This window comes from Rhodospirillaceae bacterium, assembly GCA_016712715.1.
Lineage (GTDB): Bacteria > Pseudomonadota > Alphaproteobacteria > Dongiales > Dongiaceae > Dongia.
The window spans coordinates 1,284,364-1,690,000 of the sequence record JADJQM010000001.1 but is presented as its reverse complement, the minus strand read 5'-3'; the positions used below and the strand labels follow the sequence as shown (position 1 = coordinate 1,690,000).

The window sequence follows — 405,637 nt, the reverse complement described above, 5'->3', positions numbered from 1 at the left end:
GAAGGCGTAGCGAAAGCGAGTCTTAATAGGGCGACCATAGTTCGTAGGATGAGACCCGAAACCGGGTGATCTATCCATGGGCAGGCTGAAGGTCGGGTAACACCGACTGGAGGGCCGAACTCGTATCCGTTGAAAAGGATTGGGATGACCTGTGGATAGGGGTGAAAGGCCAATCAAACTCGGAAATAGCTGGTTCTCCGCGAAATCTATTTAGGTAGAGCGTCGGGAGTTCACCGCCGGGGGTAGAGCACTGGATGGGCTAGGGGGGAGCGATCCTTACCAAACCTAACCAAACTCCGAATACCAGCGGTTTAGATCCCGACAGACAGACTGTGGGTGCTAAGGTCCATGGTCGAGAGGGAAAGAGCCCAGACCGCCAGCTAAGGTCCCCAAGTCATGGCTAAGTGGGAAAGGATGTGGGAAGGCCAAGACAGCCAGGAGGTTGGCTTAGAAGCAGCCATCCTTTAAAGAAAGCGTAATAGCTCACTGGTCTAGTTAAGCCGTCCTGCGCCGAAAATGTAACGGGGCTAAAGCCATGCACCGAAGCTGCGGGTGTGATCAGGGTAGCGTCCCTGTTCACGCAGTAGCGGAGCGTTCCGCAAATCTGTGAAGGTGTGGCGTGAGCCATGCTGGAGATAACGGAAGCGAGAATGCTGACATGAGTAGCGATAAACAGTGTGAGAGACACTGTCGCCGTAAGTCCAAGGGTTCCTGCGCAAGGTTAATCCGCGCAGGGTGAGCCGGCCCCTAAGGCGAGGCCGAAAGGCGTAGTCGATGGGAACCTGGTTAATATTCCAGGGCCTGTTGGAAGTGACGAATGCCGTATGTTGTTACCACTTATCGGATTGTGGTGGCCGCGAAGGTGTTCCGGGAAATAACTCCAACGTATAGACCGTACCCTAAACCGACACAGGTGGACTGGTAGAGTATACCAAGGCGCTTGAGAGAATGGTGTTGAAGGAACTCGGCAAATTGCCCTCGTAACTTCGGGAGAAGAGGGCCCCATCTATGGGCAACCATGGGTGGGGGGCACAGAGCAGGGGGTGGCGACTGTTTAACAAAAACACAGGGCTCTGCGAAGTCTTTAAGACGACGTATAGGGTCTGACGCCTGCCCGGTGCTGGAAGGTTAAGAGGAGGGGTGCAAGCTCTGAATCGAAGCCCCAGTAAACGGCGGCCGTAACTATAACGGTCCTAAGGTAGCGAAATTCCTTGTCGGGTAAGTTCCGACCTGCACGAATGGCGTAACGACTTCCCCACTGTCTCCAACACCAACTCAGCGAAATTGAATTCTCCGTGAAGATGCGGAGTACCCGCGGTTAGACGGAAAGACCCCATGCACCTTTACTATAGCTTTGCAGTGGTATTAGGGAATGAATGTGTAGGATAGGTGGGAGCCTATGAAGCGCTGGCGCCAGTCAGTGTGGAGGCAACCTTGAAATACCACCCTTTCGTTCTCTGATATCTAACCGCGTCCCGTTATCCGGGACCGGGACCCTGCATGGTGGGTAGTTTGACTGGGGCGGTCGCCTCCCAAAGAGTAACGGAGGCGCGCGATGGTGGGCTCAGGCTGGTCGGAAATCAGCTGTCGAGTGCAATGGCATAAGCCCGCCTGACTGCGAGACTGACAAGTCGAGCAGAGACGAAAGTCGGTCATAGTGATCCGGTGGTCCCACGTGGACGGGCCATCGCTCAACGGATAAAAGGTACGCTGGGGATAACAGGCTGATGACTCCCAAGAGTCCATATCGACGGAGTCGTTTGGCACCTCGATGTCGGCTCATCACATCCTGGGGCTGGAGCAGGTCCCAAGGGTATGGCTGTTCGCCATTTAAAGTGGTACGTGAGCTGGGTTCAGAACGTCGTGAGACAGTTCGGTCCCTATCTGCCGTGGGTGTTGGAGTATTGCGAGGATTTGCCCCTAGTACGAGAGGACCGGGGTGAACGTACCTCTGGTGTACCGGTTGTCGTGCCAACGGCATCGCCGGGTAGCTATGTACGGTCGGGATAACCGCTGAAAGCATCTAAGCGGGAAACCCACCTCAAAACTAATACTCCCTATGAGAGCCGTGAGAGACCATCACGTTGATAGGCCGGGTGTGGACGTGCAGTAATGTACGGAGCTAACCGGTACTAATCGCTCCACTGGCTTGATCTTCGCCTTCATACTTGCAAGGCACTGCCGAAAGGCAGCTGAACTACAGGCCTCGGCACATTCAGCACTTCATATTGGTAATCGCTCGTCCCACAAGACGAGTTGCAATCCGGCCTTCGATGACCTGGTGGTTATGGCGAGGGCCTGCACCCGATCCCATCCCGAACTCGGCCGTGAAAACCCTCAGCGCCAATGGTACTTCGTCTCAAGACGCGGGAGAGTAGGTCGCCGCCAGGTCTTCAAAGTCCGGATAAATATTGCATCAGCCCTTCTTCGCTCCTCCAGAGCTTCGAAGGGGTACATCAACAACGACAACAATTACAAAAGGCGCGCTCATCAACAAAGCGCGCCTTTCGTCCTTCAAACGCACCAAACATCCTTACGCGGGATGGAGCAGCCCGGTAGCTCGTCAGGCTCATAACCTGAAGGTCGTAGGTTCAAATCCTACTCCCGCAACCAATCATATCAATGGCTTAGCTGAAACCCAGCTAAGCCATTTTTTGTTCCAGGTCGCACATAGGTCACACGCAAAATGGCCCCCAGGGGCGTTTTAGAGCCTCTGGGATGGCCCCTAGCTGCCTCTATCCCAGGAGGCGCTCCCAGCGTTGGAAGCCCTGAGCCATGCCCATGGCAGGGCTCTAGGCTTCTGAAAGGCGATAGAGTGGCGCGACGTACTCTAAGGCTATTCGGGGTCGCCAGAACGCTCTCTGTTAAGCCGATCCGTCAGATAATAGAGACCCATTAATGTCACGGTCACCATCTGCCAGAAAAAGAAGCCGTAACCGAGCTTGAGCACTGCAGCAACGGTATCCATTGCTGAAACGGGCGCGAAAGGGCCAAGGGGTAAGGCAATCTTAGCCAGCCAGTCAAAAGACGGCTGAAGGATTTGTAGCGCCATAATTGCAAGATAAAGTGCGAAGCTTAGAAACGATAGATAGCCATACAGGAAGCAAAGAAACTGCCTCCGCGTGAGGGGATTGTCGGTTGGCCTGCCCTGATAGGGGTCCGGCTGCTTCAACGTCGCTGGGGTACCTTCCATTAAACAATCCAGGCTCTTCTCATCGAAGGTGGCAATAGCGGCTAGAGCCGCAATGAAAAAACCAATGAGAAGCTGGATCAAACTTTGGATCTGCTCCAGCACCGAGCCCTCGCCCAAAAAAAGAGGCGGATTTGGCAGTACGGTTAAGATCACGGTCGTTCCCACCGCGAGCCACTTGGGCGCAGTCACGTCAAAGAGCTTCTTTGCAGGATGCTCTATGCGCAAATACGCTACAGGTCGAAACAGCTGCCAGAGCGTCTCTTTTATTTGGCGGCCCAATTTGATTCTTTCTGAACGGCTGTCACCAAGCTTGAGGACAGCTTCCTGTTGATCTTCGAGTACCCTTGCTTGAGTGGGTCACCCTTAACACCATCCAGCGGCACCAGTCGTGCAAAAGTCAGATCTCCCGCTTGATCTTGCGTGGCCGAAAACTTGGTCTTGCTTCCGCGAGCAATGTTTTCGATCTTAACCTGTACGTCGTCGAACTCAAATTTGTTGGTCCGAAACTTGTTTACGACCTTCTCCACGATCTTGGGGTCGCGGGTCTGAGTTTTGATCATTACCCTATGCTCTTTCTGCTCAACACCGGGGAATTCGTCTAGCGGAACCACTTCCGTGGTTCGGGAGATGATGTTGATGTATTTCAACTCGCCACTCTTAATGCTATCCCGAAGCGTGTGCGACGCCTGCATGCTGAACGAAATACGCGGCCGATAGCGCTTGATGCTCTTCGCCTTACTCTTCTTGCCGTGGTCATCTTCGTCGCTCTCAAATTCGAAATCCGGATTGTCCTTTGTGGCACGTCGCAGCAGTCGATTTAGGAGAACTGTGACGCGCCCGCGACTAATACCGGGCATGTGTTCGAACGCGCTTCTGTACTGCATTAAATTTTTCGACTTAGGGTGGAGGCTAACAACAAGATGCGCTGATAGCGTCGGCGCTTCATCATCGAACCGTTCTGAGTCCCGCATTCCACCTGTCTTGAGGTGTGTATACGTGTTGTCGGCAATGTCGGGATCGATGAGGTTGAACAGCAAGGTCACAAAGTTTTTATCTTTGTCCTGCTGCATTTCCTTGAGCACCAGCATCGAACCCGCTCCTGTCGCATCAATAGGGAAATCTTCATCATCGTCATCTTCAGGCGCTTTGGTTAGCAGGCCAGCCCAGAGGTTCTGTTGTGCTGCCAGCAGGCTGATCTTTTCGAGCATTGTCGGGTTGGTGTCGATTGCCTTGGCCAGAATATCAACCTGCAGGCTTGCGGATAGCCACCAGAACACCCCCGACAACAGAGCCAAGAGACCTCCAATGCCACTCAATATCTTTACCATCGTTGCCTTCATAGGATGCACGCCTCCAATTGTGTGATGAGAATACTGTGACGCCTTGAGCGAATGTTGCTGGCTCAATGTCATCCGATATCAAGTGCGAACGGGGGAACCTGGGTTCCTTGTCGCCTTTCTTATTGTGTCAACCGGGAGGAGCGGTGTCCGGCCGGCTCCGTATTCTTCTGGCATGGCCTGCGACTGGACCATCCTGCGTCGTGCTCGATGAACAAGATGCCGTCGTCCGTCGCGCAACTGCAGCTGCGCAGATTTCCACGCCGGATCAATGACGAGTTTCGGAGAGCGCGAAATGCGACGAACGAGAACACTCTGTCTTTGAAGTCGCATGGCGGCCTTTCTTACCACTGAGTTGTTGCTGGTCGATACGCTTCCTCGCTGTCGCAGATGGTCGAGCAAGAGGCAAGCTACAACTGGGTCCCGGGTGCTCTCAAAAATCTTCGTGATAAGCGCGCCTGCACTATGGGGGGAGTCAATGGGGGGAAAGGAAAGGAAGCCAAGTATAGCGCTATTGAACGTGTTCGCCGCACGTCCACATAAAAGTGACAAGACGCCGTCGGGAAGAGCGAGATCACATAGCCGTTGTACTTCCACGGAGGGCGACAGCGACTTATCCTCATAGCAAAATTCAACACGAATACGGTGACTTGTCTTTGTATATGCGCGAAGGAGCAAGCCGCTACGGAGCTTGGAGCGTATGCCAGACGAATCGCCGATTGTCTCATACCCAACCCGCGCGACGGAATCGATTGCGATACTTTCGCAATGATCCATCAGCGGTACTATATCATGGTGAGGTTGTGGGGCAGAAAACTCCCAGTACACCTCCACAAGCGTCACCTTCGCACGGGGGTGAAAATCGAGAGCGACATCTGGGCCCACCAGCGCGGCATTCAAGGACTGCCTCAAGCCCTGTTCGACCAGCTCAAGGTACTGGAGGAGATGATATCGCCACGCCTCCTTGCGCGCAAAAGCCAACCTGGCTCCGCTCAATAAGACGTTGTCGCATTCGTCTAATGGGATTTCCTCCCCTCTATAGGTGGGCTTCTTGGCATATAGGATCGGTTGGAGATGCCAGTTTGCAGGAGATTTTCTCAGTTCTGATCTGAAGGGCAGCGGTTGATATGCTACATATCGAGTAGGGTTGAGTGAGAACGAGCATCGTACAGCTAACCTTACTGGATCGTCTGGCCCTCTGACGTTAGTCAGCGAAGCGATTATCTCCCCGGTTACAAGAGAAACTAAATGTGTGCCATCAGGCCCACTGATGCTCCTGCGAATGCGCAGAATGCGCCTGTACGGACTTACGCCAGTGTGATGACAGAAGTGCATTTGCCTCGGATCGCCGAACTCCATCGATGAATGCAATGATCCTTCGCTATCGGGATCTTCACCCAATTGATTGAGGAAACTCATCAGATCTTGGTAAGTGCCACGAACGCTAATGTTCCAGATCTTGATATTCATTCTATCTATCTTCGCTGATTCCGCAGTGACCCTATGATTGCTGCAGTATGATGGAAGTGTTGATGCTTCTAGTGTGTTACTCTTGCACATTCGTGATCTCTTTCTAATAGGGGGAGGGGGCGCTAGGCATCGGCCTGTGAGGTTGATTGACGTATCCTCGCCGTTACAAAGTTATCTAGTTCATGGATGCTATAGGCAACGCGGCGCCCTAGCTTGACGAAGCGAGGGCCATCGCCAGTCCAGCGCCACTGCTGCAAAGTGCGAGGCGAGAGCGAAAGATACTGCGCTGCCTCGCGCTCGCTAAATAGCTTTGATGAAGAAGTGCGTTGTTCCATGACACTGACCTGTGGGGCGAATGTTTGTCATGGCAACAAGGCTAAATGAGGAATAGTGCAAAGCAACTCCCAAGGAACCTGGGTTCCTTTTGCCTTGACTTTGCACAACTACAGTTCAGGTGTAGTCGTCTCCTACGAACCGATTGCTCGGCAAGCACAGTATTGATCGCGGCTACCGCTTGACTGCGCGTACGCAAGAAATGGTAGTCAATTCATAGCCCGGTTCAATTAGCCCTTCATATTGGCGCGTGGCGATGGCGGAAACGCACGCGGCCAGTGAATCAAAATTAACGGTCGCCGTCATCGTCTGCGGGTGGTTGTAGGTATTGTAAGAGGGCAATAATGTCGCTGTTACCAGCAGGGCAAATTTGAACATCGTCTAACCATCCCTTCTCCGCTGACGGTTGCGCCAACTTTCCCATTTCACAAATACGCGGATCCAGAAGAACCAAGTGAGACCTATGGCCAGTCCACCACCCAGGAAGATCAATATTAACTGGCCGTGTTCCTGCAAACTCATCTAGCTCTCCTTGCTGATCGCCTTACGACGTGTCCTTGGTGCCTGCCATTGTACATTCTTGTTCTCTACCAGTAAGACGCGGTCGGCGATGCGGACGGTATCGGGGCGGTGCGCGATGATGATGCGCGTGATGTCGAGACCGCGCAGATTGTTGTTGATGGTGCGCTCGATGTCGAGGTCGAGATGCGCGGTGCCTTCGTCCATAAAAAGAATGCGCGGCTGATGATAGAGGGCGCGGGCGATCATGATGCGCTGCTTCTGTCCGCCGGAGAGGGACGATCCCATGTCGCCCACCAGGCTGGCATAGCCCATGGGCATGGTGACGATATCGTCATGGATTGCAGCAAGTCTGGCGGCCGTCTCGACCCGCGCCAAATCGCTCTCCGTATCGAAGAAGGAAATGTTGTCGGCGATCGAACCTGATAGGAGCTGATCGTCCTGTTGAATGACAGCCACTTGCCGGCGCAACGAAGCCTCGCCAATGCTCTGCATCGGTAGATCGTCAATGAGAAGCTCGCCGGAGGTTGGCCGCAGTACACCGGCCATGAGCTTCATGAGCGTTGTCTTGCCGCCGCCAGACGCGCCTGTGATCGCCACGGTCTCGCCAGCAGCAATGACAAGCGACACATTCTCCAACACGGCAGGCTCGTCCGGGTGGTAGCGAAAAGATACGTTCTTGAGTTCGATATGGCCGACCAACTGCAGCTCGGCGCCGCGCTCTGCTTGACCGGTGCTAGACTTTTCCAGCACGATATCGGCCAGCCTGTCCATATGTACATCGAGCATATTGTAATCGGTGACAGTCTGCACCAGAGTCGTCACCGCCCCGGAGAAATACGCTTGATAGGCGCCGAAGGACATCATCATGCCGATGGTGAGACGCTGATCCATGACCATGTTGGCCGCGAGGTACGCTATGCCGCCGCCAATCAGCGTCACCAGCAGGGCCAGCAGGAGGTCGATGCTGGCGTCAGTCATTTCGTAGCGGCGCCGTGTGTTCATGATACCGACATAGCTGTTCTGCCATAGGGCAAAGCGCTCCGCCTCGCGCCCGAACAGCTTAATCGTGGGCGCCGCCCGCAGGGTTTCCAGGAAGACGGAATCTTCCTTGGCGGCGGCCGCAAGCCGCTCTTCAGTCAAATGCTGGAAGAGGGGAATGCAGCTGAAAGAGATCGACAGGGTGATTGCGAGGCCTGCCGCCACCAAGCCAGCCAGCATGGGGCTGTAGACAAACAGGATGGCCAGGGTGATCACAGCCATGATGCCATCGAGGATGACGCCGATGAGATTCCCCGCGATGAAATCCTTGATGGTGGTGGTGGATTCAAACCGGGAGACTACGTCGCCGACATGCCGGTTCTCGAACCAGGCGATCGGCAGGCGGATCAGATGATTGAAAACGTTGGAGACCATGCCGAAGGCGAGGGCTTGGCCGAGCTGGAGCACAACGATCCGGCGCAGAAAGCTGGTGACGGCAACGATGCCGCCGAGACCGGCAAAGCCGATCAGGATCACCAGCAGCAGATCCCGGTCGGATTTAACGAGGGCTTGGTCGATGGTGAGCTGCAATTGCAAGGGGGCCGTCATGGCGGCGGCCTGCAACAGAACCGAGAGGGTGAGCACCTGTGCCAGATTGCGCTTAAGGCCCGTGATGCGCGACCACAGCGAGGTCAGATTGAGCCGCCGGCGGATATCTGCCGGTCTGAAATCGCCATTGGGCTGCAATTCGACGGCGACGCCGGTGAATTGCTTGCTCATCTCTTCCGGCCCCACCAGGCGGTTACCCTGGGCTGGATCGAGAAGGCGGAACTTACGGCCCTTGATGGCATCGAGGACCACGAAATGGTCGAGGCCCCAATGCAGGATGGCGGGCAAGCGGAGCTGGCCAAGCTGTTCCGGTTCCAGGCGCACCGCCCGGCCGCTGAGATTGAGTCGGGCGGCGAGGTTCAGTACCTGGCGCAGGTTCATGCCCCGGAGTGAAGGCTGGTGCCGCAGGCGCAGTCCGTTGAGATCGGCCCGGTAGCCGTAATGACCGGCGATCATGGCGAGGCAGGCCAGGCCGCATTCCGCCACGGTCCCTTGTCGGATCAGGGGCGTTTGGGCACCGAAGAGACCGAGCCGGGCGATGCGGGCCGTCATGTCCGGTTCCAGACTTCCTGGGCTGAAACCAGGAGCCAGTCAAGCAGGGAGCGGCGTTCCAGGATGATATCGCCCGAGAGTGCCATCCCAGCGCGCAACGGCAATTTCTGCTGCTGGAACAGCATAGTGGATTTATCCAGCTTGGCCGACACTCGGTAGACCGGCCTCGGTCACTTTAACGGGCTGCGAGAGCTCGGCTGGGTGCAGCACGGTGTAGCTGATGCCTGCCACTTTGCCGTCGGCAAACCCAAACTGCACATAGGGGAACGCGTCATAGGCGATGCGGACCCGCTGGTTCTGTTTGAGGAACGCGACGGCGCGCGATGGCACGAACAATTCCGCGGTCAGTTGCGCATCAGCGGGCTGTATCGCCACAGCGGTCATGCCGGCAGCAACAGCTTGGCCCGGCTCCACCTGCAGGAGATCGACACGGCCGGCTGCCGGTGCGGTGACGCTATAGGTTGCCCGGCCGAAGGCATCGGCCCGCCGTTGGGCGATTCCGGACAGGGCGGTGTCGAGTTGCGAGAGTTTCAGCTGCGTCTCGCCGGGCAGCTTTTCCAACTCGGCCAGGGCGGTGGCTCGCTCGGTTTGCCGCGCCGATAGATCCCCCGCGATCGACTGCGCGGCGATGCGGCCGTCCTGGAGATCTGTTTGACGGCGGCGTAGTTCTACCTTGGAAGAGTAGCCTTTGGCGGTCAGGCCCTCGATCGCGGCCACCTGATCCGCCAGCAGCTCATTGGTCCTGTCCTGAATTTTCTCCTTTTGCTGCAGGGCAGAGATTTGCTGGCCCAGTTTGTCGATGCGGCTGGTGAGTTCCGCGCTGCGCTGCATCGAAAGTGATCGTTCAAGGACCTTCTGCTGGTTCAACCCGGTCGCTTCGGCATCGAGCTGGACTAGCTGGGCTTCGGCAACCTCACGGCCACCACCTTCCGTCGCATCGACGGCGACGGTAAACAGCACCTGGCCCTTTTGCACCGTGTCACCAATCGAGACTTGCAGGGTCTCGATGGTGCCGGGCTTGAGGGCGCGCACCCTGATCAGATCCGGGTGCGATACCAGGATGCCGGGCACTGTTTCCTTGCGCGAGAACTGGCTGGTCATCAGGAACGCCGCCAGAGCAGTTACGGTTACGATCATTAGCCAGCCGATTGCCGACCAGCCGGGGGCTACGCTCACCAGAATCTCGCCCGCGATTGCGTGGCGTTGGTGGTTCAGCGCTTCGGAGCGGAATAAAGAGGGCTGGCTCACGGGTCGGGATTAAGATGCTTTGGTCAATTGTCACAGGAGTCGACAATGACACCATCAACGTTGGCGGCGGCATTTGCTGCTTCGGCAATCGCAACATTGAGGCCACAATTGTCAATCGGTTCGTACCATTGCGGAGGTGGCGCAGCCCTGTACGAGGAGTGATAACCAAAGGGACTGAGATCTGGTTCTGGCTTCAGCTCCGGGGTGGCTCCTTGGTGAATAGCCTTTGCGGCAACTGGCACATCAACCACCGCTTGCGAGGGAGCGAAGCGGCTGCACGAAATCGATACAAACGCAATCGCAACAAGAAAAGCAACCCACCCAGGAAACCTCCTCGCGCCTATCTGTTTCAAAATATTATCTCCCAGCCGCCGTGACTGGCTGGTGGGAAAATCAGTATCGAGCCAATTAAAGCGTCGTAGCCAAGAAGGGCGATGTAATCGCTCGCGAGGTCGGCCGATGAGGCAGATACCCTATCTGGAGTTGCTACAACAATGCGCTCAAGTGATTTTACCTTGTCCCCAACCTGGACCTTATGCCCTGCCGAGACCTGTGGCGATACATACTCTGCGGTCGCGGTCCAGAAACCGAATTCCTTAGCGGTGTGCGCGTCAGTATACGCCAGCAATGGAGAGTAGAATTCAGATATAAAAGCACCCGTATCGACGAAGGCACGGCCCGACACCCGGCCGTCAAGCGTGACAGGAACTCCGAGCACGTTATCTGTAGTTTCCGCTGATGTTTTATGGACAACTAGGCCGGGCTGGTAGCATCGGCGCAAGCTAGACTCATTCTTGAATCCGACAATTCGCCAGTCCTTTAGATCCAGGACAGTGTATCCGTCTGGATAGATCAGTTGCGGATTAATGATTCCCTCGAAACCGCGTTCCCGGGCTGCCTTCCGCACTTCAGCTCGCAAGGCGGCACGAAATAGATTGATTGATCTTCCGAGTTGAGGGATGAACGACAGGGTTTCATCATACAGTTCGGTAGAGTTTTCATTGGACGGATTATCCTCACTAAAAAGTAAAGAGCGTGAGAAGCCCGTATCCAAGGCCATACGAACGCCGACCTTTCCGGAAACATTGACGCGAAGAATGGGTGCAGATTTGCGTCCAGAGACCAAGTGCTGGATATCTGTTTGGAAAGCTATGTCTGCGCAACCTAGCGTATCTGCATACGCGCTGCACGGCATCGCAACGATACACAGAATCAGAAACGGCCATACTTTCATCTGAAACTACCGTAATGAGGTGAGGAGCCCCTGCGGCTCGCTGAAGCAGGGGCTCCAGAAGCTTAGAAGGATAGTTTGCACTTCCCCATGAGGCCCCACCCCTTATCTGGAGCGCCGACGGTGCAGGAAAGTTTTGAACCGGATTGCACCTTGGATTTCGGTGGGTCACCGACCGCCCGCTTGTCCCCGCCCTTGCCTCCAACTGGCCCTGATGTATCGCGCGCGCCAACACCTCTAGTGCCGTGCCCTTCGGTAGTGCCTTTTCCCCCGTATTTGCCGCCGCTGACTAGTTCAATTTGTTCCAGGGTGAGTTCGACGATCGGAGTGTCTTCTTTCAACATGGTACGGCTCCTTGTCTAAGTGGATGCCCGTAGGGATAATCATTGCCACATTCCGGGCCGTAACGTGGCTGCAGGCCGAGAGAAGGAGAATTACACTCGTCATTACGACGATTTACAGGCCTTAACCTCCTCCTGGAATACATGCTCCACGCCGAGGTCGGGAAAGTTGGCCGCAAGAGACTCCATTGCCTTTCGTGCTTTTTCGCAATACCCGAGCGCAAGAGCGGCCCTCAGAATGCCTGTCTCGACCTGCTCATCTTGTGAGTTTTCGGGTCGCGCTAGCTCAAAATCCAACAGGACCTTCTCCAGCACTTTTCGGTCAGGAGAAACGCCTCCTTGGATCGCACGGTTCTCAGCATAGAAAGTCAAAATTGCCCGAAAGACGATTGCGGGCGAGAAGTCAGGATCTAGCTCTACTGCCCTCGTAAGCAAAAGAATGGCGGCTAAAACGGTCTCTGGCCGGAAACCAGCGGGTCCGTAATCCGCCGTCGTCTTCAAGACAGCGAGTTGATACAGCCTAGCTGCGCTTTCTCCGTTGTCGGCAATCTTACTTTCAAGAACTGGGATAACGTCATGCGTCAGGTCATGACGCTCCGGGTCAGTCAACACCGGCATCTCGCGTTCGCTATTGCGGTCCTCTTCGACGATCTTTCGAATTTGGTTATAAAATGCGGCGACCGGCAGCACGGTGCTCAAGCGGCGGTAATAGGCAGAGGAGTTCTGGTGAACAGCAGAACTGGAGACGTGGAAGACATTTGCAGCTTTGTGCGCAATGGCTATCATGCGCGGGCGTTCTGAGCCTACTGTCTTGTTGAAGATTGGCCCGCCAGAAAGGCCCTTTTTTAGGGTGCAGTTTGATTGCCATCCTGCAGAGTTGAATACGCCTAGAATTTCACAATCGCGATCGACCACTTTCTGGGAATTTCTGGCTACGTACCCGACTGCTTCAACAGCAATTTCTTCCGAATGAAGCAATGTAGATGTCGTTACTGGAAGGAGGTCTACATACCCAAATTCATATGTCGGCCCGCCCAAGCAATCCCTGAGCTTGACCACGGTCCAGTCCCGCCAGCTTAGGTTGAGATCTGAGTGATTCAAGTCGATAGCTGGATCGACACCAGAAGCTACGACTACAGCTTCGGTGCGATATCTAAAGCGATTGTCCAGAGTGGCACGCTCACCACTTCGACGTTCGCCGATGGAAAACACCAGCTCTGGCGCTCCGCTCTCAGGTTTGACATTTGCCACGTGAGCTGCAGTCAATGCAAGACATGGCGATATCAGTGTCGCTGATCCAACGCTCGCACCATGACTGTTGTTTAGCTGTCCGACTGCTGAATATGGAAACGGCCCATCGCTACTTAGCACGTCATATGGGTTGCTTTTAAAGGAAACCGTGTCTGCCGTGGCGGCGGACCAATGAAAAGGAGCCAGGAACAAGAACGAAAGGAGACAGCCGCAGGAGGTGCGCAGAAACGTGCTGCGATGCGCTCGCAGCACGTCAAATGCAATAGGAAGTGCCATAGGGGTGTGGCCGTTAGTTACCGGTCGCGCCCCTTTGAGCTGCCGCCACCACCGCCACCTCTGCGATCCTTGCTCTCCACAAAGGCATTGCATTTTTCTACCATCTTGCGGACTTCCCCGGGAATAGCGCCATCAAGCTGGGCAAAGACGCCGACGTCGTCACAAACAGAGTTTCCGGCTTTCTTTCCTTTGTCACCCATGGGGGTATTGCGATTGCCGCCGCCCCACCCACTGCGAGAACCACCGTAGTGTCCTGCAGCCTCCGGTCGGCCACCACCACTGACTAATTCGAGTTGTTCCGGAGATAGTTCGACGATCGGAGTCGTTTCTTTCAACATGGTACGCCTCCTTGTCTGGGTGAATGCCCGCTGAGGACTCGCTGCTGCATCTCGGGCTTGAATGCGGCGGCGCCGGCAGCTCGACGAAATTCCTTTGGAGTTTAGACGTCCTGTAAGTCGCAGTGGTTTCATCAAATGAAAAAAATGACGAGTCCCTAGTCGTATTGTACGAGTGTGTTGCACGGTAAGGCGGTACTCCAGAGAACAGACGCTTTCACGCTGCACCGGAGATAACAATCAAGTTTTTGTATATAAATGTATTGGCGTGATATGCACGTGCAGCCGCACGACGCCGCACCAATCGGTAATCCAAGAGAACAATCGAGGATTGTTGAGGTTTGTACTTGAGTTCTGGCCGTTGGCTCGAAGGCGAATAGCTGGAAGGGCCTGCTGCCTTAGAGAACCTGGGTTCTTTAACTATGCCACGTCAAGTTTGCGAGGTGCCGGTACAGATAGGGGGGCGCGGGTCCTGTCTGCATTGTTGTTGACGAGTCCAAGCATCCGCGAAATTTCATCACTTACTTGGTCTGCTGCTTGCCGAACCGGATCGGCGGCAAGGTGCGCATATCGGTTAGTCGTTTGTGACTGGGTGTGCCCGAGCAGCCTGCCAATCATATGCAGGCTTTGACCCAGGCCTGCCGCCACACTTGCATACGTGTGGCGGAGATCATGCAATCTTACGTCTTCCAGTTCAGCCAGAGCCCGGAGGCGTCGCCATGGCTTTTCAAGATTGACCAAGTGGCTATCCTTCAACCTTCCGGGTATGACATACGCCGAAGATGCGCGTTTCTTGATGTCTTTCAGAAGCGCCTCGGCTTCATCAGGCAATGGCACGGTTTTCTTGCCGGTTTTCGAATCTGGCAGACGAAGGCAATGCCTTTCCAAATCGATAAATTCCCATTTTAGCGTCAAGATTTCGCTCATGCGGCAGCCGGTGAGAATGAGGAGCTTTATGGCGTCTGAAACTGAAGGAAGTTCCTTTTTCATGGCAGCGTCATCACTGAGTACTTGGCCGAGACGTTTAATTTCCTGACTTGAGAGGTAACGTTCGCGTTTGCCTTCGGGAAACTTCTCAACGTGCCGACATGGATTGCTGCCGTCGTTTCGATATCCCCATTTCTCAGCCATGTTCATGAGCTTGGAAATTAATCCAAGTAGCCGATTTGCCTGATAGGGTGTTTCGGCGAGACGCGTGTGCAATCTCGTAATGTCATCTCGACTGATATCAATGACCTTCCTCTGTCCAAGTTTAGGAAGGACAAAGCGTTCTATGAGCCGATCGTAGTTGTAATAGGTGCCGTGCTTGTTCCTGGTGACGCTGTGTTCAGTTAAAAACCTCTGGCAAAGCTCCTTCATGGTTGGGGCTTGCCTGTGGTATTTGCGATCTAGGCTAGGATCGCAACCTTTCGCAATTTCTGCCTTCCACTCCCTAGCAATGATGCGCGCTTGCTCTGTGGTAATTGAGCCATGCTCACCAATGGTGGGGCGACGCTGAATATGCGCGCTGGTGCGATAAAACAGAAAATACGACTTCTTGCCCTTGGGCGTGACCTTGACGCCAAAACCCTTGATGTCTGTATCCAGGACGACTTGGTCTCTCTCAGAGGGCTGTAGGGCGTCCACAACGCGCTTGGTGAGCTTTTCTTTGGCCATTGTTTGTTCCCCCTGGTCGTTCTAGGTCGCAGCTAGGTAGCAACGTAGAGCGATCTTGGTCGCAGTCAATTGACACCCATAGACGACTAACCAATTAAAATAATTGGTAAAATAGTCAATCATAGTGGGGGGCAGACATCAATAGACGATGGGGGCCACAAACTCATAACCTGAAGGTCGCAGGTTCAAATCCTGCTCCCGCAACCAATCTTCAAAGCAAAAGGCCCAGCATATCAGCTGGGCCTTTTGCTTTGCCCGGGCGATTGATTCACATCAGGTAGCGGGGACCCGGGGCGGCGCATACTGTGAGGCTCAGTAGTGCAGGAAACCTCCATGGCCGTTCTACCTCTCCAGATCCTGAAGGCGCCGACCCGCTTCATCTTCTTCACGGGCAAGGGCGGCGTCGGCAAGACGGCGCTCTCCTGCGCTGTCGCCGTGGCATTGGCGGATCTGGGTAAGCGGGTGCTGCTGATCAGCACCGATCCAGCCTCGAATCTCGATGAGATGCTGGGTGTCGAGCTTGGCAGGCTGGCGAGGCCGGTGCCGGCGGTCGAGCGGCTCTGGTCGCTCAACATCGATCCCGAGGCGGCGGCCGAGGCCTATCGCGGGCGTGTCATCGCCGCGATGGGGTCGGCAGGTGCCGCCGAGGTGGCCAAGGTCCGCGAACAACTCTCCGGCGCCTGCACGGTCGAGATCGCGGCCTTCGACGAATTCGCCGGGCTCCTCGCCGACGAGGGGGGCGCCGCCCAGGCCTATGACCACATCATCTTCGACACCGCGCCGACCGGGCACACCTTGCGCCTCCTCAGCCTGCCCAAGGCGTGGTCGTCCTTCCTTGAGGCCAATGAGCGCGGTGCCGCCTGCCTCGGCCCCCATTCCGGCCTCCAGATGCAGTTGGCGATGTTCGAGCGCGCTCTCAAGGCGCTCACCGATCCAGCGCTCACGACCATCGCCCTGGTGACCCGGCCTGAGGGCTCGGCGCTGCGCGAGGCGGCGCGCTCGGCCGAGGAATTGAAGGCGCTCGGCCTTGCCAATCAGCGATTGCTGGTGAACGCCATGTTCCGGGCGACCTTGCCGGACGATGCGATTGCGCGGGCCATGGAGGCGCGCTGCCAATCGGCGCTACAGCAGATGCCGCCGGCCTTGGCGGCGCTGCCGCGCGACGAGATTCCGATGCGGGCCTACGACATGGTGGGGCTCGCGGCACTGCGTCGCCTTCTCCGCGTCGAGCAGGAAGAGCTTATCGCTGCGCCACCGGTACAAGTGGGAGACCAGCCACATCTTGCAGCACTCATCGATGCCATCGAGGCGGACGGCCATGGGCTGGTGATGGTGATGGGCAAGGGCGGTGTCGGCAAGACGACCATCGCCGCCGCCGTGGCGGTCGAGCTTGCCGTGCGCGGTCATCCTGTGCATCTCACCACCACCGATCCAGCCGCCCATGTCACCTGGGCGCTGGCGCAGGAGACACTGCCGGGCCTCCGCGTCGATCGCATCGACCCCGTGGCAGAGACCGAGAAATACATCGACCGCATCATGACGACGCGCGGCGTCGATCTCGATGCCGACGGCAAGGCGCTGTTGCTGGAAGATCTGCGCTCACCCTGCACCGAGGAGGTGGCGGTCTTCCATGCCTTCTCCCGCGTGGTGAATGAGGGGCGCAGCGGTTTCGTGGTGATCGACACGGCGCCCACGGGCCATACCTTCCTGCTGCTGGATGCGACCGGCGCCTATCACCGCCAGGTCATGCGCGACTATTCCCAGCCGGAAGCAGGCGGCCGCCTGGTGACGCCGCTCATGCGCCTGCAGGACCCGGCCTTTACCAAGATCCTGCTGGTGACCTTGCCGGAGACGACGCCGGTATCGGAGGCAGCATCCTTGCAGGACGATCTCCGCCGCGCCGAGATCGAGCCCTTTGCCTGGGTGATCAACAATTGCCTCGGGCCCACGGGCACGAAGGATCCGCTGCTGCGACATCGCATCGGCGGCGAAGCGCTGCAGATCGCGCGCGTGCGCGACGGCCTTGCCAGGCGCCTCGCTCTGGTCGCGTGGCGGCCGGAACCACCGACGGGCCTCGCCGGCCTGCGGGACCTGCTGAGCTAGCGGCGCGGCGACATCGCGCGGTGGTGCTCCTGCTGGCCGCCGCGGCGGCTGGGGGCAGCTGCGGCCGTTTCACCCCAGGGAGAAATCACCTGTCCCGATCGACCCTGCTGCGGTAGCTTCCCAGCACGCCAGGGCAGGGGCCGGGCCAATTCCCAGGCCAATACCCAGGCCATCGGAAGGACAGGTTCACCGTGCAAATCCTCGTGACCGGCGGCGCCGGCTATATCGGCAGCCACACCTGCCTCGCTTTGGCCGAGATGGGTATCGAGCCCGTGACGCTCGACAGCCTGGTGACCGGCCATGACTGGGCCGTGCAATGGGGGCCGCTGGAAAAGGGCGATGTGCGCGACACCGGCTTTGTGCGCCAGGTCATCGAGAAGCACCGGATCGAGGCGGTCGTTCATTTCGCAGCGCTGTCGCTGGTCGGTGAGTCTGTGCGCGAGCCTCTGCGCTATTACGACAACAATGTCGGCGGCACCTTGTCCCTGCTGGCCGCCATGGGGCAATGCGGCGTCGGCAAACTCGTCTTTTCCAGCACCTGTGCCGTCTACGGCGTGCCGCCCGGCCTGCCCATCGACGAGACCATGCCGACCGCACCGGTCAACCCCTATGGCCGCTCGAAGCTCGCCGCCGAGAGCGCCATCCTTGACGCCGCCCATGCCGGCAAGATCGATGCAGTGGTGCTGCGTTACTTCAACGCCGCCGGTGCGGATCCCGCGCTGCGCATCGGCGAAGCGCATGTCCAGGAATCGCACCTCATCCCGCTCGCCATTCGCGCAGCGCGCCAGCAGCAGGATCCGCTCAAGATCTTCGGCACCGATTACGACACGCCCGACGGCACCTGCCTCCGCGACTATATCCATGTGGCGGATCTCGCGGCGGCACATCTCGCGGCCCTGCGCTTCCTGGGCAATGCCCGGGGCGGACACCGCGTCAATCTCGGCACCGGCGTGCCCGTTTCGGTGCGCGAGGTGCTGGCCGCGGTGGGTGCTGCCGTGGGCAAGCCGGTTCCGGTCATCGAGGCGCCGCGCCGCGAAGGCGATCCCCAATCGCTCTATGCCGCGAACGATGTGGCGAAGCGGACACTGGGCTGGGTGCCGCGGCATATGGATATCGGCGACATCGTGCGGAGCGCCGCTGCCTGGGATGCCAAATATGCCGCCGAATAGCTATTGAAGAACGCCCCGCCTTTACGGGATGATCCAGCAGCTTAGCGGGACGCTCGTCCCGCCACGAAACGAAGAGGGGAGACAAAAGATGCTGAGCGAGAGTTTTGAGGTATTCGACGACCGCTTCCGCCGCTATGCCGGCGGCAATGTCCATCTCGAGAAGCTGTTCACCGGCTGCCGCTGGGCCGAAGGCCCGGCCTATTTCGCCGCCGGCCGCTATCTCATCTGGTCCGACATTCCCAATGACCGCATCATGCGCTGGGACGAGACCGACGGTTCCGTCTCGGTCTTCCGCGCGCCCGCCTATCACACCAACGGCCACACCGTCGATCACGAGGGGCGCCTGCTGTCCTGCGAGCATCGCGGACGCTGCGTCTCCCGCACCGAGCATGACGGGTCGCGCTCGGTCCTCGTCTCGCACTATCAGGGCAAGCAGCACCCTCCGAGATCGGCGCCTGCCATGTCTATCGCTTCGATCCGAAATCCAACGAGCTCACCGCCGTCGCCACCGATTTCGAAAAGCCCAACGGCATCGGCTTCTCGCCCGATGAAAGCCTGCTCTATGTGGCCGATACGGGGGCGACGCATCGTGCCGACGGGGCGCGGCACATCCGCCGCTTCAAGGTGGGCGCCGACGGCAAGTCACTCACCGGTGGCGAGAAGTTTGCCGAATGCGCCATCGGCCTGTTCGACGGCTTCCGCCTCGACGTCCATGGCAATATCTGGACCAGCACGGGCGCCGGTGTCGATTGTTACGCGCCGGACGGCACCCTCATCGGCCGCGTCCGCGTGCCCGAAGTCGTCGCCAATGTCTGTTTTGGCGGACCCAAGCGTAACCGCCTGTTCATCTGCGGCACGACCTCGCTCTATGCCATCTATGTCAACACGCAAGGGGCGCTGCGGCCCAAAGTCTGATGGCCGAAAGCCTGAGCCAGGGCGCGCTCAAGGCGCCGCGGGCTGGTCGCCATAGACCGAGGCGAGGGTATCGAACGAGACCGATTTCACGATCGCGTAGACTGTGCTGCCGGGGGCAAGCTGCATTTCGTCGGCCGATTGTCTTGTGATGCGCGCCCGCAAGGCCGAGCCACCGATATCCAGCAGGATGTCGGCATGCGGCGTCCCCGACCGCATGGTCACCTCGACGATCCTGGCAGCAAGGATGTTGCGCACGCTGATCGAGCTCGGCCGCGCGGTGGCGATGGCGACATCGCGCGCGCGGATGCGGAGATGGAGCATGCTGCCGATTTCGGCCTCGACCAGCGGCACCGTGACGGTCTGGCCGTGGAGATCGAGCTGGCTTAGCTGGTAATGCGCATCGTGGCTGCTGACCAAGGCGGTGAGGCCGCTCCCGGCTCGAACTGCTCGGGATCGATCGGCAGATCCGACCGCGCCAGCACAGTTTCCACATCGCCGCTCGCAACCACGCGCCCGTTCTGCAGCACGATCAGGCGGTCGGCGAGGCGCGCCACCTCGTCGATATCATGGGTCACATAGATGATCGGCACGCCGAAGACGCGCGGCAGGCGGGCGATATAGGGCAGGATCTCGGCCTTGCGCTTGAAGTCGAGGGAGGCCAGCGGCTCATCCATCAGCAGCAGCCGCGGCCGCGTCAGCAAGGTGCGGCCGATGGCGACCCGCTGGCGCTCGCCGCCCGAGAGTGAGGGCGCGCGACGCGTGAGCAGCGGGCGGAGGTCCAGCGCATCCACCACTTGGTCGAAGTGGATCGTCTGTCCCTGTCCCTGCGAGCGCTTCTCGGCATAGCGCAGATTGCCGGCCACATCGAGATGCGGGAACAGGCGCGCATCCTGGAACACATAGCCGATGCCGCGTCGGTGCGTCGGCAGGGAGCTGCGCCCATCGCCCGCCTGCCAGGTTTCACCGCTGAGCGTGATGCGGCCACTGGCGCCGCGCTCCAGGCCGGCGAGGATGCGCAGCAGGGTGCTCTTGCCGCAGCCGCTCGGGCCGAACAGGGCGGTGATGCCGTGGAGCGGCACACGCTGTTCAATGGCCAGCGAAAAGTCGCCGAACCCGATCCTGAGGTCGAAGGCGAGTTCGTCCATTTCAACCGACATGAATGGGGAATCGCCGGTTCATGACATAGACGAACAGCAGCACCAGGAAGGAGAAGGCGAGGAGCCCCGCCGACAAAAGATGCGCCTCGGCATAGCGGATGGTTTCGACATGCTCATAGATGGCGATCGAGATGACCTTGGTCTCACCCGGAATATTGCCGCCCACCATCAGCACCACGCCGAACTCGCCGATCGTATGCGCGAAGGTGAGCACGATCGCGGTGAGATAGCCGCGCGCCGCCAAAGGCGAGATGACGGTCAGGAACGCATCCAGTGGACTGGCGCGCAAGGTGGCTGCCGTTTCCCAGTAGCCGCGCCCCAGCGTCTCGAAGGTTGCCTGCAGGGGCTGCACGGTGAAGGGCAGGGAATAGATCACCGAACAGAACACCAGGCCCGCGAAGGAGAAGGTGAGATTGCTCCCGGTGGCACTGAACCACAAGCCGCCCAGGGTCGAGTTGGGACTGAGGAAGACCAGGAAATAGAAGCCGAGCACGGTCGGCGGCAGCACCAGGGGCAAGGCTGTGATGGCTTCCGCCACCGATTTGATGCGCCAGCGCGTCGTGGCCAGCCACCAGGCGAGCGGTGTTCCGATCACCAGCAGGATGAGCGTCACCAGCCCGGCAAGGCGCAGGGTGAGCCACAGCGGATCAAGATCGGGCAAGGTCATCTCAATCTGAACCCGCCATGGTTCCGGTCATTCTACTCCGTAGCCATAGCTTTCGATCAGGGCATGCGCGTCCGGCGATTTCATGAAATCCAGGAAGGCCGCGGCCGCCTGGTTGTCCTTGCCGGCATTGAGCAGCACCGCATCCTGGCGGATCGGCTTGAACATCTCCTGCGGCACGGCCCAATGCGATCCTCCTGACGGCTTTTTCGGGTTGAGAACGGCGGAGAGGGCCACGAATCCCAGCTCGGCATTGCCGGTCGCCACCATGCTATGCGTCTGCCCGATATTCTCGCCCATGACGATCCTGGGGCTGAGCTTGTCCCAGAGTCCCAGCGACTGCAAGGTCTCGCGTGCAGCGATCCCATAGGGGGCAAGCTCCGGGTTGGCGATAGCCAGATGCTGGAAGTCATCGGCCTGGAGGGCGGCAGCGCCATCGGCGCCGATACGCTGCGCATCCATGCTCCATAGCGCCAGCTTGCCAATCGCATAGGTAAAGCGCGTGCCGGCAATTGCTGCCTGCTCGTCCTCAAGTTTGGCCGGGGTCTTGGCATCGGCCGAGAGCAGGATCTGAAAGGGTGCCCCCGCCTTGATCTGGGCATAAAGCTTGCCGGTCGATCCCGTGGTGATCGCAACCTTGTTGCCGGATGATTTTTCGTAAAGCGCCGCCAGATCCTGCGCCGCGTCGGCGAAATTGGCGGCGACTGCAACCAGCACGTCGTCGGCCCGTGCCGCGGCACTGCCGGCCAATATGGCAAGGGTGAAAAAGGCGGCCGCAGCGGCACGGCGGAACAGGAAAGCGGTCATCGGATCGTCCTTATCGAGTCGTTATAGTCATTTGTATATAGCGAAATCCGCATCCGACGGCAATGGGGCGTGGTTGGGTTTGGCTTGGCGTCCGGCGCATTGCTGCACTAACATCAGGGCCGGATAAGTGACTTGATTCCAAGGCTTGAGAAGGAATTTCCATGGCCCATGACGCACCCGCCGCTGCTGGCGGCGCAACGAAGCTGGCGATCCGCAATATCGGCCTCATCCTCAGCGGCGATATCCGGAATCCGATTCTTTCCGGTGATGACGTGCTGGTCGAAAATGGCCGGATCGTCGCCGTGGGCAAGGCCAAGGACCTCGATTTTGAGGGTGCCGACACGGTCATCGACGCACAGGGCACCACCCTGGCACCCGGCCTCATCGACAGCCATGTGCATCCGGTGGCCGGCGACTGGACGCCGCGCCAGAACCAGATCGGCTGGATCGATTCATCGCTGCATGGCGGCGTCACCACCATGATCTCGGCCGGCGAAGTGCATATGCCGGGCCGTCCCAAGGACATTGTCGGCCTGAAGGCCATGGCGATCTTCCACCAGCGCATGTATGCGGCCTTCCGCCCCGGCGGCGTGAAGGTCCATGGCGGCGCCCCCATCATCGAGCAGGGCATGGTGGAGCAGGATTTCGCCGACCTCGCCAAGGCCGGGGTCACCCTGCTGGGCGAAATCGGCCTGGGTGGCGTGAAGGACGGTGTCACCGGCCACCAGATGGTCGAATGGGCGCGGAAATACGGCATCCAGAGCACCATCCACACCGGCGGACCCTCGATCCCCGGTTCCGGCCTCATCGACAAGGATGTGGTGCTGGAAGTCGATGCCGATGTGGTGGGGCATATCAATGGCGGCCACACGGCGCTTCCTGACAGCCAGATCCGCTGCATCTGCGAGGGCTGCAAGCGCGGCCTCGAGCTGGTGCACAACGGCAACGAGCGCTCGGCGCTCTATACGCTGCGCACCGCCAAGGAACTGGGCCAGCTGGAACGCGTCATCCTCGGCACCGATGCGCCGGCCGGTTCCGGCGTGCAGCCGCTCGGCATCCTGCGCATGGTGTCGATGCTGTCATCTCTGGGCGACATCCCGGCCGAGATCGCCTTCTGCTTTGCCACCGGCAACACGACGCGCATGCGCAAGCTCGACGCTGGCCTCATCGAAATGGGCATGTCGGCCGATTTCGTCTTCCTCGACAAGGCGCAGCATTCCGCCGGCAAGGATCTCCTCGATTCAGTCCAGCTTGGCGATCTGCCCGGGGTGGGCATGGTCGTCATCGATGGCATCCCACGCATTCAAAGGAGCCGTAACACCCCGCCGGCGACAAAGATCCCGGATCTGGTGAAGGGGAAATTGGGGTAGGCACATGAAGGCTGTTTACCCGCTTCGGAACGGCGATCAAATCATCTGGACGCCGCAGACGCTGACGGCAATACAGGGAACAATATTTCTATCCGCAATTGCTGCTGGATTGACGTGGCTGATTTATCTGGCCGCTGCGCAAATCGTGTGGAGCCTATTATTTCTGCTTTTTCTAGGTATCGTAGCCTACATGCTGCAGTATTATGTTCGGTCAATATTCGGGCTTAAGGCGACTGGGTACATTCTTAGCAATTCATCGATACAGTTTGGTGCCGAGACAGTAGGTTGGTCGGAGATTGAGCGTTTCATAGTGACCGAGAAGACATCTGAGAGTGCGACTTGGTACTGTGTTGAAGCGCAACCACGTGAGGCCCTCCCTTCTGCATCTGAGAAGGCGCTCGTGTCCATAGATGGCGATTTGTTCATCTGGAGCGGCCACGCAAAGCAAGAAGAAGCCAACATGGTCTGCTCTTGGCTGAACGGCATTCTAGATACACCTGGCGAGGAAGTATGGCAGCGGCGGGTGAATCTGCCGCCGCGGATACTCAGAATAAAGTGGGTACCAGCAAGCTCTGACAGCTGAGGATCCGCACCGGCGTTCACGCTCTCAACTGCACCCGAGGAAGCTCGCCCGATCGCAGTGGCGGTGAAATGAGCGAGGCCCCGATTCTACTCCAACGCCTTCAACAGCTGCACAAGCTGCACGCGTTCCTCGGCGCTCAGCGCACCAAGCGTTTCCGCCGTGACCGCTTCGGCGATCGGGAAGCCGCGCTCCGCTTCCTTGCGCCCGGCCTCGGTCAGGGCCACGACCACGCGCCGCGCATCGGCGGGGTCCGGTGTCGTCACGGTCAAGCCCCGCGCGCCAAGCCGGTCGACGACGCCCTTGATCGTCGCGGCATCCAGCGCCACCAGCCGGCCGAGCTGGTTCTGCGAGGACGGCCCGCCTTCATAAAGCTTGGCCAATGTCGCCCATTGCGGCGCGGTGAGGTCTGGAAAGGCCGCGGCGAATATCGTCGTGTGCCGCTGGCTGACCTTGCGCAGGATGAAACCGATCTGGTCGTCCAGCGCATAGGTGCTGCTGGTGCCGTCCGGCTTCTGGCGGGGCTGGGTTGCCATCAGCGCAACCCGTCCTCGCCCTTGATCTGATCTTTCGTGAGGCCACCCACGCGCGGCAGCGGCCGCCCGCTGTCGGTGACGGCAACGGCAACCATGATCTCGTTCGCGCGCGGGGCATCGTTGACGCGCACTTCCATGCCGTCGAAATGGCTGCGCACATAGGCGGCGTCCTTATGCCCCAAGGGGATGTCGAGAACCACGCCCGGCCCCCCGCGTTTCTTGGAGGAGGGGATAAGGGCAGCCCCTTTCCCCAGCACCTTGCGCACGGGCGTCCCCAGCTTCGGGTGCAGGATGGCGGCGGCATGTTCCAGCTCGCCATTCTCGCCTACCGCCGCGGCCTTGCCATAGCTCTCCGCGTGTGAGCCCTCGATGCCCAGCGCCGCCACGGCCTTCTCGGCCAGTAGCGCGCCCAGTTCCTCGCCGATATCCATGAGCGGCGTCAGGTCCTCGACATATTTCCCGGCAAAGGGATTGGCAATGATGGCGACCGCCGCCGCGCGGCGGGTCGGCGGGGTGATGCCACGGTCCATCTCGCGGTGCGTTTCCTCGACGAAGGTGACGATCTTTCGGATCTCGGCTTTCATCGCAATCCATCCTCTCCCTTGATCTCGCTGGCTTTGAGGCCGCCGACCCGCGCATGGATGCGGGACCCCGTGGTCATGACCAGCGCCAGCAGCAATTCATCGGCGCGCGGTGCATCATTGAGGCCAACTTCCATCGCGTCGAAATGGCTCCGCACGTAAGAAGCGTTGATATGCGTGATCGGCACATCGAGGCGCGTGCCCGGCCCGCCCACTTTCTTGGTCGAAGCGACGATGGCCCTGGTATCGCCCAGCACCTCGCGCATCGCATAGCCGCCCGGCACATGCCAGAGGGCCGCGTGTTCCGCTTCGCCCGCCGTCCCGGCGATGGCGCCCTTGCCGTAACCCTCGACCACCTTGGGGTCGCCGCCGAGTGCCGCCACCATGTCGCGCGCCATGGCAAGGCCCAGCGGCGTGAGGTCGTCCATGAAGCCCGCAATATCCTCGACATAGCGGTCGGCGAAGGGATTGCGGATGACGGTGACGGCCGAGACGCGCCGGAGCGGTATGGCGGCGCGCGGGCCGCCTTCGTGGAAGATCTCCTCGACCGAGATCAGGCGCTTGCGAATCTCAACTTGCGGCATGGGCGGCTGCTTCCTTGGCTCGTCCGATGGGCACCATCAGACCGGGTGTTGCATGGACCAGCCTGGTCTGGCCGGCAAGATGTAGCGCTGCCGCCTGGATGCGGCCGGATTCAAGGAGACTATCGGCAAAGCGCGCGCCCCGGGCAAGGGCGCGGCTGATCTCGGCCTTGGCCAGATTGCCCACCGAACGCGTGACCAGGCGGGCGCCAAGATCGCTATCGGGCTGCAGGAATCCGCCGGCACGCGGAGGATGCCGGGATGATTGGGCAGGTCGACCGCATTGGCGATCATGGTGGCGGCCGCGTCGGCGGTCGGCGCATCCGCCGCCAGCACGGTCACGGCATCGGCGATGCCCAATGAGAAGCTGCGGCCATGGCGCCCGCTGGTGGCGATGCCGCGAATGCGGTCGCTGCTCTTGATGGCAAGCTTGCCGAAGAGGCGTGGCTGGTCGGGCCGGTCGACCATGCCGATCTCGAAGGTGGCGCCTGCTGCCAGATGAAGTGCTATGTCGCCGCCATTGTTGACATAGGCGCGGGTGAGGGGGCTGTCTCCGTCATCGCCATAAGGACGGCCTCGGCGCCGGCACCCGCCACCGCGATCATCGGCGTGATGAAATGCTTGGCGGCATAGGGTTGCGCCGTTTCGGCCATGCGGCGCGCGACGGCACCTTGCGGCGGGGGGCTTTCCCGCGTCACCGGCTGGCGCAGCAAGGGCAGTTCGGCGCAGAGTTCATCGAGCAAGGTGGCAAAGCGCTCGCAGGCAGCGTCATAGGCGGCCTCGACCGCCTCCGGTGCCCCGTCGGCGCCGATGATGAGGTCGATGGGTCCATCCTGCAGATGCAGGCGGCGGCCATCCGGCAGATAGCGCGCCTGTTGCCGCCGGCTCATGACGACCGGTCCGCGCGGCTATGGAAGGTGAGTGGCCAGGGTGCCTCGTCATGACGTGGGGACTTCTGCCGCCGGAAACCATCGGCCGCCAGCGAGGCGAGTTGCTGCACATGATCCATATGCCCGCCGAGGGCCGCGTAATCGTCGAGCCGCATCGTGAATTCGATCGGCGCCACCAAAGCCGGCGTCGGTACATAGCCGAAGGCGTTCTGCGGCAGCAGGGTGACGTCGACCATCAGCGTGATGCCGCCGCCCGGCCAGACATAGGCCGGTGCTCCGCCGCAGGTCACATAGGTAAGTGCCCGCTTCACCGATTGCGTGAGGCGCACCGGGTTTTCGGTGACGCCGGCACGTAAACTGCCGCCGGCCCCGCCCATGAACAGCACGGTCGAGAGTGCCGGCTCGCAATTCTCCTGGATGCGCGCAACCGACTCCTGCAGCGGCTTCGGCAGCTCGCGCTCGACCGGCTTCAGTTCGTCATCCAGCACGAAATAGGCGGCATGTTCGCCGGTGGTGCTCACCATCAGCAGGCTCATGCCCGGCCTGGCCACTTTGGCATCGAACGGCTGCAGAATGGCGAGCGGGTCGGAAATATCGGTGCCGCCCCAGCCGGTGCCGGGTTCCGCCACCTGGAAATAGCGCCCCGGCGTCGAGCGGCGCCCGCGCATCTTGATCCCGGTCTCGGGGATGCCCAGCAGCTTGCCCGCCTGGTGTTCCGACAGCACGCCGGTGATGTGATCGTCGACCACCACCACCTCATCGACCTTGCCCTGCCATTGCTTGGCGAACATGCCGATCGTGGCCGAGCCGCAGCCGACCCGCATGCGTTCTTCGGGGACACCGTTGACGATGGGCGCCTTTCCGGCCGCGACGATGACGGTCGATCCCCCGTCAATCACCAGTTCCACCGCCTGCTTGTTGCACAGGGCCAAGAGTGTGTCGCAGGTGACGCGGCCTTCCTTCTTCGAGCCGCCGGTCAGATGATGGACCCCGCCCAGCGACAGCATCTGCGACCCATATTCGCCGGTCGTCACATGTCCGACCGCCTCGCCTTGCGCGCGCACGGTTGCCTGCTCGGGCCCCAGAAACCGGTCCGTGTCGATTTTGATCTTCACGCCGCAATAGCTGAAGATGCCTTCGGTCACCACCGTCACCATGTCGACGCCGTCCACCTCCGATGCGACGATGAAGGGAGCGGGCTTGTAATCGGGATAGGTGGTGCCGGCGCCGATTGCGGTGACGAAGGTGCCGCCGCTGTGCAGGATGTCGCCGTCCCATTCGCTCATTTGCCCACCGAACGGCACGACCGCCTGGCCTTGGCTCAGCGCTTGGCCCAGTAGTATATGAGGATCGACGCGGAGAAGTTCGCCGCCCTTGTTGGCATAGCGGTCGCAGGCGCCGGTCTGGCCGTCGCGGATATAGCAGAGCACCGGGCAGGCATCGCAGCGGATCTTGCCGTCGACCACCTTGGGGCCGACATCGCCGGCGCTGGTTTCGGTCACCGTGTCTTCCCTCATGACCGAGCTTCCTTCAAGGCCGCGAGGATGCGGTCGGGTGTCGCTGGAATGCGCATGATGCGCACGCCGGTCGCATGCGCGATGGCGTTGAGGATGGCGGGGGCGGTCGGAATGAGCGCCTGCTCGCCGATGCCCTTGGCGCCGAAGGGACCCACCGGCGCCGCATCCTCGATCAGGATCGATTCCACCGGCGGCACATCGCCGATGGTGGGGATGAGATAGTCATGGAGATTCTCGCCCTTGCCCGGATGGAACTCCTCCAGCAGGGCGAGGCCGATGCCCTGGGCGATGCCGCCCTCGATCTGCCCCTCGATGAGCGTCGGGTTGACGGCGCGGCCCACATCATGGGCGGCGGTGATCTTCAGCAGCTTCACGAGGCCAAGCTCGGTATCGACCGCGAGCTCCACCAGATGCGCGCCGAAGCCATAGACCGCGTAAGGATTGCCCTGGCCGTCGCCGTCGAGCGGGCTGGTCGGTGGATCGAAGGTCTCTTCTGCCGCCAGCACATAGCCGCGCCCGTCGCGGCTGAGCGCTGCGAGGTCAATGTCATGGGCGACACCGCGATCCAGCACGGTGACCTTGCCGCGCGTGAAGATGAGCGTCGCATCGAGGCCCGCATTGGCGAGGCGCAGGATCTGCCGCCGCAGGGCCTCGCCCGCCAATTGCGCTGCCTTGCCGGTGACGAAGGTCTGCCGCGAGGCCGAGGTCTTGCCGCAATCCGGCGTGAGGTCGGTATCCGCCGCCACCAGGTCGAAACTGTCGACCGGCGCCCCCAGCGCATCGGCGCAAAGCTGCGTGATGACCGTGTTGGAGCCCTGTCCGATATCGACCGCACCCTGATGCAGCGCCAACCGTCCATCGGCTTTGAGGCCGAGCCGGATGGTCGAGGGATTGGGCAGCGAGGTATTGCCGCAGCCATACCACATGCCGGCGATGCCGACGCCGCGCCGCTGGACGGACGGTGCCCCATTGGCGGCGGCCGCGTCCTTGAGTGCCCGCTGCCAATGCGGCACCAAGGCCTCGAAACATGCGCGGATGCCGGTGCCCGCGCCGAGCACCTGGCCCGTCACGGTCGGCTGGTCGGGCCCCAGCGCGTTGCGCAAGCGGAAGTCGAGCTTGTCGAGCCCCAGCTTCTCGGCCATCACATCATAGAGCTGTTCCTGGGCGATGGTCGCCTGCGGCACGCCGAATCCGCGGAAGGCGCCCGAGGGCACCGCATGGGTGTGGACCGCGCGCGTCAGCGCCCGGTAGGCCGGCACGAAATAGGGACCCGACGCATGGACCGGGACGCGGTTGGCGACGGTCGGTCCCCAGGACGCATAGGCGCCGGTGTTGAAGTCGCCGGCGAAATCCATCGCCGTGAGCTTTCCGTCTTTATTGGCACCGACCCGCACCTGCATGCGCCCGGGATGGCGCTTGGTCGTGGTCGCCATCGATTCGTTGCGGGAATAGACCATGCGCACCGGCTGCCTGAGATGCCAGGCCGCGACCGCGATGAAGGGCTGTACCGAAAGGTCAAGCTTCGCGCCGAAGCCGCCGCCGACCGCGGTCGGGATGATCCGCACCGAATCCTGCGGGATGCCCAGGATCTTCGCCACATCGTCGCGGTCCATATAGGGCGCCTGGGTGCAGGCCTGCACCTCGATCCGGTCGCCCACCCGCCGCGCGATGCCGGCCTCGGGCTCGATATAGGCATGCTCGACGAAACCCGTCTCGAAAACGCCTTCGACGACGGCATCTGATTGCGCCAGCGCCGCCGCGACATCGCCGCGCTCAACCCGGCCGCGCACCAGGATGTTGCCGGCACGGGCCGCATGTACCAAAGGCGCCTTGTCGGCCAAGGCCGCAGTGAGGCTCATCAGCGCCGGCAGCTCTTCCCAGGTGACCGGGAATTTTGCGAGATCCAGCGCCTCGATGGTCCGTGCGTCGCCGACCACGGCGGCGATGGCCTCGCCGCGAAAGCGCGTTTCGCTGACGGCGAAGACCGGCTGGTCGGCGAAGGGGCCGATCACGCCAAAACAATTCTCGCCCGGCACGTCGGCGGCGGTGAAGATCCGCGCAATGCCGGGATGGTCGTCGAGATAGGATGTGAGATCGCCGATGGTGAAGCGCGCATGATGATAGGGCGCGCGGATGGCACGCAGCAGCAGCGCGTCATGGGGATGCGCATCGGCGCCGAACACATCGCTGCCCTCGACCTTGCGCTGACCGTCCAGCCGGTCGATGCGCGCACCGACCGCCTTGCCCGCCAGCGGTCGCGCCTCGGCCGCAACCGGTTTGCCCGCATCCATCACCGCGGCGATGATCTTCCGGTAGCCGGTCCAGCGGCACAGCACGCCGCCCAGCGCATCCTGCACAGCATCTTCGCTGGGTGACGCGTCGCGGGCCAGCAGTGCGGTTGCCGCCACCAGCATGCCCGGCGTGCAGATGCCGCATTGCGCGGCTCCATGCCGCAGGAAGCTCTGCTGCAATTGGCGCGCGATGGGTGATGCCGCCGGCAATCCCTCGATGGTTGTCACCGACCGGCCGGCGACCTGGCCCAGGGCCATCAGGCACGCGCAGCTCGTCTCGCCATCGATGAGCACGGTGCAGGCGCCGCAATCCCCGGCATCGCAGCCGATCTTGGTGCCGCCAAGTCCCAGTTCATCGCGCAGCACGCGGCTGAGGCGCCATTCCGCGGGCACCGCGACCGCGACGGCGCGGCCGTTGAGGGTGAAGTGTGTGGCGGCGTCGGTGTCGTACATGATCAGCGCCCGCCTGTCTTGCTGCGCAATTCGTAGCAATCCTGCACGGCGCGGCGGATGAGGATCGCGGCCGCATCGCGCCGATAGGCGGAACTTGCCCGCACATCGTCGATCGGCGTCAGCCTCGCAAGGCGCCCTGCCGTCACGCAATCTGCAATATCGATCACCGACCGACTGCCGATCAACGCCGCTTCCAGCTCCGGCAGGCGCTGGGCGACCGCCGAACAGGACCCGATCGCGACCCTGGCATCGGCGATGGCGCCATCGGCATGGCGTCGCAGTGCCACAGCGATCATGGCGATCGAGATGACCAGATAGCGCCGGGCGCCCAGCTTGGAAAAATGGCTGATGAGGTCGCCATTGGCGCGCGGCACCAGGATGGCCGTGACGATCTCGTCTGGCGCCAGCGCCGTCTGTCGGTTGCCAAGGATGAAGGACTGGAGCGGCACCTCACGCTGGCCGCGTGGCGAGGCAAGCTCGACCCGCGCATCCAGCGTCAGCAAGGGCGGTACGCTGTCGGCGGCGGGCGAAGCGTTGCACAGATTGCCGCCGATGGTGCCGCGGTTCTGGATCTGGACCGAGCCGATCTCACGCGCCGCTTCCTTCAGCGCGTCGAAACCGCTGGGCAGCGGTGCCGCCACGATCTCGCTCCAGCTGCTGGCAGCACCCAGGCGGATCGATTCCGTTCCAACCGAGATCGCCCGCAGCTCCGGCAGGCGCGAAATGTCGATCAGCGGGTCACGCACCGCCGTCTGGCCGAGCGCCGGGAAAAAGTCGGTGCCGCCGGCCAGCAGCCTGCCCCGATGCTGCGCGAGAAGATCGATGGCTGCCTTCAGCGATGCCGGCTGCAAAAACATGCAGGCTGGGTTCCTCTCACAGGGCGGTCGACGGCGAGTCCGGCCGGAAATGACCCCGGTCGAATTCATTTGTATGCAAATAATTGTCCCGCCGACCGGGCGAAGCGTCAAGGGCCTAGTTTGCCGATTGCGCCGAGGGTGCGAATCCCAGAAGAATGGCGCCTTTCCAGGCAGGCAGATGCACAGAGACAGGCCCCATAACCCCCGCCGGCGGGTCTTCTTCATGGTCCTGGCCTGGCTCTGCGCCACCGCCTGGCCGGCATTCGCCCATACCGGTGGCGGCGGATTCGTGCTGCTCCTCCCCACCGGCTACTATCTCGCCGGCGGCACGCTCGCGGTCCTCGTCTCCTTCATCCTCGTCTTCCTGCTTCCGACAAGACCCCTGGAGCGCCTGGCCGCCGCGCGCCTCGATCTGGGTGAGATCCGGCTTCCGTCGCAGGGTCTTTGCAGCGCCCTCAGCTTCGCTTTGCTGCTCCTGCTTCTATTCGCCGGCATCTTCGGCAGCGCCGATCCGCGTCTCAACCCGCTGCCGGTCTTCATCTGGTCGCTCTGGTGGGTGGGCTTTACCTTCATCCAGGCCCTGTTGGGCGATCTCTGGCACCGGCTCAACCCCTGGATGGCGCCTTACCGGCTGATCATGCACCTTCTGCGGCGTGGGGAGCCCTCGCTCCCCTATCCCGACCGGCTCGGCTATTGGCCGGCACTCCTCGGCTTCGGCGGCTTCGCCTGGTTCGAACTGGTCGACCTCGCCCCTGATGATCCGGTGCGCCTTGCCATCGCCGTCCTGCTCTATGCCGTCCTGACACTTGCCGGCATGGTGCTGTTCGGCGGTGATGTCTGGCTGGCACGCGCCGATCCCTTCAGCGTCTTCCTGCGCCTCATCGCCCATCTCTCGCCGCTCGACCCGGTGGCGGCGGATAACGCGCGGCCCAACCATCGCCGCTTCTATCTCGTCCTGCCGGGCAGCCGCTTGTTCAAGCTCCCAGCCATGCCTTTGAGCGGCGTGCTGTTCGTGCTGTTGACGCTCAGCGCCGTCTCCTTCGACGGCCTCGCCAAGACTTTCTGGTGGCTGGACCAGGGCGGTATCAATCCCCTGGAATTCCCCGGCCGCAGCGCCGTGACGGAACTCAACAGCATCGGCCTCTTCGGTACTTGGGCAATCTTGGCGTTGGCCTATCTGCTGGTGGTGGGTCTCGGCCGTCTCATCAATCCGGCGCTGCCGGCGGGCCGCGCGGGCGGCATTCTCGTGGTCAGCATCATCCCGATATCGCTCGCCTATCATTTTTCGCACTACCTCACGGTGCTGCTGGTCGATATGCAATATGCGGCGCTGGCTTTGTCCGACCCGCTCGGCCGCGGCTGGAATTTGTTGGGCCTGGAGCGGAGCTATGTCACGACCTCCTTCCTGAGCAACTATCATTCGGTGGTGATGATCTGGAACCTGCAGGCAGGCGCGGTGGTGGCTGGCCATCTCGTCGCCGTTGCCGTGGCGCACATCCTCTGCATGCGGCTGGGCGGCACCGGCTGGCGCGCGCCATTTGGCCAGGTGCCGCTGGCGGCGCTCATGGTGCTCTACACCTTGTTCGGCCTCTGGCTGCTCTCTGCGCCTGTCGCCGGTTGATTCGCGTCGCCGGTTGAGTTTTTGCCGATCACGTGATTTAGTTGGGAGATTATTTGTATGCAAACGGTCGTCATAAGACCGAAGAAAAGCATGTTGATTCTGCGATCCACTCACGACAGGGAGTAGTGCTATGAATCAGAAGACGCCGCTCATCGGCGGAAAAAAGAGCCTGATCACAAGACGTTCCGCCCTCAAGACCCTCGGTGCCGCCAGTGCGCTCGCCCTCTCGCCGGGCTATGTGCGCTACGCCCAGGCACAGACATCCGAACCCTTGAAGCTGGGCTTCCAGCTGCACAGCACCGGCATCGGCGCCGGCTATGGCCGCTGGTACGACCGCACCACCCAGGCCGCCGCGAAGTTGATCAATGAAGCTGGCGGCATCGCCGGCCGTCAGATCGAGATCATCACCGAGGATGACGGCACGGACCCCAAGCGCGGTGCCGAGGTGGTCGAGAAATTCGCCAGCCAGCACAAGGTCGATTTTGTTTTCGGGACTCTCTTCTCGCATGTCGTGATCGGCTCGGCGCCCCGCGCCGGCGAACTCAAGATGCCCTATTTCGTGGTGAGCGAGGGCTATCACGTCGCCTCCGGCGCTCTCAACCGCTATGTCTTCCAGCCCGGCATCACCGATGTCCGCTCGCAGGTGAGTAGCATGGCGCCGTGGATCGCCGGCAATCTCGGCAAGAAGGTCACCATGATCTTCCCGGACTACGCCTTCGGCCACGATCATCGCGACTTCTTCTCGGCAGCCATCGAGAAGCAGGGCGGCAGCATCGCGGCCCTGCTGGCGATTCCGCCGACCGAGACCTCCTATACCAAGTACTTCCCGCAGATTCCGGCCGACACCGAGGTGATCTATCACGTCATGGTAGGGCCGGGCGTGCTCACCTTCGTCAAGGAAATGGGCAAGCATTTCGGCTCGAAGCGCCCGCAGATCTTCGGCTTCATCGATTCCCTCGAAGCGGTCGATCTTGCGAGCCCCGGCCTCGAATTCCTCGACGGGACCTATTTCTGGGAAGCCAATCCGCGCTATGCCGGGGCCAATCAGACGCCGCATGACAAGTTCTTCCGCGAAAAGGTCGGCGTCGATGCGAACGGCGCCAGCTTGGATGATCCCAAGGACATCGCCACCTACTCGCACATGTTCGGCTGCTGGGAAACGCTCTACACGATCAAGCAGGCGGTCGAGGCCAGCGGCTACAAATCGGCCGCCGACAAGGGCGCGCTCATCGAGGCGGTCGAGGCGATGACGGCATTCCCCGCCGGCAACGAGCATCCGCAAGGTGACAAGACCTTCAATGGCAAGCGGCATCAATGCTATGGCCATCAATTCATCTCGAAGGTCGAAGGGCAGAAGCTGAACGTGGTCCACCAGACCTCGAGCGAAGACGGTCTCTACGAAAACGACACCGACTACACGAAGCAGCCGCTGTAGTTTGCCCCTCACCCCAACCCTCTCCCCGCCCGGAGGCGAATGCCGACCATCGTCGGCTGGCGCGGGGCGAGGGAGTTTCCATCGGGTCCGGCAAATAGCCCCTCGCCCCGCTTGCGGGGAGAGGGGTTGGGGTGAGGGGTACTTAAGCGAGATTCCCAAACCCAGTCATTCCTGCCAGGACAATCACCCTTGGATCTAGGTCCCCATCTCCTATTGGCTTTGCTGGAAGGTTGCGTGGCGGCGTTTGTTCTCGCCGTGACGGCGCTGGGTCTCTCGCTCGTCTTCGGCGTCATGCGCATCGTCAATGTGGCGCATGGTGAATTCTTCATGCTGGGCGCGGTCATCGCCTGGTGGATCACCTCGCTGGTCCCCGATGCGCCATTCTGGGGCTTCATGCTGGCGCTGGTCGGTGCACCCCTCGCCGTGGGCGCCATCGCCGTGGCGGCCGACGCGCTGGTGCTGCGGCGACTGAACTACGAGCCGGAAGCCACCATCGTTGCCACCATCGGGCCTCTACATCCTCCAGCAGCTTGTGCTCAGCATCTATGGCCCGGATGCGCGGCCGGTGGTGGCGCCGATCCAGTTCCGCATCGTGTTCCCCTGGTTCGGCTATTCCGGCTACAAGCTGGTGGCGGTGGGGGCCGCGTCGCTGCTGCTGCTTGCCGCCTGGTACGGTGTCACGCGCACGAAATTCGGCCTCATCATGCGCGCAACCCAGTTCGACCGCGAGACGGCGCAGGCATTCGGCGTGCCGGTGAAGCGCGTCTATGCCGCGGTCTTTGCCCTGGGTGCCATGCTGGCCGCGGTCGCCGGCGTGCTGGTGGTCCCGCTGCAGCAGGCTCATTATCTGATGGGCCTCGATCCGCTGCTCCTCTCCTTCATCGTCGTCATCATCGGCGGCTTGGATAGCCTCAAGGGCACGATCATCGCCGCCTTCGTCATCGGCATCAGCGACGGCATCATCTCCGTCTTCTTCTCGCCGACATTGGCCAAGATCATCGCGACCCTGGCTGTGGCGCTGGTCCTCGTGTTCATGCCGAACGGCCTGTTCGGGGGCAAGGCGCGATGATCGGCACGGACAAAAGGCTGCGCGTGCTGGCGCTTCATGGCGGCGTGGTCCTGGTGCTGTTCGCCCTTCAGTTCCTGCTGCCGGATTACGACCACACCAATTTCACCAGCATCATGGTGCTGGCGACCTACGCCATGGGCTACAACATCCTCGTCGGCTATACGGGCCTACTCAGTCTTGGCCATGCCATGTTCTTTGCCGCCGGCCTCTATGGCGCCGGGATGGGCGTCTATTATTTTGCCCTCCATCCGGTCCTGGCCTTTGTCATCGGCAGCGGCGCCGGCTTCGTCCTGGCAGCGCTCATCGGACTCATTGCCCTGCGCACCACGGGTGTCGCCTTCATGATCGTCACCATGATGTTCGCGCAAGCGGCCTTCCTGGTGACGCTCTATTTCAATGACGTGACTCATGGCGATGAAGGGCTGACCCTGACCCAGGCCGCACGCGGCTTCGATCTCCTGGGCTGGCATGTCGACCTCACCAATCCCACGCTGCGCTACAATCTTGCCTTGTCGCTCTTTACCGGCGCGCTGGTCCTGTGCCTCGCTTTGGTCCGCTCGCCGATCGGCCGCGTACTCGTCGCCATCCGCGAGAATGAGGAACGCACCCGGATGCTGGGCTACGATGCCCGCCACTACAAGCTGCTGGCCCTTTCTCTCTCGGGCCTGCTCTCGGGTGCCGCCGGGGCCGCCTATGTTCTCTTCTTCGGCTATGTCGGCTCCAGTTTCGCCGCCATCCAATATTCGATCTATCCGCTGCTCTGGGTACTGCTGGGCGGCGTCGGCACGGTGGTCGGCCCCGTCATCGGCACCCTGCTCATGTTCTATCTCATCGAAATCTCCCGCGACCATACGTCCAGCTACATGATCGTCGTCGGCGTGATGCTGGTGCTGCTCGTCCTCTGGTTCCCCAAGGGCATCGCCGGCACCATCCGCGCCCGCTGGTGGGGCTGGATCCCATGACCTTCCTTAGCACCCAGGCACTGACCCGAAGCTTCGGCGGCATCCACGCCGTGGCCGGCATCGATCTCGACCTGCGCCAGGGCGAGATCCGCGCCATCATCGGCCCCAACGGTGCCGGCAAGACCACCTTCGTCAGCATGATCTCCGGCCGTGTCGAACCCAGTTCCGGCGCCATCCTGTTCGAAGGCGAGGACATCACCGCCCTTCGACCCTGGGACCGCGTGTTGCGCGGCATCGTCTACACCTTTCAGATCACCAGCGTGTTCCGCAATCTCAGCTGCTTCGACAATGTGGCGCTCTCCGTACAACGCAGCCTCAGCAAGGGCCGCGCCATCTGGTACCGGCCCGATCCTGCCGAGGTGACTGCGGCTGTCGACAGCGCCCTGCACCGCGTTGGCCTGCTGACACGTTCCGCGGAACTGGCGGGCGAGCTTTCCTACGGGCATCAGCGATTGCTGGAAGTGGCGATGGGGCTCGCTTTGCAGCCCAAGCTGCTGATCCTCGACGAACCGACGCAAGGCCTCTCCGAACAGGAGATAGCCGACTTCTGCCGCCTGGTGAAGGAGATCGCGGCCGGCGCCACCATCCTCCTCATTGAGCATAATATGGACGTGGTGATGGAACTTGCCCACCGCATCACCGTCATGAACAACGGCACCCTCCTTGCCGAAGGGACGCCGGACGAGATCATGGCCAATCTTGACGTGCAACGCGCCTATCTGGGGACCTGATGCTGAAGGTCGATCGCATCAACTGCTTCTATGGCCATGTGCAGGTCCTGCGCGATTTTTCGCTCGACCTCGCCCCGGGCGAGGTGCTGTGCCTGCTCGGGCGCAACGGCGCCGGCAAAACCACCGCATTAAAGGCCATTATGGGCCTGATAAGTGTACGCCAAGGGAGCATAAAATTCGACAATGTCGAATTAACGTCACTGCCGCCCCATGACGTGGCGAAGCAGGGCATCGGCTACACGCCCCAGGGCCGGCGCCTGTTTTCCGACCTCACGGTCGATGAAAACCTGAAGATCGGCCTCATGACCCGCAACCGGGGAGCTGCCACACGCGCCCGCGTCCTCGATCTTTTTCCCATTCTGGCCAACCGCTTACAGCAACGAGCGGGCACGCTGAGCGGCGGCGAACAGCAGATGCTGGCCACCGCCCGCGCGCTCTGCGTCGAACCCAAAATCATGCTGCTCGACGAGCCGACCGAGGGCCTCATGCCCTTGATGATCAACAAAATTCTGGAAATCGTCGGCAAGCTCAAGGAAGCCGGCGTCGCCACGATTCTGGTCGAACAGCGCGTTGAATCAGCCCTCCACGTCGCCGACCGCATCGCCTTCATCGAGAACGGCCGCTCCGCCGAAATCGTCTCGCCAGAACAGATACATGCCGATCCCAGCCTGCTCCATCAATATGTCGGCGTCGGTGTTAGGAAGGCTGCGCGATGACGCGCATCATCATCCTCAACGGGGTGGGGAGCGCCGGCAAGGGCTCCATCGCCAAGGCCCTGCAAACGCTGACGGAAACGCCCTTCCTGCACGTCTCGATGGACGTCTTCTGCGAGATGCTGCCGGCCGCCTATTTCGACCATCCGGACGGCTTCATCTTCGAAACCATCGAGGAGAACGGCCACCCCTCGGTCGTCATCAAGACCGGCGCCATCGGTCAACGGCTCCTGCGCGGCATGCGCCACGCCATCGCCGCGATGGCCGCCGAGGGCAATGACATGATCGTCGACGAGGTCCTGCTGGGGTCCGAAAAAACCGAATACCGGCAATTGCTTGCACCCTACGAGGTATATTGGGTCGGCGTCTTTGCACCGCTCGATGTGCTTGAGCAACGCGAACGCCAGCGCGGCGATCGCCTGATCGGCCTCGCCCGCTGGCAATTCGACAAGGTCCACAAAGACATGACCTACGATCTTGAGATCGACACCAGCAAGGGCACGCCGCTTGAATGCGCTGGCGCGATCAAGCGGAAGTTCGGACTCTAGGCCGCAAGGGCCGCCGATTCCGTGAGTTTCACGCCGGCCGTCTGCATCTTCGCCACCGCCTCCTTGAGCGAGCCGCCAAGATCAATGGCGCGGCAGGCATCCATCACCACCTGCGTCTCAAAGCCGAGACGCCGCGCATCCAGCGCCGAATAGGCGACGCAGAAATCCGTGGCCAACCCGACCAGGGTCAGCTTGGTGAGACCACGTTCGCGCAGATACCCGGCAAGACCGGTCGGCGTCACGCGATCATTCTCGAAGAAGGCGGAATAGCTGTCGATCGCCGGGCGGAAGCCCTTGCGGATGACAAGTTCGGCCTTGGTCCAGGCAAGGCGACTATGAAACTCGGCGCCGTTGGTTCCCTGCACGCAATGATCCGGCCACAGAGTCTGCGCGCCATAGGGCAGCTCAACGCTGCCGAAAGGGGCTTGACCAGGGTGAGTGCTGGCAAAGCTCGAATGGCCGGCGGGATGCCAATCCTGGGTCAGCACCACATGCGGGCTGGCACTGATCAGACGATTGACCAATGGCACGATTTCGTCGCCGCCTCCGACAGCCAAGGCGCCACCGGGGCAGAAATCATTCTGCACGTCGATGACGATGAGCGCGTCGGTTTCGGCACTGGCTGCGGTCAAAATCGATCTCCTGGCGTAGGTCGCTGCGTGGCTGCTTCATCATAGGACAAGCACGGCTTTCCTTCCAAGCGAGCAGGGATGCTGGCGTCAATTTGAGCAGACTTGGCCTGGGCTGCCCAATTTCTGCGCAGAGTCAGTCGACAACCAGCCTTAACAGCCTGATTTCCGGGAGTTCGTAGCGACATACCGTCTGGCACCGCTCTTGCGTTGAGGTGGCGGCTGCCTGGTAAGCGGCCATTGGCGCTTGGGCAAAATTCAGGGTGGGGCGGATCGCGCAGATGGAGGGCAGCCTCGATATCAGATTTGCCGGCGCTGCCGACGGTCCGTCGCCGGCCAATACGCGGCTCGTCCATCTCGACCAGCGCGCACCGATGCGCGCGCTGTTTCCGCATTGCCCCAATATGGGCCTGCCGGTCACGGCCATCACCGCGACCTGCGGCGGCTTCACCGGCGGAGATCGCCTGTCCATCGCCATTGAGGTCGGCGAAGGCGCTGGCGTGATGGCGATCGGCCAGGCTGCGGAGAAGCTCTACCGCTCGACCGGCGCCGAGACGCTCATCGATGTGCGGCTCGATCTTAAGCGCGACGCGTGGCTGGAATGGCTACCGCAGGAAACGATCCTGTTCGACGGCGCCCGCATGCGCCGCCGCACGACACTCTCGATGGCGCCGGGCAGTGCTGCTCTGGCGGGCGAGATTCTCGCTTTCGGCCGCCAGGCGCGCGGCGAGGAATTGACCCATGGCCTCATCCATGACGGCTGGCGGATCGCCCGTGACGGCAAACTCGCCTGGGCCGACACCTTCCATGCAGCAGATGCGGATCTCACGGCAATGCTGGGCCACCCCACGGCACTCGCCGGTGCGCGTGCCAGTGCCATGCTGATCCATGTCGGCGCCAACCTCAAACAGGCACTCGATTGGGTGCGCGGGAAACTCAACGCCGCCAACAACGCCATGCGCGCCGCTGCCACGATCGTCAACGATGTGCTGCTGGTACGCTGGCTGGCGGACGATGCTTCCGATATCCGGCCGTCTTACGCCGCTCTGTGGATGGGCCTGCGTGCCTCGGCGCGCGGCCTGCCCGTCAACCTGCCGACATTCTGGCATGCCTGAAGGATTGCGCCCATGCGCCTGACCCCGCGTGAAAAGGACAAACTGCTCATCTCCATGGCGGCGATCGTGGCACGGCGCCGGCTTGAGCGCGGCGTGAAGCTCAACCATCCGGAAGCCATCGCCCTCATCTCCGACTACATCGTCGAGGGCGCACGCGATGGCAGGTCGGTCGCCGATCTCATGCGCGATGGCGCCACTGTCATCACCCGGGCCCAGGTGATGGACGGCATTGCTGAGATGCTGCACGAGGTTCAGGTCGAAGCGACCTTTCCGGACGGGACGAAGCTCGTTACCGTCCATCACCCGATCCGCTGAGGGGGCGAACATGATACCCGGCGAAATGTTGACCAAACCTGGCGAGATCGTGCTCAACGAAGGCCGCCCCACCGTGACGATCCGTGTTGCCAACAGCGGCGACCGGCCGATCCAGGTCGGCAGCCATTTCCATTTCTTTGAAACCAACACGGCGCTGACCTTCGACCGCGCGGCCGCCCGCGGCTTCCGCCTCGATATCCCGTCCGGTGCCTCGGTACGCTTCGAACCGGGACAGAGCCGCGAGGTCAATCTGGTCGCCATCGGCGGCGACCGCATCATTTACGGCTTCGGCGGTCTCGTCGACGGCAAGCTGGAGGGCTGAGACATGGCTTACCGGATGGATCGCGGCTCCTATGGCCTTACCTACGGCCCGACCACGGGCGACCGCCTGCGGCTGGCCGACACCAACCTCATCATCGAGATCGAGCGCGACCTCGGCATTCCGGGCGAGGAGGCTAAATTCGGCGGCGGCAAATCGATCCGCGACGGCATGGCGCAATCGCAGCGGACGCGGGCTGAAGGAGCTGTCGACACCGTCATTACCAATGCCGTGATCGTCGATCATTGGGGCATCATCAAAGCCGATGTGGCGATCAAGGGCGGCCGCATCGCCGCCATCGGCAAGGCCGGCAACCCCGACACGCAGCCCGGCGTCGATATCATCATCGGGCCGGGCACGGAGATCATCGCCGGTGAAGGGCGCATCCTCACGGCCGGCGGCGTCGATTCCCACATTCACTGGATCTGCCCGCAGCAGGCGGAAGAGGCGATCAATTCCGGAATCACCACCATGGTGGGCGGCGGTACCGGCCCGGCCGAGGGCACCTCCGCCACCACCTGCACGCCAGGCCCCTGGCATATCGGACGCATGCTGCAGGCGCTGGAAGGTGTGCCTGTCAATATCGGCCTGCTTGGCAAGGGGAACACGTCAAAGCCGGACGCGCTCATCGAAATGGTGCAGGCCGGTGTCTGCGGGCTGAAACTGCATGAGGATTGGGGCACCACACCGGCCGCCATCGACAATTGCCTGTCGGTTGCCGATGCGATGGACGTTCAGGTCGCGATCCATACCGATACCTTGAATGAATCCGGCTTCGTCGAGCGCACGGTGGCGGCGTTCAAGAACCGCGTCATCCACGCCTATCACACCGAAGGGGCGGGCGGCGGCCATGCGCCGGACATCATCAAGCTGTGCAGCCTGCCCAATGTGCTGCCGTCATCCACCAATCCGACGCGGCCTTTCACCGTCAACACTCTCGACGAACATCTCGACATGCTGATGGTGTGCCACCATCTTGACCCGCGCATCCCCGAAGACATCGCCTTTGCCGAAAGCCGCATCCGGCGCGAGACGATCGCTGCTGAGGATCTGATGCACGACATGGGCGCCATCAGCATGATGTCGTCGGACAGCCAGGCGATGGGCCGGGTGGGCGAGGTGATCATCCGCACCTGGCAGACCGCGCATAAGATGAAGGCGCAGTTCGGCAGTCTTTCCGGCGATCCGGCCGAAAACGACAACTACCGCGTCAAGCGCTACATCGCCAAATACACGATCAACCCGGCTGTGGCGCAGGGCATGTCGGCGGAGATCGGTTCGATCGCGGTGGGCAAGCTCGCCGATATCGTGCTGTGGCGCCCGGCCTTCTTCGGCGTGAAGCCGGACATGGTGCTGAAATGCGGCATGATCATCGCGGCACCCATGGGCGATCCCAACGCCTCGATTCCGAAACCGGAACCGGTCCATTACCGCCCGATGTTCGGCGCCTTCGGCGGCGCGCTCAAGGAATGCGCCGTGACTTTCCTCAGCGCCGCCGCCCTCGATCAAGGTGTCGGCAGCCGTCTCGGCCTGCAGCGGCAATTGGTGGCGGTCCAGAACACGCGCAACATCTCCAAGAAGGACATGATCCTCAATGACGCCATGCCGGATATCGAGGTCGATCCCGAGACCTATGAAGTGCGTGCCGACGGCAAGCTGCTGACCTGCGAGCCGGCGGCGGAGTTGCCGATGACGCAGCGCTATTTCCTGTTCTGACGATGACCCTCATGACCGATGATCTCAAACGCGCCACCGCCATCATCCCGTCCGGCTATTGGCCGGCGGCGCAGATGGTCGGTACCGTCACCCTCATCTATGCCGATCGCTGCCGACGGCGCATCCGTCTCGCCGATGACAGCGCCAAGCCCTTCCTGCTCGATCTCGAACGGCCGATGCGCCTTGCTGATGGCGACGGTCTGCAGTTGATGGGCCACGGCTTCATCAAGGTGGTCGCGGCGGTCGAGACGTTGCTCGAAGCCCGCGCCAAGGACGCGAAACATCTCGCCAGCCTCGCCTGGCATGTCGGCAACCGCCACACGGCGGCCGAAATGGTCGGCGATAACGCGCTCCGCCTGGTCGACGACGCGGTCCTGCGCACGATGCTGAAAGGCCTCGGCGCGGAACTCACCACCGTCCAGGCGCCGTTCCATCCGGAAGGCGGCGCCTATGCCGGCGGCGACGCCACCCATCACGATCATGAACATGGACCGCATACCCACACCCACTGACACAGGCGTCGGCACGGCCACGCGCCTGCTGACCTGGCTGTCGCCTGCCTTCCCGGTCGGCGGCTTCAGCTATTCCCATGGGCTCGAATATGCGATCGAGGCCGGCCTGGTGCGTGATGCGGCGAGCCTTATGGATTGGGTCGATGGAACCTTGCGCTTCGGTGCCGGTCGCAATGACGGGCTGTTTCTGCTGGCTGCGCATCGTGCTGCCTTGCGGCCGCCCTTTGACGATCTTGTCGCCATCGCCCATCAGGCAGCGGCCCTGCGCGGCACCGCGGAACTCGCCCAGGAAGCAACCGCGCAGGGCACGGCCTTCCTGCGTGCGGTCAGCAGCGGCTGGCCGGCTTATGCGACAGCCGAACCCGTGATGGCGCTCGCCCGTTGCCAGCTCACCTATCCGGTCATTGTCGGTTGTCTCAGTGCGGTCGCCGGCATTCCCGACGCGATGGCACTCGAAGCCTATCTCACCGCCTTCGCCAACAATCTCATCTCGGCCGGCATACGCCTCGTGCCGCTGGGCCAGAGCGACGGCCTGCGCATCGTGGCGAGCCTCGAGCCACGCATCATCGACTATGTGCAGACGCTTTTGCCGCTCTCTCTCGACGATCTTGGCGGCAGCGCGCTCGCCGTCGACTGGTCCAGCATGAAACATGAAACCCAATATACGAGGTTGTTCCGCTCATGACCCTTCCCATTCGCATCGGCATCGGTGGCCCGGTCGGCTCCGGCAAGACGGCCCTGCTCGAACGTCTGTGCCGCTGCCTGGCCGAAACCTATGACATCGCCGTCATCACCAACGACATCTATACCAGCGAGGATGCGGCCTTCCTCAACCGCGCCGGCGTGCTGGCGAGCGCGCGCATCTCCGGTGTCGAAACCGGCGGCTGCCCGCATACCGCGATCCGCGAGGACGCCTCGATCAATCTCGCCGCGGTCGATGATCTTGTCGGCCGATTTCCAAAACTGGAACTGCTGTTCGTGGAATCGGGCGGCGACAATCTCAGCGCCACCTTCTCGCCGGAACTCGCCGACCTCACCATCTATGTGATCGACGTCTCCGCCGGCGACAAGATCCCACGCAAGGGCGGGCCGGGCATCACGCGCTCCGACATCCTGGTGATCAACAAGGTTGACCTCGCCCCCATCGTCCATGCCGATCTCGACGTGATGGCGACGGATGCCAAGAAGCAGCGTGGAGAAAAGCCCTTTGTCTTCGCCAATATGCGCGTGGGGCTTGGCCTGGAGCGGATCATCGAATTGATCCTGGAACTGGGGGGCATGCCCAAGCGCAAGGCCGTGTTCGTGGAGCAACTGCCCGCGCTGCAGGATTGGAGCTAGCCCCGCAGCACCTGGCCACCATCGACCACCAGTGTCTGGCCGGTGATCCAGCTGGCCAGCGGCGAGGCGAGGAACAGCACCGCATTGGCGATCTCATCCGGTGCGCCATAGCGCTTGAACGGAATGCTGTCGCGCACCTCGGCATAGATATCCGGTGTTTCGGTGCGGCAGCGATCCCAATATCCACCGGGGAAATCCACCGAACCAGGTGCCACGGCGTTGACGCGGATCTTCTGTGCGGCGAGGCGCACGGCCTGTGAGCTGGTGAGGTTGATGAGTGCTGCCTTCGCCGCGGCGTAAGCCGGATCCTGGGCAGACGGCATCATGCCGGAGATCGAGGTGATGTTGATGATGGCGCCAGCCTTTGATTTGGCGAGGAAGGCTTCGGCAGCAGCGGCAGCGCGCACCGCCGCCATGACGTCGACATTGAAGCAATCGGCCCAATTGTCGCCGGTGTTGTCGATGCCGGACGCATTACATACCAGGATATCGACACCGCCCAAGGCGGCTGCGGCCTCGCCGACATAGCTCTTGATGGCCGCTTCCTGCGCGAGATCGCAGGTGGCGGCATGGGCCTTGTGGCCGAGCGCCGCGAGTTCCTTGCGCGTGATCTCCAGGTGCGGCAGCACCGCGTGCACAGATCGACATCGGCGCCGGCTTCGGCAAAGCCCAGCGCAATCGAACGACCGATGCCGCGGCTGCCGCCGGTAACGATCACCCGGCTGTTCTTGAAAGCGAAGGTCATGGTTCTTCTTCCTATTTGCCGGCGAGCATTGCCTCTATGAGCTCGACCACAGCCAGTCCTTCGGCAAATGTCGCGGTCTCGTTCGGCTTGCCGTCGAGAAGATCGGCGAGTGCATCAAGCTGCGAGGATGGCGGCAGGGCAGGACCCGCATCGCCCGCGTAATCGAGCTTGCTCCAATCGACGAGCGATATTTCACCCGCACTGCCGTTGACGGTGAAGCGGTTGTCATCGTCAACCTTGCCGCCGATGCCGGCATCGATTGTGAACTGGATCATCGGATGCTGGATTGTGGCCGTGAGCTTGGTCTCCGTGCCGGCCGGGCCGCGCGTGACCTCGCTGCCCACCAACGACCCCGGGCCGAACAGGCGGTTGGCGAGGAATACGAAATGCGAAATCACCTCGCGGGTGAAGCCGCCTTCCGCCGGTCCGGCCAGCCAGGCGCCGGCGCCTGATTGCCAGCTGCGCGGCCATTGCCCGAAGCGGACGCGGAGATGCGCACTTTCGATCCTGCCCAGCGCGCCGCTTTTCACGACGCGGGCGATGCGTACCGGCACGTCGCGGGCGGCGAAGGAGAAGTTGATCGCGGCCGGAATGCCGGCGCTCGCCACCAGATCGCAGCATACTTTCGCCGAGGCGGCGCTGGAGGAGAGCGGCTTCTCGCAGAAGATCGGCTTCTTCGCCAAGGCGGCGAGGCGCACGATCGCCTCGTGATGGGCCGGCGGTGTCGCGGTATAGATGGCGTCAACGCGCGGATCATTCACGACGGCCGCGGCATCGCTCAGGAGCGGAAACGGCACATTCGGGCGTGCCGGATCATTTCCCGCCACGACATGAAAACGCGGATGGGCATTGAGCAGCTCAGCCATTTCCTGCCCCATGACACCGAGACCGATGATACCGAAACCATAGCTTTTCATGGGATTGCCTTCAGGTCAGCGAATAGAACATGCGGAGGGAGGTGAGCAGCAGAAAGGCGGCAAAGCACCGGCGCAGCACGATTTGCGGCACGGTGTGGGCGACCTTCGCGCCGATGGGCGCAAAGATCAAGCTGCTCGGCACCAATGCCGCCACCGCCAGCAGATTGACATAGCCCAGCGACGCGATGGGCAGGGCGCTTTCATGCCAGCCAGTGACGACAAAGGTGAGCGTTCCCGGCACGGCGATGATCAGGCCGATCGCCGACGCCGTCCCCACCGCGCGGCGGATCGGATAGGAGCAGAGCGTCATTGCCGGGACCGACAGGCTGCCGCCGCCGATTCCCATCATCGCGGAGACACCGCCGATGAAAAGGCAGATCAGTTGCTTGATCGGTGTTCCCGGCAGTTTGTCGGTGAGATGGAAGTCGCTGCGCCCGATCGCGAGATAGCTTGCGACCAACAAGCTCATGATCGCGAAGATCAGGGTGAGGGTGGTGCCGCGCACTTCGCTGGCGATGAAGGATCCCAGGATGACGCCGAGGGCGATCCACGGCGCCCAGGATTTCAGCAGGGCCCAATCGATGGCACCGCGCTTGTTATGGGCGCGGAGCGAGATGATCGAGGTGGGCACGATCGAGCCCAGCGATGTGCCGACGGCGATATGCATGCGCAGATCATCGGGAACATCGAAGGCGATCAGTACCTGGAACAGCGCCGGCACCACGACGATGCCGCCACCCACACCCAGCATGCCGGCGAGGAAGCCGGAACCGCAGCCGGCCAGGGCCAGAAGGCCAACGAGCAACCAGATTTCGCCGCCGAGGTGGCTTGGCAGGTCCATGATCCCCACAATCAGGCGGGCAGAACGTTGAACTTCTCGAAGCTCACCGTCACCCGCTGTCCCTTTGCGATCTGTGCGCCGGCACTTTCCGGCGGCAAGGTTACGTCAAGGGAGAGGTGGGTATCAACCAATTGCACTTCGACGCGCGGCAAGGGACTGGCGCGAAAGACATGCTGGACGATGGCCGGCACGCCCGAACCGCCCTCGATCCCCAGTCTGATCTCTTCCGGCCGCACATAGGCGATACCCGTACCGTCCCGGCGGTTGCCGGCCTCAGTGACAGGAATGACCGTGCTGCCGATCCGGACTATGCCGTTGCTGATCTCGCAGGGGACGCGGTTGGCGCCGCCCAGGAACTCATAGACGAAGGCGGTCTCGGGCTTGTGATAGACCGCTTCCGGTGTCCCCACCTGTTCGATGAGGCCGTTATTCATGACGACGACCTTGTCGGCCAGTTCCAGCGCTTCTTCCTGGTCGTGGGTCACGAAGATGCTGGTGAGGCCCATGGTTTCATGCAGCCGCCGCAGCCAGCGCCGCAATTCCTTGCGCACCTTGGCATCGAGCGCGCCGAACGGTTCATCGAGCAGGAGGACAGAAGGTTCGATGGCCAGAGCCCGGGCCAGCGCCACGCGCTGCCGCTGGCCGCCGGACAACTGGCTGGGATAGCGGTCCCCTAAGCGATCGAGCTGCACCAGATGCAGCAGCTCGTCGACGCGGCGGTTGATCTCGGCCTTGTCCGGGCGGCGGTCGCGTGGGCGCACACGCAGGCCGAAGCCGATATTCTCGGCGACTGTCATATGCTTGAACAGGGCGTAGTGCTGGAACACGAAACCGACGCGCCGCTCGCGTAGCTTGCGGCCGGTCATGTCCTCGTCATTGAACAGGACCGTGCCGTCATCCTGTTGATCGAGACCGGCGAGGATGCGCAGCAAGGTCGTCTTGCCGGAGCCGCTTGGGCCCAGCAGCGCCACGAATTCGCCCTTGGCGATGTCGAGGTCGATGCCGCCCAGCGCCTTGAAGGTGCCGAATGTCTTGACGATGCCTTGTGCCAGCAGGCCCATGGGTGTCTCCTCTTGCGCCATCAGTGAGCCCGGCCGCCGCTGAGCCGGTCGCCGTAGCGCCATTCCAGGAAGGATTTGGCAGCCAGGGTCACCAGCGCCAGCAATGCCAGCAGCGAGGCGACGGCAAAGGCGCCGACGAAATCATATTCGTTGTAGAGAATCTCGACATGGAGCGGCATCGTGTTGGTCTGGCCGCGGATATGGCCGGATACCACCGAGACGGCGCCGAACTCGCCCATCGCACGCGCATTGCACAGCAACACGCCATAGAGCAGGCCCCAGGCGACGTTGGGCAATGTCACCAGGCGGAAGGTCTGCCAGCCGCTGGCACCCAGCGAGATGGCGGCCTCTTCCTCCTCGGTGCCCTGTTCCTGCATGAGCGGGATGAGCTCGCGCGCGACGAAGGGGAAGGTCACGAACACGGTCGCCAGCACCAGGCCGGTGATGTTGAAGATCACCTTGATACCCCAGGCGTCCAGAGTCGGCCCAAACCAGCCATGGGCGCCGTAGAGCAGTACATAGATGAGACCGGAGATGACCGGCGAGACCGAAAAGGGCAGGTCGACCAGGGTGAGGAGGATGCTCTTGCCGCGGAACTCGAATTTCGCGATCGCCCAGGCACCGGCGAGGCCAAAGACGATGTTGAGGGGGACGGCGATCGCTGCCACTTGAAGCGTGAGGAGGATCGCCGCGCGGGCATCAGGCTCGACAACGGCGGCGAAATAGGCGCCAAGCCCATGCCGCAACGCTTCGAGGAAGACGGAGATGAGCGGCAGGAACAGGACCAGGATGATGAAGCCGAGGGCGAGGCCGATGAGGCCCCAGCGCACGATCGCCGGGTCCTGCAGGGCGAGGGGCTTGCTGATGCGCGTGGAACTGCTCATCGTGAACGATCCTCGTGCCGCCGCGCCCAGCGCTGGATCATGTTGAGCACCAGCAGCATGACGAAGGAGATGGCCAGCATGACGACGGCGATGGCGGCGGCGCCCGCATAGTCGAACTGCTCCAGCTTGGAGACGATCAGCAACGGGGCGATTTCGGATTTCATCGGCATGTTGCCGGCGATGAAGATGACCGAGCCGTACTCACCGACCGCGCGCGCGAACGCCAGCGCGATGCCGGTCAGGAGCGCCGGCATGATCGAAGGCAGGATGACCAGGACAAAGACCTGCAGCCGGTTGGCACCGAGACTGGCCGAGGCTTCCTCCAACTCCGCCTCGAAATCGAGCAGCACCGGCTGCACCGTGCGCACCACGAAAGGCAGGCCGATGAAGATGAGGGCGATGACGATGCCGAGCGGGGTGAAGGCGACCTTGATTTCCAGCGGCGTCAACAACGACCCGATCCAGCCATTGGGCGCATAAAGTGTCGTGAGCGCGATGCCGGCAACCGCCGTCGGCAAGGCGAAGGCCAGATCCACGAAGGCATCGATCAGGCGCTTGCCGTGAAATTCATAGCGAACTAGGACCCAGGCGATGATCAACCCTAACACGCCTTTGATGAGGGCCGCGATCGCCGCCGTGCCGAAACTGACGCGCAAGCTGGCCAGCACACGCGGCGTCGTCACCGTGTCGAAGAATCCCGCAAGGCCCAGTTCGGCCGGGCGCATGATCAGGGCAGCCAGCGGCAGCAGGACAATGATGCTGAGATAGAAGAGGACATAGCCCAAGGTCAGGCCGAATCCCGGCAAGACGCTCGGTCGTTTCCAATTCCCCAAAATGCCGGCTTGTGCGGTCATCACCCACCCATGAAACAGCAGTCCCAGCCTTGGCCATAGGCCTCAGCCAAGGGCGATTATATCTATCTTCTTACTAGTGTATTTGCCCAAAAAACGGTGGGAAATTGACCCCGCCCCGGATGCTAGATTCCGTCTCCCATGACGAGTTCCGCCGCTCGGCCATCGAGCACGTCTGACAGGCTGGTGCGGTCGAGGATGCCGGAGGAGGCGTCACGCACCTGCTTCAGAATCCGGCGGATGACGCAGGTCGCCTCATCCTCGCAATCGACGCAGCGGCGATAGGCGGTGAGGCTGGCGCAGGGCAAAGCGGCGAGCGGACCATCGATGAGGCGAATGACCTCACCAAAGTGAATATCTTCCGGGGACTTCGCCAGGGCGTAGCCGCCATGCTTGCCGCGAAAGCTCTGCACGAAGCCATTTCGCTTCAGTTCCAAGAGGATAAGCTCCAGGAACTTGCGCGGCACGGCCTGTTTGGCAGCAATTTCGGCGATCCCGACCGGTTCTTCGGATTTTGCCTGGGCTAGATAGAGCAGGGCCCGCATGGCGTATTTGGCTTTTTGCGACAGCATTCTGAAATCTCTATAGGGTAACTAGAGAATATGTCTTGGAATGGAAATGTCAAGCATTCGGGACATCAATATCGACCTTGTGATCAGGACTTATCGCCGACCGATGTGAGTCTGTCCAGGAATGGTGAAATCAACCCCTGGCCGCTGACCGGATCGCTCCCCATAGCGACCGCAGTGGCGATGCCGATCGCCGATGAGACAGGATTGTGGGTGCCGCTGCCGGCGCGCAGATTCATGACCAAGGTCGGGCAGAGGAACAGGGCAAGTTGGATAAGCCGCCGCCAATTTGCCGGCAGCAGGTTCTGCGCCGCCAACGCGCGGAGGAGCGGGCGCCACAGCAGATCGATCTTGGCATCGAGCAGCGCCAGGCGGACCGGGCTCGGGTGCCAATCCGTTTCGATCTCCAGCATGTCGTCGGCGCGCCGCGCCCTCGCCTGATAGCGCGTGGCGGCCGCGGCCGGGTCATAAAGCCAGAGCGGATGCGCGAAGACATTATGGAAGGTGGTCTTCACCTCGGCGAGCAAAGCCGGCACATGGCGACCCGCAAAGGCCGGGTCGAACATCACCAATTGGGCCTCCGGCCCATGGTCCTCAAACCAGACATTGGCGTTATGCGCATCGCCATGTGCGGTGACACCACCTGATCCGGCAAAGTTCTCTGGTGCGAGCTGCGTGAAGGCCTCGTTGAACAAGGTTTCCAGCGTGTCGCGGTAGCGCACGCCATTCACGACGATCTGCAAATCCTTCAGTTCATCCCAGGACAAGGTCACCCCGGGAAACTCAAACCTTTGGCCGCGATAGAAACTGCCGAATCGCCCGCCGATGATTCCAGGCTTGTCGGCATCGACCAGCCGTGCCTGGAACAGGCGGTGGATCGGTTCCGCCGCCGATTGCGCGGAATCGATCGGATGCAGCGTTCGCATATAGACCGCCATCAGTTCTTCATTGAGCCGCCGTTCCGCCGCGACGGCCCGCTCGATGGCCGCCCGGTCGTTGATGAAATCCAGTTCTTTCAATACATCGGCGAAGCGGCGATCGTCGCGGCGGCGATAGACCAGGATCTGCTCCCCGGGTTCGGTCGAAACATGGATCGGCTGATCGACCGGCAGCCCGGCCTCCGCCAGCAGGCCGGCGCGGTAATATTCGCCGGCCATCGCCTCCTCATTCTCCTCCTGATGGAATTTGAAGAAATAGGGCTGGCCGGCCGCCATGAAGAACCCGTTCAGGGAATTCAGGCTGTAGATATCGATATTGATGCGGATGTCTTCGGCCGTGAAGTCGAACTTGTCCTGCAGGAGCCCGCCGATCAGGCGTGCCGCTCCGAGGAGATCGCCGGCCTTGGCCAGCGATCTGGCGCGCGCGGTAACGGAAAGGGCGGGGAGTGGCATGACAGGCGGGTCTTTTCGGCTATGCTGCGATCTTCAGTTCTGACTTCTAGCGCGGGCTTCCCATGAAAGTCGATCCTACCAATTCTGTCCTGGCCCGTTTCAGCCTAGACGGCAAGCGCGCGTTGGTGACCGGCGCCAGCCGCGGCATCGGCCAGGCCATCGCCATCGGTCTGGCCCAGGCCGGCGCCAAGGTCGCGGTCAGTGCGCGGACCAAGGCCGGCCTCGACGAAACCCTCGCGAAGATTCCCGGCGGCGTCGCCATCGCGATGGATGTTTCCGACGTCACCGCCTGCCGGGACGGCGTGGCTGCTGCCGCCCAGGCACTGGGCGGACTCGACATCCTCATCAACAATGCCGGCGTTGAGCAGGTCTGCCCGTCGCTCGATGTCGATGAGGCCCTGTGGGACCGTATCCTTGATACCAACCTCAAGGGTGCCTTCTTCTGCGCCCAGGCTGCAGCCAAGGTGATGCAGCAGGCCAAGCACGGCGGCTCGATCCTCAACATGTGCTCGCTGACCTCGGAAGTGGGCGTGCCGACCGCCGTGCCCTACGGCTCGTCGAAAAGCGGCCTCCTCGGCATGACGCGGGCGCTCTCCGCCGAATGGGCGCCGCTCGGCATCCGCGTCAACAGCCTGGGGCCGGGCTATTTCCGGACGGCCCTCACCGACGTGTTCTATGAAAATGCCGATTGGTCCGCCGCCATGCTGGCCAAGATCCCGCTGCAGCGCTTCGGGCAGCTCGATGATCTGGTGGGTGCGGCAATTTTCCTCAGTTCCGACGCCTCAGCCTACGTCACCGGAATTTACATGCCGGTCGACGGTGGCTATCTTGCCTCGATCTGACTTCCCCAGAATCTGACTGAATGGACAAGCCCATGGCCGGCAGCGTCAACCTGCACGATCTCGCGCGCCTCAGCCCCGAGGCCCGCAGCACCCTCCTCAAGCGCTCTGAGGCGGATCTCGGCCCCTTCCTCGACCGCGTCCGCCCGATCATCGCAGCGGTGAAGGAAGAGGGCGATGTGGCGCTGGCTCGCTTTGCCAACGAGTTCGATAAATCGCCAGTGAAAGCAGGCGAGATCGCGGCGACCCAATCGGATTTCGACGCCGCGTTCAAAGCAGTGGAGCCCGAGGTCATTGCCGCGATCGAATTCGCCGTCGCCAACATCCGCAAGTTCCACACCGACCAGAAGCCCGAGGAGATGTGGCTCCACGAGATGCGACCCGGCGCCTTCGCCGGCGATCGCTTTCGTCCCATCCCCTCGGTTGCCTGCTATGTGCCGCGCGGCAAGGGGTCGTTCCCCAGCGTCGTGATGATGACGACCATTCCCGCCGTCGTCGCCGGCGTGAAGAACATCTGCGTCGTCACACCACCGGGTCCGGACGGCAAGATCGACGCGGCGACCCTCGTGGCGGCGCGCCTCGCCGGCGTCGACAAGGTCTATAAATGCGGCGGCGCGCAGGGTGTGGCGGCGGTGGCCTATGGCACTGAGACCGTGCCCAAATGCGCCAAGATCGTTGGGCCGGGTAGCCCCTATGTCGTGGCCGCCAAGCGGCTGCTGGCCGATGTCATCGATCCCGGCATTCCGGCCGGCCCCAGCGAATCCATCATCTTCGCCGACGCGACGGTGGATGGCCGCCTGGCCGCCCTCGATCTGCTGGTCGAAGCGGAGCACGGCCCGGATTCATCGGCCTATCTGGTGACACCGTCGCTCAAAGTGGCCGAAGCCGCCATCAAGGCGCTGCCTGATTATTGGGCAAAGATGTCGGAGCAGCGGGTCGCCTTCTCCTCCGCCGTCCTCATGGGACGTAGTGGCGGCGTGGTGTTGACCCCCGATGTCGACAGCGCCATGGCCTTCATCAACGACTACGCGCCGGAACATCTGGAAATCCTGTCCGATGAACCCTTTGCCTATCTCGGCCGGATCGAGAATGCGGGCGAGGTGCTGCTCGGCAAGCACACGCCGGTGACGCTGGGCAATTTCGTGCTCGGCCCCAATGCCGTGCTGCCGACCAGCAGGGCCGCCATGACCCATTCGCCGCTCTCGGTCTTCGACTACATGAAGCGCATCTCGGTGGGCTACGTGACCTCGGCCGGCTATCCGGAACTGGCCAGACACGCCCGCGTGCTTGCGACCTATGAGGGTTTTGACGCCCATGCCAACGCGGTTTCCGAGATTCGCACCAAACTGCTGAAGTAGTCGGGGCGTTTGCTTGACAATATTCCGGGCGGGCCATCACTATCGCCGCCGGAACGGGGAACCACGTGCAGACAGGGAGAACAATCATGAACTGGACCTTCAATCGGCGTCAGATCTTGCAGGCTGGCGCTGCGACGCTCGCCATGACCGGCATCAGCAAATCGGCCTTCGCCCAGGCCATTCCGACGACGCCCGAAGCCGGCGCCATCAAGATGGCGATCGAGCCCTGGCTCGGTTACGGCCAATGGCATATTGCCGCGAAGAAAGGCCTCTTCGCCGCAGCCGGCCTGCCGGAAGTTGAAGTCGTCAACTTCAACACCGACGCCGACCTCAATGCGGCGCTCGCAGCCGGTCAGGTCCAGTGCGGCAACATCGCCACGCATACCGCGATGGCCTTTGCCGCCGCCGGCCTGCCGATCAAGATCATCGCCTTGCTCGACGTCTCGATGACCGCCGATGCCATGATCACCGATGGCTCGATCGCCTCGATTGCCGATTTGAAGGGCAAGCAGGTCGCGTTCGAGGAAGGCACCACCAGCCATATCCTGCTGAACTACGCCTTGGCGCAGAACGGCATGACCCTCGATGACGTGCAGAAGGTGCCGATGCCGGCCTCCGACGCCGGTTCCGCGCTCATCGCCGGCAAGGTGCCGGTCGCCGTCACCTACGAGCCTTACCTGACACTCGCCATGCAGCAGAATCCCAAGGTGAAGATGCTGTATTCGGCCGGCGAAAATCCGGGTCTCATCTCCGACGTCTTCGTCGTGCGCGAAGATTTCCTCGCTGAAAAGCCGGGCCAGGTTCTGGCCCTGCTCAAGGCCTGGGACGCCTCGGTTGCCGATTACAAGGCCGACACCGCCGGTGGCCGCGCCATCATCTCGGAAGCCGTGGGCGCCAAGCCCGAGGAACTGGCGACCGCGTTTGACGGCGTGACCTATTACACGATCGGCGAGAACAAGACCCAGCTCAGCGGCGATTTCGTCAACAAGGTCGTGCCGGAAGTTAAGAAGGCGGCCCTCTCGGCCGGCCTGCTCAGCGCCGATGTCGACCTTGCCAAGCTGATCGACACCCGCTTCGTCGAGGCGTTCTAAATCCATGCCGGGGGAGTCACGCCAACCACGCACTCCCCCGGCCAGGGTTTCCTCCGGATTGTTCTCGCTGACGGCCTCGGTCGGGTCGCGTCAGTTCATCACCATCGCGGTTCTGGTTTTTTTCGCGCTTGGCCTCGTCTGGTGGCTTGTCACCAAGGCCGGCTGGGTGACGCCGCTGTTCCTGCCGCCGCCCGAAAAGGTCCTGGAGCGCCTCCAGGAACTGGCGGTGAGCGGCAAGCTGCTCGACGACATGCTGATCAGCATCTACCGAATCTCGCTGGGCTTCCTCATCTCGACCGCGTTTGCTTTGCCGATCGGCATTCTCATCGGCTCCTACCGCGCCTGGGAAGCCATGATCGAGCCGCTGGTCGATTTCATCCGCTACATGCCGGTGGTGGCCTTCGTGCCGCTGACCATCCTGTGGACCGGCACGGGCGATGCGCAAAAATTTCTCATCATCTTCATCGGCACCTTCTTCCAGCAGGTGCTGCTGGTCATGGACAATGTGAAGTCCGTGCCGCGCGATTTCATCAATCTCGGCCGCACCCTGCAGATGCCGGAGAGCCGGATTCTCGCGCGCATCATCCTGCCCTCCGCCATGCCGGGGATCTGGGATTCGATGCGCATCAGCCTGGGCTGGGCCTGGACCTGGCTAGTGGTGGCGGAGTTGGTGGCGGCAACCTCGGGCCTCGGCTACCGCATCACCACCGCGCAGCGTTTCTTCCAGACCGACACCATTTTCGGCTATCTGCTGTTGCTGGGCGTGCTCGGCCTTGCCACCGACCAGGCGATGAAATGGGGCAGCCGCAAGCTGTTCCGCTATCTGAGGCAGTCGCGATGATCGCCCCCAAGCTCGTCATCTCCAATCTCGGCAAAACGTTCCATGGCGACCGCGGCGACGTGGTGGCGCTGTCGGGCGTCGATCTCACTTTGGGCGAAAACGAATTCGTCTCGCTGGTCGGAACATCCGGCTGCGGCAAGTCGACCCTGCTCTCGATCGTGGCGGGTCTCGAAAGCCATGATGCCGGTTCCGTCACCATCGAAGGCAAACCCATCAGCGGCCCCGGCCTTGATCGCGGTGTGGTCTTTCAAAGCTACACCCTGCTGCCCTGGCTCACGACGCTGGGCAATGTCGAATTTGCGCTTCTCGCCGCCGGCAAGTCGCGCAAGGACGCCCGCGACATTGCCCGGTCTCATCTGTCGCTGGTCGGCCTCGACGGTTTTGCCGATGCCTTCCCCAGTGAACTTTCTGGTGGCATGAAGCAGCGTGTCGCCATCGCGCGCGCACTCTCCTACCGCCCCAACATGCTGCTGATGGACGAGCCGTTCGGTGCGCTCGACGCCTTGACCCGCCATCACATGCAGGAATTGCTGGCCCGCATCTGGGAACAGCATCGCCTCACCGTGCTGTTCGTGACCCATGACGTGGAGGAGGCGGTCTATATGTCGGACCGTGTCGCCGTCATGTCGAACCGCCCCGGCCGTATCAAGCGCATCATCGATATCGACCTGCCGCGCCCGCGCACCTATGAGATGATGGGATCGCTCGAATTCACGAAATTGCAGCGCGAGGTGCTGGCCGAAATCCGTGCCGAATCCATCGCCATCGCGGCGCTGGGCGACGCCCTCGCGTGACGCCATGAACCGCGCCGACTATCTCGCTCAGGATGGTATCGGTCTTGCCGATCTCATCCGGCGGCGTGAGGTGTCCGTGGCCGAGGTAGAGATCGCGGCGCGCGACGTCATTACCGCGGCCAATCCTCAGGTCAATGCCATCGTCGATTTGTTCCTCATGCCGGTGGCGGCGGAGACTGCGGGCGGCATGTTCGAGGGTGTGCCTTTCCTGCTGAAGGATATCGGCGGCGCGCTCGCGGGTGTGCGCACGACGGGCGCCTGCCGCTATCTCGGCGCCTTGCCGCCGCCCAATGTCGATGACGTCTTGACCGCGCGCTTCAAGGCGGCGGGTCTGCAGATCATGGGGAAGACCAATCTCCCCGAACTGGGTTTCAACGTGACAACCGAGCCGGATATGTTCGGCCCCAGCCGCAATCCGTGGAATCTCGCGCATTCGACCGGCGGCTCTTCCGGCGGGTCGGCTGCGGCGGTGGCGGCCGGGATGGTGCCCTTGGCGCATGCAACCGACGGGGCGGGCTCGATCCGCATTCCGGCTGCTGCCTGCGGGCTTGTCGGATTGAAGCCGTCACGGGGTGCCTTGCCGCAGGGCCCCGCCCATGCCGACATCTATGCCGGATTGGTGAGCGAAGGTGTCGTCAGCCGCACGGTCCGTGACAGTGCCGCGGCGCTCGACATCATGTACGACGCCGATGCGGGGGCGCCCTATGCGGCCCCCGCGGCGCCGGCTGGTGGGTTCCTGGCCGCATTGGCGCGGAAGGGGCCGCGCCTGCGCATTGGTATCAACCATCAACACCTCGCCGATGTGATCCTGGATCGGAACGCCTTGCGCGCGCTCGAGATCGCGGCGGCATTGCTGAGCGATCTCGGCCATCACGTGGCGTCGATTGCCTTGCCGATCCTGGAGGAGGATCTTCACGTCCCGCGCCAGGTCTATCTCGCCCAGGTTTGCGCCCAGGCCGCGGCCGATGCAGTTGAGCTTGCGCGCCTGCTGGGCCGTGGCCCACGCGACGACGAGATGGAGATGATCAACCTCGCCGCGATTGAAGCCGGCCGCCGGATGACGGCCTCGGATTATGTCGGCAGCATTCGGCAGGGCCAGAATTTCGCGCGGCGGATGGCGCTGCTGTGGGACGATGTGGATGTGCTGTTGACACCGGCCTTGGCCGGACCGGCACCCAGGCTCGGCGCCTTTCCGACCGATCATGACGATGTCACCGAGCATGTGGCGCGGATGCTGCGCTTCTCGCCCTTTACCGCGACCTACAATGTGACCGGTGAACCTGCGATCGTGGTGCCGATCACGCAATCAAGCGATGGCCTGCCCGTGGGTATTCAACTCGCGGCGCCTCTCGGTGCCGATGTTGCCTTGCTGCAACTCGCCCACGAAATCGAAATGGCACGGCCGTTCGCGCGTTCGCCGATGATGGCCTGAGCGCACGATGGTCTTACGACCGTTGCTCGACCGGTTCCTGCGGGAAGGCATAGGTATAGATATGCCGCTGGATATCGCTCAGATGCCGGTACATGCATTCATAGGCGCGCTCTGAATTGCGCGCGGCGATCGCCTCGTAGATCTCCTCATGGGACGCGGCATGGACCGCCTGGCGCTTGAAGCAATGGGCGTTCTCGCTCAGGCGCCGCCAGGTGGCGTCGCGCCGGCTGGCGCCGAACGTATCGAACAGCGACAGGAACAGCGCATTGCGGGCGGCCTCGGCGATGATGCGATGGAACTTCTCATCGGCCCGTTCATAGACCAGCGGATCGGTGGCGTTCTTGGTCTCGGCCAGGGCCGCTTCCAGGCGACGAATATCGGCCTGCGAGGCGCGCAAGGCGGCGAGGCGTGCGATCACCGGCTCGACGGCAAGCCGCACTTCCGAAACTTCGATCGGATTGGTGAATTCGAGGATGCGGTCGAAGGGAATGGCGGCAAAGGCGGCGCCGATCCCGGCATCGGCAATATGTCCATGGTCATGGCCATTGTGGCCATTGCCATTGCTGCGAACGGGTGTTGCGGCGGCTGTTTCCCGGTTGCTGTTGGCGTGGACAAAGGTGCCACGACCCTGCTCGCGCGTGATGCGACCTTCCTGTTCCAATATGTCGAGGGCGCGGCGCAGGGACCGCCGACCGACACCAAGTTCGTCGGCGAGATGGCGCTCCGGCGGCATGCGACCGTCCGCACCAATTGCCCCGTCGCTGATCAGACGGCGCAGCTTGTTAAGTGTTTGGTCCGCGTTCTGCAGCATGAAACTCATCCGTTGGTGCTTTGGTCCGCCGGTGCGGTGGAACCATGGTTCAAGCTTGGTTCAAGCTGGCGCAACCGAAAATCAAGCGCATCATGCGCTGCATTTGCGAGAAAGTAAAGAATCGAGACGCCAGGATTGCGCGTGTCCGACCAAGTGGTTCGGCCCAAGTTCAGGCTCCAGCCTAGGATGGTGCAGAAGAATTGGTTTCCTAATTGGATCGCTGTTGACGGCATTCAGTGAGAATGGTTACGCTAAATCCGAGTTGTTGAGGCGAAACGAACCAATTTATGGCTCGCTGTTGGAAATTGGTCCCGCAAAAGGGCCTGCCGCGGCGATGAGGGAGGGGCGGATGAGTTCGGCACACAAGCTCGAGGGGTCCAATCTCCAGGCAGCGCTCGACAAGCTGCATGCGGATGTCGCCAGCCACAACATGGCGCCCTATTGGGTGGTCGATCGCAGCGTCAAGAATGACGAGGACACCCGCATCCGGGATACCCGTCAGGCGATCCCGTTCAGCTGGACCTACAAGGAAGATATCGAGCCGCTGCTCTATCGCTCCGCGGAACTCATCACCACCGAAAGCTCCGAGCGCCGCTCGCTGGTGCTGGTCAATCCGGGGCTTGCCCCCAAGCGCGCGGCCGTCTCGACCCTCTATGTGGCCTATCGCCTCAATGATCCCAACGAGATCATGCCCCCGCACCGGCACTCGCCCAATGCCATTCGCCTCGGGCTGACGGGAAATCAGAACTTCACCGGCGTTGAGGGCGAGAATATCACCTTCGGGCCTGGCGATCTGGTGCTGACGCCGCACGACACCTGGCACAATCACGGCAATCGCGGCAATGAAAACGCGATCAATCTCAGCGTCCTTGACCTGCCCTTGGTCGAGACCCTGTGTGCCATGTATTTCGAGCATGACTACACGGAAGAAGAAGAGGGCAAGCGCGTCCGCCGCGTCATGCAATCGGAGCGCTTCCCTGAGAACTACTCGCAAACCATCTATGGCAGCGGTGGGTTGAAGCCGCGCTTCGTCTCGCATAATCGCGGCACCGGTTTTGCCTCGCCCATGTATGTCTATCGCTGGGACATGATGCGCGAGGCCCTGGAGCGGGCGAAGAACTGGGACGGCGATGCCCATGAGGCGTTGACGATCGAATATGTCGATCCGACCAATGGGCAGAGCATTTTCAAGACCATGACCTTCTTCATGCAGATGCTGCGGCCGGGCGAAAAGACGCTCCCGCTGAAGCAGAATGCCAGCCTCACCGTGTCGCCCTTCGAGGGTCGCGGCTACAGCATCGTCGGCGGCAAGCGGATCGACTGGGCGCCGTTCGATACCATGGCGGTGCCGGGCGGCGAATGGTGCGAGCATGTCAACACGTCCGACAAGGATCCGGCGATCCTCTTTGTCGCCAGCGACGAGCCCACGTTGAAGGCGCTGGCGCTTTATCAGAAACACGGCAAGACCAAGACCGGCGAAATCGTCCGTCTGGCCTGAACGGGAATTACCAGCGCGATGGCGAAGAGCAAGAACACCAAGTTGATTGGCCATATCGACTGCCCGGGCGGTGGCCAGGTTTGGGTCGAGAACCGGATTCTCTATATCGGCCATATGCGCCAACCGACGGGTACCACCATCGTCGACGTCGCCGATCCGACCAGGCCGAAGCAGTTGGCCAGGATCGAGATGCCGACCGGCTGGCATTCTCACAAGGTGCGGGTCGCCAATGACATCATGGTGGTCAATCACGAGCGCCAGGGATGGAAGGTGCCGCCGAGTTCGGCGGCGGCCTCGGCATCTATGACGTCTCGAAGCCTGCCGAGCCCAAGCTCATCAGCAAATGGCGCACCTATGGCAAGGGTGTCCACCGCTACGATTTCGACGGCCGCTACGCCTATATCTCGCCGACCGCAGAGGGATATATCGGCAATATCGCGATGATCCTCGACCTCAAGGACCCGGCCAAGCCCGAGGAAGTCGGCCGCTGGTGGATTCCGGGGCAATGGCAGGCCGGTGGCGAGGAGTATCCGTGGGATAACTGGACCCCGCCGCGCTGTCATCATCCCTTGCGCGTCGGCAACCGGCTCTATGTCAGCTATTGGCATCACGGCTTCTTTATCCTCGATATCGAGGACATGTCGCGGCCCAAGCTCATCTCCGCCGTCAATACCTCGCCAACTTTCCCGCATCCCACGCATACCTGCCTCAAGATGAAGCAGAAGCTGAAAGGCCGCGACATCATGATCGTGGCGGATGAGGACGTGGCGAAGCTGTGGCCGGCGGCACCTGCCTTCACCTGGGTCTATGACATCACCAACGAGCATTGCCCGATCCCGATCTCCACCTTCCAGGTCGAGGGCCTGGACAAGGACGGGTCGCCGCAGCCGCCGATGATGGGTTGTCACCAACCCTCCGAGCGCTTCAGCGGGACGATCATTCCCTTTGCCTGGTTCGCGCAAGGGATGCGCCTCATCGATTTTGCCGATCCGTTCAAGCCGGTCGAAGTCGGCTTCTATGAAACCGATGCGCCGCAGGGCTTTGATCTCGCCTCGTCCAATGACGTTACCATGGATGATCGCGGCCTCATCTATCTCATCGATCGCCAGCGCGGCGTCGACATCATCGAGACCAGTGTGTTCTAGGGGATTGCATGAGCGACAAAATCAAACCGATCGGTAAGAAAAATCCCAACCTGCCATTCCATCCGGCCGTGCGCGCCGGCGACTTCATCTTTGTATCGGGACAAGTCCCCAAGGATGAGAACGGAAACATGTGCGACGGAACGATTGAAGAGGAAACCCGCTGGACGATTGAATCAGTCCGTCGCATTCTGGCACTCGAAGGGGCTGAACTTTCGGACATCGTCAAGATGACCATCTTTCTCGAGGATGCGCGCAATTTCGGGCGCTACAACAAAATCTTCGCCGAGTACTTCCCGGAGGGTGTCCTCGCCCGAACGACCGTCGAGGCCCGTGCCGTCATAGAATGCAAGATCGAGATGGATGCCATCGCCTACAAGCCGAAAGGCTGACCAACCGTATCGATACAACAGGCGCGCATGACAGCGCCGACAATGGGGAGACAGGCAGCATGTTGAGACTTCTAGGTCGGAACACATCCGGCAACGTGCAGAAGGTGATTTTTCTCCTCGAGGAACTGGGCCTGCCCTATACCCGCGAGGATTACGGCCGCCAGTTCAACAACACGGCTGACGCCGCCTATCTCGGCCTCAATCCCAATGGCAAAGTGCCGACCCTGCTCGATGACAAGGTCGTGATTTGGGAATCCAACACGATCCTGCGCTATCTTTGCAACAAGCAGAAGAACACCGACCTCTATCCGGCCGATCCGGCGCAGCGGTCGGAGGTCGAGCGCTGGATGGATTGGATGCTGGCGGCACTGAACCCGTCTTACCTGGGCATCTTCAAGGAAGCCAAGAAGGCGCCGGGCGAACGGGCGCCGAGCTGGGATGCGGATTCGAAGGATCTCAAGGCGCAGCTCGAGATCCTCGACGGTGCGCTGAAAGGCAAGGCCTGGGCGGCGGGCGACAAGTTCAGCCTCGCCGACATCGCGCTCGGGCCGGTGGTGCATCGCTGCCTGGATTTCCCGGTCGAGCTGCCGGAACTCGCCGCCCTCAAGGCCTGGCGCAAGAAGTTGACCGAACGCGCCGCCTTCAAGAAGGCAGTTGGTATGTGAACAAAGCAGGGCACGCGGCGCACAAGCTGCGGCTCCAGGGACAGGCATAGGATCAAACAGGAGGGATCATGACCAAGGCAGCGATTGTTGGGTTGGGGACGATGGGACCGGGCATTGCCCAGACCTTGTTGCGGGCGGGGATGCAGGTGACGGCATTCGACCTCAGCGAGGACCAGCGCAAGAAGGCCGGTGCCGGCCTGACGCTGGCCAACACCGTGCTCACCAATCTCGGCACACCGGACCGCAGCAACGGCGCGACCGTCACCATCGCGAACAGCCTGCAGGAATGCGTCGCCGGCGCTACGCTGGTGATCGAGACCGTGCCGGAGAAGTTCGAGATCAAGGCACGGGCCTTCAAGGAGATCGACGCGCTGGTCGACAAGACCTGCATCATCGCCAGCAACACCTCGGGCATTCCCATCACCAAGCTGCAGGCCAATGTCTCGGCACCGGAACGGGTCGTCGGCATGCACTGGTCGAACCCGCCCCATGTCATCCCGATGATCGAGGTGATAGCCGGCGAGAAGACCTCGAAAGCCACCTGCGACTGGATGGTCGAGACCATCAAGGGCCTGGGGCTCCTGCCGGTCGTGGTGCAGAAGGACGTGCCGGGCTTCGTCGAAAATCGCGTGCTCTATGCCTTGCTGCGCGAATGCGTCGACCTGGTCGACCAGGGCGTGATCGATGCCGAGGGCCTCGACACCTGCGTCTCCTGGGGCATCGGCTACAAGCTCTCCGTCATCGGGCCTATGGCCTTACTGGACGTGGCCGGCCTCGACATCTACCAGGCGGTTGGCTCCTACCTCAACAAGGGCCTGTGCAACCGCGACACATTGAGCCCCTTCGTGACCGAGCGGACCGCCGCCGGCAAGCTCCGGGATCAAGACCGGCGGTGGCGTCTTCAGCTACACGCCGGAAAAGATTGCAGCCCTCCAGCAGCAGCGTGCCAAGCGATTGGTCGCCGTGCGCAAGGCACTGGAGAGCTGAGAGTTCAAGAACAAGAAACGGGATCGCATCTCTATCATGAACGACATACAAGTGCTGGGAACGCCGGATGTTGAAAAAAACAGGAGAGGTATCATGACCAAGACCAAATGGATTAAACTGGCACAGGTGTCGATGCTCGCCTTGACCTTGTGCGGTGTGGCGGCCCTGGCCGGTGCACCTGCGGAAGCCAAGGACGTCAAGAAGCTTGCCATCCTGACGCCGGAAGACCCCACCGATTTCGGCTGGAACCAGCAAGGTTTCGATGCGGCCAAGCCCGTGGCCGAGAAGATGGGCATCGAGTTCATGCCGGCGACCGGCCTGGGATACGGCGACGTGCACCCGACCCTGCGCGAACTTGCTGACGACGGCGCGAGCCTGATGATCGCCCATGCCAGCGGCTACAATACCGCGGCACCGGAAATCGGCGCTGAAAAGGGTGTCGCCGTCGCCATCGTCGACAAACCCGACGCGATCAAAGCCGGCGAAGTCGCCGACTACACCCTGAGTGGCCATGAAGGCGCCTATCTCGCTGGCGTGCTCGCGGCCAAGACCTCGACCACCAAGTCGGTCGGCATCGTCGTCTCGGGTGAGCCGCCCTCATGGAACTCGCAATCGGCTGCCTTCGCCCAGGGCGTGCAGGCGACCGATCCGGCCGTGAAGATCCTCTATGCCGTCATCGGCCCGGCCGCCTATTCGGATGCGGCCGGTGGTCGCCGCGTCACTGAATCGGTGATCGGCGCCGGCGCCGATGTGATCTTCGGCCAGGGCGACGGTGCCACCTTCGGCATGCTGCAGGCGGTCGAGACGACCAAGTCGACCGGTGGCGGCAATGTCTGGTTCATCGATGTCATCGGCGACAAGACGTCGATCGACAAAGGCCATCTGCTGTCGTCGGTGGTCTGGAACCTGGTCCCGGTCTTCACCGCGATGGTCGAAGACATGAGGGCCGACAAGTTCGGCACCAAGGCCTATTCGATCCAGCTGGCCGATGATTCGGTTCAGCTCCTCAAGACCAAGCACATTGCCGACGATGTCTGGGCTTCGGTCAGCGACATCCGCAAGCAGATCGTGGACGGTTCCTTGAAGATCGCGCCGGTCTGGGAAGCCGACAAGGTCCGCGCGATGATGAGCTCGGTCACCGACGCGCCGGCTCAATAAGTCAGCCGGATTGGCCCATGAAGATGGACTCGCTACCAAGCCCGTTGCAAAGTGGCGAGATGACGAAAATCGAAACCACGTCTAACGCGGTTGGTGCAGGGGCAGGCAGCATGCCTGTCCCTGTCGCCGCCGTCCGCGACATCTGCAAGCGCTTCCCGGGCGTGATCGCCAATGACGACATCTCCCTGGACTTCAATGCCGGCGAGATCCATGTGCTGCTGGGCGAGAACGGCGCCGGCAAATCGACTCTGATCGGCATCCTCGCCGGCATGCAGCAGCCGGATTCCGGCGACATTCTGATCGACGGCAACAAGGTGCGCCTCGGCTCGCCGCGCGAAAGTCTCGACCAAGGCATCGGCACGGTGTTCCAGCACGTCTTGCTGGTCCCCAGCCTCACCGTGATCGAAAACCTGATGCTGGGCGGATCCTGGTGGCAGAAACTGGCGCGTGCGGCGGCGCTTGCCCGGTTCCGCGAACTCTCCGACCTCCTCGGCGTCAAGCTCGACCCCGATGCCTTGGTCGGCAAGCTGTCGCTGGGCGAGCAACAGCAGGTCGAGATCATGCGCGCCCTTTGGCGCGGCGAAAAGATCCTCATCCTCGATGAACCCACTTCAATGCTGACGCCGCAGGGTGTCCGTGACCTCGGCGAGGTCATGCGCCGGTTGCGCGCCAAGGGGGTGGCACTCATCCTCATCACCCACAAATTGGCCGAGGCCTATGAACTCGGTGACCGCATCTCCGTCCTGCGGCTGGGCCGCCTGGTCGGCGCGATCCAGCCGGATGAACGCAGGCAAATGAGTGAACAGCAGGTGACCGACAGCGTCATCGCCATGATGTTCGGGGCGGCGACGCCGACCGACGCCGCCGAGGCCGAGTTGCTGCTGGGTCGTGCCGAAGGTCGTCGTGCGCGCCGTCCGGTCGATCGCAGCGGCCGGCCGCGCCTTCATGCCACACAGCTCAGCACCGCCGCCGAGCGTGGTGCCTGTCCGCTGCACGACGTCTCCTTCGACCTCTGGCCGGGCGAAGTCCTTGGGATCGCCGGCATCGACGGCAATGGCCAGAAGCATCTTGCCGAAACGCTTGCTGGGCAGCGCAACGCGGTTGGCGGCACGATCATTCTCGATGGCCAGGATATCACGACCGCAGGCGTTCCGGCGCGGCGCAAGGCCGGCATCCGCTATGTCACAGACGAGCGGCTGGGCGAGGGCACTGTCGGCACTTTCTCGGTCGCCACCAATCTGCTGCTGAAGGAGATCGGCAGCGAACCCTTCTGGCGCCGCGGCATGACCGACTGGGGCCGCATCCACGATCATGCGCGGGAAAAGATCGAACACCATGACATCCGCACCCCCTCGGAGAAGACGCCGATCGGCAAATTGTCTGGCGGCAACATCCAGAAGGTGCTGCTGGCGCGCGAACTCGCCAATGATGCCGGTGTCGTCATCTTCAACAAGCCTACCTATGGGCTCGATCTGCAGAACACACGCCTCGCCCATGAGCGCATCGTCGAAAGCGCCCAGCACGGGCTTGGCACCATCGTGATCTCGACCGATCTCGATGAGCTGCTGGAGGTGAGCGACCGGATCGGTGTCATGTATCAGGGACATCTGGTCGGCATTGTCGAGAACGGCCCCGAGGTCGAGCTGGAGATCGGCAAGCTGATGACCGGCCAGACGATGGCCACGCGGGCGGCATCATGAGCGTCGACGCGGTGCGCCTTGCCCCTGACAGGACGCGCGAACATGTCGCCGCGGTGGCCCGCGTGCTGGTGCCGATCCTTCTGGCACTCGCCGTGGGTGGGGCGATCCTGCTGATTCTCGGCAAGAATCCGTTCACCTATTATGGTTACGTCGTGCAGCGCGGGCTGTTCAGTTGGGGCGGCCTGCAGGAAACCATGACGCGCATGGCGCCGCTGTTGCTGATTGCGGCCGGCCTCATTGTCGCCTTTCGCGCCGGCATCTGGAACCTTGGTGGCGACGGGCAATACCTGCTGGCGGCGGTGGTGACGGCCGCACTGGCACCGGCTTTGGTCGAGACGTTGCCGCGTGGCCTGACGCTCATCATCTGCATGTTGACCTCGATCGCCGTGGCAGCCGCCTGGTCGCTCATCCCGGCGCTGCTCAAGGCGCGTTACGGCATCAACGAGATCATCACCTCGCTGATGATGAGTTTTCTCGGTACCTCCTTTGCCAATGTGCTGGTGAAGTTGTTCTTCCGCGACCCCACCACGACAGTGCCGCAGACGCGCTCTTTGGACGTGGTCGATCGCTTGCCGCGCATCTTCGGCACCAATGTTCATAGCGGCATTCTCATCGCGCTCGCCGTCGTGATCCTGGTTCATCTCATGATGACGCGAACCGCCTTCGGGCTGCGCCTGCAGATTGTCGGCGCCAATCCGGCGGCGGCTGTCCATGCGGGCCTCAAGGTGGGCTGGCTTACCGTGGCGACCTTTGCCTTGAGCGCCGGCCTCATCGGCCTTGCCGGCTCGGTCGAGATTCTCGGTGTCTGGGGCACTGTGCGGGCCGATTGGAACCCGGCCTATGGCCTGCTCGTGGTGCCCTTGGTGTTCCTCGCCCGTTTCAACGGTATCGCCGTTATCGGCTTCGCCCTGTTCTTTTCCGTGCTGATGATCGGCGGCGAAAGCGCCTCGCGCCGCATCGGCGTGCCGCAGGATTTCGTCCTCATGCTGGTGGGTCTGCTGTTGGTGTTCCTGGCCCTGGTCGAGTATCTCGATCATCTGCGCCGCAAGCGGGCAGGGGTGTGAGATGAGCGAGCTTCTGACGCAACCTTTCCTGATTTCGCTGCTGTTTGGCGCCGTTACCGCCGGTGTGCCGCTGCTCTTAGCTGGGCTCGGCGAGCAGATCTCGGAAAAAGCAGGCGTCCTCAATATCGGCATCGAAGGCATGATGTTGTTCGGCGCCTATACGGGATTCGTCGCGGCCTTCTACACCGGCTCGTTCTGGTGGGGATTCATTGCTGGCGGTGCCGGCGGTATGGTTGTCGCAAGTATCGTCGTCCTGCTCTGCATCCGCCAAGGCCTCAACCAGATCGTGATCGGCATCGCGCTCACCATCGGTGTCGAGGGATTGACGGCACTCCTGCACTTTTTCCAGTTTGCCAAGACCTATCCACGGCTCGACAAGGCACCGGTGCTGGAAATTCCCGGCCTTGCCGGCATCCCCGTCCTTGGCCCCGCCTTGTTCAGCAACAACATCGTCGTCTATCTCGCAGTGGGATTGGTTGTGTTCCTGTCCTGGCTGTTCCGCAAATCCTATGTCGGCCTCAATCTCGAGGCCGCCGGCGCGAAGCCGGCCGCCCTTGACGCCGCCGGTATCAGCGTTGTGGCCACGCGCTCCGCAGCGGTACTCTCGACCGGCTTTCTGGCCGGGCTCGGCGGTGCCTATCTCGCCAATGTCGGTGCCGGCCTGTTCGTGCCCTTCATGACCCATGGTGCCGGCTTCATCGGCATCGTGCTTGCCATGCTGGCGCGCGGGCGGCCAGTCTGGGTGCTGCTCGGCGCCATCCTCTTTGGTGTCAGCCTCGCCATGACGACGGCGCTCCAGGTGGCTGGCGTCAATGTGCCGACCGATGTCGTGCAGATGCTGCCCTTTGCCATGGTGATGCTGGTGCTGGTGATCTTCGCGCGCCATTCGGTGCTGCCGCCGGCGCTCGGCCTGCCCTATGTGCGCGGTGATCGATAAAAGACAAGACGTCCAATCAATGGGAGGGTTGAACCATGTCCGACACGAAGGTCCATCTGCTCGACGGCGGCACTTTGGTGATTGATGGCTTTCATGCCTTCTGGAATCGCGGGCCGGGCGGCGAATTGCGCTTTCCCTGCTATTCCGTCCTGATCGATCATGCCGATGGCCGCTACATCTTCGACACGGGCTATGATTTCGATCACGTGATGCGGGTCCTGCCGTTCGAAAAACCGATCCAGGATGCCGGGCAGACATTGCCAGGCCAGCTCGCCAAACTCGGCCTCAAGCCCGAGGACATCAATTACGTCATCAACTCCCACTATCACTTCGACCATTGCGGCGGGAACAAGTACTTCACCAAGGCCTGCACCATCTGCCACGGTGCGGAACTCGATGCCTGCTCGCATCACCAGCCCTTCGAACATCTCGGCTATTCCGATCTCTCCTTCGCGCCGGACATTGCGACGGCCGCCGGCAAGACATTGCCGCCAGATCCGGTCCTGGATATGTACACGCCGAAGTTCCAGACCCTGAAGGGTGACCAGGAACTTGCCAAGGGATTGTGGCTGTTCGAGACACCGGGTCACACGGCAGGCCATTACAGCCTGATGGTGGAACTGAAGGGCCGGCGCCCGATGCTGTTCACGGCGGACGCCTGCTACAGCCAGAAGAACATGGACATGATGTGCATCTCGAGCTTCCACCTCGATCCGGTGGCCAGCCTCAAATCGATGCAGCGATTGAAGGACCTCGCCGCCAAATACGATGCCGAGCTGTTCTATTCGCACGATCCGGACAGCTTCAAGAATTACCAGACCGGGGCCAACTACTACGCGTGAGGCAAGTAGAAATCGTCATCCTCCGCCATCGCGGAGGATGACGAATCTGATGTTACCAGCGCACCATGCCGGCATCGACGTTGAGCGTCTGGCCGGTGATCCAATGCGCTTCGTCAGAGGCGAGGAACGCCACCGCCGGCACCACATCGTCCGGCTTGCCGTGGCCCTTGATCGCCTGCAGCATCTCGACGAAGCCGAAGGCTTCCTTGTGCGGGCTCTGCTGGACGCTCTCGGAATCGACCAGGCCCGGGGTCACTGAATTGGCCGTGATCTTGTAGGCGCCGAGTTCGGTCGCAAGTGCGCGGGTGAAGGTCAGCACGCCGCCCTTTGACGCCACGTAATGCGCCATGTTCGGCGTGCCGGCGAAGATCGAATTGGAGCAGAAATTGACGATGCGGCCGTAATTGGCCTTACGCATCATGTCCGACCCGGCTTTGCACATGAGGTAGAGGCCGTCGAGATTGACCCGCAGCACGCGGCGCCATTCCTCGAAAGTAAGGTCATCCCACTTCACGAAGGGTACAATGGCGGCGGCGTTGATCTGGACGTCGAGCTTGCCGAACTTCGCCACTTCCGCGAACAGTGCCGTGACCGAGGTGGGATCGCCGATATCGCAGGCGACACCGATCGACTTGCCGCCGATTTCGGCGGCTGTCTTCTTGGCACCGGCACCGTTGATGTCGGCGGCAATCACGGTGGCGCCTTCACGTCCCAGGCGCAAGGCGACCGCCTTGCCCATGCCTTGCGCCGCGCCCGAAACGACCGCCACGCGGCCTTCAAACCTGTGCATTCTCGTCTCCTTCAGCCTGTTTGGATTGTTATCTATGTGTTTCTGTTACGCCGCTTCGATCACCTGCAGCGCCGCATTGATACCGGCGCTGACATCGACCTTCCTGCCCAGCTTGCGCAGGGCGCCGCCCAATGCCGTGATGGCAACCACCGCATAGACCGGCTCCGCCACCAGGCCCATATGGCCGATGCGCAACAGCTTGCCCATCGTGTCGTTGCGTCCCGTCGAGAAGACCACGCCGAACATCTGGCGGGCGGCGTCGATGATGGCGGAATCGGTGACACCTTCGGGAATGCGCACGGCGGTCGTGGTCGGTGAGGCGATGCTCTCGGTCTTCGCCCAGAGTTGCAGACCCATGGCCAGCACGCCGGCGCGGGTGGCGCGCGCGGTCAGGGCATGGCGTTTCCAGACCTTCTCGGGTCCTTCGTCGAGATACTGGTCGAGGACCGCGTCGAAGCCATTCACCTCAGCGACCGACGGCGTGAAGGGGAAGGGCTTGTCATGGCGCCAGGCATCCTTCCAGTCGAGATAGGAAAGGATCGAGGCGCGTGGGGCCTTGGGATTGGCTTCCATATGCGCCCAGGCCCGGTCAGAGACGGCAATGAAGGTGATGCCCGGCGCGCCGCCCAGGCATTTGCCCGGGCCGGTGATGAAGACGTCCGCCTCGCAATCGCCCGGATGAATGTCCATGCCGCCGAAGGAGGAGACGGCGTCGACCAGCAGCAAAGCTCCATGGGCGCGCACGATCTTGCCGATCTCCCGCGCCGGATTGATGGTGCCGGACGGGGTGTCGTGATGCACCAGCGAGACAACCTTGATGTCGGGGCGCTGTTTGAAGGCGGCCTCAACGGCCGCCGGATCTATCGCCTCGTTGAAGGGCACTTCGATCTCGACCATGTCCTTATGGTACCGTGCGGACCAATATCCGAACCCCTTGCCGTAAACGCCGGAGGCCAGGTTGAGGACCGTGTCATTGGGCCCGATGAGCGAGGCGGCCGCCGCCTCGATGGCAGCCGCTGGTTCGACATGCAGGATCAGTGCCGGGTCCTTCACCTTCAGCGCTGTTGCCGCCTTCCTGGTGACGCCTTCGTAGAAGTGCTGGAAATATGGGTCGTAATCATAGGGAATGGGCCGCGACATGGCGCGCAGGACACGGGGGTAGGCGGCGACCGGGCCGGCCGAGAGGGTGACAACTGGTTCCTTGAGTTCAGCGGCGGCCATGATATGAAAGCTCCCCTTTTGGTTCGGCACGGTGTTTTTGGTTCAGGACATTCTAGACTCCGGCCCCGAAAAGTGAAAACAATATCCATCGCAATGATGGATTGGTCCGGTAAAAAAATGGCACCCGCATCGGCAGATTGGTTCGACTATCTGATAATTGGTGCGGGAACAGCCGGGGCGGTTTTGGCCGCCCGCCTCAGCGCCGATCCGACCGTGAAAGTAGGGCTGGTCGAAGCTGGCGGCGCGGCGCGCAATCCCATGATCCATGAGCCCGGCAAATGGCCGCTGCTGCAAGGGAGCGAGGTCGATTGGGCTTATCGCACAGTGCCGCAGGCCCATACCGCGAACCGCATCCATGACTGGCCGCGCGGCAAGGTGCTGGGCGGGTCGACGGCGATCAATGCCATGGCTCATGTGCGCGGGGCACCCGCGGATTTCGACAATTGGCAGTGCCCGGGCTGGTCCCACGCGGACCTGCTGCCCTATTTCGAGCGATCGGAGAATGGCCCGCTCCACCTCATCCGACCGCTGGATGCCAGCCCGGTGACCCGCGCCTATCTTGCGGCCGGCACCGAATGCGGCTTTGCCCCCATTGCCGACCACAATGCGCCCGGCATGGCCGGGCCCACGCTCAACACGCTCACCATCAAGGACGGCAAACGCCAGACCATCGCCGATGCCTATCTGCCGCTGACCGAAGGTCGCGTTAACTTCATGCTGCTTGCCAACACCCGTGTCCTCAGCCTCATCGTGGCAGGATCGCGCTGCATCGGCGCCCTGGTCGACGGGCCGACCGGACCCCGTGAAATCCGGGCCGAGGCGGGCGTCATTCTGGCGGCCGGTGCCATCGGCTCGCCGACGCTGCTGCTGCGCTCCGGTATTGGCCCCTCCGATGAGTTGATCAGCATCGGCATTCCGCCGCGCCATGATCTCCCCGGCGTGGGCAGGAACCTGCACGACCATCTTCTGTCGGGCGGCAATGTCTATGAAGCGAAACGCCCGGTGCCACCGTCGAAATACCAGAATTCCGAAGCGCTGATGTACCTGCCGCGACCCGGCAGCCATTCGCCTGTGCCGGAACTGGTGCTCGCCTGCGTCACAGCACCTGTGGTCACGGAATGTTTCACGGCCCCGCCCATAGGCAGTGCCTATACGCTCATGTTTGGCTTCACGCATCCCAGAAGCCGTGGCAGCCTGCGCCTTGCCAGCGCCGACCCGAACGCTGCCCCCCTGCTCGATCCCAACTACCTCGCCGATCCCTATGACCGCGCGGTCTATCTCGATGCGCTCGCCATGGCACAGGAGATCGGCTCGGCCAAGGCCATGGATGAGTGGCGCGCGCGGGAGATCCTGCCGGGACCGGCCCATGCCGACCGCGCCCGCTTCCTCGAGCAGGCGGCCTTTACGCATCATCATCCCGTGGGTACCTGCCGCATGGGAAGGGGGGCGGACGCCGTGGTCGACCTCGATCTCAAACTCCGCGGCCTCGACGGCCTTTATGTGTGCGATGCCTCGATCCTGCCCAGCATCACCACCGGCCCGGTCAACGCCGCCATCATTGCCATCGCCGAACGGGCCTCGGACCTGCTATTGGGAAGGCCGACCTCGCCCCCGCCGGGATGTGATCATGAAGCTTGTCGCCCTGTTGCTGACCCTCGCCCTTGCCGCCTGTGCCGCGTCGCCGGAAAGCCGTCGCGCGATCGTGCAGTTGACCAATACCGGCAGCGAGCCGCTCAGCTGCAAGATCATCTACGGCCACTGGGTCGAGCGCGACATGGGCCATCTGGCGCCTGGCACCACCTTCAACATTGCGCTGCGGCAATCCACCAGGGATCGCGCCCTCTATGTCAACCGCGACGACAATGAGCGCCAGATGATGATCGAGAACATCGTCTGCGGCCGCCTCACCGATTGGCGGGGCACGCTGGGGCAGGTTGATCTGGTGCGCGCGCGCCAGACGGATATTTCGCATCTCGAAGCCACTTGCGCCGCCCCGGCCGGAGCGGGCAGGGTAGCGTGCAACGTGACCGATCTCGGACTCTGAAGGATTCATGACCATGACCGACCTGGCGACAGTTCCGGCCCTGCTGCAAGGCGGCCCCGCGACGGCCGACGCTATCGGCGCGCCGGAGCGCCGCACCATGACGCGCGGCGAGCTCGTGGCGCTGGTGAACCGCATCGGCGGCGGCTTGCGTGCCATCGGCATCGGCCCGCAGGATGCGGTCGCCATCGTGGCTCCCAACGGTCCGGAAATGGCAGCACTCTTCGTGGCCGTGGCGAGCTTCGCCGTGGCGGCGCCGTTGAACGCCGCCTATCGTGGCGACGAATTCGATTTCTATCTCGGCGATCTCAATGCCAAGGCACTGTTGATCCTGGGCGGCGGCGATTCGCCCGCGCGCGAGGTGGCGGGCAAGCACAACATCCGGGTCATCGATGTGACGCCCGATCTCAGCGGTCCGGCTGGCGCCATGACCCTCTCCATTCCCTTTGCCGATCACGGCGCGCCCAACCCGTCGCCGGACGATGTCGCCCTGGTGCTGCACACCTCCGGCACCACCTCACGCCCCAAGATCGTGCCGCTTACCCAGCGCAACCTCGCGACCTCCGCCCGCAATATCGTGCGCACCTTGTCGCTGACACCGGCCGATCGCGCGCTGGTGGTGATGCTGCTCTTCCACAGTCATGGCCTCATCGCCGCCTTGCTTTCATCCTTTGCGGCTGGTGCCTCGGTGCATGTGCCGCCGGGCTTCAATGCGTTGAAATTCTTCGCCCAGCTCGACGAGGCCAAGGCCACCTGGTACACGGCCGTTCCCACCATGCACCAGACGGTACTCGCGCGCGCCGACCGCAACGCCGACGTGCTGGCGCGGCGCAAATTGCGCTTCATCCGCTCTTCGTCGGCGAGCCTGCCCCCGCAGGTGATGAAGCAGCTTGAGGAGACCTTCGGCTGCCCCGTCATCGAAGCCTATGGCATGACGGAAGCCGCACATCAGATGGCCAGCAACCCGCTCCCGCCGCGGCCGCGCAAGCCGGGTTCGGTTGGAATAGCGGCCGGCCCCGACGTTGCCATCATGGGGCTGGATGGCAAGCTGCTCCCTGCCGGTGAGGTAGGCGAGATCGTCATCAAGGGTGCGAATGTGACGCCGGGCTATGCCAACAACCCGAAGGCCAATGAAGAAGGCTTTCGCGACGGCTGGTTCCGCACCGGCGACCAGGGCACGATGGACGGCGAGGGCTATCTGCGCCTCACCGGCCGCCTCAAGGAGATCATCAACCGCGGTGGCGAGAAGATCTCTCCGCGCGAGGTCGACGACATCCTGATGGATCACCCCGCTGTAGCGCAGATCGTCACCTTCGGCATTCCGCATGACAAGCTGGGTGAGGAAGTAGGCGCCGCCGTGGTCCTCAAGGAAGGGCAGAGTGCCACTGAGAAGGAACTCCGGGACTTCGCGGCAACCCGCCTTGCCGATTTCAAGGTACCTAAGAAGATTCTCTTCCTTGCCGAGATCCCCAAGGGGGCCACCGGCAAGCTGCAGCGCATCGGCCTTGCGCAGAAGCTTGGCCTCGGCCCGGAAAGCGCAAAGCTGTGAAGGTTGCGATCTACGGTGCCGGTGCCATCGGCGGTCTCATCGGCGCGCACCTTGCCCGAACCGGGCAGGAGGTGACCCTCATTGCCCGCGGGCCACATCTCGCGGCGCTGAAGGAAAAGGGCCTGCATCTAACCGGCCATTCCGGCGACTTCACCGTGCATCCGAAAGCCACCGAGGATGCGCGCGAGGCCGGCCCGCAGGATTTCGTCATCGTCGCCCTTAAGGCCAATGCCGTGCCGGGCATTGCCGACAAGCTGGCGCCGCTGCTGGGTCCCGATACCGGCGTGGTGATGGCCGTCAACGGCGTGCCCTGGTGGTATTTCTACGGTGCCGAGGGATCGCTCAAGGATGCGCGTCTGCCTTCGGTCGATCCGGAGGACAAGCTCTGGCAGCTTGTCGGCCCGCAACGCGTCATCGGCTGCGTCGTTTATCCGGCAGCTGAGGTCGTGGCTCCCGGCCATATCCATCATGTCGAGAATGACCGCTTCTCCCTGGGAGAAGCGAGTGGCGTCAAGACCGAGCGGGTCGCGGCGCTCAGTGCCGCCTTCATCGCCGCCGGCTTCAAGGCGCCGGTGAAGCCAGACATCCGCACGGAGATCTGGGTGAAGCTCTGGGGCAATGTCGCCTTCAATCCGCTCTCCGCCCTCACGGGCGGCACCTTGGCGCGCATTTGCGGTGATGCCGACACCCGCGCCATCGCCAAGGCAATGATGTCGGAAGCAGAAGCGATCGCCTTGAAGCTTGGCGTCAAGATGCCGATCGATGTCGAAAAGCGCATCAACGGTGCGGCCGCCGTCGGCGAACACAAGACGTCGATGCTGCAGGATATTGAGCGCGGCCGTCCGATTGAACTCGATGCCATCGTCGGCGCCGTGCGCGATCTCGGCCGATTGGTCGACGTGCCGACACCCACCATCGACACGATCTACGCGCTGGTCAGGCAGAAGGTGCAATTGTTGGGATTGGTCTAAAGCTCAATCGTCATGGTCGGCGAAGGCCGACCATCCACGAGTTTGCCAACAGCATGAAGAAAGCAACTCGTGGATCCCCGCCTTCGCGGGGATGACGCACGAGTCGTGGCTACATCGTCGCGCCAATCTGCCATGGCACGAACTCGTTATCGCCATAGCCGAGCTGTTCGGATTTCGACTGCTCGCCGGAAGCCACGCGCAGGATCAGCTCGAAAATCTCCTGCCCCTTCTCCTGCACAGTGACGCCGTCGAGGATGTCGCCACAATTGATGTCCATGTCCTCGACCATGCGCTCGTACATCGGTGTGTTGGTGGCAAGCTTGATGGACGGCGTCGGCTTGCAGCCATAGGCCGAGCCGCGCCCGGTCGTGAAGCACAGAATGTTGGCGCCGCCCGCGACCTGGCCGGTGGCCGAGACGGGGTCATAGCCCGGCGTGTCCATGAATACGAAACCCTTGGCCGTCACCTGCTCGGCATATTCATAGACCGCGGTCAAGTTGGTGGTGCCGCCCTTGGCGGCTGCCCCCAGCGACTTCTCCAGAATGGTGGTAAGCCCACCGGCCTTGTTGCCGGGTGAAGGGTTGTTGTTCATCTCGCCGCCATTGCGCGCCGAATATTCTTCCCACCATTTGATGCGGCTGATCAGTTTTTCGCCGACATCGCGGTTGACCGCGCGGCGCGTCAGCAGATGTTCCGCACCATAAATCTCCGGCGTCTCGGAGAGAATCCCTGTGCCGCCATGCCTCACGATGAGATCGACCGCGGCCCCCAACGCCGGATTGGCGGTGATGCCGGAATACCCATCCGAACCGCCGCATTGCAGCGCCAGGATCAGCTCGGATGCCAAGATGGTCTCGCGCCGCACGTCATTGGCCTTGGGCAGCATGTCCTTGATGGCCGCGATGCCGGCCTCGATCGTCTTCCGCGTCCCGCCGGTATCCTGGATGGTCATGGTACGGAAGGTGTCGCTCTCGACGATGTTGTAGAGCTCCTTCATGCGGCTGATCTGGAACACCTCGCAGCCCAATCCCACCAGCAGAACCGCGGCAAGGTTCGGGTTGGTGGCATAGCCCCATTGCGTGCGTTTGAGGATATCGAAGCCTTCACCCTTCGACGCCATGCCGCAGCCGGTGCCGTGCACGAAGGGGATGACGCCGTCGATATTGGGGTAGTCATCGAGCATGCCGCTCTTGTTGACCGCCTCCGCCATGAAGCGCGCCACTGAGGCCGAGCAGTTTACCGAGGTGAGAATGCCGATATAATTACGGGTGCCGGATTTGCCGTTGGCACGGCGATAGCCCTGGAAGGTGGCGCGCGCTTCGACCGGCAGCACCTCGTCATTCTTGGCGCCGGCCGCGAATTGATAATCGCGGTCGAACGCACCCATGCCGGTATTGTGCTCGTGAATCCAATCGCCGGGCGCAATCGTCTCCGTGGCAAAGCCGATGATCTGCCCGAACTTCAAGACCGGCTGGCCGATCTCGATCGACGACACCGCCATCTTGTGACCCCGCGCGATGCGCGCATTGGCGGCGATGCCGCCGGCGGCTAGCGACCCTTGCGGAATCTCATCGACCGCGACGACGACGTTGTCGCGCGGAGAAAGGCGAATGGCGCGCGGCTCGGTCTTGACGGTGGTCATTTGGCTCATGGCTTTCTTTCCGGTGTTCTTAGCGCGATGCGGCTGTGAAATATGGCCCCGCGCGGCAAAAAGAGGTTGCGTTTCTGATGCGGCATTCTAACATGTTAGTATGAACTTGAAAGCAGAATCCTACGCGTTTTTGGGCGACGTCCGGGGCCAGACCCGGGGCGGTGCCACCGCGCGCGTGGTGGCGGCACTCCGCGAAGCCATTGTTTCGCTTGAGCTCCAGCCGGGAACCCAGCTCGACAAGGCGGCGCTCTGCCAGCGCCTCGGCGTCTCCCGTTTCCCCGTCTCCGAAGCGCTCTCCCGCCTGCAGGGCGAAGGGCTGGTCGAGATCCGCCCGCAAAGCGGCACGATCGTGTCGCTCATCCGGTTGGGCGATGTGCGCGAAAACCTGTTCCTGCGCCGGGCCCTTGAGAGCGAGGCCGTTCGCTCGCTCGCCCGTGAGATTCAGCCCGATGTGCTGGCAGCCCTCCAGCGCAACATCCGCTATCAGAAGGCCGCGGCCAGTGCCGGCGATCCGGCCGGTTTCCACAAGCTCGACCTTGAATTTCACGACATCATCTTCACGGCCCTGGGCTTTGACCGCGTCAAAGCCACCGTGGAAAGCGCCCGCATGGGCCTCGATCGCATCCGCCGGCTGCTCGCCTCGAAGCGCCGCCACAAGCTCACCTATGACGAACACGAAAAGATCGTGAAGGCGATCGTTGCCGGTGATGGCGAAGCCGCCGCTGCCGCCATGATCGCACATCTCGATGCCGTAATGGCGGAACTGCTGACCTTGGCGCACAAGCAACCGGAGATTTTCGCGGACAGGCCGAACGTGCCGATCAAGTCAGCGGCGCTGGCCGTGAAGGCTGAACCAAAGAAGCGGGCACAGCGATGATACCGACCAAGAATACGAACCCTCGCCCCCTTTGGGGGAGAGGGTAGGGTGAGGGGGCGGTTGGGACACACCTGGTATCGCCCCTCACCTCAACCCTCTTCCCGCCCGGAGGCGAATGCCGACCTTCGTCGGCGGGTCGGGACGAGGGGGCTGCCTTCAAATAGCAGCGCAGAAAAAATACGACAGGGGACCACGCAGTCATGAAATCGAAATCTTTCAAAGCGCCCTCCGGCGCGTTGCTCACCTTCACCGAACTCGGCTTCGGTACGGCGCCGCTCGGCAATCTGTTCCGCGCACTGCCGGAAGAGGAAGCGCAGGCGACAGCCCAAGCAGCGTGGGATGCCGGCATCCGCTATATCGACACGGCGCCGCTCTATGGCCTCGGCCTGTCGGAAACCCGCCTCAATCATTTTCTGCGGGGCAAGCCGCGTGACTCCTATGTGCTCTCCAGCAAGGTGGGCAGGCTACTGCAGGCCTGCCCGCCGTCGGAGCGCACCGGCATCGGCAAGTTCTTCGATACGCCTTCGCGGCGCGAGATCTACGACTACACCCATGATGGCATCATGCGGTCGCTCGAGGCCTCGCTTGAACGGCTTGGGTTGGATCGCATCGACATCCTGTTTGTCCACGACATCGACATCTTCAACCACGGCAGCGCCGCTGCTCGTGACGCGAAGGTGGCCGAACTGATGAAGAGTGGCTATGGCGCGCTTATCAAGCTGCGCGACCAGGGTGTCATCAAGGCCTTCGGCGCCGGCGTCAATGAATGGGAAGTGTGCGAAACCCTGGCCCGCCAAGGCGATTTCGACCTGTTTCTCCTGGCCGGCCGCTACACACTCCTCGAACAGGAAGCGCTGGGTTCCTTCCTTCCGCTCTGCGAGCAGCGCAAGATCGGCATTGTCATCGGTGGTGCCTACAACTCCGGCATCCTCGCGACCGGTGCCAGGCCCGGCGCCTTCTACAATTACGATCCGGCGCCGCAGCACATCCTGGACCGTGTAGCCGGCATCGAGAAAATCGTGACCAGCCACGGCGTGAAACTTGTCGAAGCGGCCTTGCGCTTTCCGCTGGTGCACCCGGCCGTGGTCAGCGTCGTTCCCGGCGCCAGCCGGCCGCAGGAAGTGGCGCTCAATATGCACACACTGGCAGCCGACATCCCCTCCGCCCTCTGGGCCGAGCTGAAGGCCAAGGGTTTCATCCGTCCCGAAGCGCCGGTGCCGCACGGTCTGGATCGGGGCGGCAAGTGAGGATCGACGCGCACCAGCATTTCTGGGCGCTCGCGCGCGGTGATTACGGCTGGATGGAGTCGAGCCCCCATCTCGCCCCGATCCGCCGCGACTTCGTGCCGGCCGATTTCGACACATATCGCCAGAAATACCAGATCGACCGCACGGTGCTGGTGCAGGCCGCCCCCAGCATCGAAGAAACCGAATACATGCTGGGCCTCGCCGATGCGACGCCTTGGATCGCCAAGGTCGTCGGCTGGGTCGATTGCGAGAATCCGGATCATCGTCGCCACCTCGAACGCTGGGCGGGCCATGCCAAATTCTCCGGTGTGCGGCCGATGATCCAGGACATCACCGATGTCGACTGGATGCTGCGCCCGGATGTGCAATGGGCCTATGACGCGGTCTGCGCGCTCGATCTCACCTTCGATGCGCTGGGCGTGCCCCGCCATCTCGGCAATTTCCAGCGCCTGTTCGACCGGTATCCCAAAATGCGCATCGTCATCGACCATTGCCTGAAGCCCGAAATCCGTAACGAGGTTTTTGATGCCTGGGCCGGCGCCATGGCAAAGATCGCCGCAAAGACACCGGTCTATTGCAAGCTCTCCGGCCTTGCTACCGAAGCGAAGCCCGACTGGAACGTCGCGACCTTGAAACCCTATGCCGAACACGTCATCAACAGCTTCGGTGCGGATCGTGTGATGTGGGGGTCGGACTGGCCGGTGGTCAATCTCGCCGGTGGCTACGATTCCTGGCGCAACGCTGCCGAAGCTCTGGTTTCGCCCGCCGACCAAGCCCGCATCTTCGGCGGCACCGCACAGGAGTTTTACCGGATTGCGTGATCGGCCGATCTTGATTGTTATTGCCGCATTGAACGCGTCTCCCTCTCCCCTTGCGGGAGAGGGTCGGGGTGAGGGGGAGCAACGAGTCGGCTGCCGCCACCCCCTCACCGCTCGGCTCAACGCTCGCCGCCTCTCCCGCGAGGGGAGAGGCTAAGAAAGGAATTCCATCGTGACAAACAGACTAGCCGGCAAGATCGCCCTGGTGACGGCAGCGGCCCAGGGCATCGGCGAGGCCACCGCCCGCGCCTATGCCGCGGAAGGGGCGACCGTCATCGCGACCGATATCTCCGCTGCCAATCTCGAAAGGCTGAAGGGTGTCGCCAACATCCGCACCCACGTGCTCGATGTGACCAAGGCAGACGCGATCGCGGCGCTTGCCAAGGAAGAACCGCGCATCGACGTGCTCTTCAACTGCGCCGGTTTCGTCCATAGCGGCACCATCCTTGAATGCGAAGAGAAGGATTGGGATTTCAGCTTCGACCTCAACGTGAAGTCGATGTATCGCCTGATCCGTGCCGTGCTGCCGGGTATGCTCGATCGCGGCAAGGGCTCGATCGTCAACATGTCGTCGGTTGCCTCGTCTCTGATCGCCGTTCCCAATCGTTTCGTCTACGGCGCCAGCAAGGCGGCGGTGATAGGCCTCACCAAATCCGTGGCGGCGGATTTCGTCACCAAGGGCATTCGCTGCAACGCGATCTGCCCCGGCACGGTGGAAAGCCCGTCGCTGCAGGACCGCATGCGCGCGGTTGGTGAAACGATGGGGGGCGATTACGACAAGGCGCGCGCCGCCTTCATTGCCCGCCAGCCGATGGGGCGCCTTGGCACGCCCGAGGAGATCGCCGCCGTTGCGGTCTTTCTTGCCAGCGACGAATCTGCTCTTATGACCGGAACAGCCCTGACCGTCGATGGCGGCTGGACCAACACCTGAGGAATGCGATGAAACTCCTACGTTATGGCGCCGCTGGCGCCGAAAAACCCGGCCTGCTCGACAAGGACGGCCATATTCGCGATCTGTCGCAGCATGTGCCGGACATCGCCGGCGCAGTCCTGTCGCCGGACAGTCTTGCGCGCCTGAAAGCGCTCGATCCCAACTCGCTGCCCAAGGTCGAGGGTTCGGTGCGCTATGGCGCCTGCGTGGGCAAGATCGGCAAGTTCATCTGTGTCGGCCTCAACTATTCGGATCACGCCAAGGAAACCGGCGCCGAGCCGCCCAAGGAACCGATCCTGTTCATGAAGGCGACCAGCGCTGTCTGTGGTTCCAACGACAACGTCATGATCCCGCGCAACTCGGTGAAGACCGATTGGGAAGTCGAGCTCGGCGTCGTCATCGGCCGTGAGGCGCGCTATGTGGATGAGAAGAGCGCCCTCGACTACGTCGCCGGTTACTGCGTCATCAACGACGTCTCCGAACGCGCCTTCCAGACTGAGCGGGGCGGCCAATGGGTGAAGGGCAAGTCCGCCGACACCTTCGGTCCGACCGGCCCCTGGCTGGTGACCAAGGACGAGGTGCCGGATCCGCAGAATCTTGCTATGTGGCTCGATGTCGATGAGAAGCGCTACCAGAACGGCTCCACCAAGACGATGATCTTCGGTGTCGCGCATCTGGTGCACTACATCTCGCAATTCATGTCCTTGCAGCCGGGCGATGTCATCTCGACCGGCACGCCGCCCGGCGTCGGTCTCGGCCAGAAACCGACCCCGATCTACTTGAAGCCGGGTCAGGTCATGCGGCTTGGCATTGCTGGCCTCGGCGAGCAGCGCCAACAGGTCATCGCGACCCCGTAAGATGTTCCTCTCCTGCGGCTCAGCCCTGTTCGATTGTTTTTCGTCGCCGACCGGCAGCCCGGCTACCATTCGCTTGGATGGCCGGGCCGGCGGATCGCCACTCAATATCGCCGTCGGCTTGGCGCGCCTGGGTCGGCGTGTCGGCTTCTTCACCAAGAATTCCTCTGACATTTTTGGTCAGCGCATTCTGGCCTACCTCAAGCAGGAAGGCGTCGATACCAGCCTCATCGTGCCAACGGAACGGAACTCCACACTGGCCATGGTCGAGCTCGACCAGACCGGCAGTGCTCGCTACGTCTTCTATACGGAAGGAACCGCCGACCGCTCTTTGACGCTGAGTGAATTGCCCCCTCAATTGCCGGCAGAAATCCGGGCCGTTCATATCGGTTGCTATACGACCGCGACCGAGCCCAGCGCCACCGCTCTGGTTGCCTTGGCCAAGCGCGAAAGGGAGCGTCGCTTTATCTCTTATGACCCCAATGTGCGGCCATCGATCGTCTCCGATCTCGATGTGTGGCGCGGCCGCATCGCCACCATGTCCGGCACGGCGCATCTCCTGAAGCTGAGTTCGGAAGATGCTGGGTTGCTCTTTCCAGGACAATCGCTCGAACATCTGGCGCAGGATTGGATCCGGGCCGGCGTTCGCCTCGTCATCGTCACCAAGGGCGGCGAGGGAGCCTTGGCCTTCACCGGCCATGGCTGCAGCGCCTCCGTGCCCGGCGTTCATGTCAATGTCGTCGATACCGTGGGGGCGGGCGACACCTTCCAGGCCGCAACGCTCGCCTGGCTCGAGAAGCACGATGCCCTGGGTGGTGCCGAGGCGGCCGATCTCGATTCCGACGCCTTGCGCTCGTTGCTATCCTTCGGCGCCAGGGCTGCCGCGATCACCTGCAGCCGGCGCGGTGCCGACTTGCCGTTCGCGGCTGACCTCAAGGAACTGCTATGACCTATCGTCTCTTCATCGACAGTGCCCATGCGGGCGATTGGAAGATCGGCCTGGGTCGCGGCTGGCTCCACGGCGTCACCACGAACCCGCTTATCATCTCGCGGGCAGGCAAGAAGGTCTACATGCCCACCGCCGCCCAGTTAGTGGCCGATGCGCGCGAAGCCTGCATCGCAGAACTTCAGTTGCAGGTAACATGGCACAGCGCCCCAGAGCTTCTCGCTAACGGCCGAGCGCTGCGCAATCTGTGGCACTGCGTCACCGTGAAGGTTCCCGCAACCGGCATCGGTTTCGAAGCCGCGGCGGCCCTTTGCCGCGAGGGCGTGCCGGTGACAATCACTGCTTGCTACACCGCACACCAGACCATGCTGGCCGCCAGCATCGGCGCGCAATATGTGGCGCCCTATTATGGCCGCATGCTGGATGCCGGCATCGATGCGGATGCCAGGCTGGATGCGATGCTGAGTATTGGCAACCGCCGCAATCTCCGTGTCCTGGTCGCCAGCATCCGCTCGATCGATCAGTTGGAGACGTTGACAGCGCGCGGATTTGATACCTTCACCGTGACCCCCGCGCTGGCCGCGGAGATGGGGCGGGATGCGCAAAGCGAGGGGGCGGCGACCGATTTCATGCGAGCAGCCGACGAGTCCCTGAAATAGTCGCCGAACCTGAATACCTGTTCAACTGTTGAATGGTAATTCAGTCTGGAGCGACTGTCTGGCCCGGCTCAATCCCAGCTCCAGAATCCGGTTGAGAAGGTCCGGATAGGGCAACCCGTCATGGGCCGCCGCCGCGGCGAACTCCTCCTTCGAGGCGATTTCGGGATTCGGGTTGGCTTCCAGGAAATAGGGGACCCCCTCGGCGGTCAGACGGAAGTCGATGCGGTTATAGCCGTCAAGTTCCAGGGTCGTGCAGATGCGTTTCACGATGCGCTGGATGCGACGTTCGATTTCCGGTGAGAGATTTTCAGCCTTGCCGTAGAAGACACCGCGCTTCTCCTGATAGTCGAGGTCGTGCTTCAACTTCTCGGTGGCAACCGTCAGTTTGCCTTGCGCATCCTCACCGAATTGCAGTTCCCACACGGGCAGCACGCGCAAGCGGTGATTGCCGAGGACACCGACGTAAAGTTCGCGGCCATCGATGAACTGTTCGGCGATCGCATCGGTGCCGACGCGTTCATGCACAAATCTGACGCGTTCGGCGAGTTTCTCATCGCTGTCGACGACCGACGCCTGGGCAATGCCGACGGAGGAATCCTCGGTGAGACTCTTCACGATGAGCGGAAAGCCGAGCTTGGACGGGCGCTTGATCTTGCGGCCAATCTGGAAAACGGCGAAGGCTGGTGTAGGGATGCGATGATAGGAGAGCAGTTTTTTCGAGAGCGCCTTGCCGCGCGCCAGCATCAACCCGCGCGGATTGCAGCCGGTATAAGGCATGCGCAGCAATTCCAGATAGCTCGCCACATTCTGGTCATAGGCGGTTTCGCCATGGAACTGTTCGAGGAGGTTGAAGACAACATCCGGTTTCCGCTCTTCGATCGCCTCGCGGATCGGGCGCAGCTCGTGCTGCACGCCGATCGCGGTGACTTCATGGCCGGAGGCGCGCAAGGTGGAGATGACGTCATATTCCGTTTTCCACACATGCTTTTCCTTTTCGCTGTAGCCCTTCAGCGAATCCGGCGGCGTGAAATCCGGATGCATCAGCACCAGGACGCGAAGTGACTTCATGGCTGAACCCAAAGGAGGATTTTATTAAAGTGCGAACCATTCCCGACGCGACGGGCTATAGAGGGAATGTACCGTTTTTGCGGTTAACAGAACGATAAAATCCATCATCAATTGCCGCTGATTCCCGGGGGCGCGCAATTTGAGCGCGCGGCAGCGCGCGATCATCGAGTCGAGGACGGCGTCGAGGGTGAGCTGATACTCACCAGTCCAGCGTGCCACGACGCGCCGGATATGGTTGCGGTTGAGGCGTAGGAAGGTCGATGCCAAAGGTGCCCGCCGCTGTTTTGCGTCGGCACTGAAGAGCGTCAGCAGCTCGCGGTCATATTTCGACGATGTCTCGCTGACATAGAGTGCCTGCTTCCGGGCGTAATGTTCATCCAGGGTCTGCTTCAGCGTACTCAACGGATCGACCAACAGCTTCTTGGTGAGATGCGGCTTCTCGCCGGCAATCTCGGCCATCAGTTCATCGACATATTCGAGCTTCCGGAGCGCCGGCCAATCGGCATAGCGTTTGCGCCAATCGGAACGCGGTCGCAGCCATACCGCAAAGGTCTCGGCAAAATCCTCATCCGGATGGCTCTGCGCGTACCACAGTCGGAGATGCTGGACGTAATTCTTGCTGGCGGGATTGGGTCGGTAGTAATGCGGATAGGTGGTGGAGGAGCGGCCGAACACGGCCTGCCAGCGCCGCCGCCGGTGCAATTGGAAGGCGTGCTGTACGACATGGCCCGCCTCGTGGCGGAGGATGCGCATGCATTCCGGGACAGTGCCGCCTTCGACATCAATGATCTTCTTGCGCTCAAGGCGCACGAGGCGCGGATGCGCGAGGTAGAAGGGGATGGCGATCCCCGGCGTGGTATCCGGGCTGAACCACTCATCTGAAATCCAGGCATGGGGGCGAATGCGCAGGTCGCGTTCCGATAGCTCGTCGTAGAGGCGATGCAGGCAGGATTCCAGCCAGGTACCCTCAACAGATACTTTGAGGTCCTTGAGACGCAGCTGCAAAAGCTCTGAATCCGGCAGTGTTGCCCAGGCGAACCGACCCGCCATGATACTCCGATACTGAAGACGTGGGTTGTCATGAAGATAGTGGCATCCGATCCCAGAGCTGGCAAGTTCCACCCGTATCGGATGATTTGGCAACCTTTCAACGCCTTGCCGGTTTCCTCCCCTTAGGTCGGGCCGTGATCCGGCCATAGTCATGATCGGGTTGCCCGTGAAACGAATAGTCCGTCTTTTACTTGGCTTTCTGGCTGTGCTGCTGCTGGTCCTGCTGGGTGGGATCATCTGGTTGACGAGTGCCGATCTGAAGCCTTGGGCCGAACAGGCCGCCAGCGACGCACTCGGCCGCAAGGTGACGGCCAAAGAACTGACGATCACCTGGCGCGACCCGCTGCATATCGAGCTTCGTGATCTCCGGATTGCCAATACGCCGTGGGGCAGTGTCCCGGAGATCATTACGCTGAGCAGTTTCAGTGCCGATGTCGACCCATGGTCGTTGTGGGATGGTACGCCGCTATACCATCACCTTCGCGCCCAGGGGCTCGTGGTGGTGCTGGAACGGGATAAGAAGGGTGTCGGCAATTGGAAGTTCGGCAGTACCGCCGCACAAGATGTCGGCTCAACAGAAGGCGGCTCGAAACAGGGTGGCTTCGCCCTCATCCCGAAAAACCGCACGCAGTTCCCGACTCTGCTCGACATGGCGCTCAGCGATGCACTCATCACCTATCGGACCTATCGTGGCAATATCCTGCGGATCAAGCTCGACAATGTCGCCATTATGTCGGAAGGGGAAAATACCCCGGTCAGCCTGAAGGCAGCCGGCGCCTATAACAACACCCCCCTCATCCTTGACGCGAAGACGCAATCCTTCACCGTGCTGCGCGATGCCGACACACCATTTGGGGCGATCTTCAGCCTAGCGGGTCGAACCGCACGGCTCGATTTCGACGGGACGATGATGGAGCTACTCGATTTCGAGGGTGTCGACGGCCAGATGAATCTGAATGCGCCGAAGCTTGGCAATCTACTCGCTGCCTTCGGTGCGGAGGTTGCAGCCGACTATCCCTTGCAGGTCGCCGGTCATCTGACCCGGCAAGGAGACCATTGGGAACTGACCGGGGCCAAGGGCAAGATTGCCGACAGCAATTTCAACGGTACTTTCATTCTGGATGAAGGCAGTCGCGGATCACCGGACAGTATCGCGGCAGATCTTGCCGTCAATACGCTCGACCTCGACCGCCTCATAACGGCGCAGCCGGAAAAGAAGGCCGTGAGCTTCATGGAGACGTCGCTCAAGGTGCCGCAGGATAGCGGCGCCACCATCAAGGCCAAGATCGAGGCGCAGCACGTCATCTATGGCAAGCTCCAATTGGCCGAGGCCGCGCTGGAGGGTTCCATCGATGAGAACGAGATCAAGCTGCGCAAACTCAGCTTTGCCTATGCGGGCGGCCGGTTCTCCGGTGCGGGAGACCTCAAGACGACCGACGGTGATACCAGCCTCCATCTCGATGCCACTCTCGACGGTGTCGATGCCGACCGACTGGCACAGGAACTCGGCGCAGAACCGGGCGACCTCGCGGGGAAGGTCGATGGTGCCGTCACACTCAACATGCAGGGTGAGACTATTGGCGCGGGGCTGCGCCGAAGCGAGGGAGCTGCAATCCTCACCATGCGAAATGGCAGCATCAAGCGATCTATCATCGAGATGGCATCGACCGATCTTCGCGCCTTGTTTCGTGAGCGAGAGGGATCGTCGCCGATCGGCTGCCTGGCCGGAATCGTTGCCATGAAGGACGGCATGGCCAGCTTGTCACCACTGCGACTTGAAACCAAGGATGCTACCTTGGTCGGCAGCGGCACCATCGATCTGATCAAGCAGCAGGTCGACATAGGGGCCAAATCGGAACGGGCTTCGACGGGCTTCTTCGCCCTCGATCTGCCGCTCAAAGTGTCCGGTCCCTTCGACAATCTTCGGGCCGGCCTTGCCGGCGATGCGGATAAGGCCTGGCAGCCGGCAGCCGCGCCAGACATGGCGAAGCTGGCCCCCGCCATCCGACGCCTCGCAACCGAGAATCCCTGTATAAATTAGGCATAAATGCGACCACCTATCGCGCTCCAGGTCATGGACTTTGGGCTTTGCCAGGGCTAAAACCTCGGCCCAGGAACTGGTTTGGAGTTATCATCATGTCGCATTCGGTGCTCAACGGTCGCGCGGTGGCGGAGACCATGCTGGCGCAGACGCGCAGTCAGGTCGCCGACCTGAAAGCCACCGGCTGGGCGCCGCGGCTCTGCTCCATCTCGGTAGGTGATGTCAGTGCCGTGCAACTCTATGTGCGCAACCAGAAGCGCACCGCCGACAAGGCCGATATCCAGTTCGAGGAGATGCATTTCCCGGCGGACATCCACCAGGAGCAGTTGCTGGCGGCGATCCACGGCATGAATGCCGACCCGCGCGTGACCGGCATCATCCTGCAGCGCCCGGTTCCGGCCCACCTCTCGATCAAGCAATTGCAGGGCGCCATCCATCCGTTGAAGGATGTCGAAGGCATGCATCCCGCGTCGATCGGCAACATTGTCTATAACGAGCTGGAACTGGGGCCTTGCACCGCCATGGCCTCGGTCGAACTGTTGCGCCAGACGGGCCTCTCCCTCGCCGGCCTGGAAGTCGTCGTGGTCGGCCATTCCGAGATCGTCGGCAAGCCGATCGCCTTCCTCCTGATGGCGGAAGGTGCCACGGTCACCGTCTGTCATCACATGACCAGGAACCTGTCAGTCCATAGCCGCCGCGCCGATGCGCTGTTCGTTGCGGTGGGGAAACCCGGTCTCATCAATGCAGAGATGGTGAAGCCGGGCGCTGCCGTCATCGATATCGGGATCAATCAGGTGACCTTGCCGGACGGGTCGACCAAGGTCGTGGGCGACGTTGATTTTGGCTCCGTTTCGAACATTGCGGGCTGGATCACCCCGGTGCCGGGCGGAGTGGGGCCTGTCACGGTCGCCGTGCTCATGCGCAACGCCGTCATCGGGGCCACGCGCCAGAAGAACCATTATGAAAGCCTGTTCGGACCGGCGCATCAGGCGGGTCAGTAACGTGAAATCACCTTGCGTCGACGTGTGCAAGTTCGACGGCCGTACCGGCTGGTGCCTGGCCTGTGGTCGTACCAAGGAGGAGTGTCGCGGCTGGAAGAAGTCCTCCCGCCCGCGGCAAATGGCGCTCAGCGCGGATTTGCCACGCAGGCTGGCGAAACTAGAAGCGCGGGACGGCAAGTAGCTGGGGGCGGACGATGAGCTATGGACTCTATATCGGCAAGAACCGGACGGCGGACGGGATTGCCTATCTCGCGGGCTATGGGGATGAACCATCGAGCTATTGGCTTGAGATCGTGCCGCGTTAGCAGCATGTATCTGGCAGTACCATCACGGTAGGTGTGACGCCGGAAGCCGATCTGCCGGGTGTGTTGAGCGCGATCCCTCAGGTGGCTGAGACTTTCCGGCATATCCGGGTCAGCTACAGCTACTACAAAGGCGTGCCCTCGCCGCTCACCAATGGTGGGTTGAACGAGCATGGTGTCGCCGTGCGTGACATCTGGTCGACCTCGCGCGATGAGCTCATCGCCATGACGCCGACATCCCAGACCGGTCCCAATTATAGCGATCTGGCGCGGTTGGTCCTGGAACGCGCGCGCAGCGCCAGCGAGGGTGTCGATCTTATTGGCGCCCTCATCGCGCGCCACGGCTATGCCGATTACGGCGGCAATTCGCATATCATTGCCGATGCCAAGGAGGCTTGGGTCGTGATCGAATGTGCCGGCGGACAGGGATTGTGGGCAGCCGAGCGGCTGGGGCCGGACAGCATCCGCGCCTCGCGCCCCGGCTATATCGGCAGGATTCCGGTGGACCAGCCAGACCACCCGGATTTCCGCTATTCGGATAACCTGGTTTCCTTCGCCGTTTCACAGGGTTGGTACGATCCAGCCGGCAAACAGCCGTTCGACTTTCATGCGGCTTATGGCGACGGCAAAGGCCGTTGGGCCGGTGTCCAGTGGATCGAAGCGGAAATGGAACGGCGCGCGGCAGCACCGAGCAAGATCCGCATCGAGGACATCTTCTGGGCGGTGCGCACCGAGAAGCTGACAGGTGACACCGCCGGCTATGGCCAGGTCGTTCCCCTGCAGGATCCTTCGCAAGCCGCGTTACGGGTGTTGTGGCACACCCAGGTCGGTGCCATCGCCGCCCCCTTCGTGCCGGTCTTCATGGGCGTGACCGACGTGCCGGAAGAGTATCGTCAGCATCGTTATCTCACAGCAGGTGAATCGGCGCGCTTCCTCGATCTGCGCCATGGCGCGGCGCAGGCGTCCAGTGTGCCGCAGGGCATCGAGTCAACCCGCGCGGCCACCTATGTTTTCAAACGGCTGCTTTATCTGATAGCGCAACATGACGAGCTCTTTCGCCCCGAGGTGACCGCCGTTTGGGAGGCGGTCGAGCATCGGCTTCTGCTCGCTCATTCCGAAGTGTTCGAGACCGCGCTGACCCTGTTCGAGGCCGGCAAGTCGCAACTCGCGACCGCCTTCCTCACCTACTATTGCCGGACGGAACTGCTCTCCGCCCTCGATCTCGGGGACACGCTGGCGCAAAGCCTGGATGCCCGCACAAGGGCGCTGTTCGGATTCAGCAGCGACCATTTGCCGAGATCAGCGCAACAGATCTGGTGAGACGTTCAAAGGTGCGGCGCTGTCGCACCTACTGCACGGAATATTGCACCTGAACTCGGTCGTTGAGCGCGAAGACGATGCAGTCGAACTGGGCCCGCTCCTTGCATTTGGCCAAAGCCAGCTCCCGGTTGTCGCCACCACAATTGCCGGTCGCACAATAGGAGAAGCCCCAGCCGCGTCCGTCCGGTGAGACCGCAAAAGTGCCCGTGCCGGATCCCATTGAAAGCAGGTAAAATTGATAGCCAGCCCAGGCTTCCTGGCTCAGGGTGACGGCCGGCGTGAGGCCATCGCTTTGCGCAACTTGCAGGGCGAGCAACGGGCCCAGGAACCATTTCATCGCTGGTCAGGCCCACAGCGGAAACGACTGCTGCGGTTGGTCAGAATGATCATCGGTCTCATCGCTAACGAGCGTTCCATCTGTCGCCTGCTGTTTCAGCGGAGACCGGCACTGTAACGCGATTGATGCGTGTAGTGTCAAGGCAATCGATGATTCAACGCCACCGCCATCATCCTGTTGCAGGGCCGTTATCGTAATCGTTAACGATGCGACGCCTTAGGCCCGACTTCGCCACCAGTTGTCGGAATTTCCCCGGCTCGTTCTGCGTTATGGAACAAGCCGCGAAGTCCTCGGTTCTCGCCTGGACAACCCAAACCGATCACGGCAAAGGAAGCAATCAATGACACAAGTATCTAGCAGCACGACAACCGACATCAAGGCGCGGGCCAAGACAGCAAAATCCCCGGACGCCATCAAGCTGCTTAAGGCGGATCACGCCGAGGTTGCGGCGATGTTTGAGAAATTCGAGAGCGGTCGGATGACGGCCGCGCGCAAGCAGAAGCTTGCCGAGGAGATCTGCGCGGCGCTTAGCGTGCATGCCCAGATCGAAGAAGAGATCCTTTATCCTGCGGCGCGGGAGGTTCTGAAAAAAAGCGATATGGACATGGTTGACGAAGCCGAGGTCGAGCATGGTTCGATCAAGGAACTGGTCGCCGCCATTGAAGCCGACAAGGAAGGCGATATGTTCGCGGCCCGGGTCCATGTCATGGGCGAATGGGTCAAGCATCACGTGAAGGAAGAAGAGACCGAGTTCTTCCCGAAACTGAAGAAATCCAGAATGGATTTGGCGGAGATCGGCGCGCGCCTCGCCGAACGCAAAGAAGAACTGATGGCGGAGACGGCCGACAAGCCCTGATCGCTCAGGCGGGTGTTGGGTGGCCAGGAGTGGGCGAAAGCCCGCTCCTGGCCTATTCGCGTGGGTGAGCGTCGGCGAGAAAGGCTTGCCGGGGCCGAAATCCAGGCAATCGGACCAGACCGGATCGGCCGATAGGTGGGCACCGTCGCAACGCACGTCATTTGTTGCCTTTGGGGGGCGGATGGCCTTATTTGAGGACCTTACCTCAAACAGGAGAAGCCAGCGTGACCGCCAATATCTTCCGGGGCTGCATTCCCGCCCTGATGACGCCCCTGCAAGGCAGACCGTACGCCCGATTTTGACGCCTTGGTGCAAAAGGGGCAGGAACTGACCAAGGCCGGCATGTCCGCCGTCGTTTACTGCGGGTCGATGGGCGATTGGCCGCTGCTGACGGATGAACAGCGCATGGAAGGTGTCGAACGTCTGGTGAAGGCCGGCATCCGCGTGATCGTCGGCACCGGTGCCCAGAACCCGGCGCGGGCGGCAGCGCTCGCCGCCCATGCCAAGAAGGTCGGCGCCCATGGCCTGATGATCATCCCGCGCGTCCTGTCGCGGGGCCCCTCGGTCGCCGCCCAGCGCGCGCATTTCGCCGGCATCCTGGAAGCGGCGGTCGATCTGCCCTCGGTCATCTATAACAGCCCCTATTACGGCTTCGAGACTAGGGCCGATCTCTTCTTCGAGCTGCAGGCCAAGTACAAGCACCTGGTCGGGTTCAAGGAGTTCGGTGGCGCCGAGTCCTTGAGCTATGCAGCTCAGCACATTACCGGCCGCGACAAGTCGCTGACCCTGATGGTCGGCGTCGACACGCAGGTGTTCCATGGCTTCGTCAATTGCGGTGCTGCCGGCGCCATCACCGGCATCGGCAACGTGTTGCCTGGGCAAGTGCTGCATCTGGTCAGCCTGTGCGAGCGGGCGGCGGCCGGCGATGCCACGGCGCGGCAGCACGCGTTGGAGCTCGAGAAGGCCCTCTGGGTACTCTCCAGTTTCGACGAAGGCCCCGATCTGGTGCTGTTCTACAAATACCTGATGGTGCTGGAGGGCAGCCCGGCCTTCACGCTGCACTTCAACGCGACCGATGCCTTGAGCGACAGCCAGCGAAACTATGCCGAGAGCCAGTTGAAGCTGTTCAAGAGCTGGTATGCGACCTGGTCGGTCGGCAAGAAGTAAACCCCCTCTTCAAACGCTCAGCCGGGATACCAAACCTTACGGGGATCATCGGCTGGGCGTTGATAGGACCAGGCGGCGTCGATCAGCCTCGGCAGATCGTATTGCGGTCGCCAGCCGAGTTCGAATCTGGCGCGGCTGTTGTCGAGCCAGGTCGAGTGGTAGCGGCTCTCTATGTCGATCGACGGCAGGCCGCGGGTCTCCTTGAGATAAGTCACCACCTCGCCGTAATCGACCGGCACATCCATGGCGATGTTGTAGAGCCGGCCTGCGGCAGTCGGATTGTCGAGGGCCGCCAGGATGGCCGCGACCAGGTCATCGACATGGACGAAGTTCCGCTTCAAGGGGCGCCCATGGGCGTCGCGCAGCAGAGGTACGGTGCCGTCCCGGCGGCAGGCGGCTGCTACCTCCGGCGGCACCATGGTCTTCCAGTCGGGTCCGCCGAAGAGATCGTCGCCGAAGCTCAGGCTGTAGCGAAAATCGTCCTTCTCCATGATCCAGGGCGCGCGCAGGCAGCAGGTGTTGATGCCGTACTGGATGCGGAACTGCTCCAGCATCACTTCCTCCAGCACCTTGGAGAGCGCATAGCAGCCGGGATAGGCCCGATGTGGCGTGCTTTCCGTGATCGGCCCGTCATGTTCGTAGAAGAAATGGCCGATCCCGGCATCGCCACCGATGAGAATGAACTGCCGGGCGGTGGGTGACTGGCGGAAGGATTCAAGCAGCCAGAACAGGCCCTTCACGGTGACATCCATGACCGTCTCGGGCACTTCCTTGCAGGTCGCGAGATGCACCACATGGGTGACGCCTTCCATGGCATGCGCGACGCTGGCGCGGTCGGCGATGTCGCCCTTGACGCTCTCGACCCGGTCATGGGGGGCGAGGCTGCGGTTGTGGCACAGCGCCCGGATCCGGGCCCCTGCCCAGCGCGGGTCGCGCAGCAATCCGGCGATCAGCGAAGCGCCGACCTTGCCGGTGGCCCCGGTAACCAGCAGCAGCATCTTATCCTCCTGTGACGTCAGTCTTGATTCACGACGGATGCGCGCTCGACCAGCGGACATTCGACCTTGGTCTGTGCGGGGCGTCTTTCGGGCCGACCGGCATGGTCGACCAGATATTCGGCAGCGAGCATCCCCATCTCGAAATGTGGCAGCAGCATGGTGGTGAGCGGTGGGCGCATGAACTGGGCGATCTCGCGATCATCATAGCCGATCACCGCGACGTCCGCGGGGATGCGCAGGCCCAGTTCCTTCAGCGCCTCGAAACAGCCCAGCGCCATGAGGTCGTTGGCACAGAAGATCGCCGTGGGTGGCTTCTTCAGCTTCATCAGGGCATGGGTCTGTTCATAGCCGGCCGAAGGTTCCCAATTGCCCGGCCGCACGAGCGTGGCGTCGAACGGAATCTCGTGACTGGTGAGCGCCTGGCGATAGCCCTTGAGGCGGTCGCGCATGGCGTCCATCCACACCTCGCCTTCGATGAGGCCGATCCGCGTGTGGCCGGCGCTGATCAGGCGCTCCGTCGCCGCGCGCCCGCCCAACATCTCGCCCGGTGCGATCGACGGCAGCGAGCGATCGGCCGCGTAGCAGTTGAGGAGGATCGTGGGTAGATTGGCAAAGGCCGGCGACGGCGTGATCGCGCGCGTCTGGATGGTGCCGTAGATGAGGCCGAGCATCGGCTGGTTGCGGAACTGCGCCAGGGCGGCCTGTTCCATTTCGGCATCGCCACGCGTCACCGCGATGCTGACGGTGAGGCCGAACTCCCAGGCCTTCTCGCGGACACCGTCAAGGGCGATGGCGCACCAGGGATCGGTCGACATCTCGTCGACCATGAAGCCGATGACCGTCGCATCGGTGGTCGAGGGACGGGCCGGGCCACGCCGGATCAGGCGATAGCCGAGTGCCTTCGCGGCATCCAGCACCCGCTGCCGGGTTTCGCTGGAGAGGCGTGCCCCCATGGCGTCATTGAGCACCAGGGACACGGTTGTCTGCGACACGCCGGCAAGCGCTGCGATGTCGGTCATGGTGGGGCCGCGCTGGGTCGAGCCACGCTGGCGGTTGACGGAAGGGGAGGCCTTCTGCTGCGCCGCAGCGGGTTTCCGGGGTGGCTTCTTGACGGCGTTCATCGGGACCTTATCGGCCGTAACCAGCTTGATTCAAAAGACATTGCCGTACCATCCCCCCGCCCAACATCATGCGCATATTAGCAGATGCAACATATTGTTTTTACTGATTTTTGATTTGTATGATATTTCCGGTTGACGAGATATTAGCACCGGTGGAACACTCTTGAAAAGCGGCGCATAGAACGCTCGCGGACGACCCGTCACCAAACAATCTCAATGGGAGGTACTCGTGAAGATCATCATTTCAGCAGCCGTCTCGATTGCCCTGGCGCTGTCGGCCTCGCAGGCGATGGCGCAGGAGAAGAAGCAGCTGGCATTTGTCGTCAATGCCGCCTCCGATTTCTGGAAGCTCGCGGAAGCCGGCGTGAAGAAGGCGCAGGCAGAATTGCCGAATTATGAGCTGCAGTTCAAATATCCCGCACAAGGTACGGCCGCGTTGCAGAACGCACTGATGGACGATCTCGTCGCCGCCGGCACCGATGCCATCATGATTTCCTCGGTCGATCCCAAGACCTCGATCGATGCCTTCAACCGCATCGCAGGCCAAGTGCCGCTGTTCACCACCGATAGCGACGCGCCGGACAGCAACCGCATCGCCTATCTCGGCTCCTCCAACACGCTGGCCGGGGTGCAGGCCGGTGAGGTGGCGGTGAAGGCCTTGCCGGGTGGCGCCAAATGCATGGGCTTCGTCGGCTTCCTCGGCGCCGACAATGCCAAGGAACGCATTGCCGGCTTCAAACAGGCGGTGGAAGGCAAGGGGATCGAGCTCGTTGACGTACGCGGCGACGATGTCGATTTCGCCCGGGCCCGCAGCAATGTCGATGACGTGCTGGCCGCCAACCCGGAAATCAACTGCATGGTCGGGTTCTATTCATACAACCCGCCCAAGATCTATGAAGCGCTGCAGGCTGCCGGCAAACTGGGCCAGATCACGGTCATCGCCTTTGACGAAGACCCGATCACCCTGGGTGCGGTGAAGGATGGCAGCTTTGCCGGCACCGTCGTGCAGCAGCCGTTCGAATGGGGCTATCAGGGCATGAAGCTGATGGCCGCCTACCTCGAAGGCGACAAGTCGCAGATCCCGGCCGACAAGCTGATCATCGTGCCGACCAAGATCATCGACAAAGGCAATGTCGAGGAATTCGAAGCCAATCTGAAAGCGACCCTCGGCAAGTAAGCTCCCACTGATTTGCCGAGCGGATGTGCTGGCGCGTATGGTTCCACGCGCCAGCACCCTCTTTGCAACCGCCCCCCCTTGCAGACCCACTTGGCATTGATCACTATTGCGACGGCATGTGCGGGGCGAACGCGCGATGGCTGACCCGTTCCTGCGACTGACCGACATCACCAAGACCTATCCCGGGGTGACCGCCCTGTCGAAGGTCTCGCTCTCCGTCGCTCCCGGCGAAGTCATCGGGCTGGTGGGGGAGAATGGTGCCGGGAAGTCGACGCTCATGAAGATCCTGGGCGGCGTCGTGGAGCCCAGTTCCGGGCAGATCCATGTCGATGGCGTGGCACGCGCGGCACTCACCGTGCCGGATGCAATCCTGGCCGGCATTGCCTTCGTGCACCAGGAACTCAATCTGTTCGATAATCTGGACGCCGCGGCCAATGTCTTTATCGGCCGCGAGCCGCTTTATGGCGGGCCGCTGCGGCTCATCGACCGCAAGGCGCTTTATGCGCGGGCCAAGCCCTATTTCGAGCTCCTCGATGTCGACTTCAAGCCGGACACGATGGTCTCCGATCTCTCGATCGGCCAGCGGCAATTGCTCGAGATCATCAAGGCGCTGTCGCTGGATGCGCGGCTCATCATCATGGACGAGCCGACCTCGAGCCTGACCTTGAGCGAGACCGAGCGGCTGCTCGGCATCATCGCGGACCTCAAGGCCAAGGGGGTGAGCGTCATTTTCATCTCCCACCGGCTCAACGAACTCACCGAATGCGCTGACCGAGTGATTGTGCTGCGCGACGGGCATGTCGTCGGGCATCTCGACAAGGTGCATGTCACCCATGGCGAGATGATCCGCCTGATGATCGGCCGCGATCTGAAATCGCTTTATCTGCCGCCGGCCAGTCCGCCAGGCGCCCATGTGCTGGAGATTGCCGAGGCGCGGACCGAGACCTATCCGGATCATCCCGTGTCGCTGCAGGTGCGGCGAGGTGAGATTCTGGGGCTGGCTGGCCTCATCGGCGCGGGCCGGACGGAGTTGGCGCGCACGATATTCGGCATCGACAAGCTGCTGGGCGGGCAGATCCTGCTCGACGGCGCGCCGGTCGAGATCAGGACACCGCGCGAGGCGATCGCGCAAGGGATCTTCCTGGTGCCGGAGGATCGCAAGCGGTCAGGCCTGCTGCTCGACATGTCGATCGCGGAGAATATTTCGCTGCCCGATCTCCTGGCCTATGCCAGCAACGGTCTGGTGCAGGATGGGCGTGTGACCGCCAATGCCGAACAGCAGCGCCAGCGATTGCATATCCGGGCACCAAATGTCGGGACCGAGACGGGGTCGCTGTCTGGCGGCAACCAGCAGAAGGTGGTGCTGGCGAAATGGCTCTCGATGAAGCCGCGCCTCCTCATCTGCGACGAGCCGACGCGCGGCATCGATGTGGGTGCCAAGACGGATATCTACCGCATGCTGCGCGACCTCGCCGATGCGGGTGTCGCCATCCTGATGATCTCCAGCGACATGGAGGAGGTGATCGGTGTCAGCGACCGCATCGCCGTCATGCATGAAGGGCGCATCAGCGGCTTTCTCGAACGCGCCGATTTCAACGAACACAATGTGCTGCAACTGGCCGTCGGCCACAGGACCACGCTGGGGACAATCGGGGGGACCACTACCGCATGATCAAGAAAGATATCGGCCTGCTCATCCTCATCCTGGTGGTGGGCACGGTGGTGGCGCTCATCAACCCCTTGTTCCTGTCGCCGATCAATCTCGGCAACACGGCCAATCTGGTGGGGCTGTTCGGCCTCTTTGCCATCGGCCAGGCCTTCGTGATCATCACCGGCGGCATCGAATTGTCGGTGGGCTCGATCATCGCCCTGCTGGGCGTGCTGTTCGTTGACCTCATGGTGACCTATGAGATGGCCTGGCCGGCGGCACTCCTCCTCATGCTGGTGCTGGGCATGCTGTTCGGCCTCATCCACGGTCTCCTCATCACGCGGATGAATTTGCAGCCCTTCATCGTGACCCTCTGTGGGTTGCTCATCTATCGCGGGGTGGCACGCTTCTACACGGCGGATGCCACCGCCGGCTTCGGCTTCGGCGTGAGCTTCCCGACGCTTGAATGGCTGACCACCGGGCGCCTCTACGGCGTGCCCCATGCCTTCATCGCCATGCTGGTGGTGGCCGCCATCATGTGGGTGGTGCTGCACCGCTCGGTCTTCGGGCGCTATCTCTATGCGGTCGGCAAGAACGAGGAGGCGGCGCGCTATTCCGGCATCCCGACGAAGCAGGTGATCGTCGCAGCCTATGTGATCTGCGGGTTGCTGACCGCGATCGCAGCCATCTTCTTTGCGATGTACACCCGCTCGATCTCCCCCTCATCCCACGGCAATTTCTACGAACTCTACGCGATTGCCGCGGCGGTGCTGGGCGGCTTCTCGCTGCGCGGTGGCGAAGGTTCTGTGGTTGGCGTCGTGCTGGGCGCCATCCTGCTCCAGGTCTTGCAGAACCTGGTCAATCTGCTGGGCATCCCAAGCTCGCTCAACTTCGCCGTGATGGGCTCGGTCATCCTCATCGGCGTCCTCGCCGACACCCAATTCGCCGCCTACCGCAAGCGCCGCGCGGCAAAGCGGAGTGTGGGGTAGCGATTGCCCGACTGCCTGCGCCCCAAGATGCTATGATGGCCGCGCCCGCGATTTATGGCGGCGCGTGAGATCTGCATTTTTGATGGGATATTGTAATGAATTGGATAGAGAAGATTTCCGGCTGCTTCAGCCGTGCCGATGGTGCGTTTGCCGGCAACCCGATGGATGACAAGCGCGCGAAGACCCTGCGTGCCGATCTGATGAAGGCCGGTGTGAGCTGGAACGACGTCGAGAAGGAATTCCAGGAGTACCAGGAAGGCGAGGGCGCGCCCGCAGACCAGATCGCCACGGAAATGCGGAAGGTCGAGAAGTTCTTCCGGTTGAAGCTGTCGAAGTCGAGCAGGTAGCGACGTGCGGGGAATGGGAGCGAAACGGACTAGGATGGAGTAGAAAATTATCTCTGTATTGTTGCCACTATGGCTTCGCCTTCGCGACCTCTGGCTGATACCGCTTCTTAAGCATCGGCGTCACCTTGAACTCTTGAATATAGGGGCCGTGCTTGGCCTTATCCATCAGGCGCCAATATAGATGCTGGACATATTCATCCTTGATCTCTACCGGCTCGTCATAGCGATAGAGGGTCGGTATCTCTTTGGTGGGCGTCGAGACAAACGTCTTGCGTTGCTGACCCAACAGATAGGTCCAAATTGCGATACGAATGTTGTTCAAGAACTCGCATATTGTACTTGAATGGTAGTGGAACACGTCATCATGGAACTGTTCCCAAAACTCTTCGAAGATCATCAAGGCCTGCATCTGGTCAATCTTGACGTTGTTGCGCTCTAGAATGTCACAGAAGTCACGACCGCATCCCGTTAACCTCGTGAAGTTATGCTTGGCGATATTGCCACATATCTTCAATAGCTCGTGCATTGTCATTTTGAAGTCAGCTTCAAGGCCGATGGTCGGAAACCATATCTTTTCAAATTGAACGTTGGTGGTGAGCCACGCTTGAAACTCTGCTGTCACGTTGGTTAGTGGAACAATGCGTTTGTCCATTTCGAACTGGGGCGCTGCGCATATCGCCTTGAGGCAATCGAGATAGTTGTCGTGCGGAGTCTTCTTATTGATGAACTGCGGTGACAGGAAATCGACTAAGAGGATGTTGAAGTAGGTGCTGTGCGCGCTCGTTTGAAATCTCACCTCTTTGTTTGGATCTTCGCCGAGGATGCGAAGCATGTCATTGTTGACCATGCCGTCGATCATGTCCCAGATCACGGTCAAGAAGATGACCTCCAGTTCCATGTCGTTGAAGTCGGGCAGTTGAGGCGCTTTTGCCATGACACTATAGCCCCTGGCGCAAGGCATGAATGCGTTGCTCTAGGCCAAGCAGCTTATAGCGTTCCGTGAATACATTCGCGAAAATGAACAGACAGCAGAGACCCATCCTTGCTAGGCTTTTGAGGGCGTTGTCCAGTGCCAGGCCATCACCTTGCAGATAGACTTGCTGCAAGATGGTTTCTTTCTCGCCTTCTTCCATCGTGAGGGCGCCCGTGACGCTGCGTTCATTCGGGTGGGCGCCAAAGTCAATACACTCTTGATAGAAGCGTTCATATAGGTCTGCCGCCTTGCTATCTTTGGCGTGAATGCTTGCGACGATATCGGCCTGCTTGAAGCGATTCTTTGACGCTTTCATTGCGGCGTCATCGTCGTGGCGTTTTAGCCATATCTCGGCCAAGTCAGCGTGAGAGTGAATATGAAGGCCGTAAGATGCTTGCTCCAACATCGCTCGACACATGACGAATGTCTCGACTGTTGCGCCTGCCATGGCATGTCCTGCGGCTGTCTTGAAAGCGGAGTGACAGCGGAGCAGGAGAAGCGCTGCCACTTGGCTTTTGTTGTTCGCAAGATTCTCACCGATCGTATGGAAGCAGGCATCGATTTCGATGAGCTTCGCAACCGCCAGCTTTTTATGAACGAAGGTCGCGAACTGATTGCCACGTACAGTGTCAAAGAACGCCGTCAGCTTGTCAGTGCCCCAATCGGGTGGTGTCTGTTCAGCCATCGTCTTGCTCCTCATTAATTACTAAACAATAAATGACGCGATAAGTGCCGACCAGAATTTTGTGCGACGATTAATAAAGACTATTTGATTGCATCATATGCGATACGCGCTCTGGCGAGGTTAGCTAGCTTGATGTAGCGATGTGGTGCTAAGTCGGGCGTCCAATCATGATTGGAGCTTCGCAACGAGTGTCGACAATAGCGCGGATTATCCGCATCCACGTTTGGTGGCTTTCGAATTCACCGCTAGCAGCTTGTCGGCGCGCTTCGCCGCGATCAGATTGGGTCATCGCTGTACTGATCGCAGAGCAGTTTAGCGCAACGCAGGATCTCGCTGGGTAAGGTCGTTGTGGTGACACTGGCGGTGAACGGCGTTGGAACGGCTACACAGGCTTTGGTACCGGTTGCTGCCGTGTTCCGCCTGATCGTTCTGATATCAAGCGATCTCTTTCTCGAAGAGATGCCGAGTTTCAAATGGCAAAATGGTGGGCGGTACAGGGATTGAACCTGTGACCCCTACCATGTCAAGGTAGTGCTCTCCCGCTGAGCTAACCGCCCGCCTGACCTGCGACCTGTCCCGCCTGGAGTCCGGGGGTGGTGCGCGCGATCGGGCTTGTCTGGGATGGCCCGATCAATCGGCGGGTCGGCAAATAGCATCCTCCCCCACGGAAGGCAAGCGTTCGAATGGGCGGGATTGCCTTTTTCCTGATTTCCGTTGGCTTTCAAAGGACATAGGCCTGGCGAAAAAGGGCCGGAAAAGGGCCAGGAATTTGCGTCCGCCGGCGCTGCCGGCCGTGACAGGCGGGGTAAAATTCACTAAAGCTTGGAGGGATGCCAAACGGTGACCTTCATATTGAGCCGGCCAGCGCAGCCCTAACTGCCGAATCTGGCGAAGCCATCCTCAATCTGCTCCGTCCCCAGGCGTGGCGGGCCCCGCTGATCGTTGCCTCGCCCCATTCCGGCACCCAATATCCACCGGCCTTCCTGGCCAGCACCGGCCTCACCCGGCAGGAATTGCGCCTGTCGGAAGACTGCTATGTCGACGAGCTGGTGGCGGCCGCCCCCGAGCTCGGCGTACCGCTGCTGGCGGCGCTCTTTCCCAGGAGCTTCTGCGACGTCAACCGCGAGCCGCTGGAGCTCGACCCCAGCATGTTCGCCGACCGGCTGCCGGCCGGGGCCAACATCGCTTCGCCCCGGGTGGCGGCGGGTCTCGGCGTCGTGCCGCGCCTGGGCGCCAACGACCGCGAGATCTATCGCCACAAGCTGACCTTTGCCGAGATCGAAGCGCGGCTTGCGCGCTATTACCGGCCCTATCACGCGACGCTGAATGCGCTGTGCAATGAGGCGGTCGCGAAGTTCGGCGCCTGCCTCATCCTCGATTGCCATTCGATGCCCTCGCCAGGCACGGCCGCCGCCGGCGGCGATCACCGCCATGGCGGGTCCAATAGCCGCGTCGATTTTGTGCTGGGCGATTGTTTCGGGGCGTCCTGCGCGCCGGCGATCAGTGCCGCGGTCGATGCTTACCTGCGCGCGGGTGGTGCCAACATGCGCCGCAACAGCCCCTATTCGGGCGGCTATGTGACCCAGCATTACGGCAGGCCGGCCACCGGCATCCATGTGCTGCAGGTCGAGATCAACCGCGCGCTCTATGTGAACGAGAAGTCGCTGGAACGGAGCGCCGGTTTTGCCAGCGTCCAGGCGACCATGACCGGGCTCATCAACATGCTGACGGACCGTGCTTCGGAGCTGCTGACGGCATGAGCGGTTTCACGATCCGACCGGCGGTCGAAGCCGATCTTGCCGCCCTGCAGCGGATCTATGCCCATCATGTGCTGACCGGCCTTGCCAGCTTCGAGGAAACACCACCGGACCTTCCGGAGATGATCCGCCGCTGGCAGGCCATTGCCGGGGCCGGGCTGCCCTATGTGGTGGCTGTGGCACCAGAGGGCGGTGAGGGGGGCGGTGAGATTGGCGGCTATGCCTATGCCGGGCCCTACCGGCCGCGCTCGGCCTATCGCTTCTCGGTCGAGGATTCGATCTATCTCGACCCGCGCTTCGTGGGTCGGGGGCTCGGCCGCATCCTGCTGCAGCGGCTGATCGACGATGCGACGGCGCTGGGCAAGCGGCAGATGATCGCGGTCATCGGTGATTCGGCGAATCAAGCCTCGATCGGGGTCCACCGGGCCTTGGGATTCGAGATGACGGGGACCTTCAAGGCCATCGGCCTCAAATTCGGGCGCTGGGTGGATACGGTGCTGATTCAGCGGGCGCTCGGTCCCGGGGCCAGCTCTACTCCGACTAATTAAGTAATTTCAGCGCTTTAATGGCGCTTTAATTCGGGGCCAGAAAAAAAGGCCGTGCCAAACGGCACGGCCCAAGTTCTGGGAGGAAACGCCCATGAGGGGCGCCTTGCGACAACGCCTGTCAGGGGAGAAATGCGTCGTCGCAAGGCAAAAGATGGCGATACCGCAGCGCAATGTCAAGCCTTTAGGCAGTGGTCAATTAAGCGTCATCGTGCTGAAAAAATTGGCAAATTTGTGTTGCTGCTATGCAACACTATAAAATAAGTAGAGTATTCGAAATCCCAGCTATCCCCTGGCAAACGCGGGATTTCCGACAGTATTAGTCGGACAAATGACAGCGTTGGTCAGGCGCATGTTTTGATTAACCATTCGGGATTGCCGGGGCTCTGCCACCCCGGTAACGTCATCGGATGAGCGAAATCCTCCTCTCCGGACCCCTCAACGGCACCCATGTGGCGGCCGCGCGGCTGGCCTGCGAGGAAAAAGGTCTCATTTATTCGGTGCAGGAACCGGATCTGCTCAAATCGGGCGGCTTCCGACTTGCCGAGCTGCTGACCTATCTCTGCGAACGGCAACCGACCCTGATCCATGGCGACGTCGCCCGGGGCGGCCTCATGCTGTTCGATCTCGAAGCGATCCTGCGTTACGTGGATGAGGGCTTCCCGGGACCGATCCTGCAGCCGGAGCCGCCCCGCGACCGGGCGCTCATGACCCAGATCATGGCGGTCATCCGCGCCCATCTGGTGCCGTCCGCGGTGGGTGTCGTGATCGCGCAGCGGCTGTTCGTGCCGTTCCTGGGCGGTGTGCCCGACCTCAATCTCGTGACGAGGATCTGCCCGGCGATGCAGGATGCGCTCTATGCGGTCGAGCAATTGTCGCTGCTCAGCCATGACGGCGAGCGTTCGGAGTTTCTGATCGGACGCGACCTCAGCCTTGCCGACATCATGCTGCTGCCGATCGTGGGATATCTCATGTCGACGCCCGAGGGGAAATCCGCCATCGGCGGCTCGACCAGGCTCTCGCGCTGGTGGATCGCACTCTCACGCCGCGCCAGTTGGGCCCGGACCAAGCCGCGGCTGGGCTGAGCGCCAGACAGTCCGCGGGCGACGCTCAGGCCTGCGATGGCGCGGTGCGGCGCGGCAGCAGGGAAATGAAGCGCAGGACGAAGACAAGGCCGCAGAGCGGTGCCAGCGTGCCCCAGCCCAGCACCAAGGTGACGGCCCGGGCGACATCGGCCTCGCCCAGCGCGTCGGTGAGGCCGGCGGCGTTGGCGATCGCTCCCGCGGCGGCGGCCCCGAACGCGATGCCGAGCGAACGCATGGTGGGAATGGAGGAGGCGGTAATCGACTCCTCGCCGGGGGCTGCGTGGCGCATGGCCGCCGCGACGACATGGAGGTTCGAGCTGCCAAGACCGATGCCGACCAATCCGTTGAGCGCCGCGATGGCATAGGGCGAGAGCGAGGTGACGCCAAAGGCGAGGCCGGCGAGGCCGATGACACAGAAGGCCATGCCGCAGACCATGGCGGCGATCACCATGCGACCCTGCCATTTGGCCGTGAAGACCGAGGCGGCCGTCCAGCCGATGGCAAGGATTGCCATCATGTAGCCGGCGACGATCGGCGACTGGCCATGAAGTTCCTGCAGGGCCAGCGGCAGGAACACGCCGATGACGGTGTGGGTCATGGAGGCGAGGAACATCGCCCAATAGCCGGTGCCGGTCGTGGTGAACCAGGACAGCGGCTGACTGGGGAAGAGACGGTTGAGGCCCCGCCGGTCAAGCAGGAAGGTACTGAACACCAGCAGCAGGGCAAGGGCGATGAGGCCGATGCGCGCGGGCAGCGTGGCGCCTTCGCTGGCGATGCCGACGCTCATGACGCCGGCGGTGAGCAGGGCCATGCGGCCGAAGGGGAATTGCGGCACGGGGCCGGGCTGCGGCCGGTCGGCCGGCAGCTTGCTCAAGGCGACGCCGAGGAAGATCAGCACGAACGGCAGATTGAACCAGAAGGCGCCGCGCCAGAAGTCGATCGCCGCAAAGCTGCCGCCGAGCGCCGGGCCGATCAGGGCGGCAACACCCCAGGTCGAGGAGATGAGTGCCAGCAGCGGCTTCTTCAGCGGTTCGGGAAAGAGCTCTCCCACCATCGCCATCGACCGCGACAGCACGATGCCTCCACCGAAGCCCTGCACGAAGCGGGCGAAGATGAAGAGTTCCATGCTGGGCGCTGCCGCGCAGCCGATCGAGCCGAGCAGGAACAGGACGGCGCCGGCGCAATAGGCGCGCCTGCCGCCAAAGCGCAGCCGCAGCGGTGCCGTCGCCGCGGCGCCGATGATCGAGGCCACCATGTAGAGCATGGTCGACCAGGCATAGAAATGGGCGCCGCCCAGATCGCGCACCACGTCGGGCATGACGGTCGAGACCACGAACACATCCACGGCATGGAGCGCGATGCCGAGATTGAGCATGACGACATAGAGGCCGAGCCCATGGCCAAACAGATTTCGCCAGCTATTGGCCGGGGCGTTGTCGGGTGGGGTGGTCATGCTGGGATCCTTGGCGCGCGGGGCTCGTGGTGGCTGGCGGTTGGGCGCCGAATGTACGAGCGGCCCCGTGACCCGTCAAAGACCCTGCGGCGCTGGGCTGCCATGCTTTCTCGCATAGCTGGCATTTGACGCAAAACCAGGGTCCGGCCCACACGCATGTGCGGCCGCAACGGTGGCGTCGCCCTGTCATTGATGCTACATATTTCCAGCTCAATTCGGGGGAATCACATGAGCGTCAAACTGATCCGCTTCGGCAACAATCCGCCACCTGTCGAGACCGGTGCGCCGGGGAACATCATCAGCGGCAATCCGAGCACGAAGCTGCAGAACTACTACACCGACGCGACGGGCCAGTTCTTTTGCGGGATCTGGGAATCCAGCCCCGGCAAATGGCAGGTGAATTATGGCGAAGAAGAATTCTGCGCCATCCTCGCCGGTCGAGCCACGCTCACCGATGCCGACGGTGAGGCGCAATCCTTCAAGACCGGCGACGCCTTCATCATTCCCAAGGGCTTTACCGGCACCTGGGAAACGATCGAGGCGGTCAGGAAATGGTATGTGATCTTCGAGCCGAAGGCATGACGATGCGCCGAGGCACCAGCGGTCGAGTTCGTCCACCGATCGCGGCGAGGTAGCGATGGCCGTTCCGGCATCCGGCTTGCGCGTCCTCGTGATCGACGAGCAGAACGTAACGCGCCGCATGGCGGTGAAGATGGTGCGCGACGGCGGTGCCACCGAGGTCCTCGAGGCCGAGAGCGTGGAACATGCGCTGGTCATGCTCGAGGCGCAGCACGCGCCGGTCGATCTGGTCATCACGGATATCAAGGCAGGCGCTTCCTCGACGGCGCTGGATGCGGTGGGGTTCGTGCGCCGCATCGCCGAACGGCGCCTCGCGGCTCATCTCATCATTGCCTCGGCACTTGATGAGCCGATCATTCGGTCGGTCGAGGCGATGGCGTTGGGCTTTGGTCTGGAGGTGGCCGGGTTGGTGCGCCGCCCGATCAGCCCGGAATCTTTGCGTCCTGTCATCGTGCGCCTGGTGGCCCGCCGGGCGGCGGCCCCCTTGCTGCGTTCCCGGTCGGTCCACCTCACCGTCGAAGACCTGCGTCACGCCATTGCCGACAAGCAGTTCGTGCCTTATTTCCAGCCACGCGTCCGGGCCAGTGACGGGACGTTCACGGCAGCCGAAGCGCTGATCCGCTGGGCACATCCGGAGCGCGGCCTGGTGCCGCCGCGCGCCTTCATTCCGCTGGCGGACCGTACCGGCCTCATCGACGGCATCACCGACGTGGTGTTGGAGAAGTCGATCAACTGGGCGCGGGTTTGGCGAGATGCGGGCATCGACATCGCGGTCTCGGTCAACCTCACCGAAAACGTGCTCAATCAGCCGCGGCTTCCCGAGCGTATCGCGCAGCTTGCCAGGCAGCATGATGTGGCCCATGGGCGCATTGTCCTCGAAGTCACGGAATCGGCCGCCATCACCGAGATGGCCTCGTCGCTCGAGGCGCTGGCCCGTCTGCGCATCATGGGCTTTGGATTGTCGATCGATGATTTTGGCACCGGCATGGGCACGCCGGAGCAACTCGCGCGCAGGCCCTTTACCGAAGTGAAGATCGACCAGGCGCTGGTGACGGGGGTGTACGAGCAGCCCCAATTCTTCGGTGTCCTCGAATACTCGCTGAAACTGGCCAGGCAGCTGGGCCTCAAGACGGTCGCCGAAGGCGTCGAGACCCAGGCGGACTGGGATCTGCTGAAGGATCTTGGCTGCGACGAGATGCAGGGCTATCACGTCGCGCGTCCGATGCCCGGCGAAGAGATCGAGGGCTGGGCACAGGGCTGGCACCGCGAGGCGCTTTAGAGGGCGATCTGCCTAGTCGGCGTTTCGCGAGCAATAGATCGCGGCCATCACGGCGCCTTTGATAAAGGGCAGAAGGGCCAGCGACATGATCACCGTGAACGGCAACCAGATGGCAAGCTGCACCCAGGTCGGCGGATGGGCATAGCTTTCCAACATCAGCAAGCCCGTCACCAGGATGTGGCCGACGATGAAGATGGTGAAATAGGCTGGCGCATCATCTGCCCGCAGCGGCTCAAAGGGTAGGGCGCAGGCGCTGCATTGTTCGGCAATGCTGAGATAGCCCTGGAACAAGCGCCCCCGCCACAGCGTGGGCATTTGCGGCACCAGCCGCGCCCCAGGGCCGTGGTCCATTTCGACGTGACTTCGAGCGGCGGCATTGCAGGGATGTTCCTCAGAGTTCAGCAGCAGATACACCATAGAACCTGCCACCAAGTCCACCATGCGGCTCGATGTCACCATCCGATATCCATATGTGTTCCCGGGAATCAGATCTTCGGTCGTTGAAATGGCTGGCTTTGTTCGAATGCGCGGGCGGCATTGAGGACGGCACGATCGCCATACAGGGGTCCGACAATCTGCAGGCCAATAGGGAGGCCAGCACTGGTGAGGCCGCATGGCAGGGAAATGGCCGGCTGGCGCGTCAGGTTGAACGGGTAGGTGAACGGGGTCCAGTCCGACCATTGCTTGTGGGCGACATGGGGTGGGAAGTCGTGCCCCGCCTGGAAGGCAGGGATCGGCATGGTCGGTGTCACCAGCAAATCATATCGCTGATGGAATTGATTCATGCGGGTTCCCATCGCTTCTCGCGCCTTCACGGCGGCGAGGTGCTCCATAAGCGAAATCCTGCTACCCAACGCGACCACCTGGGCAAGACCCGGATCGAGCAGTTTCCGCTTTTCGTCCGGGAACTGACTGACGAGAAAGGCCGCACCGCCGAACCAGTGCGTCTGGAAGGTGAGCAAACTGGGATCGAGCACTTGGTCAACCAGGTCTACTTTGGCACCAAGAGCCTCGAACCGTGCGACTGCCTTTGCGACGCTGGATGCGATTTCCGGGTCGACGGTAGCGCCTGACAAGGTCGGGAGAAGGCAATGCGCCAGCCTGCGATATTGCCATTCAGGGTTTCATGATAGTCGGCGGGTTCGGCCGGCAGCGCGTGACAATCCCGCGGGTCGGGCCGCGAGATGACCGAGAACATCAGCGCCGCATCGGCGACCGAGCGCGTCATCGGTCCGACATTGGCAAGGCTGCCGAAAGGCGAGAGGGGATAGGCTGGAACGCGCCCGAAGGTCGCCTTGAACCCGACAATGCCGCTGAAGCTCGCAGGTATGCGGATGGAGCCGCCGCCATCGGTCCCGATATGGAGCGCTCCCATGCCGGTGGCCGCGGCAACCGCCGCACCACCGCTGGAACCGCCGGGTGTCATGGCCGGATTCCAGGGATTGCGCGTGATCCCGGTGAGCGGCGAATCCGTGACACCTTTCCAGCCAAACTCCGGCGTGGTGGTCTTGCCAAGGATGACGGCGCCATGGGCGCGCAGGCTGGCACTGCTCGGCGCGTCGTCGGTCCAGGGTTGATCGGCATCAACCAGCAGGGAACCCCGCCGCGTGGGCAGGCCCTTGGTCAGTACCAGGTCCTTGATCGACACCGGCACGCCGTCGATCAGCCCGCAGGGCTCGTTACGCTGCCAGCGTGCCTCGGATGCCCTTGCCTGCGCGAGGGCGCCGTCCCGGTCGACCTGGCAATAGGCATTGAGGGCAGGGTTGTGGCGCGCGATCGCCGCAAGAGCTGCTTCGGTGACGTCCACGGGCGACAGTTTGTGAGCGCGATAAAGGGCGATCAACTCGACCGCGGTCAAGAACGCGAGATCATTCATGAACAAAACCCCCAGATAGATCAATTAACCTTCTATCAACCGCTATTCCTGCATGGTTCCGCCGCGTTGTTCAATGCTGCACTGGATGTTGCACGCCTTGAACATGGGATTGGCTGGCGGATCAAGAATGGGGTCGTGGGATGAGCTTGCAAGGGACCTGGGAATTATCATTCCTGGTAGATCGTGACGGCCGGATTCTGGAAGGTCGCGGCGCGTGCAGCGAGCATCTCGGGCAGAGCCTGCAAAGCCTGATCGGCAGTTCATTTCTGACCTATGTCGTGCCCCAGGAACGACCGCATCTGCGCCGCTTCATCGGCCAATTGCATCGACCGAAGGCCAAGCGCGCGGCGCTCATTTCCCTGCAGACACCGGGTGGCGCCGTTCGCGCCTATGCGATGGAAGCGCAAGCTGGTCGATCGGCCGAGGATAACTGGCTGATGTTCACGCGCGATGTCGCCAGTGGCGAGGGGATCGACGATCTCGATCTGCCACTGGTGATGGCGGATGAAGGCCAGTTCCTGCGCCTAGTGGAACTGGCGGCCGCACAGTCCCGCGAGTCACTGGATCTGACGACGATCGAAATCGGCGGTCTCAGCGACACGAAGAAGTTGGCGGGGCTCGATGTCGATGGCATTGCCGCATTCGAGCGCAGCATTGGCGAAACGCTGTCCGGCAATGCTCATGAAGGCATCCTCTCCAATCCTTCTCGCGGCTTTTACAATCTGCTTCATGATCCAGCCAAAGGCGGCGATGCCATTGCGCAGGATCTGACTTCGGTTGCCAGCCGGCATGGTATCAGTGCCACGCAGGCCGGCATCGCCCATGCCACCATGTCGGTGGCACCCAACACGTCGCTCGGCGACATCCGGGCCTCCCTCAGCGTCATGCAGAAGCGCATGCCGGGCTATCAGAGCTGGGATCAGCCAGCCAAATCAAGGATGAGCGAAGGGCAGATCGCTGCCACCATCGGCATTGGTGCCTTTCTTCTCGGCTTGGTCGCCATCGCGGTCTGGCTGATGGCCTGACGCAGGCGGTTCAGGAACGCTGCAGCATGTCGGCAAATTCAGCGCGCGCCTTGTCGAAATTGTCCGCCCACCATTGGCTGTCGACGATGACCTGCTGAGCCAGATTTTCCGGCTGCGTCGGGTCGTAATCGCGCAATGCCTTGGGCATCGCCGCGGTTGCTGCCGGGTTGACGGGACCGACGCGCTGCAGGTTGGTGAATTCGATCTGCCGGGCCGGATCCTGCATGTGCCCGATCAGTTTGAAGGCATCGATGCCGCCGGGATTTCCCTTCGGGACCACCCAGACACCTGGATGGAGCACACCACCGGCCCAGGTGAAGGCGATCTTGCCCTCGCTCTCCTTGGCCAGGGCCACGGCCCGCGTGTGCCAGATGCACGCCATCGAGATCGTCTTGTCGACGAACATCTGCTGCACCTGCTGGCCACTTTCCCAGGTCTGCAATTGGGGCTTCAGCTTGTAGAGACGGTTCACTGCGAGGTTGATGTCGATGGGATAGGGATTGGTTGGCTTGTCGCTACCCGCCATCATCGCCGCTTCAAAAGCGCCGTTCATCCAGCGATAGACCGCACGACCCCCGGGAAAGGACCTTGTGTCGAAGAAATCCTTCCAGCTCAGGGGTGGTCGCCCGGCGAAGCGCTCGGTGTCGAAGGCCAGCACATAGGAATAGGCATAGCCGCCGGCGCCATGGGTAAAAGCGAAGGGCGGCATGATCTTGGCTGGATCGACGGTCTTGTAGTCGATGGCACTGAGATGCCCGGTGGCACCGAGACGCAGGGCGGTGAAGCCGTCGGCATCGCAAATGTCCCAGGTGACATCGCCGGAATCGACCAGGGTACGAATGGCACCTTCCGTGGGGCCGGTGCCATCGAACAGAATAGAGGTGCCGGTTGCCGTCTCATAGCTCTTGCCGAAGGCACGGGTGGACTCTTGATCTCGTCGCCACCCCAGGTCGCAAAGACCAATTCCTTGGCGGCAGCACGAGACGATCGCGGTAGAAATCCAGCACCGGCAGTGCCCGCTAGCGCGCCCAGCAAGTGCCGTCGCGACCAGCCATTCTGGCGGGCGAGGGCGAAGGCATCCTGCAGGAAAGGCGAGATCGGCATCGGGACTCCACAAAGCGACACGGCCGGATCGGGTTTAACCGATCCGGCCGCAGATAGAAAGATACCCTGAAGAGACTGCTCTACTTCATGGTCGGCATGACGAACTCGGCGCCGGAGCGGATACCGGTCGGCCAGCGGCCGGTGATGGTCTTCAGCTTGGTGAAGAAGCGGATGCCTTCCATGCCGTGCATGTGATGATCGCCGAACAGCGACCGCTTCCAGCCGCCGAAGCTGTTGAAGGCCATCGGCACGGGGATCGGCACGTTGATGCCGACCATGCCGACCTTGATCTTCGAGGCGAAGTCGCGGGCGGCATCGCCGTCGCGGGTGAAGATCGCCGTCCCGTTGCCGTATTCATGGTCATTGATCAGCTTGACGGCGCTGGCGTAGTCGGGCACGCGCACGACCGAGAGGACCGGGCCGAAGATCTCTTCCTTGTAGATTTTCATGTCCGGCTTCACGTTGTCGAACAGGCAACCGCCCAGGAAATAGCCATTCTCATAGCCCTGCAGCTTCAAGGTTCGGCCGTCGACCACCAGCTTGGCGCCTTCCTTGACGCCCTGGTCGACGTAGCCTTTGACCTTCTCGAAATGTTGCTTGGTCACCAGCGGACCCATTTCGGCGTCCGGATCGGTGCCCGGTGCCACCTTCATGCCACGCACGCGGGGGGCCAGCTTCTCTATCAGCGTGTCGCCGACCTTGTCGCCGACGGCAACCGCCACCGAGATCGCCATGCAGCGCTCGCCGGCTGACCCGTAGCCCGCACCCATGAGGGCGTCGGTCGCCTGGTCCATATCCGCATCCGGCATGACGATCATGTGGTTCTTGGCACCACCCAGCGCCTGTACGCGCTTACCGTGCGCGGTGCCGGTGGTGTAGATGTATTCGGCAATCGCGGTGGAGCCGACGAAGCTCACCGCCTCGATGCCAGGATGGGTGAGGATCGCATCGACCGCTGCTTTGTCGCCATGGACGACGTTGAACACACCGTCGGGCAGGCCCGCTTTCTTCAGCAGATCGGCCACCATGTTGGAGACCGACGGATCGCGTTCCGAGGGCTTCAGGATGAAGCAGTTACCGGCGACCAGCGCCAGCGGGAACATCCACATCGGCACCATCGCCGGGAAGTTGAACGGCGTGATGCCGGCCACGACGCCGAGCGGCTGACGCACCGACCAGCTGTCGACATTGGTGCCGACATTCTCGCAGAACTCACCCTTGAGGAGCTGCGGGGCGGCGCAGGCGAATTCGATGACTTCCAGGCCGCGGGTGAACTCGCCCTTGGCGTCGGAGAGGACCTTGCCATGCTCGGCGGTGATCATCGCGACGATCTTGTCGGTGTTCTCTTCCGCGAGCTGCTTGAACTTGAACATGATGCGGGCGCGGGTGAGGGGCGGTGTATTGGCCCAGCCCGGAAAGGCTTCCTGCGCGTTCTTGACCGCGGCATCGAGCTCGGCGGCGCTCGCCAGCGCCACCTTGGCCTGGATCTCGCCGGTCGCCGGGTTGAACACGTCGGCAAATCGGCCGGATGTGCCAGCCACTTCCTTGCCGCCGATATAATGATTGATCGTCCGCATTGCCGCCCTCTCCAGATGCTGAAATGATGCTTCTTAAGCGGACGGTATAAGGCCGGATCATCGCTCTGGTCAACATCTTAATCAACATGTTAAGTATAATGATCAATTGAGCTGCCTGATTGTTTTGGCGAATAAATGACTGATAAGACAACCGAACAAGTGGTGGCGCAGCATTACGGCCGGGAAGGCTTGGAACAGGCCATCCTGGCGGCGCTCACGGCTGCTGGCAAAGATATCGCCCACCTCAATCCGGATGACCTCGCCGGTGTCGACGAATTTCATCTGGGTTGGCGGGCGCAGACGGTCTCGCTGGCCGAGCGTCTGGGCCTCGGCGGTGATGATCATGTCCTCGATATCGGGTCCGGCATCGGCGGCCCGGCGCGCTGTTTTGCGGCGGGGTATGGCTGCAGGGTGGCGGGAATCGACCTCACGCCGGATTTCGTCATTGTGGCGCGGACGCTTACCCAGCGCTGCGGCCTGGCAGATCTCGTCTCATTCCATCTGGGTAGCGCCCTGACACTGCCATTCAGGGCCGGATCCTTCGATGTGGCAACCCTGATTCATGTGGGTATGAACATCGACGACAAGGCGGCCCTGTTTGCCGAGGCAAGACGCGTGCTCAAACCCGGCAGCCGGTTCGGCGTCTACGATGTCCTGTTTGCCGATGGCGCGGTCAAATTGCCCTACCCCATGCCCTGGGCGATCGGGCCGGAAACGAGCTTTGTCGAAACCCCTGCCATGTACCGGAAATTGCTGACCTCAGCCGGCTTTACCATCGAAGCGGAGGCAAATCGGCGCGATTTTACCCTGAATCTGGCGCGCGAGATGCGGGCGCAAGCGGCGAAATCTGGCCCCTCCGGCCTCGGCCTTCATGTGATCATGGGCCCGGCCGCCAAGGACAGAATGCGCAATGTGATGGACGCGCTGGAGCGAGGCCTGATTGCGCCGGTCGAGTTCATCGCGCGGGTCGCCTAGCAGGCCTGTTGCAATCCGCCACGGAATGCTTAGATCGGCGGGCGAGTATCCCCATTTCATCCAGCATTGGCGGCCAGGAATGACCAAGAACATCAAGATCGACTTTGTATCCGACGTCTCCTGCCCCTGGTGCGTCATCGGCTTGAAATCCTTGGAGGCGGCCTTGGGACGCCTTGGGGACGAGGTGGTGGCCGACATGCACTTCCAGCCCTTCGAGCTTAATCCGCAGATGGGGCCGGAGGGGCAGAACATCGTCGAACATATCGGCCAGAAATACGGCGCCACGCCCGAACAATCGGCGCAGACCCGCGCCATGATCCGCGAACGCGCGGCCGCTGTCGGATTCGACATGCGCACCAATGATGAGAGCCGCATCTACAATACCTTTGATGCGCATCGGCTTCTGCATTGGGCGGGGCCCCTCGGCAAGCAGGCAGCGCTCAAGCATGCGATGTTCAAGGCCTATTTCACCGATGGCGCCGTGATGTCCGACCGCTCCACCCTGGCGGATGTTGCGGAGAAGGCGGGTCTTGATCGCGACGAAGCCGCCAGGATTCTCGCCGGGGACAGCTATGCGGACGAGGTCCGGTCGCAGGAGCACTTCTATCAAGAGCAAGGGATCAGCGCGGTCCCGGCCATCATCATCAACGACAAATATCTGATCTCCGGCGGCCAACCGGTCGAAATCTTCGAGCGTGCATTGCGGGAGATTTCTGCCGCGGCGTAAGCGGGCCGATGCGGAGCACATCGGATCAGAGCATTTGCGGGCGCCCTCGGCCACTTCGGTTCTCTCAGGTCTCAAACGGCGTTCGCAGGGGCGACCATTGCCGCCAGAAGCCGGATTTTTCCTTTCGTATCAGTGAAAATCCTGGTTTCACGCTGGAGTCACGCCCAACCAGCTAATGATGAGCCCATTGGACATGATGCTAATCGCATTGCGCATCTGATCGGGTCACGGATCGAGGCGTCGTCCGCAACAAGATCTGTTGGGGGTCGCTATGGAACAGGGAACTGCAATCCGGAGGAAAGTCCAGCCGTTGAAATCCTCGCGTGAAACGCGAGCGGCTGTCTCATATGAAGACGATTTCAGCGCCGCCCTGAAGGCGCTGGAGGCCTTGAATACAGCCTATCGGCGCGTCGCACGCGTCCTGACCGAGGAAATCGATCGCTCGAAAGCGAATGTCGACGAAATTTCCGCCTTGGGCGGCCGGTTGCGCTGGGTTACCGAACGCCAAAGATTGGTACGTACCGCGCTGCAGTCTGGCCCGGGCTTGATCGCTTATGTGTGCGGCGACTGCCATGAGGTCAAGGAGCTGCGCTCGCTCGCAGAGACGGCGGCGAAACTTGCGAATGACAGCAAGGCCTATCCAACGACGCTAAATCTTCTCAATTACATCGACCATGAACTGGGCTGGACGCCGCTCGCCCAGTCGGCGTGAAATGAGTCGGCGTGAGTGGCACCCGCTACTTGGCCTTGCCGAGTGACCGGGTCAGATCGACCAGATGTTTGCGCACTTTGGCGCTTTTGATCTGGTAGTAGGCACGCACCAATTCGAGCGTCTCGCGACGCGCCATCGGGTCCTTCTCGTCTTCGGCGACGAGAGGGACCGCCCCTTGCAAATGCCCCGGGCTTTGCTCCTCGACCTCGGCGGACATTCCCTCGAAGAAATAGGGAATGCCGATGTCCAGTACGCGGGCAATATCGTAGAGACGGCTTGAGCTGACGCGGTTGGCGCCGGATTCATATTTCTGGATCTGCTGAAAGGTCAGGCCGATCAATTTGCCAAGCCTTTCCTGGCTCAGGCCAAGCAAAGTCCGGCGCAACTGAAGTTTGCGGCCGACATGGACGTCGATGGGGTTGGGGAACCCCTTGCTGGCCATGCGGCCGGATGATTTGCGGTCTTGCGCCATGATAAACCTTGCGTCGCCGATTCGCGAATGGATGGTCGTGACGTTATTTTAGAAACGGAGGCGACGCTACCGTCGTGTGAGAACCTTGCTGGCGCAGCGGAGGGCGCCGCCCGCGCGGGTCATGGCGCTCCAGCCATAGACGGGTATGCTTTCGAAGCCAAGCTCCTCCCAGGCGAGCCGGTTCGCACTGTCATAGAGGGCAAGCTCAGGCTCTAGATCGCCGAACTGGGGCATCCAGACCAGGGGTCGCGACTTGCCCTGCTCAAACCTGATATCGTTCTCGACGATGACATTGTTGTAGGCGCGCAGCATGGGGTTTGGCGCATAGATGGGGTGCGGCAAATAGGGCACTTTGTTGCGCAGGACAGCAAAGCCATCGGCCGTCAGCCGGTCGACGCTGGCATCAAGTTGCTCTGCCCAGCCCACCATGCGAGGGCCGTCCGGGTCGAGCGTCTTGCGCGGATCGGCAACAAAAAGCACCGGTCGCCCATCGGCGGTGTCGATGCCGGTCAGCGACACGACCAGATCGAGATGATGTGGCTGTTGTGCCAGACCCGGCTTGTCACCCCGGCGCGGCAGGTTGAACCCGAAGACGTGGACCGGCCGGGCATCCAGGGCAGCGTGACCAGCCAAGGCCTCTTCTATGGTCACGGGTCGGTCGCCAATGCGCTTGGTGTTTTCGATGCTCGAGGCGCCGACCAAGCGGAAATTTTTGCCCGTCAGCATGTTGCCGCCGGTGAGGTGAAGTGGTGGGGCGAGACCCAGTCTGCAACCGGCTTGCGTCAGCCATTTGGCATGCTGGCCCGCATGATCGGTATCCTGGAGTGGCAACAACAGAGGTAGGCCGTTGTGTTCAGCCACCAGGAGGGGGTCCTGTATCCAGAGGTCGACGTCGCGCATCGTGCCTTGGACCGGCACGACGCGAAGGTCGCATGAAAGTTTGAGCTGTGCCGCCCAAGCTTCACCAAGGCCGATGGTCGTCTTCTCGATCAGGAGCAGCAGCCTGCTGCCAGTGGGCATCGCCTGGGCGAGCGCGGCAAAGGCGCGGCGCTTCATTTCCTCCTTTGGGGTGAAAAGGAAGGCGGGAAGAGCAACAGCAATTTGCTCGATCAAACCACCGCAATCAGGGACCAGTGGGGCCATTGTCAAGCTGTCGCCCGACCGGCCGGGCGGGCGGCTATTTCCTGCCGCAGTTCCTGGAAGAACAAGGTGTCATTGAAGGCGCCGTCGATCGACCTGGCTGGCGGTGCCATTGCCGCCGCATCGTCAGCCATGGCTCGGACAAGGAGCCAAGCGTCTTCGCACTTTCGGTTGACGGTGTTTGCGCGAATGATATGGCGGTCGGCCGGATCCCGAAGGTCCATCGCGTCAAACACGAAATTCCATGTCCGGTCCTTGAAATGGATCGACCGGGCCGCTTGGTCCAACAGATCTGCGACAGTCGCTCCGATCAACCGCCGCGCACGAAGATGTTCCAGAGTCGCATCGATGTCGACCAGGGCCTCGGTCACTGGCGGGAATCCGAGTTCCGCTGGGCCGTGCACGATCGCTACGTCTTCATCCGCTGTGCGCAGCCCTTCGGCATAGTCGCGGTAGATAGAGCCGATGCCGATCATGCCGAAAGCGGAACATTCGGCCGCGCGTAGGGCACCCATGCTGGCGGCACCCAGAACGCGGATGCCACGGTCGAGCGCAAAGAGGATTTCCTTGTGCCAGACAGCGGCGCCATCACCGAATGTGCCGTCAACGAGCCCGATGGAAGTCGCACCGTCGAGCACGGCGGCCAGGAGATCGCCCTTGCCGGCCGGTGGCCGCTTCTCGATCGATGCCGGCCATGGCTGGTCGCGGCCGTGGAGGCTGGGGCCGACGAAGACGACTGCCCGGGTCATGCGGTCAGCCAGCCCGCAACAGCGCGTCGATCAGGCTGGCACCAACCCGACTGACCCCGTTCGTCCCGGCAACATCCAGTCCCGGCACGAGCACGCGTGTAACCTGCAGCCCGGGAAGCGCAGTGGCCAGCGGGAAGACAAAAACATCCCCGGCGCCGCTGACAAGAATGGTGTTGATAACATGTTCGAGCGTCGCCGCCGGCGTAGCGAGACTCGATTGGGCGCGATGGCCTGCGACCTCGCAAAGCGGGACCGTGGCGCTAGATCCAGCCGGGAGCCTGGCCAGACTCTTTCGATAGTCCGCGGCCGTGATGTCATCGCGTGATCCGGCAATGTCGGTAGCGCGGGATTGCACACATTCGAGCAAAGCCGCGAGCGCAGCGTCATGGGCGTCGAGGCGACAGGCGAAACCGGCCGTCAGTGTGGCGCCCGCACCATCATCGGACAAGATTGTGCGTTCCATGAAGCAGGCGATGACCGGCAAGGGGACATTGCTGGGGAGGGCAAAGAATTGCGGCGTAAAACCGGCATTCACCACCCGCGCTATGGCCTGGTCCAAATCGCGATTGACCCCATCCTGTTGTCGAACCGCGTACAATGTCCGAGCACCAGCTCCAAACAGGTCGAGGGCGGCCGTCGCATTGTGCTCGACCACTTCGAGGAGCGCGTGCAGCAATGTGCGATCAGCCTCGCCACCGGCAGCAAGGCCGATGGAGGACATCTTGAAAATCTGATGATCCCAGGGCGCTTTGGCGCGCATATCCAGGCCGACCAGTTCATAGGGCGCCAGGATCTCGGTGCCCGACTGCATCGCGATGCCGCTGACCCAGGCATATTCGCGGTCGGGGTCGAGCTCATCGGTCACGCACCGCATGATGCGGTCAGTTGGGATGGTCCGACGGTCCCGTTGCTGCAGAGTGCGCAAGGTGGCGAAACAATCGACCACATCCTCCGCGCGCTCGGCAATCGCACACTCCGCTGCCTCCATGATGGCGGAGATGCGCGCCTGCGCCGCGTTCATGCCCTTGCCTTGCGAGACGGACAGGGCGCGGGAGTTCGGCCGGCAGGCAAACCACACGGGCAGGCCGATCCGATCCAGGCCGGTAATGTCGCCGACGCGCGTTATCCCCAGCTGCTGGAGATCGCGTGCGTCGGCGCGACCAGTCTCGAAGAAGTCCGCGGTCAACACACGCTTTGTTAGCCGAGCGACCCTTCACGCAACTCCACGTCGGGCGGCGTTGAAGGGTTGAGATCGGAGAGGACGCTCGAGAGCGGCGGCACGGTTGTACGCTTCGCCGACCAATCGGAATCGTCGATATCGCCGACGAAACAGAAATCAGCATCTGACAAGACAGTACCTTTGCCGATCAAATTGCCGATCGCCTGATACGACGTATCGAGATCAGGAATGGCTTGCTGAACTTCAGTCTTGTTGACGATTGCCTTGGCGCCTGCGGCAATCTGAGCGAAGGCGCTGTCATAGGACTTACCCTGCCCGGTCGCATAGGCTTCTATAGTCGCCCTGCTGAGATGCGTCAGCTTCAGTGGTTCGGTCTTGATGAACAGAACGCCAGTCTGCCGATCACCGATAACGTACAATCTAGACATGGGAACCCCCTTCTTATCAGAGATCATAGGTCAGACATCCGCCAGCCGGAGTCCGTCTTCCACGATCTTTCGGAAACTCTCGTCCTTGAACGGTGCCATTTTGACAATGGCCGAAACACCAATATCGGGGTACAAATCTTTGATGCGTCGACCATACTCCCGTGCCGTGGGCAAGTTTCCGAGATGGGCATGGCAGGCTGCCAATATGCGCAGCACCGACGAATCTGATTCCATGCGGTCGCAAAGTTCGATAGCGCGGGCAAATTCCTGTTGCTGCAGCAATATGCTGGCCCCTGCCCACCAATAGTGATCCGGTGCCAACGGATTGAGATCCACCGCTCGCTCGAAACGTTCCCAGCCGGCAACCGCGTCGCCAAAACAGCAAAGTGCATCAGCGTGTTGCACCAGAAAGTCTGCTGAGTTTGGACTGAGCGCCTCGGATTCAGTGAATTTCTCGGCAGAATATTCGAAATCGCGCTGATAGAGGGCTACCGTGCCACACATCAAATGAGTGAAGCCGGCGCCGGGATCAAGACGAGCCGCAAATTCAGCCGTCTCGCGCGCGCGCCGCAGCAGTTCGGGATCGTCGCCACCGAGGGAGATCCATTCCAGATAGAGCGTCTGGGCAATGCGGGCATGGGCGAGCGCCATGTCTTTGCTCAGCTCCGCCGCATGCATGAAGGACTTTCGTGCCCGTCGCAGTTTCGGCAAATCGCAGTTTTTAAGGAGCGTCTGGCCATCCAGATAGTGAAGGTAGGCGCTGCTGGTCCCGCTGCGGCGCATGTTTTCCAGCAAATGCCGTTCGACCGAGGCGGCGACGCTGGATGCCACCTGCAGCGAGAGCATGCGGAAGGAGCGCACGAGATCTTCCGGGCGGAAGGAGAACTCGCCGGCCCACAGGATTTCTCCGCTCCGGCAATCGGCCATGCGGAGTACCAGCAACTGGTCTCGCTCACTCGGCTTGACGAAGCCGCTCACGGTGTAGTCGGCTCGCAGCAAAGAATTATCGGCCGGGATGCCGGAATCATGCTGCAATTTGAACGAAGAATGCGGCGCCAGCGTCACAAATGACCGATAGCGGGCGAGTTCATTGGCAATGTCTTCGACCAGGGCCCCCAGAAGGGCAGTCTGTGCTATTTCGCCGGACGCCGGCGGTACGATCCAGCTTGGTGCCAGGAAAGCCACCCGCGGCTGCGAGCCGGCGGGCTTCGTGGTGACAGCTTCGGTCTGATGATAGCCGCGCCCGGCCAGCACGCGGCGCAGGACCGCGCTTGTCTCTGGCTGCGGCGCGACGCCGAACTCGTTCTCCAGCATGGCGACAAGGGCCCGGTAGGTGCGTTCGGCTTCCTCATACATGCCGTTGCGGCCATAGGCTTCGATGAGCGTGCGATAACTCGCTTCGCGTTCCGGGTCGAGCGCCAGCATGCGGTCTGCGACTGCGCGCAGATCCTGGTCAAGCGCCCGGCCAAAGCGCGTCAATTCGATCAGGATCGAGGAGGCAGCAGCGAAAAAGCGCTCACGCAGCGCCGTGCGCTCGAGTGTCAGCCAGTGGGAAAAGGCGTCGGTGGTATCGCCGATGCCTTCCAGGAGATCCCCCCGAAACAGCATCAAACCACGCAAGGCCTGATCGGGCAGGCCTGATCGAAAGCCGATTTCAAAAAGGTTGAGGTCAATGAGCGCGCCACCGCCCCCCAGGGCCACGGTTTTGGTGTCGGCATCAATCAGATCGTCATGTGCAGCACTGGCCTTGCGGATGCGTGCGAGCAATTGCCGAAGATTGCCGAGTGCGGCTGCTTCCGTATCATTATCCCAGAGGAGAGAAGCCAGATCCTTGCGGGCTAGGCGTTTGGCTGGCGCGCGCGCGAGCAAAGCCAGGAGTTGAAACCCCTTCGCCGGAAAGACGACGCCACCAACCGGCCGCAGAAGCTCAGGCAGCCCCAGCAGGCGGATTTCAATATCTGATTCTAGCCCCATTTGCGCATAGGCAGTCACCCCAACCCATTGAAAATATGTCTGAAATTTTGACAGTGTGCAAGCGCAAAACAAAAGACAATTGCAGGTCAAATCGCAAGTCACGGCGGCGTCACGTCTCCTTCGCGATAGTAAGCGACGGAAAGAATGCGATTTGGCAAAGGCGATTAGGCTCATGGCGCGACCGAGAAGCGACTCTACACCCGAAAGGACTTACGGCGCAGTTGTCACGAGCGCCCTCCACGCATTCGGCAAGGACAAGCCAACCAGAATAGGTACCGACGTCGTTGCCTTGATCTGTCCGGATTGGCGGGTCGCTTCCGTCGTGATGGATGGTCGCACCGGGCAAATCACCTATGCCAATACACCGTGCCTGCAGATGCTGGCCGACCGCAGCTGTGTGCAGGTCTTGGCCGGGCGGATCGCGTTCGTGGCACCGCAGTTGACCGAGAAGTTCTATGCAACGTTGGCGCGGATGCTGGCAAATGGTCTTGAGAATGCCATCCTCGTCGAGCGAGACAAGGCGGATGGGTCGTTCATTTCCGTGGCGATCAGAAATACCCAGGGTTCTTCCGGGATGTACTCAACCGAAGCCTCGGAGGTGACGACCACATGCAGCTGGTCGTGGTTGAGTTGGCGACGAGCCGCGATCAATCCGATTGGGCGGCGATGCGCGCCTTTGCGCAAACATTCGATTTGGCGGCGGCGGAAGCCGAGATTGCAGACCTTATCCTCCGGGGACTGTCGGCGAAGGAGATGGCTGCGCTCAAAGGCCGCGATCTCGCCGACATCCGCAATGTCATGAAAAGCCTGTTTGCGAAGACGCGATGCAAACATCAGGCCGAATTGGTGCGACTCATCATGACCTTATGTCCACCGGTCAGACGGGCATGATGTCAGTCCCGATCAATGGCGTTCATCCACCTGACATCGAAGCACTCGACGTGAGCCAGAGCAGGGCGGTCCACAATCGGACCACACCGCCTGCTTCCGTGGGGTCAGACGCGGGCAGGCTCGATTTAAGAGCGCGTCTTTCACGCCTTGGTTTGACGATGGTCGATCCGGTCAGGCGTGGTTGGGTGCATTGCGTCTCGGGTCTCTCTCCCGCACGCGTGCAGTCGCCCAAGGCACCTCTGTCCTGGCGGTTGGTTGGGCTGATCATCCTGCTGATCATAGGTACGGCGGCAGGCCTGCTGTTCCAGGACTATCAATCCGTCAATGCGGCCGGCCAGCAACGGGCTCGCGCGCTTGCACAGATTGCCGCGGCCCATGTCGAGCAGTCGCTCAAGGCGGTTGAGATCAGTATGCAGGTCCTTGACCGGCATCCCCTGTCGTCCGATATCGATATCGTCACGACCCAGCTCGATGTTGAGCGCGTCCTGGGGCGCCTGGGCCAGATTGTGCCGGCATTGACCAACCTGCAGATGTTCGACGCCGCGGGAGACCCCCTTCTGGTGCAGCCGGAAGCTACCAACGCGACACAGCGCTTCGGCACCAGTGCCACGTTCAGCTTCCATCGGGATCACGCTCAGGAAGAGATTGTCCTCAACCGGCGAGATCTCACGACAACCGCGCTGCAGGTATCGCGTCGGCTGAACAACCCGGATGGATCCTTCGCCGGCGTCATCATGGGCTATATGAATCCGCATATTTTTGACGGCTTCTTTGCGGCGCTTGGTGCCAATGCCGTCGAACTTGCCTTCTCGGACGGTACAGTTCTCGTGCGTTTTCCACTGTATGACTCGCAAGATACGGGCGAGAGCGGCGCCAGATATATGGCCACACATGCACTTCGCAATATGCCGCTCGTCCTCAATGTCGAACTCGACCGCCGCGACTTCCTCGCAGCCTGGGAGAGCAAGCGCAATGTCGCTGTTGCCCTGGTCTGCGCAATCATCATCCTGTTGGTCGGCGCGATCGCCGTCATGCGTCGTCACACCGCCCATGCCATCGCCATGGTGGCACTCGAATCGCGAACCCGGGCCGAAACAGCGGCGCGCGGCCGGGCTGATGAGCTGAGCCGCCGCAAGTCCGAATTCCTGTCGCAGATGAGCCACGAATTGCGCACACCGCTCAACGCCATTATCGGCTTCTCCGAGGTGATCAAGGAGGAGAGCTTCGGTGCCCTCGGCCAGCCAAAGTACAAGGAATATGCCGACGACATCCACTACAGCGCACAGCACTTGCTTTCCGTGATCAACAATATCCTCGACCTGTCGAAGGTCGAGGCTGGCAAGTGGCATATGGCAGAGGATGAAGTCACGCTCGATGAGCTGTTTGACGCGCTGTTGCGGCTGTCCAACGAACGGGCGTCGCGCGAGAATGTGCGCCTCGCCATGAAACCCGGCCTGCCTGGTGCCGTTGTCCGTGGCGACAAGCGCACGCTGGTTCAGATCATGCTGAACCTGACCATCAACGCGATCAAGTTTGCCGGACCCGACCGATTGGTCGATCTGGATGTACGAAGCACAGAGGATGGGGGCATTGCCATCAGCGTTGCCGATCACGGCGACGGCATGACCCATGAGGAAATGGCGAAGGCGATGACACCCTTTGATGGGCCCACAAGCCAGCTCAACCGCAAGAAGCAGGATACGGGTCTTGGCCTGCCCTTGGCCGCGGCCTTTGCCGAGTTGCATGGCGGCAAGGTCGAACTCAAAAGCGCGCCGGGATTCGGTACGACCGCTATCCTGGTCCTTCCGCCAGCGCGCGTACGGCTGGTCCCATGACGCCCTAATCGCCTGCCGGCAGCATCACTTCCAGGAACTCGCTGTCCGGCTGCGCGGCCAACGCATAGGGCGCGCCAGCCGGCAGAACGACGCTGTCGCCAGCCAGCAAGGCATGATCGCCGAGTTGCGGCCCGGAGAGGTTCAGCATTCCTGCCAGCACGAACAGGAACAGGAATTCGCCACCATGCGCCGGTGCCATTGCCATCGCGCCACCGGTCGGTCGCACCACATGCACCCCGGCAAGCCCATCCGTCGCGGCGGCAATGCCAATGTCACGGGCTTCGAAACCAGGCAGGCGCCAGGGCTGCCAAGCGGCATCGGCGGCGATATGGCGCACGAAACGCTGGTCGCCATAGAGCCGGTCCGGCAGGGTCCTGCCAGTCGGCAGCGTCATGTTGTGATCGGCGAAGGTTTCATGGATGGCCGGGCAGCCAATCTCGATCACCTCAAGGCCGGCGGATGCCTCCAACACGCGGTGGCGAATCTCCGGCGGCTGAAGCACGCAATCGCCGGCGTTGAGCAGGAACGGTTCACCCTGGTCTTCATAGACCAGCTTGGCCCAGCCGGTTTTGCAGAAGATCATCTGGAAGCGGATCTTGTGGAAATGGACATAGTCCGGGACCGGGCCGCCCTCGGGAATGCGGATGTGGGAGGCGACGAAGCGACCGCCCAGACGGCTGGGAATGAGGTCGCGATACTGCATGCCCGCGCGGCCGACGCCCCAGCTATCCTTGCCACCACGCGAGATGACGAATTCCTGGGTGCCGGCCGGAATGATGACCGGGTTCTGCGCCTCGACCAGTTGGATCCGGGTGCCGCCAGGGGCAATGAGTTCGTCCGGCGTACCGGCGGGCAAGGCCTGGAGATCGCACAGGAGGCGCAGCAGAAGCGGTGTGTGGTTGCCGGCATCCTTGCTGGCGATCAACCGCAGCATCAGGCCATGGCCGGAGATGACGGCGGTGGCCGGTGCATCGGCCGGATAGATCAGATTTACCTTGAAGCCCAGCCGCTCGGTGAAGAACTGCAGATCGGCGGCAAGGTTGGGACAGGGGATGACGACTTCCGCGACGCGGATATGGTTGCCGATCCTGGTATTGCTGTCCGCCGACATGATCTTGTCCAATTGGTTGCCTCGCGGTTTTAGCGACGTCGCCGACGCCGCGCAATTGCCGTCTCAGCGGTGAATTGCCACAACCCGCGCCGGAAAGCCGGACCCGCCCTTCGGTTTGGGCCAGGAAGCCATGACCAGGGCGCCCGCAAGCGGCAATCTGTCGAGATTGGTGAGCATTTCAATCTGCCAGCGGTCCTGCGAGAGGACATAGCGTTCCAGGCTGTCGTCACCTTTGGATACGGCGAGACCAGGGTCGGTGTCGAGCTGCTCATGACCGATGGCGGTCACTTGCCGTTGTTCGATAAGGCAGGTCAACACGTCAAGCGACCAGCCTGGGCAATGTGACAGGCCATCGTCGCCGCGATTGGTCAGGCGCGCGGCATCCGGCCAGCGTTTCGACCAATCGGTGCGCAGCGCCACGAAGCTGCCGGCGGGAATCGGCCCGAAGCGTTCTTCCCAGTCAACGATATCCGCCAATATGGGCTTCGCGTCTGGGTCACCCATCACCCGCGAGCTGATATCGAGCACGACCAGCGGCAGGAGCATCTGCGCCACCGGGATTTCGTCCAGGGTACGACCACCCTTGATGTAGTGGACGGGCGGGTCGACATGGGTCCCCCACTGGCCGACATGGCTGTAGAGATGGACCTGGCAGTCATCGCCCTGGGCATAGTCCTGGAGAAGCGTCCGTGTTTCGTCCGGAAAGGACGGAAAGCGCGGCTGGCCCGGAAAGAAGGCGTGGGTAAGGTCGGTGTAGGTCGCGCCGGCAAGTTCGGCGCGGAACAGGTCCCACAGGCCGCGGGTCGGCTTGGTGCTGTCCATTCGGTGCGGTCCTCGTAGTTAAGAAGGGTCCCTTCCTCGCATGCCGTCCTGGATGCGGTTGAGGAAGTTGCGCAGGACGACATTATCCTCGGCGCCCCTTTTGTGCAGCAGAAAGAAGGGTGAGTCGTATTCCGTTTCGACGTCGCAGCTCAGTTTACGCAGGCGGTGTTCCCTGGCCAGTTGAGCCGCATAATGGATCGGCAGGAAGCCGATGAACCGATTGGACAGGATGAGGGCCGCCTGGGCCTCCATCTGATCGACAATGGCACCGGCCTGCAGGTGCCCGACGATTTCGAGATCAAAGCGATGGAGATAGCGGCGTGCCACGAAGGGCGCCTGCCGGATCTGGTCAAGAGAGATCTTGCGGCGCCCAAACAGGGGATGGCCGGCACCGCAGAAGATCGCCTGCCGCTCGCGGTAAAGCGGCACATAGGTGATCGCGGCGGCGGTGCCGCGGCCGCGTTTCACAAAGGGACCAATGGCGATATCGCGCTGACCGTCACTGATGCTGCGTTCCATGGCATCGGGTGGATCGATCGACAGTTCCAGCACCACCGATGGCGCACGGGCCGCAAATGCGCCAAGGATCGCAGGAAGATCAAAATCCGGATTGCTGATCATGCCATCGACAGTGCCGAGGCGCAGAGTCCCCTTCATCTCGCCGGAAACATTGGCACTCACCATCTGGAAACGGTCCACGGCAGCGAATAGATCGCCGCTGGCGGCATAGAGTTTTTCCCCGGCCGGGGTGAGGGCAAATCCCGCCCGCCCGCGTCGGCAAAGCCGGAATCCGAGACGTTTTTCCAGTTCCGCCAACTGGGTCGAGATGGTGGATTGGCCGAGATTGAGTGTCACCTGGGCGCCGGTCAGGCCACCCGCTTCGACGATGGCCGTGAAGACGCGCAGCAGCCGCAGATCAATGTCGCCGAGCTTGGGCATGATCTCTATTTACATCGGGAAAGTCGATATATTGGCAATTATCTTCCCTTTATCCTTAATGTAAAGCTGTGTCAGTTTGTTGCCTGGGTCGTCGCTACAGGAGGTCAACCGCCATGAGCCAGAACGCCTATGAAACCGGGCGCCTGAACCTGCCCTTTGTCGGGCATTGCACCTTCGGCAAGCAGCCGATCTGCACCGATTGGGACAATATCAACGCAGATGTCGCGGTGCTTGGCGTCCCCTATGACATGGGCACGCAATACCGCTCCGGTGCGCGTTTCGGCCCGCGTGCGATTCGCGAGGCCTCGACCCTGTTCTCCTTCGGGCATGGCGGCGCCTATGATTTCGAAGATGATGTTGTCTATCTGCCGACCGACCGCGTGCGCATCGTCGATGTGGGCGATGCGGATATCGTCCATACCGATACTGTCAAAAGCCATGAGAACACACGCTTTGCCGTGCGGAAAATCTTGGCAAGCGGGGCGATGCCGCTGATCCTCGGTGGCGATCACGCAGTCCACGCGCCGGTGATCGAGGCGTTCGCGGGCCAGGAGCCGGTCCATATCGTGCATTTCGACGCCCATCTCGATTTCGTCGATGAACGGCATGGCGTGCGCTATGGCCATGGCAACCCGCTGCGGCGTGCCTCGGAGACGGGCCATGTCACCGGCATGACTCAGCTCGGCATCCGCAACGTCTCCTCCTCCAACCGGTCGGATTATGACGCGGCGCGGAATTTCGGCTCCAAGATCCTCTCCGTGCGCCATGTGCGCAAGCTCGGTACGCAAGGTGTGCTGGATCTCATCCCGAAGGGTGCGCGCTATTACGTCACCATCGACATTGACGGCTTCGATCCCTCGATCGCGCCGGGCACGGGGACACCCAGTCATGGCGGGTTCCTCTATTACGAAGTGCTGGAAATACTCCAGGGCCTCGCCAAACAGGGTGATGTCGTCGGCATGGATCTGGTCGAGGTCGCGCCAGCCTATGATCCAACCGGCATCACTGGCTTTTTGGCGGCGCAATTGCTACTCAACTTCCTCGGCTTCATTTTCGAGGCCCGCCATCAACGTGGCCAAATCCGGGCCTGATAGATTCTCCAGGAGAGTTAGATCATGAGCTATGACGTCGTGGCCATTCGCAGCCAGTTTCCCGGCTTGAAGCGGATTCAGAACGGGGAGCCGGCCGTTTTCTTCGATAACCCCGCCGGAACCCAGATGGCGCGCCAGGCGATCGACCGCATGGTGTGGGCGATGACCGAATGCAACGCCAACCTGGGTGGGCATTTCGAGACCTCGATCCTGGCGGAGAAGCTGGTCGACGATGCACATGAGGCGGCGAAGGATTTCGTGAACGCGAAGGACGTACGCGAAATCGTGTTCGGGCAGAACATGACCACGCTTACCTTCATGATGTCGCGCTCGCTCGGGCGCGAGTTCAAGCCGGGCGATGAAATCGTGGTCACGCGCATGGATCATGACGGCAATGTCACCCCCTGGGTGACGATGGCGGAAGAGCGTGGCCTCACGCTCAAATACCTTGATTTCAGCCCGGAGACGTTCGAGTTCGACCTCGCCCGATTGGGCGACGTGATCACCGACCGCACACGGCTGGTCGCGGTCGGCTATGCCAGCAATGTCACCGGCACGATCAACAATGTGAAGGCGATCGCCAAGGCTGCGAAGACCGCCACCGGCGGCAAGGCGCTGGTCTATGTCGATGCGGTACAGTTCGCGCCGCACGGCGTCATCGACGTCCAGGATATCGGCTGCGATTTCCTGGTCTGTTCGGCCTATAAATTCTATGGCCCGCATTATGGGCTGCTGTGGGGGCGTCAGGAGCTTCTGGAGAAGCTCACCGCCTACAAGGTCCGTGCCGCCACGGATGATCTGCCCTCCAAGTTCGTTACCGGCACCACCAACCGGGAAGAACTCGCCGGCATCATGGGCGCCATCGAGTATTACGAATGGCTCGGCAAGAATTATGGTGGTGCTACCGACCCGGCGCTGACACGCCGACAGAGGATCGTTGCTGGTATCGAGGCGATGCTGCGCCACGATCACGCCCTGGCGGATCGACTCATCGCTGGGCTGCAGCAGATACCGGGCGTTCGCATCATGGGTATCACCGATCGTGCCGACTTCGCCCGGCGGGTACCGACAGTTTCCTTCATCCTGCCGGATTGCGACCCGGCGGAGATCGCCAAATACATGGGCAATCAGGGAATCTATGTGTGGGACGGACACAATTACGGCGTGGAGCCGGTGACACGCCTCGGCCTCATCGACAAGGGTGGTGTAGTACGCGTCGGCCCCACGCATTACAACAGCCCAGCGGAGAGCGATCGCTTCCTTGGCGCGCTCAAGGTCTATCTGCAGCAGCGGTGACGTGTCTGGGTAACGTCAGTGTGATAGGCTAAGGGTCCAATCATTCCCCTATTGTCATGTTCCCCGATCGGTCGCGCGGGCGATGGCAAGCAAGGTGACGTCAGATGAACCGGACAGCAGCCGCCGTTGTTTTCAGCCTGTGGGCGGCAATGGCCCCTGCCATCGCCGACAGCCCCACGGAAGACGCTGAGCGCCTGGCCGGAGAGGGATTGGCCAAAATCCTGCAGGCGCTCGATCTGCTGATGAAGACCATCCCGCAATATGCTGCACCTGAAGTGCTGCCGAACGGCGATATCATCATCCGGCGCCTGCATCCGGAGGATGAGGCGCCCCACGATCCCGAGGAAGAACACGATGAGCCAAGCGACGGCACTGAGACCTGAGCCCTGGCGGCATCTCGCCGAACTTGGCGCGATGGCGCCGGGTGGCGATTTTGTCCTGGAGCCCATCGCCTCCGGACCGCTCGACGGTCTTACCTTCGCCATCAAGGATCTGTTTGATGTTGCCGGGCGCGTCACGGGCTGCGGCAATCCCGATTGGCTGCGCACGCACCAGCCCGCGATCGAGTATGCCGAAAGCGTCGGGAAATTGCTGGCGGCCGGTGCCCGGGCGATTGGCAAGACCATCACCGATGAGATGGCGTTCAGTCTCAACGGCCAGAATTTCCACTACGGCACACCGCGCAATTCGGCGGCGCCCGACCGCATTCCAGGCGGTTCCTCGGCCGGATCCGCCTCGGCCGTCGCGGGTGGCGCCTGCGATTTTGCGCTCGGCACGGATACCGGCGGGTCGGTACGCATTCCCGCCGCCCTCAACGGCATCTTCGGCATCCGGCCCAGCCATGGCGTGGTGGATGACCGCGGCGTCATGGTGCTGGCCCGCAGCTTTGACACCGTGGGCTGGTTCGCCCGCAATGCCGATCTGCTGGCACGTGTGGGCAACGTGTTGCTGCCACCCGATTCCGGCGACGCAGCGGAGTTTGCCCAAGTCTAGCTGGCGCGCGACGCCTGGGCGCTGGCCGATGTTGAGGTGGCTGCCGCGCTGGTACCCGCACGGGACCGCGCCGTGGCTGCAATCGGTCCCGCCATTGACATGACCCTGGCTGCCGATTGCGGCGGCCTGTCCGCCTGGCGCCAGGCGTTTCGATTTCTGCAGATGCGGGAAATCTGGGCCGAGCACGGCACCTGGGTCGAACGGGAGAAGCCGCATTTCGGGCCGGAGATCGCGGAACGTTTCGCCCTGTCGAAGGAGACGAGCGCACGCGCGCCGGATGGCGAGGCGGAGTTACGCCGGGCGATCACCGCGCGCCTGGATGACATGCTGTCAAGCGACGGTGTCATGATCATCCCGACCGCGGCGGATATTGCGCCGCTCAAAACGATGAGTGCCTCGGATTCAGCCGGCTTCCGCGACCGAACCCTCAGTCTGACCTGTATAGCGGGCCTTGCGCGCCTGCCGCAGGTGACGTTGCCCGTTGCCGTCGTGAAGGGCGCCCCGGTGGGGCTATCCCTGATCGCCCGCCATGGTCGCGACAGGGCCCTGCTGGCGCTGGCAGCGAAACTGGCGCCGGAAATCTGTTTCTAACTGTCGTAGCTGAGCAGGGTGTGGACCGGCACGTGGAGGCGCTGGCGGCCGCCGAGGAAGGTGAGTTCGATCAGGCAGCCGATAGCGACGACATTTGCGCCGACCTTTTCCAGCAACGTCACGGCGGCAAACATGGTGCCGCCGGTCGCCAGCAGATCGTCCAGCACGATGACGCGCTGGCCCGGCTTGATGGCGTCGGCCTGAATCTCGACGACATCTTGGCCGTATTCCAGGTCATAAGAATGACGGATGATCTCGCCCGGCAGCTTGCCGCGTTTCCGGACCATGATGAAGCCGGTGCCGAGGCGGTCGGCCAAGGGGGCCGCCACCAGGAAGCCGCGGGATTCGATCCCCACGAGAACATCCGGTTTGTAGGTCCGCAGCGTCTCGGTCAGGCGATTGAGCGCCTCATGCCAGGCCGGCCCGTTGGCCAGCAGGGTCGAGATGTCATAGAAAAGAATGCCGGGTTTGGGGAAGTCCGGGACGTGGCGGATGTGCTCTTTAAGATCCATCGTGACCTGAAATTTGGCTGGCGGGGTGGCGAAAAGCCGACTGTCGGCTGTATAAGCCATTGGCCAAAGCGGGGAAAGGCCTAAGCTGGAAAGGGCATAAGGGCATGCGCAAGTCGCAGCGGATCGACAAGGTGGACGTGAAGATCCTGACCGCGCTCCAGGCGGCAGGAAGGGTCAGCAATCTGGAACTTGCGGCCAAGGTCGGCCTTTCGGCCAGCCCCTGCCACACGCGCCTCCGCCAGATGGAGAAGCAGAAGATCATCCGTGGCTACCGGGCCGATATCGACCTCTCCAAGGTGGCCGACCATGTCGAAATCCTGAGCTTTGTCACGCTCCACAAGCATGGCCGTGCCCAGCAGGGGGCGTTCGAGACGCTGATCGACGACACGCCCCAGGCCATCGCCTGCTATCAGATCTCCGGCAATTTCGACTACATCGTCCATTTTGTGTGCCGGTCGGTGGGCGAATATGTGGAAATTCACAATGCCTTGATCGAGCAGGATCCCAATATTGCGTCGGTCACCACCAACGTGATCATGTCGGAAACCAAGAAGTTCGCTGGCTACCCCCTCAAGGAACTCATTGAACCGGCTGAATTAAAGCCGGAATAGCGAAGACGGGGCAAAACGGGAAAATCTGCTTCCGAGGGGGCCCTGATTGCGCAGATATTCTGCAAGGGGCCCCATGAAAAAGCACAAATCCCGGTAAAGAATTCTTATTTATTTCATCGCCATGATGGCTTCGCCGCGTCGGAAGCGCCCTCCTGAAGGGGTCCTCCAGCGCGGCGATTTGCATTTTCCGGGGTTAAAAGCCCACATCGCCGACACGAAGGATCAAGGCAGATGACGAAGATTGCCGCTGTTACCGCGAAGTCGAAGCAGCCCCTGACCGGGCATGAGCTCAGCGCGCGTGACGTCACAGCCGCCTCGCTGCGGGCCCAATTGGCGCCGCAGGCCGTCATCGCCAACGATGCCGGGCCGCGGCCCTAACGCGCGCTCCGGTTTCTCGCCCAGGAAAAACCGGCGACCCCCTGCCTGGTGGTTGACCTTGACGTGGTGGCGCGGAAATACGCCGCCCTGCGCGCAGCAGCCCTGCCGGCGGCCGAGATTTTCTATGCCGTGAAGGCCAATCCGGCGCCTGAGATCCTGGATCGCCTGGCTGCTGCCGGTTCCAGCTTCGACACCGCCTCGTCGGGCGAGATTCGCTCGGCGCTCGCGACTGGTGCCACGCCGGACCGTATCTCCTTCGGCAATACCATCAAGAAGCCGGCGGATATCGCCTGGGCTCATGGCATTGGCGTCAAGCTCTTTGCCGTCGACGCCATTGAGGAACTGCAGAAGATCGCCGCCCATGCACCGGGTGCCGAGGTTTATTGCCGTATCCTGGTCGAGGCGGAGGGCGCCTTGTGGCCGCTCAACCGCAAGTTCGGCTGTGTGCCCGAAATGGCGACGGAGCTTCTCATCGAAGTTCGCGAACTTGGCCTGAAGCCGGTCGGCGTCTCGTTCCATGTCGGCTCGCAGCAGCTTGATCCGGCCCAATGGGACCGCGCCATCGCCACGGCGAAGTCGGTGTTCGATGGTTGCGCCAAGGCCGGTGTCAGCCTCAGCATGATCGATCTCGGTGGTGGTTTCCCGGCGGAATATGCGCCGGGTGTTGCCGGTATCGAGGCCTATGGCGCCGCCATTGCAGCCGCGATGACGGACAGCTTCGGTGAAGCTTGGCCGCGCCTGATCATCGAGCCCGGCCGCTACATGGTGGCAGATGCCGGTGTGATCGAGGCCGAGGTTTTGTTGGTCTCGCGCAAGTCGGCCACCGAGGATCGTCGCTGGGTCTATCTCGATATCGGCCGCTTCGGCGGGTTGGCGGAAACCGAAGGCGAGGCGATCCGCTACCGGGTCGAAGCGCTGGATACGGTCGCAACGGCAACGGGCCCGGTCATCCTGGCCGGCCCCACCTGCGACTCTGCCGACATCCTCTATGACAAGGCCAATTACCGCCTGCCGCTCGACCTCAAGGCCGGCGACCGGGTGCGGCTGCACTCGACGGGAGCCTACACGACGACCTATTCTGCCATTAATTTCAATGGCTTCGACCCGCTGAAGGCCTATTTCATCTGACCTCGGGCGCTTGAATCGTTGCTGCGACAAGACGGGCTGCTAGACTGCAGCCCGTCTTGCATTTCGAGGCTCCAATGTCCGACCCCGGCTGGGTCAAATTCACCACCAGTGGCAGCACAGCGATTTGGTCATGCGGTGGAGCGTGGACAATCGAGCATGCCACAAGGCTTGACCGGGAACTGACGGTCCCGGCCGAGGCCGGATCGAAAACGGCCATCCTCGATCTCAGCGCAATAGACCAGCTCGACACCTCCGGCGCCTGGCTCATCAGCCGGCATGGCAAGGCACTCCAGGCCAAGGGCGTTTCCGTTGAGACGAAGGAAGGCGATCCGGACCTCGCCGCTCTGCTCAAGCGTGTGGTCGAAACCGAGGACGTTCTCCCGGCACAGCCGCCACAGCGCAATCTCAGCGACAAGATCGCCGAGGTCGGCGCGGCCGCTGAGAGCATCCTGATCGAAAGTCGCGATCTGGTGGCGTTCTTTGGCGCGCTGGTCACGGCGCTGTCGCGCCTTGCGCTGACACCCTGGAAGCTGCGCTGGAACGCGATCTTTTCGCATCTGGAGCAGACCGGCCTCAACGCTTTGCCGATCGTCGGCATGATCAACTTGCTGGTCGGTGTCGTGCTGGCTTTCCAGGGCGCCGATCAATTGGCGCGGTTCGGCGCGCAGACTTTCACAATCAACATGCTGGGCATTTCAGTGCTGCGCGAAATGGCCGTGCTGCTGACCGCAATCGTCGTTGCCGGCCGGTCAGGTTCGGCCTTCACCGCGCAGATCGGCACCATGCAGGTGAACGAGGAGGTGGATGCGCTCCGCACCATCGGCCTCAATCCCATGGATGTGCTGGTGGTGCCGCGGGTGCTTGCGCTGATGATCGCGCTGCCGCTGCTCACTTTCTTCGCCGACATGATGGGCCTGCTGGGCGGCGGCCTCATGTGCATAGCACTGCTGGATATCAGCTTTGGTCAGTATCTCAGCCTGCTCAACCAGGCGATCACGGTTGATCATTTCTGGGTCGGTCTGGTCAAGGCGCCGTTCTTTGCGGCGCTCATCGCGCTCATCGGCTGTTTCGAGGGCCTACGCGTCTCGGGCAGTGCGGAAAGTGTCGGGCGCCTCACCACCCGTTCGGTGGTCGAAGGGATCTTCATGGTGATCATCGTCGATGCGCTGTTTTCGATCCTTTTCTCCTATCTGGGGATTTGAGGCGATGGCGGGCAAATCCGATCTGGTCATTTCACTCAAGGGGATCGTCAATCGTTTCGGTAGCCAAGTGCTGCATGACGGTCTCGATCTCGATGTGAAACGCGGCGAGGTGATCGGCATTGTCGGTGGTTCTGGTACCGGCAAGTCGGTGCTGATGCGCACGATCATCGGTCTCAACCGGCAGGCCGCTGGCACTATAACTGTGCTCGGCCAGCGCATGGACAAGGTGAGCGAGGCCGAGCGCACCAGGATCGAAGCGCGCTGGGGCGTGCTCTTTCAGAATGGCGCCTTGTTCAGTTCGCTCACCGTGGCGGAAAACGTGCAGGCGCCGATGCGCGAACATACCGATCTGCAGCCACGACTGATGGATGAACTGGCGGCGCTGAAAATCCGCCTGTCGGGCCTGCCGGCCGATGCCGGCGCCAAGTATCCATCGCAGCTGTCTGGTGGCATGAAGAAGCGCGCAGGGCTTGCCCGCGCGCTGTCTCTCGACCCAGATATCCTGTTCCTGGACGAGCCCACGGCAGGGCTGGATCCGATCGGTGCTGCTGAATTTGACCTTTTGATTCGCAACCTGCAGCGCAGCCTGGGGTTGACCGTGGTGATGATCACCCACGATCTCGACTCTCTGGTGGCGATCTGCGACCGAATCGGTATCCTCATCGACCGGCGGATCCGGGTAGGAACCTTGGCCGAGCATCTCAAGGACGAGCATCCCTGGATCAAGGAATATTTCCATGGACCCAGGGCCCGCGCGGCCGGCATTGGCGTCTGATATGATCAACAACGAACCGACAATTTAGGAATTTGTGAACTATGGAAACGAGGGCGCGGCATCTGGCGGTTGGCAGTTTTGTTCTGCTGCTTCTGGCGGGCGCGTTCGTGTTCGTCCTGTGGGCGGCGAAGTTCCAGGGCCAGGTCTCGTACAACAGTTATTACGCACGTTTCAGCGGCTCCGTCGCCCAGTTGCGCGTCGACAGCACGGTGAATTTCGGCGGCATCCCGGTCGGCCGCGTGACGGATGTCCGCATCGACCCGGGCGATAGCGCCCTGGCTCGGGTCGATTTCGAGATCCGCAGCGGGACGCCGGTCCGGGTGGATTCACAGGCGACACTGGAACTACAAAGCATCGCCGGTGGCGTCGGCATGTCATTGAGCCGCGGCACGTCCGACAAGCCGCTCCTGCCCCCCGGCAGCGAAGTGCCGGCTGTTGCCTCTGCGCTGGAACGCCTCACCCGCCAGGCGCCGGACCTCGTCGCCAAGATCGACCGCATTGCCAACAACCTCAATGCCATGCTGTCGCGCGAAAACCAGCAGGCGCTTACCGACACGCTCAACAATCTGCGCGATCTTTCGCAAGGGCTGAAGGACCGCGCGCCGGCGATCGATACTTTCCTCGCCGACAGCGACGCGGCGATGAAAGAGGTAGGTGCAGCCGGGACGGAGTTCCGCGTCCTCGCCACGGACCTCCAGAAGACGCTGGGGCCGGCTGCCAAGGAAGCGCAGAAGGCGGTGGACGCGTTCGAAAAGATGGCGAAGTCCTTTGAAAAGACATCCGAGCAGATGACCGCGCTGGTGGCCGAGAACCGGGAGCCCTTGCGCCAGTTCTCCGGCACCGCGCTCTACGAGGCGACCGATCTTCTTGCCCAAATGCGTGAATTGGTCGCGTCCATGGCCCGTATTTCGCAAGAACTCGAGCGTGATCGAGCGCGCTTCTTCTTGTCCGATCGCAGCAAAGGTGTGTCCGCCCCATGATCGATTTCCTGCCCGAAAAGATCACCGATCGACCGATGCGATCGATCAAGCGGCGGCATTTCCTGGCGCTGGGTGGCAGCGCCATGATGCTGGCGGCTTGCGGGGTAATCCCGGAGGTCGACAAACCACTCAACCTCTATTCGCTGTCACCGACAGTGGCACCGGTCGACAATCCGCCGCCGCTGAACTGGCAATTGGTGGTGGCTGAGCCAAAAGCGGGCGCTGATCTTGCCACAAACCGGATTGCGCTCACCCGCGCTGCCAATCGGATCGAGTATTTTGCCGAGGGCGTCTGGTCGGACGCTGCCCCAGCCTTGGTGCAGTCGAAACTCATCGAAGCGTTCGAGGACGTGGTGCCGCAACTGGCTGTCGGGCGCGATTCCGCAGGCCTCAAGCCCGACTATATCCTGCAATCCGAGTTGCGCGATTTCCAGGCTTCCTATGCCGGTGCCGGCGGCGAAGCGATGGTGCGTATCACCGCCAAACTGGTGAAGATGCCGGAGCGGCGCATCGTCAGTTCGATTTCCGCCGAGGCACGCAAACCGTCATCGGGTGCCGGCCTGCCGGGCATCGTCTCGGCTTTCGAGAGCGCGCTTGGCGATGCCTTCAACCAGTTGATCGCCGGTGTCCTGGCGGCGCCGATAACCTGATCCACCCCGCAAACTTGATCCCACACAGACGAGCATTGCCAAGATCATGACCCACGTGCTTCATCGCGACCTCCGCAACCCGCTGCCCATGGCCGTCAAGGCGGATGGCCCTTATGTCATCGACAGCAGCGGCAAGCGCTATCTCGACGCTTCCGGCGGGCCGGCGGTTTCCTGCCTCGGCCATACGCATCCCAAGGTGATCGAGGCGATCCGGCATCAGGCCGGCGAGATTGCCTTTGCCTATTCGGCATTCTTTACGCACCCGGCCGTGGAGGCGCTGGCCGACAAACTGGTGGCGCAGGCGCCGACCGGTTTGACGCGGGCGTTCTTCGTCTCCGGCGGGTCGGAGGCGATCGAGGCCGCCATGAAATTGGCGCGCCAGTATTTCCTTGAGATCGGGCAGCCGACGCGGCGCCATTTCATCGCGCGCGAACGCAGCTATCATGGCAATACACTGGGCGCCCTGTCGCTTGGCCACGATGTCAGCCGGCGCCAGACCTATGAGCCGCTCCTGCTGCCGGTGACCCATATCTCGCCTTGCTATGAGTATCGGGAACGCCGCGCCGACGAGACGGCAGAGGCCTATGGCATTCGCATTGCCGATGAGCTCGAGGCCGCGATCCTGCGCCAGGGCCCGGAGAATGTGGCTGCCTTCTTTGCCGAACCGATTGCCGGGTCTTCGCTTGGCTGTGCCGAGCCGGTGCCGGGCTATCTCGCGCGGCTGCGGGCGATCTGCGACCGCTATGGCGTGTTGCTGGTGTTCGATGAGGTCATGTGCGGCATGGGGCGCACCGGGCATCTTTATGCCTGCGCCGAAGACGGGGTCACGCCGGACATCCTGACCATGGCCAAGGGACTCGGCGCCGGCTACCAGCCGATCGGCGCATTTCTGGCCCATGACAAGATCGTCAGCGCGCTGGAAAGCGGTTCTGGGCAGTTGAAGCATGGCCATACCTATGCCGGGCACACATTGGCCTGTGCTGCTGCGCTTGCTGTACAGGAGGCCATAGAGGAAGAAAATCTCCTCGCCCGCGTCAAAGACCTCAGCGTCAAACTGCGCGCCCGGCTGGACGACAGTTTTGGACAGCATCCGCATATCGGCGACATTCGCGGCCGCGGCCTGTTCATCGGGCTGGAAATGGTCGCTGACCGGGACACCAAGCAAGCCTTTGATCCATCCGAGAAAAAGTGGCTGAAACTGCGCCAGGCGGCGATGCAGGAGGGACTTATCTGCTATCCGGCCGGAGGCTGCATCGACGGCAAAAGCGGCGATCACATCCTGCTGGCGCCACCCTTCAACCTCACCGATGGGCAGCTGGACGAGGTGGTCGAGAAGCTCGGAAATGCCCTCAAACTCACCGTCGGATGATAGCTAAGCCTGTGATTGTGCAAAATTTTAACTATCGACGCGTTTGCCCGTTGTCACTACTTTAACCAATGAGTGGTTAGGTATTCTGATTGAATCACGGGAGAGCCGTTCAGAGCGGCTCCAGATTTGGGAGAGAGCATCGATGGCAGGCATGCTGACGGAAGCCGATGTCCGCAAGTTGATGACCGATCCGTCACCCGATGCGCGGGTCGAAACGGCGACCAAAGTCGCCAAGGCATTCTACGAGACCGAACTGTCCGCTGCCGAGCGCATGCTGGCGGAAGAGATCTTCCGCATCATGGTGCGCGATGCCGAAGTGCGCGTGCGGGAAGCTCTGTCGATCAATCTGAAGTCCAGCCCCGAGCTGCCGAAGGATGTCGCGCTGAGCCTGGCGCGCGATGTCGAGGCTGTGTCGCTGCCCGTGCTCGAATTCTCCAGCGTGCTGTCGGATGCCGATCTCATCGAGATCATCCAGATGTCGAGCGCTGAAAAGCAGACGGCGGTCGCCAAGCGGGCGAGCGTGTCTGGCGAGGTCGCCAACGCCCTCATCGATCATGGCAAGAGCGGCGCCGTCGTTGCGACGCTGGTGAACAACCCGGGTGCCGCCCTCAAGGATGCCGACCTGGAGAAGGCTTTTGCCAAGTTCGGCAGCGATCCGGCCGTCAACAACTCCCTGGTGGCGCGCGCCAATCTGCCGCTGCGCATTTCCGAAAAGATCGTGGCCCGTGTCTCCGAATCGCTGCGTGAGCATCTGCTCTCGCACAAGGAGATCTCCGCCGAGATGGCGGCCGATCTCGTGCTCCAGGCGCGGGAACGCGCGACGGTCGGTCTCTTGCCGCCGGGCTCGAAATCAGCCGATGTCGTCGATCTGGTAAAGCAATTGCGCGACAACAAGCGTCTGACGCCCTCGCTCATTCTCCGCACCCTGTGTACGGGAGATCTTACCTTCTTCGAGGCAAGCCTCGCGGTGCTTGCCAACATGACCATCGTCAGCGCCCGCGTCCTCATCCATGATGAAGGCAAGCTTGGCCTGCAATCGATCTACCAGCGGACGCCCCTGCCGGCCAATCTCTATCCGGCGTTCCGCGTCGCCTTCGACGTGGCGCGCGAGACGCAATATGACGGCGGCGAGAACGACCGGCAGCGCTTCTCATCGCGCGTCATCGAGCGGGTACTGACGCAGTTCGAGGATATCGGCAACGACAACCTCGAATATTTGATGAAGAAGCTGAAGCAGCTTGCCGCATGAAAAAGACATTTGCGATTATCGGTTGCCTGGCTTTTCTGGCAGCCAGCCCGGCCGTTGCCTGCGATCAGCAGGAAGCCGTCGACCTCATGGTGAAACTTTCGACTGCCCTCGGTGAAAAGGCCGGTGCCGCCAAGACCGAGGAAGACAGCCTGAAGGTCACCGCGGCCAACGCCAAGGTGAATGAGGGCGGTGCGGCACTTGCCGCCGGCGACTCGGACAAGGCCTGCGAGATCTACCGCGCCGTGGCCGAAGAGCAGGGCATCTCGCTCGACTGAGCACCGGCACGATGTTTCTGAGGAATTGAGGCACGCTTGCGGCCTGGAAGATGATTGGTCGGAGTGAGAGGATTCGAACCTCCGGCCCCTACGTCCCGAACGTAGTGCTCTACCAGGCTGAGCTACACTCCGACCAGAAGACGCCCGGGTCCTGGAATTGCCGGGCGCTTGAAACGCGGTGCCTTATAGCCGCTGGTCCGTCCCGGCGCAAGCCTGCGTTAACGGTCCACACCGAACTTTGTCGACCAACCCCAAGCTATTGGCTGGATTAACCTTTTGCGATGCCTCTTCAGAAGCCGCGGTCGATGCAGAAATCGACCACCTCGATCAGGGCACGCTTTTCCGGGCTGTCCGGAAAGATCCCCAGGGAATCGCGGGCGATGGCGCCGTAATGGGCGGCGCGGGCCACGGTGTCTTTGAGGGTGCCATGGCGTTCCATCAGGTTGATGGCGTGGCGGAGGTCGGCGTCCGCCTGTTCGACCTCTTCCAGGGTTCGCTTCCAGAACGCGCGTTCCTCGGCATCGCCCCGGAGATAGGCCAGGATGACGGGGAGGGTGATCTTGCCCTCGCGGAAGTCGTCGCCCACCGTCTTGCCGAGGGTCTCCTGGCGGGCCGAATAATCGAGAGCGTCGTCGATCAACTGGAAGGCGATGCCGAGATTGAGGCCGAAGCTTTGCAGCGCCTGCTCCTCAAGCTTGGGTCGGGCTGCGACGACGGCGCCGACTTCGCAGGCGGCGGCGAAGAGGGCGGCGGTCTTGCCCTTGATCACCTCGAGATAGGCCTGCTCGGTGGTCGTCGTATCATTGCTGGTCATTAGCTGCAGCACTTCGCCTTCGGCGATGATGGCGGAGGCGCCGGAGAGGATTTCGAGGACGCGCAGCGACCCGTCGGCGACCATCAGCTGGAAAGCGCGACTGAACAGGAAGTCACCCACCAGGACCGAGGCCTTGTTGCCCCAGACCGCATTGGCGGAAGCGCCGCCGCGCCGAAGCGCGCTTTCATCGACGACGTCGTCATGGAGCAAGGTCGCGGTATGGATGAACTCGACACAGGCGGCGAGGCCCGCCGCGCGCTCACCGCGATAGCCGCACATATGGGCGCTGGCGAGGGTCAGGAGCGGGCGCAGGCGCTTGCCGCCGGCGGCGATGATATGGCCGGCCAGCTGCGGAATGAGCTGCACGTCGCTCTGCATATGCTGGATGATCAGCTGGTTCACGCGGTCGAGATCGGCGCCGACCAGATCGGTCAGTCGGTCCAGCGCATTGCTCTTGCTGTCCTTGCCTCGCCCGGTTTCGAGATTGACGATAACGGCCACGCTGATATCCCTACCTAAATCCTTGAGAAAAACCCGTTCCCGGGGGAGCATAGCCGCTGGCAGCGTTCGGTCAAGCCGAGGCAGCGCGACACCCGCGACATATCGGCGCGGGTGACCGGTCTGGAAACATGCGGGAGAACAAGGATTTGCGCGAACTGGTCCGGTCCGGCGACCCGGTTAGGCTGTCCTTCCTGACGGCATTGCTGGCTGATGCGGGCATCGAGTCTCTCATCCTCGATACCCATAGCAGCGTCATGCAAGGCAGCCTCGGCATCCTGCCACAGCGGCTGATGGTGGCGGATGAAGATCTGGCGCAGGCGCTGGCCGTGTTGATTGAAGCCGAGCAACTCGATCCTGATTCCCGGCACCGATAATGGATGAGCCGTTCGACTTCCCTGTCAGCAGCGACCGCCTGCTTGGTGGGCGATTGATGTTGCTGCAGCCGCAAGACGGCTATCGCGCGGCGATCGACCCGGTGTTGCTGGCTGCTGCCGTGCCGGCGATGTCGGGTGAGCTTGCGGTCGATCTTGGCTGCGGCGTGGGAACGGCCGGCCTCTGCCTTGCCGCACGGGTTCCTGGACTCCGCGTGTTCGGCCTCGATTCACAACCAGGGCTCATCCGGCTTGCCATCCGCAATGCTGACGTCAACGACCTTGCCGGGCGCGTTCAGTTTCAATGTGGCGATATCCTCGATTTCCACACGGTGGGTTTCGATCATATCCTGGTCAATCCACCTTATCTTGCCCGCGGATCGGCATCGATTTCGCCTAACCCGATCAAGGCAAAAGCAAATGTTGAAGGCGATGCGGGGCTGGTGGACTGGGTGAATTGCGCCATTGCCGCGGTCAGGCCGGGCGGCAGTGTCAGCTTCATTCATCGCGCGGATCGCGGCGACGAACTCTGCGCGCTGATGACGCAGGGCTTGGGCGATATCGCATGGGTCGATCTGCTGCCGCGAGAAGGCGGCTCTGCCAAGCGCGTCATTCTGCAGGGAATCAGAGGGTCGGCCGAGGCAGGGCCTGCACGCCGAAGCATGGTGCTGCACCAAAGCGACGGCCGCTTCACGGCCGAGACAGAAGCGGTTCTGCGGGAGATGGCGGCGATCCGCGTCAGGGACTGACCCTTGACCGATGCGCATCAAGGTCGCTAAATCTGATCGATGTTCGGTTTGCCCACGTTCCCAAAATTCATCCTGATCGCCGCAATCATCGCGGTGGTCTGGTATTTCTGGCGTCGCGGCCAGCAGCGCAGCGCTGGTGGCAGTCGTGGTGGCAATGGTCGCGCGGCGCAAAACAAGCGCCAGAACGCACCAAACCAGAAACCGATCGAAGACATGGTCCAGTGCAAGGCGTGCGGCGCTTATGTGCCGGCAAAATCCGGCTGTTCCTGCGGCCGGGGCACGCGCTGAGCCAGGCTGCTCCTCCTGCGTAGCGATTCTCCTGATAAGTCACACAATTTTGGCTGAAATCGGCGCTTTCCGGCTCCTGAAGGCTTGAGGCTTGGCTTGATTAACTGCCGGTGCGTCGGTATGTTGCGCCGCACCAAGAAGCCGGTTCCGGCGCGCGTCCGGGATGATCATTTTAGGGGGTCCACCTATCATGCCCGCCGAGGCGAGTGCCGTTGTCCGGAAACCAAATCCAGAGACCTGTTTCCAGGCGCTCATCCTGAAACTGCAGGCCTATTGGGCGAAGCAGGGCTGCGTCGTCCTCCAGCCCTATGACATGGAAGTTGGTGCCGGCACATTCCATTGGGCGACCAGCTTGCGCGCACTTGGCCCCAAGCCGTGGCGCGCCGCCTATGTCCAGGCCTCGCGCCGCCCCAAGGATGGCCGCTATGGCGAGAATCCGAACCGACTGCAGCACTACTACCAATTCCAGGTGATCATGAAGCCGTCGCCGGCCGACAGTCAGGATCTCTATCTGGGGTCGCTGAAAGCCATCGGCATCGACCCAATGCTCCATGACATCCGCTTCGTCGAAGACGATTGGGAGAGCCCGACGCTCGGTGCCTGGGGCTTGGGCTGGGAAGTCTGGTGCGACGGCATGGAAGTCTCGCAGTTCACCTATTTCCAGCAGGTGGGCGGGCTGGAATGCAATCCCGTCTCGACCGAACTTACCTACGGCCTCGAGCGCCTCGCCATGTATGTGCAGGGCGTCGAGAGCATCTATGACCTCGACTATAATGGCCATGGTATGACCTATGGCGACGTGTTCCTGCAATCGGAGCAGGAATACTCGACCTTCAACTTCGAACGCGCCAACACCGATCTGCTGTTTAAGCATTTTGAGGACGCGGAGAAGGAATGCGCGGCGCTCCTGGGCGGCAGCAAGGCGCTGCCGTTACCGGCCTATGATCAAGCCTTGAAAGCCTCTCATTTGTTCAATCTGCTGGATGCGCGCGGCGTCATCTCGGTCACCGAGCGACAGGCCTATATCGGTCGCGTGCGTACGCTGGCCAAGGCCTGCTGCGAAGCCTGGGAAGCTACCCAGAAAGTGGGGGCCTGAATCATGGCCGAGCTTCTCCTCGAACTCTTCTCCGAAGAAATCCCCGCCCGCATGCAGGCACGTGCCGCCGAGGAACTGCAGCGGCTGGTCACCGACAAGCTGAAGGCGGCTGGTCTGACGTTCACCTCGGCGAAATCCTTCGTGACACCGCGCCGTTTGGCGCTGGTGGTCGATGGATTGCCGTTGGCACAGCCGGATGTGAAGGAAGAAAAGAAGGGCCCGCGCGTTGGTTCGCCGGCACAGGCGGTGGATGGGTTCCTGAAATCCGCCGGCATTGCCTCACTAGATCAGTGCGAAAGCGAGACACCGGAAAGGGTGAATTCTATTTCGCAGTGATCGATAAGAAGGGCGTGGCCACCCTCGCGATCCTGCCCGAGATCATCCTGGCAGCAATGGTCGACATGCCCTGGCCGAAATCAATGCGCTGGGGAAGCAATACGCAGCGATGGGTGCGACCGCTGCACAGCGTTGTAGCTGTGTTCGATGGTAAAGTTGTTTCGGGCGCATTCGATCTGGCACCCAACAAGGTCACTTTTGGCGACAAGACCAGGGGTCATCGTTTCCTCTCATCGGGCGAGATCACGGTCACCAGTTTCGCCGATTACCAGACGAAGCTGAAAGCCGCTAAGGTCATTCTCGACCAGGCTGAGCGCCGCGCAACCATCAAGTCGCAGGCGGATGCGGCGGCGGCCAAGGAAGGCTTGACCGTGAAGCCGGATGACGGCCTGCTCGACGAGGTCACCGGCCTCGTTGAATGGCCGACCGTGCTCATGGGCAAGATCGATGACGAGTTCATGTCGGTGCCCCATGAAGTGCTGACCACCTCGATGCGGGTCAATCAGAAGTATTTCGCGCTGCTGGACAAGAGCGGCAAACTGGCGCCGCGCTTCCTGGTGACCGCCAATATCGAAGCGACGGATGGCGGCAAGGCGATCATCCATGGCAATGAGCGTGTGCTGCGGGCGCGCCTGTCCGATGCCAAGTTCTTCTGGGACCAGGATCTGAAGATCAGCCTGGGTGAGCGCGTGCCGCAGCTGGATAGCATCACCTATCACGCCAAATTGGGCTCGGTCGGCGATAAGGCGCGGCGCGTGAAGGCGCTGGCGCGGGAACTGGCCAAATACGTTCCCGGTTGCGAAGCCAGCCTCCCCAATGAGGCAGCCGCCCTGGCCAAGGCGGACCTTGTTTCCGGCATGGTGGGCGAGTTTCCGGAACTTCAGGGCATCATGGGGCGTTACTACGCACGAGCGGAGAAACTGCCGGAACCTGTCGCAGATGCCATTGCCGATCATTACAAACCACTTGGTCCGAACGACACCTGCCCGAGTGCGCCTGTGAGCGTCGCCGTTGCCCTTGCTGACAAGATCGACACCCTGACCGGCTTCTTCGCCATCGAGGAGAAGCCGACAGGGTCGAAGGATCCGTTTGCGCTGCGCCGCGCGGCACTCGGCACTATCCGATTGATCATTGAGAACAAGCTGCGCCTCCAACTGCGCGATGTGCTGGGCTTCGCCTATAGCGGCTATTACGACAGTATCGGCGGATTCGAGAAGAACGCACCCAAGGCCGTCGTCACTGACTTGATGGACTTTTTCGCCGACCGTCTGAAAGTTGCGCTGAAGGAGCGGGGCGTTCGCCATGATCTGATCACGGCGGTGTTTTTGCTGGGTGATGAAGATGACCTGACGCGCCTGCTGGCGCGGGTCGATGCGTTGAAGGGCCTGGTCGACAGTGCCGAAGGCGCCAATCTCCTGGCCGGTTACAAGCGGGCCACAAATATTCTGCGCATTGAAGAAAAGAAAGATGGCGTTGCGCACAGTGAGGCGCCGGATCAATCCTGGCTGAAGCAGGACGAGGAGAAGGCGCTCCATCAGGCACTCGAGGCGGCCCGGAAGAAAGTCGTGGACGCCATTGGGGCAGAAGAATTCGGTGGGGCGATGACAGCTCTTGCCGGCCTGCGCGCACCGGTCGATGCCTTTTTCGACAAGGTCACCGTCAATGCCGACGAAAAAGAACTGCGTGGCAATCGCTTGCGGTTGCTGAACTCGATCCGCAACACCTTCAACCTGGTGGCGGATTTTTCAAGGATCGAAGGATGAGCATAACCATGACGAAGTGGGTCTATCATTTCGGTGGCGGTGCGGCAGAAGGCCGGGCCGATTTGCGCAATCTGCTGGGCGGCAAGGGCGCCAATCTGGCGGAAATGTCGTCGCTGGGTCTCCCGGTGCCGCCGGGTTTCACCATCACCACCGAACTCTGCACGGAGTTCTATGCCAACGCCAAGAAGTACCCGAGTGACCTGGCGGCCCAGGTCGAAGCCGGTGTCGCTCATATCGAAAAGATCGTCGGCCTCAAATTCGGCGACGCCAAGGCACCGCTGCTGGTCTCGGTCCGCTCCGGCGCCCGGGTCTCGATGCCGGGCATGATGGACACGGTCCTCAATCTTGGTCTCAACGATGAGACCGTGAAGGGATTGGCGCTGAAGTCGGGCGATGCGCGCTTCGCCTATGATTCCTATCGCCGTTTCATCCAGATGTTCGGCAATGTCGTGCTCGGCGTCGAGCATCACAATTTCGAGGACATCCTCGATTTTCACAAGCAGGACAAGGGCGTCAACCTAGACACCGAGCTCACCGCCGAGGATTGGCAGAAGGTCATTGCCGACTACAAGGCGAAGGTCGAGGAAGAGCTCGGCAAGCCCTTCCCGCAGGATCCGAAGGAACAGTTGTGGGGTGCCATCGGCGCCGTGTTCGGCAGCTGGAACATCCCGCGCGCCGTGACCTACCGCAAGATCAACAATATCCCCGAGGATTGGGGCACGGCCGTCAACGTCCAGGCCATGGTGTTCGGCAATATGGGCGAGGATTGCGCGACCGGCGTTGCCTTCACGCGCAACCCGTCGACCGGCGCCAAGGAATTCTATGGCGAATACCTGATCAACGCCCAGGGCGAGGATGTCGTGGCCGGCATTCGTACGCCGCAGCACCTCACCATCGAGGGCAAGAAGGCCAACAACTCAACCCTGCCGGCGATGGAAGAGACCATGTCGGAGGTGTTCCACCAGTTGCTCGCGGTCCGCGACCAGTTGGAACGGCACTATACCGACATGCAGGACATCGAGTTCACCGTGCAGCAGGGCAAGCTTTACATGCTGCAGACCCGCAACGGCAAGCGCACCGCCCAGGCGGCGCTGAAGATCGCTGTTGATCTCTGCCAGGAAGGCCTCATCGACAAGAAGACCGCGGTCGCGCCGCATCGAACCGGCATCGCTCGACCAGCTGCTGCACCCGACCCTTGATCCCAAGGCGAAGAAGGACGTGATCGCGAGTGGCCTGCCGGCAAGCCCGGGTGCCGCCTCAGGCAAGGTGGTGTTCACCGCCGACGAGGCCGAGGACCGCGCCGCCAAGGGTGAAAAGGTCATCCTGGTGCGCGTTGAAACGAGTCCCGAGGACATCCACGGCATGCATGCGGCGGTCGGCATTCTGACCACGCGCGGCGGCATGACCAGCCACGCCGCCGTCGTGGCGCGCGGCATGGGTCGCCCCTGTGTGTCCGGCGCCGGTGACCTCCGCGTCGATGCGGCGCAGAAGATCATGACGGTCAAGGGCCACAAGGTCGTCGAGGGCGATATCATCACCATCGATGGCGGTACCGGCGAGGTGATGCTGGGTGCCGTCGCCACGATTGAGCCGGTTCTGTCGGGTGATTTTGCGACCCTGATGGGTTGGGCCGACAGTTTCCGCAAGCTGAAGATCCGCACCAATGCGGAAACGCCGCTCGACGCCCGGACGGCACGCCAGTTCGGCGCCGAGGGCATTGGCCTGTGCCGCACCGAGCACATGTTCTTCGAGGCTGACCGCATCATTGCAATGCGCGAGATGATCATGGCGGAGGACGTCGCCGGCCGGAAGAAGGCGCTGGCGAAGATCCTGCCGATGCAGCGCCAGGATTTCGTCGAGCTATTCCACATCATGAAGGGCCTGCCGGTCACCATTCGACTGTTGGATCCGCCGCTCCACGAGTTCCTGCCGCACAGCCGCGCCGAAATGGCGGAAGTGGCAGCGGCAGCCGGCATCTCGGTCGATCTTGTCCAGCACCGGGCCTCGCAGCTGCAGGAATCGAACCCGATGCTGGGTCATCGCGGCTGCCGCCTCGGCATCACTTATCCTGAAATCTACGAAATGCAGGCCCGCGCTATTTTCGAGGCCGCGGCCGAGGTCAAAGCGAAGCTGGGCGAGACGGCCGAGCCGGAAATCATGATCCCGCTGGTCAGCATTCCGAAGGAACTGACGATGATGCGGGCCATCATCGACCGGGTCGCTGGCGAAGTCGCCAAGAGCAGCGGCAGCCTGATCCCCTATTCGGTCGGCACGATGATCGAATTGCCGCGCGCCGCCCTGCTGGCCGGTGAAATCGCCAAGGATGCGGCTTTCTTCAGCTTCGGCACCAATGACCTGACCCAGACGACCTATGGCCTCAGCCGTGACGACGCCGCGCGCTTCATGCAATCCTATGAACGCCAGGGGATCATCGAGCGCGATCCCTTCATCACGATTGATGTCGAAGGGGTCGGCGAATTGGTGAAGACGGCTGCAGAGCGTGGCCGCAAGACGCGTCCGGACATCAAGCTTGGCATCTGCGGCGAGCATGGCGGCGACCCGGCCTCGATCCATTTCTGCGCCTCGGTCGGGCTGGATTATGTTTCCTGCTCGCCCTATCGCGTACCGATTGCCAAGCTCGCCGCGGCCCAGGCGGCACTCACCGGCGACCAGTCCGGCCGCAAGGGCGAGGGGTGACGAGCCTCGCCGACCTGCGCGCGGGCGGCAAGCAGACGCTCGCCCGCGTCCTGGCGCGGCTGGAAACCAATCCTGACGATCCCGATCTCGTCAGACTCCTCGATTCCGCTTATGCGGCGGCGACAGCGCAGGTAATCGGCCTCACTGGCCCGCCAGGTGTCGGCAAGTCAACCCTTGCCGGCGCGCTCATCACGGCTTATCGCCAGAAGGGCAAGACCATCGGGGTCATCGCCATCGACCCCTCTTCAAAGCGCACGGGCGGCGCCCTGCTGGGCGATCGTACGCGGCTTCGGACCGATCCGGAGGACAAAGGCATCTTCGTGCGCTCCATGGCGGCGCGCGACCAGCTGGGTGGCCTTGCCGAGATCACCTTTGCCGCGATGGTCCTGATGCGCGCGCTCTATGACGTCGTGCTGATCGAGACGGTCGGCGTCGGACAATCGGAAACGGACATTGCGCTTGCCGCCGATACGATCATTTTTTGCGTCCAGCCCGGCTCTGGGGACGCGCTCCAGTTCATGAAGGCCGGGATTGTGGAAATTCCCGACATCGTCGCCGTGACCAAGGGCGATCTCGGTCGCGCCGCCATGCGCGCGCGGGCGGATGTAAAGGGGGCGCTCGGCCTCACCGAACAGGCGCTGGGTGGTGCGCAGTGGGACCTTCCGGTGCTCATCGTCTCGGCCAACGCCGCCGAGGGGATCGGCGGCCTCATGGAAGCCGTCTCGGGTCACGCTGCCTGGCTGGCGACCGATAATCGCCTGCGCGCCAAGCGCGCGGCGCAGACCCGGGCCTGGACCCAGGCCGCGATCAAGGAACGCTGGGGACGGGAAGGGCTGAAGCGCCTCTCGTACCCACACGTGACGGCCGACACAGCCGACTCGCCGTTTCAGGCCTTGGCGGAGTGCGCACGCCAGCTATAGTAGCGCCATGGCATCCGTTTACGATCTCAAGCCGCGCTTCGTGGCATTGCTCCGTCCCATCGCCGCCCGCCTCGCCGCCGGCGGCGTTACTGCCAATGCCGTGACCCTTGCGGCCATGCTCGGCTCCGTCCTGGTTGGGATTGTCCTCTCCATCTGGCCGGATTGCCTGCGCCTGTGGCTCATCCTGCCGGTTTTCCTGTTCCTGCGCATGGCGGCCAATGCCATTGACGGCATCCTGGCGCGCGAGTTCGCGATGAAGTCGCGGCTGGGGGCGATTCTCAACGAAGTGGGCGATGTGGTCTCGGATGCGGCCCTCTATCTCCCCTTTGCCCTGCTGGCTGGCGTCAACGGCCTGTGGGTCGTACTGGCAGTCATCGTCGCCATCATCGGCGAGATGACGGGTGTCCTGGGCCAGGTCATTGGCGCCAGCCGGCGCTATGACGGACCGATGGGCAAGAGCGACCGTGCCGCCGTCTTCGGTATTCTTGGCTTTGCCATCGGTCTTGGGCTGCCGCTGGGCGCCTGGATCAACTGGGCCATGATCGCGGTCACGCTGCTGGGCATGGTGACCCTCCTCAATCGCGCGCGTCGCGCCCTCGCCGAGACACACAAATGATGTTCGATCTTGCGCCCAACGTCGCCATTGCGCTGGCGGCGATCATGGTTCTGCTGTTCATCGCCACGGCGGTGGCCTGGCCGCAGCGGCACAAGAAGCATGAATTATGGCTGCGTACCCGCACCTGGTGGGTGATCATCCTGCTCCTGGGTGTCTCGATCGCGCTGCCATCCTGGGTGCCGATCGCGCTCTTCGGCCTGATCAGCTTTCTCGCTTTCAAAGAGTTCGTGACGCTCATTCCAACGCGCCGGGCCGACCACCGCGTGCTGCTTTGGGCCTATCTCTCGATCCCGCTGCAGTACTACTGGGTGTCGATCGGCTGGTACGGCATGTTCATCATCTTCATCCCTGTCTACATCTTCCTGGCCTTGCCGCTCCGCATGGTGCTGGCGGGCGAGACGCAAGGCTTCATCAAGGCCGCGGGGACGGTGCATTGGGGTTTGATGATTGCCGTGTTCTCGTTGAGCCACGCGGCCTTTCTGTTGGCCCTGCCGAACGAGGGCAATCCCATTGCCGGTGGCGATGGGCTGTTGCTCTATCTGCTGCTGCTGACCGAGATCAATGATGTCGGCCAGTATTGCAGCGGCAAGCTGCTGGGCAAGCACAAGGTCGTGCCCAAGGTCAGCCCCAACAAGACGGTCGAAGGCCTGGTGGGCGGCGTCATCATCACGACGCTGGTGGCGATGCTTGCGGCCCCCTATCTCACGCCGCTTTCGTGGTACGAGGCCGGCGCCATCGGCTTCGTGCTGGCCCTGGCCGGATTTGCGGGGGACGTCACCATTTCGGCCGTCAAGCGTGACCTCAAGCTGAAGGACAGCGGCAGCCTCCTGCCCGGCCATGGTGGTGTGCTCGACCGCGTCGACAGTCTTACCTTCACCGCGCCGCTCTTCTTCCACATCATCTATTTCCTCTATTACTGATCATGTCGCGCTGGCTGCGTCGCCTGTTTGCCCTCTGTGTGCTGCGGCCCATCGCCATCATGATGCTCGGCATCACGGTGCGCGGGCGGGAGAATCTGCCGAAGGCGGGGCCAGCCATCATCATCGCCAATCACAACAGCCATCTCGACACATTGGTTCTGCTGTCATTAATGCCATACCGGCATATCGACATCGTGCGGCCGGTGGCGGCGGCCGATTATTTCCTGAGCAACCGCTACCTTGCCTGGTTCAGCCTCCAGATCCTGAACATCCTGCCGCTGGAGCGGGGCAATGCCGCCCGTGGCGATGACCCGCTCAAGGAAAGTGCCGCAGCACTTGATCGCGGCGAGATCCTGATCGTGTTTCCGGAAGGCTCGCGCGGTGCGGCAGAAGTGATGGGCAAGTTCAAGGGCGGTGTCGCGCGCCTCAAGGAGCGTTATCCGGACGTGCCGGTCATTCCGGTGTTCCTGCAAGGCGCCGGCAAGGCATTGCCGCGCGGCGAGATCGTGCTGGTGCCGGTGGTGGTGGATGCGGTCGTGGGGCAACCGCTGCCCTGGAGCGGCAACCGCGCGGCTTATACTCAGGAAATGGAGAACGCGGTCCGGGCGCTGGGTGCCAGCCTGCCGCCGGTGTTCGACGATGACGAGGACTAATCCGTCAACCGCGTGATCCAGGCGATGTGTTGTGGATAGTCCTGCAGCAAGGCCGCGCGTGTCGCCAATTCGAAATCGGCAAAGTCGAAGCCGGGTGCTACGGTGCAGCCCGCCAGGGCATAGGCGCCGTGGCGTGCCGGTATCGCCCCAAACCAATGGCCCGCGGGGACGACATGCTGCGGCACCTGGCCAACTGAAAAGTCGCGGCCCAGCGTCGTTTCAATCAACTGTCCGGCGGGAGAAATCGAAACGATCACGAGCGGATCGCCGTCGTAGAAATGCCAGACCTCATCGGATCTGATCCGGTGCAGTTTTGAGCGGTCGCCAGCACATAGCAGATAATAGATCGCCGTCGATTGCGACCTCTCGCCGTGGAACCGCGCAGGAAGCCCAGCCTTGGGAATGGACTCAGACGCGCGATAGGTCTCACGGTAGAATCCGCCCTCAGGATGCGGGGCAAGCGCCAGCCGGGCAACCAATTGGTCAATCGCGCTGGATCTAGTCACGTCTGGCATAGCGCGCCACGGCTTGCTTGAGGAGATCATGGGGGACAGCGTGCGCGGTGCGGCCTTGGTAACCGGTCATGGTCTCGGCGGCACAAAGTGCGTTCCAGATCGCTTCCTCGGTCGCCTCGGCTGCCGCCTGGAAGAGGGGTGTGCATTCCTCCATGCCCAGCATGCGGACCTCCGCCATCTTGGATTTCAGCGCGATGCGGTTGCCGGTCGAGAAGGCGAGGAAGATATCGCCCGAGCCGTTGGAGCCGATACCGCCCACCCAGGCCAGCCCAGTCGTGGCCCGGCGGGCAAGACGCTGGCATTGGATCGGCAGCAAGGGTGCATCGGTCGCCAGGATGACGATGATCGAGCCCTGTTCCTCTTTCCGCTCGGCATGTGCCGAGGCGACGATGTCGGTGTTGAGTTCGAGACCCACCGGCGCATGGCCGCACCGGAGCAGCGACCGCCTGCCATAGTTGGACTGCACCAGGGCCCCCACCGTCCAACCGCCATCCGCGGCCGACAGGCGGCGCGACGCGGTGCCCGTCCCGCCCTTGAATTCATGGGTGATCATGCCGGTGCCGCCGCCGATATTGCCTTCGGGCACGACGCCGTCCTTGGCGGAGTCGAGGGCCTCGATCGCATGTTCCAGGGTGATGGGGAAGGTCTCGGCATCCGACAGCCATCCATCCCAGGTCTCGGCGGCCACGGGCAGATGCCACGCTTGTTCGATACCCTTGCGTGCGGCATGCACGCAGATCGCATCGCGCGCGATGCCGGTCGCATGGGTGTTGGTGATGGTGATGGGTGCCGCCAGCAGGCCCCTGTTCGTTGAGCCAATGACTGCCGGTCATTTCGCCATTGCCGTTGAAGGAGTGGATCCCGGCAAACATGAAGTCGGTGTAGATGTCGTCGGCTGGCCACAACGCCGTGACGCCGCTGCGGATGACGTGTGGTTCGTCGCGGATAACAGTGCTGAAACCGACCCGCAATCCCGCCACATCGGTGATGGCATTCAGGGGTCCGGGCTGCATTTGTCCCAGGGTGACACCCAGATCCCTCAGTCGCGCCTTGGCCATAGATCGATCCCCATTTCCAATGATGCCTGATCGTTGATGGTTGGCAGATTAGGCGACACTTGGTTCGCTGCTCAAGCCATGTTAGAGGATTTGTCAGCCGCGCGCATAGATTGAGTGGGGATGACATGGGCTATTTTGATGGTTTAACGAACGCAGCGTTCAAGACCGATGAAGCAGGGCGTCGTCTCTTCTTTCTCTATGGCCGCTTCGGCAAGGGAAGACTGTTGGCGACGGAAGACGACGAACGCTCGATGCGAGCCAAGTACAAGGGTTTCTACAAGTACACTTTCTTTGTCGTCGTGCCTGCGATGATTGCGATACGGCTGTTTCTACACCAATCACTTTCGGTGCAATTGATTGTCGCCGGCGCACTTATTGTTCCCGGATATGCTTGGCTGGAAGTCCATGCGCGCCAGTACCCCAAAGTAGATGCCCGCATAACGTTTGCTGAATCCTATGCAAATTCAGCAGCCGGGCACAATTTATGGACCTTGATTGCGCTCACCCTTTTGTCAGCCGTCTTCGTGCTGATAGGCCTTTTTATCGCCTTCAAAGGGAAGCCTGAAGATTATTGGATCGGAATCGGATGCGCGATATTCTTTGGCGTCTGCGGTGCGGCAATTGGTTGGATGGCCCGGCTGAAGGTCCGGCAAAAGAGCCGGCAGCGATAGGGTGAGCGGTCAGCTCACCGTTTCCGGCAATCTGACCCAGCTTGGAACGCTGGCCGTCACGTGACTGTCATCCGAGGCGATGCCCAATGTCATCGCGGCATCAAGATGCTCCAAGCGGATGAGGGCGAGGCCCCGATCGGAATCAGCGATCCGGATTTCGCCCACTTCCTTGCCATCGATCATCAAGACTGTGCCAGGCGCCAAGGTCGGGCCGACAATCTTCACTGGGAGCAAACGCTTTCTGACCAACCCACGATACTTGGTTCGGGCGGTCAGCTCCTGGCCCATATAGCAGCCCTTCTGCCAATCAACACCGTTGAGCTCGTCTACGCCGGATTCGAGCAGGATGGACTTATCGGGGATGAGGTCGTGGCTGCCTTCAGGCACGCCCAGCGAGAAGCGCAGGCGCTGAAAGTCGCCTGGAGTTGCCGCCGCGAACCCGAGATCCAACATTGCTTGTGCCGCAGTTCCGCGCGGCAGGAAGGCCCGGGCACCCAAGGCGACCAGCCGTGGATCGGCGAAGACAATGCCGCCTGCCAGAGGGCGGGCCGCGCCCGGCGTGTCGGCAAGACCCAGGCGCTGCAAGGCGCCGTCGCCGAACAGATTGACGACCACGAATGCATCGTCGAGGTCTTCAAGGGTCACCTTCGAGCGCAGCTTGAAGAGCTTCAGGCGCTTCAGCAGATCGGCGCGGCGGGCACTTTCCGCGTCGACCAGATAGCGGTCAGCGTCACCCACCAGCATCAGGTCATAGGCAAATTTCCCCTGGGGGGTCAGCAAAGCGGCATAGATCGCGCTGGTTTCACTAATTCGCCGCGTGTCATTGCTGATCAAGCCCTGCAGGAAATCCGCGCGGTCTTCGCCAGCGATGGCGATCACGCTGCGGGCCGGGTTGAGTTCGAAAAAAGCCTTATCTATCATGTGGCTATGCGTCGCTTCCTGGTTTCTGTGCTAATAGTTGGAACAGCGCGCCTAAAACGCAAGAGACATTCGCTTCAGGGGGTCGTTTGAGATGGCAGCAAAGCGTATCGGCCTGCTCACGAGCGGTGGTGATTGTGCGGGCCTCAATGCCGTGATTCGAGCGGTCTACGCACATGCCAGCGGCCATTTTGGCTGGGACGTGATCGGCATTCGCAATGGCACGGCGGGTTTGATGGCGCGCCCAGTCGAAGCAGAGACGCTCGACGATCATGTCCTGGGCTCCGACATGCTGCGCCAGGGTGGCACGATCCTGGGAACCACCAACAAGGGCAACCCGTTCGCCTTTCCGCAGGACGATGGCAGCGTCGTCGACCGATCGGGCGAGGTGATCGACGGTTTCCGGCAGTTGAAGCTCGATGCGCTCATCGGCATTGGCGGCGATGGATCGATCGAGATCCTGCGACGCCTTGCCATCCAGGGCGGTATCGATCTGGTGGCCATCCCCAAGACGATCGACAATGACCTGGGCGCCACCGAGATGTCGATCGGCTTCGAGACTGCCGTACAAACGGCGACCGCTGCCCTCGATCATCTGCAGCCCACGGCTGCCAGCCACAGCCGCGTCATGGTGCTTGAAGTCATGGGGCGGGACGCGGGCCATATTGCGCTATCGGCCGGTATCGCCGGCGGCGCCGACATCATCCTGATCCCGGAGATTCCCTATAACTTTGCGTCCGTCGAAGCAAAGCTCGCCGCCCTGCGGAAACGTGGCCGCAACTTCGCTCTGGTTGTCGTCGCGGAATCCGTCAAGACCGAGGATGGCCAGTCGATCACCGCCGTCCATGGTGGCGGTGCCAAGGCCACGCATACCTATGGCGGGATCGGCCATTATATTGGTGCCGAACTCGCCACACGCAGCGGCGCAGAAACCCGCGTGACGGTCCTCGGCCACGTCCAGCGTGGTGGCACGCCGGAACCCAAGGACCGAATTCTTGGTTCGGCCTTTGGCGTTCATGCGGTCGACCTCATTGCCGCCGGCAAGTCGGACCGAATGGTTGCCTGGAATCAGAGACAGGTGATCGATGTGCCGATCCTGTCGGCCATTCAGGGGGCGGCGACGGTCGATCCCGCTGGAACTCTGGTGAAGACAGCACGGGGAGTGGGGATCAGCTTTGGCGATTAGATTGAATGCCGACGATTTCTGGGAGTTCAGCCTGGCGCTCTACTGTCGTGAAGCGGTGGCTGCGGCTTGCTTGTCCTTGCAGGATCGACGCGGTGCCGATGTCAATCTCATCCTTGCCGTCTGTTGGCTGGCGCGCAGCGGCTATCTGGCCAGTGAAGGCGCGCTGAACGCCGCATGCTTGGCAACCGAGTCCTGGTCGGAGGGCGTGCTGAAACCGCTCCGCTCGATACGACGGCGCCTGGGTGCAGAGTTTGAGGAGGTAGCGGCGGCCGACCGGCAATCACTGAAGCACGGCTTGCTGGCCGTTGAGCTGGAGGCTGAGCGCGTGTCCCAACAGAAGATCGTCAGCGCACTGGCGGCGCATGTCGGCGCGCGCAGCAGCGAACCCGCCCGCGGTATCGCGGCGAGGGGCCTGGATAGCTATCTAACGCTATTGACCAATGCACCGGATGCGCGGGATCGGACCGATCTTGACGCGATCCTGGCTACGCTTTGAACGGCGTCCCTATTCGGCAGCTCTGACTGTTTGAGGCTGGCTTGTCGATGCCGGCTGCGGAGCGTTTGACTGGGGCAGCTCCGCGACACGAACACTCACCAATCGCTCCGCCGGCAGCCAGATGCTGACTGTCGTGCCGACGCCGATCGTGCTTTGGATTTCCAGGCGACCACCATGCAGTTCGGCCAGCAGGCGGCTTACCGGCAGGCCGATGCCTGTGTTCGTCTGCCCGACATCATTCTTTACCGCCTTAAGCCGCTTCAGATGGTCCTGGTTTTCGAGGAGGTTGAACGGCGAGGTGACGCGCTCGAAATCGTCGGCGGCAATACCGATTCCGGTATCGCTGACGTTGAGAAAAAGGCCGCCATCGGCCGCCCGTTCGGAGGTCAAGGTGACGCGCCCTTCGGCAGGAGTAAATTTGACCGCATTGTCGAGAAGATTTTGAAGCGCCTGGCGCAATTTGTCACGGTCGGCCAGCAGGGCAGGCACATCGGCGATGGCCGCTGCATGCAGCCGAATCCGATCGCGCGCAGCGGCCGGCGCGACATCTTGCAGGATTTCGGCAAATAGATCGTCGAGATCGACGCGCTCTTCCTTCAATTCGACCGAACCAGATTCAAGTTGTGACAGGTCAAATACCTGCGCGACGAAGTCCAGCAGGTGTTTGCCGCGGTCATGGATATGGCTGATGTATTCGGCATATTGCGGATTGCCCATCGGCCCGAGTATCTCGAGTTTCATCATTTCGGAATAGCCCAGGACGGCATTCAGCGGCGTTCGCAACTCATGGCTCATATTGCCGAGAAAACGGGTCTTGGCGAGGTTTGCACGTTCGGCGCGTTCCTTGGCAATCGACAGATGCTCGATCAGATGCTGATTGCCCAGGACCAGCGCGACATTTTCCTTGAAGCCGTCGTTCAAATGCCGCGCCATTGACCAAAGCAAGAGGCCCCAGAATATGACGAAGGCGGCGATGATCCAGCTGGGCTCGCCGTCGAACCAGATTATATGCAGTCCGAAGGGCAGCAGCGCCGGGACGGTGAAGGCGGTGAAGGCGATGAGGCTGTTGGTATAGCCGGCGATGGCAGAGGCGCTGAGTGCCGCCATCATGAAGGCTGCCACCAGTTTTGCATGCTCCGGGCTGAGGCTCGTGATCAACAGAATCGAGACACCCCAGAGCATACCAGCGACGCCAGACCCGACCGAAAACGCATAGACCCAGTTCTTGGCTTCGCCGACCGAACGCGTCTGGCGCAGGTAAAGCTTGGCCAAGGCGAAGCGCAGCATCGTCCAGCCGAAGAGGGAAAGTGCCCATCCCAGCAGGTAGGCAGTTTCGGCGCTGTCCCAGAGCGCTATGGCCAGCAGCAGCATCGCGCCGATGTTCGCAATCAGCAACGGACGCGTTCGTTTATAGAGGCTGGAAATCAGCTCGGCCTCAACCTCGTCCCGCGTAACCGGGACGGTGAGGGGGGTGCAATGGGCCTGTTGGGCCATCATGACATCGACTCTCTCGGCAACACCGACACGGTGAAATCAGCTGCCGAGAAGGCCCGTTGGCAACTCAAGCCATCGGCAGCTGCCTCCTTCTTGCCGTGGAGCCAATTAATGAATGTCTAAAGGCGATCGCTTCACCCAACGATAAACCCAAAAACTATCACCTAAGTGATACTTTGCCGAGATTAAGCCGGCAGAAGCGATAGCGCGGGTTGGCCGAGTTTCATCCCCGAATTTTCCTCGATCCCTTGCCGGACTTTGGCCTCGACCCGAATGCGGATCTTCGCTTCGATCTCTGCCCGAGTTTCAGCATCGAGCGACCGCAAAGCGTCCTCACTCAAGCCCATTTCCGCGAGCACCATGGCGCGCATCTTCTCGGCCGGTGTCTTGCGCGCAAAATCCAGGAACTGATCGGCGACACTCGTGCTCTGGCCGGCGTCGCTGACAATGAGTGCCGATTTTGCCGCCGCTGGATTCGCCGCCTCTACTTCAATCAGAATTGCCGGAATGACCGCATTGCCGCGTTGACCGCTGACCAGGGTGGTGTCGCTGGGCACCGTGACCCCCGCGAGCGCCGTCGCGAAGTCGCTGGCTTCCCCTGATTCCAGGGCCTTTTGCTGGGCATCTTTTTCCTTGGAAAGGTCGAAAGTTGCAGCGCTGCTGAGAGCGTTGAGCATGGTGATCGACATAATGACGGCCTTTTCTGCCCAGTGTCGTGTTTCGTCAGCCCAAAGAAGCAAGACCTGTGCCGGAAATGGCCTCTGTTAACGATTTTGGCTTCCGTGGCGGCGATGCCGCCCGCTATGTTGCCCATCTGTAAATCAGGGGCCATCAATGGGACGTGAAGCACTACGAGCGGAAGCGACGCCACGACAGCGCTACCTGGCGCTGCTTGGCCTCTACGCCAGCATCTTCGCCTTCAGCATTTCCTTCGGCGGCCTGGTGCCGTGGATGGCGTTGGACATGGAAGCCCGCGGCATCAACGCGTCGCTGATCGGACTTGTGGCTGCCGCCCATCCGCTCGGCGTCATGCTGATGGCACCCTTTACACAGCGCATCGTGCAGCGCTTCGGTAGCGGCAATGCCATGATCTGGTGCACCGTCGTGGCGATTGCGACGCTGCTGCCACTGGGAATCTGGGATTCTGTCTATGCCTGGCTGGCGCTGCGGTTCATCAGTGGCCTCTCCGGCAGCGTGCCATGGGTTGTGACCGAGACGTGGATCAATGTCGCTGCTACCGATCGCAACCGTGGCCGTGCCGTGGCTCTCTATGCCGCGATCATGGCGGCAGGCTTTGCGGCCGGACCGCTGACATTGCAATGGGCCGAGGCGCTTTCTGTCTCGCCCTTGCCCTGGTTCATCGCGCTGCAACTGCTGTCGCTGACCATCATTATTCCGTTGCGGCGCATGGCACCCGTGCTGGAACACAAGGCCGGCGCCGGGGTCATAGGCGTTTTTCTGGCCCTGCCGGCACTGTTATCCGCCGCCTTCGTCTCCGGCGCGCTCGATTCGACGTTTTTCAGCTTTCTCGCGATCTGGGGACAGCGTGTTGGCCTGCCCGAGGCCTTCGCCCTGACGCTGCTCAGCATCTTCATTGCCGGCAATGTTCTCCTGCAGTTTCCGATCGGTTGGCTCGCCGATCGGTGGGGACCGCGGCCGGTGCTCCTTGCCTGCGGAGCGGCCTGCATCGCCGCGCCGCTGCTGGTGCTGGCCGGCTTGCCGGCGGCGCCAGCACTCCTCGGTATGGTCGCGTTCCTGTGGGGCGGCTGCGTCTGGGGCACCTATTCGGTGGCACTGGTCGCGATGGGGCGGCGGTTCTCCGGTGGTGAACTGGTGGTGATCAATGCTGCCTTCGTGATGGTCTATACCGGGGCCAACATTATTGCACCGCCAGTCGCCGGATATGCGATGGAGAATGTCTGGGACCCACATGCGCTGATGGTTGTGGCATTGCTGGTAGCCGCGGGCTTCACCCTGCTGGTCGCACTGCGGCGCAAGGAATTCTAGCGGCGGCGCTTCGCATCCTTGTCCCAGCGCGCGACATGGTCGAGATGGAGGCCGAAGAGGTCGAGCACGCGCCCGAGGCTCTGATCCACCATCTCCTCGATCGATTGCGGCTGCACATACATGGCCGGCACCGGCGGCGCGATGATGCCGCCCATTTCCGTCACCGCAGCCATGTTGCGGATATGGCCAAGATGAAGCGGTGTCTCGCGCAGCATCAGCACCAGGCGGCGGCGTTCCTTGAGCACGACGTCGGCCGCGCGTGCGATCAGGGTTGGTGTGACACCACTGGCGATCTCGGCCATGGATTTCGCCGAACACGGCGCCACGATCATCCCCAGGGTCAGGAATGAGCCGGACGAGATCGGTGCGGCAAGGTCGTCATTGCTATGACAATAATCCGCCAACGCCTTGACGTCCGCGACCTTGCGCTTGGTCTCGTAGGTCAGGGTCAGTTCCGCGGTGCGGGACATGACGAGATGTGTCTCGATCATCGACCCTTTGAGGAGTTCAAGGAGTCTGATCCCATAGATCACGCCCGAGGCGCCCGAAATGCCGACGATAAGCCGCGAAGGTGGGTGCTGGGTGGTCGAGGCCGCTGGTTTCCTAGTCATGCAGGATCTTTTCGCAAGGGGCTGTGATTGGGTCAGCCTATCTTAATCATCTGGCGATTTTGCCGTGACATCTTGAAGCCTGCACCCCTCTCTCTCATTTACTTGAGGAGGAGATTGGCGCTAGCATTCCAGGTGACAGGGAACCAGCAAAGCGAGATAGCAAGCAACGCATTTTTCAGGACTGTAACCAGAAGGGAGAAAGGGTATGGCAATGACTGCGCATTTGGATTCGCTTAACTCAAAGCACGCCGATTTGGACGCCAAGATCGCTGATGAAGAGCGGCGTCCGCACCCCGATGAAGCCACAATCCACGCGCTGAAGAAGCTGAAACTCCGTATCAAAGACGAACTCGCCAACCTGGAGCGGGTGCACTAGGGCTCCTTTTCCGGCCTTTCAACCCAATAGACCGCCGTCGACGGCCAGACCGGCCGCCCGGCGGTTTTTTGTTTCGCCCTTGACCTGCCTCCAACCCGGTGGGTAAGGTTGCTGCATGAGCAACCTGACCCAAATTCTGGCGCTATCGCTTCGACTTATCGCCCCGGCGTGCTGAATCGCGCCGGCCGCGTGGCCGTTCGGCCCACCCCCGCCAGAATAGTTACCGAGTGATCAGGTATTGCCGATGACCCACAGAATCATCATAAGCAACAGTGTGTTAGGGTATTTGAGCCAGCGCGTGGACCAGTCCTCGCTTAGCGGCCGCCGTCGGAGCTGATAGCGACATCCCGTTTCGGGATCCCGGCGGCGGCGCCAAGAGTCGCTCTTCAAACGACCCTTTATCAAATTCCTCCGAGGAAGCAGCCATGCGTATCGATCCGACCACAAAATACCGACCGTTTCAGCCGGTACCCTTGCCCGACCGACAATGGCCCGGCAAGACCATCACCAAGGCGCCGATCTGGTGCTCAGTGGACCTTCGCGACGGCAACCAGGCGCTGGTCGAACCGATGGGTCCGGAGCGCAAGCTGCGCATGTTCCGGACCCTCGTGAAGATGGGCTACAAGGAAATCGAAATCGGCTTCCCTTCCGCGAGCCAGACAGATTTTGACTTCTGCCGCGAACTCATCGAGGGCGGCCATATCCCCGCCGATGTCACCATCCAGGTGCTGACCCAGGCGCGCGATCATCTGATCAGCCGGACCTATGAGGCATTGGTCGGCGCGCGTCGGGCAATCGTCCATGTCTACAACTCGACCTCGACCCTGCAGCGCCGCGTCGTCTTCAACCAGGACATGAATGGCATCAAGGAAATCGCCGTCCATGGTGCGACCTTGGTGCGCGACATCGCGGCTCAGCAAAAGGGCAATACCGAGTTCATTTTCCAGTACAGCCCGGAGAGCTTCACCGGCACGGAGATCGATTACGCTATCGAGGTGTGCGAGGCAGTGATGGATGTCTGGCAGCCGACCAAGGCGAAACCCTGCATCATCAACCTGCCGGCGACGGTCGAGATGTCGACGCCGAACATCTATGCCGACCAGATCGAGTACTTTTGCCGCAAGATGAAGAACCGGGAAGCAGCGATCATCTCATTGCACCCGCACAATGACCGCGGCACGGGTGTCGCGGCGGCCGAGCTCGGCGTACTGGCCGGCGCCGACCGCATCGAAGGCACCTTGTTCGGCAACGGCGAACGCACCGGCAATGTCGATCTCGTCACCTTGGGTCTCAATCTCTTCACCCAGGGTGTCGATCCCGAAATCGATTTCGGCGACATCAACGAGCTCGTGCAGACGGCGGAATATTGCAACCAGTTGCCGGTTCATCCGCGCCACCCTTATGCCGGCGATCTCGTCTTCACGGCCTTTTCCGGCTCGCACCAGAATGCGATCAAGAAGGGCTTCGCAGCGATGAAGCAGTCGAACAGCGGCGAATGGGAAGTTCCCTATCTGCCGATCGATCCGGCCGATGTCGGTCGCTCCTACGAGGCGGTCATCCGCATCAACAGCCAATCAGGCAAGGGCGGCGTCGCCTATGTGCTTGAGACCGATTACGGCCTCACCTTGCCGCGGCGGCTCCAGGTCGAGTTCAGCCAGGTGGTGCAGGACGTGGCTGACAAGACAGGCAAGGAGATCACCGCCAGCCAGATCTGGCAGTCTTTCAACGACGAGTATCTGTCGCTGGAGACGCCTTACGCCTTTCTCAGCCACCAGACATTGGCCGATAGTCACGCAAGCGAGCTGCGCAATCTCACGGCAGGTATTCGCGACAAGGGCAAGGACATCAGCATCAGCGGCCGCGGCAACGGTCCGATCGATGCCTTTATGGACGCCTTGAAGAAACACTCTGGAATCGACCTCAAGGTGGTGGACTACCGCGAGCACTCGGTCGGCAAGGGCAATGATGCCAATGCGGTGGCCTATGTCGAAATGTCGCTGCCTGACGGCCGCACGGTGTTCGGTGTCGGCAAGGATTCCAATATCGTCACGGCGTCGCTGAAAGCGATTATCAGCGCCACCAATCGGGTTGCTGCCGGCAAAGTGGCCGAAGCAGCGAAGTAGACCGGCCCCATTGCCCGTCAGGAGGAGCCGCTTCCCGAACCGGGGAGCGGCTCTTTTTTGCACTGCGACCTAAGTAGGATCACGCTAAGACCTTGTCTGTGCCATGGTTATGGCGATACTGCGCTCTGAACCAGGCCAAAAGAACGAGCCGCCAAGCGGCTGTCGGAATGTGGGAAGGATTTGCGGACATGTCGGGGAAGTTTGATGCCATTTATCGCCAATCAATCGAGCATCCGGAGATTTTCTGGGCGCATGCCGCGGCGGAGTTGCATTGGTTCAAGACCTGGGATGACGTGATCGACGGCAGCAATCCGCCGGCAGCGCGCTGGTTCTCCGGGGCCGAGTTCAATACCGCCTATAACTGCCTTGATCGGCATGTGGCGGCTGGCCATGGCGAACAGAATGCCATCATTTATGACAGCCCGGTCACCGGCACAGTCAGGCATATCTCTTATCGGGAACTGACGGACCTTGTCGCGCGCTTTGCCGGCGGCCTGGCCAAGCTCGGCATTGCCAAGGGTGACCGCGTCATCATCTACATGCCGATGGTGCCGGAAGCGCTGGTGGCCATGCTGGCCTGTGCAAGGCTGGGTGCCATCCACTCCGTGGTCTTCGGTGGCTTTGCCGCCAAGGAGCTGGCGACACGCATCGACGACTGCCAGCCCAAGTTGATCGTGGGGGCATCCTGTGGCATCGAAACCAATCGCGTTGTCGCCTACAAGCCGATGATCGACGAGGCCATTGCGCTCGCCAAGCACAAGCCGGCGCACTGCGTCATCCTGCAACGCGACCGCGCGCTTGCCAGCCTCGTGCCCGGGCGCGACCTAGATTGGCAGGACGTGGTGGCCGGCGCACAGCCGCATGATTGTGTACCGGTCGCAGCGACCGATCCGCTCTATATCCTGTACACTTCCGGCACGACGGGCGCCCCCAAGGGCGTCGTGCGCGACAATGGCGGCCATGCGGTGGCGCTCAACTGGTCGATGCGCAATATCTACAATATGGAGCGGGGCGAGGTATTCTGGGCGGCCTCGGACGTGGGTTGGGTGGTGGGCCACTCCTACATCGTCTATGCGCCACTGCTCTACGGGTGCACCACTGTGCTATACGAGGGCAAGCCGGTCGGCACGCCCGATGCGGGCGCTTTCTGGCGCGTCATTGCCGATCACAAGGTCTCGACCCTCTTCACAGCGCCGACGGCCTTCCGCGCCATCAAGCGCGACGATCCCGATGGAAAGCTGATTGGAAAGTACGACATCAGTTCGCTGCGTGCGTTGTTTCTGGCTGGCGAACGTTCCGACCCGGCCACTCTGGAATGGGCCGAAGAAAAGCTCCATGTGCCGGTGATCGACCATTGGTGGCAGACGGAAACGGGTTGGGCGATCGCGGCAAATTGCGTGGGGATTGAATTGCTGCCCATCAAGCACGGCTCGCCGACCCGGGCGGCGCCGGGCTGGGATGTCCGTGTGCTTGGCGATGACGGGCACCCGGCGAAGCCCGGTGAGATCGGCAATATCGTCTGCAAGCTGCCGCTGCCACCGTCGGCCTTTCCGACCTTGTGGAATGCCCCCGAGCGCTACAGGAAGAGCTATTTCGATCACTTCCCGGGTTTCTACGAGACGTCGGATGCGGGTTATATCGATGACGATGGCTATGTCTACATCATGGCCCGCACCGATGACATCATCAACGTCGCGGGGCACCGACTCTCCACCGGTGGCATGGAGGAGGTGCTGGCCAGTCATCCGGACGTTGCCGAATGCGCGGTGATCGGTGTCCATGACGAGGTCAAAGGTCAGTTGCCGCTGGGATTCCTGGTGTTGAAGTCAGGTATCAGCAAGCCCCATGACATGGTGGTTGCCGAGGCCGTCAAGCTGGTGCGTGACAAGATTGGCCCGGTTGCGGCCTTCAAGACGGCGACTGTCGTCGACCGGCTCCCGAAGACTCGTTCTGGCAAGATCCTGCGCGGCACCATGCAGAAGATCGCCGACGGAGAAGCCTTTAATATGCCGGCGACAATTGATGATCCGGCCATTTTGGGCGAAATCGAAGGGGCATTGCAGGCGGTTGGCTACGCGCAGAAATAGGCAGCCGGCGTTTCTAAAAAAGTTTATCTGGCCCGTATTTTTCTCTTTACAGTACGCTCTTTGTTCTCGAGGATGATGCCTTAATCGTGGGGTAGCGGATAACGCGCGACCTGATGGGGGCATCATGGAACTGGGTTACCTAAGGCGCCGCGCTGTCATGCTCGGCGTGCTGCTGGCGTCTATGCCGATGCTGGCTTCCTGTGCAGGGAAGCCCATTTCTCCCGTGGCGCAAATGACCAGTGCCGCCGCCAGCGGCGAAGACTTGGCGCCCATTCAACTCGACCGCGTGATGTTCAATCTCGATCGCGGCCAGCAGATCGGTGTCTACCGCGGCGGGGGCACCTGGACCGGATGTGGGCGGGATCTTACGAGCGACCTCATTCACTGGAACAGCGGCAAAGTGATGGCGCGGGATGAGGAGTTGCTGGACATATTCTATCGCGAAATGAGCGCCGCCAATTATGACGTGGTGGGTGATCCGGACGTCCTGTTTGGAAACTACGGTGATGCGCAGAGGGATGCGGAATTTCTGGTCGGCGGACGCATCGATACCATCAGTATGGATATCTGCGATGAGGTATCCGCATGGTACGGTAAGCCGCTTGGCAAGCAAAGCGGGACCGCAGCCCTGACAGTGACCTGGCAGGTTTTTTCCACGCTGGATGAAAGTGTGGTTCTCGAGACGCAGACGAGCGGCTCTGCTGTCCTGAAAGAGGGCGTGCCGGATGGCGAGGTGGCGCTGCTGGTTCGCGCCTTCGCCGTAGCGACACGCAATCTCGGCGCTGACCGGCGATTTCATGATGTGCTGCTGCGCGAGGGTCGTAGCCAGCATGTGGCGACGACGCTGGCACCTTTGGGCGGCTGGGGAGAGGTGCCACGGCAACCGGTTCTGGGAATTCCGGCGCTGCAACCCTTCACCGGCGGCATTGGCACCAACATGACGCGCGTCCAGGCCTCCGTCGTGACGATTACCACTGGGACATCACAAGGCTCGGGCTTCTTCGTGACGCCCACGCTGGTTCTGACCAATCACCATGTAGCGCGCAATGCTGCGCGGCTAAAACTCACGCTGATCACCGGCAACGAGGTTTTTGCGACTACCTTGCGCAGTGATGCCAAGCGCGATGTGGCTTTGCTGCAAGTTGAGAGCGGAACATTCACGCCGTTGCCCCTGCGACTCAATCAGGTTGCCCTCACCGAGGAGGTCTTTGCCGTCGGATCGCCAATGTATGAAAGCCTGGCTGGCACCGTGACGCGCGGTATCGTCAGCCAATTCCAGCAGGATGAGTATGGGTTGCCGTTGATCCAGGCCGATGTCACGATCCAGCCAGGGAGCAGCGGCGGGCCGCTATTGGACGGTGAGGGCAGCGTCGTTGGGATATCGCAAGCTGGGCTTACCGATACAAACGATAATCTGGTCGGCATAAACTTCTTTGTGCCCATCGCTGATGCCTTGCGGCAACTCAATATCGTGCTGCAATGAGCCAGACACGCTGCTCAAGAATACCCTTTTCCCCCTCATTATTCGCCAAATAGGGACTATTCTTGCCGTATATTTCACACTTAATGGATCGTTAAAGCCGCGAAGCTAAATTGTCCTCGGTGCACGGCGCGAGGCAAGAGCATGCGCATACCGGTGACAGTATTTACCCGGGTTTTGGCGGTGATCATCGGAATCGCCGCGACCAGCAGTGCCTGGGCACAGGGCCGGGACCCTGCCCGTGATTTCGGCTGCGCGGAGCCCATTCGCATCGGGGTCATGGAATTCGGCGCCATGTATCACGACGGTGCGGGAGTAGACGCCGACTTGATCGGTGAACTCATGTGGCGATCCGGTTGCCTCTTCGATATTCACGAGATCAATCGGGCTGATCTCTGGCCGGCAATTGAAACCGGCGCAATTGACATGGCCACCAACTCCATCGCGACCCCAGGGCGCGAAAAATTGGCGCGCTTCGTCACATTTTTCGGCATCAAGAACATGCTCGTCATGCCCGCCGCCGAGGTTGGCACAACCTTCACCCTGGATGCCTTTGTGGCGAAGCCAGAATGGCAGATCGGCCTGGTGCGTGGCTTCCGCTATGGCAATTACTATGACTATCATTTGAAAGTTCTGCTGGGCGATGACCGCGTGGTCGAGTTTGCGACGCAGAAGGATCTATTCGACGCGTTACGAACAACGAGAGTCCAGGCCATTCTGGCGCCGTCGATTCACTACTTCTTCTATCTCACCGAAGAAGAGCGCGGCGCATTTACCCTGGTCAACGCATCGCCGGCACCGCCCACCCCAAGCGGACTTGCTCTCTCCCGCACCAAGTTCAACGCTGCCCAGGTCAACAACTGGCTGCGGCTCGTCGAGGGGATGCGTCTTGATCGCACGTTGCATCGATTTACGGAACGTCACCTTCTCAAGGTCGCTGCGGCTACCATGATCGAATACTGAAAGCCGAGCAAAAGGCAGGAGCATGCAATGTCCGCCACCGGACAACTGAAGAAGCCACCGTTGGAAGTGCCCCTGCACCTGCTGGGCGTTATCGGCGTTACCGCGCTGTTGGTCGTCGTCGTCGCGACCTTTGCATGGCATACCTATCGTGGCACCCAGGACATCCTGCTGACAACCTCCGCCGAAACCACCCGATACATCCGGGATACGCTCAGCGAAAAGGTTCAGCGCATACTTTCACCGGCTCGCAACCAGATTACGTTGCTGGCGCATAGCGGCTTGTCGGGTGCTGATACATTGGCCCAGCGCCTTGCCGAACTTCCGCTCATTGTCGACGCGCTGAATGAGAATCCCATCACCGATGCGCTCTACGTTGGTTATCCCAATGGTGAATTCATCCTGTTTCGCCCACTGCGTAATGACGAGGTTCGCCGTGTTGTCAAAGCACCGAAGACCGCCACATTGGTGGTACAATCCATAACCCAGGATGCGGTGGGCGCCATGATCGGCGAGTATCGATACTATGATGCAGATCAGAAACTGCTCGATATGCGCTTTCAGCCGGACTATCGCTATGACCCACGAACCAGGCCCTGGTTCCAGATGGCATCAAAGCAACCAGGCACCATTCTGACCGAGCCCTATGTTTTCTTCACGACGAAACTGGTTGGAGCCACCTTGGCCAGCAGGTCAGCAGATGGCGCCGTCATCGTGGCGCTTGATCTCACGCTGGAATCGATCGCAGCCGAACTGAAGAGTATTCGCATCACGCCCTCTACCGAATTGGCACTCGTTGGGCGAAGTGGTCAGGTCGTTGCCTATCGTGACAGTGCCAAGATGACGGCTGCTCAAAGCGATGGCTCGCTGCGTCTCGTCACTATCGATGAGCTGAGATTGCCAGCATTGGTTGCTGCCTCCAACCTGCTGACCGGCCCGAAAAGTCGCGACCAGGTAAAGTTGGACGGTCGCAAGTGGCAAATCTCGACCGCGAAGATTGAAATTCAAGGCAATAACTCCATCAACATGCTGATTGCGATTCCTGAGGACGAACTTTTCGCGGGTGCGCGGAGTATCGTTGGAAGCCAGCTGCTGATCGCGCTTGTCATTCTCCTCGCCGCGATTCTGGTGGGCTGGCTTGGGACCAGGTTACTGGTGAAGCCCATCAATCGGCTGGCACGGGAGACCAAGGCGATTGCCACCTTTGACTTCGAAAAGGACGTCAAGGTGAAGACCATCATTTCGGAGGTGGGTGATCTCGGTCGTTCTCTCAACCGCATGAAAGTGACGATACGGAAATTTCTCGACATCGGTCATGCGTTGTCAGCAGAGCGGGAGTTCCGGCCACTGCTGGACCGGGTGTTGCGCGAGACGATCGAGCTGGTTGAAAGCGACGGCGGCGCGATTTACCTGTGGCATGAGGATGAAGGGATGCTTCATCCCGAAATCGTTCGCTGGCACGATGATGAGATGGCTGGTCCGGACGCGCATGCGAAATCACTGCCGCTGCAGGGTGCCGGCTTATTGGGCGAGATCGGGGAGGCCTTGACCGAAGGTCGGATCGCCCTGATTGAAAGGCGGCTTGAGCCTGACGAACTTGAGGCGCTTGGCCTCAATGAACTGGTCGAACGTGAGCAGGCCGTCCGCATGGCGCTCATCATCGTTCCGCTGTTCAATCGCAAGCAGCAGGTGCTGGGTGCCCTCTTGCTGACCAAGGCCATTGGTGTCGGACAGGGATCCTGGACAGTCAGCAATCGATTGATTGAGCTTATTCGGGCCGTCAGTGGCAGTGCCGGGGTCGCCATCGAAAACAAGCAGTTGCTTCAATCGCAGAAGGATTTGATGGATGCGCTGATCAAGCTGATCGCGGGTGCCATTGATGCCAAGTCGACCTATACCGGCGGCCACTGTGCGCGTGTGCCGGCCCTGACTCGGATGCTGGCCGAGGCGGCCTGCGCCCGCACAAATGGACCGTTCGCCGACTTCAATCTGTCTGCTGAGGAGTGGGAGGCGGTCGAGATAGGTTCCTGGCTCCACGATTGCGGCAAGGTGACGACACCGGAATACGTGGTCGACAAGGCGACCAAGCTGGAGACCCTCTATGACCGCATCCATGAAATTCGGATGCGGTTCGAGGTCCTCAAGCGCGATGCAGAAATTGTCTATTGGCAGGGTCGTCTCAACGGGCAGGATGAACCAACTCTTCGCGCGGCGCTCAATGCGTCCCTTCGGCAATTGGATGAGGATTTCGCCTTCGTCGCTGCATGCAATGAGGGCGGAGAATTCATGGAGCCAACAAAGGTCGCGCGGATCCAGGAAATTGCCCGGCGCACCTGGCGACGGACCTTAAGTAACCGCGCCGGTATCTCCTATGAGGAAAGGAAGCGTATGGATCGGACGCCGGAGCCAGCGCTTCCTGTCGACGAGCCGCTGCTTGCTGACCGGGACGACCACATTACGCCATACGAAGCAAAGGATGTGATCAAGCAGGACAATCCATGGGGCTTCAAACTCGATATGCCGCGCCACAAGATGAACCGGGGCGAGATCTACAATTTGTGCATCGGCCGCGGAACACTGACTGAAGAGGAACGCTACCAGATCAACGACCACATCTCGCAGACGATCATCATGCTGCAGAGCTTGCCCTTCCCGAAACACCTTCGGGCCGTGCCGGAGATTGCCGGTGGACACCATGAGAGGATGAATGGGATGGGATACCCCAAGCGGCTGAAGCAGGGTGAGATGTCGCCGGTCGCGCGCATGATGGCGATCGCCGACGTGTTCGAGGCACTGACCGCCGCTGACCGACCCTATAAAAAGGCGAAGAAGCTCAGCGAGGCGATCAAGATCATGGGGAGCATGAAGAAGGAACATCATCTCGACCCAGACCTGCTCGATATCTTCATCGAAGAAGGCGTCTGGAAGCGCTATGCGGAGCAATTCCTCGACCCGGAGCAGATCGATCAACCGGATCTCGAAGCTGTGCTGCGAACCAAACCGGCCGCCTAAGGCAATCCCGCTTCCGAAGAAAAACCGCCGGACAGCTGATGCTGCCTGGCGGTTCCCTGTTCATTCAGTCAAGCCAACGCTTGACTGGATCGAGCTATGTCAGCGCGCGGGGCGGCTGCTGCCCGGACCACGATGGACACCTGGCTTGCCGCGTTCACCCTGTTCGGCACGGGCGCGATAGTCGATGCGGCGATGTTCACCATCGGGGCGCACCGGTTCGCGGCGCGGCTCAGCAGCACGGACCGGTGCTTCGCTGCGACGAACTTCGTTGCGCTGACCGCCGGCCTGGCGGCGTTCGGCTTCAAAGCGGCTTTCACCACCTTCATCACGACGCGGCCGGTCGTCACGGCGCGCCGGGCGTGCATCGCGCGCCTCCGGCTGCCGGTTGTGACTGCGATCGGCGCGAGCTTCGCCACGCGGTTGCGCGGCACGCTCGGTGCGCGGCTGGCGGGCTTCCTGTTCGCGGAAATCGCCACCACGGAAGTCGGCATTCTTGGCCGGGGCACGGTCGCCACGCGGGGCATGGCTACGTTCGCCACGGCCTTGGCCACCACGATTGCGGTCACCGCCGCTATGTCCGCCACCATTGCCACCGCCACGACGCGGCCCGCGGCCCGGATTACGTTCCTGGGTGCGCTCCTGGTCCTGACGGATGCTCTGGGCACGATGCAGCGTGATCTGCTCGCCACTGGCCGCCTCACCACCGCTGGACTTCGCCAGGGGATGATCGTCGACCACGGGGATCTTCATGCGCACGACCTTTTCGATGTCGCGCAGCAGGCTGCGCTCTTCGCCGTCGCACAGGCTGATCGCAATGCCGGTGGCGCCGGCACGGGCGGTACGGCCGATACGGTGCACATAGCTCTCCGGCTCGAGCGGCAAGTCATAATTGACAACGTGGCTGATGCCGTCGACGTCGATACCGCGAGCAGCGATGTCGGTCGCGACCAGCACCTTGACACTGCCATTGCGGAAGGAGCCCAGGGCGGTCTGGCGGGCGCTCTGGCCCTTGTTGCCATGGATTGCGGCGCTGCGGATGCCGTCACGCTCCAACTGCTCGGAAACGCGGTCAGCGCCACGCTTGGTGCGCGTGAAGACGATCGAGCGAGTGACGCCCGGACCGTTCAGCAGTTCAGCGAGCAGGCGGCGCTTGTTTGTCTTTGACACCATGTAGACGATCTGGTCGATACGCTCGGCGGTGGTCGATTGCGGGACCACTTCAACGCGCTTCGGCTTGGTGAGGAGGCTGTTGGCGAGGTCAGCGATTTCGTTCGGCATGGTGGCCGAGAACAGCAGAGTCTGGCGGCGTACCGGCAGCGTGGCCACGATCTTGCGAATGTCGCGGATGAAGCCCATGTCGAGCATGCGATCGGCTTCGTCGAGCACGAAGAATTCGACCGATGAGAGCGATACATGGCCCTGGTTCATGAGATCGAGCAGGCGGCCCGGTGTGGCGACCACGAAGTCGATGCCGCGGCGCATGGTGTTGATCTGCGGGACCGAGCCGACGCCGCCGAAAATCACGGTCGAGCGCAACGGAAGGTGCCGCCCATAGGTCTTGATGCTGTCATTGATTTGGACCGCGAGCTCGCGCGTCGGCGTCAGGATCAGGGCGCGCGCCGATTTGGGCTGCGGCTGCTTGCGGTTGGCCATCATCCGCTGGAGCATGGGGAGGACGAAGGCGGCCGTCTTGCCGGTGCCGGTCTGGGCGAGACCCAAAAGGTCATGACCTTCGAGCAGAGCGGGGATCGACTGGGCCTGGATGGGGGTGGGTTTCGTGTAACCGGATTCCGTCACGGCCTGCATCAACGGCTCAACCAGGTTGAGCGAGGCAAAATCCGCCAGAACATTGGTGACGGGGGTGGTTTGGGTATGCGTATTCAATGCCGTAATTCCTTTTGGCAGTTTATTGTCATGCCGCAAGGGAGTTACGCGTGCGCCGATCGGCGCGCGGGCAAATAGCCAGCGGGCGAACCCAAGGCGCGCCTGCTCAGGAATCTATGACGTGGGATATGTATCTCGGGATGGACGCCGAAAAAGTGGCCATAAGGAAGCGGCCAAACCAGGGCGTAAGCGCGCAATCCACGAGAAATGCCCGCGAGATATGAAGCCCTGGGGCCTATATGTCAAGGCAATTGACATTTACCCTCGCCATGCCCGACCTGTGCCGCCCGCATGGCTAACGAAAATACGTCGCTTTCGCAGACGCTTAGTCAGTCTGGTTTGATTTTGTAGAGAGTCGCGGACCACTTCAGGAAGGAAAGGAAATCGGCATAACCGATCTGATACTGGCCAGAATTGTCCCGAATCCTCCCGCCAAATTCCAGATAGGGATTCTGGGTTGGCTGGTAGATCTTGGGATCATTGATGATGAGCTGCAAGTTGTCCGGACCACCGTCGAAGCCCACGATCAGCACAGCCCGCTTCTCTACCTTGCTCTCGCCTTCATTCGGGGCGGGCTCGATCTGCACCAGGATCGGCCGCTCGAATTTGATCTCCTGAACAATGTCGGCGGGCGGGATCGTCTTGGCCTCTTTCCACCGCATCGCGATCGGCACCTCGCCAAAGGATTCATGAGCGTACTGGGAATAGCCTTTGACAACACGGCTGACCGCAGAAAACTCGCTTTCCTCGGGTGACTTGTAGCAGTTCTGCGTTCCGGTCAGGTAGAAGGCGAGGCTGCATTGCATCTCGCCGGGACCGGTATTGGGCACGTCGTAATAGACCATCAGCATTTCGGCGACACCGGCCCAGGCTTGGCCAGGGGCCAGTTCAGGGGCGGGTTCGATATCCAGAATGGTCTCGGCGCGCGCTGACTGGGCAAAGGCGAAAAGGGCGGTTGCCATACCTGCCAACAGGACCAGATGGCATTTCCGTCCAAAAGTTCGTTTCTGCAGGCGTGCCATTTCAGGGTATCTCCAGTAACTGCATCTAGAAGACCATTCTTGCTGGGTTGTTGCCCGAGAGCAAGCGGGCGCCGGCCCCCTAAGTTCCCAGCGAAGCTGGCTTCAAACAGCCCGGGTGTTGCCAAAGTTCCAGGGATCCCGGCTATCGGGCGGATTGGGCTGGTCTGTTGACAAGTTCGCTGCGTCTGGCGCATGCATGGGCGCTTTTCATTTGGAGTTGTCCCGTCATGAAACTCGACAAGATTTTGAAGGCCCTCGGGCTCGATGCCAAGTCCCTGAAAAAGGGCGATCTCATCGTCCGCTCACCGATCACCGGTGGCGAAGTTGCGCGCCTCGTTTGTGACGATGCCAAGGGTGCCACCAAGAAAATCGCCCGCGCCCAATCCGCCTATCTTGCCTGGCGCCAGGTGCCGGCGCCCAAGCGCGGCGAACTCGTGCGCCTGCTGGGTGAAGAGTTGCGCGCTAACAAGGCAGCCCTGGGTCAACTGGTCTCGGTCGAAGCCGGCAAGATCGTCACCGAGGGTTTGGGCGAAGTGCAGGAGATGATCGACATCTGCGATTTCGCGGTCGGCCTCTCGCGCCAGCTTTACGGCCTGACCATTGCCTCGGAACGTCCGGGCCATCGCATGGCAGAGACCTGGCATCCGCTCGGTGTCGTCGGTGTCATCACCGCTTTCAACTTCCCGGTCGCTGTCTGGTCCTGGAACTCGGCTCTGGCGCTCGTCGCCGGCAACTCCGTGGTGTGGAAGCCCAGTGAAAAGACGCCGCTCGTGGCCCTGGCTTGCGCGAAGATTTTTGCGAAAGCCTCGCACCGATTTGCCAAGGAAACCGGTACGGCCATTCCCGAGGGTCTGCTGGAAGTCCTCATCGGCGCACGTGAAGTTGGTGAAGTCATGGTCGACGACCCGCGCGTGGCCCTTGTCTCGGCGACGGGCTCGACCCGCATGGGTCGCGAAGTGGCGCCACGCGTGGCGGCCCGCTTCGGCCGGTCGCTGCTGGAACTGGGCGGCAACAACGCCATGATCGTCTGCCCGTCGGCCGATCTGAAGCTCGCAGAGCGTGCCATTCTCTTCAGCGCCGTCGGCACTGCCGGCCAGCGCTGCACCAGCCTGCGCCGCCTCATTGTGCACGAAGAAATCTATGCAAAGCTGCTTCCGCGCCTGAAGAAGCTTTATGGCCAGGTGCCGGTCGGCAATCCGCTGGAAGCAAAGACCCTCATCGGTCCGCTCATCGACGCGGCCGCCTATGAAGCGATGCAGGCAGCGCTCAAGCAGGCCAAGGCCGAAGGTGGCAAGGTGACCGGGGGTGAACGCGTCAGCGTCTCTGGTTGCGCCAATGGCTATTACGTTCGCCCCGCCATCGTCGAATTGCCCAAGCAGAGCGCGGTCATGACTCATGAAACCTTCGCGCCGATCCTCTATGTCGTGAAGTACCGCGATTTTGCCGATGCCATTCGGGTGCAGAATGATGTGCCGCAGGGCCTCTCCTCCTGCATCTTCACGCGCGATGTGCGCGAAGCCGAGTTGTTTACCTCGGATGTCGGTTCCGATTGCGGCATCGCCAACGTCAATATCGGCCCGTCAGGTGCTGAAATCGGCGGCGCCTTTGGTGGCGAAAAGGAAACCGGCGGGGGCCGTGAAAGCGGTTCGGATGCGTGGAAGGCCTATATGCGCCGCGCCACCAATACCATCAACTACTCTGACCACCTGCCCCTCGCCCAGGGCGTGAAGTTCGACGTCGGCTAAGTGAACCAGGACGGGGTGCGGGAAATCCGCACCCCTTCTTCTGTTTTCAGGCACGCGGGACCAGAAGCCAGATGCGTTCCAGCCATCGCTGATTGGCGGTGGCAAGGCCGATGACGCCGGCGGCACCGGCCAGGAACAGGAACAGTCCAGCCGGACCCCAGGCCTGCATCGCAAGCCCCGCGCCGATCGGCCCGATCGCGGCGCCAATACCATTCACGAACAGCAATGTCCCCGTGGTCGCCAGGGTGCAGCCATCGCCGGCACGGTCGTTGGCGAGTGCCGCTCCCAGGCCATAGATTGGCGCCATGATGGCGGTGAGCAGGCCAAACAGGGTTGCCAGCATGACAAAGCCGGCACTCGAGAAGGCAAAGAGGGCGAGACACAGCACGATCCCGAAGACGATCACGATCTTGGCCACGGCGATCCGCTCCCGCGCCTTGTCCGAGAAATGACCGATCGGAAACTGCCCGGCAATGCCGGCGATGGCCGCGACCGTCAGCATGACCGAGAGATCGTTATTGTCGAGGCCGGTCTCGACGGCATAGCTCGGCAACAGGCCATGAAGTCCGCCATTGACGATGCCGGAGCCAAAGCAGATGGCGAGCGCCACCGGTGGAACGGCCCTGAAGTGCCGCAGGGTGAGGCTGCCATGGGAGGGCACCGGCAATTCGACACGGCGTGACAGCAGCACCGGCAACGTCGTGAAGGCAATAAGTGCGCCGGCGATTATGAAGCTCGTCATTCCGCCGCTGCCTTCCGCCAGGACAGCAATGGGCGATGCACCCGCCGTCAGCCATGAGGCCGTCATGTAGACGCTGTAGAGGCGGCCTCGATTGCCGCGGCTGGCCAATACGTTCAGGAGGCTCTCGGCAATGGTGTAGATCCCGGCCATGGCGAAGCCGCAGGTGGCTGACAGCAGCAGCCAGAGCATGACATCAAACAGCACGGCATGCGCCAGCAGGCTCAATGCCGCGAGCAGAGCTAGTGCCGCGATCGTCTGGCGCGCGCCATAGTGCAGGATGAGGTGCCGGCAGATCTGCGTGCCGCCGAGATAGCCGATCGAATAGGCCGAGGCCACGAAGCCGATCATGCCCGTCGAAACGCCGCCTTCCTCCAGCCGTAGCGAAATGAGGGGGGAGACAAGCGCCAAGGCGGTTTCGAAGCCGGCGACGGCGATGAGGGCCGGCATGAAGAGGACAAGGGGTGCGCGCATGATGGGTACTCGGGTCGACAGTCGACGATAGCCTGGACAGGGGCCGGGCAGGACGAGAACCGGACGCTGCCTGGAGGCGCGTCCGTTCCGGAACGTCGTAAAGCTCAGAAGGTCGTAAGGAGCTCTAGCGTTCGATGTCGCCGCGTTCGAGCGGCCCGCTCGGCGGCAGATCCGGCAGGCAGACAAGCGCGTGCTGCCCGAGCCAAAGCCCGGTCAGGTCCCTCGCCTCATGTCGCCGCGGATAGGTCATCGAAAGCACCTCAGTGAGAAGTGTAAATTACCTTCTAGATGCCGAAAAGTAAACGATCGTAGTGGTATAGGCGCTATGCGTTGAATGAATGTTCAGGGATTTCAAGGCGCTGGATTACTCGCGAGCTGAATTCCTGATACGCGTGTTCTATTTTTGTTCTTTACGAAATAGGAATTAAATGATACAAGCAAAAGGAGAGACAGCAAACGCGGAGCCACCTTATTAGGCCAAGACCATCAGCACCGCAGCGGCAATCCGCCTGGCCGCCGCATATCGAAAACCGTGCCGAACCGAAGCCGGCGCCGAAAGCCGCTGCCAATTCGAATGTGCTGGGGGTTTGGGAGAACGGCGTCTTCCGCTTCAATTCCCCGGAGGCGAAGGAAACTTGGGATCGTGAATCCTATGAACAGGGGGTCAACACCGACACCTGGTCCTTCGGCAAAGAGATCGATGCACAGAGTGCCGGCTTAGCGCAGGCAGGACTCGCTGGCACGGCAATGCCGGGCCTCTATCGGGGGCCAGACGGCAAGTATCGCCTGATGAACCTGAAGACGATTGAATCTCAAGCCGCCCGCGATCATCGCAACCGTGATTTAAAAGGCATGAAGCTGGCGCAGCTTGAGTCTGCCACGACGATGCCAGGGGTTGATGAGTGGGTAGCGAAGTGGAAGTCAGCGCAGGCGCCGGCGAACAACAATGAGTCAGATGATTCCAACAATCGAGCGGTCCGGGCGTCGACGCATTATCAATCCGATGCGACAGGAGAGAGCGTCTTGCGATTGCGACCCTACGAAGGTCGGAGCGGGTTTCGAGAGTCGACGCAAGGTGAACGCGATACGGCGCGGAGTCTTGCCGACGCCGTCATGGGTGACTCAATTGAAGAGATACGCGCTGGATTGACCGCGGCAGAGGCGCTGCTGAATGGCGGTACCTTTACCGAAACTTATGACGATGAACGCAAGAAGGAGGAGACCGAAAGCCAAGCGATAGAAGAACGGCTCGGCCTGTTAAATCCTGCGATCCAGCTTGGTGTGGGTCTAATTCCTGTCGTAGGCGACGTTTCGGGAGCTTTCGCAGATATCAAAGACTGGAGAGCGAACGGAGAAGAATGGGGTTTGGACGACTATGGCATGGCCCTCGCAGGTGCCGCGACGCTCACGCCGGGCCGTAAGGGACTTAAGAGCGGCAAAGAACTGATCGACGGTTTGGTTGATAAGGCCAGACCATCGCTGAAAGGCGAAAGTGACGAAGCTCTTCAGTCCGCTGACAATGCTCGGAAGAGTGACATCGACGAAGAGGCCGCCGACGGCGCGATTAAAAATCCGGAGCAGGCGACATTCGATCCGAGATCCTTCTTTCCGAAAGACGAGAATGATATTTTGACAAAGAAGCAGGCGCTAGACTTGCCCGGTGAGAAGGTCGGCCTTTGCTGGGTCGCGGAGCCAGAAACACATATCCCTCACGCGGCTGCGTACGAACGAGAGGGGAATGGCTATGTCTGGTCTGAAAAGCACAACATGCCGGCAAAACCATCGCTTCGCTGGGACAATCCTGACGGTGATGACTTGGTGAGATTTGATAATATAGATCCAACTCCTCAGACAACTTACTTGATTGTTTTGGTCGATTCCAAAGCAGACGTTCCTCCATCATTTTGGGGTGCGGAGATTACCGCGGCTGCTGATGTTCGGCGACAGGTCAATGCTGTTCGGCAGAATAACAAAGTGATTGATGGTCCGAAGTTCAAAATCAGGTATGAGCTACCGGACGAAAGTCGTGCTCAGGACATGACCGCGCTCATTAATCGCTTGGGATATGGAGATGAGGTCATTGTGCAGGTAAGGGAAGCATCGCAGCAGGCACAAGATATGTTCAAAAAACTGAGGAAAAAGAAATGAAAAAGTATCGCGTGGATCTATGGATCTATCAGCGTCCGGACCCGAACGAGTCCATCGACGAACTTTATGCCGAACTAGCTCGACGAATGATCGCTTTGAACTCGCCACTATCTTGGAAGGGGGCGTTGGTACCGCCGGCACCCGTTCGAGATAAAGGAGATCTAGCCGCGTGCTACAGCGTAAAATACACCGATACTGCTCTCAAACATTATGGTGCTTATCGTATCAGAGACGCGCGTTACATCTACGATGAGAAGACTTCCGACGACACATTCGCTTTTGACACAAAAAAATTGAGCGCAAACGAGTATCAAAACATGTTGCACTACCGGTTCCCGGAGGTGATGGATGCCGTGCGCGGGTACCGTGCCGCAGCATATCTGGATTATCACTCTTCGAAATACTCTCAACTGCATCAGGCCCAACGGCGCAAACTCATCGAGCAGGCCAACGCCGATCCTGATGGTCGGAACAACATTTTTACGCTCAATGTCGCCCAGTTCTGGGACGCTGAACTCTGCCGGCGCGCGCTCGGCTACGGGCGTGATGAGGTGATCAAGCGTCTTACCAGCAAGGTGCCGTTGGTGAAGCCATTGATAGATGGGGTCTATGTCGTCTTCAACGACAATCCGGATCTCACATTCGAGGAGTTCTGCACCTACAACGACCGGCTGAAGCCGGTGCTTGGATTGCAGTAGACAGACGTTGGGGTAAGTGCACCGAAGGCTGCTGAATTTTCGGGCGCGCGGGGAATTGCACGAGCTACGTTCTGATTGGAGTTCGTAAGCCATGAGACGCCACAACTTCCGTTTTTACATGCACTATCGTGCTCGACATGACGTCTCTATTGAGGCGCGGCATGCGGCGTTCACTGAGAAAATGATGAAGCTGCCAGAGCCGCTAGGCTGGCAGGAAATTGATGTGCCGCCGGCTCCGGATTGTGGCGATGAGCTTGGCGCCAGTTTTGAAGTTTCCTATCCAACCGCAGACTTGGAGTTGGATGGCCGATATGTGTACCGAGGCGAGTCTTACCATTCTGATGATGAGTCCACTTACGACGACAAAGTCTGGATTACGTTTGTTCCCAAGAACTTGAAAATTAGTTATCCGGCAATGCTTCGCGAGCATCTGCCACGCGCGATGAGTGCCTTCGAAGGCTATGCTGGCCACGGGTATTTTGGCGGATACGTTGTGAAGTACGAAGACCTGCATGCAGATGAGATTCAATCGCTTCAAAACAAGCCGGGAATTGATGTCAATGGTCGAAACAACATTTTCACGCTAAACGTCGTTCAATATTGGGATGCCGAACTATGCCAACGAGCGCTTGGCTTCGGGCGTGACGAAGTGATCCGTCGTCTTAACGGCAAGGTGTCCCTCGTGAAGCCGCTGATGGATGGTGTTTACATTGTCTTCAACGACAATCCAGATCTCACCTTTGAGGAGTTCTGTGCGGTGAATGATCGGTTCAAGCCGATCCTTGGGATTGTCTAGACGATCGTCGTCGCAAACACCTCGCACCGTTGTGCCAATGCATCGCCGACCGCGCTCAGCGCCTGATCGAGTTTCGTTTGATCGGGTGCTGCACCCAGGCAGAGGCGCACGGCTTCCGGCGGTGTGTCGGTGACGGCAAAGGCGTCGCTTGGCGCTACGGCAACTCCCTGCCGCTGCAGATGCGCGACGAAGGTGGCGCGGGGCCATGCGGGCGGCAGCTTCAGCCAGATATGATAGGCCTCGGGCGCCGTGCGGATGTCGGTGCGGGGGAGGCGGGCGCTGACGAGGCGCTGGCGGGCGATGGCTTCCTGGCGCAGGGCGCCGAGCAATCGGCCGGCGATTCCTTCCACGATCCAATGAGTGGCGAGTGCCAGCATCAAGGGCGGCGGCATCAGGCTGGTCGCACGCAATGCCGAGGTCAGGCGATCTGCCATGCGCGTGTCGGGCACCACCATGTAGGTGACGCGCAGGGCGGGGTTGAGCACTTTGGCGAGGCCGCCGAGATAGATCGTGATGTCGGGTGCCAGCGCTGCGATTGCCGGCGGTGCCTTGCGGACCAGCGGGCCATAGGCGTCGTCTTCGATGATTGTGAGGTTATGACGACGCGCGATGGCGATGATCTCGTGCCGGCGCTGTTCGGACATCGTCGCAGTGGTGGGGTTGTGCAATGTCGGCACACAATAGAGCAGCTTCGCACGGCCGGCCGCACAGGCGGCCTCCAGTGCCGCGGGCAGCATGCCTTCATCGTCCATCGCAATACCTTCGAGCCAGAGGCCGAGATGTTCGGCGGCGGCGCGGAGGCCCGGATAGGTGAGATCCTCAGTCAGGATGCGGTCGCCCGCCTTGGCATAGCTGGTGAGGATCGCGGTGATGGCTGCCTGCGTGCCACCGGCGATCAGCAGGCGACTAAGGGGCACGTCGGCAAGGCGGCCCTGCAGCCAGCGTGCGCCGGCCGCGCGGTCTTCGAGGGTGCCGGCGCTGTCGCGATAGGTCATCAGTGAGAGAAAGTCCGGTCGCGCTGTCACGGTGGTCACACCATCGCGCACGAGATCGGCAAGGTCGATGTCGGCCGGCTGCGGCGGCAGGTTCATGCTCATATCGACCGGTGAGCGATCGGCAGTTTCCCGCAATGGCGCGCGCACGAAGGTGCCGCGGCCGATGGTGGCGTCGATGAGGCCACGCCGCCGCGCTTCGGCATAGCCGCGGCTGACCGTGGTGAAGTCGATGCCGAGCTGGCTCGCCAGCGCGCGCTGGGTCGGTAGCTGCTGGCCGGGCACGATGCGGCCCGATTGCAGATCGGCCGCAAGGCGATCAGCGATGGCGAGGTAAAGCGGGCCGGCTTGGCGCTTCAGCTCGGGCTGCCAGGGGCGAGTCTTTTTGCGCATTGAGTGCGTAGTCTTCCATGCATTTCTTTCGCAGATGCATACAAAAGTAAATGAATGCAGTCAATTGACATTGCTTGCTGGATGGCTCATCTACACAACAACGGTTTGCAGGAGAACGTGATGAAACGCTGGATGCTCGCCTATTCGCTGACCTCCGCCGGGCTGATTGCCTTTGTCTGTGTGGCTCTCTGGGTGTTCAATGATTTCAAGGGATTGGATATCAGCTGGCAGGGCATGGCGGCGCTAATCGTCGGTTCGGTCCTGGTGTCGGGCCTCAGCATCGCCTTGATGGCGTTGGTCTTTTGGAGCAATCGTGGCGGGCATGATGAGGATGCCCATGACCTCACGCGTCATCCCTAGCAGCGAAACAATTATACGATCGTAAAATAGATCTTTTCGTCAGCTTCGCAGCCGGTATAGGATAGCAAGCCAATTCAGGGCGCTGCGTCAACGCCGCGTCCGTCCGTGCCGCGATAGGGACCCTGTCATGCCGTTTGATTTCCAGCCGACCGACGAGCAGCGCATGCTGGTCGAGACTACCCGCGCCTTTGTCGAGAACGAGCTTTATCCCGTCGAGCGCGAGGTCGACAAGTTGGGGCATGTGCCGGTGGAGATCGGCCAGGCGATCAAGGAGAAGGCCAAGGCGCTCGGTCTCTATGCCGCCAACATGCCGGAATCGGTGGGGGGCGGTGGCCTCGACGTCATGTCGCAGATGTTATTCGAGCGCGAACTCGGCAAGGCAAATTGGGCCGTACAGAAGTTCGTCGGTCGCCCGTCCTATATCCTGATGGCGGCCAAGGATGAGCAGATCGAAAAATACCTGCTGCCGACGGTGCGGGGCGACAAGATGGAAGTCTTTGCGCTGACCGAACCTGGTGCAGGGTCCGATGCCATGTCGATCACGACGCGTGCCGATGCGGATGGCGACGATTACATCATCAAGGGCGGCAAGCATTTCATCACCGGCGTCGGGACGCCGGACTTTGCCATCGTGTTTACCGTGACCGGCGTCGATGAAACAAAGCGGGGCCCGCGCAAGCGCATTACGGCCTTCCTGGTCGATCGCGACACGCCGGGCTTCACGATTCGCCGCGGCCCGCGCTGCGTGTCCTACCGCGCCTATGACAATTTCGAGCTGTTCTTCGACAATGTGCGCCTCAACAAGCGGCAGATCCTGGGCGAAGAAGGCAAGGGCTTCGAGGTGGCGAGCGAATGGCTGCTGGGTGGCCGTGTCTTCATCGCCGCCAATTGTTGCGGCAAGGCCGAACGCGCGATGGAACTGGCGCTGGATTGGGCGGCGACGCGTAAGCAGTTCGGCCAGACGATCGGCAAGTTCCAAGGCGTTTCGTTCAAGCTTGCCGACATGAAGACGGAACTGGCAGCGGCCGACGCGCTCACCGCCTATGTCTGCTGGAAGCTGCAGAACGGCACCATGACCAATGGTGATGCCGGCATGGCCAAGCTGTTCGCAACCGAGATGCTGGGGCGGGTCACCGATCAGGCGATCCAGGTGTTCGGCGGCATGGGGTTGATGGAAGAGCTACCGCTCGAGATGATGTGGCGAGACGCCCGCGTCGAGCGCATCTGGGAAGGCACCTCGGAGATCCAGCGGCATATCATCTCGCGCGAAATGCTGCGCGCGAAAGAGCAGTAGCTCGCCGCTGCTAGGGCACCAGCGTCGCGCGCAAGGCCTTCAGCGCGGCATGGATGCCGTCATCCTGCACCCGTGGAATGAGCTTGCCGAGATAGGCGTCCACGTCGGCGGGCGCCTGGACAGGCGTGTCCTGGCCCTTGCTGGCCAAGCTCCAGAGAATGTAATCGAGCAGCGGCGCCCTTTCACTCGGCACCACGGATAGCAGGGGCTGCAAGGCGGCGCTCAATTCATGGGCGCCGAGTTCGCCGGCATAACGCGGGTCAGCTTCCTCTGCGTAACAAACGGCTGAGGCACCGCGTGTTGCCACGGCGAGCGATGCCGATCGGTCGGTGACGATGCGTCCCATAGGAACATCATGAGGTTGCGGTTTGATGCTGGGTAGCTGAAACATGGCAAAGCCGACGCCGATCACTTCCGCAGGCTTCTTGCGCGCTGCCAGCGTCCGGTCGAAGAAACCGCCGCCATAGCCGAGGCGATAGAGTGCTGCATCGAAGCCGACAAGGGGGGCAATGATCGTCTGCGGCAGGATCTCGATGTCCGTCGCCGGGATGGGGATGTCCCAGATGCCGCGCGCCATCGCACAGCCTGGCTCCCAGGGGCGGAAGGTCAGCGGTTCGCCGATCCTGGTGCCCACCGGCAGCGCGATCTCGACGCCCTCGGCGGCGAGCGCCCGCATAAGGGGGCGGAGATCAGGCTCGCCGCGGAATGGCCAATAGAAACTGATCGGCCCCTCGGCCTCCTGCAACAGCGGATGCAGCCGTTCCATCAGTGCGGCCGTCATGCCTTGGCGCAGGGTAGGTGGTAAGGCGGTACGCGCAGCCAGGATTTTGCCGCGCGCTTCCTTACGCCACGGCTTCACGGCATCCCAATTGCTGGGAGCTGCGGTCGTCACTTCCAGATCGGCTTCCCGCTGCCCGGCAGACCGAGTTCGGTCCAGCGCGCGCTCACGCGGTCGATGATGTTCTGGTCCATGGCAATCTTCTCTCCCCATTCGCGATGGGTTTCCGGCGGCAGCTTGTTGGTGGCATCAAGCCCGATCTTGCCGCCCAGCCCGCTTTCCGGTGAGGCGAAGTCGAGATAGTCGATCGGCGTACGCTCGACCAAGGTGAGGTCCCGCACCGGATCCATGCGGGTCGCGATCGCCCACATCACGTCCTTCCAGTCCCGCGCATTGATGTCGTCATCCACGACGATGACAAACTTCGTGTACATGAACTGGCGCAGATACGACCACACGCCGAACATCACGCGCTTGGCGTGGCCGGGATAGGCCTTCTTCATCGACACGACGGCGATGCGGTAGGAGCAGCCCTCGGGCGGCAGCCAGAAATCCACGATCTCCGGAAACTGCTGGGTGAGGAGCGGAATGAACACTTCGTTCAACGCTTCACCCAGCACGGAGGGTTCGTCCGGCGGCCTTCCGGTGAAGGTCGAGAGATAGATCGGATCCTTGCGCATGGTGATGGCGCTCACCGTAAAGACCGGGAAGGGTTCGACCGAATTGTAATAGCCCGTGTGATCGCCATAGGGACCTTCGTCGCGGTAATCCTCAAGCGAGACGTGGCCTTCCAGCACAATCTCGGCATTGGCCGGTACCTGCAACGGCACGGTCTTGCAATCGACGAGCTCAACCTTCTTGCCGCGCAGCATGCCGGCAAAATGATACTCCGACATCGTGTCCGGCACCGGCGTTACGGCAGCCAGAATCGTGCCGGGATCGGCGCCGATCACAACGGCAGCGGGGAAGGGCTCACGTTTCGCAGCCCCCCAGCGCGCATGATGCTGCGCACCGCCGCGATGCTTCAGCCAGCGCATCAGGGTCTGATTTTTCCCCAGTACCTGCATGCGATAGATGCCGAGATTGAAATCGTCCGACTTGCCCTTGCCCGGACCCTTGGTGACGACCAGCGGCCAAGTGATGAGCGGCGCAGGCTCCCCCGGCCAACAACCCTGTACCGGCAACGCGCCGAGGTCGATTTGATCGCCGGTCAGCACGACGTCCTGGACTGGTGCGTAGCCGACGACCTTGGGTTTCATGGCGAGCGCGGTCTTCAGAAGCGGTAACATTTCCCAGGCTTCCTTGAATCCACCGGGCGGCTCCGGTTGCTTGAGGAAGGCCAGGGTCTCGCCCAAGGCACGGAGGCCCGATGGTTCCCGGTCCATGCCCCAGGCGACGCGTTCGACTGTCCCCAACAGATTCACCAGGACGGGCATGGTGTAGCGCTTGCCCGTTTCCTTCGAGACCGGATTTTCGAACAGCACGGCCGGCCCGCCTTCCGCCAGCAAGCGTGTCTGGATTTCGGTCATCTCGAGATGCGGGTCGACGGGCGCCGAGACACGCACCAGGCGGCCGCTGCTCTCGAGTTTGGAAATGAAGTCGCGCAGGGATTCATATGGCATAATGCGGGCAATCTAGCGGGTTTCGCCGGCATCGGCTAGGCTTTGGGCGACCCCTCAGTCTGGTCGGATCGGAGACAGAAATGCACCGTCTGGCACTGTTAATTGGCGCGCTGCTCACTTTGTCGATCGCATCGGCCCAGGCCGAAACTCGGCTTGCCTTGGTTATCGGCAATGCGAAATATGGCGCCGAGATGGGAAAGCTGCCCAATCCGGCGAATGATGCATCGCTGATGGCGGATACGCTTGCCGGACTCGGCTTCAAGGTTACCAAACTGGTCGATGCCGATCAGAAGACGATGAAGCGCGCGATATCGGATTTCGGCTCCGCGTTGATTGCTGCGGGTCCGGATGCTGCCGGGCTGTTTTTCTACGCCGGACATGGGGTGCAGATTGCCGGCGAAAACTACCTCATCCCCTTGGGCGCGAAAATCGAGAAGGAGGCGGATGCGGAGCTAGAAGCCGTGCCAGCCAACTGGATCCTGAAGCAGATGGAGTTCGCCGGTAACCGAATCAATATCATTATTCTCGATGCCTGCCGCAACAACCCGCTGGCTCGCGGCATGCGCTCGGCCGATAGGGGGCTGGCGCGCATGGATGCGCCCAAGGGCAGCTTCATTGCCTATTCAACGGCGCCCGGCGAGACCGCGGCCGATGGCGATTCGAAGAACAGCCCCTATACCAAGGCTCTTGCCAAGGCGATGCTCGAACCGCGTGTTGCCATCGAGGAGACCTTCCGCAACGCCCGGATCGATGTCCTCAATGAAACCGGCGAGAGGCAGGTGCCCTGGGAATCCTCGTCGCTGACCGGTGCCTTCTACTTCCAGACCGGTGCTGCCAAGGTCGCCACCGTGCAGGCCGCGGAACCAGAGGCTCCGGCGCCTGCTGCAATTGCACCCGAGGCACCGACTACCGCGGCCAAGACTCTGCCGGACGGCGTAAAGGCGGGGCAAGCGATCAAGGATTGCCCGGACTGCCCCGAACTCATAGCAATTCCGCCGGGGAGTTTCCTGATGGGGGCGGAGAAGGGGGAGGACGACGCCACCGATGCCGAGTATCCGCAGGCGAAGATTGCCGTGGCGCCGGTTGCGATCGGCAAGTTTGAGGTGACGCGGCGTGAATTCGCAGCCTTCATCGAAGCGACCGGATATCAAGCAAACGAGAATTGCTGGAGCCCGACCGCAAGCGGCGCGTTTGAGGTCGTCAAGGGCCGTGGCTGGCAGGACCCTGGTTTTGCCCAATCGGATGACGACCCGGTCGTCTGTATCAGCGCCGACGATGCCGAGGCCTATGTCATATGGTTGAGCAAAAATGCTGGCAAACGCTATCGCCTGCCGAGTGAGGCGGAGTGGGAGTATGCTGCCAGAGCCGGTATGACCGGACCCTATTATTGGGGCGACGACGAAGATGCCTTCTGCGCCCATGGCAACATTGCCGATGACGCCGCAGCGAGTCATTTCAATGGCTGGACGACCGTCGATTGCGACGACGGGCATGTCTTCACGGCGCCGGTCGGATCTTACAAGCCCAACGCTCTTGGCCTTTTTGACATGCTGGGCAATGTCAAGGAATGGGCGGCTGATTGCGGGACCAACGACCTTGAGGGGATCGGACCAACGGCAAAGGCGCGCCGTTCAGGCGATTGCAAACTGCATATCGTCCGCAGCAGCGCCTGGGATTCACTGCCGTCGATCGGGCGGCTATCATACCGCGAAGTCAACAAGGACAGCAACGCCTATTGCAACTATGGCTTCCGGGTGGCGCGGGACTTTTGACCCGGCTTATGGCCCGACGATCAGGCAATCACCGCCCGCGGCCTTGATATCCTGACAGGTGGCGGCAGCGGCGCTGCGGTCGGCGAAGGGGCCGGCCTGCAGGCGGTAGAACACCCCCTTGGTGCCGAGATCGGCCCGCTCGACATGGAGTTCCAGGTTTTCCAGCGGCGCACCGATGCGCTTCCTGAGGCGCTTCCATTCGCCGTCCACATCGCTCTCATTCGGCACCGAGGCGAGTTGCAGACGAATGCCACTTTCTGACGTTGGTTCGACCGTCGGCGCCGGGAGGGCGGCTACTTCCGCTTCGACTGGCGCGGCGGGTGCAGCTGCAACCGGTGCAGTTGCCTGGTACTCGGTGGCAGCGGCTTCTGACTCCGACTTGGCGACATTGCGTTGGGCGGCCGAGAGGCGCTGGCCGACCACCACCTGATTGGTCTCGGCAACGACGCGCGAAACACCTGGCGAGGCGCCGCGGGCGGCAAGGGACAGCCATTTATAGGCCTCGGTGTCGCTCTGCTCGACGCCGTCCCCCTTCGCATACATCACGCCGAGCCGGGCCTGGGCATCCGGTTCGCCTGCCTCGGCCGCTTTCTGGAGCAAGGCAATGCCTTCTTCCATCGAACCGGCATGACCGCCGAGATAGAGCGAGGCCAGCTTCCAGGTCGCGTAGCCGTCACCGGCCTCCACCAGGGGCTGTAGCGCAGAAACGGCTGCGTCATAGTCCTTGGCGGCGATGGCAGCTTCTGCGGCGGCGAGGTCAGCTCGCGCCGGGAGGGTGTGAATCAGCAGGAAAGGCAGGCAGGCAAAGGCCATGGCCGCCAACTTGATCCGGCGGCGGATGTTGTCCGATGGCCGTAAAGGTGCCGACGCGCCCATGCAATATCTCCAGAGATGAAAAGTGGATGCAATCTGCTCACATCATAGACAGTAGGTTCGAGTCGCGTCGATGCCGCTTATGCTTGCGACAAGCCGGCGGGTCACTTAGCATTTTCCTTAAATGCGACTTTCCAGGGGTAGTCCGGTGGCGATCAACAAAATGGCGGCCATGCTGGCGCTGGGTCTCATTTCGCTCATGACACCAACCAGCGCCTCGGCCGAACCCCGCATCGCTCTTGTAATCGCCAATGCCAAGTATGATGGGGACCTCTCGCCCCTCGGCAACCCGATCAACGATGCCAAGCTGATAGCGAAGTCGCTGCAAGCGGTCGGCTTTGACGTGATAGCAGTGAATGACGGCTCACAGAAGGAAATGAAGCGGGCCATCAGGGATTTTGGCGCGGCCCTCGCCAAGGCCGGTCCGACGGCGACAGGGCTATTCTATTTTGCGGGCCATGGCCTGCAAGTCGAGGGTGTCAATTATCTGGTGCCAGTCTCAGCCGAGATCGAGAAAGAGGCTGATGTCGACCTGGAATCGGTTGCTGCCGATACGGTGCTGGCGCAGATGGAATTTTCCGGGGCGGCAACCAGCATCGTGATTCTTGATGCGTGCCGCAACAATCCGCTGGCGCGCAGTTTCCGCTCCGCGACACGCGGCCTTGCGCGCATGGATGCGCCAAATGGCTCCTTCGTCGCCTATTCGACCGCGCCAGGGGATGTGGCGGCCGATGGGGATGGCAAGAATTCCCCCTTCGCCCTGGCGCTCGCTGCCGAAATGACAAAGCCAGGCCAGGCGATCGAAGAAACCTTCCGTAATGTCCGTGGGCAGGTGATGAACGCGACCGGCAAGCAGCAGGTTCCGTGGGACAGTTCTTCCATGATCACGCCCTTCTACTTTGCCGGACACCAGACTTCCAGCAGCGAGACCAAAGTCACGGCCGTGGCACCGGCTGAAACGCCGCCACCCGCAGCTTCCCTCCCCACGCCATCTGCAGCACCCCTGGCTAAGGCGGTCGAAGTTCCAGAGGAGACTGATTTTACCTCACCCTTGCCGGACGGCACGATTGTTCTCTCGCGCAAGGTCAAGGCTGAGCTCGACGCCTATCTGGCCAAGGTCGCCACAATGGACACGGCCTTCGGCACCTACAAATACGCCTTCTTCTATGTCTCCGAAGATGGCCGGGCATCAGGGACATTTACCTGCCGCGTCGAACTCGCCGACAGCGGCGATTGCCCAAAGAGTGACATGAATTCAGGCTCCACCAGCCAATCGCGCTTGAGGGCACAGCGAAGCTGCGAAATGAAGGCCGGGTCGAAATGCATCTATCTTTATCGCGCCGACGAGCAGAAGGCGCCTTATAAGACACTTGAGCAATAATTGGTGACATGCTCGGACAGCGTCAATGTGACGCCTTAGAATGATCTGTCGACCATGCAATATTAAAGTGGGTAGACTGCTGAAGTAGCGAGGATCCGATGCCACTCTTGGTCAGGTTCATGTTGCGCCATGCGCTTGCTGGTTTTGTCATGGCAATCGCCTTTGTGGCGCTGATCCTCTTGCTTGACCTGGGTGGGCTCGCAACCTTGGTGAGCACGTCTGAACTTGGTGTTCTCGCTGTTGCCTTGCTTACCTTTTTCACCGGCCTGACTTTTGCCAGTTTGCAGATGGGCATAGCCGTCATGTCGATGAAGCCGCAGTCCGAGAATGATGATTCGGCCGGCTCAGCGAAGCCTGTCAATCATTGGGTATCGCAGCTGGTACCTGTCACCGTGCGGAAGCGCCGCTAGGTCTTTAGGCGGCGAAGCCCCCCGACTTGCGGCGGCGACTATCTTCGTCGAACAAAGAAGCAAGCTGCTCCAGGACGGTGCCGCCCAATTGCTCAGCGTCGACCAATGTCACTGCGCGGCGATAGTAACGCGTGACGTCATGGCCAATGCCAATGGCGACCAGTTCGACATTGGAACGAGTCTCGATCCAGTCGATCACGTCGCGCAGATGATGCTCGAGGTAGTTGCCCGGGTTGACCGACAGGGTTGAATCGTCGACCGGTGCCCCGTCCGAAATCACCATCAGGATCTTCCGCTGCTCCGGACGCACGGCGATGCGGTTGTGGGCCCAGAGAAGGGCCTCGCCGTCAATATTCTCCTTCAAGATACCTTCGCGCAGCATCAGGCCCAGATTCTTGCGGGCACGACGCCAGGGGGCGTCGGCCGATTTATAGATGATGTGTCTGAGATCATTGAGGCGACCCGGATTGGCCGGCTTCCCCGCAGCGATCCAGCTTTCGCGCGACTGCCCACCTTTCCACATGCGGGTGGTGAAGCCCAGGATCTCGACCTTGACGCCGCAGCGCTCCAGCGTACGTGCCAGGATGTCGCCGGTCATGGCCGCGACCGTGATCGGGCGGCCGCGCATCGAGCCGGAATTGTCGATCAGCAGCGAAACCACCGTGTCGCGGAATTCGGTATCGCTTTCCTGCTTGTAGGAGAGCGGCAGATCGGGGTTGACGACGACGCGCGGCAGGCGGGCGGCGTCGAGGATGCCTTCCTCCAGGTCGAAGTTCCAGGACCGGTTCTGCTTGGCAAGCAGGCGGCGCTGCAACCGGTTGGCAAGTTTTGCTACGACAGTCTGCAGCGCGGTCAATTGCTGGTCCAGCAACTGACGCAACCGTGCCAGTTCTTCCGGGTCGCACAGGTCGGCCGCGTCGACGACCTCATCGAACTGGGCGGTAAAGGGCTTGTAGGGTGTCTCGTTCCGCCGGCTGAGATCGGGCTCGTTGCGACGCTTGGGCGAGCCAGGCTTTTCGTCACCTGTCTCGGCGTCCATCTCCATCTCGGTTTCGTCGGAATCGACATCCTCGGCTTCCGCCGCGGCGCTTTCAGCGGCTTCCGATTCCAGTTCCATCTGGCTGTCGGATTTCTGCTGCTCCTTGCCCTTGGTCTGCTGCTGGTCGTCAGGATTGTCCTGGTCGGAATCGTCCTGGTTTTCCTGCTCTTCGTCCTCGGGGTCAAAATCGTCTTCCGAGGCTTCCAATTCCATGTCGGCGAGCAGGCGCCGCGTCGCCTTGGCATAAGCCTTCTGGTTGCCCAAAGTCTCGCCCAGGCGCTCGATATCCTCGCGTACTTTTTGTGGAAGGTCCCCGCGCCACAGATCGACCATGCCCTTGGCCAGTTCAGGCACGGCCTGGCCGGTCAGGGATTCGCGGGCGAGGAGGCGCAGCACGTCGGGCAGCGAGCCCTCCTGGCGGGACGCCACGCGCACGAAACCCTTTTGCCGGCAATGCTCGTCGAGGGCAGCGGTCAGATTCTGCTTCACGCCATCCATGCGCCTGGCGCCGATGGCTTCGACCCGGGCCGTTTCCAGCGCCTGGAAAATCTCCCGCGCGAGCTGGCTTTTCGGCGCCTCGCGGGCATGGATCTTGGGATTGTGATGCTTGAGCTTAAGGGCGATCGCGTCGGATTCGCCACGCGTCAAGGCAACGTCGGCTGCCGGCAGGTGGCGCCCCGGCAAGGGCAGGCGCGCCTCATTGCCGGAAATGCCGCTCGGCCCCTGGTTGGGGGCAAAGCTCACCTGCAGTTCCGGGTTGCCGGAAATGGCGCGCATCGTCGCGCTGGTGACGCGGCGGAATTCCTCGACCGGATTCTTCGGTCCCGACATCGCTGCCCTCTGATCCCGCTCGTTTATGCCCGGATCTGGGCTTGCGTCGCGGCGTCCTTGAGATCCTGGCCAAAGCAGCGCTGGTAATATTCGGCTACGACCGGCCGCTCCAGCTCATCGCATTTGTTGAGGAAGGAGACGCGGAAGGCAAAGCCGACATCGCCGAAGATGCGCGCATTCTCGGCCCAGGTGATGACGGTACGCGGGCTCATCACGGTGGAGATGTCGCCATTGATGAAGCCGGCGCGCGTGAGTTCGGCGCAAGCGACCATGGCATTGACGGATTTGCGGCCGGCCTCGTTGTCATAGGTCGGCGACTTGGCGATGACGATGTTCACTTCGTCGTCATGCGGCAGATAGTTGAGGGTCGCGACGATGTTCCAGCGGTCCATCTGTGCCTGGTTGATCTGCTGCGTGCCATGATAAAGGCCGGTCGTGTCCCCGAGGCCCACCGTGTTGGCGGTGGCGAACAGGCGGAAGGCCGGGTGGGGGCGGATGACCTTGTTCTGGTCGAGCAGCGTCAATTTGCCTTCGACTTCGAGAACGCGCTGGATCACGAACATCACGTCCGGACGGCCGGCATCGTATTCGTCGAAGACGAGGGCGGTCGGATGCTGCAGCGCCCAGGGCAGCAGGCCTTCACGATACTCTGTCACCTGCTTGCCGTCCTTGAGGACGATCGCGTCCTTGCCGATGAGATCGATGCGGCTGATATGGCTGTCGAGGTTGACGCGGATGCAGGGCCAGTTGAGGCGGGCTGCGACCTGCTCGATATGGGTCGACTTACCGGTGCCGTGGTAGCCCTGGATCATGACGCGGCGGTTGAAGGCGAAACCCGCCAGGATGGCCATGGTCGTGTCATGGTCGAAGCGATAGCTCTCATCGACGTCGGGCACGAGCTCGGTGCGCTGGCTGAATGCCGGCACCTGGAGGTCGGAATCGAGGCCGAACATCTGGCGGACCGAGATGTTGATATCGGGGGTCGAGGCCTTGTCGACTTGGGCGAGGTTCTGGGTGACCATGATGTGGGGCTCGTCAGCTCGTTAACGTCTTCAAAAGGGGGCTCTTTTTAGGGCAATTCCAGGATGCTGACTAGGCCATTCCCTGCAAAGCAGCCCTGCTTTGTGTCAGGTTTGGGTCTGGGCCCATCAAATAAGCATGAAAGCGGCCAACTGGGCCGGGGAAATCAGTCAATCGCGGCCCTTTTCAGCGTGCTGTAGGCCTGATTGACCACTTTCAGCTTTTCCTCGGCCACTTTGTCACCACCGTTGGAATCCGGGTGCAGTTGTTTGGCAAGGGTCTTGTAGCGCGTCTTGATCGCATCCCATTCAACGGGCGGGACGAGGTCCAACACCGCCAGCGCCTGTTCCTCGGCAGACAGTTTGCGCCGTGCCCTTGCCCGTGCCTCTTTTTCGGCTTGGCGCTTCGCCTGGCCCATGCGGGCTTCGATCTCCGCCTGGACTTCTTCCGGGAACAGATCGAACCGCGTGCCGGCGGCGAATTTGTATTGCCTGCCACTGGCTGTCCGCTGACCCAGCTTCCACGTCGGGCGGTCGCCAACGATCGAGGAACGCACGGACTTTTCGATTTCTTCAGGACCCATGCCGGAATAATAGTCCCATGTGCGATTATATTCCCGCACATGATCCAGGCAGAACCAGTAATAGTCATTGAGACGATCGCGCGACTTCGGCGCCCGGAACGTGCCAGATTCCTGGCAGCCGGCATGATCGCAGGTTGTCGGTCGGGGCGGCGGGTCTGGATCGAACTGGCGCCGGCGCCGGTGACGGATGGTCTGTTCTTTCGACATGAAGTTAAGTATGAGGGGCAGGACGCACTCCCGCAAGGGCGGCGCCGCTAGCCGGATGACATGTCGCAGCCTAACCTAGTGTCGCGACACAATTTTTTTTGATGGACCCAGATCTCATGACGATTTGCCCCTGCGGCTCAGGTAAAGAACTCGATGCGTGCTGCCTACCCTTGATCAACGGAGCGGCGGCACCTTCGGCCGAAGCCTTGATGCGCTCACGCTATACGGCGTTCAAACTGGGCAACCTCGACTATGTCGACAGCACCCATGCCAGCGACATGGCGGAGCCGTTCGATCGCGAACATGGCCAGGTCATGGTCGACGAGATTGATTGGCGCGGCCTTGAAATCATGAAGGTGGTTGGCGGCGGTCCGGACGACCAGACCGGCGAGGTCGAGTTTACAGCGCGCTTCAAGCGGCAGGGTCAGACCGGAATCCATCATGAACGCGCCACGTTCCGCCGAGAGCAGGGCCGCTGGGTCTATGTCGATGGCGAAATCAATCCGAAGGCGCCGCCGCGCCGAGTTGTCCAGGTGGGCCGCAACGATCCATGTCCCTGCGGATCAGGCAAAAAATATAAGAAGTGCTGCGGCGCAGCGGCATAGGGGGCTAGGTCATGGGACAGGTTGCCGATGGAATGACAGCAAAGCTGCGGGCGGCCTTTGCTCCCGAGTGGCTGAACGTCATCGACGAAACCAACCAGCATCATGGTCATGCCGGCTGGAAGGAAAGCGGCGAAACCCATTTCAAGGTTGAAATCACGGCCGCCGCCTTCGCTGGCAAGAGCCGCGTTGACCGCCAGCGCTTGGTGTACGGCGTGCTGGCTGACGACTTGGCCGGACCAGTGCATGCCCTCGCCTTGGTCGTGAAGGCACCCGGAGAAGCATAATCGGACATGGCCAATCCGAAGGCCATTGAAAGATCCTCCGACTTTACTTACCTGTTTTAGGCGCATTAGCCTGTCACTCAGGCAAACAAAGATTAACAGCGAGCCTCATTCTCATTTGCACTCCAAGCGCGAAAAATTCTCCAAACTGCCTTCGATTAATCTTGAAAAGGACAAAATGAGTCCTTTATAGTTTTTCAATGATCGAGAAACGACGCAACAAGACCTTCGGGCAATGCCGATTGGCTCTGCACCCCGATGCGGACGTGGCGGTGACGCTCCGGCGCATGCTGGCGGCCTATGCCGATCTGCTCGCTTGGCTCGATGGGACGGTTCCGGAGGCGCAGTCGGCCGACCTCGTCGCCTTGCACCGTCAGTATTACGAACCGGCCCGCGCGCGGTCGCATTTGCCGGCGCAAAGCGTGGTGCTGGCGCTCAGGGACTGGGCGCAGCGGCGCAGGGGCCAGATCGTCGAGGGCATGCCCTATGACGAGAAGCTGTTTTCGGTACGGGGCATTCAGTCTCTGTCGCTGGCAACGCTGGAGGGCAGGGTGATCGTGCCATTCTCGGTCGCGGATTACGGCGAGAGCTGGCGCGGCAGCGCGCCAGCTCGCCTGGTGGATCTTGGATCACGCTTCGAGTTCTTGATTTCTGCTGAGTTGGGTTTTGTTGAAACCGCCTTGAAGGAGAAGAACATGGCGACGGAAAGTGCTTTGAACAGGATCGGGCGCGTTATCTCCGGCATGACTCACGCAGCCATCACGGCGGCAGAGCAAAGCAATCCGCAGGCGGTCATGGAGCAGGCGATCCGCGATATCGACGGCGCGGCCGACGAAGTTCGCATCGAGCTTGGCAAGGCGATGGCGGAACAGCATCGGGTTGATGCCCGCCGCAAGGAATTGATGCGCGAGGGCGAAGCCCTGGAAGCGAAGATCCGTTTGGCCGTCGGTGAGGGGCGTGATGATCTCGCGGAAAGCGGTATCGCGCGACAGATGGATATCGAGGCTCAGGCCGGCGTTCTTGATCGGCTCCTCTCCGATGTAGCTGATCGCATCGCCCAACTCAACCAGTCCCTGGATGCCGTCAAAGCCAGTCGCCGCGAGGCAGAGGAGCGCCTCCTCGAAATGCGGCAGGCGCAGCGCAATGTCGAGGCCGACCTTGCCGGCCCTGCGGGCTTGGCGAAGAACGGCGCAGCGGCGAAGGTTGAACGGGCCACGGCAGCAATCTCCCGCGTCAGCGGCGTGCCTGCCGGTCCGGGCCAGGAACAGGCCAACGCGATCGACGAGCTGAATCGCATGGCGCGGGAACATGCCATCAAGGAACGATTGGCGCGCCTGAAGGCCGACAAAAAAGGCTAACCCAATGCGACGAGAGGTAGTCACGTGAACGACGGGTCTGTGCTGGAGTTTCTTTCGGGATCTGGTACGCGGCCATTTGCGATCGCCGGCCTGATCCTGATCGGTCTGCTGGTGATCGAGATTGTCAGCATGCTGATGGGCGTCTCGCTATCGGCCAAGATTGACGCGCTGTTCGACGTTGATACGCCGGACACGCCCGATCTCGATCATGGCGGAATTGCCGCAAGCGGTCTCGACGTCCATGCCGGTGAAGGCAGTCTGTTCGGCACGGCCTGGGACTGGCTCAATGCCGGCCGTGTGCCGCTGCTGGTCTGGCTGATGGGCCTCCTCGGCGCATTCACGGCCTTCGGCTACATCATCCAGGCTTTGGCGCATCTTGCCATCGGATTCCTGCCGGCCTTCATGGCGGCCATTCCGGCGGCTGTGCTGGCAATCCCCGCCACGCGCAATGTGAGCCGCTTGATCGGTCGGATCGTGCCACGCGATGAAAGCTATGCAGTGACGCGCGACGACCTTATCGGCCTCACTGGTACCATCTCGCTGGGGCCGGTGACCGAACAGGAGATCGGTCGCGTTTTGGTGAAGGACGCCCATGGCAACAGGCATCTGACCTGGGTACGGGCGGCGGAGCCTGGAATCAACCTGCCTACCGGCGCTGTCGTGCTGCTGACCGAGCGGCACGGCACCGAATATCTCGTGATCGCGGCCGATCCCGATCTGGTTGTCTAAGAGCATATCTGTCATCTGCAATCTGTTTTGTGTCGTGGCAGGGGCTGATGGTCAGTTGCCGCGCGACATTGGGAGGGAACTGAGATGTTTGATCTGGTGATTGCTGTTGCCTTGCCGGCGGTGATCGGTCTGGTCGCTATCCTGGCGATCGGCCTGGTGATCGCACGCTTGTACGCCAGGGCGGAAAAGGACCGTTCCTATGTGCGGACTGGCCTTGGCGGGCAGAAAGTCGTGCTTGATGGCGGCTCGATCGTCCTGCCGGTGTTCCAATCGATCCGCTGGGTCAATCTGCAGACCCTGCGCCTCGATGTGCGCCGTGAAAATGCCGAAGCGATGATCACCAAGGATCGCATGCGCGTCGATATCGGCGTCGAATTCTACGTGCGCGTGAAGCCGGATCAGCAGTCAATTGCCCTGGCGGCGCAAACGCTCGGCGATCGTACCAACGAAGCCGATCAGCTGCGCGAACTCGTTGAAGCTAAGTTCGTCGACGCCCTGCGCTCGGTAGCGGCGACCATGGTGCTCGCCGATCTGCAGGAAAAGCGCGCCGACTTCGTGAAGCGTGTGCAGGAGACGGTTGCAAGCGAGCTTGAGCTCAACGGCCTTGAGCTGGAAAGTGCCTCGCTGACCAAACTCGACCAGACGGATACCAAGTACTTCAATCCGAACAACGCCTTCGACGCCGAAGGTTTGGCGGCGCTGACCAAGATCACGGAAGCCAAACGTCAGGAGCGCAACCTCACGGTCCGCAATGCCGAGGTCGCGATCGCACAGCAGGATCTGGAAGCGCGCCAGAAAACGCTTGAGATCGACCGTCAGAAGAAAGAGGCCGAGCTGTCGCAGGAACGCGACATCGTCAACAAGACGGCGGAGACCCGCGCCGCGGCGGCGCAGAAGGAGGCCGAGGCCCAGCGCGCGGAAAACGAAGCCCGCATCACCACACAGCAGGCCGTGGCCCTGCGCGAGGCGGAAGCCAAGCAGGCGCAGGAACAGGCTCGCATTGCGGCGGAACTGGCCATCCAGCAGCGCAAGATCGAGGCGGATCGTACCGCCGAGACCTTGGCGATCGGCAAGAAGCGCGATATCGAACTGGCAGATCAGGACCGAGCAATTGCGGTCGCAGATCGCAGCCGCGCGGAATCGGACGCGCGCGCCGAAGCCGAGAAGTCACGTGCCCTTGCCATTGCGGCGGAAGAATCGGTGGCGACCGCGCAACAGGTGGCGATCGCCGAACGTCAGCGGCAGATCGCCGTCCTCGAGGCGCGCCAAGCGGCAGAACAGGAAGCGACCAAGGTGACGGTACAGGCGCAGGCCGAACGCAGCGCTGCCGAAGACCGAGCCGAAGCGGTGCGCACCGGCGCCAAGGCGGATTCGGACGCGGCGTTGATCCGTGCCGAGGCGCAGGCCAAGACCTACGAGGTCGAAGCCGAAGGTCAGCGCAAGATCAACGAGGCCCGCAACGCTTTGTCGGCGGCGATGATCGAGTTGGAGATCATGCGCGAACGTCTGCGCATCATCCCGGTCGCAATCGCCGAATCCGTACGACCGCTGGAGAAGATCAGCGACGTGCGCATTATCGATATGGGCGGCGGCTTGCCCGGCAATAACGTCTCGGGCGAATCTGGGAGCAACCGGATGGACGGGCTGATGGGGCAACTGCTGTCCTACCGGGCAAATGCTCCGGTGATCGATCAATTGCTGAAAGAAGCCGGCTTCACCGAGGGCAGCGATCTGGTCAACCGTTTGCTGGCAGGCGCTCAACCGGTGCCGCAAGCGGTTAATGGCAGGGCGATCGACGGGCAGAACTCGGCCGCCCAATAGGCGAGCCAGGATGCGATGAGACAGCCGGGCTGGCCGTCAGGTCAGCCCGGCTTTTTTTCTCCGGTGGTCGGTTCATAGAATTGCGGCCAATGGGTCCTCACGACCTCACTGTCGCTGGCCAGTGCATGGCAGGTGTCAAGGAATGCCGGACGTTTGCCGGGGATCGCTTCGGCAGGCGGACCTTCACTCTTGCTCAAGCCCGATTCACGTTTGACCTTTTCGCGCCATCCGTAGATCGTTTGAAATGCAACCGTGCCCATGGCGCGCAGCATCTCGACATGATGTGTGCAGCCATGCGCACCGGCGAAGCTGCTCCGTAAAGTCCGCGACCAGCCTTTGGCGATCGTCGCCCCCTTGAGGATGTTGAAGGCGGGTGTGATGGCATCGCAGACGGAAAAGGGAGAGGCGGCGGTCACCACGGCAATATCCTTGACCGTGAAATGATCATCGAGCGTCAGCCGGATCAGCATATCGTGGACTGGTTCTCCCGGTTTCACCTCGCCGCGCCAATCATTGGGAAAGGCATAGTCCTTGGTGTCGACCATGCGGCCTTCGATATCGAACAGCCCGTCGGCTCGCAGATAGCCGCGGAAGTCATAGCGTCTGGTGTGCAGCGCTTCGCGCGCCACGGGGTGTGGCAGGGCTTTCATTGGTATGGTCATGCCGCGTGCCCGCCCTTCTTCTGAGGCTTGTTTGTCCCGTTGGGCGGGACGACCGAATCGGCCGGCGGCGTTACCTTGATTCGAGTCAACTGGTTGCGATGTCGTTCCAATATCAGGAAGCGGAATCCGAAGAAGACGAACACCTGGCCCGCGGAGGGAATCTGCTGCGCCTCATGAAGGACGAGGCCGGCGATGGTCGAGGCCTCCTCATCGGGCAGGCGCCAGCCGAATTCGCGATTGAGATCACGGATGGTGACGGTGCCATCCATTTCAAAACTGCCGTCCGGGTGCAGGCCCACTCCCTCGACCTTGACGTCGTGTTCGTCGGAAATGTCGCCGACGATCTCTTCAAGAATGTCTTCCAGGGTGACGATGCCCATGAGTGCGCCATACTCGTCAACCACAATGGCGAAATGCTCACGCCGGCTGCGAAACGCCTCAAGCTGCGCGAGCAGGTTGGTCTGGTCCGGGATAAACCAAGGCGCAGAGGCGAGGCCAACGATATCCAATCCCTCCAGTTTCCATTGATTCGCCTGGACGGCACGCAGCAAGGCCTTGGCGTGCAGTACGCCGATGATGTTGTCTGGCTGGCCGCGATAGATGGGAAGGCGTGTGTGTGGGCTTTGCAGCGCAACAGCGACCATCTCCTCAATCGCCTGGTCAGCGTCAATCATGGTCATATTGCGGCGGTGCACCATGATGTCGGAAACCGGCACGTCCTCGAGGTCGAGGATTGAATGGAGCATTTGACCCGCTTCGCGGATTTCCTCATCGGCCCCGGCATGGAGGGCAATGGCTCCGCGCAGTTCCTCGATCCGTTCTTCTGCGCCGGGCTCGTTGACCACCTTTACACCGAACAGCCTAAGCAGGCCGCTACAGATCAACTGAGTCACATGCGTGATCGGGCTGGTGGCCCGCACCAGGACAAGTACCAGCGGTCCCAGCGTCAGCGCCGAACGGTCGGCATGATTAATGGCGAAGGTCTTGGGCAGCACTTCTCCCAGTACAAAGATGACGACAGTGGCCGCGATACCGGCATAGACGGCGCCTATATCGCCGAAGTAGAGCGCAAAGACCTGCGCTGACAGAATGGCAATGAAGCTGTTCACACAGGCATTGCCGAGCAGAATCGTACCGATCACCTGTTCCATTCGGCCGCGCAAGGTATTGACCACGATAGCGCGTTTGAAGCCCTGATTCGCGAGCGTCAGCATCCGTGCCTTGGAGGCAGCGGTGAGTGCCGTTTCGGAGCTAGAGAAGAATGCGGAACCCAGGACCAGGATGATCAACGCGCCGAGGTTCAACAGGATCGAATCCATCTTCGTCCCCTAATGTCGTGCAGAATTCTGGAATGCCGCAAGTCGCGCTATGCGCCGATAGCCGTTTCCAACACCGCCGCAACCTCGGCCAAATCAACATAGGCGGGATGGAAGGTCTGGCCGATACCACGCGCCAGCACGAAGCCGACGCGGCCATCCTTTACCTTCTTGTCCCGCCCCATATGTTCGATCAGGCGCTCTGTCGACCAGAATCGACCCTGCACCGAGCCGGGCGTTGTGGGCAGTCCGACGCTTGCCAAATGTCGTTGAACACGGGCAGCGTCCTCGGCCGGGCAAAGTCCTAGCGTCACCGATAGGTCGAACGCCATCACCAGGCCGATGGCGACGCCCTCGCCGTGCAGCAATTCGTCGGTGAAGCCGCATTCGGCTTCCAATGCATGGCCGAACGTGTGACCGAGGTTGAGGAGCGCACGGGCACCGCTCTCGCGCTCGTCGGCGCCGACGATGCGGGCTTTCGCGCGACAGGAGACACTGATTGCATGGCGCCGTGCCAATTCGTCACCTTCAATGACATCGACACCGTTGGCTTCCAGCCATTTGAAGAAGGCCGGTTCGTCGATAAGGCCATATTTCACGACCTCGGCGTAGCCGGCCAGCAGTTCTCGGCGGTTGAGCGTATCAAGCGTCGCAGTGTCAGCCAGGACCAGGCGTGGCTGGTAGAAGGCGCCAACCAGATTCTTGCCGTGGGCGGTGTTGATGCCGGTCTTGCCGCCGATCGAGGAATCGACCTGGGCGAGAAGGGTCGTTGGCACCTGAATGAAGTCAATGCCGCGCAACGTGATGGCCGCCACGAAACCTGTAAGGTCGCCGATGACCCCGCCACCCAGGGCGACCAAAGTGGTGCCGCGTTCGATCTTCATGTCGAGTAGCAGGCCGGTCAGGCGCTCGACTTCAGCAAAACTCTTTGTTGCTTCTCCGGCCGGCATGATGATGGTGTCGACAGTTATGTCGGCACGATTCAAGGCGTGTTCTAGTGATTCGAGATGAAGCTTGGCGACATTGGCATCGGTAACGATGACGACATGGCGCTTGGCTAGCAATGGCAGAATATGCTCGCCGGCGGCGGCAATGAGATTGCGACCGATCAGGATGTCATAGCTGCGTGGTCCCAACTCGACCCGTAACCGATCGGGTTTCGAGCGATCTCCCTGAACACCATCGGGTGCGTTCATGGCTCGGCACCCTCGCGATTGGTAAAGTAGTCGTGCAACGCTTCAATCACCCGGCCGAGAGTGACCTCGGGTGGGCCATCGGCACTGTCGACGATGATGTCGGCCTCAGCATAAAAGGGGTGTCGGAGTTCGATCAACTCGGCCAGTTTCGCGCGCGGATCGACATTCTGAAGGAGTGGCCGGTCGTTGCGGCGTGAGACGCGCTTCAGCAACAGATCGAGGTCGGCGCGGATCCAGATGGAAAGGCCGCGCTCCTTGACCAGGGTTCGCGTGGTCGGGTCGACGAAGGCGCCACCGCCAGTCGCCAGCACATGAACGGGATTCCCGAGCAGGCGTTGAATGACACGGCGCTCGCCATCGCGGAATGCCTTTTCGCCATGCAGGCTGAAAATATCTGGGATTGAGCAGCCGGCTGCGGCCTCAATCTCGCGATCCGCATCGACGAAGGGCAGGCCGAAATGGCTGGCGAGCCGCTTGCCTATGCAACTCTTGCCAGCCCCCATCAGCCCGACCAGGACAATCGGCCGTGAGATACGGGCAAGGACGCTTTGGCCGAAAGCCTTGTCGAGGCTTCGGTCGCTGGAGTCACGGACCGCTGTCCGGCCGTTTCCCGGACCGGTGGCTGGGCCGTGTGCGGTGCTATTTGGCGATGTTTCGACCATTTGGCGTGGGTATCAGGCGCTTAGCCCCGGCGTCAAGGTCCAGCCGAGCAACCACGTCACGGGCTTGTGACCCCGGATCTACCCGAAAGCTGCTTTAGTATTTGAACTAGCATTCGAATCCGGCGCTGTGGCATGGTGAAAACGATCCCGCCGCCAGTTCGAGTTGCCATTCTGGCCGTAGCGTCGCGGGCAATGGTTAAGCGGTTGAATATTAAAAGATGAGCAAGCCACTTCTGTCCCTAATTGGCATCGTCGTCCTGGTCCTTGCGGGCGGGGTTGTCTTTCTTGGTACCTACAAGCTGCCGGCGCCCTCGCAACAGGTGGAACTGCAGATCCCGAATGACCGGCTTACGCTGCAATAGCGCGACCGCCACGAGGCGGCCTCACCACAAGGCCATCTTCCTCGGGGCCAGCGTTCTCCTTCTGGCGGCCATGGTCACCGGTGCGCCGTTGCCGGTCTCGGCACTTTCCGGCGACCCAACTCCGCTGGGGGTTCCCCAGACTTCCCCCAGCCAGCCGGCCAACCCCGCCCAGCCGCCATCCGGCGATAGCATTGAGGCTGCGCCGCTGCCGCCCGTACAGCCATTGCCACCGGTTCAAACCCAGCCACCTGCGCAGGTACCGTTGCCAGCACCCCAGCCTGGCATTGGCGCGGTGGAAGCGCTCCCGGGTGCCGCCCCAACGGTACCCCTGCCGGCCCCCGCGACAGCTGGTGTCGGCGACCTTGGTGCCGACTTGTGGCAGAGCTCCGAAGTCTCGCGACTGATGGGACTGATCCCGAAAATGCCGGCACCGGTCAGCGTACCTGCCCTCAGCGATCTGCAGCGACGCGTCCTGACGACAGCGGCGCCCAGTGCAGGGGCCAGCGGTACCGTTGACCCCTTGACGCCGATCCGAGCCGACAAGCTGCACCAAATGGGCTTCAATGACGCCGCGATGGGCCTGGCGTCGGCGACTCCTGTTACCGGCCCGATGGATCCGCAGGAAGCTGTCGAAAAGGCTCTGCTCGCCAACGACACCGCCTATGCCTGCCAGCAGGTGGATGCCCTTCAAGCTCGGCCTGAAGCGCCAAGCCTGTTCGTCCAACGCGCGGCCATCTACTGCCAGATCATGCGCGAGCAGAGCGATCCGGCTTCGCTCGGCCTGGATCTAATGCGCGAGCGCAACGATCCTGACCCCGCGACCAAGGATTTCATTGCCCTCGCCGCCCTTGCCAATGGCGAAACCAAGCGCGTGCCCAAATCCGTCGCCGTTCCCGACCCGCTCAATGTTGCCCTGATGAAAACCGTCGGCATGCCGGCACCCAACGCCATTGGTGCAGCGCCGATCGTGCCGGTCGGCGCTGGTGGCAGCGTCATGATCGCCCGGGATGTCACGCGTCCCCTGCCTGAGCGCGTCGCCGCGGCGGAACAGGCCTATAAATTCGGCCTCATCCCGGATCGCGAATTGGGCGATCTCTACATGCAGATGCCGTCCGGAATCGCTGATCCCGCCACGGCTATCGGGATGAGCGACACAGTGGAGTTGCGCGCTCAACTCTATCAGGCTGCTTATCGCGGCGGCGCACCGGCGCAAAAGGCGCGCGTGATTGACGCGGCCCTCAAGAAAGCACGCCAACGGGGCGATTACCTCAATCAGGCGCTCTTGTTCGGGCCGCTTGCCCGTGACATTGCGCCAGCCCGTGAACTTGGCTGGTTTGCGCCGGAAGCAGCGCGTCTCATGTTTGTGACCGGCCAGGCCGATAAGGGTGGCTATTGGCTGAACACGGTTGCTGCAAATCCCGGTGTCTTCACGGGGCCGGGTGAAAAGGAAGGGCTCGATCTCCTCGGCCGTGTCGCCGGCTTGCCGGGCGGCGGTGATCCAGTCGTGGCCTGGGCGAAGGCCAGCGGTACCACCAATCCGCGGATCGACTTGTTCTACGCCCTTCTTGCTGGCATCAACCAGCCTGTGGCGTCTGCGGTGGCAGGTGGTTTCCAGGCGGCACCGATCATTCCGCTTGGCTCCCCCAGCGCCGAGATCGTGGCTGCCGCCGCCGGCAAACGTCGCGGCGAGGCGCTTGTCTTGTCCCTCGTCGGCCTTGGCGGGGACCGCGCCATCGCCACCGATCCAGCCACCCTCGGTGCTGCCTTGCGCAGCATCGCCGATCTGGGGTTGGTTGAAGAATCGCGTCGCATCGCCCGCGAAATCGCCGCTCTTGCCGGCCTGTGACCATTTAACTCCGTGACTGAGAACGCCGCCCTTGGCGCCTTTTTCGAGATGCTGGCGGCGGAACGCAATGCCGCTACCAATACCCTCCTGGCCTATCGGTGTGATCTCGATGATGCCGCCTGCTTCCTGAAAAGTCGGCAATTGGGTCTTGCCGATGCCAGCACCGAGCAGCTTCGCGCCTATCTTGGCCACTTGGCCGATCAGGACCTCGCCACCCGGACCCAGGCACGGCGATTGTCGGCGCTGCGCCAATTCTATCGCTTCCTGGTCGAAGATGGCCGGCGCAAGGATGACCCGACCGCTGCTCTGGACGCGCCAAAGCTCGGCCAGCATTTGCCGAAGCTGCTGTCCGAGGCGCAAATGGGACAGCTGATCGAGATTTGCCGGGGTCTCGACGGTGCCGAGGGGGTACGGCTGCTGGCGATGATCGAATTGCTCTACGCGACGGGATTGCGGGTGAGCGAGCTGGTCAAGCTGCCGCTCGCTGTGATGCTGCGCGACCAGGCTTTTTTGACCGTCTGCGGCAAGGGGGGCAAGGAGCGTTTGGTGCCACTCAATCCGCCGGCAAAAGTCGCCATCGCCGCCTATCTCGGCCAGCGGCAGCGGTTCCTGCCAAAGGGTGCCACGTCCCCCTATCTGTTTCCCTCGCGCGGCAAGGAAGGGCATCTCACCCGGCAACGCTTTGGTCAGTTGCTGAAGGAGATCGGGATGAAAGCGGGCATCGACCCGGCTGCCATTTCACCCCATGTCCTGCGCCACGCCTTCGCAACCCATCTCCTCGACCATGGCGCTGACCTGCGCAGCCTGCAAAAAATGCTGGGGCACGCCGATATCGCCACCACCCAGATCTATACCCATGTCCAGCAGGAACGGTTGAAAACACTGGTCGAGGCGCACCACCCTTTGTCCAAATCAGCCAAATCCACACGACCAAGTCGTAAAATTTAGGCCGGATCGTGAATTTGTTGAAGTCTCGGCCTTGAGCGGCCAAAGAATGCCGCTCCCGGCACAGGCATTGTGCAGCGCAAAGGCAAGGATTGACAGCAGCCCGACCCCCGGGCCAATAACAAGTCAACCATCAGGGCAGGAAATGAACAGATGAGCTTCAAGATCGTCGAACAGGCACCCGCGCGTCTCAACCGCAGCGAACTGGCGGTGCCAGGTTCCCAGCCGCAATTATTTGAAAAGGCGGCAAAGTCGGCTGCCGATGTCATTTTCCTCGATCTTGAAGACGCTGTGGCGCCGGACGACAAGGCCCAGGCCCGGAAGAACATCATCCAGGCGCTTCACGATATCGATTGGGGCACCAAGCAGATGTCGGTGCGCATCAACGGCCTCGACACCCATTTCATGTACCGTGACGTCGTTGACGTGATCGAGCAGGGCGGTGAGCGCCTGGACCTCATCATGATCCCGAAGGTTGGCACGCCGGAAGACGTCTACGCCGTCGACATGCTGGTAACCCAATGCGAAGCGGCTGTCGGCCGCAAAAAGCGCATCGGTTTCGAGATGATTATCGAAACGGCCCTGGGCATGCAGAATGTCCATGCCATCTCGGCCGCTTCCAAGCGCAATGAGAGCCTGCATTTCGGCGTCGCCGATTACGCCGCCTCGACCAAGGCCAAGACCACCAATATCGGTGGCGCCAATCCTGCCTATTCGATCCTGACCGACAAGGACGAGAAGGGTGGCCGCGATGTGCATTGGGGCGACATGTGGCACTACGCCATTGCCCGCATGGTGGTGGCGGCCCGCGCCAACGGGCTGCGCCCGGTTGATGGCCCGTTCGGTGATTTTGGCGACGCTGATGGCTACAAGGCGGCCGGCGCCCGCGCCAATGTGCTGGGTTGCGAAGGAAAATGGGCGATCCATCCCTCGCAGATCGGCATGGCTAACGAGATTTTCAGCCCGGCGGAGGCTGAGGTGAAGAAGGCCGAGCGCATCATCGAAGCCATGGCCCAGGCCCAGAAGGAAGGCAAGGGGGCCGTATCCCTGGATGGGCGCCTGATCGATTTGGCTTCTATCCGTCAGGCCGAGGTGCTACTTGCCAAGGCACGTCAGATTTCCGGCGCCAAGTAACATCAGGTTACCGCGGTACCGGCCAGGGAGATAATTGCGAGAATGGCGACCTACCTCGAATTCGAGAAGCCGATTGCTGAATTGGACGGCAAGATTGCCGAACTGAAGCATGTGGCCAATGGTGGCGACATCAACATCGCCGAAGAAGTCGCCAAGCTGCAGGGGAAGACCGAGAAGCTGCTGAAAGCTACCTATGCCAAGCTGACCCCTTGGCAGAAGACGCTTGTGGCACGGCATCCGGAGCGGCCGCATTTCCGTGACTATGTTGCCGCTCTGGTGACCGAATTCGTGCCGCTCGCCGGCGACCGCGCCTTTGCCGATGATCGTGCCATCCAGGGCGGCCTTGGACGATTCCGCGGCCGCCCGGTGGTGATCATGGGTCATGAAAAGGGCAACGATACGCAAAGCCGCGTTCGGCACAATTTCGGCATGGCGAAACCCGAGGGTTACCGCAAGGCGATTCGCCTGATGGAACTGGCAGAACGCTTCGACCTGCCGGTGATTACCCTGGTGGATACGCCGGGTGCCTATCCGGGTGTCGAGGCATAGGCACGTGGCCAGGCGGAAGCTATTGCTCGCTCGATCGAAACCTGCCTCAAGATCAAGGTGCCGCTCGTTTCAGCCATCATCGGTGAAGGTGGCTCAGGCGGCGCCATTGCCTTGGCTGCCGCCAATCACATCATCATGCTTGAACATTCCGTCTATTCTGTCATCTCGCCGGAAGGCTGCGCTTCGATTCTGTGGCGCAGCGCGGAACAGGCCAAGGACGCGGCCGACGCTCTGAAGCTGACAGCAGAAGACCTCAAGCAACTGGGTGTCATCGACGAGATCGTCGCGGAACCGCTCGGTGGCGCTCACCGCGCGCGGGCCGACATGGCGACCCGTCTTGGCGATGCGCTGGAGGCCGCCTTGGCCAAGTTCGACAATCTATCCGGTGACGAGGTGCGCAGCGAACGCCGCCAAAAATTCCTCGACATGGGTCGGCAGGGTTTGAATGCCTGATCGACCCATGCGCACCGCCCGTCGGATCACCTTGACCATGGCTATGGTCGTGGCTGTGGCGCCCGCAATGGCTCAGGATGACATCCTGATGCTCGGCAATGCGGGCGGCATGAGCGGCTTTGAATTTGATAACGCGCGCATGAGCTTCTTCAATGAAGCCGATCGCGATGGCGATTTTGCTCTCTCGCCCGACGAGATAGGCCAGGCCATGGCGCATGGTGGATCGCGCCTGTTCGAGGGCACGGACCTCGATGGTGATGGCGTTATCAGCATCGATGAGTATCTTGAGCACGGCATTCAACTGTTCTCCAGCCTGGATGCCGACGGCGATGGTGTCCTTGGCGAGGACGAGATGTAGTCGTCCAGCCGGCCGCGCAGGGTTCGCCGCCGGCCGCCGTGTAACGTTGTGAAGGAGCCGCAAGGGCGGCACCACATGACGGAGACACTTTCGATGAAAAAATCCAATCGGCTCATGCTGTTGAGCGGTGTCGTTGGCTTGGTGCTGACGGCTGTGACCCCGGCTATGGCCGAGATGGGGCCGTGGGCGAATGCCGACACCAACAAGGACGGCAGCATCGACCGTGCCGAGTTCGATACGGGGCGCGCCACTCATTTCAAAGACCTGGATACGGACACCGACGGGTTCGTATCCGAGGCCGAAATGCAGGCGTTCCGGGACGCCCATCATGCCGAGATGGAAAGCAAGCATGGCGACATGTCGGCGAGGTTCCTGAAGCGCTTCGATGCCGATAGCGACGGCAAGGTGACCGCAGCCGAATGGCCCAAGGATGGTCGCATGACCTTCGCCGAGGTCGATGCGAATGCTGATGGTGCCGTCACGGCCGAGGAACTCGGCATCATGCGCAGCATGCGCGACGGCAAGCCCGGCGATGGCAAAGACGGGCTCGCACGTCTCGACACAGACAAGGACGGCAAGGTATCGGAGGCCGAATGGAATGCTCTGGGCGATAAGATGTTCGCGCGCCTTGACGACAACAAGGACGGCAAGATTGCTAAGGACGAACTGCCTAAGCATGGCAAGCATGGCAAGAAGCAGCCTGGTGTCGAACCGGTTCTGCCCTGAACCCGTTGCCGCTGACAACTGAACAGCCAAGAGACTGGCAAGATGCACGACGGCATGGCCATAATCGCTGCTCGGGACGACCCTGGTCCAAGGACCAGGGTCTTCACCTCCGGAGTGGCCTTGATCTTGTCACCAAGTGATCGACGTGTTGCCAATGATGATTCCGCCGCTATGGCGGATGATGACGATCGCCTGCTTTCCGGCATTGCCGCCGGTGACAGAACCTCTTTCGCGCAACTGCGTGAGCGGCATCTCAACCGGATCTTTTCACTGGCGCTCCGTGTCACCGGTTCGCGCGCCGATGCCGAGGATGCGGCGCAGGAGGCGTTCACCAGGGCGTGGCGCAAGGCATCGACATGGCGGCCGGGCGAAGCCAAATTCTCGACCTGGCTCTACCGGGTGACAATGAATTTGTGTATCGACGCGCGCCGCAAGCCTCGCGCTGACCAGCTCGACCCGGATCTGCCGGTGGTCGATCCGGCGCCTGGCGCTGAATCCGTGCTGCTGGCGCAAGAACAGGATCAACGGGTACGCGCTGCCATGGCAGCGCTGCCGGAACGACAGCGCGAAGCCATGGCGCTTTGTTACACGCTGGGTCTCAGCAATGCCGAGGCGGCGGCAACCATGGAGATTTCGGTGAAGGCCTATGAATCGCTCCTGGTGCGGGCCAAGCGGGATATCCGCGCCAGACTGGAAGGATCGGACCAATGACGCAACGCATGCAGGATGATGAATTCGAGGCAATGCTCGGCCGCGCCTTGCGGATCGAGGCAGCACCTGCCGGCATTGCCGAGCGAATTGGCGCCGGACCGCAGCGCGGCACCTGGCTCATGGCGTTGCTGTCGCCCTCGCGTATGGCTGCCAGCGCTGCCATGCTGTCGCTGGTGCTGGGCTTTGCGCTCGGCTGGGGAAATGCCACCGTGCCTGAAGATACGGATATGGATATTGCGGCGGTGCTCTATGCCGTCAACGATGTTGGAGATTTCTGATGACCCTTTCCGGAGCCAAGGCCAAATGGCTGCTGGGCGGTGCGATTGTCTCGCTTTGCCTCAACTTGTTCCTGGTGGGCGGCATGATCGCCGGTCGGGTGCATGGACCTATGGGTGGGCCTGAAGGCAAAGGTGGCGGCATGGTGATGGCCACTGTGCCGCACGAGCTTAAACCGATCATTCGTGAAAAGCTCAAGGCGCGCGGACCTGATTTCAAGATGGAACGCGACAAGATGCGCGAGATTCGCGTACGCGTTGCCGATGCGCTGGCAGCCGAACCGTTCGATGCGGCCAGGCTCGATGCGGCGCTGACCGAGCTTGAGCAATCCGCCGGGACCATGTTGCATCTTGCACAGCGGGGCCTGTCGCAGATCGCCGCCGAATTGACGCCGGAACAGCGGCAGCAATGGGCGGATGGCTGGCGAAAACTGGGACCGCGTCCCTAGTTGGAGCCGCGGCTTGGCGCCGCCGCGGAACATTCTCGGCAGCTGGAGTTATTCTGCCGCCTGATGCCGGCCGGTAACCGGCGTGGGTTGTGGTGCCTCGAACTTCGAGAGCAAAGCCGCGCGCTGGCTGCCCACACGCGCCATCGCCGCCTCCTTGACATGGCCGAAGCCGCGGATCTGCTCCGGTAGAGCGGCAAGCGCCACGGCGGTCGCATGGTTGGCGGCCGTGAGCTTGCCCAGCAGCGCACCGATCAGCTCTTCATACGCGACGATCATCTGCCGCTCGGTGCGTCGCTCTTCGCTGCGCCCGAAGATGTCGAAGGCGGTCCCGCGCAGGCCTTTCAATCTGGCGAGCAGGCCGAAGACCCCACATCATGCGCGGCCCGAATTCCTGCTTCTTGAGATGACCCGTCACCGCATCGCGCTTGGCCATCAAGGGCGGCGCCAGGTGGAAATGCAGTTCGTAATCGCCGTCGAAGCGGTCGCGGATTTCCTCCAGGAAGCGCCCGTCAGTATAGAGCCGCGCCACTTCATATTCGTCTTTGTAAGCAAGCAGCTTCGCATAGCTCCAGGCGACGGCCTTTGCCAAGGCGTCGCTGCCGGGCATGACGACTGCTTCGGCGGCGGCGACGCGGTCGACCAGCGCCTGGTAGCGCGTGGCCAAGGCCGCATCCTGGTAGTCGGTAAGGTGCCTGCGGCGATGGGCGACGATGTCGGTCAGCGTCTCGGGAACGCTTTCCTCCGCCCGCGCCGGTGCGGCGGCACGTTCCACCGCACCGAGGTCGAGGGCTGCCTGCCGGCCCCAGGCGAAGGACTGTCGGTTGCTCTCGACCGCGACGGCATTGAGCTTGATCGCTTGGTCGATGGCGGCGGCACTCACCGGAATGAGGCCGCGCTGATAGGCATAGCCCAGCATGAACAGATTGGTGGCGATGGAATCGCCCATCAGGGCCGTGGCGATGCGGGTGGCGTCGATGAATTCGATGGCGCTGGCACCGACGGCCTTGGTGAGAATCTGCTTGAGATCGCCGGCCGGGAAATTCCAATCCGCGTCGCGGGTGAAATCGCCGGTCGCAATCTCATGCGTGTTGATCAGCGCCTTGCTTCGGCCCACATCCAATTTGGCCAGCGCATCGAAGGAACCGGAGACGACGATATCGCAACCCAGCAGCAGATCGGCATTACCGGCCGCGATGCGCGTCGCGAAGATATCGCCGGGCTTGGCTGATAGGCGCACATGGCTGAAGACGGCTCCTCCCTTCTGCGCGAGGCCCGCCATGTCCATCACCGAGCAGCCCTTGCCTTCGAGATGGGCCGCCATGCCGAGGAGGGCGCCGATGGTGACGATGCCGGTGCCGCCGACGCCGGTCACCACGATGTTATAGGTGCGCTCGAGGCTCGGCAGCGTCGGCTCCGGGAAATCCGCTGCATCGAGCTTCTTCGGGTGGGGCTTGCGCAACGCGCCGCCATGGATCGTCACGAAGCTCGGGCAAAAACCCTCGACGCAAGAGAAATCCTTGTTGCAGCTCGACTGGTCGATCTGCCGTTTGCGCCCCAGGGCCGTCTCGGCCGGCGCAATGGCAACGCAATTGGACACCTTGCCGCAATCGCCGCAACCTTCGCAGACACGTTCATTGATGAAGGCGCGCTTGGGCGGGTCGACCATCAGCTTGCGCTTGCGCCGGCGGCGCTTTTCCGCAGCACAGGTCTGGTCAAAGATGAGCACGGTGACGCCTGGAATGACGCGCAAGTCGCGCTGCACGGCATCGAGCCGGTCGCGGTGATCGATGCTGGTGCCGCCGGGGAACTGGTTGTCCGATCCGTATTTCTCCGGCTCGTCGCTGAGGATCGCGACGCGCCCCACACCTTCGGCGGCGACCTGCTGGGCCACCATGGCGACGGAGAGCGGCCCGTCCATCGGCTGGCCGCCGGTCATGGCGACGGCGTCATTGAACAGGATCTTGAAGGTGATGTTGACCTTGGCCGCCACTGCCGCGCGGATGGCGAGGAGGCCCGAATGGTAATAGGTGCCGTCGCCCATGTTCTGGAAGACATGCTTGGTCTTCGAGAAGGGGGCACGGCCGATCCAGGTGCCGCCTTCGCCACCCATATGGGTGAAGGTCGAGGTTTTGCGGTCCATCCATTGCGACATGAAATGGCAGCCGATGCCAGCGAGCGCCACGCTGCCCTCGGGCACCTTGGTTGAGCTGTTATGCGGGCAGCCGGCACAGAAGTAAGCGATGCGCTTGATCGGCGGGTTGAAGCCCTTGAGGGCCGCTTCCTTGGCGTCGAGGAATTTCAGCCGCTCGGTGATGCGCGGGCTGGTGAGATAGCGCTCGATCCTCTTGGCGATGACGCGGGCGATGCGGGCCGGCGTCAACTCGTCGGCGGAGGGGAGTATCCACTCGCCGCTCTCGTCGAACTTGCCGATGACGCGCGGGCGGACGTTCTCGTTCCAGTTATAAAGCTGTTCCTTGAGCTGGTTCTCGATGAGGGCGCGCTTTTCCTCCACCACCAGGATTTCCTCGAGCCCCTCGGCGAACTGGCGGATGCCGTTCCGCTCCAATGGCCAGGTCATGCCGACCTTGTAGAGGGAGAGGCCGATCTCGCGGGCGTAATCCTCATCGATGCCGAGGTCTTCGAGCGCCTGGCGCACATCGAGATAGGATTTGCCGCAGGTCACGATGCCGAAGCGGCGCTTAGGCCCGTCGATCACCGCCTGGTTGAGGTTGTTGGCGCGGGCATAGGCGAGGGCGGCATAGAGCTTGTATTTGTGGAGCCGCATCTCCTGCTCGAGCGCCTGGGCGGTGGCGAAGGGCGAGGCGGGGAGGCGGATGTTGAGCCCATCCGCCGGCATGTCGAAATCGGTGGGGATGTTGACGTGGAACCGCTCCGGATCGAGCGAGACGGAACCGGAGCTTTCGGCCGTGTCGGCCACCACCTTCATCGCCACCCAGCAGCCGGAATAGCGCGACATGGCCCAGCCATGGAGGCCGTAATCGAGGATTTCCTGCACGCCCGACGGGTTGAGGACCGGAATCCCCGCATCCATGAAGGCATATTCGCTCTGATGCGCGGTGGTCGAGGATTTGCAGGTATGGTCGTCGCCAGCGAGCAGCAGCACGCCGCCATGCTTGGCGGAACCGGCGAGATTGCCATGGCGCAGCACGTCGCCGCTCCGGTCGACCCCCGGGCCCTTGGCGTACCACATGGCAAAAACGCCGTCATATTTGCTGTCGCCGAACAAGTCGCTCTGCTGGCTGCCCCAGATGGCGGTCGCCGCCAGATCCTCGTTAACGCCGGGTTGGAACTGAATGTGGTGCCGGTCGAGGAAGCTCTTGGCCTGGGTGAGGGCGAGGTCGATGCCGCCCAGAGGCGAGCCACGATAGCCGGTGACATAGCAGGCGGTGTTGAGCTTGGCGCGCTCGTCGCGGCGGCGCTGCATCATCGGCAGCCGCACCAGGGCCTGGAGCCCGGTGAGATAGACACGGCCCGTATCAATTTCTGTATTTGTCGTCGAGCGAGACGGTGGCGAGTTTCGTCAAGGAAGCAGCCTCCACAGGCAGAAGATGGGGCTTCGCGCGGCCCGTTTCCAGCGACGATCTTCCGATTCCGCCACCTTGTCCAGGGACTTGCGGCGATGCTGGCGAAGTAGTTCGATTTGGTCGCGTTGTCGCGGGCGTGATAGCGTGAAATTGCGTGCCGGCCGACAAAACGGCACGACTATTGTTGCTGCAATGCAGTCGGCATGAAGGGCGGAACCAAGGATGTCGGATCAACCGAGCAAGAGTTCCGGGCGCTATGATGTGCTGGGTCCGCATTTTGCCGCCCGGGAGAGACTTCTGGCCGGCGCTGTCGCGGCCGGCGCCGCCTATGCGGTCTTGTGGTTCCAGGGCATTGCCGGTCCGCTGCTGGTGGCGCTGGCGTGGGATTTCGGCGCCGTCATCTACCTGCTGCTCACCTGGGTGATGATGTTGCGCTCGACCACCGAGCATATTGCGCGCCGCGCCCGACTGCTCGACATAAGTCTCGGCGAAATCGTCGCCCTCACGGTACTTGCCGCCGCGTTCAGCCTCTATGCCGCCGCCGGTGTGCTGGGAGCTGCGAAGGCACAGGCGGATTTCAGCAAGGCGCTCTTCCTGGCGGTCGGTGTCGGCACCATCATTCTGTCCTGGTTCTTCGTGCACACCCTGTTCGCGGTCCATTACGCCCATGAGTTCCACGACGAGGACCGTGAGGAGGTTGGCAAGCCCCGCGGTGGCCTGGACTTTCCGGGGGAAAAGCAACCCGATTATTGGGATTTCGTCTATTTCGCGGCGGTCATCGCCATGACCTGCCAGGTCTCGGATGTCAGCGTCGACAGCCGCGCCATGCGCCATCTGGTGACGGCCCATGGCATCATCAGTTTCTTTCTCAACACGGTGATCGTGGCCCTGGCCGTCGGGATCGCCGCCAGCTTGATCTGAGGGACCATCATTCATGAAAGCGCGCGACCATTTCCTCACCACCTCGCTCGATGACTTGCTGACCCCGGGCGAAACCGGCGACGGCTTTGCGCAAGCCCTGGGGCTGCTGCAGCGCGTGGCGGCCGAGGTCCCGGGCTATGGCCAGATCCTGAAAGAAAAGGCGATCGACCCGGCTGCGATCCGCAGCCCGGCCGATTTCGCGCGTCTGCCGCTGCTCGACAAGGCGAATTACATCCGCCGCTTCAGCCAGGACGAGGTGGTGTTCGGCGGCGATCGCGGCCGCTGCGATTTCTACGCAGTTTCTCCGGCTCGACCGGGGAACCCACCTTCTGGCCACGCGCGGCGGCCGACGAATATCCGATCGCCGTCCGCTTCGAGCAGGTCTTCCGCGACATGTTCCGGGCGCATGAAAAGCGCACGTTGGCGGTCGTGTGCTTCGCCATGGGTACCTGGGTGGGTGGCATGTTCACCACTTTCTGCCTGCGCGCGCTGGCCGAGAAGGGATACCGGGTGATGATCGTGACGCCCGGCAACAAGCCTGACGAGATACTCAACAATGTGGCGCGCCTGGCGCCGGATTTTGAGCAGACGGTTCTTCTCGGCTATCCACCGTTCCTGAAGGAGGTGATTGATGCCGGGAGGGCGCGTGGTCTCGATTGGAGTCGATTCAACCTGAAGCTGGTCCTGGCGGGCGAGGTGTTCAGCGAGACCTGGCGCGAATTGGTGGCGGAGCGGGCCGGTGTCGACGACCTCACTCATTTCGCAGCCTCGCTCTATGGCACGGCGGATGCTGGCGTGCTCGCACAGGAGACACCGCTCTCGGTCGCGATCCGCCGGTTCCTTGCCAAGCATTCTGATGTCGCGCAGGAGATCTTCGGCGAGGTCCGCCTACCTACTCTGTGCCAATACGATCCCGCGAATCGCTATTTCGAGGCCGTGGACGGGACGCTTGCCTTCTCCGGCGACAATGGCGTACCGCTCATCCGCTACCACATCGCCGACCGTGGCGGCATCCTGCCCTATGCCGACATGCGGGCACGCTTGGCCAAGGCCGGCTTCGATCCAAAGAGTGCTGGCGTCACGGCACAACGCCGGCAGCCCTTCGTCTGGGTCTTCGGACGCGCCAATTTCACGGTTTCCTATTTCGGCGCCAACATCTTCCCGGAAACGGTGAGCCTGGGCCTTGAACAGCCAGCCGTGCGCGGCTTCGTCACCGGCAAGTTCGTGATGGAGGTGAAAGAGGGGCTTTCAGGCAAGCCGGCCTTTGCACTGGCGGTGGAGTTGGCGGAAGAAGTTGCCAAGTCGGAAACGATCGCAGACGCGATATCGCATTCTGTCATGACCGTCTTACGGCAACTCAACAGCGAGTTTGCGAATTATGTCCCGGGCGATCTACAAAAACCGATCGTGACACTATACGCGCGAGCCGATCCGACCTACTTTCCGGCCGGCGTCAAGCATCGCTACAGTCGGTGAAGCCTAGGTCCGCTCATACAGTTTGGCGATGCTTTGGCCCCATTTCTCACGGATCTTGTGTCGCTTGATCTTCATGCTGGGGGTGAGCAGGCCATTGTCGATGGTGAAGCCTTCCGGCAGCAGGGCGATGCGGCGAATTTTTTCGAGTGGCGACAAGCTGCCGTTTACTCGGTCGACCACGCCAACCAGTGCCTTGTGAAACGCCGCATTGCCGACAAGGTCCGCCAGTTCGGCTTTGCCGCCGTTCCTGGCTGCCCACTCCCGTGCAAAATCCTCATCCGGCACGATCAGTGCCACCAGATGCGGATGCTTGTCAGCATGCACCATGGCTTGGGCAATTTCCGGCTGCAGCACAAGGAAACCCTCTACCCGCGCCGGTGAAACATTATCTCCGCCGGAAAGCACGATAATGTCCTTCTTGCGGTCGGTAATTTTGAGGTACCGGTCTTCGTCGAACTCGCCGATATCTCCGGTGTGCAGCCAGCCGTCGACCACGGCCTTGGCGGTAATCCGGGTCGCGCCAGTAACCGTTCGCGACTGCCCGCGCACCAGAATTTCGCCATCCTCGGCGATGCGGCCCTCGAGCCCTCGAAGATCGGCCCTACCGTATCGATCTTGATCTTGCTCGGCATGTTGGCGCTGATGACCGGCGAGGCTTCCGTCTGGCCATAGCCCTGCAGCAGCCGCACGCCCAGCGCCAGGAAGAACACGCCGATTTCGTAGTTGAGCGCGGCGCCACCGGAGACGAAGGCCTTCAACTGCCCGCCGAACCGCTGCTGCACCTTCCTGCGGACCAGAAGGTCGCAAAGCTTGTTGAGGATCCGCTCGCCGACGCTGAGCGAACCTGGATGTTCATATGCTTTGCGGCCCAGGCGATAGGCGAGCCAGAAGAGTTTCTGCCGCAGTTTCGGTGCTTTGGTGAGACCACGCAGGATTTTCGCGTGGATCGCCTCATAGAGGCGCGGCACCGCCGTCATGATGGTTGGCTTGACCTCGGCCATGTTGTCGACCAGCCGCTCGATGCTCTCGGCATACCAGATCTCGGCACCAATCGAGATGGGCAGGAATTGGCCCGCCGTATGCTCATAGGAATGCGACAGCGGCAGGAACGACAGGAACCGATCGTTACCGAGTCCCACATCCAGCAGCAGGCGATAGGCGCCCTTGATGTTGCAGAGGATCGAGCCATGGCTGAGCATGACGCCTTTTGGTACGCCGCCCGTGCCGGAAGTATAGATGATGCAGCAGGTCTCGTGGCGCTTGAGCGCACTCAGGCGATACTCGATCTCGGCATCGTTATGGCCATAGTCCATGGCCTCGCCCCAGGAGAATTGCCGGAATGGCATCTGCGCCGTCTTGTCTACGGCATCCATGCTGATCAGGAATTTGAGATCCGGCGCCTGCAAGGCAGCCGGCAGCAGGCGATTGGCGATGGCACCGCCGGAGATGATGACCCCCTTGGCCCCGCTATGGGTCAGGATATGACGGTGGTCTTCCGACGTGTTGGTTGCGAAGGCAGGCACGGTGACGGCGCCGGCACTCATGATGGCGAGATCGGCAATCAACCATTCTGGTCGATTCTCCGCGACAAGGGCCACACGGTCGCCCGGCATGACCTGAGGGTCACCAGGCCACAGGCCAGGGCCCGATCTGCCGCGCAGTCTCCGCCCAGTCGGTCGGGGACCCAGGCCGCATCGTTCCGATGGTAGGTGAGGGGCCGATTGCCCAGCTTTTCGGCTTGATCGAAGAACAAGCGCGGCAGGCTTGGAATCCGGTCATAATCCATCTTTCTGGCCGCTCCCCTGGACGGTTGATGGGCGCTTGGCGCGCGCCGCTGAATCCCCATAAAGGGGACCATGACGCAATCGCATGCGAGAGCGAGAAAATTTATGACTGCTGCACCTGCGAAAGCTGTGGATAAAGCCGATCTTGGCCCCCTGCCAAACTGGAATCTGGCCGACCTCTATGCCGGCACCAGCGATCCGGCCCTGGAGCGCGATCTCAAATCCCTGGCGACGCTATCTGGCGAATTCAAGCGCGCCTATGAAGGCAAGCTGGCCGGCCTCAGCGGCGCCGACCTTCTTGCGGCGCTGACAGCCTATGAAAAGATGCAGGACCTCGCCGGCCGGGTCGGCTCCTACGCCCAGCTTGCCTATGCCGGGAACATGACCGATCCGGAACTGGCGCGATTCCAGCAGAACATCTCCGAACGCCTCAACCAGATTTCGGTCGAGACGTTGTTCTTTACGCTCGAACTCAATCGCATCGAGGATTCCGTCCTCGCCAAGCAGCTCGCCCACGGACCGCTGCAACGCTATCAACCCTGGCTCGATGCCGTACGTGCCTTCCGTCCGCACCAGCTTTCCGACGAGGCCGAGCGGCTGCTGCATGAAAAGTCGATCACTGGCCGGCAAGCCTGGAACCGTATGTTCGACGAGACCATGGCGGATCTCCGTTTCGACGTGAATGGCGAGAAGCTCACCAGCAACGAAGTTCTCAACCTGCTGACCGACCGTGACGGCACCAACCGCAAGGCGGCTGCAATGGGTCTTGCGAAGGGTCTCAAGGACAATCAACGCATCTTTGCGCTGGTCACCAACACGTTGGCCAAGGACAAGGAGGTCGAGGACAAGTGGCGCAGCTTTGCGCGACCCGTGTCCTCCCGCAATCTCGCTAACCAGGTCGAAGACGAGGTTGTCGATGCGCTGGTGACGGCGGTGAAGGTCAGCTATCCCAAGCTCAGCCATCGTCATTACAAACTGAAAGCCAAATGGATGGGCGTCGACGCCCTCGATTTCTGGGACCGTAATGCGCCGCTGCCGCGCGATGACGACCGTCTCATCCCCTGGGCCGAGGCCACCAAGAGTGTCCTCGACGCCTATCACGAATTCTCGCCAGAGCTGGCCAAGGTCGGAAAGCAGTTCTTCGACAAGAACTGGATCGATGCGCCGTCACGGCCGGGCAAGGATCCGGGCGCCTTTGCCCATCCGACCGTGCCATCGGCCCATCCCTATCTGCTGCTCAACTATCATGGCCGCACCCGCGATGTGATGACGCTGGCCCATGAACTCGGTCATGGCGTCCATCAGGTCCTGGCCGGGCCGCAGGGCGCTCTGCTCGCCGACACGCCGCTCACTTTGGCGGAAACGGCCTCTGTGTTCGGCGAGATGTTGACCTTCCAGTCCCTGCTCGCGCGCGAGAAGGACCCGGCCAAGCGGCGCATCCTGCTCGCCGGCAAGGTCGAGGATATGCTCAACACCGTCGTGCGCCAGATCGCCATGCACAATTTCGAAACGGTGCTCCATGCCGAGCGCCGGTCAGGCGAGGTGATGCCGGTGCGCATTGCGGAAATATGGTTGGAGACCCAGCGTGAAGCCCTGGGCAGCGGTATCAAGCTCGATAAGGACAGCGCCTATGGCGTCTATTGGTCCTATATTCCGCATTTCATCCATGTGCCTTTCTATGTCTATGCCTATGCCTTCGGCGATTGCCTGGTGAATTCGCTCTATGCGGTCTATCGCGGCGCCAATGAAGGCTTTGCCGAGAAGTATCTCGACATGCTGCGGGCGGGCGGCACCAAGCGGCACAAGGAATTGCTGGCACCCTTCGGGCTCGATGCCGCTGATCCTGCCTTCTGGTCGAAGGGCCTTGGTGTCGTCTCCGGCTTCATCGACGAGCTGGAGGCGATGTGAGCAAGCGGGACCTGATCCCGCGCGAGTTCGAAGATCTCCTGACACCCGCCGGCCGCAGAATTCTGGGCGGCAAGGCGGAGATTTGCGGCGCTTTGGCTGATCCCAGGCGCCGCTTCCTCGCCCTCGACGGCATGATCTCCAAGAGCAAGGCAGAGAGTTTACGCCGCGCGTTGGAGGAGCATCTGCGTCCCTTGCTGTCGCCGATGAGCGATCCGATCCCGCCGGAAACGATCTGGGAGATGAAGCACAATTACGAGGAATGGCTGCCCAAGACGGTGCGCGTCAGCACCGCCTATATTGAGCGCAAGCGTGATGCCGCGTCGCTGCGCGCGCAGGAGCTGGGTGTCGTCGACCTGCTGAAATCGGAAAGTCTGGCGGCGTTTGCCGAACAGCTTGTCGGCCGCAACCTCGACCGCAAGAGCGGTCAGCAGGTTCTCTGCTACGGTCCCGGTGACTATGCCGGTCCCCATAACGATCATCACCCAGAGAATGCGCGCGCGGCCGGCGGCTATCTCGACCTCCATCTCTCCCTTGCTTCGAAGGCAGTCGAGCATCAGTATCTCGTCTACGCCAAGGGCGGGCATTTCACCGAGATGGTGCCGGTGAGCGGCCTTGGCTTCCTCACCATCTATCGGCTGCCGTTCTGGCACTATACGACGCCGCTGCAGGCAAAGCCTGGCAAGGCAGCAAACGCACGGCGGTGGGTACTGTTGGCGACGTATCTTTATGCCAAGGAAGCCAGGAAGAGGTCGGCATAGATCGTCCCACATCTCTGCGCTAGCATCCGGCAAATTTCTCAGAATCGGGTAGGTGATCATCATGAGTGGCGCGGACAGCCAGAAGCAATTCGTCCTCGAATGGGTGGCGAACCACGCGCAGGACCTTTCCGACTGGCACCAGATCATCTGGCACTTTGCCGAGCCCGCTTTTCGCGAATACAGATCCTCCGCCTGGTATGTCGAGAAGCTGCGGGCCGAGGGATTTGAGGTCGAGGCCGGGTCCGGGGGCATGCCGACGGCCTTCATGGCAACTTGGAAGAACGGCAACGGACCCACCATCGCCACCTATGTCGAATATGACGCCGTCCCCGGCAATTGCCAGGCAGCCAGCACGAAACAGGAGCCGCGCAAAGGCCTCTCCAAATATGCGCCCGGTCATACCGACCCGCATTCGGCCCTCGGCATGAGCGCATTCGCCGGAGCGCTTGCGACCAAGGCCGCCATGGAGAAGTACGGCATCACCGGCACGCTCAAGGTTTTTGGTGAGCCGGCCGAGAAGGTCCGCGCATCGAAGCCGATCCACGCCGCCAAGGGCTATTATGACGACCTCGATGCCGCGGTCTCGTTCCATCCCGCCTATATGCTGCCCATGGTCAACACCACGATCTGGGATACGCATTGCGGTGTCGGCTACAACTACATCTATACCTTCACCTGTGAGACACCTCAGGATTGGATCGCGTCGGACAAATACAGCCCGATCCCGCAGAACCATCTCGCGGCCCGCGCGCCCGGTGCCAACGACGCCTTGATGCATTTCTATTCGCTGAACGAAAGCCTGCGCCGCTCCATGCTGCCCTTCACGGGCCTGTGGAGTTTCAACGAGGCGATCCTCACCGCAGGGCAGGCGACCGCCGACAACCTCACGCCCCAGATCTCGCAGATCAATTACATGCTGCGGACTGATTCCGTGGAGCAGGCGGAGATCATCAGCAATGTGATGGACAACAACGCCGCGGCCGCCGCGCTGGCGACCTTCTGCAAATGGAAGAAGACCTGGGTGGCTAAGAGTCGGCCGGGCCTTGCCAATCATGTGATCTCGCAGGCGACCTATGACAATCTGGCGCTGGTCGGCGCTCCGCAATGGGGCCCCGCCGCCATCGAGGTTGCGCAGGAAATGCAGCGCAATCTCGGCCTGGAACCGATGGCGAGACCGTTCCTGCCGGCAACCGAGGAACTCATCTCACCGCAGGAATGCGAGCGCCTGATGCGCAAGCAGATGCCGGAATGGCAGCAATACCTCACCTCGGACGATTACCCCGATTACACCTGGCATTGCCCGACCGTGCGCCTCATCGTGGCGCGGCCGATGCTCTCGGCGCCCAAGGGCTATACCTATCCGGATTGGGTGGCCAACGCCCTGGGCGGCATTCCCGCCACGATCGATCCGATGATCCAGAGCGCCGGCAAGACCATCGCTGCGACCTTGCTCGACCTTTTCACCAAGCCGGATCTGCGCGCGGCCGCCAAGGCCGAGTTCGATGAGCGCACGGGCGGTGGCATCGGCGGCAGCAAGTGGATGGCGCCGTTGCTGCCCAAGGACTTCAAGGTTCCGCACCAATATCGCTGGCCGGAGTACATTACCACCGCGCGCGGCGAGGAATGGACCATCCCCTACCGCGATGATGAGTGACCTCTAGCCGAGTTTTTCCTTGAGCGCCGCGATGTGCTCGGGCCCGATGCCGCAGCAGCCGCCGATGATGTCGGCGCCGCGCTTCTGCCAATCCTCGGCGAAGGCGAGATAGCCCTTGGGATCGAGATCCGTACGGATATCACTCAGCGTGCCATTCGCTTCCTCTTCCTCGTTCCGCGGTGGGAAGGCGTTGGCATAGCAGCCGACCTTGATGTTGGCGCCGAGCCGTTTCAACGTCGCCCTCGCAACGTCGATGGCTGTTCCCATCACTTCCGGCTGGCTGCAATTGAAGAGGAGGGCAGCCGCCCCCAGTTCATGCGCGAGCTCCGCTGCCGCGGCCACGGTCTCGCCGGAGCGGAGGCGCGGATTGGCGGGATCGGGATGTTCGTCGTGCAGGGTGAATGACAGCCACAACGGTTTGGTATCGCCTTTGAGGCCTTTGGCCACTTCGCGGGCTTCATCCAGGGCGCTCTGTGTTTCGGCGAGCCACAGATCGACATGGGGCTTCAGTCCGACGATGAGCGGCATCAACAGGCCCTGCGCCTGCGCGGCATTGAAAAGGTCGGGCCGGTAGGACCCGAAGAGCGGCGGCAGCGACCCCGCAACCAGTACTTTCTTGCCCGAGTCCGTCGCCGCTTGGCGGGCGAGGCGCCCGGCGAGGTCGGCCAATTCCTGGCCCCGCGCGGCAAAACGCGCTTCGCCGATATGGTACGGCACCACCGCGTAGGAATTGGTGGTGATCACCTCGGCGCCGGCCCTGATGAAAGCGGCATGCGCCTGGCGCACAAAATCCGGCCCCTCCAGCAGCGCAAGCGCCGACCATTCCGGCTGTTTGAACGGCGCCCCCATCCGGTTCAACTCGCGGCCCATGCCGCCATCAAGCAGGGTGATATGGCCCGCGTTCGTCATCGGGGAACCTCGTACTGGTCATGTTTCGGGGCGGATTTGGAGCGGGTGAAGGGAATCGAACCCTCGTCGTAAGCTTGGGAAGCCAATTCGGACAACGGCAGATGACGGTGTTCTTCGTTAAGGTATTGAAAATTAACATATACTGTTACCGCTGTTTACCGACTTCTACCTTGAGTTACCGAATTATCTGTCACAAATCGTCACAGAATAATCAAGCGGAGGCTGCTTCTGACAACTATCTCTCCCTTTGAAGCCCCTGCAGTCGCGGGGCAAGCAATCAGGAGACACGCCGATGTTCACGTTTCAGCTTTCGCTTTTTACCATTCTCATTGCTCTCGCCATCATTGCAGCGCTGGTCGCCAGCCTTGCATTTGGCCTCTGGTATCTTTTCAGAATGCTTCGCTTTGGGCAATACAAACAGGCCGTCGCAAGCGGTACCGACGCTCTAAAGGAGGTGACGGCCGAAGCTGCGGAAACTGTCAGGAAGGCGACATCCGACAATAACGACGCTGTGCTTGAACTCGTTCGTCAGCTTCAAACCGTTCGGGAGGGCATCGAAAATCTCGCGCCTGCCGACATTCGGACCGCGCTGGACCGATTGGCAAAACTTCATGCCAAAGACATGACAGAGGGCTATCTCGACCGATTGAAAAAAATGAAAGAGAAGATCGACCTATATCAAATCTGGTTGCGTGCCTTGACCGGTGGCCAAAACGAGCTCAGCCAAGCTGCTCGGCGGGGGTTTCCTGAGGAGATGCCGGAAGACCTCGCGGGACGCATCGAAGGCCTCGTTTCGCAGCGATGGCGCGGTGGAATCAATGGCCGAAAACCAACAACCTCCTATTTGTCCTGATAGATAGCCGGTCAACGGACCAGTTCTCCAACGAGAAAATCCAATTGATCGGCGAGCCGACTCGGCGTTGCCATGCCGAGCCGGCTTAACTCTGCATGGAGTAACTGGGCTTCGTCGAGAATGTCAGTGGCTTGCTGACGATCGGCCTCAGCTTGGCCGGCGACGAATTCCGTGACTTCATGTGCCAACCTTTTTACGGAGCGTTGGACATGGCGGTCGAATTGAATGAGGGTTGAAGCCGCTGGCTGCATCATGCCCAGGAATCGGGCATGTACTCCTGCGGGGACGCCAGCGCCGAATTTGGCGCGTAGCATGCCATTGGGAGAGAGGCGGAGATTGCTAACATCGCGTCGGAGGATGCCTGCGCTGCCGATCCGAAGCGCACGCTGCCGTTCCGCTTCCTGCTTCATGGAAAGACGAAGCCGGGCGGGGTGGATATGGATGGCGCCGGTGACGGAGCGTGGGCGTCCACGAGCGAGGCCAAGAGGAGCCATCGCCGCAGCATAATCATTCTGAAGGGCGGCGAAGGATTTGCGTGATTTGCCAAATGCTTCGCGATGCGAGACTTCGCATTTATCGCGCCCGCCCCGCGTTCGGCGATGGGCGACAGGAACCAGGAAAACGTCAAGGTGGGGAGTTGATTCGTCGAGGTCAAGGCGCCAAGCTGCTATCTGCTGAGGCCATCTTTGATTTATCCAAGCGAGATTTGTGTTCAACCAGTTCTCTAATTTGTCGACTTCGTAGGTGTTGAAAGAGTCCGGCGCATCTGGCCGGAAATACGACGCCGACGCTGTCAACAATAGATGCGACCCAACTGGCGCACCCTTTCGGTTTGTTGCGCCATGATGCTTTCGAACGGCTTCGATGCAGGATCGCAAGTCACGCGGATCGCCGCTCCAATCGGAGCCGTAGCGATTCAATGACGAACGCGACTTGTCGATATGGTCGGTGTCACCACCCTCACGACGACCATGTCGGGCCATAGCCGATACTGCGGACCAGCCTTTCAATGCTTTGACTCTTAAGATTGCGTAAGCCGGGTTCGTCATCGGAGCCTCCGGCAAAGACATATAGAGGCGAAATCTTAGGGACGCTGCCCCTCCGCTCTTCAATCGCTTTCCGCCCACCTTCCTTCGAGCAGGCGGTTCCCCGCGAAATCGGTTTCCGTTTGCCACCCCGTCCTCGCCGGAACGCAACGCCACTGCCGATGCAGTGACGAAGCAATAAGCGAGGAAGACATGGCGAGTCCCTATCTTGAACTTCCAGTAAGAACCTTGGCGGAGGCCGTTGCCGATATTGAGCGCGATCGGTTGGCCACTGCCGGCAACATGGTACAGGACGTGCGAAAGCTGGAAACGGGCGTCAAGGTGAATGAGCCTGAAAAGACAGGAGAAGGTTAAGAGGCGTTACCTACTAGCGTTTTTCATCTGCGATGAAAAACGAGGGGCCGGCCTGCGCCGGCCCCGATCTTGCCCTTGCGGCGCTTAGGCCGCCACCACGTCGTCATTGGCCGGCTGTTCGGCCGGTTCGGGTTTTGCCCCGGTGTTGCCGACGTTGCTCGCGACGATAACAGTCGTAGGGAGTGTCGGCACCAGAGAGACGAGCTTCGACTTTTTGTCGTAATCAAGCTGACGATTCGGCCCCTTCGCCAGCTTGTCCCTGGCGCGTTCGGCGGCGACCCGGCCGGCCTCATCGATGGCGAAGCCCAGGGCCTTTAGGCTGGTGCGGACATCTGACCAGTCCACGGGCTTGGGAATGGCGGTCACGATGTTGAGGATGGCTTGATCGAGCGTCAACGAGGCGGGAACCGCCGAGAGCGGAACTTCGCCGAGTTGCTCAATCATGATGCAGGCGGTTTCCGGATCGCCAAAGCTATCCACGCCGACCACGACGGCTTCGCGGCGCGCAACGAAACGAGCACCGTTTTTGCCACGTCGCATCTTGCCAACTTCGAGGATGGTCAGATCTCCGTCCGACCAGCAATCGAGCCGCACATCCAGTTTGGCATTGAGCGCCGCTGCACCGCGCGGACCGCGACCCTCATCCTTTCCGAAGTGATGCACGAGAAGAATCGCGCATCCGAGCTTCTTGGCGATCCAGCGCAATGCCAGATTGACTTTTCGCATCTCGGTATTGGAGTTTTCTTCAATGTTGCCGAGATAGTCGGCAAGCGTATCGAAGACGATGATCCCGAATTTGAGATTGTTCTTGCTCTCGAAAGCGCGGACGGTTTCGACGAACTGCTTGACCTGTTCGGCATCATCGAACCCAAATCCCTCCTCGCAGTAAGCAATTTGCGAACTCGCGATTTCGTTGTGATGGCCGAGCCATGCCTTTTCCGCAGCCTCGACCGCATCAGGGCCCTCCGCGCAGCAGTAGAGCACGGGGGTCGCGGTGGTCTTCCGGCCGAACCACGGCCTGCCACGCACCACGCTTTGAGTGAGATGGATGACGCTGGTCGACTTCCCGGCGTTCGAACCGCCGACCATCATGGCGATATCGCCGACGCGCAGCACCGCTTGGATGACTGACGTTTCCGTTCGACGCGGCGGTCGTCCGTTGGAGAGATAGAGGTTGTACGACGGCTTGTTGGCCCGTCGCGCTGAAGTTCCCTTCGACATGTGGCTTTCCTTTCGCAGCCAGTTTCCGGCGACGTTGCCGGGTCGCTAAGTGATATTGTTCCGTTTTCGGAACTCGGCTCGCAATTTGGAATTTTTTGCGGTGGAGTGATCAGAACAGAACAGCCCCCTTAAGGGGGCTGTTCTGTTCTGGGTGGTCCAGGAGCCGATTTGGCCGAGAGAGGACGTCGAGGGGTGGGCCGGCAGATCGAGTGGCCTGAGAAATCGCAATAGAGGCACGCCAGGGCACCGAAGTTGCGGCGGCAATAGGGTGGCCGCCGGCAGCCCCAAAAAACGCTCTATCGGGCTCTATTAAGCGAACCGGCTATTAAGGCCGGTAAGTAGGCGGAACGACGCTCCACAAACTTGCCGATCCCTGCTAGATAGAGAGCATCGGGGATCAATCTTCAAGTATAGAGAGCAATATGAGCACCCTCCGCGCGCTCCTAGCCCAGTATCGCGAGTCCGCGAAGTCCGAACGCGAGAAGGGTACCTATTTCGAGCGCTTGGCTGTTGCCTTCATTAAGAACGATCCCGGCATGGCGCAGGAATACGAGGATGCCTGGCTGTTCGCCGAATGGGCGGCCAAACACAGCTACGACGGCAAGGATACGGGCATCGACGCCGTTGCCAAAATCAGGGGCGAGGATGGCCTTTGCGCCATCCAATGCAAGTTCTATCAGGAAGGCTATCGTATCCAGAAAGCCGACATCGACAGCTTTTACGGCGTCGGGCAAAAGCATTTCACCCGCCGGTTGATTATCGACACCACGGATGCGCCGTGGAGCGCCAACGCCGAATCAGCCCTGGATAACCAGAACCCACCGGTTTCGCGCATCGGCTTCGACCGCCTGGAAGAAAGCCCTATCGACTGGTCCGCTTATCTGCTGCGTGACGAAATCAAGCTGGCGGCACCGAAAACGATCCGGCCACATCAGCAGGAAGCCTTGGAAAACGTACAGGCTGGACTTGCGGAAGCCGACCGGGGCAAGCTCATCATGGCGTGTGGAACGGGCAAGACCTTTACCGGCCTGAAAATAGCCGAGGCGATGGCCGGTGCCGGCGGGCGGGCGCTGTTCCTGGTGCCGTCGCTGGCTCTCATGAGCCAGACCATCCGGGAATGGAGCATTGACGCCGCCACTCCGTTGCGACCATTCGCTGTGTGTTCCGACGCTCAGGTAGGTAAACGTCGGAAGGCAAGCAATGATATTGCCGAGATTGAGGCGCATGACCTCGATTACCCGGCGACGACGGATGCCGGAAAGCTGGGTAAGAAGGCTGCAAAACCAGACACAGATCGGATGACGGTCGTATTCGCGACTTATCAATCCATCCAGGTCATTGCCGACGCGCAGAAAATGCACGGTTTGCCCGAATTCGACCTGATTATTTGCGACGAAGCCCACCGGACGACTGGGGCCACCCTGGAAGGCGATGAAGAAAGCAACTTCGTCAAGATTCACAATCAGGATTTCATTGCGGGCCGGAAGCGCATCTATATGACCGCCACGCCGCGCGTCTTCGGTGATGCGGTCAAGAGCAAGGCGAACGAGGTATCCGCCGTCCTTTGTTCCATGGATGATGAAAGCCTCTACGGCAAGACGCTTTTCCAGCGTGGCTTCGGCTGGGCCGTCGAGAACAAGCTGCTGACCGATTACAAGGTGCTGGTGCTGGCTGTTGACGAGCAGATGGTCAGCGGAGGCATTCAGAAACGTCTTGCCGATGAGTCATCCGAATTGAAGCTGGATGACGCGACCAAGATCATCGGTTGCTACAAGGCGTTGTCCAAGACCGGATTGAAGTCGGAACTTCTGACCGATCCAGAACCCATGAAGCGGGCGCTTGCCTTCTGCAGGGACATCGCATCTTCCAAGCTTGTTCAGTCCGAATTTGCCGCCGTCATTAGCGAATACCTGGATTCGGACGAGGGCAAGGAGACGGAAGGTGATGCTAAAACGCTAGAATGCCAGTTGGAGCATGTGGACGGGACATTCGGTGCGAAGGAGCGGAGTCGCCTGCTAGATTGGCTGAAGGAGGATCATGGCAATCTTGCTTGCCGGATCCTCACTAATGCTCGGTGTCTGTCGGAAGGCGTAGACGTGCCGGCGCTCGACGCCATCCTTTTCATGCATCCCCGGAAATCGCAGATCGACGTCGTGCAATCCGTCGGGCGCGTCATGCGCCGAGCCGAGGGCAAGAACATGGGATATGTCATCCTGCCCATCGGCGTGCCGGTTGGGATGACACCAGAAGAAGCCTTGAACGATAATGAACGCTATCGCGTTGTATGGCAGATTCTGAACGCCTTGCGTTCCCACGACGAGCGCTTCGACGCCATGATCAACAAGGCCGATCTCGGTGTCGATGTTTCCGACCATATCGAGGTCATCGCCGTCAGCAACAAACTGCCGAACAAGAAGGACAGCAAAACGGGCAAAGTTGATATCGGCCAGGGTTCCGCCGCTGACACCGACGATAGCCGTGACGAAGCCGCCGACAAGTCCCGGAAATCAGAGGGCCAGGGGGCATTTTACTTCGACGAATTCTCCAAGGCCATCATGGCGAAGATTGTCAAGAAGTGTGGCCGCCGCGACTACTGGGAGGATTGGGCGACCGACATCGCCAAGATCGCCCAGACCCACATCGCCCGCATTACCGCCCTGGTGGACAAGGCCGGAACGCCGGAACGAGCCGCTTTTGAGGGCTTCCTGGCAGAAATCCGGGACGACCTCAATGATAGCATTACCGTGGGCGAAGCCATCGAAATGCTGGCCCAGCATATTATCACCCGGCCTGTATTCGAGGCGCTGTTCGAGGGCTACAGTTTTGCCCGAAACAACCCGGTTTCGGTGGCCATGCAGCAGGTCTTGGACAAGCTGAACGAACACAATCTCGATAAGGAATCTGACAGCCTTCAGAAGTTCTATCAGAGTGTGAAACGGCGTGCCGCCGGCATCGACAATGCAGCGGCGAAACAGAAGATTGTCGTCGAGCTATACGACAAGTTTTTTCGCAATGCTTTCCCGCAGCTGACCGAGCGGCTCGGCATCGTCTACACGCCAGTCGAGATCGTAGATTTCATTATCCGGTCGGTAAATGAAGCGCTGCAATCGGAATTCGGCCAAACGCTCGGCAGCAAGGGAGTTCACATCATCGACCCCTTTGTTGGAACGGGCACCTTCATCACTAGGCTTTTACAATCCGGCCTAATTAAGCCGGAGGAACTTTCGCACAAGTACCGGCACGAAATCCATGCCAATGAGATTGTGTTGCTGGCTTACTACATAGCCGCGATAAACATCGAATCTGTCTATCATTCCATCGCGGGCGGTGACTATGCACCGTTTGAAGGTATCTGTCTGACCGATACCTTTCAACTCTACGAGCAGGAAAGAGATTTAGTCAGTGAACTTATGGCAGATAATAGCAACCGACGTAGCCGCCAGAAAAAACTCGACATTCGGGTGATCATTGGAAATCCACCCTATTCCATTGGACAAAAGAGTGAGAACGACAGTGCTGAGAATCTGACCTATCCTAAGCTCGATAGCCGTATTCGTGACACATATGCGACGAGATCAAAGGCAACTCTCGCAAAGGGCCTCTACGACAGCTACGTCCGTGCTATTCGCTGGGCGAGCGACCGAATCGGTGATGCCGGCGTTGTCGCTTATGTCAGCAATGCCGGTTGGATTGAGGCAAATACAGCCGATGGACTGCGAAAATCCCTAGCGGATGAGTTTGCCAACATCCATGTGTTCCATTTGCGTGGCAATGCTCGCACATCTGGCGAGCAGCGCCGCAAAGAGAAAGACAATGTTTTCGGCCAAGGTACACGCACCCCTGTTGCAATTACCCTGCTGGTCAAGAATCCCAAAGCCGCAGAGCAAGGGCGGGTTCGCTTTCACGATATTGGGGACTATCTCTCCCGCGAGGAAAAGCTGGCCGTCGTTTCACGCCTCGGCAGTACGGGTGGAATAGAGCGCAAGAACGGCTGGCGCGACATCACGCCAGATGAACATGGCGACTGGATTGCGCAGCGTGATAAGAGCTTTGAGGGCTTTATCGCCTTAGGTGACAAGAAAAACGGCGAAGCAAAGCTTTTTGATAATTTTTCAATGGGCGTTGTTACTGCCCGCGACGCTTGGGCATATAACGCCAGTAGAATAGGGTTGGCATCAAACATGGAGCGAATGATCGGCTTCTATAATGCCGAGCGTGATCGCTTCGCTGCTGCGCATCCGAAGGCTGACCGCAAGGCGCGCGAAAAGGCTGTGGATGGATTTCTTAGCACTGATTCCAGCAAGATCAGTTGGACGCGAGCGCTGAAAGGCGATTGGGTCAAGGACAAGCAGTTTTCCTATAATGAGGCGTGCCTAGTTTCGAGCCTCTACCGTCCCTTTACGCACCAGTGGCTCTATTACAATCGCACCTTCAACGAGATGGTCTACCAGATGCCGCGCGTCTTCCCATTAGGTGAAGCATCGGCGGCAAATCTGGTGATCATGGTTAAGCAGCGCCCGCACAAAGGCAGCCAGCTTGCATTGATGATGGACAACATCCCCGAACTGCAAACGGATGGTGGGAGTCAATGTTTCCCTCGCTATCTCTACGACGAGGAAACAGCGGACAGCAACAGCGCTCAGGGAAATCTGTTAACGAAGAAGGCTGCCGGACGTCACCATCGTCGCGACGCCCTCACCGACGAGGGGCTGGCACATTTTCAAGCCGCCTACCCGGGTGAGGTCATCACCAAAGATGATATTTTCTATTACGTTTATGGCCTGCTGCACTCGGAACAATACCGCGAGCAATTCCACGACAACCTCTCCAAGGAATTGCCGCGCGTTCCGGCGGTAAAGAAGGTTTCTGATTTCCGCTCCTTCGTCGCCGCCGGCCGCAAACTGGGCGAACTTCACGTCGACTTCGAGAAGGTGGAACCCTATCCGGTCGGGATCGCGCAGGGCGATTTGCGGCTGGCCAAAATTTCCGACCCGGAGCGCTTCTATCGCGTCGTTCAGATGAAATTCGCAGGCAAGCGCCCGAACCTCGACAAAACCACGGTTATCTATAATGCCAACATTACCATGACCGACATTCCCTTGGCGGCTTATGAATACGTCGTCAACGGCAAACCGGCGCTGGAATGGGTGATGGAGCGGCAATGCGTCAAGACCGACAAGGCGAGCGGCATCGTTAACGACGCCAACCGCTACGCCATCGAAACCGTTGGCGATCCGGCGTATCCGCTGAAACTCTTCCAGCGTGTTGTCACTGTCGGTCTGGAAACAATGAAGATAGTGCGTAGTCTGCCAAAGCTGGAAAGCTTGTGACGGTCATGGGGGAATGATAAACAATGTACCTCAAAAAATTACGAAAATTCAGAATGTCGGCAAGTTCCATAAGGGCGGCGTGAGCGGCGGAGAGTACGGCAAGTACACGCTCTTCTATGCGGGCAACGGCCGTGGCAAGACGACCATATGCGCTGTTCTACGCTCTATGAAGGTCAATGATCCAATGATCGTTCAGGAGCGCCGTACACTTGGCGCAACAGGCACACCGGAAGTACAGCTTCTCCTCGATAGTGGCCCTGCGGTATTTTCTGGTGGCGCATGGAAAAATGGTGCGGCCGCACTACACGTCTTCGACGGGGCTTTCGTGACGGCGAATGTTCACGCCGGTGAAGAAGTGAGCACAGATCATCGACGGAGCATTTATCGGATAATTGTCGGTGCCAAGGGCGTTCAACTCGCCGAAGAGGTCGATGCGCTCGATGCCACGATTACAAGTATTACAACGAAGATCGCGTCGGAGAAGAAATCTCTTCAGCAGCATGTGCCTTCGGGCACCGCTTTCGAGAAGTTCCTGGGGTTCGCCGAAGACCCAGAGATAGATGCCAAGATCGCGGAGCAGGTAGTAAAGATCGCTGCCGCATCCCAAGCTGTGGAAATCGCCGCGAAGCCGCTCTTGAAGCCATCCACGATCCCCACTTTGCCGACCAACTTTTTGCTTGTGCTTGCCAGGACCGCTGGAGGTGTTTCCAAAGAGGCAGCACAAAAGGTGGCAGAGCATTTATCGAAGCACAATTGGGGTGGGGACGGAGAGCAGTGGATCGCTGCCGGTCTAGCTCACGTCCAAGACGACAAGTGCCCATTCTGCGAGAATAGCGTGCAGGGGAACCTCTTGATCGAGATGTACTCCCAGTATTTCGATCAGTCATATAAGGCATTCAAGGAGGAACTGGCAGGCCTACAAAGTAAGGTCTTGTCGGACTTATCCGAGGCGGAAGGACTCAAGACTAAGACACGCTTTGAAGATCTTGCGAAAGCTGTCCAGTATTGGAAAGCCTTCGGCAACGTGAGCTTTCTGCCCGCTATCGATCTCGATCGCATGTTGGGCAAACTGGCCGCGCTTCATGATGAGGCGAAAAAGGCTATTAATGCGAAGATTGCCGCGCCCCTTGAGCCAGTAGATATGAAGGCTCTTGAGGAAGCCTTTACTGACTGGCAGGGCATGGCAAGTAGCCTGCAAGCCTGCAACGATTCAGTTGCTCACGCGAACTCTGATATCCAGGCAATCAAGGACGCCACAGCCGGGGTAGATAAGGCCGCGCTTGACGTCACCCTGCGTGAACTTGAAGCTATCAAGAAAAGGCATGCGCCGCAGGTGACGGCGATCGCCGATAGCTACAATGCCCTTGTGACCACAAAGAACGCCCTTGTCGCCGAGAAAGACAAGAAGAAGGAAGACCTCGATGCCTACGACGCCTCCATGCTTCCCAAGTATCATGACTCGATCAACACCTACTTGACACAGTTTGGGGCGGGATTTCGCCTCATGAAGTCCGAGAAGACTTATCAGGGAAAGGTACCTCAGTGGATATACACCATTGAAGTAAACAAGCATCCGGTGGACGTAACCAAGAAGTCTGGGAATGGCGAACCGACCTTCCAGAGTGTAATGAGTGCCGGCGATAAGAGCACGCTGGCTCTGGCATTTTTCCTGGCACAACTCGACCTTGACCCCGGATTGACGGATGCCATCGTCGTGTTCGATGACCCCTTCACAAGTCTCGACGAATTCCGTAAAGCCATGACGGCGCGGACGATATTTCGTATCGGCCAGGCGGCGTCACAGGTCATTGTATTCTCTCACGACAAGTATTTTTTGGAAGCCGTCGCGAGTACCGTTTTCGGAGCTAAGTGTGAGACGTTCCAGATATCCAGCACCAAGATAAATTCCTGCATCGAGGCATGGGATTTGGCGCGTGAGGTCAAGGACGGGTATCTGCGCGCGCATATGGATATGCTGGACTTTCATAGCGGCAAGTCTGGCACGGCAAGCGAGATGCGTCTCAAGATGCGTCCACTACTGGAAAGCTATATCCGGTATCGCTTTCCCAACCAGATTGCAGATGGCAAATGGCTCGGCGATATGCTGGCTACGATCAAAGCCGATCCTAACCATCCGCTAATTTCCGTCTATCAGGACATCGACGACGTAAATAGCTTCACGGCTCCTTTCCATCACGACCCGAGTGTTCCATTTAATGAGGATGAAGTAAAAACATACGTCGAACGCACATTGGCTGTTGTTGGCGGTTGCTGAGGTTTTGGCGGCCACCGCTCGCTGCGCTGCTTCTTCTTTGGCGCGGATGATGGCAGCAAGCTATATTACAACCTGCAAGCCGTTGCTAAGGTGTGCGAAGTCATCGCGGTTGAACTAACGGTGCCTTCTCGTCCGTGGTGTTCAAAACGCTGTAAAGCCTTCTCAGCCTCTGCAGCCTCGTGCTGAACGGGGATTCCGGTTGGATTGGCGTCGCTATAGTCATCGTACGGCTCTGAGAGGCCGATGACGGGCTTGGAGCCGAGGATCGACAAGCTGCCGTTAGTTTCTTGGATAATCGATAGAACTTGAAGAAAATGCATTAGATCGCGTTAAATTGGCCTGCGCTTCAAGAAAATGATCAGCGCGGAGGACGCCGCCGACAGCTCGAACAAACATGTCTTCCATGGCGAAGGCAGAGCGCATCGACGGCAGGGCAAGTGGGACGGGTCGTAAACGATCCGCGAACGATCATGCCCTATACGGCGACGTCATTGACGATATGCGATGGCTCCGGGTTGCCGACCTTGCTCACATAATGGGATTACGGCCACAGACCATCTATAACCGCCTTTCCAGTGCGCCGGAAACATTGCCGCCGATCACTTGGATTCCGGGCTACCAGGGCCCGCGCTGGGCCAGATCCGTTGTTGCAGAATGGCAGGCTGGACATAACCCGTCATCGGTTCTTGACGTCCCCAGACGCCGGGGCCGGCCTTCCAAGGCAGAGGAAATCGCTCGCCGGAAAGTTCAGGCGGCACTAGGGCGGCGTTGACTTGCCTGCCAAGCTTTGTGCCGTTTGGCCCTGTCGGCCTTCTTTTTTTCGGAATGTTCGGCCAGAACCCCCGCGAGAGAGCCTGCACGGATATGGGTGTAGCGGGCCAACGTCCGGGCGGACAAATGACCGGCGATGGCAATGATCTCTTGATCCCTTAGTTTTGGGTTCTCGAAAAGACGGCTGATGGCTTCGTGCCGTAAATCATGCCAACGAAGATCAGGGAAATCTTCATCTGTCACGGCAGCGCGAAAGGCATGGCCAATCGCACGCGGTGTTTCTATCGGTAGAACCCTAGCTTTGCTATTGCGAGGAGCATCGGTCGGAATCAGCTTTCTAAAGGCCTCTATGGCCTCCGGGCTGAGGGGAACCGTGCGTTCCTTGTCGTTCTTGGTTTTCGGCAGATAGAGGCGAGGGTGGTCGCCGTCGAGGTGGATGTTGTTCCTCGTCAATGAAACCATCTCGGCTTGCCGGATCGCGGTTTCAACAGCGATTCTGGCCGCCGCACCAAGCCAGGGCGATTTCGATTTGTCGACTACCTGATAGAGGCGGTCTTCTTCCGTCAGACCGTTCCTGTCGAGTGCTGCATCCAGGCGGCGCTTCCTGTGATTGTCCAGACGGGGGCGCACGCCCTTTATGACAGGGTTTTCCAGCGGAACGCCGAAATGAAGGGGCCATGCACTGTATAAGTTCTGCAAGAACACGAGCCGGTGAATGCAGGTTTGAGGACTAAACTCCGTGTCTGGGCCGACTGGCTCGCCATCCTCTGCGTTGTCCTCATCGAGTGCCTTACGCCGCCACGCCAGCAAGTTCGTCGGTTTGAGAGCTAACAACGACCAGGTCGCATATTCACTATTGAGCCAATAGTTCGCCTGGGATGTCCGTGTTTTCAGGGACTTTGGTTTGTCCGGTAGAACATCCCGTACGAACCATCGGATGGCCTCGCCTAGGGTCGTCTTTCGGGCAACCCGCCGGTCAATGTACTCATCGCCCGTGACTTTGCCCTCAGTGATCCGCGCCCAAGCCTGGGCGTTTGCCTTGCTTTCAAAGGTCTTCGTGACCGATTGGCCATTGCGCCTGACTCGGGCACAGAATTGATTGGGGCCGCGTTGCCAGATTGTCGCCATGTGACAGCCTCAAGAACCTCAGCATCTGTCACGGATTGTCACAAAAAATGGCGATAAAATCAAGAAAAGCTGGAGCGGGTGAAGGGAATCGAACCCTCGTCGTAAGCTTGGGAAGCTTCTGCTCTACCATTGAGCTACACCCGCGTTCCGCGCCGATTTATAGGGTATCGGGGCCGCCGGTTCAAGATACTGGACGAATTGGCGAAAGCTGAAACTATTTGCCATCTCCGCCGTATAGAATGATGCGGCAACAAAAGGATAGCGGCAGATGACCCTTGGTGCGACCCGGCGCGACCTACTTCTGGGCGGGCTCGCCCTTTCCCTGGCATGGCCGCTGGGCGGAAGGCCCGCCAAGGCCGACCCCGCACCAGCGAGCTTTGAGGCGGCCCTTTCCACCGCGCGTGGCCAGACCGTCTATTTTAACGCCTGGGGCGGCGACCAGCGCATCAACGACTATATCGCCTGGGCAGGGGCGGAGGTCGCCAGTCGGTTCGGGGTGACGCTCCAGCATGTCAAGCTGACCGATACGGCGGAAGCCGTGACGCGGGTGCTGGCCGGCAAGATCGCCGGGCAGATGGATGGCGGTGGCGTCGACCTCATCTGGATCAACGGCGAGAATTTCGCTGCCATGAAGAAGCAGGAGTTGCTGTTTGGACCCATCATCCAGCTTCTCCCCAACATGCACTTTGTCGATCCGCTGTCGAAGCCGACGATCCTCTCCGACTTCACCGTGCCGACCGATGGCTATGAATCGCCCTGGGGCATGGCGCAGTTGGTTTTCTTCCATGACATGAGTCGTGTGCTGCGGCCGCCCCGCACGCTGTCTGATCTGCTCGCCTGGACCAAGGCCAATCCCGGTCGCTTCACCTACCCAGCGCCGCCCGACTTTGTCGGCACCACTGTGCTGAAGCAGTTTCTCCTGTCGCTGGTCCCCGATCGAGGGCCCCTCGACCGACCGCTCGACCCCAAGCAGTTCGACGCGGTAACCTTGCCGTTGTGGGACTATCTTGCGGAGATCACGCCGCATCTCTGGCGCGCTGGGCTGAGCTATCCTGCCAGCAGCACCGTGCAACGCCAGTTGCTGAACGATGGTGAGATCGACATCTCGATGGCCTTCAATCCCGGTGACGCCTCTTCGGCCATCGCGCAGGGATTGTTGCCGGACACCATCCGCAGCTTCGTGCTGGAAGGCGGCAGTATCGGCAACACGCATTTCGTCGCCATTCCGTTCAATGCCAACGCCAAGGCCGGCGCTTTGGTGGTGGCCGATTTCCTGCTTTCGCCATGGGCGCAGGCGCGCAAGCAGAACGCCGATATCTGGGGCGATCCTACGGTGTTGGAAATGTCGTTGCTCTCGGGGGAAGACCGTCAGATGTTCGCAGCGCTGCCGCAAGGTGTTGCGACCTTGGCGCCTCAGGAACTCGGGCCGGTCTTACCGGAACCGCATCCAAGCTGGATGGTGGCAATCGAGACTCGCTGGATCCAGCTTTATGGCCACTGAGACATAGCTCATGAAGCGGGCCTCGCTTACCTCACATCTTGGAAAACTGCCGCCGGCGCTGGCGCTGCTGCTGCTGGTGGGCACAATTCTGGTGGGCCTCTGCTTTGTTGTCGTAACGGGCTTTGGATACCTCCCGGCCTTAGGTGGCGATACGCTGTCCCTGGACGGCTTCCGGCGATTGCTTGCCGATCCTCGCCTTACGCCTTCATTGTTGGCGACCCTGACGGCAGGCCTGGTTGCGACGCTGGCATCCTTCCTGACCGCTCTCGCCCTGGCCGCCAGGTTTGACCCGACCGGCGAGAACGAGCAGGGATGGGCACACCGCCTCGCCGTCGCGGTCCTCGCTCTGCCGCATGTCGCGCTGGGCCTCGGCCTTGCTTTCCTGTTGATGCCGTCAGGCTGGGTGATGCGCGTCGTCGCTTGGACCACCGGTCTCTTTCCGGTTCCGCCGGACTGGCTCCTGGTAACCGATACTGGCGGCGTTGCTCTCGCTCTCGGGCTGTTTCTAAAGGAAACACCCTTTCTGTTTGTCGCCACGCTAACAGCGTTGGCGCAACTGAAGCCGGCACCGATTTTGCTGATGGCGCAGTCGCTCGGCTACCAAAATCACATGGCCTGGGTAAAGCTGGTTCTGCCGCGCCTCTATCCCATCATTCGTTTTCCGGTACTGGCAGTGCTTGCCTATTCCTTGTCTGTAGTCGAGATGGCGCTGGTCCTGGTGCCAGGCACACCCCCACATTGCCGGTACTCATCCTGCGCTGGGCCAACGATCCGGACCTGGCGCAGCGGTTTCTTGCCGCCGCGGCGGCCATTATGCAGCTGCTGTTGGTGTCATCTGCGATCCTGCTGTGGCTGATGGGCGAAGCGATGGTCAAGCGCCTGAGCCGCCCTTGGATCAGCAACGGAAGGCGTGCCTGGCCCGTGCGGTTGGCGGCGATCGGTGGATTGCTGCTCCGCGGTCTTGCCATCGGTGTTGTGGCTTGCGTCCTCTTCTCCTTGCTCTCTCTATTGCTCTGGTCGACATCCGTGACATGGCGTTATCCGGACATCCTGCCGCGGGCCTTCTCGCTTGCAGCCTGGCAACGTGCCGGGATTGGCCTCTGGGAACCGCTCGGTACCAGCCTGATCCTGGCCGTCGTCACCACACTCACGCCGACCGTCCTGGCGATCGCCTGTCTAGAGCATGAGATGCATGTGCGGCGAGAACTGATACAGCGGGCCGAAAGATGGTTGTTTCTGCCCCTGTTGGTACCGGAGGTGAGCTTCCTGATCGGCATTCAGGTGCTGCTGGTCCTGATCGGCCTCAATGGTGGCTGGCTGGCGGTTGCCTGGCTCCACCTGCTGTTCGTCTTCCCTTACGTATTTCTCACCCTGAAGGCGCCGTGGCGGGCGTTCGATCCGCGCTTTGAACGCATGGCCCTGGTCTTGGGGATGTCACCCTGGCGCATGCTATGGCGCGTGAAGCTACCCATGTTGCGAGGGTCACTGGCTTGGGCTGCAGCCATCGGCGGGAGTGTCAGCCTGTCGCTCTATCTGCCGACGATCCTTGGTGGGGAGGGGCGCATCGTCACCTTGGCCAGCGAGGCTGTGGCCCTCAGTGCTGGAGGTGACCGCCGCGTCGTCGGTGTCTATGGAACGCTTCAGGCGCTGACCGCGGCATTGTTTTTCTTGATGGCGCTCGTCGCCTTGCGCCGTCGTCGCTGGGCCGCCGCATGATCCGCCGACTGAGTCTGTGCAATGTCGAACTGTACAAGGAAGGTTGCCAGATTCTTGGCCCGCTTGATTGTCACATCGATTCGGGTAGCCCTGTCGTGCTGATGGGCCCATCGGGCAGCGGCAAATCGACCCTTCTAAACTGGCTCATTGGAGCCCTGCCGCCGGCATTTACGGCCCGCGGGCAGATTCGACTTGACGGTGAAGAGATCGGTCACCTTCCCATCCAGGCGCGGCGCCTAGGAATACTATTCCAGGATGACCTGCTGTTTCCTCATCTCTCGGTCGCCGAGAACCTGGCCTTTGGCCTGCCGCCCGGCTTATCTACCAGGGAGCGGCAGGTGCGAATCGAGGCTGGTTTGGCGGAGGCTGAGCTACCGGGCCTCGGGGCGCGTGATCCCGGCAGCCTTTCCGGAGGTGAGAGGGCGCGCATCGCATTGCTGCGCACTCTTCTGTCCGAACCCAGGGCGCTGCTTCTCGATGAACCCTTTGCCAAGCTCGATGCTGCGCTGCGAAGTCGCTTCCGCAGCCTCGTCTTTGACCGGGCCGCGGCACGCAACCTTCCCGTGCTTCTGGTCAGCCATGATCCAGCCGACGCAGCTGCCGCCCGGGGCCTCGTGATCAGCCTGTTGGGGCAAGGTTAGGCGGCAAAATCTGCCCCCGCCGCCCTCAAGAAATGCCCCAAAATCAACAAAAATTGAGACCAACGGGGAACCATTTCGAGCGTTCCGGCTTTTGACATCGCTGGGACGTTTACCTATAGTGCCGGAGATGTCAGTACTCGGGCTGGCTTCGCCGGGGATTTCTACAAGTTTTTGCCGGTTTTCGAAATCAGCCGAGGTTTTAAGGCATAAGCCGAAGTCGGGGAAGTTGCGAAGCGTCTGGGCGATGCATCGGAACCTGGGGACGGCGCTGAACAAGAGCGAGGAGACAAAGAATGAAAGCATTGCGACTTCTGGCGGTTCTGGGGGCAGTTGGGTTTCTGGCAGCCTGCACGACCGATCTCGACCGTATCCGTACGACTGAAGCGAGCGGCGGTACGCCGTTCACGCAGGCGCTGACCACCGAGTATCGCGACCTGGCCGTGTTTGAAGCCGACGAGATGTTCGATTGGCGTGACGCTGGCTACTACGCCCGTCGTGGCCTGGCGGCCGCCGGCGGCGAAGTGGTGCAGCCGGAAGATCCGGCCAACCGTGACCTCCCGGCCGACTCGCTGGGCGAAATCACCGACGTCCGTGGTCGCTTGCTCGCGGCCCTCGATGGCGGTGCCCGCGACAACAAGGCGGCGCTCGCTGCCCGCGCTCAGGCCCGCTTTGATTGCTGGCTTGAACAGCAGGAAGAGAACTTCCAGTACGATCATATCAGCGCCTGCAAGGACGAACTCCTCGCGGCTCTGGCCGAACTTGAAGCCGCTCCGCCGGTCGCTGAAGCCCCGGCCCCGGCGCCGAACGTCTATCTGGTGCTGTTCGACTTCGACAAGTCGAACATCAATGATGCGGCCCAGGCCGTGGTCAACCAGGTGGTTGCCGATTTCGGTGCCAACAAGTCGACGGCCATCTCGGTGACCGGTCACACCGACCGTTCCGGCTCCGACGTCTACAACGAGAAGCTCTCCGAGCGCCGCGCTGATGCGGTCCGCGAAGCGCTGATCGCTGCCGGCGTCCCGGCCGAAGCCATCACCACCGCCTGGAAGGGCGAGGCCGAGAATGCGGTTCCGACCGCTGACGGTGTCAAGGAGCAGGCTAACCGCCGCGCCGAGATCATCGTTCAGTAATCGAACTACCACCGCTCTTTGCGGAACGGCGCCAGGGCAACCTGGCGCCGTTTTCTTATTGCGAGACCGGATATAGATTGCCCGCCCGACTGCACAGGCCGTGGCCGTATTATCCTTAACTCGGGCGTGGTTGGCTTTGGGGGCGCATTCGATCTAAAGTGGCCCCGACCCGAGACCCCTAATTGATGGACGGCGCCAGCAAGGCGAGATTTATGTACCAAGAGACCACCCGAAACATCCTTGTCAGCGTCGAGCCGACCTATCTCGATGATCAGTCAACGCCGGACGAAGCGCATTTCGTCTGGAAGTATCACGTCCGCATCGAGAACAAGGGCGACCTCACCGTGCAGTTGCGCAACCGATATTGGCGCATCACTGATTCGCTCGGCCGCGTTCAGGAAGTACGCGGTGCCGGGGTGGTCGGGGAACAGCCGATTCTGCATCCTGGCGAGTCCTACGAATACACCAGCGGGACCCCGCTCAAGACGCCGTCCGGCATCATGGTCGGAACTTATGAGATGGAAAGCGAGACCGGCGAGATGTTTGATATCGTCATTCCCGCTTTCTCGCTCGACAGCCCCTATCAATCCAAGCGTCTGAACTGATGCTCCGGCCGCGTGCGCGGCCGAGGTTGGAAAGGAAATCCGCGTGGCCAAGGCCCCATCAAAATCCACCAAAATCGCCACCAAAGTCAGCACAGGCATGCCAAGCCAGGCTGAGGCCGAAGAGGCTGTCCGAACGCTGATCCGCTGGGCCGGCGATGATCCCACCCGCGAAGGTCTCCTCGACACGCCCCGCCGGGTGGTGAAGTCTTACCGGGAATTCTTCAGTGGCTATGCCGATGACCCCACCGCCATCCTGACGCGGACCTTCTCCGAAACTGATGGCTATGACGAGATGATCGTCCTGGGGACATCCGCTTCGGAAAGCCATTGCGAGCATCACATGGCGCCGATCATCGGCCGCGCCCATATCGCTTATCTGCCCAGGAAACGCGTGGTCGGCATTTCAAAGCTGGCTCGTCTGCTCGACTGCTATGCCAAGCGCTTGCAGATCCAGGAAAAGCTCACCGCACAGATCGCCAACACGCTGAATGACGAATTGCAGCCACGCGGTGTTGCCGTGGTGATCGACGCGAGCCATCAATGCATGACCACGCGCGGTGTGCACAAGGCCGGAACGTCCATGGTGACCAGCCGCATGCTCGGTGCCTTCCGCACCGACCCGTCGACGCGACGTGAGTTCCTCGCCTTCATCGGCCTGCCGCCGGCCACGATCGGTTCCAGTTCGTAATCATTTCAGGACCAGATCAGCCATGACCGGCAGCTTCACCGCCATCCTGGAACGCCTGATTGCGTTCGACACTATCTCGGCCCGCTCCAATCTGGCGCTGGTACATTGGATCGGCGACTATCTGAGGCAGCACAAGGTCGCGGTCGAGATCGTGCCGGCCCCGGACGGCCAGCCCAAGGCCAATCTCTGGGCCACCATCGGCCCGCAGCGCGATGGCGGCATCGTACTCTCCGGACATACCGATGTTGTGCCGGTAGAAGGACAGCCCTGGAGCAGTGACCCATTCAAGCTGATCGAGACCGACGCGCGCTTCATTGGCCGTGGCACCAGCGACATGAAGGGCTTCATCGCGCTCTGCCTCTCTTTGGTACCCGAAATGACGGCAAAACCCCTGACGACGCCGCTGCATTTCGCCTTTTCCTATGATGAAGAACTTGGTTGCCTTGGCGCCCCGCATCTCCTCAAGGCGATCGGTCAGAATTTGCCACGCCCACGCCTCGCCATCATCGGCGAGCCGACCGGCATGAAGCTCGGCGTCCGGCACAAAGGTGTCTATTCCTTCGCAGTCGACATCACCGGCAAGGACGGGCATTCCAGTCAGCCTGAGCGCGGCCTCAACGCGATCGGGCTGGCCGCCGAAGTGCTCGGCGAAATGGCGCGCATCTATCACAATATTCGCACCGAAGGCCCCTTCGACCGCAGTTTCGATCCGCCGCACTGCTCCTACAATGTCGGCACGATCGAGGGAGGCACGGCGGTCAACATCATCGCGCGCCACTGCCGATTCCTGTGGGACTTTCGCGCCATTCCCGGTGGTCATCCCGATCAAATGCTCAAGCCTCTCAATGCCTTCATTGCGCAGCGTCTTGCCGAGTTGCGGCCGCTGATACCGGGCGTCGATATCGTGATCACGCCGCGTGTGTCAGCGCCGCCGCTGGTCGAAGAACATGACGGCGCCGCCGAAGCCTTGTTGAAGCATTTGACGGGTGCCAACGAGACTGTGAGCCTTGCCTATGCGACCGAAGCCGGGCAATTCCAGCAGGCCGGCATGTCGGCCATTGTCTGCGGCCCTGGTCATATCGCTCAGGCCCATCAACCCGACGAGTTCATCGACAAGGAACAACTCGCCGCGGGCGAGAGTTTCCTGCGGCGCCTGATCGATTGGGCCCGGGTGAATTGAGCGAGAGAGCGAGCCAGGTCGCATGAGTCTGCTGCGCCAGTACCACCGCTATCCGGCGCCCGACCTTACCCGCTATCGCAAGTTTGTGGTGGCTGGTCGCCATGTCGGTTGGATCAAGCCTGCGCTGGCGGCTGAGCTCGCCGCGCGGGGCGATGCTCTCCTGTCAGATGAACAGGCGCTCACCATGAATCCGGCCTTGGCGGACGCCACCGCGCGCAGCGAGGCGATGGCGAAGATCCTTGCCGACTTGCGCGCCGATGGCCGCGTGCCTGGCTGGCGCGACGAACTCTATCCCGTCAACAATCGCTATGGCGAGACACCGCTTCTGGTCATGGAGCGGGCCGCCGCGCCGCTGTTTGGCATCATGGCTTATGGGGTCAATCTCAATGGCTTCGTCGGTCGTGGCTGGGAGATGAAGGTCTGGGTCGCGCGCCGGTCGCCCACGAAATCGGTCGATCCAAACATGCTCGATCTTATCGTCGGTGGCGGTCAGCCGCTTGACCTGACGCCGGCCGAGAATCTGCTCAAGGAATGCCGCGAGGAAGCCGGTATTCCTGAAAGCATCGCCCAACGCGCATGCCCGGTCAGTATCGTCACCTTGATGATCGAAGCAGGGGAGGGGCTGCGGGTCGGCAAGCAATTCAATTATGACCTCGATTTGCCGGAGGACTTTCGCCCGCTGAACCAGGATGGCGAAGTTGCCGGCTTCGAACTCATTCCTGTGTCCGAGCTGATCCATCGCCTGCGCTCAAGTGATGATTTCATGTACGATATCGCCCTGGTGCTCATTGATTTCCTCATCCGTCATGGCTTCGTCGGTCCTGAGGATGTCGATTACCTGCCGCTGATTGCCGGCCTGCGCCGTCGCATCCCGTTTGACGCAATGGCGGTGGCGCCATGAGCCTGATGGACCGCATCGTCTCCTGCCATCGTCATGACCTTGCCCGCTATCTGCCCTTTGTCGTCCGCGACGTGCAGATCGGATTTACGCGGCGCGATCTTGCGGCCGAACTGCAGCGCTTTCCCAGCGTCTTCCAAGTGGCGCAGGACCATGTTGCGGTCGCGGATCATCTCGACAGTTTCGACTATCGTTCCGCGGCGATCGATTCCGTGATGCGCGAGTTGCGCCAGGACGGCTTTATCCAGGGCTGGCGCGACGAGCTCTTTACCATTGCCGCACACTATGGCGCCGAACCACTGTTCGATCTGGAGCGCGCCGGCGTCCCACTCTTTGGCGTGAAGGCCTATGGCGTCCATCTCAACGGCTATGTGCGCCGTGATGGCGAAATCTGGCTTTGGGTCGGGCGGCGCGCGGCCAACCGCCCGATCGAACCTGGCAAGCTTGATCATCTCGTGGCGGGGGGGCTGCCGTCCGGGGTGAAGCCGTTCGACAATCTGATCAAGGAAGCGGCAGAGGAAGCCTCGCTCCCCAAAGAGCTGGCGCGGCGCGCCAGGCCCTGCGGGGCGCTCAGCTACCGGATGGAACTGGACGGATGCCTTCGCGACGATACGATCTTTGTCTATGACCTGGAACTGCCGGCAGATTTCGTGCCGCGCAACCATGATGGCGAGATTGCAGATTTCCGCCTGTTGCCACTCTCAGAGGTCGAGCGATTGCTGGCCGAGACCAGTGATTTCAAATTCAATGTCGGATTGGTGATCATCGACTTCCTGATTCGCCAGAGCTATCTGACACCGGATCGCGCCGACTATTGCGACCTTGCCCTGGGCGTATCCCGGAAACCCTGAACATCACCCCTCGCCCCGCTCATGCGAGGCGAGGGGCGTGGATGTTACCCGCCATTGACCATGGGGGCGATCTCCGCCCAGCCGCGCCAGATCATGTCGCCGGCCACGTAGAAGATCACGGCAAGGCCAATATAGGCGATCCAATGGTAACGCTTCAGGAGCTTGGCGATCAGTGTCGCGGCAAGACCCATCAAGGCGACCGACAGGATGAGACCGAAAATCAGCACGTTCGGATGCTCGTGGGCAGCGCCGGCAACTGCCAGCACATTGTCGAGGGACATTGAAACGTCGGCGATGACGATCTGAATGATGGCCTGGCGCATGGTCTTGGCAGGCGGCGCGCCAGGCAATGCCGATTCTGCTTCCTTTAGATCTGCTTTCTCGTCGGCGGTCAGGGCTTCGCCGGCATCGAGCTTTGCTTGGCGGTTTTCCCGACGCTGATGCTCGAGTTCGCGCCAGAACTTCCAGCACACCCACAGCAGCAGAATGCCGCCGGCCAGTGTCAGGCCGATGATGGATAGAAGGTACGTCGTGCCGAGGGCAAAGCCGATGCGCATCACGGTCGCGGCGGCGATGCCGATCATGATGACCTTGGTACGCTGTTGCGCTGGCAGGCCGGCCGCAGCCATGCCGACGACAATGGCGTTGTCGCCGGCCAGCACCAGATCGATCAGGATGACCTGTCCGAACGCGATCATTTCCGGGCCAGTCAGAAAGGCGAGAATGGTGTCTAACATTTAAAGCGGCTTTCTTGGGGTGAAGCTTAGGCAATGAAGGGTTTAGGGAACGCTTAGCCGGAAAACCCGGCCATGCGAAGAATGTCGGGCGGAGCGATGCCGGCCGCGCGCAAGTCGCGCAGACTGGTTGCACCTTGGCGTTTGGCCAGTCGCGTGCCGTCGCTGTCGGTGAGGATCTTGTGATGCGCGTAATCCGGCGTGTGCAGACCAAGCAGCGCCTGCAACAGGCGATGGATATGGGTTGCCGGGAGGAGATCTTCAGCGCGCGTCACCAGGGTCACGCCCTGCAGATGGTCATCCAGCGTGACGCAGAGGTGATAGCTGCACGGTGTCTCTCGCCGCGCCAGAACGATATCGCCCAAAAGTTCCAGCTCCACGACAATCTCGCCAGCCCGCTCATCGTTGAAACGGAGGTCCCCGCACAAGGCGCGAGCCCTGGCGACGTCGAGCCGCAGGGCAAAGGGTGCACCCGCCGCCTGACGGGCGGCAGCCTCGTCCGGGGACAGCGATCGGCAGGTTCCGGGATAAAGCGGGCCACCAGAATCGCTATGAGCCTGGCCATGCGGTGCCGCGGATGCGGCGGCGATGTCTTTGCGACTGCAGAAACAGGGATAGATCACGCCGAGCGCCGTGAGCTGGGCCAGCGCCGAGCGGTAATCATCAAAGTGATCAGATTGACGCCGTACCGGGCCGTCCCAATCGATGCCGAGCCAAGCGAGGTCTTCAAGCAGGGCAGCTTCGAAAACCGGGCGGCAGCGGGTCTGGTCGATATCCTCGATACGCAATAGAAACCTTCCCCCCACCTTGCGTGCCCGTTGCCAGCCATCCAGTGCCGAATAGGCATGGCCGAGATGCAGATATCCTGTCGGGCTGGGCGCGAAGCGGGTTACTGGCGGCATAAAAAGCATAGGTAAGGAGAATGACGACTTTCCGCAACCGCTGGCGGGTGGATTAACCCTGATTCGCTCGGGTTTTATTGATCCAGATGGTCGATCTGGGACTTAAGCCCTTCAAACCAGGTTCGCCGCGTCGCAATCTCGCCGATTTCGAGGTCGAGCCAGGAGGGCAGGTGCCCGCTGGTCGCCGTGAGGGGTTCGTAGCTGCGCAGGTCGCCGAGCCTCGCCAGCTCCTTGTCGCAAGCCTCGATCAGGAGGTCGAGCTGCTGGCGCTGGTCATCCGGCGACAGGCAGTTGAAGAAGTGCATCTTGAAGGCAACGATCAGCTTATTGACCTCGCCCATCGGCCCGCGCATCCGGGTCGTCATCAGCCGCTGCAACTCGGCCCGGCCATCGGCCGTCAGGCGCATGATCTGGGCCTCGGCTGGCTGCTTTGGATCGATCGCTTCAATGATGCCCTCGATCTTGAACAGTTCGAGCGACGGCCCCAGCAGTTCCAGCGACGGCCCGACAATACGGCCGACGAAATGGCGGATCTCACGGGCGAGATCGGCATAGCTGCGCTCTCCCTGCCACAGCAGGCCAAGGGCCGCGAGGCGAATAGCTTCGGAAGGAATGAGGCTGTTGTCTTTGTACATCTAGGCTCTGAGGCAATTGTTCCTGATCGGTCCAGGCGGAAATGTCGCTAAGGATCAAATCCGAAAGTTTTGCTTTGTAGGTCGTCAGGCACTACCGTTTAGCCGCTTTGACCGGCCAGCGGAAGTCACTCTCCCATGTTCTTTGTTACCCTCCTCTTCGGCACCATTCTGGTGCTCGTCGCAATCGGCATTCACTATGAAGCCCTCCGCCTGGTGGCGAGCTATCTGTTGCCGCGCATGGATGTGGTCCCCAGACGCGCCCATGTCATGGTCGGTGTCTGCGCCTGCATGTTGGCCCATACCATCGAAATCTGGATGTTCGCCATCGCCTACTGGCTGATGAGCTGGACCGGCGTCACGTTCGGGTTCTCCGACGATTACCGGCGCAGCTTTGTCGATTACCTGAATTTCTCAGCAGAATCATATACTTCCCTGGGTTTTGGCGATGCCGAGTTGCTGAGCCCTGACATGCGGTTACTGGCTGGAATCGAGGCCTTGACCGGCCTCGTGCTGATCGCCTGGAGCGCCTCCTTTACCTATTACGTCATGGCGCAGTATTGGAACGAACGCCGTCATCGCGGAAAAGGGCACGAATCCTGATCTCTCAGTCTTGATTTCTCGCCCGATTTGCTATTGTGCAGTGCAGCAGGATCGGACAGAATGTCGCGTTTGAAACAGCAGATCGACGGGCAGGGGAAGCCGAACGGCTCACCGTGGTCGCTGTCACCAGGGAGGCGAGGATGAGCGTCCACGGCAAGTCGGCGTCCATGGAAGGCGCTACGTCGAAGCGGCTGTCGATCCCGGAATTTGCCGCCCGCAAGGGTGCGGAACCCCTCGTCTGTCTGACCGCCTACACGACGCCGATGGCACAGCGCCTCGATGGCCATGTCGACCTGCTGATGGTCGGGGATTCGCTCGGCATGGTGCTCTACGGCTTCGACAGCACCTTGCCCGTGACACTCGACATGATGATCCAGCATGGCGCAGCCGTCTGCCGCGGTTCCAAAACCTCGCTGGTCGTGGTCGACATGCCGTTCGGCTCCTATCAGGAGAGCCCGGAACAGGCCTTCCGATCCGCCGCCCGCATCATGAAGGAAACCGGCTGTCAGGCCGTGAAGCTGGAAGGCGGCCGGGATCTCGCCGATACTGTTTCCTTCCTGGTGAAGCGCGGCGTGCCGGTCATGGGCCATGTCGGCTTGATGCCCCAATCGGTGAATACGTTGGGCGGCTATCGCGCCCGCGGTCGTGGTGACCAGGAGGCTGCCGGCGTCATGGCCGATGCCCTCGCGATTGCCGAAGCTGGTGCGTTCTCGATCGTGCTGGAAGGCGTCATGGAGCAGATAGCACAGGCCGTGACCGCCCGCGTGTCCGTGCCTGTCATCGGCATCGGTGCCTCGGCGGCCTGTGATGGCCAGGTGCTGGTCGCGGAAGACATTCTTGGCCTCTTCAGCAATTTCAAGCCGCGCTTCGTCAAGCGCTATGCCGAGCTCGGCGCCGACATCGAGGAGGCTGCCGCCCGCTATGCCGCGGACGTCCGCACCCGATCCTTCCCCGGGCCGGAGCACATCTTCGGCGCGATGAAGAAGCACGGCTAAGCCCTCGACAAAGTCTCATCATGCGTGACCTGCCCATCGTTCGCCGCGTTGCCGATTTGCGCGCCAGGACTCATGACCAGCGCCTCGGCCGGAAGTCGATCGGTCTGGTGCCGACCATGGGGGCGCTGCATGATGGCCATATCGCCCTAGTGCGTCGCGCCAAGGCGGAAAACGACTTTGTGATTGCGACGATCTTCGTCAATCCAATGCAGTTCGGTGCCAACGAAGATCTCAAGGCCTATCCGCGCGATGAATCTGGCGATGCGGCGAAGCTCGCAGAGGCCGGCTGCAATCTGCTGTTTGCGCCCGATGTTGCGGAAATGTATCCCGCCGGCTTTGCGACCTCAGTGGCTGTGGCCGGTTTGACCGACCATCTGTGCGGTGTTTCGCGGCCGCATCATTTCGGCGGTGTTGCCACGGTCGTCACCAAGTTGCTGCTGCAGGCTGGATCTACCCGCGCCTATTTCGGCGAAAAGGACTTCCAGCAGTTGCAGGTGATCAAGCGCCTCGCGCGCGATCTCGATATCCCGGTCGCGATTATTGGTGTGCCGACGATCCGCGAAGCGGACGGCCTCGCTCTGTCGTCCCGCAATCGCTACCTCGCGGTGGAAGATCGCGCCACGGCGGCGGCGCTGCCACGTATCCTCCGCGAAACGGCCGCGGAACTCGCGGTGGGAGGAGCGGCGGCGCCCATTCTGGACGCTGCGAAACAGCGACTGGCCCAGGCCGGCATCACGCGCCTCGACTACCTCGAACTTTGTGGCGAAGAAAATCTGCAGCCGCTGCGTGCTGCCATTCCAGGTTGCCGCTTGTTCGTCGCCGCCTTTGTTGGCAAGACGCGGCTGATAGACAACTGGCCGGTTCTCTAGTCGCGCTTCATCTTGGCGATCGGCTGGGCGAATTGCAGTTCGATATCCCAGGGAAAATAGATCCAGGTGTCCTGCGAAACTTCTGTCACGAAGGTATCGACCAGCGGCCTGCCGGAGGGTTTTGCATAGATCGTGGCGAAATGCGCCTTGGGGAGCATGTCGCGCACCACGCGCGCTGTGCGCCCTGTATCGACGAGATCGTCGATGATCAGCCAACCTTCGCCATTGCCCGGCGCATCCTTCAGAACCGTGATGTGACCCTGGGCATGGTCATCTGTGTAACTCTGCATGCAGACCGTATCGATCAGGCGGATGTCGAGCTCGCGGGCGATGATGGCAGCCGGCACGAGGCCGCCGCGGGTCACGGCGACGATGCCGTTGAAGGGCCCCTTTTCGATGAGGCGCCAGGCCAGCGCCTTGGCATTGCGATGCAGTTCTTCCCAGGATACGGGAAAGGTCTTTTGCGGATCGGACATGTGATTTCCCCCTGGGACTCGCCGTATTCGCCACCGACCGGAACCTGACCGGATGCGAATGGTTTGAGCATTAACCGATGGCACGACACGCGGCAATTGCCGATTGGCGGCGGCGCCTCTAAAGCCTTTCCCGCGGGAGAGTCAAGGGTGAATTTTGCAATGCAAAAACCCTATTGCGCGAGGGGCAGGCCGATGACAGGATGCGCCGCTTTCAGGGGGTCGGACAGGCCCAGTTCAGCAGGGGATGGATTCTCATTGTCAGTCCAGATCAGCCGCCGCGTCTTGGTGGCGGGTCGACCAGAGATCGGACCGGCGATGCCACCAACACCACGTGACCACATCAACGCCGACACAAGATAGCCAGGGCGGCATGCCGTCCCCTGATACCGGGCACGCACCAACTGGCGCGCTGGCGCCGCTCGCCATCGGCGCGCTGGGTGTCGTGTTCGGCGACATCGGCACCTCGCCGCTTTATACCTTCCGCGAAGCCTTCCATGGCGCTGGCGAGGTCTTGGCCAATCCGGACCATGTGTTCGGCATCCTGTCGCTGATCTTCTGGACGATCACCATCATCGTCAGTTTCAAATACGCGCTGCTGATCCTGCGCGCCGACAACCAGGGGCAGGGTGGTCTCTTGGCCCTCATCGGTCTCGCCATCCAATCGGCGAGTAAGCCTGGCCGGCGAGAGAAGTTCCTGGCCCTCGGCATCGTCGGCGCGGCGCTGTTCTATGGCGATGGCATGATCACGCCGGCCATTTCGATTCTGTCCGCGGTCGAGGGCCTCAAGATCGCACAGCCCAATCTCGACAAGGACTGGATCGTCGCTATCACGATCGTGATCGTGATCGGTTTGTTTGCCATCCAGAGCCGGGGCACCGGTCTGGTGGGTGCCTTCTTCGGCCCGGTCATGATGCTGTGGTTCACGACACTGGGTATCCTCGGCCTGATGCAGATTGTCGGGCATCCGGAAATCCTCCTCGCCTTGTCGCCGCATTACGCGCTGTCGTTTCTGTTCCATAACATCGGCATCGCTTTTCCGGTCATGGGCGCCGTGTTGCTGGCGGTGACCGGGGCCGAAGCGCTTTATGCCGATCTTGGCCATTTCGGCCGCAAGCCGATCCAAGCTTCCTGGTTCATCTTCGTGCTGCCCTGTTTGACGCTCAACTATTTCGGCCAGGGTGCCTTGGTGCTGGCGCATCCTGAGGCCGTCGCAAACCCGTTCTATCTGCTGGCGCCGGACTGGTTCCTTTATCCCCTCATCGGGCTGGCCACGGCGGCCACCATCATTGCCTCGCAGGCGGTCATCTCGGGCGCGTTCTCGCTGTCCTGGCAGGCGATGCGCATGGGCGTCTGCCCGCGCCTGCTCATCACGCATACCTCGGCCCATCACCAGGGCCAGATCTATGTGCCGCAGATCAACTGGCTGCTGATGATCTGCGTCATCCTGCTGGTGGTCGGTTTCAAATCCTCAAGTGGCCTCGCCAACGCCTACGGCATTGCCGTCACCGGCACCATGATCATCGATACGATCATCGCTTACTTCGTGTTCCGCTCGCTGTGGAAATGGAGCCTGCTGCGCACCGCTTTGGTGATCGGCTTTATCCTGCTGGTGGAAGCCTCATTGCTTGGCGCCAGCCTCCTGAAGGTCCTCGACGGTGGCTGGTTCCCGCTGCTCATCGGCGCCATCATCATCTTCGTCCTGTCGACCTGGATGGACGGCCGCGGCCTCCTTGCCAAGCGCCACGGCGCCGGCTCGCTGACCGAGGAAGAATTCCTCGGCGCCCTGTCCGAGCGCCATCTCAGCCGCGTGCCGGGCACGGCCCTGTTCCTGACGGCCCAGATTGACCGCGTGCCGTTTGCCCTCCTCCACAACATGCGCCACAACCGCATCCTTCACGAGCGCGTGGTGATGACCACCTTGATCACCGAGGCGCGCCCGTTTGTGCCGGATAGCGAACGCATCGAAGTGCGTGAGCTCACCCGCGGCTTCTGGCGCATAATTGTTCACTATGGTTTTGCCGACGAACCGAACCTGCCGGCGGCCATGCAGATGGCGGCGAAGCATGGGTTGGTGATGGATCCTGAGGCCGTCTCCTATTTCATCGGCCGAGAGCGCATCGTGCCGCGGGCGAAATCGGCGATGTCCGGCTGGCGCCGTTGGCTGTTCATCCTGCTGTCGGATACGGAAATCTCGGCCTCGGATTACTTCCGCATCCCGGTCGGCCGCATCATCGAATTGGGCGCCCGCACAGAAATCTGAAGTGAGCCCGAATGACGCGCGCGGAATTCGACAGGCTCTGCAAATCATTCCCCAAGACCACCCATGTCGAGCAATGGGGTGGCGCCTCGGTCTGGAAGATCGGCGGCAAGATCTTCGCTGTGTGCTCCAATTGGGGTCAGGGCGGCGACACCGATACCAAGATCAGCTTCAAGTGCAGCGACATGTCCTATGACCTGCTGCGCCAGCAGAAAGGCATCATCCCGGCGCCCTATCTCGCCCGCGCCAAATGGGTGCAGCTCGAAAGCGCAAAGGCGCTCAGCGACAAGGATATCAGAGCCTATCTCGAGACGGCCTATCGCCTGGTGGCGGCCAAGCTTACCAAGGCCAAGCGCGCGGAACTGGGATTTCTCGTGACGACATCAAAGCGCTAATCGGCCACCACGGGCGCCGCGCGCGAGACATCTTCTGGAAAACCGATCCTGCCCAAGCCCGGCACACGCAGGGCGGGGCGCAGAATGTCCAGGCCGAGATTGAGGCCCAGCACGTTGACTTCGACGCCTTCCTCGATCCCCATGGTGAGGCCAGCCACGCCGAGGAGCGACAGTTGTACGCCGGTGCCGCTCGGTGCCATAGCCACCGGCGCATCCCAGCTGCGGTAATCTTTGCCGATGGCATTGGCGGGAATGTCGAGCCGCAATTCCGGCACTTCGCGGGCGACATGCGCCAGGAACGTGTTGCTGTTGGGGCCGGGCCAACTGCGATACTGGTCCTTGAACGGATAGCTCTCGATCGCCGCCTCGATACGGTCGATCAACTTTTCGGTCCCGGGGCCGCGATACTCCGCCATGATGCTGGGCAGGGCGCCGAACCAATAGCCATCGGGCAGCGCGTAGTTCTTCTTCAGCGATGGCCCGCCACCCCAGCCGACGACTTCGTACCGGTCGAATTTCAGGGCGCCCTCGCGCTTGACGATGATCCAGGGATGGGTTGCCACATAGCCGCGCCAGCTGAAGGCACGCGCGGTGTAGATCTGCACGATGGCGTCCGGGGTCGTGGCGGGATCTGGGGCGAGGCCGGCCGAATGTCGCGGCGCGTCGCGCCAAGACCCCTCATAGGCCATGCCGCGGGCGATGCTGAAGGCGAGGGGTACGAGGAACAGTGCCGCGAGGGTCCACAGGAAGATGCGCATCAGACACTTTCATCCCCGGCTCTCTCCAGATAGCAGCCGCTGATGCGCCAGGATCCATCGGGCTGCTTTTCCATCATATAGTGCGCGATATAGCCCCTGCCATCCGGGCCGATCACAAAGACCTGCTGCTCCGGTCCATAGTCGTGTTCGACGATCTCGCGGAATTCCACCGCCTTGGGCCGATAGACGGGCTCATAGCCGGTCCTGACCATTTCCAGGAACGTGGCCGCCGAGCCGAATTTCGCCTGCAGGTCCGGCGAGGCGAAGGTAAAGGCGCCTGCCGCATCATCCGCCTGGAAGGCCGATATCTGGGCGCTGATGACCTCCTGGAAGGCCGCCTTGTCACCGGCGCTGGTCGGGTCCGCCGCGGCTGTCCCGATGCCCATCAAGATGCTCACGACGAAAGCGAGGAATGCGATACGCATGGCCATGGCCTCCCGCAGCTGCAAGGGCAGCATATTTCATGCTGCCACGATTGGTTACGCAGGGGAACAGGGAGCGGATCGACCCCAAATGAAAACGGCGCCCATTTCTGGGCGCCGGTTCCGGTTTGTGGCCAAGGTTTGCGGTTGTGTAGAGGACTAAAGGCTTAGAGGCACTTACCGAACGTAGACGTGGACTTCGTTCACTTGTGCGTTCGGGTCAGTCACCTGGGCGATGCCGACACGGTCGGGCGGCAGGCCCATGTTGAGGAGCGAGCGCGAAACGCGGTTGGCGTTGGTGCGGGCAATGTCGCTGTTGAGGGCGACCTGCGCCGGCTGGCCCATAGCGGGGGCGACACCGACCACGTCAAAGGCCGCGTTCGGGCGCAGTTCCAGGGCCTTCGAGGTTGCCTGATAGAGCGCCTGCTCGTAATTCACGTTATTGCGGTCGAAGCGGATCACGACCAGCGGGCGGCCCGTGCTCATGCCGGCCATCGGCGGCAGGGCAGGCTGCGCCGGCGGGGCGTAGGAGCGGGCGGCGAGCGTGGTGCCATAGACCTGGCCGCTGTTCACGCCGGCTGCCAGCGTGGTGAGATTGCTGCGCTCGGTCGCCAGGAAGTTGGTCTGGCGCGACATGTCTTCCGACAGCTGGTTGAGCAGGCGGTCGATCGAGACGGTGGTCTGGTTGGTCTGGTCCTCGAGGATGCGCAGCTGGCGGTGATCCTCATCGACGGCGCCCGATACGGTATAGGCGGCACGGATCGAATCCAGCAGATAGCTGGAGAAGGCGGCGTTGTTGGAGACGTCGTTGGACAGGCGGTTCATCTGGTCAAGATCGGAGCCGATCTGATCGAGCTGGCCCTGGGCTTGCTGCCAGGCGCCGGTCACGGCCGGGTTGCCGGGCGTGGTGCCCATTTGCAGCTTGCCATTGATGGCGCCGACCGTGGTCTGGTAACCGGCGGCATTGCGCTCGGCGCTGCTGCGCAGTTCCTGGTGCTTCAGGGCCTGCTGCTGCACCGCCTGTTGCAGGCGGTTGAGGTCGCTCCTGACTTCGATGACCTTGGTGCCGACCAAGGTGCCCGTGGGCTGGCCCGGCGGCACCTGGGCGCTGCTCGCGACATTGGCGCCGACCGGCGCGCCGGAGACCGACGGCCGAATTGCGTTATTGAAGAACTCGCAACCGCCCAAGATAAGCGGTGCGGCGGCGACGGCCGCGAGCCAGAACTGTTTCTTCATGTTTGCCGAACCCCGAAATACAGCGAACAACCGCAAAGCCCCTACCCACTTCGCATTGCTCAAACCATTACCCGAAAACATTTCTTCGCAGCTTTCAGGACAAGAATCAACAGGCCAAACCGGGTCTTGGGCGCCTTGGCGTGCTGTGGCGGTCACAGGGGTGGCAGTGTGGCCACAGTCGAGTGGTCACAATCAACCGATTCCGTCCGGCGCCAACCACACCCGCCGGCGCAGCTGCGGCTGCGGCAAAAGCGCCCCGACGCTGGCGCGGAACGTCTTTTTCCGATTAATTACAATCTTCTAACGCTTCGCCGGAAAACGTTAAGCCGGGCCTGCCAAAGAGCTTGCAATGCCCCCCGGCTTTGGCTAGTTTCCGCCACCGTTCGGGGGCCGAGACATCCAACTCGGCTGATTGCTACGATATTCGGCAATCACCCACCACGAACCGACGCACCCATAGCTCAATTGGATAGAGCATCTGACTACGAATCAGAAGGTTGGAGGTTCGAGTCCTTCTGGGTGCGCCATTTTTCCTGAGAACAAAGCGCGGCCTTAAACTCGATCCCCAGTCACATGGGACTCGACGTTCCTGATCCGTAGCGTTTTTCCGAGGCTATTCCTGGCCTGCCAGAATCGCACCCGATGCGGCTCTGGCTGGTGGATGGGTCCAACCCAGGCCAATTGAAACGGGTGCTGGTCTCCTATAACGCGCTGATCACTTTGCGCCAGCCGCTGCTCCTGTGCCGCGATCATTGGGCTGATGAACGGAAACTGAGCTTCGAGGCCGCTCTGCTGCCGCTCTCGGAAGATGGGACGCGGATTTCAATGATCGTGGCTGGCATAGAACTGAATTAACCGGCCCCATCCAGAGGCGGCGGTGCTTGCCTGCATTGCACCTTGTCGCGATGCCGGAAAGCTGGATAGTGGATGCTGCGTTCGCTCGAATGCCGGGTGTGAACTTCTAGGGAAAACTTGTTCGTTGTCTTGCTTGTCATGGCTCCACTCTCTCAGAAGTTGGAGCCTCCGGCAAACCCGGAGCCGTTCAATACCGCAGACAGACAACGGGGAGAACTGCGCCTTGCGAGCCAAAATCACCGCCATCAACGGGTTGGGGCGGCCGTGTTCGCGATGGTTCCCGACAAATGCAGGCGAATACCATCCCGCAACACGCCCAGATCTGTCAGGGGCGACCGAAATGGCTACATTTTTGCCGGAAATCGGGGGTCATTTGGAGGATGTCGGTTTGTTTTTTCTTTGCAACCCGTGTTAATCTCGCCTCGTCCTATTGCTGCGAGAACCCCTGTTCTTTGAGAGGATGGTATCATGAAGATGCGTTTTGAAGTTTTAGCGGGCGGATTCGTCGCCTTCGCGGTGATCCTGTTGGCAAATACTCATATGGTATCCGCACAGAGTCGTGTTAGCTCGCCCGATGGTACGAGCGCTAGCAGCAAGGATAGGGATCTTGGTTCTTCCGATGGCGGCTGGAGTCGCAACTTTGCCTCACCGCTATCATCCAAATCCCCTGCCGCACGCCGCCATGTTGTGGTTTTCGTGGTCACCGATGGTACTCCCTCCCAAGGTCCTTCCGCAAACGGCGATGTTTTGGATTTAACGATTGACCAGCATCCTTCGGAGCGTAAGCGCCGGGAGGCTCAAGTCTTGTTCAGCACCTTTGACTGAGCTGGTCCTGGATTGCTGGACAGGCTGGCAGCGACGTTAAGGTGTATTGCGGATTAGGCATGTTCCATGAAATTGAATTTCATGATCCTGGCCGCTGCTGCCGTGACGGTCATGTCAATTGGTGGCACACTCGCCGAGTCAGCCCCGGAACCTGGTGCCAATCCGCAGGCAAGTGCTGATCCAAGCGTCGGCGATATCCTCATCGGTGAGGTCGAGCGGCAAATCCTGCAGGATTATTACCAGCGCCACCATGACGACTGGGAACGTGAGAACGGTGGCACGAAGAACAAGGCCAAGAAGAATGGCAAGAATGGCAAGGACGTAAAGGGGCTGCCGCGGGGTCTCGCCAAGCGGGGCGAACTGCCGCCTGGTCTTGCCAAGCAACTGGCCCGCAATGGCCATCTGCCGCCAGGGCTGGAAAAGCGCGACCTGCCGCCGGATCTCCTGTCGTAACTGCCGCCGCTTGATCCGCGCTATCGCTATGTCATCGCCGACGACAAGCTCATGCTTGTCCAGAAGGCTACCAATATCATCCTGGACGTTCTCTCCGTGGCGGCGGTGGATTCGCTGAATTGACGGTGCATTGCAAGCATCCAGAAAGCGGCTGTGGCGTCGTGGACCGAATCCAGTATCAACGCGCCGGCTTATCGGTCAATTCCTGATCGATAAGCCGAGAGGCTGAGTGCGCCCTGAAATTTCTTGATAGCCGGAAAAGCCTCCGGACCAAGGACCAGATGGACATCGTCTGCTGCGTAGTAGAGGACGGTGCAATTTAGGAACTTGATGTAATCCATGCCCAAAACGTCGAAATGCTCGGATTGTGTATCGTCGGGTGCGACCCCGCGTAGCAAGACCTCCTCGTAGCCATTGATCTCAAGCCACAATTTCTGGCCGCTGGTCTCGATGACAATCGATCCAGTCCTGTCGGATGCCAGCTCGGCGAGAGTCAAAGAAATGGCATGGGCATCGTCAGGCGCCGTGCCATGCCACCCTGCATCCGCAGCGAAGAATCAGGGGCAGAGTGAGATTCTGGCGCCCCGTACCGGCATCTTGTGGAAGGGCCGCTATCGCTGGGACCTGAGCTTGCGGTTCGATCAAAGCGTCAATCCCGCCGGCAGCGGCCGGTTCAACTGCTCTTTGACCTTGGCATTCATGTCCAGATCCCGCACCCATTCGTAATAGATCCCCTTCACCGATGTCCGGATGATGCCGGCGGCACCCATGCGGGCAAGTCCGATTTCATGATGCGGTGGTGGCGAGGCGGTGGCGTCGTCGATCACCGCGACACGGTATCCCGCACCCTGCAGCCCCAACGCCGAGTGCGCGATGCAGACATCTGTTTCCAGGCCGACCAGCACGAAGTCGCGCTTGCCGATCGCGGTCACCGCTGCGCGGATGTCCGGCTGGTCGTGGAGACCGAAGACCTTCTTGTCGAACACCTGCGCGCCCGCCCTCAGCTCCGCCATCAACGGCGCTACCAGCGGGCCGTCCTGGGCGATGTCCTCTGCGGTGGCAATGATCGGAATGTCGAGGATGCGCGCGACCCGCATCAGCCAGGCAATTCGCGCCACCAGCGGGTCGCGCCAATCCAGCGGCAGCTTGTCGAGAAAGTACTGCTGGACGTCGATCACCACCAGGCAGCTTTGCTCACGATCGAGCAATCCGGCGCCCGGCGCGCTGTGCGGATCGGTCATGACATTTCCCCCCCAAGTTTATGCCCCTCCAATTCGTCAGGGCATGCGCCCATGCGGGCCTAAGCCATTGATCCCGTTTGCTCCAGCATGATCAAGCGGGGTCTTGCGGTGCCTATCAAAACATTGACTTTTCAGTGGTTTAGATGCTATTCAGCGCGCCACTCGACTGATGCTGGCCGTGCCTTCGGGCGCGGTGGCCAACTGGGTACAGGTCCACTGGGTGGATCGAGACTGGCCGCGGGCCGAAATTACGGGCGACGACAATGGGTAGACGGTGCCGACACGCGGCGCCGCCCCGATCCGCGTTGCTTCTATAGTTTGAGTTTTGGTGCAGGGACATGGAAACCGCGAAGCAGCTTTTCTCTCATCGCAAGTTCTGGGCGCACCGTTTCGGGAAAGCGCCGTTCCTGCCGATGACCCGCGCCGAGATGGATGAGCTTGGCTGGGATTCCTGCGACGTCATCCTGGTGACCGGCGATGCCTATATCGATCATCCGAGCTTTGGCATGGCGGTCATCGGCCGCCTGCTTGAGGCCCAGGGTTTTCGCGTCGGCATCATCGCGCAGCCGGATTGGCAGAGTGCCGAGCCGTTCAAGGCGCTGGGCAAGCCCAATCTCTATTTCGGCGTCACCGGCGGCAACATGGATTCCATAGTCAACCGCTACACCGCCGACCGGCGTCTGCGCCACAACGACAGCTACACGCCCAATGATGAAGGCGGCAAGCGGCCGGACCGCGCCGTCATCGTCTACGCGCATCGTTGCCGCGAAGCCTACAAGGACGTGCCGATCGTGCTGGGTGGCATCGAAAGCTCGCTGCGCCGCATCGCCCATTACGACTACTGGTCGGACAAGGTGCGCCGCTCGATCCTGGTCGACGCCAAGGGCGACATCCTGCTCTACGGCAATGCCGAACGCGCCGTGGTCGAAGTCACCCATCGCATCGCCAAGGGCGACAAGCCCGGCGATCTCGACGACATCCGTGGTGTGGCCATCATGCGGGACCGGGTGCCGGAAGGTTGGACGGAAGCGCCAGCCAATGACATCGACATCGCCGATGAGGGTGCCCGTCAGTTGGGCGTCGACACCGTCGTGCGCCTGCCGTCCTTCGAGCAGGTCGAGAAGGATCCGGAAAGCTATGCCCGCGCGTCCCGCGTGCTGCACCGGGAAAGCAATCCGGGCAATGCCCGCGCGCTGGTGCAGCGTCACGGCAATCGCGAACTCTGACTGACGCCGCCGCCCATTCCGCTCACCACGCCGGAAATGGATGCGGTCTTTGAACTGCCCTATGCGCGCGCACCGCATCCCGCCTATGGCGATGCCAAGATCGCCGCCTGGGACATGATCCGCTTCTCGGTCACCATCATGCGCGGCTGCTTCGGCGGCTGTTCCTTCTGCTCGATCACCGAGCACGAAGGCCGCATCATTCAGAACCGGTCGGAAGAATCGGTCCTGAAGGAAATCGAGAACATCCGCGACAAGACCAAGGGCTTCACTGGGATCATCTCGGATATCGGCGGTCCGACCGCGAACATGTATCGCATGGCCTGCAAGGACAAGAAGACGGAATCACTCTGCCGTCTGCCGTCCTGCGTCTTTCCGGACGTTTGTCCGAACCTCAACACCAGCCATGAGTCGCTCATCCAGCTCTATAAGAAGTCGCGCGAGCTGCCGGGCATCAAGAAGGTGATGGTGGCCTCCGGCGTTCGCTACGATCTCGCGGTCAAAAGCCCGGCCTATATCAAGGAACTGGTCGCCCACCATGTCGGCGGCTATCTGAAGATCGCGCCAGAGCATACCGAGGAGGGCCCGCTCTCCAAGATGATGAAGCCGGGCATCGGCACCTATGACAAGTTCAAGGAACTGTTCGACAAGGCCGCCAAGGAAGCGAAGAAGGAATACTTCCTCATTCCCTATTTCATCGCCGCGCATCCGGGCACGACGGATGAGGACATGATGAACCTGGCGCTCTGGCTGAAGCGGAACAAGTACCGCGCCGACCAGGTGCAGACCTTCCTGCCGTCGCCCATGGCGCTGGCGACCGCCATGTATCATTCGGGCGTCAATCCGCTGCGCCCGGTGCGCCGCGGCGGCTCGGAGAAGGTGGAGACGATCAAGGGGCTGAAGCAGCGCCGCCTGCACAAGGCGTTCCTGCGCTATCACGATGCCAACAACTGGCCGCTGTTGCGCGAGGCGTTGAAGAACATGGGCCGGGCCGATCTCATCGGTCCCGGCAAACATCATCTCATTCCGAATTGGCAGCCTGCGGGTACGGGGCTTGGTGGCGGTGAAGGCAAACGGCTGGGCCGCAAGCACGGCATGCAGACCTTCACCACCAAGGGCATTCTCAAGCGCCGTTAGGCGTCTCGCGCTCCAGTTCGCGCAGGAGCAACAGCCATTCGAGCGGCAGAGCATCCGGCGATAGCTGCCCATAGCGCCCTTCGATCTGGCGGGCAAACCAGCGGTCGCCTGCCCGGCGATCCGGATCGTAGCCTGTACCAAGACTCACGCTATACATCATTTCATTGCTACATCGGCCACTGTATGCCGACGAGAAAGAGCGCATAGGCGGATGCCGCCGCTGTGGCAACGAAATAGCCGATCGTCTTTGTCATCACCGACCTCCGTTCCAAATCGTCTCGCCGTCTTGAGGGAATTGGCCCGCAATTTCCCGGTCAGGAAGTTGCGGGCCATTCTATGCCGCGCTACCGGCCGTGGGTGTGACCCAGCGGGCGGCCTATCCTCAGCACATTCATTGCCAATAGGGTGGCACGCCGAAATGGCCATGCAGGCGGGTACCCCATTCCGGGTCGATATTGCTGCTGTCGGCATAGACCGGCGTGCGTCGCAGGACATCATCCTCGGCATTCACCATATATCCGCCGAGATCAACATCGTAGCTGAGCACGTTCCACGGCAACGCCCGGCGCTCTGCGCCAATGCCTAGGAATCCGCCGAAAGTGACGACGGCGTAGGCGACCTTGCCCGATACCTTGTCGATCATCACATTCTCGACCTCGCCGAGATTGTCGCCGCGGCGGTTATAAATGTCGGTGCCTTGCACCTTGTCGGCAGAGATGAGGCTGCCGGTCTCGTCACGCTTCAGCGTGTCCTGACGCTTGTCCATCGCAGACTGCATTTTGTCCTCCTTGCTGGCTGTATGCTGGCTCAACAGGTGATGGGCCAGCTTTGTTCCCGACCATCCCTGGGAAACCGTGAAGTCGGAGGAATGTGCTTTTGCTAGGCAGTACGTCGGTCGGAGGTTGCGGTCCGCCCGGCCAGGGCTGGTTTCTGTTCCTGGAACAAGGCCACCAACTGATCCATGACCGCACGGATGCGGGGGAGCGTGCGGAGGTCGCGATGCACTAGCAACCACTGATCCGCGACGATGTCCGGCAGGATGTTGCCGATGCGCTGCAACCGGTGGTCTGTGTCGGCAAGATAGCAGGGCAACACGGCCAGCCCGGCGCCAGCGCCGATGGCATCGCGCATGACCAGCCAGTCATTGACTCGGATGGCCGGACGCTTCCCGGCCAGCAGTTCCCGGGTCCAGCTCTGACCAGGCATATAGGCATGATCGTCATCGAAGCCGAGCCAGGTCAGTCTTCGCAGCGCCGCGGGTGATCGGTCGCGGATTCTGGATCCCGCCTGGGCATAGATGGCGTAGGCAGCGCGGCCCAGCTTCCTGGTCACGATACTGGCCAGATCCGGCACCTGCTCACGGATCAGGAGATCGGCTTCGCGGCGCGAGAGATTGGCCAAGGTGTGGCTCGCGGAAAGCTCGAATTCGACGCATTGGAGGTCTTGGCGCAGACGCGGCAGATGGGCGGCGATAAAGCCGGTCATGGCTTCGCCGGCCGACAGGCGCACAACCCCTTGCGCCATGTCGATCAGGCCCGCGCTGCGGCGATCGATGGATTCGGCGGCCTGTTGCATCTTCCTGGTATCGGCCAGCAATTCCTCGCCGGCAGGGGTGAGCACGAAGCGGTCTGGCAGGCGGTCGAACAGCCGTGCCCCGATTGACGTTTCCAGCGCCTTGATGCGGCGCGCGATCGTTGGGTGACTGACATGAAGGCGCTTGGCGGCTGCCGTGAGCTGCCCCTCCTCGGCCAAGGTCAGGAACACTTTGAGGTCGTTCCAATCGTCGATCATCTGCCTTTTCCCCAGGTCCATTCTGTTCATAAATGTACAGCCGATGCTCCAATTTGTCGAATGTCGAACGCAAATGTTCGGCGTAGTTTGGGCCGAAGCGAAGCAGGTGTAGGGAACGGAATCGGTCATGCATATCGAAAAGCGGCTCTGGATTTTCACCGACGGCGTCCGTGGTCGCATCGCCTGGGCGACACTGATCGGCCTCGTCGCAGTCGGCTTGGGTGTCCTGCGCCTGGCCCTTCTCGGTTGGCTGATTGGCGCCATCTTTGCCGGCCAATCGATCGAGGCGCTCGCCAACCCGATTCTCGCCATCGCGGGTGTCATGGCGCTGCGCGGTGTTTTCGACTATCTGCGCATCATGGTGGCGCATGAGACGGCCGGTCGCGTGCAGAAGAAACTGCGCCGCGCACTTTATGACCGTATCGCAGCGCTCGGGCCCGGCACGGTCGCGCGGCAACGTTCGGGTGCCCTCACGCTTTCGCTCATCGATGGCGTCGAACAGCTGGAAATCTACTTCGGCCAGTTTCTGCCGCAGTTCCTCACAGCCCTGTTGACGCCGATCCTGGTTTTCGCCGCCATCGCCTTCATCGATCTGCCGGTGGCGCTGGTGCTCCTCGCTTTCGCTCTCATTGCCTTGTTTGCTCCCGGATTGTGGCACAAATTCGATATGCGCCGTTCAGCAGAGCGGCAGGACTCCTATGAATCATTCGCCGCCGAATTCCTCGATTCCATCCAGGGACTCGCCACCTTGAAGGCCTTCGGGCAAAGCAAGGCGCGCGCTGACAGGTTGGAGATCGAGGCCGATACCCTGTTCCGCCGCACCATGTGGGTGCTGGCAACCAACGTGCTCTCGCGCGGCATCACCGACAGCGCCATTGCCTGCGGCGCAGCCGCAGCATTGGCACTGGGCGCCTACCGGGTCGATGCGGGCGTCATGTCGCTCACCGCGCTGCTCGTCATCCTGATGCTGGGCGTCGAGATCTTTCGCCCAATGCGCGACCTGCGCTCAGTCCTGCATCAGGGCATGGTCGGGATGTCGGCTGCCCAGGGCATCTACAAGATCCTCGACGGCAAACCGGACGTGGAGGACGCGGCACGGCGCGATCTTGCGCGCCCCCTGGAGCCCAACCTGCGCTTTGAGAGCGTCGCCTTCAAATATCCCGGTACGCGCCGGATGGTTCATCAGGATCTCGATTTCGAGGTCGCAGCTGGTGAGCGCATCGGGCTGGTGGGGAGTTCAGGGGGTGGCAAATCGTCGATTGTGCGATTGTTGCTGCGTTTCTATGACCCGGAGCAGGGTTGCATCAAGATCGGCGGCCGCGACCTGCGGGATCTCTCCTTCGAGCAGATCCGCAGCATGATCGCCGTCGTCAACCAGGACACGTTCCTGTTCCATGGCACGGTCGAGGACAATATCCGCATGGGCCGGCCGGATGCGACGGGCGCCGATATCGCGGATGCGGCGCGCGCCGCCAACATCCATGATTTCATCCAGTCGCTGCCGCAGGGATATGACACGATTATCGGCGAGAAGGGCATCAAGCTGTCCGGTGGCCAGCGCCAACGCGTCGCTATCGCCCGCGCGTTGCTGCGCGATGCGCCGATTCTGGTACTCGATGAAGCCCTCTCCGCGGTCGATGCAGAGAATGAGGCGACGATCCAGGCGGCACTCGACCGGCTGATGCAGGGCCGCACCACGCTCATCCTCGCACACAGGCTCTCCAGCATCATCGGCTGCGACCGCATCCTGGTCCTGGAGCAGGGTCGAGTGGCCGAGAGCGGTACGCATGACGAATTGCTGCGCCGGAGCGGCATCTACGCCACCCTGATGGCAGAGCAGGTGCGGGAATCCGGCGGCGTGCAGCACGACCTGCTCCCGGCGTCTCGCCCGGTCGAGGCTATGTCGGAAGGCGCCATCGCCAAGTCCGTGACGGAAGGCATCCTCAAAGCCGACGGCCTTGGCTGGTATCAGGTGGTGGTCAATCTGATGCGCGTTATCCTGCCTTGGAAAGGTCGTCTGACTCTCACCTTCCTGTTCGGTGTGCTGCGCGTGCTGGCATTCATCGGAATCGGCGTGTTGAGTGCGCTGGCCGTCGCAGATCTCAAGAACGGGGCGGATTACAGCGGCTGGCTATGGGCCCTCGCAATTCTCGCACCATTGTCCGGCGTGTTGCATTGGCTGGAGTCCTGGGTTGCCCATGACATGGCGTTCAGATTGCTGGCCAAGATGCGGCTCGACATTTTCCGCAAACTGGATGCGCTGGCTCCGGCCTATCTGGTACGCCGCCGCACAGGTGACCTCATGGCGCTCGTCACCAACGATATAGAACTCATTGAGTACTTTTTCGCCCATACCGTGGCGCCGGCCTTCGTCGCCCTGCTGGTGCCGGCGGCGGTGTTGGTGGTGTTGGGTTCTGCTAGTCCGTGGTTGGCGGCGGCGTTGTTGCCGTTCCTGGCAGCCGTTGCCTTGTGCCCGTTCCTGTTGCGAAGCCGATCCGATCGGCTCGCCTCGGAGGCCCGTGAAGCCGCCGGCGAACTCGGTGCCTTCGCAGTTGATTCCGTGCAGGGGCTCGCGGAGATCGTCGCGTTTCAACAGGAGAATGCGCGTGGACGCCACCTCGACATGCTCTCCGACCGGTATACCCGGCTCCGGCTGCCCTTCTTCCAGGACCTGACTTCCCAGCAGTCGTTGCTTGAGGTCCTGACCGGGTTGGGCGGTCTTGCCATCATCGTGGTCGGTGGCCTTCTGGCACAGCAGGGGCAGGTGGACGTTGCCGCCCTGCCGCTCTTTTCATTGTTGGCGATGGCGGCTTTTCTGCCGGTCTCCGAGATTGCACAGATCGGTCGGCAACTTGCCGACACGATGGGGGCCACGCGTCGCATTTACGGCTTGATGAACGAACCCGTGCCGGTCACCGATGGGCGTGGCGCGGCTCCGGCAGCAATCGATCGTGGTGCCGGCCTCGTGCTTGAGGACGTTGTCTTTACGTATCCGGGCCAGTCGCGCGAAGCTTTGCGCGGCATCAGCGTTGAGATTCCGGCTGGCCGGACCGCGGCGCTGGTCGGGACCTCAGGTGCCGGAAAGACCACGACGGCGCAATTGCTGATGCGGTTCTGGGACCCTGACCGGGGCCGCATTCTGTTGCAGGGTGTCGACCTGCGCGACTACAGACTCGACGATCTGCGCAGGCAGATCGCGCTGGTCGCGCAGGACACCTACCTCTTTAATGACAGCCTTCGCAACAATGTGCTGATCGCTCGTCCCTCGGCGACCGAGCAGCAGCTCGCGGCCGCGATTGCGCATGCCTCGTTGGACGACCTGGTCGCAGCCCTGCCGGAAGGGCTCGACTCGCCGGTAGGGGAGCGCGGCACCAGCCTCTCAGGTGGTCAACGCCAACGTGTCGCCATTGCCCGGGCATTCCTCAAGGATGCGCCGGTCCTCATCCTCGATGAAGCCACCTCGCATCTCGATGCCGTCAATGAACAGGCAGTGCGCCGGGCGCTCGAGTTGCTGCAGGCCGACCGAACGACCATCGTCATCGCGCATCGCCTCTCGACGGTGCGGAACGCCGACATTATTGTGGTGTTGGAAGCGGGCAGGGTCATGGAAACCGGCACGCATGCGGCGTTGCTGGCGCGCGGTGGCCTTTACGCCCAATTGGTGTCGCGGCAATTGGCATCGGTCCAGGCGCCAGCGGCGGAATGAAGGAAGTGAGGTATGTCATGCGCTTGCCCTCGTCTCTGGTCCTGCCACTGCTCGTCTTGGTCGCTTCCTGCGCCGCCGACAGGCCGGAGCAGGCGGAGATCGTCGGTCCAGTCTGGGTGGCGGAAACGATCGCCGGCGCGCCCGTGATCCCGGGAACGGTGGTGACGCTGAAACTCGATCCCGAAGGTCGGTCGGGCGGCAAGGCCGGTTGCAACAGTTATGGTGCGGGCTACCAGCGCGATGGCGGCACGCTGAGCTTCGAGCAGGCCTTCTCCACCAAGATGTTCTGCTCGCCCGATGCGCTGATGGCTCAGGAACAAGCTTATCTCGATCTGCTCAGCCGCATAGCCGCCTATCAGACGCAAGGCGACAAGTTGCTGCTGAATGCCACGGACGGAAAGACAATCGTCTTTCATCAGCAACCGTGATCCATGAACTTCATCCTGGGTTGCGCAAGCGGGCCACCAGATGACTGCATGCAAAGCCATCCTCATTCTGGGCGGGACCGGTGAAGGCATTGCGCTCGCGGAGGCGCTGCAGGCAGTGCCGGGCCTGCGTGTGATCTCTTCGCTGGCCGGCCGTGTTGCCAATCCGAAATTGCCCGTGGGTGAGGTGCGGATCGGGGGATTCGGTGGGGTTGCAGGGCTTGTCGCCTATCTGCGCGCCAACGGAATTGCGGCCGTGATCGATGCCACGCATCCCTTCGCCCGCCGGATGGGCTGGCACGCGGCCGAAGCCGCGGTCGCAGCACGGATTCCGCTGCTTCGCCTGGAGCGCCCGGCCTGGGTCGCGCAGGCTGGTGACAATTGGACCTTGGTCGACGATTGGGATGGGGCAGTCGAGATCCTGCGCAAATCGGCCAGGCGCGTGTTCCTGGCACTGGGTCGCCAGGAGTTGGCACCGTTTACTGCGCTCGATAAAATCGCCTTCGTGATCCGGGCGGTTGAGCGGCCGGATGCGGAGATCAAGTTTGCGGATGCCGAGATTGTCCTGGCGCGTGGTCCGTTCCATCTCGATGATGAACGGGCGTTGCTGCAGGCGCACCGCATTGATTGCATCGTCTGCAAGAACAGTGGTGGCAGTGCCACCGATGCCAAGCTGCAGGCGGCGCGCGAGCTTGGGATTCACGTTGTCATTCAGCGCCGACCGCCACGTCCGGAAGCGACCCAGGTATCGACAGTCGCCGCCGCCGTCGATTGGGTCAGGGAACTCTAGGGCTCTTTGACTTCGGCGGGTGCCGCACCATACCAGCGCGGCGTGTAGACCCACTCATTGCCATCCGGCCGCTTGATGGTACGGGTCGTCGACGAGCCGATGATGACAACCGTGCGCATGTCGACCATCTCCGGTGTCAGCGCCCCCAGGGTCAGGCTGGTAACGCGTTCCGCCGGCCGCCCCACATCGCGCCCCAGCACGACCGGGGTTTCCGGTGCACGATGCTGGCGCAGCAGGTCAAGCGCCTCGCCCAGCTGCCAGGGCCGTGCCTTGGAGATGGGATTGTAGAAGGCCATGGCGAAGTCGCCGGCTGCCGCGTGGGCGAGCCGATCGAGGATGACCGGCCAGGGCTTGAGATTGTCCGAGAGGGAAATGATGCAGAAATCATGGCCCAACGGTGCACCGATCCGCGCCGCCGCCGCCATCGCGGCCGAGACCCCAGGCAGCACGACAAGGTCGACCCCGTGCCAATTCGCATCATCCGAACCGTCGAGCGCTTCCAGCACAGCGGACGCCATCGCGAAGACGCCAGGATCGCCGGACGAAACCACCACCACCGAGCGGCCGGTCGCGGCCAGTGCAAATGCCTGGCGCGCGCGCCACAATTCTTCGCGATTGTCCGATGGATGGACGATCTGGTCGGCGCGCAAGGGGCCGGCCATTTTCACATAGGTATCGTAACCGACGATATCCTCGGCCTGGTCGATCTCGCGCCGCACGGCCGGCACCATCAAGCTGGCATCGCCGGGCCCAAGGCCGACAACGGCGAGGCGACCGCGCTTGCGGCCAACCAATTGCACGTCATCCGGCTTGTCGGCAACCGCGATGGCCAAGGTTTCGATCGTCACCGCCTGGACCGGTTCCGGAATGGCGGCCAGCACGAGCCCCTCCGGCGTGGTCGTGTCCGGTACATGGCGCAACGGAACGCCAAGCTCTTCGGCTGCCGCGCAAAGATGCGCGTTGCCGACATCGCGCTCGGCGGCAAGGAGGAGGGCTAGGGAATGGCGCGACAGGTTGAGCTGCGTCAAAGCGGTCAGGATGCGGGGCGCGAGGTCGGGCTCGGCGCGCCCGATGCCTATGACGATCGTTGCCGGGTGGAACAGCAACTCGTCCGCTGCCGGGTCGACATTTGCCGGTGTGATGCGTGCGGTCAGCGTGCCCGAATCATCGATCGGCAACCGCGCCTCTGCGAACCAGGGCGCCTCGCCCTCGACGCGCAGTCGGGCGCCGGCCAGCAGATTGGCGATGAAGGTCTTGCCGTCCTCAGCATTGCGCAAGTGATAGCCGGCCGGTGGATTGAGGAGGCAGGTGCCAAAGCGCAATTCACCGGTGGTGGTGATGGCGGGTGCTGTTCCGAGTGCAGCACCGATCTCGCGCGCCAGCACGTTGACCCCGCGCGTCCCCCCCAGCAGCGGCACGACGGCACTGCCATCCTCCGCGACCACGAGGACCGGGGGTTCCGCTTGCTTGTTCTGCAGCTCTGCAGCCAGCGACCGAATGACGATGCCCGCCGCGCAGAGGGCGACGATCGGACGATCGGCATTGTAGAGATCGCGCAAGGTTGGACCAAATTCATCATAGGCGATGATGTCGGCGTCCTGAACCCGGCCGGCCAATCCGTAGATCGTCGAGTCCGGCAGCGCTGATCTGATCCGCTGCGCGGTCGCAAGCGAATTGGCGCCGAGGATGACGATGGCCGCGCCTCTCATCAGGACTGCCACTTCTTGCCCGGTACGATGATGATCGAGAAGTAGGGCGCGCTTTTTCGGATCCACCTCGGCCAAGGGCACGATCTTCTGGTTGCCCATGGTGGCGCGCTCGACATAAAGCGCCCGGTCCCCGAGGCCCAGATCCATCACCACCTTGCGCACTTTCTCGAAATTGGTGCCAAGCTTCATGATGGCGGCCGCATCCATGTCGGCAAGGCGTCTCTTCAGTTCCTCTTCCGGCAACACGCCGGAGAGAATACCGAGGCTCTGATTGCGATAGACGAGCGGTGCACCCAGGACGGACGCAGCGCCGAGGACGGAGCAAACGCCCGGCACGACGTCGGTTTCATAACGTGTGGACAGTCGGTCAAAGAGATACATGGAGGAGCCATAGAAGAACGGATCTCCCTCGCAGATCACCGAGACATCGCGTCCGGCATCGAGATGGACTGCCACCTCCTCGGCCGACGCGTCGTAAAAATCGCTCACCAGCGTTTCATAGTTGAGATGTGCCGGCAGCTTTTCCGTGGTCACGGGATAGATCAGCGGCAGCATCACCTGGTCTGGCTTCAGATAGGAATCGATGATGGTGAGCGCATTGCCCTTCTTGCCCTTGGCCGCGAGATAGGCAACGATCGGCGATTGCTGCAGCAGGCGCACGGCCTTCACAGTCATCAGTTCCGGATCACCCGGCCCGACGCCCAAACCGAACAGACGACCCCGCCGTGCTGCATTTGTGGCGGTCATCATTCTTTCTCCGTTGCCAGGGCATTGACGGCGGCTGCCGCCATGGCGCTGCCGCCGCGGCGGCCACGCACGATTACAAAGGGGACGCCGCGACTGTCAGCGGCCAGCATGTCCTTCGATTCTGCAGCACCCACGAAGCCCACCGGAAAGCCCAGAATGAGGGCCGGCTTCGGCGCGCCGTCGTCCAGCATTTCGAGGAGGCGGAACAGCACTGTGGGCGCATTGCCGATGGCGACGACGCTGCCGGCCATCCGGTCACGCCAGAATTCGAGCGCCGCGGCCGAACGGGTATTGCCGATATCCTGCGCCATCTGCGGCACGCGCGGATCGTAGAGCGTGCAGATGACTTCATTCTTCATGGGCAGGCGCGCGCGCGTCACACCTTCCGCCACCATGCGGCAATCGGCGAGGATAGGTGCCCCCTCGGCCAATGCCTTGCGCCCGGCGGTACCAGCGCCTTCCGAGAAGCGCAAATCCTGGATCACATCGACCATGCCGGAGGCATGCGCCACGCGGACGGCGAGCTTCTCGAGATCGGCTGGGATTCCATCCAGCTTCGCTTCGGCGCGGATAATGGAGAAGGACTGGCGGTAGATTTCCTGTCCATCGCGCTCATAATTGATCATCACTCTACTCCGGAACTCGCGAGAATTTGTCGGCCAGAAAGCTGCCTGCCTGTTCGATAGTGAGATTGCGACCGACAAGCTTGCCGAAACCCGCCTTTTCCGCGTCGCTGCGCAGAAAGACGTCATAATGGCCGGGCGAAATCCCCAGCAGGGTCACCGGGGCGGTGCGGGGCGCTGCGCAGGATTTGCCGCAGCCGGTCAGGTGCAAGCCGACTACCTCGACCTTGCACGCATCCAGAAAATTGCCGAGCGCTAGTGCATCCGATTTGGTATCGGCGAAACCGGATTTGCACCCAGCGCTACCCGCACAGGTGACAAGGCCGGCGAAGGCCCGATCGCTTTTGACGACAAAGCCGAGTGCTGCCAATTGCCCCAAGGCGCTTGCCGCGCTGGTCAAGGCGACGTTCGGCAGAAATACGCTCTGCCAAGGTGTCATGCGGATCTCGCTGCCCGACACGTTATCGGCAAGGTCGGCAAGTCCGTGCAGCATCCTGGCGCTCAGCCGACCCACAGGCGGCACGGCGCCCAGCCAGCACAGATCCCTCTGCCGCTGCGCCTGTTGGCCGATATGACCGAAGGCGACCGGCTGCCTGCGCTGCCAGATCCCGTGGCGCGATATCGAGATGGGCAGGCTCGCAGCGATCGCGTCTGCTGACTGGTCGACCAGCAGGTGACGGAAGCGGCTGATTACCGTGCCGGCGCTGTTGATCTTGCCGTTCTCGGCAAGGAAGCGGTCGAGGAGGGCGAAGAGCGTGGCTTCCACCTCATCGGCAGCAACGGTCCCGACTGTGCCGCCCACATCGCCCGGACAGCCGGCAAAGCCGAATGCAAAGCGTGTGCTATCGACGGCGGCAAACCAGATGTCGTTGGGATGTTCCAGCATGGCAGTGCTTTCGCCGCCATCGATCTGGATCGAGAATTTCGGGGAGAGGGCGTGGTATCTTGATTGTACTTCAAGGCGCGCGAGGATGCGGTCGGCAAGGTCCGTCACATCGACCAGCGCCGCAGGGTCAATGCCGGCCGCGGGACTGACCATCACATTGCGCACGTCGTCGGCACCTGCTGTGCGCGGACCAAGACCGGCGGCGGTGACGGCGGCAATTACCGCGTCCTCGCAGCCTCCCCGCACGCCACGGATCTGGATGTTGCTGCGGTTGGTGGCTTCGACCGCGCCGGCGAACCCTGCTGCCGTCTCCGCGATCGCTCGCACCTGCGACGCAGTTACCAACCCGCGCGGCAGCTTGATGCGGCAGATGCCGCCGTCGCGCGACGGCACGATGCGGAAGAGGCCCGGGCAGGCAAAGCGGCGATTGGAGCCATCGCCCGCAATCTGATCTGCTGGATCCGCGCTATGGGACGAGCGGTCGGTCACTTTGTCACCGGCAAAAACCATCGCGGTGAATGAGCGGGCCTTTCCTCAAAGGCTGACCGCCACAGCATCGATACGCCCCGACCGATGCATCCAACCGCAACCCCGTTCACCGGCAGGTCTCCTGGCTCGCGGGTCCTGGCCTGGCGCCGCCTTCCCGGATCAGATCCAGTGGCTGATTGCGACGGGCTCACCGCTCACAGTTGCGGGGGCAGCCATGGCTGGGGGAAACATCCCCTCCCACGTTCCCTCTTAGGCCCCGAAGGGCACCGATGAATGGGCCACTTCTATAGGAGCGGCCAGAGGAGCGGAAGCGGATTTTCCGCGGATTCCAACCGGTCGCACCCCTTGCCGGGCCGGCTCCCATGCCGTATTCAGGCGCGAAAGCGGCCCCTTTTTCAAAGAGATATGCGGCATGGCAGCCTGGCTCACCGTTATCGGCATCGGCGAAGACGGCCTTGGGGGACTGGGCGAAGCGGCGCGCACGGCGTTGACATCCGCCAAGATCGTGTTCGGCGGCCAGCGCCACCTCGCCATGCTGCCGGCCGATCTAAGCGCCCTGCGCCGGCCTTGGCCCACACCCTTCGAGGGCGCCTTTGACCAGGTCCTGGCCTTGAAGGGCAGCCCCGTCTGTATCCTGGCCAGCGGCGATCCGATGCTCTTCGGCATGGGTGCGAGCCTCAGCCGCCTGGTGTCGGCGGACGAGATGCATGTACTTCCCGCCCCCTCATCCTTTTCCCTCGCCGCTGCGCGGATGGGTTGGGCGCTGCAGGATGTGGCACTGCTTACCATTCATGGACGGCCATTGGAGGTCCTCAATCTTCATCTCCATGACGGTGCGCGGCTATTCATCCTCAGCCATGACGGCACATCGCCGGCGGCCATCGCCAAGCTGCTGACCGGTCGCGGCTTCGGCCTCAGCCACCTGACGGCGCTGGAACATATGGGCGGCGCGAAAGAACGCCGCATCGACGGCGTTGCCAAGGATTGGACCATGGCAGAAGCGGCAGCGCTCAACCTCGTTGCCGTCGAATGCAGGGCTGATGAGGAAGCGCGGCCGCTCTCGACCCTGGCCGGGCTTCCCGATGACGCCTATCAGAATGACGGACAGCTCACCAAGCGCGACGTCCGTTCGGTGACCTTGGCGCGCCTCGCCCCATGCCCTGGCGAATTGCTGTGGGATGTTGGGGCGGGCTGCGGGTCGATCGGCATCGAATGGATGCGCGCGCATCCCACCTGCCGCGCCATCGCCATCGAGGCCGATACCGGCCGGCAGCAGCTCATCCGCGCCAACAGCCTGACGCTGGGCGTGCCGGCCCTCGAACTGGTGGCCGGCGCGGCACCGGCAGCGCTCAAGGATCTGCCGACACCGGATGCGATTTTCATTGGCGGCGGTGTCACGGAACCGGGTGTGCTCGATCTCTGCTGGGCGGCGCTGAGGCCCGGCGGTCGGCTGGTCGCCAATGCGGTCACGGTCCAGAGCGAGATGCTGCTGGTTTCCTGGCAAGGGAAAATCGGTGGCGAGCTGACCCGGATCAGCGTCTCCCAGGCCAAGCCCTTGGGTGACTTTGACGCCTGGCGGGCGGCCCTCCCGGTCACCGTCTTCGCCGCCCAGAAACCTAAATAACTGCAATATATGGATTAAGTGTCCGCAATGATACATTCGTTCAAATAACATAAAGATATCATTATATCTAGAATCTGTTATGCTGCCCTTCGCGTTGCTCATATCAGCCCGGAGCCGCCAGCATGAACATGATCGACCGCCGCGGACCGCAGGATCGCTTTGAGGAGATCGCCCGGTTGCGCCATGCGGCCCGCCAGACGCGCGACCCGGGCCTCTCGGTGAGCTTCGAGTTCTTCCCGCCCAAGCAATCCTCCCTGGCGACCGCATTCTGGCAGGCGGCGGATGAGCTCACGGCCCTGGGGCCGCGCTTCGTCTCAGTCACCTACGGCGCCGGCGGATCGACCCGTGATCAGACCCGCGCCCTCGTTTCCGAACTGCAGGCGCGCTCGGGTGTGCCGGCGGCGGCCCATCTCACCTGCGTCGGTGGCAGCCGCGCCGAGATCGACGCCATCGCCGATTCCTATTGGCAGGCCGGCATCAACCGGCTCGTCGCCTTGCGCGGTGACCCCGCCGCAGGGATTGCCGCCGGCTACACCCCGTCGCCGGATGGCTATGCCTATGCCGACGATCTGGTGGCGGGCCTGTGCCGCCTGCACCCTTTCGACATCAGCGTCGCAGCCTATCCTGAAGTGCATCCGCAGGCGCAGAGCGCACAAGCTGACCTCGATCACCTGAAGCGCAAGATCGATGCGGGGGCGAGCCGTGCCATCACGCAATTCTTCTTCGATGTCGATTGCTACAAGCGCTTCCTGGATCGCGCCACGCGCGCCGGCATCAACGTGCCGATCATTCCGGGCATCCTGCCCATCCGCAGCCTGGAGAAGACCGCCGGCATCGCCGCGGCCTGTGGCGCGCATATTCCCGACAGCATCCGTGCTCGCCTGGCCGGCCGCGATGAAGACACCGCTGCGCGCATCGCCATCGACATCGCCGCCGACCAATGCCGCGCATTGATGAAATTCGGTGTGCGCCAGTTCCACTTCTATTCGCTCAACCGCGCGGATCTTACGCGCGAAATCTGCGCCGACATCGGCATCGGCGCCAACCTCTCGCTGCGGCGGTAACGCGTCGCTGGCGTCCCCAGCGGGCGGCTTGTTTCTATAGTTTGTTATGTTATAACATATCAAACAAGCTAGCGAGGCCCAATGAAGACGCCAACGACCCAAGTGGAACTGCCGCCATTGTTCGCGACTGCGCGAGAGTTGATCACGGCCGCGCTCCAGCGCAGCGAGCGGGCTGCCGTGCCGTCGGAAACACTGACTGCCGTGCTGCTGGTCGAACTGATGCCGCGCCTGGTACGTGCCTATGGGCATGAGAGAGCCGCCGACATGCTGAGCCGTCTTGCGCGCGAAGTGCTCGCCGATCGCGATGACCAACCGATCCGCACGCTGATGCAATGACCCCCTTGATTGTTGCCGGGGCACGGCTCGACGTGCTCGATCGAATTCGTGATCATGAGGTGGCCCTCGCCATCTGGCGACGCACCTTGCCGCCTCAACTATCCGATTGGATCGCGGGTCAGGATGCCGGCGTCTTGCCCCGTGGGCGTATCCTGGCGTCCAGCACCGACATTGTCCCCGCCTTGTGCCATGTTTTCGACAAGAGCGCCGTGACGCAGATTGATGAGAGGCGCAGCCTGCTTGCCGATATCGCGCAATTGGCGATCCGCTTTTCAATGATCATGGCAGCACCGGCCATTGATATCCGCCTCGATGTCATCACCGGCGATGCTTGCTGGAAATTCCACCGCGACCGCGTCCCGGCGAGGCTCGTGACCACCTATCGCGGCGCCGGCACCCAATGGGTCGTGCCAGCCGATTCTGCTGCCGCCTTGCAGCAGCAGCGGGCCTTCAGCGGCAATCTTCTCGCTCTGCTGCCGCAAGAGGTTGCGATCTTCAAAGGCAGCCTTGCGGCGGAGGATATGGGCATCGTGCATCGCTCGCCGCCAATTGCCGGCTCGGGCGAAACGCGCCTGCTCTGCGCCATCGATCCTGAATCGGCGGCATCACCCGAACTCTGGCGTCCCTAGTCAGGCAGGGGATTGTCTTTCATCCGCCGACCTGATCTGATCCTGACTTCTTGTGCGCATGTATAATAGGCAGGATCATGACCCAGTTTGCGGCACCCGATCTTCTCGTCATCAATGGCGATATCCGCACCATGGATCCGCTGCAGCCGCGCGCCCAGGCGCTGGCATCGCGCGGCGGTCGGATTGTCGCCATCGGCAGCAATGACGAGATAAAGGCGCTGGGGAATGGCCGCACCCGCACCGTGAATGCGGGCGGCAAGCTGGTTCTGCCTGGCTTTCAGGACACCCATATCCATCTTCAGGACAGCGGCACCGGCTTCTCCACCAGCGTCAATCTGGAGGAGGCACGAACCATCGAGCAGTTGCAGCAGACCCTGCGCGCCTTTGCCAAGGAAACCAACGAGCTCTGGGTCCACGGCACGGGCTGGTATTCCGGCATCTTCGGCGCCCACAATCTCGACCGTGCGGCACTCGATGCGGCGGTGCCGGACCGGCCGCTCTTCATCTACGCTTCCGATGGTCATAACGCCGCCATCAATTCCAAGGCCTGCGAGATGATCGGCCTCGATGCCGGTGTCGCTGACCCGGCCGGCGGTTCCTTCGTGCGTGACGCGGCAGGTGTACCGACGGGCCTTATCTATGAGGACGCCATCGATTGGGTCCGCGCCCGCATGCCCAAGAAGGCGCTCGACACCTATGCCGCCGGCGTCCGCTATGGGCAGAAACTATGCAACACCCATGGCATCACTGGCATGCTCGATGCGATGATCTGCGCACGGCACATGAAGGTCCATCGCGGATTGGAGGAGGCGGGCGAACTCTCGGTGCGCCTGCGCGCCACGGCCAAGGTGTTTCCCACGGAATCCGTCAAGGACGCGGTCGGCCGCCTGGAGGCGCTGCGCCGCGACTATCATTCCGACATTATCGGCGTTCATTCGGCGAAGTTCTTCCTGGATGGCGTCATCGAAAACCGCACGGCGGCGATGATCGAGGATTATGCCGACGCGCAAGGCGGCAATGCGCCGATCATGTTCGACGAGGATCATCTCAAGGACCTGTTCGTAGCCTTCGACGCAGCGCGTTTCCAGCTCCACATCCATGTCATCGGCGACCGAGCCACCCGCGTGGCGTTGGACCGCATCGAAATCGCGCGCCAGATCAATGGCGCCTGGCCCAGTCTTCATCAACTGGCCCATGTCCAGGTGATCCATCCTGATGACATCCCGCGACTGCGTGATCTTGGTGTCGTCACCAACATGCAGCCCCTCTGGGCGCGTTGCGAACCCTCGGTGACCGAGGTGGCGCTGCCCTTCATCGGTGCCGAGCGCGGCCGCTGGATGTATCCCTGGCGCACGATCGTCGACAGCGGCGCTCCCTACGCGGTCAGCAGCGACTGGGGTGTTTCGACCCTCAATCCCTTCCCGATCATGCAGACCGCGATCACACGCCAGCCGCCTCATATGCCAAGGGATTATCCGGTGTTCCAGGAACAGGAACGGATGACGGTCGAGCAGGTCGTGCGCGGCTACACCACGCTGCCCGCCGCGGCCGCCTGGCGCGCCGACGAGACCGGCTCATTGACGGCGGGCAAGCATGCCGACCTCATCATTCTCGACCGCGACATCTTCGCGGTCGATCCCTATGAGATCGGCGAGACGCAGGTCGACCTCACCCTGCTGGGTGGCAGGGAGGTGCATCGGTCGGCGGGGTTCGCGGGCTAGCCGGGCTCAGCGCGTGGCGTCGATCTGCTCGGCCAGCAGGCACAGCATCTCATACATCAGGGTGGCGGCGACCAGGGCCGTGTTGCCGCTGAGGTCGAAGGGTGGCGCCACCTCGACCACGTCGCCGCCGATGAAGTTGAGCCGGCGCAGGCCGCGCAGCAATTGCAGCGCCTCCACCGTCGTGATGCCGCCGATCTCCGGCGTACCGGTGCCCGGCGTATAGATCGGGTCCAACCCGTCGACATCGAAGCTGAGATAGACCTTGTCAGCGCCGACGATGCGGCGCGCCTCGGCGATGACGGCCGGAACCCCCATCTCGGTGAATTCTTCCATGAACACGACACGCATGCCGCTCTTCAGGGAAAAATCCCAGCCATCGGTGGTGCCCTGGGCGCCGCGGATGCCGATCTGGATGACGCGCTTGGGATCGAGCAGACCTTCTTCGACCGCGCGGCGGAAGGGTGAGCCATGGGCGAACTTTGATCCCTGGAACATATCCCAGGTATCGGTATGCGCATCGATATGGATCATGCCGACTGGCCCGTCCTTGGCCAGCGCGCGGAGGATCGGCAGCGAGATGGTGTGATCGCCACCGGCCGAAAGCGGGATGATCCTGTGCGCCTTCACCCGGTCATAGAAGGCCGCGATCTCGTCGAGCGCCTTGGGATGTTCCAGCAACTGATGGAAGGGCACATCGCCGAGGTCGGCGACGCTCACCAAGTCATATGGATTGATGCGGGTTACATGATGAATGGTACGCATCAGCGATGACTGGTTGCGGATTTCGCGCGGTCCATGGCGGGCGCCGGCGCGGTTGGTGACGCCGCCGTCATAGGGTACGCCGATGAGGCCGATATCGATCTCCGCCCAATCAGTGGCGGCTGGCACGCGCATGAAGGTGGGTATGCCGGTATAACGCGGCTGGGTCATGGCGGTGATATCGGTCTTGCGGCGCAGGGCCATGCTGGCATCCCTCAGAAGATCATTGATTGTTCAGAACTCGCTGGCGGCGGAGCTTAGCTGGCACCTGCCGGCCTTGCCAGCGTTAACGCGCCGGTCATGATGCGCCGCAGCGGTCGGTTGGAAAAGCGCCCAAACCACCTGAAATCGGCGCCGAATCGGACCGATATCGTTTGCTGCGTCCGTCCGGTGCCCCTATCCTTGCGACAGGGGAATGGCGACGCATTGCGGCTGGGAAAGGATAGCCATCATGGCTGCCGACAATTCCATGGACCATCGGCGACACAAGCGCTTTGATTTCGGCGGCACGGCCATGCTGGTGTTCGACGACCAGGACAATCGTCGCACCTTGGCCATCACCAACTACCAGAACATCTCGCAAGGCGGCGCCTGCATCATGACCCCGGACGTCAAGGGGTTCGCCATGGGCGACCGGATGTACCTGATGCCTGAACGCTACCGCCGCAAGCGCGAAGCCGTGGTGGTCAACCTCGGTACTGGCCGCTTGCATCTCGAAATACCCCGCACCCAGGCGCTGAGCGAATTCGAAGTGGCCGAAATTCTGGAAGAACTGAACCGCATCAATAAAGTTGGGTGAGCGGCCCGGATTCAGCTTTGACGGCTTCAGCTCGGGCGGAGCGGGATTGCCCGCTATCTGACGATGCTGGAAATGATAATCGCACCCGGGAAAGCCATCGCGATATGCGATGGGCTGACGCGCACGACGGTGGCAATGGTGGGGCCGACCTTCGGCAGATCGACCGAGACTTTGTCGCCCACGGCGACGGGTCCGCTGGTCTCGATCAACGCGCCATTCTCCGAGATGTCGACCAGGCGACAAGTAACCCGCGCCCCTTTGATCAGGACATCCGTCGGCAGATTGACGACATAGCGTTGGGCGCGGCGCCGATCGGCATGATCGTCGGTCTCTTTGTGCAAATCGCTCATCATATGTGTTCCAATTCCCCATTCCCCAACCCGGGGTTAAGCTAGGCTTCCCCCCCGGGAACCCCATCGGCGCAATCTGCCATGATAACCCTTTGTCGCCAAGCCTTTCGGCTGCAAGGGTCAAGAAATCGCAAGGCCGTTTACCAATTAAGCTTGTTTTGGCGCAGCGCAAATCTGGTGGGATCAGGCACGGCATCGGTCCGGAGCCAGGGTGGCTTGACTGAGGCCCCGCGCCAGCAGATCGGCTGGCAGTTCGCCCTCAACCAGCAGATTGCGCGTGATGCGGCCCAGGGCAGCCGCCAGCATGATGCCGTAGCCGCCTTGGCCGGCGAGCCAGAAGAAGCCCTCGCTGTCGCGATCGATGCCCACGACCGGGCAATGATCCGCTACGAAACTGCGCAGGCCCGCCCAGCTATGTTCGATGCGCCGCACGGTGAGATGGGTGTTGCGCTCCAACCAGTCGACGATCAGCGCTATGTCGAGATCTTCCGGCTGTGCATCGCAGGGTGGGCTCGGCGTCGCGTCGCCCAGCGACGCCATCAGCCTGCCGGCATCCAATTTCACATAGGCTTCCGTGGCGCCGTCATCGACGGCCGGCATGTTGGCCGGGGCCAGCGCGGGATCGCTGGCGATGATGATGGCGGTCCGCCGCATGGGTTGCAGCCCGATCGGCCGCAGACCAGCCATCTGCCCAATCTCATCGGCCCAGGCGCCGCCTGCATTGACGAGGATCGGTGCCTCGAACACGGCACCCGTTGAGGTCGCGGCGCGCCACAGGCCATTGGCCCGGTCGACCGCGACCACCCGGTGGTCGGTGAAGACCGCCCCGCTCCGATGCTTCAGCAGCTTCAGGAACCCCTGGTGAATTGCCGTCGCATCCATATCCATGACATGGGGGTCGAGCGAGGCGCGGGCGACGGCCTCGCGGCGCAGGAGCGGCGCCAGCTTGCAGGCCTGGTCGGGCGAGATCTCGACCAGCGGCGTTTCCGGCGTGGCAGCTGCCATGAACTCATCAATCTTGGCCTCATGCCCGGCGGGCACGAAAGACATGGCCTGGCGCGGCGTCAGGAGGGGGTGATCGGTAAACCCAGCAGGTGGATTGCGATAGAATTCGGCACTGGCGGCGATGATCGCGCGGACAGCGGCCGGGCCGTAATTCGGCGTGTAGAGTGCTGCTGAACGACCCGAGCTGTGATAGCCCGGCCGCTCCTCCATCTCGATCAGGGTGGTTGACCCGGCCGCGGCCAGTTCAGCGGCGGCGGCGGCACCGGACACGCCGGCACCGATCACCAGGAAATCACTGCGCGCGCTCATCGCCACAAACCCTCCGGCCATTGGCTCAGCCGGTGGAAGCGCCAGCCGAGGCCGATCGAGGCGACGACCAGAGCGGCGATCAGCGACCAGATCAGGGCGGGGACGCCGCCCTCTTGTTGAAATCCAAGCACATAACCCATCGGCAATCCCACCAAGGCAAAACTCACGATATAGACGATGGTGGGGATCAACGTATCCGCGGCACCGCGCAAGGCGCCCATCAACACGCCCTGCAGGCCATCGACAATGAACAGCAATGTCGTAAGCGAGAGCGCCGCGGTGAGCAAGGGCAGCACCAGCGGGTCCTGGCTGTAGGCACCGGCAATGATGGGGGCCAGCACTGCCGTGATGCCGGCGACCAGGCACATGACGCCGAATTCCAGGCCGACGGCGGTCCAGCCGGCGCGGCGCAGGTCACCGGCGCTGCCGCGGCCAATGGCATTGCCGACGCGGACCGAAGCTGCGGTCGAAAGCCCCAGGGTCAGCATATAGACGAAGCTGGTGAAATTGATCGTGGCATACATGGTGGCAAGCTCGGTGCTGCCGAGCCAGCCCGCCATATAGATCATCATGTTGAAACAGGCCGTTTCCGTGCCGATGGCAAAGGCGAGCGGCAGGCCGAGCATCAACAATCGCCGCAGGATCGCAAGGTCCAGGCTGAACCAGGGCAGGGCGCCGTATTTCGCGCGGTCGCGCATGGTGAGGATGTAGCCGCCGATCGCGGCCAGCATGCACCAGCGGGTGATGGTGGTGGCAAGCGCCGAGCCGGCTGCACCCATCTCGGGCGCGCCCAGATGGCCAAGCACGAAGACCCAGTTGAGGGCGAGATTGATGACATTGCCGCCGAGCGCGATAAGCATGCCGGGTACCGGCCGGTTGATGCCTTCCAGGAAGAACGAGCAGGCGCTGAACATCAGGATGCCCGGCAGAGAATAGCCCAGGATGTTGAGGGCCAGGCCACCGCCGGCAAAGGTCTCTTCCGGCTGATTGAAGAGGCGCAGCAGATCCTCGGCCGGCAGCAGAATGAGCGAGAAGGTAACGCCGATCGCACAGGCGATGGTGAGGCCACCGCGCAGGGCTTTGCCGCATTCCAGGAAATTGCCGGAACCAGCGGCCTGGGCGGTGAGGATGATGGTGCCGATCAGCAACCCCACCCCGACCACCATCAAGGTCACCTGGGGGATGGCGGCGGCGCCGAGGTCGGCGAGGGCACCTGTCCCCTGCCAGCCGCAGAAGATGGCATTGACCGTGAACATGATGACGAGGCCGGCGCGGGCCGCCATGACCGGCAATGCCAGGGCGATGGTCCGGACCAGATGGTAGGAGAGGGGATGGTGGGCGGCGGGCACAGCCTGGGCTGGGCCGGCTCCCTTGCCAATCGCCGGGCCGCGAAACGACGTCATGACGGCCGATTGACCTCAACTTGCGGTTTGGGAATGCAGACGGTAGAGTTAACTAATTGATTTGCCATGAATCGGCAATGGGGCTGACGGGGATAATGAAATCCGGAGGCGGCGTGAAGGTACCCTTGCGGCTGCGCTTACGGGCTTGGTGGGAGGGCGAAGAGGTTCAGCTGCCTCAACTTGCCATCCCGACCGGGGGCGGATCAGGCAAGGTTGAGGTCGGGCTACCCCAGATCACCATCCCACCGCTCTTGCCCTGGGAAACGGAAGCAATCCGGATCCAGGAACAGGTGTGGGGCGCCGGCTTTTACAAGCCGGGCGGTGAAGAGCATGTGCTGGGACTTGCCAAGCCCTTTGGCCTCAACCCATCCTTGACCGTGATGGAGTTCGGCGCCGGTTTGGGCGGGGGAACGCGCGCCCTGGTCAACGAATTCGGCATCTGGGTCAGTGGGTTGGAGCCGACCGCTGACCTCGCCAAGGCTGGCAAGGAACTGTCGATCAAGGCCGGGCAGGAGAAAAAGGCCGATATCGTCCGCTACTCGCCCGAAGGATTCGAGCCCAAACAGGGCTCGGTCGACTGCGTTCTGTCCTCGGAATCCCTTTATCTTGGTGAAGACAAGCCGAAAATCCTGAAATCCTTCGAATGGGCGCTGAAGCCCCGCGGCCAGATCTCGATTACCGACTTTGTCCGCAACGATGCCCTCGACATCAATGACCAGCGCCTGCAGGGGCTGGGCCTGGCGCCGACCGACAAGACCTTCTTCGCGTCCGGGGCCGAATATGTGAAATGGTTCCGCGAGCTCAATTTCGACCTCCGGGTCAACGAGGATATCACCGCGCGCTACCGCAAGATGGTCATGGATGGCTGGCTGGAGTTCACCCAGGCGGGTGGCGAAAAGGCGGCCCATGCCAAGGCCTTGCCCGAGGAAGTGGTGAAGGAAGTGCAGCTGTGGACTCGCCGGGTGGCGGCCATGGATGCCGGCGACCTCAAGGTCATGCGCTATTACGCCATCAAACTGGGCGGCACCAAGCTGATGTCGAACTGGTAACGCTGTTTTAAGCGATGTAATCCAAGGGCTTGGCGGGCGCTTGGCAGTGGTTGACAGGCTCCGCCCTGGTCACTATGTTGCGCCACCATTTCAAGACTCGTTGTATTCTCAAGGAACCGGACCATGAAGGTTGTTAACTCGCTGAAGTCGGCCAAGGCACGGCACAAGGATTGCCGTATTGTCCGTCGCAAGGGCCGGGTCTACGTGATCAACAAGACCAATCCGCGCTTCAAGGCGCGCCAGGGTTGATTAGCATCACTCTGGGATTGGGCTACGCTGGCTAGACATTCGTCCGGTCCGGCGCGTTGATCGAGCTGGATCCGACTATCTGATTTGGAAACCGCGCGGGGACTTCCCCGCGCGGTTTCTTTTTGCGCTATAGATTCCGGCATGCTGATGCCGCCGCCCGATTCAGCAGCGCTCAAAGCTGCCCCGGAATTCGTCGCCGCCCTGCGCGCGGCGCTGGGCACGGACAATGTCATGTCCGACCCGCGCGCCATGCGCCCCTATGAGAGCGACGGCCTCACCGCCTATCGGCAGATCCCCCTGGCGGTCGCCCTGCCGCGCTCGACGGCGGAGGTGTCGGCGGCGCTCAGAATCGCCCATCGCTTCGGCATCAAGGTGGTGCCGCGCGGTGCCGGCACCTCGCTTTCGGGCGGTGCGTTGCCCTTGGCGGATGGCTTGCTGCTCGGCCTCGGCAAGCTCAACCGCATTCTCGACATCGATCTACCCAACCGCTGCGCCGTGGTGCAGCCGGGTGTTACCAACCTTGCCATCAGCCACGCCGTGGCGGGGGATGGTTTCTATTATGCGCCCGACCCTTCAAGCCAGATCGCCTGTTCGATCGGCGGCAATGTCGCCGAGAATTCCGGCGGTGTGCATTGCCTGAAATACGGCCTCACCACCAACAACCTGCTGGGTCTCGAGATCGTGCTGATGGATGGCGAGATCATTCGACTTGGGGGCAAGCATCTCGACAGTGGACTCTATGATTTGATGGGGATTTTCACGGGCTCGGAAGGGTTGCTCGGCGTCATCACCGAGGTGACCGTGCGTCTCTTGCGTCGCCCGGAAAAGGCGCGCGCCCTGCTGGCGGGCTTTGCCACCAGTGAATCGGCGGGGGCGGCGGTGGCCGCCATCATCGGCGCCGGCATTATCCCGGCCGGCATGGAAATGATGGACCGGCCAGCCATCCATGCCGCCGAGGATTTTGTCCATGCGGGCTATCCGCTGGATGCCGAGGCGTTGCTAATCGTCGAACTGGATGGGCCGCAGGTCGAGGTCGATGATCTCATTGCGCGCGTCAGCGCCATCGCAATTTCCCATGGCGGCAAGGGCTTGCGGATCAGTGAGAGCGAGGCCGAGCGGCTGCTGATCTGGGCCGGGCGCAAGGCGGCGTTCCCGGCCATCGGCCGCATCTCACCCGACTACTACTGCATGGACGGCACCATCCCCAGGAGCCGCCTGCCGGAGGTGCTCCAGCGCATGACGCAGCTTTCGGCGTTCCACAATCTGCGCGTCGCCAATGTGTTTCATGCGGGCGACGGCAACCTTCATCCGCTCATTCTCTACGATGCCAACAAACCCGGCGAGCTTGAGGCAGCCGAGGCCTTTGGTGCTGATATCCTGAGACTTTGTGTCGAAGTAGGCGGTGTGCTGACCGGTGAACATGGGGTCGGTGTCGAGAAGCGCGACCTGATGCCGACCATGTTCAACGAGGTGGATCTTGCCCAGCAGATGCGGGTGAAATGCGCGTTTGACGACGGCAATCTGCTCAATCCGGGCAAGGTCTTTCCGACCCTGCAGCGCTGTGCCGAGATGGGGGCGATGCATGTGCGCGGCGGGCAATTGCCGCATCCCGAGCTGCCGCGGTTCTGATGGATCTCGCGCCGGCTACCCAGCAGGAACTGGTTGATATCATTGGGGCTTCCGCCGCCGATGGGGCGCCTCTCGGCCTCTACGGCCATGGCACCAAGCGGGATTGGGGGCGCTCGGTCAGCTTCGCGCGGCAGGTCACGCTGCGGGGTTTCAGCGGCATTGTCGATTATGCCCCAGCCGAACTGGTCCTGACCGCCGGGGCCGGAACGCCGTTAGCTGAAATAGAACAAGCACTTGCGGCGGAGGGGCAGCATCTGGCGTTCGAGCCGCCGGATCTCGGTCCCCTGTTCGGCCATGGTGGAAACCAGGCGACAATCGGCGGGGTGCTGGCCACGAATCTCTCCGGGTCAAGGCGGCCGTTTGTTGGCGCTGCCCGTGATTTTTTTCTGGGATTCTCGGGGGTTAACGGACGAGGCGAGGTGGTGAAAGCGGGTGGCAAGGTGGTCAAAAACGTGACCGGCTATGACCTCCCCAAGCTCATCGCCGGCTCGTTCGGGACGCTGATTGCGATGACCGAAATCACCGTCAAGGTGGTGCCGGCGCCGGAAACGAGCTGCTCGGCGGTGCTGGATGACATCTCGCCGGATGCGGCAAATGCCTATATGACACAGGCACTTGGCAGCACCGCGGACCCCTCGGGTGCAGCCTATCTGCCGGACAGGCAACTGATCTTTCGGCTGGAAGGGTCGGGGCCGTCGGTTGCCTATCGGCTGCAGGTCCTGAAGGACCAATTGCTGAGGGATGTGCGGGTTCTGGCGGAAGCGCCGTCGCGCGAGCTGTGGCGCGAGATCCGCGATCTGGCCCCGCTCAAGGTCCAAAACGGTGAAATTACGTGGCTGTTATCGGCCCCTCCTGTCGCGTTTTCGGGGGATATTTGCAAGTTAGCAGATCATCTCCCGGGCTTTCGCTACCTCGTTGACTGGGGTGGCGGGCGGATCTGGCTCAGCCATGGGCTCACAGCTTTCGACCAAGCTGTGCGCGCCGTTCACAGCCTGCTCGGCCAGGGTGGCCACGCGACCCTGGTGAAGGCGCCGGCCGATTGGCGGCAGAGCGACCAGGTGTTCAGCCCCGACGTGCCGGTCGCATTGCTGCAGAAGGTGCGTGCCGCCTTCGACCCCTTGCGCCTTTTCAACCGCGGCCGCCTGCACCCGGATCTCTGACATGCAGACCAGCTTCTCGCCAGCCCAGCTTGCCGATCCGGACCTTGCCGCCGCCGACAGGATCCTGCGCACCTGTGTCCATTGCGGCTTCTGCACGGCGACCTGTCCCACCTATGTCATCGCCGGCGACGAGAACGATTCCCCACGCGGGCGCATCTACCTCATCAAGAACATGCTGGAGCATGACGAAGAGGCGGATGCGATCGTGGCGAAGCATGTCGATCGCTGCCTCACCTGCCTCTCCTGCATGACGACCTGTCCCTCGGGCGTCGATTACATGCATCTCGTCGATCATGCGCGGGTGCGGATCGAGGCGCAGTATCGGCGGCCCTTGTTCGACCGCGTGCTGCGCCAGGTGCTGGCCACCATCCTGCCGCGCCCGACCTTGTTTCGGACGGCACTTGCGCTGGGCGGGATCGCGCGCGCATTGCAGATTCCAAGACTGTTCCATGGCCGCCTGCGCGCGCTGTTCGATGCGCTGCCGACATCGCTGCCATCGCCTTCCGTGACCGACCAGCCGGGTGTCTTCAAACCCGTGGGACCCCGGCGCGGTCGTGTGGCGCTGCTCGCCGGCTGCGCGCAGCCGGTGATGAAGCCCGGCATCAATGCGGCGGCGATCCGGCTCCTCAACCGCCTCGGCATCGAGGTGGTGGTGGCGGAAGGGGCGGGGTGTTGTGGAGCGCTCACGCAGCATATGGGCCGCGAGCATGACGCACTCGCAACGGCACGCAAGACGATGCGGGCCTGGGCGCGCGAGATGGCGGGGGAGGGGCTGGATGCGATCCTCGTCACCACATCGGGCTGCGGCACCTCGATCAAGGATTACGGCCATCTCTTCCGCCACGATCCGGATGTAAAGACGGCAGAGGCGGTGGCGGGGATCACCCTCGACATCAGCGAGTATCTGGTGAAGCTCGGCGCTATCGCTGCGCCGGAATTCGGGATGGGCCTCAAGGTCGCCTATCACGCGGCCTGCTCGTTGCAGCATGGCCAGCGGGTGCGCGAAGCGCCGAAGGACCTGCTGCGCGCGGCGGGCTTCGAGGTAGTCGAAGTGCCGGAGGCGCATCTCTGCTGCGGGTCGGCCGGCACCTATAATCTGCTGCAGCCGGACTTCGCGAACGAGCTGCGCACGCGCAAGCTCGCCAACATCGCCAGGACCGGCGCCGCCATCGTCTCGGCCGGCAATATCGGCTGTCTGCAGCAACTGCAGAGCGGACTTGAACAACCCATCGTGCACACGGTCGAACTGCTCGACTGGGCGAGCGGTGGGCCGATGCCGGCGGGGTTGGGTTCTGACTTGACGACCAAGCGGTAGGGTTTTGATACGCCAAGCCTAGTGTCCCCCGGAATGGGTCTTCAAAGGAATCAGCATGCATTTGCGAGACGCTCGTGTCGACCTTGATGGTAACGTCATCGCTTCCGGGCGGATGATTTTTGCCAGCGACAATGGTGGCGTGTTCGCGGCGCAGGAATGCGATCAGGTGCAAATATCGCGCCTGGGACCGCTACGTGTCGTTGCCTGCAAGAGCAGGCGCGACTCAGATTCTGGGTTCTTGGTGAGCGAGGCCGTTGGGCCGGCGCTGAGCTTTCCAGATGTCTTTGCGACTGTCATACGGCGCGCGTGCTGGCTCAGCCCAAAGGAGGCAATTGTGATGTCGCTTGGGCATCAGGATGGCGCCCTGGCCAGCTCGGTCGACCGCGATGCGGTGTCGCAGCCCTTGTCGGATTGGAAGCTGGAGGTCGAGGCTATCGAAGGCGCGATCCATGTCCGGGCGTCGGCGGCGTTGCGTGCAACTCTGCCATTCAATCTTCGGAACAAGGACATAGGGAGCTATTGGTCCAGCCGCGAGGAGACAGAGCGCATAAGCGTGACCTTCAGTGTTGACCCTGTCACACGAACAGCGTGTTTCGGCTCCTATACGGGCGTGCTGTCCGATAAATGGTGCGCCGGCGATGCGGTGCCTGCGCGCACCTCCTTACAGGCGCTCAGGCTCGACACCGCGCCGGTTGGCCCATTCAATGAGATGGGTCCTGCCGCCGAGACCGGCTGGATCAAGGTGCAAAGCTGGTTCACGCCGAACGCTCCAAGTGGGCAATCCGTTTTGGCACTGATTTTCAACAGGGTTGCGTCAATCGCTCGTACCGAATCCGGTTTTCTTGCATCGACCGATCGGGATTCAGGGCAGAGAAGCATATGGTTTGAGGGAATCAATCTCGTCATCGTGGCGGATCTCATGCGACACGCCAATACCATGAAGCTCAGCCTGACCGACGGCATTTCTGGATATTTGTGGGATCCGTCGGAGCAACGCCATTTTTACGACATGGACATTTCACCGACACCAGAGCAGCATTTCCTGGAGGCGACGATCAGTTTTGCGCTCACGGCAAGGGGCCTTGAGTGCCACTACCGCATCCACGTAAACGATCTTCATGTCATTCGACTTGGCACCAAATACCAGCGAGGCTGGATCGAAGACAGCGTCACCTTGCCATGGGAGCTTCTCATCCTGCGGCATCCCCAATTCCTGCAGCGTCGCGAAAGCGTGGCTGGCTAGTGCGGCCACCCGATGCCAGCGGGGCTGGAGCAACTTTGGGTGGCCACCGGTTGCGGCGATGAATGCGGTTCAACAGATGGTGGTAGTGCAGATTGCAATTGTGGCGATTTTTCGCCTGATGTGAAGGCGTTGTGCTGGAAATCGCGGGTCGCTCGCGGGTTTTCCGGGTGCTACACTAAAGCCGCATGACGACTTGGTTGATCCGCCTTGCTCCGCTGGTGAGCCTCGGCCTTCTGCTGCTGGCCGGTGGTCCCGTGGCTTTGGCTGATCAACGCGATCCCCGCCTGCCGGCTTTGTTCGAACGGCTGCGCGAGACCGACAATGCCGACATTGCGCGCCTCACCGAATTCATGATCTGGCAGATCTGGGGCGAGTCTGGCGCCCCCGACATCGACCAGTTGATGCAGGCAGGCGAAGAGGCGATGGAGCGGAAAGATTTCGCCGCCGCCGAGGCAAGCTTCAGCGCCGTCATCAAGGCGCAGCCCAATTTCGCCGAGGGCTGGAATCGGCGGGCGACCATGTATTTTCTCAGCGGCGATTACCTGAAGTCGCTGGCCGACATCGACCATGTGCTGGAATTGGAGCCGCGCCATTTCGGGGCCATCTCGGGCCTCGGCGTGGTCAACATGGCGCTGGAGCGGATCGAAGCGGCGCGCGATGCGTTCGAGCGCGTGCTGTCGCTCTATCCGCTCAATCTGCCGGCGCGGGAGAATTTGAAACTGATCAAGAAAAAGCTGGATGAGAGCGATATCTGAGTTGAGGAAGATGCGCCGGATCATCCAGTTGCCGCTGCTGGCCGGTGCGCTGCTGCTGTGTTGCGCATTGGCCGGCGGTCAGGCCCGTGCCGCCACTTGCGAGCGCCCGGCGGCGCCACCGGTTGTGTCGGTGCGCGCGGACATTCTGCCGGTATCCTATGATGACAGCCGCGGCATCGCGCAATTGTCATCCGATGGCAGCACTGTCGCACCGCGCCATCTACCCCAATTCCAGTACACGATGGGGGCGACGGTCATCGTGCCGGAACAGGCATGGCAGACGACCCTGAGCTCCAAGATGCGCAGTGACGGCATCCTGTGCTGGAAGGTCGACCGCCTGCAGATCACGCTCAAGGTCCATACCGAGGTCCGCATCGCAAGGGAGATTCCCAAGGGCTCGTGCCTGTGGAACGAAACGATGAAGCATGAGACCAAGCATGTGAAGATCGACCAGAAGATGTTCCCGCGCCTAGCCGATACGATCCGGCCGCAGATCCTGCGCAAGGTGGCGCGAGCCTACCCCGCGCAGAACCAGGCACAGGCGGAACGCGACGCCGCCAAGCTGGTGCGCACGACCATGGACGCGGCGATCGATTCCTTCTTGAGCAAGCGCAACAAGGCGCAGCTCGCCATCGATACCGCGGCCGAATACGACCGTATCAGCCATGTCTGCGGCAATGCGGAGGTGGCGGCGGCCGTCAATCGGGCCGGGTTGCGCTAAACCGCGCTTGGCGGTCGATTGAGCGCTTGAGGGTCCGTTCAGGCGCGGTCTATCATCCTCGATGATCGCGACTATCAGGTGCCGCAGCAGCCGGGGACGCGCATGACCATTGTCGAACGCAGCATGACGCGGCCGCGGGTGATCGAACCCGGCCTGCCGCGCTTTGACCCGGCGGTGGAACGCTACCGGCTGGCCGGTCTCGGCGCCCTCATCCTGCGGTTGGAGGCCGGCGACCGGATTGAGATCACCGACCGGGAAGGGCGGCAATCTTGCGAGATCGCGGCCTTCACCGGCCCTGGTGCGCAGCATCATGAAACACCGCGGCCGGATCTCCAGGCACTGGGCTTGCGCGGCGAGGGACCCTCGGCCGGCATCACGCAGATCCTATCCGGCATGCCGCTGGTACACGGCAGTCCTGACGAGATCATCCAGCTACGCCACCAGCTGGCACAATGGCACATGCCCAAGGGCGTCGATGACGTGGCGCGGGTTCTGGCAGGTGACACGCGGCCGGGCGACACCGCCAGGATGACGGCCGCGCGGCCGGTGATCGTGGTCCTCCATGCACCGGGTAGCGAGATGCCGCCGGAGGAACAGGCGCCGCCCACGGATCTTGGCGTCGTGGTAAGGCGGGCGAACCCGTCGCATCTCACGACACCGCCATTGCCGGCACCCCTGGGCGAGATGGTCGCAGAATTCCGGGTCAACAAATGCACGGCACTTTCCTATGAGGTGAAGGAAGGCCAGTACATCCAGGTCATCGATGTGGCGGGCCGGCAGTGCTCGGACTTCGTCGCCTTCGATGCAAGGCAATTGGCCAACGGGCGCGAGCGCGGCATCGACATGACGACGACGCGCACCATGCTGGGCGCCATCTATCCAGGCCCGGGGCTTGCCTCCAAATTCTTCGATGTCGACATGCAGGCGCTGGTCGAGGTGGTGCGCGATACCTGCGGACGGCACGACACGTTCGGGCTCGCCTGCACGCCGCGCTTCTATGAGGATGCGGGCTATCCCGGCCATCCCAGTTGCTCGGAAAATTTCAACCTGGTGCTGGAGAAGTTCGGGCTGGAGACGCGACGCGGCTGGCAGGCGGTCAATCTCTTCTACAACACCGGTGTCAACGCCGCGAACGCGATCTTCCTCGACGATCCCTGGTCGCGGCCGGGTGACTATGTGCTGATGAAGGCGATGAAGGACCTGGTCTGCGGCTCCTCCGCCTGCCCCGACGATATCGATGCCACCAATGCCTGGAACCCCACCGACATTCATGTTCGCATCTATGATGCGAAGAACAGTTTCTCCCGAGCCATGGCGTATCGCATGACCCCAGATGCCGAACCGATCCTCACCCGCGAGACCGGCTTTCATCCGCGCACCTCGGCGCTCACACGCAACTTCACGGAATATCGCGGCTTCTGGCTGCCCAACCGCTTCAACAACGCCGGGCCGACGGCGGAATATTGGGCGGCTCGTGAGGCAGCCGTGGTGATGGATCTCTCGCCCCTGCGTAAGTTCGAGGTGCTGGGGGCGGATGCCGAGGATCTGCTGCAGATCGCCTGCACGCGCAACATCCGCAAGCTCAGCGACGGTCAGGTGGTCTATACCGCGATGTGCTATGAGCATGGCGGCATGGTCGATGACGGGACCGTGTTCCGGATGGGACCAGACCGCTATCGCTGGATCGGCGGCGATGAATTCGGCGGCAAGTGGCTGCGCGATCTGGCCGAGAAACGCGGGCTGAAACAGGTCTGGGTGAAGTCGGCGACGGACCAGCTTCACAACATCGCGCTGCAGGGGCCGAAGAGCCGCGACATCCTGAAGGAGATCATCTGGACGCCGCCGGCCAGGCCAAGGGTGGATGAGATCCAGTGGTTCCATTTCACTGTCGGGCGCATCGGCGATTATAACGGTGTCGCCGTGGTGGTCTCGCGCACCGGCTATTCGGGCGAGCTTGGCTACGAGATCTTCTGCCACCCGAAGGATGCGCCGGCTGTCTGGGATGCGGTCTGGGCGGCGGGGCAGCCGCACGGATTGTTGCCGTTGGGGCTGGAGGCGCTGGATATTCTGCGCATCGAAGCCGGGCTGGTCTTTGCCAATTACGAGTTCAACGACCAGACCGACCCTTACGAGGCCGGCATCGGTTTCACCGTGGCCTTGAAGGGCAATGAGGAATTCGTCGGCCGCGAGGCGATCATCCGCCGCAAGGAACATGCGCAGCGCGTGCTGGTGGGGTTGGAGATCGACGCCAAGCAGGCGGTCGGCCATGGCGATTGCGTGCATGTGGGGCGCGCGCAGGTGGGCGTGGTGACGTCGGGCTGCATCTCGCCGATTCTTGGGAAGAACATCGCGCTCTGCCGCATGGACGTGACCTATGCGGCCCTTGGCACCGAGGTGGAGATCGGCAAGATCGACGGTCAGCAGAAGCGCCTGCCGGCGCGGGTGGTCAGGTTCCCGTTCTACGATCCGGAGAAACTGAAGCCGCGGAGTTGAGCGAGATAACTCGGTCGTCATGGTCGGCGAAGGCCGACCACCCACGAGTTTGTTGGCGACTGAAGAAAGTAAGTCGTGGGTGGTCCGCCTACGCGGACCATGACGATTAAATGCGGGCGAACAATATCAATGCCCGCCGCCGGGCACCGACAGCACTTCCTGCAACTCGTCCATCAGCTTGGTGATGCGTTCGGCGGAAGCGCCCGACGTGGTGGCCAGGGACTTGATCTCTTCCGCCACCACGGCGAAGCCCAGGCCCATCTCGCCGGCGCGGGCGGCTTCGATGCGGGCGTTCAAGGCCAGCATCTTCAAGGCGCGCAGCACTTCGAGGATGTTGCTGGTGTCCTTGACGATATGTTCCGAGATGGCGGCGATGCGGTCGATGAGGGCGCGGTTCTTCTCTTCGAGCTGCTTCCGTTCGGTGATGTCGATGATGAAGCCTTCGAGGAATTCGAGCTCGCCCGCCGCATTGAAGACACCGCCGCCGATCTCGTGCACCCAGACGGGTGCGCCCTGGCGCGGCATGATGCGGTAGTCGATGGTCCAGTTGCCGCGTACCTCGAGCGCCTTGCCCACGGCGGCATCGACGGAGGCGAGATCGTCGGGGTGGGTGATGGTGCTGTAGCCGCGCACCTTGTTACCGATGAAGTCGCTGGCCGGATACCCGCTCAACGCCTGGATGCCCTCGCTGATATAGAGCATCGTGTAGCTGGCATCGTTGCGGCAGCGATAGAGGAAGCCGTCCATGCGCCCGGTGATGCTGAGGAGGGCTGCGAGCCGCTCATCAACCGCGTTGTCCGAAGCGAGTCCGTCCCCCAACAGAGTCTCGTCGAGCATGGCATTTCCTGGTTCGAGCAATGTCATGGCTGTTCCTATTCCCTAGGACGCTCAACCGATGACGGGAAAATAAACCTTCCTGGTAAACAAATGGTAAGCGCGCGGTGCGCACACATCGCGCACCGCGATCCGATGAAACGGCTGTCTATTTCGCCTTGAGATAGCTCTCCAGTGAATCGTCCATGGCGGTGAGCCAGGGCGTGTGGTGCTTGGGCGAGACATTGCCGGTCATGACCGAGCGGTAGGAGTTGTTGCGGAAGCCCATGATGTCCTCCGCCTTGTGATGCTCCCACTCCATGAAGGTCTTGTTGACCGTCTCGATGTCGAAGCTCGGATAGTCGGTGAGGCCGATCAGGTCCTTCACATAATCGCCCTGGAACCAGATCATCTGCTCGGCATCGGCCAGTGTCTCTTCGCGCGCGCGCCAGGCGGCGCTGTCCTTGCGCATGTCGCTCAGCGCGGGGAGCGGCTGGCGCCCCAGGATGACGTCGCGCGAGTACCAGGCCTGGGCGTCGAACATGTTGAAGGTATAGAACTGGTCCTGCATGCCGATGTAGTGGAGCTTCGGATTGTCCTCCCAGACGATGCCCTTGTAGAGGCCGAGCGGCCACATGCGGTTCTCGGTCCGCAGGCGCAGCAGATCCTCGATGAAGGGGAAATAGTGCTGGTAGCCGGTGCACAGGATGATCGCATCGACCTCTTTCGAGGTGCCGTCCTTGAAATAGGCGGTCTTGTTCTCGACCCGCTGCAGGAGTGGCTTCTCCTCCCAATTGGCGGGCCATTTGAAGCCCATGGGACGGCTGCGATAGGTGTTGGTGATCGATTTGGCGCCGTATTTGTAGCATTGCGAGCCGATATCCTCGGCCGAATAGCTGCGCCCGACGATGAGGATGTCCTTGCCCTTGAACTCGACCGCGTCGCGGAAATCATGGGCGTGGAGAATGCGGCCGTTGAAATTGCGGAAGCCCGGGAATTCCGGCACATGCGGCGTCGAGAAATGGCCGGAGCAGACGATCACGTGATCGAAGGTTTCGGTGCTCATCGAATCCTTGTTGAGGTCATGGGCGGTGACGTTGAACTTGCCGCTGGCCTTGTCGAATTCGAGATTGCGCACCGGTGTGCGGAAGCGGACCCAGCCGCGCACGCCAGCCTTCTCGACGCGGCCCTTGATGTAATCCCAGAGCACCGCGCGGGGCGGGTAGGAGGCGATCGGGCGGCCGAAATGTTCCTCGAATGTGTAGTCGGCGAATTCGAGGCATTCCTTGGGGCCGTTCGACCAGAGATAGCGGTACATGCTGCCATGGACCGGCTCGCCAGATTCATCGAGGCCGGTGCGCCAGGTATAGTTCCAGAGGCCACCCCAATCCTCCTGCTTTTCGAAGCAGACCACCTCGGGGATGTCCGCGCCCTTGGCGGCGGCGGATTGGAAGGCCCGCAGGACGGCGGTTCCGGATGGACCAGCACCGATGACGGCAACGCGCTTCTTCATATGGGCTCCCCTGCACAAGGATGTCTTCAAGCGATGGGCGTGATCTCGAACCTCATTGGGCCGCGTGGGCATTGTTCCCGAAACATTACCCTAGGAAATGGCGGGCTTTCAACAAGCGCGTTACCAAAAGCGGACATCTTTCAACCAATTTTGGACCAATCAGGCAGCAAGCCAGGGGTCGAGCCAGGATGAGCGATAGCCGTCCTGCCGCCAGAGGATCGGGAAGTAGCTTTCATCCATGGTGAGGTCGCCCCGGCGGCGGTAGCGGCTGTAGATGTAGCTGATTTCCGTTTCATGAAAGCGGCAGTCCGATGAGAGGCAGTGCGAGACGAGCGCGCGGCGCGGCACGCTCGCACTGTTGGGACCGGAGCCGTGCCAGACACGGCCGTGATGGATGACGGCGTCGCCGGCGGAGACTTCGATCGGCACAATGTCGATCTTGCCGCCGGCTTCGGCTGCCGCATCGCGCAAGGTTGCGCGGTAATCGTCGGGGGCGTGGAACTTGCCCTTGGGTTGCGAGAGCGGCCACAGATGCGAGCCCCGCGCATATTCGATGGTGCCGCCGGTGGCGAGCGTCGCATCGAGCGGCATCCAGCAGGTGATGTAGCCGGCGGGGACGACCCAGTGGCAATAGCTGTCATCCTGGTGGAAGCCCAGCGACTTGGCACCTGGCGGCTTCCACAGAACATTGTCCTGGCCGATCCGGGCACCCGGCCAGCCACCCAGCCTGGCGCAAAGCTCACCGACCCTGGCGGAGAGGATGATGCGGGCGATTGTGCGGTCGGACTTCCAGCCATTGCAGATCTGGCGCGTGCGGTCGTACGCATCGCGGCCTTCCTGCCAGTTCCATTCATCAGGATAGAGGCCGGTCTCGAATTTGCCCTGGAACAGGGGCTCGATGCGGGCGCGGGCCGCCTCGATTTCGGCTGCGGAAAGCAGGCCGCGGATGATGACGAAACCGTCGCGGCGGAAGCTGTCGATGGTGGTGTCGTCGAGCAGGTCGGACATTGGTATCCAAAAAAGAAAAAGGGCGGGGTGGTGAGACCCCGCCCTTCTGACGTCGATTATCTACTCGAGCGTGAAGATCACGTTCGAGACGAGGACTACGATGACACCTGCGGCCAGGGTCACATAGGGCAGCATGCCGGCCTTCTTCTCACCGAGATGTCCGATATCGCGGATGCCGAGATCTTCGAGCATGCGACGCGGGAACTGGCCCTTGTCAGTAACATAGTGCCGGAACCAGAAGAACGGAATGATGACTGCGGCAAAACCGATGCCACACCACAGAGCGTAGGGATTCCATATCTTGGCACCAGCGCCCATGAAGACGGCGTTGACGAAGGCGAGGATGGTGCCGATGGCCAGGATGATCGTCGGCGCCTTGTAGGGGCGTTTGATATGGCCATTGTCGATGCGGTGAATCCAGCCCGCATTGAGGTTGAGGAAATTGAAGATGATGTAGCCGCAGTTCGACACCGCGAGGATGAAGAAATACGACGTGGCATCGGTGGCAGCGATCGCCAGCAGGACCAGGTTGACAACGAGATCGGTCCACATGGCACCTGTCGGCGCGCCATTGTGGTTTACGTGGCTGAGGAACTTGGGCAGCCAGCCATCTACTGATCCCTGGTAGAGGGTGCGCGAGGAACCCGCCATCGCTGTGATGATGATGAGCAGCAGAGAGGCGATCATCAAGATCACGAAGATCTTGTTGACGACCGCACCTCCGCCAACCATGAGGGCCATGGCGTTGGCGACCCCTGAGCCGTCGATGATGCCGGTTTCCAGCATCCCACCCAGGCCGAGATAGCCCTGGAAGGTGATCGGCACCAGGATGAACAGCACCAGGCACAGAAGGCCGGAATAAAAGATTGCCTTGAAGGTATCGGTTTCCGGATTCTTGAACTCGCTCGTGTAGCAGATAGCCGTTTCGAAACCATAGGTCGACCAGGCGGCAATGAACATGCCAGCGAGGACCAAGGTCCAGCCAGCGACGTTCCAGCTCCCCGGATCGGCCACATAGGGTACCGCCAGCGGCACGAAGGGCGAGAAATTATCGCTGTTGAAGTTGCCGTTCAGGAACGGCACCACGCCAACGACGAACAAGGTGATGACGATGATCAAGCCAACCACCGTCTGCACCTTGGCGGTGCCAAGGATGCCGCGATGCTGGATGAAGAACGCCACCAGCATCAAGGCCGCGCCAATGAAGAAGGTGGTGTTGAAGGACAGCGTGACGGTCGCTTCTGTAAAGGGCACCGGGATGCCGAAGAAGAGGTCGTTGAGGGCGTTGTGGATGGGCATCAGAGCTGCCGTGGCAGCCGCTTCGTCCATCGCTGTGCCGGCTGCGGCCGCTTCCGCCATCTTGGCGGCAATGGCCTCGGCCGCCGGTCCCGGTTCGACGATGCCAAGAATGTAGCCTGCGGCGATGACGGAGCCCAAGGAGAGCACGGGCGTCCAGGCATACCAGTTGCACCAGACCGAGAGCGGCGCGATGAACTTGCCGTATTTCAGCCAGGCTGCGGCACCGTAGACTGAGGCACCGCCCGATTTGTTCGGGAAGAGGCCAGCTATCTCGGCATAGGTGAAGGATTGAATAAAGCCCATCATCATGGAGACGGCCCAGATGGCGAAGGCCACATTGCCGACGGTCCCCGCAATACCGCCGATCGAGAAGAGCACGAGGGCCGGCACGCCGCTCGCCACCCAGAAGGCACCGCGCCAATCAATGGAGCGTACCAATTCGCCCTTGGCAGGGCCCGACATCGTTTCCGCAGACATCTTAGTTCCCCTCACTATTGATGATCAGTTTGCGATGCGGGGTATGTTCCTTGCCGACCTCATGCAGCGACCGTGCAGCCCCCGTTGCCGCCGATCCATTTCAGTGCGCGTCACCTCGATCACCGGTGCCATGAGGCCACCGGCTTTGGTTCGAATTGGTATGTTCTGCTGTGAAGGTGTTGCTCGCCGCCGCGCGCGACCGCGCCGACAAGGCGACACCCAGGGCCGAAGACTCGGCCGCGGGATAGTTCGTGATTACCGTTGTCAAACGCTGCAATCCCAAGCGATCTTCCCCCTCGCCGGTCACGCGTCGATCCTGAATCAACTCCTATAATGATGCGTCAATCTGTCCACCCAATCCAGCACAATCTCGCGCGCCTTGGTCCAGGATTGGTTGATGTCGCTGCTGCGGCGCGATATCGTGATCCCGGCGCAACGCGAGAGGTCGGGCATGGCGAAGCGGACTGACAAGGTGGTGCTGATCGGCGAGGCGGCGGCGCTGTTGCGCGAGGATTTCCTGCACTGGCAATGCCGATTGCGGCAGATGGCGATGCGCGAAGGCGGCGGGCGGCCCAGTGCCGGCATGCGGCCGCTCATCTTCTCGCGCGACGATGAGCAATTGGCCGGTGCCACGGTCGTGCTTCTGCACAAGGCGGAGGTAGAGGACTCAACCGCGTTCTTCCGCCATCAGGTGCTGAAGACGCAGGACCCGGTCGAACGCTGGGAAAAGGCAACCGAGCATATGGCGGCCGGCTATTTCCAGCGCTACCGTGATTTCGACGACACGCTCACGGCGCTGTTCGGCCCCTCGAACGCACTGGTCGACCAGTTGCTCAACCATGGCAAGATCAACCTGGAATTCTCGGAACTCAACCAGCGCTTCCGGCTGCTGTGCAAGGTCACTGAGCTTGCCGAGCACGATCTCCTCTATCAGGCGACCTATTGGCACAACCGCATGTTCAACCCGAACATCCCGGCCGGCGTGCGCATTCTGTCCTTTGCACCTGATTGGGGGCGGAGCGAGGGCGCGAGCGGGTTTGAGGAGGAGGAGTAACCTCGCTCGTCATGGTCGCGCAGGCGGACCACCCACGAGTTTCTATCCGCCGACCGGGTAGCCGCAGACAAATTCATGGGTGGTCGCCTGCGCGGACCATGACGATATAGTTGGGACGCACAAAAAATCCCCGCCGCAGGGTTATGCGGCGGGGCAGGACCTTGAGCTCTCGATATCGCGCGATCAGAACTTCCGGTAGGCCTTGTTGAGGTCGACCATCGGATGTTTCCTGGACATCTGGAACTTGATCAGCAATTCGCGCGCGATCATGTCGCGGTCCTGCTGGTTGTCGGGTAGTTTCAGGTCCTGGGGCACCGTGACCCAGCCGTTGACGTTGCGGTCGAAGATCGCGGGCTCGCCCTCCTCGTATCCCATGTGGACGTCCTCGAGCCAGTTGAGGTCGTCCCAGCCCATGAATTCCAGATACTTCTTCAGGAACGGGGTGAGGCGCGCATAATCCGGGACGAGGTTGACGTCATAGCGATAGCCGATGTGTTGGCCGATTTCCTTTTCGCGGGATGAATCGAGCCCATCGCCTTTGAGATACTTGTCGACATCTTCCTTGCCGCTGGTCTTGGCCACAGGCTTTTTCTCTGCCATCGGTGCCTCCTTAGTAACGGGTCATGTCGGGACGGCCGACCGTGTGTTGCGAACCGGCGAGCGGGACCTGGGCCAAGGCCGAGGCTTCCATGGTGAGAGCCGCGAGATCCTCGGGCTCCAGGGAATGCACATTGGTCTTGCCGCAGGCACGCGCCATCATCTGCGCTTCGATGGTGAGGCAGTGCAGGAAGTTATAGACCCGCTCCGCCGCTTCATCCGGATCCAACCGCTTGCGCAAGATCGGGTCCTGGGTCGCGACGCCAACCGGGCAGCGGCCGGTATGGCAGTGATAGCAATAGCCGGCCTCGCAACCGATCTCCTTGGGGAAGTCGGCTTCGGGAATGTCCTTGTTGCAGTTCAAGGCCATGAGGGCCGAGTGACCGATGGCGACCGCATCGGCGCCGAGTGCCAGGGCTTTTGCGACGTCGCCGCCGTTGCGGATGCCGCCGGCATAGACAAGGCTGATCTCGCCGGTCTTGCCCACATCGTCGAGCGCCTTGCGAGCCTGGCGGATGGCGGCGATGCCGGGAACGCCGGTTTCCTCGGTGGCGATGTGCGGGCCGGCACCGGTGCCGCCCTCCATGCCGTCGATATAGATGCTGTCAGGGCCGGTCTTTGCCGCCATGCGCACGTCGTCATAGACGCGGGCTGCACCCAGCTTCAACTGGATGGGAATTTCCCAATTGGTGGCTTCGCGGATTTCCTGGATCTTCAGCGCGAGATCGTCAGGCCCCAGCCAATCGGGATGACGGGCCGGCGAGCGCTGGTCGATACCGGCGGGGAGCGAACGCATTTCAGCAACCTGGTCGGTCACCTTCTGCCCCATCAAGTGACCGCCGAGACCGACCTTGCAGCCTTGTCCGATGAAGAATTCGCAGGCATCGGCCAATTGCAGATGGTGCGGGTTGAAGCCGTAGCGCGACTGGATGCACTGATAGAACCATTTCGAGCTGAAGCGGCGCTCGTCGGGGATCATGCCGCCTTCGCCGGAGCAGGTCGCGGTGCCGGCCATGGTGGCGCCGCGGGCGAGTGCGATCTTGGCCTCGTAGGACAGCGCGCCGAAGCTCATGCCCGTCACATAGACCGGAATGTCGAGCACCAGCGGCCGCTTGCATTTCGGGCCGATGATGGTCTTGGTCTCGCACTTCTCGCGGTAGCCCTCGATCACGAAGCGGGTGAGGGTGCCGGGCAGGAAGGTGAGGTCGTCCCAACTCGGGATCTTCTTGAACAGCGAGAAGCCGCGCATGCGGTAGCGGCCAAGCTCGGACTTGATGTGGATATCGTCGATGACGGTCGGCGGGAACATGAAGCTGTTGCCAAGGCGCGAGGTGTCGCGCGAAAGCGGCTTCTTGGTCTTGGGTTCGGTGGCCGGAGCCTTCTTCTCTTTTGCCATCTGGCTATTCCTTGTCTGATCAGGTGAACCTGAAACGCGGGAGCTGTATTCTTCGTTACAGGATCAGCTTCTTCTCCGACGGCTCGAGATTGTCGTAGTTCCAGAGCTGCTTGCCGGCGACGATCTTGGTCATGTTCTTGACCCCGTTCGGCGCTTTCATGCCGTAGAGCTTGAGTTTCGCTTCCATCCACTTGCAGTCGAGCTCGTTCATCTCGCCCGGCACGGCGTCGACGCCAAGTCCGGCGATCTTGCCGCCGACATAGATGGTGCCGTCATACATGGAATCGCCGAGATTCTTGCCGGCATCGCCGAGGATGACCATGCGGCCGCGCTGCATCATGAAGCCGCAGAAGGCGCCGCAGCGGCCACCGACGATGATGGTGCCGCCCTTCTGGTCGATGCCCATGCGGGCGCCGACATCGCCCTTGCAGACGAGATCGCCGCCGCGGATGGCGGCACCGAAGGTGGAGCCGGCGTTCTTCTCGATGACCACGGTGCCGGCCAACATGTTCTCAGCACACGACCAGCCCACGCGGCCTTTGATATGGATGTTCGGGCCGTCGACCAAGCCGCAGCCGAAATAGCCGAGACTGCCTTCAATCTGCAGGTTGAGCTTGTTGAGAATGCCGACCGCGATCGCATGCTTGGCGCCCGGATTGCGGATGACGATGGTGCCGTAGCCCTGTTTCATCAACTCGCGGATCTTGAGATTGATCTCCGTGGTCGACAGCTTGTCGGCGTCGAACTCGGCACGCTTGTTGAAATCGACGTCATAGGCGCCGGGATAGGTGAAGTTCTCCTCCTCGGTGGGCGAGAAGAAGCGTTGCTGGGTGCGGCCCGAGAGCTTCTCGGTATGCATGCCCATTTCATGTGACTGGGTGCGAGGCCTGGTCGGTCTTGCCTCTCTTGTGATCCTGATTACCGCTTCCAGACGCGCACTTCGCCCTCATAGGGGTCGAAGGTGTCGATCTCGTGCGGGAACACGCTGCGAATGGCGACTTCCTCCGAGGCGAGGCCGATGAAGGTGTCGCTTTCGTAAAGCACCATGGGCTTCGCTGCCATGACGTCCTTGGCCATGCCGAGGCTGTCGGCGGTCGCCACCAGATAGGTGAAGACACCGTCGAGCTCGTCGATGGAGTCCGTCATCGCGTCCTTGAGGTCGGCGCCCTGCTGCATCTTGTCGGCGAGATAGACGGCGATGAGTTCGCTGTCGCAGTTCGACATGAAGCGGTGGCCGCGACGCTCAAGACCGCGCCGTCCGGTCCAGTAATTGGTGAGCTGGCCGTTATGAACGACGGAGACGTCGGCGAAGGGATAGGCCCAATAGGGATGGGCCGAGCGGATGTCGACATCCGATTCGGTCGCCATGCGCGTATGACCCAGCGCATGGCTGCCCTTGAAGCCCTTGAGGTGATAGGCGCCCGACACATCGGCGGCGTCGCCCAGATCCTTGATCAGTTCCAGGCCATAGCCCAGCGACAGGATCTCGGCACCGTCGATATCCTCGATATAGTTGGCGAGCTTCTTTTTGTCGCCGCCGAAATCGAGGGTATAGCGGAAGGCGTATTCCGTGGCGTCTTCCGCCTGGACGATGGTCGCGCCCAGTTCCTTCAGGCGCTTGTCGACCTCCGCCTTGCGCTGGATGACCTGGTCGTGGATCTTGAAGCCATGCTTCATATCCTCCTGCTCGGCCACCTTGAAGCGCATGATCAAGGTGTTGCCCTTGGGGCTGCCATAGAGCGCAAAGCCGGTCGAATCAGGCCCACGATGCTTGAGGCTTTGCAGCATCGCGGTCATTTCGGTGCCGATGTCACCGGTCGTGCCGCGGTGGATCAATCCTGCGATCCCACACATTGTCGTTCTCCTTAGTTTATCCGCTGGAGAAGAGGGTAACCCTGCCCCTTAGGGCAGGATGTCCCAGTATTGCTCCAGATCCCAATCGGTGACGGTGGCCATGAACTTTTCATGTTCGTCACGCTTGTAGTGCATGAAGACGCGCATCATGTCGCCCGGCAGCGCCGAGTTGATGACCTTGTCGTTCTCGAGATGATCGAGCGCCTCGCCGAGGCTCATCGGCAGCTTCTTGACCTTCTTGCCGGCGGCGATCGCCTCATACATGTTGCGCTCTTCCGGCTCGCCCGGATCGAGCTTGTTGGTGATGCCGTCGTCGAAGGCCTTGAGCAGCGCCGCCGCCATCAGATAGGGGTTCACCGCGGCGTCGACCGAGCGGTATTCGAAGCGGCCAGGTGCCGAGATGCGCAGCGCGCAGGTGCGGTTCTGATAGCCCCAATCGGCAAAGACCGGCGCCCAGAAACCGGTATCCCACAGGCGGCGATAGGAGTTCACCGTGGAGGAGCCGATCGCGGTCAAGGCATTCAGATGCTTGATCACGCCGCCGATCGAATAGAGGCCGATGGGACCTGGCTTCCCGCCCTGCTTGCCGGGCATGAAGGTGTTCTCGCCGCCCTTCCGATAGGAGAAGACATCCTTCTGGCCGGGGAGGGGGCTGAGATGCTGGTCGTTGATCTTGTCCTCGCCACCGGTCCACAGAGAGAGATTGTGATGGCAGCCCGAGGCCGAGACGCCCATGAAAGGCTTGGGCATGAAGCAGGCGATGAGATTGTGCTCGCGGGCGACCTGGGCGCAGACCTGGCGATAGGTCGTGAGCCGGTCGGCTGTGCGCAGGCAATCGTCATACATCCAGTTGAGTTCCAACTGGCCGGGCGCATCCTCGTGATCACCCTGGATCATGTCGAGGCCCATGGCCTGTGCGTATTCGATCACCTTCATGAAGACGGGGCGCAGGCTTTCGAACTGGTCGATGTGATAGCAATTTGGTTTGGAGAAGCCGCCATCGGGCAATCCGTTATCGCCCTTCTTCAGCCACATCATCTCCGGCTCGCAACCATGCCTGAGATGCAGGCCCTTATGCTTCTTCTTGAATTCGTCGTGGATGATGCGGAGATTGCCGCGGCAGTCCGAGCTGAGATGGCCGCCCGGATTCTCGCGCTCCTCGCGATTGCGGAAGCAGGTGCAGAAGACGCGTGCGACGCGCTTGTCCCAGGGCAGCTGGACGAAGGTCTCGGGGTCGGGAATGCCGACCAGCTCCGAGGCTTCCGGGCCATAGCCGATATAGTTCTTGCGGCGGTCGACGAATAGATTGGCGGTCGAGCCGTAGACCAGCTGGAAGCCTTTTTCGGCGACCGTTTCCCAATGGTCGGCGGGTACGCCCTTGCCGACGATGCGGCCGGTCACGGAAACGAATTGATAGTAGATATACTTGATACCGAGTGCGTTGATCTGGGCGCGGACTTGTTTGACGAGTTCTTTGCGCCCTTTTTGTGCGACGTGTGCCTCAAGGTCAGTCATATCACCCTCCCCAAAAACGGCAGAGCCTCAGCCGCCGTTGATCGATGCCGGGACGTTCCCGGCATACCGCGTAAGTTCGTTGCTGCAACAACTCTTCTTCTTGCACCGGACCGATCTTTTGACGTCGGTTCCGGCATCCTTCGCGGGCGATGGGGAATGGGCCTTGGGTGTCTTTCGCACTCTCCGTTTTCGACAGTCGTTGGCATCAGGCTGGCGGGTGTGACTGTCGGCGATTGACCGGTTGGCTACCCCACTCGCATAATCCAGTCTTGCATGGCGGTTCGGGACTGCCAACCAATTTTTTCAAAGGATCAGAATTGGGCCGAATTGGTACACCAGCCAGCGACGCCGGCAGCCTGCCGGTCGATTCCAACCGCGGTTCGGTCTGGATCGCCGGGCAATTGCGCCAGGCGATCATTGCCGGCACCTACAAGCATGGGGAAAAGCTGCCGGCTGAGCGGCATCTGGCCGACGCCTTCGATGCCAGCCGCACGACGGTGCGCCTGGCGCTCGATCAATTGGAACAGGAACGGTTGGTGACGCGACGGGTCGGCAGCGGCACCTTCGTCAACCATCGGGCGGTTTCGGACCTCGACAACATCGCCGATTCGACCTCGCCGTTGGAGCTCATCGAGGCGCGGCTCGGCATCGAGCCGCATATGACGCGGCTTGCGGTCCTCAATGCCACCAATCGCGATATCGAAAAGATGACGGAAGCGATCGAGCGGGCGGAAGAAGCCGGCGACGATGCGACCGTGTGGACGGAATGGGACACGCAGTTCCATCTGCTGCTGGCGGAGGCAAGCCACAACCGGCTCATCCTGTGGCTCTACCAGCATGTGAACGAGATCCGCTCACATGATCAATGGGCCTCCATGCGCGACAAGGTGCTGACACCGGCGCGCATCGCCGAATACAACCGCCAGCACCGGGCCCTGCTCGGTGCCATCGCCAGCCGCGATGTGGAAGGGGCGGCGGCGATGGTGACGAGCCATCTCCACTTCGCGCGGCGGCAGTTGATGGGGATCGAGGGGGCTTAAGCTCGACCCGTCGCTCACCCCCTCACCCTGACCCTCTCCCGCAAGGGGAGAGGGAATGAGGTGCCGAGGGCAGTAATTGTCAAAGTTGAAGACTATTGCAGGGCGCGCGTTGGGGTGAGGGGGCTCAGCTCCACGGAAACGGCGAGTTCGAGGTCGGATGCAGTTTGCCTTCGGCAAAGCGCGAGAAGCGGAACGGGCGGAGGAGTTCGTCGCCCATGCCGCAGATATCGTCCGCAACCAGCTTGCCGACGCCGATCATCTTATAGCCGTGGTTGCTGTCGGCGATGATGTAGACGTTCTCGGCGAACTTGTCGAAGACGGGGAAGCTGTCCGCGGTGAAGCAGCCGATGCCGCCCGAGGGCTCCTTCTTGTATTTCGACATGGTGCCCATGAAACGCTTCTGGCAGAAGGCCAGAGCCGACACCCACATATGCGCAAAATCGTCGCCGACGATGAATTCGGGGCTGTCCGGGCCGTAGGGGTCGACGCGCACCTTGTCGAGGGCGGTCGGCACCTTGAACGGCATGGCGCCGCCCTGGATGCCGCCAAAATGGAAGTCCGGCTTGTAATAGATGCCCCACAATTTGTCGGTGATGAGCGAGCCGTCCTCGTCGGAATAAAGCGGCGCGTCGGTATCGACATGGATGACCGGCGGCATCTTGCCGTCATTGGTCTTCTGATGGTCGGGATCGACGCCGAGCGTGCCTTCCTGCAGCGACCAATAGACCCACATCGGCACGTTCTCGTGCATCTTGCCGTCCTTGCCCTTGATCGAGATCGCGTCGGGGAGATCCAGCATCTTCCAGACCGAGCGGACCCAGGGACCCATGCCGGCGATGACATAGTCGCACTTGATGTCGCCCTGGTTGGTTTCGACCGCGGTGACGGCGCCCTTGCCGTCGCGCTTCAGGCCCTTCACTTCGATTCCGGTGACGATGCGGACACCCTCGGCCTCGGCCTTCTTGGCGAGGCCATACATGGCGGCGGTGTTGTTGGCATAGCCGCCCTTCTTCTCATGGAGGACCGAGGTGATGCCCTTGGCCTGCCAATCGTCGAAGATGCCCTTCATATAGGTCATGCAATCCTTCTCGCCATCGATGAAGCTCGACGTGTAGCCGATCTCCTTCTGCTGGGCGTAGATCGAGGCCACGTCCTGGTGCATCACCTCGGGGCTGATCTGCATGTAGCCAACCGAGTGGTAGGAGAAGGCTTCCGGATCGCTTTCCCAGACACCCACCGAATGCGCCATCAGGCGGCGCATGGCGGGCTGGAAGTAGTTGTTGCGCACGACGCCGCAGGCGATGCCCGAGGCACCGGCCGCGATCGACGTCTTGTCGACGATGAGCACGTCGGCACCGGAACCCTTGCCGGTTTTGCGGAGGTTTTCCGCAAGATGCCAGGCCGAGGAGAGACCGTGGATGCCGGCACCGATGACGACATATTTGACGTGGGCGGGAAGGGCCATGGGACGGATGCTCCGGGCTTGGGATGGACTGATGGGTGAAGCTTGCGCTTGGCGGCGCTGGTCGATATCGCAAAATCGTCATATGATGCCAATAATTCGTCATGCCTAATCGACCGCCCGGCACCTTGATCGAGCGCAAGACCGCCCGCGCGGCGAATCGCCTATACTGTCCCTGGGTCAACCCGATCGGGCAGGGTCATCATGAGCGAAGACGATATCGAGGCGCCACGGGACGGCATCATCGCGACGCTCGGCCGGCGCAACATCGCCTATGTGGCGTTCGTGATCATCCTGGTGCCGACCGCCCTGCTGCTGGAGGCGGGTGGCCCCAGCGGGCCGGATGCCGGCGGTGGCATCATGCTGGGGATCATCGTCTGGGCGATGGTGTCGCTGGTGTTCTTCCTGGTCAATGCCGTGCAGTTGATCATCGCGCTGGCCAAGGGCCGCGCCGCCCGCAAGCCGCTCATCGGCTGCCTGCTGCCGATCCTCCTCATCCTCGGCACGCTGCTGGCCGAGAAGATCATGCTGCGCTAGACGGCGACAGCGCCGGCCACGCCGTCCTCCATGACGAAGCTTTTCAGGGTAGCGATGCCGGCAGCCGGGTCCGTCACGTCACTCACACTTCGGAAATCGGTGGTGAGGCGGCCGGCCTTGATCTCGACCCTGGCATAGCCGCGATGGCGGCTTTCGGCAAAATGGATATGCGCGTGGTCGCGGCGCTTGCCGTCGAGATGGTCCTGCGGCGGGCCGTCCGAGGTGATGGATGAGGTGATGAACTCGGTGGCGATCACCGGGGCCTGCCCGTCGCGAACATCGAGCTTCAGATCATTGTTCCAGAAGGAATGGATATCGCCGCCGAAGACGACCGGATTGCGCGTCCCGGCCAGTTGCCGCAGCAGCCGCGCGCGGGCGGCGGGATAGCCGTCCCAGGCATCGGTCCAGGCGGTGAGCGTGCCGTCCGCCTGTTCCGTGCCCAGTTGCGCCATGATGACGTTCTGCGCCAGCAGGTTCCAGCGCGAGGGGCTGGTCGCCAGATTCCCCTGCAGCCATTTCTCCTGATGGTGGCCCAGCATCGAGCGGGCGGGATCGATCAGCTCCGGGCAGGTGACGCTGTCGACCAGATGGCCGCCGCCGCGGTCGGGCGGGCCGGCGCAGGCGCCGCGCGAGCGGTATTGACGGCCATCCAGCAGCGAGATGCGGGCGAGGTCGCCGATGGTGATGCTGTCATGGATGCGCAAGCCATCGGCCGTCGGCCGCCAGCGCAAGGGCATGTGTTCGTAGAAGGCCTGGTAGGCCGCCTGGCGGCGTTGCAGGAAGATGCCGGGGTCGATGAGCGTCTCCGACCAGCGGCCTGCATAATCGTTCTCGACCTCATGATCGTCCCAGGTGATGAGGGTCGGCGCCGTCGCGTGCAGGCGCTGCAGGTCCGGATCCTGGCGGTATTGCGCATAGCGGCGGCGATAGCCGTCCAGCGTGGTGGGCACGGCATGATCGCTGTGGCGGCGCTGAACCGGCCGATGCTGTTCGACCTGCTCATAGATGTAGTCGCCCAGCATCAGGACGAGATCCGGCTGCTCGTCGGCGAGATGCCGGTAGGCACTGAAGAAGCCGCGCTCATAATTGGCGCAGGAGGTGAAACCGAGGCGCAAGGTATCGGTGGGCCTACCTGCCTGTGGCAAGGTGACGGCGCGGCCGATGGCGGTTTCATGATCGCCGAGGCGGAAGCGATACCAATAGGGGCGGGCCGGATCGAGACCACCCACCTCAAGATGCACGGCATAGGCAAAGGCAGGATCGGCAAGGGTGCTGCCATGGCGGACGATGCGCCGCATCTGCGGATCGGTTGCGATGGCGTAGTCGACGGCGATGCCGGCATCATGGTCACGGTGCTCGATGCCGCCCGGCGCTTGCGGGTCAGCCGACAGCGGATCCGGTGCCAGCCGGGTCCAGAGCACGAAGCCGTCGTCACGCGGGCTGCCGGCGGCGATGCCGAGGGTGAAGGGGTTGGACTGGCCCCTGAGCGGGTTGCGGCCGGCGCGATAGGCGTAATAGGGCGCGAAGTTGGCGAGGCCGCTGCTGGAGAGCGCAAAGCCGGTCGTGATGGTGCCGGCGGCAATCAGAAATCTGCGGCGGGAGTGCATCCCCTGGCGTCTCGCTGTGGTGTTCTGGGATCAGCCACAGAAATACGACCGGTTCGTGACGGGGAGAGGAACGCTTTCGAGTCAGTTATGAGTCAGCGCGGCTGCAGGGATGTGACGGATGATCAGGCCGAGAGGGCGGGTGCCGACAACACGCCGCGCCGCAGGAGGGCGTCGATCTCCGACGCCGGCAAGGGCCTGCTGAAGAGATAGCCCTGGGCGAATTCGCAGCCTTGCTCCTCGAGATAGGCAAGCTGTGCCTCGGTCTCGACGCCCTCGGCGATGGAGTCGAGGCGAAGGTTGCGGGCGAGGCCGATGATGGCGGAGGTGATCTCCATATCAGCCGGATCGGTCGAGAGATCGCGCACGAAACTCTGGTCGATCTTCAGCTTGCTGATCGGAAAGCGCTTGAGATAGGCGAGCGAGGAATAGCCGGTGCCGAAATCGTCGATCGCCACCCGCGCACCGAGATTGCGCAAGGCGGCCAGCCTGGTCTCGGCACCGACGCCCTGCTCGATGAGGGCGCTTTCGGTCAGCTCCAGTTCGAGGAAATGGGGGGCGAGGCCGGTCTCCCGCAGGATGTCACCGACAATGACGTCAATGTCGGGAAGGTGGAACTGGCGTGGCGACAGGTTGACGGCAACCGTCCCAAGATCGTGGCCAGCATCGCGCCAGACTTTCATCTGCCGGCACGCCTCGCGCAGGACCCAATCGCCCAGCGGCAGGATGATGCCGGTTTCCTCGGCGAGCGGAATGAACTTGCCGGGGGGAACCAGGCCATTGCCCGGCTCCTGCCAGCGCACCAGGGCCTCGAAGCCGATGATGCGCCGATCCTTGATGCGGACCAGTGGCTGGTAGTGCAGCAGGAATTCGTTGCGCTCGATAGCGCGGCGCAGTCGACGTTCCAGGCTGAGGCGTTCATTGGCCTTGTCGGTCAGGGCGGCGGTATAGAAGCGGTAGATGCCGCGTCCTTCTTCCTTGGCCCGGTAGAGGGCGGCGTCGGCGTTCTTCACCACCTCGTCGGCCTCGCTGCCGTCATCGGGGAAAATGCTGATGCCGATGCTGGTGCCGATATAGACTTCGTGGCCGCCGGTGAGGGCAAATGGCTCATCGAACTGTTCCAGCAGGATCTGCGCGAGGTTGGCGGCGGCGTTGGAATCCTCGATGTCTTCCACGAGGACCAGGAATTCGTCACCGCCGAGGCGCGCCAGCGTGTCGCTTTCGCGCAGACGATGGCCGAGGCGCTTGGTCACGGCGAGCAGCAACTCGTCGCCCGCCGGATGGCCCAGACTGTCGTTTACGTTCTTGAAGCGGTCGAGGTCGAGGAACAGGACGGCGCCCATCCGCTTCTTGCGCCGCGCGACCTGGATCGCGTGGGAGAGGCGCTGCATGGCCAGCATGCGGTTGGGCAGATCGGTCAATGGATCATGATGCGCCATGTGCACGAGGCGCGATTCGGATTCCTTGATGCCGGTGATGTCGACGAAGGTGCCGACATAATTGATGGGCTCGCCGGCCGCATTCCGTACCGCGCTGATGGTGAGGAATTCGGGATAGGGTTCGCCGCTCTTGCGCCGGTTCCAGATCTCGCCCTGCCAGAATCCGTTGCGGTCGATGGTCAGCCACATATCGCGATAGAAATCAGCATCGTGCTGGCCGGATTGCAGGAGGCGCATGTTACGGCCGACCAGCTCGCTTTCCCCATAGCCGGTGATGCGCTGGAAGGATGGATTGACGGCGACGATCATGCCACGCGTGTCGGTAACGACGATGCCTTCCTGCGTGTGGCGGAAGACGGCTTCGGCCTGGCGCAGATGCGCCTCGGCGTTCTTGCGTTCGGTGATGTCCATGGTGACGTTGATCAGATAGTCGGGTTGCCCCATATCGTCGCGCACCAGGGAGGCGGAGATACCGATCCAGACCTTGCTGCCATCCGGTCGCGTCGCGTGCCGCTCGCCGTGATAGGTGTTGCGTTCGCCGCGCCTGAACTGTTCGAAGATGGCGAGGTCGCCTTCCTGGTCCGCGGCCGGGTTCTGCGCGATGGCGTGGCCATCGCGCAGCTCCTCAAGGGTCTTTCCCTGGATCCGGCAATATTCGCGGTTGGCCTGGAGGGTCTTGCCGTCGAGGTCGATATGAGCGATGCCGACGGCCGCCTGTTCGAACGTGTCGCGGAATTTCACGGTCGCCAGTTCAGCGGCCTGGCGCTGGGCGACGGTTGCCAAGGCCGCTTGCAGGCGACGCCGCTGCCAGAGATAGGCGATGACGGCGATGAGCGCGATCAACCCGGCCAGGGTGGCGATGCTGGTGAAGATGGTGGCGGCGGGTATTCCGCCCAGGGCAAGGTCGCGATCGAGCTTGGCGATCAACACCCAATCCGTTCGCGGCACGGAAAGGGCCGCCGCCAGTACCGGCGCGCCGCGATAGTCGATGCCGTCGATAAGCTGCTCGCCCTTGAGGAGATAGCGCACGACCGGCGCATCCGCCTGGTCGAGGGGAATCGACAGGTTCAGCGCGCTATCCGGCTGACCGGGCAGCGCGTTGAGGACCACGGCTCTGTCACCGTCGCGGCGACCAAGCACAAGTTCGCCCTGTTGCCCCGGCATCGGCCAGCTGGAGAGAAACGGGTCGATGAAATCAGCGGCGCGCAGGTCGAACAGCATGATATCGCGGTCGTGCTCATGCATCCCGGCGTCGGATGGCAGCGGCACGGCGAAGGCGAGATGGACTTTCTTGTCGCGGGCTTCGCGGTAGAGATCGACAAAGATGGCTTTACCCGCGTCATGGGCACGGGCGGCGACGGCCGCAAGATCGAGCGAGATATGACGATCGGGGTTGGTGGTCATTTCAACCCCGCCCGCGCCGTCGACGAGCGTGATGCGGGCGAAGCCATGGATGTTCTTTGCCTGACGCAGGGCACGGAGGAGATCGTCGCGCGCCTGGACATCACCAGTTGCGTGCCAGTCCCGCAGGACATTGCGCAACAGCAGGTTCTGCGCGACCGCTTCGGAATCGGCGCGCCGCTCGGTCAGCCACTGCGAAAGTCCGGTTACTTTGAGGCGCGCCACGGCGTGGAGGTCTTCGAGCCCACGCTGGCGCAACGAGTCGAGCTGGCTGCGATAGCTGATGAAGGCAACGAGGGCCACTGCCACGATCAAGGCAGCGACGGCGGTCAACTCCACGGCCGGTGATCGACGCCGGGCGATCTCGGGTTTGGGCACATTTTCGCCGGGCAGGAAACGCAACGTCAGCAGGAGGAGCGTCGACGTGACGGCAACGAAACCCAGGCCCTTGATCGTGCTAAAGGCCTTGCTGAGCTCCGGGTCGACAAAGCCGCCAAGCAGGTTGTCGGAGGCCAGAATCCACAGACTGGCCCCTATTGCATAGGCTGCTGTGATGATCAGGGTGAGGCGCAGGCGCTTGTCCAGCTTCATGGTCCGGCAAAGGCTAGCGGACGCCTGTAAAAATCGCGTTAAAGGTTTGAATTCCCAGCAAGGGTCGAAAGAGCTGTCAGCTGCGCTCGGCGTTGGGCAGGCGGCCGAAGCGCTGGCGATAGAGCTGGGCGAAATGCGACGGGGACCCGAAACCGCAGGAAAGGGCGATCTCGGTCACCGGCAGGGTGGTCTGCGAGAGCAGGCGCCTTGCGTGATCAAGACGCAGATCGCGGTGATAGGCCGTGGGGGTGCGGCCCAACTGACCGCGGAATTGGCGCTCGAGTTGGCGTTGCGAGATGCCGAGGTCGGCCGCGAGGTCGGCCGGCGACAAAGCGCGGTCGAGCACGTTTTCCATCCGCTTTACCGCTTCGATCAGCACGGGCCTGGCACTGCCGAGGCGGTGGATGAGATCGCCGCGCTGATGTTCGGTGGGTGTCCTTGCCCCGCTATGAACGAACTGCTCGCCGACCGCTTTCGAGAAGGCGAGGCCCTGCTGGTCGGCGATGAGCCGCAGCATGAGATCGAGGGCGGCGATCGAGCCGCCGGAGGTGACGATGCCGCGATCGATGACGAAGAGCTCGTCGACCAGATCTAGGTCGGGATAGAGCTCGGCCAAGGCGCCGCGAAAATCCCAATGCACGGTGCAGCGATGGCCGGCAAGGAGCCCCGCGCGCGCCAGCACGAAGGTGCCGGTGGAGACGGCCCCCACATCCTTGCCGAGGCGGCGATGGCGCCGCAACCAGTTCAGGATGCCGGCATGGCGATATCGCTCGGCATGGAAGCCGGCGCAGACCAAAGCGAGGTCGAACGCGCTGTCGCGTACCTCGGCGATGGGACGGGTCATGAGCTCGATCCCCGCGCTGGAGCCGACCATGCCGCCTTCGCCCGAGAGCAGCGACCATTCGTAGAGCGGCTTGCCGGAGAGCCGGTTGGCGATGCGCAGTGGCTCGATGATCATCGAGAAGGAGGCAAGGGCGAAGTCCGGCACCAGCACGATGCCGATCCGCCTAGTGCCGACCTCGGTCATGGTTGAGGATTCAGCCGACCTGCTGCCAATGGCATTTGAGGTTGAGCTGCGAAGCCGTGTTGGCGATGGTCGCCATGCAGGTCGCGGCCTTGGCGGGCGGTACCGAGATCGCCATGCGCAGCAGGAAGCGGGCGCCGGAATCGGAGGGCACCGATTCCGAGTTCAAGCGCACGATGTTGGCACCGAATTTCGGCAGTGCCTCCGAAAGCCGCGCGACAAGGCCGGGACTGTCATCACCGGTGATCTCGACGCGGTGGGTGATATGCGCCTGCGCGTCATGGCTTTCGCGGTACTGGAAGGCCGAGACGGTGAGTTTGCCGTCCTTGAGGAGCGGCAGGGTGCGCAGCTCCTTTTCGATATCGGCAAGTGCTATGCCTTGCGGCAGCTTCGCCACCAGCGTGAATTCGGCGCCACCGCCCAGAACGGCGAAGGTGGTGTCGCCGAGATTGACGCCGAGGTCGAACAGGCGACCGGTCACTTCGGCGATGAGGCCGGGGTGATCCTCGCAGATGATGGAGATCAGGGCAGTGCCGCTCATGTCATCACTCCTCGGTCAAACGACGTTCTGTTCGCGGAGGGCCGCGCCGGTCAGCAGCCGGTCATAGCCGAAGCGGCGGAGATCCAGGCTGCGATATTGGCCGAAGGTCACCAGTTCGCTCAAGGCGCGGCCGATCGCCGGCGATTGCTGCAGGCCGTGGCCGGAAAAGCCGTTGGCGAGCAGGAAATTGTCATAGCCCGGCGCGAGGCCGACGATCACGTTCTGGTCGAACACATTGTAATCGTAATGGCCGGCCCAGGCGCGCACCAGTTTGATCGCCTCGAAGGACGGCACGCGATGGGCGAGCGTCGGCCATATCAGCTCCTCGAACAGGCGGTAGTCGAGTTCGAAATCGAAGCTGTCGGGATCGTCATGTTCCTCAGGGCTGACGCCGCAGATGAACTGCGTGCCTTCGGGGCGGAACCAGACGCCGCTGGGATCGATGGTGAGCGGCACGTTTTCGATCTCGTCGCGGCAATCGAATACATAGATGAAGCGCTTCCGGGAATGGACCGGTAGATCGACACCGGCCATGGCGGCGATGGTGCGGCCTTGCGTGCCAGCCGTGTTGATCGCGGCACCGCAGGCGATGCTCTCGCCAGAGGCGAGGGTGACGCCGGTGATGCGGCGATTGTCGCGGGTGAGGCCGGTTACCGTGTCGCTGATATAGGTCACACCCTGCGATCGCGCCTTGCGCTTGAAGGCCTGGAGCAGGCTGTAGGGATCGGTCCAGCCCTCGTTGACCGGGCCGAAGCTGCCGCCGGCAAGATCCGCGGCGTTGAGCCAGGGGAAGGACTCCTCAAGCTCGCGCGGATTGAGGAGCTGGGTCGCCGCCCCCAGCTCATGCTGCAGGCGCTGATTGTTGAGAAGCGTCTTGAGACCGGCGCCGGTCGCCAGGAACAGATAGCCGTTCTCGCGAAACTCGACGCCCGCGCCATCGTTGCCGACGCGCAGATGTTCGTCGGCGGCCTTGATGAAGGCCGCGCCGAAGGCGGAGATGAGCACGTTCTCGGCGGTCGAGAATTGCAGGCGGACACCGCCGGCCGAGCGGGGCGTCGCCGCCTCGGCATAGGTCGAATCCTTTTCGATGACGGCGATGGTGCCATTGAAATCGGGCTGCGCGCTGAGGAAATAGGCGGCCGAGGAACCGACCACCCCACCCCCGATGATGACGACGTCGAAGCTTTGCATTTTATGCGATCACGTTTGCTGGTGCCAATGCCGTAGGGGCTGCAAGCGCTCGGCGCCCGCATCCCCGATAACCCGCGCCCGTTATAAGGGCTGGCCCGGTGCGGGTCCACACCCCTTCATGGGATGGAATGACCGGTTTGACCTTGACGGGGCGGTACTTCGGCCTAGCTTAAGAAGATCAGGTGAATAGCATGAATTGGTCAGCGGTATGAGCAGGGCGTTTGTAAAAAGAGAATGACGATCAAGCGACGGAATTGCCGGAGCGGCCGCAAAGCCCGCATCCCAATTTCGTGACGGCGCACGGGCTCGATCTGCTCAACCAGCAGGAAGAGGCGCTGGAGGATCAGCGCAGCCGCCTGATGGCCGATGAGCAATTGCTCGACAAGGAGCAATTGCTCGTGGTCGAACGCGATCTGCGTTACGTGCAGGATCGCATCATCAAGGCGATCGTGGTCGATGTCGCGGCCCAGCCGCAGGACAGCGTCGATTTCGGCGCCACGGTCGATACGGTCGACGAGAATGACGTGAAGCGCCATTTCCAGATCGTCGGTGAGGACGAGGCCGATCCCACCGCGGGCAAGCTCTCCTGGGTGTCGCCCTTTGCGCTGGCGCTCAAGGATGCCAAGGTCGGCGATGTCGTGATCTGGAAGCGCCCGGTGGGCGACCTCGAGCTCGAGGTGACGCGGATTACCTATCCCAAGGGGTGATCCCATCCCCTGGTTGCCAAGCTTTCATGCGGCCACAAAAAAGCCCACCGCGCTGGGTGGGCGAGCTTGGAACGGCGACCTCTTTCTCATTTCCGAGGTCGCCGCTGTTCCGCTGAAGCAAAGCGCCGGCTAGACCTTAATCGTCGTGATGTTGACGCGGACTGCGACCATAGCCGCCACCCCGGTCGCCGCCGCCACGATCGCCATAGCCACCCCGGTCACCGCCGCCATAGCCGCCGCGGTCACCGCCGCCGAAATCGCGCCGGGCGCCGCCGCCATTGCCACCGCCGCCGAACGGACGACGCGGTGCTGCGGGACGTGCCGGTGCTGCTGTCGACGTGTCCAGGTTGATGACGCGGAGCACCTGGATCCCCTTGCGTCCCTGGCCGACCTCGCAGGTGATGGTCGAGCCTTCGGGGGCATCCTGCAGGCCGGCATCCTTCAACGCCGAAATATGCAGGAACACATCAGAAGAGCCGTCAGCCGGCGTAACGAAGCCGAAGCCCTTCTCCGGATTGAACCACTTAATCTTCCCCCTGAGCTCGCTACCGCCGGAGGACTGGTATTGGTCAGTCATGAGTGCGCTCTTGAAAATCAGGACCAGTGATTAGGCAATTCGCCACGACCGCCAATCGAGGATGAGCGGGTCATACCGAAAAGCCGCATTCAGAATGGGCTGGCGAAAACGGAAATGCAAGACTGGTAATACGCTTTCCGCCAGTTCTTGTTGCAGGATGTTAAGACACGCGCGGCGCGCGCCCGGCCATCGCCTGCGGCCTGCTCGGCGGCGCGATCGGCAGCGGCCCATTGAGCTGGCGGAGTGCGCCCGCGATGAGCGCACCGTCATAATGCTCCTGGTCAGCCGTGAAATAGCGCGGCAGCTGCCACCAGGGCAGTTGCATCCTGCGGTGGTGCAGGCGGTGCATGTTCATGTTGAGGAACAGGCGCTGCAACGGCCGGGGCAGAGAGAGGTTGTAGGCATAGTCGACCCGGTCGAGGGGCGTGCCGAAATGATAGACATTGTCGAGCAGCGAAACGAGCAGGCCGCGGCCCAGCAGGAAGCCGAGGAAGGCCGGCCAATAGGGACCCCAGGCGATGCCGCCGGCCAGGATCAGCGCCCAGGCGAGGAGCGCATCCTGGCGGATCTCGGCGATGCCCTTGGCCCCCCGCCAGGGCCTGCTCGGCCAGGGCGCGGAGACGCGGCATCGGTGGCTCGTCGCCGGCATAGAGGCTGGTCACCAGATACCCGACCCAGCGCCTTGGCAGGAGATAGAGGAGCGGGGTCAGCACCTCGACCACATAGAGGCCGCCCAGCAACTCGCCATAGAAGCGCAGCCGGGCCATGCCCCGGCTGGTCGAAGCCGGGTCATAGCTGTCCGGCCGGTCAAGCCGGTGCCGGTTGAAGCGGTGATGCATGAGATGGCCGAAGCGCAGCAGGCGGAAGGACGAGCCCCAGAGAATGGCGAGCAGGCGACCGGCGCGGCGGTTGCTGTCGGCACGGACCAGGAGCTGGCCGTGGATCGCCTCGTGAAGGGTCGCCCAATAGCCGTTGGCGATGAGGGCGAGGGGGAGGAGGCCCCAGATCCAGGCGCCCGAGACCAGATGGGTGAGGAGCGGCAGGGCGAAATAGGCAGCGAGGCTCGACCCGGCATAGAAGGCGAGGAGACCGCGGTTGAGGCGCTGATAGCGGACGGCGTCGGCCGGGTTTGATGCTATTTCCGTCATGACCTGTTGATGACGCAAGACGCCCGAACTGGCAACGTTCTTCGTCACTCTGAGGAGAGGATCGGCTGATGGTGACGAAATGGTGGGTGCTGGCATATGCCCTGCTGCCGGGTACCGTCCTGGCGGAGGAGGCGCACCCGCACCCCGAACTGGTCCGCACCTATTATGATTACGGGGTGGCGGAATATTGCGGGCTGGTCGATGCGCCGGTCCACAATGGCTATGCGCTGCTCCGTAACGACCAGCTGGCGCGCGGCAAGGTCGGGCGCGAGGACGACCGCTTGGCCAGGCTCGCCGCCATCACGGCGGTCGATTACGCGTATCAGGATCATGGCCTGTCCGGGAACAAGACCTGGTGCCGGACCGAGGGCGCCGCGGCGGTCGAGCGGTTCACGGTCTATTTCCGGACCCGGCAGCTGCCGTGAAGTGATGGGGTGGGAGTCACCGTTACTTTGCTTGAATTTCAAGTCATTGCGGCGTAACGCTGCGAAGTGAGTTTGCCGTGTCGCGTCTGTTGCCGGGGGTTGCCAAGATGGTTTGGGGTCTCGTGATCGGTCTGGCCATCGCTTATGTGGCCGTGCTCGTCCTGCTGTTCACCGTTCAGCGCAGGATCATCTTCAACCCGGGCATGAGCCAGGCCGATCTGGTGGCGTCGGCGGCACCGGCCGGCATGCATGCGGTCGACCTCATGGCGGCGGACGGCATCACTGTCACCTCCTGGTATCTGCCACCGACCCGCGCGGATGGACGGGTCATCGCCTATTTCCATGGCAATGCCGGCCATCGCGGCGACCGGGTCGCGCGCATCCTGCCCTATGCGGCGGAAGGCTATGGCGCATTGCTGGTGGGCTATCGCGGCTATGGCGGCAATCCCGGCGAACCCACCGAAGATGGCCTCTATGCCGATGGGCGCGCGGCGCTTGATTTTCTGCAGAAACAAGGCGTTGAGGATGATCAGCTCATCCTGTTCGGCGAGTCCCTGGGCGCTGCCGTGGCGACCCAGATGGCGACCGAGCGGCCGGCCCTGGCGCTCATCCTGGAAGCGCCCTTCGCCTCGATTCTCCATTCGGCCAGGCAGCGCTACAAGTTCTTCATCTTCGACTGGCTGGTGCGGGACAAGTTCGACAACCTCGCCAAGATCGTGAAGATCGAAAAGCCGCTGCTGCTCATCCATGGAGATCTCGACCGCACCACCCCGGCGCATTTCGGCCACCGCCTGTTCGCCGCCGCCAAGGAACCCAAGCAGGGATTCTTCCCGACAGCCGCCGGCCATAACGACCTCATGCATCACGGCATGCCGGCGCGGGTGCTGGCGTTTCTGGCGAATCTTTAGGGCGCGCCGAAATAGGGCGTTCGTGCTGATGCCCCTCACCCCGACCCTCTCCCCGCAAGCGGGGCGAGGGAGTTTCGAGCCAGCTTCGTCTTTAGCCCCTCGCCCCTTTGGGGAGAGGGGTTGGGGTGAGGGGTATTGGCTGCAGCTTGGTCTTTTTCGCAGCCTTATGTGGATAAGTTTATCCACAGCCTGTATTGTCTGTGTGTGGTCTGATTTTATACTTGATAATCATATACTTGTATGTCTCTGCTTGTGGGTAAGTCCGGGAGAATAAAGACAGAACAAGCGTTGACGGAACGGCGCCGGAAGTGGTTAACTCATCCCTCGATTTTGCGCATGAGGATGGACGAAAAATGGCCCAGGTTGCCGCGATTTCCCAGCAGATCTGGGACATGAAATACCGGCTGAAGGCGCTGGACGGCGCCCCTGTGGACAAGACCATCGAGGATAGCTGGCGCCGGGTGGCGGAAGCCCTGGCCGAGGCGGAGGCGCCGGATGCGCGCGCCAAATGGTCGGACCAATTCTTCGAGGCCCTCAGCGATTTCAAGTTCCTACCGGCGGGGCGAATCCTGGCGGGTGCCGGCGCCAAGCGGACCGTGACCCTGTTCAACTGCTTCGTCATGGGGACCGTGCCGGACGATATGGGCGGCATCTTCACCCATCTCCGCGAAGCGGCGCTCACCATGCAGCAGGGCGGCGGGATCGGTTACGATTTCTCGACGCTCCGCCCCAAGGGTGCGCCGGTCAAGGGTGTGGGCGCCGATGCCTCCGGCCCGCTCTCCTTCATGGATGTCTGGGACGCGATGTGCCGGACGATCATGTCGGCCGGTCACCGGCGCGGTGCCATGATGGCGACCTTGCGCTGTGATCATCCTGATATTGAAGCATTTATTGACGCAAAGCAGGTCGCCGGCCGGCTGCGCATGTTCAACCTCTCGGTGCTCGTCAGTGACGCCTTCATGGCGGCGGTGAAGAACGATGAGCCGTGGGAGCTGAAGTTCAAGGACACAACCTACCGGGTCGTCCAGGCGCGCGAGCTGTGGGAGCGCATCATGCGCGCGACCTACGCCTATGCCGAGCCCGGCGTGATCTTCATCGACCGCATCAACCGGAAGAACAACCTCCATTACTGCGAGACGATCAGCGCCACCAATCCCTGCGGCGAGCAGCCCTTGCCGCCCTATGGCGCCTGCCTGCTGGGCTCGGTCAACCTCACCACGTTGATCTCGGATCCGTTCACGCCGGATGCCAAGCTCGACATGGCGGCGCTTGATCGGCTGGTGCGGATGTCGATCCGCATGATGGACAACACGATCGACGTCTCCAACTTCCCGCTCGAGGCGCAGGCCGCCGAGGCGAAGGCCAAGCGCCGCATCGGGCTTGGGGTCACGGGCTTGGCCGATGCCCTCATCATGTGCGAGGCGCGCTATGGGGCGCCCAAGGCGATCAAGCTTACCGAGACCTGGATGGCGGCCATCGCCCGCTCGGCCTATCTCGCCTCGACCGAGTTGGCACAGGAGAAGGGCGCCTTCCCGCTCTTCGACCGGGAGAAGTTCCTGGCCTCCGAGACGGTGAAGACCCTGGACCCCGACGTGCAGGCGGCGATCGCGAAGCACGGCATCCGCAACGCGCTCCTCACCTCGATCGCGCCCACGGGCACGATCTCGCTCTTTGCCGACAATGTCTCCTCGGGGCTGGAGCCGGTCTTCAGCTTCAAATACACCCGCCATGTTTTGATGCCGGACGGCACCCGCCAGGCGGAAGAGGTGACGGATTATGCGTATCGGCTGTTCCACCGCCTGCGCGGCGAGGACGCCCATCTGCCGGATTATTTCGTCGATGCCCAGTCCTTGAGCCCCCACGACCATGTCGTGATGCAGGCGACGGTCCAGAAGTATATCGACAGCTCGATCTCCAAGACCATCAACTGCCCGGTCGATTTGAATTTCGAGGAGTTCAAGAGCGTCTATCTGGAGGCCTATGAACTGGGCTGCAAGGGCTGCACCACCTACCGGCCGAACGACGTCACCGGCTCGGTCCTCGAGGTGAAGCCCAAGGAAGCGCCGAAGCCCCAGGTCGAGCTGCCGCTGGTCTCGCCGCGGTCCAGCCAGCAATCTGATGCCGTGCGCCTCGATGCGCCCAAGCCCCAGGACGTCTATGAGGCGGGCGGCGTCGTCTACATGACGCAGCCGCTGGACCGGCCGGAAGCCCTGCCGGGCGCTACCTACAAGGTGCGCTGGCCGGAAAGCGATCATGCCATCTACATCACAATCAACGACGTGATCCAGGATGGCAGACGTCGCCCGTTCGAGGTGTTCATCAATTCGAAGAACATGGAGCATTACGCCTGGACGGTCGGCCTCACGCGCATGATCTCGGCCGTGTTCCGCCGCGGCGGCGACATCTCCTTCGTGGTTGAGGAATTGAAGGCCGTGTTCGATCCCCGGGGCGGGTCCTGGGTGAACGGCCGCTATGTGCCCTCGCTCCTCGCCGCGATCGGCGAAGTGATCGAGCGGCATCTGATCGCCATCGGCTTCCTGCCCGACCCTGCGCAGGAGCGCGCCGAGCTCGAACACATGGTGGCCCGCAAGGTCGCCAACCTCGCCGACGGTCTCGGCAACGGCGATGCCGGCGGCCGCAAGCTGGCGCACTGCCCCAAATGCAACTCCCCCTCCCTCATCCGCCAGGAAGGCTGCGACATGTGCACTTCGTGCGGATATAGCAAGTGCGGGTGAGGGGGCTAGCTTAGCTCAGCTCCGAACTATTCTTTTCAAATCGCCTGCCATCCGGATCATTACATGGGCGTTGATTTTCGGACGGTGCATTTAATAGGCGATGGGCTGCGTTTTACGGCCAAAAGTGATATAGAGCGCTATGCTCCATTCCGATAAACACGGTGCACTACTCGTTGGGTCTGGGATCTCTATTCCAGCAGGGTATCCGTCAGTCCAGGCTCTGACGTCGATTGTACTTGCTGGTAACGGTGCATACAGAGACACGGACGAATGTTATTACATCAACCCCGACCGCCGTGAGACTTGCAAATACGTAAGTGAAGCGACAGCTATATTGAAACGATTGAAACAGACAATCGATCCTTCGCTTCAGCAGTATCAATATAGTGGAAGAGCAGCCAACTATGAAGACTTGGTATACGTCGCGCGTCAGCTTGGAGATTTCGCACTAGGCGAAATAGAGAATCCAGTTGTTGGCCCATTTTTACAGCAGGTTTTTGGTGCCGGCGGCCCATGGCAAGCAACCCACGGGCACGACGATTCTCTCGGCAGTTACATGCGGCAAACTGAAAATTATGTTCGCGATATTGTTTGGCGTTGCCTGCAAAAAGAAGCCGAAAGGACTGAACATCTAGAGGTGTTCCTGGCGGCACTTCAAGACAAGTCTGTGAGAGCCCTCGCTATCGGTACGCTAAATCACGACACTCACTTCGAGAACTACTTGGCTCATGCGGGAGTTCAGGTTTGGGATGGGTTTGGGCAAAATGAGAATGAAGTTAGGTATTGGTCAAGAACTGACATCGCTTTAGATGATAAAAGAGTCCCATTCATTAAGCTGCATGGTTCTATCGACTGGTTCGAATTTAGACCGGAAAGTGGTACAGCGTACTACGACGACAGGGTCGGCGTAGCCCTCACGAACGATATACAGCACACGCGCACGACGGATGGTCAACTGCAGCTACCGCTTCCTGGGCGACCTTTGATGCTCGTTGGTACTTTTAATAAGTATATTGATTATGCTACGGAGTTGTTTTCCACCGTTCATGCCCGATGGCGCGCAAGACTTGATGTCTCAGATCGCTTGGTGATCTGCGGATATGGCTTTGGCGACCGCGGCATAAACGCTCAAATCATTGAGTGGGTATACGGAAGTCGCGATCGAAAGCTATTGATCATGAACCCGGGCATAGAGGACCTTAAGAATCGTTGCCGGGGAGCGATTAGAAATAAATGGGACGGTTGGGTCGAGGACGGAATCCTAGAGACAATTGACTCCCCAGTACAGGATGCCGATTCCGCTTCTGTTTCTAGGTTCCTTAGCTCCTAATTTCTGGCAATCAACGCCGGCAGTACGTGCTCCAGCATGATTGCGGCCGGGGTTTTCCATTGGTCGGGCCGGTTGTAGGCGCCGCACAGGATCGCGATGACCAGCTTGCGGTCCGGGATCAGGATCAGGCGCTGGCCGCCATTGCCCATGGCGAAGCGGCGGGGGCCGTGGCCGTCGGTGGCATTGCGCAGATACCATTGATAGCCGTAGTCGACATCGTCGAAGCAGGGCACGCGCGGCGTGAAGGCTTGCGTGAGCCAAGCTGACGGCACGATCTCGCGACCGTCCCAACTTCCGTTCTGCAAGACCATTTGCCCGATGCGCGCAAGATCGCGCGGGGTGAGGCGCAGGCCCGAGGCGGCTGAATAGGCGCCGTCGCCGCCTGTTATCCAATCGGATGCGTCGATGCCGAGCGGTTCGAAGAGATGCGTTCGCGCGAAGTCATGCAAAGTGACGCCGCTGCCCTTCTCGATCAGACGACCTAATAGGGCCGAGGCGCCGCCGGAATAGATCCATCGCCGGCCCGGCGTATCGACAAAGGGCCGCTCCAGCACGAAGCGGTAGCGGTCCGGGGCTTGTTCCATGCCGATCTCGCTGTTGGCCGGGTCGGTATAGGGGAGATCCTCATTCCATTCCTGGCCCAGCGTCATGGTCAGCACGTGCTGCACCTTGAGCGCCGCGCGCTCTGGACCCTTCGCGAGATCGGGATATTCGGGAAACTGCGCAAGCAGCGGCGCTTCCGGCACCGGCGCTTCGCCCCGCGCCAGGGCGATGCCGTAGAGCAGTGCCACGACGGATTTGCTGACCGAGCGCAGGTCATGGATGGTCTCGGGCGCGAAGGCGACGCGACCCAATGGCTGTCCCCAGCGCTGATCCTCGCCCGCGACATAGCGTTCGAGGACCAGCTTGTTGTCAGCGAGGATGACCAGCCCATGGAGATCGGGCAGAGCGCCGGCGGCTATGGCGGCGTCCAGCTTGCCCGCAAAGCCGGAGCTGAAGCCGTGATCTTCGGGTCGCCCCATCTTCCAATCAAGGACATTGCGCGTCTCACTCCTTGACCGGCAGCCAGATTTCGAAGCCGCCCGATCCCGTCACGGGGTCGAAGCGGGCGTGGTAGCGTTCCTGCATCGGTGTGTCGGCGGCCTTCAGGCCGGAGGCGGGCAGCCATTGGTTCCAGATCGTGTGGCAGACATTGCGGATGTCGGAGACGTGGCCGTCATGCTGGAACACGGCATAGCGTTGTGCGGGCACGCGCAGGCGGAAGAATTCGGGCGGCTGGTCGGTGAACTCGGTCACCTCGACGCCGGCGATGTAGTCGAAATTGCCGGCATCGTCATAGGCGTGGCAGATGCCGTAGGCGGCACCTTTCACCATATGGGGGATGTTGCCCCAATAGGCATTGAAGCGCTGCCACAAGGCCGGAATGCCGCCCACCGTGTTGCTGTTGAATCTCTCGTTGAGGCCGGCGAAGAGGCGCGGCGGCTTGTCTTCGAAACGCGGGTCGGCGAGCGGGATGGTTTGGATTGCGTGCATGCGGATCGGCTCCAGGCATAAGAGGTCGTCGAGGGAGTGGCGGCTCCTGACCTCTTCCGGCGTCCCGCCGAAGAAGTCGCGGAACGCGCGCGTGAAGGCCTCGTGCGAGCCGTAGCCTGCCTCAAGCGCCACCGCCAGGATATCGGGCGCACCCGCAGCCAAGTTCCTCGCTGCCACCGTCAGGCGTCGGCCGCGCAGATAGCCGATGACGGAATGGCTGGTCGCGGCCGCGAAGGCGCGCGACAGGTGGAAGCGTGAGACGCCGCCATTCCGCGCGATGTCATCAAGGCTGATGCTGTCGGCGAAATGGCTTTCGATAAACCAGAGGGCTTTTTCAACAGGCTTCATGAGAACACTCGCATTGGCCGGATGCCCTTATGCCAAAGGGCGGCAATGTCCATTTGATCGATCTTGCGCATGGGGGCAGCGCAAGGTCCGGATAGCGGGTGGGCGGCCGACGCGTCAAATTGCGTGCGACACATGATCGGGAGATTGACCATGACCGCAAGCATCAAATTCGTATCCCTGCCGACCGAGACCGCGCGCGCCTTCCAGGCCGGCGGCGTCGACGCCAACGGGCAAGTGCCGGAACGGCATATTTCGGATGGCGACGGCATCCCGTGCCGGCATTGCCAGCAGGATGTGGCGGCGGGGGAGCCTTATCTCATATTGAATTATCGGCCGTTCCCGGCGCCGCAGCCTTATGCCGAGACCGGGCCGATCTTCCTTCATGCCGATGCCTGCCAACGCTATCCGGAAGTGGCCGAACTGCCACCGGTCGTCGCGGTCCGCAAGCTGTTCCTGCTGAAGGGCTATAACGCCGACGACCGCATCGTCTATGGCACCGGGACGTTGGTTTCGCCGGCAGAGATGCAGGAAGCGGCGGCCAGGATCCTGGCGCGGGACGACGTCGCCTATGTGCATGCGCGCTCCGGCACCAACAATTGCTATCAGTGCCGCATCGACCGCGCGTGAGGCTGCCTCAGGGCATATCGAGATTGGCGACATCGGCGCCGAAGAAGGCCTGCGGTTCGGAGGGTTTTGCCTGGAGTTCGGTCTCGCGTTCGATGACGCAGGCCTTGGTGCGGTCGTAGAGCTCGGCCCAGCTATAGACCCAGGTCCAGGAATCGAGCAGGCATTTGTCGAAGTAGGTATAGGTCTGGCTCGCATTGCAGCCGAAGGAAGTGCGGTCGGCCCGCGCCGCGGTGAGGATGATGCGGTTGGGCTGCGCCATGCCCTGTTCCAGGAACAGGCCGCTGAAGCAGGACGAGACGATGACGACGGTCGGCCGAACCCCGCAATGATTGTCGAGCCATTGGTCGAGCACGCTGGGCGGCAGCACACCGCCGCTGCCGCCGGCCTGGGAGAGATAGAAGCCGTCCTCGCGCCCGTGGGATGTCATGAATACCAGGCATTTTTCCTGCTGCGACGGCGTGACATAGCCAAGGGCCGCGTCGATCGGCCCGACATCGGCGATATCCTCCGCTGAAGGAGCGGTGGCGGGGTCCGAGGTCAGGCGGCGCACATTCACATCGTCCTTGCGTTCGAGGATGCTGAAGAAGCGCCGCGTCGCGTTGTCGAACACCTTGATGGAATTGTCGCCAGCGATGAACAAGGCACCCCAGGCAGCGGGCTTCTTGGGTGCCGCCGGTTGCGCGGGGAGAGCGGCCGCTTGCGGCGCCGGGGCGGGGGCTGCAACGGCAGGCGCGCTGGGGGCCGCGGCAATTTCGGGGGCGGGTTGCGCCTGGACCTCATCCTCCTCGGGCAGCGCTGTCGCGGTGCCGGGCAACGATCCAGCACACGCGGTGAGCGAGAGGGCGAGCAGCAGGGCGGCGGCGATCCGGGTCGGGGTCGAAATTGTCATAACGTCCTTCATCACAAATGCAGTGCTGCCGCGATGGCCTTCACGCCGGGAAGGATCCTGGCATCGGGCACCGCGGCGTAACCGAACATCAGGCCCTGGGGCGAGATGCCGGAACCCTTGCGGTCGTCGGCCACATCATAGGCGGAGAGCGGCGACACCGTCACGCCCACGGCGGCGATTTTTTCGGCGATTTTCGCATCGCCCTGGCGACGCAAGGCGGGGTCGGCCAGCTGGCCCACCAGATGGAGGCCGGCGGCATCGGGGCGCAGCACGATCCGGCCGCCGAAATGAGCCTCCGTCGCGCGCAGCAGCAATTGCTGGCGCCGGGCATAGCGCTTGCGCATGCGGCGGACATGGGCGGCGAGATGGCCGCTCTTGAAGAATTCAGCCAGCACCGGCTGGGTCGCCATGGCGGGCTGGTCGTCCACCACGGCGCGGGCGCTGCGGAAGGCCTGGGACAAGGCCCGCGGCGCCACCAGATAGCCGACGCGCAAGGACGGGAAGAGCAGCTTCGAGAGCGTGCCCACATAGATGACGCGGCCATCCTCGTCGAGGCTGCGGAGGGCCGCCAAGGGCCGTCCAGCATAGCGGAACTCGCTGTCGTAATCATCCTCCAGCACCCAGGCCTTGGCGTCGCGCGCCCAGGCGAGGAGGGCGAGGCGGCGCTGCAGCGACATCACGACACCCAGCGGATATTGATGCGAGGGAGCGACACAGGCGATGCGCGCATCCTTGGCCGCACGAAGGCCCGCCGCGACGTCGAGCCCTTCCGCATCGACCGGGACATGGACCAGTCTGCCGCCGGCCGCCCCGATGGCCGCACCGATGCCGGGAAAGCCCGGCCGCTCGACCCAGACCTTGTCGCCGGGATCGAGCAGCAGGCGGCAGGTGAGGTCGACCGCCTGGCGGATGCCGCTCACGATCAAGACATCCTCGGCCGCGCAATCGATGCCGCGCGCCTGGCGGAGGAAATCGGCGATGGCGGCACGCAGCGGCGGATAGCCGCCGGGATCGCCGCCCTCGATGATGCTGCGCGGCGGTTGGCGCCAGGTCTTGGCGAGGAGGCGCGACCAGAGGGCGAAGGGGAAGTCGCTGCTGTCGACCCAGCCCGGGGCAAAGCACGGATAGTGGGGGGAGGCCTGGGGACGTGTGCTGCCGCGCGGGGCATGGAGCAGGATGGCACTGCGCCGGGCGAGTTGCGGCGGTGCCGCGCGGCCCTGGCGCTGAGGGCGCGCATTTTCCGGCGTAAGATCGGGGAGATCGCCCGCCACATAGGTGCCGGAACCACCGCGCATCACGAGATAGCCCTCGCTCAGCAATTGCTCGAAGGCGCCCAGCACGGTGTTGCGGGAAATGCCCAGCTCGTCGGCCAAAGCCCGGCTGGCCGGCAGCCGGTCGCCCGGCCGAAGGCGCCCGCCCAGGATCGCCTGCCGCAGCTCGGCATAAAGCTGGCGGAACAGTGGTTCGGGGGCGGTGGGGTCGAGGGCGATGTCGAGCAGCGAGCCTAATCCGGCCGGGCGCGGCATGGGGGTTACTCCAAAGTGGACCCACACTTTAGACGATTTCGGATCTTTTGATAGATCCGCCTTGGGGCGATAGTCGGAGCCAGCAGCAACCAGACGATGCAGAGCGAGATCAGCCATGCCCGATGACTCAAAGCCAGCGAGCTTCACGCCCACCAGCCGCAGCAAGGTGAAGCGCCTCCATGAGCGCGGCAAATATGACGAGGCGACGATCTTTCCGATCCTCGATGCGGCGTTCATCGCCCATATCGCCTATGTGATCGACGGCCAGCCCTTCGTGACGCCGACCGCCTTCTGGCGCCAGGGCCGCACACTCTATTGGCATGGGTCGGCGGCGAGCCGCATGCTGCGCTTCCAGGAAGCGGGTGTACCGGCCTGCGTGGCGGTGACGCATCTCGACGGTCTGGTGCTGGCACGCTCGGGCTTTCATCATTCGATCAACTGTCGCTCGGTCATGGCGTTCGGTGTGGCGAAACTGGTCGACGACCCTCGGGAGGAATCCGATCAGCTCGATCTCTTCGTGGACCGGCTCTATCCCGGCCGCCGCGCCGAGATCCGCCCCAATGAGAAGCAGGAGCTGAAGGGCACCACTGTGATCGCGATGGAAATCGAGGAAGCCTCGGCCAAGACCCGTTCCGGCCCGCCCAAGGATGATGAACCCGATTACGCGCTGGATGTCTGGGCGGGTGTCATCCCGATTCATCAGGTGGTTGGGGAAGCGGTTGCCGATCCGCTGTTGAAGGCGGGTGTCGGATTTCCGAAAGGCCTCGGCGGTTATGCACCGGGGGCGCGGTTCGATGAGTTGCTGACGGCGAATTTGGCGGGGTAACTCGGTCGTCATCCTCCGCGAAGGCGGAGGACCCACGAGTTACTTTATTTATGCGGCGACAAACTCGTGGGTGGTCCGCCTTCGCGGACCATGACGATGAGTGAAAAGCTAGCGACCAACCCCGCGATATTCCGACATCGGCACCGGGGCCGGTGTGCTCAGCAGCTTGTCGATGTGGTAGCCCTGGAACATGCCGAAGCCGAGATCGCGGCCGGTGAGATAGCCGTCTTCGTCATCGACGCGGGCCAGCGCCAGCACGATGCCGGATTGGCGCAGCCGGTCGAAATGCGCGCGCCGGCGCAGCAGTTCGGGGCCGAGGCCCGGCTGCCAGAACACCTTGATCATGTTCGGGTTCAATTGCGAGAGGTCGATCACGTTGATGATCGAGGGCAGCAACCCATCGACGGCGACGGTGCCGCCGCGGCCCTGGATGAGATCGCGCGCCGCCAGGAACTCGTTGAAGTTCTGCATGATGTCGCCGATGCGGAACTCGAAATTGAAGCGGCGCAGCGAATTCAGCGACCGCTTCTCGAAGGTCTCAAAATCGCTTGAGAACACGCTCTCGATATTGATGTTGAGCGAGGCGCGCTGTTCGGGGCGCTTGATGCCCTCGATCGCTTTCAGGATGATGCGGTCGAGCGTCACCGTCATCTGGTTGAAGACGTTCTTGTTGTGGCGCATGTCGACGCCGACCAGCAGGTGCTGGCGCAAGGCCGCCATGCTGGCGAAGAACTCGCTCATCACCGGGTGGAGAGGCTTGCCCTCCTCATGGATCGCGATCTGCTGGCTCCTGAGGAACAGATCGGCAAAGCGCGCATCGCCCAGCTGCTTGTAGGCGCTCTCGATCCTGGTGATGTGTTCGAGCAGCAGCATGTCCATCATGTGCGAAACTTGATCGACATTGGCGGCTTGCGCCGCGAGACGGCGCACGAGATCGAGGGCGCGCGGCCGGTCGCGCCGGAGATCGATGATCTGGGTGATGCGGTTGACGTCGACGGCGCCGAAATAATCCGGCAATTGCCGGCCGATCATGCGCAGCAATTGCAGCTTGGTGTCGGAGAGGATGCCGGACACCAGCACCTCCTGATCCGCCACCGTCATCACCAGGCTGGCAAGGCTGAGGCGATAGAGCCGGCAGCCGCGGCCCGAGAAATACTCGTCGAGCCGGTCGGCGAAGGCTTTCAGGAACTCGATCCCCTCCTTGGTGCGGGTGAATTCCTCGAGGTTGAGGACGAGCACATAGGGCACCATGCCGCGGTTGATCGGCGGGTTGGAAATCCAGTCGACGAGTTCGTCGATCTCATTCATGGCGCGGCTACCTGTGCTTGTGTTGGCGGGAAGTATGGGGCCGCTTTCCGAGTCGTCAAGCGCGCCATCTTGTCCGCGAAAATCATGGCGTCAGTTCGACCATGGGTGGTGCGAGGAGAGCCGGATCCAATCGGATCTCGTTCCAGTTGAGGCCCCAATGGAGATGCGGCCCGGTGGCACGGCCGGTCTTGCCGACGGCGCCGATCATGTCGCCCTGGCGCAGCTCCTGGCCGGGTACCACATCGACGCGGGAGAGATGCAGATAGCTCGAATAGAGCCCGAGGCCATGGTCGATGATCACGGTCCCGCCGGTGAGATAAAAGCCGGTCTCGGCAAGCCGCACCATGCCGTCGGCAGGCGCCACGACGGGCGCACCTTCAGGGGCGGCGATGTCGGTGCCGAAATGCGGCGCCTTGGGCACGCCATTGAGGATGCGCTGGCTGCCATAGACGCCGCTGATCGGGCCGGTTGCAGGCCAGATGAAATCCATGAGGAAGTCGCGGCGCTGCGACGGGTTGGCGCGCGCGGCCTTGACCTTGGCCTGGTCGGCCTTGATGCGCGCTTCGGTCGCCGGGTCGGGCGTCACCATGTTCTGGTCCAGCTTGTCGATGCGCTGAACCTCATAGTCGCGCGGGGCGATGCTCAGCATCTGCTGCTCGGGCTTGCCGTCGGCGTGGATGATGGTGAGTTGAGCTTCAGGTCCCTGGTCGCGGCCAAAGCCGATCACGAAGCGGCCGTCGGGTGCCACCTCGACCGGCGTCTCGCCCAGCAGCACGGTGGCACCGGGTTCGACCTCGCCGATGACAAAGCCGCCGGGGACGAGATGGCCTTTGAGGTCTATTGCCGAGGCCGGTGTCGCCGAGGCCAACAGCGCAAACAAGATCGTCACAGCGCGCAGGTTCACAGCAACGATCCTTGCGGGGCAGCGGGTGGGGTTTGGCGCTTCTTCGGCTTTTCAGGCGCTGTGCTACCCGCCACGGCATCGACCGAGCCGTCGCGGAACTGCACGGTGAGCGTGTCGCCTGCACTGACGGCGGCAGCGGTCAACACGGGCTTGCCGGCGGCATCGCGCACCAACGCGAAGCCGCGCTCCAGCACCTTTTCGTAGGAATAGCTGTCGAGCAGTTGCCCCAGATGATCGAGCGAGGTGCGTTTCCGTGTCATGAGGTCGCTGAGGAGGCGCGGGGCGAGGCCGCCCGCGACTCGTTCGAGACCACGATGGTTGCGCTCAAGGCTGAGATGGAAGGCAGCGCCCAATCTGTTGGCGGCAAGATCGATGGCGCTGCGTGCCTCGGCCAGTTGCTGGTGCGGTGTCTTCAATTCGGCGCGGAGTTGCGCCAAGCGGTCGGCGCGGCGGCGGAAATAGGGCAGGCGCGCATTGGCCCAGCGTTCCAGCCAGCCGTCGAGCGATTGCGCCTTCTCCTGGATGAGGCGCATCGGTTTCGGGAATGCCGCGCGACAAGCCTTCAAGTGTCAGGCGCGCTTCGCCGAGGCGGCGGTTCATGCCGATTGAAAGCCGCTGGCCGATCTCGCCCAGCTGCGTCATGAGTTCTGAGCGGACCGGCACCGCCATCTCGGCCGCGGCCGTCGGCGTGGGCGCGCGGCGGTCAGAGGCGAAGTCGATGAGCGTCGTATCCGTCTCATGCCCCACGGCGGAGATGAGCGGGATCGAGCTTTCGGCGGCGGCGCGGACGACGCTCTCCTCGTTGAAGGCCATCAGATCCTCGATGCTGCCGCCACCGCGCGCCACGATGAGGAGATCGGGGCGCGGCACGCTGCCGCCCACCTCCAGCGCGTTGAAGCCGCGAATGGCGGCGGCGATCTGTGTAGCAGCCCCTTCGCCCTGCACCAGCACCGGCCAGACCAGCACGTGGCGCGGGAAACGATCAGCGAGGCGGTGGAGGATATCGCGGATGACGGCGCCGGTGGGCGAGGTGACGACGCCGATCACGGCGGGGAGGGTCGGCAGGGCGCGCTTCCGTGCCGGGTCGAACAATCCTTCGGCGGCGAGCTTCTTCTTGCGCTCCTCGATCATGCGCAGGAGGGCACCGATGCCACCGAGCTCCAGCCGCTCGATCACCAGTTGGTATTCGGAGCGGTCGCCATAGGTGGTGATGCGGCCGGTGGCGATCACTTCCATGCCGTCTTCGGGAATGATGCCGAGGCGCGCGGCATTGCCCTTCCAGCAGACGGATTTCAGGGCCGCGTTCTCGTCCTTCAGCATCAGATAGAGATGGCCCGAGGCGGCGCGCTTGAAGCCGGAAATCTCGCCCTTCACCCGTACGCGGTCGAAGCGGCCCTCCAGCGTGCGCTTGATGGCCTGCGAAAGCTCGCTGACGGTGATTTCCGCCGCATTGTGGCCGGTGCCGGGGAGGCCGGCCGGCCCGTCCAGGGGATCCGAATCGATATCTGTCATGATGAACTATTCTATGGTATCGCAGGCGCCATAAGATAAGCGAAATTGGATTGAAATCGATGCGTATTCTGGTGGTGGGGTCGGGCGGTCGCGAACACGCCCTTTGCTGGAAAATCGCGGCCTCGCCGCTGTGCGACAAGATCTATTGCGCGCCGGGCAATGCCGGGATCGCGAAGGACGCCGAATGTGTCCCCATCAACGCTGAGGATATCCCGGCCCTGGTGACCTTCGCCAAGGCGCAGAAGATAGACTTCGTGGTGGTAGGGCCGGAAGGTCCGCTGGTGATAGGCCTCGCCGATGCGCTGGAAGAGGCCGGCATCGCGACCTTCGGGCCTAGCGCCTTGGCTGCCGCGCTGGAAGGCTCCAAGGGGTTCATGAAGGATATTGCCGCCAAGTACCATGTCCCCACCGCAGCCTATCGGCGCTTCCGCGAGGCGGATGCGGCGAAGGCGTTCGCAGCGAGCCTGCCGACGCCGGTCGTGGTGAAGGCGGATGGGCTTGCCGCCGGCAAGGGCGTCGTCATCGCCCAGACACATGGCGAGGCGAATGCCGCCATCGATGCGATGATGCTCGATCGTCAGTTCGGCGAGGCGGGGGCGGAGCTGGTGGTGGAAGAATTCATGACCGGCGAGGAGCTGTCCTTCTTCGCACTCTGCGACGGTACGCATGCGGTGCCCTTGGCATCGGCCCAGGATCACAAGCAGGTGGGCGATGGCGATACCGGTCCCAATACCGGCGGCATGGGCGCCTATTCGCCGGCACCGGTTTCGACGCCGGAGATCGAGCGGCGCATCATGGCGGAGATCATCCTGCCGACCGTGGCCGGCATGGCCAAGGAAGGGCGGCCGTTCAAGGGTGTGCTGTTTGCCGGCATCATGGTGACCAAAGACGGCCCGAAGCTCATCGAGTTCAACTGCCGCTTCGGCGATCCGGAATGCGAGGTGCTGATGTTGCGCCTGAGATCCGATCTGCTGCCGGCTTTGATGGCGGCGCGCGACGGGGGCCTGAAGAATTTCGACCTGCGCTGGTTCGATGCGGCTGCGGTCACCGTGGTGATGGCGGCCAAGGGCTATCCGGGGAAACCCGAAACCGGCACGGTCATCCGTAATCTTGATGCGGCGGCGAAGCTTGCCGACGTGGCCGTGTTCCATGCCGGCACCAAACGCAATGAGGCGGGCGAGATCGTCGCTTCCGGCGGGCGCGTGCTCGCAGTCTCGGCCATGGGCAAGGACGTCAAGCTTGCCCAGCAGCGCGCCTATCAGGCGGTCGATGCGATCGACTGGCCGGGCGGCTTCTGCCGCCGCGACATTGCCCACCGCGCCATCGCGCGATCCTGAAGGAGAGTTCGGATGTTCAAGCTGCGTTACTCATCGACCAGCCCGTTCGTGCGCAAGGTGCGCGTGGTGGCCATCGAGACCGGGCAGGACAAGTCGATTGAGTTGTTGAAGACGGTCACGGCCGATCCCACCTGCGATATCGGCAAGGACAATCCGCTCAATAAGGTGCCGGCTTTGGTGCTGGAGGATGGCTCGTCGCTTTATGACTCGCATGTCATCTGCGAGTTCCTGGATTCGCGCCATGACGGGGTGAAGATGTTCCCGGCCACCGGCCCCGCCCGCTGGAATGCGCTCCGGCGCGAGGCGCTGGCGAATGGCATGGCCGATGCGGGTGTGCTGCGCATGATGGAAATCCGCCGGCCGGCCGGTGAACAATCGCCGGCCTGGATCCAGCGCCAGAAGCTGAAGATGGAGCAAGGGTTGGATGCCCTGGAGCAGGAGGCGCATCACTTTGCCCCCGTGCTCGATATCGGCCTCCTCACCATCGCGATCGTGCTCGATTATTTCGACTTCCGCTTCGGCGCCGAACCCTGGCGCGACAAGCACCCGACGCTCGCCAAATGGCATAAGGACATTTCGGCGCGGCCGTCATTGAAGAACACGCTGCCGTTCGAGTGATGGCATACCAATGACCCTCGCCCCCTTTGGGGGAGAGGGTAGGGTGAGGGGGTGGTTGGGGCAGAGCCGGTGTAGCGCCCCTCACCCCGACCCTCTCCCCGCTATCGCGGGGCGAGGGAGTTTCATCGAGAGTCAGCGCTTCATATAAAGGTCGCGGGCGGCCAGCACCGCGCCGCCGACGATGGCGAGGCAGCCGAGCAGGATGGCGAGGCTGGCTGTGGCCTTGCCGGTGAGGATGAGGAGCAGGGTCGAGATGAGCGGCGAGGCGTAGGAGATGGCGCCCAGCGCCTTGATGTCGCCCTTCTTGACGCCGTAGTCCCAGACGAAGAAGGCGGCACCAACTGGCCCCAGGCCCAGCGCCAGGATGGCCAGCCATTCCCACTGATCGGCCGGCCACACGGTCGTTTCAACCAGGAGATGGCTGATGAAGCCGAGGAGGGCGGTGACGCCGCAGAAGGCACCGACGAGATCGGTGGGCGCCGAGCCGAAGCGGCGCGAGAGCACGGAATAGATCGACCAGGTGAAGGCGCAGGCCAGGGCCGCGCCATAGCCCAGCGCACTGCCGATGGGTTGCGTCGGGTCAGTGCTGCCGTCCTGGTCGCGGTAGACCAGCAGGATGACGGCACCACCCATGCCGATGAGGGCGCCTACGACATGTTGCCAGTAGAGCTTCTCGCCGGGCAGCAGGGCGGAGAACAACACGATGAGCAGCGGCCACAGATAGGCGATGAGGCTGGCCTCGACCGCCGGCGCATGATCGAGCGCCACGAAATAGAACAGGTGATAGAGGAAAAGGCCGCCGATGCCGAGCGCATAGACCGGCCAGGGCTGGCGCAGAAAGGCAAAAGCGCTGCGGCCCTTCACCGCTGCATCGCGCAGCCATTTCATCCCTGCGAACAGGAAGGCGATGGCGAAGGTCATCGCCATCAGTTGGAACGGCGGGACGGCGCCGGTTGACGAGGTGAACAGCGCAAGGGTCGCCCAGAGGAGGACGGCAATGGCCCCGATCAGGGTGGCGCGGCGGATGGCGGAGGAGGGGCGGGCGGCGGCGATGTCGGTCATGGGCAGACCCTATCGCAAGCCTTCCCAGACTCGTCAAGTGGGGGACGTCAAGCGGGGGAATCTTCCGCTTGTCAGACCTTGGGGGCGAGGAAGACGATCAGCAGCCAGTTGCCGAGCACGATCGACGCCATCATGAAGAACAGCAGCACATAGCGATGGATGTTGCGCTCGCGGTCGGTGACGACGCCGCGGATCTGGCGGGCCAGGTTGGAGAGGCGCGCCGAGATGAGGTTGAGCTTCTCGCGCTCGGCATTCTGCCAGAACTGATAGATGATGAGTGAATAGATAGCGCCCGCCGACAGCACCAGGCTGATGATCAGGGACAGCTTGAACAGGAAGCCGGTCTTCGAGGCATAGTCGCCGACCACGCCGAGCAGCACGAAGAGGCCGAGCGTGCCCAGCAACGTGCCCCATTGCTGGTGCTTGGCGAAGCGGATCTGGTCGGTCGAGGCGCTGTAGAGCGCCAGCATTTCGGCATGGGTGCGCTCGTCGAGTTCGCTTGGCTCGACGGTGAGGAGTTCTTCGCCCTCGCTCTCGGGCGCTGCTTCCTTGGGGGCTTTCGCCATGTCAGTTGCTTTCCAAAACCATGGCCCAGTCTAGGCCGGCAGTGGTTAACAACCCGTAGATACGCGAAAAACCGGCCAAGTCGGCCGGTTTTCCTTGTCGAATCAATCGGTTGTTGGAGAGGCGTTTTGCCTCAATACATATGTTGCCCGCCATTGATCGAGAGGGTCGAGCCGGTAATGAAGCCGGCATCGTCGGCCACCAGGAACAGGACCCCCCGCGCAATCTCGGACGCCTGACCCAGGCGGCCAACCGGGATCTTGGCGACAATCTTCTCCAGCACCTGCGGCGGCACGGCGCGCACCATATCGGTGTCAATATAGCCGGGGGCGATCGCATTGACGGTGATGTTCTTGGCGGCCCCTTCTTGGGCCAGGGCCTTGGTGAAGCCGTGGATGCCGGACTTCGCGGCGGCATAGTTGACCTGACCGTACTGCCCGGCCTGGCCGTTGATCGAGCCGATATTGACGATGCGGCCGAAACCCCGCTCACGCATGCTGTCAATGACCGAGCGGCACATGTTGAAGCAGGAGGAGAGGTTGGTATGAATGACCGCCTCCCACTGTTCCGGCGTCATCTTGTGGAGTGTGCCGTCGCGGGTGATGCCGGCATTGTTGACCACCACGTCGACGGGCCCAAGATCGGCGGTGATCTTGGCAATGCCGTCCTTCACTTGGCGGAAATCGGAGACGTCGATCTTGTAGGCCGGAATGCCGGTCTCATGGGTGAAGGCCTTTGCCTTGGCCTCGTCGCCGCCATAGACGGCCGCCACCTTGTAGCCGGCCTTCTTCCACGCAAGGCAGATCGCCCTCACCGATGCCGCGCGTTCCGCCGGTCACCACCGCCACTCGATTCATGTAATCCTCCCAGGTTCGTTTTTTTGTTTGGTGTTTGTAGCTCCTCCCCCCTTCAGGGGGGAGGTCGGGAGGGGGGCCGTCACAGATCCGGTCTGGCAGGCCCCCACCCTAACCCTCCCCCTGAAGGTGGAGGGGACTTAGAGCATTATCTCTCCACGCACATGGCAATGCCCATGCCGCCGCCGATGCACAAAGTGGCAAGGCCTTTCTTCGCATTCCGCTTCTGCATTTCATGGAGCAGGGTCACCAGCACGCGGGCACCCGAGGCGCCGATGGGATGGCCAAGCGCAATGGCACCACCATTCACGTTGACCTTCGAAATATCCCAGCCGAGTTCCTTGTTGACGGCGCAGGCTTGCGCGGCGAAGGCCTCGTTGGCTTCGATGAGGTCGAGGTCGCTGGCCTTCCAGCCGGCCTTGGCGAGCGCTGCCTTGCTGGCGGGGATAGGCCCCGAACCCATGATCGCGGGATCGACGCCGGCGGTGGCCCAGCTCACGATGCGGGCCAAGGGGTGAGCCCACGCTTCGAGGCTTCGGCGGCCGACATCAGCACGGTCGCTGCCGCACCATCATTGAGGCCGGAGGCATTGCCTGCGGTGACGGTGCCGCCATCGCTGCGCACGAAAGCCGGGCGGAGCTTGGCGAGGCTTTCGGCGGTCGTGCCGTGCTTGGGGTATTCGTCCTCAGTCACCACTACATCGCCCTTGCGGCCGGCGATGGTGACGGCGGTGATCTCGTCCTTGAACTTGCCTGCCTTCATCGCGGCCTCGGCCTTCTGCTGGGAGCCGGCGGCGAAGGCATCCTGCTGGTCGCGGGTGATCTGCCATTTCTGCGCCACGTTCTCGGCCGTGTTGCCCATGTGATAGCCGTTGAAGGCATCCCACAACCCGTCCTTGATCATCGTGTCGATGAGCTCGGCATTGCCCATCTTGGTGCCGTTGCGCATGTGAACGGCGTGCGGCGCCTGGCTCATGCTCTCCTGCCCGCCCGCGATGACGATGCTGGAATCACCGGCAAGGATCGCCTGATAGCCCAGCGCCACGGCGCGAAGGCCCGAGCCGCAGAGCTGGTTGATGCCGTAAGCGGTCTTCTCCTGCGGAATGCCGGCGGCGATCGCCGCTTGCCTTGCCGGGTTCTGGCCGGCGCCGGCGGCCAGCACCTGGCCCAGGATCACCTCGTCGATCTCGCCGGCCGCGACCTTGGAGCGCGCCAGCAGATCCTTGATCACCGCCACACCCAGCACATGCGCCGGCACGGAGGACAGCGCCCCGTTGAAGGCCCCGATCGCGGTGCGGGAAGCGGCGGTAATGACAACGTCTGTTTGGCTGGCCATGGGTTCATCCTCCGGTGGTGTGGTTTCTGGCTTTGTTGCAGTGCAACGTGAACCCTAAGGGATCGGGCCGCCTCGCCGCAAGCCTACTTTCGTCCTGCCATCGGAAAGGCGAAAGGGGGCAAGGTCAAGCGACATATTGGCGCGTTGTACAGCGGTATAAGCCATCCGACGCGGTCGGCCCGGCGGGTGGGCAAGCCGGTTTGGCGTGACGGGGCGGGTGGTTGCAGATAATCTTGTGCCCACGCGCAATTGTCGCAAGAGGGGAAATGATGACTCGCCGGGAGGCTCTGTTGCGCTTGACGGCCGTGGCCACGCTGATGGCGGGCCCCGCCCCCGCTTGGGCTGTGGAGCCGGTGATCAGCAATGAGGCATGGCTCCGCCAGTTCTATGAACGGCAATTGCAGGCGCGTGACCGGCAATCGGCCGACCCGGCGGTGGCGGCTGCCGCCTTCGAGGCTTTCCGGCAGAGCCTTGCCCCCGATCTCCAGGCGCTCTTCGACGAGGTCCGCGATAATCCGCTGCCCAGCGACGAACCGGACGGGTCGATCCTCAACTATGTCTTCGGCTGGGGTGCGCTGCCCGGCCGCGAGATCAAGCTCATCAGCATCGAGGAACGCGCCTGGTGGCGCAGCCTCGGCCCCAGCGCGGTGGTGACGCTCGACATCGAAGGCAATGTTCGCGACCTCGTCATCAAGGGCGAGTATGACGGAAAACTCTGCCGCTGGTTCATCGCCGACATCGACTATGGCAGCGGCGGTCCGGATGAGACGCTAAGGGGGAGGTTGGAGAGGGTGGGGAGTAGAGCGGGGCGGAATTGATGTGCCGCAGCAAGATTTGCAGACCAAACGGCCTCAGCTTCTGCTCCAGACGTCATGGTCGGCGGAGGCCGACCATCCACGAATTTCTTTTGCAAGGAATCTAGATCCCGAACCGACATCTATAAAAGACGGCCATTGAATGTCATCGGAACATTGATGGTAGACTGTCTAGCTGATATTGAGCATTTCGATTTTCCCTGCGGCGTCTATATGAAATTCCACTCGTTCGCGGATTAAGACTGGTCCGACGATCACCTGCTCGCTCATTGCATTTACATTAATTTCATTCACGGCCCTTGCAGAGAGTGTCTGAAACAGCTCACATCCCTCAGCCCGTAAATTGCGCGCAATATTTTGGCACCAAGGATATGCGGCCACTTTGTCAGTCGAAACGAGTAGTGGGAATAAGCGTATTTCCAGACAGGCCAGAAACTCTGTCGGGATCAATTTCCGATATCGGTGAAAGCAAGGAGTACAGAATCTCGATTAGATCATTTATCGATCTTCCAAGATGAAACAGTGGGACCTTTGGCTCCACTTCGTAAATAAAGTTTAAGCGATCAAGTTGTGAGCCTGACTCAGACATCTACCCTCGTCACATCCAAAGGAAGTATCCGGGAAATGTAGCATAGAGCACAGGCCTCACCAGCCTCATGCTTGAGATGCATTGCCCAAAGCAGAAATGGCTAACTGAATTTTTTGACTAAGTTATTGATCTTTCGTATTTATAACGGAAATCTTAAACATCTGCCCTTGAGGCTAAGTGCCAACGAGGGAAAAGACAGTCCCTCCCACTCATTTCCCCACCGCCCGCGGATTCCGGCTCACGAAGTCGCGTTGGTGCCAGTAGGGATAGGTCGGAGTCTTTTCGCTCACCGCGTCCAACCGTGCCACCTGGTCCGCCGAGAGGTTCCAGCCGATGGCGCCGAGATTCTGCTTGAGCTGGTCCTCGGTGCGGGCACCCAGCACGATGTTGCAGACGGTCGGGCGCTGGAGGAGCCAGTTGAGGGCTACCTGGGCCACGGACTTTTCCGTTTCCTTGGCGATCGCGTCCAGCACGTCGACCACGTCGTAGAGGAACGCGTCGTCGACCGGCGGGCCGCCTTCGGCGCCGCCGGATTTGATGCGGCCGGACTGGTCGGGTGCGCCGCGGCGGATCTTGCCGGTGAGGCGGCCCCAACCCAAGGGCTCCACACCATGGTGCCGACACCCTGGTCCTTGGCGAGCGGCATCAGCTCCTCCTCATAGTCGCGGCCGATCAGCGAATAGTAGCCCTGATAGACGACGTAACGGGCAAGGCCGTATTTCTCGGAGAGGCTAAGCGACTTCATCACATGCCAGCCGCTGAAATTGGAGCAGCCGATATAGCGCACCTTGCCGCTGGTCACGAGATTGTCGAGGGCGCTGAGCGTTTCCTCAACAGGTGTCAGCGCATCGAAGCCGTGCATGAAATAGACGTCGATGTGATCGGTCTGCAGGCGCTTGAGGCTTGCCTCGGCGGCACGGATGAGGTGATAGCGCGAGGAGCCCTTCTCGTTGGGGCCTTCGCCCATCGCAAAGGTGGCCTTGGTCGAGATGAGCGCCTGGTGGCGCTTGCCCTTGAGGCCGACGCCGAGGATCGTCTCGGCAAGGCCCGCTGAATAGACATCGGGCGTGTCGAAGAAATTGATGCCGTGGTCGAGGCAGAGGTCGACCTGGCGGTTGCCCACCTGCTCGTTGACGCCGCCCCATTTGTCGAAGAAATCGTTGCCGCCGCCGAAGGTCGCGGTGCCGAAGCTAAGGACTGGAACCTGGAGGCCGGAGCGGCCGAGCGGGCGATATTCCATGATGCTTTTTCCCTCTTATCGACGCTTGAGTTGCACGGGAGTTTAGACCGGCGGCGGGGCCGGGTTCCACCATGCACGCATCAGGGGATTGAACGTTTCATTATTTGATGGAAACACCCCTCACCCCAACCCCTCTCCCCGCCCTGCCGACGAATGTCGGCCTTCGCCGACGGGCGGGGCGAGGGGCTTGTTGCAGGTCTAGGTCGAAACTCCCTCGCCCCACGAAGTGGGGAGAGGGTCGGGGTGAGGGGGAGGACGCGCCGCCGCTTCCCTGCCTCAACTCAAGAGCAGGCCCAGCATCACCGCGCCTAAGATGATGCGATAGATGGCGAAGGGCGCAAAGCCGTGGCGGCCGACGAAGGCGATCGCCGTGCGCACGACGATGAGGGCGGTGACAAAGGCGCAGAGGAAGCCGATGGCGATGATGGCGAGGCCATCGGCATTGAGCGCGTGCCAGTTCTTGTAGAGGTCGTAGACGGTGGCGGCGACCATCGTGGGGATGGCGAGGAAGAAGGAAAATTCGGTCGCGGTCCGGCGGTCGATGCCCATCAGCATGCCGCCCATGATGGTGGCGGCGGCGCGGCTGACGCCGGGGATCATGGCGATGCATTGGAAGAGGCCCACGGCCAGCGCGCGCCTGAGCGAGATTTCCTCGGTGGCGTGGAAGCGGGGCTTGGGGCGGAAGTGTTCGATGAGCAGCATGGCGATGCCGCCCACGATCAGCATCACCGAGACGACGAGCGGGGAGAACAGCACCTCCTTGATGGTCTTGCAGGCGAGCACGCCAACCAGCATCGAGGGGAGGAAGGCCGTCAGGATCACGGCGGTGAAATGGCGGGCACTCGACCTGTCATGAAGATGACAGGCGGTGCCGATGAGCTTGGCGCGGTAGACCCAGCAGACGGCGAAGATGGCGCCCAGTTGGATGACAATCTCGAACAGCTTGCCGCTGGGGCCGGCGAAGCCGAGCAAGTCGACCAGCAGGATGAGATGACCGGTTGATGACACCGGCAGAAATTCAGTGAGGCCCTCGACCAATCCGAGGAGGGCGGCCTGCAAGACGGTCATGAGATCCATGTGGGAGCTTTGCTGCGATTGCGAAGGAGGCCTCGTGACTTAGCCCATCGCGGGGCAAGTTGTCACGGCTCCTGGCAGCATAATCGGAGAAACAATTCGGAGACCTTGTTGTTGAGTTGAGACAGACCCCAAACGGGCTGCCCTCACTGAAAGGATATCGACATGGCCAACCAACCGACCCAACAGAACCCCGAAAATCCGCGCGAGGCACAGAAGCAGCAGAACCAGCAGACCAACCCGAACAACCCGGCTGAACGCCAGCAGCAGCAGGGCAATCCGGGCCAGCGCTAGTCTGGTCAGAATCAGCCAGGCCAAAACCAGGATGCGGACCGTCAGCGTCAGCAGGGCCAGGGTAATCCCGACAAGCGCGACGATCGCGACATGGTCGGCAAGGACACCGATGGCGACGGCAAGGTCGTGAAGCCGGGCGAAAAGCCCGGCCAGAGTTCGGGTCTGGGCCACGGCACAGGCATCAAACAGGACCAGAAGCGTTAAGCCCGCTTCTGGCAAGGCGCTGTCCTCGCTTGCAGCGTCAGCCCCGGACGCGCCCACGCTTTCCCCCCCCGGAAGCGTGGGCGCTTTCATGTCCGCCGCGGGTGACGATCGTCACAAAAGCGATTTTCCCGTCTCCATGTTCGTCAACAACTGATTGATTCAGCGCATTTCCGGGCCTCCCCGAATAGCGGCATTGAAACTGAACCTTATCGCCACGGCAGGTGACTGACCTAGCGAAGAGCGGCGCACCGGATGGGCCGTCGCCCAGTCTCACATGAGGAGCAAGTCAATGCGTGCTTCAGTAGTGAACGAACAGACCACCCAAGCGACCATCGCGGCGGCCATGCTTGCCGCGATCCTGGGGCTTGGCGCGATGGTGGCACTCAGCCAACCCGCCTCGGCCTATGACGACGATGTCGATGTCGTCTGCTGGGATCATGACAGTGGCGAAACGGAATGCATGGATGTGGACGACCTCGCCGCGGAATGCGCGGTCGCAGACCCGGAATACACGACCGACCAGTGCGGTGGCCTGCTGGAAAACCGTGTGCCGGTCGGACTCACCACCAAGAAGACGGGGCGCGTGCCGACCTGGTCGCGCGAAGATCAGGGCGGCGGCGGCGGTCGCGACAATGATCGCGGCAAGGAACCGTCGGGCAATGGCAATGGTGGTTCGAAGGGGCCGAACGGCTAAGGGTGAAAGGGCGGGGCCGCGTACAAAGGCGGCCCCGCCCTACACTTTCTTCTGCATCCAGGCGGCCAGCGGCTGCCAGACGTCGCGCGCGGCGCTGCGGCCGACCATCATGCCGATATGGCCGGCGCTGGGCACCATTTCCTCGATTTGTTTGATACGCCGGGTGAGGGCGCGCGAGCTTTCCGGCGGCACGATGCGGTCGGCGCTGGGGATGATGTTGAGCACGGGAAGGGCGAGCTTCGCGGGATCGACGATCTGATCTGCGATTTTCCACTGCAAGTTCTGCGGCGTGTTCTCGCCATACCAGCCGGTGAGGCATTCGCGCGCGACGGGGGCCGAGAGGCTGATCCCGTCATTGAGCCAATCCTCGAGCGCCACGAAGCGCCGCGCGCTGTCGCTGTGCTGATCGAGGGTGCCGAAATACTGGAATTTTTTGAGGACCTGGAAGGGATCGAGGCCGGAGAAGAAGGCCTGCAGCATGTCGACCGGCAATTCGCCCAAGGTCTGCAGGACCGGTTCGAGCTGGCGCCCGATCTGGCCCATCATCTGCGCATGTTGGAGATTCTCGGCATGGAAGTCCCAGGGTGTGGCGAGGCAGACGAGGCCAGCCAGTTCCGCCTGGCGCCGCAAGGCAAGACCCAGCGCCAGGTTGCCGCCCATGCAATAGCCGATGAGGAAGATCGGCCCACCCGGCTCGCGCTTCACGGCATCAAGCGCCCCCTCGAGACGCCCGGCAACATAGTCGGTGAGCGAAAAGCCGCGCTCGAGATAACCGGGTCCATCCCAATCGACGACGAAGGGATCGACGCCGTTCGCATCGAGCCAGCGCAGGAACGAGGCCTCGCGGTCGAGGTCGAGCACATAATAGCGATTGACCAGCGAGGGGATCACCAGCGCGCGCGGCCGGGTGGAGGATTTGCCGGATTCCGCCTGCGTGCGGTAGTCGCGCAGTTTGGTGGTGCCCTGGTCCCACAGCACCGGGGCGGTGGGGAGGTCGCGCTGATAGAGATGCTTGCGATAGGCCTCGATGCCGGTCAGCAACTGGCCGAAACGCCTGCGCCCTTCAACCTGCAGTGCCGCCATCAGCGCCGCTGGTTCCGCCTGGCTTATCCGTGGTCCGAGCTCGGCGAGGCTTTTTTGCAGATGCTGCTGATGTGGGCTTGGTTCTGGCTGGCTTGGGTTTTGTGGATTGCCGAGTGAGTTCGCCAAGGCGCTGCTCAATGCCGGCAAGGCGGCGGCTGAGTTCGACCAGGTCGCCGCCGCCAGGCCCAGATGCTGCGGCAGCGGGCGTGGCCCCAGCCGGTGGGGACGCGGCGGTGGATTTGGCTGGCTCTCCGGATCTGCCACTCTGGACTCCTTTAAACCAATCCTGCGCCATCCAGTCCTGGGCCATCTTCGCCCAGAGCTTGGTCATGTCGGCGGCGCTGCCATTGCCGGGGGTGGCGGTGGCCCCGCCCATCTGCCCGAGCTGGCTCAGCCACATGCCGGGCAGCGGCATCGCCGCCATCAGCCGGGCCGCCTGGGTGGCAAGGTCCGGATTGGCGGCCACCGCCGCCAGCTGGTCCTGCCACAGATCCAAGAGGCGCCGTGCCAATTCATCGAGTTCCGGGGCATCTGCCCCCGGAGCTTGATGGCCAGTAGGTTGATGACCTGGGGCGTTCCCGGTCTGCTTTCCCGGTGTTTCAGTCATTTAGCAACTATAGCGGCTCGGAGACCACCTGCAAACCCGGCCTATGTTGCTTGTGCTAAGGGCCTGAAATTGGGGTGTTTGCGTTGCAGCGACCGCATTGCCATATGACCCCGAACTAGTGCTATGCTGCACACAGGCGCCGGGAATTGTTTCCGTTACAATTGCTGCAACGCGCAAAAACAAGGCGATAGAAGAATCTGACCGCAGGGGAGTGAATGATGGCTTTGCCAGGTGACCAGAACAAGGGCGACCAAGCGAAAGCCGGTGAGAAATCGGCACCGGTCCGCATCAAGAAATACGCCAATCGCCGTCTCTACAACACGGCCACCAGTTCCTATGTGACCCTCGACTATCTCGCCCAGATGGTGCGGGAAGGCCTCGACTTCACGGTCGAGGACGCGAAGTCGGGCGAGGACATCACCCGCTCGGTGCTGACCCAGATCATCGTCGAAGAGGAATCGAAGGGGCAGAACATGCTGCCCATCAATTTCCTGCGCCAGTTGATCAGCCTCTATGGCGACAATCTCCAGTTCCTGGTGCCGGGCTATCTCGAGAAGAGCATGGAAAGCTTCGGCGCCAACCAGGAACAGATCCGCTCCTACATGAAGGAGAACTTCGCCAATGTCCTGCCGATCGACCGGCTGGAAGAGATGTCGAAGCAGAACATGGCCTTCTTCCAGCAGGCGATGAGCATGTGGAATCCGTTCAAGGTCGGCGGCACGACCGGCCCCGGCGGTGCGGCACCTGAGCAGAAGCCGGAAGCTGCCCCGGCACGGCGCGGCGAGGACCTCAACGATCTCAAGTCGCAGATGCAGGCGCTGCAGCGCCAGTTGGAACAATTGACCAAGGCCGGCCAGAAAGCCGACTAAGTAATCGACGGAAGATCATGCGCGCGAAGATCAACGGGACCGAGCTCCACGTCTCGGTTGCCGGACAGGAAGACAAGCCGGCCCTCATCCTCAATCACTCGCTGGCGACCAGCCACGAGATGTGGGGACTGCAATTGCCGATCTTCGCGCGCCATTTCCGCGTGGTGGCCTTCGACATGCGCGGTCATGGGGCGAGTGCGGCACCATCAGGCGCCTACAGCCTCGACAAGTTGGCCGACGATGTGGTGGGTGTCGCCGATCATCTGGGGATCAAACGCTTCAGCTATCTGGGTCTCTCGATCGGCGGCATGATCGGCCAGGTGCTGGGCGTCCGCCACGGTGCGCGCCTTGAGAAGCTGGTTCTCTCCAGCACGCTGATGGGCACGGTCGATGATGCGGGTGCCAAGGCCTGGGACGAGCGCAACGCGCTGGTGAAGCAGCAGGGGACCCGGACGCAGATCGACGGCACCATGGCGCGCTGGCTGTCGGCCGATTTCCAGAAAAAGGCACCGCTCACCGCGCAATGGATCCGCGACCTCATCGCCGCGACCCCGGCCGACGGCTATGCCGGCTGCGGCGAGGCGATCAAGGCGATGCAACTCACCGCCGAGAAGCTCTGCACCATCAAGACGCCGACCTTCGTCATCGCCGGCGAGAAGGATCCGGGCGCAACGCCGGAGATGGGGGCGAAGATCGCCGCCGCCATTCCGGGCGCCAGGTCCTTCGTCGTGCCGGGTGGCTATCACCTGTGCAATATCGAATTCCCGCACATCTTCTCGGAAGCCGTTCTGGCCTTCCTGCTCGGCCAGGAACATGGCTGACGGGGCTGCCCCCGCGACGCGCCCGCCCCACGCACCCGCCGATAACAATCTGCTGCGCAGCGTGCCCGTGGTGTTCGTCCTGCTCTGGGCCACCGGCTTCATGGTGGCGAAATACGCCATCCCCTATGCGGCGCCCTTCACCATCCTCACCATCCGCTTTGCCATCGCCAGCGCCATGATGGCCGCGATCGGCCTCATCTTCGGCGCGCGCTGGCCGCGCTCGCTGACTGAGTTCGGCCACATCGCGGTCACGGGCATCCTGCTGCAGGCGGTCTATCTCGGCGGCTGCTACGCGGCGATCTATGCGGGACTCCCCAGCGGCATGGTGGCGCTCATCGCCGGCCTGCAGCCGATCGTGACCGCGGCGCTCGCCGGACCGCTGCTCGGCGAACGGCTGCGGCCGCTGCAATGGCTGGGGGCAGCCCTCGGCTTCGTCGGCCTCACCATGGTGATCTGGCACAAGCTGGTGTTCGATGCCGGCCATTTCTGGGCCTTGTTCTTTGCCTTCGTGCAGCTGGCCGGCATCACGGCGGCCACACTTTATCAGAAGCGCTTCAGCCCAAATGCGGATCTCAAGGCCGGTGCCGCCATCCAATATGCCGCTGGCACCATCGTGCTGCTGCCGGTCATGCTCTATCTCGGCGTGGGCGAAATCAACTGGCAGCCGCAGTTCATCCTCGCCATGGGCTGGATCATCATCGTGCTGTCCGGCATCTCGATCGCGCTCCTTACCTGGATGATCCAGCGCGGTGCCGCGTCGAAAGTGGCGAGCCTATTCTACCTCACGCCGCCGGTCGCGGCCCTCGGCGGCTATTTCATGTTCGACGAGCGTCTGGACACGCTGGCCTTCTGCGGCATGGGTGTCGTCGCGCTGGGCGTTGCCCTGGTGAATCGCAAATGACCGAAAGCGAAATGATCGAAGGCCGCCGCTATCGCGCCAAGCCCGGCGAGGAACTGCGCGTCTTTGCCTATGGTTCGCTGATGTGGCGGCCGGATTTCCCCTTCATCGATATCCAGCCGGCGACACTCTATGGCTATCACCGCGCCTTCTGCATCACCTCGACCTATTATCGCGGCTCCGACGCGCATCCGGGCCTGGTGCTGGGTCTCGATCGCGGCGGACAAAGTCTGGGGCGCATCTACCGCGTGGCGCCGGAGGATGCGGAGGCGACCGCGGACTATCTGCACAAGCGCGAGATGGTGACCGGCGTCTATATTCCGCGGCTCCTCAAGGTGCGCCTGACCGATGGCAGCGACCTGACAGCGCTGTCTTTCATTGCCGACCGCAAGCATCCGCAATATGCCGGCAAGCTTTCGGCTGAAGAGGTCGTGGCGAAGATCCGCGATGCGGTCGGCATCGCCGGGCCGAACATCGAATATCTGCGCAATACGGTGCTCCATCTCGATGATCTGGGGATCGGCGATTGTGCGCTGCACCGCATTTTACGCATGATCGACGCGGCCAAAGAGGCTACATAGAGCCCATCCGAGACCAGCCGGGGACATCATGGGGCCGTTCGAACATCCGCAGTCTTCCTACTACGCCGCCAGCGCCAATCCGTTTGCGCGGCTGGCGCCGCTGTCCGGTCTGGTGACCGCCGATGTCTGCGTGGTGGGCGGCGGCTTCACCGGCCTGTCGGCGGCCCTTCATCTGGCCGAGCGCGGCTACAAGGTGGTGCTGCTGGAACAGGCGCGCATCGGCTGGGGCGCATCGGGCCGCAATGGCGGACAGATCAATCTGGGCCTCCGCAAGGGGCCGGAGGAATTGCTGGCGGCCTTTGGTGCGACACGCGCAAAGATGCTGTTCGACATGAGCGAGGAAGCACGCCAGCTGATTGTCGAGCGTGTGGACAGGCACAAGATCAGCTGCGATCTCAAGCCCGGCACCCTCCATGTGGCGAGCAAGCCGGGCGACCGGAAATGGATGGAAGACGAGGTCGCCTGCCTCGAGAACAGCTATGGCTACACGGGTGCCCGTTTCCTCGACAAGCAGCAGACGCGCGCCGAGCTTGGGTCGGACATCTTCCACGCCGGTGTGCGCGACGCGGGCGGCGGGCATCTGCATCCGCTGAACTATGCGCAAGGTTTGGCGCAGGCGGCGATGGCGGCGGGGGCCAGTCTCCACGAGCAAAGCCATGTGCTGCGCATCGAGAAAGGCAAGGTCAACCGGGTCATCACAACGCAAGGCGAAGTGCAGGCGACCTATGTCGTGCTGGGGTGCAATGCCTATCTCGGCGATCTCGAACCACGCATCGCCGGCAAGATCATGCCGATCGCCAATTTCATCGTCGGCACGGAACCCTTGTCGGACAATGAGGCCAAAGACGCCATCACCCATGACGTCTGCGTCTGCGACACCAAATTCGTGGTGAGCTATTGGCGCCTCTCCGCCGACCGACGCATCCTGTTCGGTGGCGGCGAGCGCTACAACACGCGGCCGCCTGCCGATATCGGCGCCTTTGTGCAGCCCTATCTCGCCCGCGTCTATCCGCAATTCGCGCAGAAGCGCATCGATTATGGCTGGGGCGGGATGCTCGCCATCACGGCATCGCGCCTGCCGCATTTCGGGCGCATGGGGAACATCTTCTTCGCCCATGGCTATTCCGGCCAGGGTGTCGCCACGACGGGTCTGGCCGGCAAGCTCATCGCCGAGGCGGTGGCGGGCAGCGCCGAGCGGTTCGATGTGTTCAGCGCCATCCGCCACCAGACCTTCCCCGGCGGCACGCTGCTGCGCCATCCGCTGCTGGTCGCAGCCATGCTGTGGTACGCGCTCAGGGACCGGCTCTAGGACGCCCTTTGCCGCCGGCTTCCGCTTCCGCCTTGAGCTGCGCTTTGAGCTCCGGCGACAGCTCGCGCCAATCGATGCCGGCAAGGGTTGCGGCGAGGGCATAAAGCAAGTTGAGCGACACATGCCTTGGAAAGGCATGCTTGGCGCGGCGATAGGCGGCGACGGCCCCCAAGGCGCGCAGATCGGCCTCGCTCTCGATACCGACCTCGGCAAGCCGACGGGCCGAAACGGGGCCAAGGTTCCGGCTGTCTGAAAGTGACGTCTTCATGACGCTGATTATCAGTCGTGGCGGGCGTCCCTGCCATGACTTTTTGGCGCTATAAATCGGCCGCCAAATGGCTATTGTGCGGCATCCTTGGTCAGCTGAAGAGAGCCGAAACCCATGTCCAACAACTTGAAGTTCTTTATCAACGGTAGCTGGGTCGATCCGGTGAAGCCGGCGACGCTCGACGTCATCAACCCGGCGACCGAGGAGGCGTTTACCAGGATCTCCATGGGCAGCGCTGCCGATGTCGACAAGGCCGTGGCCGCCGCCAAGGCCGCGTTTCCAAAATTCTCGCAGACGACCAAGGCCGAGCGCGTGGCGCTGCTGAAGCGCATCCTCGCCGAATACAAAAACCGCTACGAGGACATCGCCCAGGCCGTCTCTGCCGAAATGGGGGCTCCGCTCGCCATGGCGCGGGATTCGCAGGCGGCCACGGGCCAGATCCATCTCGAAACCACGATCAAGGCGTTGGAGGATTTCGAGTTCGAGGAACAGCGCGGTGACACCCGCGTGGTGCGCGATGGGATCGGCGTCGTCGGCCTCATCACACCCTGGAACTGGCCGCTCAATCAGATCGTTGCCAAGGTGGCACCGGCCATCGCCGCGGGCTGCACCATGGTGCTGAAGCCCAGTGAAGTGGCCCCCATCAACGCTGTCATCTTTGCCGAGGTGATGCAGGCGGCGGGCGTGCCGGCCGGTGTCTTCAATCTGGTCAATGGCGACGGGCCGTCGGTCGGCCAGGTGATCACTGCGCACAAGGATGTCGACATGGTGTCCTTCACCGGCTCGACCCGCGCCGGCATCATCGTGGCGAAGACGGCCGCCGATACGGTGAAGCGCGTCAGCCAGGAACTGGGCGGCAAGTCGCCCAACATCATCCTGCCCGACGCCGATTTCGAAACCGCCGTCTACAAGGGCGTCCAGGGCTGCTTCGGCAATAGCGGCCAGTCCTGTAATGCGCCGACCCGCATGCTGGTCCCGGCCGCGCGCCATGACGAGGCGCTGAAGGTCGCGAAGAAGGCGGCGGATGCGCATAAGGTCGGCGATCCGAAATCCGCCGACACGGTGCTGGGACCGGTGGTGAGCGAGGCGCAGTTCAACAAGATCCAGGGCCTCATCGAAACCGGCATCAAGGAAGGCGCCAAGCTGGTCGCCGGCGGCACCGGCCGGCCGGAAGGACTCAACCGCGGCTACTATGTGCGCCCGACCGTGTTCGGCCATGTGACGCCCGACATGACGATCGCCCGCGAGGAGATCTTCGGTCCGGTCATCGCCATCATGTCCTATGACACCGAGGAGCAGGCGGTCGAGATCGCCAATGACACGGTCTATGGTCTGGCGGCCTATGTGCAGTCGAAGGACCTCAATCACGCCCGCAAGGTGGCGCGCCAGTTGCGCGCAGGCCAGGTGAAGATCAACTACCCGGCCTGGGATACCTTTGCGCCCTTCGGCGGCTACAAGCAGTCCGGCAATGGCCGCGAATATGCCGATTTCGGGATCCATGATTTCCTCGAAATCAAGGGCATCTGCGGCTACGGCGCCGCGTAAGCCATGTACGCGCCGGCGCATTTCCGCGAAGAGCGCTTGGCCGTCCTTCACGAGGCGATCGGCCAGGCGCGTCTTTGCTCCCTCGTGACTCTGGGAAGCGGCGGCCTGGATGCGAGCCATATCCCGGTGCTGCTGGCGGCGGAGGAGGGGGCGAGCGGAACGCTCTATGGCCATCTCGCCCGAGGCAATGCGCAATGGAAACAGGCCGAGAAATCGGTCCAGGCCCTCGCCATCTTCATGGGGCCTGACGCCTATGTCTCGCCCTCCTGGTATGCCGAGAAGGCCAAGAACGGCAAGGTCGTGCCGACCTGGAATTACATTACCGTCCATGCCCATGGCGAGATCGAGTTCTTCGACGACAAGGCGCGGTTGCTGGATCTGGTGACCCGGCTCACCGACCGGCATGAAGGCAAGCGCGCCCAGCCCTGGGCGGTCTCGGATGCGCCGGCCGATTACATTGAGGCACATCTCAAAGGCATCGTCGGCTTCCGCCTGCCGATCGCCCGGCTCGAGGGCAAGTGGAAGATGAGCCAGAATCGCAACCGCGAGGACCGTCAGGGCGTCGTCGCTGGCCTCGGCGAATCAACCGGCCCGCTGGAAGAAGCAGTCGCGGAGATCATGGCCCGCGAGATATCGTAAGGCTCACGACCGGCGGAAGAAGCGGCGCACGCCAGCGCGAACGGCGAAGAAGGCCGGCACCACCAGGATGAACAGCTTCTTGCCGGCGAGTGCCAGGAAGCCGATCGCCGCGGCGATCAGGCCCTGCTCAATTTGACGCCGGCGACGGCGGCGACGAGGCCGGCCAGTCCATAGGCGGCGACGTTATCGCCCTCCTTGAAATCGGCGTAGCGATGGCCTTCGTCATACGCGTGGCTGTCGAGGGCGAGGTTGAGGGTCCTGAGCCCGCTCGCCTTGAATGTGTCGAGGTCACCCACCCAGGTCACTTCATGATGACCGGCACGGCCCAGCTTCACGGCGACGGCATTTGCCCAGTGGCCCTGCTCATTGCCCATTTCCACCACGTAATGCGCGACATGGGTCGTGGAATCATAGGTCGGCTCCGCGATCCAGCCGATCACCTCGAAGGCGTCCTGGCCGTTGGCGACGCGCTCCGGATTGGAAGCGTGCTGGCCTTCCTTCATCTGGGCGAGGAAATTGACCGGGTCGATATCGGACCAGTCATCGTCTTTGACATAGCCTTCTTCGCGATAAGCGAAGTCGATGAGGGCTTTGCTGTTGTCGTCATAGAGGACGGCCTCGGTGCCGGGGAATTCGATGCCGTTATTGAGGTAGACGAAGCGTTCAGCATCGCCGCCGAGCAGGATGCTGAAACCTTGCGGCAGGTGGATTCGGCCGTGCGATGCGGGCAGCGCGTAATCCTGTGCCACCTCCTGCCATTGCATCGCCTCATATTCCTTGTCGAGCGCTGCCTGATCCTTGGGATAGGGCGCTTGATCGGCAAGTGCTGTGCCGGCCATCAGGGCAATGCCGGCGGCGACCAGAACGCTCCGAATAATCGTCATGAACGAAAATCCTATAAGTTGTATTACTTTGTCAACTATACATCATTTCAAGATCGATGCCAAGAGTTGGCGCAGCGCCGGCTCGCGAGTAAGGTCAAGTCCATCAGAGAAGGATTCGGCATGAAAATATTGTTCCTGGGGGCCGGCGGTGTAGGTGGCTATTTCGGTGGCCGACTGATCGAGGCCGGCGGCGATGTCACCTTTCAGGTGAGACCCGCCCGCGCGCGCAACCTTGCCGCCAACGGCCTGGTCATCAAGAGCCCGCTCGGCGATGCCCAGCTTTCCGTGAAGACAATCGAAGATGCCAATGGCAGCGGGGCCTTCGACCTCGTTATCGTCAGTTGCAAGGCCTATGACCTCGCCCCGGCGATCGAGGCGATTGCGCCGCATGTGCGGGCGGGCGCCGTCGTGCTGCCGCTGCTCAATGGCATGCGCCACAATGACGATCTCAGGCTGCGCTTTGGTCCGGAGCATCTGATCGGCGGCATCTGCCAGATCGAGACCATGCTCTCGCCCGCAGGGGAGATCGTCCACAAGAGCCAGTTCGCACGCATCGTCTTTGGCCCGTTCGAGGAATATCCGGTGGATGCACGCGTGCAGCGCGTGATCAGCGATTTTGCCGCCCAGTGCGAAGGTGCCAATTTTTCGTCGAAACTCCTCGACCCGGTCGACCAGGCGCTGTGGGACAAATGGGTGATGATCGGCACGCTGGGCGGCATCACCTGTCTGATGCGGGGTGCCGCCGGCGACGTCATGGCGACCAAGGAAGGGCGCGAACTCATTGAGGAATTGCTGCAGGAAGCGATCTCGGTCGCGACCGAAGCCGGCTTTCCGCCCAGCGCCGACTATCTCGCCAATGCGCGCAAACTTCTGATGGCGCCGGGCTCCACCTTCATGGCCTCCATGCTGCGCGACATCGAAAAGGGTGGCGCCATCGAAGCGGATCACATCATTGGAGACATGTACCGCCGTGCTCATGAATCCGGCCATGACGCCAATGTCCTGCGCATGGTCTATTGCCATCTGCAGACCTATGAAGCGCGCAGGGCGCGGGGCGGGTTCTGAGTTTGCGGCTCTCCTCACCCCAACCCCTCTCCCGCGAGGGGAGAGGGGCTAGTGCCACGATGGAATATTGAGAACGCGCTGAAAGACCGAATATTGCCGGCGGATCTCATCCCCTCTCCCCTCGCGGGAGAGGGTCAGGGTGAGGGGTGTTCCAGGATTGAGCGAGCTTACGCCGCGAGCGTGCCGTTCAGCCCATTGACGAAGATGGCGCCGAGTTCCTTGGCGCCGACCTTGATCGGGTTGCCGCCGGCCGACGGATCGGCTTCGGCCATCTTGGCCACTTCGTCGATGCGCTTATCGTCGACGCCGATCTCCTTCAGCGTGTGCGGGATCTTGATCTCGGTGCGGAGATCGAGGATCCATTTCTGCACGGCAGCGAAGCCCGGATTGGGCAGGCCCAAGAAACGGGCGAGGCGCGTCATGCGCTCGTCGATGGCCTTGCGGTTGAAATCGAGCACATAGGGCATGATCACGGCGTTGGTCAGGCCATGATGCGTGTTGTAGAGGGCACCCAGCGGATGGGCGATGGCATGCATGCCGCCCAGGCCCTTCTGGAAGGCGGTTGCCCCCATGGTGGCGGCGATCATCATGTTGGCACGCGCCACCAGATCCTTGCCGTCCTTCACGGCCTTGGGCAGGTTCTCCTGTACGAGGCGCATGCCTTCAAGCGCAATGCCGTCGGCCATCGGGTGATAGCCCGGGGCGCAATAGGCTTCGAGGCAATGCGAGAGCGCATCCATGCCGGTGGCGGCCGTCACATGGGCGGGAAGGCCCACGGTCAGTTCGGGATCGTCGATGACGATCGAGGGCATCATCTTCGGGTGGAAGATGATTTTCTTGGTGTGCGTGCTTTCATCGGTGATGACAGAGGCGCGGCCGACTTCCGAACCGGTGCCGGACGTCGTCGGCACGGCGATGATCGGCGCGATGCCGGCCGGGTTGGCGCGGGTCCACCAATCGCCAATATCCTCGAAATCCCACATCGGGCGCGTCTGGCCGGTCATGAAGGCGATGGTCTTGGCGGCATCGAGGGCCGAGCCGCCGCCGAAGGCGATGACGCCATCATGGCCACCGTCGCGATAAACCTTGAGCCCGTCCTCGACATTCTTCGACACCGGGTTGCCCTGAATCTCGGAGAAGAGGCCGGTGGGAATCCCGGCTGCTTCGTTGCGGGCGATGGCGTCCTTGATCATGGGGAGGCCGGCCAGGCCCGGATCGGTCACGAGCAGCGGGCGCTTCAGGCCCAAGGCCTTGCAATGGTCGGGCAATTCCTTGATGCGGCCGCAGCCGAACTTGACGGTGGTGGGATAGTTCCAATTGCCCTTGAGGGCGGCGGCGTCCTGGCTCATGGCCCGTGATCCTTGGCTGGTGATGGTGACGTTGAATCGGCCGGCATTCTAGCCTTGTTTCCACATTGGAAAAGGGGAGAAAAGGCGCTTGGGCGGGCGCAAATGGGGGAACGGCCATGCGGTGCGGAGATGGCTGGGGGCGCCCACTCACACCTTGGCCGCCGCCCGCCGTTTCCATTCCGCGACCGCGTCGGCCATGGTCTTCGGCTTGCCGTCCTTCAGCCAGGCCATGAAGGGCCGGTCGAACTTGAAGGCGGCGCCGCATTGCGCGAGGAAGAAGCGCCGCACATTCTGCGTGTTGCGGTAACTGCCGGTGATTGGCGTCGCCGGCGTGATCCTGGCGCTGTGCCAGTCGAAAGCATCGGGGGTTGATTTGCTCATGCAGCCTTAGCCTTTCTTTCGCCCAGCATCACGATGAGGCTGGCGGCGACGATGAGCGCCGCGCCGATCAGCCCCGTGGGCGTGGGCAGATCCTGCCAGATCAGGTAACCGAGGATCACGGCCCAGACCAGGGCGGTGTATTCGGTGGGGGCGATCACCGAGGCCGGTGCGTGGCGGAAGCTCTCATAGAGCAGATACTGGCCAAGGCCGCTGGCAAAACCCAGACCTAACATCAACAGGCCGTCGAACAGGCTCGGTGTTTGCCACAGCCAGGGCAGGGTGGCCGCCGAGATGATGGCGAACAGGCCGTTGGTGAACAGCATCTGGTTGATGGTCGGCTCCACATGCATGATCTTCCGCACGAGGATGGTGGCAAAGGCCCAGAAACTCGCCGCCACCAGCACCAGGAGGGCCGGCCAGATCTCCGGCCGTCCGGTCGGATTGGCGGCGATGGCGACGCCGACGAAGCCGACGATGACGGCGATCCAACTGGCCCAGGTGACTTTCTCGCGCAGTAGCAGGATCGACATCACGGTAACGAAGATAGGCGCTGCGTAATAGAGCGTCACCAGATCGGCCAGGGCGAGGTGCTTGGCGGCGTTGTAATAGCAAAGCCAGGCGCTGAGCAGCAGGGCTGCGCGCAGCAGCAGCCCCAGCTTGTTGGTGCTGCGGGCGACACCGGCGATGCCGCGCCGCCCGCCCACGATCAGGCTGATTGCCGTCACCGTCAGGCTGCGCACAAACAGGATCTGGAAGATCTGGTAGTCATGCATCACCAGCCATTTCACGATCGCATCCTGGCCGGAGAAGATGCCGTAGCCGCAAATGGCCAGGATCACGCCCCATTGGGCATTCTCGATCAGTTTGGTGGGGGGAGAGGTCAAGATGGATCCTGGTTCCGGCGATGAACGGCGCCGTAGCTGAGGATTGCACCCTCCCCAGAGCCGGCGATTCGGCGCTAACATTGACCGGCGCAACGTGTCTTGTCGAGGGTGGTCCTGGACTGGAAGCGCAATCAGGCGTTGCGGTTCAGCTCCGGGATCGGTACGGGTGGCCGGATCGCCGTAATGTGGCAGAGGGGAGAATTCGATGTCGGAAAGTTTCCAGGGTATCGGTGCGGATCTGAGCCACGACGGCGGCTGCGAATGCGGTGCCTTGCGCTACCGTGTGACGGGGGAGGCCTACGGGACCGGCTATTGCCATTGCCGCATCTGCCAGCGCACCAGCGGGGCGCCGGCGCAGGCCTTCGCCCGTGTTCATGCCGACCAGTTCGCCTATACCAAGGGCCAACCCGCCGTGTTCAATTCGAGCGAACAAGGCCAGCGCGAATTCTGCGCCATGCGGCAGCCAGCTGCTTTATCGCGGGCGCCAGGCGCCCCATGACGTGGCGTTCAACACGCCGACCCTCGACGATCCCGAAGCCTATCCGCCGCGCGAGCATGTCTGGCACCGCAGCCGGATCTCCTGGTTCGACACCAATGACAAGCTGCCGCGCAAGGAATAGCCCGCCGCATCATTGCGCGGCGGCCAATCCCATGCCGCGGTCGCGCCTGGTGGCAGGATGCTCCGTTGCCAGGCCGAGCTGGCGGGCGAAGCGATGCCCGGCATAGACCGCATGGGCGATGATGCCTGGAGCCTCGGCGTCGCCGATGCGGGTCAAGGTCCTGATCCCGGCCGCGGCGAGACGGGGTCGGTCTGCCTGCAACTGGTCGAACAGTACCGTTTCCGGTTGCCGCGCGGTGACGGGCACGAGGCTTGCCACCTCCAACACGGTGCCCGTGCCGCCATAGAGGCAGTCGAGGTCAAGACGACCTGGTGCGAAAGCATGCAGGGTCTTGTTGAAATGGCAGATGATGCCTTGCGCCAGGAGATGAGCATGGGTCGCGGCCTGGTCGCCGGTATAGCTCATCCAGGGAGCGACAACGCCGGCACTGGTGACGAAATGCACCTCATGCCCGGCCTCGCGCAGCTTGTCGGCGAGACCCGCGGCGAGATAATAGCCGTCATCGTCATAGACCGCGACCGGGCCTGAGGGCAGGTTGCCGCGCATGACATCTTCCGGTGCCACGATGGCCGGCGACGGGCGAGCACGGCTTTGCGCAACGAGCGGCCGACACCGTCGGTACGCCAGTGACTGCCGGTGGCGCAGGTGACATGGGCGGCGCCGAACTCTCGCACATCGTCCGCGCTCATCTCGCTTTCCAGGAACAGCTCGACATTTTGCATCTTGGCGATCTGACCCAGGCGCCAATCTCGCACCCGCGCCCATTCGCGCAAGCCCGGCAAAGATGATTCCAGACTGACCCGCCCACCGGGTTGGCGCGATTTTTCAGCGAGCGCCACGTCATAACCGCGGGCGCCCAGGACACGGGCCGCTTCCAGACCGGCGGGCCCCGCGCCGATCACCAGCACACGGTCGCCGGGCGCATCGCGCGTGATGATTTCGGGATGCCAACCCTCACGCCATTCCTCGCCCATGGTGGCGTTCTGGGTGCAGCGGATCGGCACCGAGCGCGAGTTATGCGCATAGCAGATGTTGCAGCCGATGCATTCGCGGATATCGTCGAAACGGCCGTCGCGGATCTTGTTGGGCAGGAACGGGTCGGCGATCGATGGTCGCGCCGCACCGACGAAATCGGCGATGCCGGATTTCACCAGGCGCAGCATCGAGTCCGGCGAGGTATAGCGACCCACGGTGACGATCGGCCCGCTCACGATTCTGCGGATCGCCGCCACCTTATCCTCCAGCGTTCCTTCCTTGACGAAACGCGATGGCCCCATCTCGATGCTGTAATCGTTGACGGTCAGATCCCAGATGTCCGGCAGGCCGTCGAGGCTCCTGGTCATCTCGAGCCAATCGTCCTGATCTTCGGCCAGCTCGCTGTTCGATGACCAGCGCAGGGCAATGGCGCATGTGTGGCCAACCGCCTCCTTCACCTCCGCCAGCAATTCGCGCACGATGCGCGCACGGTTCTGCGGGCTGCCGCCATATTCATCCTTGCGCTGGTTTTCAGCCCCGAGGAAACCGTGCAGCAGATAGTGATGGCAGGCATAGACATAGACGATGTCAAATCCGGCCGTGACGGCACGCTTGGCCGCGTCGACATGCCATTTGCGGATATCGACGATGTCCTGCCGATCGAGTGCCTTGGTCTGCAGCGGATCGCCGGTCAGCACCGGCATGCTGGTGAGGGACATCGGCGGCAGGCGCGAGTTCATGTTGGCCATGCGGGCACCACCCAGGAACAGCTCCACGCCGGCCAGGGCGCCGTGCCTGTGCACGGCTTCGGTCATCATCGCATGTTGGCGGATGTCGGCATCATCCCACAGGGTCTGGATCGGATAGGGCGCATCGTCGGAGGTCGGATGTATGGTGCAGTACTCGGTGTTCACGACGCCCCAACCACCCTCGGCCTTCAGGCCGCGCATGGCCGCCAGCGTGTGCGGCCGCTCATGCCCCATGCCGCTGCAATGCGGCACCTTGTAGAAGCGGTTTGGGGCCGTCACCGGGCCGAGTTTCATCGGCGTGAAGAGCAGGTCGAAACGCGGGTCGCGGGTCATGGTGCTGCCTGAATGATCGTTCAACTGTTGAATGATCATTCAGTTAGAGGTTAGGTGTCAATGATCCTGCGTCAGTTCCGCCCGCTCAACAACCCCCGCGCTACGACTTGCGCCTGGATCTCCGCCGCACCTTCGAAGATGTTGAGGATGCGCGCATCGCACAGCACGCGGCTGATCTTGTATTCCTGGGCGTAGCCGTTGCCGCCGTGGATCTGCAGGGCGTTGTCGGCATTTGACCAGGCGACACGGGCGCCCAGCAGCTTTGCCATGCCGGCCGGAATGTCGCAGCGGCGGTCGCTGTCTTTTTCGCGGGCGGCGAAGTAGGAGAGCTGGCGCGCCATCATGGTTTCGACCGCCATCCAGGCAAGCTTGCCGTGGATGCGGGGGAAGGCGTAGATGGCTTGGCCGAACTGCACACGTTCGCGCGCGTATTTGAGGCCGAGTTCCATGGCGCATTGCGCGACGCCGACGGCACGCGCGGCGGTCTGGATGCGCGCACTTTCGAAGGTCGCCATCAACTGCTTGAAACCTTCCCCTTCGACACCGCCGAGGAGATTTTCCGCTTTCACCTCGAAGCCATCGAAGGCGAGCTCGTATTCCTTCATGCCGCGATAGCCGAGGACACCAATCTCGCCGCCGGTCATGCCCTTGGCGGGGAAGGGATCGGCTCCCGTGCCGCGCGGCTTTTCTGCTAGGAACATGGAGAGGCCGCGGTAGTCGGTCGAATTCGCATCGGTGCGTGCCAGCAGGGTCATCACATCGGTGCGAGACGCGTGGGTGATCCAGGTCTTGTTGCCAGTGACACGGTAGACGTCGCCGTCTTTCACGGCGCGGGTGCGCAAGGAACCGAGGTCGGAGCCGGTATTGGGTTCGGTGAAGACGGCGGTCGGCAGGATCTCGCCGCTCGCGATCTTCGGCAGCCATTGCTGCTTCTGCTGCTCGGTGCCGCCCAAGCGAATGAGTTCGGCGGCGATTTCCGAGCGTGTGCCGAGCGAGCCCAAGCCGATATAGCCGCGCGAGAGTTCTTCGGTCACCACGCACATGGCAAGCTTGCCCATGCCGGAGCCGCCGAATTCCTCCGGGACGGTCAGGCCGAAGACGCCCATTTCGGCCAGTTGCTGGATGACCTCCAGCGGGATGAGGTCGTCCTTGAGGTGCCACTGGTGCGCTGCCTCGACATGGTCGGCGGCGAAGCTGTGGAACTGGTCGCGGACGATGGTGAGCGATTCGTCATCGAGGGCCGCTTCGCCGAAATCGCCATCAGAGATGAGGTGGGCTAGGCGTGCGCGGGCTTCGGCGGAATTGCCATGGGCCACCAGCAGTTCGGCAGCGTCGAGGGGCCGCGCCGCGGCGGGATCGAGGCCAAGATCGGTGAGGCGCACGATTTCGCCCTGGCTCATCGGCCAGCCGCCCCTGATCTGGGCGAGGTATTCGCCAAAGCCGATCTGGAGGATGAGCTGTTCGCGTTCGCCGAAGCGGCCGCTTTTCTCAAGCCGACAGGCCCAGGCCAGCGATTGCTCAAGCGCCGTCACATAGGTGGCAAGCCACGCATAGCCGTGGGCCGCGAACTGATGCGCATCGAGTGCCTTGGCATCAACACGGCCGGCCACCGTGACATTGGCATGGACGCGGGTGCGCACCGATTCCAGCACGGTCTGCGCGGCGGTTAGGCCGGCCGCGCAGCAGGCAAGCAGATCCGCAAGGAGCGGCGAGGTCGCCGCACCTTCTAGACGCATGGGCGCGGACATCACTCCTCCATGCAGTCTTCGAGGGTGCGACGGCCGGGACGTTTTGCCTGCACGAGCACCGCCATGTTGCCGGGCTTGTGCTTGTTCTGCCACATCTTGGTATGGGCGGCGGGGATATCTTCCCAACTGAACACTTCGGACATGCAGGGATCGATGCGGCGCTCGATCACCAGATGGTTGGCCTGGCTCGCCTGCAGAAGATTGGCGAAATGGCTGCCCTGGATGCGCTTCTGGCGCATCCACACGAAGCGCGCGTCGAAGGTGAGGTTGTAGCCGGTGGTACCGGCGCAGATCACGACCATGCCGCCGCGCTTCACGACGAAGCAGGAAACCGGGAAGGTCTGCTCGCCGGGATGTTCGAAGACGAAGTCGACATCGACGCCCTTGCCGGTGATATCCCAGATCGCCTTGCCGAAGGCGCGGCACTTCTTCATGTAGTCATTGTAGCCGGCGGCATCGTCGACATCGGGGCATTGGCCCCAGCAATCGAAATCGTTGCGGTTGATGACGCCCTTGGCGCCCAGCGACATGACGAACTCGCGCTTCGATTCGTCCGAGATGATGCCGATCGGATTGGCACCCGCCGTAGCGCAGAGCTGCACCGCCATCGAGCCCAGGCCGCCCGAAGCACCCCAGATGAGGACATTGTGGCCCGGCCGCAGGATATGCGGGCGATGGCCGAACAGCATGCGATAGGCCGTGGCGAGGGTCAGCGTGTAGCACGCACTCTCTTCCCAGGTGAGATGTTTGGCGCGCGGCATGAGCTGGCGGCCCTGCACCTTGCAGAACTGCGCGAAGGATCCGTCCGGCGTCTCGTAACCCCAGATGCGCTGGCTGGGCGAGAACATCGGGTCGCCGCCATTGCATTCCTCGTCATCGCCATCGTCCTGATTGCAATGCACGACGACTTCATCGCCGACCTTCCAGCGCTTTACCTTGGAGCCAACGGCCCAGACGATGCCGGCGGCGTCCGACCCGGCAATGTGATACTCGGCCTTGTGCACGTCGAAGGGCGAGATGGGCTTCCCCAAACCAGCCCAGACGCCGTTGTAGTTCACACCCGCCGCCATCACCATGACGATGACCTCGTCCTGGTCCGGATGCGGCGTCTCGACGGCTTCGACCAGCATGGCAGTCTCGGGCGGGCCGTGGCGGTCGCGGCGGATGGCCCAGGCATACATCTGCGGCGGCAGATACCCTAAGGGCGGGATCTCGCCGATCTCGTAGATGTTCTTGCCGGTGAGGGGGGCCGCCTTGGGGGCAGCCGCCTTGCCGTCACCAGCTTTGGTCTCAATCGCCACGACTTTTGCCGACTCACTCATGATCGCTTCCCATTCTTGCGTTAAGGCAGGGCCGGCACCTCTTAGAGCGGGCGCCTTAGCCAATGCAGCATCAACACCATCCTGCCTTCGCGGTTGCAGCACCGTCAAGAGGTGGACGATAGAAAAGGTCGCAAGTGATGACGAAACGGTAAAGAAGTGGCCATTTGTGCAGGATGATAGGTAATTATATTACTTATTTGGTCTTTGCGGCGCAAAAGACGGGAAGACAGCGCTTTCATCAGAAGGGGAGTCGCGGAGGGACAAACTTGTGGATGGTCGGCCTTCGCCGACCATGACGGAGAATTAGCTTGGCGACGATTCTTCAGTTGAGATTTGTTTTATCGTCATGGTCGGCGAAGGCCGACCATCCACGAGTTGATGCTTGGAACGGGGCGCCATCACTTCACCTTGCAGACATCCTTCACGCTCTGCCATTCCGTGGCTGCCATCGAGGTGTAGCCCGTGCTGTCGCCGGCCGTGTAGGCTGCGCGTTCGTCGAGGCCGGGGTGGCTCGCCAGCCAGTTTGGAATGACGTTGCTGCCTGATTCCTTTGCCTCTTCTTCGAGCAGCTTGAAGAAGTCGGCCATGCCGTCAGTGCGGAGGCCGGCTGCTTTCAGGAGTTCCAAGCCGCGCAGATCGGCTTCCTGTTCCATTTTTCTCGAATAGGACATGGTCGTGACCAGGGTTGCAAGATCGCCGGCGCTGGAGCCGCCCAGCACGATACCGATCGTGGCACCGAGGCCGAGGCTGCTGATGACGCCCTGGGTCGGATGGCGGAGATCGAGATGTCCGATCTCATGTGCCACTACGGCCGAGAGCATGTCCGGTGAGGTGGCAAGCTCGATGAGGCCGCTTGTCACCAGCACATGATCGCCCGGCAATGCGAGCGCATTTGGCAGCTTGAGATCGACGACATCGATGGTGATGCCGTTCATATCGCGCGGGCTGAGGCGATAGACCAGACCCCGCAAGGCGGCATTTCCGGATGTCCCCTGACAAACGGTGAGGTTCTTGGTGAAGGCAGCATAGATTTTTTCGCCGAGGCGCTGCTCCCATTCCTTCGGCACATATTGCGCCAAGGCTGCGCTGCCTTCGCGCCACCCGAAATAGGCCCCCACCGCGATGACGATGCCGGCGGCGAACCAATAGGCGCCGACCTTAAGCGCACGCCGCCTCGCCCGTGCCTTCCACTGGCCAAGCGCCGGATTGGCAGCGAGCAATTGCTGGCGTTTGGGTGAATCGTGAAGGACGAGGCGCGGCAATGGATCGCTCAGCCGCGCGAAATTGAGACTGCCAGTGACAGAATTGCCATCGACGACGCGCATATCGGCGATCGGCCAGTGCACTGTGCCGGCACTCTCGCCGCTCAGGACCAGGTCGTCGCCTGCAAGAGATATCGCTACGCGGTGAGCGGTGGCGGTATTGCCGTCGTAAAAGCGATCGTCAGACACTCTGGTCCTCTTCCTTGAGCTCTGCTCCCGTGACTGGGGAGAAGATTGAATGCTTCACTACAGGATACCCGGATCAAATGCTTCCAGCAGGCCTTCGCCCACGCCGGGCCGGCGGAGCGGGCTGCGCTTGATTTCGGTGCCGTCGATATCGCCGATCACCTCGACATGGGCGACGATGAATTTCATGGTGCGCTGGATAGCGATGGGCAATCCGAGGCCCAGTGTCACGAGGATGATGAAGATGTTGCCGAAGGTACGGCCCATGAGGGCACCTGCGGTCATCGGTACCGAGAAATGCATGCCGGCCAGCCGCAATTTGGCGCCGATTTCGCGGATCATGGCCGCCTGATAAAAACTGAAGGCAACGATGGAGATCGCCCAGAAAGTCAACAGAAAGGCAATGACGCCGACGAAGATGAGCCAGATCATCTCCGGCGAAGTTTCTGTCGTAGAGGATGGGCTGATCTTGATCGAACCATCGCCGCTCATGTTGAAAGCAAGCAAGGTGAGCGAGCCTATGATGATCGAGAACGCCATGACGGATAGAATGACGGCAGAGACAATGCCGATCAGGTAGGCGACATAAAGCGGTTTGGAACTTGTCTGGCCGCTGGCCTTGGCATCGCCGAAATAGGAGCGGTTGATGCGGTCGTCGATGAGACGCATCTGCGCCCAGGGCCAGGCGAGCCCGATGGTCAGCATGGCGAGGAAAGAGAAGAGCAGGCCTTTTAGTCCCCAGGCCCAGGCCGATCCGGTCATGTTTCCGCTGATTCCGCGCCACAATGTGCGGGTCAGGCGATAGCGCTGGGCGGCGTAGCGGCCGACAAAAGTGATGTAGAGAATGATGAGGCCGAGAGAGGATTGCACGATCGGGAGCAGCGGCGATTCCTGCGGCGCGGCAATGGCCAATGCATACATGCCGATCTGCGCCAGGACGATAAACACCATGACGACGATGAAGCCCAGGAAGAGCTCCAGGCCGGTACCAGTATACTCGAAATGATCGCCCGAGAGACTGGTATGCGACCACAGATAACGCCTCAACCGTGTCTTGCCCCAGAAGCGGTAGATGCCAAGGGTGACCAGGGTGAGGAGCAGGTTGACGAGGAAGATGCGGTAAACTTCGCCGAGGCGCCCATTATAGATGAGGGCAGTGCGGCGGCCATCGGCGGTGGGTGCCGTGCCGAAGGCAGAAAAGCCGCTGCCGTTACCGCCGTATCCGCTGCGCGGCGGGTCAGGATAGGCGCTCGACAGGGTGGCGCCATCGGCGGGCTGCCGGGGGCTTGAGGGCGTGAGCCGCATCGAATCGTCTGGTCTCACGCGGCAAAATCCATTCTTTGCCAATAAATTCAATTGCAGCGAAAGATAGCAACAGTGCCCCGGCCACTCAAGCCTGGTTTCCCGCGTGCCGCCGACGGCATGCCTTGACAGCCGGCCCCCAGTCATGGCTTAACATCGGCCGACGCTTGGCAATATGGTCGAGCTCCGTGGTGATTTGTGCCGGATTGCGGCCACGTTAAATCAAACGCTAAAAGGTCCAGGACAGTGCCCCAGGGCGCCAGAACCTCGGCCTTATCGGTCGGGGTTTTTTATTGCCCGCGCGCCAGCGATGGTCGTGCAGGCCAGTCCAGGACGAGGCGATCATGACGGTTAAGCGGGATATCAAGGCAAGCTGGAACGCAGCCACGAAACTGGTGCATGCGGGGCAGACACGCAGCCAGTTCAAGGAGACGTCGGAGACGATCTACATGACCTCCGGCTATGTCTATGAGACGGCGGAGGAAGCCGAGGCGGCGTTCGACAACAGCCAGCCGCGCTTTGTCTATTCGCGTTTCGGCAATCCCACGGTCGCGATGTTCGAGCAACGCATGGCGACCATCGAAGGCGCCGAGGCCGCGCGCGCCACCTCGTCCGGCATGGCGGCGGTGTTCGCCTCGCTGGCTTCGTTGGTGAAGGCAGGCGACCGCATCGTTGCGTCGGACGCCCTGTTCGGCTCGTGCCAGTTCATCCTGGGAGAGATCCTGCCGAAATGGGGCGCCGAGACGGTGTTCGTCGATGGCCGCGATCTTGAACAGTGGAAGGCGGCGTTGGCCAAGCCGGCCAAGGCCGTGTTCCTGGAAAGCCCCAGCAATCCGGGCCTGCGCCTGGTCGATCTCAAGGCGGTGGCGGACCTTGCCCACAAGGCCGGCGCCACGGTGGTGGTCGACAATGTGTTTGCGACACCCTTGCTGCAGCAACCGCTGAAACTGGGCGCCGATGTGGTGGTCTATTCGGCGACCAAGCATATCGATGGGCAGGGGCGGTGTTTGGGCGGCATCATCCTCGGCACCGAGAAATACATCAACGAGACACTGCAGCCCTTCATCCGCCATACGGGTCCGAGCCTCAGCCCGATGAATGCGTGGATCCTGCTCAAGGGGCTGGAGACGCTGGATCTGCGCGTCGCCAAGCAATGCGACAGCTCGCTGAAGATCGCCCAGGCATTGAAAGGCCATAACAAGCTGGCGCAGGTGAGCTATCCGACGCTGGAAGGCTTCCCTCAATATGAGCTGGCGATGAAGCAGATGAGCGGCGGCGGCACGATGCTGTCCTTCAGCCTTGCCGGGGGAAAGTCCGCGGCGTTCAAGTTCTTGAATGCGCTGGAACTGGTGCTGATCTCCAACAATCTCGGTGATTCAAAGTCGCTCGCCACTCATCCGGCGACGACGACGCATCAGCGCCTCACCGTCGAGCAACGGGCGAAGCAGGGCATCGATGAAGGCCTCATCCGCCTGTCGGTGGGGCTTGAGCATGCGGATGATCTCATTGATGATGTGCTGAGCGCGTTGAAGGCGGTTTGAGGACCAAATTCGTCATCCTCCGCGGACCATGACGATCTCTTGGCATCATCGGAGTGTCAGATGGCGTCTACGAGCTTACTCACCGGCCATTGTCTGTGCGGCGCCTTGCGTTATCGCTTCGATCCGACCAATGCCGTGGTCGACTATTGCCATTGCGATACCTGCCGGCGTTGGAGCGGGGCGCCGGTGACCGCCTGGGCGCAGGTGCCGCCCGCGCAGTTCGAGCTTCTGGCCGGGACTGCGAAGATCTTTCAATCCTCGCCCCTTTACCAGCGGCATTTCTGCGGCGATTGTGGGTCGCCGATCTATATGAGCGGCGGCGACACGATCGGCATCATGCTGGGCACGGTCGATGATGCCTCGGGCCTGATCCCGACCGGTCATGGCTGGACCTCGGCGCAGCTGCCCTGGCTGAAGATCGACGATCACCTGCCGCATTGGCCCAAGGATGCGCCGCATGACGCGGACTAGCGGCCATCAGGTTGTGGAAGCGCAATCCATATCCGCGTAAGTTGATCTCCGGGGAGTCGAGTCTTGGGGGATGGAATGAGGCATTGGTTGTGGCGCGTCATGGGGGTGCTGTCGCTGGGCGGCGGATTTTCCGGGCTGGTCTATCTGTTCATGGTACTCCTGCAGGGTGTCGCCATCGACCTTTGGGTAACAATCACAATCGTGGCAGCAACAGCGCTGTACGGTTTTGGCGTCTGGTCTGGCATGCGCTTGCTTGAGGGTCGCCCGGGCGCGGCACAAGTCAATCTGCTGTATTGGTGTATCCAGATTCCGATGCTCAACACGCCAGTGGTTGCGCTTCAATTCTATGTCGGTGCCACTGCCGTGGTGAGCGCCAGTTTGGGCTGGGACGCATCCGGTACGGATGAAGTCAATTTCGGTGCAAACGCCCTTTTTGGCAGCTCGGTTGAATGGTCACTGATGCAGGGTGATGTGCCCTGGGAGGTCGGGGTCAATCTTCTTGCCTGCGTGATCGTTTGGAAGGGACGGCGTCTGCTTCGGCAGGAAGCAGCGGCTGCCAAGGATGATATTTGGTAATTTAATTACTGTTTTAGCGGGCCACTCGGTCTGATCTTGCGCAGTTGTTGTTGCGCCCGCTATATTGCGGCGCACAATAAAAGAATGCCGCGGGAGAAACCTCATGAGTGATGCGATTAAACGGGACCAAGCCTGGCTGTTCCGAACCTATTCGGGCCATAGCTCGGCCAAGGCATCCAACGAGCTCTACCGCACGAACCTCAAGCGCGGACAAACCGGCCTCAGCGTCGCGTTCGATCTGCCGACCCAGACGGGCTACGATTCCGACCATGTGCTGGCCAAGGGCGAGGTCGGCAAGGTCGGTGTGCCGATCAGCCATCTGGGCGACATGGTGGCTTTATTTGATGGCCTGCCGCTCGCCGATATGAACACCTCGATGACCATCAACGCGACGGCGCCCTGGCTGCTGGCGCTCTATATCGCCGTGGCCGAGAAGCAGGGGGCAAGCCGCGCCGCCCTGCAGGGGACGGTGCAGAACGACATCATCAAGGAATATCTCTCGCGCGGGACCTATATCTTCCCGCCGGAACCCTCGCTGCGGCTGATCACCGATGTGATCAGCTTCACCTATCGCGAGGTGCCGAAATGGAACCCCACCAATGTCTGCTCCTATCATCTGCAGGAAGCCGGGGCGACACCAGTGCAGGAGCTGGCCTATGCGCTGGCGACGGCGGTGGCCGTCCTCGATCATGTGAAGGCGAGCGGACAGGTGCCTGCTGAGGATTTTCCGCAGGTGGTGGGACGCATCAGCTTCTTCGTCAATGCGGGCCTCAGGTTCATCACCGAGATCTGCAAGATGCGGGCGTTTACGGAATTGTGGGACGAGATCTGCCGCGACCGCTATGGCGTCGAAGATGCCAAGCTGCGGCGTTTCCGATATGGCGTGCAGGTGAACAGCCTGGGCCTCACCGAGCAGCAGCCGGAGAACAATGTCTATCGCATCCTCCTGGAGATGCTGGCGGTGACGCTCTCCAAGAATGCACGCGCACGTGCCGTGCAATTACCGGCCTGGAACGAGGCGCTGGGCCTGCCGCGCCCATGGGATCAGCAATGGTCGCTGCGACTGCAGCAGATCGTGGCCTATGAGACGGACCTACTCGAGTTCGGCGATATCTTCGATGGTTCTATCGAGATCACGCGCAAGGTCGATGCCCTGAAGGCCGAGGCGCTGGAGGAGTTGGCGCGGATCGATGCCATGGGCGGGGCGGTCGCCGCCGTGGAATCGCTGCTACGAAGCAACGGCTGGTGGAATCCAATGCGCGGCGTCTGTCGGCGATCGAGCGCGGCGACCAGACCGTGGTCGGTGTCAACAACACACCGAAAGCGCGCCCTCGCCCTTGCTGGCCGGCGGCGATGGCGGATTCCTTGCCATCGACGACAAGGCGGAAGCGGAGCAGGTGGCTGGCCTGAAGGCCTGGCGGGCCGCGCGCGACAGTGCCGCTGCGGCCAAGGCGCTCGCAGCACTCGAAGCAGATGCAAAGTCCGGCCGCAATATCATGGAAGCTTCGATCAGTTGCGCTCATGCCGGCTGCACCACCGGCGAATGGGGCGAGACACTGCGCCGCGTGTTCGGTGAGTTCCGGGCGCCGACCGGTGTCGCGCGGGCAACCGTGGACCAGGGCAGCACGGCCATCGTGACGGTGCGTGCCCAGGTTGATGCCGCGAGCAAGCGTTTGGGCCGGCGCGTCAAGATCCTGGTCGGCAAACCGGGCCTTGACGGCCATTCGAACGGGGCCGAGCAGATCGCCGTGCGGGCGCGGGATGCCGGCATGGAAGTGGTCTATGAAGGCGTCCGCTTGACCCCGGCGCAGATCGTCAATGCAGCCCTTGAGGAAAGCGTCCATGTGGTGGGTCTCGATCCTCTCCGGCTCGCATATTGCCCTGGTGGGTGAGGTGATGGAACGGATGCGGGCGCTGGGTCTATCGGACGTGCCGGTGGTGGTGGGCGGTATCATTCCGCAGGAAGATGCCAAAAGGCTGCTGGAATTCGGCGTGGCGCGGGTCTATACGCCCAAGGATTACGATCTCAACGCCATCATGGCGGGGATCGTCTCCCTGGTGGACCAGCACTCGCAGGCGGCATGACGGAACATTCATTCGGCACTTCGTTCCAGGCGGAATTCGAGGAACTGCTTGCCTGGCGGCGCGACGTGCGCCATTTCAAGACGGACCCGGTGCCGGCGGAGATGGTCGAGCATCTCCTGGATCTCACTGGCCTTGCCCCATCGGTCGGCAACGCCCAGCCCTGGCGCTTCGTCAGCGTGGACGAGCCGGTACGGCGGGCGGCCATCATCGAGAATTTCCAGCAGGCCAATCAGGCAGCCCTCGCCAATTACGACGGCGAGCGTGCCGAGCTTTATGCGCGGCTGAAGCTCGCGGGCCTGCGCGAGGCGCCAAGGCATTTCGCGGTCTTCTGCGATGAGGACACACCACAAGGTGCTGGGCTCGGCCGCCTCACCATGCCGGAGACATTGCGCTATTCGACGGTGCTGGCCATCCACACGCTGTGGCTCGCCGCACGGGCACAGGGGTTGGGGCTGGGCTGGGTCTCGATCATCGATCCGCGGCAGGCGACCGCAACCCTCGACGTGCCGAAGGAATGGCACTTCGTCGCCTATCTTTGCCTCGGTTTTCCAGCCGGCGATCACATCGAGCCGGAGTTGCAGCGCAAGGGCTGGCAATCGCGCGAGGCGCTCTGCCGCCAGGTGTTGCAGCGCTGACGGCTATTGTTCCAGCGTCATGCGTTCGCCCTCGACGCGCCAGGATCTGAGGCGGCGCAGGAACTCCATCCCGAGCAACGAATCCGACATGTCGACCTCGTTGACCGTGGCCGGCAGATCGTGCACCAGGATGTTGCCGAGGCGGAATTCGGCGATGACGATCGGCGCTCCACGCACAATGCCATTCGCAGTCTCGGCGATCTGCGAGAAATTGAGCTGGGTGAGGTCATAGCCGAGGCGCTCCGCCGCATCGGGTGTCAGCACCACGTCGGTGGCGCCGGTGTCGATGGTGAAGGCGAGGTCGACGCCATCGACCTGGGCACGCACCTTGTAGTGGCCATTCTCCGCCACCGGATAGCTCATGATGCGCTCGCCCTCTGTTCGGCCATCGAGCGGCATCAGTTCCGCGCTGAAACGGTCGCCGAGCATGCCGAACTCGCCGCGGAAGGAATAGAGCAGGATGAGGCCGGCGAAGATCGCCACCCAGATCGCCATCTGCGCCAGGGTCCGATTCATGTCGTAGCGCAGGCGCGCGAACAGGCCACCGCCGAAGACGGCGATCAGGCAGACGAGATAGATGAGACGCATGCGGTTGTCGCCATCGGCCAGCACGTCGGGGAAGCGCTGGTTGAGGAAATAGACGAGAATGGCGCTGCCACCCAGAATCAGGGCCCAAAACTGCCAGCTTCGATTTTGCATAAGAGTCCCGCACTACTCGCTAAACGTGCATTTGTTCCCCATTTGATCTGACGGCGGCGATGGTGTCCAGGGATTTTTTGCCCCGCATGTCAGCCGCCCATTGCTTTGGTGAGTTCGACGAGTTCGATGAATTCGGCGCGGGCGCCGCTGGCATCTTCGCCGCGGCCGTCGCGGGCGAGGGTGGCGATCTGGGAGAGGTCGAAGGTGCCCAGCCGCGCGCCGCCTTTCAGATATTGGCCGAAGGCGGCAACGGCGGCGGCGAATTTGTCGTCAGTTGCGGGATCATCGGCGCGGGTGAGCCAGGAGCTGGACAGGGGCGTTTCGATGAGCTTGGAGACATCGCCCTCCGGTGCCTTGTATCGGAGGCGCAACAAGGCGAATTCGTCGACCTTGGTGCCGGTCCCCTTGGTCGGGACGACGCCTTCACCCTGATAGCGCAGCGGATCGACGCTCATTCCCTTCGAACCCACGAGGGCGATCTCGTAGAGCGCTGTCACGCTATGGCCGGCGCCGATCTCGCCGGCATCCTTTTTGTCGTTGTTGAAATCCTCGCGGTTGAGGGCGCGGTTCTCATAGCCGATGAGGCGGTATTCGGCGATGAGAGCCGGGTTGAACTCGATTTGGACCTTCACGTCCTTGGCGATGGTTTGCAGAGTCCCCTGCAGGCCGTCGACCAACAGGCGCTTGGCTTCCTTCAATGAATCGACATAGCCGTAATTACCGTTGCCGATATCGGCGATCTGTTCCATGAGGGCATCGTTGTAATTGCCTTCGCCGAAGCCGATCGTGCTGAGCGCGATACCGGATTTTCGGTTCTCCTCGACCAAGCTCTTCAGCGCGTCGAGATCCGTGATGCCGACATTAAAGTCGCCGTCGGTCGCGAGCACGATGCGGTTGATGCCGTCTGAAATCCGGGCTTCCCGCGCCTTGGCATAGGCGAGCTGGATGCCCTCTCCCCCAGCGGTGCTGCCGCCCGCCTCAAGCCCGTCGATGGCGGCCCGGATAGTCTCCTTGTCGCTGCCGGCGGTGGGCGCCAGCGCCAGACCCGCGGCTCCGGCATAGGTGACAATGCTCACCCTGTCGTTGGGGCCGAGCTGATCGACCAGCATCTTCATGCCGGTCTTCAGGAGCGGCAGCTTGTCGGCATCCTGCATCGAGCCGGAGACGTCGATGAGGAACACGAGGTTGGCAGGGAGCCGATGATCGCGCGGTGGCTCATAGCCCTTGATGGCGATGCGCAGCAGCTTGGTATCCGGGTTCCAGGGCGTGGTCATCACATCGGCATCGGCGCGGAACGGGATGCTCTCGTCGCGCGGTCCTTTGTAGTCATAGCTGAAGTAATTGAGCATCTCCTCGACCCGCACGGCGTCAGAGGGCGGCTTCCGCCCGTTCATCAGGAAGCGGCGCAGATTGGCGTAGGAGCCGGTATCGACATCGATGGCGAAGGTAGAGACCGGCGCTTCTGCGACGCGCTTCACTGGATTGTCGTCGGTGTGGGTGTAGGTCTCGGTGGTCTGCGGTGGATGAATTGATTGCGCAGTTGCGAATCCACTCGCGTCGGACGATGGGCTGCCCTGAAATATATGGATAGTGGGCTCGCTTTGCTTTTGCGTCGGTACTGCCTCGGTTCCTGTGGCCAAGTCGGCCGCCAGCTCCGATTCTTGCGCTGGCGCTGGTTGGGCCGTGCTGCTGGTTGCAGCGGCCGGCGCAATGGCGGTGCCTTCTGCAGATTGCGTATGCTCGCTGCCGCAGGCAGCCAGGATGAGTATCGCCGAAATCAGAATGTGGCTTAGCAGAAGTTGCTTGCGCATGGTGTAGCCCCTGTTGTCGATATCCCCGTGATGCCGAGGATCGGTGATGACAAGGGCGAAAGCGGGTCCGGAATGTGGCGAAATCGCGGTTAGTGGATTCTTCCCTCTCTGATAGGGGAGAGGTTAGTGCGAGGTCAGCGCCAGTTCCGACTACGACCAACGGCGTTGTGGAATTTCATGCGGTGCGCGTCGGCGATTTTGTTCCGTGGCGCAAGGCGCGCCCTGGGAGCGGGCGACGGCGGCAATGTGTCCAGCGTCGCGAGGCCAGCGCCGATGAGCGCCAATTGCGCGGTGCCGAGGCCGGTGAGTTCGGTGCTGGCCGGAATCACGACGTCGGGATCGAGCACATCGGCCACAAATCCGGCGAAATAGCTGTTCCTGGCGAGGCCGCCATCGATCGAGATGCGGTCGGCGACGGGAGCGAGACGTGCCATTGCCCGCAGCACCTCGTCGGTGCGAAGGGCGATGCCTTCGAGCAGCGCCTGCATCATGTCGGCCTTGTTTGTATCAAGACCGAGGCCAAGCCACATGCCGGCGGCCGAGCGGTCCCAATAGGGGCAGCCCAGGCCACTCAAGGCCGGCACAAAGACGAGATTGCGCGAGAGGGCGCTGGGCGCGCTGAAGGCATCGATCTCGGCATAGTCGGCGAAGAGACCGAGGCTGCGGGCCCAATTGACGGCGGAGGCAGCATTGTAGACGCCGCCCTCCAGCGCATAGGTCGGGGCCGCGGTGCCCAGCCGCCAGGCAATGGTCGGCAGCAGGCCGCTCGCCACATCGCGCAACGGCTGCGCACCGACGAGGCAGAGAGCGAAAGCGCCGGTGCCGAAGGTGATCTTGGCATCGCCGGCGTCACGACAGCCATGACCGAACAGGGCCGCCTGCTGATCAACGACATTGGCGGTAACCGGTGTCTTGCCGATGCTGCCGAAATTGTCGGCGGTGGCGCGGATCTCGGGCAGGCAATCGATGGGCACGCCGAAGAGGTCGCACAGCACCGGGTCCCATTGCAGCGTTTCCAGGTTCATCAGGCTGGTGCGCGAGGCCGTGGTCACGTCGGTGGCGAAGGTTCCGGCGAGGCGGTCCAGAAAGAAGCTGTCGCTGGTGCCGAAACGGAGGCGGCCCTGTTTGTGCAGCAACCGGGCTTCTTCGACATGATCCAGGAACCAGCGCAGTTTGCTGGCCGAGAAGTACGGGTCGAGCGGCAGGCCGGCCCGGGTGAGCGTAGTCTCTTCGTGCCCAGCCAGTTTCAACCGGTCGATGACGTCATTGGTGCGCGCATCCTGCCAGACAATCGCGTTGTAGATCGGCCGTTTGGAGCGCCCATCCCAGTCGATCACCGTCTCGCCCTGATTGGCGATGCCGATGGCGCGCGCCTGGCCGGCAGATCCGATGCAGGCATCGAGATGGCCGATGAGTTCTTCCGGGTCATGTTCGACCCAGCCCGGTTCCGGCAGAATTTGGCGATGCTCAAAACCATCCAGCGTTTGGAAGCGGCCATCCGTGTAAAGGCGGTGGAGCTTGGTGCCGGTCGTACCCTGGTCGATGGACAAAACGAAATCAGACATGGATCACTTGCGCGGTTGCAGATCGACGGTGAGATGGTGGATTCCGTTGAGGTCGACGGCGGGGACGCGCCAGGCAATGCGCCGCTCCGGCAGCACATTGATCGGACGGGACCAGATCTCGCGGCCATCGGCCAGAACCCGCAATGTACCCTTGGTGGCGACGCGCGCACGGGCCTTGAACAGCAAGGGATCATAGGGGCCGCGCCCGGTGAGGCGCTGGGGATAGACATAGCTCAAGGCGCCGCCGGCCTCGATGCGGATGGGGGCGGCGGCGGCGGCCAGCTTGTCCTGCAAAGCGGCATGGATCGCATGGGCCGCCGACTTGCCTTCGCGGTAGCATTGGCCGGCTGTCTCGATGCCGCGCAGCAGGTTGCCACTGGCGAAATAGCTGGCGTCGGTGCAGCGATAGAGCTGATCGATGACCGGACCGCGTGTGCCGGGATCGAGTTCGAGATGGCTCTGCGTGAGCAGGGCGCTCTCGGGGCGGAACTGGCCGGTGAAGACGATGCCGTCGCATTCGAGGGTGCGCGTGACGCCGCGCCGGTGGAAGCTGAGGCCCTCAACCTTGTCCTGACCCAGAATCCGCAGGTCGCTGCAATCGGTCATGACGGGGACGCCAAAGCCGATGCGCGCCACCCAATCGCCCGGTTGCCAGGCGGAGATTCGCGACCGTTCCTCGATCATCGCCACCGCCTTGACGCCGACATGGCCGAGGGTGAGCAGGCTGGAGAAGGCAACCAGTTCCGAGCCGATGATCACAGGTCGCTGAAAGGGAGCCTTGCCCTGGAGATAGGCAAACTGCTGCAGGGCGCCGGTGGTCGTGACACCCCAGGGACGCGTTCCGGAAATGAGGCGCGCGCTGCGCGGCGTTTCGCGCGCCCCATGGCGAGCAGGACCTTCTGCGCCTGCAATGTCTCCAGGCCGTTTGGGCCGGTCAGTTGCAATCGCCCATTGGGTTCCAGCTTCAACACGGTGTGACCGAGGCGCAGATCGATATCGCTCACCCGGTCGACCAGGCGTTTTGCGAAATCGGGGCCGGTCATCAGCTTGCCGAATTGCAGGAGGCCATAGCCGGTATGGCCGCAATGGCGCGGAATGCCGCCAGCTTGGGACTCACGGTCGATGATGACGATGTCCCGTACGCCAAGGCGTTTCAGTTCCGCCGCGGCGGAGAGTCCGGCGGGACCCGCGCCCAGGATGATCACGTCATGGGTCTTCATGGCACGATCCTGCCTTCGGCGATGGCCATCACCCGGGCGCTGCAATAGAAGCCCTGGCAACGACCCATCATCGCGCGGGTGCGGCGCTTGAGACCGCCGATATCGCCAGCGGGCAAGGTGCCGTCGAGGGCGCCCCTCAAGCTCGGTCCGGGTGACCCATTCGCAATGGCAGACGATCTCGCCACTCAACGGCGCCTGATAGGGCCTTGGTTGCTCCTCGCAGAGATTGGGGACCGGCGTCCAGATGGACTCGGCCTCGGCGAGGCGGCCGAAGCTCGCGCCATAAAGGCCTGCCACATGCTGGGCAATGCCGAGTGCCGCGGTAAGCCCGGTCGAGCGAATGCCAGCCACCGTGATCCAGCGACGGTCGGGCTGCGCGGTGATCTGGTAGTCCTTGAACTGGGTGGCGGGGCGGAGGCCGGCATAGACCGCGGTCACGTCGATATTGGCGAGGCCCGGCAACATCTCGACACCACGTGCCATCAACTGCTGGAGCGCAGCCTGGTCGACCTCGGCATGGATTCGGTCTTCCTGGTCTTCGGCCGTGGGGCCAACCAGGACATTGCCGAAAGCGGTACGGCAGATGACGATGCCCTTGGTGCGCTCGGTCGGCACAGGCAGCACGATCGCCTTGATGAGTCGTGACGCCGGCTTGTCGAAGACCAGGAATTGACCCTTGCGAGGTGTGATCTTGAAGGGCGCCGGGCGATTGATCGCCTCGATGATATCGCCCTGATTGCCGGCGGCGTTGATGACGAGATCCGCAGTCACTTCGCCTTGATTGGTTTCGAGATGCCAGATTCCGTCGAAATGACCGGTCTCGACGCGGCAATCGCGCAGCACGATGCCGCCATGGGCGATGCCCTGGTGGACATAGGCCAAGGGCGCCGACCATGGGTCGATGATATGCTCGCCCGGCACATGTACGCCGCCCGTCGCCTTGGGCGAGAGCAGGGGTTCCTGGCGGCGGAGCGCATCGCGGTCGATGCGCGTGACGTCGGTGACGTTGTTGGCATGGGCCTTGGCGACGATGCCGTCGAGCTTGGCCATTTCTTCCTCGTTCCAGGCCACCACCACGGCGCCGGATTTCACCAGCGGCAGGTTGAGCTGCTCGCGGATGCCGAGATATTCCCGGTAGCCCTGCTGCATGCAGGACAATTCGAGGGAGCCATGCGGGGCATCGAAACCGGTATGGAGGAGGGCGCTATTGGCCTTGGAGGCGCCGGAGAGGATGTCCCGGCCAGCTTCCAGCAGCACCGGCTTCAAGCCACCCATGGCAAGCCGCCGGAAGATGGCGCAACCGACCACCCCGCCGCCAATGATCACAACTTGCGTATGGTTGGTATCCGCCAAAACCCGCCATCCCCTGCTTGGGAGGGAGTGTGCCACGCCTAGGAAAAGAAATCACGCGCCAGAGTCTTGCGACATGAGAAGAACTCCTCACCCCGGCCCTCTCCCCGCAAGCGGGGCGAGGGGGGGCTCGATCGTGCTCGCTTTCAAGCCCCCCGCCCCATGAAATGGGGAGAGGGGTTGGAGTGAGGGGCTTCTAGCTCAGATCTGGGTGCGGAAGTGGAAGGATTTCGGCCGGGTCAGCATTTCGTAGCCGACACGGGACAATGTTGCGCCGCGGCCGGAATCCTTGACGCCGACCCAGGCCAGGGCCGGGTCGAGATAGTCGCAGCGATTCATGAAGACCGTGCCGGTTTCAAGCTCATTGCCGATCTTGCGTGCGGCGATTTCGTCGGAGGTCCACAAGGCCGCGGTGAGGCCGTATTTGCTGTCGTTCATCAGCTTCACGGCTTCGTCGTCGTTCTTCACCTTCATGATGCCGATGACCGGGCCGAAGCTTTCTTCCGACATCACCGACATGGAATGATCGACATTGACCAGCACCTGCGGTGCCACATAGGGCGTCCCTGCCTTGTCGGCCGGAAACAGCTTGGTGTCGATGAGGGCCTTGGCGCCTTGGCGAACCGCATCGGCCACTTGGCCGCGCACGAACTCAGCGGCCGAGGTCCGTACCATCGGCCCAAGATTGGTCGCGGTGTCGAGTGGGTTGCCGAGCTTGTACTTCTTGGTCAAATCAACAAAGCCGTCGACAAACTTGTCGTAAAGGCTCTCATGCACATAGATGCGTTCGATGGCGCAGCAGCATTGGCCGGAATTGAACATGGCACCATCGACCAGGTTTTCGACCGCATGGGCAAGGTTGGCATCGGCGCGGACGTAAGCCGGGTCCTTGCCGCCAAGTTCAAGGCCCATCCCCATGAACTTGCCGAGTGCCGCCTGCTGCACGGCATGGCCGCCGGCAACCGAGCCAGTAAAGTTCACGTACGCCACTTCCGGGGCGGCGATAACTTTTGCCGTGTCGTCATGGGTGAGAACGAGATGCTGGAACAGGCCCTTCGGCAGACCGGCGGCATCGAATGCCTGCTGGAAATCCTCGGCGCAAAGTGGGGTCTGGGCGGAGTGCTTCAGGACCACGGCATTGCCGGCCATCAGCGCCGGCACGACGCCGTTTACCGAGGTGAGATAGGGATAGTTCCACGGTGCCACGATGAAGACGACGCCGAGCGGTTCGCGGTGGAGGACACGGGTGAAGCCGGGTTTGTCGGTGAAGCTGACATCGGCCAGTGCTTCCGGGGCCAAGTTGATCATGAAGCGGGCGCGTTCCTCGAAGCCGCGCATCTCGAACGGGCTCTGCGAGATCGGCCGGCCCATCTGGCGGGTGATTTCCTCGGCGTGGCGGTCCTTGCCCTTGAGGAATTCGTCGACCGCCTTGTTCAGGATCTTCGCGCGCTCGGCGATCGAGGTATTGCGCCACTCGATTTGCGCCTTGGCGGCGTTCTTCAGAACCGCGGCGATTTCGGCCGGCGTGTTGTAGGAGCGCTCGACATAAACGGAATTGTCGATCGGCGTGATGGTCTTCTGGGTGGCGGCCATGTGTAACCTCAGGAGTTTGCTAAAACCAAAAGAAAAGCGCCCGCGCTCCGGTGAGGGAAGGCGGGCGCTCTTAGCGGGATCAGATGATTTCGAAGTAGCGCGACAATTCCCAGTCGGTGATCGCCTTGCGGAACTCGCGTTCCTCATGCTCACGGGTGCCGGCATGATGCTCAACGAAAGCATCGCCGAACAATTCGCGAGCAGCCTTCGACTTGCGCAAACGCTGGGCAGCGTCCCACAACGTCGTCGGCAGATCGAGCTTGGCCGGGTGCTTCATTTCATAGGAATTGCCGACGATGGGGGCCATCGGTTCTATTTTGTTTTCGATACCGTAGAGGCCGGAACCGATCGCGGCTGCCAGCGCAAGGTAGGGGTTACAATCGGCGGCGGCGATGCGGTATTCCACGCGCTGCGATTTCTCGGAACCCGGAATGACGCGGAGCGCGCAGGTGCGGTTCTCGACACCCCAGGTGGCGTTGGTGGGCGCCCAGAAGCCGGGGATGAGGCGTGAATAGGAATTCACGGTGGGCGAGACCATGCCGAGCACCTCGGGCATCAGGGTCTGCTGGCCACCGATGAACCAGCGCATCTTGTCGGAGATGTTGTGCGGCTTCTTCGGGTCGTGGAAGACAGCCTTGCCGTCCTTGCCTTTGAGCGAGATGTGAATGTGGCCCGACTGGCCCGGATAGGAGTTCGACCATTTCGCCATGAAGGTCGCCATCAGGCCGCGGCGCTGGGCCAGCACTTTCATGAAGGTCTTGAAGAGGGCGCCGCGATCGGCGGCTTCGAGGGCCGAGGTCACGCCGAGCGCTGCTTCGAGCACACCCGGGCCGGTCTCCGTGTGCAGGCCCTCGATCGGCATGCGCATCTTCTCGCACATGTCGAGAATGTCCTGGTAGAGCTCCGACCAGACGGAGTTGCGGATGACCGAATAGCCGAACCAGCCGGGAGTCATCGGTGTCAGGTTCTTGTAGTTCTTCTCGCGGATGCTTTCCGGCGTTTCGTCGAACATGAAGAATTCGAATTCGAGGGCCGAATAGACATCGAAGCCCATCTTGGCGGCCTTGGCGAGGACGCGGCGCAGGGTCCCGCGCGCGCAGATCTCTTCCGCTTTGTTGACGAATTCCGAGAGGAACAGGAGGCCGTTATCTTCCATCGGCAGGTCGCGGCAGGTTTCCGGGATGATGCGCGCCCAGGCGTCGGGATAAGCCGTATGCCAGCCGGTATAGTTGAGGCCGTCGATCAACTGGTCCTGGTTGTCCCAGCCCAGGATCACGTCGCAGAAACCGAAGCCGCTTTCGAGGGCCGAGAAGAACTTCGCCTTCGACATATATTTGCCGCGCAGGATGGCGTCGCCATCGAACACGCCGACCTTGATATGCGTGAGGCCGCGCTCCTCGACGATCTTCTTGGCCTGAGCGATGGTTTTGACTTGTTCCGGTTTCAACGGCATTTGTGGTTCCCCCTGTTGGATCCATGAATTGGAATTTAGGCCGCGCTGAAGCTTGCGGCAACGATGTCTTGGAAGAAGTGATGTGGCTCCCCGACGTCGGGTTGGTGCGGCCGGCGCAATGAAAGCCGGTCAGCCCCCCTCTGTCCTTGAGACCTGAGAGATTCGCCGAGGCCAGTCTACGGCCCGGTTTACTCCGTCGGTGAGGCGACGACGTCCGTCGCCCGCTTTCCAGAGATGACTTTTCCGACCTGGTCCTTTTGCCTGAGAGTTTCCGGGGGCGGTTGCTCCTTCGGCGCCGAACCGACCGCACAGAGAAATGCGGCCGTGCCAGTCTCTCCCGAGGTCGGAGGATTGTGCGCGCGGAGTGTGTGATTGCCCTGTGGAAAGGTCAAGCCGAAAAAGGAAAAGGGGCGGCAGTTTGCACCGCCGCCCCAGATGGTTTGTGGAACTGTTGTGGATTTATTCGCCGGCAGCGATCGCCGCTTCTTCGCGGGCGATATCGGCCTGGCGGGCCTTGACGTCCGCTTCGGTGAGCGGCGGGCCGGGGAACCGGCTCTTCTCAAAGGCAAACCAGATCACGATCAAGGCGACGATCGTACCGGCCAGGAAGTAGCCAACCAACTGGTAGGGCTCCTGGAAACCGACGAAGGCGAGGATCGCACCGCCGATGATGGCGATGAGAGCGATCGGCTTCGACCAGACGCCGAGATTGAACGGGCCCTTCTTTGTCCAACTCTTACCTTCGGCGAGGAGACCCGCGCCGATCGGCATGATGTAGGAGACATAGAGGAACACCGCGCAGCCCGAGGCCAGGATGATGTAGGCCTTTTCGTTGTTGCCGGCGAGCAGGCCGAGCAGGAAGCACAGCCCGGCGCCGACCCAGATCGCAGCACCCGGCGTGCGGTGTTTCGCACTCACCTTGCGCAGCATCTTGGAGCAACCCGGAATGCCGCCATCACGCGCGAACGCATAGATCATGCGCGAGAGCGAGGTCATGCCGGCCAAGGCACACAAGAAGTTGGCAACGACGATGCCGACGCCCAAGAAGCTCTTCAGCCAGGACGGGATCGAGGTCGAATCCAGCGTCCAATAGAACACTGACCAACCCTGCTTGGCACCTTCGGTCGTGTCCGGCATAGCGAGCAGGACGGACACAACAAGCAGCCAACCGAACACGGCCGACCAGAACACCGAGGTCAGCATACCGCGCGGGACGGCGCGCTGGGCATCCCGGGTTTCTTCCGAGGTATGGGCCGACGCGTCGAAACCGGTGATCGTGTAGCAGACATGCAGCAGGCCGAGCACGAAGGCGAAGAACAAACTGTTCGTGACTGGCCACATGTTGGCACCGGGTTCACCAGTGTTGTTGGTGAAGGTCACGATACGCGAGAAATCCATCGGCACCGAGGAGCCGAAGATGAAGCTCGCGATCAGGACGATCGAAACACCGAGGATCAGATAGCCCGAGAAGTCGGTCAGGACCCTGGTGCCCTTGATGCCGACATAATTGAGGCTCGCCTGGAGCAGTGTGATCAGGGCCACCGCAACAATCAGATGCGTGCCGGTGAAGGTGGCCGGGTCCATGCCGAAGATGCCGACCAGGACGAGGTCGCGCAGCAACAGATAGACGCCGTAGTTCACCGAGGAAACGACGAACAGCAGGCCGAGCAGGTTGAGCCAAGCCGTGGCCCAGCCCCAGCCTTTGCCGCCGAGGATCGAACCCCAATGGTAGAGGCCGCCTGCGGTCGGATAGGCGGATGCGATCTGGCCCATCGACGCTGCGACGACAAGGGCGAAGAACGAACCGACCAGCCAGCCGATACCGATCGAGCCACCGCCACCGGCGCCGAAGGCGACGCCGTAAGCGCCGATACCGCCGGCGAGGATGCAGATGATCGAGAACGAGATGGCGAAGTTCTGGAAGCCGCCCATGCGGCGGGACAGCTCTTGGGAATAACCCATGCTGTGGAGGACTTTTGAGTCCTCGTCGTGATGACTAGGAATAGACATGTAAACCCCCTCAGTTTGCGGTCTTGCGCGGCGGCACTCCCCGCCGTTGGCTCCACGCTGACCAGAACCGCATCCGGATGGATGCGGCCCCTTGCCGACTCAATCGGTCGATTTCCCGCCAATCGGATGGGCGAAAGTATGCGCGGCATAAAGGAAAGTAAAGATGGTGTTAACTTTTGCTGTCGGATCAACACGATGGGGATGCGCCTTCGCATGCGCAAAATTCGACCATTCGCACAACAAGCTGGGGCGGAGGGTAGCAGGCATACCATTAGCGGGACGTGACGGAGAGGTCGCCTACGCTGGATGGCCCGCGATCTTAACCAAGATCAGGCTTCTTACTTGGCGAAATGAATACGGCAGAGTTCTGAGAAGGCGAGTGCCCGCTTGGTTGGGCGGAGCTTCTTCAACCGCGCTAAGCTTAATCGCGTCGGGCGCAGCTTCTCCTTGATCGGCGGGAAGACGAGCTGCCGGCCATCCAGCGACCAGTCGCTCAAAGGTCGCGAATGCATGATCGAAAAGGAATCGGAATTGGCGACGAGGCCGCGCACCATCTCGAAGCTCGGCGTCTCATAGGCGACGCGCGGCTGCAGGCCGAGGCCGTAGATGATCGAAAGGAAATAGTCGCGGCTGTGCGGCAAAGCGAGGAGCACCATCGGGTAGGCTATAAGGTCGGCGATGGCGACGGCGCTCTTCTGCGCCAGCGGATGGTCCTTTGCCAGGATGCAATGCAGCGGGACCTCAGTGAGCGCATCGAACTCGATATCGTCATCGAGGCCAAGGTCGTAGGTGAGGGCAAATTCAAACTCGCCGGCGCGCAGGCCATCGAGGACACCCTGTACGTGATGCTCGTGGAGCTTCACGCTGATTTCTGGATGGTCGGCCGCGAGGGCGCCGATGAGGCGCGGCAGGACCAAAGGTGCCACGGTCTGGAAGCAGCCGATATGGAGCTCGCCCGCCACGTCCTGTCCCAGGCCCATGGCGCCGAGGCGCACATCGTCGGCGTGATCCAGCAGGCTCTTGGCGTCGGTCAGCAATTCGCGCCCGGCGGCGGTGAGGCTCAGCCCCTGGGCATGGTGGCGCACGAAGAGATCGACCCCGAAGCGGCTTTCGAGCTCGGCAATCGCTGCCGAAACAGAGGGTTGCGAGATGTTCACCCGTTGGGCGGCCAGAGTGACACTGCCGGTTTCGGCGGTGGCCACAAAATAGCGCAGCTGTTTCAGGGTAAATGGCATCAATAAATCCGATCCAATTCGACAGATAAAAATATTTTCTCATTGCTGAGCCCTCTGCGCAAGATGGAGGCGAGCGGAGTCGGGCGTGACGCCGAAATGGGGGAATGTGCATGCTGCGGTCAGGTGATCAGTATCGCGACAGTCTGAAGGACGGTCGCAACGTCTGGATCGACGGCGAGAAGGTGAAGGATGTGGCTTCGCATCCAGCCTTCAAGCCGATCGTCGATATCCGGGCCCGGATTTATGACATGGCGCATGAGGCCAAGACCAAGGAGGTCATGGCTTATCGCGACGAGAAGACCGGCGAGGAGAACTGCATCGGCTACAAGCTGCCGCACACCCAGGATGATTGGCATGCCAAGCGGCGCGCCATTGATACGGTGATGCGCGACATCAAAGGCTATGCGGTCCGCGTCGGCGACGAGACGGTGGGCGAGATGTGGTCGCTCTATGACGGGCGCGATGTCTTGAACGAGGTCGATCCGCAGTTCTCGAAGAATATCGAGCATCACATCCAGCATGTGCTGCAGTCGGACACCTTCCACGTCTCTGCCAATACCGACCCCAAGGGCGACCGGTCGAAGCGGCCGCAGGATCAGGACCCGGACATGCTGCTGCATCTGGTCAAGGAGACCGATGCCGGCATCATCGTGCGTGGCGCCAAATACGAAACGGCGGCCGCCTATGCCAACCAGGCCTTCGTGAAGCCCACCATTGCCAATTGGGGTGATGATAAGCTCAGCGATTACGCGCTGGGCTTCATCTGCGACATGGGCTCGCCTGGATTGAAGCATATCTGCCGTTCCGGCTTCACCGGCCGGGCATCGGCCGATGACTATCCGCTCTCCAACCGCGCAGATGAAGTAGACACGCTGCTGATTTTCGACGACGTGTTCGTGCCGTGGGAGAACGTGCTGTTCCATCGCCACACGCGCGCTGCCGCCTATATCCGCGGCACGCTGCATCGCTACAGTGCCTATCCCTATACGCTGCGGCTGCTCTATATTGCCGACATGATGCTGGGGGCGGCGGCGTTCAACGCCAAGCAGACCGGCCTCGATGCGCAGCCTGCGGTGCGCGAGAAGCTGGCGCTGCTGATCCAGTACCGCGAGATGATCAACGCCCATCTTACCGCGGCGATCACCATGGCGCAGCCAAGCCCGGGCGGCTTGTTGATGCCGAACCCGTCGCTGCTCTATACCGGGCGCCATGCGGCGATCAATCAACTGCCGGCGATGATGCAGCTAGCCCGCGAATTGTGCGGTGGGCAGATCTGCGTGACGCCCAGCAAGGCTACTTTCGACAATCCGGACATCAAGCCCTGGATGGACAAGTATTATACGATCAACGAGTTCTGGCAGGCGGATGACCGCCGCCGCTTGCTGGCCTTTGCCCGCGACCTCCTCAATTCAGACCGCGCCGGACATATGGTAACCTTCGAGCTGTTTGCCCAATCGCCGCCCTTTGCACACCTCAATCATATCTATATGAACTTCGACATGTCGAGCGCGCTGGAATATGTGAAGGATTGCGCCGGCCTGTCGGACCGCGTCATGGACCAGTGGAAGAAGAAGTAAGACAATGACCTATAGCCACGTACGTTTGCGCAAGTTCAACACCAAGAAGACCTATCCCGAGCAGAGTCTCGACAACGATCTTTCGATGTCGGTCAGGCTGGCAATACAATCTTCTTGCGCGGCCAGGTCGGCCAGGCGCTGGACGGGTCGATGGTCGGCGTCGGCAATGCGACCCAGCAAAGCGAGCAGGCGATGCGTAACGTCAAGCAGCTGCTGGAAGAGCAGGGCGGGAAGCTGGCCGATATCTGCAAGATCGTCGTCTACATCACCGACCCCCGTTATCGCGAGGCGGTCTACAAGGTCGTCGGCAAATGGTTGAAGGGGGTCTATCCGGTCTCGACCGGTCTGGTGGTCCAGGGGCTGGCCCGCCCGGAATGGGTCATGGAAATCGACGCCTATGCGGTGATCCCGGAAAGTCGTATGAAGAAACTGGAAGAGCCGCCCGCCTCGTTGCAGTGGAAGGACACCGCCGACAAGGCGGACCGCGCCAAAAAGACTGCAAAGAAAAGGGCGGCCCGCAAGACCAAATAGGGACGCTGCCTCGCATGACCTTTTCGCTTGTCGGCCGCTGCGCCGAGACCGGTATGTTCGGTGTCGCGATCACGACCTCGTCGATCGCGGTCGCCTCGCGCTGTCCCTGGGCGCGCGCCGGGGTGGGGGCGATCGCCACTCAGAATGTGACGGATCCCCGCCTCGGCAATCAGGGCCTTGATCTGATGGCCAAGGGCATGAGTGCCCCTGAGGCCATGAATGCGCTGATGAAAGCGGCACCCCATCCGGAGCATCGCCAGGTGACGATGATCGATGCCAAGGGGCACACGGCACATTGGTCGGGGGCAAAGACGCTCGGCACCCACAATGTGGCGCCGGGCGAGGATTGCATCGCGGCCGGCAATCTGCTGCAGAACCCCGATGTGCCCGCCGCCATGGCGCGGGCCTTTGCGCAATCAAAGGGGCGACATCTCGCGGATCGCCTGCTGTTGGGGCTCGAAGCCGGCATCGTCGCCGGCGGTGAGATGGGGCCGGTTCATTCGGCGGGGCTGCTGGTCGTCCATGAGCAGAGCTGGCCGCTGGTCGACCTCCGCATCGATTGGAGCGACGACAGCCCGATCCGGCCGCTGAAGCGGCTATGGGAGGATTTCCAGCCGCAGATGGACGCCTACATCACCCGCGCGCTCGATCCCAACGCGGCGCCTTCCTATGGCGTGCCTGGCGATATGGCGGAAGAGAAGTAGCCAACCGCCAACTCCGGTCTCGGGGTTCAGAAAACAAACCGGCTTGGGGTTGCAGCTTTTGTTGTGGCGCCCAAGGCCGTTGATGCACGCTTCTCCGCAGATATCCGCAACCTGAATGTTGCTGCGGCGTCTCAGTTAGGTGTCCCCGGCAGTCTTTGTCGGGTGACTGCTGGGGAAAAGAAGCAATGAAAGAACTAAAGAGCAATCGGTTAATTGCTGGGATCTTGATTTCCACGCTAGTGCTAGGGGCGCCGCCATCAATGCGCAAGCTCAGCAGAGCAACGATGGTGGCGCAACCGGTTCACAAAATGGCGACAAGGATACCCGTAACCCCGGAGGCGGCATCAGCGACAGGCCTGATTCCCACCCGGACGGTCCAGGGGAACTTTCGAGCGGAAAACCCGATACGCGTATGGGACCAGCGGACCCCAATACGTGTGAATTGTTCGGAATCGGCTGTGGCGGTGGCGGAGGTGGGTTTCCGGGCACTCCGTTTCCGGACAAACCAAATCCGTGCGGGTCGGATCCCTGGGCCTGCGATCCTAATGAACCACCGCATAAACCGGAAAAACCGGAGCCGGAAGAGCCCGAGCCGAAGCCGAAGCCGAAGCCGAAGCCGGAGCCGGTTCCACCGAGCATGCCGGAACCCGCTGGGCCAGAATCATTGGGGCATCCGCTGCCGCCACCGTGGCCGCATCCAGGACCTTTGCCCGCGCCGCCGACGCCTTTGCCGCCACCCCCGACGGCCACAGGTCCGACTGATTTCGTGGTGCCAGAGCCGCCAGGTGTCTATCCTGCGCCGCTTCCGATACCGCCGCAGCCCATGCCTAAGCCATTTCCTCCGGAGCCGGCAGGCCCGGCTACATTGGTTGCACCCGAGCCGCACGGTGTCTATCCCGCGCCGCTTCCGATACCGCCGCAGCCTCAGCCCATGCCTAAGCCATTTCCTTCGGAACCGGCAGGCCCGGCTACATTGGTTATACCCGAGCCGCACGGTGTCTATCCCCCGCCGCTTCCGATACCGTGATTTTGAGGCTGTTGCCTGCAGGTGGTGACGCTTGAATATCGCCGCCACACAAAGCCGATCTAACTATCATTGGGTGAGTGTCAAAGGCGCTCACCCAATTCCATTTCCGGGGGAGGGCTTTGCGAGGGAAATCTCGAGTGCTGCTGCAGCTCGTTGGCAATGGTGAACCTTGGCACGACGACAGCCCGATCCGACCCTTGAAGCGGCTGTGGGAAGACTTCCAGCCACAGATGGACGCCTATATCACCCGCGCGCTCGATCCCAACGCGGCGCCGTCCTACGGCGTGTCGGAGGATATGCCGGAAGAGAAGTAGCCGACCGGGTTCAGAACACAAACTGGCTTGGAGATGCAAATTCCTTTGCGGCTCTCATGGTCGTCGATGCACGCAATTCCGCTAATTTCTGCAACCTGACTGTCGTTGCTGCGTTTTGCATAGTTGTTGCCCAGCATTCTGCTTGGGTGACCGCTGCGGAGGCGAAGCAATGAAAGAACTAAAAAGTAATCGATTAATTGCTGGGATCTTGATTTCCACGCTTGTGCTAGGGGGCGCCGCCCTCAATGCGCAAGCCCAACAGAGTGGTGTTGGTGGCTCGACCGCCTCACAAGATGGCGCAAACGATTCCCGGAATCCCGGTGGACGCGTCAATGACAGGCCAAATTCCCGCCCGGACGGTCCAGGGGATCTTTCGAGCGGAAAACCCGATACGCGTAAGCAGCCGGCGGACCCCAACGTGTGCGAGGTGGTGGGGTTTGCTTGCGAACCTGGGTTCTCGGGCGTTCCTGCTCCCTGCTCGACGGATCCCTGGATCTGCGATCCTTCCGATCCACCGCATAAACCGATCCCGGATCCGGAAAAGCCCGAACCGAAGCCGCAATCCAAACCACAGCCCAAGCCAAAACCACCGGTCGCTAAAAATCAATTCTCGATCAAGAACGAAACTCATCCAACACATTGACGACGCGTTGAATTTGAAATGTGCGGTGGATCATCGGCCAGCTGTGACGGCTGGCCGATGATCTGCGCTAAGACGTTCCCTTGTCCTTGCTGCTGCGCAAGACATAGAGGCAGCAGGTGACGACGATGGCGGAGCCAGCCAGCATCATCGGCGTCGGCAGATCGCCCCAGACAAGGGCGCCGAGTAAGACGGCCCAGACCAGTCCAGTGTAATCCAGCGGCGCCAGCATCGAGACCTGGCCGTAACGGAATGCCTGGTTGAGGCAGAACTGGCCCGCCGTCCCGGCAACACCAACGGTCAGGAACAGCAGCGCATCATGGAAGTCAGGCGTGCGCCAGAACCAGAACATGGCGATGCCGAGGACGATCACCACCGTCATGCCGTAATAGAAGAGGATGGTATGCGTCGCCTCCGACGAGGATAGCTGGCGCGATGAGACCAGGGTGAAGGCCCAGAACACGGCGGAGACCAGGGCCGAGACGGAGCCCCATTCGATCATGTCGCCTTCCGGCCGCATGATGAGCAGGATGCCCACAAAGCCGGCGCCAACCGCAATCCAGCGGCTGAACGAGACCTTTTCGCCCAACAAGGGAATCGACAGGACCGTCATGAAAATCGGTGTCGCGAGGCCGATCGAGACGGCGTTGGGCAGCGGAATGAGCTGCAGCGCCACGTAGAAGGTCAGCATGGTAATGAGGTTGCAGATCGAGCGCCAAAGATGGCCCGGCAGGCGGCGCGTACGCAGACTGCCCAGTCCTGAAGGCGACATCCGCGCCATGGCGAGCGCGATAAAGATGCAGATCGCATAGCGCAGAAAGGCGATCTGCGTGACGTGATAGCCTTGGTCATGGGCCAGCCATTTGACCACGCCATCCATGCCGACCAGCAGCAGCGACGAGGCCAGCATGTAGGCAACAGCGAGTCGCGGCCGGTTGCGCAGCCCTTGGACAGGAGATTCGCTGGGATTGGCGGGAGGTTGAGCCACGTTGCCCGAAATGGGGTGAGGGGGTAGAGTGCGGACCGATTATGGCGGCTTCGCCGCAACATGGCTATGGCTTTGAATTATGGCGCCTTTTGATATCGTCCCGTCGGCCTGTCCGCATGATTGCCCATCGACTTGCGCGCTGGAGGTTGAGCGGATCTCGCCGACCCGGATCGGGCGTATTCATGGGGCCAAGGCCAACACCTACACTGCCGGCGTCATCTGCGCCAAGGTCGCGCGCTACGCCGAGCGGCAGCATCACCCCGACCGGCTCGATGTACCGCTGCGGCGCGTGGGGGCGAAGGGTGTCGGGCGCGCGGCGTTTGCGCCGATCACCTGGGAGCAGGCGCTGGATGAGATCGCGGAACAGTTCCAGCGCGCAGCACAGCGCCACGGGCCGGAAGCGGTTTTCCCTTACTATTATGCAGGCACGATGGGGCTGGTGCAGCGCGATGGCATCTATCGCCTGACCCACGAGATGAAATATTCGCGGCAGAAAAGCACCATCTGCGTCTCGCTGTCGGATGCTGGTTGGCAGGCGGGTGTCGGTGTGATGCGTGGTGTTGATTCGCGCGAACTGGCCGAGAGCGATCTCATCGTCGTGTGGGGTGGCAATCCGGTGGCGACCCAGGTCAATGTGATGACCCATGTCGCCCGTGCCCGAAAGGCGCGTGGGGCCAAGCTGGTGGTGGTCGATCCCTACCGTACCGGCACGGCGGAAGCTGCCGACCTGCATCTGATGCTGCGCCCCGGCACCGATGCGGCGCTGGCGATCGCGGTCATGCATGTGCTGTTTGCCGAGGGTTTCGCCGACCGGGAGTACATGGCGCGCCATGCCGATGCGCCTGAGGAACATGAGCGTCATGTGGCCAGCCGGACGCCGGAATGGGCGGCGGAGATCACCGGTGTCCCAGCGGATACCATTCGCGAATTTGCACGGCTCTATGGCCGCACTAGGAAGAGTTTCATTCGCGTGGGCTACGGCTTCTCGCGCAGCCGCAACGGTGCCGTGAGCCTGCATGCCGTTTCGTGCCTGCCGACGGTGACGGGGGCCTGGGCAGAGAGGGGCGGCGGGGCACATTATTCAAATCGCACGATCTATCACATCAACAATCAGCTGATCATGGGACTGGACCTCAAGGACAACAGTGTGCGCGAGCTCGACCAGTCGCGCCTCGGTGCAGTCCTCACCGGCGACAAGCAGGATCTGGGCGACGGGCCGCCGGTCACCGCCATGATCATCCAGAACACCAACCCGATGAATGTCTGCCCCAACACGAAACTGGTGCAGCAGGGTTTCGCGCGCGACGATCTTTTCATCGCCGTTCACGAGCAGTTCATGACGGAGACGGCAGAAATGGCCGATATCGTGCTGCCGGCGACGACCTTTCTGGAGCATGACGATATCTATCGCGCCAGCGGGCATACCCATTTGCAGGTGACACGCAAGGTGGTCGAACCTCACGCCGAGGCGCGGCCCAATCACTATGTGATCTCTGAGCTGGCGAAGCGGCTGGGCTGCCGGCACAAGGGATTCGAAATGACCGAATGGGAGATCATCGACGAGACGTTGAAGCTCTCCGGCCACACGGACGCGCAGTCGCTCTATGACGCGCGCTGGCAGGATTGTGCGCAGGATTTCGAGACGACCCATTTCCTCAACGGGTTCGGGCATCCTGGCGGCAAGTTCCGCTTCAAACCGGATTGGGCCGCAATCGGGCCGGATATCGAGGGCCTGCCGCCCTTGCCGGACTACGCCCCGCTCACCGACGCGGCGAGCGATGAACATCCGCTTCGGCTGGTGACGGCGCCGGCGCGGCAATTCCTCAATTCCACCTTCACCATGACGCCGACGTCGCGCCAGCGCGAGGAGCGACCGACCCTCCTGCTGCACCCGGATGATGCCAAGCGCTTTGGCGTCAGCGATGGCGGTGAAGTCGATGTCGGCAACAAGCAAGGTGTGATCGGCCTGCACGCGAAGTATTTCGATGGCCTGCTGCCGGGTGTCGTCGTGATCGAGAGCCTGTGGGGGAATGCCGATTTCCGCGGCGGGCTCGGCGTGAATACGCTGGTGAGCGACGTGGCCGGCAAGCCCGATGGCGGCGCGGTGTTCCACGACACCGCGGTCTGGGTCAGGCCGGCGGCATAGCAGATGGCAAAGACTGGCCCGCATATCATCGTATTGGGCAACGAAAAGGGCGGATCCGGCAAATCGACCACGGCCATGCATCTTATCGTCGCCTTGCTGGCGGCGGGCAGGAAGGTGGGGTCAATCGATCTCGACGCGCGCCAGGGTTCGCTCACACGCTATATCGAGAATCGGCGCAGATCGGCGGAAGGCATGCTGACGCCCTTGCCGATGCCAGAGCATATCCCGATCAACCAGAGCAAGGCCGACAGCCGCGACGTCGCAACGCGCGAGGATGAGGCCAACCTAGCCGAGGCGCTGCAGCGCTTGTCCGACAATGACTTCATCGTCATCGACACGCCAGGCAGCGACAGCGCCCTGTCGCGCGCCGCGCATATTCGGGCAGATACCCTGATCTCGCCATTGAATGACAGTTTCCTCGATCTTGACCTCTTTGGACGGATCGAAGATGAGGGTGCCACCATCCGGCGCCCGAGCGTCTATGCCGAGACCGTCTGGGAACAACGGAAACGCCGCGCCATGGCCGGTGGCAGGCCGATTGATTGGGTGGTGATGCGCAACCGCCTCTCCAGCCTGGATGCCCGCAACAAGCGCGACATCGGCAAGCTGCTGGAACAACTCTCCAAGCGCATCGGCTTCCGACTTGCGCCCGGTTTTACCGAGCGAGTCATTTTTCGCGAATTGTTTCCCCGCGGCCTGACCCTGCTTGATCTTTCGCGCAAGGATGCCGGGGTGCAATGGCGCATGTCCCATGTCGCCGCGCGCCAGGAAGTGCGCGAACTCCTGGATGCGCTCAATTTGCTGCCGCCCGAGCCGGGAATCGGGCAGGGAGAAGATTCAGCGCCGGTCCAGCAATCGGCCGAGTGACCGGGAAGCGTTGTTCCAGCACAGTTTTTGTCCAAGTCACACCGCTGGTGGCACAAATCGTCATTATTTGTGTTGGTGCCATGACGTTTGCGAGATTTTGACCACCACATCACGAGCGGTGCTTGAAGTCCCTCACAGCCCCATGGCAAAAATGCTGCGATGCATCAATGAAGGAAATCGGCATGATCAAACCGCTCAAGAAAGCCATCTTCCCCGTCGGCGGCCTCGGCACACGCTTCCTGCCGGCGACGAAGTCCATGCCGAAGGAAATGCTCACCGTTGTCGACAAGCCGCTCATCCAATACGCCGTCGAGGAAGCCTATGCCGCCGGGATCGAGGAGATCATCTTCGTCACCGGTCGCGGCAAATCGGCCCTTGAGGATCATTTCGACCATTCCTATGAACTCGAGGATACGCTGACCCGCCGCGGCAAGAAGGCCGAACTCGACTTGCTTAAGGCGATGCTGCCGGTACCCGGCAACATCGCCTATGTCCGTCAGCAGGAGCCGCAGGGCCTGGGCCATGCCGTCTGGTGTGCACGGCACCTCATCGGTGACGAGGCCGTGGCCGTTTTGCTGGCCGACGATCTGGTTCATAGCGACGTGGCTTGTCTCAAGCAGATGGCGGATACCTATCGCCAGGTCGGCGGCAACATCATCGCTGTCATGGAAGTGCCTCATGAGCATACCAGCCGTTATGGCATCCTGAAGCCCGGCGCCGACAAGGGCAAACTGGTCGAAGTCACCGGTCTGGTCGAAAAGCCCAGTCCGGACAAGGCGCCCTCCGATCTCGCAGTGATCGGCCGCTACATCCTGCAGCCCGAGATCTTCCAGCATCTGGCGGCCCAGGAGCCAGGCGCAGGCGGCGAGATCCAGTTGACGGATTCCATGGCCCGCATGATCGGCGAGGTGCCGTTTCACGGCTTTCGTTTCGAGGGAAAGCGCTATGATTGCGGCGACAAGGCTGGGTTCATTGAAGCCAATGTTGCGCTGGGCGTTGCTCATCCGATCCTTGGAAAATCGGTCAGGCAGGCTGTCGCCGATATCGCGCATTCACTGAAGCTCTGATCGTCCGGGCCGAACGACATCCTTGGTATCCCCGGGCCCATCTGGTGGAAGTGTGGGGCCGGGGATGCGGTTATGCGGTATATTCAGAACATCATCCACTCCGGAGTAGTTCATGCGAATCGCAATGATCGGCGTCGGCTATGTCGGCCTCGTTTCCGGCGCCTGCTTCTCCGAGTTCGGACACGACGTCATCTGTGTCGATTCCAACAAGGGGCGCATCGCCGCCTTGGAGCGCGGCGAAATCCCCATCTTCGAACCGGGTCTGGACGATCTGGTTGCCCGCAACCTGCAGGCCAACCGACTCCACTTCACCCATGACCTGAAGACGGCGGTTACCGGCGCCGAGGCCATCTTCATCGCCGTTGGGACGCCCAGCCGACGCGGCGACGGCCATGCCGATCTTCCTTCGTCTATCAGGCGGCCCGTGATATCGCGGCCGAACTCAGCAACTATGCCGTCATCGTCACAAAGTCGACGGTGCCCGTCGGTACCGGGCGCGAGGTCGAGCGCATCATTCGCGCAGCACGGCCGGACGCGGTGTTTGATGTCGCATCCAACCCTGAGTTCCTGCGCGAAGGTGCCGCCATTAACGACTTCATGCGGCCCGACCGGGTCGTCATCGGTACGCAGAGCGAGCGGGCGCGCAGCGTGCTCCGGCGCATCTACCGACCGCTCAATCTCATCGAAACGCCAATCCTGTTCGCCGATCTGGAAACGGCGGAGCTCATCAAATACGCGGCCAATGCCTTCCTGGCCATGAAGATCTCCTATATCAACCAGATCGCGGATCTGTGCGAAAAGGTTGGTGCGGATGTCCATGACGTGGCGCGTGGCATCGGCCTCGACGGTCGTATCGGGGCGAAGTTCCTGCACCCTGGCCCAGGCTATGGCGGCTCCTGTTTCCCCAAGGATACGCTGGCGCTCATGCACACGGCACAGGAAGCCGGGGCGCCGCTTACGCTCGTGGAAGCGACCGTCGCCTTCAACGACAAGCGCAAGGAACAGATGGCAGAGCGGGTTCTTGCCGCGTTGGGCGGTAGCGGCAAGGGCAAGCGAGTCGCCGTGCTTGGCCTCACCTTCAAGCCCAATACCGATGACATGCGCGATTCACCCAGCCTCACCATTCTGCCACGCCTGCGGGCGGCCGGCGCCGAGATCCTGGCGCATGATCCAGCCGGCATGGCGGAAGCGCGCAAGCTGATGCCTGACATTACCTATTGCGAGGATGCCTACCAGACCCTGGACGGCGCGGATGCGATGGTCCTGCTGACGGAATGGAACGCCTACCGCGCCATGGATCTTGGCCGCATGCATGGTCTGATGCGGCAACCTTTGGTCATCGATCTGCGCAATGTTTATGGCTCGCGCGAAATGCGCAAAGCGGGCTTCGAGTACCGCAGCATCGGGCGGCCAAAGCGCGACTAGGCGCGCGATATCCCTCTTGCTAAGCATAAGGGTATAAAAATATCATTATCCCCAGACTGAATTGGGGATTTGATGGACGAGATTCTGAAAGGGCTGCGCGCGTCAGCTGAAGCGACAAGGCTGCGCATCCTGGGTCTTTGTGCCCATGCCGAACTCACGGTGAGCGACCTGGTCGAGATTCTCGGCCAGTCTCAGCCGCGTATTTCACGCCATCTGAAGCTGCTGGTCGAAGCCGGGGTCCTGGTGCGGAACCAGGAAGGCCCCTGGGCCTGGTACCGGCTGCCGGAAGAAGGCGTCGGCGGTGAACTTGCCCGGATGATCGTGGATCTGCTGCCATCCGACGACCGCCAGCACGCCCAGGATCTCAAGCGCCTGCAGGCGATTTCCGAGGGCTGGACCACGCGCGTTGCCGACTTCTTCCGCCAGCATGCCGGTGACTGGGAGCAGATCCGCTCGCTCCATGCCGATCAAGCGGCCGTCGATGCCGCCATCCTCGCAGCCCTCCCGCCAGCGCCGATTGAGAGTCTGCTCGATATCGGCACGGGTGCCGGCCATGTCCTGCTGCTGGTGGGCAAGCACGCGCAATCGGCGATCGGCGTCGATCGATCGCGCGAGATGCTCAATGTGGCGCGCTCCAACCTGTTCCGCGCCGGGCTGCGCAATTGCCAGGTACGCCAGGCCGACATGATGGCATTGCCGTTCGAGGACGCCTGCTTCTCGGCCGTTACCCTCAACATGGTCCTGCATTTTGCGGAACGGCCTGATGCCGCCATCGTGGAAGCTGCACGGATGCTGCAGCCGGGCGGTCGCTTGGTGATCGTTGACTTCGTCACGCACCAGCTTGAGCAGTTGCGCGAGGAACAGGCGCACCGCTGGCTTGGCTTCGATGATGCGCAGATCGCGATCTGGTGTCGCGCCGCCGGTTTGGGGGCACCATCGGTCAAACACCTTCCCGGCGGTACTCTGACAGTTGCCTTGTGGGTGGCCGAGCGACCGGTCTGACCTATTCGAAGCCGTAGCGCGCCATAACTTCGGTGCGCAGGCGCGGAATGAGATCGGATCGCTGGTGAGATGCGTTTCCTCGAATCGAGGATGGCGAGGAACAGGCGGCCGCGCAGTTTGTTCGTGTCCAGCGCGTTCCGTGCATGCGGGCCGATCGCCGAGGCGATCACGTCGACGCAACGCTCGGCGGCATTCAATCGGCCCCACAGGAAATCATGTTCGCGCCAGGCGCGGTTGAAGAAGGCGCCAAAGCTCATCAGCGAGGTGCCGCGCAAAGTGACGCCGCCGGACAGGCCGCGCGCATCGTCGGGGCTGATGCGATCGACCAGCACTTCATTGATCTCGTCCATATCGGTCCATTGCAGGATCGGGAAGGTGATAAGGTCGAAAAAGGCGAAACCGACATAGGCCTTGGCGACAGCCCGTCTTGCGATCGGCGGCAGGAAAGCAAAGCCCATGACCGAAATGATCTCATCGAGCGTATGGTCGATGGGAATCAACCCCAGCGCTTCTTCCATCGCGCTGAGGTCGTCGTTGTCGAGATCCCGACCGTTCAGTGCGGCCTGCGCCAGGCGTCGCGCGGTGGCGGCTATGGACGGGCTGTACTGCTTTGGGTCCCAGCGCGGCGCAGCGCGCTCGATCGCCTCATAGAGAGCGCCCTTGAGGTCGTCGATTGCGGCCGAGCCGACATCGACACCCAACTCGCCCGCCGTGCGATAGAGTTCATTGAGCCGGCGAATGACGAACCGGATGCGGCGCAGTCGGAACTCGACATCGAATCCACGCAGGAAGCGGATGGTGCGGGCCGGTGGTTCCGGATCCGTCGCAAGCCAGTTGTCGAAGGCGGCGCTGATCCGGGCGCGGTCAGCGGTGAAGGTGGCGTCGGTCGCGAGTGCTGCAATCAGGTCCGAAAGCCGGTCGCAGACCGCACGCAGCTTGAGCTTCTGATAGCTGAGATAGGCATATCCAGCACCGCGATGCGCCGCTTCGTTGGCCTCGGAACGATAGCGGCCGACCTCGGCGATCGTCGGTGGATTGTCGGGGTCGGTGCGCACGATATCGTCGACCAGCCGCTCGACTTCTGGATCGGCGGCGGCGAGGATCTCGGCCATGCGGCGGGCGCGGCCGTTCCAGGCCTCGATGCCGAGCAGATCGTCGGCGATGGGTTCGTTGCGCGGGATAACGGCGAGCGAAGCCAAAATGGTACGGAAAAAGCCCGGCGCACCACGGCCACCGCGCTGCTGCCCGTCGTGGCGCGGATTGGGATCGACATAGATGATGCGGCGCACCACTTCGCGGCTCGCTGGCCGGTCGCCCAGGGCCTGGATCACCGGCGAGAATGGCTTGTTCATGACGACGCTGCCGTCGATGAAATAGCGGTTGGCTGCCGCTTCATCGAGATCGCCTTCGACGCCGAGCTTGCCCGCGAGCAGGGCCGTGCGCGCCGGCCAATGGCGCCCGCGCTCGGCAAGGATGTTGTCCATCTCGGCGACCGTCGCCGGCATGAAGGCGCCGGGAAAGGACGCGGTCGCCCGCGAGGCAAAGACCAGCGAGGGCACGTGGCCCGGACCGAATTCGCTCTGCAGCTCTCCGGACAGCGCGCGCCGGCAGCTGAAGGCGAGGATCCGGCGATGTTCGGTCTCCTCGACCACCGGCGGATCATGGAGTGTGATGCGATGGCGATGGCCGCGATAATCGGTCACGGTTACGAAGAGATCGAGCCGGTGCCCAGGCGGCAACAGGCTCGCTCCCGGCTTGGCCGGCGCGTCCATCTGGTCGCAGGCATCGAGCATCCAGCCGGAAAAGCGCGGGCCGGAGAAGGGCGGGGTGAACCAGCGCGCCTGTACGAAGCGGCGCACCTTGGCGCGGGTCTCCGGGTCGGCGACCTGCGGCCCGAATTTGCGCACCAGCAGATTGTCGAGGATCGGCGCCAAGGGCGCCTTCAGAGCGCGGCTCCACCAGCTGGCCGGGGCCGAGAGCTGTGTCACATCGGCATTCTGCAGCCAAAGCTCACGATGTGATTCCAAAGGTAAATCATGGGCGAGGGCGCGGGCCAGCATGACGCCATTGATGCCGCCGGCGGAGGCCCCTGAAATGAGGTCGATGACGATCCGCAGGTCGATTTCCGGCGCCAGCGATTTGAGAAGATCGAGATAGACCGCCGTGCTGTCGCCAACCTCGGCCTTGGCAGCGTCCTCGGCATGGAGCAGCTTCGAGGCGCGGATCAGGTTGAGGATTTCCCGGGTGACGCCATGGATATAGACGGCGAGGGAAACGCCGCCATAAAGCACCACGGCCAGCCTGACCTCGATCTGCTTCATGATCCCCCGGATTTCCTGATGCGGAGTGGTTCGACTCGGTTCATCTGCGTCCCCTTGCGGGCAGCATATCGCAAGCTTTCCGGCCCAACCATCCCTTGGTCCAGCAGGGGTTTACCGTCGCTTGGGACGTGACCGGGCTATTTCCAGGCCCTGCGGCCTGCAATCTCGGCATGCGCCCCCGGCCAATTGACCGCGCATCTTCGGGCCGCGGAGTTGCTATTCTTGCCCATTAGCCCGCGCAGGAGCCAGTCCGCCCATGATTCCCTTTTCGGTCCTCGATCTGTCGCCGATCATCGAAGGCAGCAACGCGGCGGATGCCTTCCGCAATACGCTTGACCTGGCCCAGCATGCCGAGCGCTGGGGCTATCACCGCTATTGGATGGCGGAACATCACAACATGCCGGGTATCGCCAGCGCGGCGACTGCTGTCGTGATAGCCCACGTGGCCGGTGGCACCAAGCGTATCCGCGTGGGGTCGGGCGGGGTCATGCTGCCCAATCATGCGCCACTCGTCATCGCCGAACAGTTCGGTACGCTGGAATCGCTCTTCCCCGGCCGCATCGATCTGGGCCTTGGCCGGGCACCCGGCACGGATCAGCGCACGGCGCGTGCACTTCGCCGCAGCATGACCGGCAGCGACGACAGTTTCCCCCAGGATGTTGCCGAATTGCAGGCCTGGTTTGCGCCGGTGCAACCGGGTCAATCTGTGCGTGCCGTTCCGGGCGCCGGGCTCAACGTGCCGATATGGCTGCTGGGCTCCAGCCTGTTCAGTGCACAGCTCGCAGCGCAGATGGGCCTGCCATTCGCCTTCGCCTCGCATTTTGCCCCGGATTATCTGATGCGGGCGCTCGACATCTACCGCTCGACCTTCCAGCCATCGGCGGCCTTGGCCAAACCCTATGCCATGGCCGGGCTCAATGTCTTCGCGGCCGAAACGGATGCCGCGGCGCGCCGATTGTTCACCTCGTTGCAGCAGCAATTCATCAATCTGCGCCGCGGCACGCCCGGCCCGCTGCCGCCGCCGCGCGACAGCCTGGACGGGTACTGGTCGCCGATGGAGCAGCAGATGGTCGATCATTCGCTGGCCTATGCCGTGGTCGGCGCCCCGGACACGGTAGCGCAGGGCCTCGCTGAGTTCGTGGCGGCGACCAAGGTTGATGAAATCATGGTGACGGGGCAGATCTTCGATCATCAGGCCCGCCTGCGTTCGTTCGAGATCGTGGCGGAGGTGAGAGCTCAATTGGCGCGGAGCGGCCATCTCGCCAATGCCAGCTAGCCGAGGGCGCGCGATGATTCTATCCTGAGGCGATACAGCCAAAGGAAAGAAACTGTTCCGTGACCGATTATGTCCGCCGCATCCTCGATGCCCGTGTCTATGACGTGGCGATCCAGACCGCCCTTGACCCGATGCCGCGTCTCAGCGCGCGCCTTGACGGCCAGATCCTGCTGAAGCGCGAGGATTTGCAGCCGATCTTCTCGTTCAAGATCCGCGGCGCCTATAATCGCATCGCGCGCCTCTCGCAGGCCGCGCGCGACAAGGGCGTCATCTGCGCATCCGCCGGCAATCACGCGCAGGGAGTTGCCCTTTCGGCCCAGAAGCTCGGCATCGCCGCCACCATTGTCATGCCGATCACCACGCCCCAGATCAAGATCGATGCGGTCCGTCATTGGGGCGGCAAGGTGGTGCTGCATGGCGATGCCTTCGATGAGGCCTATGCGCATGCGAAGCTCCTGGAAACGGAGCACAGCCTGACCTTCATTCATCCATTCGACGATCCCGACGTCATCGCCGGTCAGGGCACGATCGGTGTCGAGATTTTGCAGCAGCATGCCGACCCGATCGAAGCGATCTTTGTGCCGATCGGTGGCGGTGGCCTCGCCTCCGGCATTGCCTCCTATGTCAAGTTCCTGCGGCCGGAGATCAGGGTGATCGGCGTTGAGCCGGTGGATGCCGCCTCGATGAAGGCGGCAATCGATGCCAAGGAACGGGTCATGCTCGACCGTGTCGGTCTCTTCGCCGATGGCGTCGCGGTCCGCCAGGCGGGGGTGGAGACCTTCCGTCTCTGCTCGCAACTACTCGATGATGTGTTGCTGGCCGACACCGATGAGATCTGCGCGGCGGTGAAGGACATCTTCGAGGATATGCGTGTCATTGCCGAGCCGGCCGGCGCCCTGTCGCTCGCCGGACTCAAATCATATGCGGCGGCTCACCCCAAACGCACTGGCGCGCTGGTCGCCATCAACAGCGGCGCCAACATGAACTTCGACCGTCTGCGCCATGTTGCAGAGCGTGCCGAGATCGGCGAAGCGCGCGAGATCCTGCTGGGTGTCACCATCCCGGAGCGTCAGGGCAGCTATCGGCGTTTCGTGCAGGTGCTGGGCAATCGCAATATCACTGAGTTCAACTACCGTTATGCCCAGGGCAGCGAAGCCCATGTCTTTGTCGGCCTCAAACTTCGTGGCGAGGGCAGCGAGAAGGCGGAACTTCTGGAGCAGTTAAAGGCGCTCGATTACGACGTGCTCGATATCAGCGCCAATGAAACAGCCAAGATCCATGTGCGCTACATGGTGGGCGGCCGCGCGCCCAATCTGCCGGACGAGATCGTGCTGCGCTTTGAGTTTCCCGAGCGCCCTGGCGCGCTTCTGAAGTTCCTGGATGGCGTCGGCTCACAATGGAACATCACCCTGTTCCACTATCGCAATCACGGTGCCGATTACGGCCGCGTCCTGGCCGGGCTGCAAGTGCCGCAGCTTGATCGCCCGCGCTTCACCGCGCAATTGGCCGCCCTCGGCTATCCTTATGAGGACGAGACCGCAAACCCCGCGTATCGGATGTTCCTCGGCAATCAGGCTGGCTAGCGCAGAGGCGGGTCAGGTGTCAGAAGCGGGATCGGCTACCATGATGGCGACGGCGGCACGCTCCAGTGCTTCGCGCAGAGTCTGTGGTGGCTCGGCATCGGTGATAAGAATGTCGAGCTCCTCCAGCGTGCCCACGCGCGCCATGGAGAGGCGGCCGAATTTCGAGGAATCGCACAGCGCCACGATCTGGGCAGCGCGTTCGATATAGACGCGTTTGATCTCGGTATCTTCCAGCGAATAGTCGAACAGGCCCTGATCGGTGAGGCCGGAGAAGCCGATGAAGGCCTGGTCAAACCAATAGTGCCGCAGCTGCGCGATCGCGATCGAGCCATAGACCGACAATTCCTTGGCCCGCAATTGACCGCCGGGCAGATAGACCGCGGCCGGGCCTTCCGCGAGCAGGGTCGCCGCCCGCACATTGTTGGTGAAGATCTTGATGTCGGCGCGCGTCGCCAATTGCCGCGCCATTTCCAGTGTCGTGGTGCCGACATCGATACCGATGGTGGCTCCTGGTCGCACGAGAGCCGCGGCGGCCTCGCCGATTCGCGTCTTGGCATCGGCATTGCGGCGGCGGCGCGCCTCGAAAGTCGGTTCGTCGCTGTCGAAGGTCTCGGCGGTGCCGAGCTTGCTGGCCACCGCCCCGCCATGGGTGCGCACCAACAATCCCTGGTTTTCAAGGCGCGTGAGATCCCGTCGCACGGTGATTTCGGAGACCCCAAGTTCGGCGGCGATCTCACCCACGGCGGCGATCCGCGCCGTTCCACGAAATCGCGCAGGATTCCGTCCCGGATTGTGGGTGGCTTGCGGTCCCCGCGGCGGTCGGGGCTTTTTTCGGCGCGATCGGTCATGAATCATCTTCAACCAGAATGATCAATTTCGATCATATTATCGGGCTTCGGCGAAAAATCCAGCTTTATGGGCCTTGATATGAGTCTGGAACTCGGCAATACTGATCGAAATCGATCTACAATGATCGAAAACGAAAGGCATTACAGGGATGCTGACGGAACTGGCAGGCAAGCGCGCCATCGTGACTGGTGGCGCAACCGGCATTGGCTTGGCGATCGCGCGGCAATTCCACGCCGCCGGCATGCGTGTCGCCATCGCTGATCTCAATGAAGCGGGTGCTGTCGCCGCGGCTAGGCAATTGGGTGCGCAGCATCTCGGCGTCGCGATCGATGTGCGCGACCGTGCCAGCGTGGTGGCTGCCTTCGACAAGATAGATGCCGCCTTCGGCGGTTATGACATTCTGGCGGCGAATGCCGGTGTCTCATCGATGAAGCTGGTGGTCGATCTCGACGATGCCGATTGGGATTTCAATTTCGACGTCAACGCGAAGGGCATCTTTCTCACCAATCAGGCGGCGGTGCGCCACTTCCTGAAGGCCAAGCGCAAGGGCGTCATCGTCAACACGGCCTCGCTTGCCGCCAATGGGGAGCGCCATGGCTGGCTCACTATTCGGCCAGCAAATTCGCGGTGGTGGGCTTCACCCAGGCCTTGGCGCGTGAAATGGCAGAGCACGGTATCCGCGTGAACTGCGTCTGCCCGGGCTTCGTGAAGACCGGCATGCAGTCGCGCGAAGTCGAATGGGAAGGCACCATTCGCAACATGACGCCGGAAGCGGTCATTCAGGATTACATCAACCAGACGCCTTTGGGTCGGCTGGAAGAACCGGAGGATGTCGCTAAATCGGTCCTGTTTCTTGCAAGCGATCTTGCCGGCTTCATCACCGGTGAGGCGTTGAACGTCACCGGCGGCGTCAGGATGGATTGAGGCATCCGATGAGACTGAGATGGAGCAACATCGTCCCACATGTGATCCTTTCGGTCTTCTCGCTCTGCATCTTGCTGCCGCTCATCTGGGTGCTGCGCGTCAGCCTCACCGACAAGCTCACCGCCTATAAGATCCCGCCTGAAATCGGCCATCTTGGCCTGGAGAACTACGTCGAGATCTTCTCGACTTTTCCCTTCGAGCGCTGGTTCCTGAACAGCCTGGTCGTGGCGCTGGCCTCGACCGCCATCTCGCTGCCACTGGCGACCGCCATGGCCTATGCCTTTGCGCGGTTCAATACCGGTGGCGCGTTCCTCCGCCTCGGTGTGCTGGCGAGCCAGATGCTGCCGCCGATCATCCTCGTGCTGCCGCTGTTCACGCTGTTCTTCAGCACCGGCCTCATGCAGACCCATCTCGGCCTTATCCTGTCGCACCTCACCATCAGCCTGCCATTCCTGTCCTGGATGCTGGTCTCATTCTTTGAAGGCGATTCAGCGAGCCTCGAAGAAGCGGCGCGCATCGATGGCGCGACACGCTGGCAGGCTTTCATCAAGATCGCGGTGCCGGTGGCGGCCCCCGGCATTCTGGCAGCTGGCCTCCTCGGCTTCATCCTCAGTTGGAACGAATTTCTCTTCGCATTGGTGCTGAGCGGCGCCAGTTCGCAGACATTGCCCATCGGTCTTGCCAGCATGGAGACCCATGCCGGCGTCGAGATCGCGCCATTGGCCGCCGCGACCGTTGTGTCGCTGTTGCCGATCTTTGCCTTGCTGCCGTTCCTTCGCAAATACTTGATCAAGGGCTTGTCATTGGGCGCCCTGAAATGACAAGACCGCGCGCTTTTGTGGGGCCGAAAAAGGGAGGTTGGACAATGCTTAAGCAACTGCTTCTGGGCTCCGTCATGGCCCTGAGCTTCATCGGCTCCGCCGCGGCGGAACCCGTGAACATTCTGATGGAAGGCGTGCCGGATACTGAATATGTGAAGGCGCTGGTGCCGGAATTCACCAAGGAAACCGGCATCGAGGTCAATCTCGAAGTCGTCAACTATGCCGAGATGCACACCAAGCTGGTGCCGCAGCTGGTCTCGCCCAAGGGCAGCTATTCCGCCATCGTGGTCGATTTCTATTGGGTGGGTGAATTCGCCAAGGCGGGCTGGATGCAGCCGCTCGACGACCGGATCAAGGCCGACAATTTCGACACGTCGCCCTATATCCCGGCGATGATGGATCTGGTCGGCAAGGTCGACGGCACCACCTATATGCTGCCGTTCTATAACTACGCGATGGGTCTCACCTATCGCACCGATCTGCTGGCGGATGCCAAGAACCAGGCCGATTTCAAGACGAAATACGGCATGGACCTCAAGGTGCCGGAGACCTGGGACGAATATCAGAAGCAGGTCGAGTTCTTCACCAAGGACGGTTTTTATGGCGCGGTCAATCAGGGTCTGCGCCCCGATCCCATCGCGATGGAATGGTCGAACTATCTCTTCGCCAATGGCGGCGAATATCATGACGCCGATTGGAAGCCGACGCTCAACACGCCGGCCGGCGTGAAGGCGCTGGAGCAGTACACCAACAGCATCAACAAGTACGGCCCGGTCGGCTCGGCAAGCTTCGGTTTCGACGAGGCCTTCAACGTGATGGCGCAGGGCAAGGCCTATAGCTACATCACGTACAACTTCTTCCGCACCGCCTATGACGATCCCAGCAAGTCGGCTGTGGTCGGCAAGGTCGAGATCATGCCGGTCCCCGGCGTGTCGCCGGACAAAGGCGGCAGTCTCAACGGCGCCTGGGGTTGGGCCATTCCGAAATCCAGCCCCAATCCCGACGATGCCTGGACCTTCCTGAAATGGGTTGAGTCGAAGGAGATCACCAAGAAGCGGGCGCTGGCCGGCGGTTCGCCGACCCGTACCGACGTCTTCGATGATCCGGACGTCCTGGCGAAGTACCCGTACTACCCGGCCCTGAAGAAGCTGCTGCTCACCAGCCACAATTTTGCGGTGTTCACCTACACCCCGCAATTGGTGGAAGTGCTGGGTCGTGAGCTGAGCCTGGCAGTGGCCGGTGAAAAGTCGCCGGCAGATGCCTTGGCTGCGGTCGAGGTCGAGTTCGCCGAACTCGCCAAGAAAGACGGCAAGCTGAAGTAACGCGGCTCAGGACGGGGAAATCGGATGATCGGCATTTCAGGAAAAGGGGCCAATGCGGCCGATCGGCGCGACCGCCGGTTCGGCTATGCCATGGCAACGCCCAGCCTGCTGGTGCTGTTCTTGATCATTCTGTTCCCCGTCCTCTCCGCGCTCTTCACTAGCCTTCATGACTACACGCTGATCGCGCCCAACTTCGACACGTTCACGGGGCTCAAGAACTTCAAGCTCGCTT

At 61.8% G+C, this 405,637-nt stretch carries 348 protein-coding genes, 5 tRNA genes, 2 rRNA genes, 29 pseudogenes and 3 riboswitches (2 of these 387 running past the window's edge); of the genes and pseudogenes, 220 read left to right on the top strand and 164 right to left on the bottom strand.

Features of this window, described 5'->3' with window-relative positions:
- From IPK59_08250 to IPK59_08240, 3 genes are all read left to right on the top strand, one after another.
- Positions 1-2,157: ribosomal RNA gene (locus IPK59_08250) — 23S ribosomal RNA — on the top strand (it extends 614 nt beyond the left edge of the window).
- A gap of 120 nt (positions 2,158-2,277) precedes the next feature.
- A 5S ribosomal RNA gene (rrf, locus tag IPK59_08245) occupies positions 2,278-2,391 on the top strand.
- A gap of 145 nt (positions 2,392-2,536) precedes the next feature.
- Positions 2,537-2,613: transfer RNA gene (locus tag IPK59_08240), tRNA-Met, on the top strand.
- A gap of 223 nt (positions 2,614-2,836) precedes the next feature.
- Here the strand turns inward: IPK59_08240 and IPK59_08235 are convergent.
- From IPK59_08235 to IPK59_08180, 12 genes are all read right to left on the bottom strand, one after another.
- Positions 2,837-3,472 carry a hypothetical protein gene (locus IPK59_08235; GenBank protein ID MBK8158741.1) on the bottom strand — a complete coding sequence of 212 codons (636 nt, stop codon included), beginning with the start codon at positions 3,470-3,472 and terminating at the stop codon, positions 2,837-2,839.
- Positions 3,457-4,533 (bottom strand): hypothetical protein, encoded by a 1,077-nt coding sequence (locus tag IPK59_08230; protein MBK8158740.1) that lies wholly within the window; start codon positions 4,531-4,533, stop codon positions 3,457-3,459. The genes IPK59_08235 and IPK59_08230 overlap by 16 nt, the downstream gene beginning before the upstream one ends.
- 1,589 nt (positions 4,534-6,122) lie before the next feature.
- The gene (locus IPK59_08225) at positions 6,123-6,335 is read right to left on the bottom strand and encodes a helix-turn-helix domain-containing protein (protein MBK8158739.1); all 213 of its coding nucleotides are present in this window, start codon (positions 6,333-6,335) and stop codon (positions 6,123-6,125) included.
- Positions 6,336-6,507: 172 nt separating this feature from the next.
- Positions 6,508-6,711 carry a hypothetical protein gene (locus IPK59_08220; protein MBK8158738.1) on the bottom strand — a complete coding sequence of 68 codons (204 nt, stop codon included), beginning with the start codon at positions 6,709-6,711 and terminating at the stop codon, positions 6,508-6,510.
- A gap of 144 nt (positions 6,712-6,855) precedes the next feature.
- Positions 6,856-8,994 (bottom strand): peptidase domain-containing ABC transporter, encoded by a 2,139-nt coding sequence (locus IPK59_08215; protein MBK8158737.1) that lies wholly within the window; start codon positions 8,992-8,994, stop codon positions 6,856-6,858.
- 132 nt (positions 8,995-9,126) lie between these two features.
- On the bottom strand, positions 9,127-10,242 hold the full coding sequence (locus IPK59_08210) for an HlyD family efflux transporter periplasmic adaptor subunit (GenBank protein MBK8158736.1): 1,116 nt from the start codon (positions 10,240-10,242) through the stop codon (positions 9,127-9,129).
- A gap of 23 nt (positions 10,243-10,265) precedes the next feature.
- A complete protein-coding gene (locus tag IPK59_08205) occupies positions 10,266-10,595 on the bottom strand; it encodes a hypothetical protein (protein ID MBK8158735.1) in 330 nt (109 codons plus the stop codon).
- A complete protein-coding gene (locus IPK59_08200) occupies positions 10,592-11,476 on the bottom strand; it encodes a hypothetical protein (GenBank protein ID MBK8158734.1) in 885 nt (294 codons plus the stop codon). The genes IPK59_08205 and IPK59_08200 overlap by 4 nt, the downstream gene beginning before the upstream one ends.
- Before the next feature lie 62 nt (positions 11,477-11,538).
- Entirely contained in the window at positions 11,539-11,817 is a 279-nt protein-coding gene (locus IPK59_08195; GenBank protein MBK8158733.1) for a hypothetical protein, read from the bottom strand.
- Positions 11,818-11,919: 102 nt separating this feature from the next.
- On the bottom strand, positions 11,920-13,065 hold the full coding sequence (locus tag IPK59_08190) for a hypothetical protein (GenBank protein ID MBK8158732.1): 1,146 nt from the start codon (positions 13,063-13,065) through the stop codon (positions 11,920-11,922).
- Positions 13,066-13,358: 293 nt separating this feature from the next.
- Positions 13,359-13,679 (bottom strand): hypothetical protein, encoded by a 321-nt coding sequence (locus IPK59_08185; GenBank protein MBK8158731.1) that lies wholly within the window; start codon positions 13,677-13,679, stop codon positions 13,359-13,361.
- 417 nt (positions 13,680-14,096) lie between these two features.
- Positions 14,097-15,332: a tyrosine-type recombinase/integrase gene (locus tag IPK59_08180; protein MBK8158730.1), complete on the bottom strand. Its 1,236-nt coding sequence runs from the start codon at positions 15,330-15,332 to the stop codon at positions 14,097-14,099.
- Positions 15,333-15,665: 333 nt separating this feature from the next.
- Between IPK59_08180 and arsA the strand changes: the two genes are divergently transcribed.
- From arsA to IPK59_08165, 3 genes and pseudogenes are all read left to right on the top strand, one after another.
- A complete protein-coding gene (arsA, locus tag IPK59_08175; GenBank protein MBK8158729.1) occupies positions 15,666-17,435 on the top strand; it encodes an arsenical pump-driving ATPase in 1,770 nt (589 codons plus the stop codon).
- 191 nt (positions 17,436-17,626) lie between these two features.
- Positions 17,627-18,604: a UDP-glucose 4-epimerase GalE gene (gene galE, locus IPK59_08170; protein MBK8158728.1), complete on the top strand. Its 978-nt coding sequence runs from the start codon at positions 17,627-17,629 to the stop codon at positions 18,602-18,604.
- A gap of 88 nt (positions 18,605-18,692) precedes the next feature.
- Positions 18,693-19,519: pseudogene (locus IPK59_08165) on the top strand (SMP-30/gluconolactonase/LRE family protein).
- A gap of 27 nt (positions 19,520-19,546) precedes the next feature.
- Here IPK59_08165 and modC read toward each other — a convergent pair.
- The 3 genes and pseudogenes from modC to modA all read right to left on the bottom strand — a co-directional run bounded on the left by modC (position 19,547) and on the right by modA (position 22,147).
- Positions 19,547-20,664 (bottom strand): annotated as a pseudogene (gene modC, locus IPK59_08160) (molybdenum ABC transporter ATP-binding protein).
- Position 20,665: 1 nt separating this feature from the next.
- Positions 20,666-21,343, bottom strand: a complete 678-nt coding sequence (modB, locus tag IPK59_08155; GenBank protein MBK8158727.1) for a molybdate ABC transporter permease subunit — start codon at positions 21,341-21,343, stop codon at positions 20,666-20,668.
- Between the two features lie 27 nt (positions 21,344-21,370).
- Positions 21,371-22,147, bottom strand: a complete 777-nt coding sequence (modA, locus tag IPK59_08150) for a molybdate ABC transporter substrate-binding protein (protein MBK8158726.1) — start codon at positions 22,145-22,147, stop codon at positions 21,371-21,373.
- A gap of 161 nt (positions 22,148-22,308) precedes the next feature.
- Between modA and IPK59_08145 the strand changes: the two genes are divergently transcribed.
- Positions 22,309-23,517, top strand: a complete 1,209-nt coding sequence (locus IPK59_08145; protein MBK8158725.1) for an amidohydrolase family protein — start codon at positions 22,309-22,311, stop codon at positions 23,515-23,517.
- Between the two features lie 4 nt (positions 23,518-23,521).
- Positions 23,522-24,100, top strand: a complete 579-nt coding sequence (locus tag IPK59_08140; GenBank protein MBK8158724.1) for a hypothetical protein — start codon at positions 23,522-23,524, stop codon at positions 24,098-24,100.
- An 86-nt stretch (positions 24,101-24,186) separates the two neighbouring features.
- On the opposite strand, the gene IPK59_08135 is transcribed toward IPK59_08140, so the two are convergent.
- The 7 genes and pseudogenes from IPK59_08135 to IPK59_08105 all read right to left on the bottom strand — a co-directional run bounded on the left by IPK59_08135 (position 24,187) and on the right by IPK59_08105 (position 31,803).
- Positions 24,187-24,633, bottom strand: coding sequence for a winged helix-turn-helix transcriptional regulator (locus tag IPK59_08135; protein MBK8158723.1), 447 nt, complete (start codon positions 24,631-24,633; stop codon positions 24,187-24,189).
- Complete coding sequence (locus IPK59_08130) at positions 24,633-25,217, bottom strand: amino acid synthesis family protein (GenBank protein ID MBK8158722.1); 585 nt, start codon at positions 25,215-25,217, stop codon at positions 24,633-24,635. Before IPK59_08130 ends, IPK59_08135 begins: the two co-directional genes overlap by 1 nt.
- Positions 25,214-25,798: an amino acid synthesis family protein gene (locus IPK59_08125; protein MBK8158721.1), complete on the bottom strand. Its 585-nt coding sequence runs from the start codon at positions 25,796-25,798 to the stop codon at positions 25,214-25,216. The genes IPK59_08130 and IPK59_08125 overlap by 4 nt, the downstream gene beginning before the upstream one ends.
- Positions 25,785-26,685 (bottom strand): annotated as a pseudogene (locus IPK59_08120) (UPF0280 family protein). The gene IPK59_08125 and the pseudogene IPK59_08120 overlap by 14 nt, the downstream one beginning before the upstream one ends.
- Entirely contained in the window at positions 26,682-28,202 is a 1,521-nt protein-coding gene (locus IPK59_08115; protein MBK8158720.1) for a 6-hydroxynicotinate reductase, read from the bottom strand. The pseudogene IPK59_08120 and the gene IPK59_08115 overlap by 4 nt, the downstream one beginning before the upstream one ends.
- Positions 28,199-30,946: a molybdopterin-dependent oxidoreductase gene (locus IPK59_08110; GenBank protein MBK8158719.1), complete on the bottom strand. Its 2,748-nt coding sequence runs from the start codon at positions 30,944-30,946 to the stop codon at positions 28,199-28,201. The genes IPK59_08115 and IPK59_08110 overlap by 4 nt, the downstream gene beginning before the upstream one ends.
- 2 nt (positions 30,947-30,948) lie before the next feature.
- Positions 30,949-31,803, bottom strand: coding sequence for an FAD binding domain-containing protein (locus tag IPK59_08105; protein MBK8158718.1), 855 nt, complete (start codon positions 31,801-31,803; stop codon positions 30,949-30,951).
- Between the two features lie 223 nt (positions 31,804-32,026).
- On the opposite strand from IPK59_08105, the gene IPK59_08100 reads away from it, so the two are divergent.
- The 7 genes and pseudogenes from IPK59_08100 to IPK59_08070 all read left to right on the top strand — a co-directional run bounded on the left by IPK59_08100 (position 32,027) and on the right by IPK59_08070 (position 38,882).
- Positions 32,027-33,424: a hypothetical protein gene (locus tag IPK59_08100; protein MBK8158717.1), complete on the top strand. Its 1,398-nt coding sequence runs from the start codon at positions 32,027-32,029 to the stop codon at positions 33,422-33,424.
- 130 nt (positions 33,425-33,554) lie between these two features.
- Entirely contained in the window at positions 33,555-34,859 is a 1,305-nt protein-coding gene (locus IPK59_08095) for an ABC transporter substrate-binding protein (GenBank protein ID MBK8158716.1), read from the top strand.
- A 189-nt stretch (positions 34,860-35,048) separates the two neighbouring features.
- A pseudogene (locus IPK59_08090) lies at positions 35,049-35,928 on the top strand (branched-chain amino acid ABC transporter permease).
- Positions 35,925-36,890 carry a branched-chain amino acid ABC transporter permease gene (locus tag IPK59_08085; protein ID MBK8158715.1) on the top strand — a complete coding sequence of 322 codons (966 nt, stop codon included), beginning with the start codon at positions 35,925-35,927 and terminating at the stop codon, positions 36,888-36,890. The pseudogene IPK59_08090 and the gene IPK59_08085 overlap by 4 nt, the downstream one beginning before the upstream one ends.
- Positions 36,887-37,621: an ABC transporter ATP-binding protein gene (locus tag IPK59_08080; protein MBK8158714.1), complete on the top strand. Its 735-nt coding sequence runs from the start codon at positions 36,887-36,889 to the stop codon at positions 37,619-37,621. Before IPK59_08085 ends, IPK59_08080 begins: the two co-directional genes overlap by 4 nt.
- On the top strand, positions 37,621-38,337 hold the full coding sequence (locus IPK59_08075) for an ABC transporter ATP-binding protein (protein MBK8158713.1): 717 nt from the start codon (positions 37,621-37,623) through the stop codon (positions 38,335-38,337). Before IPK59_08080 ends, IPK59_08075 begins: the two co-directional genes overlap by 1 nt.
- Positions 38,334-38,882 carry a chloramphenicol phosphotransferase gene (locus tag IPK59_08070; protein MBK8158712.1) on the top strand — a complete coding sequence of 183 codons (549 nt, stop codon included), beginning with the start codon at positions 38,334-38,336 and terminating at the stop codon, positions 38,880-38,882. The genes IPK59_08075 and IPK59_08070 overlap by 4 nt, the downstream gene beginning before the upstream one ends.
- On the opposite strand, the gene pncA is transcribed toward IPK59_08070, so the two are convergent.
- A complete protein-coding gene (gene pncA, locus IPK59_08065) occupies positions 38,879-39,514 on the bottom strand; it encodes a bifunctional nicotinamidase/pyrazinamidase (protein ID MBK8158711.1) in 636 nt (211 codons plus the stop codon). The genes IPK59_08070 and pncA overlap by 4 nt on opposite strands.
- A gap of 278 nt (positions 39,515-39,792) precedes the next feature.
- Between pncA and IPK59_08060 the strand changes: the two genes are divergently transcribed.
- The 7 genes from IPK59_08060 to ureG are packed head-to-tail and all read left to right on the top strand — an operon-like array spanning position 39,793 to position 44,826.
- Complete coding sequence (locus tag IPK59_08060) at positions 39,793-40,626, top strand: urease accessory protein UreD (GenBank protein MBK8158710.1); 834 nt, start codon at positions 39,793-39,795, stop codon at positions 40,624-40,626.
- Between the two features lie 12 nt (positions 40,627-40,638).
- Positions 40,639-40,941, top strand: a complete 303-nt coding sequence (locus IPK59_08055; protein MBK8158709.1) for an urease subunit gamma — start codon at positions 40,639-40,641, stop codon at positions 40,939-40,941.
- A 10-nt stretch (positions 40,942-40,951) separates the two neighbouring features.
- Positions 40,952-41,263: an urease subunit beta gene (locus tag IPK59_08050; GenBank protein ID MBK8158708.1), complete on the top strand. Its 312-nt coding sequence runs from the start codon at positions 40,952-40,954 to the stop codon at positions 41,261-41,263.
- A 3-nt stretch (positions 41,264-41,266) separates the two neighbouring features.
- Positions 41,267-42,976: an urease subunit alpha gene (ureC, locus tag IPK59_08045; protein MBK8158707.1), complete on the top strand. Its 1,710-nt coding sequence runs from the start codon at positions 41,267-41,269 to the stop codon at positions 42,974-42,976.
- Between the two features lie 11 nt (positions 42,977-42,987).
- A complete protein-coding gene (locus tag IPK59_08040) occupies positions 42,988-43,488 on the top strand; it encodes an urease accessory protein UreE (protein ID MBK8158706.1) in 501 nt (166 codons plus the stop codon).
- Positions 43,457-44,173 (top strand): urease accessory protein UreF, encoded by a 717-nt coding sequence (locus tag IPK59_08035; protein ID MBK8158705.1) that lies wholly within the window; start codon positions 43,457-43,459, stop codon positions 44,171-44,173. The genes IPK59_08040 and IPK59_08035 overlap by 32 nt, the downstream gene beginning before the upstream one ends.
- Positions 44,170-44,826: an urease accessory protein UreG gene (gene ureG / locus IPK59_08030; GenBank protein ID MBK8158704.1), complete on the top strand. Its 657-nt coding sequence runs from the start codon at positions 44,170-44,172 to the stop codon at positions 44,824-44,826. Before IPK59_08035 ends, ureG begins: the two co-directional genes overlap by 4 nt.
- On the opposite strand, the pseudogene IPK59_08025 reads toward ureG, so the two are convergent.
- From IPK59_08025 to IPK59_07990, 8 genes and pseudogenes are all read right to left on the bottom strand, one after another.
- A pseudogene (locus IPK59_08025) lies at positions 44,823-45,571 on the bottom strand (SDR family oxidoreductase). The gene ureG and the pseudogene IPK59_08025 sit on opposite strands and share 4 nt — an antisense overlap.
- A gap of 11 nt (positions 45,572-45,582) precedes the next feature.
- Positions 45,583-46,488 carry a Gfo/Idh/MocA family oxidoreductase gene (locus tag IPK59_08020; protein ID MBK8158703.1) on the bottom strand — a complete coding sequence of 302 codons (906 nt, stop codon included), beginning with the start codon at positions 46,486-46,488 and terminating at the stop codon, positions 45,583-45,585.
- Between the two features lie 10 nt (positions 46,489-46,498).
- A complete protein-coding gene (locus IPK59_08015; GenBank protein ID MBK8158702.1) occupies positions 46,499-47,329 on the bottom strand; it encodes a sulfite exporter TauE/SafE family protein in 831 nt (276 codons plus the stop codon).
- Between the two features lie 11 nt (positions 47,330-47,340).
- Positions 47,341-48,390, bottom strand: coding sequence for a sulfate ABC transporter ATP-binding protein (cysA, locus tag IPK59_08010; protein ID MBK8158701.1), 1,050 nt, complete (start codon positions 48,388-48,390; stop codon positions 47,341-47,343).
- A 20-nt stretch (positions 48,391-48,410) separates the two neighbouring features.
- Entirely contained in the window at positions 48,411-49,274 is an 864-nt protein-coding gene (cysW, locus tag IPK59_08005; protein MBK8158700.1) for a sulfate ABC transporter permease subunit CysW, read from the bottom strand.
- Positions 49,271-50,128 carry a sulfate ABC transporter permease subunit CysT gene (gene cysT / locus IPK59_08000; GenBank protein ID MBK8158699.1) on the bottom strand — a complete coding sequence of 286 codons (858 nt, stop codon included), beginning with the start codon at positions 50,126-50,128 and terminating at the stop codon, positions 49,271-49,273. Before cysT ends, cysW begins: the two co-directional genes overlap by 4 nt.
- 122 nt (positions 50,129-50,250) lie before the next feature.
- A complete protein-coding gene (locus tag IPK59_07995; protein ID MBK8158698.1) occupies positions 50,251-50,697 on the bottom strand; it encodes an Rrf2 family transcriptional regulator in 447 nt (148 codons plus the stop codon).
- A gap of 83 nt (positions 50,698-50,780) precedes the next feature.
- Positions 50,781-52,085, bottom strand: a complete 1,305-nt coding sequence (locus tag IPK59_07990; GenBank protein ID MBK8158697.1) for a hypothetical protein — start codon at positions 52,083-52,085, stop codon at positions 50,781-50,783.
- Between the two features lie 62 nt (positions 52,086-52,147).
- Here IPK59_07990 and IPK59_07985 point away from each other — a divergent pair, with 62 nt between their 5' ends.
- The 6 genes from IPK59_07985 (at position 52,148) to IPK59_07960 (ending at position 58,440) form a co-directional block, all read left to right on the top strand.
- Complete coding sequence (locus tag IPK59_07985; protein MBK8158696.1) at positions 52,148-52,927, top strand: glucose 1-dehydrogenase; 780 nt, start codon at positions 52,148-52,150, stop codon at positions 52,925-52,927.
- Between the two features lie 32 nt (positions 52,928-52,959).
- Positions 52,960-54,282, top strand: a complete 1,323-nt coding sequence (hisD, locus tag IPK59_07980; GenBank protein MBK8158695.1) for a histidinol dehydrogenase — start codon at positions 52,960-52,962, stop codon at positions 54,280-54,282.
- Between the two features lie 86 nt (positions 54,283-54,368).
- The gene (locus IPK59_07975) at positions 54,369-55,373 is read left to right on the top strand and encodes an ABC transporter substrate-binding protein (protein ID MBK8158694.1); all 1,005 of its coding nucleotides are present in this window, start codon (positions 54,369-54,371) and stop codon (positions 55,371-55,373) included.
- A gap of 4 nt (positions 55,374-55,377) precedes the next feature.
- Entirely contained in the window at positions 55,378-56,214 is an 837-nt protein-coding gene (locus tag IPK59_07970) for an ABC transporter permease (protein MBK8158693.1), read from the top strand.
- A complete protein-coding gene (locus IPK59_07965) occupies positions 56,211-57,008 on the top strand; it encodes an ABC transporter ATP-binding protein (GenBank protein MBK8158692.1) in 798 nt (265 codons plus the stop codon). The genes IPK59_07970 and IPK59_07965 overlap by 4 nt, the downstream gene beginning before the upstream one ends.
- Positions 57,009-57,012: 4 nt before the next feature.
- Positions 57,013-58,440 (top strand): amidase, encoded by a 1,428-nt coding sequence (locus IPK59_07960; GenBank protein MBK8158691.1) that lies wholly within the window; start codon positions 57,013-57,015, stop codon positions 58,438-58,440.
- 13 nt (positions 58,441-58,453) lie between these two features.
- Here the strand turns inward: IPK59_07960 and IPK59_07955 are convergent, their stop codons facing one another.
- Positions 58,454-59,251, bottom strand: a complete 798-nt coding sequence (locus IPK59_07955) for a FadR family transcriptional regulator (GenBank protein ID MBK8158690.1) — start codon at positions 59,249-59,251, stop codon at positions 58,454-58,456.
- A gap of 349 nt (positions 59,252-59,600) precedes the next feature.
- Between IPK59_07955 and IPK59_07950 the strand changes: the two genes are divergently transcribed.
- From IPK59_07950 to IPK59_07905, 10 genes and pseudogenes are all read left to right on the top strand, one after another.
- Positions 59,601-60,749, top strand: coding sequence for a cupin domain-containing protein (locus IPK59_07950; GenBank protein MBK8158689.1), 1,149 nt, complete (start codon positions 59,601-59,603; stop codon positions 60,747-60,749).
- An 18-nt stretch (positions 60,750-60,767) separates the two neighbouring features.
- A pseudogene (locus tag IPK59_07945) lies at positions 60,768-61,894 on the top strand (hypothetical protein).
- Between the two features lie 8 nt (positions 61,895-61,902).
- Positions 61,903-62,283 carry a RidA family protein gene (locus IPK59_07940; GenBank protein ID MBK8158688.1) on the top strand — a complete coding sequence of 127 codons (381 nt, stop codon included), beginning with the start codon at positions 61,903-61,905 and terminating at the stop codon, positions 62,281-62,283.
- Between the two features lie 59 nt (positions 62,284-62,342).
- Positions 62,343-62,948 (top strand): glutathione S-transferase family protein, encoded by a 606-nt coding sequence (locus IPK59_07935; GenBank protein ID MBK8158687.1) that lies wholly within the window; start codon positions 62,343-62,345, stop codon positions 62,946-62,948.
- A 65-nt stretch (positions 62,949-63,013) separates the two neighbouring features.
- Positions 63,014-63,935 (top strand): annotated as a pseudogene (locus tag IPK59_07930) (3-hydroxyacyl-CoA dehydrogenase family protein).
- 93 nt (positions 63,936-64,028) lie between these two features.
- Positions 64,029-65,093: a BMP family protein gene (locus IPK59_07925; GenBank protein MBK8158686.1), complete on the top strand. Its 1,065-nt coding sequence runs from the start codon at positions 64,029-64,031 to the stop codon at positions 65,091-65,093.
- Between the two features lie 110 nt (positions 65,094-65,203).
- A complete protein-coding gene (locus IPK59_07920; GenBank protein MBK8158685.1) occupies positions 65,204-66,793 on the top strand; it encodes an ABC transporter ATP-binding protein in 1,590 nt (529 codons plus the stop codon).
- Positions 66,790-67,857 carry an ABC transporter permease gene (locus tag IPK59_07915; GenBank protein ID MBK8158684.1) on the top strand — a complete coding sequence of 356 codons (1,068 nt, stop codon included), beginning with the start codon at positions 66,790-66,792 and terminating at the stop codon, positions 67,855-67,857. Before IPK59_07920 ends, IPK59_07915 begins: the two co-directional genes overlap by 4 nt.
- A 1-nt stretch (position 67,858) precedes the next feature.
- On the top strand, positions 67,859-68,794 hold the full coding sequence (locus IPK59_07910; GenBank protein ID MBK8158683.1) for an ABC transporter permease: 936 nt from the start codon (positions 67,859-67,861) through the stop codon (positions 68,792-68,794).
- Between the two features lie 35 nt (positions 68,795-68,829).
- Positions 68,830-69,636: an N-acyl homoserine lactonase family protein gene (locus IPK59_07905; GenBank protein ID MBK8158682.1), complete on the top strand. Its 807-nt coding sequence runs from the start codon at positions 68,830-68,832 to the stop codon at positions 69,634-69,636.
- Positions 69,637-69,688: 52 nt separating this feature from the next.
- Here IPK59_07905 and IPK59_07900 read toward each other — a convergent pair whose 3' ends face one another.
- Entirely contained in the window at positions 69,689-70,426 is a 738-nt protein-coding gene (locus tag IPK59_07900) for an SDR family oxidoreductase (GenBank protein MBK8158681.1), read from the bottom strand.
- Positions 70,427-70,471: 45 nt separating this feature from the next.
- A complete protein-coding gene (locus tag IPK59_07895) occupies positions 70,472-71,647 on the bottom strand; it encodes an alanine--glyoxylate aminotransferase family protein (GenBank protein ID MBK8158680.1) in 1,176 nt (391 codons plus the stop codon).
- Positions 71,648-71,764: 117 nt separating this feature from the next.
- Between IPK59_07895 and IPK59_07890 the strand changes: the two genes are divergently transcribed.
- From IPK59_07890 to IPK59_07875, 4 genes are read left to right on the top strand one after another with little or no spacing between them, the layout of a single operon-like run.
- Positions 71,765-73,513 (top strand): GMC family oxidoreductase N-terminal domain-containing protein, encoded by a 1,749-nt coding sequence (locus tag IPK59_07890; GenBank protein MBK8158679.1) that lies wholly within the window; start codon positions 71,765-71,767, stop codon positions 73,511-73,513.
- A 7-nt stretch (positions 73,514-73,520) separates the two neighbouring features.
- A complete protein-coding gene (locus IPK59_07885; GenBank protein MBK8158678.1) occupies positions 73,521-73,691 on the top strand; it encodes a hypothetical protein in 171 nt (56 codons plus the stop codon).
- 13 nt (positions 73,692-73,704) lie between these two features.
- Positions 73,705-75,237 carry an AMP-binding protein gene (locus IPK59_07880; protein ID MBK8158677.1) on the top strand — a complete coding sequence of 511 codons (1,533 nt, stop codon included), beginning with the start codon at positions 73,705-73,707 and terminating at the stop codon, positions 75,235-75,237.
- The gene (locus tag IPK59_07875) at positions 75,234-76,208 is read left to right on the top strand and encodes a 2-dehydropantoate 2-reductase (GenBank protein MBK8158676.1); all 975 of its coding nucleotides are present in this window, start codon (positions 75,234-75,236) and stop codon (positions 76,206-76,208) included. Before IPK59_07880 ends, IPK59_07875 begins: the two co-directional genes overlap by 4 nt.
- 109 nt (positions 76,209-76,317) lie before the next feature.
- Here IPK59_07875 and IPK59_07870 read toward each other — a convergent pair whose 3' ends face one another.
- Complete coding sequence (locus tag IPK59_07870; GenBank protein MBK8158675.1) at positions 76,318-77,859, bottom strand: altronate dehydratase; 1,542 nt, start codon at positions 77,857-77,859, stop codon at positions 76,318-76,320.
- A 100-nt stretch (positions 77,860-77,959) separates the two neighbouring features.
- Here IPK59_07870 and IPK59_07865 point away from each other — a divergent pair, with 100 nt between their 5' ends.
- The 7 genes from IPK59_07865 (at position 77,960) to IPK59_07835 (ending at position 84,191) form a co-directional block, all read left to right on the top strand.
- Positions 77,960-78,736 (top strand): GntR family transcriptional regulator, encoded by a 777-nt coding sequence (locus IPK59_07865; protein ID MBK8158674.1) that lies wholly within the window; start codon positions 77,960-77,962, stop codon positions 78,734-78,736.
- A 200-nt stretch (positions 78,737-78,936) separates the two neighbouring features.
- Positions 78,937-79,983, top strand: a complete 1,047-nt coding sequence (locus IPK59_07860) for an aldo/keto reductase (GenBank protein MBK8158673.1) — start codon at positions 78,937-78,939, stop codon at positions 79,981-79,983.
- Positions 79,980-80,804, top strand: coding sequence for an amidohydrolase family protein (locus tag IPK59_07855; GenBank protein ID MBK8158672.1), 825 nt, complete (start codon positions 79,980-79,982; stop codon positions 80,802-80,804). The genes IPK59_07860 and IPK59_07855 overlap by 4 nt, the downstream gene beginning before the upstream one ends.
- A gap of 169 nt (positions 80,805-80,973) precedes the next feature.
- Complete coding sequence (locus tag IPK59_07850; protein MBK8158671.1) at positions 80,974-81,732, top strand: SDR family oxidoreductase; 759 nt, start codon at positions 80,974-80,976, stop codon at positions 81,730-81,732.
- Between the two features lie 8 nt (positions 81,733-81,740).
- Positions 81,741-82,589, top strand: a complete 849-nt coding sequence (locus IPK59_07845) for a fumarylacetoacetate hydrolase family protein (GenBank protein ID MBK8158670.1) — start codon at positions 81,741-81,743, stop codon at positions 82,587-82,589.
- A gap of 1 nt (position 82,590) precedes the next feature.
- On the top strand, positions 82,591-83,535 hold the full coding sequence (locus tag IPK59_07840) for a carbohydrate kinase (protein MBK8158669.1): 945 nt from the start codon (positions 82,591-82,593) through the stop codon (positions 83,533-83,535).
- Complete coding sequence (locus IPK59_07835) at positions 83,532-84,191, top strand: transaldolase (GenBank protein MBK8158668.1); 660 nt, start codon at positions 83,532-83,534, stop codon at positions 84,189-84,191. Before IPK59_07840 ends, IPK59_07835 begins: the two co-directional genes overlap by 4 nt.
- Before the next feature lie 21 nt (positions 84,192-84,212).
- On the opposite strand, the gene IPK59_07830 is transcribed toward IPK59_07835, so the two are convergent.
- Together IPK59_07830 and IPK59_07825 are read right to left on the bottom strand one after the other, a co-directional pair.
- Positions 84,213-85,259 carry an ATP-grasp domain-containing protein gene (locus IPK59_07830; protein ID MBK8158667.1) on the bottom strand — a complete coding sequence of 349 codons (1,047 nt, stop codon included), beginning with the start codon at positions 85,257-85,259 and terminating at the stop codon, positions 84,213-84,215.
- Between the two features lie 24 nt (positions 85,260-85,283).
- Entirely contained in the window at positions 85,284-86,312 is a 1,029-nt protein-coding gene (locus IPK59_07825; protein MBK8158666.1) for a putative zinc-binding metallopeptidase, read from the bottom strand.
- 163 nt (positions 86,313-86,475) lie between these two features.
- Here IPK59_07825 and IPK59_07820 point away from each other — a divergent pair, with 163 nt between their 5' ends.
- The 4 genes and pseudogenes from IPK59_07820 to IPK59_07805 all read left to right on the top strand — a co-directional run bounded on the left by IPK59_07820 (position 86,476) and on the right by IPK59_07805 (position 90,973).
- A complete protein-coding gene (locus IPK59_07820; protein MBK8158665.1) occupies positions 86,476-88,350 on the top strand; it encodes an AsmA family protein in 1,875 nt (624 codons plus the stop codon).
- Positions 88,351-88,445: 95 nt separating this feature from the next.
- A complete protein-coding gene (locus tag IPK59_07815; protein MBK8158664.1) occupies positions 88,446-89,351 on the top strand; it encodes a bifunctional 5,10-methylenetetrahydrofolate dehydrogenase/5,10-methenyltetrahydrofolate cyclohydrolase in 906 nt (301 codons plus the stop codon).
- Positions 89,311-89,532, top strand: coding sequence for a DUF1289 domain-containing protein (locus IPK59_07810; protein ID MBK8158663.1), 222 nt, complete (start codon positions 89,311-89,313; stop codon positions 89,530-89,532). The genes IPK59_07815 and IPK59_07810 overlap by 41 nt, the downstream gene beginning before the upstream one ends.
- A 13-nt stretch (positions 89,533-89,545) precedes the next feature.
- Positions 89,546-90,973: pseudogene (locus IPK59_07805) on the top strand (C69 family dipeptidase).
- A gap of 28 nt (positions 90,974-91,001) precedes the next feature.
- Here IPK59_07805 and IPK59_07800 read toward each other — a convergent pair.
- On the bottom strand, positions 91,002-91,310 hold the full coding sequence (locus tag IPK59_07800; GenBank protein MBK8158662.1) for a hypothetical protein: 309 nt from the start codon (positions 91,308-91,310) through the stop codon (positions 91,002-91,004).
- 340 nt (positions 91,311-91,650) lie between these two features.
- On the opposite strand from IPK59_07800, the gene IPK59_07795 reads away from it, so the two are divergent.
- Positions 91,651-92,166, top strand: coding sequence for a hemerythrin domain-containing protein (locus IPK59_07795; protein ID MBK8158661.1), 516 nt, complete (start codon positions 91,651-91,653; stop codon positions 92,164-92,166).
- Between the two features lie 224 nt (positions 92,167-92,390).
- A pseudogene (locus IPK59_07790) lies at positions 92,391-93,333 on the top strand (dihydrodipicolinate synthase family protein).
- A gap of 17 nt (positions 93,334-93,350) precedes the next feature.
- Here IPK59_07790 and IPK59_07785 read toward each other — a convergent pair.
- Together IPK59_07785 and IPK59_07780 are read right to left on the bottom strand one after the other, a co-directional pair.
- Positions 93,351-94,331: an NAD(P)-dependent oxidoreductase gene (locus tag IPK59_07785; GenBank protein MBK8158660.1), complete on the bottom strand. Its 981-nt coding sequence runs from the start codon at positions 94,329-94,331 to the stop codon at positions 93,351-93,353.
- 17 nt (positions 94,332-94,348) lie between these two features.
- Complete coding sequence (locus IPK59_07780; GenBank protein ID MBK8158659.1) at positions 94,349-95,350, bottom strand: LacI family DNA-binding transcriptional regulator; 1,002 nt, start codon at positions 95,348-95,350, stop codon at positions 94,349-94,351.
- Positions 95,351-95,741: 391 nt separating this feature from the next.
- Between IPK59_07780 and IPK59_07775 the strand changes: the two genes are divergently transcribed.
- The 4 genes from IPK59_07775 to IPK59_07760 all read left to right on the top strand — a co-directional run bounded on the left by IPK59_07775 (position 95,742) and on the right by IPK59_07760 (position 99,613).
- Positions 95,742-96,629, top strand: a complete 888-nt coding sequence (locus tag IPK59_07775; protein MBK8158658.1) for a sugar-binding protein — start codon at positions 95,742-95,744, stop codon at positions 96,627-96,629.
- A gap of 136 nt (positions 96,630-96,765) precedes the next feature.
- Positions 96,766-98,301, top strand: a complete 1,536-nt coding sequence (locus IPK59_07770) for a sugar ABC transporter ATP-binding protein (GenBank protein MBK8158657.1) — start codon at positions 96,766-96,768, stop codon at positions 98,299-98,301.
- The gene (locus IPK59_07765) at positions 98,298-99,266 is read left to right on the top strand and encodes an ABC transporter permease (GenBank protein MBK8158656.1); all 969 of its coding nucleotides are present in this window, start codon (positions 98,298-98,300) and stop codon (positions 99,264-99,266) included. The genes IPK59_07770 and IPK59_07765 overlap by 4 nt, the downstream gene beginning before the upstream one ends.
- 95 nt (positions 99,267-99,361) lie before the next feature.
- Positions 99,362-99,613, top strand: a complete 252-nt coding sequence (locus tag IPK59_07760) for a hypothetical protein (protein ID MBK8158655.1) — start codon at positions 99,362-99,364, stop codon at positions 99,611-99,613.
- Between the two features lie 67 nt (positions 99,614-99,680).
- Here IPK59_07760 and IPK59_07755 read toward each other — a convergent pair whose 3' ends face one another.
- The 3 genes from IPK59_07755 to IPK59_07745 form a co-directional block, all read right to left on the bottom strand.
- Positions 99,681-100,547, bottom strand: coding sequence for a hypothetical protein (locus tag IPK59_07755; GenBank protein MBK8158654.1), 867 nt, complete (start codon positions 100,545-100,547; stop codon positions 99,681-99,683).
- A gap of 4 nt (positions 100,548-100,551) precedes the next feature.
- Complete coding sequence (locus IPK59_07750; GenBank protein MBK8158653.1) at positions 100,552-101,271, bottom strand: hypothetical protein; 720 nt, start codon at positions 101,269-101,271, stop codon at positions 100,552-100,554.
- A 482-nt stretch (positions 101,272-101,753) separates the two neighbouring features.
- Positions 101,754-101,828 (bottom strand) — tRNA-Val (locus IPK59_07745).
- A 273-nt stretch (positions 101,829-102,101) separates the two neighbouring features.
- Here IPK59_07745 and IPK59_07740 point away from each other — a divergent pair.
- The 3 genes from IPK59_07740 (at position 102,102) to IPK59_07730 (ending at position 104,658) form a co-directional block, all read left to right on the top strand.
- Positions 102,102-103,031: an N-formylglutamate amidohydrolase gene (locus tag IPK59_07740; GenBank protein MBK8158652.1), complete on the top strand. Its 930-nt coding sequence runs from the start codon at positions 102,102-102,104 to the stop codon at positions 103,029-103,031.
- Positions 103,028-103,576: an N-acetyltransferase gene (locus IPK59_07735; GenBank protein ID MBK8158651.1), complete on the top strand. Its 549-nt coding sequence runs from the start codon at positions 103,028-103,030 to the stop codon at positions 103,574-103,576. The genes IPK59_07740 and IPK59_07735 overlap by 4 nt, the downstream gene beginning before the upstream one ends.
- Positions 103,577-103,983: 407 nt before the next feature.
- Positions 103,984-104,658 (top strand): hypothetical protein, encoded by a 675-nt coding sequence (locus IPK59_07730; GenBank protein ID MBK8158650.1) that lies wholly within the window; start codon positions 103,984-103,986, stop codon positions 104,656-104,658.
- A 25-nt stretch (positions 104,659-104,683) separates the two neighbouring features.
- Here IPK59_07730 and IPK59_07725 read toward each other — a convergent pair whose 3' ends face one another.
- Positions 104,684-106,111 (bottom strand): MFS transporter, encoded by a 1,428-nt coding sequence (locus IPK59_07725; GenBank protein ID MBK8158649.1) that lies wholly within the window; start codon positions 106,109-106,111, stop codon positions 104,684-104,686.
- A 228-nt stretch (positions 106,112-106,339) separates the two neighbouring features.
- Between IPK59_07725 and IPK59_07720 the strand changes: the two genes are divergently transcribed.
- Positions 106,340-106,693, top strand: coding sequence for a cupin domain-containing protein (locus IPK59_07720; GenBank protein MBK8158648.1), 354 nt, complete (start codon positions 106,340-106,342; stop codon positions 106,691-106,693).
- A 55-nt stretch (positions 106,694-106,748) separates the two neighbouring features.
- Positions 106,749-107,969 (top strand): EAL domain-containing response regulator, encoded by a 1,221-nt coding sequence (locus IPK59_07715; protein ID MBK8158647.1) that lies wholly within the window; start codon positions 106,749-106,751, stop codon positions 107,967-107,969.
- A gap of 12 nt (positions 107,970-107,981) precedes the next feature.
- Here the strand turns inward: IPK59_07715 and IPK59_07710 are convergent, their stop codons facing one another.
- The 3 genes from IPK59_07710 to IPK59_07700 all read right to left on the bottom strand — a co-directional run bounded on the left by IPK59_07710 (position 107,982) and on the right by IPK59_07700 (position 109,845).
- Positions 107,982-108,293: a DUF983 domain-containing protein gene (locus IPK59_07710; GenBank protein MBK8158646.1), complete on the bottom strand. Its 312-nt coding sequence runs from the start codon at positions 108,291-108,293 to the stop codon at positions 107,982-107,984.
- Between the two features lie 161 nt (positions 108,294-108,454).
- Positions 108,455-109,069, bottom strand: a complete 615-nt coding sequence (locus IPK59_07705; GenBank protein ID MBK8158645.1) for a hypothetical protein — start codon at positions 109,067-109,069, stop codon at positions 108,455-108,457.
- Positions 108,961-109,845, bottom strand: coding sequence for a hypothetical protein (locus IPK59_07700; GenBank protein ID MBK8158644.1), 885 nt, complete (start codon positions 109,843-109,845; stop codon positions 108,961-108,963). Before IPK59_07700 ends, IPK59_07705 begins: the two co-directional genes overlap by 109 nt.
- A gap of 140 nt (positions 109,846-109,985) precedes the next feature.
- Here IPK59_07700 and IPK59_07695 point away from each other — a divergent pair, with 140 nt between their 5' ends.
- Positions 109,986-110,870, top strand: coding sequence for a PAS domain-containing protein (locus IPK59_07695; protein MBK8158643.1), 885 nt, complete (start codon positions 109,986-109,988; stop codon positions 110,868-110,870).
- Between the two features lie 10 nt (positions 110,871-110,880).
- Here IPK59_07695 and IPK59_07690 read toward each other — a convergent pair whose 3' ends face one another.
- Together IPK59_07690 and IPK59_07685 are read right to left on the bottom strand one after the other, a co-directional pair.
- Complete coding sequence (locus IPK59_07690) at positions 110,881-111,987, bottom strand: extracellular solute-binding protein (GenBank protein ID MBK8158642.1); 1,107 nt, start codon at positions 111,985-111,987, stop codon at positions 110,881-110,883.
- Positions 111,988-112,054: 67 nt separating this feature from the next.
- The gene (locus IPK59_07685) at positions 112,055-113,551 is read right to left on the bottom strand and encodes a CoA-acylating methylmalonate-semialdehyde dehydrogenase (protein MBK8158641.1); all 1,497 of its coding nucleotides are present in this window, start codon (positions 113,549-113,551) and stop codon (positions 112,055-112,057) included.
- Between the two features lie 135 nt (positions 113,552-113,686).
- On the opposite strand from IPK59_07685, the gene IPK59_07680 reads away from it, so the two are divergent.
- The 3 genes from IPK59_07680 to IPK59_07670 all read left to right on the top strand — a co-directional run bounded on the left by IPK59_07680 (position 113,687) and on the right by IPK59_07670 (position 115,965).
- Positions 113,687-114,526, top strand: coding sequence for a class I SAM-dependent methyltransferase (locus IPK59_07680; GenBank protein MBK8158640.1), 840 nt, complete (start codon positions 113,687-113,689; stop codon positions 114,524-114,526).
- 79 nt (positions 114,527-114,605) lie between these two features.
- A complete protein-coding gene (locus IPK59_07675; GenBank protein ID MBK8158639.1) occupies positions 114,606-115,253 on the top strand; it encodes a DsbA family oxidoreductase in 648 nt (215 codons plus the stop codon).
- A 310-nt stretch (positions 115,254-115,563) separates the two neighbouring features.
- Positions 115,564-115,965, top strand: a complete 402-nt coding sequence (locus IPK59_07670; protein MBK8158638.1) for a hypothetical protein — start codon at positions 115,564-115,566, stop codon at positions 115,963-115,965.
- A gap of 25 nt (positions 115,966-115,990) precedes the next feature.
- On the opposite strand, the gene IPK59_07665 is transcribed toward IPK59_07670, so the two are convergent.
- The 6 genes from IPK59_07665 to IPK59_07640 all read right to left on the bottom strand — a co-directional run bounded on the left by IPK59_07665 (position 115,991) and on the right by IPK59_07640 (position 121,908).
- Entirely contained in the window at positions 115,991-116,437 is a 447-nt protein-coding gene (locus IPK59_07665) for a helix-turn-helix transcriptional regulator (GenBank protein ID MBK8158637.1), read from the bottom strand.
- A gap of 66 nt (positions 116,438-116,503) precedes the next feature.
- Positions 116,504-117,493, bottom strand: a complete 990-nt coding sequence (locus IPK59_07660) for a hypothetical protein (GenBank protein MBK8158636.1) — start codon at positions 117,491-117,493, stop codon at positions 116,504-116,506.
- Between the two features lie 89 nt (positions 117,494-117,582).
- Complete coding sequence (locus IPK59_07655; GenBank protein ID MBK8158635.1) at positions 117,583-118,326, bottom strand: hypothetical protein; 744 nt, start codon at positions 118,324-118,326, stop codon at positions 117,583-117,585.
- Positions 118,327-118,330: 4 nt separating this feature from the next.
- A complete protein-coding gene (locus IPK59_07650) occupies positions 118,331-119,512 on the bottom strand; it encodes a YcaO-like family protein (protein MBK8158634.1) in 1,182 nt (393 codons plus the stop codon).
- A gap of 11 nt (positions 119,513-119,523) precedes the next feature.
- On the bottom strand, positions 119,524-119,961 hold the full coding sequence (locus IPK59_07645) for a hypothetical protein (protein MBK8158633.1): 438 nt from the start codon (positions 119,959-119,961) through the stop codon (positions 119,524-119,526).
- A 3-nt stretch (positions 119,962-119,964) separates the two neighbouring features.
- Positions 119,965-121,908, bottom strand: coding sequence for an SARP family transcriptional regulator (locus IPK59_07640; GenBank protein ID MBK8158632.1), 1,944 nt, complete (start codon positions 121,906-121,908; stop codon positions 119,965-119,967).
- 609 nt (positions 121,909-122,517) lie between these two features.
- Here IPK59_07640 and IPK59_07635 point away from each other — a divergent pair.
- Positions 122,518-122,799 carry a helix-turn-helix transcriptional regulator gene (locus tag IPK59_07635; protein ID MBK8158631.1) on the top strand — a complete coding sequence of 94 codons (282 nt, stop codon included), beginning with the start codon at positions 122,518-122,520 and terminating at the stop codon, positions 122,797-122,799.
- Between the two features lie 158 nt (positions 122,800-122,957).
- Positions 122,958-124,634, top strand: a complete 1,677-nt coding sequence (locus IPK59_07630) for a hypothetical protein (GenBank protein ID MBK8158630.1) — start codon at positions 122,958-122,960, stop codon at positions 124,632-124,634.
- Between the two features lie 4 nt (positions 124,635-124,638).
- On the opposite strand, the gene IPK59_07625 is transcribed toward IPK59_07630, so the two are convergent.
- The 3 genes from IPK59_07625 to IPK59_07615 all read right to left on the bottom strand — a co-directional run bounded on the left by IPK59_07625 (position 124,639) and on the right by IPK59_07615 (position 127,506).
- Positions 124,639-125,745: a cupin gene (locus IPK59_07625; GenBank protein MBK8158629.1), complete on the bottom strand. Its 1,107-nt coding sequence runs from the start codon at positions 125,743-125,745 to the stop codon at positions 124,639-124,641.
- A gap of 63 nt (positions 125,746-125,808) precedes the next feature.
- The gene (locus IPK59_07620) at positions 125,809-126,567 is read right to left on the bottom strand and encodes a cyclase family protein (GenBank protein ID MBK8158628.1); all 759 of its coding nucleotides are present in this window, start codon (positions 126,565-126,567) and stop codon (positions 125,809-125,811) included.
- An 18-nt stretch (positions 126,568-126,585) separates the two neighbouring features.
- On the bottom strand, positions 126,586-127,506 hold the full coding sequence (locus tag IPK59_07615; protein MBK8158627.1) for a LysR family transcriptional regulator: 921 nt from the start codon (positions 127,504-127,506) through the stop codon (positions 126,586-126,588).
- A gap of 113 nt (positions 127,507-127,619) precedes the next feature.
- Here IPK59_07615 and speB (IPK59_07610) point away from each other — a divergent pair, with 113 nt between their 5' ends.
- The 5 genes from speB (IPK59_07610) to IPK59_07590 all read left to right on the top strand — a co-directional run bounded on the left by speB (IPK59_07610) (position 127,620) and on the right by IPK59_07590 (position 131,477).
- The gene (gene speB / locus IPK59_07610; GenBank protein MBK8158626.1) at positions 127,620-128,597 is read left to right on the top strand and encodes an agmatinase; all 978 of its coding nucleotides are present in this window, start codon (positions 127,620-127,622) and stop codon (positions 128,595-128,597) included.
- A 24-nt stretch (positions 128,598-128,621) separates the two neighbouring features.
- On the top strand, positions 128,622-129,893 hold the full coding sequence (locus IPK59_07605) for a cysteine desulfurase-like protein (GenBank protein MBK8158625.1): 1,272 nt from the start codon (positions 128,622-128,624) through the stop codon (positions 129,891-129,893).
- Positions 129,894-129,997: 104 nt separating this feature from the next.
- Positions 129,998-130,276: a hypothetical protein gene (locus tag IPK59_07600; protein MBK8158624.1), complete on the top strand. Its 279-nt coding sequence runs from the start codon at positions 129,998-130,000 to the stop codon at positions 130,274-130,276.
- On the top strand, positions 130,215-130,886 hold the full coding sequence (locus tag IPK59_07595; protein ID MBK8158623.1) for a hypothetical protein: 672 nt from the start codon (positions 130,215-130,217) through the stop codon (positions 130,884-130,886). The genes IPK59_07600 and IPK59_07595 overlap by 62 nt, the downstream gene beginning before the upstream one ends.
- A gap of 72 nt (positions 130,887-130,958) precedes the next feature.
- Positions 130,959-131,477, top strand: coding sequence for a hypothetical protein (locus tag IPK59_07590; GenBank protein ID MBK8158622.1), 519 nt, complete (start codon positions 130,959-130,961; stop codon positions 131,475-131,477).
- Here the strand turns inward: IPK59_07590 and IPK59_07585 are convergent.
- Complete coding sequence (locus IPK59_07585) at positions 131,474-131,989, bottom strand: adenine phosphoribosyltransferase (GenBank protein ID MBK8158621.1); 516 nt, start codon at positions 131,987-131,989, stop codon at positions 131,474-131,476. The two genes, IPK59_07590 and IPK59_07585, sit on opposite strands and share 4 nt — an antisense overlap.
- 104 nt (positions 131,990-132,093) lie before the next feature.
- On the opposite strand from IPK59_07585, the gene IPK59_07580 reads away from it, so the two are divergent.
- The 10 genes from IPK59_07580 (at position 132,094) to IPK59_07535 (ending at position 140,606) form a co-directional block, all read left to right on the top strand.
- Positions 132,094-132,600, top strand: a complete 507-nt coding sequence (locus IPK59_07580; protein MBK8158620.1) for an Lrp/AsnC family transcriptional regulator — start codon at positions 132,094-132,096, stop codon at positions 132,598-132,600.
- Positions 132,601-132,831: 231 nt separating this feature from the next.
- Positions 132,832-132,978 carry a hypothetical protein gene (locus IPK59_07575; GenBank protein MBK8158619.1) on the top strand — a complete coding sequence of 49 codons (147 nt, stop codon included), beginning with the start codon at positions 132,832-132,834 and terminating at the stop codon, positions 132,976-132,978.
- A 45-nt stretch (positions 132,979-133,023) separates the two neighbouring features.
- Positions 133,024-134,106, top strand: coding sequence for a type III PLP-dependent enzyme (locus IPK59_07570; protein ID MBK8158618.1), 1,083 nt, complete (start codon positions 133,024-133,026; stop codon positions 134,104-134,106).
- Between the two features lie 74 nt (positions 134,107-134,180).
- Positions 134,181-135,308 (top strand): MlaE family lipid ABC transporter permease subunit, encoded by a 1,128-nt coding sequence (locus IPK59_07565; GenBank protein ID MBK8158617.1) that lies wholly within the window; start codon positions 134,181-134,183, stop codon positions 135,306-135,308.
- A 4-nt stretch (positions 135,309-135,312) separates the two neighbouring features.
- Positions 135,313-136,083: an ABC transporter ATP-binding protein gene (locus IPK59_07560; GenBank protein MBK8158616.1), complete on the top strand. Its 771-nt coding sequence runs from the start codon at positions 135,313-135,315 to the stop codon at positions 136,081-136,083.
- Between the two features lie 41 nt (positions 136,084-136,124).
- Positions 136,125-137,063: an MCE family protein gene (locus IPK59_07555; protein ID MBK8158615.1), complete on the top strand. Its 939-nt coding sequence runs from the start codon at positions 136,125-136,127 to the stop codon at positions 137,061-137,063.
- Positions 137,060-137,713, top strand: a complete 654-nt coding sequence (locus IPK59_07550; GenBank protein MBK8158614.1) for a membrane integrity-associated transporter subunit PqiC — start codon at positions 137,060-137,062, stop codon at positions 137,711-137,713. The genes IPK59_07555 and IPK59_07550 overlap by 4 nt, the downstream gene beginning before the upstream one ends.
- A 46-nt stretch (positions 137,714-137,759) precedes the next feature.
- Positions 137,760-139,082, top strand: a complete 1,323-nt coding sequence (locus IPK59_07545; GenBank protein ID MBK8158613.1) for an aspartate aminotransferase family protein — start codon at positions 137,760-137,762, stop codon at positions 139,080-139,082.
- A gap of 142 nt (positions 139,083-139,224) precedes the next feature.
- Entirely contained in the window at positions 139,225-140,331 is a 1,107-nt protein-coding gene (locus IPK59_07540; protein MBK8158612.1) for a DUF2336 domain-containing protein, read from the top strand.
- Complete coding sequence (locus IPK59_07535) at positions 140,328-140,606, top strand: hypothetical protein (GenBank protein ID MBK8158611.1); 279 nt, start codon at positions 140,328-140,330, stop codon at positions 140,604-140,606. The genes IPK59_07540 and IPK59_07535 overlap by 4 nt, the downstream gene beginning before the upstream one ends.
- 55 nt (positions 140,607-140,661) lie before the next feature.
- Here IPK59_07535 and IPK59_07530 read toward each other — a convergent pair.
- A tRNA-Pro gene (locus IPK59_07530) sits at positions 140,662-140,738 on the bottom strand.
- Between the two features lie 157 nt (positions 140,739-140,895).
- Complete coding sequence (locus IPK59_07525; GenBank protein MBK8158610.1) at positions 140,896-141,972, bottom strand: polyprenyl synthetase family protein; 1,077 nt, start codon at positions 141,970-141,972, stop codon at positions 140,896-140,898.
- Positions 141,973-142,067: 95 nt separating this feature from the next.
- Here IPK59_07525 and IPK59_07520 point away from each other — a divergent pair, with 95 nt between their 5' ends.
- The 10 genes and pseudogenes from IPK59_07520 to IPK59_07475 all read left to right on the top strand — a co-directional run bounded on the left by IPK59_07520 (position 142,068) and on the right by IPK59_07475 (position 152,330).
- Positions 142,068-142,295, top strand: coding sequence for a DUF2007 domain-containing protein (locus tag IPK59_07520; GenBank protein ID MBK8158609.1), 228 nt, complete (start codon positions 142,068-142,070; stop codon positions 142,293-142,295).
- On the top strand, positions 142,295-143,041 hold the full coding sequence (locus IPK59_07515; protein ID MBK8158608.1) for a methyltransferase: 747 nt from the start codon (positions 142,295-142,297) through the stop codon (positions 143,039-143,041). Before IPK59_07520 ends, IPK59_07515 begins: the two co-directional genes overlap by 1 nt.
- Positions 143,042-143,080: 39 nt before the next feature.
- Positions 143,081-143,329 (top strand): hypothetical protein, encoded by a 249-nt coding sequence (locus IPK59_07510; GenBank protein MBK8158607.1) that lies wholly within the window; start codon positions 143,081-143,083, stop codon positions 143,327-143,329.
- Positions 143,330-143,519: 190 nt separating this feature from the next.
- Positions 143,520-144,425, top strand: a complete 906-nt coding sequence (locus IPK59_07505) for a glycine--tRNA ligase subunit alpha (protein ID MBK8158606.1) — start codon at positions 143,520-143,522, stop codon at positions 144,423-144,425.
- A 3-nt stretch (positions 144,426-144,428) separates the two neighbouring features.
- Positions 144,429-146,524: pseudogene (locus IPK59_07500) on the top strand (glycine--tRNA ligase subunit beta).
- An 8-nt stretch (positions 146,525-146,532) separates the two neighbouring features.
- Positions 146,533-149,221 (top strand): annotated as a pseudogene (locus IPK59_07495) (pyruvate, phosphate dikinase).
- Entirely contained in the window at positions 149,218-150,141 is a 924-nt protein-coding gene (locus tag IPK59_07490) for an ATP/GTP-binding protein (protein MBK8158605.1), read from the top strand. Before IPK59_07495 ends, IPK59_07490 begins: the two are co-directional and overlap by 4 nt.
- Before the next feature lie 7 nt (positions 150,142-150,148).
- Positions 150,149-150,757 carry a CDP-alcohol phosphatidyltransferase family protein gene (locus tag IPK59_07485; protein MBK8158604.1) on the top strand — a complete coding sequence of 203 codons (609 nt, stop codon included), beginning with the start codon at positions 150,149-150,151 and terminating at the stop codon, positions 150,755-150,757.
- Positions 150,757-151,677 carry a phosphatidate cytidylyltransferase gene (locus IPK59_07480; protein MBK8158603.1) on the top strand — a complete coding sequence of 307 codons (921 nt, stop codon included), beginning with the start codon at positions 150,757-150,759 and terminating at the stop codon, positions 151,675-151,677. Before IPK59_07485 ends, IPK59_07480 begins: the two co-directional genes overlap by 1 nt.
- A gap of 2 nt (positions 151,678-151,679) precedes the next feature.
- Complete coding sequence (locus IPK59_07475; protein MBK8158602.1) at positions 151,680-152,330, top strand: 1-acyl-sn-glycerol-3-phosphate acyltransferase; 651 nt, start codon at positions 151,680-151,682, stop codon at positions 152,328-152,330.
- Here the strand turns inward: IPK59_07475 and IPK59_07470 are convergent.
- Together IPK59_07470 and IPK59_07465 are read right to left on the bottom strand one after the other, a co-directional pair.
- Positions 152,327-152,845 carry a cupin domain-containing protein gene (locus IPK59_07470; protein MBK8158601.1) on the bottom strand — a complete coding sequence of 173 codons (519 nt, stop codon included), beginning with the start codon at positions 152,843-152,845 and terminating at the stop codon, positions 152,327-152,329. The two genes, IPK59_07475 and IPK59_07470, sit on opposite strands and share 4 nt — an antisense overlap.
- Positions 152,829-153,903, bottom strand: a pseudogene (locus IPK59_07465) (P1 family peptidase). The gene IPK59_07470 and the pseudogene IPK59_07465 overlap by 17 nt, the downstream one beginning before the upstream one ends.
- A 125-nt stretch (positions 153,904-154,028) precedes the next feature.
- Between IPK59_07465 and IPK59_07460 the strand changes: the two are divergent.
- The gene (locus tag IPK59_07460) at positions 154,029-154,574 is read left to right on the top strand and encodes a hypothetical protein (protein MBK8158600.1); all 546 of its coding nucleotides are present in this window, start codon (positions 154,029-154,031) and stop codon (positions 154,572-154,574) included.
- A gap of 9 nt (positions 154,575-154,583) precedes the next feature.
- Here IPK59_07460 and IPK59_07455 read toward each other — a convergent pair whose 3' ends face one another.
- A complete protein-coding gene (locus tag IPK59_07455; GenBank protein ID MBK8158599.1) occupies positions 154,584-155,495 on the bottom strand; it encodes a folate-binding protein YgfZ in 912 nt (303 codons plus the stop codon).
- 91 nt (positions 155,496-155,586) lie between these two features.
- Here IPK59_07455 and IPK59_07450 point away from each other — a divergent pair, with 91 nt between their 5' ends.
- Both IPK59_07450 and IPK59_07445 read left to right on the top strand, forming a co-directional pair.
- On the top strand, positions 155,587-156,678 hold the full coding sequence (locus tag IPK59_07450) for an ATP-dependent 6-phosphofructokinase (protein MBK8158598.1): 1,092 nt from the start codon (positions 155,587-155,589) through the stop codon (positions 156,676-156,678).
- A 1-nt stretch (position 156,679) separates the two neighbouring features.
- On the top strand, positions 156,680-157,174 hold the full coding sequence (locus IPK59_07445; GenBank protein ID MBK8158597.1) for a TIGR02444 family protein: 495 nt from the start codon (positions 156,680-156,682) through the stop codon (positions 157,172-157,174).
- 9 nt (positions 157,175-157,183) lie between these two features.
- On the opposite strand, the gene IPK59_07440 is transcribed toward IPK59_07445, so the two are convergent.
- Both IPK59_07440 and IPK59_07435 read right to left on the bottom strand, forming a co-directional pair.
- On the bottom strand, positions 157,184-158,671 hold the full coding sequence (locus IPK59_07440) for a HAMP domain-containing histidine kinase (protein ID MBK8158596.1): 1,488 nt from the start codon (positions 158,669-158,671) through the stop codon (positions 157,184-157,186).
- Between the two features lie 182 nt (positions 158,672-158,853).
- Positions 158,854-159,408: a hypothetical protein gene (locus tag IPK59_07435; GenBank protein ID MBK8158595.1), complete on the bottom strand. Its 555-nt coding sequence runs from the start codon at positions 159,406-159,408 to the stop codon at positions 158,854-158,856.
- Positions 159,409-159,502: 94 nt separating this feature from the next.
- Between IPK59_07435 and IPK59_07430 the strand changes: the two genes are divergently transcribed.
- A complete protein-coding gene (locus tag IPK59_07430) occupies positions 159,503-160,675 on the top strand; it encodes an MFS transporter (GenBank protein ID MBK8158594.1) in 1,173 nt (390 codons plus the stop codon).
- Here the strand turns inward: IPK59_07430 and IPK59_07425 are convergent.
- Positions 160,672-161,286, bottom strand: a complete 615-nt coding sequence (locus tag IPK59_07425; protein MBK8158593.1) for a UbiX family flavin prenyltransferase — start codon at positions 161,284-161,286, stop codon at positions 160,672-160,674. The genes IPK59_07430 and IPK59_07425 overlap by 4 nt on opposite strands.
- A gap of 205 nt (positions 161,287-161,491) precedes the next feature.
- Here IPK59_07425 and IPK59_07420 point away from each other — a divergent pair, with 205 nt between their 5' ends.
- The 6 genes from IPK59_07420 (at position 161,492) to IPK59_07395 (ending at position 171,324) form a co-directional block, all read left to right on the top strand.
- The gene (locus tag IPK59_07420) at positions 161,492-161,662 is read left to right on the top strand and encodes a YdcH family protein (protein ID MBK8158592.1); all 171 of its coding nucleotides are present in this window, start codon (positions 161,492-161,494) and stop codon (positions 161,660-161,662) included.
- A gap of 425 nt (positions 161,663-162,087) precedes the next feature.
- Positions 162,088-163,785: a 2-isopropylmalate synthase gene (leuA, locus tag IPK59_07415; protein MBK8158591.1), complete on the top strand. Its 1,698-nt coding sequence runs from the start codon at positions 162,088-162,090 to the stop codon at positions 163,783-163,785.
- Positions 163,786-163,973: 188 nt separating this feature from the next.
- A complete protein-coding gene (locus tag IPK59_07410) occupies positions 163,974-165,872 on the top strand; it encodes a propionyl-CoA synthetase (protein MBK8158590.1) in 1,899 nt (632 codons plus the stop codon).
- 157 nt (positions 165,873-166,029) lie between these two features.
- On the top strand, positions 166,030-167,355 hold the full coding sequence (locus IPK59_07405) for a trypsin-like peptidase domain-containing protein (protein ID MBK8158589.1): 1,326 nt from the start codon (positions 166,030-166,032) through the stop codon (positions 167,353-167,355).
- A 141-nt stretch (positions 167,356-167,496) separates the two neighbouring features.
- Positions 167,497-168,315, top strand: coding sequence for a transporter substrate-binding domain-containing protein (locus tag IPK59_07400; GenBank protein MBK8158588.1), 819 nt, complete (start codon positions 167,497-167,499; stop codon positions 168,313-168,315).
- A gap of 27 nt (positions 168,316-168,342) precedes the next feature.
- Positions 168,343-171,324: a GAF domain-containing protein gene (locus IPK59_07395; protein MBK8158587.1), complete on the top strand. Its 2,982-nt coding sequence runs from the start codon at positions 168,343-168,345 to the stop codon at positions 171,322-171,324.
- A 99-nt stretch (positions 171,325-171,423) separates the two neighbouring features.
- On the opposite strand, the gene IPK59_07390 is transcribed toward IPK59_07395, so the two are convergent.
- The gene (locus tag IPK59_07390; GenBank protein MBK8158586.1) at positions 171,424-173,169 is read right to left on the bottom strand and encodes a DEAD/DEAH box helicase; all 1,746 of its coding nucleotides are present in this window, start codon (positions 173,167-173,169) and stop codon (positions 171,424-171,426) included.
- 368 nt (positions 173,170-173,537) lie between these two features.
- Positions 173,538-174,170: a hypothetical protein gene (locus tag IPK59_07385; GenBank protein ID MBK8158585.1), complete on the bottom strand. Its 633-nt coding sequence runs from the start codon at positions 174,168-174,170 to the stop codon at positions 173,538-173,540.
- 287 nt (positions 174,171-174,457) lie between these two features.
- Here IPK59_07385 and IPK59_07380 point away from each other — a divergent pair, with 287 nt between their 5' ends.
- On the top strand, positions 174,458-175,975 hold the full coding sequence (locus IPK59_07380; GenBank protein ID MBK8158584.1) for an aldehyde dehydrogenase family protein: 1,518 nt from the start codon (positions 174,458-174,460) through the stop codon (positions 175,973-175,975).
- Positions 175,976-176,021: 46 nt separating this feature from the next.
- Here IPK59_07380 and IPK59_07375 read toward each other — a convergent pair whose 3' ends face one another.
- Complete coding sequence (locus tag IPK59_07375) at positions 176,022-177,188, bottom strand: MFS transporter (GenBank protein ID MBK8158583.1); 1,167 nt, start codon at positions 177,186-177,188, stop codon at positions 176,022-176,024.
- 576 nt (positions 177,189-177,764) lie between these two features.
- Here IPK59_07375 and IPK59_07370 point away from each other — a divergent pair.
- The 3 genes from IPK59_07370 to IPK59_07360 all read left to right on the top strand — a co-directional run bounded on the left by IPK59_07370 (position 177,765) and on the right by IPK59_07360 (position 180,830).
- Positions 177,765-179,336 carry a hypothetical protein gene (locus tag IPK59_07370; GenBank protein ID MBK8158582.1) on the top strand — a complete coding sequence of 524 codons (1,572 nt, stop codon included), beginning with the start codon at positions 177,765-177,767 and terminating at the stop codon, positions 179,334-179,336.
- Positions 179,333-180,034, top strand: a complete 702-nt coding sequence (locus tag IPK59_07365) for a hypothetical protein (protein MBK8158581.1) — start codon at positions 179,333-179,335, stop codon at positions 180,032-180,034. The genes IPK59_07370 and IPK59_07365 overlap by 4 nt, the downstream gene beginning before the upstream one ends.
- 91 nt (positions 180,035-180,125) lie before the next feature.
- On the top strand, positions 180,126-180,830 hold the full coding sequence (locus IPK59_07360) for a hypothetical protein (protein ID MBK8158580.1): 705 nt from the start codon (positions 180,126-180,128) through the stop codon (positions 180,828-180,830).
- On the opposite strand, the gene IPK59_07355 is transcribed toward IPK59_07360, so the two are convergent.
- On the bottom strand, positions 180,827-182,215 hold the full coding sequence (locus IPK59_07355) for a PLP-dependent aminotransferase family protein (protein ID MBK8158579.1): 1,389 nt from the start codon (positions 182,213-182,215) through the stop codon (positions 180,827-180,829). The two genes, IPK59_07360 and IPK59_07355, sit on opposite strands and share 4 nt — an antisense overlap.
- 120 nt (positions 182,216-182,335) lie before the next feature.
- On the opposite strand from IPK59_07355, the gene IPK59_07350 reads away from it, so the two are divergent.
- Together IPK59_07350 and IPK59_07345 are read left to right on the top strand one after the other, a co-directional pair.
- On the top strand, positions 182,336-182,575 hold the full coding sequence (locus tag IPK59_07350) for a hypothetical protein (protein MBK8158578.1): 240 nt from the start codon (positions 182,336-182,338) through the stop codon (positions 182,573-182,575).
- A 127-nt stretch (positions 182,576-182,702) separates the two neighbouring features.
- Positions 182,703-183,869, top strand: coding sequence for an acyl-CoA dehydrogenase family protein (locus IPK59_07345; protein MBK8158577.1), 1,167 nt, complete (start codon positions 182,703-182,705; stop codon positions 183,867-183,869).
- Positions 183,870-183,879: 10 nt separating this feature from the next.
- Here IPK59_07345 and IPK59_07340 read toward each other — a convergent pair whose 3' ends face one another.
- Positions 183,880-184,761: a 5-formyltetrahydrofolate cyclo-ligase gene (locus tag IPK59_07340; protein MBK8158576.1), complete on the bottom strand. Its 882-nt coding sequence runs from the start codon at positions 184,759-184,761 to the stop codon at positions 183,880-183,882.
- Entirely contained in the window at positions 184,758-186,269 is a 1,512-nt protein-coding gene (locus IPK59_07335) for a UbiD family decarboxylase (protein MBK8158575.1), read from the bottom strand. Before IPK59_07335 ends, IPK59_07340 begins: the two co-directional genes overlap by 4 nt.
- Positions 186,270-186,349: 80 nt before the next feature.
- On the opposite strand from IPK59_07335, the gene IPK59_07330 reads away from it, so the two are divergent.
- On the top strand, positions 186,350-188,041 hold the full coding sequence (locus IPK59_07330) for an SUMF1/EgtB/PvdO family nonheme iron enzyme (GenBank protein MBK8158574.1): 1,692 nt from the start codon (positions 186,350-186,352) through the stop codon (positions 188,039-188,041).
- A gap of 6 nt (positions 188,042-188,047) precedes the next feature.
- On the opposite strand, the gene IPK59_07325 is transcribed toward IPK59_07330, so the two are convergent.
- Positions 188,048-188,917, bottom strand: a complete 870-nt coding sequence (locus IPK59_07325) for an SPOR domain-containing protein (GenBank protein MBK8158573.1) — start codon at positions 188,915-188,917, stop codon at positions 188,048-188,050.
- Between the two features lie 145 nt (positions 188,918-189,062).
- Between IPK59_07325 and IPK59_07320 the strand changes: the two genes are divergently transcribed.
- Complete coding sequence (locus tag IPK59_07320) at positions 189,063-190,295, top strand: caspase family protein (protein ID MBK8158572.1); 1,233 nt, start codon at positions 189,063-189,065, stop codon at positions 190,293-190,295.
- Between the two features lie 119 nt (positions 190,296-190,414).
- Entirely contained in the window at positions 190,415-190,705 is a 291-nt protein-coding gene (locus tag IPK59_07315; GenBank protein ID MBK8158571.1) for a hypothetical protein, read from the top strand.
- Positions 190,706-190,709: 4 nt separating this feature from the next.
- Here IPK59_07315 and cobT read toward each other — a convergent pair whose 3' ends face one another.
- The 3 genes from cobT to IPK59_07300 all read right to left on the bottom strand — a co-directional run bounded on the left by cobT (position 190,710) and on the right by IPK59_07300 (position 194,385).
- Positions 190,710-192,575: a cobaltochelatase subunit CobT gene (cobT, locus tag IPK59_07310; protein MBK8158570.1), complete on the bottom strand. Its 1,866-nt coding sequence runs from the start codon at positions 192,573-192,575 to the stop codon at positions 190,710-190,712.
- A 23-nt stretch (positions 192,576-192,598) separates the two neighbouring features.
- The gene (gene cobS, locus IPK59_07305; protein MBK8158569.1) at positions 192,599-193,597 is read right to left on the bottom strand and encodes a cobaltochelatase subunit CobS; all 999 of its coding nucleotides are present in this window, start codon (positions 193,595-193,597) and stop codon (positions 192,599-192,601) included.
- 164 nt (positions 193,598-193,761) lie between these two features.
- Positions 193,762-194,385, bottom strand: a complete 624-nt coding sequence (locus tag IPK59_07300; protein ID MBK8158568.1) for a DnaJ domain-containing protein — start codon at positions 194,383-194,385, stop codon at positions 193,762-193,764.
- Between the two features lie 116 nt (positions 194,386-194,501).
- Here IPK59_07300 and IPK59_07295 point away from each other — a divergent pair, with 116 nt between their 5' ends.
- The 5 genes from IPK59_07295 to IPK59_07275 all read left to right on the top strand — a co-directional run bounded on the left by IPK59_07295 (position 194,502) and on the right by IPK59_07275 (position 199,179).
- Positions 194,502-194,990, top strand: a complete 489-nt coding sequence (locus IPK59_07295) for a YchJ family protein (GenBank protein ID MBK8158567.1) — start codon at positions 194,502-194,504, stop codon at positions 194,988-194,990.
- Between the two features lie 11 nt (positions 194,991-195,001).
- Positions 195,002-195,274 carry a BolA family transcriptional regulator gene (locus tag IPK59_07290; GenBank protein ID MBK8158566.1) on the top strand — a complete coding sequence of 91 codons (273 nt, stop codon included), beginning with the start codon at positions 195,002-195,004 and terminating at the stop codon, positions 195,272-195,274.
- A gap of 197 nt (positions 195,275-195,471) precedes the next feature.
- The gene (locus tag IPK59_07285; protein MBK8158565.1) at positions 195,472-196,629 is read left to right on the top strand and encodes a PspA/IM30 family protein; all 1,158 of its coding nucleotides are present in this window, start codon (positions 195,472-195,474) and stop codon (positions 196,627-196,629) included.
- A gap of 24 nt (positions 196,630-196,653) precedes the next feature.
- Entirely contained in the window at positions 196,654-197,358 is a 705-nt protein-coding gene (locus tag IPK59_07280; GenBank protein ID MBK8158564.1) for a DUF1449 family protein, read from the top strand.
- A gap of 93 nt (positions 197,359-197,451) precedes the next feature.
- Positions 197,452-199,179, top strand: a complete 1,728-nt coding sequence (locus IPK59_07275; protein ID MBK8158563.1) for a flotillin family protein — start codon at positions 197,452-197,454, stop codon at positions 199,177-199,179.
- Positions 199,180-199,220: 41 nt separating this feature from the next.
- Here the strand turns inward: IPK59_07275 and IPK59_07270 are convergent, their stop codons facing one another.
- Genes IPK59_07270 through IPK59_07255 form a run of 4 tightly spaced genes read right to left on the bottom strand, consistent with a single transcriptional unit; the run spans position 199,221 to position 203,015 of the window.
- Positions 199,221-199,829, bottom strand: coding sequence for a DUF2889 domain-containing protein (locus IPK59_07270; GenBank protein ID MBK8158562.1), 609 nt, complete (start codon positions 199,827-199,829; stop codon positions 199,221-199,223).
- 8 nt (positions 199,830-199,837) lie between these two features.
- Entirely contained in the window at positions 199,838-201,160 is a 1,323-nt protein-coding gene (locus tag IPK59_07265) for an HlyC/CorC family transporter (protein MBK8158561.1), read from the bottom strand.
- A 47-nt stretch (positions 201,161-201,207) separates the two neighbouring features.
- Positions 201,208-202,353: a 3-dehydroquinate synthase gene (locus IPK59_07260; GenBank protein MBK8158560.1), complete on the bottom strand. Its 1,146-nt coding sequence runs from the start codon at positions 202,351-202,353 to the stop codon at positions 201,208-201,210.
- On the bottom strand, positions 202,350-203,015 hold the full coding sequence (locus IPK59_07255) for a shikimate kinase (protein ID MBK8158559.1): 666 nt from the start codon (positions 203,013-203,015) through the stop codon (positions 202,350-202,352). Before IPK59_07255 ends, IPK59_07260 begins: the two co-directional genes overlap by 4 nt.
- 218 nt (positions 203,016-203,233) lie before the next feature.
- Between IPK59_07255 and IPK59_07250 the strand changes: the two genes are divergently transcribed.
- The 10 genes and pseudogenes from IPK59_07250 (at position 203,234) to IPK59_07205 (ending at position 210,823) form a co-directional block, all read left to right on the top strand.
- A complete protein-coding gene (locus IPK59_07250) occupies positions 203,234-203,377 on the top strand; it encodes a hypothetical protein (GenBank protein MBK8158558.1) in 144 nt (47 codons plus the stop codon).
- Positions 203,378-203,669: 292 nt separating this feature from the next.
- Positions 203,670-205,223, top strand: coding sequence for a hypothetical protein (locus IPK59_07245; GenBank protein ID MBK8158557.1), 1,554 nt, complete (start codon positions 203,670-203,672; stop codon positions 205,221-205,223).
- 12 nt (positions 205,224-205,235) lie between these two features.
- A complete protein-coding gene (gene xerD / locus IPK59_07240; protein MBK8158556.1) occupies positions 205,236-206,171 on the top strand; it encodes a site-specific tyrosine recombinase XerD in 936 nt (311 codons plus the stop codon).
- 150 nt (positions 206,172-206,321) lie between these two features.
- Positions 206,322-207,302, top strand: coding sequence for a CoA ester lyase (locus tag IPK59_07235; GenBank protein MBK8158555.1), 981 nt, complete (start codon positions 206,322-206,324; stop codon positions 207,300-207,302).
- A gap of 42 nt (positions 207,303-207,344) precedes the next feature.
- Positions 207,345-208,304: pseudogene (locus IPK59_07230) on the top strand (acetyl-CoA carboxylase carboxyltransferase subunit alpha).
- A gap of 7 nt (positions 208,305-208,311) precedes the next feature.
- Positions 208,312-208,662, top strand: a complete 351-nt coding sequence (locus tag IPK59_07225; GenBank protein MBK8158554.1) for a hypothetical protein — start codon at positions 208,312-208,314, stop codon at positions 208,660-208,662.
- 93 nt (positions 208,663-208,755) lie between these two features.
- Positions 208,756-209,388, top strand: coding sequence for an EF-hand domain-containing protein (locus IPK59_07220; GenBank protein ID MBK8158553.1), 633 nt, complete (start codon positions 208,756-208,758; stop codon positions 209,386-209,388).
- 171 nt (positions 209,389-209,559) lie between these two features.
- Complete coding sequence (locus tag IPK59_07215; GenBank protein ID MBK8158552.1) at positions 209,560-210,099, top strand: RNA polymerase sigma factor; 540 nt, start codon at positions 209,560-209,562, stop codon at positions 210,097-210,099.
- On the top strand, positions 210,096-210,377 hold the full coding sequence (locus tag IPK59_07210; protein MBK8158551.1) for a hypothetical protein: 282 nt from the start codon (positions 210,096-210,098) through the stop codon (positions 210,375-210,377). The genes IPK59_07215 and IPK59_07210 overlap by 4 nt, the downstream gene beginning before the upstream one ends.
- Positions 210,377-210,823, top strand: coding sequence for a periplasmic heavy metal sensor (locus IPK59_07205; protein MBK8158550.1), 447 nt, complete (start codon positions 210,377-210,379; stop codon positions 210,821-210,823). Before IPK59_07210 ends, IPK59_07205 begins: the two co-directional genes overlap by 1 nt.
- Positions 210,824-210,871: 48 nt before the next feature.
- Here the strand turns inward: IPK59_07205 and IPK59_07200 are convergent.
- A pseudogene (locus IPK59_07200) lies at positions 210,872-214,644 on the bottom strand (indolepyruvate ferredoxin oxidoreductase family protein).
- Between IPK59_07200 and IPK59_07195 the strand changes: the two are divergent.
- Positions 214,591-215,289: a DUF1345 domain-containing protein gene (locus IPK59_07195; GenBank protein ID MBK8158549.1), complete on the top strand. Its 699-nt coding sequence runs from the start codon at positions 214,591-214,593 to the stop codon at positions 215,287-215,289. The pseudogene IPK59_07200 and the gene IPK59_07195 sit on opposite strands and share 54 nt — an antisense overlap.
- Positions 215,290-215,302: 13 nt before the next feature.
- Positions 215,303-216,765 (top strand): annotated as a pseudogene (locus tag IPK59_07190) (phenylacetate--CoA ligase family protein).
- 3 nt (positions 216,766-216,768) lie between these two features.
- Here the strand turns inward: IPK59_07190 and IPK59_07185 are convergent.
- Positions 216,769-218,551, bottom strand: a pseudogene (locus tag IPK59_07185) (long-chain fatty acid--CoA ligase).
- 103 nt (positions 218,552-218,654) lie between these two features.
- On the opposite strand from IPK59_07185, the gene IPK59_07180 reads away from it, so the two are divergent.
- The 3 genes from IPK59_07180 (at position 218,655) to IPK59_07170 (ending at position 222,869) form a co-directional block, all read left to right on the top strand.
- Complete coding sequence (locus IPK59_07180; GenBank protein MBK8158548.1) at positions 218,655-220,457, top strand: M3 family oligoendopeptidase; 1,803 nt, start codon at positions 218,655-218,657, stop codon at positions 220,455-220,457.
- 11 nt (positions 220,458-220,468) lie between these two features.
- Positions 220,469-221,215, top strand: coding sequence for a hypothetical protein (locus IPK59_07175; GenBank protein ID MBK8158547.1), 747 nt, complete (start codon positions 220,469-220,471; stop codon positions 221,213-221,215).
- Between the two features lie 61 nt (positions 221,216-221,276).
- Positions 221,277-222,869, top strand: coding sequence for an amidohydrolase (locus IPK59_07170; protein ID MBK8158546.1), 1,593 nt, complete (start codon positions 221,277-221,279; stop codon positions 222,867-222,869).
- A 3-nt stretch (positions 222,870-222,872) separates the two neighbouring features.
- Here the strand turns inward: IPK59_07170 and IPK59_07165 are convergent, their stop codons facing one another.
- On the bottom strand, positions 222,873-223,778 hold the full coding sequence (locus IPK59_07165) for a homocysteine S-methyltransferase family protein (GenBank protein MBK8158545.1): 906 nt from the start codon (positions 223,776-223,778) through the stop codon (positions 222,873-222,875).
- Between the two features lie 292 nt (positions 223,779-224,070).
- Here IPK59_07165 and IPK59_07160 point away from each other — a divergent pair, with 292 nt between their 5' ends.
- On the top strand, positions 224,071-224,631 hold the full coding sequence (locus tag IPK59_07160) for a hypothetical protein (GenBank protein MBK8158544.1): 561 nt from the start codon (positions 224,071-224,073) through the stop codon (positions 224,629-224,631).
- 11 nt (positions 224,632-224,642) lie between these two features.
- Here IPK59_07160 and IPK59_07155 read toward each other — a convergent pair whose 3' ends face one another.
- Positions 224,643-225,680: a plasmid recombination protein gene (locus tag IPK59_07155; GenBank protein ID MBK8158543.1), complete on the bottom strand. Its 1,038-nt coding sequence runs from the start codon at positions 225,678-225,680 to the stop codon at positions 224,643-224,645.
- 189 nt (positions 225,681-225,869) lie between these two features.
- Here IPK59_07155 and IPK59_07150 point away from each other — a divergent pair, with 189 nt between their 5' ends.
- Positions 225,870-226,031 carry a hypothetical protein gene (locus IPK59_07150; GenBank protein MBK8158542.1) on the top strand — a complete coding sequence of 54 codons (162 nt, stop codon included), beginning with the start codon at positions 225,870-225,872 and terminating at the stop codon, positions 226,029-226,031.
- Between the two features lie 84 nt (positions 226,032-226,115).
- Here IPK59_07150 and IPK59_07145 read toward each other — a convergent pair whose 3' ends face one another.
- Positions 226,116-227,252 (bottom strand): AAA family ATPase, encoded by a 1,137-nt coding sequence (locus tag IPK59_07145; protein ID MBK8158541.1) that lies wholly within the window; start codon positions 227,250-227,252, stop codon positions 226,116-226,118.
- Between the two features lie 422 nt (positions 227,253-227,674).
- Between IPK59_07145 and IPK59_07140 the strand changes: the two genes are divergently transcribed.
- Both IPK59_07140 and IPK59_07135 read left to right on the top strand, forming a co-directional pair.
- The gene (locus IPK59_07140; protein MBK8158540.1) at positions 227,675-232,582 is read left to right on the top strand and encodes a DEAD/DEAH box helicase; all 4,908 of its coding nucleotides are present in this window, start codon (positions 227,675-227,677) and stop codon (positions 232,580-232,582) included.
- A 13-nt stretch (positions 232,583-232,595) separates the two neighbouring features.
- Complete coding sequence (locus IPK59_07135; GenBank protein ID MBK8158539.1) at positions 232,596-234,857, top strand: AAA family ATPase; 2,262 nt, start codon at positions 232,596-232,598, stop codon at positions 234,855-234,857.
- Positions 234,858-235,604: 747 nt separating this feature from the next.
- Here IPK59_07135 and IPK59_07130 read toward each other — a convergent pair.
- Both IPK59_07130 and IPK59_07125 read right to left on the bottom strand, forming a co-directional pair.
- Entirely contained in the window at positions 235,605-236,756 is a 1,152-nt protein-coding gene (locus IPK59_07130; GenBank protein ID MBK8158538.1) for a site-specific integrase, read from the bottom strand.
- 70 nt (positions 236,757-236,826) lie between these two features.
- Positions 236,827-236,900: transfer RNA gene (locus IPK59_07125), tRNA-Gly, on the bottom strand.
- Between the two features lie 124 nt (positions 236,901-237,024).
- On the opposite strand from IPK59_07125, the gene IPK59_07120 reads away from it, so the two are divergent.
- From IPK59_07120 to IPK59_07075, 10 genes are all read left to right on the top strand, one after another.
- On the top strand, positions 237,025-238,257 hold the full coding sequence (locus tag IPK59_07120) for an ABC transporter substrate-binding protein (protein MBK8158537.1): 1,233 nt from the start codon (positions 237,025-237,027) through the stop codon (positions 238,255-238,257).
- A 10-nt stretch (positions 238,258-238,267) separates the two neighbouring features.
- The gene (locus tag IPK59_07115; GenBank protein MBK8158536.1) at positions 238,268-239,113 is read left to right on the top strand and encodes a hypothetical protein; all 846 of its coding nucleotides are present in this window, start codon (positions 238,268-238,270) and stop codon (positions 239,111-239,113) included.
- Complete coding sequence (locus IPK59_07110; GenBank protein MBK8158535.1) at positions 238,996-239,973, top strand: hypothetical protein; 978 nt, start codon at positions 238,996-238,998, stop codon at positions 239,971-239,973. Before IPK59_07115 ends, IPK59_07110 begins: the two co-directional genes overlap by 118 nt.
- Positions 239,970-240,614 carry an ATP-binding cassette domain-containing protein gene (locus IPK59_07105; protein MBK8158534.1) on the top strand — a complete coding sequence of 215 codons (645 nt, stop codon included), beginning with the start codon at positions 239,970-239,972 and terminating at the stop codon, positions 240,612-240,614. The genes IPK59_07110 and IPK59_07105 overlap by 4 nt, the downstream gene beginning before the upstream one ends.
- A 293-nt stretch (positions 240,615-240,907) precedes the next feature.
- A complete protein-coding gene (locus tag IPK59_07100) occupies positions 240,908-241,744 on the top strand; it encodes an OmpA family protein (GenBank protein MBK8158533.1) in 837 nt (278 codons plus the stop codon).
- 212 nt (positions 241,745-241,956) lie between these two features.
- A complete protein-coding gene (gene apaG / locus IPK59_07095; protein MBK8158532.1) occupies positions 241,957-242,349 on the top strand; it encodes a Co2+/Mg2+ efflux protein ApaG in 393 nt (130 codons plus the stop codon).
- 97 nt (positions 242,350-242,446) lie between these two features.
- Positions 242,447-243,037: a GTP cyclohydrolase I FolE gene (folE, locus tag IPK59_07090; protein MBK8158531.1), complete on the top strand. Its 591-nt coding sequence runs from the start codon at positions 242,447-242,449 to the stop codon at positions 243,035-243,037.
- 22 nt (positions 243,038-243,059) lie between these two features.
- Positions 243,060-244,217: an acetylornithine deacetylase gene (gene argE, locus IPK59_07085; protein ID MBK8158530.1), complete on the top strand. Its 1,158-nt coding sequence runs from the start codon at positions 243,060-243,062 to the stop codon at positions 244,215-244,217.
- A 22-nt stretch (positions 244,218-244,239) separates the two neighbouring features.
- On the top strand, positions 244,240-245,118 hold the full coding sequence (locus IPK59_07080) for a DUF4743 domain-containing protein (GenBank protein MBK8158529.1): 879 nt from the start codon (positions 244,240-244,242) through the stop codon (positions 245,116-245,118).
- Positions 245,115-245,966 (top strand): DUF4743 domain-containing protein, encoded by an 852-nt coding sequence (locus IPK59_07075; GenBank protein MBK8158528.1) that lies wholly within the window; start codon positions 245,115-245,117, stop codon positions 245,964-245,966. Before IPK59_07080 ends, IPK59_07075 begins: the two co-directional genes overlap by 4 nt.
- A gap of 44 nt (positions 245,967-246,010) precedes the next feature.
- Here the strand turns inward: IPK59_07075 and IPK59_07070 are convergent, their stop codons facing one another.
- The 3 genes from IPK59_07070 to IPK59_07060 all read right to left on the bottom strand — a co-directional run bounded on the left by IPK59_07070 (position 246,011) and on the right by IPK59_07060 (position 248,237).
- On the bottom strand, positions 246,011-246,664 hold the full coding sequence (locus IPK59_07070) for a TerC family protein (GenBank protein MBK8158527.1): 654 nt from the start codon (positions 246,662-246,664) through the stop codon (positions 246,011-246,013).
- Positions 246,665-246,756: 92 nt separating this feature from the next.
- The gene (gluQRS, locus tag IPK59_07065; protein ID MBK8158526.1) at positions 246,757-247,602 is read right to left on the bottom strand and encodes a tRNA glutamyl-Q(34) synthetase GluQRS; all 846 of its coding nucleotides are present in this window, start codon (positions 247,600-247,602) and stop codon (positions 246,757-246,759) included.
- A 74-nt stretch (positions 247,603-247,676) separates the two neighbouring features.
- Entirely contained in the window at positions 247,677-248,237 is a 561-nt protein-coding gene (locus IPK59_07060; GenBank protein MBK8158525.1) for a hypothetical protein, read from the bottom strand.
- A 135-nt stretch (positions 248,238-248,372) separates the two neighbouring features.
- Between IPK59_07060 and IPK59_07055 the strand changes: the two genes are divergently transcribed.
- The 3 genes from IPK59_07055 to IPK59_07045 all read left to right on the top strand — a co-directional run bounded on the left by IPK59_07055 (position 248,373) and on the right by IPK59_07045 (position 250,701).
- The gene (locus IPK59_07055) at positions 248,373-248,837 is read left to right on the top strand and encodes a two pore domain potassium channel family protein (protein MBK8158524.1); all 465 of its coding nucleotides are present in this window, start codon (positions 248,373-248,375) and stop codon (positions 248,835-248,837) included.
- A gap of 140 nt (positions 248,838-248,977) precedes the next feature.
- A complete protein-coding gene (panB, locus tag IPK59_07050) occupies positions 248,978-249,832 on the top strand; it encodes a 3-methyl-2-oxobutanoate hydroxymethyltransferase (GenBank protein MBK8158523.1) in 855 nt (284 codons plus the stop codon).
- 20 nt (positions 249,833-249,852) lie between these two features.
- The gene (locus IPK59_07045) at positions 249,853-250,701 is read left to right on the top strand and encodes a pantoate--beta-alanine ligase (GenBank protein MBK8158522.1); all 849 of its coding nucleotides are present in this window, start codon (positions 249,853-249,855) and stop codon (positions 250,699-250,701) included.
- Here IPK59_07045 and gpt read toward each other — a convergent pair.
- Positions 250,698-251,177, bottom strand: coding sequence for a xanthine phosphoribosyltransferase (gpt, locus tag IPK59_07040; GenBank protein MBK8158521.1), 480 nt, complete (start codon positions 251,175-251,177; stop codon positions 250,698-250,700). The genes IPK59_07045 and gpt overlap by 4 nt on opposite strands.
- Before the next feature lie 370 nt (positions 251,178-251,547).
- Here gpt and IPK59_07035 point away from each other — a divergent pair, with 370 nt between their 5' ends.
- Both IPK59_07035 and IPK59_07030 read left to right on the top strand, forming a co-directional pair.
- On the top strand, positions 251,548-253,437 hold the full coding sequence (locus IPK59_07035) for a potassium transporter Kup (GenBank protein MBK8158520.1): 1,890 nt from the start codon (positions 251,548-251,550) through the stop codon (positions 253,435-253,437).
- An 11-nt stretch (positions 253,438-253,448) separates the two neighbouring features.
- Entirely contained in the window at positions 253,449-253,829 is a 381-nt protein-coding gene (locus tag IPK59_07030; protein ID MBK8158519.1) for an MmcQ/YjbR family DNA-binding protein, read from the top strand.
- Here the strand turns inward: IPK59_07030 and IPK59_07025 are convergent.
- From IPK59_07025 to IPK59_07015, 3 genes are all read right to left on the bottom strand, one after another.
- Entirely contained in the window at positions 253,826-254,587 is a 762-nt protein-coding gene (locus tag IPK59_07025) for a DUF3750 domain-containing protein (protein MBK8158518.1), read from the bottom strand. The genes IPK59_07030 and IPK59_07025 overlap by 4 nt on opposite strands.
- Positions 254,587-254,973, bottom strand: a complete 387-nt coding sequence (locus tag IPK59_07020) for a DUF4864 domain-containing protein (protein ID MBK8158517.1) — start codon at positions 254,971-254,973, stop codon at positions 254,587-254,589. The genes IPK59_07025 and IPK59_07020 overlap by 1 nt, the downstream gene beginning before the upstream one ends.
- 213 nt (positions 254,974-255,186) lie before the next feature.
- Positions 255,187-256,245 carry a hypothetical protein gene (locus IPK59_07015; protein ID MBK8158516.1) on the bottom strand — a complete coding sequence of 353 codons (1,059 nt, stop codon included), beginning with the start codon at positions 256,243-256,245 and terminating at the stop codon, positions 255,187-255,189.
- Between the two features lie 450 nt (positions 256,246-256,695).
- Here IPK59_07015 and IPK59_07010 point away from each other — a divergent pair.
- From IPK59_07010 to IPK59_06995, 4 genes are all read left to right on the top strand, one after another.
- Positions 256,696-256,772, top strand: a tRNA-Arg gene (locus IPK59_07010).
- A 115-nt stretch (positions 256,773-256,887) separates the two neighbouring features.
- Positions 256,888-257,100, top strand: coding sequence for a hypothetical protein (locus IPK59_07005; protein ID MBK8158515.1), 213 nt, complete (start codon positions 256,888-256,890; stop codon positions 257,098-257,100).
- A 468-nt stretch (positions 257,101-257,568) separates the two neighbouring features.
- Positions 257,569-257,925 carry a hypothetical protein gene (locus IPK59_07000; protein MBK8158514.1) on the top strand — a complete coding sequence of 119 codons (357 nt, stop codon included), beginning with the start codon at positions 257,569-257,571 and terminating at the stop codon, positions 257,923-257,925.
- A gap of 66 nt (positions 257,926-257,991) precedes the next feature.
- Positions 257,992-258,378, top strand: a complete 387-nt coding sequence (locus tag IPK59_06995; GenBank protein ID MBK8158513.1) for a hypothetical protein — start codon at positions 257,992-257,994, stop codon at positions 258,376-258,378.
- 191 nt (positions 258,379-258,569) lie between these two features.
- Here IPK59_06995 and IPK59_06990 read toward each other — a convergent pair whose 3' ends face one another.
- Positions 258,570-258,875: a hypothetical protein gene (locus IPK59_06990; protein ID MBK8158512.1), complete on the bottom strand. Its 306-nt coding sequence runs from the start codon at positions 258,873-258,875 to the stop codon at positions 258,570-258,572.
- Positions 258,876-259,019: 144 nt separating this feature from the next.
- A complete protein-coding gene (locus IPK59_06985) occupies positions 259,020-259,619 on the bottom strand; it encodes an isochorismatase family protein (GenBank protein ID MBK8158511.1) in 600 nt (199 codons plus the stop codon).
- Positions 259,620-259,957: 338 nt separating this feature from the next.
- Here IPK59_06985 and IPK59_06980 point away from each other — a divergent pair.
- Positions 259,958-261,979: pseudogene (locus tag IPK59_06980) on the top strand (YgiQ family radical SAM protein).
- On the opposite strand, the gene IPK59_06975 reads toward IPK59_06980, so the two are convergent.
- The 3 genes from IPK59_06975 to IPK59_06965 all read right to left on the bottom strand — a co-directional run bounded on the left by IPK59_06975 (position 261,966) and on the right by IPK59_06965 (position 263,770).
- The gene (locus IPK59_06975; GenBank protein ID MBK8158510.1) at positions 261,966-262,127 is read right to left on the bottom strand and encodes a hypothetical protein; all 162 of its coding nucleotides are present in this window, start codon (positions 262,125-262,127) and stop codon (positions 261,966-261,968) included. The pseudogene IPK59_06980 and the gene IPK59_06975 overlap by 14 nt on opposite strands.
- A 243-nt stretch (positions 262,128-262,370) precedes the next feature.
- The gene (locus IPK59_06970) at positions 262,371-262,745 is read right to left on the bottom strand and encodes a PRC-barrel domain-containing protein (GenBank protein MBK8158509.1); all 375 of its coding nucleotides are present in this window, start codon (positions 262,743-262,745) and stop codon (positions 262,371-262,373) included.
- A gap of 113 nt (positions 262,746-262,858) precedes the next feature.
- The gene (locus IPK59_06965; protein MBK8158508.1) at positions 262,859-263,770 is read right to left on the bottom strand and encodes a LysR family transcriptional regulator; all 912 of its coding nucleotides are present in this window, start codon (positions 263,768-263,770) and stop codon (positions 262,859-262,861) included.
- Between the two features lie 127 nt (positions 263,771-263,897).
- Between IPK59_06965 and IPK59_06960 the strand changes: the two genes are divergently transcribed.
- From IPK59_06960 to IPK59_06950, 3 genes are read left to right on the top strand one after another with little or no spacing between them, the layout of a single operon-like run.
- On the top strand, positions 263,898-267,476 hold the full coding sequence (locus IPK59_06960; protein ID MBK8158507.1) for an ABC transporter ATP-binding protein: 3,579 nt from the start codon (positions 263,898-263,900) through the stop codon (positions 267,474-267,476).
- A gap of 17 nt (positions 267,477-267,493) precedes the next feature.
- Positions 267,494-267,904 (top strand): META domain-containing protein, encoded by a 411-nt coding sequence (locus IPK59_06955; GenBank protein ID MBK8158506.1) that lies wholly within the window; start codon positions 267,494-267,496, stop codon positions 267,902-267,904.
- A gap of 40 nt (positions 267,905-267,944) precedes the next feature.
- Positions 267,945-268,691, top strand: coding sequence for a cobalt-precorrin-6A reductase (locus tag IPK59_06950; GenBank protein MBK8158505.1), 747 nt, complete (start codon positions 267,945-267,947; stop codon positions 268,689-268,691).
- Here the strand turns inward: IPK59_06950 and IPK59_06945 are convergent.
- From IPK59_06945 to cobG, 3 genes are read right to left on the bottom strand one after another with little or no spacing between them, the layout of a single operon-like run.
- Positions 268,688-271,147 carry a precorrin-2 C(20)-methyltransferase gene (locus IPK59_06945; protein MBK8158504.1) on the bottom strand — a complete coding sequence of 820 codons (2,460 nt, stop codon included), beginning with the start codon at positions 271,145-271,147 and terminating at the stop codon, positions 268,688-268,690. The two genes, IPK59_06950 and IPK59_06945, sit on opposite strands and share 4 nt — an antisense overlap.
- On the bottom strand, positions 271,147-271,773 hold the full coding sequence (locus IPK59_06940; GenBank protein ID MBK8158503.1) for a precorrin-8X methylmutase: 627 nt from the start codon (positions 271,771-271,773) through the stop codon (positions 271,147-271,149). Before IPK59_06940 ends, IPK59_06945 begins: the two co-directional genes overlap by 1 nt.
- Positions 271,774-271,777: 4 nt before the next feature.
- Positions 271,778-273,166 carry a precorrin-3B synthase gene (cobG, locus tag IPK59_06935; GenBank protein ID MBK8158502.1) on the bottom strand — a complete coding sequence of 463 codons (1,389 nt, stop codon included), beginning with the start codon at positions 273,164-273,166 and terminating at the stop codon, positions 271,778-271,780.
- Positions 273,167-273,238: 72 nt separating this feature from the next.
- A riboswitch (cobalamin riboswitch) is annotated at positions 273,239-273,431 on the bottom strand.
- A gap of 126 nt (positions 273,432-273,557) precedes the next feature.
- Here cobG and cbiE point away from each other — a divergent pair.
- From cbiE to IPK59_06910, 5 genes are all read left to right on the top strand, one after another.
- Positions 273,558-274,769 carry a precorrin-6y C5,15-methyltransferase (decarboxylating) subunit CbiE gene (gene cbiE, locus IPK59_06930; protein MBK8158501.1) on the top strand — a complete coding sequence of 404 codons (1,212 nt, stop codon included), beginning with the start codon at positions 273,558-273,560 and terminating at the stop codon, positions 274,767-274,769.
- Positions 274,770-274,897: 128 nt separating this feature from the next.
- Complete coding sequence (gene metF, locus IPK59_06925; protein ID MBK8158500.1) at positions 274,898-275,833, top strand: methylenetetrahydrofolate reductase [NAD(P)H]; 936 nt, start codon at positions 274,898-274,900, stop codon at positions 275,831-275,833.
- 81 nt (positions 275,834-275,914) lie between these two features.
- Positions 275,915-276,169 (top strand): hypothetical protein, encoded by a 255-nt coding sequence (locus tag IPK59_06920; GenBank protein MBK8158499.1) that lies wholly within the window; start codon positions 275,915-275,917, stop codon positions 276,167-276,169.
- Positions 276,166-276,798 (top strand): DUF1826 domain-containing protein, encoded by a 633-nt coding sequence (locus IPK59_06915; GenBank protein MBK8158498.1) that lies wholly within the window; start codon positions 276,166-276,168, stop codon positions 276,796-276,798. The genes IPK59_06920 and IPK59_06915 overlap by 4 nt, the downstream gene beginning before the upstream one ends.
- A gap of 77 nt (positions 276,799-276,875) precedes the next feature.
- Entirely contained in the window at positions 276,876-278,519 is a 1,644-nt protein-coding gene (locus tag IPK59_06910; GenBank protein MBK8158497.1) for an amidohydrolase, read from the top strand.
- A 6-nt stretch (positions 278,520-278,525) separates the two neighbouring features.
- Here the strand turns inward: IPK59_06910 and speB (IPK59_06905) are convergent, their stop codons facing one another.
- Positions 278,526-279,482, bottom strand: coding sequence for an agmatinase (speB, locus tag IPK59_06905; protein MBK8158496.1), 957 nt, complete (start codon positions 279,480-279,482; stop codon positions 278,526-278,528).
- A gap of 247 nt (positions 279,483-279,729) precedes the next feature.
- On the opposite strand from speB (IPK59_06905), the gene IPK59_06900 reads away from it, so the two are divergent.
- On the top strand, positions 279,730-280,077 hold the full coding sequence (locus IPK59_06900; GenBank protein ID MBK8158495.1) for a PilZ domain-containing protein: 348 nt from the start codon (positions 279,730-279,732) through the stop codon (positions 280,075-280,077).
- A 53-nt stretch (positions 280,078-280,130) separates the two neighbouring features.
- Here the strand turns inward: IPK59_06900 and IPK59_06895 are convergent, their stop codons facing one another.
- The 3 genes from IPK59_06895 to IPK59_06885 form a co-directional block, all read right to left on the bottom strand.
- Entirely contained in the window at positions 280,131-280,427 is a 297-nt protein-coding gene (locus tag IPK59_06895) for a PilZ domain-containing protein (GenBank protein ID MBK8158494.1), read from the bottom strand.
- 183 nt (positions 280,428-280,610) lie between these two features.
- Positions 280,611-281,741 carry an FAD-binding oxidoreductase gene (locus IPK59_06890; GenBank protein ID MBK8158493.1) on the bottom strand — a complete coding sequence of 377 codons (1,131 nt, stop codon included), beginning with the start codon at positions 281,739-281,741 and terminating at the stop codon, positions 280,611-280,613.
- Positions 281,738-283,144 carry an MATE family efflux transporter gene (locus IPK59_06885; protein ID MBK8158492.1) on the bottom strand — a complete coding sequence of 469 codons (1,407 nt, stop codon included), beginning with the start codon at positions 283,142-283,144 and terminating at the stop codon, positions 281,738-281,740. Before IPK59_06885 ends, IPK59_06890 begins: the two co-directional genes overlap by 4 nt.
- 113 nt (positions 283,145-283,257) lie before the next feature.
- Here IPK59_06885 and IPK59_06880 point away from each other — a divergent pair, with 113 nt between their 5' ends.
- The 9 genes from IPK59_06880 (at position 283,258) to IPK59_06840 (ending at position 293,758) form a co-directional block, all read left to right on the top strand.
- The gene (locus IPK59_06880) at positions 283,258-284,193 is read left to right on the top strand and encodes a methyltransferase domain-containing protein (protein ID MBK8158491.1); all 936 of its coding nucleotides are present in this window, start codon (positions 283,258-283,260) and stop codon (positions 284,191-284,193) included.
- Positions 284,194-284,316: 123 nt separating this feature from the next.
- Positions 284,317-284,442: a 50S ribosomal protein L36 gene (gene rpmJ / locus IPK59_06875; GenBank protein ID MBK8158490.1), complete on the top strand. Its 126-nt coding sequence runs from the start codon at positions 284,317-284,319 to the stop codon at positions 284,440-284,442.
- 141 nt (positions 284,443-284,583) lie between these two features.
- Entirely contained in the window at positions 284,584-286,071 is a 1,488-nt protein-coding gene (locus IPK59_06870; protein ID MBK8158489.1) for an FAD-binding protein, read from the top strand.
- The gene (locus tag IPK59_06865) at positions 286,071-287,231 is read left to right on the top strand and encodes an FAD-binding protein (protein MBK8158488.1); all 1,161 of its coding nucleotides are present in this window, start codon (positions 286,071-286,073) and stop codon (positions 287,229-287,231) included. The genes IPK59_06870 and IPK59_06865 overlap by 1 nt, the downstream gene beginning before the upstream one ends.
- A 1-nt stretch (position 287,232) precedes the next feature.
- Positions 287,233-288,546, top strand: a complete 1,314-nt coding sequence (gene glcF / locus IPK59_06860; protein MBK8158487.1) for a glycolate oxidase subunit GlcF — start codon at positions 287,233-287,235, stop codon at positions 288,544-288,546.
- A 55-nt stretch (positions 288,547-288,601) separates the two neighbouring features.
- Positions 288,602-289,789 (top strand): hypothetical protein, encoded by a 1,188-nt coding sequence (locus IPK59_06855; GenBank protein ID MBK8158486.1) that lies wholly within the window; start codon positions 288,602-288,604, stop codon positions 289,787-289,789.
- A 185-nt stretch (positions 289,790-289,974) separates the two neighbouring features.
- The gene (locus IPK59_06850) at positions 289,975-290,544 is read left to right on the top strand and encodes a tetratricopeptide repeat protein (GenBank protein ID MBK8158485.1); all 570 of its coding nucleotides are present in this window, start codon (positions 289,975-289,977) and stop codon (positions 290,542-290,544) included.
- Between the two features lie 10 nt (positions 290,545-290,554).
- Positions 290,555-291,265, top strand: coding sequence for a hypothetical protein (locus IPK59_06845; GenBank protein ID MBK8158484.1), 711 nt, complete (start codon positions 290,555-290,557; stop codon positions 291,263-291,265).
- Positions 291,266-291,367: 102 nt separating this feature from the next.
- Entirely contained in the window at positions 291,368-293,758 is a 2,391-nt protein-coding gene (locus IPK59_06840) for a DUF1989 domain-containing protein (protein ID MBK8158483.1), read from the top strand.
- Positions 293,759-293,884: 126 nt separating this feature from the next.
- Here IPK59_06840 and IPK59_06835 read toward each other — a convergent pair whose 3' ends face one another.
- The 4 genes from IPK59_06835 to IPK59_06820 form a co-directional block, all read right to left on the bottom strand.
- On the bottom strand, positions 293,885-294,622 hold the full coding sequence (locus IPK59_06835; protein ID MBK8158482.1) for a PAS domain-containing protein: 738 nt from the start codon (positions 294,620-294,622) through the stop codon (positions 293,885-293,887).
- A 118-nt stretch (positions 294,623-294,740) separates the two neighbouring features.
- Positions 294,741-296,084 carry an NAD(P)/FAD-dependent oxidoreductase gene (locus IPK59_06830; protein MBK8158481.1) on the bottom strand — a complete coding sequence of 448 codons (1,344 nt, stop codon included), beginning with the start codon at positions 296,082-296,084 and terminating at the stop codon, positions 294,741-294,743.
- Between the two features lie 159 nt (positions 296,085-296,243).
- Positions 296,244-297,092, bottom strand: a complete 849-nt coding sequence (locus tag IPK59_06825) for a phytanoyl-CoA dioxygenase family protein (protein MBK8158480.1) — start codon at positions 297,090-297,092, stop codon at positions 296,244-296,246.
- Between the two features lie 60 nt (positions 297,093-297,152).
- Positions 297,153-298,868, bottom strand: coding sequence for an APC family permease (locus tag IPK59_06820; GenBank protein ID MBK8158479.1), 1,716 nt, complete (start codon positions 298,866-298,868; stop codon positions 297,153-297,155).
- Between the two features lie 397 nt (positions 298,869-299,265).
- Here IPK59_06820 and IPK59_06815 point away from each other — a divergent pair, with 397 nt between their 5' ends.
- Positions 299,266-299,922, top strand: coding sequence for a hypothetical protein (locus tag IPK59_06815; GenBank protein ID MBK8158478.1), 657 nt, complete (start codon positions 299,266-299,268; stop codon positions 299,920-299,922).
- Positions 299,923-300,105: 183 nt separating this feature from the next.
- On the opposite strand, the gene IPK59_06810 is transcribed toward IPK59_06815, so the two are convergent.
- From IPK59_06810 to IPK59_06790, 5 genes are read right to left on the bottom strand one after another with little or no spacing between them, the layout of a single operon-like run.
- Entirely contained in the window at positions 300,106-300,522 is a 417-nt protein-coding gene (locus IPK59_06810; protein ID MBK8158477.1) for a hypothetical protein, read from the bottom strand.
- Positions 300,523-300,532: 10 nt separating this feature from the next.
- On the bottom strand, positions 300,533-301,915 hold the full coding sequence (locus tag IPK59_06805; protein ID MBK8158476.1) for an FMN-binding glutamate synthase family protein: 1,383 nt from the start codon (positions 301,913-301,915) through the stop codon (positions 300,533-300,535).
- A 55-nt stretch (positions 301,916-301,970) separates the two neighbouring features.
- Positions 301,971-302,780: a GXGXG motif-containing protein gene (locus tag IPK59_06800; protein MBK8158475.1), complete on the bottom strand. Its 810-nt coding sequence runs from the start codon at positions 302,778-302,780 to the stop codon at positions 301,971-301,973.
- Between the two features lie 53 nt (positions 302,781-302,833).
- Positions 302,834-303,769 carry a glutamine amidotransferase gene (locus IPK59_06795; GenBank protein MBK8158474.1) on the bottom strand — a complete coding sequence of 312 codons (936 nt, stop codon included), beginning with the start codon at positions 303,767-303,769 and terminating at the stop codon, positions 302,834-302,836.
- 48 nt (positions 303,770-303,817) lie between these two features.
- Positions 303,818-305,284 carry a glutamine synthetase gene (locus IPK59_06790; protein ID MBK8158473.1) on the bottom strand — a complete coding sequence of 489 codons (1,467 nt, stop codon included), beginning with the start codon at positions 305,282-305,284 and terminating at the stop codon, positions 303,818-303,820.
- A gap of 317 nt (positions 305,285-305,601) precedes the next feature.
- On the opposite strand from IPK59_06790, the gene IPK59_06785 reads away from it, so the two are divergent.
- Positions 305,602-306,324: a FadR family transcriptional regulator gene (locus IPK59_06785; GenBank protein MBK8158472.1), complete on the top strand. Its 723-nt coding sequence runs from the start codon at positions 305,602-305,604 to the stop codon at positions 306,322-306,324.
- A 124-nt stretch (positions 306,325-306,448) separates the two neighbouring features.
- Here the strand turns inward: IPK59_06785 and IPK59_06780 are convergent, their stop codons facing one another.
- Entirely contained in the window at positions 306,449-307,789 is a 1,341-nt protein-coding gene (locus IPK59_06780; GenBank protein ID MBK8158471.1) for an FAD-binding oxidoreductase, read from the bottom strand.
- Between the two features lie 201 nt (positions 307,790-307,990).
- Between IPK59_06780 and IPK59_06775 the strand changes: the two genes are divergently transcribed.
- Positions 307,991-308,323 carry a hypothetical protein gene (locus IPK59_06775; protein MBK8158470.1) on the top strand — a complete coding sequence of 111 codons (333 nt, stop codon included), beginning with the start codon at positions 307,991-307,993 and terminating at the stop codon, positions 308,321-308,323.
- Here the strand turns inward: IPK59_06775 and IPK59_06770 are convergent.
- The 5 genes from IPK59_06770 to IPK59_06750 form a co-directional block, all read right to left on the bottom strand.
- On the bottom strand, positions 308,320-309,930 hold the full coding sequence (locus tag IPK59_06770) for an alkaline phosphatase D family protein (GenBank protein MBK8158469.1): 1,611 nt from the start codon (positions 309,928-309,930) through the stop codon (positions 308,320-308,322). The genes IPK59_06775 and IPK59_06770 overlap by 4 nt on opposite strands.
- 122 nt (positions 309,931-310,052) lie before the next feature.
- Positions 310,053-313,358 (bottom strand): EAL domain-containing protein, encoded by a 3,306-nt coding sequence (locus IPK59_06765; GenBank protein MBK8158468.1) that lies wholly within the window; start codon positions 313,356-313,358, stop codon positions 310,053-310,055.
- A 76-nt stretch (positions 313,359-313,434) separates the two neighbouring features.
- The gene (locus tag IPK59_06760) at positions 313,435-314,385 is read right to left on the bottom strand and encodes a GlxA family transcriptional regulator (protein ID MBK8158467.1); all 951 of its coding nucleotides are present in this window, start codon (positions 314,383-314,385) and stop codon (positions 313,435-313,437) included.
- 10 nt (positions 314,386-314,395) lie between these two features.
- Positions 314,396-314,923 carry an amino acid-binding protein gene (locus tag IPK59_06755; protein MBK8158466.1) on the bottom strand — a complete coding sequence of 176 codons (528 nt, stop codon included), beginning with the start codon at positions 314,921-314,923 and terminating at the stop codon, positions 314,396-314,398.
- A 15-nt stretch (positions 314,924-314,938) separates the two neighbouring features.
- Complete coding sequence (locus IPK59_06750) at positions 314,939-316,114, bottom strand: FAD-binding oxidoreductase (protein ID MBK8158465.1); 1,176 nt, start codon at positions 316,112-316,114, stop codon at positions 314,939-314,941.
- Between the two features lie 208 nt (positions 316,115-316,322).
- Between IPK59_06750 and IPK59_06745 the strand changes: the two are divergent.
- Positions 316,323-316,821 (top strand): annotated as a pseudogene (locus IPK59_06745) (GreA/GreB family elongation factor).
- A 136-nt stretch (positions 316,822-316,957) separates the two neighbouring features.
- Here IPK59_06745 and IPK59_06740 read toward each other — a convergent pair.
- The 3 genes and pseudogenes from IPK59_06740 to IPK59_06730 all read right to left on the bottom strand — a co-directional run bounded on the left by IPK59_06740 (position 316,958) and on the right by IPK59_06730 (position 318,642).
- Entirely contained in the window at positions 316,958-317,398 is a 441-nt protein-coding gene (locus tag IPK59_06740) for a cold shock domain-containing protein (GenBank protein MBK8158464.1), read from the bottom strand.
- A 160-nt stretch (positions 317,399-317,558) separates the two neighbouring features.
- Positions 317,559-318,047: a fatty acid desaturase gene (locus tag IPK59_06735; GenBank protein ID MBK8158463.1), complete on the bottom strand. Its 489-nt coding sequence runs from the start codon at positions 318,045-318,047 to the stop codon at positions 317,559-317,561.
- Positions 318,048-318,072: 25 nt separating this feature from the next.
- A pseudogene (locus IPK59_06730) lies at positions 318,073-318,642 on the bottom strand (fatty acid desaturase).
- Between IPK59_06730 and IPK59_06725 the strand changes: the two are divergent.
- The 4 genes from IPK59_06725 (at position 318,615) to IPK59_06710 (ending at position 323,944) form a co-directional block, all read left to right on the top strand.
- Positions 318,615-318,971, top strand: a complete 357-nt coding sequence (locus IPK59_06725; protein ID MBK8158462.1) for a hypothetical protein — start codon at positions 318,615-318,617, stop codon at positions 318,969-318,971. The pseudogene IPK59_06730 and the gene IPK59_06725 overlap by 28 nt on opposite strands.
- A gap of 77 nt (positions 318,972-319,048) precedes the next feature.
- Entirely contained in the window at positions 319,049-319,879 is an 831-nt protein-coding gene (locus IPK59_06720; GenBank protein ID MBK8158461.1) for an alpha/beta hydrolase, read from the top strand.
- A 353-nt stretch (positions 319,880-320,232) separates the two neighbouring features.
- Complete coding sequence (locus IPK59_06715; GenBank protein MBK8158460.1) at positions 320,233-322,614, top strand: adenosylcobalamin-dependent ribonucleoside-diphosphate reductase; 2,382 nt, start codon at positions 320,233-320,235, stop codon at positions 322,612-322,614.
- A 139-nt stretch (positions 322,615-322,753) separates the two neighbouring features.
- Positions 322,754-323,944, top strand: coding sequence for an SIR2 family protein (locus IPK59_06710; protein MBK8158459.1), 1,191 nt, complete (start codon positions 322,754-322,756; stop codon positions 323,942-323,944).
- Here the strand turns inward: IPK59_06710 and IPK59_06705 are convergent.
- Positions 323,941-324,966: a serine hydrolase gene (locus IPK59_06705; protein ID MBK8158458.1), complete on the bottom strand. Its 1,026-nt coding sequence runs from the start codon at positions 324,964-324,966 to the stop codon at positions 323,941-323,943. The genes IPK59_06710 and IPK59_06705 overlap by 4 nt on opposite strands.
- A gap of 25 nt (positions 324,967-324,991) precedes the next feature.
- Complete coding sequence (locus IPK59_06700; GenBank protein MBK8158457.1) at positions 324,992-325,825, bottom strand: AraC family transcriptional regulator; 834 nt, start codon at positions 325,823-325,825, stop codon at positions 324,992-324,994.
- Positions 325,826-325,975: 150 nt separating this feature from the next.
- On the opposite strand from IPK59_06700, the gene IPK59_06695 reads away from it, so the two are divergent.
- Positions 325,976-326,452 carry a DUF1203 domain-containing protein gene (locus IPK59_06695; GenBank protein MBK8158456.1) on the top strand — a complete coding sequence of 159 codons (477 nt, stop codon included), beginning with the start codon at positions 325,976-325,978 and terminating at the stop codon, positions 326,450-326,452.
- A gap of 7 nt (positions 326,453-326,459) precedes the next feature.
- Here the strand turns inward: IPK59_06695 and IPK59_06690 are convergent, their stop codons facing one another.
- Entirely contained in the window at positions 326,460-327,341 is an 882-nt protein-coding gene (locus IPK59_06690; GenBank protein MBK8158455.1) for a hypothetical protein, read from the bottom strand.
- 11 nt (positions 327,342-327,352) lie between these two features.
- A complete protein-coding gene (locus IPK59_06685) occupies positions 327,353-328,867 on the bottom strand; it encodes a PLP-dependent aminotransferase family protein (GenBank protein ID MBK8158454.1) in 1,515 nt (504 codons plus the stop codon).
- A gap of 115 nt (positions 328,868-328,982) precedes the next feature.
- Between IPK59_06685 and IPK59_06680 the strand changes: the two genes are divergently transcribed.
- Entirely contained in the window at positions 328,983-329,693 is a 711-nt protein-coding gene (locus tag IPK59_06680) for a pyridoxamine 5'-phosphate oxidase family protein (GenBank protein MBK8158453.1), read from the top strand.
- A gap of 108 nt (positions 329,694-329,801) precedes the next feature.
- On the opposite strand, the gene IPK59_06675 is transcribed toward IPK59_06680, so the two are convergent.
- The 4 genes from IPK59_06675 to IPK59_06660 form a co-directional block, all read right to left on the bottom strand.
- The gene (locus tag IPK59_06675; GenBank protein MBK8158452.1) at positions 329,802-331,001 is read right to left on the bottom strand and encodes a hypothetical protein; all 1,200 of its coding nucleotides are present in this window, start codon (positions 330,999-331,001) and stop codon (positions 329,802-329,804) included.
- A gap of 82 nt (positions 331,002-331,083) precedes the next feature.
- A complete protein-coding gene (locus IPK59_06670; protein MBK8158451.1) occupies positions 331,084-331,899 on the bottom strand; it encodes a M23 family metallopeptidase in 816 nt (271 codons plus the stop codon).
- 2 nt (positions 331,900-331,901) lie between these two features.
- Positions 331,902-332,258 (bottom strand): hypothetical protein, encoded by a 357-nt coding sequence (locus IPK59_06665; protein MBK8158450.1) that lies wholly within the window; start codon positions 332,256-332,258, stop codon positions 331,902-331,904.
- Positions 332,230-333,417, bottom strand: a complete 1,188-nt coding sequence (locus IPK59_06660; GenBank protein ID MBK8158449.1) for an exodeoxyribonuclease VII large subunit — start codon at positions 333,415-333,417, stop codon at positions 332,230-332,232. Before IPK59_06660 ends, IPK59_06665 begins: the two co-directional genes overlap by 29 nt.
- Positions 333,418-333,476: 59 nt before the next feature.
- Between IPK59_06660 and purD the strand changes: the two genes are divergently transcribed.
- Together purD and IPK59_06650 are read left to right on the top strand one after the other, a co-directional pair.
- Positions 333,477-334,754 (top strand): phosphoribosylamine--glycine ligase, encoded by a 1,278-nt coding sequence (gene purD / locus IPK59_06655; GenBank protein MBK8158448.1) that lies wholly within the window; start codon positions 333,477-333,479, stop codon positions 334,752-334,754.
- A gap of 12 nt (positions 334,755-334,766) precedes the next feature.
- A complete protein-coding gene (locus IPK59_06650) occupies positions 334,767-335,372 on the top strand; it encodes a glutathione S-transferase N-terminal domain-containing protein (protein MBK8158447.1) in 606 nt (201 codons plus the stop codon).
- Between the two features lie 132 nt (positions 335,373-335,504).
- On the opposite strand, the gene IPK59_06645 is transcribed toward IPK59_06650, so the two are convergent.
- From IPK59_06645 to IPK59_06630, 4 genes and pseudogenes are all read right to left on the bottom strand, one after another.
- The gene (locus IPK59_06645; GenBank protein MBK8158446.1) at positions 335,505-336,434 is read right to left on the bottom strand and encodes an EamA family transporter; all 930 of its coding nucleotides are present in this window, start codon (positions 336,432-336,434) and stop codon (positions 335,505-335,507) included.
- A 71-nt stretch (positions 336,435-336,505) separates the two neighbouring features.
- Positions 336,506-337,000 carry a hypothetical protein gene (locus tag IPK59_06640; GenBank protein MBK8158445.1) on the bottom strand — a complete coding sequence of 165 codons (495 nt, stop codon included), beginning with the start codon at positions 336,998-337,000 and terminating at the stop codon, positions 336,506-336,508.
- 131 nt (positions 337,001-337,131) lie between these two features.
- Positions 337,132-337,855, bottom strand: a pseudogene (gene phbB / locus IPK59_06635) (acetoacetyl-CoA reductase).
- Between the two features lie 145 nt (positions 337,856-338,000).
- Positions 338,001-339,187 (bottom strand): annotated as a pseudogene (locus tag IPK59_06630) (acetyl-CoA C-acetyltransferase).
- Positions 339,188-339,477: 290 nt separating this feature from the next.
- Here IPK59_06630 and IPK59_06625 point away from each other — a divergent pair.
- Entirely contained in the window at positions 339,478-340,005 is a 528-nt protein-coding gene (locus IPK59_06625) for a hypothetical protein (protein MBK8158444.1), read from the top strand.
- A 795-nt stretch (positions 340,006-340,800) separates the two neighbouring features.
- On the opposite strand, the pseudogene IPK59_06620 reads toward IPK59_06625, so the two are convergent.
- The 3 genes and pseudogenes from IPK59_06620 to IPK59_06610 all read right to left on the bottom strand — a co-directional run bounded on the left by IPK59_06620 (position 340,801) and on the right by IPK59_06610 (position 343,493).
- Positions 340,801-341,831: pseudogene (locus IPK59_06620) on the bottom strand (aldo/keto reductase).
- 276 nt (positions 341,832-342,107) lie between these two features.
- Positions 342,108-342,908, bottom strand: a complete 801-nt coding sequence (locus IPK59_06615) for an undecaprenyl-diphosphate phosphatase (protein MBK8158443.1) — start codon at positions 342,906-342,908, stop codon at positions 342,108-342,110.
- A 39-nt stretch (positions 342,909-342,947) separates the two neighbouring features.
- Positions 342,948-343,493 (bottom strand): hypothetical protein, encoded by a 546-nt coding sequence (locus tag IPK59_06610; GenBank protein ID MBK8158442.1) that lies wholly within the window; start codon positions 343,491-343,493, stop codon positions 342,948-342,950.
- 199 nt (positions 343,494-343,692) lie between these two features.
- On the opposite strand from IPK59_06610, the gene IPK59_06605 reads away from it, so the two are divergent.
- Positions 343,693-344,097: a hypothetical protein gene (locus IPK59_06605; GenBank protein MBK8158441.1), complete on the top strand. Its 405-nt coding sequence runs from the start codon at positions 343,693-343,695 to the stop codon at positions 344,095-344,097.
- Between the two features lie 39 nt (positions 344,098-344,136).
- Here the strand turns inward: IPK59_06605 and IPK59_06600 are convergent, their stop codons facing one another.
- Both IPK59_06600 and IPK59_06595 read right to left on the bottom strand, forming a co-directional pair.
- A complete protein-coding gene (locus tag IPK59_06600) occupies positions 344,137-345,180 on the bottom strand; it encodes an alpha/beta hydrolase (GenBank protein ID MBK8158440.1) in 1,044 nt (347 codons plus the stop codon).
- A complete protein-coding gene (locus tag IPK59_06595) occupies positions 345,161-345,691 on the bottom strand; it encodes a hypothetical protein (GenBank protein MBK8158439.1) in 531 nt (176 codons plus the stop codon). The genes IPK59_06600 and IPK59_06595 overlap by 20 nt, the downstream gene beginning before the upstream one ends.
- 314 nt (positions 345,692-346,005) lie before the next feature.
- Between IPK59_06595 and phaR the strand changes: the two genes are divergently transcribed.
- The 5 genes from phaR to IPK59_06570 are packed head-to-tail and all read left to right on the top strand — an operon-like array spanning position 346,006 to position 350,265.
- Positions 346,006-346,656, top strand: a complete 651-nt coding sequence (gene phaR, locus IPK59_06590) for a polyhydroxyalkanoate synthesis repressor PhaR (GenBank protein MBK8158438.1) — start codon at positions 346,006-346,008, stop codon at positions 346,654-346,656.
- A gap of 17 nt (positions 346,657-346,673) precedes the next feature.
- Positions 346,674-347,477: an alpha/beta fold hydrolase gene (locus IPK59_06585; protein ID MBK8158437.1), complete on the top strand. Its 804-nt coding sequence runs from the start codon at positions 346,674-346,676 to the stop codon at positions 347,475-347,477.
- A complete protein-coding gene (locus tag IPK59_06580) occupies positions 347,470-348,378 on the top strand; it encodes a DMT family transporter (protein MBK8158436.1) in 909 nt (302 codons plus the stop codon). The genes IPK59_06585 and IPK59_06580 overlap by 8 nt, the downstream gene beginning before the upstream one ends.
- A gap of 11 nt (positions 348,379-348,389) precedes the next feature.
- Positions 348,390-348,956: a gamma-glutamylcyclotransferase gene (locus IPK59_06575; GenBank protein MBK8158435.1), complete on the top strand. Its 567-nt coding sequence runs from the start codon at positions 348,390-348,392 to the stop codon at positions 348,954-348,956.
- 28 nt (positions 348,957-348,984) lie between these two features.
- Positions 348,985-350,265 carry an FAD-binding oxidoreductase gene (locus IPK59_06570; GenBank protein MBK8158434.1) on the top strand — a complete coding sequence of 427 codons (1,281 nt, stop codon included), beginning with the start codon at positions 348,985-348,987 and terminating at the stop codon, positions 350,263-350,265.
- On the opposite strand, the gene IPK59_06565 is transcribed toward IPK59_06570, so the two are convergent.
- A complete protein-coding gene (locus IPK59_06565; protein ID MBK8158433.1) occupies positions 350,249-350,533 on the bottom strand; it encodes a TfoX/Sxy family DNA transformation protein in 285 nt (94 codons plus the stop codon). The two genes, IPK59_06570 and IPK59_06565, sit on opposite strands and share 17 nt — an antisense overlap.
- A gap of 114 nt (positions 350,534-350,647) precedes the next feature.
- Here IPK59_06565 and IPK59_06560 point away from each other — a divergent pair, with 114 nt between their 5' ends.
- The gene (locus IPK59_06560; protein ID MBK8158432.1) at positions 350,648-352,078 is read left to right on the top strand and encodes an aldehyde dehydrogenase family protein; all 1,431 of its coding nucleotides are present in this window, start codon (positions 350,648-350,650) and stop codon (positions 352,076-352,078) included.
- A 3-nt stretch (positions 352,079-352,081) separates the two neighbouring features.
- Positions 352,082-352,717 (top strand): FMN-binding negative transcriptional regulator, encoded by a 636-nt coding sequence (locus IPK59_06555; GenBank protein ID MBK8158431.1) that lies wholly within the window; start codon positions 352,082-352,084, stop codon positions 352,715-352,717.
- Between the two features lie 116 nt (positions 352,718-352,833).
- On the opposite strand, the gene IPK59_06550 is transcribed toward IPK59_06555, so the two are convergent.
- The gene (locus IPK59_06550) at positions 352,834-353,601 is read right to left on the bottom strand and encodes a DUF2167 domain-containing protein (GenBank protein ID MBK8158430.1); all 768 of its coding nucleotides are present in this window, start codon (positions 353,599-353,601) and stop codon (positions 352,834-352,836) included.
- Between the two features lie 120 nt (positions 353,602-353,721).
- Here IPK59_06550 and IPK59_06545 point away from each other — a divergent pair, with 120 nt between their 5' ends.
- Entirely contained in the window at positions 353,722-354,666 is a 945-nt protein-coding gene (locus tag IPK59_06545) for a ketopantoate reductase family protein (GenBank protein ID MBK8158429.1), read from the top strand.
- 167 nt (positions 354,667-354,833) lie between these two features.
- Here IPK59_06545 and IPK59_06540 read toward each other — a convergent pair whose 3' ends face one another.
- The 3 genes from IPK59_06540 to IPK59_06530 form a co-directional block, all read right to left on the bottom strand.
- A complete protein-coding gene (locus IPK59_06540; GenBank protein MBK8158428.1) occupies positions 354,834-356,015 on the bottom strand; it encodes an iron-containing alcohol dehydrogenase in 1,182 nt (393 codons plus the stop codon).
- Positions 356,016-356,162: 147 nt separating this feature from the next.
- A complete protein-coding gene (locus IPK59_06535; protein MBK8158427.1) occupies positions 356,163-356,396 on the bottom strand; it encodes a hypothetical protein in 234 nt (77 codons plus the stop codon).
- Entirely contained in the window at positions 356,393-357,361 is a 969-nt protein-coding gene (locus tag IPK59_06530) for a DMT family transporter (protein ID MBK8158426.1), read from the bottom strand. Before IPK59_06530 ends, IPK59_06535 begins: the two co-directional genes overlap by 4 nt.
- Before the next feature lie 145 nt (positions 357,362-357,506).
- Here IPK59_06530 and IPK59_06525 point away from each other — a divergent pair.
- Positions 357,507-357,900: pseudogene (locus IPK59_06525) on the top strand (GFA family protein).
- A 9-nt stretch (positions 357,901-357,909) separates the two neighbouring features.
- Here IPK59_06525 and IPK59_06520 read toward each other — a convergent pair.
- From IPK59_06520 to IPK59_06500, 5 genes and pseudogenes are all read right to left on the bottom strand, one after another.
- Positions 357,910-359,957, bottom strand: a pseudogene (locus tag IPK59_06520) (FAD-dependent oxidoreductase).
- A 71-nt stretch (positions 359,958-360,028) separates the two neighbouring features.
- Positions 360,029-361,693 (bottom strand): acyl-CoA dehydrogenase family protein, encoded by a 1,665-nt coding sequence (locus tag IPK59_06515; protein MBK8158425.1) that lies wholly within the window; start codon positions 361,691-361,693, stop codon positions 360,029-360,031.
- 11 nt (positions 361,694-361,704) lie between these two features.
- A complete protein-coding gene (ccrA, locus tag IPK59_06510; protein MBK8158424.1) occupies positions 361,705-363,027 on the bottom strand; it encodes a crotonyl-CoA carboxylase/reductase in 1,323 nt (440 codons plus the stop codon).
- 398 nt (positions 363,028-363,425) lie between these two features.
- Positions 363,426-364,478 carry a M48 family metallopeptidase gene (locus IPK59_06505; GenBank protein ID MBK8158423.1) on the bottom strand — a complete coding sequence of 351 codons (1,053 nt, stop codon included), beginning with the start codon at positions 364,476-364,478 and terminating at the stop codon, positions 363,426-363,428.
- A gap of 57 nt (positions 364,479-364,535) precedes the next feature.
- A complete protein-coding gene (locus IPK59_06500; protein MBK8158422.1) occupies positions 364,536-365,798 on the bottom strand; it encodes a DUF898 domain-containing protein in 1,263 nt (420 codons plus the stop codon).
- 157 nt (positions 365,799-365,955) lie between these two features.
- Positions 365,956-366,030: riboswitch (SAM riboswitch) on the top strand.
- Between the two features lie 91 nt (positions 366,031-366,121).
- On the opposite strand from IPK59_06500, the gene metZ reads away from it, so the two are divergent.
- The 5 genes and pseudogenes from metZ to bluB all read left to right on the top strand — a co-directional run bounded on the left by metZ (position 366,122) and on the right by bluB (position 371,085).
- On the top strand, positions 366,122-367,318 hold the full coding sequence (gene metZ / locus IPK59_06495) for an O-succinylhomoserine sulfhydrylase (GenBank protein MBK8158421.1): 1,197 nt from the start codon (positions 366,122-366,124) through the stop codon (positions 367,316-367,318).
- Positions 367,319-367,378: 60 nt separating this feature from the next.
- Positions 367,379-367,789: a GFA family protein gene (locus tag IPK59_06490; protein MBK8158420.1), complete on the top strand. Its 411-nt coding sequence runs from the start codon at positions 367,379-367,381 to the stop codon at positions 367,787-367,789.
- Positions 367,790-367,876: 87 nt separating this feature from the next.
- The gene (locus IPK59_06485) at positions 367,877-368,365 is read left to right on the top strand and encodes a hypothetical protein (GenBank protein ID MBK8158419.1); all 489 of its coding nucleotides are present in this window, start codon (positions 367,877-367,879) and stop codon (positions 368,363-368,365) included.
- Between the two features lie 103 nt (positions 368,366-368,468).
- Positions 368,469-370,450: pseudogene (locus IPK59_06480) on the top strand (protein meaA).
- A complete protein-coding gene (bluB, locus tag IPK59_06475; GenBank protein ID MBK8158418.1) occupies positions 370,447-371,085 on the top strand; it encodes a 5,6-dimethylbenzimidazole synthase in 639 nt (212 codons plus the stop codon). The pseudogene IPK59_06480 and the gene bluB overlap by 4 nt, the downstream one beginning before the upstream one ends.
- A 3-nt stretch (positions 371,086-371,088) precedes the next feature.
- Here the strand turns inward: bluB and IPK59_06470 are convergent, their stop codons facing one another.
- The 10 genes and pseudogenes from IPK59_06470 to IPK59_06425 all read right to left on the bottom strand — a co-directional run bounded on the left by IPK59_06470 (position 371,089) and on the right by IPK59_06425 (position 384,021).
- A complete protein-coding gene (locus tag IPK59_06470; GenBank protein ID MBK8158417.1) occupies positions 371,089-371,784 on the bottom strand; it encodes a TIGR02281 family clan AA aspartic protease in 696 nt (231 codons plus the stop codon).
- 89 nt (positions 371,785-371,873) lie between these two features.
- Positions 371,874-373,595 (bottom strand): VWA domain-containing protein, encoded by a 1,722-nt coding sequence (locus IPK59_06465; GenBank protein ID MBK8158416.1) that lies wholly within the window; start codon positions 373,593-373,595, stop codon positions 371,874-371,876.
- A 134-nt stretch (positions 373,596-373,729) separates the two neighbouring features.
- Positions 373,730-375,160 carry a glycerol kinase gene (locus IPK59_06460; protein ID MBK8158415.1) on the bottom strand — a complete coding sequence of 477 codons (1,431 nt, stop codon included), beginning with the start codon at positions 375,158-375,160 and terminating at the stop codon, positions 373,730-373,732.
- Positions 375,161-375,163: 3 nt separating this feature from the next.
- On the bottom strand, positions 375,164-375,919 hold the full coding sequence (locus tag IPK59_06455; protein MBK8158414.1) for a hypothetical protein: 756 nt from the start codon (positions 375,917-375,919) through the stop codon (positions 375,164-375,166).
- Entirely contained in the window at positions 375,916-376,380 is a 465-nt protein-coding gene (locus IPK59_06450; protein MBK8158413.1) for an NAD(P)/FAD-dependent oxidoreductase, read from the bottom strand. The genes IPK59_06455 and IPK59_06450 overlap by 4 nt, the downstream gene beginning before the upstream one ends.
- Positions 376,377-377,700: pseudogene (locus IPK59_06445) on the bottom strand (NAD(P)/FAD-dependent oxidoreductase). The gene IPK59_06450 and the pseudogene IPK59_06445 overlap by 4 nt, the downstream one beginning before the upstream one ends.
- Before the next feature lie 231 nt (positions 377,701-377,931).
- Entirely contained in the window at positions 377,932-379,323 is a 1,392-nt protein-coding gene (locus IPK59_06440; GenBank protein ID MBK8158412.1) for an aldehyde dehydrogenase family protein, read from the bottom strand.
- A gap of 79 nt (positions 379,324-379,402) precedes the next feature.
- Positions 379,403-380,776, bottom strand: a complete 1,374-nt coding sequence (locus IPK59_06435) for a glutamine synthetase (protein ID MBK8158411.1) — start codon at positions 380,774-380,776, stop codon at positions 379,403-379,405.
- A 239-nt stretch (positions 380,777-381,015) separates the two neighbouring features.
- Positions 381,016-381,127: riboswitch (glycine riboswitch) on the bottom strand.
- 108 nt (positions 381,128-381,235) lie between these two features.
- Positions 381,236-382,786 (bottom strand): amino acid permease, encoded by a 1,551-nt coding sequence (locus tag IPK59_06430; GenBank protein MBK8158410.1) that lies wholly within the window; start codon positions 382,784-382,786, stop codon positions 381,236-381,238.
- Positions 382,787-383,124: 338 nt separating this feature from the next.
- Positions 383,125-384,021 (bottom strand): LysR family transcriptional regulator, encoded by an 897-nt coding sequence (locus IPK59_06425; GenBank protein ID MBK8158409.1) that lies wholly within the window; start codon positions 384,019-384,021, stop codon positions 383,125-383,127.
- Positions 384,022-384,131: 110 nt separating this feature from the next.
- Between IPK59_06425 and IPK59_06420 the strand changes: the two genes are divergently transcribed.
- From IPK59_06420 to IPK59_06400, 5 genes and pseudogenes are all read left to right on the top strand, one after another.
- Positions 384,132-385,598 (top strand): 4-hydroxyphenylacetate 3-hydroxylase family protein, encoded by a 1,467-nt coding sequence (locus tag IPK59_06420; protein ID MBK8158408.1) that lies wholly within the window; start codon positions 384,132-384,134, stop codon positions 385,596-385,598.
- A 4-nt stretch (positions 385,599-385,602) separates the two neighbouring features.
- A pseudogene (locus IPK59_06415) lies at positions 385,603-386,129 on the top strand (RidA family protein).
- A gap of 14 nt (positions 386,130-386,143) precedes the next feature.
- Entirely contained in the window at positions 386,144-386,833 is a 690-nt protein-coding gene (locus tag IPK59_06410) for a DUF1028 domain-containing protein (GenBank protein ID MBK8158407.1), read from the top strand.
- Positions 386,834-387,997: 1,164 nt separating this feature from the next.
- Positions 387,998-388,174, top strand: a complete 177-nt coding sequence (locus IPK59_06405) for a hypothetical protein (GenBank protein MBK8158406.1) — start codon at positions 387,998-388,000, stop codon at positions 388,172-388,174.
- 169 nt (positions 388,175-388,343) lie between these two features.
- On the top strand, positions 388,344-388,817 hold the full coding sequence (locus tag IPK59_06400) for a hypothetical protein (GenBank protein ID MBK8158405.1): 474 nt from the start codon (positions 388,344-388,346) through the stop codon (positions 388,815-388,817).
- Between the two features lie 67 nt (positions 388,818-388,884).
- Here the strand turns inward: IPK59_06400 and IPK59_06395 are convergent, their stop codons facing one another.
- Positions 388,885-389,724: a DMT family transporter gene (locus IPK59_06395; GenBank protein MBK8158404.1), complete on the bottom strand. Its 840-nt coding sequence runs from the start codon at positions 389,722-389,724 to the stop codon at positions 388,885-388,887.
- Positions 389,725-389,881: 157 nt separating this feature from the next.
- On the opposite strand from IPK59_06395, the gene IPK59_06390 reads away from it, so the two are divergent.
- The 7 genes and pseudogenes from IPK59_06390 (at position 389,882) to ilvA (ending at position 401,489) form a co-directional block, all read left to right on the top strand.
- Complete coding sequence (locus tag IPK59_06390) at positions 389,882-391,948, top strand: molybdopterin-dependent oxidoreductase (protein MBK8158403.1); 2,067 nt, start codon at positions 389,882-389,884, stop codon at positions 391,946-391,948.
- A gap of 3 nt (positions 391,949-391,951) precedes the next feature.
- Positions 391,952-392,815, top strand: a complete 864-nt coding sequence (locus IPK59_06385) for an AAA family ATPase (protein MBK8158402.1) — start codon at positions 391,952-391,954, stop codon at positions 392,813-392,815.
- 182 nt (positions 392,816-392,997) lie between these two features.
- On the top strand, positions 392,998-393,882 hold the full coding sequence (galU, locus tag IPK59_06380; GenBank protein MBK8158401.1) for a UTP--glucose-1-phosphate uridylyltransferase GalU: 885 nt from the start codon (positions 392,998-393,000) through the stop codon (positions 393,880-393,882).
- A gap of 112 nt (positions 393,883-393,994) precedes the next feature.
- Positions 393,995-395,307: pseudogene (locus IPK59_06375) on the top strand (UDP-glucose/GDP-mannose dehydrogenase family protein).
- Between the two features lie 72 nt (positions 395,308-395,379).
- On the top strand, positions 395,380-396,309 hold the full coding sequence (locus IPK59_06370; GenBank protein MBK8158400.1) for a metalloregulator ArsR/SmtB family transcription factor: 930 nt from the start codon (positions 395,380-395,382) through the stop codon (positions 396,307-396,309).
- Between the two features lie 2,577 nt (positions 396,310-398,886).
- Positions 398,887-399,906 (top strand): LLM class flavin-dependent oxidoreductase, encoded by a 1,020-nt coding sequence (locus IPK59_06365; protein ID MBK8158399.1) that lies wholly within the window; start codon positions 398,887-398,889, stop codon positions 399,904-399,906.
- A 59-nt stretch (positions 399,907-399,965) separates the two neighbouring features.
- Positions 399,966-401,489, top strand: a complete 1,524-nt coding sequence (gene ilvA / locus IPK59_06360) for a threonine ammonia-lyase, biosynthetic (protein ID MBK8158398.1) — start codon at positions 399,966-399,968, stop codon at positions 401,487-401,489.
- Between the two features lie 12 nt (positions 401,490-401,501).
- Here ilvA and IPK59_06355 read toward each other — a convergent pair whose 3' ends face one another.
- A complete protein-coding gene (locus IPK59_06355) occupies positions 401,502-402,344 on the bottom strand; it encodes a DeoR/GlpR transcriptional regulator (protein ID MBK8158397.1) in 843 nt (280 codons plus the stop codon).
- Positions 402,345-402,486: 142 nt separating this feature from the next.
- On the opposite strand from IPK59_06355, the pseudogene IPK59_06350 reads away from it, so the two are divergent.
- The 4 genes and pseudogenes from IPK59_06350 to IPK59_06335 all read left to right on the top strand — a co-directional run.
- Positions 402,487-403,262, top strand: a pseudogene (locus IPK59_06350) (SDR family oxidoreductase).
- 8 nt (positions 403,263-403,270) lie between these two features.
- Positions 403,271-404,083, top strand: coding sequence for a carbohydrate ABC transporter permease (locus tag IPK59_06345; GenBank protein MBK8158396.1), 813 nt, complete (start codon positions 403,271-403,273; stop codon positions 404,081-404,083).
- 125 nt (positions 404,084-404,208) lie between these two features.
- Positions 404,209-405,405: a sugar ABC transporter substrate-binding protein gene (locus IPK59_06340; protein ID MBK8158395.1), complete on the top strand. Its 1,197-nt coding sequence runs from the start codon at positions 404,209-404,211 to the stop codon at positions 405,403-405,405.
- Between the two features lie 24 nt (positions 405,406-405,429).
- Positions 405,430-405,637: the start of a sugar ABC transporter permease gene (locus IPK59_06335; GenBank protein ID MBK8158394.1), read on the top strand. Its footprint extends 692 nt past the window's final position; 208 of the gene's 900 nt are visible here — the first part of the coding sequence; it begins with the start codon at positions 405,430-405,432; its stop codon lies beyond the right edge, outside the window.

What these genes read in the sequence shown, in the direction of transcription:
- IPK59_07535 (MBK8158611.1), top strand. Translation starts at nt 140,328, where the DNA reads ATGAAAAAGACATTTGCGATTATCGGTTGCCTGGCTTTTCTGGCAGCC.
- IPK59_06970 (MBK8158509.1), bottom strand. Translation starts at nt 262,745, where the DNA reads ATGGACAAGCGTCAGGACACGCTGAAGCGTGACGAGACCGGCAGCCTC.
- IPK59_06965 (MBK8158508.1), bottom strand. Translation starts at nt 263,770, where the DNA reads ATGATCGACGATTGGAACGACCTCAAAGTGTTCCTGACCTTGGCCGAG.
- phaR (MBK8158438.1), top strand. Translation starts at nt 346,006, where the DNA reads ATGGCTTTGCCAGGTGACCAGAACAAGGGCGACCAAGCGAAAGCCGGT.
- IPK59_07025 (MBK8158518.1), bottom strand. Translation starts at nt 254,587, where the DNA reads ATGCGCATCTTCCTGTGGACCCTCGCGGCACTGTTCCTCGTACCCCTC.
- IPK59_07895 (MBK8158680.1), bottom strand. Translation starts at nt 71,647, where the DNA reads ATGGCCGCCGCTGAACTCAAGGAACCAGTTGTCACCCTCTCGGCCGGC.
- IPK59_06945 (MBK8158504.1), bottom strand. Translation starts at nt 271,147, where the DNA reads ATGACCGCCACAAATGCAGCACGGCGGGGTCGTCTGTTCGGTTTGGGC.
- IPK59_07485 (MBK8158604.1), top strand. Translation starts at nt 150,149, where the DNA reads ATGGCATCCGTTTACGATCTCAAGCCGCGCTTCGTGGCATTGCTCCGT.
- IPK59_06915 (MBK8158498.1), top strand. Translation starts at nt 276,166, where the DNA reads ATGACCCCCTTGATTGTTGCCGGGGCACGGCTCGACGTGCTCGATCGA.
- IPK59_07080 (MBK8158529.1), top strand. Translation starts at nt 244,240, where the DNA reads ATGAGTCTGCTGCGCCAGTACCACCGCTATCCGGCGCCCGACCTTACC.
- IPK59_06650 (MBK8158447.1), top strand. Translation starts at nt 334,767, where the DNA reads ATGTTCAAGCTGCGTTACTCATCGACCAGCCCGTTCGTGCGCAAGGTG.
- IPK59_07575 (MBK8158619.1), top strand. Translation starts at nt 132,832, where the DNA reads ATGACGAAGATTGCCGCTGTTACCGCGAAGTCGAAGCAGCCCCTGACC.
- IPK59_07885 (MBK8158678.1), top strand. Translation starts at nt 73,521, where the DNA reads ATGATGATCGAGAACATCGTCTGCGGCCGCCTCACCGATTGGCGGGGC.
- IPK59_06890 (MBK8158493.1), bottom strand. Translation starts at nt 281,741, where the DNA reads ATGAGCGCGCGCAGTGATTTCCTGGTGATCGGTGCCGGCGTGTCCGGT.
- IPK59_08015 (MBK8158702.1), bottom strand. Translation starts at nt 47,329, where the DNA reads ATGGACCTGCCAAGCCACCTCGGCGGCGAAATCTGGTTGCTCGTTGGC.
- IPK59_06895 (MBK8158494.1), bottom strand. Translation starts at nt 280,427, where the DNA reads ATGAGCGATTTGCACAAAGAGACCGACGATCATGCCGATCGGCGCCGC.
- IPK59_07935 (MBK8158687.1), top strand. Translation starts at nt 62,343, where the DNA reads ATGTTGAGACTTCTAGGTCGGAACACATCCGGCAACGTGCAGAAGGTG.
- IPK59_07470 (MBK8158601.1), bottom strand. Translation starts at nt 152,845, where the DNA reads ATGCCAGACGTGACTAGATCCAGCGCGATTGACCAATTGGTTGCCCGG.
- IPK59_06705 (MBK8158458.1), bottom strand. Translation starts at nt 324,966, where the DNA reads ATGGGGCGACCCGAAGATCACGGCTTCAGCTCCGGCTTTGCGGGCAAG.
- IPK59_07580 (MBK8158620.1), top strand. Translation starts at nt 132,094, where the DNA reads ATGCGCAAGTCGCAGCGGATCGACAAGGTGGACGTGAAGATCCTGACC.
- IPK59_07840 (MBK8158669.1), top strand. Translation starts at nt 82,591, where the DNA reads ATGTTCCTCTCCTGCGGCTCAGCCCTGTTCGATTGTTTTTCGTCGCCG.
- IPK59_07950 (MBK8158689.1), top strand. Translation starts at nt 59,601, where the DNA reads ATGAGTTCGGCACACAAGCTCGAGGGGTCCAATCTCCAGGCAGCGCTC.
- IPK59_06560 (MBK8158432.1), top strand. Translation starts at nt 350,648, where the DNA reads ATGTCCAACAACTTGAAGTTCTTTATCAACGGTAGCTGGGTCGATCCG.
- IPK59_08085 (MBK8158715.1), top strand. Translation starts at nt 35,925, where the DNA reads ATGATCGGCACGGACAAAAGGCTGCGCGTGCTGGCGCTTCATGGCGGC.
- bluB (MBK8158418.1), top strand. Translation starts at nt 370,447, where the DNA reads ATGACGGAACATTCATTCGGCACTTCGTTCCAGGCGGAATTCGAGGAA.
- IPK59_07355 (MBK8158579.1), bottom strand. Translation starts at nt 182,215, where the DNA reads ATGCGCAAAAAGACTCGCCCCTGGCAGCCCGAGCTGAAGCGCCAAGCC.
- IPK59_06795 (MBK8158474.1), bottom strand. Translation starts at nt 303,769, where the DNA reads ATGTGTGGGATCGCAGGATTGATCCACCGCGGCACGACCGGTGACATC.
- folE (MBK8158531.1), top strand. Translation starts at nt 242,447, where the DNA reads ATGCCAAGCCAGGCTGAGGCCGAAGAGGCTGTCCGAACGCTGATCCGC.
- IPK59_06425 (MBK8158409.1), bottom strand. Translation starts at nt 384,021, where the DNA reads ATGCCATTTACCCTGAAACAGCTGCGCTATTTTGTGGCCACCGCCGAA.
- IPK59_07555 (MBK8158615.1), top strand. Translation starts at nt 136,125, where the DNA reads ATGGAAACGAGGGCGCGGCATCTGGCGGTTGGCAGTTTTGTTCTGCTG.
- IPK59_07655 (MBK8158635.1), bottom strand. Translation starts at nt 118,326, where the DNA reads ATGACCCGGGCAGTCGTCTTCGTCGGCCCCAGCCTCCACGGCCGCGAC.
- IPK59_07900 (MBK8158681.1), bottom strand. Translation starts at nt 70,426, where the DNA reads ATGCACAGGTTTGAAGGCCGCGTGGCGGTCGTTTCGGGCGCGGCGCAA.
- IPK59_07235 (MBK8158555.1), top strand. Translation starts at nt 206,322, where the DNA reads ATGAGCTTCAAGATCGTCGAACAGGCACCCGCGCGTCTCAACCGCAGC.
- IPK59_08125 (MBK8158721.1), bottom strand. Translation starts at nt 25,798, where the DNA reads ATGCCGCAAGTTGAGATTCGCAAGCGCCTGATCTCGGTCGAGGAGATC.
- IPK59_08115 (MBK8158720.1), bottom strand. Translation starts at nt 28,202, where the DNA reads ATGAGGGAAGACACGGTGACCGAAACCAGCGCCGGCGATGTCGGCCCC.
- IPK59_07020 (MBK8158517.1), bottom strand. Translation starts at nt 254,973, where the DNA reads ATGGGCATCGGGACAGCCGCGGCGGACCCGACCAGCGCCGGTGACAAG.
- IPK59_06430 (MBK8158410.1), bottom strand. Translation starts at nt 382,786, where the DNA reads ATGTCTATTCCTAGTCATCACGACGAGGACTCAAAAGTCCTCCACAGC.
- IPK59_07660 (MBK8158636.1), bottom strand. Translation starts at nt 117,493, where the DNA reads ATGAAGCGCCGCGCCTTTGCCGCGCTCGCCCAGGCGATGCCCACTGGC.
- galU (MBK8158401.1), top strand. Translation starts at nt 392,998, where the DNA reads ATGATCAAACCGCTCAAGAAAGCCATCTTCCCCGTCGGCGGCCTCGGC.
- IPK59_06855 (MBK8158486.1), top strand. Translation starts at nt 288,602, where the DNA reads ATGCATTTGCGAGACGCTCGTGTCGACCTTGATGGTAACGTCATCGCT.
- IPK59_06440 (MBK8158412.1), bottom strand. Translation starts at nt 379,323, where the DNA reads ATGGCCGCCACCCAGAAGACCATCACGCCGATCGACAATTCCGTTTAT.
- IPK59_07975 (MBK8158694.1), top strand. Translation starts at nt 54,369, where the DNA reads ATGAACTGGACCTTCAATCGGCGTCAGATCTTGCAGGCTGGCGCTGCG.
- IPK59_06715 (MBK8158460.1), top strand. Translation starts at nt 320,233, where the DNA reads ATGGCCCAGGTTGCCGCGATTTCCCAGCAGATCTGGGACATGAAATAC.
- IPK59_08040 (MBK8158706.1), top strand. Translation starts at nt 42,988, where the DNA reads ATGACCGATGATCTCAAACGCGCCACCGCCATCATCCCGTCCGGCTAT.
- IPK59_07430 (MBK8158594.1), top strand. Translation starts at nt 159,503, where the DNA reads ATGGGACGTGAAGCACTACGAGCGGAAGCGACGCCACGACAGCGCTAC.
- IPK59_07135 (MBK8158539.1), top strand. Translation starts at nt 232,596, where the DNA reads ATGATAAACAATGTACCTCAAAAAATTACGAAAATTCAGAATGTCGGC.
- IPK59_07715 (MBK8158647.1), top strand. Translation starts at nt 106,749, where the DNA reads ATGGCCGTTCCGGCATCCGGCTTGCGCGTCCTCGTGATCGACGAGCAG.
- IPK59_07785 (MBK8158660.1), bottom strand. Translation starts at nt 94,331, where the DNA reads ATGCTGCTGCTGGTTACCGGGGCCACCGGCAAGGTCGGCGCTTCGCTG.
- IPK59_06600 (MBK8158440.1), bottom strand. Translation starts at nt 345,180, where the DNA reads ATGGCGGCACTGCAGGTTGAAGGGCGCAGGCGTTTCGGCCAGTTGCTG.
- modA (MBK8158726.1), bottom strand. Translation starts at nt 22,147, where the DNA reads ATGACCGCTTTCCTGTTCCGCCGTGCCGCTGCGGCCGCCTTTTTCACC.
- IPK59_07250 (MBK8158558.1), top strand. Translation starts at nt 203,234, where the DNA reads ATGAGCAAGCCACTTCTGTCCCTAATTGGCATCGTCGTCCTGGTCCTT.
- gluQRS (MBK8158526.1), bottom strand. Translation starts at nt 247,602, where the DNA reads ATGCCGCCAGTAACCCGCTTCGCGCCCAGCCCGACAGGATATCTGCAT.
- IPK59_06575 (MBK8158435.1), top strand. Translation starts at nt 348,390, where the DNA reads ATGATCGAAGGCCGCCGCTATCGCGCCAAGCCCGGCGAGGAACTGCGC.
- IPK59_07330 (MBK8158574.1), top strand. Translation starts at nt 186,350, where the DNA reads ATGCACCGTCTGGCACTGTTAATTGGCGCGCTGCTCACTTTGTCGATC.
- IPK59_07625 (MBK8158629.1), bottom strand. Translation starts at nt 125,745, where the DNA reads ATGTCGGCGGACAGCAATACCAGGATCGGCAACCATATCCGCGTCGCG.
- IPK59_06385 (MBK8158402.1), top strand. Translation starts at nt 391,952, where the DNA reads ATGGCAAAGACTGGCCCGCATATCATCGTATTGGGCAACGAAAAGGGC.
- glcF (MBK8158487.1), top strand. Translation starts at nt 287,233, where the DNA reads ATGCAGACCAGCTTCTCGCCAGCCCAGCTTGCCGATCCGGACCTTGCC.
- IPK59_07005 (MBK8158515.1), top strand. Translation starts at nt 256,888, where the DNA reads ATGCGGCTCTGGCTGGTGGATGGGTCCAACCCAGGCCAATTGAAACGG.
- IPK59_06605 (MBK8158441.1), top strand. Translation starts at nt 343,693, where the DNA reads ATGCGTGCTTCAGTAGTGAACGAACAGACCACCCAAGCGACCATCGCG.
- IPK59_08220 (MBK8158738.1), bottom strand. Translation starts at nt 6,711, where the DNA reads ATGTTCAAATTTGCCCTGCTGGTAACAGCGACATTATTGCCCTCTTAC.
- IPK59_06365 (MBK8158399.1), top strand. Translation starts at nt 398,887, where the DNA reads ATGATTCCCTTTTCGGTCCTCGATCTGTCGCCGATCATCGAAGGCAGC.
- IPK59_07815 (MBK8158664.1), top strand. Translation starts at nt 88,446, where the DNA reads ATGTCGCATTCGGTGCTCAACGGTCGCGCGGTGGCGGAGACCATGCTG.
- IPK59_07290 (MBK8158566.1), top strand. Translation starts at nt 195,002, where the DNA reads ATGGGACAGGTTGCCGATGGAATGACAGCAAAGCTGCGGGCGGCCTTT.
- IPK59_07180 (MBK8158548.1), top strand. Translation starts at nt 218,655, where the DNA reads ATGACTGCTGCACCTGCGAAAGCTGTGGATAAAGCCGATCTTGGCCCC.
- IPK59_07755 (MBK8158654.1), bottom strand. Translation starts at nt 100,547, where the DNA reads ATGGCAAAAGCGCCTCAACTGCCCGACTTCAACGACATGGAACTGGAG.
- IPK59_07000 (MBK8158514.1), top strand. Translation starts at nt 257,569, where the DNA reads ATGAAGATGCGTTTTGAAGTTTTAGCGGGCGGATTCGTCGCCTTCGCG.
- IPK59_06685 (MBK8158454.1), bottom strand. Translation starts at nt 328,867, where the DNA reads ATGCCGCGCCCGGCCGGATTAGGCTCGCTGCTCGACATCGCCCTCGAC.
- IPK59_06675 (MBK8158452.1), bottom strand. Translation starts at nt 331,001, where the DNA reads ATGAATGAGATCGACGAACTCGTCGACTGGATTTCCAACCCGCCGATC.
- cysT (MBK8158699.1), bottom strand. Translation starts at nt 50,128, where the DNA reads ATGACCGCACAAGCCGGCATTTTGGGGAATTGGAAACGACCGAGCGTC.
- IPK59_06420 (MBK8158408.1), top strand. Translation starts at nt 384,132, where the DNA reads ATGCTGCGGTCAGGTGATCAGTATCGCGACAGTCTGAAGGACGGTCGC.
- cobG (MBK8158502.1), bottom strand. Translation starts at nt 273,166, where the DNA reads ATGGTTTTTGCCGGTGACAAAGTGACCGACCGCTCGTCCCATAGCGCG.
- ccrA (MBK8158424.1), bottom strand. Translation starts at nt 363,027, where the DNA reads ATGAGTGAGTCGGCAAAAGTCGTGGCGATTGAGACCAAAGCTGGTGAC.
- IPK59_07270 (MBK8158562.1), bottom strand. Translation starts at nt 199,829, where the DNA reads ATGAAAGCCCTGCCACACCCCGTGGCGCGCGAAGCGCTGCACACCAGA.
- IPK59_07605 (MBK8158625.1), top strand. Translation starts at nt 128,622, where the DNA reads ATGAGCTATGACGTCGTGGCCATTCGCAGCCAGTTTCCCGGCTTGAAG.
- IPK59_06830 (MBK8158481.1), bottom strand. Translation starts at nt 296,084, where the DNA reads ATGAAGAAGCGCGTTGCCGTCATCGGTGCTGGTCCATCCGGAACCGCC.
- IPK59_07615 (MBK8158627.1), bottom strand. Translation starts at nt 127,506, where the DNA reads ATGCCCAAGCTCGGCGACATTGATCTGCGGCTGCTGCGCGTCTTCACG.
- IPK59_07425 (MBK8158593.1), bottom strand. Translation starts at nt 161,286, where the DNA reads ATGACTAGGAAACCAGCGGCCTCGACCACCCAGCACCCACCTTCGCGG.
- IPK59_07505 (MBK8158606.1), top strand. Translation starts at nt 143,520, where the DNA reads ATGCCCGCCGAGGCGAGTGCCGTTGTCCGGAAACCAAATCCAGAGACC.
- IPK59_08020 (MBK8158703.1), bottom strand. Translation starts at nt 46,488, where the DNA reads ATGAAAAGCTATGGTTTCGGTATCATCGGTCTCGGTGTCATGGGGCAG.
- IPK59_06955 (MBK8158506.1), top strand. Translation starts at nt 267,494, where the DNA reads ATGCGCTTGCCCTCGTCTCTGGTCCTGCCACTGCTCGTCTTGGTCGCT.
- IPK59_08075 (MBK8158713.1), top strand. Translation starts at nt 37,621, where the DNA reads ATGCTGAAGGTCGATCGCATCAACTGCTTCTATGGCCATGTGCAGGTC.
- IPK59_07070 (MBK8158527.1), bottom strand. Translation starts at nt 246,664, where the DNA reads ATGATCGCGTTCGGACAGGTCATCCTGATCGATCTGGTGCTGGCCGGC.
- IPK59_06490 (MBK8158420.1), top strand. Translation starts at nt 367,379, where the DNA reads ATGGCGTCTACGAGCTTACTCACCGGCCATTGTCTGTGCGGCGCCTTG.
- IPK59_06545 (MBK8158429.1), top strand. Translation starts at nt 353,722, where the DNA reads ATGAAAATATTGTTCCTGGGGGCCGGCGGTGTAGGTGGCTATTTCGGT.
- IPK59_08100 (MBK8158717.1), top strand. Translation starts at nt 32,027, where the DNA reads ATGGTCCTGGCCTGGCTCTGCGCCACCGCCTGGCCGGCATTCGCCCAT.
- IPK59_07225 (MBK8158554.1), top strand. Translation starts at nt 208,312, where the DNA reads ATGCGCACCGCCCGTCGGATCACCTTGACCATGGCTATGGTCGTGGCT.
- IPK59_06610 (MBK8158442.1), bottom strand. Translation starts at nt 343,493, where the DNA reads ATGAAAGCGCCCACGCTTCCGGGGGGGGAAAGCGTGGGCGCGTCCGGG.
- IPK59_07220 (MBK8158553.1), top strand. Translation starts at nt 208,756, where the DNA reads ATGAAAAAATCCAATCGGCTCATGCTGTTGAGCGGTGTCGTTGGCTTG.
- IPK59_06820 (MBK8158479.1), bottom strand. Translation starts at nt 298,868, where the DNA reads ATGTCTGCGGAAACGATGTCGGGCCCTGCCAAGGGCGAATTGGTACGC.
- IPK59_06615 (MBK8158443.1), bottom strand. Translation starts at nt 342,908, where the DNA reads ATGGATCTCATGACCGTCTTGCAGGCCGCCCTCCTCGGATTGGTCGAG.
- IPK59_07205 (MBK8158550.1), top strand. Translation starts at nt 210,377, where the DNA reads ATGACCCTTTCCGGAGCCAAGGCCAAATGGCTGCTGGGCGGTGCGATT.
- IPK59_06565 (MBK8158433.1), bottom strand. Translation starts at nt 350,533, where the DNA reads ATGAAGACGTCACTTTCAGACAGCCGGAACCTTGGCCCCGTTTCGGCC.
- IPK59_07150 (MBK8158542.1), top strand. Translation starts at nt 225,870, where the DNA reads ATGGCGAGTCCCTATCTTGAACTTCCAGTAAGAACCTTGGCGGAGGCC.
- IPK59_07210 (MBK8158551.1), top strand. Translation starts at nt 210,096, where the DNA reads ATGACGCAACGCATGCAGGATGATGAATTCGAGGCAATGCTCGGCCGC.
- IPK59_06760 (MBK8158467.1), bottom strand. Translation starts at nt 314,385, where the DNA reads ATGACCGAGGTCGGCACTAGGCGGATCGGCATCGTGCTGGTGCCGGAC.
- IPK59_07420 (MBK8158592.1), top strand. Translation starts at nt 161,492, where the DNA reads ATGGCAATGACTGCGCATTTGGATTCGCTTAACTCAAAGCACGCCGAT.
- IPK59_07405 (MBK8158589.1), top strand. Translation starts at nt 166,030, where the DNA reads ATGCTCGGCGTGCTGCTGGCGTCTATGCCGATGCTGGCTTCCTGTGCA.
- IPK59_06920 (MBK8158499.1), top strand. Translation starts at nt 275,915, where the DNA reads ATGAAGACGCCAACGACCCAAGTGGAACTGCCGCCATTGTTCGCGACT.
- IPK59_06700 (MBK8158457.1), bottom strand. Translation starts at nt 325,825, where the DNA reads ATGAAGCCTGTTGAAAAAGCCCTCTGGTTTATCGAAAGCCATTTCGCC.
- IPK59_07595 (MBK8158623.1), top strand. Translation starts at nt 130,215, where the DNA reads ATGAGGCGCCCCACGATCCCGAGGAAGAACACGATGAGCCAAGCGACG.
- IPK59_06940 (MBK8158503.1), bottom strand. Translation starts at nt 271,773, where the DNA reads ATGATCAATTATGAGCGCGATGGACAGGAAATCTACCGCCAGTCCTTC.
- IPK59_07680 (MBK8158640.1), top strand. Translation starts at nt 113,687, where the DNA reads ATGACTGATAAGACAACCGAACAAGTGGTGGCGCAGCATTACGGCCGG.
- panB (MBK8158523.1), top strand. Translation starts at nt 248,978, where the DNA reads ATGAGCGTCCACGGCAAGTCGGCGTCCATGGAAGGCGCTACGTCGAAG.
- IPK59_07350 (MBK8158578.1), top strand. Translation starts at nt 182,336, where the DNA reads ATGAAACGCTGGATGCTCGCCTATTCGCTGACCTCCGCCGGGCTGATT.
- IPK59_07730 (MBK8158650.1), top strand. Translation starts at nt 103,984, where the DNA reads ATGAGCGAAATCCTCCTCTCCGGACCCCTCAACGGCACCCATGTGGCG.
- IPK59_07510 (MBK8158607.1), top strand. Translation starts at nt 143,081, where the DNA reads ATGTTCGGTTTGCCCACGTTCCCAAAATTCATCCTGATCGCCGCAATC.
- metF (MBK8158500.1), top strand. Translation starts at nt 274,898, where the DNA reads ATGATCGACCGCCGCGGACCGCAGGATCGCTTTGAGGAGATCGCCCGG.
- IPK59_07115 (MBK8158536.1), top strand. Translation starts at nt 238,268, where the DNA reads ATGAAGCGGGCCTCGCTTACCTCACATCTTGGAAAACTGCCGCCGGCG.
- IPK59_07120 (MBK8158537.1), top strand. Translation starts at nt 237,025, where the DNA reads ATGACCCTTGGTGCGACCCGGCGCGACCTACTTCTGGGCGGGCTCGCC.
- cysW (MBK8158700.1), bottom strand. Translation starts at nt 49,274, where the DNA reads ATGAGCAGTTCCACGCGCATCAGCAAGCCCCTCGCCCTGCAGGACCCG.
- IPK59_06865 (MBK8158488.1), top strand. Translation starts at nt 286,071, where the DNA reads ATGGATCTCGCGCCGGCTACCCAGCAGGAACTGGTTGATATCATTGGG.
- IPK59_06790 (MBK8158473.1), bottom strand. Translation starts at nt 305,284, where the DNA reads ATGACTGACCTTGAGGCACACGTCGCACAAAAAGGGCGCAAAGAACTC.
- IPK59_07325 (MBK8158573.1), bottom strand. Translation starts at nt 188,917, where the DNA reads ATGGGCGCGTCGGCACCTTTACGGCCATCGGACAACATCCGCCGCCGG.
- IPK59_06470 (MBK8158417.1), bottom strand. Translation starts at nt 371,784, where the DNA reads ATGCAAAATCGAAGCTGGCAGTTTTGGGCCCTGATTCTGGGTGGCAGC.
- IPK59_06580 (MBK8158436.1), top strand. Translation starts at nt 347,470, where the DNA reads ATGGCTGACGGGGCTGCCCCCGCGACGCGCCCGCCCCACGCACCCGCC.
- IPK59_07735 (MBK8158651.1), top strand. Translation starts at nt 103,028, where the DNA reads ATGAGCGGTTTCACGATCCGACCGGCGGTCGAAGCCGATCTTGCCGCC.
- IPK59_07725 (MBK8158649.1), bottom strand. Translation starts at nt 106,111, where the DNA reads ATGACCACCCCACCCGACAACGCCCCGGCCAATAGCTGGCGAAATCTG.
- IPK59_07910 (MBK8158683.1), top strand. Translation starts at nt 67,859, where the DNA reads ATGAGCGAGCTTCTGACGCAACCTTTCCTGATTTCGCTGCTGTTTGGC.
- IPK59_08145 (MBK8158725.1), top strand. Translation starts at nt 22,309, where the DNA reads ATGGCCCATGACGCACCCGCCGCTGCTGGCGGCGCAACGAAGCTGGCG.
- IPK59_07195 (MBK8158549.1), top strand. Translation starts at nt 214,591, where the DNA reads ATGTCGGATCAACCGAGCAAGAGTTCCGGGCGCTATGATGTGCTGGGT.
- IPK59_07635 (MBK8158631.1), top strand. Translation starts at nt 122,518, where the DNA reads ATGCAGCTGGTCGTGGTTGAGTTGGCGACGAGCCGCGATCAATCCGAT.
- IPK59_07645 (MBK8158633.1), bottom strand. Translation starts at nt 119,961, where the DNA reads ATGATCTCTGATAAGAAGGGGGTTCCCATGTCTAGATTGTACGTTATC.
- IPK59_06845 (MBK8158484.1), top strand. Translation starts at nt 290,555, where the DNA reads ATGCGCCGGATCATCCAGTTGCCGCTGCTGGCCGGTGCGCTGCTGCTG.
- IPK59_06450 (MBK8158413.1), bottom strand. Translation starts at nt 376,380, where the DNA reads ATGAAGACCCATGACGTGATCATCCTGGGCGCGGGTCCCGCCGGACTC.
- IPK59_07600 (MBK8158624.1), top strand. Translation starts at nt 129,998, where the DNA reads ATGAACCGGACAGCAGCCGCCGTTGTTTTCAGCCTGTGGGCGGCAATG.
- IPK59_07810 (MBK8158663.1), top strand. Translation starts at nt 89,311, where the DNA reads ATGAAAGCCTGTTCGGACCGGCGCATCAGGCGGGTCAGTAACGTGAAA.
- IPK59_07460 (MBK8158600.1), top strand. Translation starts at nt 154,029, where the DNA reads ATGGGCTATTTTGATGGTTTAACGAACGCAGCGTTCAAGACCGATGAA.
- IPK59_06770 (MBK8158469.1), bottom strand. Translation starts at nt 309,930, where the DNA reads ATGCACTCCCGCCGCAGATTTCTGATTGCCGCCGGCACCATCACGACC.
- IPK59_07440 (MBK8158596.1), bottom strand. Translation starts at nt 158,671, where the DNA reads ATGATGGCCCAACAGGCCCATTGCACCCCCCTCACCGTCCCGGTTACG.
- IPK59_07845 (MBK8158670.1), top strand. Translation starts at nt 81,741, where the DNA reads ATGAAACTCCTACGTTATGGCGCCGCTGGCGCCGAAAAACCCGGCCTG.
- IPK59_06870 (MBK8158489.1), top strand. Translation starts at nt 284,584, where the DNA reads ATGCTGATGCCGCCGCCCGATTCAGCAGCGCTCAAAGCTGCCCCGGAA.
- IPK59_06710 (MBK8158459.1), top strand. Translation starts at nt 322,754, where the DNA reads ATGCTCCATTCCGATAAACACGGTGCACTACTCGTTGGGTCTGGGATC.
- IPK59_06755 (MBK8158466.1), bottom strand. Translation starts at nt 314,923, where the DNA reads ATGAGCGGCACTGCCCTGATCTCCATCATCTGCGAGGATCACCCCGGC.
- IPK59_07830 (MBK8158667.1), bottom strand. Translation starts at nt 85,259, where the DNA reads ATGAAGTCACTTCGCGTCCTGGTGCTGATGCATCCGGATTTCACGCCG.
- IPK59_07400 (MBK8158588.1), top strand. Translation starts at nt 167,497, where the DNA reads ATGCGCATACCGGTGACAGTATTTACCCGGGTTTTGGCGGTGATCATC.
- IPK59_07995 (MBK8158698.1), bottom strand. Translation starts at nt 50,697, where the DNA reads ATGCTGTCGCAAAAAGCCAAATACGCCATGCGGGCCCTGCTCTATCTA.
- IPK59_08180 (MBK8158730.1), bottom strand. Translation starts at nt 15,332, where the DNA reads ATGGCCAAAGAAAAGCTCACCAAGCGCGTTGTGGACGCCCTACAGCCC.
- IPK59_07720 (MBK8158648.1), top strand. Translation starts at nt 106,340, where the DNA reads ATGAGCGTCAAACTGATCCGCTTCGGCAACAATCCGCCACCTGTCGAG.
- IPK59_07140 (MBK8158540.1), top strand. Translation starts at nt 227,675, where the DNA reads ATGAGCACCCTCCGCGCGCTCCTAGCCCAGTATCGCGAGTCCGCGAAG.
- IPK59_07585 (MBK8158621.1), bottom strand. Translation starts at nt 131,989, where the DNA reads ATGGATCTTAAAGAGCACATCCGCCACGTCCCGGACTTCCCCAAACCC.
- IPK59_07800 (MBK8158662.1), bottom strand. Translation starts at nt 91,310, where the DNA reads ATGAAATGGTTCCTGGGCCCGTTGCTCGCCCTGCAAGTTGCGCAAAGC.
- IPK59_07300 (MBK8158568.1), bottom strand. Translation starts at nt 194,385, where the DNA reads ATGTCGAAAGAACAGACCATCCGTCACCGGCGCCGGCGCCAGTTCGAT.
- IPK59_06465 (MBK8158416.1), bottom strand. Translation starts at nt 373,595, where the DNA reads ATGCGCAAGCAACTTCTGCTAAGCCACATTCTGATTTCGGCGATACTC.
- IPK59_07015 (MBK8158516.1), bottom strand. Translation starts at nt 256,245, where the DNA reads ATGAAGAAACAGTTCTGGCTCGCGGCCGTCGCCGCCGCACCGCTTATC.
- IPK59_07890 (MBK8158679.1), top strand. Translation starts at nt 71,765, where the DNA reads ATGGCACCCGCATCGGCAGATTGGTTCGACTATCTGATAATTGGTGCG.
- IPK59_06775 (MBK8158470.1), top strand. Translation starts at nt 307,991, where the DNA reads ATGAGCGAAGACGATATCGAGGCGCCACGGGACGGCATCATCGCGACG.
- IPK59_07915 (MBK8158684.1), top strand. Translation starts at nt 66,790, where the DNA reads ATGAGCGTCGACGCGGTGCGCCTTGCCCCTGACAGGACGCGCGAACAT.
- IPK59_07160 (MBK8158544.1), top strand. Translation starts at nt 224,071, where the DNA reads ATGTTCACGTTTCAGCTTTCGCTTTTTACCATTCTCATTGCTCTCGCC.
- IPK59_07480 (MBK8158603.1), top strand. Translation starts at nt 150,757, where the DNA reads ATGTTCGATCTTGCGCCCAACGTCGCCATTGCGCTGGCGGCGATCATG.
- IPK59_07130 (MBK8158538.1), bottom strand. Translation starts at nt 236,756, where the DNA reads ATGGCGACAATCTGGCAACGCGGCCCCAATCAATTCTGTGCCCGAGTC.
- IPK59_07970 (MBK8158693.1), top strand. Translation starts at nt 55,378, where the DNA reads ATGCCGGGGGAGTCACGCCAACCACGCACTCCCCCGGCCAGGGTTTCC.
- IPK59_07795 (MBK8158661.1), top strand. Translation starts at nt 91,651, where the DNA reads ATGACACAAGTATCTAGCAGCACGACAACCGACATCAAGGCGCGGGCC.
- IPK59_06750 (MBK8158465.1), bottom strand. Translation starts at nt 316,114, where the DNA reads ATGCAAAGCTTCGACGTCGTCATCATCGGGGGTGGGGTGGTCGGTTCC.
- IPK59_07345 (MBK8158577.1), top strand. Translation starts at nt 182,703, where the DNA reads ATGCCGTTTGATTTCCAGCCGACCGACGAGCAGCGCATGCTGGTCGAG.
- IPK59_07380 (MBK8158584.1), top strand. Translation starts at nt 174,458, where the DNA reads ATGAAACTCGACAAGATTTTGAAGGCCCTCGGGCTCGATGCCAAGTCC.
- IPK59_07760 (MBK8158655.1), top strand. Translation starts at nt 99,362, where the DNA reads ATGAATTGGATAGAGAAGATTTCCGGCTGCTTCAGCCGTGCCGATGGT.
- IPK59_06780 (MBK8158471.1), bottom strand. Translation starts at nt 307,789, where the DNA reads ATGGCCCTTCCCGCCCACGTCAAATATGTCGTCATCGGTGCCGGCATC.
- IPK59_07835 (MBK8158668.1), top strand. Translation starts at nt 83,532, where the DNA reads ATGACCTATCGTCTCTTCATCGACAGTGCCCATGCGGGCGATTGGAAG.
- IPK59_06460 (MBK8158415.1), bottom strand. Translation starts at nt 375,160, where the DNA reads ATGTCTGATTTCGTTTTGTCCATCGACCAGGGTACGACCGGCACCAAG.
- IPK59_06400 (MBK8158405.1), top strand. Translation starts at nt 388,344, where the DNA reads ATGAAAGAACTAAAAAGTAATCGATTAATTGCTGGGATCTTGATTTCC.
- IPK59_08225 (MBK8158739.1), bottom strand. Translation starts at nt 6,335, where the DNA reads ATGGAACAACGCACTTCTTCATCAAAGCTATTTAGCGAGCGCGAGGCA.
- IPK59_07545 (MBK8158613.1), top strand. Translation starts at nt 137,760, where the DNA reads ATGACCCACGTGCTTCATCGCGACCTCCGCAACCCGCTGCCCATGGCC.
- IPK59_08095 (MBK8158716.1), top strand. Translation starts at nt 33,555, where the DNA reads ATGAATCAGAAGACGCCGCTCATCGGCGGAAAAAAGAGCCTGATCACA.
- IPK59_07960 (MBK8158691.1), top strand. Translation starts at nt 57,013, where the DNA reads ATGAACCGCGCCGACTATCTCGCTCAGGATGGTATCGGTCTTGCCGAT.
- IPK59_07695 (MBK8158643.1), top strand. Translation starts at nt 109,986, where the DNA reads ATGAGCTTGCAAGGGACCTGGGAATTATCATTCCTGGTAGATCGTGAC.
- IPK59_06395 (MBK8158404.1), bottom strand. Translation starts at nt 389,724, where the DNA reads ATGCTGGCCTCGTCGCTGCTGCTGGTCGGCATGGATGGCGTGGTCAAA.
- IPK59_06530 (MBK8158426.1), bottom strand. Translation starts at nt 357,361, where the DNA reads ATGTTAGCGCCGAATCGCCGGCTCTGGGGAGGGTGCAATCCTCAGCTA.
- IPK59_07255 (MBK8158559.1), bottom strand. Translation starts at nt 203,015, where the DNA reads ATGGTCGAAACATCGCCAAATAGCACCGCACACGGCCCAGCCACCGGT.
- IPK59_06340 (MBK8158395.1), top strand. Translation starts at nt 404,209, where the DNA reads ATGGAAGGCGTGCCGGATACTGAATATGTGAAGGCGCTGGTGCCGGAA.
- IPK59_08050 (MBK8158708.1), top strand. Translation starts at nt 40,952, where the DNA reads ATGATACCCGGCGAAATGTTGACCAAACCTGGCGAGATCGTGCTCAAC.
- IPK59_07540 (MBK8158612.1), top strand. Translation starts at nt 139,225, where the DNA reads ATGGCAGGCATGCTGACGGAAGCCGATGTCCGCAAGTTGATGACCGAT.
- IPK59_06515 (MBK8158425.1), bottom strand. Translation starts at nt 361,693, where the DNA reads ATGCGTCTAGAAGGTGCGGCGACCTCGCCGCTCCTTGCGGATCTGCTT.
- IPK59_07740 (MBK8158652.1), top strand. Translation starts at nt 102,102, where the DNA reads ATGCCAAACGGTGACCTTCATATTGAGCCGGCCAGCGCAGCCCTAACT.
- IPK59_06725 (MBK8158462.1), top strand. Translation starts at nt 318,615, where the DNA reads ATGGTGACGAAATGGTGGGTGCTGGCATATGCCCTGCTGCCGGGTACC.
- speB (MBK8158496.1), bottom strand. Translation starts at nt 279,482, where the DNA reads ATGGCCCTGCGCCGCAAGACCGATATCACCGCCATGACCCAGCCGCGT.
- IPK59_07060 (MBK8158525.1), bottom strand. Translation starts at nt 248,237, where the DNA reads ATGTACAAAGACAACAGCCTCATTCCTTCCGAAGCTATTCGCCTCGCG.
- IPK59_06835 (MBK8158482.1), bottom strand. Translation starts at nt 294,622, where the DNA reads ATGACATTGCTCGAACCAGGAAATGCCATGCTCGACGAGACTCTGTTG.
- IPK59_07665 (MBK8158637.1), bottom strand. Translation starts at nt 116,437, where the DNA reads ATGGCGCAAGACCGCAAATCATCCGGCCGCATGGCCAGCAAGGGGTTC.
- IPK59_08135 (MBK8158723.1), bottom strand. Translation starts at nt 24,633, where the DNA reads ATGGCAACCCAGCCCCGCCAGAAGCCGGACGGCACCAGCAGCACCTAT.
- IPK59_07170 (MBK8158546.1), top strand. Translation starts at nt 221,277, where the DNA reads ATGAGTGGCGCGGACAGCCAGAAGCAATTCGTCCTCGAATGGGTGGCG.
- IPK59_07985 (MBK8158696.1), top strand. Translation starts at nt 52,148, where the DNA reads ATGAAAGTCGATCCTACCAATTCTGTCCTGGCCCGTTTCAGCCTAGAC.
- IPK59_07880 (MBK8158677.1), top strand. Translation starts at nt 73,705, where the DNA reads ATGACCGACCTGGCGACAGTTCCGGCCCTGCTGCAAGGCGGCCCCGCG.
- IPK59_06645 (MBK8158446.1), bottom strand. Translation starts at nt 336,434, where the DNA reads ATGACCGACATCGCCGCCGCCCGCCCCTCCTCCGCCATCCGCCGCGCC.
- IPK59_07360 (MBK8158580.1), top strand. Translation starts at nt 180,126, where the DNA reads ATGAGACGCCACAACTTCCGTTTTTACATGCACTATCGTGCTCGACAT.
- cobT (MBK8158570.1), bottom strand. Translation starts at nt 192,575, where the DNA reads ATGTCGGGACCGAAGAATCCGGTCGAGGAATTCCGCCGCGTCACCAGC.
- IPK59_07965 (MBK8158692.1), top strand. Translation starts at nt 56,211, where the DNA reads ATGATCGCCCCCAAGCTCGTCATCTCCAATCTCGGCAAAACGTTCCAT.
- IPK59_08185 (MBK8158731.1), bottom strand. Translation starts at nt 13,679, where the DNA reads ATGTTGAAAGAAACGACTCCGATCGTCGAACTATCTCCGGAACAACTC.
- leuA (MBK8158591.1), top strand. Translation starts at nt 162,088, where the DNA reads ATGCGTATCGATCCGACCACAAAATACCGACCGTTTCAGCCGGTACCC.
- IPK59_06840 (MBK8158483.1), top strand. Translation starts at nt 291,368, where the DNA reads ATGACCATTGTCGAACGCAGCATGACGCGGCCGCGGGTGATCGAACCC.
- IPK59_07295 (MBK8158567.1), top strand. Translation starts at nt 194,502, where the DNA reads ATGACGATTTGCCCCTGCGGCTCAGGTAAAGAACTCGATGCGTGCTGC.
- IPK59_06390 (MBK8158403.1), top strand. Translation starts at nt 389,882, where the DNA reads ATGGCGCCTTTTGATATCGTCCCGTCGGCCTGTCCGCATGATTGCCCA.
- arsA (MBK8158729.1), top strand. Translation starts at nt 15,666, where the DNA reads ATGGCCGTTCTACCTCTCCAGATCCTGAAGGCGCCGACCCGCTTCATC.
- IPK59_06555 (MBK8158431.1), top strand. Translation starts at nt 352,082, where the DNA reads ATGTACGCGCCGGCGCATTTCCGCGAAGAGCGCTTGGCCGTCCTTCAC.
- IPK59_08195 (MBK8158733.1), bottom strand. Translation starts at nt 11,817, where the DNA reads ATGTTGAAAGAAGACACTCCGATCGTCGAACTCACCCTGGAACAAATT.
- ureC (MBK8158707.1), top strand. Translation starts at nt 41,267, where the DNA reads ATGGCTTACCGGATGGATCGCGGCTCCTATGGCCTTACCTACGGCCCG.
- IPK59_07395 (MBK8158587.1), top strand. Translation starts at nt 168,343, where the DNA reads ATGTCCGCCACCGGACAACTGAAGAAGCCACCGTTGGAAGTGCCCCTG.
- IPK59_07920 (MBK8158685.1), top strand. Translation starts at nt 65,204, where the DNA reads ATGCCTGTCCCTGTCGCCGCCGTCCGCGACATCTGCAAGCGCTTCCCG.
- IPK59_06805 (MBK8158476.1), bottom strand. Translation starts at nt 301,915, where the DNA reads ATGGCAAAAGAGAAGAAGGCTCCGGCCACCGAACCCAAGACCAAGAAG.
- hisD (MBK8158695.1), top strand. Translation starts at nt 52,960, where the DNA reads ATGGCCGGCAGCGTCAACCTGCACGATCTCGCGCGCCTCAGCCCCGAG.
- IPK59_06765 (MBK8158468.1), bottom strand. Translation starts at nt 313,358, where the DNA reads ATGAAGCTGGACAAGCGCCTGCGCCTCACCCTGATCATCACAGCAGCC.
- metZ (MBK8158421.1), top strand. Translation starts at nt 366,122, where the DNA reads ATGACGGTTAAGCGGGATATCAAGGCAAGCTGGAACGCAGCCACGAAA.
- IPK59_07770 (MBK8158657.1), top strand. Translation starts at nt 96,766, where the DNA reads ATGGCTGACCCGTTCCTGCGACTGACCGACATCACCAAGACCTATCCC.
- cobS (MBK8158569.1), bottom strand. Translation starts at nt 193,597, where the DNA reads ATGGTCACCCAGAACCTCGCCCAAGTCGACAAGGCCTCGACCCCCGAT.
- IPK59_07515 (MBK8158608.1), top strand. Translation starts at nt 142,295, where the DNA reads ATGGATGAGCCGTTCGACTTCCCTGTCAGCAGCGACCGCCTGCTTGGT.
- IPK59_07100 (MBK8158533.1), top strand. Translation starts at nt 240,908, where the DNA reads ATGAAAGCATTGCGACTTCTGGCGGTTCTGGGGGCAGTTGGGTTTCTG.
- IPK59_07260 (MBK8158560.1), bottom strand. Translation starts at nt 202,353, where the DNA reads ATGAACGCACCCGATGGTGTTCAGGGAGATCGCTCGAAACCCGATCGG.
- IPK59_06815 (MBK8158478.1), top strand. Translation starts at nt 299,266, where the DNA reads ATGTCGCTGCTGCGGCGCGATATCGTGATCCCGGCGCAACGCGAGAGG.
- purD (MBK8158448.1), top strand. Translation starts at nt 333,477, where the DNA reads ATGCGTATTCTGGTGGTGGGGTCGGGCGGTCGCGAACACGCCCTTTGC.
- speB (MBK8158626.1), top strand. Translation starts at nt 127,620, where the DNA reads ATGAGCCAGAACGCCTATGAAACCGGGCGCCTGAACCTGCCCTTTGTC.
- IPK59_06660 (MBK8158449.1), bottom strand. Translation starts at nt 333,417, where the DNA reads ATGACAGATATCGATTCGGATCCCCTGGACGGGCCGGCCGGCCTCCCC.
- IPK59_07045 (MBK8158522.1), top strand. Translation starts at nt 249,853, where the DNA reads ATGCGTGACCTGCCCATCGTTCGCCGCGTTGCCGATTTGCGCGCCAGG.
- ureG (MBK8158704.1), top strand. Translation starts at nt 44,170, where the DNA reads ATGACCCTTCCCATTCGCATCGGCATCGGTGGCCCGGTCGGCTCCGGC.
- IPK59_06585 (MBK8158437.1), top strand. Translation starts at nt 346,674, where the DNA reads ATGCGCGCGAAGATCAACGGGACCGAGCTCCACGTCTCGGTTGCCGGA.
- IPK59_07905 (MBK8158682.1), top strand. Translation starts at nt 68,830, where the DNA reads ATGTCCGACACGAAGGTCCATCTGCTCGACGGCGGCACTTTGGTGATT.
- IPK59_07385 (MBK8158585.1), bottom strand. Translation starts at nt 174,170, where the DNA reads ATGGCAACCGCCCTTTTCGCCTTTGCCCAGTCAGCGCGCGCCGAGACC.
- IPK59_08070 (MBK8158712.1), top strand. Translation starts at nt 38,334, where the DNA reads ATGACGCGCATCATCATCCTCAACGGGGTGGGGAGCGCCGGCAAGGGC.
- apaG (MBK8158532.1), top strand. Translation starts at nt 241,957, where the DNA reads ATGTACCAAGAGACCACCCGAAACATCCTTGTCAGCGTCGAGCCGACC.
- IPK59_06695 (MBK8158456.1), top strand. Translation starts at nt 325,976, where the DNA reads ATGACCGCAAGCATCAAATTCGTATCCCTGCCGACCGAGACCGCGCGC.
- IPK59_07315 (MBK8158571.1), top strand. Translation starts at nt 190,415, where the DNA reads ATGTTGCGCCATGCGCTTGCTGGTTTTGTCATGGCAATCGCCTTTGTG.
- IPK59_07775 (MBK8158658.1), top strand. Translation starts at nt 95,742, where the DNA reads ATGGCGCAGGAGAAGAAGCAGCTGGCATTTGTCGTCAATGCCGCCTCC.
- IPK59_08130 (MBK8158722.1), bottom strand. Translation starts at nt 25,217, where the DNA reads ATGAAAGCCGAGATCCGAAAGATCGTCACCTTCGTCGAGGAAACGCAC.
- IPK59_08060 (MBK8158710.1), top strand. Translation starts at nt 39,793, where the DNA reads ATGGAGGGCAGCCTCGATATCAGATTTGCCGGCGCTGCCGACGGTCCG.
- IPK59_06540 (MBK8158428.1), bottom strand. Translation starts at nt 356,015, where the DNA reads ATGAGCCAGGACGCCGCCGCCCTCAAGGGCAATTGGAACTATCCCACC.
- IPK59_06825 (MBK8158480.1), bottom strand. Translation starts at nt 297,092, where the DNA reads ATGTCCGACCTGCTCGACGACACCACCATCGACAGCTTCCGCCGCGAC.
- IPK59_07765 (MBK8158656.1), top strand. Translation starts at nt 98,298, where the DNA reads ATGATCAAGAAAGATATCGGCCTGCTCATCCTCATCCTGGTGGTGGGC.
- IPK59_06345 (MBK8158396.1), top strand. Translation starts at nt 403,271, where the DNA reads ATGAGACTGAGATGGAGCAACATCGTCCCACATGTGATCCTTTCGGTC.
- cysA (MBK8158701.1), bottom strand. Translation starts at nt 48,390, where the DNA reads ATGGGCCTGCTGGCACAAGGCATCGTCAAGACATTCGGCACCTTCAAG.
- cbiE (MBK8158501.1), top strand. Translation starts at nt 273,558, where the DNA reads ATGGCAGCCTGGCTCACCGTTATCGGCATCGGCGAAGACGGCCTTGGG.
- IPK59_06570 (MBK8158434.1), top strand. Translation starts at nt 348,985, where the DNA reads ATGGGGCCGTTCGAACATCCGCAGTCTTCCTACTACGCCGCCAGCGCC.
- IPK59_06950 (MBK8158505.1), top strand. Translation starts at nt 267,945, where the DNA reads ATGACTGCATGCAAAGCCATCCTCATTCTGGGCGGGACCGGTGAAGGC.
- IPK59_08080 (MBK8158714.1), top strand. Translation starts at nt 36,887, where the DNA reads ATGACCTTCCTTAGCACCCAGGCACTGACCCGAAGCTTCGGCGGCATC.
- IPK59_07055 (MBK8158524.1), top strand. Translation starts at nt 248,373, where the DNA reads ATGTTCTTTGTTACCCTCCTCTTCGGCACCATTCTGGTGCTCGTCGCA.
- IPK59_08055 (MBK8158709.1), top strand. Translation starts at nt 40,639, where the DNA reads ATGCGCCTGACCCCGCGTGAAAAGGACAAACTGCTCATCTCCATGGCG.
- IPK59_07035 (MBK8158520.1), top strand. Translation starts at nt 251,548, where the DNA reads ATGCCGTCCCCTGATACCGGGCACGCACCAACTGGCGCGCTGGCGCCG.
- IPK59_07560 (MBK8158616.1), top strand. Translation starts at nt 135,313, where the DNA reads ATGGCGGGCAAATCCGATCTGGTCATTTCACTCAAGGGGATCGTCAAT.
- IPK59_07265 (MBK8158561.1), bottom strand. Translation starts at nt 201,160, where the DNA reads ATGGATTCGATCCTGTTGAACCTCGGCGCGTTGATCATCCTGGTCCTG.
- IPK59_07620 (MBK8158628.1), bottom strand. Translation starts at nt 126,567, where the DNA reads ATGGACAGCACCAAGCCGACCCGCGGCCTGTGGGACCTGTTCCGCGCC.
- IPK59_07640 (MBK8158632.1), bottom strand. Translation starts at nt 121,908, where the DNA reads ATGGGGCTAGAATCAGATATTGAAATCCGCCTGCTGGGGCTGCCTGAG.
- IPK59_07365 (MBK8158581.1), top strand. Translation starts at nt 179,333, where the DNA reads ATGAAAAAGTATCGCGTGGATCTATGGATCTATCAGCGTCCGGACCCG.
- IPK59_07155 (MBK8158543.1), bottom strand. Translation starts at nt 225,680, where the DNA reads ATGACGAACCCGGCTTACGCAATCTTAAGAGTCAAAGCATTGAAAGGC.
- IPK59_07870 (MBK8158675.1), bottom strand. Translation starts at nt 77,859, where the DNA reads ATGAGCCAAATGACCACCGTCAAGACCGAGCCGCGCGCCATTCGCCTT.
- IPK59_06690 (MBK8158455.1), bottom strand. Translation starts at nt 327,341, where the DNA reads ATGACAATTTCGACCCCGACCCGGATCGCCGCCGCCCTGCTGCTCGCC.
- argE (MBK8158530.1), top strand. Translation starts at nt 243,060, where the DNA reads ATGACCGGCAGCTTCACCGCCATCCTGGAACGCCTGATTGCGTTCGAC.
- IPK59_06740 (MBK8158464.1), bottom strand. Translation starts at nt 317,398, where the DNA reads ATGACTGACCAATACCAGTCCTCCGGCGGTAGCGAGCTCAGGGGGAAG.
- IPK59_06355 (MBK8158397.1), bottom strand. Translation starts at nt 402,344, where the DNA reads ATGATTCATGACCGATCGCGCCGAAAAAAGCCCCGACCGCCGCGGGGA.
- IPK59_06680 (MBK8158453.1), top strand. Translation starts at nt 328,983, where the DNA reads ATGCCCGATGACTCAAAGCCAGCGAGCTTCACGCCCACCAGCCGCAGC.
- IPK59_07075 (MBK8158528.1), top strand. Translation starts at nt 245,115, where the DNA reads ATGAGCCTGATGGACCGCATCGTCTCCTGCCATCGTCATGACCTTGCC.
- IPK59_06735 (MBK8158463.1), bottom strand. Translation starts at nt 318,047, where the DNA reads ATGCCGGCGACGAGCCACCGATGCCGCGTCTCCGCGCCCTGGCCGAGC.
- IPK59_07335 (MBK8158575.1), bottom strand. Translation starts at nt 186,269, where the DNA reads ATGCCATATGAATCCCTGCGCGACTTCATTTCCAAACTCGAGAGCAGC.
- IPK59_07865 (MBK8158674.1), top strand. Translation starts at nt 77,960, where the DNA reads ATGAACTTGAAAGCAGAATCCTACGCGTTTTTGGGCGACGTCCGGGGC.
- IPK59_07860 (MBK8158673.1), top strand. Translation starts at nt 78,937, where the DNA reads ATGAAATCGAAATCTTTCAAAGCGCCCTCCGGCGCGTTGCTCACCTTC.
- IPK59_07285 (MBK8158565.1), top strand. Translation starts at nt 195,472, where the DNA reads ATGATCGAGAAACGACGCAACAAGACCTTCGGGCAATGCCGATTGGCT.
- IPK59_06370 (MBK8158400.1), top strand. Translation starts at nt 395,380, where the DNA reads ATGGACGAGATTCTGAAAGGGCTGCGCGCGTCAGCTGAAGCGACAAGG.
- IPK59_06985 (MBK8158511.1), bottom strand. Translation starts at nt 259,619, where the DNA reads ATGACCGATCCGCACAGCGCGCCGGGCGCCGGATTGCTCGATCGTGAG.
- IPK59_06410 (MBK8158407.1), top strand. Translation starts at nt 386,144, where the DNA reads ATGACCTTTTCGCTTGTCGGCCGCTGCGCCGAGACCGGTATGTTCGGT.
- IPK59_08200 (MBK8158734.1), bottom strand. Translation starts at nt 11,476, where the DNA reads ATGAAAGTATGGCCGTTTCTGATTCTGTGTATCGTTGCGATGCCGTGC.
- IPK59_06850 (MBK8158485.1), top strand. Translation starts at nt 289,975, where the DNA reads ATGACGACTTGGTTGATCCGCCTTGCTCCGCTGGTGAGCCTCGGCCTT.
- IPK59_07550 (MBK8158614.1), top strand. Translation starts at nt 137,060, where the DNA reads ATGATCGATTTCCTGCCCGAAAAGATCACCGATCGACCGATGCGATCG.
- IPK59_07145 (MBK8158541.1), bottom strand. Translation starts at nt 227,252, where the DNA reads ATGTCGAAGGGAACTTCAGCGCGACGGGCCAACAAGCCGTCGTACAAC.
- IPK59_06900 (MBK8158495.1), top strand. Translation starts at nt 279,730, where the DNA reads ATGGCTGCCGACAATTCCATGGACCATCGGCGACACAAGCGCTTTGAT.
- IPK59_06960 (MBK8158507.1), top strand. Translation starts at nt 263,898, where the DNA reads ATGCATATCGAAAAGCGGCTCTGGATTTTCACCGACGGCGTCCGTGGT.
- IPK59_08035 (MBK8158705.1), top strand. Translation starts at nt 43,457, where the DNA reads ATGAACATGGACCGCATACCCACACCCACTGACACAGGCGTCGGCACG.
- IPK59_07475 (MBK8158602.1), top strand. Translation starts at nt 151,680, where the DNA reads ATGTCGCGCTGGCTGCGTCGCCTGTTTGCCCTCTGTGTGCTGCGGCCC.
- IPK59_07675 (MBK8158639.1), top strand. Translation starts at nt 114,606, where the DNA reads ATGACCAAGAACATCAAGATCGACTTTGTATCCGACGTCTCCTGCCCC.
- IPK59_07780 (MBK8158659.1), bottom strand. Translation starts at nt 95,350, where the DNA reads ATGACCGACATCGCAGCGCTTGCCGGCGTGTCGCAGACAACCGTGTCC.
- IPK59_08230 (MBK8158740.1), bottom strand. Translation starts at nt 4,533, where the DNA reads ATGAAGGCAACGATGGTAAAGATATTGAGTGGCATTGGAGGTCTCTTG.
- IPK59_08110 (MBK8158719.1), bottom strand. Translation starts at nt 30,946, where the DNA reads ATGTACGACACCGACGCCGCCACACACTTCACCCTCAACGGCCGCGCC.
- IPK59_07940 (MBK8158688.1), top strand. Translation starts at nt 61,903, where the DNA reads ATGAGCGACAAAATCAAACCGATCGGTAAGAAAAATCCCAACCTGCCA.
- IPK59_08105 (MBK8158718.1), bottom strand. Translation starts at nt 31,803, where the DNA reads ATGTTTTTGCAGCCGGCATCGCTGAAGGCAGCCATCGATCTTCTCGCG.
- IPK59_06535 (MBK8158427.1), bottom strand. Translation starts at nt 356,396, where the DNA reads ATGAGCAAATCAACCCCCGATGCTTTCGACTGGCACAGCGCCAGGATC.
- IPK59_06640 (MBK8158445.1), bottom strand. Translation starts at nt 337,000, where the DNA reads ATGGCGAAAGCCCCCAAGGAAGCAGCGCCCGAGAGCGAGGGCGAAGAA.
- IPK59_07375 (MBK8158583.1), bottom strand. Translation starts at nt 177,188, where the DNA reads ATGCGCGCACCCCTTGTCCTCTTCATGCCGGCCCTCATCGCCGTCGCC.
- IPK59_06910 (MBK8158497.1), top strand. Translation starts at nt 276,876, where the DNA reads ATGACCCAGTTTGCGGCACCCGATCTTCTCGTCATCAATGGCGATATC.
- IPK59_07030 (MBK8158519.1), top strand. Translation starts at nt 253,449, where the DNA reads ATGACGCGCGCGGAATTCGACAGGCTCTGCAAATCATTCCCCAAGACC.
- IPK59_07215 (MBK8158552.1), top strand. Translation starts at nt 209,560, where the DNA reads ATGGCGGATGATGACGATCGCCTGCTTTCCGGCATTGCCGCCGGTGAC.
- IPK59_06550 (MBK8158430.1), bottom strand. Translation starts at nt 353,601, where the DNA reads ATGACGATTATTCGGAGCGTTCTGGTCGCCGCCGGCATTGCCCTGATG.
- IPK59_06885 (MBK8158492.1), bottom strand. Translation starts at nt 283,144, where the DNA reads ATGACGTCGTTTCGCGGCCCGGCGATTGGCAAGGGAGCCGGCCCAGCC.
- IPK59_07450 (MBK8158598.1), top strand. Translation starts at nt 155,587, where the DNA reads ATGGCAGCAAAGCGTATCGGCCTGCTCACGAGCGGTGGTGATTGTGCG.
- IPK59_07685 (MBK8158641.1), bottom strand. Translation starts at nt 113,551, where the DNA reads ATGCGGACGATCAATCATTATATCGGCGGCAAGGAAGTGGCTGGCACA.
- IPK59_07565 (MBK8158617.1), top strand. Translation starts at nt 134,181, where the DNA reads ATGTCCGACCCCGGCTGGGTCAAATTCACCACCAGTGGCAGCACAGCG.
- IPK59_07630 (MBK8158630.1), top strand. Translation starts at nt 122,958, where the DNA reads ATGGTCGATCCGGTCAGGCGTGGTTGGGTGCATTGCGTCTCGGGTCTC.
- IPK59_07105 (MBK8158534.1), top strand. Translation starts at nt 239,970, where the DNA reads ATGATCCGCCGACTGAGTCTGTGCAATGTCGAACTGTACAAGGAAGGT.
- IPK59_07955 (MBK8158690.1), bottom strand. Translation starts at nt 59,251, where the DNA reads ATGCTGCAGAACGCGGACCAAACACTTAACAAGCTGCGCCGTCTGATC.
- IPK59_07990 (MBK8158697.1), bottom strand. Translation starts at nt 52,085, where the DNA reads ATGCCACTCCCCGCCCTTTCCGTTACCGCGCGCGCCAGATCGCTGGCC.
- rpmJ (MBK8158490.1), top strand. Translation starts at nt 284,317, where the DNA reads ATGAAGGTTGTTAACTCGCTGAAGTCGGCCAAGGCACGGCACAAGGAT.
- IPK59_08140 (MBK8158724.1), top strand. Translation starts at nt 23,522, where the DNA reads ATGAAGGCTGTTTACCCGCTTCGGAACGGCGATCAAATCATCTGGACG.
- IPK59_07925 (MBK8158686.1), top strand. Translation starts at nt 64,029, where the DNA reads ATGACCAAGACCAAATGGATTAAACTGGCACAGGTGTCGATGCTCGCC.
- IPK59_06810 (MBK8158477.1), bottom strand. Translation starts at nt 300,522, where the DNA reads ATGGCAGAGAAAAAGCCTGTGGCCAAGACCAGCGGCAAGGAAGATGTC.
- IPK59_07750 (MBK8158653.1), bottom strand. Translation starts at nt 101,271, where the DNA reads ATGGCTGAACAGACACCACCCGATTGGGGCACTGACAAGCTGACGGCG.
- IPK59_08215 (MBK8158737.1), bottom strand. Translation starts at nt 8,994, where the DNA reads ATGACGGCCCGCATCGCCCGGCTCGGTCTCTTCGGTGCCCAAACGCCC.
- IPK59_06435 (MBK8158411.1), bottom strand. Translation starts at nt 380,776, where the DNA reads ATGCCGTTGAAACCGGAACAAGTCAAAACCATCGCTCAGGCCAAGAAG.
- IPK59_07700 (MBK8158644.1), bottom strand. Translation starts at nt 109,845, where the DNA reads ATGAATGATCTCGCGTTCTTGACCGCGGTCGAGTTGATCGCCCTTTAT.
- IPK59_07455 (MBK8158599.1), bottom strand. Translation starts at nt 155,495, where the DNA reads ATGATAGATAAGGCTTTTTTCGAACTCAACCCGGCCCGCAGCGTGATC.
- gpt (MBK8158521.1), bottom strand. Translation starts at nt 251,177, where the DNA reads ATGTCCGATCCGCAAAAGACCTTTCCCGTATCCTGGGAAGAACTGCAT.
- modB (MBK8158727.1), bottom strand. Translation starts at nt 21,343, where the DNA reads ATGACCTTGCCCGATCTTGATCCGCTGTGGCTCACCCTGCGCCTTGCC.
- IPK59_07165 (MBK8158545.1), bottom strand. Translation starts at nt 223,778, where the DNA reads ATGACGAACGCGGGCCATATCACCCTGCTTGATGGCGGCATGGGCCGC.
- IPK59_07525 (MBK8158610.1), bottom strand. Translation starts at nt 141,972, where the DNA reads ATGCTCCCCCGGGAACGGGTTTTTCTCAAGGATTTAGGTAGGGATATC.
- IPK59_07410 (MBK8158590.1), top strand. Translation starts at nt 163,974, where the DNA reads ATGTCGGGGAAGTTTGATGCCATTTATCGCCAATCAATCGAGCATCCG.
- IPK59_06995 (MBK8158513.1), top strand. Translation starts at nt 257,992, where the DNA reads ATGAAATTGAATTTCATGATCCTGGCCGCTGCTGCCGTGACGGTCATG.
- IPK59_06800 (MBK8158475.1), bottom strand. Translation starts at nt 302,780, where the DNA reads ATGGGCATGCATACCGAGAAGCTCTCGGGCCGCACCCAGCAACGCTTC.